Origin of the sequence: Polymorphospora sp. A560 (assembly GCF_045781765.1) — a bacterium.
Lineage (GTDB): Bacteria > Actinomycetota > Actinomycetes > Mycobacteriales > Micromonosporaceae > Polymorphospora > Polymorphospora lycopeni.
The window spans coordinates 1,600,172-2,061,544 of record NZ_CP122282.1; the positions used below are offsets into that span (position 1 = coordinate 1,600,172).

The 461,373-nt window shown below is 72.8% G+C and carries 395 protein-coding genes, 3 tRNA genes, 1 other RNA gene, 10 pseudogenes and 2 riboswitches (2 of these 411 only partly in view); of the genes and pseudogenes, 243 read left to right on the forward strand and 166 right to left on the reverse strand.

The window, feature by feature from the left end; genetic code table 11:
- Positions 1-261, forward strand: the 3' end of a protein-coding gene (hemW, locus tag QCD66_RS07365) for a radical SAM family heme chaperone HemW (RefSeq protein ID WP_375735616.1). Its footprint begins 963 nt before the window's first position; 261 of the gene's 1,224 nt are visible here — the last part of the coding sequence; the start codon falls outside the window, past its left edge; it ends in the stop codon at positions 259-261.
- A 131-nt stretch (positions 262-392) separates the two neighbouring features.
- Here hemW and QCD66_RS07370 read toward each other — a convergent pair whose 3' ends face one another.
- Complete coding sequence (locus QCD66_RS07370) at positions 393-1,172, reverse strand: DUF4870 domain-containing protein (protein ID WP_375735617.1); 780 nt, start codon at positions 1,170-1,172, stop codon at positions 393-395.
- 363 nt (positions 1,173-1,535) lie between these two features.
- Here QCD66_RS07370 and hrcA point away from each other — a divergent pair, with 363 nt between their 5' ends.
- The 3 genes from hrcA to QCD66_RS07385 all read left to right on the forward strand — a co-directional run bounded on the left by hrcA (position 1,536) and on the right by QCD66_RS07385 (position 4,558).
- A complete protein-coding gene (gene hrcA, locus QCD66_RS07375; RefSeq protein ID WP_357542680.1) occupies positions 1,536-2,558 on the forward strand; it encodes a heat-inducible transcriptional repressor HrcA in 1,023 nt (340 codons plus the stop codon).
- 94 nt (positions 2,559-2,652) lie between these two features.
- The gene (dnaJ, locus tag QCD66_RS07380) at positions 2,653-3,786 is read left to right on the forward strand and encodes a molecular chaperone DnaJ (RefSeq protein WP_364209886.1); all 1,134 of its coding nucleotides are present in this window, start codon (positions 2,653-2,655) and stop codon (positions 3,784-3,786) included.
- 37 nt (positions 3,787-3,823) lie between these two features.
- Complete coding sequence (locus QCD66_RS07385; RefSeq protein WP_375735618.1) at positions 3,824-4,558, forward strand: 16S rRNA (uracil(1498)-N(3))-methyltransferase; 735 nt, start codon at positions 3,824-3,826, stop codon at positions 4,556-4,558.
- Between the two features lie 91 nt (positions 4,559-4,649).
- Here the strand turns inward: QCD66_RS07385 and QCD66_RS07390 are convergent, their stop codons facing one another.
- On the reverse strand, positions 4,650-4,775 hold the full coding sequence (locus tag QCD66_RS07390) for a hypothetical protein (protein WP_375735619.1): 126 nt from the start codon (positions 4,773-4,775) through the stop codon (positions 4,650-4,652).
- Between the two features lie 136 nt (positions 4,776-4,911).
- On the opposite strand from QCD66_RS07390, the gene QCD66_RS07395 reads away from it, so the two are divergent.
- A complete protein-coding gene (locus tag QCD66_RS07395) occupies positions 4,912-6,612 on the forward strand; it encodes an IS1634 family transposase (RefSeq protein WP_407566753.1) in 1,701 nt (566 codons plus the stop codon).
- A 6-nt stretch (positions 6,613-6,618) separates the two neighbouring features.
- Here the strand turns inward: QCD66_RS07395 and ppk2 are convergent, their stop codons facing one another.
- The 4 genes from ppk2 to QCD66_RS07415 all read right to left on the reverse strand — a co-directional run bounded on the left by ppk2 (position 6,619) and on the right by QCD66_RS07415 (position 11,462).
- Positions 6,619-7,557 carry a polyphosphate kinase 2 gene (ppk2, locus tag QCD66_RS07400; RefSeq protein ID WP_407567052.1) on the reverse strand — a complete coding sequence of 313 codons (939 nt, stop codon included), beginning with the start codon at positions 7,555-7,557 and terminating at the stop codon, positions 6,619-6,621.
- A gap of 120 nt (positions 7,558-7,677) precedes the next feature.
- Positions 7,678-9,489 (reverse strand): substrate-binding domain-containing protein, encoded by a 1,812-nt coding sequence (locus tag QCD66_RS07405; RefSeq protein WP_375734333.1) that lies wholly within the window; start codon positions 9,487-9,489, stop codon positions 7,678-7,680.
- Between the two features lie 296 nt (positions 9,490-9,785).
- Positions 9,786-10,571, reverse strand: a complete 786-nt coding sequence (locus QCD66_RS07410) for a serine protease (protein ID WP_364208994.1) — start codon at positions 10,569-10,571, stop codon at positions 9,786-9,788.
- A gap of 141 nt (positions 10,572-10,712) precedes the next feature.
- The gene (locus QCD66_RS07415; protein WP_375734332.1) at positions 10,713-11,462 is read right to left on the reverse strand and encodes an SDR family NAD(P)-dependent oxidoreductase; all 750 of its coding nucleotides are present in this window, start codon (positions 11,460-11,462) and stop codon (positions 10,713-10,715) included.
- 67 nt (positions 11,463-11,529) lie between these two features.
- Here QCD66_RS07415 and QCD66_RS07420 point away from each other — a divergent pair, with 67 nt between their 5' ends.
- From QCD66_RS07420 to QCD66_RS07465, 10 genes and pseudogenes are all read left to right on the forward strand, one after another.
- Positions 11,530-11,880: a histidine triad nucleotide-binding protein gene (locus QCD66_RS07420; RefSeq protein WP_357542696.1), complete on the forward strand. Its 351-nt coding sequence runs from the start codon at positions 11,530-11,532 to the stop codon at positions 11,878-11,880.
- A gap of 7 nt (positions 11,881-11,887) precedes the next feature.
- Positions 11,888-13,282 carry a serine hydrolase domain-containing protein gene (locus QCD66_RS07425; protein WP_364209000.1) on the forward strand — a complete coding sequence of 465 codons (1,395 nt, stop codon included), beginning with the start codon at positions 11,888-11,890 and terminating at the stop codon, positions 13,280-13,282.
- Between the two features lie 249 nt (positions 13,283-13,531).
- Positions 13,532-14,584 (forward strand): PhoH family protein, encoded by a 1,053-nt coding sequence (locus QCD66_RS07430; RefSeq protein WP_364209003.1) that lies wholly within the window; start codon positions 13,532-13,534, stop codon positions 14,582-14,584.
- A 19-nt stretch (positions 14,585-14,603) separates the two neighbouring features.
- A complete protein-coding gene (gene ybeY, locus QCD66_RS07435; protein ID WP_357542702.1) occupies positions 14,604-15,071 on the forward strand; it encodes an rRNA maturation RNase YbeY in 468 nt (155 codons plus the stop codon).
- A complete protein-coding gene (locus QCD66_RS07440; protein WP_375734338.1) occupies positions 15,047-16,456 on the forward strand; it encodes a hemolysin family protein in 1,410 nt (469 codons plus the stop codon). The genes ybeY and QCD66_RS07440 overlap by 25 nt, the downstream gene beginning before the upstream one ends.
- Positions 16,449-16,835 carry a cytidine deaminase gene (locus tag QCD66_RS07445; RefSeq protein WP_364209006.1) on the forward strand — a complete coding sequence of 129 codons (387 nt, stop codon included), beginning with the start codon at positions 16,449-16,451 and terminating at the stop codon, positions 16,833-16,835. Before QCD66_RS07440 ends, QCD66_RS07445 begins: the two co-directional genes overlap by 8 nt.
- A 71-nt stretch (positions 16,836-16,906) precedes the next feature.
- Entirely contained in the window at positions 16,907-17,806 is a 900-nt protein-coding gene (gene era / locus QCD66_RS07450) for a GTPase Era (RefSeq protein WP_364209892.1), read from the forward strand.
- Between the two features lie 5 nt (positions 17,807-17,811).
- Positions 17,812-18,117 (forward strand): annotated as a pseudogene (locus QCD66_RS07455) (NAD-dependent epimerase/dehydratase family protein); the annotation flags it as partial.
- A 52-nt stretch (positions 18,118-18,169) separates the two neighbouring features.
- Positions 18,170-18,637 (forward strand): hypothetical protein, encoded by a 468-nt coding sequence (locus QCD66_RS07460; RefSeq protein WP_375734339.1) that lies wholly within the window; start codon positions 18,170-18,172, stop codon positions 18,635-18,637.
- A 108-nt stretch (positions 18,638-18,745) separates the two neighbouring features.
- Positions 18,746-19,861 (forward strand): acyltransferase, encoded by a 1,116-nt coding sequence (locus QCD66_RS07465; protein WP_375734330.1) that lies wholly within the window; start codon positions 18,746-18,748, stop codon positions 19,859-19,861.
- Between the two features lie 46 nt (positions 19,862-19,907).
- Here the strand turns inward: QCD66_RS07465 and QCD66_RS07470 are convergent, their stop codons facing one another.
- Positions 19,908-20,684 (reverse strand): DUF4097 family beta strand repeat-containing protein, encoded by a 777-nt coding sequence (locus QCD66_RS07470; RefSeq protein WP_357542710.1) that lies wholly within the window; start codon positions 20,682-20,684, stop codon positions 19,908-19,910.
- Positions 20,685-20,820: 136 nt separating this feature from the next.
- On the opposite strand from QCD66_RS07470, the gene recO reads away from it, so the two are divergent.
- Both recO and QCD66_RS07480 read left to right on the forward strand, forming a co-directional pair.
- The gene (gene recO, locus QCD66_RS07475) at positions 20,821-21,639 is read left to right on the forward strand and encodes a DNA repair protein RecO (protein WP_364209016.1); all 819 of its coding nucleotides are present in this window, start codon (positions 20,821-20,823) and stop codon (positions 21,637-21,639) included.
- Positions 21,632-22,447: an isoprenyl transferase gene (locus QCD66_RS07480; protein ID WP_375734329.1), complete on the forward strand. Its 816-nt coding sequence runs from the start codon at positions 21,632-21,634 to the stop codon at positions 22,445-22,447. The genes recO and QCD66_RS07480 overlap by 8 nt, the downstream gene beginning before the upstream one ends.
- 11 nt (positions 22,448-22,458) lie before the next feature.
- Here the strand turns inward: QCD66_RS07480 and QCD66_RS07485 are convergent, their stop codons facing one another.
- Positions 22,459-23,232 (reverse strand): HAD family hydrolase, encoded by a 774-nt coding sequence (locus tag QCD66_RS07485; RefSeq protein ID WP_375734328.1) that lies wholly within the window; start codon positions 23,230-23,232, stop codon positions 22,459-22,461.
- 290 nt (positions 23,233-23,522) lie between these two features.
- Here QCD66_RS07485 and QCD66_RS07490 point away from each other — a divergent pair, with 290 nt between their 5' ends.
- The 3 genes from QCD66_RS07490 (at position 23,523) to QCD66_RS07500 (ending at position 26,542) form a co-directional block, all read left to right on the forward strand.
- Positions 23,523-23,909 (forward strand): hypothetical protein, encoded by a 387-nt coding sequence (locus QCD66_RS07490; protein WP_375734327.1) that lies wholly within the window; start codon positions 23,523-23,525, stop codon positions 23,907-23,909.
- Positions 23,910-24,155: 246 nt separating this feature from the next.
- The gene (locus QCD66_RS07495; protein ID WP_375734326.1) at positions 24,156-25,508 is read left to right on the forward strand and encodes a hemolysin family protein; all 1,353 of its coding nucleotides are present in this window, start codon (positions 24,156-24,158) and stop codon (positions 25,506-25,508) included.
- Entirely contained in the window at positions 25,505-26,542 is a 1,038-nt protein-coding gene (locus QCD66_RS07500; protein ID WP_364209031.1) for a hemolysin family protein, read from the forward strand. The genes QCD66_RS07495 and QCD66_RS07500 overlap by 4 nt, the downstream gene beginning before the upstream one ends.
- A gap of 64 nt (positions 26,543-26,606) precedes the next feature.
- On the opposite strand, the gene QCD66_RS07505 is transcribed toward QCD66_RS07500, so the two are convergent.
- From QCD66_RS07505 to QCD66_RS07515, 3 genes are all read right to left on the reverse strand, one after another.
- Positions 26,607-27,404, reverse strand: coding sequence for an energy-coupling factor transporter transmembrane component T family protein (locus tag QCD66_RS07505; protein WP_375734337.1), 798 nt, complete (start codon positions 27,402-27,404; stop codon positions 26,607-26,609).
- 2 nt (positions 27,405-27,406) lie between these two features.
- Positions 27,407-28,831, reverse strand: a complete 1,425-nt coding sequence (locus QCD66_RS07510) for an ABC transporter ATP-binding protein (protein WP_375734325.1) — start codon at positions 28,829-28,831, stop codon at positions 27,407-27,409.
- Between the two features lie 115 nt (positions 28,832-28,946).
- Positions 28,947-29,537 carry an ECF transporter S component gene (locus tag QCD66_RS07515; RefSeq protein ID WP_364209037.1) on the reverse strand — a complete coding sequence of 197 codons (591 nt, stop codon included), beginning with the start codon at positions 29,535-29,537 and terminating at the stop codon, positions 28,947-28,949.
- A 69-nt stretch (positions 29,538-29,606) separates the two neighbouring features.
- Positions 29,607-29,712: riboswitch (TPP riboswitch) on the reverse strand.
- A 259-nt stretch (positions 29,713-29,971) separates the two neighbouring features.
- On the opposite strand from QCD66_RS07515, the gene QCD66_RS07520 reads away from it, so the two are divergent.
- The 7 genes from QCD66_RS07520 to QCD66_RS07550 all read left to right on the forward strand — a co-directional run bounded on the left by QCD66_RS07520 (position 29,972) and on the right by QCD66_RS07550 (position 36,934).
- A complete protein-coding gene (locus tag QCD66_RS07520; RefSeq protein WP_364209897.1) occupies positions 29,972-30,913 on the forward strand; it encodes a permease in 942 nt (313 codons plus the stop codon).
- A gap of 13 nt (positions 30,914-30,926) precedes the next feature.
- Complete coding sequence (locus QCD66_RS07525) at positions 30,927-31,676, forward strand: TIGR03943 family putative permease subunit (protein ID WP_357542728.1); 750 nt, start codon at positions 30,927-30,929, stop codon at positions 31,674-31,676.
- A gap of 19 nt (positions 31,677-31,695) precedes the next feature.
- Positions 31,696-32,487, forward strand: a complete 792-nt coding sequence (locus QCD66_RS07530) for an AAC(3) family N-acetyltransferase (protein ID WP_364209040.1) — start codon at positions 31,696-31,698, stop codon at positions 32,485-32,487.
- Positions 32,488-32,500: 13 nt separating this feature from the next.
- Positions 32,501-33,250, forward strand: coding sequence for a sugar isomerase domain-containing protein (locus QCD66_RS07535; protein WP_375734324.1), 750 nt, complete (start codon positions 32,501-32,503; stop codon positions 33,248-33,250).
- Between the two features lie 70 nt (positions 33,251-33,320).
- Complete coding sequence (locus QCD66_RS07540) at positions 33,321-33,824, forward strand: DUF6328 family protein (protein ID WP_357542734.1); 504 nt, start codon at positions 33,321-33,323, stop codon at positions 33,822-33,824.
- A gap of 211 nt (positions 33,825-34,035) precedes the next feature.
- Positions 34,036-36,012, forward strand: a complete 1,977-nt coding sequence (locus tag QCD66_RS07545; protein WP_407567053.1) for an acyl-CoA dehydrogenase family protein — start codon at positions 34,036-34,038, stop codon at positions 36,010-36,012.
- 64 nt (positions 36,013-36,076) lie between these two features.
- Positions 36,077-36,934, forward strand: a complete 858-nt coding sequence (locus QCD66_RS07550) for a hypothetical protein (protein WP_375734322.1) — start codon at positions 36,077-36,079, stop codon at positions 36,932-36,934.
- Positions 36,935-36,954: 20 nt separating this feature from the next.
- Here the strand turns inward: QCD66_RS07550 and QCD66_RS07555 are convergent, their stop codons facing one another.
- The 7 genes from QCD66_RS07555 to QCD66_RS07585 all read right to left on the reverse strand — a co-directional run bounded on the left by QCD66_RS07555 (position 36,955) and on the right by QCD66_RS07585 (position 41,729).
- Positions 36,955-37,563: a hypothetical protein gene (locus QCD66_RS07555; RefSeq protein ID WP_375734321.1), complete on the reverse strand. Its 609-nt coding sequence runs from the start codon at positions 37,561-37,563 to the stop codon at positions 36,955-36,957.
- Between the two features lie 167 nt (positions 37,564-37,730).
- A complete protein-coding gene (locus tag QCD66_RS07560; protein ID WP_357542740.1) occupies positions 37,731-38,129 on the reverse strand; it encodes a Fur family transcriptional regulator in 399 nt (132 codons plus the stop codon).
- A 76-nt stretch (positions 38,130-38,205) separates the two neighbouring features.
- The gene (locus QCD66_RS07565) at positions 38,206-38,505 is read right to left on the reverse strand and encodes a metalloregulator ArsR/SmtB family transcription factor (protein WP_357542742.1); all 300 of its coding nucleotides are present in this window, start codon (positions 38,503-38,505) and stop codon (positions 38,206-38,208) included.
- A 73-nt stretch (positions 38,506-38,578) separates the two neighbouring features.
- Positions 38,579-39,457: a metal ABC transporter permease gene (locus QCD66_RS07570; RefSeq protein WP_375734320.1), complete on the reverse strand. Its 879-nt coding sequence runs from the start codon at positions 39,455-39,457 to the stop codon at positions 38,579-38,581.
- The gene (locus QCD66_RS07575) at positions 39,454-40,221 is read right to left on the reverse strand and encodes a metal ABC transporter ATP-binding protein (protein WP_375734319.1); all 768 of its coding nucleotides are present in this window, start codon (positions 40,219-40,221) and stop codon (positions 39,454-39,456) included. The genes QCD66_RS07570 and QCD66_RS07575 overlap by 4 nt, the downstream gene beginning before the upstream one ends.
- 74 nt (positions 40,222-40,295) lie before the next feature.
- The gene (locus tag QCD66_RS07580; RefSeq protein WP_375734318.1) at positions 40,296-41,318 is read right to left on the reverse strand and encodes a metal ABC transporter substrate-binding protein; all 1,023 of its coding nucleotides are present in this window, start codon (positions 41,316-41,318) and stop codon (positions 40,296-40,298) included.
- A 153-nt stretch (positions 41,319-41,471) separates the two neighbouring features.
- A complete protein-coding gene (locus QCD66_RS07585) occupies positions 41,472-41,729 on the reverse strand; it encodes a DUF6703 family protein (protein WP_375734317.1) in 258 nt (85 codons plus the stop codon).
- A 29-nt stretch (positions 41,730-41,758) separates the two neighbouring features.
- Between QCD66_RS07585 and QCD66_RS07590 the strand changes: the two genes are divergently transcribed.
- The 4 genes from QCD66_RS07590 to dusB all read left to right on the forward strand — a co-directional run bounded on the left by QCD66_RS07590 (position 41,759) and on the right by dusB (position 45,723).
- The gene (locus tag QCD66_RS07590; protein ID WP_357542752.1) at positions 41,759-42,100 is read left to right on the forward strand and encodes an antibiotic biosynthesis monooxygenase; all 342 of its coding nucleotides are present in this window, start codon (positions 41,759-41,761) and stop codon (positions 42,098-42,100) included.
- Between the two features lie 62 nt (positions 42,101-42,162).
- Positions 42,163-42,720 (forward strand): hypothetical protein, encoded by a 558-nt coding sequence (locus tag QCD66_RS07595; protein WP_357542754.1) that lies wholly within the window; start codon positions 42,163-42,165, stop codon positions 42,718-42,720.
- A gap of 131 nt (positions 42,721-42,851) precedes the next feature.
- Entirely contained in the window at positions 42,852-44,231 is a 1,380-nt protein-coding gene (locus QCD66_RS07600) for a glycine--tRNA ligase (RefSeq protein WP_375734316.1), read from the forward strand.
- A gap of 295 nt (positions 44,232-44,526) precedes the next feature.
- On the forward strand, positions 44,527-45,723 hold the full coding sequence (dusB, locus tag QCD66_RS07605) for a tRNA dihydrouridine synthase DusB (protein ID WP_375734315.1): 1,197 nt from the start codon (positions 44,527-44,529) through the stop codon (positions 45,721-45,723).
- Between the two features lie 54 nt (positions 45,724-45,777).
- Here dusB and QCD66_RS07610 read toward each other — a convergent pair whose 3' ends face one another.
- On the reverse strand, positions 45,778-47,517 hold the full coding sequence (locus tag QCD66_RS07610) for a beta-N-acetylhexosaminidase (RefSeq protein ID WP_375734314.1): 1,740 nt from the start codon (positions 47,515-47,517) through the stop codon (positions 45,778-45,780).
- Positions 47,518-47,608: 91 nt separating this feature from the next.
- Between QCD66_RS07610 and ppdK the strand changes: the two genes are divergently transcribed.
- Together ppdK and QCD66_RS07620 are read left to right on the forward strand one after the other, a co-directional pair.
- On the forward strand, positions 47,609-50,335 hold the full coding sequence (gene ppdK / locus QCD66_RS07615) for a pyruvate, phosphate dikinase (protein WP_375734313.1): 2,727 nt from the start codon (positions 47,609-47,611) through the stop codon (positions 50,333-50,335).
- Positions 50,336-50,407: 72 nt separating this feature from the next.
- On the forward strand, positions 50,408-52,189 hold the full coding sequence (locus tag QCD66_RS07620; protein ID WP_375734312.1) for a lipase family protein: 1,782 nt from the start codon (positions 50,408-50,410) through the stop codon (positions 52,187-52,189).
- 64 nt (positions 52,190-52,253) lie between these two features.
- Here the strand turns inward: QCD66_RS07620 and QCD66_RS07625 are convergent, their stop codons facing one another.
- Positions 52,254-52,730 carry a roadblock/LC7 domain-containing protein gene (locus QCD66_RS07625; RefSeq protein WP_375734311.1) on the reverse strand — a complete coding sequence of 159 codons (477 nt, stop codon included), beginning with the start codon at positions 52,728-52,730 and terminating at the stop codon, positions 52,254-52,256.
- Positions 52,731-52,991: 261 nt separating this feature from the next.
- On the opposite strand from QCD66_RS07625, the gene QCD66_RS07630 reads away from it, so the two are divergent.
- The 3 genes from QCD66_RS07630 (at position 52,992) to QCD66_RS07640 (ending at position 56,690) form a co-directional block, all read left to right on the forward strand.
- Entirely contained in the window at positions 52,992-54,224 is a 1,233-nt protein-coding gene (locus QCD66_RS07630) for a deoxyguanosinetriphosphate triphosphohydrolase (RefSeq protein ID WP_375734310.1), read from the forward strand.
- 80 nt (positions 54,225-54,304) lie between these two features.
- Positions 54,305-56,158 carry a DNA primase gene (gene dnaG / locus QCD66_RS07635; protein WP_375734309.1) on the forward strand — a complete coding sequence of 618 codons (1,854 nt, stop codon included), beginning with the start codon at positions 54,305-54,307 and terminating at the stop codon, positions 56,156-56,158.
- 1 nt (position 56,159) lies between these two features.
- Positions 56,160-56,690 (forward strand): hypothetical protein, encoded by a 531-nt coding sequence (locus QCD66_RS07640; protein WP_364209082.1) that lies wholly within the window; start codon positions 56,160-56,162, stop codon positions 56,688-56,690.
- A gap of 78 nt (positions 56,691-56,768) precedes the next feature.
- Here the strand turns inward: QCD66_RS07640 and QCD66_RS07645 are convergent, their stop codons facing one another.
- A complete protein-coding gene (locus QCD66_RS07645; RefSeq protein WP_375734308.1) occupies positions 56,769-57,953 on the reverse strand; it encodes an endonuclease in 1,185 nt (394 codons plus the stop codon).
- 146 nt (positions 57,954-58,099) lie between these two features.
- Positions 58,100-59,305 (reverse strand): ROK family transcriptional regulator, encoded by a 1,206-nt coding sequence (locus QCD66_RS07650; protein ID WP_407567054.1) that lies wholly within the window; start codon positions 59,303-59,305, stop codon positions 58,100-58,102.
- A 275-nt stretch (positions 59,306-59,580) separates the two neighbouring features.
- On the opposite strand from QCD66_RS07650, the gene QCD66_RS07655 reads away from it, so the two are divergent.
- The 24 genes and pseudogenes from QCD66_RS07655 to QCD66_RS07770 all read left to right on the forward strand — a co-directional run bounded on the left by QCD66_RS07655 (position 59,581) and on the right by QCD66_RS07770 (position 90,031).
- Complete coding sequence (locus QCD66_RS07655; RefSeq protein WP_364209903.1) at positions 59,581-60,513, forward strand: ABC transporter ATP-binding protein; 933 nt, start codon at positions 59,581-59,583, stop codon at positions 60,511-60,513.
- Positions 60,514-60,632: 119 nt separating this feature from the next.
- Positions 60,633-61,046, forward strand: coding sequence for a carboxymuconolactone decarboxylase family protein (locus tag QCD66_RS07660; RefSeq protein ID WP_364209091.1), 414 nt, complete (start codon positions 60,633-60,635; stop codon positions 61,044-61,046).
- Between the two features lie 157 nt (positions 61,047-61,203).
- On the forward strand, positions 61,204-61,992 hold the full coding sequence (locus tag QCD66_RS07665; RefSeq protein WP_375734307.1) for an ABC transporter permease: 789 nt from the start codon (positions 61,204-61,206) through the stop codon (positions 61,990-61,992).
- Positions 61,993-62,004: 12 nt separating this feature from the next.
- A complete protein-coding gene (locus tag QCD66_RS07670; RefSeq protein WP_364209097.1) occupies positions 62,005-62,814 on the forward strand; it encodes an ABC transporter permease in 810 nt (269 codons plus the stop codon).
- Positions 62,815-63,084: 270 nt separating this feature from the next.
- A complete protein-coding gene (locus tag QCD66_RS07675) occupies positions 63,085-64,197 on the forward strand; it encodes a sugar phosphate isomerase/epimerase (protein ID WP_364209100.1) in 1,113 nt (370 codons plus the stop codon).
- Positions 64,198-64,497: 300 nt separating this feature from the next.
- Positions 64,498-65,676, forward strand: a complete 1,179-nt coding sequence (locus tag QCD66_RS07680; RefSeq protein WP_364209103.1) for an ROK family transcriptional regulator — start codon at positions 64,498-64,500, stop codon at positions 65,674-65,676.
- Positions 65,677-65,820: 144 nt separating this feature from the next.
- Positions 65,821-67,368, forward strand: coding sequence for a sugar ABC transporter ATP-binding protein (locus QCD66_RS07685; protein ID WP_375734306.1), 1,548 nt, complete (start codon positions 65,821-65,823; stop codon positions 67,366-67,368).
- 41 nt (positions 67,369-67,409) lie between these two features.
- Complete coding sequence (locus QCD66_RS07690; RefSeq protein WP_357542810.1) at positions 67,410-68,468, forward strand: ABC transporter permease; 1,059 nt, start codon at positions 67,410-67,412, stop codon at positions 68,466-68,468.
- A gap of 100 nt (positions 68,469-68,568) precedes the next feature.
- Positions 68,569-69,624 carry a substrate-binding domain-containing protein gene (locus QCD66_RS07695; protein ID WP_364209108.1) on the forward strand — a complete coding sequence of 352 codons (1,056 nt, stop codon included), beginning with the start codon at positions 68,569-68,571 and terminating at the stop codon, positions 69,622-69,624.
- Between the two features lie 61 nt (positions 69,625-69,685).
- Positions 69,686-70,870, forward strand: a complete 1,185-nt coding sequence (locus QCD66_RS07700; protein WP_375734335.1) for a Gfo/Idh/MocA family protein — start codon at positions 69,686-69,688, stop codon at positions 70,868-70,870.
- 266 nt (positions 70,871-71,136) lie between these two features.
- A complete protein-coding gene (locus tag QCD66_RS07705) occupies positions 71,137-74,394 on the forward strand; it encodes a ThuA domain-containing protein (protein ID WP_364209114.1) in 3,258 nt (1,085 codons plus the stop codon).
- Between the two features lie 415 nt (positions 74,395-74,809).
- Positions 74,810-75,955 (forward strand): inositol-3-phosphate synthase, encoded by a 1,146-nt coding sequence (locus QCD66_RS07710; protein ID WP_375734305.1) that lies wholly within the window; start codon positions 74,810-74,812, stop codon positions 75,953-75,955.
- Positions 75,955-76,823 (forward strand): annotated as a pseudogene (locus tag QCD66_RS07715) (SCO3242 family prenyltransferase). Before QCD66_RS07710 ends, QCD66_RS07715 begins: the two are co-directional and overlap by 1 nt.
- Positions 76,824-76,940: 117 nt before the next feature.
- Positions 76,941-77,900 (forward strand): sugar phosphate isomerase/epimerase family protein, encoded by a 960-nt coding sequence (locus tag QCD66_RS07720; protein ID WP_407567055.1) that lies wholly within the window; start codon positions 76,941-76,943, stop codon positions 77,898-77,900.
- On the forward strand, positions 77,900-78,535 hold the full coding sequence (locus QCD66_RS07725; protein WP_375736979.1) for an EboA domain-containing protein: 636 nt from the start codon (positions 77,900-77,902) through the stop codon (positions 78,533-78,535). The genes QCD66_RS07720 and QCD66_RS07725 overlap by 1 nt, the downstream gene beginning before the upstream one ends.
- Entirely contained in the window at positions 78,535-79,386 is an 852-nt protein-coding gene (locus tag QCD66_RS07730) for a TatD family hydrolase (protein WP_375736980.1), read from the forward strand. Before QCD66_RS07725 ends, QCD66_RS07730 begins: the two co-directional genes overlap by 1 nt.
- Positions 79,386-80,561: a metabolite traffic protein EboE gene (gene eboE / locus QCD66_RS07735; RefSeq protein ID WP_375736981.1), complete on the forward strand. Its 1,176-nt coding sequence runs from the start codon at positions 79,386-79,388 to the stop codon at positions 80,559-80,561. Before QCD66_RS07730 ends, eboE begins: the two co-directional genes overlap by 1 nt.
- Positions 80,558-81,961: an alkaline phosphatase family protein gene (locus tag QCD66_RS07740; protein ID WP_375736982.1), complete on the forward strand. Its 1,404-nt coding sequence runs from the start codon at positions 80,558-80,560 to the stop codon at positions 81,959-81,961. Before eboE ends, QCD66_RS07740 begins: the two co-directional genes overlap by 4 nt.
- Before the next feature lie 4 nt (positions 81,962-81,965).
- The gene (locus QCD66_RS07745; RefSeq protein WP_357539427.1) at positions 81,966-83,036 is read left to right on the forward strand and encodes a polyprenyl synthetase family protein; all 1,071 of its coding nucleotides are present in this window, start codon (positions 81,966-81,968) and stop codon (positions 83,034-83,036) included.
- Positions 83,037-83,463: 427 nt separating this feature from the next.
- Complete coding sequence (locus QCD66_RS07750; protein WP_364209140.1) at positions 83,464-84,672, forward strand: glycosyltransferase family 4 protein; 1,209 nt, start codon at positions 83,464-83,466, stop codon at positions 84,670-84,672.
- Positions 84,673-84,773: 101 nt separating this feature from the next.
- Positions 84,774-86,369, forward strand: coding sequence for an O-antigen ligase family protein (locus QCD66_RS07755; RefSeq protein WP_375736983.1), 1,596 nt, complete (start codon positions 84,774-84,776; stop codon positions 86,367-86,369).
- Positions 86,370-86,398: 29 nt separating this feature from the next.
- Positions 86,399-87,574 (forward strand): Wzz/FepE/Etk N-terminal domain-containing protein, encoded by a 1,176-nt coding sequence (locus QCD66_RS07760; protein WP_407567056.1) that lies wholly within the window; start codon positions 86,399-86,401, stop codon positions 87,572-87,574.
- The gene (locus QCD66_RS07765; RefSeq protein WP_375733604.1) at positions 87,571-89,112 is read left to right on the forward strand and encodes an oligosaccharide flippase family protein; all 1,542 of its coding nucleotides are present in this window, start codon (positions 87,571-87,573) and stop codon (positions 89,110-89,112) included. Before QCD66_RS07760 ends, QCD66_RS07765 begins: the two co-directional genes overlap by 4 nt.
- Positions 89,113-89,191: 79 nt before the next feature.
- Positions 89,192-90,031: a sulfotransferase gene (locus tag QCD66_RS07770; protein ID WP_375733605.1), complete on the forward strand. Its 840-nt coding sequence runs from the start codon at positions 89,192-89,194 to the stop codon at positions 90,029-90,031.
- 34 nt (positions 90,032-90,065) lie between these two features.
- On the opposite strand, the gene QCD66_RS07775 is transcribed toward QCD66_RS07770, so the two are convergent.
- On the reverse strand, positions 90,066-91,298 hold the full coding sequence (locus tag QCD66_RS07775; RefSeq protein WP_364209153.1) for a helix-turn-helix domain-containing protein: 1,233 nt from the start codon (positions 91,296-91,298) through the stop codon (positions 90,066-90,068).
- Between the two features lie 205 nt (positions 91,299-91,503).
- Here QCD66_RS07775 and QCD66_RS07780 point away from each other — a divergent pair, with 205 nt between their 5' ends.
- From QCD66_RS07780 to QCD66_RS07795, 4 genes are all read left to right on the forward strand, one after another.
- Positions 91,504-92,442, forward strand: a complete 939-nt coding sequence (locus QCD66_RS07780; RefSeq protein ID WP_375733606.1) for a dihydrodipicolinate synthase family protein — start codon at positions 91,504-91,506, stop codon at positions 92,440-92,442.
- 205 nt (positions 92,443-92,647) lie between these two features.
- Entirely contained in the window at positions 92,648-94,696 is a 2,049-nt protein-coding gene (locus QCD66_RS07785; RefSeq protein WP_407567057.1) for a M6 family metalloprotease domain-containing protein, read from the forward strand.
- A gap of 123 nt (positions 94,697-94,819) precedes the next feature.
- Positions 94,820-95,281: a hypothetical protein gene (locus QCD66_RS07790; RefSeq protein WP_357539409.1), complete on the forward strand. Its 462-nt coding sequence runs from the start codon at positions 94,820-94,822 to the stop codon at positions 95,279-95,281.
- Positions 95,278-95,850: a TlpA disulfide reductase family protein gene (locus tag QCD66_RS07795; protein ID WP_364209162.1), complete on the forward strand. Its 573-nt coding sequence runs from the start codon at positions 95,278-95,280 to the stop codon at positions 95,848-95,850. The genes QCD66_RS07790 and QCD66_RS07795 overlap by 4 nt, the downstream gene beginning before the upstream one ends.
- Before the next feature lie 62 nt (positions 95,851-95,912).
- On the opposite strand, the gene QCD66_RS07800 is transcribed toward QCD66_RS07795, so the two are convergent.
- The 5 genes from QCD66_RS07800 to QCD66_RS07820 all read right to left on the reverse strand — a co-directional run bounded on the left by QCD66_RS07800 (position 95,913) and on the right by QCD66_RS07820 (position 102,523).
- Positions 95,913-96,779 (reverse strand): helix-turn-helix transcriptional regulator, encoded by an 867-nt coding sequence (locus QCD66_RS07800; protein ID WP_364209165.1) that lies wholly within the window; start codon positions 96,777-96,779, stop codon positions 95,913-95,915.
- Between the two features lie 438 nt (positions 96,780-97,217).
- Positions 97,218-99,110 carry a CocE/NonD family hydrolase gene (locus QCD66_RS07805; protein WP_364209168.1) on the reverse strand — a complete coding sequence of 631 codons (1,893 nt, stop codon included), beginning with the start codon at positions 99,108-99,110 and terminating at the stop codon, positions 97,218-97,220.
- Positions 99,111-99,324: 214 nt separating this feature from the next.
- Positions 99,325-100,809: a hypothetical protein gene (locus QCD66_RS07810; protein ID WP_407567058.1), complete on the reverse strand. Its 1,485-nt coding sequence runs from the start codon at positions 100,807-100,809 to the stop codon at positions 99,325-99,327.
- Positions 100,809-101,588 carry a sulfotransferase gene (locus tag QCD66_RS07815; RefSeq protein ID WP_357539404.1) on the reverse strand — a complete coding sequence of 260 codons (780 nt, stop codon included), beginning with the start codon at positions 101,586-101,588 and terminating at the stop codon, positions 100,809-100,811. Before QCD66_RS07815 ends, QCD66_RS07810 begins: the two co-directional genes overlap by 1 nt.
- A complete protein-coding gene (locus tag QCD66_RS07820) occupies positions 101,585-102,523 on the reverse strand; it encodes a hypothetical protein (protein WP_364209174.1) in 939 nt (312 codons plus the stop codon). The genes QCD66_RS07815 and QCD66_RS07820 overlap by 4 nt, the downstream gene beginning before the upstream one ends.
- A gap of 315 nt (positions 102,524-102,838) precedes the next feature.
- On the opposite strand from QCD66_RS07820, the gene QCD66_RS07825 reads away from it, so the two are divergent.
- The 6 genes from QCD66_RS07825 to QCD66_RS07850 all read left to right on the forward strand — a co-directional run bounded on the left by QCD66_RS07825 (position 102,839) and on the right by QCD66_RS07850 (position 112,063).
- Complete coding sequence (locus tag QCD66_RS07825) at positions 102,839-104,119, forward strand: glycosyltransferase (RefSeq protein ID WP_375733609.1); 1,281 nt, start codon at positions 102,839-102,841, stop codon at positions 104,117-104,119.
- Positions 104,116-105,153, forward strand: a complete 1,038-nt coding sequence (locus tag QCD66_RS07830; protein ID WP_375733610.1) for a sulfotransferase — start codon at positions 104,116-104,118, stop codon at positions 105,151-105,153. The genes QCD66_RS07825 and QCD66_RS07830 overlap by 4 nt, the downstream gene beginning before the upstream one ends.
- Positions 105,154-105,156: 3 nt before the next feature.
- Positions 105,157-106,062, forward strand: a complete 906-nt coding sequence (locus tag QCD66_RS07835) for a sulfotransferase (protein ID WP_364209183.1) — start codon at positions 105,157-105,159, stop codon at positions 106,060-106,062.
- A 226-nt stretch (positions 106,063-106,288) separates the two neighbouring features.
- Positions 106,289-109,105 (forward strand): PQQ-dependent sugar dehydrogenase, encoded by a 2,817-nt coding sequence (locus tag QCD66_RS07840; RefSeq protein WP_375733611.1) that lies wholly within the window; start codon positions 106,289-106,291, stop codon positions 109,103-109,105.
- Positions 109,106-109,119: 14 nt separating this feature from the next.
- Positions 109,120-110,835 (forward strand): ThuA domain-containing protein, encoded by a 1,716-nt coding sequence (locus tag QCD66_RS07845; protein WP_375733612.1) that lies wholly within the window; start codon positions 109,120-109,122, stop codon positions 110,833-110,835.
- A gap of 220 nt (positions 110,836-111,055) precedes the next feature.
- Positions 111,056-112,063: a sugar phosphate isomerase/epimerase family protein gene (locus tag QCD66_RS07850; protein WP_364209192.1), complete on the forward strand. Its 1,008-nt coding sequence runs from the start codon at positions 111,056-111,058 to the stop codon at positions 112,061-112,063.
- A 137-nt stretch (positions 112,064-112,200) separates the two neighbouring features.
- On the opposite strand, the gene QCD66_RS07855 is transcribed toward QCD66_RS07850, so the two are convergent.
- Complete coding sequence (locus tag QCD66_RS07855) at positions 112,201-112,551, reverse strand: hypothetical protein (protein WP_364209195.1); 351 nt, start codon at positions 112,549-112,551, stop codon at positions 112,201-112,203.
- A 260-nt stretch (positions 112,552-112,811) separates the two neighbouring features.
- Between QCD66_RS07855 and QCD66_RS07860 the strand changes: the two genes are divergently transcribed.
- Positions 112,812-112,884, forward strand: a tRNA-Asn gene (locus QCD66_RS07860).
- 12 nt (positions 112,885-112,896) lie between these two features.
- Positions 112,897-113,940 carry an FAD-dependent oxidoreductase gene (locus tag QCD66_RS07865; protein WP_375733661.1) on the forward strand — a complete coding sequence of 348 codons (1,044 nt, stop codon included), beginning with the start codon at positions 112,897-112,899 and terminating at the stop codon, positions 113,938-113,940.
- Here the strand turns inward: QCD66_RS07865 and QCD66_RS07870 are convergent.
- Complete coding sequence (locus tag QCD66_RS07870) at positions 113,919-115,370, reverse strand: SDR family NAD(P)-dependent oxidoreductase (protein WP_375733613.1); 1,452 nt, start codon at positions 115,368-115,370, stop codon at positions 113,919-113,921. The genes QCD66_RS07865 and QCD66_RS07870 overlap by 22 nt on opposite strands.
- 285 nt (positions 115,371-115,655) lie before the next feature.
- On the opposite strand from QCD66_RS07870, the gene QCD66_RS07875 reads away from it, so the two are divergent.
- The 6 genes and pseudogenes from QCD66_RS07875 to QCD66_RS07900 form a co-directional block, all read left to right on the forward strand.
- Positions 115,656-116,600 carry a hypothetical protein gene (locus QCD66_RS07875; protein WP_375733614.1) on the forward strand — a complete coding sequence of 315 codons (945 nt, stop codon included), beginning with the start codon at positions 115,656-115,658 and terminating at the stop codon, positions 116,598-116,600.
- Complete coding sequence (locus QCD66_RS07880; RefSeq protein WP_375733615.1) at positions 116,597-118,306, forward strand: M16 family metallopeptidase; 1,710 nt, start codon at positions 116,597-116,599, stop codon at positions 118,304-118,306. The genes QCD66_RS07875 and QCD66_RS07880 overlap by 4 nt, the downstream gene beginning before the upstream one ends.
- Before the next feature lie 93 nt (positions 118,307-118,399).
- Positions 118,400-118,473, forward strand: a tRNA-Ile gene (locus QCD66_RS07885).
- An 88-nt stretch (positions 118,474-118,561) separates the two neighbouring features.
- Positions 118,562-118,879 (forward strand): hypothetical protein, encoded by a 318-nt coding sequence (locus QCD66_RS07890; protein WP_375733616.1) that lies wholly within the window; start codon positions 118,562-118,564, stop codon positions 118,877-118,879.
- Positions 118,876-120,015 (forward strand): hypothetical protein, encoded by a 1,140-nt coding sequence (locus QCD66_RS07895; protein ID WP_375733617.1) that lies wholly within the window; start codon positions 118,876-118,878, stop codon positions 120,013-120,015. Before QCD66_RS07890 ends, QCD66_RS07895 begins: the two co-directional genes overlap by 4 nt.
- A 248-nt stretch (positions 120,016-120,263) precedes the next feature.
- Positions 120,264-120,395, forward strand: a pseudogene (locus QCD66_RS07900) (helix-turn-helix domain-containing protein); the annotation flags it as partial.
- Positions 120,396-120,565: 170 nt separating this feature from the next.
- Here the strand turns inward: QCD66_RS07900 and QCD66_RS07905 are convergent.
- Together QCD66_RS07905 and QCD66_RS07910 are read right to left on the reverse strand one after the other, a co-directional pair.
- Positions 120,566-120,940, reverse strand: coding sequence for a type II toxin-antitoxin system VapC family toxin (locus tag QCD66_RS07905; protein WP_375733618.1), 375 nt, complete (start codon positions 120,938-120,940; stop codon positions 120,566-120,568).
- On the reverse strand, positions 120,937-121,191 hold the full coding sequence (locus tag QCD66_RS07910; protein ID WP_375733619.1) for a type II toxin-antitoxin system Phd/YefM family antitoxin: 255 nt from the start codon (positions 121,189-121,191) through the stop codon (positions 120,937-120,939). The genes QCD66_RS07905 and QCD66_RS07910 overlap by 4 nt, the downstream gene beginning before the upstream one ends.
- A 272-nt stretch (positions 121,192-121,463) precedes the next feature.
- Here QCD66_RS07910 and QCD66_RS07915 point away from each other — a divergent pair, with 272 nt between their 5' ends.
- From QCD66_RS07915 to QCD66_RS07935, 5 genes are all read left to right on the forward strand, one after another.
- A complete protein-coding gene (locus QCD66_RS07915) occupies positions 121,464-121,739 on the forward strand; it encodes a type II toxin-antitoxin system Phd/YefM family antitoxin (RefSeq protein WP_375733620.1) in 276 nt (91 codons plus the stop codon).
- Complete coding sequence (locus QCD66_RS07920; RefSeq protein WP_375733621.1) at positions 121,736-121,993, forward strand: Txe/YoeB family addiction module toxin; 258 nt, start codon at positions 121,736-121,738, stop codon at positions 121,991-121,993. Before QCD66_RS07915 ends, QCD66_RS07920 begins: the two co-directional genes overlap by 4 nt.
- 462 nt (positions 121,994-122,455) lie before the next feature.
- Entirely contained in the window at positions 122,456-122,983 is a 528-nt protein-coding gene (locus QCD66_RS07925) for a PadR family transcriptional regulator (RefSeq protein WP_357539386.1), read from the forward strand.
- Complete coding sequence (locus QCD66_RS07930; RefSeq protein ID WP_375733622.1) at positions 122,980-123,651, forward strand: ABC transporter ATP-binding protein; 672 nt, start codon at positions 122,980-122,982, stop codon at positions 123,649-123,651. The genes QCD66_RS07925 and QCD66_RS07930 overlap by 4 nt, the downstream gene beginning before the upstream one ends.
- The gene (locus QCD66_RS07935; protein ID WP_375733623.1) at positions 123,648-125,846 is read left to right on the forward strand and encodes an FtsX-like permease family protein; all 2,199 of its coding nucleotides are present in this window, start codon (positions 123,648-123,650) and stop codon (positions 125,844-125,846) included. The genes QCD66_RS07930 and QCD66_RS07935 overlap by 4 nt, the downstream gene beginning before the upstream one ends.
- Before the next feature lie 58 nt (positions 125,847-125,904).
- Here QCD66_RS07935 and QCD66_RS07940 read toward each other — a convergent pair whose 3' ends face one another.
- The 6 genes from QCD66_RS07940 to QCD66_RS07965 form a co-directional block, all read right to left on the reverse strand.
- Positions 125,905-127,020, reverse strand: a complete 1,116-nt coding sequence (locus tag QCD66_RS07940; protein ID WP_364209232.1) for a MerR family transcriptional regulator — start codon at positions 127,018-127,020, stop codon at positions 125,905-125,907.
- A gap of 57 nt (positions 127,021-127,077) precedes the next feature.
- Positions 127,078-128,283 carry an osmoprotectant NAGGN system M42 family peptidase gene (locus QCD66_RS07945; protein ID WP_375733624.1) on the reverse strand — a complete coding sequence of 402 codons (1,206 nt, stop codon included), beginning with the start codon at positions 128,281-128,283 and terminating at the stop codon, positions 127,078-127,080.
- Positions 128,280-130,112, reverse strand: coding sequence for an N-acetylglutaminylglutamine synthetase (ngg, locus tag QCD66_RS07950; protein ID WP_375733625.1), 1,833 nt, complete (start codon positions 130,110-130,112; stop codon positions 128,280-128,282). Before ngg ends, QCD66_RS07945 begins: the two co-directional genes overlap by 4 nt.
- Positions 130,113-130,123: 11 nt before the next feature.
- On the reverse strand, positions 130,124-131,908 hold the full coding sequence (locus QCD66_RS07955) for an N-acetylglutaminylglutamine amidotransferase (protein WP_375733626.1): 1,785 nt from the start codon (positions 131,906-131,908) through the stop codon (positions 130,124-130,126).
- Positions 131,909-132,221: 313 nt separating this feature from the next.
- Positions 132,222-132,974, reverse strand: coding sequence for a MerR family transcriptional regulator (locus QCD66_RS07960; RefSeq protein WP_364209244.1), 753 nt, complete (start codon positions 132,972-132,974; stop codon positions 132,222-132,224).
- Between the two features lie 188 nt (positions 132,975-133,162).
- Positions 133,163-134,512 (reverse strand): phytase, encoded by a 1,350-nt coding sequence (locus tag QCD66_RS07965; protein ID WP_375733627.1) that lies wholly within the window; start codon positions 134,510-134,512, stop codon positions 133,163-133,165.
- A gap of 158 nt (positions 134,513-134,670) precedes the next feature.
- Here QCD66_RS07965 and QCD66_RS07970 point away from each other — a divergent pair, with 158 nt between their 5' ends.
- Positions 134,671-135,600 carry a TIGR03621 family F420-dependent LLM class oxidoreductase gene (locus tag QCD66_RS07970; protein WP_375733628.1) on the forward strand — a complete coding sequence of 310 codons (930 nt, stop codon included), beginning with the start codon at positions 134,671-134,673 and terminating at the stop codon, positions 135,598-135,600.
- Positions 135,597-136,781 carry a damage-control phosphatase ARMT1 family protein gene (locus QCD66_RS07975; RefSeq protein ID WP_364209253.1) on the forward strand — a complete coding sequence of 395 codons (1,185 nt, stop codon included), beginning with the start codon at positions 135,597-135,599 and terminating at the stop codon, positions 136,779-136,781. Before QCD66_RS07970 ends, QCD66_RS07975 begins: the two co-directional genes overlap by 4 nt.
- A gap of 47 nt (positions 136,782-136,828) precedes the next feature.
- Here the strand turns inward: QCD66_RS07975 and QCD66_RS07980 are convergent, their stop codons facing one another.
- The 3 genes from QCD66_RS07980 to QCD66_RS07990 form a co-directional block, all read right to left on the reverse strand.
- On the reverse strand, positions 136,829-138,454 hold the full coding sequence (locus tag QCD66_RS07980) for an RICIN domain-containing protein (protein ID WP_375733629.1): 1,626 nt from the start codon (positions 138,452-138,454) through the stop codon (positions 136,829-136,831).
- A gap of 281 nt (positions 138,455-138,735) precedes the next feature.
- Positions 138,736-138,990 carry a hypothetical protein gene (locus tag QCD66_RS07985; RefSeq protein ID WP_375733630.1) on the reverse strand — a complete coding sequence of 85 codons (255 nt, stop codon included), beginning with the start codon at positions 138,988-138,990 and terminating at the stop codon, positions 138,736-138,738.
- 5 nt (positions 138,991-138,995) lie between these two features.
- Entirely contained in the window at positions 138,996-139,550 is a 555-nt protein-coding gene (locus QCD66_RS07990) for an NADAR family protein (protein WP_375733631.1), read from the reverse strand.
- A gap of 72 nt (positions 139,551-139,622) precedes the next feature.
- Here QCD66_RS07990 and QCD66_RS07995 point away from each other — a divergent pair, with 72 nt between their 5' ends.
- Entirely contained in the window at positions 139,623-140,147 is a 525-nt protein-coding gene (locus QCD66_RS07995; protein WP_375733632.1) for a macro domain-containing protein, read from the forward strand.
- Here QCD66_RS07995 and QCD66_RS08000 read toward each other — a convergent pair.
- From QCD66_RS08000 to QCD66_RS08040, 9 genes are all read right to left on the reverse strand, one after another.
- The gene (locus tag QCD66_RS08000) at positions 140,096-140,620 is read right to left on the reverse strand and encodes an RBBP9/YdeN family alpha/beta hydrolase (RefSeq protein ID WP_375733633.1); all 525 of its coding nucleotides are present in this window, start codon (positions 140,618-140,620) and stop codon (positions 140,096-140,098) included. The two genes, QCD66_RS07995 and QCD66_RS08000, sit on opposite strands and share 52 nt — an antisense overlap.
- 181 nt (positions 140,621-140,801) lie before the next feature.
- Positions 140,802-141,692 carry an NAD(P)-dependent oxidoreductase gene (locus QCD66_RS08005; RefSeq protein ID WP_375733634.1) on the reverse strand — a complete coding sequence of 297 codons (891 nt, stop codon included), beginning with the start codon at positions 141,690-141,692 and terminating at the stop codon, positions 140,802-140,804.
- Positions 141,693-141,790: 98 nt separating this feature from the next.
- Entirely contained in the window at positions 141,791-142,645 is an 855-nt protein-coding gene (locus QCD66_RS08010; protein ID WP_375733635.1) for a ketose-bisphosphate aldolase, read from the reverse strand.
- Between the two features lie 10 nt (positions 142,646-142,655).
- Complete coding sequence (locus QCD66_RS08015) at positions 142,656-144,155, reverse strand: FGGY-family carbohydrate kinase (RefSeq protein WP_375733636.1); 1,500 nt, start codon at positions 144,153-144,155, stop codon at positions 142,656-142,658.
- Between the two features lie 70 nt (positions 144,156-144,225).
- A complete protein-coding gene (locus tag QCD66_RS08020; protein ID WP_375733637.1) occupies positions 144,226-145,113 on the reverse strand; it encodes an SIS domain-containing protein in 888 nt (295 codons plus the stop codon).
- Positions 145,110-145,904, reverse strand: coding sequence for an MBL fold metallo-hydrolase (locus QCD66_RS08025; RefSeq protein ID WP_375733638.1), 795 nt, complete (start codon positions 145,902-145,904; stop codon positions 145,110-145,112). Before QCD66_RS08025 ends, QCD66_RS08020 begins: the two co-directional genes overlap by 4 nt.
- On the reverse strand, positions 145,901-146,854 hold the full coding sequence (locus QCD66_RS08030; RefSeq protein WP_375733639.1) for a shikimate dehydrogenase family protein: 954 nt from the start codon (positions 146,852-146,854) through the stop codon (positions 145,901-145,903). The genes QCD66_RS08025 and QCD66_RS08030 overlap by 4 nt, the downstream gene beginning before the upstream one ends.
- Positions 146,851-147,543, reverse strand: coding sequence for a deoxyribose-phosphate aldolase (deoC, locus tag QCD66_RS08035; RefSeq protein WP_375733640.1), 693 nt, complete (start codon positions 147,541-147,543; stop codon positions 146,851-146,853). The genes QCD66_RS08030 and deoC overlap by 4 nt, the downstream gene beginning before the upstream one ends.
- Positions 147,530-148,111: a glucose-6-phosphate isomerase family protein gene (locus QCD66_RS08040; protein WP_357539361.1), complete on the reverse strand. Its 582-nt coding sequence runs from the start codon at positions 148,109-148,111 to the stop codon at positions 147,530-147,532. The genes deoC and QCD66_RS08040 overlap by 14 nt, the downstream gene beginning before the upstream one ends.
- A gap of 294 nt (positions 148,112-148,405) precedes the next feature.
- Here QCD66_RS08040 and QCD66_RS08045 point away from each other — a divergent pair, with 294 nt between their 5' ends.
- From QCD66_RS08045 to QCD66_RS08075, 7 genes are all read left to right on the forward strand, one after another.
- Entirely contained in the window at positions 148,406-149,254 is an 849-nt protein-coding gene (locus tag QCD66_RS08045) for a DeoR/GlpR family DNA-binding transcription regulator (RefSeq protein ID WP_364209286.1), read from the forward strand.
- 58 nt (positions 149,255-149,312) lie between these two features.
- Positions 149,313-150,374, forward strand: coding sequence for a sugar ABC transporter substrate-binding protein (locus QCD66_RS08050; protein WP_407567059.1), 1,062 nt, complete (start codon positions 149,313-149,315; stop codon positions 150,372-150,374).
- A 41-nt stretch (positions 150,375-150,415) separates the two neighbouring features.
- Positions 150,416-151,960: a sugar ABC transporter ATP-binding protein gene (locus QCD66_RS08055; RefSeq protein ID WP_375733642.1), complete on the forward strand. Its 1,545-nt coding sequence runs from the start codon at positions 150,416-150,418 to the stop codon at positions 151,958-151,960.
- Positions 151,961-151,962: 2 nt separating this feature from the next.
- On the forward strand, positions 151,963-152,997 hold the full coding sequence (locus QCD66_RS08060; protein ID WP_375733643.1) for an ABC transporter permease: 1,035 nt from the start codon (positions 151,963-151,965) through the stop codon (positions 152,995-152,997).
- Positions 152,998-153,027: 30 nt separating this feature from the next.
- Positions 153,028-154,014, forward strand: a complete 987-nt coding sequence (locus QCD66_RS08065) for a sugar phosphate isomerase/epimerase family protein (RefSeq protein ID WP_375733644.1) — start codon at positions 153,028-153,030, stop codon at positions 154,012-154,014.
- Positions 154,015-154,018: 4 nt separating this feature from the next.
- A complete protein-coding gene (locus QCD66_RS08070) occupies positions 154,019-154,987 on the forward strand; it encodes a 1-phosphofructokinase family hexose kinase (RefSeq protein WP_375733645.1) in 969 nt (322 codons plus the stop codon).
- A gap of 70 nt (positions 154,988-155,057) precedes the next feature.
- Complete coding sequence (locus tag QCD66_RS08075; protein WP_364209304.1) at positions 155,058-156,368, forward strand: FGGY family carbohydrate kinase; 1,311 nt, start codon at positions 155,058-155,060, stop codon at positions 156,366-156,368.
- 116 nt (positions 156,369-156,484) lie between these two features.
- Here QCD66_RS08075 and QCD66_RS08080 read toward each other — a convergent pair whose 3' ends face one another.
- The 7 genes from QCD66_RS08080 to QCD66_RS08110 all read right to left on the reverse strand — a co-directional run bounded on the left by QCD66_RS08080 (position 156,485) and on the right by QCD66_RS08110 (position 164,189).
- Positions 156,485-157,285: a hypothetical protein gene (locus QCD66_RS08080; protein WP_375733646.1), complete on the reverse strand. Its 801-nt coding sequence runs from the start codon at positions 157,283-157,285 to the stop codon at positions 156,485-156,487.
- The gene (locus QCD66_RS08085; RefSeq protein WP_375733647.1) at positions 157,285-158,058 is read right to left on the reverse strand and encodes a hypothetical protein; all 774 of its coding nucleotides are present in this window, start codon (positions 158,056-158,058) and stop codon (positions 157,285-157,287) included. The genes QCD66_RS08080 and QCD66_RS08085 overlap by 1 nt, the downstream gene beginning before the upstream one ends.
- Positions 158,059-158,060: 2 nt before the next feature.
- Positions 158,061-158,789, reverse strand: a complete 729-nt coding sequence (locus QCD66_RS08090) for an ABC transporter ATP-binding protein (RefSeq protein WP_375733648.1) — start codon at positions 158,787-158,789, stop codon at positions 158,061-158,063.
- 76 nt (positions 158,790-158,865) lie between these two features.
- Positions 158,866-159,537, reverse strand: a complete 672-nt coding sequence (locus QCD66_RS08095; protein ID WP_364209316.1) for a response regulator transcription factor — start codon at positions 159,535-159,537, stop codon at positions 158,866-158,868.
- A complete protein-coding gene (locus tag QCD66_RS08100; protein WP_375733649.1) occupies positions 159,530-160,654 on the reverse strand; it encodes a sensor histidine kinase in 1,125 nt (374 codons plus the stop codon). Before QCD66_RS08100 ends, QCD66_RS08095 begins: the two co-directional genes overlap by 8 nt.
- Positions 160,651-162,489 (reverse strand): DNA helicase RecQ, encoded by a 1,839-nt coding sequence (gene recQ, locus QCD66_RS08105; RefSeq protein ID WP_375733650.1) that lies wholly within the window; start codon positions 162,487-162,489, stop codon positions 160,651-160,653. Before recQ ends, QCD66_RS08100 begins: the two co-directional genes overlap by 4 nt.
- A gap of 104 nt (positions 162,490-162,593) precedes the next feature.
- Positions 162,594-164,189: a hypothetical protein gene (locus QCD66_RS08110; RefSeq protein WP_407567060.1), complete on the reverse strand. Its 1,596-nt coding sequence runs from the start codon at positions 164,187-164,189 to the stop codon at positions 162,594-162,596.
- A gap of 295 nt (positions 164,190-164,484) precedes the next feature.
- Here QCD66_RS08110 and argS point away from each other — a divergent pair, with 295 nt between their 5' ends.
- Together argS and QCD66_RS08120 are read left to right on the forward strand one after the other, a co-directional pair.
- A complete protein-coding gene (gene argS / locus QCD66_RS08115; protein WP_375733652.1) occupies positions 164,485-166,227 on the forward strand; it encodes an arginine--tRNA ligase in 1,743 nt (580 codons plus the stop codon).
- Positions 166,228-166,352: 125 nt separating this feature from the next.
- Positions 166,353-167,339 (forward strand): LacI family DNA-binding transcriptional regulator, encoded by a 987-nt coding sequence (locus tag QCD66_RS08120; protein ID WP_375733653.1) that lies wholly within the window; start codon positions 166,353-166,355, stop codon positions 167,337-167,339.
- Positions 167,340-167,344: 5 nt separating this feature from the next.
- Here QCD66_RS08120 and QCD66_RS08125 read toward each other — a convergent pair whose 3' ends face one another.
- On the reverse strand, positions 167,345-167,977 hold the full coding sequence (locus QCD66_RS08125) for a hypothetical protein (RefSeq protein ID WP_375733654.1): 633 nt from the start codon (positions 167,975-167,977) through the stop codon (positions 167,345-167,347).
- 7 nt (positions 167,978-167,984) lie between these two features.
- On the reverse strand, positions 167,985-168,272 hold the full coding sequence (locus QCD66_RS08130; protein WP_375733655.1) for a hypothetical protein: 288 nt from the start codon (positions 168,270-168,272) through the stop codon (positions 167,985-167,987).
- Positions 168,273-168,497: 225 nt separating this feature from the next.
- Between QCD66_RS08130 and QCD66_RS08135 the strand changes: the two genes are divergently transcribed.
- The 3 genes from QCD66_RS08135 to QCD66_RS08145 all read left to right on the forward strand — a co-directional run bounded on the left by QCD66_RS08135 (position 168,498) and on the right by QCD66_RS08145 (position 173,008).
- Positions 168,498-168,704, forward strand: a complete 207-nt coding sequence (locus QCD66_RS08135; RefSeq protein ID WP_375733656.1) for a potassium transporter TrkA — start codon at positions 168,498-168,500, stop codon at positions 168,702-168,704.
- A gap of 17 nt (positions 168,705-168,721) precedes the next feature.
- On the forward strand, positions 168,722-170,206 hold the full coding sequence (locus QCD66_RS08140) for a cation:proton antiporter (RefSeq protein WP_375733657.1): 1,485 nt from the start codon (positions 168,722-168,724) through the stop codon (positions 170,204-170,206).
- 141 nt (positions 170,207-170,347) lie between these two features.
- The gene (locus QCD66_RS08145) at positions 170,348-173,008 is read left to right on the forward strand and encodes a LuxR C-terminal-related transcriptional regulator (RefSeq protein WP_375733658.1); all 2,661 of its coding nucleotides are present in this window, start codon (positions 170,348-170,350) and stop codon (positions 173,006-173,008) included.
- Between the two features lie 46 nt (positions 173,009-173,054).
- Here the strand turns inward: QCD66_RS08145 and QCD66_RS08150 are convergent, their stop codons facing one another.
- Together QCD66_RS08150 and QCD66_RS08155 are read right to left on the reverse strand one after the other, a co-directional pair.
- The gene (locus tag QCD66_RS08150; RefSeq protein ID WP_364209384.1) at positions 173,055-173,618 is read right to left on the reverse strand and encodes a thioredoxin domain-containing protein; all 564 of its coding nucleotides are present in this window, start codon (positions 173,616-173,618) and stop codon (positions 173,055-173,057) included.
- Positions 173,615-174,292 (reverse strand): BON domain-containing protein, encoded by a 678-nt coding sequence (locus QCD66_RS08155; RefSeq protein WP_364209387.1) that lies wholly within the window; start codon positions 174,290-174,292, stop codon positions 173,615-173,617. Before QCD66_RS08155 ends, QCD66_RS08150 begins: the two co-directional genes overlap by 4 nt.
- Positions 174,293-174,630: 338 nt before the next feature.
- Between QCD66_RS08155 and QCD66_RS08160 the strand changes: the two genes are divergently transcribed.
- The 5 genes from QCD66_RS08160 (at position 174,631) to QCD66_RS08180 (ending at position 182,337) form a co-directional block, all read left to right on the forward strand.
- Positions 174,631-175,758 carry a S1 family peptidase gene (locus QCD66_RS08160; protein ID WP_364209390.1) on the forward strand — a complete coding sequence of 376 codons (1,128 nt, stop codon included), beginning with the start codon at positions 174,631-174,633 and terminating at the stop codon, positions 175,756-175,758.
- A gap of 257 nt (positions 175,759-176,015) precedes the next feature.
- Positions 176,016-178,115, forward strand: a complete 2,100-nt coding sequence (locus QCD66_RS08165) for a hypothetical protein (RefSeq protein WP_407567061.1) — start codon at positions 176,016-176,018, stop codon at positions 178,113-178,115.
- Between the two features lie 91 nt (positions 178,116-178,206).
- The gene (locus QCD66_RS08170) at positions 178,207-178,617 is read left to right on the forward strand and encodes a hypothetical protein (protein WP_364209396.1); all 411 of its coding nucleotides are present in this window, start codon (positions 178,207-178,209) and stop codon (positions 178,615-178,617) included.
- Between the two features lie 268 nt (positions 178,618-178,885).
- The gene (locus QCD66_RS08175; RefSeq protein WP_375734777.1) at positions 178,886-181,621 is read left to right on the forward strand and encodes a cellulose binding domain-containing protein; all 2,736 of its coding nucleotides are present in this window, start codon (positions 178,886-178,888) and stop codon (positions 181,619-181,621) included.
- Positions 181,622-181,968: 347 nt separating this feature from the next.
- Positions 181,969-182,337: a hypothetical protein gene (locus QCD66_RS08180; RefSeq protein WP_375734776.1), complete on the forward strand. Its 369-nt coding sequence runs from the start codon at positions 181,969-181,971 to the stop codon at positions 182,335-182,337.
- Here the strand turns inward: QCD66_RS08180 and QCD66_RS08185 are convergent.
- Together QCD66_RS08185 and QCD66_RS08190 are read right to left on the reverse strand one after the other, a co-directional pair.
- Positions 182,319-183,287, reverse strand: coding sequence for an AraC family transcriptional regulator (locus QCD66_RS08185; protein ID WP_375734775.1), 969 nt, complete (start codon positions 183,285-183,287; stop codon positions 182,319-182,321). The two genes, QCD66_RS08180 and QCD66_RS08185, sit on opposite strands and share 19 nt — an antisense overlap.
- 106 nt (positions 183,288-183,393) lie before the next feature.
- Entirely contained in the window at positions 183,394-185,367 is a 1,974-nt protein-coding gene (locus tag QCD66_RS08190) for a histidine kinase (protein WP_375734774.1), read from the reverse strand.
- A 135-nt stretch (positions 185,368-185,502) separates the two neighbouring features.
- On the opposite strand from QCD66_RS08190, the gene QCD66_RS08195 reads away from it, so the two are divergent.
- On the forward strand, positions 185,503-186,969 hold the full coding sequence (locus QCD66_RS08195; RefSeq protein WP_375734779.1) for a lysostaphin resistance A-like protein: 1,467 nt from the start codon (positions 185,503-185,505) through the stop codon (positions 186,967-186,969).
- A gap of 78 nt (positions 186,970-187,047) precedes the next feature.
- Here QCD66_RS08195 and QCD66_RS08200 read toward each other — a convergent pair whose 3' ends face one another.
- The 3 genes from QCD66_RS08200 to QCD66_RS08210 all read right to left on the reverse strand — a co-directional run bounded on the left by QCD66_RS08200 (position 187,048) and on the right by QCD66_RS08210 (position 188,540).
- On the reverse strand, positions 187,048-187,446 hold the full coding sequence (locus QCD66_RS08200; RefSeq protein WP_364209410.1) for a hypothetical protein: 399 nt from the start codon (positions 187,444-187,446) through the stop codon (positions 187,048-187,050).
- Positions 187,447-187,621: 175 nt separating this feature from the next.
- Positions 187,622-187,768 (reverse strand): hypothetical protein, encoded by a 147-nt coding sequence (locus QCD66_RS08205; protein WP_357539330.1) that lies wholly within the window; start codon positions 187,766-187,768, stop codon positions 187,622-187,624.
- Positions 187,769-188,138: 370 nt separating this feature from the next.
- The gene (locus QCD66_RS08210; RefSeq protein WP_375734772.1) at positions 188,139-188,540 is read right to left on the reverse strand and encodes a VOC family protein; all 402 of its coding nucleotides are present in this window, start codon (positions 188,538-188,540) and stop codon (positions 188,139-188,141) included.
- Between the two features lie 336 nt (positions 188,541-188,876).
- On the opposite strand from QCD66_RS08210, the gene QCD66_RS08215 reads away from it, so the two are divergent.
- Both QCD66_RS08215 and QCD66_RS08220 read left to right on the forward strand, forming a co-directional pair.
- Positions 188,877-189,236 (forward strand): STAS domain-containing protein, encoded by a 360-nt coding sequence (locus tag QCD66_RS08215; protein WP_357539328.1) that lies wholly within the window; start codon positions 188,877-188,879, stop codon positions 189,234-189,236.
- Between the two features lie 193 nt (positions 189,237-189,429).
- Positions 189,430-190,269 (forward strand): serine/threonine-protein kinase, encoded by an 840-nt coding sequence (locus tag QCD66_RS08220; protein ID WP_375734771.1) that lies wholly within the window; start codon positions 189,430-189,432, stop codon positions 190,267-190,269.
- 137 nt (positions 190,270-190,406) lie between these two features.
- Here the strand turns inward: QCD66_RS08220 and QCD66_RS08225 are convergent, their stop codons facing one another.
- The 5 genes from QCD66_RS08225 to QCD66_RS08245 form a co-directional block, all read right to left on the reverse strand.
- Positions 190,407-191,348, reverse strand: a complete 942-nt coding sequence (locus tag QCD66_RS08225) for a DUF559 domain-containing protein (protein ID WP_375734770.1) — start codon at positions 191,346-191,348, stop codon at positions 190,407-190,409.
- 158 nt (positions 191,349-191,506) lie between these two features.
- On the reverse strand, positions 191,507-192,487 hold the full coding sequence (locus tag QCD66_RS08230; RefSeq protein ID WP_375734769.1) for a GlxA family transcriptional regulator: 981 nt from the start codon (positions 192,485-192,487) through the stop codon (positions 191,507-191,509).
- A gap of 7 nt (positions 192,488-192,494) precedes the next feature.
- Positions 192,495-193,091 (reverse strand): isochorismatase family protein, encoded by a 597-nt coding sequence (locus QCD66_RS08235; RefSeq protein WP_375734768.1) that lies wholly within the window; start codon positions 193,089-193,091, stop codon positions 192,495-192,497.
- Positions 193,092-193,222: 131 nt separating this feature from the next.
- Complete coding sequence (locus QCD66_RS08240; protein WP_375734767.1) at positions 193,223-196,225, reverse strand: glycosyl hydrolase; 3,003 nt, start codon at positions 196,223-196,225, stop codon at positions 193,223-193,225.
- 398 nt (positions 196,226-196,623) lie between these two features.
- The gene (locus QCD66_RS08245) at positions 196,624-197,724 is read right to left on the reverse strand and encodes an FAD-dependent monooxygenase (RefSeq protein WP_364209429.1); all 1,101 of its coding nucleotides are present in this window, start codon (positions 197,722-197,724) and stop codon (positions 196,624-196,626) included.
- Positions 197,725-197,785: 61 nt separating this feature from the next.
- On the opposite strand from QCD66_RS08245, the gene QCD66_RS08250 reads away from it, so the two are divergent.
- Positions 197,786-198,343, forward strand: a complete 558-nt coding sequence (locus tag QCD66_RS08250) for a TetR/AcrR family transcriptional regulator (RefSeq protein WP_375734766.1) — start codon at positions 197,786-197,788, stop codon at positions 198,341-198,343.
- Between the two features lie 81 nt (positions 198,344-198,424).
- On the opposite strand, the gene QCD66_RS08255 is transcribed toward QCD66_RS08250, so the two are convergent.
- Positions 198,425-199,477 carry a coiled-coil domain-containing protein gene (locus QCD66_RS08255; protein WP_375734765.1) on the reverse strand — a complete coding sequence of 351 codons (1,053 nt, stop codon included), beginning with the start codon at positions 199,475-199,477 and terminating at the stop codon, positions 198,425-198,427.
- A gap of 3 nt (positions 199,478-199,480) precedes the next feature.
- Positions 199,481-199,610: riboswitch (cyclic di-AMP (ydaO/yuaA leader) on the reverse strand.
- 157 nt (positions 199,611-199,767) lie between these two features.
- Positions 199,768-200,682: a cation diffusion facilitator family transporter gene (locus tag QCD66_RS08260; protein ID WP_375734764.1), complete on the reverse strand. Its 915-nt coding sequence runs from the start codon at positions 200,680-200,682 to the stop codon at positions 199,768-199,770.
- A 167-nt stretch (positions 200,683-200,849) separates the two neighbouring features.
- Here QCD66_RS08260 and QCD66_RS08265 point away from each other — a divergent pair, with 167 nt between their 5' ends.
- The gene (locus QCD66_RS08265) at positions 200,850-201,197 is read left to right on the forward strand and encodes a type II toxin-antitoxin system RelE/ParE family toxin (protein WP_375734778.1); all 348 of its coding nucleotides are present in this window, start codon (positions 200,850-200,852) and stop codon (positions 201,195-201,197) included.
- Positions 201,190-201,507, forward strand: coding sequence for a helix-turn-helix transcriptional regulator (locus tag QCD66_RS08270; protein ID WP_364209438.1), 318 nt, complete (start codon positions 201,190-201,192; stop codon positions 201,505-201,507). The genes QCD66_RS08265 and QCD66_RS08270 overlap by 8 nt, the downstream gene beginning before the upstream one ends.
- A gap of 21 nt (positions 201,508-201,528) precedes the next feature.
- Here QCD66_RS08270 and QCD66_RS08275 read toward each other — a convergent pair whose 3' ends face one another.
- From QCD66_RS08275 to QCD66_RS08285, 3 genes are all read right to left on the reverse strand, one after another.
- A complete protein-coding gene (locus QCD66_RS08275) occupies positions 201,529-204,066 on the reverse strand; it encodes an ABC transporter permease (RefSeq protein ID WP_375734763.1) in 2,538 nt (845 codons plus the stop codon).
- A 186-nt stretch (positions 204,067-204,252) separates the two neighbouring features.
- A complete protein-coding gene (locus QCD66_RS08280; protein WP_375734762.1) occupies positions 204,253-206,364 on the reverse strand; it encodes a HelD family protein in 2,112 nt (703 codons plus the stop codon).
- Between the two features lie 176 nt (positions 206,365-206,540).
- Positions 206,541-207,482 (reverse strand): alpha/beta fold hydrolase, encoded by a 942-nt coding sequence (locus QCD66_RS08285; RefSeq protein WP_375734761.1) that lies wholly within the window; start codon positions 207,480-207,482, stop codon positions 206,541-206,543.
- A 236-nt stretch (positions 207,483-207,718) separates the two neighbouring features.
- On the opposite strand from QCD66_RS08285, the gene QCD66_RS08290 reads away from it, so the two are divergent.
- Entirely contained in the window at positions 207,719-208,321 is a 603-nt protein-coding gene (locus tag QCD66_RS08290; protein WP_364209450.1) for a carbonic anhydrase, read from the forward strand.
- Positions 208,322-208,386: 65 nt separating this feature from the next.
- Here the strand turns inward: QCD66_RS08290 and QCD66_RS08295 are convergent, their stop codons facing one another.
- Positions 208,387-208,716, reverse strand: a complete 330-nt coding sequence (locus QCD66_RS08295) for a hypothetical protein (protein WP_357543820.1) — start codon at positions 208,714-208,716, stop codon at positions 208,387-208,389.
- 255 nt (positions 208,717-208,971) lie between these two features.
- Between QCD66_RS08295 and QCD66_RS08300 the strand changes: the two genes are divergently transcribed.
- Both QCD66_RS08300 and QCD66_RS08305 read left to right on the forward strand, forming a co-directional pair.
- Complete coding sequence (locus tag QCD66_RS08300; protein WP_364209454.1) at positions 208,972-209,463, forward strand: DUF3145 domain-containing protein; 492 nt, start codon at positions 208,972-208,974, stop codon at positions 209,461-209,463.
- Between the two features lie 131 nt (positions 209,464-209,594).
- Positions 209,595-211,340: a glycoside hydrolase family 3 protein gene (locus QCD66_RS08305; RefSeq protein WP_375734760.1), complete on the forward strand. Its 1,746-nt coding sequence runs from the start codon at positions 209,595-209,597 to the stop codon at positions 211,338-211,340.
- A gap of 135 nt (positions 211,341-211,475) precedes the next feature.
- Here QCD66_RS08305 and fabF read toward each other — a convergent pair whose 3' ends face one another.
- The 5 genes from fabF to QCD66_RS08330 all read right to left on the reverse strand — a co-directional run bounded on the left by fabF (position 211,476) and on the right by QCD66_RS08330 (position 216,640).
- Positions 211,476-212,702 carry a beta-ketoacyl-ACP synthase II gene (fabF, locus tag QCD66_RS08310; RefSeq protein ID WP_364209460.1) on the reverse strand — a complete coding sequence of 409 codons (1,227 nt, stop codon included), beginning with the start codon at positions 212,700-212,702 and terminating at the stop codon, positions 211,476-211,478.
- Between the two features lies 1 nt (position 212,703).
- Positions 212,704-212,946, reverse strand: coding sequence for an acyl carrier protein (locus QCD66_RS08315; RefSeq protein WP_357543824.1), 243 nt, complete (start codon positions 212,944-212,946; stop codon positions 212,704-212,706).
- A gap of 48 nt (positions 212,947-212,994) precedes the next feature.
- Complete coding sequence (locus QCD66_RS08320) at positions 212,995-213,936, reverse strand: beta-ketoacyl-ACP synthase III (RefSeq protein ID WP_357543825.1); 942 nt, start codon at positions 213,934-213,936, stop codon at positions 212,995-212,997.
- Positions 213,937-213,983: 47 nt separating this feature from the next.
- Positions 213,984-215,153 (reverse strand): acyltransferase domain-containing protein, encoded by a 1,170-nt coding sequence (locus QCD66_RS08325; RefSeq protein ID WP_375734759.1) that lies wholly within the window; start codon positions 215,151-215,153, stop codon positions 213,984-213,986.
- 158 nt (positions 215,154-215,311) lie between these two features.
- Complete coding sequence (locus tag QCD66_RS08330; protein WP_375734758.1) at positions 215,312-216,640, reverse strand: PucR family transcriptional regulator; 1,329 nt, start codon at positions 216,638-216,640, stop codon at positions 215,312-215,314.
- 62 nt (positions 216,641-216,702) lie between these two features.
- On the opposite strand from QCD66_RS08330, the gene QCD66_RS08335 reads away from it, so the two are divergent.
- Positions 216,703-217,368 (forward strand): phosphatase PAP2 family protein, encoded by a 666-nt coding sequence (locus QCD66_RS08335; RefSeq protein ID WP_375734757.1) that lies wholly within the window; start codon positions 216,703-216,705, stop codon positions 217,366-217,368.
- Here the strand turns inward: QCD66_RS08335 and QCD66_RS08340 are convergent.
- Positions 217,354-218,001 carry a response regulator transcription factor gene (locus QCD66_RS08340; RefSeq protein ID WP_364209471.1) on the reverse strand — a complete coding sequence of 216 codons (648 nt, stop codon included), beginning with the start codon at positions 217,999-218,001 and terminating at the stop codon, positions 217,354-217,356. The two genes, QCD66_RS08335 and QCD66_RS08340, sit on opposite strands and share 15 nt — an antisense overlap.
- Entirely contained in the window at positions 217,998-219,197 is a 1,200-nt protein-coding gene (locus tag QCD66_RS08345; protein WP_375734756.1) for a sensor histidine kinase, read from the reverse strand. Before QCD66_RS08345 ends, QCD66_RS08340 begins: the two co-directional genes overlap by 4 nt.
- A gap of 192 nt (positions 219,198-219,389) precedes the next feature.
- Here QCD66_RS08345 and QCD66_RS08350 point away from each other — a divergent pair, with 192 nt between their 5' ends.
- Both QCD66_RS08350 and QCD66_RS08355 read left to right on the forward strand, forming a co-directional pair.
- The gene (locus QCD66_RS08350) at positions 219,390-219,929 is read left to right on the forward strand and encodes a hypothetical protein (protein ID WP_364209477.1); all 540 of its coding nucleotides are present in this window, start codon (positions 219,390-219,392) and stop codon (positions 219,927-219,929) included.
- A 148-nt stretch (positions 219,930-220,077) separates the two neighbouring features.
- A complete protein-coding gene (locus tag QCD66_RS08355) occupies positions 220,078-220,428 on the forward strand; it encodes a hypothetical protein (protein ID WP_364209480.1) in 351 nt (116 codons plus the stop codon).
- A gap of 18 nt (positions 220,429-220,446) precedes the next feature.
- Here QCD66_RS08355 and QCD66_RS08360 read toward each other — a convergent pair whose 3' ends face one another.
- Positions 220,447-221,085, reverse strand: coding sequence for a hypothetical protein (locus QCD66_RS08360; RefSeq protein ID WP_375734755.1), 639 nt, complete (start codon positions 221,083-221,085; stop codon positions 220,447-220,449).
- A gap of 184 nt (positions 221,086-221,269) precedes the next feature.
- Here QCD66_RS08360 and QCD66_RS08365 point away from each other — a divergent pair, with 184 nt between their 5' ends.
- On the forward strand, positions 221,270-223,402 hold the full coding sequence (locus QCD66_RS08365; RefSeq protein ID WP_375734754.1) for a histidine kinase: 2,133 nt from the start codon (positions 221,270-221,272) through the stop codon (positions 223,400-223,402).
- 14 nt (positions 223,403-223,416) lie between these two features.
- Positions 223,417-224,067, forward strand: a complete 651-nt coding sequence (locus QCD66_RS08370) for a response regulator (protein WP_375734753.1) — start codon at positions 223,417-223,419, stop codon at positions 224,065-224,067.
- 60 nt (positions 224,068-224,127) lie between these two features.
- Here the strand turns inward: QCD66_RS08370 and QCD66_RS08375 are convergent, their stop codons facing one another.
- Entirely contained in the window at positions 224,128-224,784 is a 657-nt protein-coding gene (locus QCD66_RS08375) for a hypothetical protein (RefSeq protein WP_375734752.1), read from the reverse strand.
- 263 nt (positions 224,785-225,047) lie between these two features.
- On the opposite strand from QCD66_RS08375, the gene QCD66_RS08380 reads away from it, so the two are divergent.
- Complete coding sequence (locus tag QCD66_RS08380) at positions 225,048-225,608, forward strand: copper resistance protein CopC (RefSeq protein WP_375734751.1); 561 nt, start codon at positions 225,048-225,050, stop codon at positions 225,606-225,608.
- Between the two features lie 63 nt (positions 225,609-225,671).
- Here QCD66_RS08380 and gltX read toward each other — a convergent pair whose 3' ends face one another.
- On the reverse strand, positions 225,672-227,081 hold the full coding sequence (gene gltX, locus QCD66_RS08385) for a glutamate--tRNA ligase (protein ID WP_364209498.1): 1,410 nt from the start codon (positions 227,079-227,081) through the stop codon (positions 225,672-225,674).
- Between the two features lie 150 nt (positions 227,082-227,231).
- Between gltX and QCD66_RS08390 the strand changes: the two genes are divergently transcribed.
- The gene (locus QCD66_RS08390; protein ID WP_407567062.1) at positions 227,232-228,518 is read left to right on the forward strand and encodes an SLC13 family permease; all 1,287 of its coding nucleotides are present in this window, start codon (positions 227,232-227,234) and stop codon (positions 228,516-228,518) included.
- A 134-nt stretch (positions 228,519-228,652) separates the two neighbouring features.
- On the opposite strand, the gene QCD66_RS08395 is transcribed toward QCD66_RS08390, so the two are convergent.
- The 4 genes from QCD66_RS08395 to QCD66_RS08410 all read right to left on the reverse strand — a co-directional run bounded on the left by QCD66_RS08395 (position 228,653) and on the right by QCD66_RS08410 (position 235,110).
- Entirely contained in the window at positions 228,653-229,930 is a 1,278-nt protein-coding gene (locus tag QCD66_RS08395) for an MFS transporter (RefSeq protein ID WP_375734749.1), read from the reverse strand.
- Positions 229,927-231,264 (reverse strand): GH1 family beta-glucosidase, encoded by a 1,338-nt coding sequence (locus QCD66_RS08400; RefSeq protein WP_375734748.1) that lies wholly within the window; start codon positions 231,262-231,264, stop codon positions 229,927-229,929. Before QCD66_RS08400 ends, QCD66_RS08395 begins: the two co-directional genes overlap by 4 nt.
- A 258-nt stretch (positions 231,265-231,522) precedes the next feature.
- Positions 231,523-234,282, reverse strand: a complete 2,760-nt coding sequence (gene aceE, locus QCD66_RS08405) for a pyruvate dehydrogenase (acetyl-transferring), homodimeric type (RefSeq protein ID WP_364209510.1) — start codon at positions 234,280-234,282, stop codon at positions 231,523-231,525.
- 423 nt (positions 234,283-234,705) lie between these two features.
- On the reverse strand, positions 234,706-235,110 hold the full coding sequence (locus tag QCD66_RS08410) for a YjbQ family protein (RefSeq protein ID WP_212821356.1): 405 nt from the start codon (positions 235,108-235,110) through the stop codon (positions 234,706-234,708).
- Between the two features lie 269 nt (positions 235,111-235,379).
- Here QCD66_RS08410 and QCD66_RS08415 point away from each other — a divergent pair, with 269 nt between their 5' ends.
- The 8 genes from QCD66_RS08415 to mdlC all read left to right on the forward strand — a co-directional run bounded on the left by QCD66_RS08415 (position 235,380) and on the right by mdlC (position 244,850).
- Positions 235,380-237,011 (forward strand): mucoidy inhibitor MuiA family protein, encoded by a 1,632-nt coding sequence (locus tag QCD66_RS08415; protein ID WP_364209514.1) that lies wholly within the window; start codon positions 235,380-235,382, stop codon positions 237,009-237,011.
- Positions 237,012-237,050: 39 nt separating this feature from the next.
- The gene (locus QCD66_RS08420) at positions 237,051-239,453 is read left to right on the forward strand and encodes a transketolase C-terminal domain-containing protein (RefSeq protein ID WP_375736285.1); all 2,403 of its coding nucleotides are present in this window, start codon (positions 237,051-237,053) and stop codon (positions 239,451-239,453) included.
- A gap of 140 nt (positions 239,454-239,593) precedes the next feature.
- Positions 239,594-240,028 carry a DUF3052 domain-containing protein gene (locus tag QCD66_RS08425; protein WP_357543845.1) on the forward strand — a complete coding sequence of 145 codons (435 nt, stop codon included), beginning with the start codon at positions 239,594-239,596 and terminating at the stop codon, positions 240,026-240,028.
- 223 nt (positions 240,029-240,251) lie between these two features.
- Positions 240,252-240,716 carry a peroxiredoxin gene (locus tag QCD66_RS08430; protein ID WP_364209520.1) on the forward strand — a complete coding sequence of 155 codons (465 nt, stop codon included), beginning with the start codon at positions 240,252-240,254 and terminating at the stop codon, positions 240,714-240,716.
- A 75-nt stretch (positions 240,717-240,791) separates the two neighbouring features.
- Positions 240,792-240,863, forward strand: a tRNA-Val gene (locus QCD66_RS08435).
- 810 nt (positions 240,864-241,673) lie between these two features.
- Entirely contained in the window at positions 241,674-241,970 is a 297-nt protein-coding gene (locus tag QCD66_RS08440; RefSeq protein WP_364209523.1) for a hypothetical protein, read from the forward strand.
- Positions 241,971-242,765: 795 nt separating this feature from the next.
- Positions 242,766-243,191: a hypothetical protein gene (locus QCD66_RS08445; protein WP_375736284.1), complete on the forward strand. Its 426-nt coding sequence runs from the start codon at positions 242,766-242,768 to the stop codon at positions 243,189-243,191.
- 63 nt (positions 243,192-243,254) lie between these two features.
- Positions 243,255-244,850: a benzoylformate decarboxylase gene (gene mdlC / locus QCD66_RS08450; RefSeq protein WP_375736287.1), complete on the forward strand. Its 1,596-nt coding sequence runs from the start codon at positions 243,255-243,257 to the stop codon at positions 244,848-244,850.
- A 183-nt stretch (positions 244,851-245,033) separates the two neighbouring features.
- Here mdlC and QCD66_RS08455 read toward each other — a convergent pair whose 3' ends face one another.
- Both QCD66_RS08455 and QCD66_RS08460 read right to left on the reverse strand, forming a co-directional pair.
- On the reverse strand, positions 245,034-245,285 hold the full coding sequence (locus tag QCD66_RS08455; RefSeq protein WP_357537813.1) for a hypothetical protein: 252 nt from the start codon (positions 245,283-245,285) through the stop codon (positions 245,034-245,036).
- Between the two features lie 793 nt (positions 245,286-246,078).
- The gene (locus QCD66_RS08460) at positions 246,079-246,810 is read right to left on the reverse strand and encodes a hypothetical protein (protein ID WP_375736283.1); all 732 of its coding nucleotides are present in this window, start codon (positions 246,808-246,810) and stop codon (positions 246,079-246,081) included.
- 146 nt (positions 246,811-246,956) lie between these two features.
- Between QCD66_RS08460 and QCD66_RS08465 the strand changes: the two genes are divergently transcribed.
- The 3 genes from QCD66_RS08465 to QCD66_RS08475 all read left to right on the forward strand — a co-directional run bounded on the left by QCD66_RS08465 (position 246,957) and on the right by QCD66_RS08475 (position 251,837).
- Positions 246,957-250,049 carry an SNF2-related protein gene (locus tag QCD66_RS08465; RefSeq protein WP_375736282.1) on the forward strand — a complete coding sequence of 1,031 codons (3,093 nt, stop codon included), beginning with the start codon at positions 246,957-246,959 and terminating at the stop codon, positions 250,047-250,049.
- A complete protein-coding gene (locus QCD66_RS08470; RefSeq protein ID WP_375736281.1) occupies positions 250,046-251,014 on the forward strand; it encodes an SWIM zinc finger family protein in 969 nt (322 codons plus the stop codon). The genes QCD66_RS08465 and QCD66_RS08470 overlap by 4 nt, the downstream gene beginning before the upstream one ends.
- Before the next feature lie 130 nt (positions 251,015-251,144).
- Positions 251,145-251,837, forward strand: a complete 693-nt coding sequence (locus QCD66_RS08475; protein ID WP_375736280.1) for a septum formation family protein — start codon at positions 251,145-251,147, stop codon at positions 251,835-251,837.
- 59 nt (positions 251,838-251,896) lie between these two features.
- On the opposite strand, the gene QCD66_RS08480 is transcribed toward QCD66_RS08475, so the two are convergent.
- Positions 251,897-252,145, reverse strand: coding sequence for a DUF3040 domain-containing protein (locus tag QCD66_RS08480; RefSeq protein WP_357537800.1), 249 nt, complete (start codon positions 252,143-252,145; stop codon positions 251,897-251,899).
- Between the two features lie 433 nt (positions 252,146-252,578).
- On the opposite strand from QCD66_RS08480, the gene QCD66_RS08485 reads away from it, so the two are divergent.
- From QCD66_RS08485 to QCD66_RS08505, 5 genes and pseudogenes are all read left to right on the forward strand, one after another.
- Positions 252,579-254,675: a DUF1800 domain-containing protein gene (locus QCD66_RS08485; protein WP_375736279.1), complete on the forward strand. Its 2,097-nt coding sequence runs from the start codon at positions 252,579-252,581 to the stop codon at positions 254,673-254,675.
- Between the two features lie 20 nt (positions 254,676-254,695).
- The gene (locus QCD66_RS08490) at positions 254,696-256,066 is read left to right on the forward strand and encodes a DUF1501 domain-containing protein (protein ID WP_375736278.1); all 1,371 of its coding nucleotides are present in this window, start codon (positions 254,696-254,698) and stop codon (positions 256,064-256,066) included.
- The gene (locus QCD66_RS08495) at positions 256,063-257,487 is read left to right on the forward strand and encodes a ferric reductase-like transmembrane domain-containing protein (protein WP_375736277.1); all 1,425 of its coding nucleotides are present in this window, start codon (positions 256,063-256,065) and stop codon (positions 257,485-257,487) included. The genes QCD66_RS08490 and QCD66_RS08495 overlap by 4 nt, the downstream gene beginning before the upstream one ends.
- Positions 257,488-257,496: 9 nt before the next feature.
- Positions 257,497-258,102: an FMN-binding protein gene (locus QCD66_RS08500; RefSeq protein ID WP_407567063.1), complete on the forward strand. Its 606-nt coding sequence runs from the start codon at positions 257,497-257,499 to the stop codon at positions 258,100-258,102.
- A gap of 58 nt (positions 258,103-258,160) precedes the next feature.
- A pseudogene (locus QCD66_RS08505) lies at positions 258,161-258,877 on the forward strand (FAD:protein FMN transferase); the annotation flags it as partial.
- Between the two features lie 310 nt (positions 258,878-259,187).
- Here QCD66_RS08505 and QCD66_RS08510 read toward each other — a convergent pair.
- Entirely contained in the window at positions 259,188-259,853 is a 666-nt protein-coding gene (locus QCD66_RS08510) for a bifunctional DNA primase/polymerase (RefSeq protein ID WP_375737179.1), read from the reverse strand.
- 297 nt (positions 259,854-260,150) lie between these two features.
- Here QCD66_RS08510 and QCD66_RS08515 point away from each other — a divergent pair, with 297 nt between their 5' ends.
- The 7 genes and pseudogenes from QCD66_RS08515 to rnpB all read left to right on the forward strand — a co-directional run bounded on the left by QCD66_RS08515 (position 260,151) and on the right by rnpB (position 267,134).
- Positions 260,151-261,377, forward strand: coding sequence for a helix-turn-helix domain-containing protein (locus QCD66_RS08515; protein ID WP_375737180.1), 1,227 nt, complete (start codon positions 260,151-260,153; stop codon positions 261,375-261,377).
- Positions 261,364-261,955, forward strand: a pseudogene (locus tag QCD66_RS08520) (flavoprotein); the annotation flags it as partial. The gene QCD66_RS08515 and the pseudogene QCD66_RS08520, both read left to right, overlap by 14 nt.
- A 147-nt stretch (positions 261,956-262,102) precedes the next feature.
- Positions 262,103-262,963 (forward strand): Nif3-like dinuclear metal center hexameric protein, encoded by an 861-nt coding sequence (locus QCD66_RS08525; RefSeq protein WP_375737182.1) that lies wholly within the window; start codon positions 262,103-262,105, stop codon positions 262,961-262,963.
- Entirely contained in the window at positions 262,960-263,700 is a 741-nt protein-coding gene (locus QCD66_RS08530; RefSeq protein ID WP_357537786.1) for a C4-type zinc ribbon domain-containing protein, read from the forward strand. Before QCD66_RS08525 ends, QCD66_RS08530 begins: the two co-directional genes overlap by 4 nt.
- Positions 263,697-264,971, forward strand: a complete 1,275-nt coding sequence (locus QCD66_RS08535; protein ID WP_407567064.1) for a bifunctional RNase H/acid phosphatase — start codon at positions 263,697-263,699, stop codon at positions 264,969-264,971. Before QCD66_RS08530 ends, QCD66_RS08535 begins: the two co-directional genes overlap by 4 nt.
- Before the next feature lie 237 nt (positions 264,972-265,208).
- Positions 265,209-266,552: a glycoside hydrolase family 18 protein gene (locus QCD66_RS08540; protein WP_407567065.1), complete on the forward strand. Its 1,344-nt coding sequence runs from the start codon at positions 265,209-265,211 to the stop codon at positions 266,550-266,552.
- Between the two features lie 167 nt (positions 266,553-266,719).
- Positions 266,720-267,134: RNase P RNA component class A (rnpB, locus tag QCD66_RS08545), an RNA gene on the forward strand.
- 29 nt (positions 267,135-267,163) lie between these two features.
- Here the strand turns inward: rnpB and QCD66_RS08550 are convergent.
- Positions 267,164-267,625, reverse strand: coding sequence for a DUF1707 domain-containing protein (locus tag QCD66_RS08550; RefSeq protein WP_364209572.1), 462 nt, complete (start codon positions 267,623-267,625; stop codon positions 267,164-267,166).
- A 159-nt stretch (positions 267,626-267,784) separates the two neighbouring features.
- On the opposite strand from QCD66_RS08550, the gene QCD66_RS08555 reads away from it, so the two are divergent.
- The 5 genes from QCD66_RS08555 (at position 267,785) to QCD66_RS08575 (ending at position 271,807) form a co-directional block, all read left to right on the forward strand.
- On the forward strand, positions 267,785-268,207 hold the full coding sequence (locus tag QCD66_RS08555) for a hypothetical protein (RefSeq protein WP_364209575.1): 423 nt from the start codon (positions 267,785-267,787) through the stop codon (positions 268,205-268,207).
- A gap of 127 nt (positions 268,208-268,334) precedes the next feature.
- On the forward strand, positions 268,335-268,538 hold the full coding sequence (locus QCD66_RS08560) for a hypothetical protein (protein WP_357520771.1): 204 nt from the start codon (positions 268,335-268,337) through the stop codon (positions 268,536-268,538).
- 167 nt (positions 268,539-268,705) lie between these two features.
- Complete coding sequence (locus QCD66_RS08565) at positions 268,706-270,163, forward strand: RNB domain-containing ribonuclease (protein ID WP_375736577.1); 1,458 nt, start codon at positions 268,706-268,708, stop codon at positions 270,161-270,163.
- A 171-nt stretch (positions 270,164-270,334) separates the two neighbouring features.
- Positions 270,335-271,033 (forward strand): NADPH-dependent F420 reductase, encoded by a 699-nt coding sequence (gene npdG / locus QCD66_RS08570; RefSeq protein WP_364209584.1) that lies wholly within the window; start codon positions 270,335-270,337, stop codon positions 271,031-271,033.
- A gap of 21 nt (positions 271,034-271,054) precedes the next feature.
- On the forward strand, positions 271,055-271,807 hold the full coding sequence (locus QCD66_RS08575; RefSeq protein ID WP_364209587.1) for a helical backbone metal receptor: 753 nt from the start codon (positions 271,055-271,057) through the stop codon (positions 271,805-271,807).
- A gap of 173 nt (positions 271,808-271,980) precedes the next feature.
- Here the strand turns inward: QCD66_RS08575 and panB are convergent, their stop codons facing one another.
- The 3 genes from panB to QCD66_RS08590 form a co-directional block, all read right to left on the reverse strand.
- On the reverse strand, positions 271,981-272,868 hold the full coding sequence (gene panB, locus QCD66_RS08580; protein WP_375736578.1) for a 3-methyl-2-oxobutanoate hydroxymethyltransferase: 888 nt from the start codon (positions 272,866-272,868) through the stop codon (positions 271,981-271,983).
- Positions 272,869-272,995: 127 nt separating this feature from the next.
- On the reverse strand, positions 272,996-274,804 hold the full coding sequence (locus QCD66_RS08585; RefSeq protein ID WP_375736579.1) for an NAD+ synthase: 1,809 nt from the start codon (positions 274,802-274,804) through the stop codon (positions 272,996-272,998).
- Positions 274,786-275,715 carry a hypothetical protein gene (locus tag QCD66_RS08590; RefSeq protein ID WP_375736580.1) on the reverse strand — a complete coding sequence of 310 codons (930 nt, stop codon included), beginning with the start codon at positions 275,713-275,715 and terminating at the stop codon, positions 274,786-274,788. Before QCD66_RS08590 ends, QCD66_RS08585 begins: the two co-directional genes overlap by 19 nt.
- A gap of 182 nt (positions 275,716-275,897) precedes the next feature.
- Between QCD66_RS08590 and glnA (QCD66_RS08595) the strand changes: the two genes are divergently transcribed.
- The 4 genes from glnA (QCD66_RS08595) (at position 275,898) to QCD66_RS08610 (ending at position 279,426) form a co-directional block, all read left to right on the forward strand.
- A complete protein-coding gene (gene glnA / locus QCD66_RS08595; RefSeq protein ID WP_357521476.1) occupies positions 275,898-277,250 on the forward strand; it encodes a type I glutamate--ammonia ligase in 1,353 nt (450 codons plus the stop codon).
- A gap of 80 nt (positions 277,251-277,330) precedes the next feature.
- A complete protein-coding gene (locus QCD66_RS08600; RefSeq protein ID WP_375736581.1) occupies positions 277,331-277,615 on the forward strand; it encodes a hypothetical protein in 285 nt (94 codons plus the stop codon).
- Between the two features lie 3 nt (positions 277,616-277,618).
- The gene (locus QCD66_RS08605; protein WP_364209603.1) at positions 277,619-278,779 is read left to right on the forward strand and encodes a histidine kinase; all 1,161 of its coding nucleotides are present in this window, start codon (positions 277,619-277,621) and stop codon (positions 278,777-278,779) included.
- Positions 278,776-279,426, forward strand: coding sequence for a response regulator (locus QCD66_RS08610; protein ID WP_407567066.1), 651 nt, complete (start codon positions 278,776-278,778; stop codon positions 279,424-279,426). The genes QCD66_RS08605 and QCD66_RS08610 overlap by 4 nt, the downstream gene beginning before the upstream one ends.
- 24 nt (positions 279,427-279,450) lie before the next feature.
- Here the strand turns inward: QCD66_RS08610 and QCD66_RS08615 are convergent, their stop codons facing one another.
- On the reverse strand, positions 279,451-280,329 hold the full coding sequence (locus tag QCD66_RS08615) for an LD-carboxypeptidase (protein ID WP_375736584.1): 879 nt from the start codon (positions 280,327-280,329) through the stop codon (positions 279,451-279,453).
- A gap of 217 nt (positions 280,330-280,546) precedes the next feature.
- On the opposite strand from QCD66_RS08615, the gene QCD66_RS08620 reads away from it, so the two are divergent.
- Positions 280,547-280,972 (forward strand): DUF350 domain-containing protein, encoded by a 426-nt coding sequence (locus tag QCD66_RS08620; RefSeq protein ID WP_357537762.1) that lies wholly within the window; start codon positions 280,547-280,549, stop codon positions 280,970-280,972.
- A gap of 61 nt (positions 280,973-281,033) precedes the next feature.
- Here QCD66_RS08620 and QCD66_RS08625 read toward each other — a convergent pair whose 3' ends face one another.
- Positions 281,034-281,669, reverse strand: coding sequence for a TetR/AcrR family transcriptional regulator (locus tag QCD66_RS08625; RefSeq protein WP_375737209.1), 636 nt, complete (start codon positions 281,667-281,669; stop codon positions 281,034-281,036).
- A gap of 129 nt (positions 281,670-281,798) precedes the next feature.
- Between QCD66_RS08625 and QCD66_RS08630 the strand changes: the two genes are divergently transcribed.
- From QCD66_RS08630 to mptB, 5 genes are all read left to right on the forward strand, one after another.
- Positions 281,799-282,728, forward strand: a complete 930-nt coding sequence (locus QCD66_RS08630; protein WP_375737210.1) for an SDR family NAD(P)-dependent oxidoreductase — start codon at positions 281,799-281,801, stop codon at positions 282,726-282,728.
- A gap of 79 nt (positions 282,729-282,807) precedes the next feature.
- Positions 282,808-283,575: a type 1 glutamine amidotransferase gene (locus QCD66_RS08635; protein ID WP_364209618.1), complete on the forward strand. Its 768-nt coding sequence runs from the start codon at positions 282,808-282,810 to the stop codon at positions 283,573-283,575.
- 8 nt (positions 283,576-283,583) lie between these two features.
- Positions 283,584-286,628 carry a bifunctional [glutamine synthetase] adenylyltransferase/[glutamine synthetase]-adenylyl-L-tyrosine phosphorylase gene (locus QCD66_RS08640; protein ID WP_407567067.1) on the forward strand — a complete coding sequence of 1,015 codons (3,045 nt, stop codon included), beginning with the start codon at positions 283,584-283,586 and terminating at the stop codon, positions 286,626-286,628.
- Positions 286,621-288,282 (forward strand): hypothetical protein, encoded by a 1,662-nt coding sequence (locus QCD66_RS08645; RefSeq protein WP_407567068.1) that lies wholly within the window; start codon positions 286,621-286,623, stop codon positions 288,280-288,282. Before QCD66_RS08640 ends, QCD66_RS08645 begins: the two co-directional genes overlap by 8 nt.
- A 4-nt stretch (positions 288,283-288,286) precedes the next feature.
- Entirely contained in the window at positions 288,287-289,849 is a 1,563-nt protein-coding gene (mptB, locus tag QCD66_RS08650; protein WP_375735841.1) for a polyprenol phosphomannose-dependent alpha 1,6 mannosyltransferase MptB, read from the forward strand.
- On the opposite strand, the gene QCD66_RS08655 is transcribed toward mptB, so the two are convergent.
- From QCD66_RS08655 to glnA (QCD66_RS08665), 3 genes are all read right to left on the reverse strand, one after another.
- Entirely contained in the window at positions 289,846-290,817 is a 972-nt protein-coding gene (locus QCD66_RS08655; protein WP_375735842.1) for a hypothetical protein, read from the reverse strand. The two genes, mptB and QCD66_RS08655, sit on opposite strands and share 4 nt — an antisense overlap.
- Positions 290,814-291,200, reverse strand: a complete 387-nt coding sequence (locus tag QCD66_RS08660) for a helix-turn-helix transcriptional regulator (protein WP_364209633.1) — start codon at positions 291,198-291,200, stop codon at positions 290,814-290,816. The genes QCD66_RS08655 and QCD66_RS08660 overlap by 4 nt, the downstream gene beginning before the upstream one ends.
- Before the next feature lie 941 nt (positions 291,201-292,141).
- On the reverse strand, positions 292,142-293,566 hold the full coding sequence (glnA, locus tag QCD66_RS08665; RefSeq protein WP_364209636.1) for a type I glutamate--ammonia ligase: 1,425 nt from the start codon (positions 293,564-293,566) through the stop codon (positions 292,142-292,144).
- 299 nt (positions 293,567-293,865) lie between these two features.
- Here glnA (QCD66_RS08665) and QCD66_RS08670 point away from each other — a divergent pair, with 299 nt between their 5' ends.
- From QCD66_RS08670 to QCD66_RS08695, 6 genes are all read left to right on the forward strand, one after another.
- Entirely contained in the window at positions 293,866-294,237 is a 372-nt protein-coding gene (locus QCD66_RS08670) for an RDD family protein (RefSeq protein ID WP_375735854.1), read from the forward strand.
- Positions 294,238-294,486: 249 nt separating this feature from the next.
- Complete coding sequence (locus tag QCD66_RS08675) at positions 294,487-296,124, forward strand: ABC transporter substrate-binding protein (protein ID WP_375735843.1); 1,638 nt, start codon at positions 294,487-294,489, stop codon at positions 296,122-296,124.
- A complete protein-coding gene (locus tag QCD66_RS08680; RefSeq protein ID WP_375735844.1) occupies positions 296,121-297,098 on the forward strand; it encodes an ABC transporter permease in 978 nt (325 codons plus the stop codon). Before QCD66_RS08675 ends, QCD66_RS08680 begins: the two co-directional genes overlap by 4 nt.
- Positions 297,091-298,173, forward strand: a complete 1,083-nt coding sequence (locus QCD66_RS08685; protein WP_375735845.1) for an ABC transporter permease — start codon at positions 297,091-297,093, stop codon at positions 298,171-298,173. The genes QCD66_RS08680 and QCD66_RS08685 overlap by 8 nt, the downstream gene beginning before the upstream one ends.
- Complete coding sequence (locus QCD66_RS08690) at positions 298,170-299,225, forward strand: ABC transporter ATP-binding protein (RefSeq protein WP_375735846.1); 1,056 nt, start codon at positions 298,170-298,172, stop codon at positions 299,223-299,225. Before QCD66_RS08685 ends, QCD66_RS08690 begins: the two co-directional genes overlap by 4 nt.
- A complete protein-coding gene (locus QCD66_RS08695) occupies positions 299,219-299,878 on the forward strand; it encodes an ATP-binding cassette domain-containing protein (RefSeq protein WP_364209654.1) in 660 nt (219 codons plus the stop codon). The genes QCD66_RS08690 and QCD66_RS08695 overlap by 7 nt, the downstream gene beginning before the upstream one ends.
- Positions 299,879-300,069: 191 nt before the next feature.
- On the opposite strand, the gene QCD66_RS08700 is transcribed toward QCD66_RS08695, so the two are convergent.
- The 4 genes from QCD66_RS08700 to lipA all read right to left on the reverse strand — a co-directional run bounded on the left by QCD66_RS08700 (position 300,070) and on the right by lipA (position 304,868).
- On the reverse strand, positions 300,070-300,759 hold the full coding sequence (locus QCD66_RS08700) for a DUF4191 domain-containing protein (protein ID WP_357537733.1): 690 nt from the start codon (positions 300,757-300,759) through the stop codon (positions 300,070-300,072).
- Positions 300,760-300,769: 10 nt separating this feature from the next.
- Positions 300,770-302,302, reverse strand: a complete 1,533-nt coding sequence (locus QCD66_RS08705; RefSeq protein WP_375735847.1) for a hypothetical protein — start codon at positions 302,300-302,302, stop codon at positions 300,770-300,772.
- Positions 302,299-303,774, reverse strand: coding sequence for an NAD(P)/FAD-dependent oxidoreductase (locus QCD66_RS08710; protein ID WP_375735848.1), 1,476 nt, complete (start codon positions 303,772-303,774; stop codon positions 302,299-302,301). The genes QCD66_RS08705 and QCD66_RS08710 overlap by 4 nt, the downstream gene beginning before the upstream one ends.
- Positions 303,775-303,920: 146 nt before the next feature.
- Positions 303,921-304,868 carry a lipoyl synthase gene (gene lipA / locus QCD66_RS08715; RefSeq protein ID WP_375735849.1) on the reverse strand — a complete coding sequence of 316 codons (948 nt, stop codon included), beginning with the start codon at positions 304,866-304,868 and terminating at the stop codon, positions 303,921-303,923.
- Positions 304,869-305,330: 462 nt separating this feature from the next.
- Here lipA and aspS point away from each other — a divergent pair, with 462 nt between their 5' ends.
- Positions 305,331-306,617 carry an aspartate--tRNA(Asn) ligase gene (gene aspS / locus QCD66_RS08720; protein ID WP_375735850.1) on the forward strand — a complete coding sequence of 429 codons (1,287 nt, stop codon included), beginning with the start codon at positions 305,331-305,333 and terminating at the stop codon, positions 306,615-306,617.
- Positions 306,618-306,752: 135 nt separating this feature from the next.
- Here aspS and lipB read toward each other — a convergent pair whose 3' ends face one another.
- Positions 306,753-307,391, reverse strand: coding sequence for a lipoyl(octanoyl) transferase LipB (lipB, locus tag QCD66_RS08725; protein ID WP_357537727.1), 639 nt, complete (start codon positions 307,389-307,391; stop codon positions 306,753-306,755).
- A gap of 73 nt (positions 307,392-307,464) precedes the next feature.
- Here lipB and QCD66_RS08730 point away from each other — a divergent pair, with 73 nt between their 5' ends.
- Entirely contained in the window at positions 307,465-307,926 is a 462-nt protein-coding gene (locus QCD66_RS08730; RefSeq protein ID WP_375735851.1) for a hypothetical protein, read from the forward strand.
- 12 nt (positions 307,927-307,938) lie between these two features.
- Here QCD66_RS08730 and QCD66_RS08735 read toward each other — a convergent pair whose 3' ends face one another.
- Both QCD66_RS08735 and QCD66_RS08740 read right to left on the reverse strand, forming a co-directional pair.
- A complete protein-coding gene (locus QCD66_RS08735) occupies positions 307,939-308,334 on the reverse strand; it encodes an NUDIX domain-containing protein (protein ID WP_375735855.1) in 396 nt (131 codons plus the stop codon).
- A 7-nt stretch (positions 308,335-308,341) separates the two neighbouring features.
- Entirely contained in the window at positions 308,342-310,264 is a 1,923-nt protein-coding gene (locus tag QCD66_RS08740) for a DUF2079 domain-containing protein (protein WP_375735852.1), read from the reverse strand.
- Positions 310,265-310,384: 120 nt separating this feature from the next.
- On the opposite strand from QCD66_RS08740, the gene QCD66_RS08745 reads away from it, so the two are divergent.
- From QCD66_RS08745 to QCD66_RS08755, 3 genes are all read left to right on the forward strand, one after another.
- The gene (locus QCD66_RS08745; RefSeq protein WP_364209670.1) at positions 310,385-311,353 is read left to right on the forward strand and encodes an ATP-binding protein; all 969 of its coding nucleotides are present in this window, start codon (positions 310,385-310,387) and stop codon (positions 311,351-311,353) included.
- Between the two features lie 112 nt (positions 311,354-311,465).
- Entirely contained in the window at positions 311,466-311,858 is a 393-nt protein-coding gene (locus tag QCD66_RS08750; protein ID WP_364209672.1) for an SCO5389 family protein, read from the forward strand.
- Between the two features lie 201 nt (positions 311,859-312,059).
- On the forward strand, positions 312,060-313,505 hold the full coding sequence (locus QCD66_RS08755; protein ID WP_375735853.1) for a PHB depolymerase family esterase: 1,446 nt from the start codon (positions 312,060-312,062) through the stop codon (positions 313,503-313,505).
- Between the two features lie 79 nt (positions 313,506-313,584).
- Here QCD66_RS08755 and QCD66_RS08760 read toward each other — a convergent pair whose 3' ends face one another.
- The 3 genes from QCD66_RS08760 to lpdA all read right to left on the reverse strand — a co-directional run bounded on the left by QCD66_RS08760 (position 313,585) and on the right by lpdA (position 318,695).
- Positions 313,585-314,487, reverse strand: a complete 903-nt coding sequence (locus tag QCD66_RS08760; RefSeq protein WP_364209677.1) for a TIGR01777 family oxidoreductase — start codon at positions 314,485-314,487, stop codon at positions 313,585-313,587.
- A 927-nt stretch (positions 314,488-315,414) separates the two neighbouring features.
- Positions 315,415-317,232 (reverse strand): 2-oxoglutarate dehydrogenase, E2 component, dihydrolipoamide succinyltransferase, encoded by a 1,818-nt coding sequence (gene sucB, locus QCD66_RS08765; RefSeq protein WP_375737238.1) that lies wholly within the window; start codon positions 317,230-317,232, stop codon positions 315,415-315,417.
- Positions 317,233-317,303: 71 nt separating this feature from the next.
- The gene (gene lpdA / locus QCD66_RS08770) at positions 317,304-318,695 is read right to left on the reverse strand and encodes a dihydrolipoyl dehydrogenase (protein ID WP_364209683.1); all 1,392 of its coding nucleotides are present in this window, start codon (positions 318,693-318,695) and stop codon (positions 317,304-317,306) included.
- Positions 318,696-318,918: 223 nt separating this feature from the next.
- On the opposite strand from lpdA, the gene QCD66_RS08775 reads away from it, so the two are divergent.
- A complete protein-coding gene (locus QCD66_RS08775) occupies positions 318,919-319,242 on the forward strand; it encodes a hypothetical protein (RefSeq protein WP_364209686.1) in 324 nt (107 codons plus the stop codon).
- A gap of 56 nt (positions 319,243-319,298) precedes the next feature.
- On the opposite strand, the gene QCD66_RS08780 is transcribed toward QCD66_RS08775, so the two are convergent.
- Positions 319,299-320,873: a leucyl aminopeptidase gene (locus tag QCD66_RS08780; RefSeq protein ID WP_364209689.1), complete on the reverse strand. Its 1,575-nt coding sequence runs from the start codon at positions 320,871-320,873 to the stop codon at positions 319,299-319,301.
- Between the two features lie 202 nt (positions 320,874-321,075).
- Between QCD66_RS08780 and gcvT the strand changes: the two genes are divergently transcribed.
- The gene (gene gcvT / locus QCD66_RS08785; protein ID WP_375737339.1) at positions 321,076-322,212 is read left to right on the forward strand and encodes a glycine cleavage system aminomethyltransferase GcvT; all 1,137 of its coding nucleotides are present in this window, start codon (positions 321,076-321,078) and stop codon (positions 322,210-322,212) included.
- Positions 322,213-322,240: 28 nt separating this feature from the next.
- On the opposite strand, the gene cobS is transcribed toward gcvT, so the two are convergent.
- Positions 322,241-323,011 (reverse strand): adenosylcobinamide-GDP ribazoletransferase, encoded by a 771-nt coding sequence (cobS, locus tag QCD66_RS08790; RefSeq protein WP_407567069.1) that lies wholly within the window; start codon positions 323,009-323,011, stop codon positions 322,241-322,243.
- 136 nt (positions 323,012-323,147) lie between these two features.
- Positions 323,148-325,181: pseudogene (locus QCD66_RS08795) on the reverse strand (bifunctional adenosylcobinamide kinase/adenosylcobinamide-phosphate guanylyltransferase); the annotation flags it as partial.
- 168 nt (positions 325,182-325,349) lie between these two features.
- Here QCD66_RS08795 and QCD66_RS08800 point away from each other — a divergent pair.
- Together QCD66_RS08800 and QCD66_RS08805 are read left to right on the forward strand one after the other, a co-directional pair.
- A complete protein-coding gene (locus tag QCD66_RS08800; protein WP_364209698.1) occupies positions 325,350-325,550 on the forward strand; it encodes a hypothetical protein in 201 nt (66 codons plus the stop codon).
- 5 nt (positions 325,551-325,555) lie between these two features.
- On the forward strand, positions 325,556-326,350 hold the full coding sequence (locus QCD66_RS08805) for a site-2 protease family protein (protein WP_364209701.1): 795 nt from the start codon (positions 325,556-325,558) through the stop codon (positions 326,348-326,350).
- Positions 326,351-326,414: 64 nt separating this feature from the next.
- Here the strand turns inward: QCD66_RS08805 and QCD66_RS08810 are convergent, their stop codons facing one another.
- The 4 genes from QCD66_RS08810 to QCD66_RS08825 form a co-directional block, all read right to left on the reverse strand.
- Complete coding sequence (locus QCD66_RS08810) at positions 326,415-327,413, reverse strand: aldo/keto reductase family protein (protein WP_375737251.1); 999 nt, start codon at positions 327,411-327,413, stop codon at positions 326,415-326,417.
- Between the two features lie 30 nt (positions 327,414-327,443).
- Positions 327,444-330,224 (reverse strand): WG repeat-containing protein, encoded by a 2,781-nt coding sequence (locus QCD66_RS08815; RefSeq protein ID WP_407567070.1) that lies wholly within the window; start codon positions 330,222-330,224, stop codon positions 327,444-327,446.
- 158 nt (positions 330,225-330,382) lie between these two features.
- Positions 330,383-332,557, reverse strand: coding sequence for a hypothetical protein (locus QCD66_RS08820; protein WP_407567071.1), 2,175 nt, complete (start codon positions 332,555-332,557; stop codon positions 330,383-330,385).
- Positions 332,554-332,706, reverse strand: a complete 153-nt coding sequence (locus QCD66_RS08825; RefSeq protein ID WP_375737110.1) for a hypothetical protein — start codon at positions 332,704-332,706, stop codon at positions 332,554-332,556. The genes QCD66_RS08820 and QCD66_RS08825 overlap by 4 nt, the downstream gene beginning before the upstream one ends.
- A 274-nt stretch (positions 332,707-332,980) precedes the next feature.
- On the opposite strand from QCD66_RS08825, the gene QCD66_RS08830 reads away from it, so the two are divergent.
- Genes QCD66_RS08830 through QCD66_RS08840 form a run of 3 tightly spaced genes read left to right on the forward strand, consistent with a single transcriptional unit; the run spans position 332,981 to position 335,479 of the window.
- On the forward strand, positions 332,981-333,667 hold the full coding sequence (locus QCD66_RS08830) for an ABC transporter permease (RefSeq protein ID WP_375737109.1): 687 nt from the start codon (positions 332,981-332,983) through the stop codon (positions 333,665-333,667).
- 10 nt (positions 333,668-333,677) lie between these two features.
- A complete protein-coding gene (locus tag QCD66_RS08835) occupies positions 333,678-334,487 on the forward strand; it encodes an ABC transporter permease (protein WP_375737108.1) in 810 nt (269 codons plus the stop codon).
- Between the two features lie 11 nt (positions 334,488-334,498).
- Complete coding sequence (locus QCD66_RS08840; RefSeq protein WP_375737107.1) at positions 334,499-335,479, forward strand: ATP-binding cassette domain-containing protein; 981 nt, start codon at positions 334,499-334,501, stop codon at positions 335,477-335,479.
- Here QCD66_RS08840 and QCD66_RS08845 read toward each other — a convergent pair.
- Positions 335,463-336,020 carry an XRE family transcriptional regulator gene (locus QCD66_RS08845; protein ID WP_357537691.1) on the reverse strand — a complete coding sequence of 186 codons (558 nt, stop codon included), beginning with the start codon at positions 336,018-336,020 and terminating at the stop codon, positions 335,463-335,465. The two genes, QCD66_RS08840 and QCD66_RS08845, sit on opposite strands and share 17 nt — an antisense overlap.
- 73 nt (positions 336,021-336,093) lie before the next feature.
- Between QCD66_RS08845 and QCD66_RS08850 the strand changes: the two genes are divergently transcribed.
- On the forward strand, positions 336,094-336,984 hold the full coding sequence (locus QCD66_RS08850; RefSeq protein WP_407567072.1) for an AzlC family ABC transporter permease: 891 nt from the start codon (positions 336,094-336,096) through the stop codon (positions 336,982-336,984).
- On the forward strand, positions 336,978-337,286 hold the full coding sequence (locus tag QCD66_RS08855; protein ID WP_364209726.1) for an AzlD domain-containing protein: 309 nt from the start codon (positions 336,978-336,980) through the stop codon (positions 337,284-337,286). The genes QCD66_RS08850 and QCD66_RS08855 overlap by 7 nt, the downstream gene beginning before the upstream one ends.
- A gap of 125 nt (positions 337,287-337,411) precedes the next feature.
- On the opposite strand, the gene QCD66_RS08860 is transcribed toward QCD66_RS08855, so the two are convergent.
- From QCD66_RS08860 to nadA, 3 genes are all read right to left on the reverse strand, one after another.
- Entirely contained in the window at positions 337,412-338,014 is a 603-nt protein-coding gene (locus QCD66_RS08860) for a DUF3043 domain-containing protein (protein WP_364209729.1), read from the reverse strand.
- Positions 338,015-338,060: 46 nt separating this feature from the next.
- Complete coding sequence (gene murA / locus QCD66_RS08865; RefSeq protein ID WP_407567073.1) at positions 338,061-339,419, reverse strand: UDP-N-acetylglucosamine 1-carboxyvinyltransferase; 1,359 nt, start codon at positions 339,417-339,419, stop codon at positions 338,061-338,063.
- 257 nt (positions 339,420-339,676) lie between these two features.
- Positions 339,677-340,846: a quinolinate synthase NadA gene (gene nadA, locus QCD66_RS08870; protein WP_375736078.1), complete on the reverse strand. Its 1,170-nt coding sequence runs from the start codon at positions 340,844-340,846 to the stop codon at positions 339,677-339,679.
- A 69-nt stretch (positions 340,847-340,915) separates the two neighbouring features.
- Here nadA and QCD66_RS08875 point away from each other — a divergent pair, with 69 nt between their 5' ends.
- The 4 genes from QCD66_RS08875 (at position 340,916) to QCD66_RS08890 (ending at position 344,371) form a co-directional block, all read left to right on the forward strand.
- Positions 340,916-342,049, forward strand: a complete 1,134-nt coding sequence (locus QCD66_RS08875) for a glycerate kinase (protein ID WP_364209738.1) — start codon at positions 340,916-340,918, stop codon at positions 342,047-342,049.
- 177 nt (positions 342,050-342,226) lie between these two features.
- Entirely contained in the window at positions 342,227-342,595 is a 369-nt protein-coding gene (erpA, locus tag QCD66_RS08880; protein WP_212821156.1) for an iron-sulfur cluster insertion protein ErpA, read from the forward strand.
- Between the two features lie 230 nt (positions 342,596-342,825).
- Positions 342,826-343,803 carry a carbohydrate kinase family protein gene (locus tag QCD66_RS08885; protein ID WP_375736079.1) on the forward strand — a complete coding sequence of 326 codons (978 nt, stop codon included), beginning with the start codon at positions 342,826-342,828 and terminating at the stop codon, positions 343,801-343,803.
- A 37-nt stretch (positions 343,804-343,840) separates the two neighbouring features.
- Positions 343,841-344,371: an AAA family ATPase gene (locus tag QCD66_RS08890; RefSeq protein WP_375736080.1), complete on the forward strand. Its 531-nt coding sequence runs from the start codon at positions 343,841-343,843 to the stop codon at positions 344,369-344,371.
- A gap of 283 nt (positions 344,372-344,654) precedes the next feature.
- On the opposite strand, the gene QCD66_RS08895 is transcribed toward QCD66_RS08890, so the two are convergent.
- Positions 344,655-344,885, reverse strand: coding sequence for a sulfurtransferase TusA family protein (locus tag QCD66_RS08895; RefSeq protein WP_364209939.1), 231 nt, complete (start codon positions 344,883-344,885; stop codon positions 344,655-344,657).
- A 139-nt stretch (positions 344,886-345,024) separates the two neighbouring features.
- Complete coding sequence (locus QCD66_RS08900; protein ID WP_375736081.1) at positions 345,025-346,215, reverse strand: cysteine desulfurase family protein; 1,191 nt, start codon at positions 346,213-346,215, stop codon at positions 345,025-345,027.
- 122 nt (positions 346,216-346,337) lie between these two features.
- Here QCD66_RS08900 and coxB point away from each other — a divergent pair, with 122 nt between their 5' ends.
- The 9 genes from coxB (at position 346,338) to QCD66_RS08945 (ending at position 355,999) form a co-directional block, all read left to right on the forward strand.
- Positions 346,338-347,282: a cytochrome c oxidase subunit II gene (coxB, locus tag QCD66_RS08905; protein ID WP_357537671.1), complete on the forward strand. Its 945-nt coding sequence runs from the start codon at positions 346,338-346,340 to the stop codon at positions 347,280-347,282.
- A gap of 10 nt (positions 347,283-347,292) precedes the next feature.
- Positions 347,293-347,718, forward strand: a complete 426-nt coding sequence (locus QCD66_RS08910; RefSeq protein WP_375736082.1) for a cytochrome c oxidase subunit 4 — start codon at positions 347,293-347,295, stop codon at positions 347,716-347,718.
- A 174-nt stretch (positions 347,719-347,892) separates the two neighbouring features.
- A complete protein-coding gene (locus QCD66_RS08915; RefSeq protein ID WP_364209753.1) occupies positions 347,893-348,450 on the forward strand; it encodes an RNA polymerase sigma factor in 558 nt (185 codons plus the stop codon).
- 16 nt (positions 348,451-348,466) lie between these two features.
- Positions 348,467-349,306 carry a hypothetical protein gene (locus QCD66_RS08920; RefSeq protein ID WP_364209756.1) on the forward strand — a complete coding sequence of 280 codons (840 nt, stop codon included), beginning with the start codon at positions 348,467-348,469 and terminating at the stop codon, positions 349,304-349,306.
- Positions 349,303-350,181, forward strand: coding sequence for an ATP-binding cassette domain-containing protein (locus tag QCD66_RS08925; RefSeq protein WP_364209759.1), 879 nt, complete (start codon positions 349,303-349,305; stop codon positions 350,179-350,181). The genes QCD66_RS08920 and QCD66_RS08925 overlap by 4 nt, the downstream gene beginning before the upstream one ends.
- A complete protein-coding gene (locus QCD66_RS08930) occupies positions 350,178-351,764 on the forward strand; it encodes a hypothetical protein (protein ID WP_375736083.1) in 1,587 nt (528 codons plus the stop codon). Before QCD66_RS08925 ends, QCD66_RS08930 begins: the two co-directional genes overlap by 4 nt.
- A gap of 454 nt (positions 351,765-352,218) precedes the next feature.
- A complete protein-coding gene (locus QCD66_RS08935; RefSeq protein ID WP_364209765.1) occupies positions 352,219-352,524 on the forward strand; it encodes a hypothetical protein in 306 nt (101 codons plus the stop codon).
- Positions 352,525-352,655: 131 nt separating this feature from the next.
- The gene (locus tag QCD66_RS08940) at positions 352,656-353,357 is read left to right on the forward strand and encodes an ABC transporter ATP-binding protein (RefSeq protein WP_364209768.1); all 702 of its coding nucleotides are present in this window, start codon (positions 352,656-352,658) and stop codon (positions 353,355-353,357) included.
- Positions 353,354-355,999, forward strand: coding sequence for an ABC transporter permease (locus tag QCD66_RS08945; RefSeq protein WP_375736084.1), 2,646 nt, complete (start codon positions 353,354-353,356; stop codon positions 355,997-355,999). The genes QCD66_RS08940 and QCD66_RS08945 overlap by 4 nt, the downstream gene beginning before the upstream one ends.
- Before the next feature lie 123 nt (positions 356,000-356,122).
- Here QCD66_RS08945 and QCD66_RS08950 read toward each other — a convergent pair whose 3' ends face one another.
- Positions 356,123-356,539 (reverse strand): CBS domain-containing protein, encoded by a 417-nt coding sequence (locus QCD66_RS08950; protein ID WP_364209774.1) that lies wholly within the window; start codon positions 356,537-356,539, stop codon positions 356,123-356,125.
- A gap of 144 nt (positions 356,540-356,683) precedes the next feature.
- Between QCD66_RS08950 and QCD66_RS08955 the strand changes: the two genes are divergently transcribed.
- Positions 356,684-357,382 carry a DUF6882 domain-containing protein gene (locus tag QCD66_RS08955; protein ID WP_375736085.1) on the forward strand — a complete coding sequence of 233 codons (699 nt, stop codon included), beginning with the start codon at positions 356,684-356,686 and terminating at the stop codon, positions 357,380-357,382.
- A 110-nt stretch (positions 357,383-357,492) separates the two neighbouring features.
- On the opposite strand, the gene QCD66_RS08960 is transcribed toward QCD66_RS08955, so the two are convergent.
- From QCD66_RS08960 to QCD66_RS08975, 4 genes are all read right to left on the reverse strand, one after another.
- Positions 357,493-359,112: a cytochrome bc complex cytochrome b subunit gene (locus QCD66_RS08960; protein ID WP_375736086.1), complete on the reverse strand. Its 1,620-nt coding sequence runs from the start codon at positions 359,110-359,112 to the stop codon at positions 357,493-357,495.
- Positions 359,109-360,212 carry a ubiquinol-cytochrome c reductase iron-sulfur subunit gene (locus QCD66_RS08965; RefSeq protein WP_375736087.1) on the reverse strand — a complete coding sequence of 368 codons (1,104 nt, stop codon included), beginning with the start codon at positions 360,210-360,212 and terminating at the stop codon, positions 359,109-359,111. The genes QCD66_RS08960 and QCD66_RS08965 overlap by 4 nt, the downstream gene beginning before the upstream one ends.
- A complete protein-coding gene (locus QCD66_RS08970) occupies positions 360,209-361,066 on the reverse strand; it encodes a cytochrome c (RefSeq protein ID WP_364209785.1) in 858 nt (285 codons plus the stop codon). Before QCD66_RS08970 ends, QCD66_RS08965 begins: the two co-directional genes overlap by 4 nt.
- A gap of 81 nt (positions 361,067-361,147) precedes the next feature.
- Complete coding sequence (locus QCD66_RS08975) at positions 361,148-361,747, reverse strand: heme-copper oxidase subunit III (protein WP_212821133.1); 600 nt, start codon at positions 361,745-361,747, stop codon at positions 361,148-361,150.
- Between the two features lie 109 nt (positions 361,748-361,856).
- On the opposite strand from QCD66_RS08975, the pseudogene QCD66_RS08980 reads away from it, so the two are divergent.
- The 3 genes and pseudogenes from QCD66_RS08980 to trpD form a co-directional block, all read left to right on the forward strand.
- A pseudogene (locus tag QCD66_RS08980) lies at positions 361,857-362,807 on the forward strand (cytochrome c oxidase assembly protein); the annotation flags it as partial.
- A gap of 276 nt (positions 362,808-363,083) precedes the next feature.
- Entirely contained in the window at positions 363,084-363,497 is a 414-nt protein-coding gene (locus QCD66_RS08985; RefSeq protein WP_357537656.1) for a hypothetical protein, read from the forward strand.
- 59 nt (positions 363,498-363,556) lie between these two features.
- Positions 363,557-364,606, forward strand: a complete 1,050-nt coding sequence (trpD, locus tag QCD66_RS08990; RefSeq protein ID WP_375736173.1) for an anthranilate phosphoribosyltransferase — start codon at positions 363,557-363,559, stop codon at positions 364,604-364,606.
- 97 nt (positions 364,607-364,703) lie between these two features.
- Here trpD and QCD66_RS08995 read toward each other — a convergent pair whose 3' ends face one another.
- The 6 genes and pseudogenes from QCD66_RS08995 to QCD66_RS09020 all read right to left on the reverse strand — a co-directional run bounded on the left by QCD66_RS08995 (position 364,704) and on the right by QCD66_RS09020 (position 371,526).
- A complete protein-coding gene (locus QCD66_RS08995; protein ID WP_375736174.1) occupies positions 364,704-365,555 on the reverse strand; it encodes an alpha/beta fold hydrolase in 852 nt (283 codons plus the stop codon).
- A 73-nt stretch (positions 365,556-365,628) separates the two neighbouring features.
- A complete protein-coding gene (locus QCD66_RS09000) occupies positions 365,629-365,916 on the reverse strand; it encodes an Lrp/AsnC ligand binding domain-containing protein (RefSeq protein WP_357537650.1) in 288 nt (95 codons plus the stop codon).
- 146 nt (positions 365,917-366,062) lie between these two features.
- Positions 366,063-366,905 (reverse strand): NDP-sugar synthase, encoded by an 843-nt coding sequence (locus tag QCD66_RS09005; protein WP_375736175.1) that lies wholly within the window; start codon positions 366,903-366,905, stop codon positions 366,063-366,065.
- Positions 366,906-367,141: 236 nt separating this feature from the next.
- Positions 367,142-367,660 (reverse strand): annotated as a pseudogene (locus QCD66_RS09010) (NUDIX hydrolase); the annotation flags it as partial.
- Between the two features lie 182 nt (positions 367,661-367,842).
- Positions 367,843-369,633, reverse strand: a complete 1,791-nt coding sequence (locus QCD66_RS09015; protein ID WP_375736176.1) for a RelA/SpoT family protein — start codon at positions 369,631-369,633, stop codon at positions 367,843-367,845.
- Positions 369,634-369,786: 153 nt separating this feature from the next.
- Positions 369,787-371,526, reverse strand: coding sequence for a DEDD exonuclease domain-containing protein (locus tag QCD66_RS09020; protein WP_375736177.1), 1,740 nt, complete (start codon positions 371,524-371,526; stop codon positions 369,787-369,789).
- A gap of 127 nt (positions 371,527-371,653) precedes the next feature.
- Here QCD66_RS09020 and QCD66_RS09025 point away from each other — a divergent pair, with 127 nt between their 5' ends.
- The 4 genes from QCD66_RS09025 (at position 371,654) to QCD66_RS09040 (ending at position 376,095) form a co-directional block, all read left to right on the forward strand.
- Entirely contained in the window at positions 371,654-373,081 is a 1,428-nt protein-coding gene (locus QCD66_RS09025; RefSeq protein WP_375736178.1) for an NYN domain-containing protein, read from the forward strand.
- A 223-nt stretch (positions 373,082-373,304) separates the two neighbouring features.
- Positions 373,305-373,556, forward strand: coding sequence for a hypothetical protein (locus tag QCD66_RS09030; RefSeq protein ID WP_357537641.1), 252 nt, complete (start codon positions 373,305-373,307; stop codon positions 373,554-373,556).
- 137 nt (positions 373,557-373,693) lie between these two features.
- A complete protein-coding gene (locus QCD66_RS09035; RefSeq protein WP_375736179.1) occupies positions 373,694-374,953 on the forward strand; it encodes a M48 family metallopeptidase in 1,260 nt (419 codons plus the stop codon).
- Entirely contained in the window at positions 374,950-376,095 is a 1,146-nt protein-coding gene (locus QCD66_RS09040) for a glycosyltransferase family 4 protein (RefSeq protein WP_375736180.1), read from the forward strand. The genes QCD66_RS09035 and QCD66_RS09040 overlap by 4 nt, the downstream gene beginning before the upstream one ends.
- Before the next feature lie 43 nt (positions 376,096-376,138).
- On the opposite strand, the gene QCD66_RS09045 is transcribed toward QCD66_RS09040, so the two are convergent.
- Both QCD66_RS09045 and QCD66_RS09050 read right to left on the reverse strand, forming a co-directional pair.
- The gene (locus QCD66_RS09045) at positions 376,139-377,845 is read right to left on the reverse strand and encodes a putative bifunctional diguanylate cyclase/phosphodiesterase (RefSeq protein ID WP_375736183.1); all 1,707 of its coding nucleotides are present in this window, start codon (positions 377,843-377,845) and stop codon (positions 376,139-376,141) included.
- Between the two features lie 121 nt (positions 377,846-377,966).
- Positions 377,967-378,776, reverse strand: a complete 810-nt coding sequence (locus QCD66_RS09050; RefSeq protein ID WP_364209817.1) for an SAM-dependent methyltransferase — start codon at positions 378,774-378,776, stop codon at positions 377,967-377,969.
- Between the two features lie 221 nt (positions 378,777-378,997).
- Between QCD66_RS09050 and QCD66_RS09055 the strand changes: the two genes are divergently transcribed.
- Both QCD66_RS09055 and QCD66_RS09060 read left to right on the forward strand, forming a co-directional pair.
- Positions 378,998-379,723 carry a TlpA family protein disulfide reductase gene (locus tag QCD66_RS09055; protein ID WP_407567074.1) on the forward strand — a complete coding sequence of 242 codons (726 nt, stop codon included), beginning with the start codon at positions 378,998-379,000 and terminating at the stop codon, positions 379,721-379,723.
- Between the two features lie 96 nt (positions 379,724-379,819).
- Entirely contained in the window at positions 379,820-380,227 is a 408-nt protein-coding gene (locus QCD66_RS09060) for a DUF4395 domain-containing protein (protein ID WP_364209823.1), read from the forward strand.
- A gap of 72 nt (positions 380,228-380,299) precedes the next feature.
- On the opposite strand, the gene QCD66_RS09065 is transcribed toward QCD66_RS09060, so the two are convergent.
- The 3 genes from QCD66_RS09065 to QCD66_RS09075 form a co-directional block, all read right to left on the reverse strand.
- Positions 380,300-380,968 carry a response regulator transcription factor gene (locus tag QCD66_RS09065; protein WP_212821104.1) on the reverse strand — a complete coding sequence of 223 codons (669 nt, stop codon included), beginning with the start codon at positions 380,966-380,968 and terminating at the stop codon, positions 380,300-380,302.
- A gap of 7 nt (positions 380,969-380,975) precedes the next feature.
- Complete coding sequence (locus QCD66_RS09070) at positions 380,976-382,610, reverse strand: GAF domain-containing sensor histidine kinase (protein ID WP_375736184.1); 1,635 nt, start codon at positions 382,608-382,610, stop codon at positions 380,976-380,978.
- Positions 382,611-382,687: 77 nt separating this feature from the next.
- The gene (locus QCD66_RS09075) at positions 382,688-384,484 is read right to left on the reverse strand and encodes an AMP-dependent synthetase/ligase (protein ID WP_364209826.1); all 1,797 of its coding nucleotides are present in this window, start codon (positions 384,482-384,484) and stop codon (positions 382,688-382,690) included.
- A 187-nt stretch (positions 384,485-384,671) separates the two neighbouring features.
- Here QCD66_RS09075 and QCD66_RS09080 point away from each other — a divergent pair, with 187 nt between their 5' ends.
- The 7 genes and pseudogenes from QCD66_RS09080 (at position 384,672) to QCD66_RS09110 (ending at position 390,224) form a co-directional block, all read left to right on the forward strand.
- Entirely contained in the window at positions 384,672-385,127 is a 456-nt protein-coding gene (locus QCD66_RS09080; RefSeq protein ID WP_375736182.1) for an SRPBCC family protein, read from the forward strand.
- 37 nt (positions 385,128-385,164) lie between these two features.
- A pseudogene (locus QCD66_RS09085) lies at positions 385,165-385,346 on the forward strand (hypothetical protein); the annotation flags it as partial.
- 195 nt (positions 385,347-385,541) lie between these two features.
- Entirely contained in the window at positions 385,542-385,880 is a 339-nt protein-coding gene (locus QCD66_RS09090) for a hypothetical protein (protein ID WP_407567279.1), read from the forward strand.
- A gap of 84 nt (positions 385,881-385,964) precedes the next feature.
- Entirely contained in the window at positions 385,965-386,912 is a 948-nt protein-coding gene (locus tag QCD66_RS09095; RefSeq protein ID WP_364209835.1) for an ROK family glucokinase, read from the forward strand.
- A 64-nt stretch (positions 386,913-386,976) separates the two neighbouring features.
- Positions 386,977-387,702 carry an endonuclease/exonuclease/phosphatase family protein gene (locus QCD66_RS09100; RefSeq protein WP_364209838.1) on the forward strand — a complete coding sequence of 242 codons (726 nt, stop codon included), beginning with the start codon at positions 386,977-386,979 and terminating at the stop codon, positions 387,700-387,702.
- A gap of 167 nt (positions 387,703-387,869) precedes the next feature.
- The gene (locus QCD66_RS09105; protein ID WP_375737041.1) at positions 387,870-389,288 is read left to right on the forward strand and encodes a flavin-containing monooxygenase; all 1,419 of its coding nucleotides are present in this window, start codon (positions 387,870-387,872) and stop codon (positions 389,286-389,288) included.
- 144 nt (positions 389,289-389,432) lie between these two features.
- Entirely contained in the window at positions 389,433-390,224 is a 792-nt protein-coding gene (locus tag QCD66_RS09110) for an alpha/beta fold hydrolase (protein WP_364209948.1), read from the forward strand.
- A 17-nt stretch (positions 390,225-390,241) separates the two neighbouring features.
- On the opposite strand, the gene QCD66_RS09115 is transcribed toward QCD66_RS09110, so the two are convergent.
- The gene (locus tag QCD66_RS09115) at positions 390,242-391,642 is read right to left on the reverse strand and encodes a trehalose-6-phosphate synthase (protein WP_364209842.1); all 1,401 of its coding nucleotides are present in this window, start codon (positions 391,640-391,642) and stop codon (positions 390,242-390,244) included.
- Positions 391,643-392,343: 701 nt separating this feature from the next.
- Positions 392,344-392,823 (reverse strand): annotated as a pseudogene (locus QCD66_RS09120) (hypothetical protein); the annotation flags it as partial.
- A gap of 219 nt (positions 392,824-393,042) precedes the next feature.
- On the opposite strand from QCD66_RS09120, the gene QCD66_RS09125 reads away from it, so the two are divergent.
- Positions 393,043-393,729, forward strand: a complete 687-nt coding sequence (locus tag QCD66_RS09125; RefSeq protein WP_364209847.1) for a lysophospholipid acyltransferase family protein — start codon at positions 393,043-393,045, stop codon at positions 393,727-393,729.
- 194 nt (positions 393,730-393,923) lie between these two features.
- Here the strand turns inward: QCD66_RS09125 and QCD66_RS09130 are convergent, their stop codons facing one another.
- The gene (locus QCD66_RS09130) at positions 393,924-397,664 is read right to left on the reverse strand and encodes an adenylate/guanylate cyclase domain-containing protein (RefSeq protein ID WP_375735472.1); all 3,741 of its coding nucleotides are present in this window, start codon (positions 397,662-397,664) and stop codon (positions 393,924-393,926) included.
- A gap of 105 nt (positions 397,665-397,769) precedes the next feature.
- Here QCD66_RS09130 and QCD66_RS09135 point away from each other — a divergent pair, with 105 nt between their 5' ends.
- The gene (locus tag QCD66_RS09135; RefSeq protein ID WP_357537616.1) at positions 397,770-397,997 is read left to right on the forward strand and encodes a hypothetical protein; all 228 of its coding nucleotides are present in this window, start codon (positions 397,770-397,772) and stop codon (positions 397,995-397,997) included.
- Positions 397,998-398,044: 47 nt separating this feature from the next.
- On the opposite strand, the gene QCD66_RS09140 is transcribed toward QCD66_RS09135, so the two are convergent.
- A complete protein-coding gene (locus tag QCD66_RS09140; RefSeq protein ID WP_357537614.1) occupies positions 398,045-398,737 on the reverse strand; it encodes a Crp/Fnr family transcriptional regulator in 693 nt (230 codons plus the stop codon).
- Between the two features lie 503 nt (positions 398,738-399,240).
- Between QCD66_RS09140 and QCD66_RS09145 the strand changes: the two genes are divergently transcribed.
- The 5 genes from QCD66_RS09145 (at position 399,241) to QCD66_RS09165 (ending at position 403,364) form a co-directional block, all read left to right on the forward strand.
- The gene (locus QCD66_RS09145; protein ID WP_357537612.1) at positions 399,241-399,750 is read left to right on the forward strand and encodes a polyadenylate-specific 3'-exoribonuclease AS; all 510 of its coding nucleotides are present in this window, start codon (positions 399,241-399,243) and stop codon (positions 399,748-399,750) included.
- Between the two features lie 204 nt (positions 399,751-399,954).
- Positions 399,955-400,983 carry a 6-phosphofructokinase gene (locus QCD66_RS09150; protein ID WP_364209855.1) on the forward strand — a complete coding sequence of 343 codons (1,029 nt, stop codon included), beginning with the start codon at positions 399,955-399,957 and terminating at the stop codon, positions 400,981-400,983.
- A 214-nt stretch (positions 400,984-401,197) separates the two neighbouring features.
- Positions 401,198-402,019: a pyrroline-5-carboxylate reductase gene (gene proC / locus QCD66_RS09155; protein ID WP_407567075.1), complete on the forward strand. Its 822-nt coding sequence runs from the start codon at positions 401,198-401,200 to the stop codon at positions 402,017-402,019.
- A gap of 419 nt (positions 402,020-402,438) precedes the next feature.
- Positions 402,439-402,789, forward strand: coding sequence for a DUF2203 domain-containing protein (locus QCD66_RS09160; RefSeq protein ID WP_357537606.1), 351 nt, complete (start codon positions 402,439-402,441; stop codon positions 402,787-402,789).
- 107 nt (positions 402,790-402,896) lie between these two features.
- Positions 402,897-403,364 carry a DUF4259 domain-containing protein gene (locus QCD66_RS09165; protein ID WP_375735470.1) on the forward strand — a complete coding sequence of 156 codons (468 nt, stop codon included), beginning with the start codon at positions 402,897-402,899 and terminating at the stop codon, positions 403,362-403,364.
- Positions 403,365-403,455: 91 nt separating this feature from the next.
- Here QCD66_RS09165 and QCD66_RS09170 read toward each other — a convergent pair whose 3' ends face one another.
- Positions 403,456-403,944 carry a glutathione peroxidase gene (locus QCD66_RS09170; protein WP_375735469.1) on the reverse strand — a complete coding sequence of 163 codons (489 nt, stop codon included), beginning with the start codon at positions 403,942-403,944 and terminating at the stop codon, positions 403,456-403,458.
- A gap of 217 nt (positions 403,945-404,161) precedes the next feature.
- On the opposite strand from QCD66_RS09170, the gene QCD66_RS09175 reads away from it, so the two are divergent.
- The 5 genes from QCD66_RS09175 to QCD66_RS09195 all read left to right on the forward strand — a co-directional run bounded on the left by QCD66_RS09175 (position 404,162) and on the right by QCD66_RS09195 (position 410,780).
- Positions 404,162-405,781 (forward strand): glycosyl hydrolase family 18 protein, encoded by a 1,620-nt coding sequence (locus QCD66_RS09175; protein ID WP_357537601.1) that lies wholly within the window; start codon positions 404,162-404,164, stop codon positions 405,779-405,781.
- A 427-nt stretch (positions 405,782-406,208) separates the two neighbouring features.
- A complete protein-coding gene (gene tuf / locus QCD66_RS09180; protein ID WP_357537599.1) occupies positions 406,209-407,399 on the forward strand; it encodes an elongation factor Tu in 1,191 nt (396 codons plus the stop codon).
- 335 nt (positions 407,400-407,734) lie between these two features.
- Entirely contained in the window at positions 407,735-408,265 is a 531-nt protein-coding gene (locus tag QCD66_RS09185) for a hypothetical protein (protein WP_375735468.1), read from the forward strand.
- Positions 408,266-408,337: 72 nt separating this feature from the next.
- Complete coding sequence (locus QCD66_RS09190; protein WP_375735467.1) at positions 408,338-409,744, forward strand: class II 3-deoxy-7-phosphoheptulonate synthase; 1,407 nt, start codon at positions 408,338-408,340, stop codon at positions 409,742-409,744.
- Positions 409,737-410,780 carry a threonine aldolase family protein gene (locus QCD66_RS09195; RefSeq protein ID WP_375735466.1) on the forward strand — a complete coding sequence of 348 codons (1,044 nt, stop codon included), beginning with the start codon at positions 409,737-409,739 and terminating at the stop codon, positions 410,778-410,780. The genes QCD66_RS09190 and QCD66_RS09195 overlap by 8 nt, the downstream gene beginning before the upstream one ends.
- A 59-nt stretch (positions 410,781-410,839) precedes the next feature.
- On the opposite strand, the gene bfr is transcribed toward QCD66_RS09195, so the two are convergent.
- From bfr to QCD66_RS09220, 5 genes are all read right to left on the reverse strand, one after another.
- Positions 410,840-411,319 carry a bacterioferritin gene (gene bfr / locus QCD66_RS09200; RefSeq protein ID WP_357516065.1) on the reverse strand — a complete coding sequence of 160 codons (480 nt, stop codon included), beginning with the start codon at positions 411,317-411,319 and terminating at the stop codon, positions 410,840-410,842.
- Positions 411,320-411,372: 53 nt separating this feature from the next.
- Positions 411,373-411,564, reverse strand: coding sequence for a (2Fe-2S)-binding protein (locus tag QCD66_RS09205; RefSeq protein ID WP_364209880.1), 192 nt, complete (start codon positions 411,562-411,564; stop codon positions 411,373-411,375).
- A 790-nt stretch (positions 411,565-412,354) separates the two neighbouring features.
- Entirely contained in the window at positions 412,355-413,203 is an 849-nt protein-coding gene (locus QCD66_RS09210) for a deoxyribonuclease IV (RefSeq protein WP_375735465.1), read from the reverse strand.
- Position 413,204: 1 nt separating this feature from the next.
- Positions 413,205-415,196: a Stk1 family PASTA domain-containing Ser/Thr kinase gene (gene pknB, locus QCD66_RS09215; protein ID WP_375735464.1), complete on the reverse strand. Its 1,992-nt coding sequence runs from the start codon at positions 415,194-415,196 to the stop codon at positions 413,205-413,207.
- A gap of 115 nt (positions 415,197-415,311) precedes the next feature.
- Complete coding sequence (locus QCD66_RS09220; protein WP_375735463.1) at positions 415,312-415,965, reverse strand: hypothetical protein; 654 nt, start codon at positions 415,963-415,965, stop codon at positions 415,312-415,314.
- A gap of 167 nt (positions 415,966-416,132) precedes the next feature.
- Between QCD66_RS09220 and QCD66_RS09225 the strand changes: the two genes are divergently transcribed.
- From QCD66_RS09225 to QCD66_RS09235, 3 genes are read left to right on the forward strand one after another with little or no spacing between them, the layout of a single operon-like run.
- Complete coding sequence (locus tag QCD66_RS09225) at positions 416,133-416,495, forward strand: Rv2175c family DNA-binding protein (RefSeq protein ID WP_212821040.1); 363 nt, start codon at positions 416,133-416,135, stop codon at positions 416,493-416,495.
- 8 nt (positions 416,496-416,503) lie between these two features.
- Entirely contained in the window at positions 416,504-416,833 is a 330-nt protein-coding gene (locus tag QCD66_RS09230; RefSeq protein WP_364221390.1) for a lycopene cyclase domain-containing protein, read from the forward strand.
- The gene (locus QCD66_RS09235) at positions 416,830-417,198 is read left to right on the forward strand and encodes a lycopene cyclase domain-containing protein (protein WP_375735462.1); all 369 of its coding nucleotides are present in this window, start codon (positions 416,830-416,832) and stop codon (positions 417,196-417,198) included. Before QCD66_RS09230 ends, QCD66_RS09235 begins: the two co-directional genes overlap by 4 nt.
- A 121-nt stretch (positions 417,199-417,319) precedes the next feature.
- Here the strand turns inward: QCD66_RS09235 and QCD66_RS09240 are convergent, their stop codons facing one another.
- On the reverse strand, positions 417,320-418,300 hold the full coding sequence (locus tag QCD66_RS09240) for a polyprenyl synthetase family protein (RefSeq protein WP_375735474.1): 981 nt from the start codon (positions 418,298-418,300) through the stop codon (positions 417,320-417,322).
- Between the two features lie 328 nt (positions 418,301-418,628).
- Between QCD66_RS09240 and metF the strand changes: the two genes are divergently transcribed.
- Together metF and QCD66_RS09250 are read left to right on the forward strand one after the other, a co-directional pair.
- A complete protein-coding gene (gene metF, locus QCD66_RS09245; RefSeq protein WP_375735461.1) occupies positions 418,629-419,546 on the forward strand; it encodes a methylenetetrahydrofolate reductase [NAD(P)H] in 918 nt (305 codons plus the stop codon).
- A gap of 47 nt (positions 419,547-419,593) precedes the next feature.
- Positions 419,594-420,280, forward strand: a complete 687-nt coding sequence (locus QCD66_RS09250) for a CDP-alcohol phosphatidyltransferase family protein (protein ID WP_357537575.1) — start codon at positions 419,594-419,596, stop codon at positions 420,278-420,280.
- Between the two features lie 157 nt (positions 420,281-420,437).
- Here QCD66_RS09250 and QCD66_RS09255 read toward each other — a convergent pair whose 3' ends face one another.
- From QCD66_RS09255 to QCD66_RS09280, 6 genes are all read right to left on the reverse strand, one after another.
- Entirely contained in the window at positions 420,438-421,994 is a 1,557-nt protein-coding gene (locus QCD66_RS09255; protein WP_375735460.1) for a phytoene desaturase family protein, read from the reverse strand.
- Between the two features lie 252 nt (positions 421,995-422,246).
- Positions 422,247-423,377 carry a glycosyltransferase family 2 protein gene (locus tag QCD66_RS09260; protein WP_364221401.1) on the reverse strand — a complete coding sequence of 377 codons (1,131 nt, stop codon included), beginning with the start codon at positions 423,375-423,377 and terminating at the stop codon, positions 422,247-422,249.
- Positions 423,374-424,168: a carotenoid biosynthesis protein gene (locus QCD66_RS09265; protein ID WP_375735459.1), complete on the reverse strand. Its 795-nt coding sequence runs from the start codon at positions 424,166-424,168 to the stop codon at positions 423,374-423,376. The genes QCD66_RS09260 and QCD66_RS09265 overlap by 4 nt, the downstream gene beginning before the upstream one ends.
- The gene (locus QCD66_RS09270) at positions 424,165-424,719 is read right to left on the reverse strand and encodes a GNAT family N-acetyltransferase (RefSeq protein ID WP_364221407.1); all 555 of its coding nucleotides are present in this window, start codon (positions 424,717-424,719) and stop codon (positions 424,165-424,167) included. The genes QCD66_RS09265 and QCD66_RS09270 overlap by 4 nt, the downstream gene beginning before the upstream one ends.
- Positions 424,720-424,728: 9 nt before the next feature.
- Positions 424,729-425,487, reverse strand: coding sequence for a monooxygenase (locus QCD66_RS09275; protein WP_375735458.1), 759 nt, complete (start codon positions 425,485-425,487; stop codon positions 424,729-424,731).
- A 150-nt stretch (positions 425,488-425,637) separates the two neighbouring features.
- The gene (locus QCD66_RS09280; RefSeq protein ID WP_375735457.1) at positions 425,638-426,126 is read right to left on the reverse strand and encodes a YbaK/EbsC family protein; all 489 of its coding nucleotides are present in this window, start codon (positions 426,124-426,126) and stop codon (positions 425,638-425,640) included.
- A gap of 161 nt (positions 426,127-426,287) precedes the next feature.
- On the opposite strand from QCD66_RS09280, the gene QCD66_RS09285 reads away from it, so the two are divergent.
- From QCD66_RS09285 to QCD66_RS09330, 10 genes are all read left to right on the forward strand, one after another.
- Entirely contained in the window at positions 426,288-426,659 is a 372-nt protein-coding gene (locus QCD66_RS09285; protein WP_375735456.1) for a VOC family protein, read from the forward strand.
- A 71-nt stretch (positions 426,660-426,730) separates the two neighbouring features.
- Positions 426,731-427,714 (forward strand): asparaginase, encoded by a 984-nt coding sequence (locus QCD66_RS09290; protein WP_375735455.1) that lies wholly within the window; start codon positions 426,731-426,733, stop codon positions 427,712-427,714.
- A 584-nt stretch (positions 427,715-428,298) separates the two neighbouring features.
- Positions 428,299-428,754 (forward strand): SAV_6107 family HEPN domain-containing protein, encoded by a 456-nt coding sequence (locus QCD66_RS09295; RefSeq protein ID WP_375735454.1) that lies wholly within the window; start codon positions 428,299-428,301, stop codon positions 428,752-428,754.
- Between the two features lie 49 nt (positions 428,755-428,803).
- Positions 428,804-429,481 (forward strand): hypothetical protein, encoded by a 678-nt coding sequence (locus QCD66_RS09300; RefSeq protein ID WP_375735453.1) that lies wholly within the window; start codon positions 428,804-428,806, stop codon positions 429,479-429,481.
- A 161-nt stretch (positions 429,482-429,642) separates the two neighbouring features.
- On the forward strand, positions 429,643-431,400 hold the full coding sequence (locus QCD66_RS09305) for a DNA polymerase Y family protein (protein WP_407567239.1): 1,758 nt from the start codon (positions 429,643-429,645) through the stop codon (positions 431,398-431,400).
- A 9-nt stretch (positions 431,401-431,409) separates the two neighbouring features.
- Positions 431,410-434,751, forward strand: coding sequence for an error-prone DNA polymerase (locus QCD66_RS09310; protein WP_375736139.1), 3,342 nt, complete (start codon positions 431,410-431,412; stop codon positions 434,749-434,751).
- A 135-nt stretch (positions 434,752-434,886) separates the two neighbouring features.
- Positions 434,887-435,657: a methyltransferase domain-containing protein gene (locus QCD66_RS09315; RefSeq protein ID WP_375736138.1), complete on the forward strand. Its 771-nt coding sequence runs from the start codon at positions 434,887-434,889 to the stop codon at positions 435,655-435,657.
- Between the two features lie 14 nt (positions 435,658-435,671).
- Entirely contained in the window at positions 435,672-436,916 is a 1,245-nt protein-coding gene (locus tag QCD66_RS09320) for an alkaline phosphatase family protein (RefSeq protein WP_375736137.1), read from the forward strand.
- Positions 436,917-437,093: 177 nt separating this feature from the next.
- On the forward strand, positions 437,094-438,401 hold the full coding sequence (locus tag QCD66_RS09325) for a DNA polymerase IV (RefSeq protein ID WP_375736136.1): 1,308 nt from the start codon (positions 437,094-437,096) through the stop codon (positions 438,399-438,401).
- Between the two features lie 79 nt (positions 438,402-438,480).
- A complete protein-coding gene (locus QCD66_RS09330; protein ID WP_357537550.1) occupies positions 438,481-438,864 on the forward strand; it encodes a DUF3040 domain-containing protein in 384 nt (127 codons plus the stop codon).
- 272 nt (positions 438,865-439,136) lie between these two features.
- Here QCD66_RS09330 and QCD66_RS09335 read toward each other — a convergent pair whose 3' ends face one another.
- The 3 genes from QCD66_RS09335 to QCD66_RS09345 are packed head-to-tail and all read right to left on the reverse strand — an operon-like array spanning position 439,137 to position 444,014.
- On the reverse strand, positions 439,137-441,614 hold the full coding sequence (locus QCD66_RS09335) for a DUF3488 and DUF4129 domain-containing transglutaminase family protein (protein ID WP_375736135.1): 2,478 nt from the start codon (positions 441,612-441,614) through the stop codon (positions 439,137-439,139).
- A gap of 43 nt (positions 441,615-441,657) precedes the next feature.
- Positions 441,658-442,956 carry a DUF58 domain-containing protein gene (locus QCD66_RS09340; RefSeq protein ID WP_364221547.1) on the reverse strand — a complete coding sequence of 433 codons (1,299 nt, stop codon included), beginning with the start codon at positions 442,954-442,956 and terminating at the stop codon, positions 441,658-441,660.
- Positions 442,957-442,958: 2 nt separating this feature from the next.
- The gene (locus tag QCD66_RS09345; RefSeq protein WP_375736134.1) at positions 442,959-444,014 is read right to left on the reverse strand and encodes an AAA family ATPase; all 1,056 of its coding nucleotides are present in this window, start codon (positions 444,012-444,014) and stop codon (positions 442,959-442,961) included.
- Positions 444,015-444,418: 404 nt separating this feature from the next.
- On the opposite strand from QCD66_RS09345, the gene leuS reads away from it, so the two are divergent.
- Positions 444,419-447,265, forward strand: a complete 2,847-nt coding sequence (gene leuS / locus QCD66_RS09350; RefSeq protein WP_407567076.1) for a leucine--tRNA ligase — start codon at positions 444,419-444,421, stop codon at positions 447,263-447,265.
- 593 nt (positions 447,266-447,858) lie between these two features.
- On the opposite strand, the gene QCD66_RS09355 is transcribed toward leuS, so the two are convergent.
- From QCD66_RS09355 to QCD66_RS09365, 3 genes are read right to left on the reverse strand one after another with little or no spacing between them, the layout of a single operon-like run.
- Positions 447,859-448,632, reverse strand: coding sequence for a VTT domain-containing protein (locus QCD66_RS09355; RefSeq protein ID WP_364221446.1), 774 nt, complete (start codon positions 448,630-448,632; stop codon positions 447,859-447,861).
- Positions 448,629-449,378 carry a glutamine amidotransferase gene (locus QCD66_RS09360; protein ID WP_357537542.1) on the reverse strand — a complete coding sequence of 250 codons (750 nt, stop codon included), beginning with the start codon at positions 449,376-449,378 and terminating at the stop codon, positions 448,629-448,631. Before QCD66_RS09360 ends, QCD66_RS09355 begins: the two co-directional genes overlap by 4 nt.
- The gene (locus QCD66_RS09365) at positions 449,368-450,588 is read right to left on the reverse strand and encodes a MurT ligase domain-containing protein (protein ID WP_357537816.1); all 1,221 of its coding nucleotides are present in this window, start codon (positions 450,586-450,588) and stop codon (positions 449,368-449,370) included. The genes QCD66_RS09360 and QCD66_RS09365 overlap by 11 nt, the downstream gene beginning before the upstream one ends.
- 453 nt (positions 450,589-451,041) lie before the next feature.
- Here QCD66_RS09365 and mraZ point away from each other — a divergent pair, with 453 nt between their 5' ends.
- The 8 genes from mraZ to QCD66_RS09405 form a co-directional block, all read left to right on the forward strand.
- Positions 451,042-451,473 carry a division/cell wall cluster transcriptional repressor MraZ gene (mraZ, locus tag QCD66_RS09370; protein WP_364221452.1) on the forward strand — a complete coding sequence of 144 codons (432 nt, stop codon included), beginning with the start codon at positions 451,042-451,044 and terminating at the stop codon, positions 451,471-451,473.
- Between the two features lie 210 nt (positions 451,474-451,683).
- Positions 451,684-452,952, forward strand: a complete 1,269-nt coding sequence (rsmH, locus tag QCD66_RS09375; protein WP_375736133.1) for a 16S rRNA (cytosine(1402)-N(4))-methyltransferase RsmH — start codon at positions 451,684-451,686, stop codon at positions 452,950-452,952.
- Between the two features lie 41 nt (positions 452,953-452,993).
- Positions 452,994-453,629, forward strand: coding sequence for a hypothetical protein (locus tag QCD66_RS09380; RefSeq protein ID WP_375736140.1), 636 nt, complete (start codon positions 452,994-452,996; stop codon positions 453,627-453,629).
- Positions 453,630-453,632: 3 nt separating this feature from the next.
- The gene (locus QCD66_RS09385; RefSeq protein ID WP_407567077.1) at positions 453,633-455,924 is read left to right on the forward strand and encodes a penicillin-binding transpeptidase domain-containing protein; all 2,292 of its coding nucleotides are present in this window, start codon (positions 453,633-453,635) and stop codon (positions 455,922-455,924) included.
- A 262-nt stretch (positions 455,925-456,186) separates the two neighbouring features.
- Complete coding sequence (locus tag QCD66_RS09390) at positions 456,187-457,719, forward strand: UDP-N-acetylmuramoyl-L-alanyl-D-glutamate--2,6-diaminopimelate ligase (protein ID WP_364221461.1); 1,533 nt, start codon at positions 456,187-456,189, stop codon at positions 457,717-457,719.
- Positions 457,716-459,107 carry a UDP-N-acetylmuramoyl-tripeptide--D-alanyl-D-alanine ligase gene (gene murF, locus QCD66_RS09395; protein ID WP_375737283.1) on the forward strand — a complete coding sequence of 464 codons (1,392 nt, stop codon included), beginning with the start codon at positions 457,716-457,718 and terminating at the stop codon, positions 459,105-459,107. Before QCD66_RS09390 ends, murF begins: the two co-directional genes overlap by 4 nt.
- The gene (gene mraY, locus QCD66_RS09400) at positions 459,104-460,210 is read left to right on the forward strand and encodes a phospho-N-acetylmuramoyl-pentapeptide-transferase (RefSeq protein WP_212820989.1); all 1,107 of its coding nucleotides are present in this window, start codon (positions 459,104-459,106) and stop codon (positions 460,208-460,210) included. Before murF ends, mraY begins: the two co-directional genes overlap by 4 nt.
- A gap of 109 nt (positions 460,211-460,319) precedes the next feature.
- Positions 460,320-461,373: the 5' portion of an FtsW/RodA/SpoVE family cell cycle protein gene (locus tag QCD66_RS09405; protein WP_407567078.1), read on the forward strand. It continues 566 nt past the right edge of the window; only the first 1,054 of its 1,620 coding nucleotides appear in the window; it begins with the start codon at positions 460,320-460,322; its stop codon lies off the right edge, out of view.

Consider the following 461,373-nt stretch of genomic DNA (forward strand, 5'->3'; position numbering starts at 1 on the left):
CGGCTGGCCGGCGGTGCCTCGCCCGGTCAGGGACGCGAGGTGCTTTCCGGCACCGACCGGCACACCGAGGACGTGATGTTGCGGCTCCGGCTGGCGACCGGCCTGCCGCTGCCGGTGCTCGACGACGCCGGACGGGTCGCGGCGCGGCGGGCGCTCGCCGACGGGCTGCTGGACGGGGCCGCGTACGACGCCGGTCGGGCGGTGCTGACCCTGCGTGGCCGGCTGCTGGCCGACGCGGTCGTACGCGACCTCCTGCCCTGAGGACGGCCGGCCTCGTCCTGAGGGTAAGGCCGGCACCGAGCGGACGCGGAGGCCGACGGACCCGACTCGACGACGGGCTGGCACGACGACAGGCCCGGCACGCGTGCCGGGCCTGTCGTGGGAGTGCGGGGTTACTTGATCCAGTTCGGCGACATCGGGTACTTGTAGAGCTGCCCCTCGTTGGCCTTCATACCGCCCAGGATCCCGAAGATGATCTGGATCGCGAAGACGACCACGCTCGGGATGAAGAACAGGCACCAGCTCACGAAGAGCAGCAGGAAGGCGATCCCCGACCAGAGCACCTGGAAGTTGAGCGCGGCCAGCGCGTGCGCGCGCACCGCCGGCGACTGCTGGCCCTTGGCCAGGTATGAGATCAACGGGCCGACGAAGCCCAGCGGGCCGAAGCTGATCAGCGCGCCGACCGCGCCGCCGAAGTGGGCGATCAGCGCCCACGTCTTCTCGTCGCTGTTGGCGTAGCCGGCCGGGGCCGGGCCGCCGCCGTAGTAGCCACCACCCTGGGGCGGGTAGCCACCACCCTGCGGGGGGTAGCCGCCACCCTGGGGCGGGTATCCGCCACCGGGCGGCGGGTAGCCCTGGCCGGGTGGCGGGTAGCCGCCCGCGCCGGAACTGGGCGGCGGGTAGCCGCCCGCGCCGGACGAGGGCGGCGGGTAGCCGCCGGCTCCGGAACCCGGCGGCGGGTAGGCGCCGCCGCCGGAGGCGGGAGCGTCGTACTGCGGGTTGTTCTGCTTCGACAGGTCGGGCGCGCCGTGCTGCTGGCCGCCGGCCGGCGGGAAGCCGGGGGAGGGCGCCTCGCCCGGCACTGAGTAGGACCCGGGCGTCAGAGGAGCCGTGGGGTCCGGCGGAACCGAGCCGGGATTGCCGTCTCCCGGAGGGCGAGGTGGTTCAGTCATGAGGCCACGGTAGGGGGCGGCATCAACCAACGCCACACGACACCCTGGCCACTCCCGGCGGGCCGGGCGCCACTTCTGGACCGGCTCGCCGTTGAGCTGTTGTCACGGCGTGGTGACCCGGTGGCGGACAGGCTGGCCGGCGAACTGTGTTCCGGGGTGGAATTCCGGCCGACTGTCTGGAATACGGCTTTCGTACCTGATATCGATCATCGCCTGGCCAGGGTTGGCGTCGTAGACTGGCACTCATCCCGGTCGAGTGCCAGCATGTCGAGGGTCGGCATGGCGGATGTCATGCGTGCGGCACGGCCCGGCGGTCACCCGCCACGCACCGGGGCCGGCACGACCGGGGGCAGGGAGGTGGAGATGGGACTCGACGACCGCAAGCTCGACGTCCTGCGGGCGATTGTCGAGGACTACGTCGCCACGCAGGAGCCGGTCGGCAGCAAGGCGCTGGTCGAGCGGCACCAGCTCGGCGTCTCGCCGGCGACCGTACGCAACGACATGGCGGTGCTGGAGGAAGAGGGCTACATCCGCCAGCCGCACACCAGTGCCGGCCGGGTGCCGACCGACCGGGGCTACCGGCTCTTCGTCGACCGCCTCTCCCGTGTGAAGCCGCTGACCCCGGCCGAGCGGCGGGCCATCGAGCGGTTCCTGGTCGGCGCGGTCGACCTCGACGACGTCGTGCACCGGACCGTACGGCTGCTCGCCCAGCTCACCCGGCAGGTCGCCGTCGTGCAGTACCCGAGCCTGGCCCGTTCGTCGGTCCGCCACCTGGAGTTGGTGCCGATCTCGACCACCCGGCTGATGCTGGTCATGATCGCCGACACCGGCCGGGTCGAGCAGCGGCTGGTCGAGCTGCCCGGTCCGGTGGCCGCCGACGACGTCACCGACCTGCGCCGCCGGGTCAACGAGAAGCTCTGCGGTGAGAAACTCGCCGACACCCCGCCGCTGGTGCAGGCCCTGGTCGAAGAGGTGCCGCAGACCGTACGTCCGGCGATGACGACGCTGTCGACGGTGCTGCTGGAGACCCTCGTCGAGCGGCACGAGGAGCGCATCGCGCTCGCCGGCACCGCCAACCTGACGCGCGGCGGGCTGCTCGACTTCCAGGGGTCGCTGCGGCCGATCCTCGAGGCGCTTGAAGAGGAGGTCATCCTTCTCAAGCTCATCGGCGAGGTCGAGCCCAGCACCCTGCGGGTCCGGATCGGCGACGAGAACGAGATCGACAACCTGCGGGCCGCCTCCGTGGTCAGCACCGGCTACGGCCCGGGAGCCACCATCGTCGGTGGGCTGGGCGTGCTCGGGCCGACCCGGATGGACTACCCCGGCACCATCGCCACGGTGCGCGCCGTGGCACGCTACGTAGGCGACCTGTTGGCGCAGAACTGAGACCGACGCACGGCGGCGGCGCAGACTCGGGCGGCGCGGCAGCACCAGCGATCAGGCCGGCAAACGCGAGACCGATATGAGGACACCAGACGCAGTGGCCAAGGACTACTACGGGATTCTCGGCGTCAGCCGGGAAGCCTCTGACGACGAGATCAAGCGGGCCTACCGGAAACTGGCCCGCCAATACCATCCGGACGTCAACCCGGACCCCGAAGCGCACGAGAAGTTCAAGGACATCAACGCGGCGTACGAGGTCCTCTCCGACGACCGGAAGCGGCAGATCGTCGACCTCGGTGGCGACCCGCTCGCCCCGGGCGGAGGCGGGGCCGGCGGTGGCGCCGGGGCCGGCCCGTTCGTGGGCTTCCAGGACATCATGGACGCCTTCTTCGGCGCGGCCGGCGGCACCCGCGGCCCGCGGCCGCGCACCCGGCCGGGTGCCGACGCCATCCTGCGGCTCGAACTCGACCTGGTGGAGACCGCCTTCGGCGTCGAGGCGCCGATCACCGTCGACACCGCCGTGCTCTGCACCACGTGCAGCGGCGCCGGCACGGCCGCCGGCACCCACCTCGCCACCTGCGAGGCGTGCGGCGGCCGGGGCGAGGTGCAGTCGGTGCAGCGGACCTTCCTCGGCCAGGTCGTCTCGGCCCGGCCCTGCACGGCCTGCCAGGGCTACGGCACCGTCATCCCGCACCCGTGCGGCACGTGTGCCGGCGAGGGCCGGGTCCGCACCCGCCGGTCGCTCACCGTCAAGATCCCGGCGGGGGTCGAGGACGGCATGCGGATCCGGCTGGCCCAGCAGGGCGAGGTCGGCCCCGGTGGCGGCACGCCCGGCGACCTCTACGTCGAGATCCACGAGCGGGTCCACGACGTCTACTCCCGCAAGGGCGACGACCTGCACTGCCGGGTCACCGTCCCGATGACGGCGGCGGCGCTGGGCACCCGGCTGACCATCAAGACGCTGGACAGCGAGGAGCCGGTCGACGTCAAGGCCGGCACCCAGCCCGGTTCGACGATGCGGCTGCGGGCGCGGGGCGTACCGCACCTGCGGGGCACCGGCCGTGGCGATCTCTACGTGCATCTCGACGTACGGACCCCGACCAAGCTCGACGCCGAGCAGGAGCGGATGCTGCGCGACTTCGCCAAGACCCGGGGCGAGGAGGTGGCCGAACTCAGCAAGCAGGGCGGCTTCTTCTCCCGGATGCGCGACGCCTTCAACGGGCACGGCTGACGGTCGCCGGCCGGCCCGGTCCGGCTAGCCTGTCCCCGTGTCCGCGCCGCTGTTCCTCGTCGAGGCCCTGCCCACCACCGACCGGCACACCCTCGGCGGCCCCGAGGGGCATCACGCGGCGACCGTCCAGCGCCTGCGGGTCGGCGAGCCGCTGCTGCTCGCCGACGGCCGGGGCGGCACCGCGTCCGCCGAGGTCGTCGCCGTCGGCCGGGGCACCCTGGACGTGCGGGTCACCGACCGGCGCCACGTCGACCGTCCCGACCCCCGGCTCACCGTCGTGCAGGGCATCGCGAAGGGCGACCGGGGCGAACTCGCCGTACAGGCGATGACCGAGGTCGGCGTCGACACGATCGTGCCCTGGGCGGCGGCCCGCTCGGTGGTCCGGTGGCGCGACGGGCGTGGCGCCCGGGCCCGGGACCGCTGGGCCGTGACCGCCCGCGAGGCGGCCAAGCAGGCCCGCCGCCCGTGGTTGCCGGCGGTCGCCGGCGATCCCGACGAGTCCACCGCGGTGGTGGCCCGGCGGCTCGCGGCCGGCGCGGCGGCGTATGTGCTGCACGAGGAGGCCACCGAGCGCCTGTCGACCGTCGACCTGCCGGCGACGGGGGAGATCACGCTGGTGGTCGGCCCCGAAGGGGGTATCGACCGGGCCGAGGTCGACACGTTCACCGCCGCCGGGGCGGTGCCGGTACGCCTCGGCGAGGCGGTGCTGCGTACGTCGACGGCCGGTGTCGCCGCCCTCGCGGTCCTGGCCACCCGCCTCGGCCGCTGGTGACGCCGGCCTTTCGCGCGGTGGTGACGGCCGCGGCGCCCGGCGCTCCCGTGGCCGGCGGTGCCGGGATCAGAGCCGGGGAAAGATGCCGGGGTCAGAGCCGGGGAAACACGTGCACCGGCTGGTCGTCGGGGCGTAGGTCGAGCCCGGCCGGGCCGACGATCAGGGGGTCGGGGGTGCCGACCGCGTCGCCCGAGTTCCGCAGTTCGTAGGAACACAAGCATGATCGGGTCGGGGTCGATGCTGGTCACGGGCTCGCAGATGCCTCGGACTGGGCCGGCGGATCCGAAAGTGTAGTAACACGACCTGAGATTCACATCTTGTTCTGCCAGTGGTGATGTGGTTTCTTCGTAGTCATGTATCTGCGGTTCACCTCGCGGACCAACGCCGACGGCAGCGTGGTGCGCTACGTCGCGTTGGCACACAACCGGCGCGTGGACGGCAAGATCAAGCCTGATGTGCTTATGAATCTGGGCCGCGTCGACCGGGTCGACGTCGAAGGGCTGCGCCGGCTCGCCGCGTCGATCGACAAGCACTTCGGCGAAGACGGCGCGGGTGCGGAAGCGGGCCTGGCGGCCGGAGCGGGACCTCTCGACGTCGTCGACGCACGGTCGATCGGGTCGACATGGCTGCTCGACGGGTTGTGGCGGCGCCTCGACGTCGGCGCGGCGGTGCGGGCGGCTGCGGACGCGCGTAGGTTCACCACGAACATGGAACGGGTGCTGTTCGCGCTGGTCGCCAACCGAGCTGTGGCGCCGATGAGCAAGCTGTCGGCCGCCGAGTGGGCCGGGCAGGACACGGTCATCCCGGGCCTGACCGGTATGGACGACGACCACGCGTACCGGGCGATGGACCTGCTCATCGACGCCGATACCTGCGGCCGGGTGCAGGAGGCGGTGTTCTTCGCCGTGGCCAACCTGTTCAACCTTGAAGTCGACCTGTTGTTCTTCGACACCACCAGCACCTACTTCGAACGCGACACCGAAGACGACGGCGACGATGCGTTTCGCCGGTTCGGGCACTCCAAGGACCACCGCTCGGATCTGCCGCAGATCGTCATCGGCCTGGCCGTGACCAAGGAAGGCATCCCGGTGCGGTGCTGGTGCTGGCCCGGCAACAGCAATGACCAGGCCGTGCTGGCCGAGGTTCGCGACGACATGCGCGACTGGAAGCTCGGACGCGTGATCACCGTGGTCGACCGCGGGTTCTCCAGCGCGGACAACCTGGCCTACCTGCGCCGCGCCGGCGGGCACTACATCGCCGGGATGCGCATGCGTGACGGCAACCCCCTCGTCGAGCGGGTCCTGGCCCGCCAGGGCCGCTACCAGCAGGTCAAGGACAACCTGCGCGTCAAGGAAGTACGCATCGACGGATCCGACGTGCGGTTCGTCATCTGCCACAACCCCGACCAGGCGATGCGTGACAAGCAGCACCGCGACGACGCGATCGCCCGCGTCGAAGCCGAACTCGAACGCATCCGTGACCAGCGCGAACGCGACGCCAGACGACCCGTCGCAGACAAGGCCCGTAAGAAGAACGAGGCGGCGCACGCCCGCGCCGAGTGCGCCCTGCGCGACCACCCGACCCTGGGCCGGTGGCTCGTCCAGCAGCCCAACGGACGACTGAAGGTCAACAAGGCCAAGGTCAAGGCCGAGGAACGCCTCGATGGCAAGTACCTCATCGCCACCTCCGACCCGCACATCAGCGCCGAGGACGTCGCGCTGGGCTACAAGAACCTCCTCGAGGCCGAGCGCGGGTTCCGCGACCTGAAGTCGCAACTGCTGCTGCGGCCGGTGTTCCACCGCCTCGAGCACCGCATCCGCGCCCACGTCCTCATCTGCTGGCTGGCCCTGCTGCTGATCCGCGTCGCCGAACGCGCCACCGGCCAGACCTGGCGAAACATCAACCGGCAACTCGGACGAATCAGCCAGGTCACCCTCGCCGGGCCCGCCGGCACCGTCGTGCAGACCACCCCGCTGAGACCCGAACACAAGGCCATCTACCAGGCACTTTCCGTCCAGCCGCCGGCCCGGGTCACCGCCTTCGACCCCCAGTAGCCAAGATCAGATCCTGGCAAGAGGGCGTAGACACACGCCTCTTGTTCGACGCACGTCAATCTTCGCTGCTCCACATCCAGATTCCGATGATCGTTGAACTACAAACTGCGGAACCCGGGCGTCGGGGTCCTTGTCGGTGTAGTCGAACCGGGCCAGCACGTGCCGCATCGCCTCGAGCCGGGCGCGTTTCTTGTCGTTGCTCTTGACCACGGTCCACGGCGCGTCGGCGGTGTCGGTCCAGAAGAACATCGCCTCCTTCGCCTCGGTGTAGTCGTCCCACCTGTCCAGCGAGGCGAGGTCCATCGGCGACAGCTTCCACTGGCGGACCGGGTCGACCTGCCGGATCGCGAACCGGGTCCGCTGCTCGTTCTGCGACACCGAGAACCAGAACTTGACCAGCCGGAGGCCGGAGCGTACGAGCATCCGCTCGAACTCGGGCGCCTGCCGCAGGAACTCCAGGTATTCGCGGCGGGTGCAGAAGCCCATCACCCGCTCGACGCCGGCCCGGTTGTACCAGGAGCGGTCGAACAGCACGATCTCGCCGGCCGCCGGCAGGTGCCGGATCCAGCGTTGCAGGTACCACTGGCTGCTTTCCCGCTCGTTCGGCTTGTTGAGCGCGACGACCTGTGCCCCGCGGGGGTTGAGGTGTTCCATGAAGCGTTTGATCGTGCCGCCCTTGCCGGCCGCGTCCCGCCCCTCGAAGAGGATCACCAGTCGCTCGCCCGACTCCTTGATCCACTCCTGGAGTTTGAGCAGTTCGATCTGGAGCCGGCGTTTCGCCTGGTCGTACTCCTCCCGGCCGAGCCGGTGGTCGTACGGGTAGTCCTCGCGCCAGGTGTCGACCGGCCGCCCGTCGGCCCGGAGCAGGACCGGGTCGTCGTCGTGGTCCTCCTCGACCCGGTAGTCGGCCAGCACGTCGAGCAGTTCGCCCGTCTCGTCACCCATGGGCTACGGATACCCATTGGCGGGCCGCCCCATCCGTGCCACGGGGCGCCAGTCGGTGCCCGGCGGCCGGGCGGCCGCGACGGCACCGCCGCGGCCGCCGGACCCGACGGGGCCGGAGCATCAGAAGTTGCTCAGCACCGAGATGAACACCTTGTCGATGGTGTCCGGATCACGGGCGTCGTACGCGGCCGCGCGGGACGCCTTCGAGATCTTCTCCAGCACCCCGAGGTCGGACTTGTCGCCGAACGCGATCGAGAAGATCCGTACCGACTGTTCCCGGCCGGTCGCGTCGAGGTCGCGCAGCAACTGGTCGAGGTCGTTGTCGCGCGGGTATTCGTTGCGGCCGTCGGTGAGCACCACCACCGCGTTGATCCGGTCGGTGCTGAAGCGTTCCAGCATGTGGTCGTGCGCGTCCCGGATGGTGCTGTAGAGCCCGGTGCCGCCCTCCGGGCGCAGCGCGCCGATCGCGGAGGTCAGCTTCGCCTTGCTGTCGCCGATGCGGGACAACGGCACCCGTTCGGTGTAGGGCTTCGTCGCGCCGCGGGCCGGTGTCGAGAACGTCCAGAGGGCCACCTCGTCCTCCGGGTGCAGCAGGTCCAGCGCCTGGATCGCGGCCTGCTTGGCCGCCTCCATCTTGGTCTTGCCGGAACCGGTGTGCTCCTCCATCGAACCGGAGACGTCGAGGACCAGCATGACCTGGGCCTTCTTGCGCAGGGTGTCCCAGCCGTCGAGGATCTTCGCCAGGATCTCCGGCCCGGGGGAGCTGATCGTCGACGGGGCGGTGCCGGCGGGCGCGCCCACCGACCGGGCCCGGGCCTCGTCGAGGTGGCCGTCCTTGTCGCGGAAGCCCAGCTCGACGAAGCGGCGCTGCTGATTCTCGTGCTGCAGGTACGACAGGAAGTCGGCGGCCGCCGCCCGCTGGTCGTCGCTGGCCGACGGCAGCGTCACGTACGGGTGGTCGAGCATCAGCATGCCGTCGGCGGGGTGCACCGCGACCAGCGGCACCTGCGGCTTGCGCCCCTTGCCGAACAGTGCCCGGTCACCCAGCGGGTTGCCCTCGTTGTAGAGGTGGACCAGCTGCTCCTGGAGCACCACGGCGCTGACGTACGACATCGCCCGCCCCTGCGCGTCGACCTCGGCGAGGTTGGCGAGGAACTTCATCGACTCGTCGGCGTAGTGCAGCACGCCGCTCTCGACGCTGCGGACGAAGTCCATCACCTTCGGGTCGGTGATGTCGGCGGCGACCAGGTCGCTCGACCGCCCGGTGGCGGCGTAGTAGGTGGTGACGGTGGCGGCCAGGCCGGAGGTGGACAGGTGCGGGTTGTCCTTGCCGAAGGCGAACCGGCCCCACTCGGGGCGCCCCCGGGAACCCCATCCGTCGGGGTCGGAGGACAGGGCGAGCACGTCGGACCAGCCGATCTTCGCGTTGGGCCAGCCGAGCGCCTCGGCCATCGGCTTCGGCATCGCCAGCACCACCGGGCTCTGTGCCACCGGTGGCCGGTCGCCCTCGATGCGTACCGGGTTGTCGGTGGCCGCGCCACGCTGTTCGAGCAGGTCGAGCCAGAGCGACGAACTCGGGCTCCAGACCTGGGGGACCGGGGCGCCGTCGCGCTCCGGGACCCAGCCGCTCGCGATCGCGTCCATCGCCGCGCCCGACGTGGTCTTGTGGACGCTGACCACGGCGCACCGCCCGTCGAAGGTGCGGCCGGCCCGGTTGTAGCTGTCGGCCAGCTCGGCCATCAGGTCGCCCTTCTCCAGCGACGCGTTGACCTCGATCGGGACGCAGTCCCCGCGGGCCGCCCGGTCGCTGCCGGAGCCCTCCGTCCCGTCGGGGCGTAACACCAGGTAGGTGCCGACGACCGCGACCAGACCGACGACGACGGCGACGATCAGGGGAAGCCGGCGGTTGCCGCCGGCGGCGGGGTAGGTCATGGGGGGACCTCCAGATGGCGGGCGGCCGGTCCGGAGGTTCGTCGGGCACGGTGTCCGGGCGGCCGGTACGTGGTGCCGCCCGAGTTTATGCGGATCGTTCAAGGGGCCGGCGGTGCCGGGCATCGCCGGTCGACGATCCGTCGGGCCCGGAGGCCGGTGTGGACCGGGCGTGGCCGTCCCCGTCGGAGGGTCGGCGGTCCGGTGTCCACGCGCAGCGCCGCCCCGTCCGCGTTGGCGGGCGGGGCGGCGCCGGTGGGCGGCGACGCGGCCGGTCGTCGGCTGCGGGGGTCGACCGGCTATAGGCTGGCCGCCGCCGAGGCGATCTGCGCCGCGAAGGTGCTGACCTCGGTGTAGACGCCGGGGTAGTTCGGGCGGGCGCAGCCCCGGCCGTAGCTGACGATGCCGACCTGGATCCAGGCGCCGGCCGCGTCCGGGCGGAACATCGGGCCGCCGGAGTCGCCCTGGCAGGTGTCGATGCCGCCGCCGGTGTAGCCGGCGCAGATCTCCTCGGCCACGACCATGCTCGGGTACGACGTCCGGCAGGTGCTGTCCGGCACGAACGGCACCTGGGCCTTCAGCAGGTAGCGCTGCTGCGGGCCACCCTCGTAGGGCGCGCCCCAGCCGGCGACGGTGAAGGTGCCGTTGTTGTAGGCGGTGGTGGTCGCGATCGGCAGCGTCGCCAGGCCGGTGACCGGGCTCTGCAGCTTGATCAGCGCCCAGTCCTTGCCGACGCCGTTGTAGTTGGGGGCCCGGTAGACGTACGACGACCGCCGGGTGATCCGGCTGGTCGACTGGAGGTCGACGACGCCGAGGGTGGCGGTGATGCTGGTGTTGGCCCCGGTCCGTCCGACACAGTGGGCGGCGGTCAGGACGATCTGCGGGGTGTAGAGCGACCCGCCGCAGCCCATCGACAGCCGCACCATGAAGGGGAACTCGCCCTGGGCGGCGCGGGTGCCGCCGACGACGAGCGGGGTGACGTCACCGGCGGTGGCCGGTGCGGCGGAGGCGGGGACCGCGCCGGCGAAGGTGAACGCGGTCAGGGCGGCGGCGACGGCGCCGACGAGTCTGTGCCAACGAACCATGGAAGTCCTCCCGGCCATGGTGGCGGTGTGCCGGCGGCACCCCGCGGATCAGGTAACCGGGAGCCTACGAATACATATTGACGTTAAGCAATGTGTTGGTTCATCCCGGCTGACTCATAACGCCGGTGTGTCGTCACCGGCTCAGCTGCGTAGGTAGGACGCGCCGTTGAGGTCGACGATCGTGCCCGACGCCCACTCCGCGCCCGGGGAGGCCAGCCAGAACACCGCCTCGGCGATCTCCTCCGGCCGGGCCACCCGGCCGAACGGGCTCTGCGCGCGGATCTCGTCGCCGCGCGGCGGCTTCAGGTGCTCGTTGGTCATGTCGGTCGCCACGAACCCGGGCGCCACCGTGGCCACCGCGATGCCGTACGGGGCGAGGGCCACCGCGAGCGACTGGCCGAGCGCGTTCAGCCCCGCCTTGCTGGCGCCGTACGCCGGCTGCCCCGGCTCGCCGCGGAACGCCCCGCGCGAGGAGACGTTGACGATCCGCCCGCCGCGTTCGCGCATGTGCCGGGCCGCGCACCAGATCGCGTTGGCGGCGCCGACCAGGTTGGTGTCCAGGGTCCGCCGCCACTCGTGCTGCCACTGCTCGTAGCTGGTGTCGAAGATGCCGTGTGGGGTGTAGACACCGGCGTTGTTGACCAGCACGTCGAGCCCGCCGAGCTGTTCCGCCGCGCCGTCGACGGCGGCGCGCACCTGCTCGGGGTCGGCCAGGTCGGCGCGTACGACGATGTGGCCGGCGCCGGGCAGCGACGCGACCAGTTCCCCGGCGAGGTCCGCGGAATCGCGGTGGTGCACGGCGACCCGGTCGCCGTGCTGCGCGAACAGCGTCGCGACCGCCCGTCCGATGCCCCTGGAAGCCCCGGTGACCAGCACCGCCCGTCCCGTCATGCCGAGCATCATGCCGTACGCCGTGCCGCGGCGGCGGGGGCGGCCCGGCGCGCCTACCATGCGGAACGTGAACAACGACTGCCTCTTCTGCCGCATCGTCGCCGGCGACATCCCCGCCACCGTCGTCCGCGAGACCGAACACACCCTCGCCTTCCGCGACATCAACCCGCAGGCGCCGGTACACGTGCTGGTGATCCCCAAGGAGCACTACAGCGACGTGGTCGCCCTCGCCGAGGGCGACCCCACCCTCGCCGCCGAGGTGCTGGCCACGGCCGCCGTCGTGGCCGAGACCGAGGGCCTGCTCACCGGCGGGTTCCGCACCATCTTCAACACCGGCGGGTACGGCGGCCAGGAGGTCTTCCACGTTCACGCGCACCTGCTCGGCGGCACACCGCTGGGCCCGATGGTGGCCCGGTAGGCGCGCGGTGGCGGGCGTGAACCAGCGGCTGGAACGGCTGGTCCGGCGTACCCAGGCGCAGGCGCGGGTGCCGGCGCTCTCGGTGGCGCTGCACCGTGCCGACCGTCCGTTGTGGACCTGCACGGTCGGCGGCACGGGCAACGAGAACCCGCTCGGCCCGGACACCGTCTTCCGGATCGGCTCGGTCACCAAGACGCTGACGGCGGTCCTGGTCATGCAGTGCCGCGACGACGGGCTGCTCGACCTCGACGACCCGATCGGCCGGCACCTCGACGTGCCCGCGCACGGCACGGCGACCGTACGCCGGCTGCTTTCGCACACCGCCGGCCTGCAACGCGAGCCGTACGGCGACATCTGGGACACGCTGCGCTCGCCCGACGTACCCGAGCTGCTGGCCGACCTGGCGCGGATCGACCGGGCGCTGCCCCCGGCCCGCCGTTTCCACTACTCCAACCTCGGCCTGGCGCTGCTCGGGCACGCCGTCGCCCGGCTGCGTGGCGGCACCTGGGCCGAGGTGCTCGCCGACCGGGTGCTGCGGCCGCTGGAGCTGTCGTCGACCACGGTGTATCCCGGCCCGGGGGCGGCGACCGGGTTCCTGGTCGACGCCTATTCCGACCACGCCCGACCGGAACCGCGCCTCGACCTCGGCGCGCTCGGCCCGGCCGCGCAGTTGTGGAGCACCGCGACGGACATGGCCCGCTGGGCGGCGTTCCTCGCCGACCCGGCCGTGGTCGACCCGTCCGGTGCGGTGCTGGCCCCGGCCACCCTCGACGAGATGCGCTGGCCGCTGACCACCACCGACGAGGCGTCCTGGCAGGCCGGCTTCGGGCTCGGGCTGATCCTGCTTCCGCAGCGGCCGGCGGAGCCGGTGCCCGGCGAGCGGATCGTGCACGTCGGGCACGACGGGGCGATGCCCGGCTTCCTGTCGTCGGTCTACGGGCGGCGGGGCGGCGGCGCGACGCCGAAGGCGATGGGCTGCGCGGTGCTCGCTTCCTCGGGCACCGCCGACGAGATCAACGAACTGTCGCACCGGCTGCTGGCCGCGGCGGTCGAGGACGACCCCGCCGAGGTGACCGCCTGGGTGCCGGGGGAGGCGCCGCCACCGGCCTACCGGTCGGTGCTGGGGCCCTGGTGGGGCGAGGGGTTCCCGTTCGTGTTCTTCTGGCGCGACGGCGCGCTGCGGGCCCGGGCCGCCGACGCGCCGGCCGGTGCGCCGCCGGCGGTGTTCGCGCCGCTGCCGGACCGGCCGGACGTGCTGCGTACGGTGTCCGGGCGGGAGACCGGTGAGCTGTTGCGGCTGACCCGGGACGGGGCCGGGCGGGTGGTCCGGATGCACTGGGCGACCTACCGGTTCACCCGGACGCAGGAGACGTTCGACGGGGTCACGACGTACGAGCTCTGAGTGTTTCGTACTGTTTCGTCCGGTGCTGGTGGGTGACCGCCCACCACCACCGGCGGGTCGGCGGTACGGGCGAAAATGGCCCGGGTCATCCCGCCGCGGAACCGATACGATGGCAGGACGGTTCGTAAACACCGCAGGTGCGGTGCGGTAAGAACCAGTGCGCCGCCCATGCGGCGTGAGGAACGACAGTGCGCCGCCCGCGCGGCGCCGAGACCGAGAGCAGGTGGCGCAGGGCCCGCGGCCCGACCTATGTCCGGCACCCCATCTCCCGGGCCGGCCCGGGTGCAGACCAGGATCACGGTTCCTGACTCGCAGATTATGGTCAACCTGCTGGGTGCAGGTGACGAGATCCTGCGCCTCATCGAACGGTCCGTCGCGAGCGACGTCCACGTGCGCGGCAACGAGATCACCATCACCGGCGCCGTCGCGGACAACGCGGTCGCCGAGCGGCTCTTCGCCGAGCTGCTCGAGCTGATCCAGAAGGGCGAGACACTGACCACCGACGCCGTCCGCCGCACCGTGGGCATGCTCGAGCAGGGTGGTGAGGAGCGTCCCGCCGACGTCCTCACGCTCAACATCCTCTCCCGGCGCGGGCGCACCATCCGCCCCAAGACGCTCGGCCAGAAGCGCTACGTCGACTCGATCGACGGGCACACCATCGTCTTCGGCATCGGGCCCGCCGGCACCGGCAAGACCTACCTGGCGATGGCCAAGGCGGTCCAGGCGTTGCAGGCCAAGCAGGTCAACCGGATCATCCTGACCCGGCCGGCGGTCGAGGCCGGTGAGCGGCTGGGCTTCCTGCCCGGCACCCTCTTCGAGAAGATCGACCCCTACCTGCGTCCGCTCTACGACGCGCTGCACGACATGCTCGACCCCGACTCGATCCCGAAGCTGATGGCGGCGGGCACGATCGAGGTCGCCCCGCTGGCCTACATGCGCGGCCGCACCCTCAACGACGCGTTCATCATCCTCGACGAGGCGCAGAACACCACGCCCGAGCAGATGAAGATGTTCCTCACCCGGCTCGGGTTCGGCTCGAAGATCGTCGTCACCGGCGACATCACCCAGGTCGACCTGCCCGGCGGCACGACCAGCGGCCTGCGGGTCGTGCGGGACATCCTCCAGGGCGTCGATGACGTGCACTTCGCCCAGCTCAGCAGCGGCGACGTGGTGCGGCACCGGCTGGTCAGCGACATCGTCGACGCGTACGCCCGCTACGACGCCGACCGCGAGGCCCAGCAGCAGGGCCAGGGTGTCCACGCCGTACCCGGCCGCGCCGCGCGCGCCGGCCGGCGCCGCTAGCCGTCAACCAGGGGAAACAGTGTCCATCGAAATAGCCAACGAGTCCGGTGTCGGGGTCGACACCGACGCCGTGCTCGCCGTCGCCCGCCACGCCCTCGAGGAGATGGGGGTCAACCCGCTCGCCGAACTCTCGGTCCTGCTCGTCGACATCGACTACATGACCGAGCTCAACCACCGTTGGATGGACGGCGACGGACCCACCGACGTGCTCGCGTTCCCCATGGACGAGGGCAGCGTCGACCACGGCCCGGGCGAGGTCGCCGGCGGTGAGCCGGCGCTGCTCGGCGACATCGTGCTCTGCCCGGAGGTGGCGGCGAAGCAGGCCGTCACCGCCGGCCACTCCGCCGCCGACGAGCTGCACCTGCTCACCGTGCACGGCGTCCTGCACCTGCTCGGCTACGACCACGCCGAGCCGGAGGAGGAGCGGGAGATGTTCGAGTTGCAGGCCCGCCTCCTGTCGAGCTGGCGGGCGACCCGGGCCCAGTGATGCCGCCCCTCCTAGCCGCCACCGGCTCCGCGGCCAACCTCCCCGACCTGCAACTGCTGGTCTTCGCCGCGGGGCTGGTCGTCCTGGCCGGGCTGTTCGCGATGACCGAGGCCGCGCTGGCCGCGATCTCGCCGGCCCGGGCGGCCGAGCTGGCCCGGGAGGGGGTACGCGGCGCGCAGACGCTGCACGTCGTCGCCACCGGCGTCGTACGGCACCTCAACCTGTTGCTGCTGCTGCGGCTGCTGTGCGAGCTGACCGCGACCACCCTGGTCGCCCTGGTCGCCGTCGACACGTTCGGTGCAGGCTGGACCGCCGCGCTGGTCACCGCCGGCGCGATGACCGTGGTGAGCTTCGTCGTCGTCGGGGTCGGACCGCGCACCCTGGGCCGCCAGCACGCGTACGCCGTCGGTCGGGCCACCGCCCCGCTGGTGCGCTGGCTCGGCCGGGCACTCAACCCGCTCGCGTCGCTGCTGATCGTCATCGGCAACGCCGTCACCCCGGGCCGCGGCTTCCGTGACGGCCCGTTCGCCACCCAGGTCGAGCTGCGTGAACTGCTCGACCTGGCGGAGCAGCGCGGCGTCGTCGAGCACGGCGAACGGCAGATGATCCGGTCGGTGATCGCGCTCGGCGACACCATCGCCCGCGAGGTCATGGTGCCCCGCACCGAGATGGTCTGGATCGAGTCGACCAAGACCTCCCGCCAGGCGCTGATGCTGTTCCTGCGCTCCGGCTTCTCCCGGATCCCGGTGATCGGCGAGAGCGTCGACGACGTGCTCGGCCTGCTCTACCTCAAGGACGTGGTGCGGGCCCAGGGTGGCGGCGACCCGCGCAGCCAGCAGGTGCCGGTCGCCGAGCTGATGCGTCCGGCGACCTTCGTGCCCGAGTCGAAGCCGGTCGACGACCTGCTCTCGGAGATGCAGGCGGCCCGTAACCACCTGGTGATCGTCGTGGACGAGTACGGCGGCACCGGCGGCCTGGTCACCATCGAGGACATCCTCGAGGAGATCGTCGGCGAGATCACCGACGAGTACGACGTCGAACGCCCGCCGGTCGAGCGCCTGGACGGCGGCTCCGTACGGGTCACCGCCCGGCTGCCGGTCGAGGACCTCGGGGAGCTGTTCGGCGTCGACCTGCCCGCCGACGAGGTCGAGACGGTCGGTGGCCTGCTCGCCCAGGCGCTCGGCCGGGTGCCGATCCCCGGAGCGCGGGCGCGGATCGGCGGGCTGGTGCTGGTCGCCGAGGGCACCACCGGCCGCCGCAACCGCATCGAGACGCTGCTCGTCTCGCCCGACGAGGCCGAATCGCGACCCGCCGAGGGCGGCGCGACCCCGAAGTCGCGTGGATCCCACGACACACCCCAGGAGAGGCAACCCGCAGATGCCTGAGTCACCCACCGCCGCCGCCATTCCCGGCGGTCAGAGCGGCGCCGTCGAGCTGGGCGCCGAGGACGCCAAGCTGGTCACCCTCGCCCGTAGCGCGCGGGCCCGGACCGGCGGGCTCGAAGGCGCCGCGGTACGCGACCAGGACGGCCGGACGTACGCGGCCACCAACGTCTCGCTGCCCTCGCTGACGCTGACCGCTCTCCAACTGGCCGTCGCGTCCGCCGCCTCGGCCGGCGCCAGCCGGCTGGAGGCCGCCGCCGTGGTGACCGAGGCCTCCACCCTGGACGGTTCCGGGCACGCGGCAGTGCGTGACCTGGCCACCGACGCCCCGATCCACGTCGCCGCACCGGACGGCACACTGCTCGGCACGGTGGTCGAGTGAGCGGTCGTACCAGCGGTCCGGCCCGGCCCGCCGACCGGGGCGGCCAGGCCGGCCGGGGCCGGTCCGGCGAGATCCGGGGCCGGCGTCCCGAGGACACCTACCGGGCCGGGTTCGCCTGCTTCGTCGGGCGCCCCAACGCCGGCAAGTCCACCCTGACGAACGCGATCATCGGCCAGAAGATCGCCATCACCTCCAGCAAGCCGCAGACCACCCGGCACGTCATCCGGGGCGTGCTGCACCGGCCCGACGCGCAGCTCGTCCTCGTCGACACCCCCGGCCTGCACCGGCCGCGCACCCTGCTCGGCGAGCGGCTCAACGACCTGGTCCGGCAGACCTGGAGCGAGGTCGACGTGATCGGCCTCTGCGTGCCGGCCGACGAGCCGGTGGGCCGGGGCGACCGGTTCATCACCGGCGAGATCGCCGAGCTCAAGGCGACCGTGATCGCCGTGGTCACCAAGACCGACCTGGTCGACCGCAAGCGGCTCGCCGAGCAGCTGGTCGCGGTCAGCGAGATGGGCGACTTCGCCGAGGTGGTGCCGGTCAGCGCCGTCTCCGGCCACCAGGTCGACACGCTGGTCGACGTGATGACCAACTACCTGCCGCCGTCGCCGCAGCTCTATCCCGACGACATGCTCACCGACGAGCCGGAGCAGGTGCTGATCGCGGAGCTGGTCCGCGAGGCCGCGCTGGAGGGCGTACGCGACGAACTGCCGCACTCGATCGCCGTCGTCGTCGAGGAGATGATCGAAGAGGGCCCGGTCCTCAAGATCTACGCCGACGTCTACGTCGAGCGGCCCAGCCAGAAGGCGATCGTGATCGGGGCCCGGGCCAGCCGGCTCAAGGACGTCGGCACCCGGGCGCGGGCCGAGATCGAGGCGCTGCTCGACCGCCGGGTCTACCTCGACCTGCACGTCCGGGTCGCCAAGGACTGGCAGCGCGACCCGAAGCAGTTGCGCCGGCTGGGGTTCTGAGGCTGGTGCGGCGGATCCTCGTCACCGGCGCGGGCGGCCGGATCGGCAACTACCTGCGCGAGCGGCTGCCCCGCCCGGATCGGGCACTGCGCCTGCTCGACGTCGGTCCGCAGACCCCGCCGGCCCCCGGTGAGCCGGTCGAGGTGCTGCGCGCCGACCTGACCGACGCAGGCGCGGTCGCCGCCGCGTGCGCCGGGGTCGACGCGGTCGTACATCTCGCCGCGCTGCGCGGCGAGGACACCTGGGAGAACATCCTGCGGGTCAACGTCGACGGGACCCGTACCCTGCTGGAGGCCGCCCGGGTCGCCGGGGTGCCGCGGGTCGTGCTGGCCTCGTCGATCCACGCCGCGGGGTTCTACCGCCGTGCCCGAGCCGTCCGGGGTGCCGGCTCCGGCCGGGCCGGACGGCGTCCCGTCGGGGTCGGTGCCGCGCCCGGACAGCTACTACGGCTGGAGCAAGGCGGCCGCCGAGTCGCTGGGCAGCCTCTACGCCGACCGGTTCGGGATGACCGTATTCGCGCTGCGGATCGGCGCCTGCACCGCGACGCCGGCGGCCTGGAACCGCGACGCGTGGCTGTCGCCCGACGACTGCGCCCGGCTCGTCGACGCCTGCCTGACCACCGACGCCACCGGCTTCCGGGTGCTGTGGGGGGTCAGCCGCAACCGGGACCGCTGGTGGTCGCTCGCCGAGGGCGCCGAGATCGGATACGACCCGGTCGACGACGCGGAGGCGCACACCGCCGGTATGACGCCGATGGACGACGCGCACGCGCCGACCGTCGGCCTGCTCGGCGGCACCTTCTGCACGCTGCCGCTCGGCAAGCCACGCTGACCGGGCGGACCCGGTCAAACCGGGCTCAACGTGCATCGGTAGGGTTGGATGGGTTCCGGGGTGGGTAGGTAGCCCACCGCCCCGCCGCCCACGCCGAGATTCGAGCTGATGCGAAACCGGTACCTCGACTTCCTGCGTTTCCTGGCCATCGTCCGCGTCGTCGTCTACCACAGCACGGGGTGGGCGTTCCTCACCGTGGTCTTTCCCGCGATGTCGGTGATGTTCGCGCTCGCCGGCTCGCTGATGGCCGCCTCGCTCGACCGCTCGGGTACGGCCGCCGTCGGCCGCCGGCTGCGCCGGCTGCTGCCGTCCCTGTGGCTGCTCGCCGCCCTCTTCGTGCCGGCGATGCTGCTGACCGGGCTGGCGGTCGACTGGCGGCTGATCCTGTGGGCCGCGCCGCTGTCCGACCCGCCGAGCAACGGATGGGGAGCCCAGGCGCTCAGCGCCGTCTGGTACCTGCGCGACCTGCTCTGGTTCGTCATCGTCTCGCCGCTGGCGCTGCGGCTCTTCCGCCGCTTCCCGCTGCCCACCCTGCTCGCGCCGTACGTCCTGCTCGTCGTCGACACGTTCGGGCTGCTGCCGCCGGACAACCTGGTGCTGCGGGACTTCGGGCTCTACTTCGGGGCGTGGCTGCTCGGGTTCGCCCACCACGACGGCCTGCTGCGCCGACTGTCCCGCCGGCTGCTCGTCGGGCTGTCGACCGTACTCGTCTCGACCGGTCTGGTCTGGGCCCTGACGCACCCGGGGCCGCGCGGCATCGACCTCAACGACATCCGGCTCGCCAACGGGCTCGTCTCGGCCGGGGTCATCCTCGTGGTGCTCGGCCTGGCGCCCGCCGCGGCGGCCTGGGTCGACCGGTTCACGCCGGTGAGCCGGGCGGTGACCGTGCTCAACCGCCGGGCGCTGACCATCTACCTGTGGCACCTGCCGGTGATCATCGGCCTCAACGGGGTCGCCGCCGTCACCGGCTGGCAGATCCTGCGCTCCGGCGGCGGGGCCGGGGGAGTGGCGTTCCGCATCGCCCTGGTCGCCGCCCTGACGGCGGTCGCCGTGGCGCTCTTCGGCTGGGTGGAGGACATCGCCGCCCGGCGCCGGCCGGTGCTGCTGCCGGACGGGCGCCCACCCGCCGAGCCGCGACCGGCGGCGGACGTCGGCCCGGTCGCCGACGTCGTCGCGGGGGCCACCACGCGTGGCGTCACCGAATCCATCGCGACCCGCCGGTGAGAAGGGCGGGGGTGACCGTGCCCGGCACGGCCGCCCCCGCCGAGGGTCAGGCCGGCTTGACGGTGATGTCGCCGCTGCCGGTCTTCAGGTCGAAGTGGGTGGCGGCCTGCGGGTCGTTGACGACCTCGATGGTGGCCTTGCCCGAGCCGGTGTCGGTGGTCACCCGGTACGAGCCGGCCGGGGTGGTCACCGTCACGTTCGCGCTCTGGGCATGCGCGCGTACGCCGACCTGCTGGACCAGGGTCAGCGCGACGTCGCCGGAGTTGCCCTCGACCGACACCGGACCGGCGCCCAGCCCGGTGCCGGTGACCGAGCCGGAACCGGCCTTCGCGGTGAACGCCGCGCCGGGGTCGCTCACCTTGATGTCGCCGGAGCCGGTCTCGACCTTGACCGAACCGGTCGCCCCGGTGACGGTGATCGACCCCGACCCCACCTTGAGGTCGACCTCGGCCACCCCGGTCAGGTCGACGTTGCCCGAGCCGTTCTCGCCCCGCACGGACACCCCTTCCGGCGCGTCGATCTCGTACGAGGCGCTGCACCACTGCCCGCAGCCGGTCTCGATCCGCAGGGTGGTGCCCTCGATCCGGTAGGTCCGGTCGGGTTCGCTGCCCCGGTACTGCACCGTCCGGTCGATCTCCACGTCGGAGCGCGCGGAGGTGCGTACGGTCACGTTGCCGGAGCCGGACACCACGACGATCTCGGTGACCCGTACCTCCTCGGTGTTGGTGAAGTCGAGCCGGCGCTCCGACACGCTTCCACAGCCGGCGATGGCGAAGAGGGCCACCGCGCCGGCGACAGCCACTACGTTGCGGGAGAGACGCATGCCTGCACGGTAGGGGAAGAGATCCACCGGCGTCGTCCGGTCCCCCCTCCGCCGCGTCCGGGTGTCGCGAAGTCGCCACGGGCGACCCGGCACCCCGGCGGCGGCCGGCCCACCGGCCGGCGGCGACAATGGGCGGGTGGCCGGCTACCGCAGACAGCTCTACCGCGACGACGCGGTGGTGCTGCGCGTGCAGAAACTCGGCGAGTCCGACCGCATCATCACCCTGCTGACCCGCCGGCACGGCCGGCTGCGCGCGGTCGCCCGGGGCGTACGCCGCACCACGTCCCGCTTCGGCGCCCGGCTGGAGCCGTTCGGCCACGTCGACCTGCAACTCGCCGGCAACCCCGACGGCCAGGGCAGCGGGCTGCACACCATCAGCCAGGTCGAGGGGATCGACCTGTTCGGGAAGCGGTTCCTCGCCGACTACCCGCGCTACACCACGGCCAGCGCCATCGCCGAGACCGCCGAACGGCTCACCCCGGTCGAGCGCGAGCCCGCGCTGCGACTCTTCCTGCTCACCCTCGGGGCGGTACGGGCGCTCGCCGACGGTACGCACGACAGCACCCTCGTCCTCGACGCCTACCTGCTGCGCGGCATGGCACTCGCCGGCTGGGCGCCGGCCCTGCGCGCCTGCGCGGTCTGCGGCACCCCCGGGCAGCACCGGGCGTTCTCCGTACCGGCCGGGGGTGCGGTCTGCCCGGACTGCCGGCCGCCCGGCTCGGCGCATCCGGCGCCGGCCACCTTCGACCTGATGTCGGCCCTGGCCACCGGCGACTGGCGGGTCGCCGACGCCACCGAGACCGCCGTACGGCGGGAGTGCAGCGGCCTGGTCGCGGCGCACCTGCAGTGGCATCTGGAGCGCGGGTTACGCTCGCTGCCGCTGGTTGATCGGGACTCAGGGGTCGGGCGGGCGCGGCTCACGCGGCCACCGTCGGAAGCGGGGAGTGATGGTTAGGACGTCCAGTCGCCAGGGGCCGGCCAAGGCACCCACCCCGCACGTCTCCGGTGCCCGGCCGCCGGTGCTGCCGAAGGAGGCGCTGCCCCGGCACGTCGCGGTCGTCATGGACGGCAACGGCCGCTGGGCCAAGGAACGCGGCCTGCCCCGCACCAAGGGCCACGAGCAGGGCGAGTACTCGCTGTTCGACACCGTCGAGGGCGCCATCGAGTTGGGCATCCCCTACCTGTCGGCGTACGCGTTCTCGACCGAGAACTGGCGGCGCTCACCCGACGAGGTGCGCTTCCTGATGGGCTTCAACCGCGACGTGATCCGCCGCCGCCGCGACCAGCTCGTCGACCTCGGCGTCCGGGTGGTCTGGTCGGGGCGGGCCGGGCGGCTGTGGAAGAGCGTGATCTCCGAGCTGCGCACCGCCGAGGAGATGTCGCGGCACAACTCGACGCTGACGCTGCAGTTCTGCGTCAACTACGGCGGGCAGGCCGAGATCGCCGACGCGGCCGCCGCCATCGCCCGGGACGTGGCCGACGGCCGGCTCGACCCGGCGAAGGTCACCGAGAAGACGGTGGCCCGCTACCTCTACCACCCCGAGATTCCCGAGGTCGACCTCTTCCTGCGGCCGTCCGGCGAGCAGCGGACGTCGAACTTCATGCTCTGGCAGTCGGCGTACGCCGAACTGGTCTTCCTCGACACGCTCTGGCCCGATTTCGACCGGCGCCACTTCTGGTACGCCTGCGAGCTGTACGCCCGGCGGGACCGCCGGTTCGGCGGCGCGCTGCCCAACCCGGTCGCGCCGGGCAGCACCGCCTAGCCGGCAGCCGGCTAGGCGGTCCCGGCCGGTTCGGCGCTGCCGGATGGTGCGGGCCGACGGGGTGACGGCGGTGACGCGGGCGGGAGGTCGCCGGCCAGTCGGGCCACCACCGCGTCGACGTCGCCGAGATCGGCGAAGACCAGGTGCGCGCCGGCCGCCGCCAGCTCGTCGGTGCCGGTGTCGCCGGTCGCCACCCCGATCGCGGTCACCCCGACCGCCAGCGCCGCCTCGACGTCGTGCACCGTGTCACCGACGACGACGATGTCCGACGGCGCGAAGGGGCCGTACTTCGCCTCGGCCAGCCGGCGGCTGCGGGCGACCAGTTCGGCGCGTACCGGGTCGTCCATGCCGTAGCCGCCGACCGTCACGTCGAACGGGCCGTCCAGCCCGAACGCGGCGACCTTGGCCAGGGCCACCGCCGGGATGTTTCCGGTGACCAGCGTCTGCGTCACGTGCGGCCGGTCGGCGAGCGCGGCGAGCACCTCGGGTACCCCGGGCAGCACCCGCCCCGAGGCGGCGATCAGGTGCCGGCGGGCGGCGAACTCCTCGGCGTACCGGGCGAAGAACGTCGCCCGCAGTTCGGCGGTGTCGGCCACCCCGTACCCGGTGAGGATCTCGGCGGTCACCGCCCGGTCCGTACGGCCGGCGAAGACCGTCGCCTCCCGCCAGGCGAGGCCGGTGACGGCGGTGAACGCCGTGGCGTACGCCTGGACGGCGATCCGGCCCGCGTGGATCAGGGTGCGGTCGATGTCCCACATGATCAGCCGGGGTGGTCGCGGATGCATGTGGCCGATCGTGCCATCCGGGCCGGTCCGCCGGTACGCCCGTACGCCGTTCCCGGTCTTGTGAGAAGGCCGGCGGGAAAAGGCGGTGCGGCCCGGGCCGGGGGCGGGTATCGTCGCGCTCATGCGCATCTGACGCCCTCTTCGAGACCGCGCCGGCCGGCGGCCACCACCGCCACGGTCCGGCCGCTCGGGCGTCCATCTTCTCGCGCAGCCCTCCTGTCGCAGGATGTCCGGGCCTCCCTCTTCGCTCGCACCGCTGTCGCGGTGATCCCAGTCAAAGGAGGCACCGTATGGCTGCCAAGCGATCCACCAGGAAGTCCGGTTCCCACCGTCGTGCCCGGCCCGCGGGTGCGGCGGTCGTCGCGGCACCGCCCGACCTGCCGGCTCTCGACGCGCTGAACGCGGTGGACGGCCGGCTTCCCCTGCCGCCCGACGACCGGCCGGTGGCCGGTGAGGCGTTCGCCGTTCCCGTCGACCGGGACCGGATCGGGGCGGCGGAACTCGCCGCCACCGTCGAGGCCGCCGCCTCCGCCGCCGAACCGGTGGAGGCGGACCAGCCGGCCGCGCGGCCGGTCGGGCCGAGGTCCGGCCCGCCGCCGCGGAACGGGAACCCGTTCGCCGGGGGCCGTGGCCGGGGCGCGGTGTCGGCCCGCCGGTACGCCTTCCGCCGCAGTTAGAGGTTTCAGGATCCGGGTGATCGGGGACTAGCCCACGCGTGTCGGGGAACATGCTCGCCGATCGCCCGGATCGTCACCGTTTTCGCAGCTCAGACCGTACGGCGGGAGAGTCTGGGATTCCCAGCTCGGTCCCAGCCTCGCCTGCTAGCATCGGCAACCTTATGGATGATCTTCCTTATCACAGTCCGTGGCCCCTCGTCGTCCCGGTCGCCCACACGGCGGCCACCGAACGGGAGGGGCTGACCGATGAATGAGTGGGTCCTGCTGGGGATCGGGCTGATCCTCACCATCGGGACCGGTATGTTCGTGGCGTCCGAGTTCGCGCTGGTAAACCTCGACCGCGGGGAACTCGAAGCACGCCAGTCCCGGGGTGAGAAGCGGCTCGGTCCGACGATCGCCGCCCTGAAGATCACCTCGACGCACCTGTCGAGCGCGCAGCTCGGAATCTCGCTGACCACCCTGCTCACCGGTTACACCTTCGAGCCGGCGGTCAGCCGGCTGCTCGCCGGGCCGCTGACCGCGGCCGGCGTGCCGGAGGCGGTGGTCCCCGGCGTCGGCGCCGTCGCCGGAATCCTGCTGGCGACGCTCTTCTCGATGATCATCGGCGAGCTGATGCCGAAGAACTTCGCCCTCGCCGTACCGCTTGCCACCGCGAAGTTCGTGGTGCCCTTCCAGGCCCTGTTCACCACCGTCTTCAAGCCGCTGATCCTGCTGTTCAACAACACCGCCAACGCGGTGATCCGCGGCTTCGGCATCGAGCCGAAGGAAGAACTCTCCGGTGCCCGCAGCGCCGAGGAGCTGAGCGCGCTGCTGCGCCACTCGGCGCGGGCCGGCGTGCTCGACCCGGAACACGCGACGCTGCTGGACCGTACCCTGCGGTTCTCCGACCGCGACGCCTCCGACGTCATGACCCCCCGGGTACGCATGACGGCGGTCGACGCCACGGCTACCGCCACCGACATCATCGAGCAGGCCACCTCCACCGGCCTGTCCCGGTTCCCGGTCATCGGCCGGGACGTCGACGACATCATCGGCGTGCTGCACGTCAAGCACGCCTTCGCCATCCCGCTGGAGGAGCGTTCCAACGTGCGAGCGGCCGACATCATGGTCGAACCGCTCCAGGTTCCCGAGACGATGGGCCTCGACACGCTGCTGACCGCGCTGCGCGGTCAGGGGCTGCAGTTCGCGGTCGTCTACGACGAGCACGGCGGCACCGCCGGCATCGTCACCCTCGAAGACCTGGTCGAGGAGATCGTGGGCGACCTGGAGGACGAGCACGACCGGGCCCGCACCATGGTCGTACGCCGGGGGCGGACGATCCTGTTCGACGCCTCGCTGCGCCCCGACGAACTGCTCGAACGGGCCAAGATCGCCGTTCCCGAGGACGACGACTACGACACCGTCGCCGGGTTCGTCACCGCCCGCCTGGACCGGTTCCCCGAGATCGGCGACGAGGTCGCCATCGAGGGCGGCCTCCTGCGGGTCGAACACCTCAACGGCGTACAGGTCGACCGGCTGCGGTTCGTGCCCGCGGACGGCTCCAGCGCCTCCGGCCTCGACCGGACGGCCGGCGACCGCACGGAGGCGAAGGCCCGATGAGCGAATACCTGCCAGGCATCATCTGGCTCTTCGTCCTGCTGGTCGTCAACGCCTTCTTCGTCGGCGCCGAGTTCGCGGTCATCTCCGCGCGGCGCTCCCAGATCGAACCGAAGGTCGCCTCCGGCAGCCGGGCCGCCCAGACGACGCTCTGGGCGATGGAGCACGCCACGCTGATGCTGGCCACCAGCCAGCTCGGCATCACCGTCTGCTCCCTGCTCATCCTGAACGTCTCCGAACCGGCGATCCACCACCTGCTGGAGATCCCGCTCGCCAACACCCCGCTGTCGCCCAGCGCGGTGACCGTGCTCGCGTTCGTCGTCGCGCTGGTGCTCGTGACGTTCCTGCACGTGGTGTTCGGCGAGATGGTGCCGAAGAACATCTCGTTCTCCGTACCGACCCGGGCGGCGCTGATCCTGGCTCCGCCGCTGGTCTTCGTGGCCCGGGTGTTCAAGCCGATCATCTGGAGCCTGAACTGGGTCGCCAACGGCATCCTGCGGCTGTTCAAGGTGACCCCGAAGGACGAGGCGACCAGCACCTACACCCTCGACGAGGTGGCGACCATCGTGGCGCAGTCCACCCGCGAGGGGGTGCTCGTCGACGGCTCGGGAACGCTCACCGCGGCGTTCGAGTTCACCACGAAGACCGTCGGGGACGTCGAGGTGCCCCTCGGTGACCTGGTCATGCTCCCGGCGGCCGTGACCCCGGCCCAGCTCCAGCAGGCGGTGGCCGCGCGCGGCTACTCCCGCTACCTGCTCACCGACAACGGGCAGCCGAGCGGATACCTGCACCTGAAGGACGTCATGGACCTGACCGGGGACGCCTACACCGCCGCCGTCCCGGGCAAGCGGGTGCGCAAGCTCGCCGCCGTACGCCGGGACAGCGAACTCGAGGACGCCCTGGCCACGATGCGGCGGGGTGGGGCGCACATCGCCCGGGTCCTCGACGACGAGGGACGTACGACGGGTGTGCTCTTCCTGGAGGACATCATCGAGGTGCTGGTCGGCGAGGTCCAGGACGCCACCACCACCCGCTGACGCCCCGAGATCCCCGCGATCAGGGAGCCCGTACGCGCGGGACGCACTCCCTGATCACGGGGGATCAGGAGATCACGGGGCGGAACGTACCGAGCAGGAGGCTGGTCGCCAGCGCGGCGGCGGCCAGCGTCGCCGCGCCGGTCACGAGGGCGGCGTCGGCCGCCGTGAACCGCTGGCGGCGGGCGGTCGTACGCGGGGTCGTCGAGTCGAAGCCCCGGGCGTCCATCGCGGTCGCCAGCCGGGTGCCCCGCCGGATCGCGCCGACCAGCAGCGCGAACGCCGTCGACGCGAACAGCCGCAGCCGGGCCACCGGGTTGCGGCCGGCGTCGACGCCGCGCGCGCGACGGGCCATCGACAGCATCTGCCACTCCTGCGCCAGCAGCGGCATCAGCCGGAACGCGGCCAGCGCGCCGATCGCGAACCGGGCCGGCGCCTTCGCGTTCTGCACCAGGGCGTCGGCGAGGTCGGTCGGGTCGGTGGTGGCGAAGACGAACACGCCGGGCAGCGCGACGGCGACCATCCGCAGGGACAGGCCGAGCGCGGTGGCGAGGACACCGGTGGTGATCACCACCGGCCCGGCCGCGAAGAGCAGGGTGCCGGTGCGCTCGGCGGCGAAGACCGTCAGCGTCGCCGTGATGCCCAGCGCGCCGACCAGCAACGGCCAGGCCCGGCGCAGCAGCAGGCCGTAGCGGACGCCGAAGAGCGGCAGCACGGCCAGTTCGACGGCGATGGCGACGGCCGGGGCGACCGGGTCGAGGGTCGCGATCAGCGGCACCGAGAAGACCAGTGCGGCGGCGAGCTTGGCGACCGGGTTGCGCCGGGCCAGCGGCGCGTCCGACCGGGCGACCGGCCCGCCGGGCACCGTCACCGCCGCACCGCCGGGGCCACCTGGACGGTCCGGTCGGCGAGCGCGGCGACGAAGTCGGCGTCGTGGGTGACCGCGACGACGCCGTGCCCCGCGTCGCGCAGGCCGGCGAGCAGGTCGACCAGTTCGATCCAGGTACGCCGGTCCTGGCCGAACGTCGGCTCGTCGAGCACCAGCAGGCGCGGTGCGGTGGCCAGCGCGGTCGCCACGCTCAGCCGTCGTGCCTCGCCGCCGGAGAGCGTGTACGGGTTGGCGCCGGCGAGCCGGTCCAGCCGCAGCCGGGCCAGCAGAGTGTCCACGGTGGACTTGACGGCGGCGGGAGCGGCGCCGGTGCGGCGCGGCCCGAGCGCCAGCTCGTCGAAGACCGTGCCGGTGACGAACTGGTGCTCCGGGTCCTGGAAGACCGACCCGATCCGGCGGGTCAGCGCCGGTGCCCGCCAGCGGTGCGGCGGCCGGCGGTGGTCGGCACCGGCCAGGGCCGGCGTCGCCACCACCTGCCCGGTCCCCGGCCGGAGCAGCCCGCCGAGCAGCAGCGCCAGCGTCGACTTGCCGGCCCCGTTCGGCCCGAGTACGGCGACCGCCTCGCCGGCGCGTACGGCCAGGTCGGTCGGTGCCAGGCGGGGCGGCAGGCCGGCCGCCCCGGCGGTGAGCAGCACGTCGCCGGGTGCCGTCGTGGCCCGGCGGGCCGGGACCTGCCGGCCGGGCACCCACACCCCGCCGTCGGCCAGCGTGTCGCCGTGGCTGGCGAAGATCTGATCCGGTGCGCCGTCGGCGGTCACGCCGCCGGCCGGCGCCAGCACCACCACCCGGTCGACCAGCGGCAGCGCGTCGGCCACCCGGTGCTCGACCAGGATCATCGTGGTGTCCCGGCCGACCGCGCGATCGAGCGCGTCGCGTACCAGCGCCGCGCCGGCCGGGTCGAGGTTGGCCGTCGGTTCGTCGAGCAGCAGCAGGTCGGGGCGCAGGGCGAGGACGCCGGCCAGGGCGAGCCGCTGCTGCTCGCCGCCGGACAGCGCGGCGGTCGGCCGGTCCCGGTCGTAGGGGAAACCGACCCGGTGCAGCGCCTCGTCGACCCGGGGCCAGATCTCGCCGGCCGGCACCCCCCGGTTCTCCAGCCCGAACGCCACGTCGTCACCGGAGCGCGCCATCACGAGCTGGCTCTCCGGGTCCTGGAAGACGATGCCGACCCGCTCCCGCGACTTGCGCGGGTCGAGCCCGTCGATCTCGACGGTGCCCTCCTGCTCGCCGGAGTCCTCGGCGAGCAGCCCGGCGAGCGCGGCGAGCAGGGTGCTCTTGCCGGCCCCGGACGGGCCGAGCAGCAGCACCCGCTCGCCGTGCTCGACGCGCAGGTCGAGGCCGCGGACCGCCCACGCCTTACGGCCGGCGTGCCGCCACCCGAAGCCGCGCAGCTCGACGGTGCTCACCGGCGCCCCACCGGGCCGCCGGGTGCCGGGTCGCCGGGTGCCGGGTCGCCGGTCCAGGCCGAGTCCGGGTACGCGGGCGCCGCCGCGTACCCGGTCCTTGATCGGTGCATCCGGTTCAGACGGCGGTCCGCTCGCGGCCGGCCGGGAAGCGATCCAGGGCCCCGGTCCGGGCCAGCGCCCGGGTCAGCGCCCAGCCGCCGGCACCGGCGATCACGGCGGCGCTGATCACGGTGAAGACGAACATCGGGATCCGGAACGAGACGAGGTCGTAGCCGGCGTAGTAGCGGATCTGGTCGAAGACCGCGGCGGCCAGGCCGGCGAGCGCGCCGGAGACCACGGCCACCGGCAGCTTGAAGGAGCGGTAACGCAACGCGAGGAACGCGGCCTCCGCACCGAGGCCCTGGAAGGCGCCCTGCACGATGGCCAGGGCACCCCACTGGCTGCCGAGGATCACCGAGATGAACGCGGCGAGGAACTCGCAGTAGAACGCCGCCCCCGGCTTGCGGATCACCAGCCCGCCGATCACGCCGGGCAGCAGCCAGATGCCGTAGATGATGCCCTGGGCCCCCGGGAAGAAGGCGAAGGCGGGGTCGGTGGCGCTCCACACGAGGTTCCAGGCCCAGAAGATGACGCCGAACGCGACGGCGATCACCGACGCGACGACGATGTCGACCGTACGCCAGCGGCTGGCGGTGGGTTGTGTCATGGCTGTGCCTCCCAGTTCTTCGAGCGAACCAGGCAAGACGCACGCCACGACCGGACGGTCGTGGCGCGGCTGGAGAATCGACCGAACTCCCTGCGCTGGCATTACCCAGATCAGGTTCGAGGGTCTGCGGTGGTGTCCCGCACTCTCAGCGCTGTGCGCTCCCCTGTCGGATATGAAGTTGTGGCGCCGACGCTAGCACCGACGGTGATTTCGCGACAGCGCCGAGGTCGGATGTGGCCCCCGACACCTGGTCGCGCGGTAGGGTGGTCTGCCCCCACCGCGACCGTCCGTAGTGAAGGGACCAGCCTTCAGTGACCACGGCCAATGCCGCCCCCGACACCACGGGGGCCGGCCCCGCCAGCGGCACCGGACCGGCGGGCGGCGGCCCACCCGACCCCGGACCACCACCGCGCCGCCCGCTCCTCGGCGACCGGATCGGCTCGGTCGAGGTGCTCGCCGCGCTGCTGCTCCTGCTGGTGGTCTTCCGGGGGCCGCTCTCGACCGCGATCTCCAGCCCGCGCCTGCAGACCTGGACGACCGTGTTCGTCTCGGTCATGGTGCAGGCGGTGCCGTTCCTGGTCTTCGGCGTCGTGCTCTCGGCCGTGATCGCGGTCTTCGTGCCCCGCTCGTTCTGGGCCCGGGCGCTGCCGCGACACCCGGCCCTGGCCGTACCGGTGGCCAGCGCCGCCGGCGTGGTCCTGCCCGGCTGCGAGTGCGGGGCGGTGCCGATCGCCGGCTCGCTGATCCGGCGCGGGGTCACCCCCGCCGCCGCCCTGGCGTTCCTGCTCGCCGCGCCGGCGATCAACCCGATCGTGCTCGCCTCGACCGCCGTCGCCTTTCCCGGCAGCCCGGAGATGGTGGTCGCCCGCGGCCTGGCCAGCATCGTCGTCGCGATGATCATGGGTTGGTTGTGGCTGCGGCTGGGCCGCGCCGACTGGATCCGGCTGCCGCACCGACCCGAACTCGACGGCATGTCCAAGGGCCGGGCGTTCTGGGCGGCCGTACGCCACGACGTGGTGCACGCCGGCGGCTTCCTGGTGCTCGGCGCGATGGCGGCGGCCTGCATCAACGTGCTGGTGCCGGAGCGCTGGCTGCAACTGGTCGCCGACAACCCGGTGCTGTCGGTGCTGGTGCTGGCCGTGCTCGCCGTGCTGCTGTCGATCTGCTCGGAGGCCGACGCCTTCGTCGCCGCGTCGCTGTCGCAGTTCTCGCTGACCTCCCGGCTGGTATTCCTGGTCGTCGGCCCGATGGTCGACCTCAAGCTGGTGTCGATGCAGGCCGGCGTCTTCGGCCGGCGGTTCGCGTTCCGGTTCGCCCCGGCCACCTTCGTGGTGGCCGTACTGGTGGCCGTCGGGGTCGGTGTGGTGCTGCTGTGAGCGGAGGACGGCGATGAACCGGCGGGCCCAGGCCGTGGTGCTGCTGCTGCTCGGCGGCTCGGTACTCAAGGCCAGCTTCACCGACATGTACCTGCGCTACGTCAAGGAGGGGCTGCGGCCGTTCCTGATCGCCTCCGGTGTCCTGCTGGTCGCGGTCGCGGTGATGACGCTGCTGCACGACCTGCGCCCCCGGCCGGGCACCACCGGCGCCGGGCACGACCACGAGCACGACGACCACGGCCACGAGCACGGGGGCAAGGGGCACCACGAGCCGCGCGTCGGCTGGCTGCTGATCGCACCGGTGCTCGGCCTGCTGCTGGTCGCCCCGCCGGCGCTCGGCTCGTTCGCCGCCGGCCAGGCCGGCACCGCGCTATCCAGCCAGCGGGCCGACAGCTACCCGCCGCTGCCCGAGGGCGACCCGGCGAAGATCAGCGTGCTCGACTACGCGTCCCGGGCGATCTTCGACGGCGGCGCCTCGCTGACCGGCCGGACCGTGCAGCTCACCGGCTTCCTCGCCGAGGGGCCGGGCGGCGAACCGATCCTGGCCCGGATGATCCTGTCCTGCTGCGCCGCCGACGGGCGGCCGATCAAACTCGGGATGAGCGGCAACGTTCCGGTCGGGCTGCCCGCCGACAGTTGGGTCGAGGTGGTCGGCGGCTACACCGACCGCGTCATGACCGACCCGGTCAACGGCGAGGACATCCCCTACCTCCAGGTCGAGTCCTGGCGACAGGTGGACCCGCCGAAACAGCAGTACGGGTAGCCGACGTACCGTGGCGGGAGTGGAGATCACCCAGGCGGCCCCGCTCACCCGCGCCATGCTCGCCGCGGACCTCGTCCGGCTCGGCGTACGGCCCGGATCGGTGCTCGTCGTACACGCCTCGATGCGCCCGCTCGGCTGGGTGTGCGGCGGCCCGCAGACCGTCGTACTGGCCCTGCGGGACGTGCTCGGCCCGGACGGCACCCTGGTAGTGCCGACCCACACCCCGGACAACTCCGACCCGGCGAACTGGCGCAACCCGCCCGTACCGGAGCACTGGTGGGCGACCATCCGCGACGAGATGCCGGGCTTCGACCCGGCCGTGACGCCGAGCCGCTGGATGGGGGCGCTCGCCGAGCTGGTGCGTACGTCGCCGGGAGCCCGGCGCAGCGACCACCCGCAGGTGTCGTTCGCGGCCCTCGGCGCCCGGGCCGGCGACCTCGTCGCCGACCACCCGCGGGCCGGGATGCTCGGCGACGCCTCGCCGCTGGGCCGGCTCTACGACCTCGACGCCGACGTGCTGCTGCTCGGCGTCGGCCACGACTCCAACACCTCGCTGCACCTGGCCGAATACCGGCAGCCGGACCCGCCCCGGGAGCGCCTCGGCGCGGCCGTGCTGACCGGCGCCGGCGGCCGGGAATGGAGCTGGTGGGACGACGTCGACCTCGACGAGGGCGACTTCGAACTGCTCGGCGCCGACCTGGACGGGACCGGCGCGGTCCGGTTCGGCGAGGTCGGTGCCGCCCGGTGCCGGCTGATGCGCCAGCGGGCCGCCGTCGACTTCGCCGTGGACTGGATCGCCGCCAACCGATGAACCCGGAGGACCGATGACCCTCAGCGCCGATGCCTACCTGTCCGTCGTCCGGTCGACGATCGACCGGGTCTCCGCCGGCCAGCGCGAAGCCGTCGAAGGGGCCGCCGACCTGATCGCCGCGGCGCTGGCCGCCGACGGGGTGGTGCACGCCTTCGGCACCGGCCACTCCGAGGCGCTCGCCATGGAGATCGCCGGCCGGGCCGGGGGACTGGTGCCCACCAACCGGGTGGCGCTGCGCGACGTGGTGATCCACGGCGGTGAGTCGCCGAGCGTGCTCGGGCCGACCCTCGAACGCGACCCGGCCGTCGCCCACCGCCTGCTCGACCTGCTGCCGGTGAGCCCTGCCGACGTCTTCGTCGTCGCCTCCAACTCCGGGGTCAACGGGGCGATCGTGGAGTTCGCCCAGCTCGTCAAGGAGCGCGGCCACGGCCTGATCGCGATCACCTCGCGGGAGCACTCGGCCGGCGTCGAGTCGCGGCACCCGTCCGGGCGCAAGCTCGCCGACCTCGCCGACGTGGTCCTCGACAACGGTGCCCCGTACGGGGACGCGACCCTGGAACTGCCCGGCGGCGGCGCGGTCGGCGCGGTCTCGTCGATCACCGCCGCCCTGCTGGCGCAGCAGATCGTGGTGGAGGTGGTGCGCCGGCTGGTCGACGCCGGGCAGACCCCGCCGGTCTACCTGTCGGCGAACATCCCGGCCGGCGACGCGCACAACGAGGAGTTGGAGCGGCGGTACGCCGGCCGGATCAGGCGCGGTAGCTGAGGTTGTTTCGTCACCCCTCCGCCGGGGCATTCACGAGCGTTGTCATCGGCGGGGTAACGGGAGGCGTCAGGTGGCCAAGGAGACCGAGAAACAGCGTTGGCAACGCAACTTCGCCGACCTGCTCCAGGAATTGCGCGTCGCGCAGACCGGCGTACAGATTCTCTTCGCCTTCCTGCTGACGCTGCCGTTCAGCAGCGGCTTCCCGGACACCACAGCGTTCCAGCGGGACGTCTACGTGGTGGCGCTGTTGTCCGCGGCCGGCGCCACCGCGCTGATCATCTCGCCGGTCGCGTTCCACCGGGCCCTGTTCCGGCAGGGCCGCAAGCCGGAACTGGTCCGGTACGCCCACGCCGTCGCCAGCGGTGGGCTGGGATTCATGCTGATCGCGATGGTCAGTTCGGTACTGCTGATCACCGACTTCATCCTGCCCCGGCCGGTCGCCTTCATCCTCAGTGGCATCACCGCGATCTTCTTCCTCGTCTACTGGGCCGGCCTGCCGTTCCTGCGACGCAACTGGGGCGACGGGGACGAGGACGACCTCGACGACGAGGAGGCCCCCACCTCGACCCGGTGAATCGGCCACGCCAGGCTTTGCCGGCGTCGGATTGGTGATCGTCTGCTGTTGAGGCGGTCGACACACCGAGTCGGAACTGTCTGAACAGCAGACGACCACTGGATGGCTGTCTTGTTCAGATGCTGAATCAACAGACCCTTTCCTGGGTATTACCGGTCAGTAGCGTGATGGGAAGCAGCACGCTGAGCCGTACCCGGAGGAGGGGGTTGCCGTGACGACGACGCAGGACGAACGCCCGGCGGCGGGTGGGATCGACGGCGGTGCCGGGCCACTGCCGAAGGAGGCCGGCCAGGTCTCGGAGAAGGAGGCCCGGCAGGTCGCGGAGGCAGCCCGGGAAACCGAGTGGGGCAAGCCCAGCTTCGGCAAGGAACTCTTCCTCGGCCGGCTCCGGCTCGACCTGATCGACCCGTGGCCGCGACCGGACCCGGAGCAGGTGGCCAAGGCCGACGACTTCCTCGCCCGGCTCGGCGAGTACGTCCGTACCGAGGTCGACGGCGCACAGATCGAACGCGACGCCCGCATCCCCGACGAGGTCTTCCGCGGCCTCGGCCGGCTCGGCGCCTTCGGCATGAAGATCGACGAGGAGTACGGCGGCCTCGGCCTGTCCAACCTGCACTACTGCCGGGCGCTGATGCTGGCCGGCTCGGTCAGCCCGGCGATCGGCGCGCTGCTGTCGGCACACCAGTCGATCGGCGTACCGCAGCCGCTGAAGATGTTCGGTAGCGTTGAGCAGAAGAAGCGCTTCCTGCCGCGACTCGCCGCCGGTGAGGTGTCCGCGTTCCTGCTCACCGAGCCCGACGTCGGCTCCGACCCGGCCCGGCTCGGCGCGACCGCCGAACCCGTCGAGGGCGGCTTCAAGCTCAACGGCGTCAAGCTGTGGGCCACCAACGGCACCGTCGCCACCCTGCTGGTGGTGATGGCCCGGGTGCCGGCGACCGACGGGCAGCGGGGCGGCATCACCGCCTTCGTCGTCGAGGGCGACTCGCCGGGCATCACCGTCGAACGGCGCAACGAGTTCCTCGGCCTGCGCGGCCTGGAGAACAGCGTGACCCGTTTCCATGACGTGTTCGTACCGGCCGACCAGGTCATCGGCGGTGTCGGCAAGGGACTCAAGATCGCCCTGACCACGCTGAACACCGGCCGGCTGTCGCTGCCCGCGATGTGCGTCGGCGCCGGCAAGTGGTCGCTGAACGTGGCCCGCGAATGGGCCGCCGAACGGGTCCAGTGGGGCCGCCCGGTCGGCGAGCACGAGGCGGTCGCCAAGAAACTGTCCTTCATCGCCGCCAGCACGTACGGCATGGAGACGATGCTCGACCTGTGCTGCATGCTCGCCGACGACGACCGCAACGACATCCGGATCGAGGCGGCCCTGGTCAAGCTCTACGCCAGCGAACTCGCCTGGCAGGTCGCCGACGAACTCGTCCAGATCCGCGGCGGCCGCGGCTACGAGACCGCCGACTCGCTCGCGGCCCGCGGCGAGCGGCCGGCCGCCGTCGAGCAGATCCTGCGCGACCTGCGGATCAACCGGATCTTCGAGGGCTCCACCGAGATCATGCACCTGCTGATCGCCCGCGAGGCCGTCGACGCCCACCTGTCGGTCGCCGGCGACATCATCGACCCGGACGCCGACCTGACCCGCAAGGCCCGGGCCGGCGCCCGGGCCGGCGCCTTCTACGCCCGCTGGCTGCCGACCCTCGCGGTCGGCCGTGGCCAGACCCCGACCGGGTACGCCGAGTACGGCCCGCTCGCCGGCCACCTGCGATACGCCGAGCGGACGTCGCGCAAACTCGCCCGCTCCACGTTCTACGCGATGTCGCGCTGGCAGGGCCGGATGGAGCGTAAGCAGGCGTTCCTGGCCCGGATCGTCGACATCGGCGCGGAACTGTTCGCGATGGCGGCGACCTGTGTGCGGGCCAAGGCCGAGCGGGAGACCCGGCCGGAGGGAATGGAACTGGCCGACCTGTTCTGCCGGCAGGCCCGGCTGCGTGCCGAACGGCTCTTCGCCGAGTTGTGGGACAACACCGACTCGATCGACGTGAAGGCGGCGAAACGGATCCTCGGCGGCCGGTACGCGTTCCTGGAGGACGGGGTGGTGACCCCGGCCACCGACGTCGACCAGGTGGCCGCCTGGGAGCCGGGACCGGCCACGGTGCGTGACGTCCGCCGCCGCATCCCGCCGGCCGACTGACCGGTGGCGCCGCGCGTCCGGTGAAAGGCCGATGCCGGGCGTGCGGCGCCGATATCGTCACCGCATGGTGGGCGGCATCGGCGAAGGATCGACCTGGTGGGCACGGGCGTCGGGCTCGCGCTGGGGCGAGGCGTTCGCGGTTCTCGGCCTGACGGGGGCGGTGCTGCTCCTCGCCCGGCACCTGCGGCCACTGACCTGGGAGTTGGGCGGCTGGCTCAGGTTCGGCACCGACATGTCCGCCCCCGATCCGACCCCGGTGATCTGGCTGTGCCTGGTGGTGTGGGCCGCGGTCGTCGCGGCGATCCTTGCGAACCGGCCGCTGGTGGCAGCGGCGGCGGCGTGGTTCGGGGTGTCGGCCGACGCGCTGCGCCTGGTCCTGATGTCCCGCTGGGCGGGCGAGTTGGCCTGGTGGTCGATCCTTCTGGCGCTGCTGCTGGCCGGGGTGCTGAGCGTGGCCGCCCTGAGCCGTCGGACCGGCTCCGCACTGCTGGGCCACGGGCGTACGGCCCTGGTCGTCGGCGCCGGAGTGGTCGCCGCGTCCGCGCCGATGGCGGAATCGCTGCTCTGGGTACGGGACGGCGGTCTGCTCACCCTGGACCTACGCCGGAGTGCCATGTTGGCGGGGGCGACGTACCTGGTGGTCGCCGTACTGCTCCTGCCCGCCGTCGCCGGTGGCCGGCCACCCGTACGGCGACGGGTGTTCGCGCTCCTGCTGCCGATCGTCACCCTGCTCGTCGTCGCGCAACTCTCCTTCGATCAGGCGTTCTCCGGGCTGATCCCCGCGGCCGGACCGCTGCCGTCCGGTATCGCGGGACTGGTCACCGCGCCTGCGCTGGCCCTGCTCGTCCTGGCCAGCGGGGTGGCCGTGGTCCGGTTCGTCGAACGGACCCACCCGGCCGACGTCGCCGTACCACGGCCGTGAGGTCTACCACCGGCGGCCGGTCAGCGCTTGCCGGGGCGCAGGCCGAGGCCGCGTAGCTCCAGGGCGGCCAGCGCCTCCACTGTGGCGTCGTCGCCGCGCCGCCAGGCCTCGGCCACGTCCGGGTCGATCCGGGTGAGCCGGCCCAGCGGCTGGGAGACCAGCGCCCGCAGGGCGAGCAGGTCCCGGCCGGCCGGCGCCGTCCGCAGCGCCCGCGCGGCGGTCGCCCGCCGGATCCACCGCACCCGCAGCGGCAGCCAGCCGAAGAGCACCAGCCCCAGCGGGAAGATCAGCACCGCGACTGCGAGGGCGAGCGCCAGGTCGCCGACGAGGTCCTGCTGCTCGCGACCGGCGTCGGCCATCGAGCGGGCCGCCTCGGCCGCCCGCTCGAACGGCGCGGTCAGCTCGTCGCCGACGATCGGCACCCGGCCGACCTTGCCGCTGGCGTCGGCCAGGTTGTCGGCCAGGCCGCCGCCGGCCCCCGCCAGCTTCTGCCCGGGTACGGCGAGCTTCTGCACCAGGTCGTGCAGCCACATGGCGGCCCGGACGGCGGCGTAGACCCAGACGACGACGAGTACGTCGGTGACGAACTGCCGCAGGGCGGTCGGGAAGCGGTCAGCGTAGATCTTCACGCCGCACAGCGTGCCGCAACCGGTGCCGTTTCGCAGCACTGCCGCGTGGCGGTGTCGGGGCAGCCCTGATCGTTTGCGGTTAAGGCGTTGTCCGCCCGGCGTGTCGTCGGCCTGTGCGGCAGACGATCATCGCAGTGCCGGCCGGCGGCGCGGGTCAGCGGCGCGGGTCAGCGGCGGCACTCCGGGCAGGTACCGAAGATCTCCAGGGTGTGGCTCACGTCGGCGTATCCGTGCTGGGCGGCGACCCGCTCCGCCCACGTCTCGACGGCCGGCCCCTCGACCTCGACCGTACGGCCGCACGACCGGCAGACGAGGTGGTGGTGATGGCCCTCGCTGCACCGGCGGTAGAGGTGCTCGCCGCCCGGCGGACGCATCACGTCGACCTCGCCGGCGTCGGCAAGGCCCTGCAGGGTGCGGTAGACGGTGGTCAGGCCGACCCGCTCGCCCCGGTCGCGGAGCATGCCGTGCAGTTCCTGGGCGCTGTGGAAGCCCTCGACCTCGGCGAGCAGGGCGCTGACCGCGCTGCGCTGCCGGGTGTTGCGGGTCGCGGTGGCGTCACCGGTCATGTTGACATCTCCTCGCTCCGACCGGTCCCGTGGCGGCGGTGACGGGTGGGGGTGCCGACGCCCGACGGTAGCGCGTTCACCGCGCTTCCCGAGCATGGCTGACCGCGTCGGCGACGATGTGGGCGACATGTTCGTCGACGAGAGCGTAGGCGATTTCCCGGCCGCGCCGCGAGCCGCGTACGACACCGGCCCCGCGCAGCACCCGCAGGTGCTGGGAGACCAGGGGTTGCGGGGCGCCCAGCGTCTCGACGAGTTCGTGGACGCAGCGCTCGCCGCCGGCCAGTTCGGTCACGATGGCGACCCGGATCGGAGCGGACAGGGCGCGCAGGAGTTCGCCGGCGCCCTCGTACGCCTCGTAGCCGTTCCCGGTCGTCATGCCGTAACGGTAACCAATGTCGTCGGGCCGCGGCCCGGCACCGTCGGCGAGCCCGACCGGGATGGCCGCCGGGTCAGTGCTTCAGTACGACTTCCGGCGGCTCGACCTCGGCGACCGGCGCGGCGGCGGGGGCCGTACGGCGGCGCAGCGACCGCCACACCGCCGACCCGACGGCGATGCCGAGGAACGCGGCGATCGCCAGGACCACGATCGTCGCGCCGAGCGCGGTGTTGGCCTGCGCGGCCAGCCAGACGCCGGAGCCGGCGCTGAGCAGGCCGAGCGCCATCGCGAGGGCCATGGTGGCCTTGAAGCCCCGGGTGACCTGCTGCGCCGCCGCCACGGGTACGACCATCATGGCGCTGATCAGCAGCAGCCCGACGGTACGCATCGCGATCGTCACGGTCACCGCCGTGGTCACCGCGATCAGCAGGTTCAGTGCCCGGACCGGCAGCCCCGACACCCGGGCGTACTCCTCGTCGTGGCAGATGGCGAACAGCGCCGGACGCAGCAGCACCATCGCCACCAGGACCGCCGCCGCCAGCCCGACGATCACCCACAGGTCCTGGGCGCTGGTGGTGGTGAGCGAGCCGAACAGGTATGCCATCAGGTTGGCGTTGCTGCGGTCGGCGGACAGGCCGACGAGCATCACGCCGCCGGCGATGCCGCCGTAGAAGAGCAGGGCGAGGGCCATGTCGCCGGAGGTGCGGCCGCGCTCGCGGAGCAGTTCGATGGCGATCGCCCCGGCGGCCGCGACCAGCACCGCGGTGACCACGGGGGAGCGGTCGAGCAGCAGGCCGACGCCGACCCCGGTCAGCGCCACGTGGCCGACCCCGTCGCCGATCAGCGACATCCGGCGCTGTACGAGGTAGATGCCGAGGGCGGGGGCGGCCAGCCCGATGACGAGCGCCCCGACCAGGGCACGGATCATGAAGTCGTACTGGAAGAGGCTCATCGTCCCCACGTCCCGGCCGTCGGCGGCTCCTCGTCGGCGTGCGGATGCACGTGGTCGTGGCCGGGTACCGCGTGGTGTCCGGCCGGCGCCGGCACCGGCCCGTCGTGCGCGATCCCACCGTCGTGTACGACGACCGCCCGGCCGACCAGCGGGTGCAGCGGCCCCAGTTCGTGGGCGACCAGCAGCACGGTCCCGCCACCGGCGTTGAATCCGCGCAGTGCCTCGGCGAACGCCTCCTGGCTGGCCGCGTCGACCCCGGCGGTCGGCTCGTCGAGGACCAGTGCCTCGGGCTCGCCGGCCAGCGCGCGGGCGATCAGGGTGCGCTGTTGCTGCCCGCCGGAGAGGGTGGCGACCGGGTCACCGGCCCGCTCGGCGAGCCCGACCGCGGTCAGCGCCGCCGTCACCGCCCGGCGGTCGGCGGCCCCGGCCGGCCGCAGTACGCCCCGACGGGCCAGCCGGCCGGAGGCGACGACCTCGCCGACCGTGGCCGGTACGCCGCTGCCCGCCCCGATCCGCTGCGGCACGTAGCCGATCCGCCGCCACTGCCGGAACCGGCGCAGCGGCGTACCGAAGAGGTCGACCGTGCCGCCCGTCAGCGGCACCAGGCCGAGGATGGCGCGGACCAGGGTGGACTTGCCCGACCCGTTGGCGCCGAGGATGGCGACCACCTCGCCGGGGGCCACCGTCAGGGAGACGTCCCGCAGCACGGGGCGGCCGTCGTAGGCGACCACCCCGTGCCGGACGTCGACAACCGCCGTGCTCACCGCACCACCGTACGGTGCGTCCGGCCGTACCCGGTGGCGCGGGTCGAGGGTGGCCGGGCTGGTCGGTCCAGGTGTCACGAGCAGCCGAGGGCGGGCTTGAGGGTGGCCAGGTTGGTGCGCATCACCGACAGGTAGTCGCCGGTGCTGCCGGCCTGGAGGCCTTCGAGCGGGTCGAGGACCGCCGTCTGTGCCCCGACCTCGCGGGCGATCGTCTCGGCGACCTTGGGACTGACCAGCGTCTCGAAGAAGATCGTGGTGGCGCCGTGGAGCTTGGCCTCCTCGGTCACCTCGGCCAGCCGCTGCGGCGACGGCTCGTCCTCCGGGGTGAGACCGGTGATGCCGATCTGCTCCAGCTTGTAACGGTCGGCGAGGTAGCCGAACGCGCTGTGACTGGTCACCAGTTCCCGGCGCTGGCAGGTCGCCAGGCCCTGCTCGTACTCCTGGTCCAGGGCGGTCAACTCGGTGCGCAGCGCCTGGGCGCGGGCGGTGTAGTCGGCGGCCCGGTCGGCGTCGGCCGCGCCGAGCCGCTTGGCGAACTCGTCGGCGACGGTGGCCAGCCGGCTCGGGTCGAGCCAGAAGTGCAGGTCCTTGCCTCCGCTGTCGTGGTCGTGCCCGTCCTCCTCGGCGGCCGGCGGCTCGGGGCTCGCCTCGTCCCCGTGGCCGTGGTCGTGGTCGTCGTGCCCGTCCTCGCCCTCGTGGTCGTGGTCGTGGCCGCCGGCGGCGGCGTCGAGCAGCGGTACGGCGGTCGCGACGTCGAAGGCCCGGTCGCCCGCCTGCTGGGTCACCGCCTCGTCGACGGCGGGCTGGAAGCCCTTGAGATAGATCACCAGCTTGGCGTCGGTGAGCTGACCGACCTGCTGCGGGTTGAGTTCGAGGTCGTGCGACTCGGCGCCGGGCTTGACGAGGTTGGTGACGGCGACGGCGTCGCCGCCGACCCGCTCGGCGACGAACTGGAGCGGATAGAAGGCGGCGACGACGTCGATCCGGTTGCCGTCGGCACCGGCCGACGAGTCGTCGCCGCACGCGGCAGCCCCGCCCAGCACGAGCAGGGCGGCGGCGCAGGTGGCGGCGATACGGGGGGTGGAGCGTGCAAACATGCCCCAACTCTCACGACAATGAGAATGATTGTCAAAAACGCATGGGTGCATACGGCCGCCCGGCCCGCCCTTGATCGTCGTGATCAGGGAGCTAGACGGCCGGCGCGCCGGCGACACGCGCGACTCGGTCCCTGATCACGCGGATCACCGGGATTAGAGGATCTTCAGGAGGGCTGCCGCCAGGAGCAGGGCTATGGCGGCCAGACGGAGGACGCGGGTGCCCGGCGGCTGGATCGGCCAGGTCAGGACCAGCAGCGCCACCAGGGCGGCGGCCAGCACCAGCAGGATGCCGCCGCCGATGATGCCCGGCGCGAGAAGCCCGACCAGCATGAGCGCCAGCGCCGCCAGGAAGGCCGCCGTCGGATTGATCCGGGCGAGTCGGGCGGGCACGCCGCGGTGCGTAGGCTGCATCCGACACATGCTACGAGGAGGCTGACATCTTGCTGGTGCTGAACCGCTTCGTCGTCGACGAGGACGGCGCCGGGACGTTCGCCGACCGGGCCCACGCCGCCCTGGCCGCCCTCGCCCGCCGGCCCGGATACCGGCGCGGCGAACTCGTCCGCGCCCTCGACGACCCCACGTACTGGAGCCTGCTCACCGAATGGGAGTCGGTCGGGGCGTACCGTCGCGCCCTCGGCGACTTCGATGTCAAGATCACCGCGATTCCGCTGCTGGCCGAGTCGGTCGACGAGCCGTCGGCGTACGAGTCGCTGGCCACCGCCGCCCCGGGCGGCGAGGTCGTGGTCGGCACGAGCGACCGGGCCGCGAACCCCGGCCGCTGAAGCGGGTCGGCGGCACCGGCCGTGCCACACCGGGCGCGCGCACGGGCATTACCCTTGCTGTCATGACCACTCCCGGACCGGCGGGCCCGCCGCTGCCGTACGCCGTACCCGCTGGTCAGGGTGGATCGACCGTGCCTCCCGGCGGGGCGGCACCGGCGGGTCCCGGCGTCGCGCCGCCGTTCGCCGCGCCACCGACCGAGGGGCGGACCGCCCGGCTGTGGTGGGGTCTCGGTGCCGCCGCGCTCGCCGTGGCACTGTGCTGCGGCGGCGGCGCGGTGGCGTTCGTGGGACTGGCGGTCAGCGGCACGCAGGCGCTCAACGAGCAGGCCGGCGCCGTCGTCGGCGACTACTTCGACGCCGTCACCGACGGGGACTACGACCGGGCCTACTCGCTGCTGTGCCGGCGGGAGCAGCAGCGCGAGCCGATCCTGCGGTTCCGCACCCGGCTCGCCACCGAACCCAGGCTGACCAACTACCAGGTCGGCGACCTGGAGATCACCGACGAACTCGAGGTGCCGGTCGACGTCACCTATGCCGAGGGCGGCAGCGGCCGGGTGTGGGTGTCGCTGGCGCAGAACACCGGTACGGGCGAATTCGAGGTCTGCGGCATCGGCCAGTAATCTCGGTGGGCCGCGCCGATAACCGCGGCACCGGCAGATCCGTTGTCCAACGGAACCGTCGCCCGAACAGAACCGTCCCGCACCTAGTCGTGCCACGTCCCCGCCGGCCGCCAGCCGGCGTAGGAGGAACCATGCCAGCCGACCGTATCGACGCCATCGTCAGCCTCGCCAAGCGCCGGGGTTTCGTCTTTCCCTCCAGCGAGATCTACGGAGGCACCCGATCGGCGTGGGACTACGGCCCGCTCGGTGTCGAACTCAAGGAGAACGTCCGCCGGCAGTGGTGGAAGACGATGGTGCAGCAGCGTGACGACATCGTCGGGCTCGACTCCGCGGTGATCCTGTCCCGCGACGTGTGGGCCGCCTCCGGGCACCTCGACGCGTTCGTCGACCCGCTGACCGAGTGCCAGTCCTGCCACAAGCGGTTCCGCGCCGACCACCTCGAAGAGGCGTACGAGGCCAGGCAGGGCCGGCCGCCGGCCGGGCTCGCCGAACTGAACTGCCCGAACTGCGGCAACAAGGGCACCTTCACCGAGCCGCGGATGTTCAACGGGCTGATGAAGACCTACCTCGGTCCGGTGGAGAGCGAAGAGGGCCTGCACTACCTGCGGCCGGAGACGGCACAGGGCATCTTCGTCAACTACAACAACGTCGCCACCGCGGCCCGCAAGAAGCCGCCGTTCGGTATCGCCCAGGTCGGCAAGTCGTTCCGCAACGAGATCACGCCGGGCAACTTCATCTTCCGCACCCGCGAATTCGAGCAGATGGAGATGGAGTTCTTCGTCGAGCCCGGATCCGACGAGCAGTGGCACGAATACTGGCTCCAGGAACGTTGGAACTGGTATCTCGACCTCGGGTTGAGCGAGTCGAACCTGCGGTTCTACGAGCACCCGAAGGAGAAGCTGTCGCACTATTCGAAGCGGACCGTCGACATCGAATACCGCTTCCTCTTCGGCGGCACCGAGTTCTCCGAACTGGAGGGCATCGCCAACCGGACCGACTTCGACCTCACCACGCACAGCAAGCACTCCGGCGTCGACCTGTCGTACTTCGACCAGGAGAAGCAGGAGCGTTGGGTGCCGTACGTCATCGAGCCGGCCGCCGGCCTCACCCGGGCCGTGCTGGCGTTCCTGCTCGAGGCGTACGACGAGGACGAGGCGCCGAACACCAAGGGCGGCGTCGACAAGCGGACCGTGATGCGCTTCGACCCCCGGCTGGCGCCGGTCAAGGTCGCCGTACTGCCGCTGTCGCGTAACCCCGACCTGTCGCCGAAGGCCCGCGACCTGAGCACGACGCTGCGCAAGCGCTGGGTGGTGGAGTTCGACGACTCGCAGGCGATCGGCCGCCGCTACCGCCGGCAGGACGAGATCGGTACCCCGTTCTGCGTCACCGTCGACTTCGAGACCCTCGACGACAACGCCGTCACCGTCCGCGACCGCGACACGATGACCCAGGAGCGGGTGTCCCTGGACCAGGTCGAGCGCTACCTGCTCGACCGCCTTCCCGGCTGCTGACCCGCGCCGGCCGGGCTGAGGCCGGTCCGTGCCGCCGCCCGGCTCACGGCGCTTCGTGCCGCCGGCCGGCGGCGCTGCCGGCGACGGAGTGGTGGTCGTGCGGCCCACAGCGAATTCAGTGTGAGAACAGCGAATTCGCTGTGGGCCACGACAGTGACCCGGCCCCGGCCCCCAGGCGGGCGGTGGGACCACCCCCGCCGGGCGGCGGAGCACCCTGGCCGGCGGGCACCGGCGGACCAGTTCGGCCGGGGCGGCCCGGTTCGTCGTCGGGCGTGCGACGTGGAATCCTCGTACGGTGACCACGACCGCCCCCGCCGCCGTCCGCCCGCTGACCCTCGGGCCACACCAGGTGTGGCCGCCGGTCGTGCTGGCGCCGATGGCCGGCATCACCAACGTGGCGTTCCGTCGCCTCTGCCGTGAGCAGGGCGGCGGGATCTACGTCTGCGAGATGATCACCACCCGGGCGCTGGTCGAGAAGAACCCGAAGACGCTGAGGATGATCGCGTTCGGCTCCGACGAGCGCCCGCGCAGCCTCCAGCTCTACGGCACCGACCCGGAGATCACCGCGGCGGCCGTGCGGATGGTGGTCGAACGCGACCTCGCCGACCACGTCGACCTCAACTTCGGCTGCCCGGTACCCAAGGTCACCCGCCGGGGCGGCGGTGCGGCGCTGCCGTGGCGGCACCGGCTCTTCGCCCGGATCGTGCGCGGCGCGGTGGAGGCGGCGGCACCGGCCGGAATCCCGGTCACCGTCAAGATGCGCAAGGGCATCGACGACGACCACCTGACGTACGTCGAGGCCGGGCTCGCCGCCCAGGACGCCGGGGTGGCCGCGGTCGCCCTGCACGGCCGGACCGCCGCCCAGCGCTACTCGGGCACGGCCGACTGGGACGCGATCGGCACCCTCAAGCAGGCGCTGGACGTGCCGGTGCTCGGCAACGGCGACATCTGGGAGGCCGACGACGCGCTGCGGATGGTCGCGCACACCGGCGCCGACGGTGTGGTCGTCGGCCGGGGCTGCCTGGGCCGGCCGTGGCTCTTCGCCGACCTGGAGGCGGCGTTCGACGCCCGGCGCGCGGTCGGGGAGGTGCCCGGCGGCATCCCGGCGACGAAGCCCGTGCTGCCCGATCTCGGCCAGGTGGCGGCGATCATGCGCCGGCACGCCGAACTCCTGGTCGAGTGGTTCGGCGGCCGGTGGGAGCCGGAGCGCGACGGTTGCACCGACTTCCGCAAGCACGTGGCCTGGTATCTCAAGGGGTTCTCGGTCGGCTCGGAGCTGCGCCGGTCGCTGGCGATGATCTCCAGCCTGGCCGAACTCGACGACCTCCTCGCCCGGCTCGACCCGACCGAGCCGTTCCCGACCGCGGTCCTCGGCCAGCCGCGCGGGCGGACCAACTCGCCGGGCAAGGTGCACCTGCCGGACGGCTGGCTCGCCGACCGGGACAGCGCCGCCGTCCCGGCCGGCGCCGAACTCGACGACTCCGGCGGCTGAGCCTCAAAGGACGGCCGGCGGCTGAGCCTCTGGGTGGCCTGCGGGCTGAGCCCTCTAGGTCGCCTGCGGCTGAGCCGGTGCCTGGGCGGCCGAGGGAACGTCGCCGGCCGCCGGCCAGGGGATCTGCGGGGAGCGGTGGAAGGTGATACCGGCGGCGGTCCAGCGTGGTGCCTGTGCGGCCAGCCGGCGGGCGAACCCGGTCCAGTCCCGGCTGCCGGCCGGTGACCAGCCCAGCTCGGCGACCGCCGCCAGGCGGGGGAAGAGCATCAGCTCGACCTCGGCCATCGTGGTGACCGACTCGGTCCACAGCGGGGCCTCGACGCCGAGTACGGCCGACTCCGGCACCCCCGCGAGGAAGCTGCCCGGGTCCCAGTCGTACGCGTCGCGTACCTCCAGCAGCCCGGCCCAGTCGTGGCCGACCGGGGTGTCGGGGGCGTACTTCATGTCGAGGTAGACGCGGTTGGCGGGGGAGAGCACCACCCGGGCACCCCGCCGGACGGCGTCGGTGACGGTGTCGTCGCTGTCCGACGTACCCCAGAACTGGACGACCCGACCCGGGCTGTGCGTGGTGACGGCGAGCTGGTGCCAGCCCATCACGGTCTTGCCGGTCGCGACGACCAGCGGCTGGGTCTTGGCCATGAAGGTGGCGTAGTCGTCGGCCGGCACCTTGAACGCCTCGTCGCCGCCGATGTGCAGGTAGGGGCCGGGGGTGAGGGCGGCGATCTCGGTGAACACGTCGTGCAGGAAGTCGTAGGTGGTCTCGCTGTGCACGGCGAGCGCGCTGAAACCGACCTCGGTGCCGGTGTAGCGCGGCGGGGAGGTCCGGTCCGGGCTCAGCTCGGCGTACGCGGCCAGCGCGGCGTTCGTGTGCCCCGGTACGTCGATCTCGGGGACGACGGTGATGGCGCGGGTGGCGGCGTACTCGACGATCCGCCGGTAGTCGGCCTTGCTGTAGTGGCCGCCGGGCCCGTCGCCGACCTCGCCGGCGCCGCCGTACTCGCCGAGCAGGGGCCAGTTGTCGATCGCGATCCGCCAGCCCTGGTCGTCGGTGAGGTGCAGGTGCAGGTGGTTGATCTTGTAGAGGGCGATCAGGTCGATGAACCGGAGCACGTCGGCGACCGGCCGGAAGTGCCGGGCGACGTCGAGCATCGCCCCCCGGTAGGCGAACCGGGGGTGGTCGACGACCCGCCCGGCGGGCACGGTCCACGGGCCGGGGCCGGCGGCACCGCCCTCCACCTGCGCGGGCAGCAGTTGCCGCAGGGTCTGGGTGCCGTGGAACAGGCCGGCGGCCGTACGGGCGGCGACGGTGACGCCGTCGGCGGTCACGTCGAGGCGGTAGCCCTCGCCGTGCTCGGGTACCCCGTCACGGGCGAAGCGCAGCCGGATCTGGCCGGGGCCGTCGTCGGCCACGACCGGCACCGGGTGCCCGGTCGCCCGGCGCAGCACGGCGGCGAGGTGCTCCGCGACCGCGACGGCGACCGGGGCCGGGTGGGTGTGGACGGCCGTGTCGGCGGTCAGGGTCCAGTGCTCCCCGCCGACCGGCTCCACGCTGACCGGTGCGGGCACCAGATCGGCGTAGGTCGGTAGCTCATTCGAGGGAACGGGACGGGGACGGGGGGCAACGGGCGACACGGGTGTTCTCCCTGCGTATGTGGTCGTGCGTGCGTGGACGTGCGTGTGGGAACGCTTCCAGGAACCGCAGTAATCGCGGTTAGTGCCGACCAGTGTGCCAATTGTCACCGAATGCTGCCACGTCACCCCGGCGTCGCTTAGCCTTCGCCCACCAATGGCCATTGGTTCCCTGATACGAAACTCGACTTCCGGGGTAACGGAGAGCGGCTGAATCTTCGTTAAGTGTCGGTCCCGGCGCACGTGGGAGGCTCTGGTGGCAGCGGAAAAGGCGACGACCAAGCACAAATACGTCTACGGGTTCGCCGAGGGCAACAAGGATCTGAAAGATCTACTCGGCGGCAAGGGCGCCAACCTGGCGGAAATGACCAACCTCGGGCTTCCCGTGCCGCCCGGTTTCATCATCACCACCGAGGCGTGCAAGGCGTACCTGGCCACCGGCGCCGAGCCCGACGGGCTGGCCGAGCAGGTCGCCACGCACCTCGCGGCGCTGGAATCCGCGATGGGCAAGCGGCTCGGCGACCCCGCCGACCCGCTGCTGGTGTCCGTACGCTCCGGTGCCAAGTTCTCGATGCCCGGCATGATGGAGACCGTCCTCAACGTCGGGCTCAACGACGAGAGCGTGGCCGGGCTCGCCCGCCAGGCGTCGGACGGGGGTCCGGGCAGCGGCGACCGGTTCGCCTGGGACTCCTACCGTCGGCTGATCCAGATGTTCGGCAAGACCGTCTGCGACGTGCCCGGCGAGGAGTTCGAGCACGCCCTCGACGACGCCAAGCGGGCCAAGGGCACCACCAACGACCTCGACCTGGACGCCGACGACCTGCGGGCGCTGGTCGGGGCGTACAAGAAGATCTTCGCCAAGCACACCGGGCGGGAGTTCCCGCAGCCGCCCCGCGAGCAGCTCGACCTGGCCGTACGGGCCGTCTTCGAGTCGTGGAACGCCGAGCGGGCGGTGCTCTACCGCCGGCAGGAGCGCATCCCGGCCGACCTCGGCACCGCCGTCAACATCGTCGCGATGGTCTTCGGCAACCTCGGCCCCGACTCCGGCACCGGCGTCGCCTTCACCCGTGACCCGGCGACCGGCAACCAGGGCATCTACGGCGACTACCTGGCCAACGCGCAGGGCGAGGACGTGGTCGCCGGCATCCGCAACACCGTCCCGCTGCAGGAGCTGGAACGCATCGACAAGCGGTCGTACGACGAGCTGCTGCGGAACATGGCGACCCTGGAGGGTCACTACCGCGATCTGTGCGACATCGAGTTCACCATCGAGCGCGGCAAGCTGTGGATGTTGCAGACCCGGGTCGGCAAGCGTACGGCGGCCGCCGCGTTCAACATCGCCAACCACCTCGTCGACGAGGGGATGATCGACCTCGACGAGGCGCTGCACCGGGTCAACGGCGCCCAGCTCGCCCAACTGATGTTCCCCCGCTTCGACCTCTCCGGCTCGCCGGAGGTCGTCACCACCGGGGTCGGCGCGTCACCGGGCGCCGCCGTCGGCCGGGTCGTCTTCACCTCCGCCCGGGCCGTCGAGCTGGCCGGCCAGGGCGAGCGGGTCATCCTGGTCCGCCGGGAGACCAACCCCGACGACCTGCCGGGCATGATCGCCGCGCAGGGCATCCTCACCGCCCGGGGCGGCAAGACCAGCCACGCCGCCGTCGTCGCCCGGGGCATGGGCAAGACCTGCCTCTGCGGCGCCGACAACCTCGACGTGGACGTGAAGGCCGGCCGGTTCACCGTCGGCGGGCACGTCGTCAACGAGGGGGACATCGTCTCGATCGACGGCACCAGCGGCTGCCTCTACCTCGGCGAGGTGCCGGTCCGCCCGTCGGAGGTGGTCCAGTACTTCGAGGGCTCGGTCGACCCGGCGACGAGCACCGACCCGCTGGTGGTCGCCGTACACCGGATCATCGGCCACGCCGACGAGGTGCGGCGGCTGCGGGTGCGGACCAACGCCGACACCGGCGAGGACGCCGCGCGGGCCCGGCGCTTCGGGGCCGAGGGGATCGGGCTGTGCCGTACCGAGCACATGTTCCTCGGCGACCGCCGCGAGCTGGTCGAGCGGCTGATCCTGGCCCGCACCGAGAGCGAGCGCAACGAGGCGCTGGACGCGCTGCTGCCGTTGCAGCGGGCCGACTTCGTGGAGATCTTCCGCGAGATGGACGGGCTGCCGGTCACCGTCCGGCTGATCGATCCGCCGCTGCACGAGTTCCTGCCGTCGCTGGAGGAACTGGCCGTGCACGTCGCGGTCGCCCAGGAGCGCGGCGAGGACCCGGGCAAGGACCAGGCGCTGCTGGCCGCCGTACGCCGGATGCACGAACAGAACCCGATGCTGGGTCTGCGCGGGGTGCGGCTCGGCCTGGTCATCCCCGGCCTGTTCGCGATGCAGGTGCGGGCGATCACCGAGGCCGCCGCCCAGCTCGTCGCCGAAGGCCGCGATCCCCGGCCGGAGATCATGGTCCCGCTGGTCGGGGCGGTCCAGGAGCTGGAGACCGTACGCGTCGAGGCCGAGAAGATCATCTCGGAGGTGACCCGGGAGCACGCCGTCGAGGTGCTGATCGGCACCATGATCGAGGTGCCCCGGGCGGCGCTCACCGCCGGCCAGATCGCCGAGGCGGCCGAGTTCTTCTCCTTCGGCACCAACGACCTGACCCAGATGGCCTGGGGCTTCTCCCGCGACGACGTCGAGGGGGCGTTCTTCTGGCGCTACCTCGAACTGGGCATCTTCGGCATCTCGCCGTTCGAGTCGCTGGACCGCGACGGCGTGGGCCGGCTGGTCCGGATCGCCGTCGACGAGGGCCGGGCCGCCCGGCCCGGGCTCAAGATCGGAGTCTGCGGCGAGCACGGGGGTGACCCCGAGTCGGTGCACTTCTTCCACGAGGTCGGGCTGGACTACGTCTCCTGCTCGCCGTTCCGGGTCCCGGTGGCGCGGCTGGAGGCCGGCCGGGCGGTGATCGAGTCGTCCGGCTCCGACAGTCGCTGACCCGCGGGCCGCGTACGGGCACGACCGCGTGGCGTGACGTAGTCGTGCCCGTACGTACGGTAAATGTGGGTTGTGGGTGAATCGTCGCTTCGCCACCGCCTGGCGCGCCGGACCCGGTTCCTGCCGAGGATCGCCGCCCGGCTGCCCTGGTGGGTCTCCGCCCTGGTGGGACTGGGTGCCGCCGGGCTCGGCCTGCTGCTGATGACCCGGCCGCTCAGCGCGGTGGGCGTGCTGGCGGTCTACGTCGGCCTGAGCTGTCTCGCGTCCGGTGTCGCCGACCTCACCGCGCACCGGCGGGACGGTCCGGTCCCGGCACCGTCGGCGGCACTCGGCCTCGGCTGGATCGTCCTCGGCGTGGCCGTCCTCGTCTGGGTGGGCACCGCGGTCGAACTGCTGCCCAGGGTCGTCGCGGTCGCGCTTCTCGTGTCCGGCGCGGTGAAGTGCCTGCAGGCGTGGCGGGGCACACCCGACGAACGGTTGGCGGCGGTGCTGTTCGGGGCGGCCGACATCGGCTTCGGGGTGCTGGCACTGGCCTGGCCCGACGTCACCCTGCTCGTGGTGGCGGTGCTGTTCGGCGCCCGCACCGTCCTCTTCGGCCTGGCCCAGGTCTGGGCCGCCGTCGGGCGGAGGGTCGGCCGTGCCGGTCCGGCCCGGCCCGGTCGCGCCGCCACCGGCGTACGGCGCTGGTCGCGGTCGATCGGCGCCGGGCTGGCCGCGGCCGCCGCGCTGGCCGCCCTGGTGATCACCGGCCGGATCGACGCCGGCTCGCCGGTCGTCGACGGCTTCTACACCGCGCCGGACGACCGGCCGGACCGGCCCGGCGTGCTGTTGCGCCACGAACCGTTCGGCCGGGACGTCCCGGCCGACGCGAAGGCGTGGCGGATCCTCTACACCACCACCCGCGACGACGGGGTACCGGCGGTGGCCAGCGGCCTCGTCGTGGCGCCGGCGGCCCCGGCGACCACGCCGCGTCCGGTCATCGCCTGGGCCCACGGTACGACCGGCTACGCGGCCAACTGCGCGCCGAGCCTGCTCCCGTCCCCCTTCACGGCGGGCGCGTTGCCCGCCCTCGACCGGATTCTCGGGCCGGGCCGGGTGCTGGTGGCCACCGACTACACCGGGCTCGGCACCGCCGGGCCGCAGCCGTACCTGATCGGTCAGGGCGAGGCCCGCGCGGTCCTCGACGCGGTGCGGGCCGCCCGGCAACTGGACCAGTTGCGCCTGGCCGCCGAGACCGTCGTCTGGGGACACTCCCAGGGCGGGCACGCCGCCCTCTGGACGGCCCAGATCCAGCCGACGTACGCGCCCGACGTGCCGTTGTCGGGGGTGGCGGCGATGGCGCCGGCGGCCGACACGCTCGCGCTGACCCGGCATCTGCCGCAGGTACGCGGCGGGTCGGTGTTCGCGTCGTTCGTCATCGAGGCGTACGCGCGGACGTACCCGGACGTCGACCTCGACGACTACGTCATCCCGTCGGCGCGGATCCTGGTGCGGGAGATGGCGACCCGTTGCCTGGCCGAGCCCGGGTTGTTCGTATCCGTGCTCGATGCGTTGTCGATCGACCGGGACCGGCCGATCTATGCCCGCGACCCCACCGGCGGCAGCCTCGGGCGGCGGTTGGCGCAGAACACCCCGACCGGACCCTTCGAGATGCCGGTCCTGCTCGCGCAGGGGGCGAGCGATCCGCTGGTCACCCTCGCGATCCAGGACGGCTACGTCGCGGGGCTGGCGGCGGCCGGACAGCGCGTCGACTACCGCACCTACGCCGGCCGGGACCACATGGGCCTCGTCGCCGCCGACTCACCGCTGATCTCCGACCTCGTCACCTGGACCGGTCGGCTTCTGCACCCCTGACCGGTCCCCAGGTGCCGGCGGCCGGGCGTGGGTGCAGCGGCCGGGCGTGGGTGCAGCGGCCGGCTCAGCGACGGCCGGGCAGGGTCGCCATCGGGGTGCGTACGGCCAGCGGCGTCGAGCCGTTGCCGAGGCCGCCGCGGCGCGGCACCGGGGTCGCCGACGCCGCGGCGCTGGCCCGCTCGATCATCGTGCCCAGCCGGGCGGCGAGCTGGCGGGCGTCGAGGTGCAGCAGCGGCAGGTTGACGTCGGCGGTGGTCAGTACGGTCAGCAGCGCGCGGCTGCCGGCGGCGTAGACGATCACGTAACCGTCGGTGCCCTGCAGGACCGTCTCGTGCAGGGTGCCGAGCCCGGCGGTCAGCGCGAACCGCTGGCCGAGGCCGAGATGGGCGGCGGACAGGGCGGCCAGGCTCGACGGTTCGATGCCGGTCACGTCGCTGGCGATGAGCATGCCGTCGAGGCCGGCGAGCACGGTGCCGGACACGTCGGGCAGGCGCCGCCGCAGCGCGTTTATCTCGGCCTTGATCGCGACGTCAGCGTCCACGGATGTCCTTCTTTCCTACGGTTGCCTCGGGGCGGACGGGTACCGCTCGGTCGGGGCGGCGCGCGGATGTGGGGTCGCGTTGAGGTTCGCCAGCCGGTTACTTTGTGCTCCCGGCACGCTACCCCACGCTGTGATTCTTGGGGAGTGTGGTGACGGTCAGCTATTAGTCCGCAACTATCGGCTGTTCGGGTGTTGCGGAGGAAAGGTTGCGTACGACACCCCGTACGCCAGCCGGTCGACCGTGCGCGGCACGATGGTCCGGTGACGACGCCACCCGACGCCGAGCGCTGGGCACCCGAGTCCCCGAAGGACACCGGCCACGGCCGCAGCCCGTACGAGCGCGACCGGGCCCGGGTGCTGCACTCGGCCGCGTTCCGGCGGCTCGCCGCGAAGACCCAGGTGCACACCGCCGGCACCGACGACTTCCTGCGTACCCGGCTCACCCACTCGCTGGAGGTCGCGCAGATCGCCCGGGAGATGGGCGCCCGGCTCGGCTGCGACGCCGACGTCGTCGACGTGGCCGGCCTCGCCCACGACCTCGGCCACCCGCCGTTCGGGCACAACGGCGAGGCGGCGCTCGACGCGGTGGCCAGCGCCTGCGGAGGCTTCGAGGGCAACGCGCAGACGCTGCGCGTACTCACCAGGTTGGAGGCCAAGGCGCTGCGGCCCGGCGGCGGACCGGCCGGCCTCAACCTGACCCGGGCCTCGCTCGACGCGACCTGCAAGTACCCGTGGCCGCGCCGCGCCGGCCGGCGCAAGTTCGGGGCGTACGCCGACGACACCGAGGTCTTCGAGTGGGTACGCCGGGGCGCCCCGGACGGCACCCGGCGCTGCCTGGAGGCGCAGGTGATGGACTGGGCCGACGACGTCGCCTACTCGGTACACGACGTCGAGGACGGCATCCACGGCGGCTACCTGGCGGTCCGGCCGCTGCTCGACGACGCCGACGAACGCGCCGCGCTCTGCGCCGACGTGGCGGCGGTCTACTCCGACGAGTCCGCGGCCGACCTCGACCCCGTGCTGCTCGCCCTGCTCGCCGATCCGGTGCTGGCGCCGCTGGCCGGATACGACGGCAGCCACGGCGCACAGGCCGCGCTCAAGCGGATGACCAGCGCCCTGACCGGCCGGTTCGTGCACGCCGCGGTGACCGCCACCAAGGAGACCTTCGGCGACGGCCCGCTGCACCGGTACGCCGCCGACCTGGTCGTACCCCGGGAGATCCGGGCCCGCTGCGCGCTGCTCAAGGGCATGGCGCTGCGCTACGTGATGCGCCGGTCCGGGGCGGAGGAACGCTATGAACGGCAACGGATCGTCCTGGCCGAACTGGTCGCGGCACTCCTCGACCGGGCGCCCGGCGGGCTGGACCCGGTGTTCGCGGCGTCCTGGCGGGCGGCGGCCGACGACCCGGCCCGGCTCCGGGTGGTCGTCGACCAGGTGGCGTCGCTCACCGACCCGGCGGCGGTCGCCTGGCACGGCCGTCTCGTCGCCGGCTGACCCGACCCGCGACCGCGGGACCCCCGCCGGCCCGAATCGGAGCGGCAGGGCAGGATGTACCCGGAGGGGGTGGACACCGCATGGCTGGCCGGATCCGGGACGAGGACATCGCGCTGGTCCGCGAGCGCACCTCCATCGCCGAGGTGATCTCCGACCGGGTGACGCTGCGCTCGGCCGGCGGCGGCAACCTCAAGGGGTTGTGCCCGTTCCACGACGAGAAGACGCCGTCGTTCACCGTGGCCCCGGCCCGCAACGTCTACTTCTGTCACGGCTGCGGCGCCGGCGGCGACGCGATCAAGTTCCTGATGGACGCCGAGCACCTGACGTTCGTCGAGTCGGTCGAGCGGCTCGCCGATCGCGCCGGCATCCAGTTGCGGTACGACGAGACCGGCCCGTCGCCGACCCGCCAGCAGCCCGGCCAGCGGCAGCGGCTGGTGGCCGCGCACGCCGCCGCGGTCGAGTTCTACACCGGGCAGCTCGGCACCCCCGGCGCCCGGTTGGCGCGGGAGTTCCTGGCCGAGCGCGGCTTCGACCGGGCCGCCGCCGAGCGCTACGGGTGCGGCTTCGCCCCCGACGCGTGGGACCACCTGACCAAGCACCTGCGGCAGAAGGGCTTCACCGGTCCGGAACTGGTCACCGCCGGGCTGTCCCGCGAGTCACGGTCCGGCTCGCTGATCGACCGGTTCCGCCGCCGGCTGCTCTGGCCGATCCGGGAGCTGACCGGCGACGTGATCGGGTTCGGCGCCCGCAAGCTCTTCGACACCGACGACGGCCCGAAATACCTCAACACCCCCGAGACGCCGATCTACAAGAAGTCCCACGTCCTGTACGGCATCGACCAGGCCAAGCGGGAGATCGCCAAGCAGGGACGGGCGGTCATCGTCGAGGGCTACACCGACGTGATGGCCTGCCACCTGGCCGGCGTGACGACGGCCGTGGCGACCTGCGGCACGGCGTTCGGCGTCGACCACATCGGGGTCCTGCGCCGGCTGCTGATGGACAGCGACGAGGTCACCGGCGAGATCATCTTCACCTTCGACGGCGACGCGGCCGGGCAGAAGGCGGCGCTGCGCGCCTTCGAGGAGGACCAGCGCTTCGTCGGCCGTACGTTCATCGCGGTCTCGCCCGACAACATGGACCCGTGCGACCTGCGGCTGGCAAAGGGCGACCTCGCGGTCCGTGACCTGGTCGCGCGCCGTGAGCCGCTGGTCGACTTCGCGCTGCGCCAGGTCCTGGCCCGCTACGACCTGGACACCGTCGACGGCCGGGTCGAGGCGATGCGCCGCGCCGCGCCGCTGGTGGCCAAGCTCAAGGACCGCGACAAACGCCCCGAGTACGTCCGCAAGCTGGCCCTGGACCTCGGCATGGAGATCGAGCCGGTGCAGCGGGCGGTGCTGGCCGCCGGCTCGGATCCGGGGGCCGCGGCGCCGGTCCGGCCGAAGCGGACCGAGCCGGTGCTGGACAGCCCGCAGTCGCTGGTCGAACGCGAGGCGCTCAAGCTCGCACTCCAGGTGCCGGTGCTCGCCGGGCCGATGTTCGACGCGGTCGGCGAGGACGCCTACCGGCATCCGGTGCACGTGGCGGTCCGGGCGGCGGTGGCCGAGGCCGGCGGGGCCACCGCCGCGGTCAGCGGCGCGGTCTGGATCGAGCGGGTCCGCGACGCCTGCGCGGACCTGATGGGCCGCGCCCTGGTCGGGGAGTTGGCGGTCGAGCCGCTGCGGATCGACCGGGAGCCCGACCCGGGCTACGTGTCGGTGACCCTGGCCCAGATCCAGCTCGGTTCGGTCACCGCCCGGATCCGCGAGCTGAAGTCGAAGATCCAGCGGATCAATCCGGTCGCGCACAAGGACGAATACCTGGCGATGGTCGGCGCCCTGGTACCGCTGGAGCAGCACGCGCGGGCCCTGCGCGAGCAGGCCGTGGGAGGTTTGTGACATGCGTCTGTTCCGCCGCCGGCCGAAGCTGCCCGCCGACCGGCGCCCGGCCCTCGACCCCGAGGAGCGGGTCCTCGACTGGTCCCCGGCCGGCTCCGGTGACGACGTGGTCGTGTTGACCAACCGGGGGCTGTGGTTGCCGGGCCGGTCCGGCCGGCTGCCCTGGCACGAGATCCACAAGGCGGTCTGGTCGGGCCGGGAGCTGACCGTCACCCCGGCCGAGGTGCTGCGGGTGCACGACGAGTACGCCGTGGTCGCCGACCGGCCGGCCGAGTCCTATCTGCTGCTCGACCCGGGCGACGTGCCGCACCAGGTGCGTACCCGGGTCACCGGGTCGGTCGCGCACACCGTGCACCATCCGCTGCCCGGTGGGGGAGTGCGGATCGTCGCCCGCCGGGTCGGCGGGGTCGACGGGCTGAGCTGGGCGGTCCGCTACGACCCCGGGACCGCGTACGACGACGAGGAGATCCGCGCCGCGACGGTCGAACTCGTCGAGCGGTTCCAGCGGGAGAGCACGCCGTCCGACCTGTGACGCGGTGGGCCGCGTTCGCGCGACCCGGTGCGGGGCGGCGGGTGCCGCGACCGGCGGCCGCGACACCCGCCGGGTGGGTCAGCCCCAGATCGCCGAGACCCACTCCGGGTGGTCGACGAACGGATTGCGGTTGCCCTGCCAGTTGTCGAAGATGACCTGGTTGCGGCGACGCTCGAAGGCGTCCGGCGGGTCCTGCTGGTGCCACTGCTTCAGCACGGAGAGCTTGCCGTGGTAGGGCGAGCTGCCGTTGCTGGTGGACTCGTTGACCTCCAGGTTGGGCCAGCCGTCGTTGCCCTCGTAGCGGATCGCCATGTAGAAGAGCATCCGGGCGACGTCGCCCTTGTCCGCGTCGCGCGGCTCCCACGAGTCACTGTCGGTGTAGTTGCCCGGGGCGCTGCTGACCGGGTTGCCGCCGTTGTCGAAGTCCTTGTTGCCCCGGGTCGAGTTGACCGTGACGTCGGTCGCGCGCAGGTGGTGCACGTCGGTGCCCGGCCCGGCCGAGGTGCCGAAGTTGCCGTGCGACTGCGCCCAGACATGCTCGCGGTTCCAGTTGCCGGTGCTGCCGCCGTTGCTGTTCTTGCTCCGCGACGTGCCGGAGTAGAGCAGGAGCACGTTGTTGGCGTTGTTCGGATCCTGGTCGGTCTGCTTCAGCGCGTCCCACACCTGCGCGTACGACAGTCTGGTCTGCACCTTGATGATGCTGTGCAGCGAGCTGCGCAGGGCCGGCCCCGTCTTGCCGATGGCGCTGGCGTAGTACGTCGAGCCGGGGTTGCCGGTCGGGGTCGGTCCGGGGGTGGCGGTCGGGGAGGGCGTGGGGGTCGTGCCGCCGCGGGTGAACGCGGTCGGGTTCTTCAGGCCGGCGTGGCTGAAGTACGCGGTCAGCGTGCCGGTGACGGTGACCGTCGAGCCGAGCGTGCCCGGGTTGGTGCGCAGCCCGAAGGCGCCGCGGTAGGCCGCGGTGACCTGGACGTAGAGCATCCGGCCGGTGGCGGTCTCGGCGGCGGAGTCGGCGATGGCGATGGCGGTGTCGCCGGTGAACGCGGAGCGCCGGACCGTGTTGGTGGCCGTCGGCTCGCCGACGACGTAGCCGGTGACCGTCGCCGTCCGGCCGTCCTGGGCGGCGATGGCCGCCGCGACGGTGATGCCGGATGCCGCCGACGCCGCGGTCGACACCACCCCGACCGGTAGGCCGACCGCGAGGACGAGAGCCGCGGCCAGGATGAGCTGTCGCGGCCTCGACCGCGCGCTAGCTGTGGCATTCATGCCTGACGATCTTAATCGAGTTTCGATGAACATCGAAGAAGCTCGAAGTTACGAGTGCGCCAAGATCCCGGTGATCAGGGGCGGGGAAGCGCGACCCGCCGGCGACATGCGCGACCCGATCCCTGATCACGGGGATCTTGGGGTGGTCAGCCCGGCGCGTCGGCGGCGGTGAACACGTGGTCGCTGATCATCCGGGTGGCGCCGACCAGGCCGGCCTGGTCGCCCATCTCGGAGAGCACGATCGGCATGGCGCCGGTCGCCAGCGGCAGCGACGAGCGGTAGACCACGCCCCGGATCTCGGCGAGCAGCGCGTGCCCGATGCCGGCGAGCCCACCGCCGATGACGATCATGCCGGGGTTGAAGAAGCTGACCAGGCTGGCGAGCACCTTGCCGACCCGCCGGCCACCGTCGCGCACCATGCCGATCGCGACCGGGTCACCGGCCGCCGCCGCGTGCGCGACGTCGAGGGCGGTCAGCGTGCCGGCCTCGGCGAGCTGTTCGGCGAGCTGGTCGGAGCGCCCGGAACGGGCGGCGGCCAGCGCGTCGCGGGTCAGTGCCGCCCCGCCGAAGTAGGCCTCCAGGCAGCCGCTGTTGCCGCAGACGCACAGCGGGCCGTTGTCGTCGACCGCGGTGTGGCCGATGTCGCCGGCACAGCCGTTGGCGCCCCGGTAGACGGACCCGGCGACGACGATCCCGGCCCCGATGCCGGCGCCGATCTTGACGAAGAGGAAGTCGTCGAAGGACTTCGCGATCCCGGCGTGCTTTTCACCGAGTGCCATGATGTTCACGTCGTTGTCGACCAGGACCGGGCAGCCGAGTTCGGTGCTGAACATCTCGCGTACGGGGAAGCGGTGCCAACCGGGCATGAACGGCGGCGACACCGGAATCCCCTCGTGGAAGCTGACCGGGCCGGGGATGCCGATCCCGGCACCGGTGAAGCGGGTGGTGCCCGAGTCGGCGCGCAGCTTGCTGACGAGTTCGAGGGCCTGCCCGATGACGGCGGTCGGCCCGCGGCGCAGTTCGGTGTGCTCGGTGATCCGGGAGATGACCCGCAGCTCGCCGTCGGTGATCGCGACCTCGATGCTGGTCGCGCCGATGCTCACGCTGAGGAACCGGGTTCCCCCGGCGATCCGGACGATCGACGACCGCCGGCCGCCACGGGAGGCGGCCGGGCCGACCGTCTCGACCAGGCCCCGCTCGATGAGCCGGTCGATCTCGGTGGCCGCCTTGGAACGGGACAGCTCCACCGCCTCGCCCAGTTCGGCACGGGACGCCGGGCCGTCGTCACGCAACAGGCGAAGCACCCGGGCCTGGTGCGGGTTTTCCGGCCATACGCCCAACACGTCCGTCATCATCCTTATCCCGCCGCGGCGAGACCCGCGGCGGCGAGTCGACTTGGAGAGCCCCTAGAGGCTCGGTGTGAGAAAAGATACCGCACGGTCGCCACAAGTTGGCGCAGTACAGGGTCAACTTTGTTCGGAGTGATCGAAAAGTTCCTAGATGTGAAATGAGTGGGATGAATGTCGTACCGAGGGGATAGGTTCTGTCGGTGAACGAGACGCGGCAGCGACCACCGGGCCACGAACAGTCACCGGGCCAGGACCAGTCACCGGGCCACGAGCCGGCGGTGGCCGGAGGGAGCGCGCTGATCCACGCGCGGGGCCTGGTCAAGCGGTTCGGTGACTTCACGGCCGTCGACGGGATCGACGTCGACGTGCAGCCCGGCGAGGCGTTCGGATTCCTCGGTCCGAACGGTGCCGGCAAGAGTTCGACCATGCGGATGATCGGGTGCGTCTCCCCGCCGACCGACGGGGTCCTGCGCATCGTCGGGCTCGATCCGCGGCGGGACGGTCCGGCGATCCGGGCCCGCCTCGGGGTCTGCCCGCAGCAGGACAACCTCGACCCCGAGCTGACCGTGCGGGAAAACCTGACCACCTATGCCCGCTACTTCGGCATCCCGCGCCGGGTGGCCCGACAGCGGGCCACCGAGCTGCTCGACTTCGTGCAGCTCACCGAGCGCGCCAACAGCAAGGTCGAGCCGTTGTCAGGCGGCATGAAGCGCCGGCTCACCATCGCCCGCGCCCTGGTCAACGAACCCGACATCGTGTTGCTCGACGAGCCGACGACCGGGCTCGACCCGCAGGCCCGGCACCTGGTCTGGGAGCGGCTGTTCCGGCTCAAGCAACAGGGTGTGACGCTGGTGCTCACCACCCACTACATGGACGAGGCAGAGCAGTTGTGCGACCGGCTCGTCGTCATGGACGGCGGCCGGATCGTCGCCGAGGGCTCGCCGCGGGCGCTGATCGAGCGATACTCCACCCGCGAGGTCGTCGAGTTGCGATTCGCCGCCGCGTCGCAGGAGGACTTCGCCGGCAAGCTCGACGGGCTGGGCGAACGGATCGAGGTGCTGCCCGACCGCATCCTGCTCTACGTCGCGGACGGCGACGCGGCGGTGGCCGAGGTGCACGGACGGGCGCTGACCCCGGCCAGTGTGCTGGTCCGGCGCAGCTCGCTCGAGGACGTCTTCCTGCACCTGACCGGCCGGACCCTGGTGGACTAGGGTGCGGCCTGGAGCGTCCCGCGGAAGACGGGTCGTTTGCCCGGCGAAACCGTGGGTAGCCGGCGCCGGGGCCGTTGCCCCAGGGAGGCCGGACGACTGCGCAGAGGTGGGGCACGACCATGACCATGAACGCGGACGAACAGTACGAGCGCGGCCTGGTGGCGCTACGGGAGGCCGACGGGGGCGCCGGGCAGAAGCTTCTCGCGGCCCTGGCCGACGTCTCACCCGAGCTGAGTCACCGGTCCGTCGCCTGGTCCTACGGAGACCTCTACGTCCGGCCCGAACTGCAGCGCCGCGACCGGGAACTGCTGACGCTCGGCATACTCACCGGTCTCGGTGGCGCCGAGGCCCAGCTCGAGGTCCACGTCAACGGCGCGCTCAACGCCGGCCTGACGCCCTCCGAGATAGTCGAGGCGCTGCTGCAGTCGGTGGTCTACTGCGGTGTGCCGCGGGCGGTCAACGCCACCCTCGTCGCCAAGAAGGTCTTCGCCGAGCGCAACCTGCTTCCCGTCCGTCCCACACCGGCCGGCTGACCCGGCCGCGATTCCCGCTACCGGACACCTCGGGGCCTTCGATAACGTCGGTCTCCCGGTCGGGGTCGCCACCGCTGGCGGCCCGGGCCGTAGTCGACGACACCGAGCGGGAGGCAGCCATGTGGGCAAGCGCGGTCGGCCGGGCGCTGGTCGACCGATGAGCGTCGGCACGGCGGCGGCCCGACGCGGCGGCGGGCCGCTCTCCGTACTCGAATACAACATCGTCGGCTACCGGCGCACCTGGCGCTCGAGCGCGCTGTCGTCCTTCCTCCTGCCGCTGCTGACGGTGATCGGCTTCGGGGTGGGGGTCGGCTCCTACATCGACGGCGGCGTCGGCGGGGTGTCCTATCTCGACTTCATCCTGCCCGGCCTGCTCGCCTCGACCGCGTTGCAGGTGGCGATCGGGGAGTCGTCCTGGCAGGTGCTCGGCAACTTCGAGTGGGTCCGCACCTATTTCGCCCAGGCCAGCGCCCCGCTTCGGGTCGCCGACATCCTCGGTGGGCACCTGCTCTTCGTCCTGTTCCGGGTGCTGATCAGCACCATCGCGTTCCTGCTGGTGGCGGCGGCCTTCGGCACGCTGCACTCGCCGTGGGCGCTGGCGGCGCTGCCGCTGGCGCTGCTGATCGGGTTCGCCGTGGCGGCGCCGACGTTCGCCTTCAGCGCCTCGATCAGGTCCGACAGCTACCTGTCGTTGCTGTTCCGCTTCGCCGTGGTCCCGATGACCCTGTTCGCCGGGGTCTTCTTCCCGGTCGAGGAGCTGCCGGTGGTGCTGCGCTGGCTGGCCTACCTGTCCCCGCTGTGGCACGGCGTCGACCTGACCCGGGCGGCCACCCTGGGCATCGCTCCCCAGTGGTCGGTCGCCGGTCACCTGCTCTACCTGCTGGCCTGGGCGGTCGCCGGCTGGCTGCTGGCACACGCCCGGTTCAAGCGCCGACTGGTGTTCTGAGAGGAGGTCGGCGTGGTCAGCATCGTCCTGCCCAAGCTGGTCAGCTTCGAGGGTCCGGCCCGCCGGGCGTTCTCGGTGACCGAGCGCAACGCGGCGGCGCTCAAGTCGGCCTACTGGGTCGTGATGATCTCCGGCTTCTTCGAGCCGCTGCTCTACCTGCTGTCGATCGGCGTCGGGGTGGGGGCGCTGATCGGCGACCTGACGCTGCCCGGCGGTCAGGTCGTCGCGTACGCCGCGTTCGTCGCGCCGGCCATGCTGGCCGCGTCCGCGATGACCGGTGCGCTGTCGGAGACCACCTTCAACTTCTTCGGCAAGATGAAGTACATGAAGCTGTACGACGGGATCCTGGCGACCCCGGTGCAGCCCTTCGAGATCGCGCTGGGCGAGCTGGCCTGGGCGATGATCCGCGGCTCCAGCTACTCCGCCGCCTTCCTCGTGGTCATGGTCTGGATGGACCTCACGACGGTCGGCCGCGCGCTGGTCGCCTTTCCGGCCGCGGTGCTGGTCGGCTTCACCTTCGGCGCGCTCGGCATGGCGCTGTCGACGTTCATGCGCAGCTGGCAGGACTTCGACCTGATGGGGTCGGTGCAGTTCAGCCTCTTCCTCTTCTCCGGCACCTTCGTGCCGGCCGAGGTCTATCCGGCCGTCCTGCGCTGGGTGGTCGAGCTGACCCCGCTCTACCGGTCGGTGCACCTGATCCGTGACCTCAGCATCGGCTCGGCCGGCCCGGCGCAGCTTCTCGACGTCGCCTACCTGGTCGCCCTGACCGTGTTGGGGCTCGTGCTGGCCGGCCGCCGCATGGGCCGACTGCTGACCCGCTGACCTGCGCGTACGCCACCCGGTCGATCGCCGGGCCGACTACTTCTCGACGTCGCAGGACAAAGTTTGGCTCCTGCAAGTCTTTCTTTCCCTCGTCGCTAGCGATACCGTCTGCCCCAGACGTAACACGCGCGACATGGCGTCGCAAAAGTCGAGGTCAGAACCTTATCGAAGTCCGTCGAGCCCGGTTCGTGCCCCTGAGGGCGGGCAGACGCGAACGATCCTCCTACTCGTCATCGGCGGCCGTCGGCCGTCCCAGAAAGGTGGACAAGAATGGACGAGGCGCAGCGCCGCGAGGGCCAGCCCGGTCGGCCCAACCCCCAGCTCACCCGGCGTCGTATCCTCACCGCCTCCGCGGGTGCCGCGGCCGCCCTCGGTGCCGCCGGCCTGCCGATCCTGCAGACCGCGACCCCGGCGATCGGCAAGGGCACCTGGACCGTGGAGCCGCTCATCCCCGAGCAGAACCGCGGCATCATCCTCTACAGCGTGCGGGACCGGATCTCGGCGGCGCCCGACGACAGCGGTGTGCCGTACGGCTTCGAGCGGGTGCTCGCCCGGCTGGCCGAACTCGGCTACAAGGAGATCGAGTTCGCCGGCTACAACCAGCACAGCTCGATCCTGGGCCGGCAGATCACCCCGACCGAGATCCGCAAGATCCTGGACGACAACGGGCTGGTCGCCAACGGCACGCACACGTCCATCAACGCGGCCACCTTCCAGCAGCAGCTCGACATCGCCGAGGAACTCGGCATGAAGAACATCGGCACCGGCAGCGACCCGACCAACAGCAACTACCAGTCCGACTGGGACGCCGCCGCCGACGTCTGGAACGAGTTGGGCCGGCAGGCCCGGGACCGCAAGATGCGGCTCTACACGCACAACCACGACGCGGCCTACAACTTCCTGCTCGACGCCGGACCGCTGGACGGCAACGGCCGGCCCACCCGGTCCTCCGGCGTCCGCAAGCTCGAATACTTCATGGCGAAGACCGACGCCAAGTACGTCTTCTTCGAGATGGACATCTACTGGGGCTACGTGGCCCGCTTCAAGCACACCAAGTACGTCAACTCGGCGGGCCGGGAGCGGACCAGCATCTTCGACCCGATCCTGACCGTGGCCCGGCGGACCAAGCGCTTCCCGCTCTTCCACGCCAAGGACGGCAACAGGAACACCGCCCTGGCCAACGGCTACGAGATGACCCCGCTCGGCGAGGGCGACATCAACTTCCAGCAGTTCTTCCAGACCATCGGCGAGCCGGACTTCCACCACGCCAACTGGGAGCAGGACACCGCGCCGGGCGGCGCCGCCAACCCGGGGCAGTCGCTGGACTTCGCCGCGCTCAGCTACCAGAACATGGCCGATCTGACCATCTACCGTAACGAGTAGCCCCACGTCTGTCGATGTCCCGGCCGTGCCCCGCGCGGCCGGGACATCGGCATGCCCTCCGGTCGAGGGCGCCGGACGGTCTCTGGAAACCCCTGCTGACCAGGCATTTTGCCGCCTGGCGAGACAAGGTTGCGCAGGTCCGACGATTGCTTCCGGCAGGTTGATCGAAGACTTCTGTCCAACTTGATAAAAGTTCGGCTTCAAGCGACCAAAGGTCTTTACAGTCGGCCGAGACGGCTCCTACTGTGTCCAACACGACACGCCGATGTTGCGGCGGCGTAAACCACCGGAGGTGGACCAGTGCGCACCGCGGATGCGCTGCACCTGCGCCTGCTACGGCTTCTGAGAGACCATGGTGCGATCTCCCGCGCGGAGCTCGCCGATCAGTTGCAGATCCCCCGGCCGCGTCTGCTCGCCGAGCTCGACCGGCTGGTCAGCACCGGCTTCGTCACCGAGGCCGGGATGGCCGCCTCGCGCGGCGGCCGCCGTTCCACCCTCGTCGAACTCAACCCCGGCCTGCGCTTCGCGGCCGTCGACCTCGGCGCCAGCTCCATCGACGTCGAGGTGACCAACGGCCGGTTGGAACCGATCGCCAACTACACCGAGTCGGCCGACATCCGGTCCGGCCCGAAGGCCATCCTGCACCGGATCAACGAACTGCTGGCCAAGGCCCGGGTCGACGGGGTCTACGAGAAGCTCGACGCGGTCGGCGTCGGCGTACCCGGTCCGGTCAGCTACCGCGACGGGGTCCCGGTGTCGCCGCCGATCATGCCGGGTTGGGACCGTTTCCCGGTCCGCGAACTGCTCACCCGTGAGCACGGCTGCCCGGCCGCGGTGGACAACGACGTCAACATCATGGCGATCGGTGAGCGGCACGGCGGGGTCGCGCACACGGTCGACGACTTCCTCTTCGTCAAGATCGGCACCGGCATCGGTTGCGGCATCTACCTCAGCGGCGAGGTCTACCGCGGCATCGACGGCTGCGCCGGCGACATCGGACACATCCAGGTGGACAGCCACGGTCCGATGTGCACCTGCGGCAACGTCGGTTGTCTCGAGGCGCACTTCGGCGGCGCGGCGCTGGCCAAGGACGCCACCCTGGCGGCCCGCTCCGGCGCCTCCCCGGCCCTGGCCGAGCGGCTCGCCGCCGCCGGCGTACTGACCGCCCGTGACGTCGCCCAGGGCGCCACCGAGGGCGACGTCACCTGCGTGCGGCTCATCCGCGACGGGGGTCGCCGGGTCGGCAGCGTGCTCGCCGGGCTGGTCAGTTTCGCCAACCCGTCCATGATCGTCATTGGGGGAGGGCTCGCTCACTTGGGGCACATCCTGCTGGCGGAGATCCGCAGCGTGGTCTACCGCCGTTCACTTCCGCTGGCCACCGGTAACCTGCCGGTGGTGCTGTCCGAGCTGGGCTCGCGGGCCGGGGTCACCGGCGCGGCCGTACTCGCCAGCGACGTCGCCTTCGAGCAGGCGTCATGAGCGAGCGTAGCGAGCGAATCGGTTGGTTCAGTTTGCCTCATGTCGGTCGCGACCGAAGGGAGCGGACGTCATGAGCGAGCGTAGCGAGCGAATCGGTTGGCTCAGGTTGACGCATGGCGGCTGCGACCGAAGGGAGCGGACGTCATGAGCGTCGACACCGGCAAGGGCGCCGGGGCCGAGGTCGTCCTGCGGCTCACCGACGTGGTGAAGACCTTTCCCGGCGTACGGGCCCTGGACGGGGTGCAGTTGGAGGTCCGGGCCGGCGAGGTGCACTGCCTGCTCGGCCAGAACGGCGCCGGCAAGTCCACCCTGATCAAGGTGCTGTCCGGGGTGCACCGGCCGGACTCGGGCCAGGTCGAGTGGCTCGGCGAGCAGGTCAACTTCGGCAACCCGCAGGCGGCCATGAAGGCCGGCATCGCCACGATCTACCAGGAACTCGACCTGGTCGAGGACCTGTCGGTGGCGGAGAACGCCTTCCTCGGGCATGAGCCGCGCCAGCTCGGTTTCGTCCGCAGGGGACCGATGTCCCGGCAGACCCGGGAGATCCTGGGGCGGCTGGGGCATGCGGAGATCCCGCCCAACCGGCTGGTCCGGTCGCTGCCGGCGGCCGGCAAGCAGATCGTCAGCATGGCCCGGGCGCTGTCGCACGAGGCCCGGCTGATCATCATGGACGAGCCGAGCGCGGTGCTCGCGCACGACGAGGTCGGCAATCTCTTCCGGATCATCCGCGAGCTGACCGCCCAGGGGATCGCGGTCATCTACATCTCGCACCGGATGGAGGAGATCCGCGAGATCGGTGACCGGGTCACCGTGCTCAAGGACGGTCGCACCACCGCCGCCAACCTGCCCGCGCAGAGCACCCCGACGCGGGAACTGGTCAGCAAGATGACCGGCCGCACCATCGAGTACGTCTTCCCGGACCGGGCCCCGGTGGCCCGCCCCGACGAGGAGTTGCTGCGGGTCGACGGGCTCACCCGGCACGGCGAGTTCGCCGACGTGTCGCTCACCGTGCACCCGGGCGAGATCGTCGGGATCGCCGGTCTGGTCGGGTCGGGCCGTTCGGAGCTGCTGGAGACCATCTTCGGCGCCCGCCGGTCGGAGTCCGGCACGGTCCGGATGGGCGGCCGGACCCTGCGCCCGGGGAGTGTGGGCGCGGCGGTCCGGGCCGGGCTCGGCATGGCGCCCGAGGAGCGCAAGAGCCAGGCGCTGCTGCTCGGGGAACCGATCTACCGCAACGTCACGCTGGCCACCTTCGCCCGGATCGCCAAGGGCGGCTTCACCCGGTCCGGGCAGGAACTGGCCGAGGCGGAGAAGGTCGCCGACTCGCTGGAGCTGCGCCCCCGCGACGTACGGCGGCCGGTCCGCCAACTCTCCGGCGGCAACCAGCAGAAGGTGGTGGTCGGCCGCTGGTTGCTCGGGGACACCCGGCTGCTGCTGCTCGACGAGCCGACGCGGGGTGTCGACGTCGGCGCCCGGGCCGAGCTGTACCAGGTGATCCGCGACCTGGCGGCGAAGGGGGTCGGGGTGCTGCTGGTCTCCAGCGAGGTGCCGGAGGTGCTCGGTCTGTCCGACCGGGTGCTGGTGATGCGTGAGGGCCGGGTCATCCACGAGGCGCCGGGCGACGCGATCGACGAAGAGACTGTGCTCGACCTCGTCATGGCGGGGTCGCTTATGGAAGGCGAAGCCGCGTGACGACGAGCGAGAAAGAGACGGCCGCCGCCACACCGGGGCAGGTGGGCAAGGCGGCGCCGCCGGCCGGCCCGCAGCACGGCTCGGGTGGCCCGGCGAAGGAGAGCTGGTGGAAGTCGGACGCCACCGAGAACGCCCGTCGTAACCTCGGGCTGGTCGGCGTCCTGGTGGCGCTGGTGGTGATCGGTATCGCCACCCGGCCGGACCTCTATAGCGACCCGACCTGGGTGAAGAACAACATCTTCACCATCCTGCAGCAGGCGTCGGCGATCGGTGTGGTCACCGTCGGCATGACGTTCGTGATCATCGGGGGTGGCATCGACCTCTCGGTGGGCGCGATCATGGCGCTGGCCGGGGTGTGGGCCACCACGGTCGCCACCCAGAGTTTCGGCGCGGGCGGCATGATCTTCACCGCGCTGGCCGTCGGTCTCGGGGTCGGTCTGGTCAACGGGGTACTGATCTCCTACGGCAGGTTGGTGCCGTTCATCGCGACACTGGCGATGATGGTCGCGGCCCGGGGGCTGGCCGCCGAGATCTCCGACAAGCAGACCCAGGTTTCCACCTCCTCGGTGATCAACGGCATCGCCACCCAGCGGATCCTCGGCATCCCGCTGCTGGTGATCATCCTGGCGCTGGTGGTCGCGGCCGGTTGGGTGCTGCTCAACCGCACCACGTTCGGCCGGCGTACGGTCGCCGTCGGCGGCAACAGCGAGGCGGCCCGGCTCGCCGGCATCAACGTCAAGTGGCACACCCTGCTGCTCTACGGCCTCTCCGGGCTGTGCTGCGGGATCGCCGCGATCATGCTCATGGCGCAGGCCAACTCGGCCCAGGCCGCCATGGCCAACCTCTACGAACTCGACGCCATCGCGGCGGCGATCATCGGCGGCACGCTGCTCAGCGGTGGTCGCGGCACCATCATGGGCGCGCTGTTCGGCGTGCTGGTCTTCTCCACGATCACCAACCTGTTCGCGATCAACGGTCTGTCGACCGAGTCGCAGAACATGATCAAGGGCGCCATCATCGTGGCCGCCGTGCTCATCCAGGAGTTCCGCTTCAAGTCAGTGAGCCAGCTCTTCACCCGCAACAAGGGCGCCACCGCCTAGCACAGCCAGCGCACCACACCAGGTGAGCGTCCGGTCGGGACGCCCGCCGGGATCGTCACACCCTCAAACACCCACCACTGATGGAATCCAGGAGGTCGTCATGACCAAGGACGGACGCGATCTGTCCCGCCGCCGGCTGCTGCTGGGCGGAGCGGCGCTCGGCGCCGGCGCCCTGCTCACCGCCTGCACGAGCAACGAGGCCGCCCCGCAGACCGCCCAGACCATGGGCGCCAACGAGGGCAACCCGAACTCCTCGCCGGGCCAGCGGGTGGTGATCGGCTTCTCCGCGCCGGCCGCCGACCACGGCTGGATGGCCGCCATCATCAACAACGCGCGGGCCCAGGCCGCGGCGTACTCGGACGTGGAGCTCAAGGTCGTCGAGGCCGGCGCCGACGCGGCGGCGCAGCGGGCCGGCGTCGACACCCTGATCGCCGAGAAGCCGAACGTCCTGGTGATGCTGCCGCACGACGGCGCGGAGCTGACCGCCAGCGGCATCAAGGCGATGCAGGCCGGCATCCCGGTGATCAACCTGGACCGGGCCTTCAACCAGGCGCTCGCCTACCGCACCCTGATCAAGGGCGACAACTACGGCATGGGCGTCTCGGCCGGCAACTACGTCATCGCGCAGATGCGGGCCAAGGGCGTCACCAGCCCGGTCATCGCCGAGATCGCCGGCATCGACTCGCTGCCGCTGACCCAGGAGCGGTCGGCCGGGTTCCGCGACACGCTGACCGCCGCGGGCCTCCAGATCGCCAACCGGCGGGCGGCGGAGTTCACCGCCGACTCCGGCCAGCGTGAGGCGGCCAACCTGCTCCAGGCCCTGCCGAAGATCGACGCACTGTGGAACCACGACGACGACCAGGGCATCGGTGTGCTCGCCGCGATCAGCCAGGCGAACCGCAGCGAGCTCATCATGGTCGGTGGCGCCGGTTCGAAGGCCGCGATCGAGGCGATCCAGGCCGACAGCGGCGTGCTCAAGGCGACGGTCACCTACAGCCCGTCGATGGCCTCCTCGGCCATCTCGCTGGCCCGGCTGATCGGCCAGAACAAGGGAATGGGCGACCTGGTCGAGCTCCAGGTGCCGAAGGAGATCACGCTGGCCTCCGAGACCATCACCAAGGAGAACGCGAGCAACTACATCTCGCTCGGGTTCTGATCCACGGCAAGGCGGGGGGAGGCCCACGTTGTCCACTGTAGATAAAGAGTTGCGGATCGGGATGGTCGGCTACGCCTTCATGGGTGCGGCGCACTCACAGGCGTGGCGCACCGTCAACCGGGTCTACGACCTGCCGGCGTACGCCCGGATGACGGCGATCTGCGGCCGCGACGAGTCCAAGGTGGCCGAGGCCGCCGCGCGACTCGGATGGGACGGACACACCACCGACTGGCGTTCGCTGATCGACCGGGACGACATCGACGTGATCGACGTCTGCACCCCGGGTGACAGCCACGCCGAGATCGCGATCGCGGCGCTGGCGGCGGGCAAGCACGTGCTGTGCGAGAAGCCGCTGGCCAACACGGTCGACGAGGCCCGCGCCATGGCCGCCGCGGCGGCCGAGGCCCGGTCGGTCGGGGTACGGTCCATGTGCGGGTTCAACTACCGCCGGGTCCCCGCGATCGCCCTGATGCGTCAGCTTGTCGCCGACGGCCGGATCGGCGTGATCCGGCACGTCCGCGCGACGTACCTCCAGGACTGGCTCGTCGACCCGACGGTGCCGCTGGCTTGGCGGTTGCAGAAGGACAAGGCGGGCTCCGGCGCGCTCGGCGACATCGGTGCCCACATCATCGACGCCACCGAGTTCGTCACCGGCCAACGGATCGCGAGCGTGAGCGGCCTGGTCGAGACCTTCGTCAAGGAACGCCCGCTGCCCGGCGAGGCGAGCGGGCTGGCGGCGAAGTCGCTCGCGACCGCCGACGGGACCGGTCCGGCGACCGGCCCGGTCACGGTCGACGACGCCGCGCTGTTCACCGCCCGGCTCGACGGCGGCGCGGTCGGCAGCTACGAGGCGACCCGGTTCGCGACCGGCCGCAAGAACGGGCTGCGGATCGAGATCAACGGCTCGCTCGGTTCGGTCGCGTTCGACTTCGAGCGGATGAACGAGCTGGAGTTCTACGACGCCGACCGGCCGGTCAGCGAGCAGGGTTTCAGCCGGATCCTGGTGACCGAGCCGGACCACCCGTACATGTCGGCGTGGTGGCCGGCCGGCCACATCATCGGTTACGAACACTCGTTCACCCACCAGGCCCGCGACTTCCTCGAGGCGGTCGCGACCGGGGTGGACCCGACGCCGTCGTTCGACGACGCCCTCCACGTCCAGCTCGTGCTGGAGGCCGTGGAGCGGTCCGCCGCGACGGGAGCGTGGACCGCGGTGGATTCGGCCCTGACCGCGGTCGTCGCCTGACCGGAGTACGAGGCTCCTCGGGCCCGAGTGCGAGGAGCCGGACGTGGTGCGCCCCACGTCCGGTTGACGAGGGCCCGAGGGTAGGCCGTCCGGCGCGACCGGACCGGGATTCCCCGGTCGCGCCGGACGACCAGCAGGCGCAGCGCAGGACCTTGGCGGACGTGGCACCGCGCCAGGGGTGAGGCACCAACGCAGAACCGGTCCGGCATCCGGACCAGTGCCAACGGTGAGGCTCCACGAGCCTCCCCGACCCCCGGAGGTTTTCCATGGCAAGATCCGTTCGACGGTGGTTCGCCATCGTCGCGGGCGCCGCGCTGACGGTGCCCCTGGCGGCCGCCGCGCCGGCGTACGCCCACCCCGGCCACGAGCACGAAGACGGCTACCAGGTGCTCGTCTTCACCCGCGCGGCCGCGGGTGCCCACGACTCCACCGCCAAGGGCGTCAACGCGATCCGTACCCTCGGCAACAACAACGGCTTCACCATCGACGTGACGCAGAACGGCACCGCGTTCACCCCCGAGAACCTCGCGAACTACAAGGCCGTGGTGTTCCTCAACGCCACCGGGGACGTACTCGACGAGAACCAGCAGGTCGCCTTCGAGGACTACATCCAGGCCGGCAACGGCTACCTCGGCATCCACGCGGCCGTCGAGGCCGAGCCGGACTGGGCCTTCTACCGTGACCTGGTCGGCACCTCGGCCGCCGGCACGAGCGGCAGCGGCAACGCCCGCATCGACGTCGCCGACCGGGCCCACCCGGCGACGAAGACCGTGTCCCGGCAGATCACCCTCGACGACGAGATCTACAACTACACCAGCAACGTGCGCGGCACCGCCCACGTGCTGGCCACCGTCGACGAGAAGAGCTACACCGGCGGCACGATGGGCTACGACCACCCCATCTCGTGGTGCCGTGACTACCAGGGCGGCCGGTCCTTCTACACCGGGCTCGGGCACTCCGAGGCGACGTACGCCAACGGCGCCTTCCGCAAGCACCTGCTCGGCGGCATCCAGTGGGCCGCCGGCGTGGCCGAGGGCGACTGCGGCGCGACGGTGCTGGCCAACTACGAGCGGGTCGTGCTCAACGACCAGCCCGGCGAGCCGATGTCGCTGGCCGTCCTGCCCGACGGCCGGGTCCTGCACAACACCCGCAGCGGTGAGATCCGGCTCTACAACCCGGCCAACGGCGCCAGCCCGGTGATCGCCTCGATGTCGGTCTACCAGCACGACGAGGATGGCCTCCAGTCCGTCACGCTCGACCCCGACTTCGCCAACAACAAGTGGGTCTACCTCTACTACGCCCCGCCGCTGAACACCCCGGTCGACAACCCGGCCACCCCGGGCGTCAACGAGGGCGACGCCCCGGCGACCAGCAACGACCCGACCGTCTGGGACAAGTTCGTGGGCTACAACCAGCTCTCCCGGGTCAAGTTCGTCGACGGCGAGAACCCCACGCTGGACTTCTCGACCGAGCAGAAGATCCTCCAGGTCGAGGCCGACCGGGGCGCCTGCTGCCACGTCGGCGGTGAGGTCAAGTTCGACGGCAAGGGCCTGCTCTACCTGGTGACCGGTGACGACACCAACGCCAGCGGATCGGACGGCTACACCCCGATCAACGAGTCGCCGACCCAGGGCCCGGCGTACGACGCCCAGCGCTCCTCGGCCAACACCAACGACCTGCGGGGCAAGGTGCTGCGGATCAAGGTGAAGCCGGACGGCACGTACAGCATCCCGGCCGGCAACCTCTTCCCGCAGGCGCAGAACACCGACGGGAAGACCCGCCCCGAGATCTTCCTGATGGGTCTGCGTAACCCGTTCCGGTTCGACGTCGACGCCCGCGGCTGGGTGTACGTCGGCGACTACTCGCCGGACACCCGGGTGCCCAGCGCGACCCGTGGCCCGGAGGGCACCGGCCGCTGGCTGGCGACCAACAAGGCCGGCAACTACGGCTGGCCGTACTGCACCCAGCCGGACCAGCCCTACATCGACTACGACTTCGCGACCCGCACGTCGAAGGAGACGCCGTTCAACTGTGCGGCGCCGGTCAACGACTCGCCGCGCAACACCGGCCGGACGGTCCTGCCACCGGTGCAGCCGTCGCAGTTCCACTACACCTTCAACGCGGTCACCCCGTGCCGTGGGGCGTACCTCGCGCCGGCGCAGACCTGTGACTTCAAGTGGCCGGTGATCGGCACCGGCGGCGTCGGCCCGATGGGCGGCCCGATCTACAAGTACGACGCCGACCTGGACTCCGACGTCAAGCTGCCCGAGTACTACAACGACGCGGTCGTCTTCGGCGAGTTCAGCCGGGACAAGATCTTCATGATGCGGACCAACGGCAGCGGCCAGCTGCTCGGGGTCGAGCAGTTCCTGCCGGGCTTCACCTTCGACAACCCGATCGACATGGAGTTCGGGCCGGACGGCAGCCTCTACGTGCTGGAGTACGGCGACGGCTTCTTCCGGGCCAACCCGGACGCCGCGCTGTCGGTGATCCGCTACGTCAAGGGCACCCGGGGCCCGGTGGCCGAGATCGACGCCGCCCCGACCTCGGGCCAGGCGCCGCTGACCGTCCAGTTCTCCAGCGAGGGTTCGCACTCGCCGGAGCCGGGCGAGACCGTCTCGATCGCCTGGGACTTCGACGGTGACGGCACGACCGACTCGACCGAGGCGAACCCGTCCTTCACCTACACCACCAACGGGGTCTACTACGCCCAGTTGACGGTGACCGACAACAGCGGCAAGGCGGCGACCCTGAACCGCACGATCACGGTCGGCAACACCGCACCGACGATCACGCTGCACACGCCGGTCTCCGGCTCGTTCTTCGAGTGGGGCGACCAGATCCCGTACACGCTGACGGTCACCGACCCGGAGGACGGGACGATCGACTGCAGCCGGGTCGAGGTGACGTTCGTGCTCGGCCACGACGAGCACGGCCACCCGCAGGGTTCGACGACCGGTTGCTCCGGCGTGGTTCCGAGCCCGGCCGACGGCGCCGACCACGCCGGCAGCTACCTCTACGGCGGCATCAGCGCCAGCTACACCGACCTGGGGGCGAACGGTCAGCCGGCGCTGACCACGGTCGAGCAGTCGAGGGTCCAGCTGCGCCTCCAGCAGGCGGAGTACGCCCAGGTCAAGCAGGGTGTCACGGTCGCGAACACGAACGACGCCGGAGCCGGCCAGCACCTGACCGGAATCGACAACGGTGACCACATCGCGTTCGACCCGATCAACCTGGGCGACGCCGGCTCGGTCACCTTCCGCTACGCCGGTGGTTCGGCGGCGACCGCGGGCACCCCGCGGGCGGTCGTCGAGCTGCGGGTCGGCGCGCCGGACGGCACCCTCGCCGGCACCGCCACCCTGAACGCCACCTCGGGCACCAACGTCTGGGCCAGCCAGAGCATCCAGGTCGACCAGCCGGACACCTACGGGCAACCGCTCTACCTGGTGTTCAGGTCGGTCTCCGGGGGCCCGACGACCGCACTGTTCAACCTCAACTGGGTCGAGTTCGGCTCGACCCCCTGACCCGGCCCGTCACCACCTGAGTGACGGCCAAGGTCCCGCCGGCGGCCGGCGCCGCCGGCGGGACCGGACAGAACCACCGGCTGGGCGGACCCCGCACCAGGTCCGCCCGGCCGGGGGACGCACCGACCGCCGGCTGGGTGGACCTCCGGTCCGCGCAGCCGGCACAGGGAAGACGCACTGCGGGGGAGGCAGGGTCGCGACGCCGACCGACCCTGCCTGCTGATGCCCTGTCCGCCCGGCCGATCGAGCCCGGGGCAGCGTCGACGACGCCGACGTCGACGCGGTCACGGTGGTGCCACCTCGATCCGGTCGGGCGGACAGGGCCCAATTCTCCCGGCCGGGCCGGCCGGCCGGAATCACCCGGTCGGGCGGCACCGGACCGGTTTGCATATCGGCGAGGGCAAGGGAGAACCACATGCGTACGGGAGTCTGGCTGATCGGAGCACGCGGATCCGTCGCGGCGACCAGCATCGTCGGTTGGCTGGCGCTGCGCGCCGGCCTGGCCGAGCCCACCGGCTGCGTCACCGAGCTGCCCGGGCTGCGCAGCCCGGCGCTGCCGGCCCTGGGCGAACTCGTCCTCGGTGGACACGAGATCACCGAGACGCCCCTGCTGAAGAAGGCCGAGGCCCTTGCCGCCGCCGGTGTCGTGCCGGCCCGGCTCGTCGACGCACTGCACGACGAACTCGTCACCGTCGACGGCGACGTACGGCCGCTGCCCGCCGCCGACACCCAGGCCGGCACCGCCGCACTGATCGCCGCCGACCTGGCCGACTTCCGGTCCCGGCACGCGCTCGACGAGGTGGTGGTCGTCAACGTCTCCACCACCGAGCCGGCGCCCGCCCCGCTGCCGGCCCACGCCGACCTCGCGGCGCTGGAGGAGGCGCTCGCCGGTCCCGACCCGGTGCTGCCGCCCAGCTCGCTGGCCGCGTACGCCGCCTTCACCGTCGGCTGCTCCTATGTGGACTTCACGCCGTCGACCGGGGCCCGCCTGCCGGCACTGCACGAGCTGGCGGTCCGGCACGGCGTGCCGTACGCCGGGCACGACGGCAAGACCGGCGAGACGCTGGTCAAGTCGGTGCTCGCCCCGATGTTCGCGCTGCGCAACCTGCGGGTCCGTACCTGGTCCGGCATCAACCTGCTGGGTGGCGGCGACGGCGCCAACCTCGCCGAGCCGGCCGCCAACGCCGCCAAGACCGCGAGCAAGCAGCGGGTGCTCGGCGAGACCCTCGGCTACCAGCCGCAGGGCACCACCCGGATCGAGTACGTCGACGACATCGGCGACTTCAAGACCGCCTGGGACCTGATCACCTTCTCCGGATTCCTCGGCACCGCCATGCGGATGGAGTTCACCTGGCACGGCTGCGACTCGGCCCTGGCCGCCCCGCTGGTGCTCGACCTGGCCCGGCTGACCGCCGCCGCGCACGCCGCCGGCCGGCACGGGCCACTGCCCGAACTCGGGTTCTTCTTCAAGGACCCGATCGACGCCACCGCCCACTCGCTCGACGAGCAGTGGCGGATCCTCGCCGACTTCGTCGGCTCGCTGCCCGGAGGGGAGCACTGATGGGACTGCTACGCGATCTCGTCGACCTGGTACGCGCCCCGGCCGCGCTGTCCGTACCCGGTGACGTGGTGGCCGGGGCCGCCGCGGCCGGCACCCTCGGCGCGCGTACCCCGGCTCTGGCCGGCGCGTCGGTCTGCCTCTACTGGGCCGGCATGGCCGGCAACGACTGGGCCGACCGGGACCTCGACGCGATCGAGCGCCCCGAGCGGCCGATCCCGTCCGGCCGGGTCTCCGCGCCCGCGGCGCTGGGGATCGCCGCCGGGCTCACCGCCGCCGGCCTCGGGCTCGCCGCGCTCGGCGGCGGCCGGCGGGCGCTCGCCGTCGCCGGGCCGCTGGCCGCCGCCGTGTGGGCGTACGACCTGCGGGCCAAGAACACCGCGGCCGGGCCGGCGGTGATGGCCGCCTGCCGGGGGCTCGACGTGCTGCTCGGCGCGAGCACCGGCCGGCCGGCCCGGGCGCTGCCGGCGGCGCTCGCGGTGGCCGCGCACACCTACACGGTCACCGAACTGTCCCGGCGCGAGGTCGGTGGCGCCGACCCCGGCTGCCGAGGGTGACGCTCGCCGGCACCGCCGCCCTGGCGGCGGCGACCGCCGCGGCCGGCGCCCGGCCCGGCCGGCCGGCGTGGCGCCGCGCGGTGCCGGCCGCCCTGGCCGCCTGGTACGCCGCCCAGTACGGCGGCGCCCAGGCCCGCGCCGCCGCCGAGCCGTCGGCGACCCGCATCCGGGCCGCGGTCGGGGCCGGGATCACCGGCCTGCCGGCCCTGCAGGGGGCGCTCACCGCACACGCCGGTGCCGCCACGGCCGGGCTGGCCGTGGCCGCCGCCGCCCCGCTCGGCCGCCGCCTGGCCCGAATGGTGTCGCCGACATGACCGAGCGAAGCGGTGGCATGACCGGGCGGAGCGAGGGGGCGGCATGACCGAGTGGAGCGAGGGAGTCATCAGGCTCAGTCTTGGTCGTGCGGTCACCGAGCGGAGCGAGGGGGCGGCATGACCGGAAAGGAACTCGGGGCGGGCGGTCAGTTGCGGTTCGGGTACGGGACGAACGGGTTCGCCAACCACCGGCTGCCCGACGCCCTCGCCGTCATCGCCGACCTGGGCTACGCCGGGGTGGCGCTCACCCTCGACCACGACCATCTCGACCCGTTCGCGCCCGATCTCGCCCGGCAGGTCGCCGAGGTCGCCGACCGGCTACGCGACCTCGAACTCGCGGTGGTGATCGAGACCGGCGCCCGCTACCTGCTCGACCCGTGGCGCAAGCACGCGCCGACCCTGCTGCACGACGACCGGTACCTGCGGTTGCAGTTCCTGCGCCGGGCGGTGGCGATCGGCGCGGACCTCGGCGCCGAGGCGGTGTCGTTCTGGGCCGGCGTACGACCGTCCGAGGTGGACGAACGGCTGGCCTGGGAGCGGCTGGTCGACGGCTGCGGGCAGATGGTGGAGGTGGCGGCCGGGGCGGGCGTACCGCTGGGGTTCGAGCCGGAGCCCGGGATGCTGGTGGAGGACATCGCCGGCTGGCGGGCCCTGCGCGCCGCCCTCGGCGATCCGGCCGGCTTCGGCATCACCCTCGACATCGGACACTGCCGGTGCCTGGAGCCGGACCCGGTGCCGGACTGCGTCGCCGCCGTCGCCGACCACCTGGTGAACGTGCAGATCGACGACATGCGGCGGGGCGAGCACGAGCACCTGGAGTTCGGCACCGGCGAGATCGACTTCCCGCCGGTGCTCGGGGCGCTGGCCGACGCCGGCTACCACGGCCTGGTCGCCGTGGAACTGCCCCGGCACTCGCACGCGGCGCCGTCGGTCGCCACCCGGTCGATCGAGTTCCTGCGCCGGGCCGAACGTGCCGCCGGCATCCCGCGCCGGCCCGCCGAAACCGCCGGCGCCGCCCGGGGCCGGCCCGCGAGGGCGGTCCGGGCCGGCGCGGCGGCCCTGGAAGGAGAGCGGTGATGGATCTCGACGACCTGCGGTCCGCGCTCGCCGGTACGGCCGGCGGCGGCTGGCTGGCGGAGGCGCTGGACCGGATCGCCGGCGAGCCCGGCGCGGTGGGACGGCTGTTCGCCGCCGCCGGCCGCCGGGTCGGCCGGGCACCGCTGACCGCCGGCTGGAGTGCCGACGAGGCGGCCCGCGCGCTGCTGCTCGCCGCGCTCCCCGCCGACCTGGTCGCGGAGCGGGCCGAAACCCTCTACCGGTTCGGCGACGCCGCCGAGAAACGGGCGGTGCTGAAGGCGCTGCCGCTGCTGCCGGTCGGTGCCGCCGCCGTACCGCTGCTGCACGACGCGATCCGCACCAACGACGCCCGGCTGGTCGCCGCCGCCGTCGGCCCGTACGCCCGGCACCTGGACCGGGCGGCGTGGCGGCAGGCGGTGCTGAAGTGCGTGTTCATGGGGCTGCCGCTCGCGGTCGTGGACGACCTCGACGCCCGGGCCGACGCCGAGCTGGCCGTGATGCTCGGCGGTCTGGTCGAGGAGCGCCGGGCCGCCGGCCGTGAGGTCGCCGCCGACGCGGTCGACCTGCTGGCCCGGCTCACCGCCGGCGCACCCGCCGGTGGTCCGGCCGGCACCGACGCAAGGAATGAGGCGTGATGCGTATCTTCGACCCGCACATCCACATGACGTCGCGCACCACCGACGACTACCGGGCGATGGCCGCGGCCGGGGTCCGGGCGGTCGTCGAGCCGGCGTTCTGGCTCGGCCAGCCGCGTACGAACCCCGGCTCGTTCGCCGACTACTTCGACTCGCTGATCGGCTGGGAGCCGTACCGGGCCGGACAGTTCGGCATCCGGCACCACGCCACGATCGCGCTGAACCCCAAGGAGGCCAACGACCCCCGCTGCCGGCCGGTGCTCGACCTGCTGCCGCGCTACCTCGACAAGGACGGCGTGGTCGCGGTGGGGGAGATCGGCTACGACTCGATGACGCCGGAGGAGGACGAGGCGTTCGCCGCCCAGCTCGCCTTGGCCGTCGAGTACGAGCTGCCGGCGCTGGTGCACACCCCGCACCGGGACAAGGCGCGCGGCACCGAACGGACCCTCGCCGTCGTCGCCGAGTCCGGTATCGGGCCCGGGCGGGTGGTCGTCGACCACCTCAACGAGGTCACCGTCGCGGCCGTCCACGACGCCGGCTGCTGGATGGGCTTCTCGATCTATCCCGAGACCAAGATGTCGCCGCCCCGCATGGTCGAGATCCTCAAGGAACACGGGCTGGACCGGATGCTGGTCAACTCGGCCGCCGACTGGGGGCACTCCGACCCGCTGCTGACCCGGGCCACCGGCGAGGCGATGCTCGCCGCCGGGTTCTCCGACGACGACGTCGACAAGGTGCTGTGGCGCAACCCGGTCGAGTTCTACGGCCAGTCCGGGCGGCTCGACCTGTCCGACCTCGGTCCGGCCGCGGACACCTTCGAGGGCAGCTCCATCAAGCGCGGCGGAAGCTGATGAGGCTGCGGCACGGCGACGGCCAGACCGTCCATCTCGGATACTGCACGAACGTGCACCCGGCGCAGGACCTCGACGGGATCGTGGCCCAACTCGACACGTACGCGCTGCCGGTGCGCGAACGGCTCGGCACCGACCTGCTCGGGCTGGGCCTGTGGCTGGCCGCGCCGGTCGCCGCCGAACTGGCCGCCGAGCCCAGGCTGCGCCGCCGGTTGCGGCACGAACTCGACGTACGCGGGCTGGAGGTGGTGACGCTCAACGGCTTCCCGTACGCCTCGTTCCAGGACCCGGTGGTCAAGTACGCCGTCTACCACCCGGACTGGACCACCCCGGACCGGCTGGCGTACACCCTGGACCTGGCCCGGGTGCTGGCCGACCTGCTGCCCGACGACGCGGCCCGGGGCTCGATCTCGACCCTGCCGCTGGCGTGGCGCGAGCCGTGGGACGCCGGGCGGGCCGACGCCTGCGCGCGTAATCTCGACGCGCTCGCCGCCGGGCTGGCCGGGCTGGCCGCCGACACCGGACGCACCGTCCGGGTGGCGTTCGAGCCCGAACCGGGCTGCGTGGTGGAGACCACCGCCGACGCCGTACGGCAGTTGTCCGCGGTGGACGCCGAGTGGCTGGGGGTCTGCGTCGACCTGGCCCACCTCGCCTGCGCCTGGGAGGAGCCGGCCGCCGCGCTGGCCGCCCTGCGCGCCGCCGACCTGCCGGTGGTCAAGGTGCAGGTGTCGGCGGCGCTGGGTGCGGCGACGCCGGACCGGCACGCCGACGTGCTGCGCGACTACGTCGAGCCGCGCTTCCTGCACCAGACCCGTGGTGCCGGCGGCGGCGCCACCGACGACCTCGACGAGGCGCTGGACGCCGGCCTGCCCGGCCCCTGGCGGGTGCACTACCACGTGCCGCTGCACGCCGCCCCGGCGCCGCCGCTGACCGCCACCGTGCCGGTGCTGCGCGAGGCGTTGCGCGAGCTGGTCGGCGGGGCGGTCGCCGGCTGCGACCACCTCGACGTCGAGACGTACACCTGGGGGGTGCTGCCGGCGGCGCACCGTCCCGGGACCCCCGACCAGCTCGCCGCCGGTATCGCCGCGGAACTGGCCTTCGCCCGCGCCGAACTGCTCGCGCTGGGCCTTTCCACACCGTCCGACACCCCCAGATCCCAGGAGGTGACCGCGTGAAGCCACTGCTCGTCCTCGACGTGGTGGGCCTGACACCCCGGTTGCTCGACCACATGCCCCGGCTGTCGGCGGTCGCCGACGCGGGGTTCCGGGCCTCGCTCGGCACCGTGCTGCCGGCCGTCACCTGCTCGGTGCAGTCGACGTTCCTGACCGGCGAGCCGCCGTCCGGGCACGGGATCGTCGGCAACGGCTGGTATTTCCGCGACCTCGGTGAGGTCTTCCTGTGGCGGCAGCACAACGCGCTGGTCGGCGGCGACAAGTTGTGGCACGCCGCGCGCCGGGTCGAGCCGGGCTACACGGTCGCCAACGTCTGCTGGTGGTACGCGATGGGCGCCGACGTCAACTGGACCGTCACCCCGCGCCCGGTCTACCACGCCGACGGCCGCAAGGACCCGGACTGCTACACCGATCCGCCGGAACTGCACGACGCGCTGACCGGCCGGCTCGGCACGTTCCCGCTCTTCAGCTACTGGGGCGCGAACGCCGGCATCACCTCGACGGCCTGGATCACCAAGGCGACCATGCAGATCATGGCGGACCACTCGCCGGACCTGACCCTGGCCTACCTGCCGCACCTCGACTACGACCTGCAACGGTTCGGCCCGTCGGCGCCGCAGGCGGCGGCCGCCGCCGCCGAACTCGACGCCACCGTCGGCCCGCTGCTCGACGCCGCGACCGCCCGGGGCGCCACGGTCGTCGCGCTGTCCGAGTACGGCATCACCGACGCCTCGCGGCCGGTCGACGTCAACCGGCTGCTGCGCGCCGAGGGGCTGCTCCGGGTCTACACCCAGGCCGGGATGGAATACCTCGACCCGTGGACGTCGCGGGCGTTCGCCGTCGCCGACCACCAGGTGGCCCACGTCTACGTCCGCGACCCGGCCGACGTGCCGGTGGTGGCGAAGCTGCTCGGCGGGCTGGCCGGGGTCGCCGAGGTGCTCGACCGGGACGGCCAGAAGACGTACGGGCTGGACCACGAGCGTTCCGGCGAGCTGGTCCTGGTCGCCGAGCCGGACGCCTGGTTCACCTACTACTACTGGCTCGACGACGCCCGGGCCCCGGACTTCGCCCGGCTGGTGGAGATCCACCGCAAGCCCGGGTACGACCCGGCCGAGCTGTTCTTCGACCCGGCCAATCCGGGCGCGGCGAAGGGCCGGGCCGCGCTCGCCCTGTTGCGCAAGAAGACCGGCATGCGCTACCTGATGAACGTGGTCGGGCTGGACGCCGGTGCGCGGGCGGTCCGCGGCTCGCACGGGCGGCTGCCCGCCGACCCGCTCGACGGGCCGGTGCTGCTCTGCTCCGACCCGGCCGCCGCCCGGGACCACTTCGCCGCGACCGACGTCAAGGGGCTGCTGCTGCACCTGGCCGGGCTGGGGGACCCACCGGCGGTGGGGACGAGGTGACCCGATGACGATCGAACTGGTGCGCGACACCGACCTCGACGAGTTGCGGGCCCGCTGCGACCTCGCGCTCGCCGGCTATCTGGACCGGCAGGACGCGGACTGGCCGGACGGCGCACCCCGGGGGGTGTTCGACACCCTGCGCCGTTTCGTGCTGGCCGGTGGCAAGCGGCTGCGGCCGCTGTTCTGCTACTGGGGCTGGCGGGGGGCCGGCGAGCCCGACCGGCCCGAGATCGTGTCGGCGGCGGCCGCGCTGGAACTGTTCCACGCGTTCGCGCTGATCCACGACGACATCATGGACGGCAGCGACCAGCGGCGCGGCGAACCGTCGGTGCACCAGCTCTTCGCCGACCTGCACACCCGGCTGTCGTGGCGGGGCGACCCCGGCGCGTACGGCCGCAGCGCGGCGCTGCTCTGCGGCGACCTCTGCGCCGCGTGGGCGGACCAGATGTTCCACGAGTCGGGGCTGCCCGCCGAGCGGATCCACGACGGGTACGCCGTCTACTGCGCGATGCGGACCGAGGTGATCGCCGGCCAGTACCTGGACCTGGTGTCCGGGGTCGGGGACGGCTCGGTGGCCAGCGCGCTGACGGTGATCCGGATGAAGGCGGCCCGCTACACCGTGACCCGGCCGCTGCAGATCGGGGCGGGGCTGGCCGGCGCCGGCCCCGAACTGCTCGACGCGTACGCCGCGTTCGGCGATCCGCTCGGTGACGCCTTCCAGTTGCGCGACGACGTGCTCGGCGTCTTCGGCGACCCGGCGGTGACCGGAAAGTCCATACTGGATGATCTGCGGGAGGGCAAGCCGACGGTGATGATGGCACTGGCCCGCGACAGCGCCGACCGGGCCCAGGCGGCCCGGCTGCGGGTGCTGTTCGGCAACCCGCAACTGGACGCCGAGGGCGCGGCCGAATTGCGCACGATCATCGTCGAGACGGGCGCGCTGGACCGGATCGAGCAGATGATCAAGGTGTACGGCGACGCCGCGCTCGCGGCCCTCGCCGACGCCCCGGTGGCCGCCGAGGCGCGGGCCGCACTGGCCGCGTTGGCCCACTCCGTGGTCGACCGCCAGCGGTGACGCCGGTGGCCGGGACGGGCGCCCGGCGCGGCCGTGGCCAGGCCGTCGCCGCGGGCTGCTGCGACGGATGTCGGAGCAGGTCAGCGGCGGTTTCCGACACCTGCACAACCCTGATATCGAAGGCTCTGAGCCGCCGTTCGATCGATGTCTCCGGCACTTGGTCACAGGGTGGTGGACTTTCGTCCGGCACGTCTGGCGCAACAACTTGTTCATGACCTAGCGTCCCTGCGCAGGGGACGGTGATCTCGACCGTGGGGACTGCCGCGGTCCTGGCGAAACGCCCCGTTCAAAGGGAGGCACAGTGGTCATCCACGATCTGGGCGCGGCTAATCTCGATCAATACGATCGACATGGCCCCATTTCAAATCTGGATGGCAGGGAATCACCGCTGCGGCCCGTACCGCGCCAGCGGTCCGGTCGCGAGCCGGTGACCCGGCCCGAGCACGAGGCCGGCTGGCGCCCGCTGCGGATCGCGATGATCGGACAGAAGGGCATGCCGGCGACGTACGGCGGGATCGAACGCCACGTCGAGGAGTTGGCGAGCCGCCTGGTCGGCCTCGGCCACGAGGTGACCGTCTACTGCCGGCCGAGCTACGGCTCGGTGCCGATGGACGCCTACCGGGGCGTACGACTGCGCCAGGTCCGCACGATCGCCAGCAAGCACCTCGACGCGATCGTGCACTCGACCACCTCCACCCTCGCCGCCATCGGCGACCGGCCGGACATCGTGCACTACCACGGGCTCGGCCCCGGCCTGGTCGCCCCGCTGCCGCGCTACCTGTCCCGGGCCCGGGTGGTGCTCACCGTGCACGGCCTGGACAACCAGCGGGCGAAATGGGGCCGGCTGGCGCGTACGGTGCTGGACACGGCGCACTGGTTCAGCGGGCACGTACCCAACGAACGGGTCACCGTCTCGCGTGGCCTGGCCGCCCACTACGACACCCACTTCGGCGCCTCCGCCCGCTACATCGCCAACGGGGTGACCGCCGGCCGGCGGCTTCCCGCCCGCCAGATCACCGCCCGTTTCGGACTGACGCCGGACGGTTACCTGCTGCTGGTCGGCCGGCTGGTCCCGGAGAAGGCCGCCGATCTGCTCGTCCGGGCGTTCCGCCGGATCCAGACCGACCTCAAGCTGGCGATCGTCGGCGGCTCGTCGTTCTCCGACGACTTCGTCGCCCGGCTGCGCGCCGAGGCCGACGGCGACCCGCGCGTGGTGTTCACCGGGTTCGCGTACGGCGACCTGCTCGCCGAGCTGTACAGCAACGCCGCCGCCTTCGTGCAGCCGTCCCGGCTGGAAGGGCTGCCGCTGACCCTGCTGGAGGCCGCCTCGTACGACCTGCCGGTCGTCGCCAGCGACATCGCGCCGCACGTCGAGGTGCTCGAACACGACGGACCCGGCCGCCGGCTCTTCGCCGACGGCGACGAGGAGGGCCTGGTCGCCGCGCTGACCCGACTGGTGGCCGACCCGGCGGCCGAACGCGTCGGCGCCCGCGACCTGGGCGACCGGGTACGTGCCGAGTACACCTGGGACGGCGCCGCCCGCGAACTCGAACGGCTGTACCTCGACCTCGCCCGCCCGGTACGCCGCCGGGGCCGCGCGACCCGTTCGGCGGCCGGAGCCGGCACCGCCGGGTGACCCGTTCGAAGTGGGCAGGGTCGGCATATCGGCCCATTATCGGACGCAGCCCGGCCGGGATAGGTTGATTCGGCTTTGGTGGCACGACAGGTGTGGAGCCGATGAACGAGGGCGACCGGCAGGCCCTGCGGGGGGCGCCCGGCGGTGATCCGCCGTCCGGGGCCGCTCCGGCGCGCCCGGCCCTGTCCGGCACCGACCCCGGCCGCGCCGACCGGACGGGCCACCCCGCCCGCGCCGGCCGATCCGGCGACTCCGGTCGTCCCGGGCGGACCGGCACGGTGCTGACCGGGCTCGCCGCGCTGGCCGCCGCGGCGACCGCCGTGGTGGCCGGACTGTCCATGGCCGGCGGCGACCGGATGGGTGTGGTCCTGCCGCTGGCCGCGGTCACCGGGCTGCTGGTGGCGGCGCTCGCGGTCACCCGCTTCGCCGCGTACGTCCTGCTGATGCTCGCCGTCCGCTCCTGCGTCGACCTGTTCAAGCTCAGCGGCCCGACGGCCGGCCGGGCCGGCGGCGGCGAAGCGACCCGGGCGATGGACCCGTCCACCCTGCTCGCGGTCCTCTTCCTGCTCGCCGCCGGGCTCTGGCTCGCCGCCCAGCTTCGCCGTAACGGCCGGCTGCGCGGCTCCCCGCTCGGCCTGGCCATGCTGCTGGTCGGCGCGACCTGCCTCATCAGCGCCCTGGGCGCCGGCCAGCGGACGGCCAGCCTGCTGGAGGCGCTGCGGATCCTGACCGTGGTCGTCATGTTCGTGGTGCTCGAACAGCTCATCCCGGACACCCGGGCGGCCCGCCGGGTGCTGCTCGCCTGCTACGCCTCGCTGGTCCTGGCGCTGGGCTACACCGTGGTCATGTCGCTCGCCGGCCAGCCGCCGTCGGAGGTCAAGGGCAGCTTCACCCGGATCAGCGGGCCGTTCAGCCAGTCGACCACGTTCGGCCGCTACCTGATGTTCCTGGTCATCTTCGGCTTCGGCATCCACCGTTTCCTCGGCCGCCGGTCGCGGGTCGCGCTGACCGTGCTGCTCACCGCCTCGCTCGGCTTCCTGCTGCTGACCAACACCCGCAGCGCCATCCTCGGCGCCGCGATCGGGCTGGTCGTGGTCGCCGTACTGCACCGCAGCCGGAAGATGCTCGTCGGGCTGGTCGTGGTCGCCGTCGCCGGGGTGGCGCTGCTGCCGGCGGTCGGCGAACGGTTCGCCCAGATCACGCAGGCCCGGTCGGTCGGCGGCGGACCGACCGGCAACACGCTGGAATGGCGGGTCGCCTACTGGACCGACATCGTCACGCTGGCCAACCGCAACCCGGTCACCGGCATCGGCCCGAACATGACCCAGCGGGAGACCGCCGAGGCGAAGAAGCCGCACAACGACTTCCTGCGGGCGTACGTCGAGACCGGGGTGCTCGGCCTGCTCGCCTATCTCGCCATGATCGTGCTGATCCTGCACACCGCCCGGCAGGCGCTGCGGCGGGCGCCCCCGGGCAGCCTCGACCGGGGGATCGCGGTCGGCTTCGCCGGCTGCGCCGTGGCGTTCGTCGCGGTGAGCGCCGCGTCCAACGTCATCTCCAACGTGGTCACCCTGTGGTACCTGTTCGCCTTCGCCGCCGCGGCGAGCGCCGTCGCCCGTACCCCGGCGGGTGCCGCGCCGGCCACCGGTCCGGGCGTACCGGCGCTGGCCGGGCGCGGCGGCGCAACGTCAACCTGAGAACGCACATCCGAGTGGGGAGCGCAAGCGTGGAGATCGTCGACTACCTGCGGGTGGCCCGTCGGCGGCTGTGGATCCTGGTCGCCGTACCGGTGGTCGCGACCGGGGCGGCGGCGGCCATCGTGCTGCTCGCCCCGCAGCAGTACGTCGGCACCGCCTACGTCGCGGCGCCCGCGCTCATCGGCGGCAGCGCCGCCCAGCAGTACACCGGTACCCAGGCCGCCAACCAGTTCGTGGCCTCGTTCGCCGCGGCCGCCACCTCGCCCCGGGTCGTCGAGCAGGTCTCGGCCGACACCGGCGTACGGCCGGCGGCCCTGCGCGACGGCATCGCCGTCGACCAGGTCGGCGCGAGCAGCCAGCTCGAGCTGTCCTACACGGCGCCGAACCGGGCGACCGTCGTACCGGTGCTGGAGTCGACCACCCGGCGGGCCCTGACGTTCCTCTTCTCCTCCCAGGTCGCGATCGCCACCCAGCAGGTCGAGGCGGCCCGGGCCGACGTCGCCGCGGCGACGACCGCGATCACCGAGTGGGAGAAGGAGAACAAGGTCTCCCAGCCGGACAAGATCTACCAGTCCACCCTCAACGAGCTGGCCACCCTTCGGCAGCAGCAGCTCTCCATGCAGGCGGTCGGCAACGGCCGGGGGGCCAGCGCGGCCGCGTCGGCCATCGCCGCCGGGCAGAAGCGGCTCGACGAGATCGGCCCGAAGCTGCCGGACTACCAGGCACTGCTGGCCCAGCGGGACGCCGCGACCAGCGCCCTGGCCCGGGCCCGCGAGGCGCTGCAGGGCGCCAACGCCCAGCTCCAGGCCGCCGACCCGGCCCAGGCGACCAGCATCAGCGAGGCCGCCCCGGTGTCGCGGATGCGCGGCCTGGTCGGCACCGCCCTGCCGGTCGGCGCGGCCGGCCTGCTCGTCGCGGTCGTCCTGGTCGCCCTGCTGGAGCTGCTCTCCCGCCAGCGCACCACCCCGGCCCCCGCCGCGGCCACCCCGGCGACCGCTCCCGCCGGCGAACCGGAGGCCGGCGCGCCCCGGCCGGCCACCGGCCGCGTCGCTGGCGGCCCGCTGCGGTCGGTACCGCTCGGCAAGACGGAGGGACCCGCCGTACCCGGCGCCCGCCGGCCGGTCGCCGACGACGACACCGTCACCCTGCCCGCCATCGGCTCGGCCGGCACCACCCCACCGGGCCGGCGCGGACCGAACCGGTGACCGCCGCCCCGGCCGCCCCGGCCGGCACCCCGAACGACCCGGCCGACTCCGGCGACCGGCACATCCGCGGCATCGCCCGGGGCGGCAGCCTCAACCTGGTCGGCGCGCTCCTCAGCCAGGGCGCCGTCTTCCTGATCATGCTGCTGCTGGCCCGTAGTCTCGGCATGACCGAGGTCGGCCGCTACGCCCAGGGCTACGCCATGCTGTCCCTGCTCGGGCTGCTGTCGCTGTCCGGCTTCCGGGCCGGGCTGACCCGCTTCGTCGCCGTACACCTCGCCGACGACGACCCGGCCACCATCCGCGGCACGATCCGGCTCGGGCTGGGCATCTCGGCGGTGTCGTCGACGGTGATCGCCGTCGGGCTCGCCGCCACCGCGCCCTGGCTGGCCCGGATGCTCAACGACCCGGAACTCACCACCCCGCTGCGGCTGGTCGCGCTCACCCTGCCCGCGTTGACCATCTGCGAGGCGGCGCTCGCCGCCACCCGGGGCTGGCGTACGCAGCGGCCGTACACACTGATCGGTCAGATCTACGAGCCGGGCGCCCGGCTGGCGCTCACCGCCCTCGCCCTCGTCCTCGGCGGCGGGGTGATCGGCGCCTTCTGGGCGCTGGTCGGCGCCGCCTGGTCGGCCGCCGCGCTCGCGGTGCTGGCGCTGGCCAGGATGCTGCGCAAGGTGGCGCCCGCCGAACCGGCCTACCGGCCCCGGCAACTGTTCAGCTTCTCCACGGTGAGCTGGGTGTCGTCGCTGTCGTCGACCGGCCTGATCTGGGTCGACACGCTGCTGCTCGGCTTCTTCGGCAGCGACGAGATCGGCGTCTACAACGTCGCGACCCGGCTGGTCACCGTCGCCATCTTCGTGCTCGCGCCGATCAACGCGGCGTTCGGGCCGTACATCGCCTACCTCTACCACCAGGGCCGCCTCGACGACGTACGGCGCAGCTACGGCGCGGTCACCGGCTGGATCGTCCGGCTGTCGCTGCCGGCGTTCGTCGCGCTGCTGGTCTTCCCGACCGACCTGCTGCGCATCTTCGGCGGCGACTTCACCACCGGCGCCGCCGTCACCATGATCCTCGCCGCCGGGCAGCTGGTGAACGCCGCCACCGGCCCGTGCGGCACGCTGCTGAACATGTCGGGCCGGGTGGCCGTCAACATGTACGACAACCTCGCCGCCCTGGTCCTCAACATCGGACTCAACATCTGGCTCATCCCGGCGTACGGCATCGTCGGCGCGGCCGCCTCGTGGGCCGCCTCGCTGGCCGCCGTCAACATCGCCCGGGTGATCCAGGTACGCGGTCTGATCCAGGCCCTGCCGTTCACCACGGGCATGGCGAAGGGGCTGGCCGCCGGGGTGGCCGCCCTGCTGGCCGGGCTCGTCGTGCGGTGGCTGCTGCCCGGCGGCCCGGTCCAGCTCACCGTCGGGCTCGCCGCCGTCGTGGTGACCTACCTCGGGGCGGTTCTCGCCCTCGGGCTCAGCCGGGAGGACGTCATGGTGCTGCGTACCCTGATCCGCCGCCGCCGTAGGGAGGCCACCGCGTGAGTTCCTCGCGATCTTGCAGATATCTCCCCCTTATGTCCACTTTGTCGGGCGACAGGTGCAAGATCGCGGGAGGAGGGGCGTGACGGCGCGGCGCGGCGTCGTGGACCTGGCGCGGCGGGGGGTGCGGGGGGCGCGGGCGTACGCGCGGGCGGCGGTGCCCGGTGCGGTCGGCGCGCTGCCCGACTTCCTCGTCATCGGCGGCCAGCGCTGCGGCACCACCTCGCTCTACCACTACCTCGCCGCACACCCGCGAATCCGCACCGGCACCGGCAAGGAGCTGCAGTACTTCACCCTGCACCACCGGCGCGGCACCCGCTGGTACCGGGCCCACTTCCCGCGCACCGGCCCCGGCGAGCACACCTTCGAGGCCAGCCCCTACTACCTCTTCCACCCGGAGGTGCCGGCCCGGGTCGCCGCGGCCCTGCCCGAAGCCCGGTTCGTCGCCCTGCTGCGCGACCCGGTCGAGCGGGCCTACTCGCACTACCTGCACACCCGCTCGTACGGCGCCGAGCCGCTGGACTTCGCCGCCGCACTGGCCGCCGAGCCGGACCGGCTGGCGGCGGCGCTGCGCGCCGGCCCGGACAGCCGTACGGCGCACGCCGCGCTGCGCAACCACTCGTACGCCGCCCGGGGCCGCTACGCCGAACAGCTCGAACGGTGGTTCGCGGCGGTGCCCCGCGAACGGGTGCTGGTGCTGCGCAGCGAGGACCTCTACGCCGAGCCGGCCCGCGTCTACGCCGACGTGCTGCGGTTCCTCGACCTCGACCCGTACACGCCGGACGGGTTCGCCCGGCACACCCGCCGTGTCGACCGTGGCGAGTCCGGCCTCACCGACGCGGTCCGCGCCGAGCTGGCCGGGCACTTCGCGCCGCACAACGCCCGACTCGCCGACCTCCTCGGCTGGTCGTCGACCTGGTGACCGGCGGCCAGACCGGCGGCCACCAGGTGTGACGTCAGCGGGCCGGCTGGTAGTCGCCGGTCAGCCGGCCGAGCTTCAACGCCAGGTGCAGGCAGAGCCGCTCGTTGCCGTCCTTCAGGTCGGTCTCGGCGAGCTGCTCCACCCGCTGCAGCCGGTAGTAGAGCGTGGTGCGGTGCAGCCGGAGCCGCTCCGCCGTGGCGTGCGCGTTGCCGGCCAGGTCCAGATAGGCCTCCAGGGTCTCCAGCAGCACCTGGTTGGTCTCGTCGCGCAGCAGCCGCTCCAGGCCGGGATGCACCCCGCCGACGTCCAGGTGCTGGTCGCCGAGGCGGGTCAGCACCCGGTAGATCCCCAGGTTGGACCAGGCGACGACCCGGCCCAGCGCGGAGAGCTGCACACCGACGCGGGCCGACTGCAACGCCTCGTCGTACGAGCCGAGCCCTTCGGCCAGCTCGTCGTAGGTCTGTCCGATGCCGACGACCGTACGGGTGATCGAGGCCAGCCCCCGGGTGGTGTTCTGCAACGCCTCGTCGAGGTGGGTGGCGGCGGCCTCCGGCGCGGGGCGGCCGGCACCGTTCGCCCCGCACATCAGCAGCACGCCGTGGTCGTGCCGGATCAGGTGCAGGGCGGCCCGGGTGCCGATCCACCGGCGGGTGTGCACCAGCGCCTGTTCCAGGGCGATCCGGCCGACCTCGTCGGGCGGCTGCCCGCCCGGGGTGACCAGGTGGGCCACCAGGGCGGTGGTCGGCCCGTCGGCGGCGATCACGCCCTCCTCCAGCAGCGCCCGTACGGCGTGGGCGCGTGACGTGGGCGCGTCGACGAGCAGCGTCCGGGCCGCCTCGGTCTCCCGCTGCGAGGCGAGCTCGCCGAGCAGGTTCTCCCGGTAGAGCGCCAGCGACAGGTCGGCGGTCGCCTCGCTGGCCAGTTTGATGTCGTCGTCGGTCATCGTGCCCTCGGCGTCGATGAACCACACGAAGCCCAACAGCAGGTCGTCGTGGCAGATCGGCAGGCAGACCCGGGGGAGCAGGTCGAGTTCCGGGCAGGCCGGGGTACGGACCGGGGTCCGGGACTGGAGCACGCCGGCCTGCCGGAACCAGGCGATCACCTCCGGCGTCGTCTGCCGCCGCAGGATCGAGGCCCGGCGTACGGTGTCCATCGGCTCGGCGTGTTCGCTGTAGACCACCACCCGCTGGCGCCGGTCCTCGATCAGCGCCGGCCGGCCGACGCGCGCGGCGAGTCCGTCGACGATGGTTTGCAGCTCGGCCAGCATCCAGCTCCCCGCGTTCGTGCCAAGTTCAGACGTTTAACATTTCGCTGATCTTGTCCCGGCGCAAGTCCTCGACCCGACAGAAGTTCTGTCCGGCCCGCTGTGTCTCTCAGCATCTGTCCGATGACCGGTGTGACAGCAGTCTCTACCGTTCGGCGTACCTGACGGTGTCCGGCCGGCCAGGACTGGACCGCGCGGGAGGAATGGGATGACCGGTGCGACCGGGGTGGCCGACGTGGACGGCATCGACGGCGTGGACGGCGACCGGCCGTGGCGCGGTGTCGTGGCGGCCCTCGTTACGCCGTTCACCGCCGACCTGCGGGTCGACTTCGACCGGCTCCAGGAGCACGTGCGGTGGCTGGCCACCGAGGGCTGCGACGGGTTCGCCGTGGCCGGTCCGCCGGGGGAGTACCAGACCCTGACCGACGGGGAACGCGCCGACGTGCTGCGTGCCGTCGTGGCGGCGGCGCCGCCCGACCGGTCGGTGCTCGCCAACGTCAGCGGGTACGGCAGCCACCAGTCGGCGCACTGGGCGGAGCAGGCGGCCCGGGCCGGCGCGGACGCGGTGCTGGCACTGCCGCCGACCGGCTACCGGGCCCGCCCGGCGGAGGTCGTCGCCCACTACCGCGAGATCGCGGCCGCCGGGTTGCCGGTGGTGGCGTACAACGACCCCGGCGAGACCGCGGTCGACCTGACCCCGGAGCTGATGGCCACCGTCGCCGAGATCGACGGGCTGGCCGCGGTGCAGGAGGCGAGCGGGGACGTACGGCGGTTGCACCGCATCCGGGTGCTCTGCCCGCACGTCGACGTGCTGGCCGGCGTTGACGACCTGGTCCGCGAACTCGTGGTCTTCGGGGCCGCCGGCTGGATCGGCGGGCTGCCCAACGCCCTGCCCCGCCAGACGGTCTGCCTCTACCGCCGCTTCGCCGGTGGCGACCCGGCCGGCGCCGCGGCCCTCTACGCCACGCTGTATCCCCTGCTGAGCTGGAACTCGCGGCCGGAGTCGGTGCAGGCGCTGAAGTGCACGATGGAGATCGCCGGCCGGTACGGGGGACCGTGCCGTCCGCCGCGGGTGCCGTTGCCGGCAGTGGACGCGAACCGGCTGCGCCGGGACGTCGAGCGGGCCCTGGCCGCCGTCGCCGACTGATCCATGACCGCCGCTACGGAAGCCGGGAGGCTGGTCAGCGGGCTGTGAACAAGCTCCTTCAGGTGTCGGAAGTCCTCCGTTCACCTGCCGACATCTGCACGGTGACGGGCGTGTCGCCTGCCTCATAGATTCCCGGCACGGCGCGCGTTTCAGCTCTTGACCCCCAAGGTCGCGCGCCGTTCCACCCTCAACGAGAGGTGACTTGATGCACCTTGTCAACGCCAAGCGACCGCGCGTGCGACGGTCGGTGATGGTTGCCGCGGTGGCCACCGCGCTGGTCGCCTCCGTGGCGACCGCGCCGGCCGCCGCCGCGCCGGGGAACCCGGCCGGCAGCAACGCGCCGTTCGGGGTAATCGATCCGCAGAACTGGCAGAACCCAGATGCCATGACGTGGAACGACTACAGGGCGATCCCGAACACCAACTGGGCCGACCCGAACGTTCGGGGCTCGGTCCGTAACTTCAACATCGCGCTGGTGACACTGGACTACGTGGACCAGCCGTTCGTGATCACGCAGCGGGCCCGGTCGTCGATCTTCGGCAACCCGCAGTCGACCGCCGCCAACATCCCGCGCGACCAGGTGGCGACGTTCTACAAGGACTTCCTGAACACGCCGAACACCCTGAACAAGGGCCACACGCTGCACGAGTACTGGATGGAGGACTCGGGCGGCCGCTACGGCGTGGACCTGACCTCGTTCGGTCCGTACACGCTGCCGCACAAGTCGTACCACTACGGTATCGACAACAGCATGAACCCGGGCATGTGCCCGAGCGGGGAGACCTGCAGCCGGAACATCCGTACCGACGGCCTGGGCCTCTGGCGCGCGGCCATCGGTGAGGAGGCCGCCAGCCAGTTCGAGCTGATCTTCATCCTCGGCGCGGGCCAGGACGAGTCGGCGACCTGGCAGGAATTCGGCGAGATGATGTTCCAGACCAAGGAGGACGTGCCGGACGCGTGGGGCCCGCCGGACCCCAACATGCCGAACTACGCGCGTACCCGGTACGTCGAGTGGACCTCGTGGAAGGCGGCGGCCGGAATCTGGCCGAACGCCGGCGGCGGCTCCTCGACCCAGGCCGAGAGCTCCGGCATGGGTGTCTACGCCCACGAGCTGAGCCACCTGCTCACCATCGGTGACAACTACAACAACCCGTACGGCACGCCGCTGCGCCGGGCGTACACCGGCATCTGGAGCATGATGTCGCGCGGGTCGTTCAACGGTCCGGGCGGTCCGCACACCCGCTGGCAGATCCCGCCGGTCAACGGTGGCTCGATGGGCTCGCTGCACACGCTGCGCGACAAGATGAAGATCGGTCTGATCGGCGAGGAGAACGTGCTGCGGCTGTCCCGTGAGGCTCTGGCCTCTTCGGGCCTCGTGGTCGCCGAGATCACCGCGCGTGCCGTCCAGGCCGGCCCCAATGGCCTGACCGGTATCAACATCGCGATGAACAAGGACCTGTCGCCGGCCTGCACCGTCGCCACGAACCTGCACTGCGACGGCGGCAACTTCAACAACTACACCGTCGAGGTCGTCGACCGGATGGGTGCCGACTCGTTCACCCCGGACGCCGGTGTGCTGCTCAGCAAGACCAAGAACCAGGACAGCGCGCCGTTCCAGTGGGTCATCGACGCGAACCCGCAGGACATCGACATGATCGACTTCTACAAGCCGGACGGCACCCCGCAGAAGATCACCATGGGTGACTACCGGCAGCTGTCGGACGCGCTGTTCCACGCCGGCACCAACTCCGGCAGCGAGTTCGAGTACGTCGACGAGGCGAACCGGCTGCACTTCTTCGTCCTCGACCTCAAGCGCGACAAGGACGGCGTGCTGAAGTACACGGTCGCGGTGAAGTCGCTGGACGGCACCGGTGGTCCGAGCACCCACGGTGTCAACCTGTCCAAGGGCACCGTCACCACCCCGAACAGCAAGCCCACCAACCGCGGTGTGACCTGCTCGTTCGACCTGACCAACACCGGTAGCTGGTCGGCCGGTGGCCAGGCCCACCCGGAGAACGTCAACGCCTACACCAAGTCCGACGTCTACCGCCTGTCGGCGGAGGTCGCCGGTCGCGGCTGGCGCGTCTCCCTGCCGAACGAGCTGGCGACCGCCAAGTTCGGCCAGTCCACCACGGTGAACGTGTCGGTCGGTGCCGCTGCCAACGCGGCGGACACCGGGTTCGTGAAGCTCACCGCCACCTCGGTGAGCGACCCGACCAAGACCCTCACCAAGCAGTGCCGGGTCGAGAAGTGATCTGACCCAGCGCGGCAACTGGGGGTCTCCGGTGGCGCACCACCACCGGAGACCCCCTCCCATTCCGAGGGCAGACTGTTCAGGGCGATCGGGCCGTCCGATCCGTTCGATCCGGGAGGATCAATGACTCGACAGCACCGCGGCCGCCGGCTGGCGGCCACGCTGCTCCCGCTGCTGCTGGCCGGTGGCGTCACCGCCGGCTGCACCGGATCGGATCCGGCGGAGGACGGCGACCCGATGACCATCCGCCTGCTCGTCCGGGAGTTCAACCTGCGCGAGATCGGGGTGGACTGCGCCGGCAGCGGCGCCTACCTGTTCGTGCACCGCACCGCGCCGTACCGCCTCGTCGACGGCGACGGCGCGGAACTCGCCAGCGGGGAGCTGCCGACCGGCACCTCCATCGCGGCGTTCGAGGAAGACCTGGAGGTACCCCGGGTGCCCACGTTCTGCGAGTTCGCCGTACCGGTCACCGTGCCCAAGCGGGACGCGTACCAGCTCGTCATCGACGACCGGCCGCCGATCGCCCTGACGACCGACCGGGACAACCCCGAGGGCGGCCCGTCCCTGGTGGCGGTGATCCCGTGAGGAAGAGGCTGCTGCCCGCGATCCTGGTCGCCGCCGCCCTCGCCCTGGGCGCCTGCACCGGCGGCGACGACACCCCCGACAAGGTGGCCGGAGGAGCGCACACGCTGCCCGGCCCCGCCCCGGCCGGACTCGCCCTGAAGCCGCCGGCCACCGAGGCGCCCACCGCACCCCGCTTCTCGGCCACCCTCACCGACGGCACCGACATCGACGTGAGCACCCTGTGGGCCGACCGGCCCGTCGTGCTCACCTTCTTCAGCTCGTGGTGCACCATCTGCGCCGACCGGCAGGACGCGATGAGCGAACTGGCCCGCACCTACCAGGACCGGGTGGTGTTCCTCGGCGTGGCCGGCGAGGACGAGGCCGACCCGCTCGACGAATACCTGCGCACCCACAAGGTCGAATACCCGGTCGTGCTGGACGATTCGATGAACGTCTGGCGGGCGTACGCGGTGCGCGAACCTCCCGCCGTCATCATCCTCAGCAAGGACGGCCGGCTGCTGCGCGGATGGCCCGGCGGCATCGACGCCGCCGCCCTCGACACGCAGCTCAAGGAGCACGTCCTCGGCTGAACCCGCCGCCCGCCCGCGACCGGTCGTCCACGACGGACAGCCGGTCGCGGGCGGTCGCCGTCTCAGGACCGGTCACCGACCATCGCGGCGATCAGTTTCAGCGACTCGGCCGGGTCGAGCGCGGCCGCGCAGAGCTGGTCGTACGCGTGCGCGAACCGCTGGCTGCGCGGCGCCTCCAGGTAGAACCGGCCGGCGAGGTTCTCCAGGTAGGCCACCTCCGGGTAGGGGTCCGGCATCTCGAACAGGGTGAACGCGCCGAACGTCCGGGGGCGCAGGTTGGCGTCCGGCGGCAGCACCCGGATCTCGACGTCCCGCTCGCGGGCCAGCCGGCCCAGGTGGACGAGCTGCTCGCGCAGCAGGCCGGCGTCGCCGAACGACCGTCGCAGCACCGCGTCGTCGATCACGACCGACACCCGAACCCGGCCCTCCTGGACCACCCGTTGCCGCTCCATCCGCTTGTCGACGAAGCGGGCGACCCGCTCGGAAGGCACCCGCGGGCCTTCGACCAGGCGGACCGACGCCTCGGCGTACGCGCGGGTCTGCAGCAACACGTGCAGCATCGCGGCGTCGAAGAGGCGGATCTCGGTGGCGTTCTCCTCCAGCCACAGGTAGTCGACGAACGTGCTGTCGTAGACCGCGTCGGAGAAGTCGACGTCCCACTGGTCGCTGCGCCAGGTCTCGGTGCAGAGCTGCCGCAGCCGGGCCCGGTCCTGGGCGTCGAAGACGCCGTACAGGTCGAGCAGGGCGACCACGTCGTCGTGCTTGAAGGGCAGCTCGGCCCGTTCGAACCGGCCGAGCGAGCTGTAGTCGTACCGCAGGTAGCTCGCGGCCTCCTGCAGGGTCATTCCGCGCTCGACGCGCAGGTCCCGCAACTGGATGCCCAGCCACTGGGCACGCAGGGTCTTCTTCACGGGCTCTTTGAACGGCATGTCAACCTCTCCGCGCTACGAAACACAATCGGTGCCGTTGTTCCAAACGTTCATCGCCTGGAATCTGGCCATCGCGGTTTCGGTGCGTTCCGCCGTGACGGGCGGAGTGTGCGGAGAACGGGCCCGGGGGCGAACCGGGGAAAACGAATGGGCATGCATTGTTTAGCACGAGGGGTGAGCCGCTGGCGAGTTCGCGTACGGGTGAATCGGTGCCCCGACTCAAATCGTTGTTCGTCCGGCGGAGCCGCCGTTCGCATTTCGAGTAAGGGAGCCAAAATGCTCCCGGTGATCCGGCGGAATGCGGGGCGGAAAGGGACCGGCCCCCGGGAGGACGCGTCAGGTCGTCTCCCGGGGGCCGCGCCGCGGGCTGGCACTGGCCCGCGACGTGCTTTGCATGGGTCCGGGCGCCAGGGAGGTCTCCGGCGCCCGGACCCGGTATCAGAGCCCCGCGGCGTGGGCCGCGGCCGTACCGCCCACGATGGGCAGGACGATCCGGCTGGTCTTCAGCGCCAGGTCGATGTTCGCCCGGTTCTGGTCAGCCTGGCTGGAGTACTGCGGGTAGCTGCCGACCACGATCACGCCGATCCGGTGGCCCGGCTTGAAGACGTAGTCCTCCGGCAGCAGCGGGAAGTCGTAGTTGTACGCCTGTCCCGGCACCAGCGGCACCGCGTTGCGGATCGACTGGCGGTTCTTGGCGTCGTGGACGCCCTTGGTGACCAGCTCCTGGTCGGCGGTCCAGACCCGGGTCTGCGTGTGCTTGTAGCAGGCGTCGTCGACGGCGCTGCTCTCGCCCCAGCAGTCCTCGGTGGTCAGGGTGATGATGCCGTCGTTGCCACCACGGTGGTGGACCCGCTCGTCGGTGCCGTAGTCGACCAGGATCACGCCGAAGTGGGTGCTGGTCTTGTCGGCGGTGGCCCGGATCTTCAGCCGCGGCGTGCCGGAGATGTGCAGCGGCGCGGTCAGCGGCTCGGACAGGAACGCCAGCTTGTTCGGGCTGGGCACGTCCGGGGTGTTGATCATGGCGTTCTGGCTCTGCGTCGGGCTGTCCTGCCAGGACAGCGTCGTCGGCTTCGCCACCGGCACCAGGCCGAGGCCGCCGGCACCGCCGGTGCCCGGCTGGAAGAACACCTCGGTCTCGTTCATGCCCGGGACCGGCCAGTCGGCGTACGTCGCGAACACGTTGGCGGAGCGCTCCACGTCGGCCCGCGGCTCGTCCATGATGCCGTTCTGGATGTCGTAGAGCCAGAAGTCGAACCAGCGGTGCAGGGTCGACACCCACTCGGCCCGGCGGAAGTCGAACGGGTCGATGTGCCCGGTCTGGTTCAGCCACAGCTTGCGCGGGATGTCGTACTCGGTCAGCGCGTACCAGTACTTGCTGAAGTGGTCGGCGCGGACGTTGTCGTCGTTGGTGCCGTGGATGAGGAACACGCTGGCGGTCTGGTTCTTGACCTTCTTGACGTAGCTGCGCTCGTTCCAGAAGGCGGTGTAGTCGCCGTGCTCGTCGCCGTCCTCGATGGCCAGCCGGTCGCGGACCGGCTTGCAGTACTCCCGGCGCTCCGGGTTGGTGACCGTGTTCGCCAGCGACGACGGGTAGTTGTTGCCCCGAGTGATCACACCGTTGCTGCGGGTGTAGTCGTAGTACTCCGACGGGCCGCCGATCGGCACGATCGTGGTCAGGCCCTTGACGCCGGTGACGGCGGTGGCCATCGCCAGCGAGCCGTCGTACGACTTGCCGATCATGCCGGACTTGCCGTTGTGCCAGTCCGCCTTGACGACCTCACCGGCGGCGTTGCGGGCGGTGGCCCGGCCGTTGAGCCAGTTGATCGCCTGCTTCGCGCTGAGGTTGTCCTCGTTGGCGTTGGTCGTGGGGCAGCCGGTGGAGTTACCGGTGCCGACCATGTCGAGCAGGATCACCGCGTAGCCGCGCGGCACGAAGTAGTTGTCGTACCACAGCGGCCACTTGTCGAGCAGCCCGTCGCCGTCCAGGTCGACCTTGCGCTCGGACTCGTTGCCCCGGCCCAGGGTGGTGTAGTACGGGCTGGCGTCCATGATGACGGGCACCTTGAGCCCGTCCTCGGTCGCCTTCGGACGCATCACGTCGAACGCGATGATGTCCCGCAGCCCGTCGCCGTCGCTGTCGAAGGTGGAATCGATGAAGAGCCGTTCCCGGATCGCGTCGCCGTAGCCGAAGACGGGCTGGGTGACCCCGTCTGCGACGACGATCTCCGGCGTGTCCACGGCGAGCGCGTTCGGCGCCGCGCCGAGTACGGCGAGCGCGGTCGTGGCGACCGCCGCCACGCCCACCCGCCATGATCTATGTGTCCGACCCATGCGCACTCCTTGAGGTCCCGAGGTGCGTGCAGGTTATGGGCCGGTTCGCCGATCGAACCATATGCACTTGTCGGAACCTGCCCAGGCAGGTCTTCGACGTGGCGCGGAGGCGGTCGGGGGTCGTCGTGTGGGTAACGCGTGGGCAACTCGCCGGTAATGTGCGACGGCCGGCCCGCGGGTGCGGGCCGGCCGTCGTGGCGCGGGTCGTCGTGGATCAGCGCAGGGTGGCGAGGATCTGTTCGGCCGTCCGGTCACCCTGGACGATGATCGGATTGTCCGAGATGGAAGTATCGGTGGCATCTGTGGCGGTCGCGCCGGCCGGGCCGGCCCGCAGCCCCGGCGTCGCCGGCAGGCTGGCCGACGTTCCGGCCGGCGACCAGAGGACCAGCGTGGTCGCCCCGGCCCGCTCGAACGCCACCCCGGTCACCGCGTCCCGGCTCACGGCGGTGACGGTCGCGCCCCGCGAGGCGGCCACCAGGACCTCCATGATCCGGCCGGCCTCCCGCTCGGCGCCGTCCGGGTCGAGCAACCCGTACCGCACCTCGGAGCCGGCCCGGTTGTTCGGGTTGTAGGCCAGCGGCAGCCACATCACCTGCCGGATCCCGCCGGCCAGCAGCGCGGTCACCACCTTGGTCATCTCACCGGCCCGGCTGGCCGCGTCACCGTCGCCGTCGCGCCAGAACTGGCCGACCTCCCACGCCTCCATCGGCACCCCGGCCGGATTCTCGGCGCGCAGGTAGTCGAGCAGCGCCGGCACCCCGTCCGGATGCTCGTAGTAGTGCACCTGGCGGACCTGGACCACGCCCTCGTCGAGCAGCCGCTCGGTGGCGGCCAGGAACGCGACGTTGCGGGCGTTGGCCTCGTTGGCCAGCGCCCGGTCCAGGCTGGCCACATCGCGCACCTCGGGGATCTTCTGGCCCCGGGTGCCGATCCGGCGGGCGAAGTACGCCCCGTACGCGCGGATCGCCGCGTCGGTGTCACCGGCCTTGACCAGCCGGTCGACCACCCCGAACCCGTACGCGACACTGCTGATGCCCGAGTCGACCACCCTCGCCTGCGGGGCGGCCGCGTGGATCGCCTCGGCGGCGGCCCGCACCAGCGTGGCGTAGTCCTCCGGCGTGCCCGACCAGTACTGCGGCGCGTTGACCTCGTTCTCCACCGCGAACTGCGTCACCCCGTACGGCGTGTAGCGCTCCACGACCGAGCGGACGAAAGCCTGGTAGGTGGCCATGTCGAGCGGCATCGCCGACTCGGTCTTGTTGGCCTGGCCACGGGTGTGCTGGGCGGTGCCGCCGGTCGCCCAGCAGACCCCGGTGCGGATCTTCAGGTTGAGCGTGATGCCCAGGTCGCGGCTGCGCTGCGCCACCCGGTCGACCGCGGCCCAGTCCACCTGCCCCTTGGTCTTCTCCATCGCGCACCAGGTCAGCTCGTGATAGGTCGCCGAGCCGGAGATCTTGCGCAGGTAGGGCGTGAACTGGTCGTAGCGCGACCAGTCCCAGTGCGCCCCGAACGGGTTGGTGCCCTCCGGCACCACCAGCGGCGGCCCGCCGGACGGGGCCGGGGCGCTGCCGGTCGGCTCCGGGCCGGGCGGCGGCGCCGGATCCGGCTCGTCGGCCGTACACGCCACCGAGGCCGCCAGCACGACCGCGACCAGCCCGGCGACCAGGGCCGACCGCCGCCGGTTCGCCCGCGCCCGCATCACCGGTACCCCAGCTCACGCAGTGTGGACCGGGAGAAGACGAAGACCAGCAGCCGCAGCAGCGGGTCCAGTTCCCGGCGGTACGTGCCCACCCGCGAGCCGTAGATCGGCGCGTCGGTCTTCGCCGCCGCCCGCCGCCGGTCCGCCTCCACCGTGTACTTCGCGGCCACGTCGTGCTGCTTGTCGCCGTACTCCAGCACGTCGGGTTCCCACGGCTCGCCGAGGAACTCGAACAGCGCCCGCATCGTCTTCTCCGGCTCGTTGACCGCGTCCTCGTAGCGCAGTTCGTGGTAGCGGTCGGCCGGCAGTTCCCGGCCGGCGGCGCGGGCGGTGTGGATGTAACGCGGCCACTTCACGACGCACTTCACCGCCGACCAGTAGCCGAACCGCTTGCGGTGCGACACCACCACGTCGCGGCCGTCGCGGATCACGTGCACGATCTGCGCGTCCGGGAAGACCTTCGTGACGAACGGCAGCGACATCGCGTACAGCGGGGTCTTGTCCGCCCAGCGGGCCTTGCCCCGCCCGGCGGCGTAGTCGTGGTGGATGCCGCCGAAGAAGTCGGCGATCCGGCGCAGCCAGTCGTCCTGGGAGAAGCCGAAGCGGGCCAGCCGCTCCCAGTCCCGGCCGACGACGCGTTCGAGGTCGGTCAGGAACCGGGTCTCCGGGCCGCAACTGATACGCGAGTGCGAATCGAGCACCAGCCGCAGCATCGTGGTGCCCGACCGCTGGCAGCCGACCAGGAAGATCGGCGCGGTGGACGGGGTCGGCTCGGTCACGTAGCGCCTCCAGTTTTCGCCGCCACGGGGCCGCCCGCCGCGACCAGGCGTTCGGTCAGCCGGTCGCACAGGTCGCGCACCCGGGGGTCGATCGGTAGCCGGTCGCGACGCGGGGTCCGCCGCTCGACGTGGGCGGACAGCGCCGGCCGGTACGGGAAGTCGAGGAAGTCGCACAGCCGGCGGATCTGGCCGGCCGGATCGGTGACCAGCGCGTCGTAGCCGCACAGCAGCACGTCGGCGCGGGTGTGCAGGCCGAGCCGGAAGAACAGGTCGTTGCGGACGTACCAGAACAGGGCGGCGGCGGTGTGCGGGTCCATCCGCGCGTGGTCGAACCCGTGGATCAGCTCGTACGTCGTTGCGTCCAGCCGCTGCCCCTGCCAGCGCCCGCCGATGGTGCCGTCGGCGATGGCCCGCAGCGCCCGCAGGTTGGCGTCGCCGAACTTGGCGACCTCGGAACGGGCCCGGTCGTCGACGTCGCGCCACATCCACAGCGCCCGGCCCGGGGCGAGCCCGGGCAGGGCCAGCAACTCGTCCACCCGGTGCGTCTCGCACAGCGGCTTGACCAGCACGTACGCGTGCCGGCTGCGGCGGACCACGGCGGTCAGCACCTCGTCCGCGCGCAACTGGAAGCGGTGGAAGACCCGCCGGTCGTTCTCGTTGCGGACCTCGAACTCCGGCGCGTTGTCGAGGCCGCGGACCAGCATGTTCGTGCCGGAGCGTTGCAGTCCGACGAGGTAGACCGGCACCGCCGTGCCGGGCGCCACCCGGTGCCGCAGCCGCCAGCGGGCCTTGCCCAGGCCGGTGCGCAGCCGTTCGACCGGGTTGAGCCGGTCCTCCTCGACGAGCCGGCCGATGCCCTCGGTCCGCGCCCAGCGGACATGCCGGGCGATCCGCCGCGCCGTGTATGCCAGCGCCGAGGGTTCGTCGTCGGCCACCGCTCCTCCTCCGCCGTCGGATGCCGCCTCCGCCGGATGCCCTCTCCGCCGTCCGTCGGTCGCCTCCGCCGCCGGTGCCACCAGCCCCGACAGCCGGTCCGGGCGAGGTCGGGCCGTGCCAGGCTATACACACGATCCGGCCACAGGCCAGGCCACGGAACTAACGGGCATTCAGGGATCATCCGTTCAGTCAGTTGAAGATCATGAACTGGACTGGCCGGGCGGCCCTGTCTAGCGTGAGGCTCCACAGTCGGCGCCCGGACCGGCGCCCACGCGCCGGACGGCCCCCGTCCGCCGGTCGAGCTGAGCAGGTCAATGCGCGTCCTCCACGTCAACAAGTTCCTCTACCGCCGCGGCGGCGCCGAGGGCTACCTGCTCGACGTCGCCGACCTCCAGCGCGCGGCCGGCGACGAGGTCGCGTACTTCGGCATGCGGCACCCGGACAACGAGCCGGGACTGCCGTACGAGCGGCACTTCCCGCCGTACCTGGAACTGGACCCGGCACCGCGCGGGCTGCGCCCGCGGACCGCCGCCGCGGCCCGGATGGTCTGGTCGCCCGCCAGCCGGCGCGGGCTGGCCCGGGTCATCGACGACTTCCGGCCCGACGTCGTGCACCTGCACAACATCTACCACCAGCTCTCCCCGTCGGTCCTCGCCGCGGCCCGGTCGGCCGGCGTGCCGTGCGTGCTGACCATGCACGACTACAAGCTGGCCTGCCCCAGCTACCAGTTGCTCGACCGGGGCGGGATCTGCGACGCCTGCGTCACCGGCGGTCCGCTGACCGCCGCCCGCCGGCGCTGCAAGGACGGCTCGCTGGCGGCCAGCGGCCTGCTCGCCGTCGAGTCGTGGCTGCACCGTCGGCTCCGGGCCTACGACCCGGTGGCGGCCTTCGTCAGCCCGAGCCGGTTCCTCGCCGACGTGATGCGCCGGGCCGGGGTGTATCCCGACCGGCTGCGGGTGGTCAACCACTTCGTCGACCTGACCGGCCTGCCGGCCAAGTCGACCCCGGGCGGGGGAGTCGTCTACGCCGGCCGGCTCGCCGCCGAGAAGGGGGTCGACACCCTGGTCGAGGCGGCCGCCGCGCTGCCGCCGGGCGTCCCGGTCGACGTCGCCGGCGACGGGCCGGTCCGCCCGATGCTGGAGGAACTGGCCCGCCGGGTCGCCCCCGGCCGGGTCAGGTTCCACGGCCGGCTCGACAAGGCCCGGCTGCACGAGCTGGTCCGCGCCGCCGGGGTGGTCGCGGTCCCGTCGCGCTGGCACGAGAACCAGCCGCTGTCGGTGCTGGAGGCGTTCGCCTGCGGCGTACCGGTGGTCGGCACCGACCTCGGCGGCCTGCCCGAGCTGGTCGAACCGGGCGTCGACGGTGAGATCGTGCCGGCCGACGATCCCGCGGCCCTGGCCGCCGCCCTGACCTCGGTCCTCGCCGACCCCGACCGGGCGCTGGCGATGGGGCGGGCCGGCCGGCAGCGCATCGAACGTGACTTCCCGCCGGCGGCGCACCTGCGCCGGTTGCGTGAGATCTACGCCGGGGCGGCCGGGAGCCCGGCCGGCGCCGGCCGGGCGGCCACCGCGCCGGCCGGCGGAGGTGGCCGGTGAGCCCGGTCCGGGTGCTCTACCTCGCCGGCAGCGGGCGCAGCGGCAGCACCCTGGTCACCACCGTGCTCGGCCAGCTCGACGGCTGCTTCGCCGCCGGCGAGCTGCGCTACCTGTGGCAGCGCGGGATCCTCGACAACCGGCCGTGCGGTTGCGGGGCACCGTTCGCCGAGTGCCCGCTGTGGACGAGGGTGGTGGCCGCACTGCCGGCGGCCGACGCCGGCCGGATCGCCGCCGGGCTGCGTACCCGGCTGCGGATGCGCGGGCTGCCCGGCCTGCTGCGCCGGCACCGCGCGGGTCGTACCGCCGTACCGGCGCATCCCGACGACGTGGTGCTCGCCGCGCTCTACACCGCGCTCGCCGAGGCGGTCGGTCCCGCCGGGCCGGCCGGGCCGGTGATCGTCGACTCGTCGAAGCTGCCGCCGTACGGGGCACTGCTCGACGGCCTGCCCGGCATCGACCTGCGGGTCCTGCACGTCGTACGCGACCCGCGGGCGACCGCCTTCTCGTGGCGGCGGCGGCGGAGCCTGGACGGGGTGCCCGGGGACCGGCTGATGAGCCGCCCGCCGGTGTGGAAGGCGGCCCTGCTCTGGTCGGTGTGGAACGCGGCGACGCTGCGGCTGTGGGGGCGCCGGGCACCGGACCGCTACCTGCGGGTGCGCTACGAGGACTTCGTCGCCGACCCGGCCGGCACCACCGCCCGCATCGCCGGGTTCGCCGGGCTCGACGCCGGCGAGCTGCCGTTCACCGGCCCCGGCGAGGTACGCCTCGCCGCCACCCACTCGGTCGCCGGCAACCCGTCGCGGCACCGGACCGGGCCGGTGCCGATCACCGACGACACCGAATGGATCACCGGGCTGTCCCGGCCCGGCTACCTGGTGGCCAGCGCGGTGACCGCACCGCTGCTGCGCCGGTTCGGCTATCCGCTGCGCCGGCCCGACCGTCCGGCGGCCGGCGACCGGACGGCCCGGACGGCCGGCGACCGCCCGGCGGCCGACCTCGCCGGCGGGCGCCGGTCCGACGACGGGGAGGGCTGACACGTGCTGTCAGTGGTGGCCGGCACCGGCCGGTGCGGTTCGACGCTGGTGCAGGAACTGATCGCCCGGCACCCGGACGTCGGCTTCGTCTCCGGCCTGGACGACAAGCTGTCCCGGCTCAACCTGCGCGGGCGGTTCAACGGCCGGCTCTACCGTGGCTCGGTGCCACGGCCGGCCGGGATGACCTCGCTGCGGCACAGCCGGAAGCTGCTGGAGCGCGGCCGGCTGCGGGTCGCGCCGTCCGAGGCGTACCAGTTGCTCGACCGGCAGGTGATGGCCGGCTTCTCCCGGCCGTGCCGGGACCTGGTCGCCGCCGACCTGACCCCGTTCGTGGCCCGCCGGCTGCGGGCGTTCTTCGACTCCCGGATCGAGCGGCAGGGCTGCTCGGTGCTGCTCCAGCCGGTCACCGGCTGGCCGCGGACCGGGTTCCTGCACGCCGCGTACCCGGACCTGCGGGTGGTCAACGTGGTCCGCGACGGGCGGGCGGTGGCCAACTCGTGGTTGCAGATGGGCTGGTGGGACGGCTGGCGCGGGCCGGACAACTGGCTCTACGGCCCGCTCCCCGGCGACCTGCGCGAGGAGTGGGAGGAGTCCGGGCGGTCGTTCCCGGTGCTCGCCGCGCTGGGCTGGAAGATGCTCATGGCGTCGTTCGGCGAGGCGCGGGCGGCGCACCCGACCGGGCAGTGGCTCGACGTCCGCTACGAGGACCTGATCGCCGACCCGCGCGGGCAGGTCGCCCGGATGCTCGACTTCCTCGGGCTGGAGTGGTCGCCGGCGTTCGACCGGGGCTTCGGGCGCTACGAGTTCCACGTCGGCCGGGGGGCGGCGTACCGCGACGAGTTGACTCCGGAGCAGGTCGCGGCGGTCGAGCGGGTGCTGGAGAAGCCGCTCGCCGAGTGGGGCTACTGAGCCGGACCGGCGGCGGCCTGGCCGGGGACTTTCGCTGGAACGAGCGAAAGGCGTCGTCAAAACATCGAAAGATGTAGACGTATCCACGTCCGCTGATTAATCTGTTCGCAACATACGGCGTCGCGGTGGTCATGGCACACCCCCGGCGGCGCCCGATCGTCACGGTCCCGGCGCGGCGGCGCGCGCCCGGCCCGAGCCATCCCCAGTCAGGAAGGGATGCACCGCCATGTCCATTTACCGTGGACGGGCGACCGGCGCCGCACTCGTGCTCGCCGCCGCCACCGTCCTGGTGCAGGCGGCCGGCCCACCGGCCGCCGCCCACCCGATCAACGCCACCGACTTCCAGCAGGTCACCCTCGCCAAGGGGGTCGCCGAGGTCGGCGAGCCGATGTCGCTCGCGGTCCTGCCGGACCGGTCCGTCCTGCACACCGCCCGCAACGGCACGGTCCGCCGCACCGACGCGGCCGGCACCACCACCGTCATCGGCAAGATCCCGGTCTACACCCACGACGAGGAGGGCCTGCAGGGCATCGGCGTCGACCCGAACTTCGCCACGAACCGGCACGTCTTCCTCTACTACGCGCCCCCACTGTCCACCCCGGGCGGCGACGCCCCGATCACCGGCACCGACTTCTCCGCCTGGCAGGGCGTCAACCGGCTGGCCCGCTTCACCGTCAACGCCGACTTCACCCTGAACCTGGGCAGCGAGGTCACCGTCCTCGACGTGCCCGCCGACCGCGGGCTGTGCTGCCACGTCGGCGGCGACATCGACTTCGACGCCGCCGGCAACCTCTACCTGTCGACCGGGGACGACACCAACCCGTTCGACTCCGCCGGCTACGCCCCGATCGACGAGCGGACCAACCGCAACCCCGGGTACGACGCCCAGCGCACCTCGGCCAACACCAACGACCTGCGCGGCAAGATCCTGCGGATCAGGGTCAACGCGAACGGGACGTACTCGATCCCGGCCGGTAACCTCTTCGCGCCCGGCACCGCGCGGACCCGGCCGGAGATCTACGCGATGGGCTTCCGCAACCCGTTCCGGATGAGCGTCGACAAGGCCACCGGCCACGTCTACGTCGGCGACTACGGCCCGGACGCCGGCTCCACCAACCCCAACCGGGGACCGTCCGGCCAGGTGGAGTTCAACCGGATCACCTCCCCGGGCAACTACGGCTGGCCGTACTGCACCGGCACCAACACGACCACCGAGACCTACAACGAGTGGGACTTCGCCACCGGCGCCAGCGGGCCGAAGTACAACTGCGCCGGCGGGCCGACCAACAACTCGTTCCGCAACACCGGCCTGACCACCCTGCCGCCGGCCCGGGCGGCCTGGATCCGGTACGGCGGCGACGCCGGCACCCCGCCCGCGTTCGGCGGCGGATCGGAGTCGCCGATGGCCGGACCCGTCTACCGCCACGACCCCGCCAACCCCTCGGCCACCAAGTTCCCGCAGTCCTTCGACGGGCAGTTCTTCGCCACCGAACTCGGCCGCGGCTGGATCAAGCCGATCCACCTCAACGCCGACGGCAGCCCTGGCACCATCGACACGTTCCCGTGGGTCGGCAAGCAGGTGATGGACTCCGCGTTCGGCCCGGACGGCGCGCTGTACGTCCTCGACTACGGCACCGGCTACTTCAACGGCGACGAGAACTCGGCCCTGTACCGCTTCGACTACCTCGGCGGCGGCAACCGGGCCCCGACCGCGGTCGCCGGCGCCACCCCGCTGTCCGGCCCCGCGCCGCTCACCGTCAGGTTCTCGTCCGCCGGCTCCGCCGACCCGGAGGGCGGCGCGCTGACGTACGCCTGGAACTTCGGCGACGGCACCACGTCGACGGCGGCGAACCCGACGAAGACGTACGCCACGAACGGGACCTACACCGCGACGCTGACCGTACGCGACCCGCAGGGCGCCACCGGCACGGCGAGCGTGACGGTCACCGTCGGCAACACCGCACCCCGGGTGACGATCAACTCGCCGAGGAGCGGGCAACTCTTCTCGTTCGGCGACACCGTCCCGTTCTCGATCACCGTCACCGACCCGGAGGACGGCACGATCGACTGCGGCAAGGTGAAGATGACGTACGTGCTCGGCCACGACAGCCACGGCCACCAGATCACCTCGACGAACGGCTGCTCCGGCTCGCTGACCGTGCCCAACGACGGCGAGCACGACGACGCCGCGAACATCTTCGCCGTCTTCGACGCCGAATACACCGACGCCGGCGGGCTGACCACGCACACCCAGCACATCCTCCAGCCCCGGCACCGGCAGGCCGAGCACCTCAAGACCAGTTCCGGGGTGAACACCTTCGCCAAGGCGACCGCCGAGGGCGGCCGGACCGTCGGCGACATCCACAACGGCGACTGGATCGCCTTCGACCCGTACGACATCTCCAACGCCACCTCGTTCACCGCCCGGGTCTCGTCGGCCGGCGTCGGCGGCACGGTCCAGGTCCGGGCCGGCTCGGCGACCGGTGCCGTGCTCGGCTCGGCGACCGCCCCCGTCACCGGCTCCTGGGACACGTTCACCGAGGTCACCGGCACGATCGCCAACCCGCCGGCCGGCACCACCACGCTCTACCTGACGTTCGCCGGCGGCAGCGGCGCGCTGTTCGACATCGACGCCTTCACCCTCGCCACCGGTACCACCCCCGGCGGCACCGGTCCGGTCGTCGGGCTGGCCGGCAAGTGTCTCGACGTACGCAACGCGGCGAGCGCCGACGGCACCCAGGTGCAGCTCTACACCTGTAACGGCTCGGCGGCGCAGACCTGGACGCGTAACGGGCAGACGTTGCGGGCACTGGGCAAGTGCCTGGACGTGTCGGGCGCGGGTACGGCGAACGGGACGAAGATCCAGTTGTGGACCTGCAACGGGACCGGGGCGCAGAACTGGACGCCACGGGCCGACCGGACGCTGCTCAACCCGGCGTCGGGCCGGTGCCTGGACGTGTCCGGCAACAACTCCGCCGACAGCACGCCCGTGCACCTGTGGGACTGCGGCACCGGTGCCAACCAGAAGTGGACCCTTCCCTGAGAAAGGAGCAGACCGTGCGTAGATTCGTCAGATCCTCGATCGGCCTCGCCACCGCCTGCCTGGCTGCCCTGGCCTGCACCAGCGCCCCCGCCGGCCCGGCCAGCGCCAGCCCCACCGACGCCCCCTACGACGTCCTGGTCTTCTCCAAGACCGCCGGCTTCCGCCACGACTCGATCCCGGTCGGCATCCAGACCATCCGCGACCTCGGCGCGGCCAACAACTTCACCGTCACCACCACCGAGGACGCCGCGGCGTTCACCACCGCCAACCTCAACCAGTACGAGGTGGTCGTCTTCCTCAACACCACCGGCGACGTGCTCAACGACACCCAGCAGGCGGCGTTCGAGGCGTACCTCGCCGGTGGCCGGGGGTACGTCGGCGTGCACGCCGCCGCCGACACCGAGTACGGCTGGTCCTTCTACGGCAACCTGGTCGGCGGCTACTTCGCCTCGCACCCGGCCATCCAGCAGGCGAACGTCAAGGTGGAGGACCGGGCGCACGCCGCCACCGCCCACCTGCCACAGACCTGGACCCGCACCGACGAGTGGTACAACTACCAGACCAACCCCCGCTCCGGCGCGAAGGTGCTGGCCACCCTCGACGAGTCGTCGTACTCCGGCGGGTCGATGGGCGCCGACCACCCGATCGCCTGGTGCAAGTCGTACGGCGGCGGCCGCTCCTTCTACACCGGCGGCGGCCACACCCAGGCGTCGTACGCCGAACCCGCGTTCCGGACCCACCTGCTCGGCGGGATCCGGTACGCCGCCGGACGGGTGCGCGCCGACTGCCGCGCCGAGACCGGCTACACCCCCCTCTACAACGGCTCGACCACCGGCTGGTCGCAGGCCGGGCCGGGCAGCTTCACCAACTCCGACGCGACCCTCACCTCGGTCGGCGGGATGGGCCTGTACTGGTACAGCGCCCGGCAGTTCACGTCGTACTCGCTGAAGCTGGACTGGCGGATGGCCGGCGACGACAACTCGGGCGTCTTCATCGGCTTCCCGCCGTCGACCGACCCGTGGTCGGCGGTGAACAACGGCTACGAGATCCAGATCGACGCGACCGACGCCGCCGACCGCACCACCGGCGCGGTCTACACGTTCAAGTCCGCCGATCTCGCCGCCCGCGATGCCGCGCTCAACCCGCCCGGCCAGTGGAACACGTACGAGTTGCTGGTCGAGGGGGAGCGGCTGCAGATCTTCCTCAACGGTGTGAAGATCAACGATTTCACCAACACCGACCCGGTCCGCTCGCTGGCCGGCCACATCGGGCTGCAGAACCACGGTACGGGCGACGACGTCTCGTTCCGCAACGTCCGGATCCGGGAACTCGGCGGCCCGCCGCCGACCGGCGGCACCGGTCCGGTGGTCGGGCTGGCCGGCAAGTGTCTGGACGTGCGTAACGCGGCGAGCGCCGACGGCACCCAGGTGCAGCTCTACACCTGTAACGGCTCGGCGGCGCAGACCTGGACGCGTAACGGGCAGACGTTGCGGGCACTGGGCAAGTGCCTGGACGTGTCGGGTGCGGGTACGGCGAACGGGACGAAGATCCAGTTGTGGACCTGCAACGGGACCGGCGCGCAGAACTGGACGCCGCAGGCGAACCAGACGCTGGTGAACCCGGCGTCGGGCAAGTGCCTGGATGTCTCCGGCAACAACTCCGCCGACAGCACCCCGGTGCACCTGTGGGCCTGCGGCAGCGGAGCGAACCAGAAGTGGACACTTCCCTGAGTTAGAGTGTGGTCGGCGACCCTCGGCGGTGGCCGGTGACCTGGCGGGAGGCGCAACCCGCTGGGCCCAGGTGTGAAGGCACCTGTCGGACCGGGTGTGAAAGCACCCACCGGTGACCGCCGTGGCCGCCACGCACCATGGCCTCCTCGCGCCACCCCACCGGCGCCGCGTCAGCGTGCCGCCGCCCGCGAATCCCGCGTCACGACAGGGGAGTAGGACAATGGCGCGACCCATCACGCTTTTCACCGGCCAGTGGGCCGACCTCCCGTTCGAGGAGGTGTGCCGGCTGGCCTCCGAGTGGGGCTACGACGGCCTGGAGATCGCCTGCGGCGGTGACCACTTCGAGGTCGACAAGGCACTGTCGGACGACACGTACGTCGACCGCAAGCGCGAGACGCTGGCCAAGTACAACCTCCAGGTCTTCGCGATCTCGGCCCACCTGGTCGGTCAGGCCGTCTGCGACCACCCGATCGACGAGCGGCACAAGGGCATCCTGCCCGGCCGGATCTGGGGGGACGGCGAGCCCGAGGGGGTCCGGCAGCGGGCCGCCGAGGAACTCAAGAACACCGCCCGCGCCGCCGCGAAGTTCGGCGTCAGGACCGTCATCGGCTTCACCGGGTCGTCGATCTGGCACACGCTGGCCATGTTCCCGCCGGTGCCGCCGGAGATGATCGACCGTGGCTACCAGGACTTCGCCGACCGCTGGAACCCGATCCTCGACGTCTTCGACGAGGTCGGCGTCCGCTTCGCCCACGAGGTGCACCCCAGCGAGATCGCGTACGACTACTACACCACCAAGCGCACGCTGGAGGCGATCGGCCACCGGCCGGCGTTCGGCCTCAACTGGGACCCGTCGCACTTCGTGTGGCAGGAACTCGACCCGGTGAACTTCATCTTCGACTTCGCCGACCGGATCTACCACGTCGACTGCAAGGACGCGAAGGTCCGTACCGGGGACGGCCGGCGCGGCCGGCTCGCCTCCCACCTGCCGTGGGCGGATATGCGCCGGGGTTGGGACTTCGTCTCCACCGGTCACGGCGACGTGCCGTGGGAGGACTGCTTCCGGGCGCTGAACGCGATCGGCTACGACGGCCCGATCTCGATCGAGTGGGAGGACGCCGGCATGGACCGCCTGGTCGGTGCGCCCGACGCGCTGGCGTTCGTCCGTAGGCTGGCCTTCGACCCGCCGACCGCCGCGTTCGACGCGGCCTTCTCGACCAAGGACTGACCCGGCCTTTTCGACCAGGGACTGCACCCGGTCTTTTCGACCAGGGACTGACCCGGTCTTCTCGATCAAGGAATGACCTGGACGAAAAAAGGGGGGCCGGTCGCCTGGCGACCGGCCCCCCTTTTCGCTACCCGGGATTAGAGGGTGCTGCCGTTGGTGTTCGGGCTCGACGGCTTCGGCGTCGACGCCTTCGAGGTCGAAGCCGATCCGCTGCCCACGGACGAGCCGGCGAAGTCGTCGACCGGGCTCGCCGAACCGCCGCCGATGCTCAGCTTCTCGCCGAGTCGGGTGTGGCTCAGGCGGTCCCTGCCCTCGGTGTAGAGGCGGTTCGCCTGCGCCTGGGCGACGCCGGCGGCCTCCTGCACCGTCGGATGGTCGAGGACCTTGCGGCCCTTGACGACCAGCTCGTCGTACTTTTCGCGGCCCGCCCGGGCGCCGAGTACGAAGCCCGCCGCGACCCCGGCGATGAACCAAAGCTTTCCGCGCATTGCGGCTCCCTCCATGCCTGACGCGGTGTTGCTCCCCGGGACCTGCCCGGCGGTCAACGGTGTCGCGCCTGCGTCGTCTGTCCTGCGTTACCTACCCATCCTCCTCCGAGACCATGCACATCTGGGTGCGCCACGGCGATTTGCCCAGATTTGATGGGGTGGCGTGTCGCGAAGAACCCCCTGGACCGAAGGTGGGGGAGTTGCTGTAAAGTTGTGCCGGCACCAGGGGCCGGAGAGATCCGGAACCCGGCGCACAGCAGTCCCCCGTAGCTCAATTGGCAGAGCAGCCGGCTGTTAACCGGCAGGTTTTTGGTTCGAGTCCAAACGGGGGAGCTTTTTGTGGGCATACCCATTGTCGACACCGATGTTCTCGTCATCGGCGCCGGTCTGGCCGGCCTCGCCGCGGCCCGCCGACTGCACCGGCTCACCAACCCGCTGCGCGACCCCACTGGCGCACCCTCCGCCGCCCTGGCCGGCATCGGCCGGCTGTCCGACCGGCTCCGGTTCGCCGCGCTGGCCACCCGGCTCGCCACCATCGACCCGGACCGGCTGCTCGCCGCACCCGAGGTCAGCACCCAGACCGCGTTGCGCCGCGCCGGTCTGTCCCACCGGATCATCGAGGAACTTCTCCGGCCGTTCCTGTCCGGCGTCTTCGCCGACCGCGAGCTGACGACCTCCAGCCACGTGTTCGCGATGGTCGTCCGCTCGTTCGCCCGCGGCCGGATCGGCGTACCCGCCCGGGGGATGGCCGCCCTGCCCCGGGCGCTGGCCGCGCCACTGCCCGCCGACCGCATCCGGCTGGACACCCCGGTCGAGCGCGTCGCACCCGGCGCCGTCCACACCGCCGCCGCCCGGATCGGTTGCCGGGCGGTGCTGATCGCCACCGATCCGACCACCGCCGCCCGGCTGCTCCCCGATCTGCCGGCTCCCCGGATGCGGGCACTGACCACCTACTACCACGCCGCGCCCGAGGCACCGCTGCGCGAACCCGTCCTGCTGCTCGACGGCGACCGGCGCGAACTCGTCGCCAACACCGTCGTCGTCAGCAACGCCGCGCCGACGTACGCGCCACCCGGCCGGCACCTGATCGCGACCTCGGTCGCCGGTCCGGCGGTACCCGAGCCCGTCGTACGGGCCGAACTCGCCCGCCTCTACGGGCGCCCCACCGCCGACTGGACCCACCTGACCACGGTCGAGCTGCCGCAGGCCCTGCCGGCCGCCGACCCGCCCCAGGGGCACCTGCGCAAACCCGTCGCCCTCGGCGACCGGCGCTACGTCGCCGGCGACCACCGGGACAGCCCGTCGATCCAGGGCGCCCTGGCCAGCGGCTGGCGTGCCGCCGGCGCCGTCCTGCGCGACCTACGGGCTCACCACGCCGACGGGGAGTAGTCCTTCAGGAAGCAGCCGTACACGTCCTCGCCCTGCTCGCCGCGCACGATCGGGTCGTACACCCGGGCCGCCCCGTCGACTAGGTCCAGCGGCGCGTGGAACCCCGCCTCGGCCAGCCGCATCTTCGTCGGATGCGGCCGCTCGTCGGTGATCCAGCCGGTGTCCACACTCGTCATCAGGATGCCCTCGGCGAACATGTCGGCCGCGCTGGTGCGGGTCAGCATGTTCAGCGCCGCCTTGGCCATGTTGGTGTGCGGGTGGCCGGCGCCCTTGTAGCCCCGGCTGAACTGGCCCTCCATCGCCGAGACGTTCACCACGTACTTGCGCCGTGCCGGTGCCGCCGCCAGCACCGGCCGCAGCCGGCTGACCAGCACGAACGGGGCGGTCACGTTGCACAACTGCACCTCGAGCAGTTCCAGCGGGTCGACCTCGTGCACCCGCTGGCTCCAGCTGTTGACCGGGTCCAGGTCGGGCACCAGACCGCCGGCGTCGATCGCCGTCAGGGTCGCGATCCGGTCCGGGGTCGCCGACCGGCTGGTCAGCGCCAGCGCCGTCAGCGCCTGCGGGGTGAACATGCCGCCGCCGGCCTCACCGGCGGTCAGCTCGGACCGGCCGGCACCGCCGAAGATCACCAGCTCGGGCAGCGAGCCCTCCGGCAGCGGCGCCGATTCCGCCGCGACCAACTGCGCGTACGCCCCGGCGGAACGCCGTACGGTCTGCGCCGCGTTGTTGATCAGGATGTCCAGCGGGCCCTGCCCGGCGACCGAGTCGGCCAGGGCGACCACCTGCGCCGGGTCCCGCAGGTCGATGCCGACCACCTGCAACCGGTGCAGCCAGTCGGCGCTGTCCGGCATCGCCTTGAAACGGCGTACGGCGTCGTGCGGGAAGCGGGTCGTGATCGTGGTGTGCGCCCCGTCGCGCAGCAACCGCAGCGCGATGTACATGCCGATCTTCGCCCGGCCACCGGTCAGCAGCGCCCGTCGCCCGGTCAGGTCGGCCCGGGCGTCCCGCCGATCCCGGTTGATCTTCGCGCACGCCGGGCAGAGTTGGTGGTAGAAGGCGTCCACGTCGTGGTAGCGCTCCTTGCAGACGTAGCAGGCGCGCGGACGCAGCAGCCGGCCCGCGCTCGCCCCGCTCGTCGGCGACACCAGCGGGATGCCCTTGGTCTCGTCGTCGATCCGGCCCGGCGCCCCGGTCGCGGTCGCCGCCGTCACCGCCTCGTCCGCGGCGAGCACCGCCTCCCGCCGGTCCCGGCGCCGGTGCTTCTTCACCGTCTTGAACAACCGGGCCGTCGCCCGCCGCACCCGCACCGCGTCCGGATGCTCGATCGGCAGGTCGTCGACCGCGGCCAGCACCCGCAGGCACACCTCGAGATCCGCCGGGTCGATCCCCGCCGCGCCCGCCGCCTGGTCGTACCCGTTCGCCGTCATGTCCCGAGCCGCTTCCGTTCCGCTTCCACCGGGCCGCCGACCAGCCCGCCCTGCGGACTCTACGCAACCGCCCGCCGCCCGCGAAAACCCGCCAAGATCCGCGTGATCAGGGAGTTGGGCCGTCGCCACGCCGGCGACACTCCCGACCTGGTCCCTGATCACGCGGATCTTGCGAGTGGGTCCGGAAAGAGGGACGTGGAAAGGAGCCGTCCGGCGTCCCAACCTGACCGGACGTCGCCCGAAAGTGGATCTCGCCGGAGTCGACCCGCCTCTAGGATCGCCGCCATGCCCGCACCCCTGCTCGCCCCCGACTTCGACGCCGCGACGGCGTTTCCCGAGGTGGCCGCGCTACGCAGCGCACTGGCGGCGCACGACCTTCCCACCGTACGGGCCGTGTTCGACGCCGCGGACCCGGACACCCGCACCATGCTCGTCTGGGAGGCCGGCGAGCAGCGCGGGATCGAAGATCACCTGCTGCGGGCCGTCGACGCCGACCCGGCCGACACGCTCGCGGCCACCCTGCTGGCCGTCAACCACATCTCGATCGGCTGGGAGATCCGCACCGACGCCCGGGCACAGCACGTCAGCGCCGGGCAGTTCGCCGCACTGCACGATCACCTGCGCCGGGCCGAGCGACTGCTGATCGACGTCACCGCCCGGGAACCCGACAACGCCCCGGCCTGGAACCTGCGCATGACCACCGCCCGCGGACTCCAGTTCGGCCAGGCGGAAACCCGCCGACGCTACGACCGGCTGGCCCGGCACCACCCCCACGACCTGGCCGCCCAACGGAACCTGCTGCAACAGCTCTGCCCGAAGTGGAGCGGCAGCTGGCCGGCGGTGCACGCGTTCGCCAAGGAGTGCGCCGACGCGGCCCCACCCGGCGCCCCCAACGCCGTACTGGTCCTCGACGGCCACCTCGAACGTTGGCTGGACGCCGGCGACCAGGGACAGCGGTACCTGGCGGAGGCCACCGTCCGGCAGGAGATCCGGGAGGCCGCGCAACGTTCCGTGCTCCACCCCGACTTCCGGGAACGGGTCGGCTGGGTCGGGGTACGCAACACCTTCGCGATGATGTTCTGGCTCATCGACGACTACGCCGCCGCGGCCACCCAGTTCACGGCCCTCGGCAACCTCGCCACCGAAAGCCCGTGGCACTACCTCGGCGACGCCGCCACCCAGTTCCAACGATGCCGCGCAGAGGCGTTCGCGAAAGGCGGACAGCAGTGATCACGCAGACCGAGGTCGACGGCGTACCGACCCTGCTCGCCCCCAACCCCAACGGACCCCTGATCGCCGGGCTGACCTTCCGGGTCGGCCAGGCCGACGAGACCCTCGCCCGCGCGGGAATCACCCACCTGCTCGAACACCTCGCCCTGCACCAGTTCGGCCTCACCGACTACCACTACAACGGCAGCACCGGCGCGGTCGTCACCCATTTCCACACCCAGGGCAGCCCCGAGAAGGTCACCGCCTTCGTCAACGGTGTCTGCGCCGCGCTCGGCAACCTGCCGATGGACCGCCTCGACATGGAGAAGGGCATCCTGCGTACGGAGCGAGGCAGCCGCGTCCCCGGCTACGGTGAGCCGCTCGCGGTCTGGCGGCACGGCGCGATCGGCTACGGCCTGCCCGGCCATCCCGAGTTCGGGCTGCGCTCCGTCGGCCCCGACGACCTGCGCGCCTGGGCCGCCCGCTACTTCACCCGGGACAACGCCGTGCTCTGGATCGCCGGCGACGCCGTCCCGGCGGGCCTGCGCCTCGACCTGCCCGGTGGCACCCGGCAACCGGTTCCCCCGGCCTGGTCCGCGCTGCCGGAGACGCCCGCCTACTTCTGCGGCGGCGCCTCCCGGATCGTCGCCTTCGACGCCGTGGTCAGGCGCTCCGTCGCCGCCGGCATCTACACCGCCGTCCTCGAACGGGAACTCTTCCGCGCCCTGCGCCAGGAGGACGGACTGTCCTACATGGCCACCGCGACCTACAGCCCGCGCGGCGACGACCACGCCATGGTCACCGCCGCCGCCGACGCCCTGCCCGACAAGCACGGCGCGGTACTCGGCGGATTCGTCGACGTCCTCGCCAAACTCCGCGTCGGCCGAATCGAGCAGGCCGACCTCGACACCGTGTGCGCGGCGACGGAGGAGACCTACAGCCGGGCCGACTTCGACGCCGCCCGGCTGCCCGGCGCCGCCCTCAACCACCTGACCGGCCAGTCCAACCTCAGCACCGACGAGATGCGTGCCGAACTGAAGGCGGTCACCCTCGCCGACGTCCACGCGGTCGCCGTCGAGGCCGCCGGCACCGCCCTGCTGATGGTGCCCGGCAGTCGTGGTGCCGAGTGGGCGGGGTTCGCCGCCGCCCCCACCCACTCCACGTCCGCCGTCACCGGCCGGCGTGCCGCCTCCCGTACCGCGGGCGACGAGACCGGCCTCGTCATCGGCCCGTACGGCGTGACCCTCGACCAACCGGACGCCCCGGTCACCGTCGAGTACGCCAACTGTGCCGCCCTGCTCGTCTGGCCCGACGGCGGCCGCCAACTCATCGGCGCCGACGCCCTCTTCGTACCGGTCGAACCCACGATGTACGGCGTGACCGCCGCCGACGTCGCCGCCATCGACAACATCGTGCCCGCCGACCGGCACGTGCCGATGCCGGCCCGCGACCCGGAGAGCATTCCCGTGCCACCGGCCGAGCAGGCCGTCGTGCCGAAGGGGCTGCGGCTGCCCAGGTGGTACGAGGCACTGGGGCTGCTCTTCTTCGGCATCCTCGCGCTCCCGTTGCTTCTTCTCATCGTGGTGCAGGGCATCCTCATCGTCACCGGTGACGCCGACGATCCGGACAGTTGGCTCTTCATGGGCGTGTTGCTCGGCCTGACCGCCGGAGTCGCCTGGCCGATCGTCGCCCTGCTGCGCCGGCTCCGCCGGCCGTTGCGGAGGTAGCCGGCGGCCGGTGGGCCCGCCGGCGGCCGGTCGGGCCCACGTGAAGATGGTGGCAGGGCGGCTGGTCGCGGGTTAGGATCCCCGCGCCGGCACGGGGCGGTAGCTCAGCAGGTTAGAGCAGTCGACTCATAATCGATCGGTCACGGGTTCGAGTCCCGTCCGCCCCACTTTGATTTTGCATGCGAACCACGGCCCGGTGGTTCGCTGTCATCGGCTGCTGGTGAAGCGCTGGATGCAGTTCTCTATCCTGCGCGGGTGTCTTCTTCGCTCAGTGATGCCGAGCTCGACGCCTTGGTCGCCGAGGCGGTCGTGGACTGCTACGACGAGCATGAGCAGTTCAGTGGCCTCTTCATCATGATCCAGGACAATCTGGCGGCGCCTTTCGACACCGAGGTTCTCGGTGTGCCGGTGGTGGTCCGGAAGGTGGATCTGCGCTCGTCAGGGATCGTAGCGATCTGCCATCGTGGCCGGCTGCGGCAGGCGATCGGGATTCTGGATCTTCCGTTGCCGGATCCTGCGCCGGATGGCGCGCAGTGGATCGAGGCGTACCGGCGGTGGGCGGGGGCCCGGTGAGCGAATACCAGTACTACGAGTTTGTGGCGCTCGACCAGGCGTTGACGGCGAAGCAGCAGGGCGAGCTGCGGGCGGTGTCGTCTCGGGGTCGGATCACGTCGTCGAGTTTCGTCAACGACTACCAGTGGGGCGATCTCAAGGCCGATCCGGCCAAGTGGATGGAGCGATACTTCGACGCGCACCTCTATCTGGCGAACTGGGGCACGCGGCGGATCATGCTGCGGTTGCCCCGAGCGTCGCTGGACCCGGGGACAGCGGCGAAGTTCTGTGTCGGTGAGTCGGCCGGCTCCTGGGCGACCCGTACCCATGTGATCCTGGATCTTCGTACTGAGGACGAGGACGGCGACGAGGAGTGGTGGGACGAGGAGGGGCGGCTCGCGGCGATCGTTCCGGCCCGGGCGGAGCTGGCCGGCGGTGATCGGCGGCTGTTGTATCTGGCCTGGCTGCTGTGCGTACAGAACCGGGAGTTGGATGATGACGAGCCGGAGCCGCCGGTCCCGGCCGGACTGGTGAAGCTGAGCGGGCCGTTGCGGGCCTTGGCCGATTTCCTTCGCCTGGACGCCGATCTGCTGGACGTGGCGGCAGCGGCGAGTCGGCCGATGACCGAAGCGGCGCCTTCGGCCGCTGTTCTCCGCCGCTGGGTGAAGGGCCTGCCGGTGGCGGACAAGGACGAGTTGTTGCTGCGGGTGCTGCGTGGTGAAGTCGGGTTGCTGCGGTCGGAGTTGTTGCGGCGGTTTCACGGTGCGGCGGAGGAAAATCCAACCGGGAAGGGCCGGACCGCCGGGGAACTGCTCGCCGCCGCCGAGGATCGCTGGGCTGTGCGGCAGCAGCAAATGCGGGAGCGTGAGGCGGGCGAGCGTAAGCGTCGTGAGGAAGCGGCAGCCGCGGCCCGCGAGCAGCGTCTGGACAAGCTGGCACGGAACCCGGTGACCGCTTGGGACCAGGCGGACAAACTGATCGCGACGAAGCGTCCGAAGGACTACGACACGGCGGTCACTCTGCTTTTGGATCTTCAGGCGCTGGCGGTACGGGAGGGCGAGATCTTCGAATTCGCGGAGCAGATGACCCGGTTGCGGGAGCGTCATGCCCGGAAGCCGAGCCTGATCGACCGTTTCGACCGGGCCCGGCTGGACTGACTCACCTGTCGGGCTCGCGGCGGCCGGCGTGTGAAGATTGGCCGGTGGTGTCCGTTGACGCGGTGACTGACGACGAGGTAGCTCGACTGCGGCGTGAGTTGGAGCGGGGCTGCGGGCGGGGAACCATCGGCTGTCGTGTCTGCTGGATCTGCGAGGTCAGGACACCGCTCCGGCTCCGGAGCAACTCGCCGTGATCGCTACGCCGGGACGAGGCGCACCGTGTCGAAGAGGAGGAACGGGAGCTTCGTGAGCATCGGGGCTGGAGTCAGTCGCAGCTTGCCCAGGCGTCGGGAATGACCCAGTCGGCGGTTGCCCGGCTCGAGGCGGGTGGCAGGGGTGGTACCTCCGGTCAACTCAAACGGATACCCGAACAGCCGTAGGCCACGGCTGATCTTTCCGCCGCACTGCCATACCTGGGTCGGACACCGTACCTGGAGCAGTTCGGCGAGCGCGTTGTATGACTTGATCGCGCTGTTGAGCTGTGCCTCCGCGGTTCGTGTGACCGGAGGATGTGTCCGGCGGGTGCCGAACGCCGGACGTGCGGTGTTGGTCAGATCTTGAGGACGTCCACGTCGTACAGCGCTATTGACGTGTCGCGGGAGGCGAGAGTCAAGCCTTCGGTGATCGCTTGTGCCACCAGCATGCGGTCGAAGGGGTCGCGATGATGCGGTGGCAGGCGGCTGGCGACGATGGCGTGGGCGTGCGTCACAGGCAGCTCACGGAAGCCCATGTCCTTTACCCGCTCGGCGAGGTCGGGCGGTCCGGCGAGCTTCCCCGCGCTCTGTTTGATGGTGATCTCCCACAGGCTGACGGGGGAGAGGAAGATGTCCGGGTCGTGGCGTAGCCGGTCGAGGAACTCGGCGCCGAGCGTCGCGTCGCCGGTGATGGCCCACAGGGCGACGTGCGTGTCCAGTAGGAGGGTCATGCGCCGATGCCGAAGTCGGCGGCGATCTCGGCGTTGGTCTGAGGCGAGTCCCAGTCGCCTGACAGATCCAGTTGGCCGGCGAGGGAGCCGACTGCGGTGCGGTTGGCTCGCCGCACCAGCGGCACGACCTTCGCCACCGGGGTGCCCGCCCGGTCGATGATGATCTCTTCGCCGCGTTCCACCCGCTCGATGATGCGCGACAGATGGGTCTTGGCATCGTGCATGTTGTAGTGCACGGCCTCGGGCGACATGACGAAACCTCCTCGCTTAGCTAATAGCTTAGCCCGCTTGGATCCGATGTCGCCACGGGTTCGTCGATGCGCGTCGCGTGCTCGGTTTCCCGCCGTCAGGCCGAGGTCATCGAGTAGCCCAACGGCCCTGAGCGGGGCAGAGTCCGCGACGAGTTGCGCGACTCGCGGATCAGACGGCCGGCCTGGGGGCGTTCGGAGCGTGGCAGGCCTGCGGTACGCCCATCGAGGCACTGCTTAAGGTACAATTTCCTGTACTTGCCCTGGAGGTGATCATGCGGACCGTGAACTTCACCCAGCTTCGACAGAACCTGGCCGCCGAACTCGACAGCGTCATCAACGACGCGGAGGAAGTGGTGGTAACGCGTTCGGGCCACGAGCCGGTGGTCATCGTGCCGCTCGCGGAGTACGAGTCGATGAAGGAAACCGAGTACCTCCTTCGCAATCCGAGCAATGCCGCAGCCCTGCGCCGATCGATCGCGGAGCTTGAGGAGGGTGACGCGGCCGAGCGGGAACTGATCCACCCGGCCACGGTTCGGGACATCGCGTGAGGCTGGTCTTCACGGCCACTGCATGGAACCAGTACCTGAGCCATACGGACCGTAAGTTGGTCAAGCGCATCAACGATCTCATCGCGGATGTGATGCGCAACGGATACGAGGGCATCGGCAAGCCGGAACCCCTTCGAGGAGAGCTGTCCGGCTTCTGGTCCCGCCGTATCGACCGCGAACACCGGCTGGTCTACCGCATCATTAAGGACGACATCGAGATCATCGCCTGCAGGTACCACTACGGTGACAGGTAGCCGCTCAGAAGTCGGAGGCGTCGGCCGTCCTGGTCACCGGACCTCCAGCGGGCGCGACCTGAAGGCCTGTGGTGGTGCGGGTCGCCGGCGATCGTGGCGGTGTGGTTCGCATGGTGGTGCCTCCGGCCCACTCCATGTCTTGCCCTGCCTGCACTCAGTCGGGCGTCGGTACCGCTGAACCGGCCGTCGACCACCCGGTCGTGGGCAACGTCGATGTCCCAGGCCAGTACGCCCGCGGGCGGACCAGTTGGGTCGTGCCGCCGAGCCGCAGCGCGAGCAGATTAGCCGCAGAGACGTCGGACCCGGCCTGGCCGGTGGCGGCCATCCGGAGCGGAAGCAATCGAACTGATCGGGTCGAACACCGCCGCGCACGGCCGGGGTCCTGGACCTGCCCTGGCTTGCGATCATCGATATACGCTCGGTATATGTACGCGGGATATACGCTCAGTGTATGGTCTGCGCATGAGCGTTCCCATGACCCTCCTCGGCCTGCTCGAGCGTGAGCCCAGTCACGGCTACGACCTCAAGCGCGACTACGACTCCTTCTTCAGCCGGGGCAAGCCGCTGCCGTTCGGTCAGGTCTACGCGACCCTCGGCCGGCTCGCCCGCGACGGCAAGATCGTGATTGGTGAGGTCGAGCCGGGCGTAGGCCACGAGCGCAAGCGGTACGTCATCACCGAACTGGGCGCGACCGAGGTCGAATCGTGGCTGACCGAGCCCGTCGAGGCCGAGCCCAACCTGCAGACGGTGCTGTTCACCAAGGTCGTGCTGGCCCTGATGCTCGGCCGGCCCGCCGAGGAGTACCTCGACAGCCAGCGCGCCGCGCACCTGCGGCGGATGACGGAACTCACCGAGATCAGACGCGGCGGCGACCTGGTCGACACCCTGCTGGCCGACCACGGCCTGTTCCGTCTGGAAGCCGACCTGCGCTGGATCGACATCACCGTCGCCCGGTTGGACGCCCTCCGGGAGACGGTGTTGCGGGGATGAAGGCGATCGAGGCGCGAGACGTCGTTCTGTCCTTCGGTGAGACGCCGGCGCTGCGCGGCGCCAGCGTCTCGGTGGCCCCGGGCGAGATCGTCGCCATCATGGGCCCGAGCGGATCCGGGAAGTCCACTTTGCTGCACTGCCTGGCGGGGATCCTCGTACCCGGCGCGGGCGAGGTCTACTACGACGGCCGCCGGGTCGACACCCTGAACGAGAACGAGCGCAGCATCCTGCGCCGGGACCATTTCGGGTTCGTGTTCCAGTTCGGACAGCTCGTACCGGAGTTGACCGCCGAGGAGAACGTCGCACTGCCGCTGCTGCTCGGCGGCGCCCGGCGGGCCGCCGCGCTCGACGAGGCGCGGCCGTGGTTCGAGCGGCTCGGCCTGGCCGGGCTGGAGCGGCGCCGGTCCGGTGAGCTGTCCGGTGGGCAGGCGCAGCGGGTCGCGCTGGCCCGTGGTCTGGTCGCCCGGCCCGGGGTGTTGTTCGCCGACGAGCCGACCGGGGCGCTCGACTCGCTGACCGGCGAGCAGGTGATGGACCTCCTGGTCGCCTCGGCCCGTGAGCAGGAGATGACCGTCGTCCTCGTCACCCACGACGCCCGCGTGGCCGCGTGCGCCGACCGGCAGGTCATCGTGCGCGACGGCAAGGTGAACGCGCTGGTGTACTCATGATCCGGTTCGGTCTGCGACTGTCCCTGTCCGGTGGCCGGGAGGCCGCCACCCGGCTCGCCGTCATCGCCACCGCGGTGGCGCTCGGCGTCGGCATGCTCCTGACGACGCTCGCCGCGATGAACGCGGTCGGCGCGCAGAACCAGCGGTACGCCTGGCTCAACACCGCCGCCGCCCCGGCCGCCTCCGACGTGTCGGCCGATCCGATCTGGTGGCTGCTCCGGGAGGACTACCACCAGGGCCGGTCCATCGGCCGGGTCGAGGTCGCGGCGCCGGGTCCGGACGCACCCGTCCCGCCGGGCATCCCGCGCCTGCCGGGGCCGGGCGAGTTCTACGTCTCACCCGCCCTCGGCGAGCTGCTTCGGACCACCCCGGCCACGGAACTCGGTGACCGCTTCCCTGGACACGGGATCGGCACGATCGGGCCGGCGGCGTTGCCGTCCCCCGAATCGCTGCTGATCGTCATCGGCCGTACCCCGGCCGAGCTGGAGCGACTGGGGGCCCGCCAGGTCACCCAGATCATGACCCCCGCCCAGAACGACTGCCGCAACGGTTGCCCGGTCGGACTCAACTCCGACGCCATGTCACTCGTGCTCGCCGTCGTCGCGGCCGCCCTGCTCGTCCCGGTGCTCATCTTCATCGGCACCGCGACCCGGCTGGCGGCCACCCGCCGGGAGCGGCGCTTCGCCGCGATGCGGTTGATCGGCGCCACACCACGGCAGATCTCCCTCGTCTCGGCCGTGGAGTCGACGATCGCGACCGCGGCGGGCACCGTTGCCGGGTTCGGCCTGTTCTTCGCGATCCGGCCGGCAATCGCCACGATTCCGTTCACCGGCGAACCGTTCTTCACCGCCGACCTGTCGCTCGACCTCGTCGACGTCCTCGTGGTCGCGCTCGGTATCCCGGTCGGTTCCGTCGTGGCCTCCTGGCTGGCCCTGCGCCGGGTGCAGATCTCGCCGCTGGGCGTGAGTCGCCGGGTGACCCCGAAGCCCCCGCGCGCCTGGCGGCTGATCCCGCTGGTCGTCGGGCTCGCCGAGTTGACGTACTTCATCGGCCGGCGCCCCGACACGACCAACGGCCAGCTTGCCGCGTACCTGTCCGGGTTTCTGCTGGTCCTGACCGGGCTCGTGCTGTCGGGGCCGTGGTTGACCATGGTCGGCGCCCGGGTGCTGGCCGGGCGGGCGAGCCGGCCCGCCACGCTCATCGCCGGGCGACGTCTCGCGGACAACCCGCAGGCCGGCTTCCGATCCGTCAGCGGGCTGATCGTGGCGCTGTTCGTGACCAGCGTGGCGACCGGCACGATCACCACGTTCGTCGCCAACCGCGGCGAACCCCGGACCGACTCGGTGGCCGCCACGTCACTGGCGAAACAGTTCTGGCCGGAGGAGGGGCCCGCACCGACCGCCGACCAGATCCCGGCCGGCCTCGAGACGATCCCCGGCGTGCGCGGCGTGACCCTGGTGCACCTCAACCCCGACCGGGACGGCGGGCACGGCGTGATCACGTGCGCGGAACTGGACCGTCTGGCGGTGTTCGGCACCTGCCCCGCCGGGGCGCAGGTCGCGGCCGTCCACGGTGACCTCATCGGCATGCGCGCGTTCGACCTGACCAGTGACACGCACGTCTGGGACGCCGCCAGCATCGCCCCCACGGAGGTCGACCGGCAGCCGATCCTGTCGGTGGTCGTCGACACGACCAGCCGCACCGCGTTCGAGCAGGCCCGGACGATGCTGATCAACGCGTTTCCGCTGGGGCGCTTCCCGGCGAGCATCGGCGAGTGGGAGTCGAGCTCCGCACGGCAGATGATCCAGTTCCAGCGGCTGGCCGACGTGGTCATGCTGGCCAGCCTGCCGATCGCCGGTTGCAGCCTGGCGGTGAGCGTGGCCGGCGGGCTGAGCGACCGAAAGCGGCCGTTCAGCATGCTGCGGCTCACCGGGGTGCGGCTGTCCACCCTGCGCCGGGTGGTCGCGCTGGAAACCGTCGTGCCGCTGCTGCTCGTCGCCGGGGTGGCCATCGGTATGGGGTTCCTGGCCGCCCATCTCTTCCTGCGGGCGCAACTGGGCTACACACTGCTAGCACCGCACCTGTCGTTCTACCTGACCGTCGGTGGCGGGCTGGTGGTGTCCCTGGGAATCATCGCCTTGACGTTGCCGCTGCTGCGCCGGGTCACCGGCCCGGAGACGGCCCGGAACGGGTGAGCCACGCGCCGAGGACCAGCGTGCGTCGGCTCCTGGGGGTGCTCTCGGGCGCGGTGGTTCAGGCCACGAGCAGACGGAGGCCGAGTTCCGCCGCGTCGAGGGCGACGAGGTCGCGGTTGCGCTCCGCCCACCGGCCCGAGGAAAGGTCTGCGCGGAGCCCGGTCACCGCCCGCTGCTCGGCCTCGGGTCCGACCCTGGTCCATACCGACACCGCGCGGCGCACATGTTCGTCCAGGTACGCCTCGGGCCGGCGCCAGTGGGCCTCGAAGAAGCCGTCGACACAGTCCCACGGGATGAGCACCGGCTCCGCGCGTCCCCCGATCGCGCGGGTCAGGTCGGCCAGGGAGGGCCAGCCGACGAGAAGGTCGGCGAACTCGGGCAGGTAGTCGCGGGTGAGCCAGAACCGCCGGCGCCAGCCGGTGTCGTCGGCGTCGTACGTGAACACGACCACCCGCCGGGCCACCCGCCGCATCTCACGCAGCCCGGCGACCGGGTCCGGCCAGTGGTGGACGGTGCTGACCGCCATCGCGGCGTCGAAGGACTGGTCCTCGAACGGCAGGCTCTCCGCGGCGGCGGCCACGCACGGCGCCGTGCCGGCGGGACGCAGCGCCCGCATGACCGCCGACGGTTCCACCGCAGTGACGTCGCGGTCCGGGGGTTCGTAGGAGCCGGTGCCGGCCCCGACGTTCAGTACCGTCCGTGCGTCCCCCAGCGCGTCCCAGATGCGCGCGGCGATCCGTGGCTCGGTACGCCGTGTCGCCGGGTACGCGGATCCGATGGTGTCGTACAACCGTGTGCCGAACACTCTCAGCTGCTCCTCCGGTGTCGTCCTGATCCCCATTGCCCGCGCCTCCAGCTCCCGGTCGATGGCCGTCACCATGGCAGCGGCCCGGTCGCGCTGGTCGAGTAGCAGGCCGCGCAGCCGGCGCAGGTGCGCGGCCGCGTCGGTGGCCGGGTCGTCGACCAGATCCGCGATCTCGCGCAATCCGAAGCCCAGCCGCCGGTAGGCGAGCACCTCCCGCAGCCGTTCCACGTCACCCGCGGAGTAGGCCCGGTGCCCGGCCGCGGTTCGCGTGGACGGCCGCAGAAGGCCGATCTCGTCGTAGTGATGCAGCGTGCGGACGGTTATGTCGGCCAGTTCGGCCACCCGCCCCACGGTCAGGTGCTCCTCCACGCCACCGACTATGTGCCATGACGCCACGTGAGGAACAAGCCGAAGCAGCTGAACAGATCAACCCGTGGGCGTCGGGGTTTCGGCGATTCCGATCGGGCCCTCGCGCGGTCCCTCCGCCGAGGCCGGCTGCACCGCCAGCGACGGGAAGTCGGCCAGCTCGCCCTCCGGCTCGGCGTCCCACTCCGGGAAGACGAGATCGCTCTGGAGGTAGAGGCAGAGGAGTTGCGTGAGGTGGCGCAGCCCGTCCAGGTGGGTGCGTTCGTGGCCGTGGGTCGCGTCGACCCCGAAGCCGATCAGCGCCATCCGGGCGTGCGCGCCGGCCTCGACCGCCGCCGCGATGTCCGAGCGGTAGTAGTCGAAGACGTCGCGGACCAGGTCCACGTCGTGTTCGGCGGCGATCGCGGCCAGCTTGCGGGCCAGGTGGTAGTCGAAGGGGCCGACGCCGTCACCCATGGCCAGCGTGGCGGCGTTCTCCCGGGACTGCTGGCCCGGGGCGACCACCGCGGCGTCCACCGAGACGATCTCCGCGACGTCCGGGTCGAGGCCGTGGCTGGCCCCGTGCCCGATCTCCTCGGTGACGGTGACCAGTAGATGTGCGGTGACCTTGGGCTGGACGCCCGCGTCGATGATCGCCTTGAACGCGGTGAGGACGGCCGCCACGCCCGCCTTGTCGTCGAGGTGGCGGGACTTCACGTACCCGCTGGGGGTGATCGTCGGGTTGGGTAGAAAGGCTACGAAGTCGCCGGCGTCGATGCCGAGCGCGCGTAGCCCGGCGATGTCCTCGACCGGCTCGTCGACCCGTACCTCGACCCGGTCCCAGCCGACCCCCTGGAGATCCACGGCCTCGTTGTAGCGGTGCCCGCTGGCCTTCAGCGGCAGCACCTGGCCGGTGATCACCCGTTCCAGGTCGTCGGTGAAGATCCGCACATGGGCGCCCTCGGCGAACCGGGCGCTGTGCGTGCCGATCGACTTCAGCTCCAGCCGGCCGTTCTCCTTCAGCCGTTTCACCATCCCGCCGATGGTGTCGGTGTGCACCACGATCGCCCGGTCGGCGCCGGTGGCGCGGGGACCGGGCAGGCAGGCGCTCAACGCGCCGCGCCGGGTCAGGGTGGAGGAGACGCCGAGGGCGGAGAGGCGCTCGCCGACGTACTGCTGCACATGGTCGGTACGCCCCGACGGGCTGGGGATCTCCAGGAGTTCCAGCAGCACCTGCCGCAGGTAGTCCAGGTCGAGCGGGAGCGGTACGGGTCGGGCGTCGGTCATGACGTCGAGGATGCCGCACCGGCCGGGGACCAGAGCCGCTGCGGTGCCCGGGTGCCGGGGAAGAGCAGGTCGACGAAGCGTTCGGCGGTCGGCTGCGGTTCGTGGTTGGCCAGGCCCGGTCGTTCGTTCGCCTCGATGAAGACGTGTTCCGGCCGGTCGGGGGACTCGACCAGCAGGTCCAGTCCGGTGACCGGGACGTCCAGTGCCCGGCTCGCCGTGACGCACGCCTGCGCGATCTCGGGGTGCAGGTCGGCGGTCACGTCGTGGATCGTGCCGCCGGTGTGCAGGTTCGCGGTCCGCCGGACGGCGAGCACGGTCCCTTCCGGCAGTACGTCGTGCGGGCCGTACCCGGCTTCGGCGATCACCTCGCGGGTCATGTCGTCGACCGGGATGCGGGACTCGCCGCCGGTGGCCGCGGCGCGGCGCCGGCTCTGCCGCTCGATCAGCTCGGTGATGTCGTGCCGGCCGTCGCCGACGATCGAGGCGGGCCGGCGTACGGCCGCCGCGACCACCTCGTGGCCGATCACGACCACCCGCAGGTCCTCACCGGTGCACAGTTCCTCGATGAGCACGTCCGGGCAGTACCCTCGGGCCAACCCGACGGCGGCGTGCAGCGCCTCCGTCGTGCGTACGCCGACGGTTATCCCGTTGCCCTGCTCGCCCCGGACCGGCTTGACCACCACGGCGCCGGCCTCGGCCAGGAACGCGGTGTCGGTGTCGTCACCGGCGGCGGCCCGGCCGCGTGGCACGCGCAGTCCCGCCTCGGCGAGGATCCGCCGGGTGACCCGCTTGTCGTCGCAGCGGCTCATGGCCACCGCCGAGGTCAGCTCGGAGAGCGACTCGCGGGTCAGGACGGTCCGGCCGCCGCTGGTGAGCCGCAGCTCGCCCCATTCCGGGTCGGTCACCTCGACCCGGATGCCGCGCCGCATCGCCTCGTCGGCGACGATCCGCGCGTACGGGTTGAGCTGGTCGTAGCCGTCGGGCAGGGCGGGCAGGAACAGCCGTTCGTTGATCGGGTTCTTCCGCTTCACGCAGAGCGTGGCGGTGCGGTAGAAACCGAGCCGCTCGTAGAGCCGGATCGCACCGTCGTTCTCGGCCAGCACGGACAGGTCGACGAAGGACCGGCCGCGTTCGGTCAGCCGGGCCGCCAACTCGGACAGCAGCGCCTGGCCGGTGCCGGGTGGGGCGTGGTTGAAGTCGACGGTGAGGCACCACAGGCTGGCGCCGTTCTCCGGGTCGTCGAAGACCTCGACGTGGTCCACGCCGGTGATGGTCCCGACGACCTCCCCGGTGCTCGACTCGGCGACCAGGTGGAGGAACCGTGGGGTGGCGGAGTTGGCGACCAGCACGTCCACCGGGCTGGTCACCATGCCGTTGCTGGCGTAGATCCGGTTCACCGCTTCGGCGTCCGCGACGCTGGCCAACGGGCGGATTCGCAGTCCGGGCAGCGGGCCGTCGCCCGGTTCGACCCGCCGGCCGCGCAGCGGCAGCCGGTACGTCAGCGACGGGTCGATGAACAGTTCGTCGTGCAGCCGGGACACCAGCACGTGCGGGTCACGCAGGTAGATGCAGATGTCCCGGGAGCCGGCGGTCTCGGAGCGCAGCACGTCGGCGACGGCCGCCGGATCGTGGAACGTCTGGCCGAAGACCAGCCGTCCCCAGCCGCAGTCGAGCACCACGTCGCCACCGCTGGCCCGGGGGACCCCGGATCCGGGGTGGGGTGGCGTACCGGTGGGATCGCCCGGGGCGACCGGGTCGCCGCCCGGCCCGACCCGTTCCCGCCGCCGGGCCGGCTTCCCGTCGGCCCGCGCTGTCTCCGTCGTCGACATGTCGGCCACGGTCAGGCGATCGCGTGGCTCTGGAGCCACATTTCCAGGAGTCCGATCTGCCACAGCTTGTTTCCGTTCAGCGGGGTGAGTTCGGCGTTCGGGTCGGCGAGCAGGGCGTCGACGTACTCGGGGCGGAACAGGTGGCGGCGGCGGGCCTCCGGGGCGTGCAGCGCGTCGCGTACCCGGTCGAGCACCTTGCCCTCGAGATGGGTGAGGCCCGGCACCGGGAAGTAGCCCTTCGGCCGGTCGATGACCTCGCCGGGGAGAACCCGGCGGCCGATCTCCTTGAGCACGCCCTTGCCGCCCTGGGCGAGTTTCAGCTCCGGCGGGCAGGTGGCGGCGAGTTCCACGAACTCGTGATCGAGGAACGGAACCCGGGCCTCCAGCCCGTGTGCCATGGTCATGTTGTCGACCCGTTTGACCGGGTCGTCGACGAGCATCACGGAGGTGTCGAGGCGCAGCGCGGCGTCGACCGCGGTCTGCGCGCCGGGCCGGGCGAAGTGGGCGGCGACGAACTCCCGCGCCGGGTCGCCGTCGGCCAGCCGGCCCGGGTCGAGGATGCGGGCCAGGCCGGCCGCGTCCCGGTCGAAGAACGCCGTCGCGTACGTGTCGAGGGCGTGCTCCCGGTCCACCCCGGCCAGCGGCGGATACCAGTGGTATCCGCCGAGGATCTCGTCGGCGCCCTGCCCGGACTGGACGACCTTCAGCTTCTCCGACACCGTCTCGCTGAGCAGGTAGAACGCCACGCAGTCGTGGCTGACCATCGGCTCGCTCATCGCGGCGACGGCGGCCTCCAGCGGCGGGACGAGGTCGGTCGTGGCGATCCGGATCTGGTGGTGGTCGGTGTCGAAGGCCGCCGCGACCAGGTCGGAGTAGCGGAACTCGTCGCCCTCCCGGTTACCGACCGCCTCGAAACCGATGGAGAAGGTGGCGAGCCCGCGCTGTCCCTGTTCGGCGAGGAGCGCGACGACAAGGCTGGAGTCGAGGCCGCCGGAGAGCAGGACACCCACCGGCACGTCGGCGACCATCCGGCGGCGTACCGCCGTGGTCAGCGACTCGTGCAGGGCGTCCTGCCAGTCCCGGTCCGACCAGTCGGCGCGGTCCGGGTGGCGGGTGAACGACGGGTTCCAGTAGACCCGCTCGGTGACCCGGCCGTCGGGTTCGTACGTCCGGACGGTGGCGGGCGGCAGCTTGCCGACGCCGCGCAGGATGGTGCGGGGTGCCGGTACGACACTGTGGAAGCTCAGGTAGTGGGCGAGTGCCACCGGGTCGATGGCGGTGTCCACCCCGCCGCCGGCGAGCAGTGCCGGCAGTGTGCTGGCGAAGCGCACCCGGTCCGGGGTCTCGGCCAGGTAGAGCGGCTTGATGCCGAGCCGGTCCCGGGCCAGCACCAGGCGGCCGGTGTCCCGCTCGACGATCGCCACGGCGAACATGCCGATCAGGTGGTCCACGAAGTCGTCGCCCCACTGCGCGTACGCCTTGAGCACGACCTCGGTGTCTCCCGAGGAGAAGAAGCGGTGCCCGCGGGCCTGCAACTCCTCGCGCAGTTCCCGGTAGTTGTAGATGCAGCCGTTGAAGACGCCGGTCAGTCCCGACTGCGGGTCGACCAGGGGCTGCCCACTGGCCGCCGAGAGGTCGATGATCTTCAGTCGTTGGTGGCCGAGGGCGACCGGCCCCCGGGACCAGACCCCGCTGTCGTCGGGGCCCCGGTCGCGCATCGTCGCCGCCATCCGTTCCACCGCCGACACGTCGGCGCGTACGCCGTCGCGGCGCAGTTCCCCAGCCAGCCCGCACATGCGCAGCCATGTTGCCAGAGGATGGCCGGTCCTGCCTGTTGAGCGGATGGTCGCTGAGGTGGGCGTTCGATACAATGCGCGCGATCTTGTCCGGGGCTGCCGATCGTGGGGAAGTGACGTCCCTCCTGGTCATGGATGACCCTTTTGTTCGGCAGTCGCGCTGTGACAAGGGCCGCAGCTTTTCTCCGGCGGTGCCGGTGCATTCCGGCGTCCGGGCCGGCCGGCGGCGGCCGGCCCGGACGTTCGACGGCCCCGGACGACGTTACGACCGGGCGGTCCGCCTACCCGCCTACCCGCCTACCCGCCTACCCGCCTACCCGCCGAGCCGGCGGTCGGCGTAGACGAACATCGCGTCGCGGAGGTATTCCACCAGCGCGTCGTCACCGCCGCCGATGTTGCGGCGGAAGCGCTCGTCGTCGACGTACATCTGGCCCAGGCCCCGGTAGGCATCCCGGTTCGGGGTCCAGAACAGGCACGTCACCTCGTGGTGGAACCGCACCAGTTCCTGCACCCGGTCGTCGGTGACCGGCACCCCGGCCGCCTTCAGCGGGGCCAGGCCCTCGTGGACCCGGACGTAGCCGGTGCGGGCCTTCTCCGCGTCGGCGGCCGACCAGCCCTGCATCCGCTCGTCGGCGGCGTCGACCGCGGCGTCACCCCACCGCTCGCGGGCCTCCGCCTCGTAGGGGTTCGACTCGAACCCCTCGAAGACCTTTCTCGGGGTCATCTCCCTTCCTTCCTGAACGTTCCCGATCGTGGAGTCGACGGTGCGGATCAGCCGGTCCAGCCGGCCCCGTTCCCGGACCAGCCAGTCCCGGTGCCGTACGAGCACCTCGACGGTGCTGTCCCGGCTCTGCCGGTCGAGCACCTCGGCGACGGCGTCGAGCCCCAGCCCGAGGTCCCGCAACAGGAGAATCCGCTGCAGCCGCAGCAGCTCCTCCTGGCCGTAGAAGCGCCGGCCGTTGTCGGCCGTGAAGGCCGGCGTCAGCAGTCCGATCGCGTCGTAGTGCCGCAGCGTGCGCGACGTGACGCCGGCCTCCTTCGCCACCTCGGCGATCGACCAGGCCATGCCCGTCCCTCCGATGATCGCGGCCGGTGTTTCCGGCCGTGACCACCACGGTATGGGTTGCCGTAGCGTCAACTTCAACCCTGATTCGCACCGGCCCCGAGGCGCCCCACGCCGTCGGGTTCGACGGGCCGCCACCCCGACCGGGTGCGGCCCGGAACCGGGTGCGGCACGGTCGGGGTGGCGCCGGTTCAGTGGAAGCGGGGATCGTTGCCGGCCCGGGTGTCCACCTTCAGCGACAACGCGCCGGCGATGTCGGCCCACGAGACGTACGAGAAGTTCGTGGCGTCACGGTCGGCGTCGACGTCCGGCCCCGTCTCCGGCTCGTCGTGGGTGACGAGCAGACCGTGCCGGTAGCCGCCGACGGGACGGTTCGTGACGGCCAGACCGTCGGACCCGTTGACGTCGTCGGCGCCGCGTACGCCCCGGACCCGGAAGCTGCCCACCGGGCGGTTCCGGCCCTGCCGGTCGTACACGGCGAACGTGTCGTCACCCTGGCTCGACACGATCACGTAGCCGGTGCCGCCCGGACCGTAGTAGATGTCGACGCCCTCGACGTCGGCGGTCAGCCGGGGGCCGCCGAAGCCCTCGGCGTCCGGATCGACCGGTACGCACTCCTCGGACGCCTCGTCGTAGACGTCGTGGATGCCGAAGTCGGTGACCCGGTCGACGAGTTCCGGCCGGCCGCCCGAGCCGAGGGGAAGCGGCAGCCGCCACAGGCCGACGTCCTCCTGCGCGGCGTAGAGGACACCCGACCGCTGGTCGACCGCGACGCCCTCGAACTGGGGAAGCACGCCCGGCTCCTCGCACGGGACCCAGGTCGAACCGTCCGGCAGCGCGAACGTGCCCGGCATGACGACCTTCCGGATGTCGGTGTAGCCGAGCTTCCCGGCGATCTCGACGATGCGAACGGTCGCGATCGTCGTCCGGCCCTCCTGGGTGACGACGGCGTACGTCTCGCCGCGCCGGGGCTGCCAGACGGCCAGGCCGTACGCCGTGTGCTCCTCGTCCACGGCCGCCCGGTCGGGGTTGAACAGGAACCGCTGGTCGGCGGCGGTCACCTCGACCAGCGGGGTACGCGCGGCCGACCCGCCCGGGTCGATGGCGAAGAACCGGAGCTGGTCGTTGTAGCGGTCCGAGACGACCGCGACGTCGACCGTACGGCCGGCGAGCCGGATGTCGTAGGCGATGTCGACGTTGTTGTAGCGGCCCGGCGCCGGGTCGGTGCGCGGCGCCTCCGTCGCGGGAAGCGACTGGAGTTCGCGCGACCGCAGGTCGTACACGCGCAGGCCGCCCTCCTTGGCGGTCACGACGACGATCGAGCGGTGCGAGTCCTTCGGGTGCACCCAGATGGCCGGGTCGTCGCCGGAGGCGTTGCCGCCCGCCTCGTCGTCGTAGAGGACCGGGGTCTCGTTGTCGGTCGTCACGGTCGCGGTCCGGTCGCGGTGCGTGGCGGTCGGCTGGGCGGCGGCGGGGGCCGCTGCCAGCAGGGTCGCGACGACCGTGCCCAGCGTCAGGATGGTTCTCCGGGGATGAGTCACGCGGTGCAGCCTCGCCGACGTACCTTGCGCCGGATCGGGCGCGACATTGACGACAGTTGAAATCGGGGACGCGCGGCGCAATGTCCGCGCGGAGTGCCCGCACTCAGCCGACAGCGAACCGGGTGGACACGCTGCCGGTGATCCCGCAGCGTGTGGGGATGCGCCCCCTACGCTTCGGTCTTGTCTGGGACGGCACCGGATCGCCGGTCGACGTCGCCCGCCGCGCCGAGCAGGCCGGCTACGCCAGCCTGCTGTTCCCGGACCACACCGGCATGGTCGCCCCGATCCCGGCGATGGCCGCCGCGGCGGCCGTCACCCGCCGGATCCGGCTGGGGACCCAGGTCGTCAACGTCGCCTTCCGCCCGCTCGGCGCGCTCGCCCAGGAGTTGGCCGCCGTCGACATCGTCAGTGGCGGGCGCCTCGACGTCGGCCTCGGCGCGGGATACGCGGAATCCGAGGTACGCAGCCTCGGCCTGCCGTTCCCGTCCGCCGGTGAACGGATCCGGGAGGTGGCCCGGGCGCTCGACCTGCTGCCCAGGTTGTTCGCCGGCGAGACGGTGGACGAGGAGGGGGTCACGCCCGGCCGGCTGGCCAGCTTCCGGCTCGAACCGGTGCCGCCACAGGGGGCGGCCGTACCGCTGATGGTCGGCGGCAACGGCGACCGGCTCCTCGCGGTCGGCGCCGCACGGGCCGGCATCGTCCAGTTCAGCGGCTTCAGCCCGACGCCCGACGGCCCCGACTTCGGCAACTTCTCCGACAGCGGGCTGGCCGAACGGATCGGGCACGTGCGGCGAGCCGCCGGCGACCGGTTCGACGACATCGAGCTGAGCGTGCTGGTCCAGTGGGCCGGCGTCGTACCCGACCCCCGGGCCCGGATCGCGGCGATGGAACTGCCCGGCACCGGCGTCGACCAGGTGCTCACGAGCCCGTTCGCGCTGCTGGGCACCTCGGTCGACGAGGTCTGCGCCCGCCTGGTCGACCTGCGGGACCGGCACGGCGTGTCGTACGTGACCGTCTTCGACCGCCAGTCGTACGGCTTCGACGAGGTCGTCACGAGGCTGGCCGGTGGCGCGGGGGAGCAGCGGTGAGTGCCGCCGTACCGGCCGGTGTCGCGCCGATCCTCAGCAACTCGCCCGGCTCGCTGGCCTGGCACGTGTGGCACGAGCGGCACCCGGCGCTGATCGACCAGCTCGCGGCCGCGCACCCGTACCCGCCGGGACATCTGACCGCGCTGCGGACCCTGCTGGCCGAGACGCTCACCGGCCCGGTCCGGCCCCTGCCGCCGGCCGCGTCGGACCGGGCCACCTGGGACGGATGGGGCGCCGACCACTTCGGACGGTCGTGGCTCGACGTGCCGTTCCTGTGGGCCGAAAGCTACTTCTACCGCCGACTGCTGGAGGCGGTCGGATTCTTCACCCCCGGCCCGTGGCTCGGGCTCGACCCGTTCGCGTTCCTGAAGGCGGCCGAACTCGACGCCCCCGACCTCGCCGACGACCTTGGCACGCTGGAGGACACGGCCGGGCTCACCGCCGCCGAGAAGACCCGGGTCCTGCTGCACGGCGCACTGTGGGGCAACCAGGCCGACCTCGGCTTCCGGATCGGGGTCGCGGCCACCTCCGGCACCGTCGGGCCGTCGGCCCACCTGGTCGCCGACGACACCACCGCCGCGGTGTCCGCGCTGACCACGGGTAGGGGCACGGTCTGCCTGGTCGCCGACAACGCCGGCCGGGAACTGCTCTCCGACCTGGTCCTGGTCGACCACCTGCTGCACGCCGGGCCGGCGGAGCGGGTGACGCTGCACCTCAAGCCATACCCGTACTACGTCTCCGACGCGACCACCGCCGACCTCGTCGGCTGCCTGCGCCGGCTGGCCGCCGGACCACCCGCCGCGGCCGGGATCGCCGACCGGCTGCGCACCGCCGCCGCCGACGGCCGGCTCGACGTCGCCACCCACTGGTTCTACTGCGCACCGCACCCGTACCACCGGATGCCGGACGACCTCGCCGACACGTACGCCGAAGCGTCCGTGGTCGTCCTCAAGGGCGACCTGAACTACCGGCGGCTGGTCGGCGACTGCCGCTGGCCGGAGACGACGCCGTTCGCCGACACCGTCGACTACTTCCCGGCCCCGCTGGTGGCCCTGCGTACGTTGAAGTCCGACGTCGTCGTCGGCCTCGACGCGGCGGACGTGGCCGCCCTCGACGGCGACCCGGCGGCCGGGCGGTGGCGGGTCGACGGCCGGTACGCCTTGGTGCAGGTCCGGGCCTAGGTCGAGCACGGGGCCGGCCGGCGCGACCGCGCCGGCCGGCCCGGGTGTCAGCACCAGTTCAGGGACGAGTTGACCCGGGTGACGTTGCGGACGACGTTGTTGCTGCCGTTGCAGGGATTCTGGGTGATGTTGGTGTTGGTGACGGTCAGGTTCTGGATGGTGATGTTCGACGACGGCGGGAACTCCGACCGGGCGGCGATCCGGATCTCACCACCGCCGGTGACGGTGCCGGACTGCGCGGCGATGTTCACGTTGTAGCAGTTCTCCAGCAGGATCGAGTTGTTGCCGGTGTTCGAGATGGTGACCCGGTCGATCACCGCGCCGCCGCTCTCCGAGACGCAGAAGATGCCGCGCCCGCCACCGCGGGCGATGACGTTGCCGACCCGGATGTTGGTCGGGTAGCTGCTGCCGATCCGGCCGTTGCGGTTGGCCATCCGGAACGCCGCGTAGCCGGTGCCGGCGCCGGCACCGTCGGCGTCGACCGTGCCGATGGTCGCGTTGACGGTGTCGTTGAGGAGCAGGCCCGACTCACCCGTGTTGCGGGCGGTCACCGTGCCGACGGTCAGGCCGTCGACGCCGTACGTCTCCACCGCGTGCGAGCCGGTGCCCTGCGCGTAGACGTTGTCGATACGGATGTTGCGGACCTTGATCGCCCGGTCGCCGCCGTGGTTGTCGATGCGTACGCCGAGCCCGCTGGAGACCCGCATGTCGATCTGGCCCAGCGTCAGGTTGTTGACGTTGCGGGCGAAGATGCCGTACCGGGGGACACCGGTCACGGTCAGGTTCTGCACCTCGACGTCGGTGGTGCCGCGGGAGTAGACGGGTGCCTGGTCACCGGTGCCGGATCCGGTCACGTTGACGGTGCCGCAGACGGCCAGCACCGTGTAGCTCGGCAGGGACAGCCGGGAGTTGGCGCTGATCGAGCCGGAGCCGCGCACCACGACCCGCTGCTTGCTCGTACGCCCCGGGGTCAGGCTGTTCACCGCCGCCTGCATCGCGGCGAGCATGTCGGAGCCGGTGTAGACGGTCGAGCCGCCGTTACGGGCGGTCCACGTGTTGCCGTTCAGGGTCGCCTCGGCGTTGAACGACCCGTCGCCGCAGCCGCCGCCGCTGCCGGAACCGACCCGGACCAGTTGCCACTGCTGGTTCCAGCCGCCGAGGTCCTGGTACTGCGAGATGATGCCGCCGTCGGCCGTGGACCATTCCCACACGTCCAGCGCCTTGCTGGTGTGCCGGTTGACGAAGCGGACGTGTCCGCCGTCGGAGTCGGCCAGCCGGAAGTGCTGCCGGGTGGTGCCGTTGTCGGCGTTCTGGATCAGTTGGGTGCCGTCGGTGGCGTTCGGCAGTTCGAGGAACTTTCCGCTGTGCCGCGACCGGATCTTGTAGTAGCCGTTGCCGGCGTCGACGAACTGCCACTGCTGCTGGTTGCCGTCGTTGCGGCTCCACTGCACGATCGGCGCGCCGTCGTTGGTGGCGAAGTTGTAGACGTCGATCGCCTTGCCGCTGTGCCGGGACGTGATGACGTACCAGGCGCCGGTGTCGACGGTGGCGGCCGAGGCCGGGGGTGCCTCGGCGACCTGCCCGGCGACCAAGGCACCGGTCGCCACCATGACGGTGGCCAGCCCGATGGCGAGGCCGCGGCGGGGTCTGCCGTGGGTGTGGATTGCTGGCATGGGACCTCCCTGGGGGTGGGTGGGGAAAAGCCCGGCGTGCGGGACGGCACGTCTGTCGGAAAGGGCTTTCCGCGCCCCGCAAGGTATCGAACTACGTAGATCAGATCAAACGGTTGCCTACGTGCCGGGACGCGTGGCCATCGGTCGTACGGACGGTTACGCGGTATCGCGGCCGGCGGAACCGGTGTCCAGGGTGGTCGGGTGCCGACCCTCGGCGTCGACCTCGCGGCGGCCGACGTCCGGACCGCGACGGCGGGGGCCCTGACCGAGTTGGCCGCCGGCTAGCCGGCCGCCTCGATCGCGACACTGATCGCGGCCTGCCGGAGTTCGTCCGAACCGCGCCAGCCGTGCCCGGCCCGGCACATCCAGTGTGGATTGTCCTCCCCCTCGACGCAGCCGCCGAGCACCAACAAACCACGCTCGGCCGCTTCGAAGGCCTCCAGGCTCGGCATGCCGATGAGGACCGGTCGGCCGGTCTGGCCGCAGCGCGGACACGCGGGTTGTTCGATCGACTGGGCCGGCCGTGTCGTGTCCACCGCTCTCACCCGTGCCGTAGCCGGTCGCGGGCGTCCATGAGGGCGAAGCCGAGCAGGTTCGGCCCCCGCCATCTCGCCGGGTCGGCGGCGCGGGGGTCGTCGGCGGCCAGGCCGATGCCCCACACCCGGTCCAGCGGGCTGGCCTCCACCAGCACCCGTTCACCGGTGCCGAGCAGGTAGCCCCGCAGATCGGGGTGCTGGCCGAACTTCGCGACGCTGCCGGCCACCACGATCTGGTAGCGGTGCTCCACCCAGACGGCCTCGTCGAAGCCGCGGACCTGCCGGCCCAGCGCCTTCGCCCGCTGCGGATGCCCCGCCGCGAGGATCCGTCCGGCGGCGTCCGCGTCGCCGAACAGCGTCGCCTTCGACCACATCATGTAGTGCTCGGCGGTCGCGTAGCGGGTGCCGTCGACGGTGAACGCCGCCGGCCACCACTGGCTCAGGCAGCCGACGCCGATGCTGCCGTCGCGCTGCGGCTGGTGCCCCCAGAAGAACAGGTACTTGACCTTCGTCCCGGAGGCTCGGGCGGCGACGAGGGCGTCCACGGTACGGGCCGGCATGGCGGCCAGTCTGCCGTACGGGTCCGACGGTCCGCCGCCGAAATTCCGGCCGGGATGTCGTACCCGGCCGGCATGCTGGACGCCATGATCCCGTTGAGGTTCCTCAAAGGGGACGCGACCAGCCCACAGGCCAAGGGGCCGAAGGTGATCGCCCACGTCTGCAACGACCTCGGCGGCTGGGGCAGGGGCTTCGTGCTGGCGGTTTCCCGCCGCTGGCCCGAGCCCGAGCGCGACTTCCGTGACTGGCACCGGCACCGGGCCCGCAACGACTTCGGGCTCGGCGCGACCAGGCTGGTGCGGGTCACACCGGACACCTGGGTCGCCAACATGGTCGGCCAGCGTGGCATCCGGACCGGCAGCAAGGGGCCGCCGATCCGCTACGAGGCGGTCGAACGCTGCCTGACCGCGCTCGCCGACCAGGCGCTCGCGTTGACCGCGTCGGTGCACATGCCCCGCATCGGCTGCGGCCTGTCCGGCGGCACCTGGTCGCGGATCGAGCCGATCGTCACCCGTACGCTCTGCGAACGCGACGTGCCGGTGACCGTCTACGACGTGAGTGTCTCGACCAGCCGCTCGCCGTCCGGCCACGGGCCGTAGCCGCTCGACGTGTCGAGGTGGCCCACGTCACCGGCGTCGAAGAGTTCCGCGCCCCAGTCCTCGGCATACTGCTCGAACTGCGGGTACGTGGTGTAAGGATCGGTCCGGCTGGCGACGACGATCGTGCGGAACGGCAACCGGTCGCGGGGCATGTCGTAGGCGAACTCGTCCGACCGCGGAGTCTCCGGACCGAGGTACGGCGGCGTCACCATCAGCGCGGCCCGCACCGGACCGGTGTGGCGGGCCGCCCACACCGCCACGCTGATGCAGCCGGCACTGTGTGCGATCAGCACCGCCGGCTCGTCGTCGGCGGAGATGGCCGCGTGCAGCGCCGCCATCCGCTCGTCGACGACGTACGGCGGTCCGGGCGGGCGCGGCGCCCAGCGGGCTTCCGGGTGTGTGTCGGCCCAGCGCCGCAACCAGTGTTCGGGCCGGGGGCGCCCCCGCCCGGGCACGAGAAGGTGACGGGTCATCCCGCCGATACTAGGGTCGGCCACCGTGTCTCGCGGCCCGGCGAGGGTGATCGTCTGCGGTTCAGGCTGTGCCGGCACGGCGTGTCGACAGCCTGAACCGCAGGCGATCATGGCGAGCCCGCGGCCTGGGGCCCGGCCCCGCGTGAACCGGCACCGGCCCGGTGCCTGGGCCGGTGCCGGATCAGGCGGCGGCCGGACCCAGCGCCGCGAGCAGGTTGTCGACGGCGGCGTCGGACGCCCGCCGTACGCTCTCGGCCGTCGCCGCCCCCAGGTGCGGTGTCGGCACCACCCGGGGATGGGCGAGCAGCGCCGACGGCTCCGGCGGCTCGCGGTCGAACGCGTCGACGGAGTAGAGCGCGATCCGGCCCGACCCGAGTTCGACCAGCAGCGCCGTCTCGTCGACGAGCGTCGAGCGCGCGGTGTTCAGCAGTACGACGTCGTCGCGCAGCAGCGCCAGCTCGGCGGCCCCGAGCAGTGGACCGTCCGGTGACGGCGGCACGTGCAACGACACCACCTCACTCGTACGCAGCAACTCGGGCAGCGGCAGCAGCGGCACGTCGCCGGCGTCGGTGACGTACGGGTCGTGTGCCACCACCCGCATCCCGAGCCCACGGCCGAGGTCGGCGAGGCGGCGGCCGATGGCACCGAACCCGACGATGCCGAGGGTGCGTCCGGCGGCCTCCCGGCCGGGGCTGCGCCGCCAGGCGCCGGCCTTCAGCGCGGCGGCCGCCTCGGGCAGCCCGCGCAGGCCCATGAGCGCCAGGGCGACGGCGAGTTCGGCGACGCCCTGCGCGTTCGCGCCCCGGGCGGTCAGCACCTGGACGCCGGCCGCGGCCGCGGCCGCCCCGTCGATGGCGTCGCTGCCGGCACCGTTGCGGCTGATGACCCGCAGCGCGTCGGCGTGCGCCAGCACCCGCGCGGGGACGGGCTCGACCCCGGCGATCCAGCCGACGACCCCCGGTACGGCGGCGACGAGTTCGTCGGTGGTCGGCTGCCGCCCCGGCGTCGGGGTGACGACCTCGTAGCCGGCGGCCCGGAGCCGGTCGACCGCCGGCGATCCCGCGACCGACATCGACCGGGGCGTCACCAGGATCCGCGCCCCGCTTACGCGTCCACCTCGCTCCGCTCGGCGGTCGCGTGAGTTCGACTGAGCCTGCTGGTTCGCTTCGCTCACTGGCGCGCCGCCGTTCCCCGGGCGCCGAGTACGCCGAGCAGCCGCTCGACCTCCGCCGCCATCGCGTCGCGGGCCGGGGCGACGTACTTGCGGGCGTCCATCACCTTCGGGTCCGCGTCCAGCCTCTCCCGTACGGCGCGGGTGAAGACCTTGTTCAGGTGGGTGGCGATGTTGACCTTCGTCATGCCGCGGGTCACCACGGTCGACAGCGTCGCGTCGTCGACGCCGGAGGAGCCGTGCAGCACCAGCGGCACCGGCACCGCCTCGGCGATCGCGGCGACCAGGTCCAGGTCGACGACCGCGTCCCGGGACGCCATCGCGTGCGAGGTGCCGACCGCGACGGCGAGCGAGTCGACGCCGGTGTCGGCGCAGAACCGGCGGGCGTCCTGCGGATCGGTGCGTACGCCGGGGGCGTGCACCCCGTCCTTGCCACCGACCTCGCCGAGTTCCGCCTCGACGGCGACCCCGTTGGCGTGGCAGTGCTCGACGACCCGGCGGGTGGTGGCCCGGTTCTCTTCGTCGGGGAGCTTGGAACCGTCGTACATCACCGAGGTGAAGCCGAGGTCGACAGCCTGGTGCACGAGGTCGACGTCCTCGGCGTGGTCGAGGTGCACGACGACCGGAACGGTCGCCGCCTCGGCGAGGGCGAGCGTGGCGAGCGCGATCGGGCGCAGCCCGCCGTGGTAGCGGACCGCGTTCTCGCTGACCTGCATGATCAGCGGCGCGCCGGCGGCTTCGGCACCGGCGACCAGCGCCTCGCCGTGTTCGAGCAGGGTGGTGTTGAACGCCCCGACGCCGTACCGCCCGCTGCGGGCGGCGGCGAGGATCGGTCGTGGATCGGCGAGGGGCATGGTTTCTCTCCTATTTGCTGGCGGTTGCGGTCGCGTGGGTCCGGGTCGCGGACCGGGCGGCGTCGAAGCGGGCGCGCGGCAGCGCGTACGCGTCGGCGAGTTCCGGGCGCGGGTCGACGCGCAGCGCGGCGTGCCGCGCGGCCCGCAGCGGCCCGGTGCCGGTCCAGGCTCCGGTGCCGAGCAGGGCCAGGGTGGCGGCGCCGAGGGCGGCGCCGTGCTGGGCGGCGGCCGGCCGGCTGACCGGGCGGCCGATGAGGTCGGCGAGGACCTGGAGCATCAGCCGGCCGCGGGCACCGCCGCCGGTCGCGGTGATCTCCGCCGGTACGTCGACGAGCATCGCCCGCGCGGCGTCGGCGAGGCTGAAGCCGATCCCCTCGACCAGGGCGCGGGCCAGGTGGCCGTGGGTGTGCCCGAGGTCGAGGCCGAGGAAGGCGCCGCGTACGGCCGGGCCGCCCTCGGCGACGGTGCCGCCGGCGAGTGTCGGTACGCAGGTCAGGCCGTCGGCGCCGACCGGTGCGGCGGCCGCCTCGTCGAGCAGGGCGTCGAGGTCGCCGTCGCGGCCGAGTACCCCGGCCAGCCAGTTCAGGCTGCTGCCGCCGCCGAACGTCGACAGGGCCGAGATGTACAGGCCGGGCAGCACGTGGTCGAAGACGAACGGCCGGCCGACCGGGTCGAGTACGGGTTCGGCGGCGGCGACCGTCACCCAGTTCGACGAGCCGAGGGAGACGTACGCCTCGCCGGCCCGGTCGAGCCCGGCGCCGAGCGCCATGCACGAGTTGTCGACGCCACCGGCGACGACCGGTGTCCCGACCGGCAGTCCGGTCGCGGCCGCGGCGTCGGCGGTGACGCGGCCGACGACAGCGGTCGACGGCACGATCTCCGGCCACCAGCCGTCGGGCAGGTCGAGGGCGGCCAGCACGTCCGGCAGCATCCGGCGGGTGGCGAGATCGTAGGCGCCGCTGCCGGAGGCGTAGCTCTGGTCGGTGCGCTGGACGCCGGTCAGCCGCGCGTTGACCCAGTCCTTGCTGCCGAGGATCCGGACCGTGCGGGCGGCGACGTCCGGGTGCTCGGCGCGCAGCCAGGCCGCCTTGAACACGGTGTACATGCCGCGCGGGAACCCGTTGCCGGTCCGGTCGTACCAGGTGTCCTCGGACGGGCCGCCGGGACCGAAGTACGCGGCGGCGGCGTCCTCACCCCGGATGTCGGACCAGATCGGTACGGCGGGCAGCAGCGGGTTCGCGTCCGCGTCGACCGGCACCATCGCCAGGCTGTGCCCGGACAGCCCGACCGCGACGACCTCGTGCCGTCCGGCGTCGGCGGCGAGCAGTTCGCGCGCCGACCGGACGACCGCGTCCCACCAGTCCGCCGGCCGCTGCTCGTGCCGACCCGGCGCCGGATAGTCGGTGTCGTACGCGACGAAGGCGGTGCCGACCACCCGGGCGGCCCGGTCGACCAGCGCCGCCTTGCACCCGCCGGTCCCCAGGTCGAAGGAAAGAACAGCCTCGGTCATGTCGCCCACTCGCTTCGCTCGCGGTCGTCATGACTGGACCTGAGCCTGATGATTCGCTCGCTACGCTCGCTCATGTCCGCCGGTCCGTGTCGAGTACGGCCTCGTGTTGCAGGCCGGAGCGCATGTGCGACAGCCGGGACTTCATCGTGCGGATGTCCTCCAGCGCCGTGCCGTCGCGGCGCAGCAGGACCATCGTGGCGAGGATGTCGACGACGACGAGTTGGGCGAGCCGCGAGATGGTCGGCGTGTAGATGTCGGTGTTGTCCAGCGACTCGACGACGAGTGGGATGTTGCTCAGTTCGGCCAGCGGGGTCTTCCCGCCGGTGATCCCGATGACGGTCGCGCCGCGCTCCCGGGCCACCCGGACGGTGTCCAGGATGGACACTGTCCGGCCGGTGTTCGAGATGGCGACGAACGCGGTCGTCGGCGTACTCGTCGACGCGGCCAGGAACTGCTGGTGGGTGTCGACCGGCGCCGAGCACGGCACGCCGAAGAGCGGGAACTTCTGCTCGGCGTCCATCGCCACGATGCCGGAGGCGCCCAGCCCGATGAAGACGATGTGGGTCGACGCGGCCAGCGCCCCGACCGCGCTGTCGAGGGCGGCCAGGTCGAGGTGGCGCCGTACGTGGTCCAGCGACGTGATCGAGAAGTCGAAGATCTTGCTGACCGTGGTGGCGGTGCCGTCCTGCGCCTCGATCACCGACTGGGTGGCCGGGATGCCGAGCGCGACGCTCTGCGCGAGCTGTATCCGGAAGTCGTGGAAGCCGTCACAGCCGATCGCGTTCGCGAACCGGACGATGGTCGGCTGGCTGACCCCGGCGGCCTCGGCGAGTTCGGCGAGCGTCATCGGGACGACCGCGTGCGGGTCGGCGAGCACCACGTCGGCGACCTTGCGCTCGGAGCGGCGCAGCGACTGGAGGTTGTTGTTGAGACGTTCCAGCACCGGCGGGTTGCTCATCGGTCCACCGCCAGGTCGAGGGTGCCACCGTGCTCGGGCACGCGTACGGCGACGCCGCCGCGGGCGGCCAGGTCGAGGTCGAAGCCGTCCGGGTCAACGGTGTTGAAGGCAAACATGCCCCAATGATGTGGCACCAGGATTCCGATGCCGGCCCGGGCGCACAGGTCGACCGCCTCGGCGAAGTCGAAGTTGCCGGGGACGCCGTTGGCGAGCCGGTGCGGGTCGCGGCCGTTGACCGGCAGCAGCGCCACGTCGACGCCGAGTTCGCGCAGCCGTTCGGCCTGCCCGTCCCACGGCACGCAGTCGCCGGAGTGGTAGACGCGCAGGCCGCCGGCCTCGACGACGTACCCGAGGAAGCGGTCGTCGCCGTTGTCGTCGCATACCCGGGTCTCGTGCGCCGACGGCACCGCCGTGACGGTGAACGGCCCGTAGGTGACCCGCTCGCCGTCGGCGAGCGGGTCGATCCGGTCGGCCGGTGCGGCCGAGCGGCGCAGCGCCTCGTCGCGCACCGGGCGGGGGCAGGCGAGCCGGGTCGCGGGCTGGGCGGCCAGCAGCGGGGCGAGGGTGTCGGGGTCCATGTGGTCGGTGTGCGCGTGCGAGCAGAGCACGGCACGCACCGGCGGCAGGCCGGCGACGGTGACCGGGGCGGGGCGCAGCCGGACGTGCGGGAAGAGCGTGCCGGCGTACTTGCGGGCCAGCGAGTCCGACAGGTACGGGTCGACGAGCAGGTGCGCGTCGCCGTACGTGAGTTGGAATCCGGCCTGCCCCAGCCACCTGGCGCGCACCGTCACCGCACCTCCTGCGCGGCGTCGTACAGCCGCTCGAAGTCCGGCCCGGCGGTCGGGATGCCCAGGTCGAAGACGGCGTCGACGGCCCGGGTCCAGCCGTGCACGAAGTAACGCCAGCCGTCCTCGACGGTCAGCCCGTCGGCCTCGGCGCGGGCCCGCGCCTGCCGCAGGAAGCCGAGTTCGCCACGGTAGTTGAACTCCCAGGCGTACCCGCCGGACGGGAAGACGGCGGCGTCGGTCAGCGGCGAGCCGGGCCGGTCCTTGCCCATGCCGGTGGCGTTGACGACCACGGCGCCGGGGGTGAGGCCGGCGAGCAGTTCGTCGTGCGTCTCGCCGGGGGAGAGGCGGTGCGTCACCCACTCGATCGCGGGGTTGCCGCCGCCGATGTCGGTCCGGATCGAGGCGAGCCGGTCGTCGGCGATGTCGGTGACGACGACCCGGCCGGGCGCGTCGGCACCGGCCCGGTGGGCGAAGTAGTCGCAGAGCGCGAGGGCGGCGCCGCCGGCCCCCATCACCAGGACGTCGCGGCCGGCGAGCCGCGGCACGATGGCCTGCAAGGACAGTTGGCTGGTGATGGTGTCCAGCGCGTGGCCGTCGATCCAGCCGTCGCGGGCCACCAGGGCGCTGACCTCGCGCAGCCGGGCGGCGTCGTCGTTGACCCGGCGCAGCAGGTCGGTGCTGGCCGCGTACAGGTCGAGCTTGTGGGTGGTGACCAGGGCGCCGCGGGAGAGTTCGTCGTCGCGCAGGTGCGCGACCACCCGCCGGTAGACGGCCGCGTCGGCGCCGACCGGCACGTCGATGCCGACGAGTTCGACGTCGTCGAGGCCGAGCAGCGGCCGCCAGGCGGCGAAGACCCGGTGGATCGCGGACGAGCCGGTGGTGACGCCGACGAAGTACATCGTCGGGCTCGTGGCCGGGCGCAGCGTGTCGGGGGTCAGGGTCTCGGCGGTCACGGCGCGGTCCCTCCGGCCTCGGCTACCAGCCGTACGGCGTACGCGGTGTTGATGCCGAACCGGGTCGCGCCGGCGTCGAGCAGGGCGCGCACCTGCTCCAGGGAGCGGATGCCGCCGGACGCCTTGATCTCCCGGTCGGGCCCGGCGATCTCCCGCATGACGCGGACGTGTTCGGGGGTGGTCGCGATGCCCTGCCAGCCGGTTCCGGTCTTCAGCGACTCGGCGCCGGCGTCGACGGCGGCCCGGGCGGCGTCGCGCAGTCGACCCGCGTCGAGCAGCCCGACCTCGAGGATGACCTTGACCGGTACGCGTCCGTCGACGGCTTCGAGTACGGCGGCGACGTCGCGGGTGGCGGCGGCCAGCTCACCGGAGCGGACCAGGCCGACGTTCATGACGACGTCCATCTCCTGCACCCCGGCGTCGAGCAGCCAGCGGGCCTCGGTGACCTTGACCGGGGTGGCCGAGCCGCCGGACGGGAAGCCGACCGGGGAGCCGGCGTTGGTGGTCGACCCGGCCAGCAGCGGCCGCAGCACGGGCAGCCAGGACGGCAGTACGTGGGCGGCGACGAAGTCGCCGGACAGTGCGTGCCGGGCCAGTTCCTCGACGTTGGTCCGGCCGTGCTGGGCCTGTACGGCGCTGATGTCGACCATGCGGGCCAGGGCCGGCCCGGTCAGCTCACCGGGGGACATAGCTGGTGTTCTCCTCCAGTCGCCACCCCGTGCCGTCGGCGACGGCCCGGTGCCGCATACCACCGGAGCGGGCGATGATGCCGTAGTCCTGTCCGGCGTCGGCCGGGTAGCAGAAGAGCGTGACGAGGTCCTCGTCGCCCAGGTTGACGCTGCGGTGGATGTGCACCGGCGGGACGTACGCGACGACGCCGGGCCGCAGCTCGGTCACGACGGTCTGTCCGTCGAGGGTCTCCATGAGCATCAGCCCGTGGCCGGACAGGCAGTGGTAGATCTCGGTCCGGTCGTGCTGGGCGTGGATGTGGCCGCGGGTCATGTGGAACTCGGTGCCGACCCGGCCGGCGGACAGGGTCGAGATCCCGGTGATCAGGTCACCGGCCGCGCCCGAGGGCCGGAACTCGTCGACGTGGTAGATCACCCGGTCGGCCTCGGTCGCCAGCCGGGCGGCGAACGCCTCGGCGTCGGCGAACAGTCCGTCGAGATCGGACAGCTTCTTCTCGTAGCGGCCGGTGCGACCCGTCATCCCCTCGGGCTTGATGACGAGTGCCGGTCCAGGCAGCGGTTCGGACACGGTGCTCCTTCTGTTCGTGCCGACGGCGGGGTCCAGCGCTCGGGTGGTGCGAACCCCGTCCGGCCGCGCTCTTCCTGATCACTTTGTAGCAAACTTACAAGCCGCTGTCATTCGCTGGCAATGTTGGCGAGCTGTGGGTGTAGCGTTCTTTCACCACCGCAGTGGCGATCTTGGGAAACCAAAACCTCATACCAGCGCTAAAAGCGGACAAATCCTCTCGCGCTGAATGTGGGTTCGAGTCATCTCGGTGTAACGTTTGAAAATCTCCCGTTGACATACCGGTAGCCAAATGTAGTGTTGCTCCTCGAAATCTGTGGCTTCACCCACACGACACAGGTGGGAAACCACAGCGACCCGCTGGAGGGAGGCGTCGCGATGAACGTGTCCGCCCGCCGTCGTGAGATCGTCGACCTCGTACGCGCCGCCGGCCGGGTCGAGGCCGCCGAGCTGTCCAGCCGCTTCGCGGTCAACGCCGAGACCATCCGCCGCGACCTCTCCGCGCTGGAAGCCGCCGGTGATCTCCAGCGGATCCACGGCGGCGCCGTCGCCCGCGTCACCCTCGCCGTCGAGGGCCGGGTCTCCGGACGCATCGCCGAACGGCGCGACGAGAAGCTCGCCATCGCCCGGGCCGCCGCCCGCGAGATCCCGCCGTTCGGCGCCATCTTCATCGAGGCCGGATCGACCACCGGCCACCTCGCCAGGCTGCTGCCCGACCGGGGCGACCTGCTCATCGTCACGAACGCCCTGCAGATCGCCCTCGAACTGACCGACCTGGGCCGCTCGACGGTCATGACCATCGGGGGCCGGGTACGCCCGGCCAGCTACGCCGAGGTCGACGCCTGGGCCCTCGAACGCCTCGCCCAACTGCGTTTCGACGTCGCCTTCGTCGGCGCCAACGCCGTCGACCCGACCTGGGGGCTCTCCACCCCGGACCCCGGCGAAGCCGCGGTCAAGTCGGCCATCCTCGCCTCGGCCCAGAAGGCCGTGCTGATGACCGACCACACGAAGTTCGGCCTTCGGGCCGCCTGCCGGTACGGCGCGATCGGGGACGTCGACCTGATCGTGACCGACCGGGGGATCGGGAGCGCGACCGTGGACGACCTGCGGGCGCTCGGCACGGAGGTGCGCCTCGCTGATGGCTGACCCCGCACGGCGACCGATCGGTGATCACCACGCACACCCCACCACCCTGGAGGAAAGAATGTCTTCCCGAACACGAGTAAAGGCGGTCACCCGCGGCGCCGCCGCACTGCTGGCCGTGACCCTCTTCGCGACCGCGTGCGGTGGCGGCGGCGGATCCGACGACGGGCCGAGCGACCCGATCGCCGGCCGGCCCACCCCGACCGACCAGGCCGCCGACGGCGAGGTCCGGATCGCGATGATCGGCTTCGCGAACAACCCGTACTGGGTGAACGTGAAGGCCGGCGCCGACTACGCCAACCGGGTACTGTCCGACAAGGACGGCAGCGTCACCTGGATCGTCGCGGGCGAGAACATCGACGTCCAGACCGTCTCCAGCGCCATCCGCGCCGCCGACGCCCAGGGCTACGACGGCGTCGGGTTCTTCATCGCCGGCGAGGGCAACTGCGCCGACATCCAGACGCTGTCCGGCAAGGGCAAGAAGGTCGGTGCCTACAACACCCTCTTCGACTGCGTCGAAAGCTCCGGCGGCACCGTCAACTACGCCCAGGAGCAGTACAAGGCCGGCCAGCTCGCGGCCCAGGAAATGATCAAGGCGTCCAACGGCCAGACCGGCAAGGTCGGCATCATCGTCAGCCAGTTCACCGCCCCCGGCTCCGAGCAGCGCCGCCAGGGCTTCGTCGACGGCCTGGCGGGTTCCAACCTGACCCCGGTCAGCCAGGGCGTCGAGGCCCGGGACTCGGCCTCCAACACCTACACCGCGGCGCAGAACTACCTGCAGTCCAACGCCGACCTGCTCGGCATCTACGCCACCGCGGGCGGCCCGTTCGGCGCGGCCCAGGCCGTCGCCGCCGCCGGCAAGCAGGACACCGTCAAGGTCATCGGCTACGACATCAGCACCGAGAACATCGCGGCCATCAAGGACGGCTCGATGTACGGCGTCATCGGCCAGGACGCCTTCGGTCAGGGCTACAACGTCGCGATCGAACTGTTCAACGCCGCCGTCACCGGCCAGAACCCCAGCCCGGTGGCGCAGGAGGCCAACGCACCCTTCGTCACGGCGGAGAACCTGGCCGAGCACGACCCGTCGGTGCTGCCGCTCGGTGCCGTGGGCGCCTCCTGAGCCGCCCAGAGCCTGAACCGCCTAGAGAAGGCCCGTACCTCATGAAGCCCACCCAGGTGGACGACGTCAAGCCGGCGGCCCTCGCGGCCGCCGGCCTGGCGAAGTCGTTCGGCGCGGTCAAGGCACTGCGCGACGTGTCGCTCGAGTTTCCGGCCGGCCAGGTCACCGGACTCCTCGGTGAGAACGGCGCCGGCAAGTCCACGCTCATCCGGCTGTGCTCCGGCCAGATGCAGCCGGACCGCGGGCACCTGACGCTCAACGGCGAGCAGGTCTCCTTCGGCACCCCGCTGGAGGCGATCGCCGCCGGCGTCGTCGTGGTCAACCAGGAACCGCTGCTCATCGGCGAGCTGACCATCGCCGACAACCTGTTCCTGTACGACCTCGGCGAGCGCCCGGCGTACGGGCTGGCCCGGCGCGGCGAGAACGTCCACAAGGCCCGGGAACTGCTCGACCGGCTCGAGATGGCCGACTACCTGCCCGACCCGGCGACGCTGTGCCGGGACCTGTCGGCGGCGTCGCGCCAGATGGTCGACATCGTCCGGGCCCTGTCCCGCCAGCCGAAGGTCCTCTTCCTCGACGAGCCCAACTCCAGCCTCACCCACGAGGAGTCCGAGCGGCTCTTCGCCGTGATGCGCAAGCTGCGCGACGAGGGAGTGGCGGTGGTGCTGGTCAGTCACCGTCTGGCCGAGGTCTATTCGATCGTCGACAACGTGATCGTGCTGCGCGACGGCACCTTCGTCGCCGCCGGCCCGCCCGACGAGATCGACCAGAAGCGGGCCGTCGCGCTGATGGCCGGCGAGAAGAAGCGGGCGGTCGTCGCCGAGGTGGTCGCCGAACGGGCCGAGGGCATCGAGACCGCCGAGGTCGCCCTCCAGGTGACCGGACTGACCGGTGAGGGCTTCACCGACATCGACTTCAACGTCCGCCGCGGCGAGATCATCGGCATGGCCGGTCTGGTCGGCGCCGGCCGTACCGAGATCGCCGAGGCCGTCATCGGGCTCCGCCCGGTCGACCGCGGCCAGATCACCGTCGGCGGGCGGACGGTACGCATCTCCTCTCCCGGCCGGGCCCAGCGGCTCGGTATCGCGTACGTCGCGGAGGAACGCCGTACCGAGGTGTTCCACGCGCAGAGCGTCGGCTACAACATCACCGCCCGGATCCTGTCGACGTTGGGCCACCTGGGTTGGGTGTCGGGGCGCCGGGCCACCGCGACCGCCCGCGACCTCGCCCGGCGCTTCGGCGTCAAGGCCGCCTCCACCGAGGCGCCGATCACCTCGCTGTCCGGCGGCAACCAGCAGAAGGTGCTGCTCGCCCGCGCGCTGGCCGCCAAGCCGAAGGTGCTGATCCTGGACGAGCCGACCCGCGGCGTCGACGTCGGCACCAAGGCCGAGATCTACGCGACGCTGCGCGAACTCGCCCACGGGGAAGGACTCGCGGTCTGGTTCATCTCCTCCGAGCTGGAGGAGGTCGTCGAACTCGCCGACCGCGTCGTCGTCATCCGGCAGGGCCGGGTGACCCGTGACGCCCCGAACAACGCCGGACCCAACCCCATCGTCGCCGCGGCGATGGGTGCTACCGAAGGATGAACATGTCAGCCACCACCGTTGCGAAGCAGCCGGGGCGGTCCTGGAAGGACAGCGCGCTGTCGCTCGTGAAGCGCCAGGAGACCGGCCTGCTCGGCGTCATCATCGTGCTCGGCCTGCTGGTGAGCCTGGCCAACGACAACTTCCTGACCCGGGACAACCTCTACAACGTCCTGCAGACGGTCGTGGTGATCGGCATCATCGCCATCGGCCAGACCTTCATCCTCATCGGCAAGGAGATCGACCTCTCCGTCGGCTCCGTACTCGCCCTCTCGGCGGTCTCCGCCGGAGCGGCGTACGGCAGCGGGGTGAACCCGTGGCTGGCGATGCTCATCGGCATCGGCGTCGGTGCCCTGTCCGGTCTCGCCGTCGGCACCGTCGTCGTCCTCGGCCGGGTCAGCTCGTTCATCGTGACCCTCGGCATGCTCTCCATCGCCCGTGGCCTCACCCAACTCCTCACCGGCGGCCTGCCGCAGGCGATGCCGCGCGAGCTGTCCTTCATCGGCCAGGGCCGGGTGTTCGGCGGCATCCCGGTCAGCGTGGTCATCTTCCTGGTCCTGGTGATCCTCGGCCAGCTCCTGCTCACCCGTACCGTCTTCGGCCTGCGGGTCACCGCGGTCGGTGACAACGACACCGCCGCCCGCACCGGCGGCATCCCGGTCGGCCGGACCCGCATCCTCACCTTCATGCTGATCGGCACCCTCGCCGGTGTCGCCGGCATCGTCTTCGCCACCCAGGTCGGCGTCGCCGAGGCCCAGGCCGGCATGGGGTACGAGCTGGACGTCATCGCCGCCGCCGTCATCGGTGGCGCCAGCCTCTCCGGCGGCCGCGGCTCGATCATCGGCGCCTTCCTCGGCGCCTGCCTGCTCGGCGTGCTGCGCAACGCGTTCATCCTGCTCGCCCTGTCGCCGTTCCTGCAGCAGCTGTCGATCGGTCTGGTCATCGTCCTCGCCGCCCTGTTCGACCAGTGGCGCCAGGGCAACCTGCGGCACCTGCACCCCAAGGCGCTGACCCGCCGCTTCGCCGGCCGCAAGGCCTGATCCCCGCCTCCGGAAAGGACCACGAGCACCATGAAGCCGCAACCATTCCGCGTCCACGACCAGCGGGTCGTCCGGGCCTTCGTCGAGGCCCGGCGCGGCCACACCGCCGACGAGCCACGCCTGAAGTTCGGCTGGAGCAACTGGGGCTTCGGCGCCGAAGACCTCGCAGTCTCGGCGGACCGCCTGGCGAAGAACGGCGTGCGGTACATCGAACTGCACGGCAACCTCTACTCCGAGGACCTCGGCTACAAGCCCGACGAGACCCTGCGAATCCTCGGCGACCACGGCATCACCGTCTCCGGCATCTGCGGCATGGTGACCCCGAACCAGGAGTTCGCCCACAACCTGCCGCACGTGCGGGCCCGGGCCATCGAGTACTTCCGTCGCCAGGCCAGGTTCGCCCAGGCGGTCGGCGGCTCGTACCTGCTCTTCGGCGCCGCCTCGGTCGGCCGGCCCACCGCCTTCGACTCGTACGAGGTGGAGCGGTCGGCGCAGACGATGAAGCTGGTCGCCGACGACTTCGCCGCCGCCGGCATCCGCGGTGCCGTCGAGCCGATCCGGCCCGAGGAGACCAGCATCGTGCACACCTTCGAGCAGGCGCTGCGGCTGCTCGACCTCGTCGACCACCCGGCGATCTCGCACCTCAACGGCGACCTCTACCACATGCTCAGCGGCGAACTGCACATCGGCGCCACGATCCTCGACCACGGCCACCGCATGCTCAACCTGCACATGGCGGACTCCAACCGCCGTGCGCTCGGCCACGGCCTGCTCGACCTCGACGTGATCATCATGGCCCTGTACGCCATCGGCTACCAGCGCGGCGACAACTACTGCTCCGCCGAGCCGCTGGGCGCCGGCGGCAACCCGTACGCTGCGATGAACCTGCCGCCGCAGACCGAGAAGCTCGACGAACTCGTCCGCGTCTCGGCGGAGACGTTCCGGCAGCGCGAGGAAGAGGTGCTCGGTGCCAGCGACGAGGAACTCTTCGCCCTCTACCAGATCGACTCCGAGTAGCGCGGTGTCCGGCTTCACGCTGCACGTCGTCTGCCCCAACCCGGCACTCGACCGGCTCCAGGTGGTCGACCGGTTCCACCCGTTCGAGGTCAACCGGGTCACGACCGTACGCAGCCTCCCCGGCGGCAAGGGCATGATCGTCTGCCGGGGGGCGCGGCGGCTCGACGCCACGGTGGCCGCGTACGGCTTCGTCGGCGGCTTCACCGGCCAGGTGATCCGCCGCGGCTGCGCCGACCTCGACATACTCGACCGGCACATCGAGGTCGAGGGGGAGACCCGGGTGACCCCGGTCGTCATCGAGGAGAGCACCGGGCGCTCGACGGTGCTCAACGAACGCGGCCCCGACATCGCGCCCGGCGAGCCGGAGAAGCTGCTCGCCGGCCTGGCCGCCGACGTCGTACCCGGCGACGTGGTCGTGTCGACGGGCAGCCTGCCGCCGGGCTGCCCGCCGGACCTGCACGCCCGGATCGCCCGGCTCGCGCTGGCCGCCGGCGCGACCGCGATCGTCGACGCGCACGGCGAACCGCTCGCCCGGGTCATCGACGACGTCCGGTCGGCGCCGCCGGCCGGCCGGCTCGTCGTCAAGCCCAACGTGCACGAGTTGGCCGGTGTCCTCGGCCGGGACCTGCCCGACCTCGCCGCCGCCACCGCCGCGATGCGCGACCTGTACGTCGAGACCGGGGCGACGTTCGTCGTCACCCTCGGCACCGACGGCGCACTGTGGATCGACGGGGCCGAGCGGCTGGCGGTCGACACGCCGAAGGTCGAGACCCGCAACGCCACCGGCTCCGGCGACTCGTTCCTCGCCGGTCTCGCGGTCGCGCTCGGGCGCGGTGCGAGCCCGGCCGACGCGCTCGTCCTCGCGTCGGCGATGGGCGCGGCGAACGCCGCCTCGCTCACCCCCGACGTCGACCTGGACCTCGTCGCGAAGCTCCGCGACCAGGTGACCGTCACCACCCAGGTGACACCGTGAGTGAGCGGAGCGAGCGAGCCATTGGGCTCAGTGGTGCACACGGTGGTGCCGAGCGAAGCGAGGCGACACCGTGACCCAGTTCCTCGGGGTCGACATCGGCACCACCCGGACGAAGGTCGGCTGCTACGACACGGCCGCCGGCCGCCTCGTCGCGCTGCGGCACGCCCCGACCGTCGTCGAGGACGACGCGTGGGGTGGCCGGCGCGACGCCGGCCGGCTCGCCGCCTCGGTCGAGGACCTGCTGGCGGGGTTGCTCGCCGACCCGGCCGTACGCGTCGGCGAACTCGCCGGCGTCGGTGTCGGCTCGGTCGGCGAGGAGGTCGTCCTGCTGGCCGCCGACGGCACCGTCACCGCCCCGGTCCTGGCCTGGTACGCCACCCACGGCCGGGAGGCGAAGGCGGAACTGGCCGGCACCGGCTGGTCTGATGTGGACGAGACGTTCTCCGTCTTCAAGCTCCGCTGGCTGGCCCGGCACCTGCCGGACGCGTTCGCCGCCGCCCGCGGCTTCACCTGCCTCGCCGACTTCGTCGCCCGCGATCTGCTCGCCGACCGGGCCGCCCCGGTCTTCCTCAACGTCTCGCACGCTTCGCGGACCGGGCTGCTCGACGTACGCCGGGGGGTGCTGCGCGACGACGCGCTGCCCGATCTCGGCCTGACCACCCTCGCCCTGCCGGAACTGGTCGGCAGCGCCACCGTCGTCGGCCGGACGACCGGCGCGGGCGTGCTGCCGGCCGGCGTACCCGTCGTCACCGGCGGCCACGACCACATGTGCGGCGCGTTCGGTGCCGGCGTACGCAACCCTGGCGACGTCTACGTCTCCGCCGGCACCTCCGAGGCGCAATTGCTGCTGCTGGACGAACTGCCGGACACCCTCGAACCCGGTATCGACGAGGGCGTCTTCGTCGCCGGCGGGCTGCGGTTCGTGCACCGGGCCACCCCGTCCGGCCGCTACTACCAGGCGTGGCACAACATGCTCTACGCCGGCGTGGACGACGCGGTGATGTGGGACGAGATCGGTGCGGTGGTCGACAGCGTCGGCCCGGCGGTGATCGACGCCGACCACCGGCGGGTCCGGCTCGCCGACCTGCCGATGGACGCCACCCGCGCCCACGCGATGGCCAGCCTGCTCAAGGGGCTGGCCGTCGAGGCCGAGGCGACGACCGTACGGCTGGGGCATCTCGGCCGGACCGAGATCGCCGACGTCACCATCGCCGGGGTGGCCGCCGGGTCGCCGGTGTGGCGCCGGATGCGCCAGGACGCCACGGATCGCCGGCTGCGGTTCGTCGTCGAACCCGAGGCGACGGTGCTCGGGGTCGCCGTCCTCGCCCAGCTCGGTGTGACCGGCACGGCGGACGTACCCGCGCACCTCAGCCAGGATTGATCGTCTGCTGCTCAGACATTCGACACGCCGTGCCGTGACTGTCTGAGCAGCAGACGATCATCGGGAGCCGCGTCGAGCGCTCGGCCGCGTCGAGTGCCCGGCCGCGTGGGGAGTGGTCAGCCGGCGTCCCGGCGCCGGAACGTGACGCCCGCGAGCAGCAGGAGTGCCACGCACCAGCCGAGCAGCACGAGGATCCCCGTACCGGGTGACAACGCCCCGGGCGGGAGCGACCCGAGGTGGAACGCCTGCTTCCCGGCGATGTCGGGCAGGAACCTGGCGGCCCCGCCGAAGCGGGCCAGGTACGGCGACACGAGCAGGACGAGGGTGAGCGTCGTCGCCACCGTCGCGACCGCGTTTCGCAGCAGAAACGCGGTCGCGTAGGCGAGCAGGCCGATCAGCACGAGGTAGCCGACGGCCCCCGCGTGCGCCCGGACGACCTCGCCGCCGTCCCGGGCCGGTGCCCCGTCGAGGCGCACCACGAGGTACGCGGCTCCGTACGACGTCGCGACGCCGAGCAGTGCGGTGCCGAGTGCCGCACCGAGCCAGGCGACCGTCTTCCCGATCAGGAACAGCGTCCGGTCCGGGACGCTGGCGAGGCTGGCGGCGATCTGCCCGTCGGCGTACTCGCTGCTGACGGCGAGGACGCCGAGCAGGACCAGCCCGATCTGGACCAGTCCGACGGATTGCAGCGCGGCGGCGGCGACATCCACCGCGCCCGCCGCACCCGTTTCCGCCGCGCCGGCCTCGGCCGCACCCGTTTCCGTCGTGCCGGACCGGCCGAGGGCCGCGTTCGTCACCGCCGCCGACAGCAGGGCCGAGGCGCCGACGGTGCCCGCCACCGTCCACCGGACGGCCGGGAGGGTGCCGAGTTTGCCGAGTTCCGCGCCCGCGACACGACCGAGCGCCCGCAACCCCATCAGGCGTCCCGGCGGACGAAGACGGTGCCGGCGGCGGCGAGCAGCGCGACGGCCCACGCCGCCATGACGAGGCCGCCGGTGACCGGGTCGAGCATGTCCGGCGCGTGGTATTCGCGGGCGAACATCTGGGCACCGGCCACGTCCGGCAGGAACCGCGCGGCGGGAACCGACCGGGCGAGCAGGTAGGTGACCGACACGAGGGAGGCGTTGGCGACGATCACGACCAGGGGAACGATCCCGCTCCTGGTGAGCAGCGTGATCCCGAACGCGAGCCAGGCGGTGAGGAGCCAGTACAGGCCGGCGCCGACGACCCGGGCCGGGTGGTCGCCGTACGACTGGGCGTGGTCGCCGAGCAGGAACCCGCTGACCGCCAGGGTGAGCGGGACGGCGACGGCCGCCAGCACGACGACGAGAGCGGTGAGAACGGCGAACTTGGCGGCCAGCACCCGCAGCCGGTGCGGCGTCGCGGTGAGGGTGGTGGTGACCTGACGGCCGCCGCCGGCCTTGACCCGGTTGGCGGTGTATTCGCTGCTGACGATCACGACGCCGACGATCGCCGCCCCGACGACCCCGATGCCCAGCTCACCGAACCCGCTGTCGACAGTCGACGGATCGGCGAGGGTGGCGGCCCGGCCGCTGTCGAGCGCGCTACGCAACGAGAACGCCGAGAGCGCGGCGATACCGGCCGGTACCACGACGGCCAGGGCCGCGCCGACGACGACGCCGGGCAGGCCGAGCGCCTTCCTGAGTTCCGCGCCGAGAGTGTCGAGCACCGTCAGCCTCCCTGGCCGGACCGGTGCGCCGCACCGGCGTCGGTGAGCGCGAAGAAGGCGTCCTCCAGGCTGGCGTGCCCGGCGGTCACCGTCTCCAGTGGACCCCGCGTCACGATCCGCCCGGCGCTGATGACGACGAGGTCGTCGGCGGTGTCGGCCATCTCGCCCATGAGGTGACTGGAGAGCAGCACGGTGCGGCCACCGGCCGCGTACCGCCGCAGGAACGTCCGGACCCACCGGATGCCGTCGGGATCGAGCCCGTTCACCGGCTCGTCGAGCACCAGCACCTCCGGCTCGCCGAGCAGGGCGGTGGCCAGGCCGAGCCGCTGCCCCATGCCGAGGGAGAAGAGCCCCACCGGCCGGCGGGCCGCCTCCGCCAGGCCGGCCGTCTCGAGCACCTCGTCGACCCGGCGTTTCGGGATGCCGTTGCTGCGGGCGACCCACGACAGGTGCGCCCGGGCCGTACGGGACCGGTGCGCCCCGCTGCCGTCCAGCATCGACCCGACCGCACGCAGCGGGTTCCTGAGCCGGCGGTATTCGACGCCGTCGAACAGGGCCCGGCCGGCGTCGGCGCGGTCGAGGCCGAGCAGGATGCGTAGCGTCGACGACTTGCCGGCCCCGTTCGGGCCGAGGAACCCGGTGACCCTTCCGGGCTCGGCGGTGAAACTCACGTCGCGGATCGCATACTTCCCGCGGTGTCTCTTGGTCAGGTTGTCGACCTGGATTCTCATCGAACGGCTCCCGGAACGCTGTGGACCGCCAGCGTCACAGGAGCGGCCGCGCCCGGTGTCCCCCGAAAGTTGACACCTACGGACGGAGCAGGCCCGCCTCCACCGCCAGCACGGCGAGCTGGGTGCGGTCCCGCACACCGAGCTTCGCCAGCATCCGGCTGACGTACGTCTTCACCGTCTCCGGGCTCAGGAACAACTCGCGGGCGATCTCGGCGTTCGAGAGCCCGCCCGCCACCAGGCCGGCGACCTCGATCTCCCGCTCGGAGAGCACGACGCCGGGCGGCATCAGCCGGCGCTGCGTGGCCGGGGCCGGGCGGGTGGCGAACACCCGGATCAGCCGGCTGGTCACCTCCGGCGCCAGCATGGAGTGGCCGGCGTGCACGACCCGGACGCCGCGCAGGATCTCCTCCGGCGGAGCGTTCTTCAGCAGGAACCCGGACACCCCGATCCGCAGCGCCTCGTACACGTACTCGTCGGTGTCGAACGTCGTCAGCACCAGCACCCGGGTGGCGGCGGTCCCGTCGAGGATGGCGCGGGCCGCCGCCAGCCCGTCGGTGCCGGGCATCTGGATGTCCATCAGGACCACGTCGGGACGCAGGTCCCGGGCCAGCCGTACGGCGTCGGCACCGGTCGCCGCGTCGGCGACCAGCCGCAGGCCGGGGTCGCTGCGCACCAGCGTGCACAGCGCGGCCCGGATCCGCGGTACGTCCTCGGCGACGAGGACCCGTACCGGTTCGTCGTCAGCCATCCGGCTCCTTCCTCGGCAGGCTGACCCGCACCTGGAAACCACCGTCGGGGTGATTGCCGAGGGTGACGGTGCCACCGGCCAGGGCCGCGCGTTCCCGGAGGCCGGCGAGACCGTTGCCGTCGGTGCTGCCGGCCGGTCGGCCCGGCCCGGTGTCGCGGACCGTGACGACCGTGCCGCCGGCATCGGCGCGTATCTCGACCCGGCAGGCCGCGCCGGGGGCGTGCCGGACGCTGTTGGTGACCGCCTCCTGCACGATCCGGTACACGGCCAGCTCCGTGCCCGCGTCCAGGCCGGGCGTTCCGGCGACCGTGACGGTGGTCGGTGACCCGGCCCGCGTCGCCCGCTCGGCGAGGCCGGGCAGGTCGGTCAGGCCCGGGGCCGGTGTCCGGTCGATCTCCTCGTCGTCGCGCAGCGTGCGCAGCAGGCTTTGGATCTGCCCCAGCGCCTGCCGGGCCGACGACTCGATGGACGCCAGCGTGCGACGCATCTCCTCCGGGGGCGTCGAGGCGACGTGCCGGGCCACCCCCGCCTCGATGCCGATCGTGCCCAGCGTGTGCGCGACGACGTCGTGCACCTCGCGGGCGACCCGCAACCGGTGTTCCGCCGCCCGCCGGTCCGCCTGTGCCCGGGCCGCCTCCGCCGCCGCCCGCGCCTGGCGGCCGACCAGGCTGCCCACGATCCACGACCCGGCCAGCAGGGCGACAGCCGCCGTCACGTGACGCACCGTCTCGAGGGCGGCGGTGGTGGCGGGTGCGCCCACCATCGTCGCGCCGGCCACGACCGCGACGAACAGTGCCGCCGGAAACCACGGCGAGCGCGAACCCCACCGCACGGCGGCCGGATACAGCGCCCACGCGGCGGCCACGAACGGATCGCCCGTCACACCGAGCACGGCGGCGAGCCCGGTCGCGGCGAAGACCGCGACGGGGCTGGCGAGCGGCAGCCGCCACCGGGCCGCCGTACCGGCGACGACCACGGCCGCCAGCGCGACCCCGGCCCACCGTGCCGCCGCCCCGGCCGCACCCAGCGCCGGCAGCCACAGCACGACGACGACCGCCAGCGCGAGCCCGATGTCACCGAACGGGCGCAGCACCCGCCCGCGCCGGCCGCCGTTCACCCCGCGAGCAGTTCCAGGATCGACCCGCCGTACTTGGCCAGCTTGTTCTCGCCGACCCCGCTGACCCGGCCGAGTTCGGCCAGCGACGTCGGCGCGTCGGCCGCGATCTGGCGCAACGTCGCGTCGTGGAAGACGACGTACGCCGGCACCCCCTGCTCCTTCGCGGTCGCGGCCCGCCAGGCCCGCAACCGTTCGAACAGCTTCGTCGCCTCGGGGTCCAGGTCCTGCGCCGGGCTCCGGTCGGCCTTCTGCTTCGGCGTACGGCTCGCCGCCGGCCGCTCCGGCTCGCGGCGCATCATCACCGTCCGCCGCCTGCCGAGTACCTCGGCGCTGGCGTCGGTCAGCACCAGCGTCCCGTAGTCGCCCTCGACGGCGAGCAGCCCCTGCGCCAGCAGTTGCCGGACCACGCCCCGCCACTGCGGCTCGCTCAGCTCGGTGCCGATGCCGAAGACCGTCAGCGAGTCGTGGCCGTGCTGGACGACCTTCTCGGTCTGCCGGCCGAGCAGAATGTCGATCGACTGGCCGGCGCCGAACTTCTGGTTCCGTTCCCGCTTCAGCCGCAGCACCGTCGACAGCAGCTTCTGCGCCGCGATCGTGCCGTCCCACGACTCCGGCGGCTCCAGGCAGGTGTCGCAGTTGCCGCACTTCTCCGCCTGGGCCTGGCCGAAGTAGGCGAGCAGTTGCCCGCGCCGGCACTCGACCGTCTCGCACAGCGCCAGCATCGCGTCGAGATGCGCGGCCAGGTTGCGGCGGTGCGCCTGATCGCCCTCCGACCCGTCGATCATCTTCCGCTGCTGCACCACGTCCTGGAGCCCGTACGCCAGCCACGCCGTGGACGGCAGCCCGTCCCGGCCGGCCCGCCCCGTCTCCTGGTAGTAGCCCTCGACCGACTTCGGCAGGTCCAGGTGGGCGACGAACCGTACGTCGGGCTTGTCGATGCCCATCCCGAACGCGATCGTCGCCACCATGATCAGACCGTCCTCGCGCAGGAACCGCTTCTGGTTCTCGGCGCGGGTCGCCGCCTCCAACCCCGCGTGGTACGGCAACGCGGCGATCCCGTTCTGCACCAGGAACTCGGCCGTCTTCTCCACCGACGCCCGCGACAGGCAGTAGACGATCCCGGCATCCCCGGCGTGCTCGTTGCGCAGCAGGTCGAGCAACTGCCGGCGCGGCTCCCGCTTCGGCACGATCCGGTACTGGATGTTCGGCCGGTCGAAGCTGGCGACGAAGTGCCGGGCGTCCTTCAGGTCGAGCCGGGTCGCGATCTCGTCGTGCGTCGCCGTCGTCGCGGTCGCGGTCAGCGCGATCCGGGGTACGTCCGGCCAGCGCTCGTGCAGCATCGACAGTGCCAGATAGTCGGGGCGGAAGTCGTGCCCCCACTGCGCCACACAGTGCGCCTCGTCGATCGCGAACAGCGCGATCTTCCCGCTCTCGAGCAGCCGGACCGTGCCGGGGGAGCCGAGCGCCTCCGGCGCCAGGTACAGCAGGTCGATCTCGCCGGCCCGGAACTCCGCCTCCACCATCCGCCGGGTGTCGAGGTCCAGCGTCGAGTTGAGGAAGCCGGCGCGTACGCCGACCGCGTGCAACGCGTCGACCTGGTCCTGCATCAGCGCGATCAGCGGCGAGACGACGACCGCGACACCGTCACGGATCAGCGCCGGGATCTGGTAGCAGAGTGACTTGCCGCCACCGGTCGGCATCAGCACCAGCGCGTCACCGCCACCGACCACCTGGTCGATGATCTCCCGCTGGTTGCCCCGGAACTCGTCGTAGCCGAACACCCTGCGGAGGATCTCCAACGGGTTCTTGCCGTGCGTTTCGACGGGGGAAGCCATCCGCGCAGTCTACGAGTCACCGCTTTCCGCCGGGTGCGGCGTCGTACCCGACGGGCCGACGAGGCGGGAGGGCACCGCCGTCGGCGCTGCCCTCCCTTGCCGGTTCAGTCGTCGGTGACCGTTATCTCCAGTGGCCCGCCCGCAAGCGGCTGGCCGTTCACCCCGTACGACGACCGCAGTCCGCTCGCGTCGTAGAGGGTGAAGCCGTACGAGTAGGTGCCGGCGGCGATGTCGTAGGGCAGGTAGCCGTACAGCCGCAGCGTCCCGTCCGGTCCCGCACCGCTGGTGCCTCCCGACTGCTGGGCGACGATGTTCCCCGCGGCGTCGTAGAGGTAGAGGGCGTACTGGTTGACCGGGGCGATCGGCGCCGTCACCTGCATCGTGAGGGTCGGCCACACGTTCGGGGCCTCGCTACGGGTGACGGTCGTCGGGGTCAGGGTCGCCGCGCTCACGGCCGGTGGCGTGGTGTTCGGCAGGCGGTTGATGGTCAGCCCCGGGTCGGGGGCTCCGAACAGGTCGCCGTAGACGGCGGCGTTGCCGGCGCCGTCCACCATTATCAGACGGGTCACCACGCACTCCGCCGTGTTACGGGAGACGAGGACGCCGACCGAGATGCCGCCGTCCGGATCGACGACCGGTCCGGCGTTGTCCTGCCGGCACCCGGGCGTGTCGAAGTCGAGCTGCACGGTGCCGACACCGTTCTGGGCCCCGGTCACGTCCATGCGAAGCCGGGTGGTCGCGTTCTGGGTCCAGTTGTTGACCGGATTGGGAGTGGCCGTGAAGTTGGCGGCGCTGACCACCTCGTTGGAGGTGAGTGTGATCGGTGCCGTGTCCGGCGGGACGACGGTCGTCTGGTTGTCGACATTGTCGACCAGCGTCACCTCGACCACCTGCCAGGCACCGGAAGTCGTGCCCGCCGGCACGTCGAGGAGGAACTGGCAGGACATCTCGCTGAACCCTGAAGGCCGGCAACTCGTGTCGAACACGGAAAGGTTCGCTTCGAAGGGGGCTGTGAGGACCTGCCCGTTCGGGCCAGCCAACCGGAGGGTGCCTTTCCAGAATCCTGCCTGTGAGTCCCTCAGTCCGGCACGGTATCCGAGTGAAATGGACCGGTCTCCGACGTACGCGTATGGAAAGCTCCCGGTGATCTCGATCGAATCGATGACCGGAGGGGTCGAGTCCACAGCGGTCTGGGCTTTCAGCCACGGCCGGTGCCGAGCGAGCTGTGCACCCTCCAGGCTCAGTGTCGCGCCCTTGTCGTCCGAGGCGTTGAAGCCGGCGACCACCCACAGCGCCGACGTGGTCTTGCCGTAGCGCGGGACCGCGAAGTCGTATTCGTACGTCGATTCCTGGGCGTTACCCGATACGTGGCGGACGCCTTCCCAACTGGTGTAGAGCCAGAAGTTGATGTCCCGCGTCGTCCCGACGTACGTGCCGGGCGTGCTGCCCGCCATCCGCAACCGGACCGAGCCCGACAGGTATTCGGCTTCGGGATTCGTGTTGCGGACCGTCCAGGTGAGGGTGACGGCGACACTCTGCTCGCGGACGTCGACCCGCTTCGACGCGAAGCTGAGGGACTTGAGGCTCAGTCCGGATGGCTGGGCGGTGGCCGGTGGTGCGGCCAGGGTGGAGGCGGCGACGCACGTGGCCATGATCAGAGCCACGCGCGCCAGCCACCGCAAGAGGGGGGTTGGTCGCATGCGAGGTGTATAGCACCCACTACCGACAGTCCTCGAAGCGTTTATCGATGCCCCGGATATCCGGTCCCGGCCGGCACCGTCGCCGGGTAGTCTGCGGTCCATGTCCAGCACCGGTCTGTGCGTCCCGTCGGCTCGCCGCGAGCGACGGGCGGCTCGCCTGCGAGCCCTGCCAGACCGCCTGCACTGACCTTTTCCGTGTCCGGCGGATCGATCCGCCGGATGCCATCTCACCGTCGACCGGTCCGCCCCGTCGGGCCCGTGGCCGCACCGTGGCCGGGCCGAGATTGGCGTACCGATGAACCTCGAAAAGCTGCTCGCCGACCGGCTGGCACCGGCGTTCGCGGCGGTGACCGCCGCCGGCGGCGAGGCCGGCCCCGGCGAGCCGGTCGACCCGGCCGTACGGCGGTCGCAGCACGCGGACTTCCAGTCCGACGCCGCCCTGTCGCTGGCCCGCCGGCTGCGCCGGGCACCACGGGACGTGGCCGTCGAGGTGGTGCGCCGGGCCGACCTTTCCGACCTGTGCGCGTCCGTCGAGGTGTCCGGGCCCGGTTTCGTCAACCTGACCGTCGCCGACGGGGCGCTCGGTTCGCTGCTGTCCGGGATGGCCGCCGACGACCGGCTGGGCGTCCCGGCCAGCACCACGCCGCAGACCGTGGTCGTCGACTATTCGGGACCGAACGTCGCCAAGGAGATGCACGTCGGCCACCTGCGGTCGACGGTCATCGGTGACGCCGCCGTACGGCTCTCGCAGTGGCTCGGGCACACCGTGCTCCGGGCGAACCACCTGGGTGACTGGGGCACGCCGTTCGGGATGCTGATCGAGCACCTGCTCGACCTGGGGGAGTCGACGGCGGCGCACGAACTGTCGGTCGGTGACCTCGACTCGTTCTACCGGGCGGCGCGGGTGAAGTTCGACGCCGACGACGCGTTCCGGGAACGGGCCCGGCGCCGGGTGGTGGCGTTGCAGGGCGGCGACGAGCTGACGTCGCGGTTGTGGCGGCTGCTGGTCGCCGAGTCGGAGCGGTACTTCCTGTCCGTCTACGGCCGGCTCGACGTCACCCTGACCGCCGCCGACTTCCAGGGGGAGAGCCGCTACAACGACCGGCTCGCCCCGGTGGTCGCCGAGCTGGACCGGGCCGGGCTGCTGCGCGACAGCGGTGACGCCGCCTGCGTCTTCCCGGCCGGCTTCACCGGCCGGGACGGCGAGCCGTTGCCGGTCATCGTCCGCAAGCGGGACGGCGGGTACGGGTACGGCACCACCGATCTCGCGGCGATCCGGCACCGGATCGTGGACCTGGGCGCGACCCGGCTGCTCTACGTCGTCGGGACACCGCAGCGGCAGCACTTCGAGATGGTGTTCGCGGTAGCCCGGGAGGCGGGCTGGCTGCGGCCGCCGGTCACCGCCGAACACGTCGGCTTCGGTTCGGTTCTCGGGCCGGACGGCCGGATGCTGCGCAGCCGGGCCGGCGGCACGGTGAAGCTCGTCGACCTGCTCGACGAGGCCGTCCAGCGGGCCGCCGAACTGGCCCGGCGGAAGAACCCCGACCTGGACGAGGCGGCCGTCGCCGAGGTGGCACGGGCGGTCGGGATCGGGGCGGTGAAGTACGCCGACCTGTCCACCGACCGGATCAAGGACTACGTCTTCGACTGGCAGCGGATGCTGTCGCTGGACGGCAACACCGCCCCCTATCTCCAGTACGCCCACGCCCGGATCCGGTCCATCTTCCGGCGGGCCGGGACCGGCGTACCGGCCGGCGTCCCCGTTGTCGTCGGTGAACCGGCCGAGCGGGCCCTGGCGCTGGAACTGCTCGGCTTCGAGCCGGTCGTCACCGAGGTCGGGCAGAGCCTGGAGTTCCACCGGCTCGCCGGCTACCTGCACACGGTGGCGGCGACGTTCAGCGGCTTCTACGAGCGGTGCCCGGTCCTGCGCGCCGACGGCCCGGTACGCGACAGTCGGCTCGTGCTGTGCGACCTCACCGCCCGGGTGCTGCGTCAGGGGCTGTACCTGCTCGGTATCGGCACGCCGGACCGGATGTGAGGCCGGGCGGGCCCGGACCGAAGCGGAGACGCCCGCCCCCGGCCGGCCTGTCTCCGGATCGTCGCGCAGTGTTACCCCGTGCGATAATCGACCGCCATGCGAGGTCTACCCGAGCGGGCGATGCAATGACCGCTGTCGATGGCGACCGTCCGGCCGGCCGGCGGCGCCGGGTCACCAGCGCCGACGTCGCCCGCGCCGCCGGGGTGTCCAGGGCGACGGTCAGCTACGTGCTCAACGACGTACCGAACCGCAACATCTCCCAGGCGACCAGAGAACTGGTCCGGTCGACGGCGAAACGGCTCGGGCACATGCCGTACGCGCCGGCGCGGGCCCTGCGGTCGGGGCGCACCAACCTCGTCCTCGCCCTGGTGCCCGGCTTCGGGATCGGCTTCCTGTTCGACAAGGCACTCGACGCGCTGAACACCGCCCTGGCCGCCCGCGGATACGCCCTGCTGGTGCACCACCACGCCGAGGCGCTGCGGTCGATCACCGACCTGTGGGGGCTGGTGTCGCCGGCCCTGGTCGTCACGACCGGCGGCCTCAGCGCCGACGAGCGGGCCGCCGTCGAATACTCCGAGGCCCGGCTCGTCGACGTCGACGGCATCGTCTCCTTCCCACGGATCGGCCGGATGCAGGCCGAATACCTGCTGTCGAAGGGCCACCGCCGGCTCGGGTTCGCCATGCCCGGCGACCCGCACCTCCAGGTCTTCGCCGACAGCCGGCTCAGCGGCGTACGCCAGGTGTGTGCCGAGGCGGGGCTGCCCGAACCGGTCGTCGAGGTGGTCGACTTCGAGCGGGCCGACGTACGGCCCGCCGTCGCGTCGTGGCGGGACCGGCCCGAGCCGGTCACCGCCGTCTGTGCCCACAACGACGACGTCGCGCTGGTGCTGATGGCCGGGCTGGAGACGATGGGGTTGCGGGCCGGCGTCGACCTGGACGTGATCGGGGTGGACAACGTGCCGATCGCCGCGATCGGGGTGACCACCGTCGCCATCGACATCGACGCGCTGGCCGGGGTGGTGGTCGACTCGGTGCTGGCCGAGCTGGACGACCGGCCGGCACCGGACCGCGACGGCGAGTTCCTGCACCTGGTCGTACGCCGTTCGGCCTAGTTGGTTCAGAGCGATCTTGAAGGTCTGCCGGGGCTGTTCGACGCCTCCATGGCCTCCTCGCCCGCGATGGCCGGTCCTTCGCGGTCGATCCAGGTCTGCCGGCTCTCGCCGCTGATCAGCGAGACGAAGGCGCGGGCGGCGCGGTCGGCGACGTCGCGGCCGACGGACTGCTCGTCCCAGCGCGACCGGACGAAGTCGGCGTGGCAGTGCCATTCGTGGCTGCGGTCGGTCTTGGTGCGCTCGCCGGTCTGGAAGTTGAACCGGTCGGGCAGGTTGCCGGGTACGCCGTCCCACACGTTGATCGCGTTGACGTAGCGGCGGCGCGGGTCGGTCGGGTCGAGCCAGACCCGGTAGACCCGGCCGTGCGACTTGACCATGTCGGCCCGGCTGACCGACATGTCGATCGCGGCGGCGGCCTTCAGGTTCACCACCGCCGGCGGCCGGCCGAGCGGGTCCGGGGTGCTGTAGTCCGGATAGTTGCCGTGCAGCCGCAGGTCCTCGATCGACACGTGCGGGCCGCCGCGGGCAAGATGCGCGGCGTCGGGAACGATTCCGGACAGCACCGCCGAGGGGTAGCCGGCCTCGTCCTCCCATTTCTGGGCGGCGTACCGCAGTTGCCGGGTGGTCTCGGTGGTCATCGTCCGGTCACCCGCCCGGCTGCCGGGCGCCGCCGTCGAACGGCGCGACCGTTTCGACCCACGGTGCGGCGAGTACGTCGTACCGGCCCTCCTCGGCCGCCCGGTGCCGGCCGCGCGGCCCGGTGGTCAGCACCGGCATCCCGTCCGGGGTCCGGACCTCGAAGCCGGCGTCCGCCCGGTAGTCGTAGATCCAGCACTGCCCGGCCGGCCGGTCGACGAGGAGGAACCCCGCCGGGCGCCGGCTGATGGCGTGCTGGCCGTCGAGCGGTCCGCCGTGGCAGATGGCTTCGTACACCGACCGAGTATCCGCCCGGACGCGTGATCAATGTCGGGCATGTAAAAGATCGATCCCGGGGGATCGGTGGCTCCGGTACGGGCCCGGGGGCGCGTACGCTTTGCGGGCGACGAGCGACCGTCCGGTCGTCGGGGAGAGCGGTCATGAGCGGGCGGGCCGGTGGCCCGGGCCGGCGCATGGCGACTGCGAGCGAAGCGAGTGGGTGTCATGGGCAAGGGTGTACGGGTGCAGGAGCTGCCGGGCATCGGCAAGCGTTACGACTTCGACCTGGGTGGCAGCACCGACCGGGTCTCGGTGGTGACCCGCCGGGACGGGGTGCGTGACCTCTACGTCTTCACCGCCAAGTCGGACGAGCCGGTCGCGGTGATCGAGCTGACCGAGGAACAGGCCCGCAAGGTCGGGGCCGTGCTCGCCGGCACATTCTTCGACTGAGGCTGTGGGACCCACACGTGCACGCTGACCTGATCGGCTTCGGCGCCCTGGTTCTGATCGCGGGCCTGCTGGCGCGCGCCGGCCGGCGGTTCGGGCTGCCGACCGTACCGTTCTTCATGCTGGCCGGGATGCTGCTCGGCCCCGGCACGCCCGGCCCGGTGCTGATTCCGCACCCGGAGGACCTGTCGCTGCTGGCGTCGCTGGGCCTGGTGCTGCTGCTGTTCCATCTCGGCGTCGAGTTCCCGGTCGAGCAGGTGCTCGGCAGCGGGAAGCGGCTGTTCATCGCGGCCGGCTGCTACATCGGCCTGAACGTCGGCGCCGGCCTGGTCCTGGGGTTCGGGCTGGGCTGGGGCACCTCGGAGGCGTTCGTGATCGCCGGGGCGCTCGGCATCTCGTCGTCGGCGATCGCCACCAAGCTGCTCATCGAGCTGCGCCGGCTGACCAACGCCGAGACGCCGGTGATCCTGGGCATCATCGTGATCGAGGACCTGTTCCTCGCCTTCTACCTGACCCTGCTGTCGCCGATCCTCTCCGGCGCCAGTTCACCGGGGCAGTTGGCGCTGCGGATCGGCATCAGCTTCGGCTACCTGGTGCTGCTGTTCGCCCTGGCCCGGTTCGGGGCCCGCGTGATCGGCAAGATCATCGACAGTCACGAGGACGAGCTGCTGGCGATCCTGATGGTCGGCCTGGTGGTCCTCGTCGCCGGGCTGTCGGCCGAGGTCGGCGTCTCCGACGCGATCGGCGCGCTGATGATCGGCCTGGTGGTGGCCCGTACGTCGGTCCGGGAGCGGGTCGAGCGGCTGGTCCTGCCGCTGCGCGACGTCTTCGCCGCGGTGTTCTTCGTGGCGTTCGGCCTGAGCATCGACATCGGCGCGATCGGCACGGTCGCGGTGCCGGTGCTGATCGCGGTGCTGGTGACGATCGTGGTCAACGTGATCGCCGGCATGATCGCCGGGAGCCTCTTCGGCTTCAACCAGCGCGGGGCCGCCAATGTCGGCCTGACCGTCCTGGGCCGTGGCGAGTTCTCGCTGATCCTGGCCACGCTGGCGCTCGCCGCCGGCCTCGACCCGCGGATCGGCCCGTTCGTCGCCCTCTACGTACTCGTGCTCGCCGTCCTCAGCCCGCTGCTCGCGTCGCAGTCGCGCTACCTGGCCCGGGTGATGCCGGACCGGCTGATCAAGTCCAACTGGCGCTACGTCCGCGAGGAGACGACGAGCACCGCCTGCACCCACCTCGACCGGATCCAGATCACCGAGAGCGACGCCGACGAGTGCCCGCAGTGCGCCGAGACCGGCGACGACTGGGTGCAGTTGCGGATGTGCCTGACCTGCGGCGCGGTCGGCTGTTGCAGCGACTCGGTCAACAACCACGCCGAGGCGCACTTCCGGGAGACCGGGCACCCGCTGATGCGGTCGCTGGAGCCGGGCGAGAACTGGCAGTACTGCTTCATCGACCAGTCCCTGGTCCGCGAACCGATGGGGGCCGCCCGGTCCACCGGGTGAACCGCCCGCCACCGGCCGGGTGAAGATGTCTCGTCCGCAAGGGGTGAACCGCGCCGAGGTGGGTAACCGCCGACCGCACGGGAGGCCGCCACGGCTCCCGCAGTTGGCAGCCATCGATTCGTCTCCGCGGGGGTGGGACGGATGCGCGAGGACCGCGAAGTCACCGGGGATCTTCCCCTGCTGGCGTCGAAGCTGGCCGTGCCGCCGGCACCGGCGGTGTCGGTACGGCGTACGCGGCTCCTCGGGCTGCTCGACTCCGGTGCCGCCGGCCCGGTCACGATCGTGACCGGACCGGCGGGCTGGGGCAAGACGACCCTGCTCGCCGCCTGGGCGCGCGAGCGGCCCGACGGCCCGCCGGGCTGGCTGTCCGTCGACGCCGGCGACGGCGCCGACCGCTTCTGGGCGTACGTCCGCGCCGCACTCGACACCACCGTCGGCCCCGACGGCCCCGCCGGCTCCGACGGGCCGCTACGGCTGGCCGACGCGCTCGCCCGGCGGCCGGAGCCCGTCACCCTGGTCGTCGACGACTTCCACCTGCTCGACGACGCCGACGTGCTGGCCGGCGTCGACCTGCTGCTGCGGCACGCGGGGCTGCGGCTGGTCGTCGGCACCCGGCGGGAGCCGGCCCTGCCGCTGCACCGGTTCCGGCTCGCCGACGAGCTGACCGAGATCCGGGCCGCCGACCTGACCTTCGGCCCGGACGAGGCCGCCGAGCTGCTCGCCGGGCACGGGGTCGCGCTGCCGGCCGGACTCGTCGACGACCTGCACGACCGCACCGAGGGCTGGCCGGCCGGGTTGCGGTTGGCGGCGGACGCCCTGAAGGGCCACCCCGAGCCGGCGGGCCTGGTCGACGGGTTCACCGGCGACCACCCGGTCATCGCCGGCTACCTGGCCGAGGAGGTTCTCGCCGGGCTGCCCGCCGACCTGCGCGACGTGCTGCGGCGGGGCTGCGTCGCCGACCGGCTCACCGGCGAACTGGTCGAGACGCTGACCGGCCGCCCGGACGGCGAACGGCTGCTCGGCGAACTGGAACGGCACACCGGGCTGGTCCGCGCGGCCGGCGGCCGGCCGCCGGCCTGGCGGTGCCACCGGATGCTCGGCGAACTGCTGCGTGCCGAGCTGCACCGGCACGATCCGGGTGCGGCCGCCGACCTGCACCGCCGCGCCGCGGCGTGGCATGCCGGGCAGGCCCGGCCCGCCGAGGCGCTGCGGCACGCGCTCGCCGCCCGCGACTGGGCCGGTGCCACCGGCGTCCTGGCCGGGCACTGGCCGGAGCTGCTTCCGTACGTCCCGGCCGGGCCGGCCACCGACCCGGCTCCGCCGCCGCCGGACGACGCGGTCCGGTCCGGGCCGGAGCTGGCGCTCGCCTACGCGCTGGACCGGCTCGGCGACGACCCGGCGACAGCCGGGAGCTGGTTGCGGCTCGGCGACGAACTCGCGCGGCGGCTGACCGGCGGGCGGCGGGACCGGTTCGTGGTGCTGGCCGCCGCCGTCCACCTGGTGTTCGCGCAGCTCGGCGGTGACGACGGCGCGGTGCGGTCGGCCGCCAGCCGGCTGCTCGCCCTGGTCGAACCGAACGGCGACGGGCGGGAGCGGGCGGCGGCGCAGGCGGCGCTCGGGGCCGCCCGGCTGACCGCCGGTGACCTCGACGGCGCGCAGGCCGTGCTGGTCGACGGGCTCGCCGACGCGGAGGCGGCCGGGCCGGACCGCGCCGTGCTGTCCTGCGGCAGCCGGCTGGCGCTGATCCGCGCGCTCCGCGGCGAACTGGACGCCGCGCAACGGATCGCCCGGCAGGTGCTCGCCCTGCCCCGGTGCCAGGACCCGGTCCGCCCGCCCGACTGCGCGTACGCCCACCTGGCCCTGGCCGTCGTCGCGGCGGAGCGGGGCCGGCCCGACGAGGCCGAGGCGGAGATCACCGCCGCCGGGCGGGCCGAGGAGCCCCAGCTCGCCGCGCTGGTCGACGTCGTCACCGCCGAGCTGCGCCACGACCGGGGCGACCTGACCGGTGGCTACCAGGCGTTGCGTGCCGGCCGGGCGGTGCTGTCCGGCCGGCCGACCGCCCGGTTCGTCGCGCTCTGGTTCGCCGTCGCGGAGGCGGAGCTGCGTACCGCGCACGGCGACGTGGACACCGCCCGGACGGTGCTGCGACCGCTGGTCGACCGATTCCGGCCCGGTCGGGGACCGAACGGCTCCGCCCCGGCGGACGGGGCGACGGCGCTGCCGGCACCGGTCGCGGTGGCGCTGTCCCGTACCCACCTGCGCGGCGGCGACCCGCGGACCGCCGCGCGGCTGCTGCCCAGCTGGGAGGACGGCCGGCCCGGCGACCGGCTCGCGGTACGGCTCGACGCCGGCCTGCTGGACGCGCTGACCGCCAGCCGGCTCGGCGACCGGCGGCGGGCGACCCGGGCGCTGGAGCGGGTGCTCGCGCTCGCCGAGCCGGAAGGGTTCCGGCGGGTGTTCGTCCGGTACGGCCCGCCACTGCGCGACCTGCTGGCCGCGCACCTCGACTCGGGAACCGCGTACTGGCCGCTGGTCAACGAGCTGATCGACGCGACCGGCACGGCGGCCGGGCCGGTGCCGGGCGCGCCGCCACCGGCGCCGCCGTCGGGGGAGGAGCTGACCGAGCGGGAACTGACCGTGCTGCGCTACCTCCAGAGCATCCTGTCCAATGTGGAGATAGCTGCCGAGATGTCGCTTTCGGTCAACACGGTGAAGACGCACGTGCGCAACATCTACCGGAAGCTGGACGCCACGAGGCGTCGCGAGGCGGTCCGCCGGGCCCGCGAACTGCGCCTGCTCTGACCGTCGTATCCACTGTGGACCAAAGCCGGCGGCCGGCGCCCCCCGCTCAGTGGCGGGCGGCGCCGTCGACCGCGGTCAGCAGGTCCGACAGCGCGTACGTCCCCTCGTGCCGCGTCCCGTTGACGAAGATGCTCGGCGTGCCGTCCACCCCGCTGCGTACCCCGCTGACGAAGTCGCGCCGGATCCGGTCGAGGTGCACGTGGTCGTTGACCTCGGCGGCGACCTCCTCGACCGGGAGGCCGACGTGCTGCGTACCCAGCGCCAGGTGCACCGGGTCGAGCTGGTCCTGGTGGGCGAAGAGCCAGTCGTGCATGGCCCAGAACTGTCCCCGTACGCCGGCCGCCTCGGCGGTCTCCGCGGCGATCTCGGCGTACGGGTGCACGTTGGCGAGCGGGAAGTGCCGGAACACCAGCCGTACGGTGCCCGGCCGTTGCCGCCGCAGCTCCCGCAGGTTCGGGTACGCCGCCGCGCAGTGCGGGCACTGGAAGTCGCCGTACACGACCACGGTGGCCGGCGCGTCCAGCGGCCCCTGGGTGTGATCCTCGTCGGTCACCGCGGCCCGCAGCCGGCTGACGGTCACCTGCAGCGGTGTGATCCCGGCCGCGGTCACAGGCTGACCTTGATCCGGTTGTCGACCGACGAGACACCCGGCGCCGACCAGGCGACCCGCTCGGCCTCCTCGCGTTCGAGCCAGGAGCGCACACTCCCGTTGAGCACCACCCGGTCGCCCTGTACGGCGATGGTCAGCCGGTCGACGTCGGTCTCGACGCTGCGGACCAGGGCCTCGCCGATCAGTTGCCGCAGGTCGTCGGGGGAGATCCCGGCCCGGGGCCGTACGGTCATGCCGTTGGTGACGCCGCGTACGCCGGCGAGGCGGCGTACCGTCCGTTCGGCGGCCCGGCGCTGGTACTCCCACTCGACCTCGCCCCGCACCATCACCCAACCCGCGGAGACGGTCACGTCGACGTTGTCGACCGGCACGAACGCGTCCCATTCAAGGGCCCGGGTCGCGGCGTCGGCGATGTCCGAGTCGGTGCGTTCGGCCGCGGGGGACAACTGCACCTCGATGTCGTTGGCGACCGCCCGGACCCCGCGGACGCGGTGGGCGGTGCGTTCCGCCGACCACTTCCGCGCGTAGTTGTCGACCTTTCCGGTCAGGGTCACGACCCCGTTGCGGGCGATGACCCCGATCTCGTTGGGCTGCACCCGGGCGTCCCATTTCAGCTCGTCCAGAACGTCGCGCTGGAGTTCCTCGTCGGTGCGCGTCATCCCTGCCGTCGCCATGGTCACCTTCCCTCCGGTCAGCCTGCCCTACCAGGGTCGATGTTGCGCCGTGGGCGGGTGAGGCGGCGTCGTCCGGGGCGGGTGATACCGGTTCCATAACGTCGGCGGTATGACCCCAACGTTATGTAGCCACAGATCTCGATCAATGGTTAATCTGCGTTCAGTCCTTTCGGGTGATGAGGCAATCATCCGTCCGGACGTTGACCGCTACCTATTGGCTGCTCCAGTTCAGCCACGTCGGTATGGCAGTTGATTCGTGCCCGGGGCCTTCCCGCCGATTTCCCCCATTAACCGCTGGTAGCGGGGCGTCCGGGATCCCCCACACGAAGGAGACGAGAATGCGCCGTACCCTCGCCACCGCCGTCGCGCTCACCGTCGCGACGGGGGGCCTGACCACCGTGCTCGCCATCGGCGGGCCGGCCTCGGCGGCCCCGACCCCCGCGGCCGACGTACCGGCCGGAATGCTCGCCGCGATGGAACGCGACCTCGGGCTCACCGAGTCGCAGGCCCGCCAGCGCATCGCCGACGAGGCGGTCGCCGCGAAGACCGAGCAGCAACTGCGCAAGCAGCTCGGTGCCGGCTTCGCCGGTGCCTGGGTGGACAACTCCGCCCTGGTCGTCGCCGTCACCAGCGAGCACGACGCGGCGGCCGTACGCGCCGCCGGCGCCACCGCGAAGGTCGTCGACCGCAGCGCCGCCGACCTCGACTCGACCAAGTCCAAGTTGGACGCCAAGTCGGGTGCCGCCGGTGCCGCCATCAGCGGCTGGCATGTCGACGCGAAGTCCAACCGGGTCGTCCTGCTCGCCGACCCGGGCGCGGCGACCGCCGCCGCCGAGTTCATCAAGGCCGCCGGGGTCGACGCCGCGACCGTCGACGTCGTCACGGTGGACGAGTCCCCGCGTCCGCTGTACGACGTGGTCGGTGGCGACGCCTACTACATGGGCGGCCGCTGCTCCGTCGGGTTCTCGGTCGTCGGCGGCTTCGTGACCGCCGGCCACTGCGGCACGGTGGGCACCCCGACCCAGGGCTACAACAACGTCGCCCAGGGCACCTTCCAGGGCTCGTCGTTCCCCGGCGAGGACATGGGCTGGGTGGCCACCAACTCGAGCTGGAGCACGCCTCCGCTGGTCAACAACTACGCCGGCGGCACGGTCACGGTGACCGGCTCCGCCGAGGCGTCCGAGGGCTCCGCGATCTGCCGCTCCGGCTCCACCACCGGATGGCACTGCGGCACGCTCCAGGTCAAGAACTCCACCGTCAACTACCCGCAGGGCACCGTCTACGGCCTGACCCGTACCAACGTCTGCGCCGAGCCCGGCGACTCCGGCGGCTCCTGGCTGACCGGCACCGAGGCCCAGGGCGTCACCTCCGGTGGCTCCGGTAACTGCAGCTTCGGCGGCACCACCTACTACCAGCCGGTGAACCCGATCCTCAGCACCTACGGCCTGACCCTGGTCACCGGGTAACCCCCTGTCCCGTTTCCCAGCCTGCCGGTGCCGGCGCCCCTCCTCCCCGGGGCGCCGGCGCCGGCACGTCCGGCTTCGATCGGCGTCGATCGCGGGACGGGGTCGACAGCGGCCGGCGCCATAGTGGAGGATCTGTCACCACCCGGACGCCTCCCGCGCCCCGCCCCCGGCAAGGACGTCGCTATGACCGAGCGTAGTGAGGGAATCGGCCTGCTCAGGGCCCAGTCATGCGATCGCCGAGCGGAGCGAGGTGGCGCATGACCGTAGAAGGTAATTCGGTCCTGCCCCGCCTCGCCGCAGCGCTGCGGAGGGCGGCCGGCCACGAATGGACCATCGCCGCCGCCGGCAGCCTGCTGCTCGCCGCGCTGTTCACGTGGCCGACGCTGCGGGACATCACCGGCACCATCCCGCAGGACACCGGCGACCCCACCCTGCAAGCCTGGCAGATCGCCTGGGGCGGGCACGCGCTGAAGACCGACCCGACCAGCCTGTGGCACTCCAACACCTTCTATCCCGAGCTGTTCACCTACGCCTACTCCGACACCCTGCTCGGATACGCGCCGCTCGGCATGATCGGTGAGGGGCCGGTGGCCGCCGTCGCCCGCTACAACATCCTGTACGTCCTGGTGCACGCGCTCGCGTTCTTCGGGACGTACGCGCTGGGCCGCCAGCTCGGCGCGACCCGGATCGGCGCCGCGGTGGCCGGCGTCGCCTTCGCGTACGCGCCGTGGAAGCTCGCCCAGGCCGGGCACCTGCACGTGCTGTCCACCGGCGGGATCACCCTCGCCCTGGCGATGCTGGCCCGCGGCCACGGCTGGTCGCTGCGGCACGGCTACCGGCCCGAGTCGCGCCGCCCCGGCTGGGTGGTCGCCGGCTGGCTGGTGGCGGCCTGGCAGATGTCCCTCGGTTTCGGCGTCGGCCTGCCGTTCGGCTACCTCCTGGCCGCCGCCGTGCTGGTGGCCGCGGCCGGCTACGGCTGGGCCTGGTGGCGCCGTGGGCGGCCGGTCTTCGGCCGCCGGCTGCTGATCGCCGACCTGGCCGGCGGCACGGTCTTCGCCGCCGTCACCGTGTTCATGGCACTGCCTTACCTCAAGGTGGTCGAGCTGCACCCGGACAGCCGGCGGACGGTCGCGCACATCGACCAGTTCTCGCCGCCGCTGCGCGGCTTCTTCACCGCGCCGGGGGAGTCATGGCTCTGGGGCGAGCGGCACGCGGCCGCCCGGGAGACGCTGTCGTTCGCCGGGGAGATGACGCTGCTGCCCGGGGTCACCCTGATCGGCCTCGCCGTCACCGGCCTGTTCTTCTCCGTGTGGCGGCTGCGGCACCGGATCGCGCTCGGGGTCGGGGTGCTGGTCAGCGCGATCCTGGCCACCGGAAGCTCGTTCCTCGGCGACGGCGATCCCGGCTACGTCACGTTGATGAACCTGCTGCCGGGCTGGGACGCGATGCGTACGCCCGGCCGGCTGGTGCTGTGGACCACCCTGCTGCTCGGCCTCCTCGCGGCCGGCGCGGTGAGCATGGCCGGCACCGCGTCGTCCGATGTGGAGGACGACGCTGGCGGCAGGGACCGGCCGACCGGCGGGGAAGCGCCGCTGCCCGCCGTGACCGCCGCTCCGGCCGGCGGCAAGGACGCGGACGCGGCGATCGCCGCCGGAGACGGGCCGGCCGTGGCGGTCGCCGCCGGGGACGGGCCGGCCACGACGGTGCCGGCCGCCCGGGCCGGCCACGACACGGTGGTCGCCGGCGTGCCCCGGCTGCGACCGGCGGCACCGCCGGCCGCCGACGTGCCGGTGATCGAGGCCGGGCCGGGCCGGGGGATACCCGCGCCACGCCGGGCGGGCACCCTCGCCCCGGCGGTTTCCGGCGGGCCGGCGGACCACCCGGTCGTCCCGACGCCGGCCGCACGTCGGCGGCGCGACCGGATGGCTCTCGCCCTCGCCCTGGTCCCGCTCGCCCTCGTGCTGCTGGAAGGGGTCAACCGCACCCCGCATCCGCCGGCCCCGCCCGCCCCGCTCGCCCTGCGCGATGTCGCCGAACCGCTGCTGATCCTGCCGCCCGAGGGCATCGCCGAACTGCACTACATGCTCTGGTCGACCGACGGCTTCCCGCGCATCGCCAACGGCCTCGCCGCCCACGTGCCGCAGACCCAGGCGCAGACCCGGACGATGACCGTCTCCTTCCCCGACGCCGCCAGCATCGACTACCTGCGGGGACTCGGTGTGCGTACGGTCGTCGTGCTGCCCGGCTACCTGCCCGGCACCGGCTGGCAGGACATGCTGGACCGCCCGATCGACGGCCTTCCGGTCACCCGCGAGGAGGTCGACGGCGCGGTGCTCTTCCGGCTCGGGGACAGGTGACGCACCGGTCACCAAAACGTCATCCGACCGTTGCCGTCCAGTGCCGGCGCGCGGCCTCGCCGCCGGGTGCCGGCGTGATGGTATTGGCGCCGTGAGTGCCCGGGTGGACAGGCATGTGGCGATGTTCTTCGCCGGGATCGTGGCGGTGGGGATCGGTCCCGCGGTGTGGCTGGGCGGCACCCTGCTGCGCGGCAGCCCCGCGCCCCAGCCGCCGCCGGCCGTCGCCCCGTCGGCGACCGCCGGGCCGAGCCCGCAGGTGATCCCCTCGCCCACGCCGGCCGAGCTGCCCGGCCGGCCGGTCGACCCCGGTCCCGGCACCGGCTATGGCACGCCGGCGCCGACCGGCAGCCTGGTGACCATCCCGGCGGCGACCGTGCCACCACGGCCGCCGACCACCGGACCGCCGTCACCGTCGCCGTCGACCCCGCCGCCGACCACCCCACCGGCCACCACCGCACCGGCCACGCCGACCACCGAACCGGCCACGGAGACCGGCGCCTGAGCGGCCGCCCACGGCAGGCGCAGATGTTTGACAGCGTCGATATCTGTGTGTGAATGTTTGGGCGAGGCCGGTGCGGGAGCCACCAACCGGTGCGGGAGCCCAGGGCAGCTCCGCCACCTCCGCGTCCCTGCCTGCCGCAGGGCGCGCGTTCCCGTCTCCGGCACGCCGCAGGGCGCGTTCACACCCTCCGTACCCCCGCGCCCACACACCTCTCGACGTGCCGGTGGGAGAACCGTCTGCTCAGCGCACCCATGAGAGGTAGCCCTACATGCGCAGAAGTCTTGCCGGTGTGCTCGCGGCCGTGCTGGCCGCCGGCACGGTGGCGGTGGCGGCGCACGTCGTCGTCAGCACCGCGTCACCCGCACTGGCCGCCGCCTCGGAGCCGTACTCCTGGAAGAACGTCCGGATCGACGGCGGCGGCTACGTACCCGGGATCGTGTTCAATCCGACCGAGAAGAACCTGATCTACGCCCGCACCGACATCGGCGGCGCCTACCGTTGGGACCAGGCCGGCCAGTCCTGGACTCCGCTGCTCGACCACATCGGCTGGGACCGGTGGGGCTGGAACGGTGTCGTCAGCCTCGCCACCGACCCGGTGCAGACCAACCGGGTGTACGTCGCCGCCGGCATGTACACCAACAGTTGGGACCCGAACAACGGGGCGATCCTGCGGTCGACCGACAAGGGCGCGACCTGGCAGGCGACCGAACTGCCGTTCAAGCTCGGCGGCAACATGCCCGGCCGGGGCATGGGCGAGCGGCTCGCCATCGACCCCAACCGCAACAGCGTCCTCTACCTGGGCGCGCCGAACGGCAACGGCCTGTGGCGCAGCACCGACCACGGCGCCACCTGGGCCAAGGTCGCGAGCTTCCCCAACCCGGGCAACTACGCCCAGGACCCGAACGACCCGAACGGCTACCTGAACCACCGGCCGGGCGTGGTGTGGGTGACCTTCGACAAGCGCACCGGTACGGCCGGCAACACCACCCAGACCATCTACGTCGGCGTGGCCGACAAGGAGAACACCGTCTACCGCAGCACCGACGGCGGCACCACCTGGTCGCGGCTGGCCGGGCAGCCGACCGGCTTCCTGGCCCACAAGGGCGTGCTGGACACCGTCGGTGGCTACCTCTACATCGCCACCAGCGACAACGGCGGCCCGTACGAGGGTGGCAAGGGCGACGTGTGGAAGTACGCCACCGCGACCGGCACCTGGACGCAGATCAGCCCGGTGCCGTCGAGCAGCACCGACCTCTACTACGGCTACAGCGGCCTGACCATCGACCGGCAGAACCCGAACACGCTGATGGTCGCCACCCAGATCTCCTGGTGGCCGGACGCGATCATCTTCCGCAGCACCGACGGCGGCGCGACCTGGACCCGCGCCTGGGACTTCACCAGCTATCCCAACCGGAGCAAGCGATACACCATGGACATCTCCTCGGTGCCGTGGCTGAGCTGGGGCGCCAACCCGTCACCCCCGGAGGAGACGCCGAAACTCGGCTGGATGAACGACTCGGTCGAGATCGACCCGCACGACTCCAACCGCTTCATGTACGGCACCGGCGCCACCATCTACGGCTCCACCGACCTGAAGAAGTGGGACACCGGCGGCCAGATCACCATCCGGCCGATGGTCAAGGGCCTGGAGGAGACGAACGTACTCGACCTGATCAGCCCGCCGACCGGCTCGGCACCACTGATCAGCGCGCTGGGCGACCTCGGCGGCTTCCGGCACACCAACCTCGACGCGGTGCCGCCGATGCTGTTCACCCAGCCCGGTTTCACCAGCGGCACCAGCCTCGACTACGCCGAGACCAACCCGAGCGTGATGGTGCGGGCCGGCAACTTCAACGACGCCGACCGACCCAATGACAGCCACGTGGCGTTCTCCACCGACGGCGGGGCCAACTGGTTCCAGGGCAGCGAGCCGGGCGGGATCAACGAGGGCGGTACGGTCGCCGCGGCGGCCGACGGCAGCCGGTTCGTCTGGGCGCCCCAGGGCGTCGGGGTGCACTACTCGGTCGGCTTCGGCAACTCCTGGACCCAGTCGACCGGCCTGCCCACCGGATCTACTGTGGAGTCCGACCGGGTCAACCCGAACAAGTTCTACGGCTTCAGCGCCGGCAGGTTCTACGTCAGCACCAACGGCGGGGCGAGCTTCACCGCGACCGCCGCCACCGGACTGCCGGGCACCGGCAACGTGAAGTTCAAGGCGGTCGCCGGCCGCGAGGGCGACATCTGGCTCGCCGGTGAGACCGGCCTGTTCCGGTCGACGAACTCGGGCACGTCGTTCACCCGTCTGTCCAACGTGGAGGACGCGGTGAACATCGGGTTCGGCCGGGCCGCGCCCGGGCAGACGTACCCGGCGCTGTTCACCGTCGGCACCATCGACGGCGTGACCGGCGTCTACCGCTCCGACAACACCGGTGCCGCCTGGGTGCGGATCAACGACGACAAGCACCAGTACGGCAACGCGGGCGAGGCGCTGACCGGTGACCCGAGGGTCTACGGCCGGGTCTACCTGGGCACCAACGGCCGGGGCATCCTGGTCGCCGACCGGCTCGGCGGGCCCACGTCGCCGCCGCCGACCACGCCTCCGCCGACGACGCCGCCGCCCACCACGCCGCCGCCCACGACGCCCCCGCCGACCACGCCCCCGCCCACGACTCCGCCGCCGACCACGCCGCCGCCGGGCGGTGCCTGCACGGCGACGTACCAGGTGACGAACTCATGGCCGGGCGGGTTCCAGGGCGAGGTGACCGTACGCAACACCGGCACGTCGCCGCTGAGCGGATGGGTGGTCGGCTGGACGTTCCCGAACGGGCAGACCATCTCCCAGCTCTGGAGTGCCAGCCACACCCAGACCGGTTCCGCTGTCACGGTCTCCAACGCCGCCTGGAACGGCAACCTCGCGGCCGGGGCGTCGACGACGTTCGGCTTCACCGCCAGCTGGACCGGCACCAACGGGGTGCCGGCGCCGATCACCTGCGCCCGGGGCTGACCGGCTGAGCAGCGTACGCGGGGTCGGCCCGCGTACGCTGCTCCACCCGCCACGGCGGCCCGTCGCGGCCGGCGCCGGGGTGACCGTCCGGGCGGCGGTGTGGGGTTCAGGCGACCCCGCGTGATCCGGATCGTCTCCGCGCTCTTCGGATCGACTCTCCGCGATGGTCGACCTACATTCCGTTGCAGTGTGGTTGCCGACGGTTCCGTGCGGGCCGTCCGCCAATCACACCGGGCAGTGGAATGAACGCGCCGGCCCGTTCGAGCGGGACGGCTTGCCCACGCCACGGCCCTGCCCGCCCCGCCCGACGCTGGGTGGTGCCGGTGCCGCAGAAAGGCGGGGGTGGCATGGAGGGCCAGGCGGAGCTGGAACGTGATCTGACGCGGGCGGCCGACGCGTTGCGGGACGCACTCACCTTCCTGGTCCGATACGACCAGCTCGTGGCGCTGTCGCGCGGCGAGCCGGACGGGACCGGCGGGTCGGTGCTCGCCGACCGGGTCCACGAGGGACTGGCGGCGGCCAACCGGGCGCTGGCCGGGCTGCGCGCCGGACGGTGGCCGACCGCGTGCCGCCCGGACGCCGCGTACCCGGACCGGCTCGACGCGCGGGCCCCGGGGGCAGCCGCGCAACCCGGTGACCCGGGGGTGGGCACGCCGTCCGGCGAGGCCGGACCCGGGTCGCCGCCGCCTCGGATCGGTCACGAACCGGGGGAGTGACCGCTGCCCATTCGCAGCGTCGTCGACGGGGGTACGTCGTACTTCGCCCGGTAGGCCGCCGCGAACCGGCCCAGGTGCCCCCAGCCCCAGCGGTGTGCCACGTCCGCCACCGTGGTCTCGCCGGGCCCGGCGCGCCGCAGGTCCTCGTGGGCCTGGGCCAGCCGGACGCTCTGGAGGTAGGCCATCGGCGACTGGCCGAGGTGCCTGCGGAACCCCTCCTGGAGGCTGCGGACGCTCGCCCCGGCGATCTCCGCGAGTTCGCCGCAGGTGAACCCGTGGGCGGGGTTGGCGTCGATCGCCTCCATCGCCCGCTTGACCGTACGGGGCCGGCTGGGCGGCGCCGGCTGGTCCAGTTCGTCGCGGTACCGGTGTTCGGTGGCGAGCAACAACCCCCTGATCAGGCTCTGTGTGAACTGTCCGGCGATCAGCGGATGACCGACCACGCTGCCGCCGTTGTGGAACTCGTCGCGGACCAGGATCGCCAGCCGGGCCCAGCTCTGCCCGGCTCCGGTGGCCAGGTCGATGTGGTTGCCCATGTTCAGCGACCCGCGGAGCGGGCGGTCGAGCAGCGCGGCCAGTTGCGCCTCCACGGCCGACCGGTCGATCTTCACCGCGAGCAGCCGGCCGTTGTTGTCCCACGAATGGATGCGGGTGGACCCTTCCGGCCGGTAGACGCAGGCCCGCCGGGGATGGGCGATGAAGCGCTTGCCGCGGTGCTCGTTGTCGAACCGCCCGGACAGCGGCATGTTGACGTGGTACGCGTGCAGGTCGCCGGCCACGATCGTGGTTTCGGCGCTGTACCGCAGCTCGCCCACGGTGATCGGACCGAGTCGCATGACGTCGACCGAGGCCGCGAACTCCGCGCCCCGGGGAGCGGTGACCCGGACCGGGTAGTAGAACTCGTCGCAGAGCTCGCGGAACCGGTCCAGTCTGGTTGTGGCGAAAGACAACCGGTCACCCCAACCGGTCGCATTCATATCTGTTGCTATTTGCATACTCTGAGTATTGCCTAGGGGGCGGTGCGGCCGATCGGGCCAGCTTCGGAGAGTCGACGGCCTACGAATCGGCGGGCTGATGCCCGGGTTGCGGCGGGGCGGTCCGCAGGCTGCGGAGCAGTTCGCGCATCGCGGCGAGCGACGCGCGGGCCTCGGCCGCCACCTCGTCGAGCCGGTTGGCCTCGGCGGCGGCCAGGACCCCCTGCGCGTGTTCGAGCACAGCCGCCCGCAGGCCGGCGGAGATCCGTGCCCGCTCGGCCCGCGACGCCGCCACCGCCCGCGCGGTCACCTCGGCGACCGCGTCCCGCTCCTGGGCCACGGTGCGGTCCCGCCGGACCCGTACCGTGAAACCCGCCGCCCACGCCGCACCCAGCACCGGAAGCAGCAGCATCGCGAGCGTGGCCGCCATGGTCGCCCCCGTCGCCAGCGTCGCCGGAGCACCCCCCAGCCGCCCGTCGGCGGCGGCGGTCGCCACCAGCGCGGTGCCGAAGCCCACCGCGGCCGCCGGCACCGCCAGGCAGGTCGCCCACCTCGGCCACCCGTACGCCGCCACCGAGTAGACCGCCGCCAGCTCCGCACCCACGGTCGCCACCAGCAGCCACACCGCGTCACCCGGCAGCCGGGCGTAGAGCGCCGCCGCCGGCCACAACACCGCCGAACCGACGACCGCCAGCAGGACCAGCCAGGGCCGGTCCCGGCGCCAGAGCAGCGGTACGGCATGCAGGACCATCAACAGCGCCAGCAGCACCGTCGTCGCCGGCGCCAGCACCGGCGGCCCCTCCCAACCCGCCAGCAGCCCACCGGCCAGCGGCACGACGGTGGCCAGCGCGACCACGCCGTCCATCGCGCGGGGCCCCCGCCACCAGCCGGCCGGCGTCGACCCGGCCCCGGGTGGCGGCGTGCCGGCGGCGGCGCCGTCGAACGGCAGCACCGCCCGGACCCGCCAGCCGTCACCCCGGGCACCCGCCTCGCAGGTACCGCCGAGCGCGGCGGCCCGCTCCCGCATCCCGACGATCCCGCGCCCCGAACCCAACCCACCCGCGCTCGGCCGCATCGTGCCGCCCTCGTCATCGACGACCAGCACGAGCGCGTCGTCGGCCAGCGTCAGGCAGACCCGTACGGCGCCGCCCGGGGCATGCCGCAGCGTGTTCGTCAACGCCTCCCGGGCGATCCCGTACGCCGCCTCGCCCACCGCCGGCCCGACGTCGACCGGATCGGCCTCCAGGGTCACCGGCTGGCCCAGCCGCCGGAAGCCGTCGGCCAGCTCACCGAGCCGCTCGTCCAACCCGCCCGGCCCCGCCTCGTCGGTCGTACGCATGACCGCCACCAGCCGGTGCAGCGCCGCCAACGTCTCCCGGGCCGTACGCGCCGAGAACTCCAGCGCCTCGGCCGCCAGCTCCGGCCGGCGGTCGGCCAGCCGCTCGGCGGCGGTCACCGTCACCACGATCGACGTCAGATGGTGCGCGCTCACGTCGTGGAGTTCGCGGGCCAGCCGCTCCCGCTCCAGGCCGGCCGCCCGCCGCTGCTCGGCCTCGGCCCAGGCCAGCAGCTCGGCCGCGTCCGCCCGGGCCGCGTACCACCGCCGGCGGCCCCGCCCGAGACCGACGGCGAGCAGATAGAGGGTGAGACTGAAGAGCAGGCCGCCGACGTACCCGCGGCCGGTGTCGTACAGCCCGGCGGTGAGCGCCGCCTCCATGACGACGACGGCGGCGGTCGCGACGAGCGCCACCCGGGCCGACCGCCGGGCGGCGACCGTGTAGAGCGCGACCATCTCGGCGATGGCCAGGCCGACCAGCGCCTCGGGCGAGGTGGCGAGGTAGCCGAGCTTCGCCACCATCGACACGATGGCCAGCACCGTGACCGGCGCCCGGTGCCGCCAGCCGAGCGCGACGGCGACGAACGCGGTCGCGACCAGGCCGGCCGCGACCGACACCCGGTCCGGCCGGTGGCCGGCGAGCAGGGCCGCACCGGGCCAGACCACCAACTGCGCCGCCACCAGCAGCAGGGGGGTGAGCCAGCTCCGCGAGACCCTCATGACGGGTACGACGATAGAAAAGGCGCGCGACCCGGGGTGGCCGAGTGCGGCTGGTCGTGTCCTCGGTCGCAGTACGCGCCGGTCGGTTCCGGGCTGTCGGGCGGTGCCCGTACCGGGGATGCTTGCGGGGTGACCATGCCCCCGCCTGGAATCGCCTACCACCGGCTGGCCCGCACCGCCCGGCACCGCTGGTGGCGTCCCGTACTCGGCACGCTGCTCGTGCTCGGCGGCCTGCTGGCGCTCAACTGCCTGCTGTTCGCCGTCGCCGAGGCGGTCAGCCTGCTCACCGACGCGCCCCGCGACGCCGACGGCTGGTACGACTTCGGCCCGATCCCCGACACCGCGCTGCTGGTGCTCAGCATCGCCGTCGCACTGCCGGTGGTGTACTTCGCCGCGTGGGCGGTGCAGCGCCGCCGCCCGGGAACGGTGTCGTCGGTCACCGGACGGCTGCGCTGGCGCTGGCTCGGCGTGTGCGTGCTGGTCGCCGTACCGGCGGTCGGTGCCCTGCTGCTCGGCGCCTCGGCCCTGGCCGCGGCGACCGGCGCCGGCGACGACTTCGAGCTGACCCTCGGCGGCTGGGTGGGGTGGCCGGTCTTCCTGGCCGGAATGGCGATGGTGCTGCTCCTGGTGCCGTTCCAGGCGGCGGCCGAGGAGTACGTCTTCCGCGGCTGGCTGATCCAGGCGATCGGCGCGTTCCTGCGCAACCCGTGGCCGGCGATCGGGGTGCAGGCGGTGCTCTTCGCCGCCGCCCACGGCTGGGGCACCACGTGGGGGTTCGCGAGCCTGACGGTCATGGGAGTGGTGACCGGCTGGCTGACCGTACGCACCGGCGGCCTGGAGGCCGCGGTCGCTCTGCACGTGGTCAACAACGTGGTCGCGTTCGGGTTCTCGGCCGCGACCGGAACCCTGGAGGCCGACGAGACGCTGGCCGACGCGCCGTGGCAGCTCGCCGTCGTCGACTCGGTGGTCAGTGTCGGGTTCGCGCTGGTGGTGCTGTGGCTCGCCGGCCGGCGAGGGCTCGTGACGCTGGCCTCGCCGGCCCTGCTGGCCGTCCCCGTGCCCGCCGGCGCACCGCCCGTTCCGGCCTTCGGGCCCGGGTATCCACCGGCGTCCGGGCCGGGGTACCCGCCGGCGGGCGGTGGGTATCCGCCGGCGTTCGGGCCGGGCTATCCGCCGGCGGGCGGAGGGTATCCGCCGGCCTCCGGAGCCGGGTATCCGCCGGCTGCCGGGGGTGGGTATCCGCCGGTGCCGGGGCAGCCGTACCCCTGGCCGGCCGGGCAGCAGGGTGCCCCGGTGGGGCCGCCGCCACTGCCCGGTCAGCACTATCCGTGGCCGGTGCAGGGGTCGGGCTGGCCGCCGGGGCCGGGCTGGCCACCACCCGGATCGGTTCCGTCCGGACCGATGCCGCGCGGCTCCGTGCTGTCCGGTCCCGTGCTGTCCGGTCCGGTGTCACCGGATCCGATGCCACCCGGTCCGGTGTCACCGGCGCCAATGCCACCCGGTCCGGTGCCGCCGGTCGACGGGCCGGCGCCGGGCGCGCCGCGCCGGCCGGCGGAGGCCGGGAACGCCGACGCCGGACCCGATCTGCCGGTCGGTCACTGAGCGGACAGGATCGTGGCCGGGCTCGGCCGCCGAGCGGGGCCGCCTACCTGGTGGGTACGCCGCCGGCCGGTCGGCGTCTTACTTGGCGGGTACGCCGCCCGGCCGGTCGGCGTCGACGAACTCGATCCGCTCGTCGTGGTCGTCGCGGGAACGGGCGACGGCCGCCCGGGCGGCGGTGCCGACGGCCCAGCCGAGCGCGGCACCGACCACACCAGCGCCGATGATCCAGGCCCACGGCAGCGACGAGGTCGTACGCCGGCCGGCGAGGGCGTCGAACGCCGCACCGGCCCGGTGCCACGCCTCGTCGGCCATGGTGGCGACCCGGTCGCCGGCCTCGTCGGCGAAGTGGGCAGTGCCGCGGCCGGCCGAGCGCGCCGTGTCGCCGGCGCTGTCGAGGACCGAGCTGAGGTGCTGCCACGCCTGGTCGGCGATCCGTTCGGGCTTGCTGCGGCGATCCAGAAGGTTGGTTCCGAACATCGTGCTACCTCCTCGGGTGCCGAACGAAGTAGCCACTTCGGACAGAGGCGTCAGTTCGGCGCGGTTTCGTGACTCGGAGGTGCCCGCCCGCGTACGGCGGCAAACCCGCGCCGGGCGGGTCGTCTGGTGGGTGTTTCAGCCGGTACGGGCGGGATGCCCGGAGCGGGAGGTCGGGTCAGCGGATCGAGACGACCGCCGGGCGGGCGGCGAAGTCATCGTCGTCGTCGTCATCGTCGTCGTCCCCGGCGGGACCGAAACCACAGGCCAGTACCAGGGCCAGCAGCGCACCCACACCGGCGAGACCGAGCAGCTTCTTCAACATCGTGTCCTCCATCGTCGGTGGACCGTCGGGGCCGATGCTAGTGCGGGCGGGCAACCGACCCACCCGGTCCGACCCGGTACGGACGCCGCCATTCCTTACCCCGTCAACCGGACGTCGTACCCAGGGCAGGTCAGGGCGCGCGATCGGGTGGTCGGGGGACGGGCGACCGGCCGGCGGACACCGGGGGAGCGGGGTGTGCCTGGTGGGACAGGTCACCCCGGGCGACACCGCCGGGGTGGTGCCGTGGCCGGCACCTCTAAGGTTCCAAAGTCCGTGGACGGGCACCCGCACGACGGGGCCGGCGGGCTTTCGGCGCGGTGTCCGTGCGGGTCTGACCGGCCCCGCGGACGCCGTTCGCCCCGTCAGTCGGTCAGTGCCGGGTGGCCGGGCCGGTGTAGGAGCAGATCTCGATCAGGTTGCCGTCGGGATCGCGCAGGTAGACCGAGACCATCGGGCCGACGGCGCCGGTGCGCTCGACCGGGCCCTCCTCGACCGGTACCCGACAGGCGGCGAGGTGGGCCAGGACGTCGGCGAGCGGTCCGCGACTGACCAGGCACAGGTCCGCGGAGCCCGGAGTCGGGCGGTGGGCGGCCGGTGTCGCCTCCCGGCCGGCCTGATGCAGGTTGATCTTCTGGTTGCCGAACTCGAGTGCCCGCCGGCCGGAACCGGAGGTGACCGGGCGCAGGCCGAGGACCCGGCGGTAGAAGCCGACCGTACGGTCGATGTCCGCGACGGTCAGGACGAGGTGGTCGACCCGCTCGATCTCGATCACCGGCTGCTCCTCCCCTCTTGCGCATCCTCGCCGCCCGGCGTGCCGGCCGCTGGCGGATTGCCCGACCGGGGGTTGGGCGGCGGGACCGACCTGGCCGCCGCCCGGGCGGGTCGATCGGCCGACCGGTTAGTGTGGGGTGCGCAAGGGCCGGTTTGAGAGAACCAATCACGGGGAAATATGTCGCCGCCTGTCCTGGTATGGGCAGATTCTGCGCCGGGGTAGTTCCGGGGAAACCCAGGGACCCCGGGGGTAGCGGCTGCAACGGGGGAGGAATACTCTCGGTCGCGGCCTGCGTACTGACGAGGCACCCGGTTGCGGGTGAGTGGAGGTGATCGCGTGAGCCTGTCGATCGTCACGTCGACGCTGCCCGGTGGAGTGGTGGAGATCGCTCCAAACGGGGAGATCGATGTCGACTCGGCGTACGAGGTCCGGGAAGCCGTCGCCTCGGTGCTCGCCAAGAGCCGACCGACCCGGATCCAGCTCAACATGCGCGAGGTCAAGTTCATCGACTCGGTCGGCATCAGCGCCATGGTGGCCGGCTTCCAGACCGCCGAGGTCAGCGGCGTCAAACTCGTGGTGACCGAGCCCAGCCGCTTCGTGCACCGGCAGCTCTGGGTCACCGGCCTTCTCGGGCTCTTCGGCGCCCCCGAGCCCTACTTCGCCGGCGCGGCCCAGACCCAGCTACCGACCGGCTGACCCGCCCGCGATCAGCATCTGATCCGCCGGGCGGTTCCTACCTGATCCGCCGGGCGGTTCCTGCCCGGTTCGCCGGGCGGTTCCCTACCCGATCCGCCGGGATGATCCTCACCCGATCCGCCCCGGCGGATCGGTGCGCCCGGCGCGGCCCGGCGCCCTTGTCCCGCCCGGCGCGGTGCGAAATAGTCCCTCCGTGACATGGCTACGGATGGGCACCGCTCTCGTCCGACGCTATGTCCTGCTCGGCCCGATCGGCCGCGGTGGTGTGTCAATGGTCTACCAGGCCGTCGACGCGCACTCGGCGGAGAACAGGGCGGTCAAGGTGCTCGCCCCCGCGATGGCCGACAGTCCGCGCGCCCGTGGCAACGTACGGCGGGAGGCGATGATCACCGATCGGCTGCGCCACCCCAGCGTCCCCCGCGTCTACGACTACGGCGACGCACCGCTGCCCGACGGCACCCTCCTGCCCTACGTGGTGCTGGAACTCCTCAACGGCATCCCGCTCGCCGTCCGGCTGGCCGGCGGACCGCTGCCCTGGCGGGAAGCGGTACGGATCGCGGCGACCGTGGCCGACGTGCTCGCCGTCGCGCACCGCCGCGGCGTCGTCCACGGCGACGTACGGCCGGACAACGTCATGGTGACCCGGGCCGGGATAAAGATCATCGACTTCGGGCTGGCCACCTCGCTCGACACCCCGGTGCCTTCCGGGCCCGGCGTCGCCCGGCCGGCCGACGACGTCTACGCCCTTGGCGTGCTGCTCTACGAGATGGTGACCGGCCGTTCGCCGTACCCGGGGGTGCGCCCCGGCGGGATGCCGGCCGCCGTACGGCTGCCGGCGCTCGCCCCCGCGCCGGTACTCGCCGTACCCGGGCTGCCGTCCGCGATCGCGGACCTGTGCCGCGCGTGCATGGCGAAGCGGGCCACCGATCGCCCGGACAGCGCCGCCGTCGCCCTGGCCCTGTGCTCCATACCGGACGGTGGCCGGGCGCCCGCCCCGGCCGGCCGTTGGCACGTGCCACTGGCCGGTGTCTGACCGCCACCGGTTCCGCCGCCCCGGCGCCGGTTCTGCCGTGCCGCCACCGGTTCTGCCGTCCCGGCGCCGGTTCTGCCGCCCCGGCGTCATCCGCTGTCCCGGCGTCATCCGTTGGCCCGCGACAGCCGTTGGCCGCGTCAGCCGTTGGCTGCCCGCCGGCTGGCCAGGATCGCGAGGACCTCCCGGCGTACGGCGTCGGCCTCCTGCCGCAGCCGCCGGTGGGAGAACCGCACCACGAGGATGCCCACGGTGGCGAGCAGCGCGTCGCGGCGCAGGTCGATCTCACGCTGCCGGGGATCGCCGTGGCTCGCGGCCCCGTCGAGTTCGATGTCGAGCAGTTCCCGTTCGGCGTACACGTCGAGATAGACGGTGCGTCCACCGAGCCGGATCGGCGCCTGCCGCCGGAACCGTGGCATTCCCGGCCCCGTGAAGACATGGTCGTGCCCCCAGATCTCCAGCGCGCTGCGGCAGCCGGCGGCCAGCCGGTCGAGCAGCGTACGAAGCTCGGCGCGGCCGGCGAGCCTCGGCGCTGCGGCCAGCACGTCGGCGATCCGGCCCGGGGTCGTGCGCCGGTCGTTGACCGCGCGGATCACCGGTGCCGCCCGATCGACCGCCGGCAGCAGCGGCCAGGCGTCGACCAGCGTCTGCTCGAGCCGGGTGACCGGCACGCCCCGCCGGTTCAGCACCACCAGGTTCTGGCGTTGGTGGACCACCACATGGGGGCGGCTGCGGATGCCGGCTCCCGCCGGAACACTGAGATGCATCGCCTCGCCGGTCGCCTGTTGCCGGAGCCCCCACACGTCGAGTGCGGTCGTGTGACTGAGCGCTCCTCGGCCGGCAAGGTAGGCGGCCGCCACGCGGCGGGCCAGATCACGGTCGAGGTGTGCCAGCAGACCCTTTCTGTTCCCGACCGGACCGGGCAGGAGCGCCGCGTCCAGGTAGACGCCCGGGAGTACCCGGCGCAGGTGACCGGCCCGGCAGGCGCCGTCCAGGCTCCAGACCGGAACGACCTGGCTGGCTTGGGCGCGGCTGACCAGGCCACCACACCGGTCCACGAAGAGCCGGAGTTCAGGATGCACTCGATCGACGGTGCCACGATCGAGGGAGCCGGAGACAGCGGAATCATGCGCCTGTGGACAGGGGCTGGCCTGCCTGTGGACGACGGCGCCGAATGCACTCGATCATCAGTCGTCGACCTGTGCGACACGCCGCCGGGCTGCCGGGAAACGACTGATGATCACGGCGCGTGGAGCGGCGCGTGGAGCGGCGCGCCGGGCGGCGTGCTGGGCGGGGGTGTGGAGTGGACTGGCGCTGGGCGGGTGGCCCGGAGGCGGCGGAGCATCCGGGCGTCCTCGAAGCCGACCGCGCGGGCCGCCGCCTCGGCCGTCGCGCCGTGCCCGATCAGGTGCTCGGCCCGTTCCAGCCGGAGCAGGTGCTGGTAGCGCAGCGGGGTCAACCCGGTCGCGGCCGTGAACCGCCTGGTCAGGGTGCGTTCGCTGACCTTGCAACTCGCGGCCAGGGCGGCCAGCGGCAGCCGTTGCGTGAACCGCGCGTCGATCAGGTCCTGCGCCCGGTGCACCACGTCGCTGAGATGCCCGCGGTGCCGCAGCATCGTGCTGGCCTGCTGCTCGTCGCCGTTGCGGCGGGCGTAGACCACCATCGACCGGGCGACCCGGGCGGCGGCCGCGGGGCCGTGCCGGGCGGCGACGAGGTGGAGTGCCAGGTCGATTCCGCTGGCGATGCCGGCCGAGGTCACCACCCGGTCGTCGACGACGTACAGCACGTCGCGGACGACCCTGGCCCGGGGATGGCACCGGGCCAGCTCGTCCTGGAGGTCGTGGTGGGTGGTGCAGCGTCGCCCGTCGAGCAGACCGGCCCGGCCGAGCAGGGCGGCGCCGGCACAGACACTCGCCACGGTGCCGCCGGCCGCGTGGTGATCGGTCAGTCGCCGGATCGTCGTCGGGCCGACGTGTCCGTGGCGGTGCAGGGTGGGCGCCCGCCAGCCGGGTACGACGACGAGGTCCGTCGGGTCCAGGTCGGGCCAGACCGTGCCGGCCCGCACCGGCAACCCCTGTGCGGTGGGTACGTCCTCCTGCTCCGCGACGTAGCTCAGCCGGTAGTCGTAGCCGAGCTGGGCGGCGGTGGAGAAGACCTGGGCCGGACCGGCGAGGTCGAGCAGGTGCAGCCGGGGCAGCAGCAGGAAGACGACCCGGGACACGATCCGGTCAGCCGCCCGTCGGTGCGCCGGTCAGTTCGGCGACGGTGCGGATGGTGGCGAACCGGCCGGCGAGCGCGTACTCCGTACGGGCGACGATGTCCCGCGGGTGCAGGGTGCGCGGGTCGGCGAGCAGTTCGGTGACCGACAGGTCGGCCGGCGCGTCCCGGTGCGGGATCGGGTTGGTCGCGGTCGCGTCGGTGACGAAGGTGACGTCGAAGCCGAGGTCGGAGCCGACCCGCGCGGTCGTCTCGCAGCACTGCTCGGTACGGATGCCGGCGATCGTCAGGGCGCGGACGCCCCGGGTGGTGAGCAGTCGCTGGAGCCCGGTGGTGGTGAACGCGTTGTGCGAGGTCTTGGTGATCAGTGGTTCGCCGTCGCGGGGGACCAGGCCGTCCATCAGCCGGACGTGGCCGCTGGCCGGATCGAAGACCGTGCCGCTGCCCGGCTCGCTGTGCAGGACCCAGACGACCAGGTCACCGGCGGCGCGGGTGGCGGCCACCAGGCGGTCGACCTGCTCGACGATCGCCGGGTTCGAGATCGTCGACCACAGCGGCCGCCGGCGGAAGGACTCCTGTACGTCGATCACGACGAGTGCGTTTCCCATGCGGTGAGCCTCGCCCCCGATCGACCTGCCCGGAAGACACCATCATGCCGCGCACCGGACGGATCCGGTCAGCCGGCACGACGACGGCGGGAGGCCCTGGCCAGGGCCTCCCGCCGTACTTCAGGTGCGGGTCAGGACAGCGCGAACGGCACGGTCACCGTGGACTGCCCGCCCTGGGCGGCCGTCGCGTCGACGCGCACGGTGGTCGGCGCACTGCCGATCGCGTTCCACAACTCCAGCCGTACGCAGCCGTTGTTCATCGCGGCGAACGATCCCGACGACGAGCGCAGCCCGGCCGCCTGGGTGTACGTCTCGGTGCCGGCGATCGGGTCGGTGGCGAAGTAGTGGTAGGTCTCCACGCGGCTGTAGTTGCCGGTGCCGGTGAAGTCGTACGACACCCGGGCCTGGACCCCGGCGCCGACCGCGGTCCCCGCGTCGACGTGCAGCGCGAACTGCGTCGACCCGCTGTGCGAGCCACGAAGCCCGCAGATGCGGTGGGTGACCTGGTTGTTCGGGGTGCCGTCCCAGTTGCCGTTGGCGGCCGGCAGCGTGACCGTGGTGGCCCCGCCGCCCGCGCTGGTCGACAGCGCTCCGGCGGAGCGTACGAACAGCTTGTTGGAGCCGACCGGTGGCGGCGTGGTCGGTGGCGGCGTGGTCGGTGGCGGCGTCGTCGGCGGGGGAGTGGTCGGCGGGTTGGTCGGGTTGACGCCGCCGCCCGCGTTACCGCCGCTCCAGGTGAACGCCCCGGTGGTCGCGGTCTTGCCGGCGGCGACGGTCAGGGTGCGGCCGTCGGAGAAGGTGACCGTGATCGGGTTGCGGGTGATGTTCGACGCCACGTAGGTGCGGGCACCGTTCTTGTTGAACACCGCGTAGAGCGGGTGGTTGGCGGTGACCGTGGTGTCGACGTTGCCGAGCGCGGCGAGGTTGCGGATCCAGTGGAACGTGTGGGCCCGGCTCTCGCCCTCCTCGACCGGATAGTTCGGGTTTGCCCGGAAGCTGGACAGGGCGGCGTCGCCGTTGCCGAGGGCGCGGAACGACCACAGGATGTCCTGCCAGACGGTCGGCTGGCCGCCGTTGTTGCGTACCAGCTCGTCCCAGTTGGTGCCGATGTAGGCCGGGCGGTAGCCCATGTAGAGCGAGCCGCCGGTGATCGGCAGCATGTTGATGCCCTGGATCATCTCCGGCTCGGCGCTGAACCAGGTGGCGTACGCGCCGCCGTCGCCCCACACCATGCCGACCGTGGAGTGACCGAACGCGGCCGGGAAGTTCTGGTTGGCCGAGTCGAACCAGTACTCCTGGATCGCCTGCGCCTGCGTCGTGTAGATGTGCAGGCCGGCGTCGCGGATGGTGTTGTTGCCGGTGGCGATACCCCACTGGATGAGGGCGTTGGCGAAGTTCATGCCCTCCGACGACGACTCCTGGTTGTTGCCGGCGAAGAACGCCCCGTGGCCGGAGGCCCAGTCGTGGCCGGCGTAGATGTCGAAGTCGCGCAGGAACGGGAACATCGAATCGTTGCGGTCGGGGTTGTTGGCGTCGCGGATCAGCAGGTTGACCATGCCGCCGTACTGGCTCTGGCTGGCCCAGTTCGGGTCGAACTTGGCCAGGGTCGCCGCGGCGGCGATGTAGTAGCCGTAGTGGAAGTGGTGGTCGTTGAGTTCGGTGTCCGAGCCGTACGAGCCGGGGAAGCCGACCAGCGTGCCCCACGCCTGGTTGTAGGCGAAGAGCCGCTGCGTCTTGCCGGTGGAGGCGGTGAACCAGTCGTTGAGCCGGGTCCGGATCGCCGACAGCAGGTGGTCGCGCTGGGCGGTCCGGCCGAGCTGGTCGGCGATCTCGACGCCGCGGGCGGCGCGGCCGAGGGCCTTGCCGGTCCAGTAGGTGTCGTTGCCGAAGCCGGCGAACGGGTCGCCGGACGCGAGCTGGTCGAGATAGCCGCCGAGGGTGGCCAGGTCGGCGCCGCTGCTGGTGGCGACGGCGGGCAGCTCCGGCAGCACGCCGTGGTACTTGATCGCGGTGGTGAACGACGACGCGCCGACCATGTTGCGCATCGGGCCGCGCGGCGAGACGTACGTCTGGGCGATCGTCGAGCCACCCGACAGGTTCTTCCACTGGTGCGGGTACAGCGAGATCACCGTGCCGCCGCCGGAGCCCTCCCGGGCGGTGGTGGTGAACGTGTACGTCGCGTTCACGGTGCTGGTCGCCTGGTTGAAGTTCCACGCGACGCGGGTGCCGGTGACGTGCCGGTGCGCGTACGTCGCGTACGTGTTGGCGAGGTTCGTGCGGTCGGTCGCCGACGTCGACGGGGTGGTCGGCAGCAGCGCGACCGAGAAGTAGCCGCGACCGGCGAGGTTGGACCGGATCGTGGTGCCACTGACCGTCCAGGTCGAACCGGTCGGGCCGTACGCGACGTAGTCGTGGCCGCGCATCGAGAAGCCGACCCGGTTGCCGCTGTTGGACCAGACGGTGGGGGTGCCGGGGAAGCTGAGCTGGGCGTCGCCGCCGGTGACCTGGGCGTAGACGAACGGCAGGCCGTGACCGATGGTCGCCTTGAGCGTGCGGGCACCGTCCGACCAGTACGGCGTGACGGTCCAGTCGGTCCAGCCGTCGACCTTGGTGTCGGGGGAGTTCAGGCCGGCGACGCCGAGGGTGAACTCGCGGGTGTACGGGTAGTGGTACTCGCCGACGCCGGTCGCGCTGCCGGAGATCGCCGCCTCGGTGGTGTAGGAGACGCCGAGCCCGCCGGATTCCGGCTGGAACGACATCGGGTGGGCGTGCAGCGGCCCGGAGTGCTGACAGCTACCGATCTGCTGCTTGAACAGCAGCGACGACCACCAGTCGTTGGTCGGTACGGCACCGGCGGGAGCGTTGGCGGTGACGTACTGCCGCGGGTTGTTGGAGATGTTGCCGCAGGCGACCGGGGCGGGAGCACCGGCCGGGCGGCTGGTGGCGTAGCTGCCGGCGCCGATCGTGGCGGCGTCGGCGCTGCGCAGCATGGTGAACGACAGGCCGGTGGCGGCCAGCGTGACGGTGAGGGCGGCGGCGATGCCGCGCCATCGGGCGGCGGGACGGCCGGCCCGGGCACGCACGCCGCGGCGGTGGCCGCCGCCGGGCGTGTCGTGACGGACGGTCGGGCTCATGGTGCCTCCGGAGGTGGGACGCAACGGGGATCGAATTTCGAACGCATTAACTGACCGTTGCATGGAGGTGACCAGAGGGCAGGGTCGTCTGTCAATGTCCAGGGGTCATGTTTAACGGATTTCTAAGCCGGACTTGGGGCTCGGTTGACAGCATCGGCCGGAGCGGATATAACTCTGCTCAGAGAGCGCTCTCACAAACCCTCCGAGCGCTGCTGACCAGAGGACTCCGGGTGGTCGACGGGGTTCATGAAGGTTTGTGTAAGAGCGCTCTCTGCAACGGTGGTCGTACGTCGCGTCACGCCCTGGAAAGGAAAGCCGGCGGCCCGGGTCGAGCTTTGTCCGGGGGGATCGTTAATTGTTAACGCATCGCCATTGCCCGCGAACTGAAAAGCCGCCGGTCAGGCCGGCGGGCCGAACGCCGTCGCGACGCGTACGGCGACGTCGCGGACCCCGGTGAACCGTCGGGCCTGCGCCATCCGGCCCATCAGCCGGGCGGTCCGGGCCAGCCGCTGCGTCGGCCGGCGCCGCTCCCGGTCGTACGCCGCCAGGGCGGCCCGCACGTCGTCGGTCCCGGCCAGCCGGTCGGCGATCGTCACCCCGTCGATGAGCGCCTCGCAGGCCCCGCGCCCGAGGTCCGGGGTCATCGCATGGGCCGCGTCACCGATCAGCGCCACCGTGCCGTCGACGTACGTCCGCAGTGGACGGTCGAGGTCGTAGAGGTCGTGGCGGAGCATCTCGTCCGGCGAGACGGTGTCGAGGACCCGCCGTACCCCCTCGTGCCACCCGGCGAACGTGGTCCGCAGCGCCGCCAGATCCCCCTCCGGAAAGCGGGTGCCCTCCGGGGTGAGCAGCGTCGCATACCAGTTGGTCCGGCCGTCCTCGCGCGGCGTGGTGCCGAACCGCCGGCCCGGCCCCCACGTCTCGGTCAGCGCCTCGACCGTCCCGTCGACCGTGCCGCGCCAGGCGGTCGCGCCCACGTAGCGCGGGCGGCTCGCCGGCCCGAACAGCGTGGTACGCGTCTGGCTGAAGATGCCGTCGGCGACCACGACCACGTCGTGGGTGGCGCGCAGCGTCGCCAGGTCCCGTCGCCCGTTCCCGTTCGTCACCGCGGTGCCCAGCTCGACGATTCCGGCCGGCAGCGCGTCGGTGAGCAGGCCGACCAGGGCCGGGCGGGAGATCAGGTGGACGGTGTCGCCACTGCGCCGGACCATGGCGGCCGTGTCGATGTGGCCGATCGTGCTGCCGTCCGGCCGCCGCAGCGACCCGCCGCGCTGTGGGGCGCCGATCTCGCGTACCCGGGACCCGAGCCCCAGGGCGTCCAGCGCACGCAGGGCCTGCGGCCACATGCCGAGCGCGGTGCCGGCCGGGTCCCGGTGCGGCGAGCGCTCGAAGACCCGTACGGCCCACCCGGCGCGGTGCAGCCGGATCGCCGTGGCGAGGCCGCCGATGCCGCCGCCGATGATCGCTGCCGACCGTGTCGTGCCATCCCGCTCGCTCATGTCGCCACCGTACTACGGATGTAGTTGCTGGTACTACGGGTGTAGTTGTTAGGGTGAGCACATGCCGAGCAGGCAGGACCAACTACTGGATGCCGCGATCGAGGTGCTGGGCACCGGCGGCCCACGCAACCTCACCCACCGGGCCGTCGATTCCCGGGCCGGACTCCCCGCCGGCTCCGCCTCCAACCACTTCCGCACCCGCGAGGCGCTGCTCTCCGGCATCGTCACCCGGCTGGTCGAACTCGACCGCGTCGACTGGCAGGGGCTCGCCGCCACGGTCCGCCCACGCGACGCCGACGAGTTGGCCGGCGCCCTGGCCGACTTCGTCCGGTACGCCACCGGGCCCGGCCGGCACCGCACCCTCGCCCGCTACGCGCTCGGCCTCGAGGCCGCCGTACGCCCGGCGCTCCAGGCCGAACTGCGGCGCGGCCAGGAGGTGATCGTCGGATGGGGCGTGGTGTGGCTGCGCGACCTCGGCTCGACCGACCCGGCGCGGGACACCCGACTGGTCATGGACCACCTGGACGGCACCATGCTGCACCAACTGTCGATGCCGGTCGCCGACTTCGACCCCCGCCCCGGCATCCGGGCCGTGCTCGCCGGCGTACTCGGTCGTTGACGACGATGGCCGGGCGCCGGGTCCGGCGCTGACGACGATGGCCGGGCGCCCCTCGGGCGGCCCGGCCATCGGTCGCTTCGGCTAGTACACCGACAGGTGTACGTGGTTGGTGTGGTCGCTGGACGGGTCGCCGCCGCCCCGGTACGCCTTCCAGCCGCTGCCGGGCAGCCAGATCTGCTTGAACCAGATCACGTAGAGCACGCCGAGCCGGCTGGCGTTGTTGACGTAGTACGCGGCCAGGTTGTTGCCGTATGTGCGGTCGCCGCCGGTCGCCACGCCCCCGAACCCGCCCTTCTGGGCGGCGAAGTCGCAGGCCCGGCCCTTCGGGTGTTCACCGGAGCCACCGCTGCGGTAGCAGGAGACGTACCGGGTGAAGCCGGCCGCCTTGGCCTGGTTGAGCGCGTGCAGCGTGCGCGGGGTGATGCAGCCCGAGGTGGTCGGGTCGTTGATCGTGCACCCCTCGCTGGGCCACGAGCCGTTGGCGTTGCGCGGTGCCGGCTTCGCCGACGCAGACCCGGAACCCGACCCGGAGCCCGAGCCCTGCACCCCGGAGCTGGACTGGCCGCTGCCGGCCTCGGCCAGCGCCCGTTCGGCCTGCTTCTTGCGCTGCTCCATGGTGGCGAGCTGCTTCTTCTGCTCGCGGATCTCGTTGTCGATCGCCGCGCGGGCGCGGGTCTGGAGCTCCTGCGTCTCCTGGAGCAGCCGCAGCTGCCGGTCCTCGCTGGTGGCGAGGTTGCCCAGCGCCGTGGTCCGGTCGAGGAAGCCCTCCGGTGAGCTGGTGTTCAGCAGGGCGGCGATCGGGCCGATGCGACCGGTGCGGTAGGCCCGCGAGGCCAGCTCGCCGACCGCCTGGCTGCGTACGGTCAGCTCCTCGCCGATGGTCTTCAGCCGGGCGTCGAGTTCCTTCTGGCGCGTGGTGGAGTTGTCGAGCGCCGCCTTGGCGTCGACGTATCCCTTGGTGGCGGCGTCGAGCTGGTCGCGCAGCTTCTTGGTGCCGCCCTCGTCGATGTCGCCCGGCGCGAGTGCCTGCCGGGCCGGGACGCTGCCGACCGGCGCGGCGGTCGCCGGTGCCGCGCCGAACGCGACGGCGACGGCCAGCAGCGCGGCCAGGAGTCCTTTTTCTCTCAACCTCACGAACAGTCCTTCCGTCAGCCGCCGACCGGGTTAGCTGACGGGTTCGGGACGGAAGATCCCTACCGCTGTCGCGGATGCACCCCGAGTAACGATGGTTCCCCGGCTCGCCAAGGCGATTAGGCGACGGCCGCCGCAGGCACCGAGGGGCGCCGCCCGGCGGAGGCCGCGGCCGAGCCTACCGGTAGCCGTCCGGCGGGCGGGGGACAGCAAGTGCGGTGATCCACTGATATTTCAGGACAAAGCTGGCCGACAGTATCAGGCAGGTCACGAAACTTAAGTCGCAGCTAAGGTCACCAGTGCGCCGGGCCGCAATCGCCCTTCGACGCAGCGGGTTCGACCTGCAACGTGGCGTGTTCGATGTGGAAGTCGTCGTGCAACGCCTCCCGCGCGGCGGCCAGCACCGCGCCGACCTCGGCGGCCGGGTCGACCGTCAGGTGCGCCGAGGCGACATCCATGCCCGAGGTCAGTGTCCACACGTGCAGGTCGTGCACGTCCGACACCCCCGGTACGGCCGCCAGCCGGGCCTGCACCGCCGGCACGTCGAGGTGCTCCGGGGCGGCCTGGACCAGGATCCGTACCGCCGCCCGGGCCAGCTTCCAGGTGCGCGGCAGGATGAACAGGCCCACCGCGACCGCCACCACCGGGTCGACCCAGTACCAGTCGGTCAGCGTGATCAGCCCGGCGGCCACGATGACCCCGACCGAGCCGAACAGGTCGCCGAGCACCTCCAGGTAGGCCCCGCGCACGTTGATGCTCTCCTGCGCGCCCGCGCGCAGCAGCATGAACGCGACGATGTTGGCGATCAGGCCGAGTACGGCGACCAGCATCATCGGCCCGGCCAGCACGTGCGGCGGATCGTCGAACCGGCGTACCGCCTCGATCAGCACGTAGATCGCGACCCCGAAGAGCAGCACGGCGTTGGCCAGCGCGGCGAGCACCTCGAGCCGGTAGAGGCCGAAGGTCCGCTGCGGGTCGCCGGCCGCCCGGCGGGCCGCCGTGATCGCGGCGAGGGCCATCCCGATCCCGAGTACGTCGGTGAACATGTGCCCGGCGTCGGAGAGCAGCGCCAGCGAGCCCGTGATCAGGGCGGCGACCGCCTCGACCACCATGAAGACGGCGATCAGGAAGAAGGCGGCCCACAGCCGTCCCCGGTGCTTCTCGCCGGCCCGCTTCGCCTGCGCGCCGTGGTCGTGCCCGTGTCCCACGCGCTCCGCCCTCCGTCCGGTGGCCACCCCGGCGGCGGCCCGATCCAATGTATGTTCACATCGCTATGTATGCAAACATTGCACTGGTAACCACTTCCGGTAACCGTCACGGTCGGCGAAGGGTTTACTGTTCGCTATACTCCGTTCGTGGGGAAGCCGAGTGGGAGATATACGTCGTCGACGAGGTGCGGGATTGGATCGATGGTCTGGACCAGGCGACATACAACCGGGTTGTGCAGGCGCTCGACCTGCTCGCGGAGGTCGGTCCTGGCCTTGGGCGGCCGCTGGTTGACACCATTCGCGGATCGCGGCTTGCCCGATTGAAGGAGTTGCGGCCGGGGACCGTGCGTATTCTGTTCGCTTTCGACCCCTGGCGCACAAGTATTCTCCTGGTCGCCGGTGACAAGGCGGGGCAGTGGAACGCCTGGTACCGCGAAGCCATCCCGTTGGCTGAACACCGGTACGAGATCTATCTCAAGGAACGAGCCGGCACGGATGGAGAACGCCATGACTGACTACACCCGGTGGAAGGACGTCCGCGCTGAGTATGTCGCCCGTGCCGGGGGCGAGGAAGCCGTGGCGGCTGGCAAGAAGGAGTTGCTCAACGAGGTGCTGGGCTACCGTCTTGCCGAGATCCGCCGGGCCCGGGGGCTGACCCAGCAGGAGGTCGCCGACCGGATGGGGGTCACCAAGGGTCGCGTCTCCCAGATCGAGCAGGGAAAGATCTCTGGCCAGGACGTACTCGTCCGGTTTGCCGCCGCGCTCGGCGGGCGTCTGCATCAGGCGATCTACTTCGAGGACGGGGACATCTCCGCCATCGCCTGAACCCTGGCCCGTTGCACCCCTTCAGCCGTGGTCGGCCATCGCGGTGACGATCGGGGCGCGGGCCGCCCGCCGGGCCGGGAGCAGCGCCGCCAGCACCCCCGCACCGGCCGCCAACGCCACGAACAGCCCGAGCTGACCCACCGGCACGACCGGCAGGCCGTGGCCGTACGCGCTGATCAGTCCGGTCGCCGCCGCCCAGCCGACGGTCACCCCGAGCAGCACCCCGGCCAGCGCCCCGACCGCGGCGACCAGTGCCGCCTCGGTCAGCAGGACCGCCCGTAGCTGCCGGCGGGACATGCCCAGCGCCCGCATCGTCGCCGACTCGCGGGCCCGTTCGAACACCGACAGCGACAGCGTGTTGCCGATGCCGAACAGGGCGATCAGCACCGACATGCCGAGCAGGGCGGCGAAGATTCCCAGCAGTTCGTCGAGGGACGCGGTCAGCCGGTCGGTCTGGTCGGCCTGGCTGCTCACCTGCACCACCGGGTGGTCGCGCAGCACCGCGTCGATCGCCTGCCGCCCGACCGCCGTCGTGACCCCGGGAGCCAGGTCGACCAGCAGTTCGTCGGGCTGACTGGGGCCGTACACGGAATCGAACTGCTCGGCCGCGACGAGCGCGGCGCCCTCGGTCGGCGCGTCGTCGTAGACCGCGACCACGGTGAGCGTGCCGAGGGTGCCGAGCGGCACCGGGTCGCCGACGGCGAGTGCCCGCGCGTCGGCGAGCCGGCGGCTGACCGCGACGGTGCCCGGCCGCAGGCCGGCGATGTCGCCGTCGACGACCTCCGGCACGATCGGGCCGCGGAGCTGCTCCGTCGGTACGCTCCACACCCGCAGCCGGTCGTCGAGAAGCTCGTGCCGCAGGCGTACCTCGGCGACGGTCGCGAACTCGGGCCGGGCGGCGAGGACACCGGCGAGTTCCGGCGGCAGCGGGCCGCGCCGGGCGTCGGGTGCCCCGTCGACCCGGGCGTTGCGGAGCACGAACTCGACCGGGAAGTTCTCCTCCAGTTCCCGGCCGGTCTGCTCGCGGGCGGTGGCGAGCAACACGCTGAACATCGACATCAGCGCGACGCCGATCATCAGCGCCATCGTGGTCGCCGCGGCCCGGCGCGGGTTGCGCCGGGCGCCCGCCACGGCCAGCCCCGGTACCGAACCGAAGATCCGGGCCGGTAGCCAGCCGACCGCCCGGACCGCGGCCGGCACCAGCAGGGGGGCGGCGACCACGGTGCCGAGGAAGACCAGCATCCCGCCGCCGAGCACCAGCGGCAGGCCGGCGAACGCCATCGTCAGGCCGGCCGCCCCGGCCAGCAGACCGGTGCCGGCCAGCGCCGCCGCCACCACGACCCGCACCGTACGGCCCCGGCCGGCCGGCTTCTCGGCGAGCGTGCTGTCGCGCAGCGCCGTCAGCGGGCTGACCCGGCCGGCGCCGAGGGCGGGTACGAGCGCGGACGCCACCGCCACGAACGTGCCGAAGCCCAGTGCCACCGCGACCGTCGGCCAGCGCACCACCGGGGCGTGCAGCGGGATGTCGGTGGCGACGAGTTCCCGGCCCCAGATCAGGCCGTACCCGACGAGCAGGCTCGCGACCAGCCCGCCGACCGACGCCACCACCCCGAGCAGCAGCGCCTCCAGCAGCACCGAGCCGGCCACCTGCCGGCGGGTCGCGCCGACGCAGCGCAGCAGGGCGAGTTCGCGGGTGCGCTGGGCGGCCAGGATCGCGAACGTGTTGTAGATGACGAAACCGGACACGGTCAGCGACACCAGGCCGAAGCCGATCAGCACCGCGAGGAAGCCGTCGACGTACTTGGCGGCGTCGCGGGCCAGCCGGTCCCGCAACCGGTCGCCGGTGATCACGTCGTAGTTGGGGTCGACGGCGGCGGCGATCCGGTCGCGCAGCACCGCCGGGTCGGTGCCGGGCCGCGCGGTCACCACCACCTGCGAATACCGCTGCGTCGTGGTGAGCCCGGTCAGGTCGGCGGTGGTCAGGGCCAGCACCGACGAGCCGCCGTAGAGCCGGTTCACGCCGAGGTCGAGGGCGCCGACCACGGTCAGCGGGTGCGGTTCCCCGGCCCGGTCGACGACAGTGATCACGTCGCCGACGGCGTACCGGGCCCGGTCGAGGGTGCCCTGCTCGACCGCGACCTCGCCGGCCGCCGCCGGCAGCCGGCCGGCGGTCACGTCGTACGGGGCGAGCGCGTCGACGGTCGGCAGCGACAGGGCGTAGCCGATGTGCGAGCTGTTCATCAGCAGCCGGCCGTCCCGGTCGAGCATGCCGAGCCAGGCGGTGGTGCGGCCGTCGACGGCGGCGACCCCCTCGACCGCCCGGACCCGATCCACCGTGCCGGTCTCGATCATCTCGGTGGGGCGCGGCTCGACGACGACGTCGACGTTGCGGGCCGACCGGGCCAGGTCGTCGTAGAAGGCGGCGCGGGCCGTGTCGCCGTAGACGAGGGTGCCGGCGAGGAAGCTGACCCCGACGACCACGGCAGCGGCGGTCAGGAGCAGCCGTACGGCATGCGCCCGCAGGCCGGCCAGCGCCAGCCGCAGCAGCGGCCGGTTCAACGGGAGGTGGCGGGTGGGAGGGCGCTCTGCACGCGGTCAGTCTCCCGCCGGCGCCGGGCGCGCGACCATCCACCCTCCTGTCAAGATCCGGACAGCCGGCCGGCGGGCCGGCGCGCCGCTCGGCCGCGCCGCAAGATCCGCGTGATCAGGGGCCGTGGCAGGCGGCGCGCCGACGACACGCGCGACTTACTCCCTGATCACGCGGATCTTGGTTAGGCGTTGGGTGGCTCGGGACAGAGCTACGTAGAGGGTTCGCGCGCCGGCTTCGGCTGTGATCTCGTCGGGGGCCAGCAGGAGTACGCCGTCGTACTCCATGCCCTTGGACTGGAGGCTGGTCACGACCTGGAGGCGGGGGGTGGTGGTCAGCAGCTCCGCCAGCCAGGTCGCCACCTGGGGGTGGCGGGCGGCCGGGGTGATCACGCCCACGGTGCCCTCGACCTCGGCCAGCAGCCGGGGCGTGGCGTCGTGGACGGCCGTCCGCAGTTCGGCGTCCGGCACGGTCAGGGTGACCGGGGGTACGCCGGTCGAGCGGACCGCCTTCGGCAGCGGCAGGTCCGGCAGCACCGCGCGGATCACGGCGGCGGCCTCGGCGAAGATCTCCGCCGGGTTGCGGTAGTTCGTGGACAGCGTGAACTCGTGCCGCCGACGGCTGCCGAGCGCCCGGTCGCGGGCCCGGGCCAGTTCGGCCGGGTCGCCGGTCCACGCGGTCTGCGCCGGGTCGCCGACGACCGTCCACGACGCCAGCCGGCCGCGCCGGCCGAGCATCCGCCACTGCATCGGCGACACGTCCTGTGCCTCGTCGACGACCAGGTGGGCGTAGTCGCGGTAGTCGTCGGGGCGTTCGACCGCCGCCGCGCGGGCGGCCCGCTGCCGGTCGGCGTACGTCGTCACCTCGCGCACGCCGTCGCGCACGTGGTACGGGTCCTGCCCGCGGCGCTTCGGCTTCGGCGGCCGGCCCATCAACTCGTCCAGTTCGTCGAGCAGCGCCACGTCGGCGATGGTCGGCCCGTCGGTGGCGAGCGTCCGGTAGGAGTCGGCGAGCAGCCGGATCTCGGCGTTGGACAGGATGCCGGTCGCGTACCTGCGCAGCCGGGCCGGGTCGGCGAACCAGGCCAGCACGTGCCGGGGCAGCAGCCGGGGCCACCAGGCGCGCAGGAACGAGCGGAACTCCTCCCGTTCGGCGAGGTCGTCCTCGAACTCGATCCGGGTGATCAGCTTTCCGGCGCGGGCCTGCGGCCACAGCGCGTCGAAGAGGCCGTCGATGCCGGCCCGGCGCACCTCGTTGCGGCGGGCGCCACGGGGCAGGGCCCGGTCCCAGATCCGGTCGAGCCGGGCGGCGTCGAGGTGCAGCAGTTCGCCCCGGTAGAGCAGCCGCAGTTCGGTCGGGCGGTCGGGTACGCCGTCGCGGACCGCGCGTTCGAGCACCCGCCGCATCCGCAGCGAGCCCTTGACGGCGGCGACCGGCGTCGGGTCGGCCCGGGTGGCCGTCACGCCGACCACCAGCGAGCCGAGGGAGCGCAGCGTGGCCGCGTCCTCGCCGAGCGACGGCAGCACCGAGCCGATGTAGTCGACGAAGACCGCCGACGGGCCGACGACCAGGATGCCGCCGCCGGCGTACCGGCCGCGGTCGGAGTAGAGCAGGTAGGCGGCCCGGTGCAGGGCGACCGCGGTCTTGCCGGTGCCCGGCCCGCCGGAGACGACGGTGACCCCGGAGCCGGGGGAACGGATCGCCTCGTCCTGCTCGCGCTGGATGGTGGCGACGATGTCGCGCATGCCGGTGCCCTTGGCCCGGGCCAGCGTCGCCAGCAGCGCCCCGTCGCCGACGACCCGCATGTCCGGCGGGGCGGCCTGCGGGTCGAGCAGGTCGTCCTCGACCCCGGTGACCCGCTCGCCGCTGGACTGGATCATGCGCCGCCGCACCACGCCGCGGGGGTCGGCGGCGGTCGCCTGGTAGAACGCCGCCGCCGCCGGCGCCCGCCAGTCGATCAGCAGCGGCTCGCCGTTCTCGCCCCGGATGCCGAGCCGGCCGACGTGCAGCACGGTGCCGGCCCGCAGGTCGAGCCGGCCGAAGACCAGGCCCTCGTGTTCGGCGTCGAGCACGTGCCGGCGCCGGGCGGCGTGGAAGACCATCGCGTCGCGCTCGACGAGGGCGCCGAAGTTGCCCACCCCGGCCAGCCGGTAGCCCTCCTTCTCGGCCCGGGCGGCCGAGGCCCGCAACTGGGTCAGCCGCGCGTAGACGCGGTCGACGTGCCGCTGCTCGGTGGCGATCTCCTGCTGGACGGTGCTGACGTCGGTCAACGTGTGGGCTCCCGGGCGACGGTCGGTGGCGGCCCGACCAGGGTACGGGGCAGCGACCCGGCTTGCGGCATCCCCGTACCCCACCACCCAATTCCGCCGATCTTGCACTTATCGCCCGACAAAACCGCGCAAAAAGGGGGAGACAAGCGCAAGATCGCGGAGAGTGTCGCGGCGGATCAGCCGGTGAGGGCGAGGTGGGGCTCCAGGGCGCGGGCGGTCACCGCGCGCAGGGCGGTGTTGACCTCGTCGGGACGCTCCAGCATCAGCATGTGGCCGGCGCCGGGGCAGACCGTCAGTTCGGTGGTCGGCAGCGCGTCGGCGATCGACTCGGCACACGCCGGCGGGGTGAGCCGGTCGCGGTCCCCGACCAGGGCCGCCGCCGGCACGTCGCCGAGCGCGGCGAGGGTGTCCAGCCGGTGCTGGGCGCCGATCGAGGGGCGCAGCCCGCCGATGGCGCACATCCGGGCCCGGGACACCGCGGAACCCGCGAGCCGTACGTCGTCGGAGGCGCACTCGGTGCCGAATAGCAGCCAGCGCAGCGACGGGCGCAGAACCCGCATCAGCAGCGACGGCGGCCGGCACGAGCCGCACCGGGCGAGCACCCCGGCGCCGGCCGTCTCGGCGATCCGGACCAGGCGGGCGAGTGGCGCCGGTAGCCCGTACTCGGTGTGGGTGTGTCCCTCGGCGGTGGTGGAGACGAAGAGCAGCCCGGCGACCCGGTCGGCGAACGCCCCGGGGTGCCGGTGGGCGTACTCCATGATCGTCATTCCGCCCATCGAGTGGCCGGCGAGCACCACCGGTCCGCTCGGCACGGCCTGTTCCAGCACCCGCGCCAGGTCGTCGCCGAGTTGCGCCAGGGTGGCCGACGGCAGGGGAGCCGAGCCGGAGCGTCCGTGCCCGCGCGCGTCGTACGTCACCACCCGGATCCGGTCCCCGTACGCCTCGTGCAGCGCGACCCGCTGCCGGCGCCAGATGCGTCCGTCGAGGGTCCAGCCGTGCAGCAGTACGACCGTCAGCGGGGCGTCCGGCGGCCCGGTCGACTCGACGTGGGCGGGTACGCCGGCGGAGAACTCGGCCGGAACGACGGTGACCACCGGTTCGGCGACCGGACTGGGCATGGGCGGACACCTCCCCGTTCGATCGACGGCCACCCCCTTACCAGTGGGTAACCATGGTGCCCGGGACGGGGTTGACTTGTCGTTGTTTCGGGATCTTCGTCACTTTCGCTGGGCTCCCCGCCGGGGTCCCTGATGCTTACCCGGCATCCCAATTGGTGAACCGTTCCGGTGACAATGGTCGCAATCCGGTTCCCGACCGGCCGGTAGCGAATCAAGCTGACTGGGTGTCGTCGCCCATGAGCACCGAGAACGCTCCCGCCCCACGCCGCACCGCCGGGCCGATGGAGGCGCTGAGCGACCTGCTGGCCGGAAACCGGCGCTTCGTCGGTGGCCGGCCCCGCCACGGCCACCATGTGTCGGCCGCCGCCGCGGCCGCGTCCGGTGAGCAACAGCCGTCCGCCGTCGTCATCGGCTGCATCGACTCGCGGGTGCCGTTGGAGGCGATCTTCGACCAGACCTTCGGCTCGATCTGCGTGGTGCGGTCCGGGGCGCACGTGCTCGACCTCGCCGTACGCGGCTCGGTCGAGTTCGCGCTCGGCCAGCTCCGGGTGCCGCTGGTCGTCGTACTCGGGCACCAGCGCTGCGGCGCCGTCGGGCTGACCATCGAGGCGTTGCGGGCCGGGCAGCGGCCGGACGGCGCGCTGGCCTACCTGTTCGACGAGATCGCCCCGGCCGTCCTCGAGGTCGGGCTGGACGCCGAGGACCTGCAGACCAAGGCCGTACGCCGGCACGTCGAGCGCACCGTCGAGCGGCTGGGCACGTTCGCCGTGCCGGGGCAGGTCGACGTCGTCGGCGCCGTCTACGACCTGAACAGCGGCAAGGTCGCGCTGCTCGACTGACCGTCGGTGGAAACGGAAGCGCCCCGCCGTCGGCGGGGCGCTTCGGTGTCTTTCGAGCGGAGGACTCAGCCCTCGAAGACGCCGGCGTCGACCAGGCGCTTCTCGGTGGCGTCCCAGCCGTCGCCCGGGTGCGACGCGGCGAGGGAGTTGATCTCGGCCCGGATCTTGGCGGCGTGGCCCGCGCCGGCGAGCACCCGGATCTCCTCGACGAACGCCTCGGAGTCGGTGCGCAGGTGGGCGGTCTTGCCGTTGGTCAGGTTACGCACGTAGGCGAACTTGCCGCCGTTGAGCGGGATCAGGTACTTGAACTCGCCCAGCACGCTCAGGGCGCCACCCTGGCCGGCCTGGCCGGCGCGGACGGATGCGCGGGCGGTCTTCGAGGTGTTGCTCGCCACGGAGGTACTCCTTGCACGACATGCACGACATGGGAAAGGCACACCACTCTACCGCATCCGCCAACCGTCCCTCAGGCGCCGATCGGGACCGGCCGACCTGCCGTCCGGCCCGTCCCCGGCGTCCGGTTAGCTATTTGGAGGGCCAGTTCGCCGATTCCCTGGCGCACCATCCGTCACACCAGTCATCATGTGTGCAGCACCGACTGGTGATCGAGGTCGTAGGGGAAGACGCACCTCGCTCTCCGGGAGGTCACCGTGCCAACGCGTGGCGTCGTATACGTCCACTCGACCCCCCTCGCCGTGTGCCCACACGTCGAGTGGGCGATCGCGCGCGTCCTCACCGCGCCGGTCAACCTGCACTGGACGACCCAACCGGTCGATCCCTCCGCCAGACGGGCGGAGTGCAGTTGGACCGGACGGCCGGGGACGGGCGCAGAGTTGGCTGCTGCCCTCCGGCAGTGGCCGATGATCCGCTTCGAGATCACCGAGGAACCGAGCGCCGGGGTCGACGGCGAACGGTTCATGTACGTACCGGGCCGGGGACTCTTCCGCGCCGCCATGGGCGCCGCGGGAGACACCCAGCTCGGCGAAGACCGGCTCCGGGCGATCATGGCGGCCGCCCGGGCGCCGGAAGCACTGGCGCACGCCCTGGAGAAGGCGCTCGGCACACACTGGGACGCCGAACTGGAGCCCTACCGCTACGCGGGGGACGGGGCTCCGGTGACGCTGCTCACCCGGGTCGGCTGACCGCTTCCTCCCTGTCATGACCGCGCCGGCCGGTTCGGCCGCCCGGGACGTCCCGTCCCGGCGGTCGGCCGGCCGGTCCTGCGACATGCGCCGATTTGCCGGGCCGGGGCGGCGGCTGGTGGGATGGCGGCGTGTCGAATCCCCGGTGGCGGACCGCCGTCGCGCTCACCGTCCTGACCGCGCTGACCCTCGCCGGCTGTGGCGCCGACCCCGGCCCGCCCGCCGAACCGGAGCGGTCACCCAGCAGCACCCCCGCCCCGGCGGCGACCCCGTCACCGGACGACCCCGCCGCGCTGGCGGCCGCCGCCGTGGTCGCCACCCTGGGTGACGAGGACCTCGCCGGCCAGGTCCTGATGCCCTACGCGTACGGCAACTCGGCGACGAAGGTGACGGCCGGCTCGGCCGCCGGCAACCAGAAGCTGGCCGGCGTCGACACCCCGGCGCAGATGGTCGAGAAATACCGTCTCGGCGGGCTGATCCTGGTCGGCTTCTCCGCCGACGACCCCACCGGCGGCAACCAGCCCACCACCAACGTCGAGAACCCGAAGCAGGTCCACGACCTGACCGCCGGGCTGCAGAAGGCGGCGGCCGGGCTGCCCGCCGGCAAGGCACCGGCCGGCGGACCCGCCGCACCGCTGCTGATCGGCACCGACCAGGAGTACGGCGCCGTCACCCGGATCCGGACCGGGGTCACCCAACTGCCGACCGCGATGGCGTTCGGCGCGGCCGGCGACGCGGGCCTGACCGAGTCCGCCTGGCACGTCGCCGGCGCCGAACTGGCCGCCCTCGGCGTCAACGTCGACTTCGCGCCGGTCGCCGACGTACTCGGCGCCTCGGACAGCGTGGTCATCGGCTCGCGGTCGTACGGCTCCGACCCGAAGGCCGCGGCGGTCCAGGTCGGCGGCGCGGTCCGCGGGCTGCAGCGCGCGGGCGTCGCGGCGACCCTCAAGCACTTTCCCGGGCACGGCCACACCGCCGCCGACTCGCACACCGACCTGCCGGCGCTGAACCAGGACCGGGCCGCGCTCGACGCCGACGACCTGCCGCCGTTCAGGGCCGGGATCGACGCCGGCGCCTGGCTGGTGATGTCCGGCCACCTCGACGTGCGGTCGATCGACCCCGGCACCGCGGCCACCTTCTCCCGCAAGGTGCTGACCGACCTGCTCCGCGGCGAACTCGGGTTCACCGGAGTGGTCGTCACCGACGGCATGAACATGGCGCCGGCCCAGAAGTGGCCGGCCGGCGAGGCCGCCGTCCGGGCGATCAACGCCGGCAACGACCTGCTGCTGATGCCGCCGGACGTGACGGCCGCCCACGCCGGGCTGCTCGCCGCCCTGCGTGACGGCTCGCTGCCCCGGGAGCGGCTGGTCGAGGCGGCCACCCGGGTGCTCACCCTGAAGTTCCGCCTCGCCGGGCAGGCCCGGCCCGAGATGTCGACCGTCGGCAGCACCGCGCACGCCGAGGCGGTCGGCAAGCTCAGCGCCGCGGCGATCACCCAACTGCGCGGCGCCTGCGCGACCCCGCCCGTACGCGGGCCGATCACCGTGTCGTCGTCGGGCGGCCGGGACGGCACCCGCGCCGCGCTCACCGAGGCGCTGCGGGCCAACGGCGTCAAGGTCGTCGACAGCGGAGGCACCGTCGTGCACCTCGTCGGGTACGGCGACGGGGCCGGCGACCTGCGGGCCGACGCCGACGTCACGGTCGGCATGGACACGCCGTACCTGCTCGGCAAGGCGAAGTCCGGGGTGCTGATCGCGACGTACTCGTCGAGCCGGCTGTCGATGACCGCGCTGGCGCGGGTGCTGGCCGGCAAGGCGGGCAGCCCGGGCCGCTCGCCGGTCGAGGTCGCCGGGCTACCCCGGACGTCCTGCCGGTAGCCGGACCCGCCTACCGGCGGGGCGCCGGGGAAACGCCAAGATCCGCGTGATCAGGGGCTGGTCACCGCGGCGCGCCGGCGACACGCGGGACGTACTCCCTGATCACGCGGATCTTGGGGTGGGGCTGGGTGGGTCTCAGACCCGGGTGAAGACCAGGGCCACGTTGTGGCCGCCGAAGCCGAACGAGTTGTTCAGGGCGGCCGGGATGTCCAGGTGGCGGGCCTTGTTCGCGGCCACGTCGAGGCTGAGGTCGTCGTCCGGGTCGTCGAGGTTGATCGTCGGCGGGACGATGCTGTCGCGGATGGCCAGGATGGTGGCGATCGACTCCAGCGCGCCGGCGGCACCGAGAAGGTGGCCGGACATCGACTTGGTGGCGGTCAGCACCGGGTGGTCGCCCAGCGCGAGCCGCAGCGCGGCGATCTCGGCCATGTCCCCGACCGGCGTCGAGGTGGCGTGGGCGTTGACGTGCACGATGTCGCTCTTCGCGACACCGGAGTCGGCCAGCGCCTTCGTGATCGCCCGTACCGCGCCCGAACCCGCCGGGTCCGGCTGCACGATGTCGTAGCCGTCCGACGTGATGCCGGAGCCGGCCAGCCGGGCGTAGACGCGGGCGCCGCGGGCGGCGGCGTGGTCGGCCCGTTCGAGTACGAGCGCACCGGCGCCCTCACCGAGGACGAAGCCGTCCCGGGCCTTGTCCCACGGCCGGGAGGCGCGTTCCGGGTCGTCGTTGCGGGTCGACATGGCCCGCATCGAGGCGAACCCGGCGATCGGCATCGGGTGGATGACGGCCTCGGTGCCACCGGCCAGCACCACGTCGGCCCGGCCGGCCCGGATCAGGTCCAGGCCGAGCGCGACCGCCTCCGCGCCGGTCGCGCAGGCGCTGGCGACCGAGTGCACCCCGGCCTTGGCACCCAGTTCGAGACCGACCCAGGCGGCCGGTCCGTTGGGCATCAGCATCGGAATGGTGTGCGGGGACACCCGCCGCGGACCGGAGGCCTCCAGGATGTCGTCCTGGGCGAGCAGGGTCTGCGCCCCGCCGATCCCGGAGCCGACACTCACGGCCAGCCGCTCGGGGTCGAGACCCGAGTCGACCAGTCCGGCGTCGGCCCACGCCTGGTGCGCGGCGATCAACGCGATCGCCTCGGACCGGTCGAGCCGGCGGAGCCGGACCCGGTCGAGGACCTCGGCCGGGTCGACGGCGAGTTCGGCCGCGATGCGGACCGGAAGCTGGGCGGCCCACTCCTGGGTGAGCGCGCCCACCCCGGAGCGGCCGGCGAGCATGGCCTCCCAGGTCGACGCGACGTCCCCGCCCAGCGGGGTCGTCGCGCCCAGCCCGGTGACGACGACGTCGGTACGACTCATGTCAGGACTGCGCCTCGATGTACGCGACCGCGTCACCCACGGTCTTGAGGTTCTGCACCTCGTTGTCGGGGATCTTGACGCCGAACTTCTCCTCGGCGGCGACGACGACCTCGACCATGGACAGCGAGTCGACGTCCAGGTCGTCGGTGAACGACTTTTCCGCGGTCACGTCGTCCGGGTTCACGCCGGCGACCTCTTCGAGGATCTCGGCGAGACCGGCGGTGATTTCGTCACGGGTGGGCATCTTCGGTGTCTTCCTCTCGATGGGTGGGTCGTTTCCGGTCAGGCGCCGCTACGGACAGCGGACGACCTGCCCGGCGTAGGTGAGGCCGCCGCCGAACCCGAAGAGCAGGACCGGGGCGCCCGAGGGCACCTCCCGGCGCTCGACCAGCTTCGACAGGGCCAGCGGCACGCTGGCCGCGGAGGTGTTGCCGGACTCCACGATGTCCTTGGCGATCAGGGCCTGGGGCATCCCGAGCCGCTTGGCGATGCCCTCGATGATCCGGGCGTTGGCCTGGTGCGGCACGAACGCGGCGATCTCCTCGGGGGCCACCCCGGCCCGCTCGCACGCCTTGAGGGCCATCGGGGCCAGCGCCGTGGTCGCCCAGCGGAAGACGGCCTGGCCCTCCTGCTGGATGTACGGCCGCCAGCCCTCGATGCGTACGGCGTCGCTCTTCTCCGGCACCGAGCCCCACACGACCGGGCCGATCCTCGACGGCTCGTCCGGGCCGGTGGCGCTGACCACGGCCGCGCCCGCCGCGTCGCCGAAGATGATGCAGGTCGAGCGGTCGGTCCAGTCGACCATGTCGGACAGCTTCTCGGCCCCGATCACGATCGCGTTGCGGGCCGCCCCGGCGCTCAGCGCGTGGTCGACGGTGGCCAGCGCGTAGGAGAAGCCGGAGCAGGCGGTGTTGATGTCGTACGCGCCCGGGGCGCTGATGCCGAGCCGGGCGGCGACCCGGCAGGCGACGTTGGGGCTGCGGTCGATCGCGGTGCAGGTGGCGACCACGACGAGGTCGATGTCGGCGGCGCTGAGGCCCGAGTTGGCCAGCGCCTTGCCGGCGGCGGCGGTCGCCATGTCGGCGACCGACTCACCGTCGGCGATGCGCCGGGTGACGATGCCGACCCGGTCGCGGATCCACTCGTCGTTGGTGTCGACCATCCGGGCCAGGTCGTCGTTTGTCAGTACCCGGGACGGCTGGTAGTGCCCGAGGGAGACGATGCGTGATCCCATGCTTGGCTACCTCTCCTTCGCGCCGGAGATCCGGGCGTACGGGGCGCTCACAGGTGCCCGCCGAGGCGGGCGAGGGGCTGGCCGGGCGCGACCGGGTCGTTGTGGGCGGCCAGCCATTCGGTGAGTACGCCGGAGCCGTGCGCCGCCACGTCGACCGGACCCTGCCGGGTCGCGATGTGGCCGATGAGTTCGCCAGCGCCGATGCTGTCGCCCTCGGTGAGTCGGGGGGCCGGCTCGAACGTTCCGGCGCCGGGGGAGACCACGACCCGGAACCGGGAGGCCGGTTCGTGGCTCGGGGCCGTGCCGTGCCGGGCGATCAGGTCCCGGGCCGCCGGCAGGTCGTCGGGTGTCCGGAGGGTGACGAACTCGGGCAGGCCCGAGTCCTTCAGCTCCCGCTTGATCAGGTTGGTCAGCGCGCCGGCCGGGGGCAGCTCGATCACCGCGGTCACGCCGAGGTCGACCAGCGTACGCATGCACAGGTCCCAGCGCACCGGCGCGGTGACCTGGCGGACCAGGCGCTGCAGCATCTCCCGGCCGTGGGGCACGGGGGCGCCGTCGACGTTGGAGAGCAGGATCCGGGCCGGGTCGGCCGGCGTGATGCCGGCGGCGACCACGCCGAGCGCCCGTTCGGCGGTCGCCATGTAGGGGGTGTGGAACGCGCCGGCCACCTGCAGCGGCATCACCCGGGCCCCGGCCGGCTTCTCGGCGGTGAACTTCGCCAGCTTCTCGGCCGCCCCGGCGGCGACGATCTGACCGGCGCCGTTGTGGTTGGCGGCGTGCAGGCCGTACGACTCGATCGCGGCGAGCACCTCGGCCGGCTCGCCGCCGAGCACGGCGGCCATCCCGGTCGGTTCGAGACCGCAGGCGGCGGCCATCTCGCGGCCGCGTACGGCGGCCAGGGTGATCGCGGCCTCGGCGGGCAGCACCCCGGCGAGCGCGGCGGCGCCCAGTTCGCCGACGCTGTGGCCCGCGGTGAGCGCGACGTCGTGCATCGGCAGGTGCTCGCCGGCGAGCAGGGCGGCGGCGACCAGCAGCGGCTGGGTGCGGGCGGTGTCCTTGATCTCGTCGGCGTCCGCCTCGGTGCCGAGGTGTACGAGGTCGACGCCGGCCAGGGCGGACCACCACCGCAGCCGTGACTCGGCGCCGGGCAGCTCGAGCCACGGGGTGAGGAAGCCGGGCTTCTGGGAGCCTTGGCCGGGAGCGATTACGGCGAGCACGTCTAAGACTCTCCTGGATACCAGCGGGTCACGTGGTTGCCGCGACCGACCAATCCGCACTACGACCTTTGTGGGATGTCTACAACAATCGACGGGGCGGCGATGCTTTATGGGCGGATTGCCGTAAATGTGGGTACCGGCCGCCCCGGGTGGCGTCGTCAGCCGGCGGGAGACACGACCGGCGGTGCCGGGTCCAGCCGGCCGATCGTGAGGGCCACCCGCAGGGTGAACGTGTCCCGGGCCGACAGCGGTGAGAACCCGGTCACGTCACCCACCCGCCGCAGCCGGTAGCGGACCGTGTTCGGGTGCACGAACAGCGCGCGGGCGGCGCTCTCCAGCACCCCACCGGCGGCGAAGAACGCGTCCAGCGTCTCCATCAGCTCGCCACCGGCGCGGACCAGTGGCGCGTACACGTCCTGGCGCAGGGTTCGCCGGGCCTCGCCGTCGCCGGCCAGCGCGCGTTCGGGCAGCAGTTCCACGGCGGCCACCGGGCGCGGTGCCGCCGGCCACGCCGGCGCCGCCCGGAACCCGGCGAGCGCCGCCCGCGCCGAGTCGGTCGCCTCCTCCAGGCGCGGCACCGCCGGTCCCACCACCACCGGCCCGCCGCCGAACCCGGCCAGCATCTTCGTCGCGGCCGCCATCGGGTCCGCCGCCCCGCCGAGCACGACCACCAGCCGGTCACCGTGCACCCCGCCGATGATCTCCACGCCGATCCGGCGGGCCGCCCGGTAGATGGTGTGCAGCACGGCCGCCACCTCGCCGCCCGGCGACCGGCCCACCGCCACCGCGACCGGCTGCGCGTCCCCCCATCCCAGGGCAGCCGCCCGGCTGGCCAGCACGTCCGCGGAGTCGCCCCGCAGCAGCGCGTCGACCAGCAGCGCCTGCAACCGGGCATCCCAGGCGGTCCGTGACTCGGCGGCCCGCGCGTAGACCCGGGCGGCGGCGAACGCGATCTCGCGGGAGAACTTCAGCACCGCCTCCCGCAGCAACCGCTCCTCGCCGCTGGCGGCCAGGTGCGGCACCTGCTCCTCCACCACGTCGATCATCACCTTGATCAGCGCGACGGTCTGTTGCAGGCTGATCGACCGGGCCAGGGCCAGTGGCGCCGCCGCGAACACCTCGTCGGACACCTCGGTCGGGCTGCCCAGCGCCGCGCCACCCTGGCGCAGCCACTCCACGAGCGACCGCACCCCGGTCTGCGCGACCAGCATCACCCAGGCCCGCTGGTCGGCCGGCAGCTCCCGGAACCAGGGCAGGGTCTCGTCCATCCGGGACACGCTCGCCGTCGCCAGCGCGCCCGCCGACCGCTCGATCCGGCGCAGGGTGTCGGCCAGCTCACCGCCGGCCAGCTCGACCGGCACCTGGTCCGTGCCGGTGGCCGGTCCGGGCTCCGCGCCCGGCACCTTCGCCCGGGCGGCCTCCCCGCCCGGCGCCCGGCCGGACGCACGACGCTTCGCCCGCGCCGGCCCGGCACCCTCGGTCACCACCGCCCCAGCCTGCCATGCGGCGCCGCGCCGCCGGAAACGCGGGCGCGTGTCACGATGCTGGGATGATCGCCCGCCCGCACCCTGCCGTGCCGCTGCTCGCGCTGGCCGCGTTCACCGTCCTGCTGGCGCTGGTGACCGGCGGGTGGGCGCCGCTCGACCACCTCGACACCGCGGTCGCCGACGCGCTGCGCCGCCACGGGGCCGGCAACCCCGACCTGGTCGCGGTGGTGCGGGTGGCGACCGACGTCGCCGCCACGTTGCCGTACCTGGCCGCCGGCGTCGTGGTCACCGTCGTCCTCGCGGTACGCCGGGACCGGGTACGCGCCGTCTTCTGCGCCGCCGTCACCGTCGTCGTGCCGGTGCTGTGGGCCCTGATGCACTGGCTGCTGCACCACCCGCGCCCGCCGGACGCCTTCGTGGAGATCGACAGCAACGGCTTCCCGAGCGGGCACACCAGCAACGCGGCGGCGGCCGCGCTCGCCGCCGTACTGCTGCTCTGGCCCCGGCAGGGGCGGACCGCGCGGACCGTGACGGTGCTGCTGGCGGTGACGTTCGCCCTGTACGTCGGCATCACCCGGCTCGTCCTGCTCGCCCACTGGCCGGCCGACGTGCTCGGCGGCTGGCTGCTCGCCCTCGGCGTGGTGCCGCTGCTCGCGCGGGCGGCCGTCGCCGGCCGTCCGGCGGCCGCCCGCGGCACCGGCCGGGAGGTCCGCTCAGGGAGCCGGTAGGCGCAGCTCCTGGGCGAGGATCGCGGCCTGCACCCGGCTGCGCAGGCCGAGCTTGGTCAGGATCCGGCTGACGTGGGTCTTCGTGGTGCTCTCCGCCATCGCCAGCCGATCGGCGACCTGCTGGTTCGACAGGCCCAGGCCGAGGCAGGCCAGCACGTCGACCTCCCGCGCGGTCAGCCCGGCCAGCACCCGCCGGTCCGGCGGCGCGCCCCCGGTCGCGGCGAAGGCGGTGATCAGCCGCCGGGTCACCGCCGGGGCGAGGACGCCCTCGCCCCGGGCCACCGTACGCACCGACTCGACCAGCCCGGCGGCGTCGGTGTTCTTCAGCAGGAAGCCGCTGGCACCGGCCCGCAGCGCGCCGTAGACGTACTCGTCGAGGTCGAACGTGGTGAGCACCAGCACGTCGGCCAGCCCGGCCCCGACGATCTCGGCCGTCGCCCAGAGCCCGTCCCGGCCGGGCATCCGCAGGTCGAGCAGGGCCACGTCGGGGCGTACGGCCCGGCACAACTCGACCGCCTCCGCGCCGTCGGCGGCCTCGCCGACCACCGTGATGTCGGGTGCCGCGTCGAGGATCAGGACCAGGCCGGCGCGCACGGCGGGCTGGTCGTCGGCGACCACCAGGCGGATCGTCACGCCGTCTCCCCACCGGTCGGCAGCTCGGCGCGGACCAGCCAGGTCGGGCCGTGCCGGCCGGCGTCGAAGCGCCCGCGCAGCAGTTCGGCGCGTTCGCGCATGCCCACCAGCCCGGCCCCGGCGCCCAGCGCCGCACCCCGGCCGGCCACCTCGGGCAGCGGATTGCTGACCACCAGCCGGACCAGGCCGGGGTCGTAGCCGACCGTCACCGCCGCCCGGCCGGCGCCGTGCTTCAGCGCGTTGGTCAGCGACTCCTGCACGATCCGGTACGCGGCCAGGTCGACGTTGGCGGGCAGTGGCCGGACCGTCCCGGTGGTCTCCAGGCGCACGTCCAGCCCGGCGCCGCGCGCCTGGGCGATGAGCCGGTCCACCCCGGCCAGCCCCGGCTCGACGGTCCGGGACAGCGCCGGCGTCTCCGGCCCGGCGGCGGCCGGTTCCCGCAGCAGGTCGATCATCCGTCGCATCTCGGCCAGCCCCTGCACACTGTTCTCCCTGATCACCTGTAGGGCCTGCTCGACCCTGGGCCGTTCCAGCCCGGGTACGGACAGCACGGCCGTGGAGTGGATCGCGACCGCGCTGAGGTGGTTGGCGACCACGTCGTGCAGTTCCCTGGCCATCCGGGTGCGTTCGGCGGTGATCGCCTGGCGGCGGTCGAGTTCGGCGAGCCGGGCGGCCTTCTCGGCCCGGTCACGTTCGGCGGTGGCCTGGTCGCGGTACTGCCGTACGGTCAGCCCGGTCAGCACCGGCAGGGTGCCGGCCAGCACGGCCGGGATGCCGGCGGCGACCCCGGTCCAGGAACCGACCACGACCAGACCGGCGACCGCGAGCCCCACCGCCAGCGCGCTGGTGATCCACAGCAGCCAGCGCCACAGTCGCGGCGGCCCGTAGACGACGGCGTCGTAGAGCACCTGGGTGTAGACCAGGATGGTGGCCAGCGACACGCCGAGGAGCACGTCGGCGACCGTGCCGGCGGTGCCCACCGCCAGGCCGGCCCGCGGCGCCACCCGACGTAACGCGACCCCGGCGCAGGTCACCGCCAGCGTCACCGAGAACAGGAACCGGATCTCGGCGGGCGCCGGTGAGATCTCCCGGTAGGCGCCGGTGGCCACGATCAGCAGGCCGCCGACCAGGTACAGGCCGGCCAGCGCGAGGTCCCGCCCCAGCGTCCCGCGTCCCGCGCCGAGCAGTCCGGTCACCGTCCGATCACATCACAGCCGGTGCCCCGCCGGCTCCACCCGGCCGACGACGCGGGTGGCGGCGGCGTCCGTCGAAGGATGTACGCCTCCCCCCTTCGATGTATCCGCATCTCGCCGCCAGTGCTGACGTCCACCGCCCGGCCGTCCACGACGCTGGAAGTCGGCCGGACTGTTCGGGGAGGGGTGGCGGCTGTGGTGCTCGCGGTGATCGTGGCGTGTGAGATCGGCTTCTGGGTGGTGCTGGGCGCCGGGCTGGTGGCCCGCTACCTGTTGCGGATGCGCCGGCTCGGGGCGGCGCTGCTGGTCTGCGTACCGCTGGTCGACGTGGTGCTGCTGGTGGCGACCGTGATCGACCTGCGGGGTGGGGCCACGGCGACCTTCGTCCACGGGCTGGCCGCGGCGTACCTCGGGTTCTCGGTCGCTTTCGGGCACTCGATGGTGCGCTGGGCCGACCAGCGGTTCGCGCACCGGTTCGCCGGTGGCCCGCCGCCGTGGAAGCCGCCGAAGGGCGGGCCGGCGCGGGTCAGGTACGAATGGCGTGAATGGGGCAAGGCTGTCTTGGCCTGGGCGATCGCCTGCGCACTGCTCGGCGGCGGCATCCTGCTCGTCGGCGACTTCGCCCGGACCGGGGAACTGGCTGCCTGGGTGGCCCGCCTCACCGCCGTAATCGTGATCTGGCTGCTCGCCTACCCGGTCTGGACAACGATTTCCCATCGATCAGCCGCCGAGTGAGTTTCGCCTCAGTCTCGATGTCACCGACTTCTAGTAGCGTCCAGGGACCGGCCGATGCCGGTCGGGCCCGCGCCACAACCGGCAGCGTAGGCCCGGTATGGACGGCCGCGTCCCACGAGGACGCGCGGGGTTTGGTGAGGAGATCGAGATGGCGCAAGGGGAGGCCGGAAACGGTTGCGCCGACGAAGAGGTCTCCCGGCTGGTCGACCCCCCGGAGGCGGACGCCGCGCCCGGCGGGGCCGGGGCGGGCCGCTGGGTGTGCGGGGTCGGCCCCCACCAACTCGGCCCGCCGGTCCTCGACGACGACGTCGAAGCCGACGAAGACACCGACCCCGTCCCCGACCGGCAGCTCGACGGCTCCACCGTCCTGCCCCGCGGCACCCTGCCCAGCACCTGCCGGACCGACCTGCACGGCTGGGCCGGCGCCCACCGGCACGGCGCCGTCCGCCCGACCCGGCGCAAGAACCGCCGGCAGCGGCCCCCGCGCCGGTGGTGCTGACCGGCGCCCGCCGCCCCGTCAGTCCCGTACCCCGAGGGTGTCGGCCGGTCGCAGCGCCAGCCGCAGCCCGAGCGTCCCGTACGTCGCCACCAGCCAGATCGCGCTCGCGAAGGTGAACGCCACCGTCCCGGCGAGGTTCTTGAACGGGATCATGACCGGCAGCCACAGCGCGGCCAGCAGCAGGTGCCAGCGCAGGAAGCCGGTCCAGCGGCCCACCCGGGCGACGGCGGCGCCCATCACGATCGTCGACAACTGCGACAGCGGCCAGCACATGTCCAGCACCAGCATCCAACCCGGCTCGACCCCCTGCTCCGGATAGACGAACGCGAAGACCGACCAGAGCATCGCCGGCGCCAGCAGGGCCAGCACGACGATCGGGAACGCCCGGCCCTTGCGCGGACCGGTCGCCCGGGTCGCCAGCACGACCAGGGTCAGGGCCGCCACCCCGCACAGGAAGACCATGCTGGTGGCGTTCTCCAGCGGCTGGACGTCCTGGTCCATCTGGTCGCCGGCGACCAGCGTGCCGACCGCCCAGGCGACCGCGCCGGCGGTGAGGGCGATCCCGGCCGCCCGGATCCGGGGGACCAGCCGGTGCCGGTCGGCGGCCGGCCGGGGGGCGCCGGGTTCGACCCGGGCCCGTTCGATGTGCACACTCATCGTGACTCCTTCGGTTCGATTCGACTGCCGACGCTGACGATCCGCGTCGACCGTCCCGGGCAGCCAGGTAGTGCCGGCCCGATCCGGTCCCGTGATCACGGCCGTTCGCGCGTACGGGTGTCCCGGGGGTGACGGGACACCGGCCCCCGAGACAGCGGGACACCCCACCGGGCAACCTGTACCGGTGGGAGCTGACCTACGGACGAAGGCACCGGCGGCACCGGAGCGTCCGGCGGGGGAGACGGGCGCCGCCGGAGCCGCCACCGACCGGTGGCTGGCGTACGTCGTGTTCGGGCTCGCCGCCCTGTGCGGCGTACTGACCGTGGCCAGCTTCTGGTGCGACCTGGTCGAACCCGACCTGCCCCGGCCCGGCCCGCTGGACTTCACCGCCTGGTCGTCCACCCTGCCCGGTTTGGCGTTCGCGCTGTCCGGTGCGCTGATCGCGGCCCGGGTGCCCCGGCACCGGATGACCTGGATCCTCACCGGCGGCGGGCTGATCGCCTGCCTGGACGGCTTCGCCGCGACGTACGCGGCCCTGTCCGTCCTCGCCCACGACGGCGGGCTGCCGCTGACCGGCCCGGCGGTGTACGTCGGCGCCCGCTTCGGGCCGATGATCAATCTGGTCGTACCGCTGGTCCTGCTGTTCTTTCCGGACGGTCGGCTGCCGTCGCCCCGCTGGCGGCTGCCGGCGGCGCTGTCGCTGGCCGGCACCGGCACGGCCGTGCTGCTGATGCTCACCGTGCCGTGGGACCTCGTCTCCGGCGGCGAACCAGTCCCGCCCGGCCTGGCCGGGGTGTCCCTCGACCCCGTCACGCCGCCGCTGCCGGCCGGGTTCTGGGCGTCCGCCCAGTACCTCATCCCGGCCTCGCTCCTGGTCAGCCTGGTCGTACCGGTCGCCGCCTTCGCCCGGCGGTTCGGCCAATCGGACCCCGAGCGGCGGGCCCAGTTGCGGTGGATGCTGCTCGCCGGCAGCCTGAGCCTGCCGCTGCTGCCGGTCGCGTTCGTCCTCGGCGGCCAGTTCATCGGCAGCGCGATGTTCGCGCTCTCCATGGTCGCCGTCAGCGCCGCGGTCGCCGTCGCGGTGACCCGCTACCGGCTCTACGACGTCGACGCACTGCTCGGCTGGACCCTGCTCTACGGCCCGCTCGCCGCCGTCATCGTCGCCGTCGACATCGCCGTCTTCGTCGGCGTCGGCACGCTCGTCGACGACCCGGTCGCCGCCGTCGTCGCCGCCGGCTTCGTCGCGGTCCTCTACGGGCCGCTGCGCGCCAGGATGCAGCGCCTGGTCACCCGGCTGCTGCGGGGCCGCGGCGAGCCGTACGACGTCGTCTCCGTCCTGGCCCGGCGGCTGGAGGAGTCCAGCGGGCCGGACGAGCAACTGCTCGCCGTCGCGCGTACGGTCTCCACCGCCTTCCGGTCCCCGTACGTCCGGGTCGAACTGGACCGGGCCGACGGGCGGACGGTCGTCGCCGGGTACGGCACGCCCCGCGACGACGTGGTGGTGCTGCCGTTCGCCTACCGGGGGGTGCCGATCGGGCGGCTCACCCTGCTGGCCCGGCCCGGCAACCGGCTCTCCGACGCCGACCAGCGGCTGCTCGCCGACGTCGTACGGCAGGCCGGCGCGGCGGCCCGGGCGACCGCGCTCACCGAGGAACTGCAGCGCAGCCGGGAGGCGCTGGTGACCGGGGTCGCCGAGGAACGCCGCCGGCTGCGCCGGGACCTGCACGACGGGCTCGGCCCGGCGCTCGCCGCGGCCGCCCTGAAGATCGAGGCGGCCCGCAACGTGGCCCGGCGGGACGCCGCCGGGGCCGACGGCATCCTGACCCAGGTCGCCGGCGACCTGACCGCGGTGCTCGGTGACGTCCGCCGGCTCGTGCACGACCTGCGGCCACCCGCCCTGGACCAGTTCGGACTCGTCGGCGCGGTCGAGCAGGTGGCCGCCCGGTTCCGTGGCGGACCGCTGGACGTCACCGTCACCACCTCGGGCGATCTGTCGGCGCTGCCGGCGGCGGTCGAGGTCGCCGCGTACCGGATCGTCGGCGAGGCGCTGGCGAACGTGTCCCGGCACGCGGCCGCCACCCACTGCACGGTCGAGCTGGCGGCCGGTGACCGTACGCTGCGCGTCGAGATCGCCGACGACGGCCGCGGCGCCGCCCCCGACGCGCTGGTCGGGGTGGGGCTGCTCGGGATGCGGGAGCGCGCCGAGGAACTCGGCGGCGCGTGTACGGTGACGCGTCGTCCTTCCGGAGGAACACTGGTCAGTGCCATGATCCCTTACGGCCGGTCCGCGACCGACGGGGCCGCCGCTGAGGCTTGAGGGAGTTAGCCGGGATGACGCTCCGGGTGCTGGTGGCCGACGACCACCCCGTCTACCGTGACGGGCTACGGATGATGCTGACCTCCACCGGCACCGTCGACGTCGTCGGCGCCGCCGCCGACGGGATCGAGGCGGTCGAGCTGGCCGCCGAGCTGCGTCCCGACGTCGTGGTGATGGATCTCCAGATGCCCCGGCTCGACGGGATCGAGGCGACCCGCCGGGTGCTCGCCGACGCGCCGGCGACCGGCGTGCTCGTGCTGACCATGCACGACGGTGACGAGAGCGTCTTCGCCGCCATGCTCGCCGGCGCCCGCGGCTATCTGCTCAAGGGGGCCAACCAGGACGAGATCCTGCGGGCGATCACCGCGGTCGCCGGCGGGGAGGTCATCTTCGGCCCGGCCCTGGCCGCCCGGGTGACCAGCTACTTTGCCACCCTGGCCACCGTCAGCCGGGCCGACGCCGACCCGTTTCCGCAGCTCACCGCGAGGGAACGGGAGGTGCTGGGGCTGATCGCCGGCGGCCTGTCGAACCGGCAGATCGCCGACCGGCTCTTCCTGTCACCCAAGACGGTCCGCAACAACGTCTCGAACGTCTTCACCAAGCTCCAGGTGGCGGACCGGGCGCAGGCGATCGTCCGGGCCCGGGAGGCCGGGCTGGGCCGGTGACCGACCGGGCCCGCTACCGGGCCGACGCACCGGGGCGGGGCGTCACCTGGTGCGGCCCCGTTACCTGGTGCGGCGGCGGACCAGCAGGGCGATGCCGGCCAGGCCCAGGGTGATCACCACCACCACGGCGGCGTTCATCAGCAGCACCTCCCGCAGGTCGGCGAACATCTCGTCGAGATCGTCGCCGGGACGCAGCGCGTCCTCCGGGATCGCCCGCTCGCCACCGCCGATCCCGGCACTGACCGCGTCGTGCTGCTCCGGCAGCGGGGCGCCGGCCACCCGCAGCGCCTCCGGCATGCTGAGCCGGCCGAAGAACCACGCCTCGGCGGTCTTGCGCTTGTCGGGCTGCTTGGCCGGACGGAAGGCCCGCGGGCCGCCGCCGGCCAGCGGGTAGAGGTCGTACGTCTCCGTCGCCCGGTCCTCGATGGACACGACCAGGACGTATTTCGGGCCGAGCGTCTCGGGCTTCGGGGCGGCGGCGTGCCAGGCCCGGTCGAGCCAGTTGACCTGGTCCATGACCGCGGTGAAGATCTCCGGCTGCTGCTCGGCGACCACCACGAGCGGTTCGGCGAGATCGTCGCCGCTGATCGTCACCGACGTCGGTGCCGGCGGCACCTCGGGGGCGGCGTGCGCCGCCGGGGCGCCGGGCAGCGCGAGCAGGCCCACGGCGACCAGCGCGACCCCGACAATGATTCGACGGCCCACCCCACGGATCACGACCGACCTCCTCGCCCCGTATCGATGGATGGTCTTGCTGGGTCTGGTGCGCGTGTTGTCTGCTGTGGCTGGTGAGCGGGTGCCGCGAGGTGCCGGAAAATCCGTCCTCAAAGGCAAAGACGCCACCCGACGTCCCTCGGTTGCACCGGTTGGCGCACTATTTGGAACTATCTGCCATGGCCGACCGACCAACAACTTGAGTCGATCGTTAGCGGCCGAATCGTAACTGCGCGGAGGATGGCATGGGCGGCAGGGTCCACAGGTTGACGGCATTGACGCTCGGCGTCGTCGTGGGTGCGCTGAGCGTGTTGTTACTCGCCGGTCCGGCCGCCGCGCACAACTCCTTCACCGGCAGCGACCCGGAGAACGGCGCCACCCTCGACAAGGCGCCGGAGACGGTGCAGCTGCGCTTCCTGTCCCGGCTCGACCCGGCCACCACCAAGGTGACCGTGACCGGACCCGACGGCGCGGCCACCTACGGCGGCGAGCCGACCTTCGACGGCAACCGGGTCACCGTGCCCTTCACCCTCGGGCCGGCCGGGCTCTACACCGTCGCGTACGAGGTGATCTCCGGCGACACCCACCCGATCAAGGGGTCGGTCAAGTTCACGCTCTCTGTCGGCGCGACGCCCAGCGTGTCGCCGACCCCGACCGCCGAGCCGACCTCGGCACCCCCGTCGCCGTCGGCCACCCCGTCGCTCGCCCCGGCGGCGGCCGAGAACGAGGACGGCCCGGTGTGGCCCTGGCTGATCGGCGGCCTGGTGGTGCTGGCCGCCGTCGTCGCACTGCTCGCCGTCGGGTTCGCCCGGCGCCGCCGCACCTGAGGCCCGGAACGCGGCGGCGGCGGCCGCCAGTGGCGGCCGCCGCCGTGTCCTACGTGGAGCGGATCAGCCCAGCCGGGCGATCGCGTCGCGCAGCCGGGCCGCGGTCCGCTCCCGGCCCAGCACCTCGACCGACTCGAAGAGCGGCAGGCCGACCGTACGGCCGGTGACCGCGACGCGTACCGGGGCCTGGGCCTTGCCGAGCTTCAGCCCGCGCTGCGCGCCGACCTCCTCCAGCGCCGCCTTCAGCGCGTCGGCCGTCCAGTCCGGCAGCGCCTCGAAGGCGGCCAGCGCGGCGGTGAGCAGGTCGGCGGCGCCCTCCTTCATCGCCTTGGCCCACGCCGCCTCGTCGGCCGGGGGCGTCGACAGGAACAGGAAGTCGACGTTCGGCACGATCTCGCTCAGCACCGCGATCCGGGTCTGGGCCAGCGGCGCGACGGCGGCGAACGCCACCGGGTCGAAGTCCTCCGGCCGCCACGGCGGCGCGGCGATCGACTCCGTACCGGTCAGCCACGGGTCGCAGGCGGCGACGAACTCCTCGACCGGCAGTGCGCGGATGTAGTCGCCGTTGAAGGCCCGCAGCTTCTTCTCGTCGAAGAAGGCCGGGGACGGGTTCACCTCCTCCAGCCGGAACTCGTCCTCGATCACCGACCACGGCACGATCTCCCGGTCGCCGGACGGCGCCCAGCCGAGCAGCATCAGGTAGTTGCGCATCGCGTCGGCGAGATAGCCCTCGTCGCGGTAGGCCTCCAGGGCCACCTTGTCGCGGCGCTTCGACAGCTTCTGCCGCTTCTCGTTGACCACCACCGGCACATGCGCCCAGACCGGCGGGCGGGCCCCCAGCGCCTCCCACAGCAGCTGCTGCTTCGGCGTGTTGGGCAGGTGCTCCTCGGCCCGGATCACGTGGGTGATGCCCATGGTCATGTCGTCGACGACGTTGGCGAGCAGGAAGACCGCCGACCCGTCGCCACGGGCGATCACGAAGTCCTCGATCAGCTTGTTCTCGAACGTCGGCTCGCCCCGGATCAGGTCGACGACCTGGGTCGCCCCGTCGTCCGGCGTACGGAACCGCAGTGCCCGGCCCTCGCCGGGACCGAGGCCCCGGTCGCGGCAGAAGCCGTCGTAGCCCTGGTACTGCGAACCGGTGCGGGCCTGGACCGCCTCCCGGGTGCAGTCGCAGTAGTAGGCGAGGCCGCCGGAGTGCAGCTTTTCGGCGGCGGCGCGGTGCTCGCCCGCGTTCGCCGACTGGAAGTACGGACCCTCGTAGCCGCCCCGTTCGATGCCGATCCAGTCGAGGGCGTCGAGGATGCCCTCGGTCCACTCGGGCCGGTTGCGGGCGGCGTCGGTGTCCTCGATCCGCAGGACGAAGACCCCGCCCTGCTGCTTGGCGTAGATCCAGTTCTGGAGGGCCGACCGGGCACCGCCGACGTGGAACATTCCAGTCGGAGAAGGGGCGAAGCGTACGCGTACCGTCACACCCCCAGCCTACGGGCGGCACCGGGGCCGGCCGCCACCAGGTTTCCCCCGTCACGTTCCGGCCGCGCCCCGCCGCGTGGGCGGTACCGTCTTCGCCGGACCACGGCCGGGCACGCGCCGGGGGTGGGTACGGCGCGGGAGGGACCGCCGGTGGAGGAAGTCTCGACGGTGGTACGGGCCGGCCCGGCGCCGGGCCGGCCCGTACCACCACCCGTCGGCCGGCCGGGTTGGCGCCGGCCGCTACGCCGGATGCCGGCCGCGCTGCGCCGCGCCGGCACCCTCGACGGGCTGGCCGTCGCCGCCCTGGCCGCCGGGGCGCTGTTCGTCGCGACCGGCCTGCTGCCCACGGCCGACGCGCTGGCCACCGTCGGCCGGACCGGCCCGCTGCTGGTCTTCCTGGTGGCGGTGGTCGTACTCGCCGAACTCACCGCCCGGGCACAGGTCTTCGACGCCGTCGCGGTCCGGATCGCGATCCTCGGCCGGGGCCGGCGGTGGGCGCTGTTCGCGCTGCTCGTCACGTTCGCGACGCTGACCACGATCTTCCTCAACCTGGACACGACGGCGGTCCTGCTGACGCCGGTCATGCTGGCCGTGGCCGCCCGGCTCGGGATCGTCGCCCTGCCGCTGGCGATGACCACGGTGTGGCTGGCCAACACGGCGAGCCTGCTGCTGCCCGTGTCGAACCTGACGAACCTGCTCGCCGCCGACCGGCTCGGGCTGCCGGTGGCCGCGTTCGCCGGGCGGATGGCCGCTCCGCAACTCGTCGCCGTGCTGGCGACCGCCGCCTGCCTCTGGCTGCTGCACTGGCGGCGGGACGCCGCCGCCCGCTACCCGGTGCCGGTGCCGCACCGGCCGGCGGACCCGGTGCTGTTCCGGGTCGCCGCGGCGGCGTGCGTCCTGTTCGTGGCCGGGATCGTCGCCGGGGTCACGCTGGCCGCCGTCTCGGTCGCCTGCGCCGTCGTGGTGCTGGTCGCCTTCGCGGTACGCGACCGGCCCGCCATCGGCTGGAGCCTGCTCCCGTGGCGGCTGCCGGTGCTGGTCACCGGCCTCTTCCTGATCGTGGAGACGGTCGGCCGGCACGGCCTGTCCAGCCTGCTGGCGGCGCTCGTCGGCACCGATCCCGGCCCGGCCGGGATCGGGCTGGCCGCCGCCGTCGGCGCCGTCCTGGCCAACCTGCTGAACAACCTGCCGGCGTACGTCGCCGGTGAGGCGGTGGTGCCGGCCGGGCACACCGACCAGTTGCTCGGGCTGCTGCTCGGGGTGAACGTGGGACCGCTGGTGCTGCCGTGGGCGTCCCTGGCGACCCTGCTGTGGCTGGAGCGCTGCCGGGCGGCCGGGCTGGCGGTGCCCTGGCTGCGGTTCCTGCTCACCGGCCTGGTCACCGCCGTCGTCGTGTTGGCCACCGCCGTCCCCGCCCTGCTCCTGACCGCCGGCTAGCCGCCGGCGCCTCCCGCCGCTCGCCCGCGTCGCTCGCCCTCTGGGCGCCTCCTTGATCGCGGTGATCAGGGAGTTTGCGCCCCGACGCGCCGACGACACGCGCGTCCTGGTCCCTGATCACGGGGATCCTGGGGTCAGGGGACGGAGCGGATCTTCAGGACCAGGGCGCTGCCCAGCAGGGTCACCGCGGCGGTCACCGCGTAGAGGGTGGGGTAGCCACCGAGGTAGACGACCATCGGGGCGGACACGGCGGGGCCGAGGACCTGGGGGGCGGAGTTGGCGATGTTGATGACCCCCAGGTCGCGGGCCCGGTCGGTCGCCTTCGGCAGCACCTGGGTGATCAGCGCGGCGTCGATCGCGAGGTAGACGCCGTACCCGGCGCCGAGCAGCACGGCGGCGACCATCGCCGCCGGCCAGACCGGCCACACGGCGAGCAGCAGCGCCGCCACCGCCATGGTCACCCCGGACCAGACGACGAACACCTTGCGCCGGCCGGACCGGTCGGACAGCCGCCCGCCGGCCACGGCCGTGGCCATCAGCCCGGCCGTGTAGAGCAGGATCAGCACCAGCAGGCCGAACTCCGGGTCGGCGTAGCGGACCCGGTCGGTGAGGAAGTAGAGCAGGTAGAGGGTGCCGAGCGCGTTGCCGAGCTGCACCAGGAAGCGGGTGCCGAAGGCCCAGGCGAAGTCCGGGTGATGGCGCGGGCTGACCCACATCCCGGCGACCAGCCGGCGCCAGCGCAGCACCGCCCGGTGCGTACGCGGCAGGACGTCGTCGGCGGTGAACAGGGTGAACGGCAGCGCCAGCACGACCACGGCGACGGCGATCGCGACGTAGCCGGCGGCGTTGCCGGTGAACACGGTCGTCACCAGCACCACGCCGACGACCAGGCCGAGCGCCTGCGGAATGCCGACCCACCCGGAGACACCGCCGCGTTGGGCGACCGGCACCCGGTCCGGTACGGCCGCGGTGAGCGTGGCCAGCATCGCGTTGAGACAGACCTGCGCGGCGACCCAGGCCACCGTCACGCCGAGGATGGTGTGCTGCCCGGCCAACAGCACCAGCGACGCCGCGCCGAGCAGCGCGCCGACCGCGGTCCAGACGTGCCGCCGGCCGAACTCGCGGCCGCCGACCCGCGGGCAGGTGCGGTCGGACAGGGCGCCGGCGAGCGGGTTCGCGACGATCGCGGCGAGCGCGCCGATCCCGGTCACCCAGGCCAGCATGGTCTCCTTGCGGGCCGGGTCGATCGCCTCGACCTGTTGCGGCAGCAGCACCTGGATCGGGGTGAAGAAGGCCATCCACAGGCCCAGGTTGGCGCTGAAGAGCAGGGCCACCCAGCTTCGGCGTACGGGGGTCGTGGGGTCGGCGAGAGCGGCGGGCAGCGCCGCGGGCGTGGGTTCGAGCGTCGTCACCGGCGGGCCTGGCGGATCGCGTCGCGATACCAGGCGTACGAGGTCTTCGGGGTGCGGACCTGGGTGTCGAAGTCGACGTGGACCAGGCCGAAGCGCTGGCTGAAGCCCTCGGCCCACTCGAAGTTGTCGAGCAGCGACCAGACGAAGTAGCCGCGCACGTCGGCGCCCTCGTCGATCGCGGCCCGTACCGCGCGCAGGTGGCCGTCGAGGTAGGCGATCCGGTCCGGGTCGGCGCAGTCGCCGTCCGGTCCGACCATGTCCGGGTAGGAGCAGCCGCTCTCGGTGACGTACAGCGGCGGCAGCGCGTCGCCGTACCGCCGGGTCAGCGTGACCAGGATGTCGCGCAGGCCCTCGGGGACGACCGGCCAGCCGAACCCGGTGGTCGGGTAGCCGTCGAGCTGGACCATCTCGAACGGCAGCGGGTGGCCCTCGTCGGGAGCCCGGATGCCGGTCGGGTTGTAGTAGTTGACGCCGATCCCGTCGATCGGCGTGGCGATCACGTCGAGGTCGCCGTCGTGGACGACGGACAGGTCGAAGTCGATCTCGGTCGGATAGCCGAGCCCGAGGACCGGGTCGGTGAACAGCCGGTTGTGCAGCGCGTCGTACGCGGCGACGGCAGCCCGGTCGGCGGCGGTGTCGCCGCAGGCGTGCACGGGGGAGTAGTTGTTGGTGAGCGCCACCGGGCTGCCGGAGTGGGCGCGGACCGCGGCGACCGCCAGGCCGTGCCCGAGCAACTGGTGGTGGGTGGTCGGGAAGGCGTCGAAGAGCATCATCCGGCCGGGGGCGTGGACCCCCATGGCGTAGCCGTAGGTCATGTGCACGACCGGCTCGTTCAGCGTGACCCACAACTTGATCCGGTCGCCGAGCGCGGCGGCGACCAGGGCGCTGTAGTCGGCGAACCGGTAGGCGGTGTCGCGGTCCATCCAGCCGCCGCGGTCTTCCAGCGCCTGCGGCAGGTCCCAGTGGAAGAGGGTGGCGACCGGGTCGATGCCGGCGGCCAGCACGGTGTCGACGAGCCGGTCGTAGAACGCCAGCCCGGTCGGGTTGGCCGGGCCGGTGCCGTCCGGCTGGACGCGCGGCCAGGCGACCGAGAACCGGTACGCGTCGGTGCCGAGGCCGGCCATCAGGGCGACGTCCTCGGGATAGCGGTGGTAGTGGTCGCAGGCCACGTCACCGGTGCTGCCGTCGGCGATCTGGCCGGGTTCGTGGGTGAAGGTGTCCCAGATGGACGGTCCGCGCCCGCCGGTGTCGGCCGCACCCTCGACCTGGTAGGCCGAGGTCGCCACCCCGAAGGTGAAGCCGGTCGGAAAGGCCGGTAGCGGTGGCAGGGCCATTTCGGACTCCTCAAACGCGAAAGATGCTCGGACTCTATGCCTCGCCCCGTCCGGTCGGAAGCCCTGGTTTTGTCGACAACACGTCTTCGATCCGGCGTGTCGGGCCGCCGCGCCGATGCCGTCGGTCGCGCCGGCGCCGTCCGCCCGGATCGCCGGGGGCGGCCGCGCGGCGCTGCGGAAATGGCCGAGGGCCCGCCGGCCGGTCCCCGGTGGAGCGGGACCGCGGCCGACAGGCCCTCGATCGGTGTGCCGAAATCCCTACGAGTCGCCGCCGGTCTCGCCGACCGGGGCGGCGTTGACGTCGTCGATCGCGTACTTCTTGGCCGCCTCGGCCGGAACCGACACCGGCACCTCACCGCGCCGGGCGAGCTGGGCCAGCGTCGCCACGGCCACCGACTCGGCGTCGACGTGGAAGTGCCGGCGCAGCGCGTGCCGGGTGTCGGAGAGCCCGAACCCGTCGGTGCCCAGCGACGTGTAGTCGCCCGGTACCCAGCGCGCGATCAGGTCGGGCACCGCCCGCATCCAGTCGCTGACCGCCACGACCGGGCCGGCCGCGTCGGCGAGCTTGCTGGCGATGTACGGCACCTTCGGCTCGGCGCCGAGGTTGAGCAGGTTGTGCTCCTCGCACTCGACCGCGTCACGGCGCAGCTCGGTCCACGAGGTGACCGACCAGACGTCGGCGGCCACCCCCCAGTCCTGGGCCAGCAACTGCTGCGCCTTGAGCGCCCACTGCATGCCCGTACCGGAGGCGAGGATGTTGGCCCGCGGCGCGGAGCCGTCGCCGCCCGACACCGACGGTGCCGCGGCGTAGCGGTAGATGCCCCGCAGCAGCCCCTCGACGTCGACGTTCTCCGGCTCCGCCGGCTGCACGATCGGCTCGTTGTAGACGGTGAGGTAGTAGAAGATGTTCTCCTGCTCCTCTCCGTACATCCGGTGCAGGCCGTTCTCCACGATGTGCGCGATCTCGAACGCGAACGCCGGGTCGTACGCCACCACGGCCGGGTTGGTCGCGGCGAGCAGGTGCGAGTGGCCGTCCTCGTGCTGCAGGCCCTCACCGTTGAGCGTGGTGCGCCCGGCGGTCGCGCCGAGCACGAAGCCGCGCGCCATCTGGTCGGCCGCCGCCCAGAACGCGTCGCCGGTGCGCTGGAACCCGAACATCGAATAGAAGATGTAGAGCGGGATCATCGGCTCGCCGTGCGTGGCGTACGAGGTGCCGGCGGCGGTGAACGAGGCGACCGAGCCGGCCTCGTTGATCCCCTCGTGCAGGATCTGGCCGGCGGTGGACTCCTTGTACGACAGGAACAGCTCGCGGTCGACCGACGTGTACTTCTGCCCGTGCGGCGAGTAGATCTTGCGGGTCGGGAAGAGCGAGTCCATGCCGAACGTGCGGGCCTCGTCCGGGATGATCGGCACCCAGCGGGCCCCGAACTCCTTGTCCTTCATCACGTCCTTGAGCAGGCGGACGAAGGCCATCGTGGTGGCGATCTTCTGCTTGCCCGAGCCGCGCTTGACGTCGCCGAACTGCTTCGACTCCGGGATGGCCAGCGGGACCGTCTTGGTCCGCCGGCTCGGCACGAACCCGCCGAGCTGGTTGCGCCGCTCCTGCAGGTACTGCATCTCGTCGGACTTCTCACCGGGGTGGAAGTACGGCGGCAGGTAGGGGTTCTCCTCCAACTGCTTGTCGGAGATGTCGAGGAAGAGCCGGTCGCGGAACGTCTTCAGGTCGTCCAGCGTCAGCTTCTTCATCTGGTGCGTGGCGTTGCGGCCCTCGAAGTGCTGGCCGAGCGTCCAGCCCTTGATCGTCTTGGCCAGGATGACCGTCGGCTGCCCGGTGTGCTCGCTGGCCGCCTTGTACGCCGCGTAGAGCTTGCGGTAGTCGTGCCCGCCCCGCTTGAGGTTCCAGATCTCGTCGTCGGACAGGTGCTCGACCATCTTGCGGGTGCGCGGGTCGCGGCCGAAGAAGTGCTCCCGTACGTACGCCCCGGACTCCGCCTTGTAGGTCTGGTAGTCACCGTCCGGGGTGGTGTTCATCAGGTTGACCAGCGCGCCGTCGGTGTCGGCGGCGAGCAGCGGGTCCCACTCACGGCCCCAGACGACCTTGATCACGTTCCAGCCGGCGCCCCGGAAGAACGCCTCCAGCTCCTGCATGACCTTGCCGTTGCCGCGTACCGGCCCGTCGAGCCGCTGCAGGTTGCAGTTGATCACGAAGGTGAGGTTGTCCAGCTCCTCGCGGGCGGCCAGACCGATCGCGCCCAGCGACTCCGGCTCGTCCATCTCACCGTCGCCGAGGAACGCCCATACGTTCTGGTCGGACGTGTCCTTGATGCCACGGTTGTGCAGGTAGCGGTTGAACCGGGCCTGGTAGACGGCGTTGATGCCGCCCAGCCCCATCGACACCGTCGGGAACTCCCAGAAGTCCGGCATCAGCCGCGGGTGCGGGTACGACGGCAGCCCGCCACCCAGACCGGCGTGCGACAGTTCCTGCCGGAACCCGTCGAGCCGGTCCTGCGACAGCCGGCCCTCGAGGAAGGCGCGGGCGTACATGCCGGGGGAGGCGTGGCCCTGGAAGAAGATGTGGTCGCCGCCGCCGGGGTGGTTCTTGCCGCGGAAGAAGTGGTTCATGCCCACCTCGTAGAGCGACGCGGCGCTGGCGTAGGTGGAGATGTGTCCACCGACCCCGATCTCGGGCCGCTGCGCGCGGTGCACCACCATCGCGGCGTTCCACCGGATGTAGGCCCGGATCCGCCGCTCGACCGCCTCGTCACCGGGGAACCACGGTTCCCGCTCGGGGGTGATCGTGTTGATGTAGTCGGTGGTGGTCAGCGGCGGTACGCCGACCTGACGCTCGCGCGCCCGCTCCAGCAGGCGCAGCATGACGTAGCGGGCGCGCTTGGCGCCGCGATCGTCGATCACCCCGTCGAGTGACTCGACCCATTCGCTGGTCTCTTCAGGGTCGATGTCCGGAAGCTGGCTCGGTAGGCCGTCGCTGATCACCGGGCGCTTGCGTTCCGTGGCCACAGGCGTTCCCTCGGTTGTGTGTGTGGGATAGGTCTCTAGCGCCATCCTGCCTTCTCATGCCCGGTCCCGTCACGTCTAGGAGCGTCAGACGCGACGCTCGACACAGGTACCGGCCGGTAACTTCCTGGCAACAGCTTTGTCAGCTATCGGACGCGTTGGATGTCGAGGAATGGGCTTACCCGGCGGATCGGGGGTCTACAGGCCCGATCGTGCCGGTGCGGGAGTGCGCGTGTGGGGTGTGCTCGTGCGGGTCGTGTCCGTGTGGGCGTGCCCGTGCCGGTCGCGGCCGGCGCGCGGCTCAGCCGGCCAGGCGCGCGGCTCAGCCGGCCAGGCGCGCGGCTCAGCCGGCCAGGCGCGCGGCTCAGCCGGCCAGGCGCGCGGCTCAGCCGGCCAGGCGTGCGGGTCAGCCGGCCAGGCGTGGGGTCAGCCGGCCAGGAAGGAGAAGCGCACCTCGCGCGAGGGGTTGTCGCCGTTGGGATCGACCAGGCAGATCGACTGCCAGGTGCCGAGCATCAGCCGGCCGCCGAGCACCGGCACCGTCGCGTACGGCGCCACGAACGCCGGCATCACGTGGTCGCGACCGTGCCCGGGCGACCCGTGCCGGTGCCGCCAGCGGTTGTCGGCCGGCAGCACCGCGTCCAGCGCCGTGATCAGGTCGTCGTCGGACCCCGACCCAGTCTCGATGATCGCCACTCCGGCCGTCGCGTGCGGGACGAACACGTGCAGCAGCCCGTCACCGGCGCCGTCGACGAACCGCTCGGCCTGGGCGGTGATGTCCGAGACGGTGGGCCGGGTGCCGGTCCGGACCGTGATGACCTCGCTTCGCATACCGGCCAGTCTGCACCCGAACCCGGACCGCCGCGCAGCGGCCTGTGATGATCGTCTGCTGCTGGGACAGCCGACACGCCGCCCGACGAACGCCTGAACCGCAGACGATCATCGACCCACCCGCCCGCCCGCGCCCCACACCCACACCCGCGCCCGGCGCCCGCGCCCCGCCGACGGCCGGCGCGAAGCGCAGCCACGCCCACGCGCCACACCCCAAGATCGCGCGCTCGCGGGCGGCCGGTGTCGCAACTGTTGGTTAGCCTCGCCCCGTGACCACTCCTGCGCCAGCCCCCGAGCTCGACGCGCCGATCGTGGCCGTCACCGTCTATCCCGACCGGGCCCGCGTGACCCGTCGCGGCACCGTCACCCTGCCCGCCGGCGAGCACCGGGTCCGGGTCGGCCCGCTGCCGGTCGGCCTGCACCGCGACTCGGTACGGGTCGGCGGGCACGGCCCGGCCACGGTGCTCGGCGTCGACGTCGTCAAGCACCACCAGGCGCGGACCGCCGACCCGCTCGCCGCGCAGCTGGAGGAGCGCCGCCGGGTCCTCTCCGGCGAGCTGGCCGAGCTGGCCGACGCCGACGCGGTGGAGAACCACCGCTCCGAGTTCTTCACCCTGCTCGCCCAGCGGGCCGGCGGCACCTACGCCCGCGCGCTCGCCAGCGGCGACGCCGCCCCCGTCGACGTCGCCGCCTTCGCCGACACGTTCGCCGAGCTGCTCGGCGCCAGCAAGTCCCGCCAGCGCGGCACCACCCGCCGTCGGGACGAGGCCCGCGACGAGGTCGCCGCCATCGACCGCCAGCTCAAGGCGCTCGCCGAGCGGCGCCACCCCGACCAGCTCTTCGCCGCGGTCACCGTCGAGGTCGGCGCCGCCGACGCCGAGGTCCAGCTCGAACTGACGTACGTGGTCGGCAACGCAGGCTGGAAGTCGTCGTACGACGTACGGCTCGACGACGGCCCGGCCCGGCCGGGTGAGGCGCCGGCCGAACGGCTCACGCTGACCTGGTTCGGCCTGGTCACCCAGCGCACCGGCGAGGACTGGCCGGAGTGCGACCTGACCCTGTCCACCGCCCGCCCCGCCGACACCGCCACCGTGCCCGAGCTGCGGCCGTGGCTGCTCGACCGGGTCCGGCCGATGGCGGTGGGCGCCGAGCCGATGTTCGGCGCCGCGGTGGCGGGCATGCCGGCACCGGCCGCGCCCTCCGGGCCACCGCCGGGGGCGAGGCCGCGCACCGGCGGCGCCCCGCCGCCACCGGTCCTGGAGCGGGCCGCGGCCGTCGAGCAGGGTCCGTCGGCGGCCACCTACCGGCCGACCCGTCCGGTGGCCGTACCGGCCGACGGCAGCGCCCACCGGGCGACCGTGGCCGTGCTCGACCTGGCGACGGCGCTCGACTACGTCACCGCGCCCGTGCAGTCGACCGACGCGCACCTGCGGGCCACCGCGGTCAACTCCTCGGTGCACACCCTGCTGCCCGGGCCCGCCTCGGTCTTCCACGGCGGCGACTTCGTCGGCAGCACTCTGCTCGAGACGTGGGCGCCGGGCGAGGAGGTCGAGCTGGCACTCGGCCGTGACGACCGGGTACGCGTCGAGCGGGAGCGGATCCGGCGCAGCGCGAGCAAGGCGACGCTCGGCTCGACCCGGCGGCGCGAGGTCGAATACCGCATCTCGGTCGCCAACCACACCCCGCGCCCGGCCCGGGTGACCGTCCTCGACCAGTTGCCGGTGTCACTCGACGAGGCGATCGTCGTGCGTGACATCCGTCTCGAACCGCCGCCGGCCGAACGTACCGACATGGGTGAACTGACCTGGCGGCTGGGGATCCCACCGGGCGAATCCCGCGAGGTCTTCCTGGGTATCCGGGTCGAGACGAAGTCGGTGGAGCTGTCCGGCTGGCGTGAATAGCGACATTCGCCGAGTGGCCGGCCGGCCACCGCTTCGGTAATGCTGTCCGACGTGACCACCCCGCAAGATCTCGATGAGCGGTTCCGGGAAGCGGTCGCCGGCCTGCCCGGCACCGCGGCCCGGCGCCCGTCCGGCGGGCCGGTCCGCGACGGCAGCACCCTCACCGGCGACCAGGCCCTGGAACTCTTCGACGCCCAGCTCACCAGCCGCCACCTCGACCTCGCGGCCCGCTGGCTGCGCAGCTTCGGCGAGGGCTACTACACGGTCGGCTCGTCCGGGCACGAGGGCAACGCCGCCGTCGCCGCCGCGCTGCGCCCCACCGACCCGGCCCTGCTGCACTACCGGTCGGGCGGCTTCTACTGCGCCCGCGCCGCCCAGGCCGGCGCGGCGGCGACCGGCGCCCCGGACCGACCCGGCGGCGTGGCGGGCGACGACGATCCCGACGACGGCACCGACGAACCGCTCGCCGCGGCCGCCCGCGACGTGCTGCGCGGTGTCGTCGCCTCCGCCGACGAGCCGATCGCCGGTGGCCGGCACAAGGTCTTCGGCAACGCCGACCTGCACGTCATCCCGACCACCTCGACGATCGGCTCGCACCTGCCCCGCGCGGTCGGCATCGGCTTCGCCATCGAGCGGCTGCGCAAGCTGCACACCGGGACGGGCCCGTTCGCGCGTCCCGGTCCCGGGCCCCGCCCGGCCGGCGCCGACCGGACCACCGGGTCGGACTGGCCCGCCGACGCGGTCGTCGTCTGTTCCTTCGGCGACGCGTCGGTCAACCACGCCAGCGCCACCGCCGCCTTCAACACCGCCGGCTGGTGCGACCACGGCGGCCTGCGGATCCCGGTGCTGTTCGTGTGCGAGGACAACGGCCTCGGCATCAGCGTCCGTTCGCCGCACGGCTGGGTCGCCGCCGCCCTGGGCAGCCGGCCCGGAATCCGCTACTTCGCCGCCGACGGCTGCGACCTCGCGCAGACGTACGACGTGGCCCGGGAGGCCACCGACTGGGTACGCCGGCACCGCCGGCCGGCCGTACTGCACCTGTCGACGGTGCGGCTGATGGGCCACGCCGGCGCCGACGCCGAGGCCGCCTACCGGCAGCCCGCCGAGATCGACCGCGAGGTCGCCCGGGACCCGCTGGTCGGCACCGCCCGGCTGCTCGCCGAGGCCGGCCTGCTCACCCCCGACGAACTGGTCGCCCGCTACGACGAGGTCGGCTGGCAGGTCCGCCGGATCGCCGAGGAGGTGCTCACCGAACCGAAGCTCGACAGCGCCGCCGACGTCGTCGCGCCGCTCGCGCCCCGGCGCCCCGTACGGGTCTCCCGGGCCGTCGCCGACGCCGCCGTACGGGCCGCCGGACCCGGCGCCGCCGCCCGCGCCACCGCGTTCGGCGACCGCCTGCCGGAGGAGGGCGGCCCGCTCACCCTGGCCCAGACCGTCAACGCCACCCTCGCCGACGCCCTGCTCGACCACCCCCGCACCGTCGTGTTCGGCCAGGACGTCGCGGCCAAGGGCGGCGTGCACGGCGTCACCAAGGGACTGCGCGACCGGTTCGGCCCCACCCGGGTCTTCGACACCCTGCTCGACGAGACGTCGCTGCTCGGCCTCGGGCTGGGGGCCGGGCTGGCCGGGATCCTGCCGGTCCCCGAGATCCAGTACCTCGCCTACCTGCACAACGCCGAGGACCAGTTGCGCGGCGAGGCGGCCACGATGCGGTTCTTCTCCCGGGGCGCCTACCGCAACCCGATGGTGCTGCGGGTCGCCGGACTCGCCTACCAGGAGGGCTTCGGCGGCCACTTCCACAACGACAACTCGGTCGCCGTGCTGCGCGACGTACCCGGGATCGTGCTCGCGGTGCCGGCGCGGGCCGACGACGCCGCGCCGATGCTGCGGTCCTGCCTGGCCAGCGCGGCCGTCGACGGCAGCGTCTGCGTCTTCCTGGAGCCGGTCGGGCTCTACCACACCCGCGACCTCTACACCGAGGGCGACGGCGAGTGGCTGGCCCACTACGTCGGACCGGACGGGTGGGCGGCCGGGCACGTGCCGATCGGTCGGGCCCGGGTCTACGGCGTCGGCTCGGCCGAGGACATCACGATCATCACCTTCGGTAACGGCGTACGGATGTCGCTGCGCGCCGCCGCCCGGCTCGCCGGCGAGGGGATCGGCAGCCGGGTGGTCGACCTGCGCTGGCTGGCGCCGCTGCCGACCGCCGACATCATCCGGGAGGCGTCGGCCACCGGACGGGTCCTGATCGTCGACGAGACCCGCCGTTCCGGCGGCGTCGGCGAGGGCATCATCGCCGCTCTCGTCGACGCCGGATATGTCGGCTCCGCCCGTCGGATCGCCTCGGTCGACACGTTCATCCCATTGGGACCGGCCGCTCGTCACGTTCTGTTGACCGAAGATGCCATCACCCAGGGTGCCCACACGCTGCTGGCACGGTAAATTCCGTTGCACTCGGTGCGCCACTTGCATGTGGCGGCCCGACTGTGTGGACTTTGGCCAGCCGGCGTCGGACGATGCCGGGAAAGCTTGCCGGTGTCGTCCGACACCGGCAGGACGCTAGGAGAGGGAGGCACGCGACAGTGAGCGCGACCGCTGGTCAGGCCGCCGACGGCGTACGGAGCGTGGCGGACCGGTTCGGACTCGAACCGGGAAACGTCGTCATGGAGATGGGGTACGACGATGACGTCGACCACGATCTCCGCGACGCCCTGACCGACCGCTGCGGGGAACTTGTCGACGAGGACACCGACGAGGTCGTCGACGCGGTACTGCTCTGGTACCGCGACGGGGACGGTGACCTGTTCGAGATCCTGACCGACGCACTCGGCCCGCTGGCCGACGCCGGCGTGGTGTGGCTGCTGACGCCCAAGGCCGGGCGCGGAGGGCACGTCGAGCCGAGCGACATCAGTGAGTCGGCGTCGACCGCCGGACTCCAGCAGACGTCGACGATCAACGCCGGCAAGGACTGGAGCGGGGCGCGCCTGGTCGCACCCCGCGCTGCCCGCCGCAAGTAACACCCGGTGGGCGGGCCGCGCGGGGCGGCCCGCCGTACCTGGAACAGCCGTGACCGTCCCGTCACGGCTCGTTTTCGTGCTCGGCTACCGACGCCGCATCGGTGTGCCCGGTCCATGTCGGCGGCGGTGCGGGGGCTGCCGCCGACGACGCCGGTGTGTCGGCCGTCACCCCGGCCGGGCATGACACGCTGAAGGCCGTCGCGACGATCCCCAAGGAGCTTGAATGCCGATCGAGGTTGGCGCCGAGGCGCCCGACTTTGTGCTCAAGGACCAGAACAACCAGGAAGTACGGCTCTCCGACTTCCGTGGCAACAAGAACGTCCTGCTGGTCTTCTACCCGCTCGCCTTCACCGGCGTCTGCCAGGGCGAGCTGTGCGAGGTACGCGACAACCTCAACGCGTACGTCAACGACGACGTCCAGGTGCTGACCGTCAGCGTCGACTCCGCCTACACCCACAAGGTGTGGGCCGACCGGGAGGGCTTCAACTTCCCGCTGCTGGCGGACTTCTGGCCGCACGGGGCGGTCGCCCAGGCGTACGGCGTCTTCAACGAGGTCGCCGGCATCGCCAACCGGGGCACCTTCGTCATCGACAAGGCCGGCGTCGTGCGGTACTCGGAGATGAACATGCCCGGCGAGGCGCGCGACCAGGAAGGCTGGCGCAAGGCGCTGGCGACGGTTTCCGCCTGACCGGCCGGTATCCGCAGTGCGGTCGGCGGCGGCAGCAGGGTAAGCTGACCGCCGCCGACACGCTGCGAAGCGTCCGGGCGCGTAGCTCAGTGGGAGAGCACTCGCCTTACAAGCGAGGGGTCGCAGGTTCGAAACCTGCCGCGCCCACCCTTTGGCCAGCACAAGGACGGGCCGCCGGATGACCGGCGGCCCGCTTCGTCTCATTCGTCGTCCCGGTTCGTCTTCCGGAGCGGCCCGGCCACCTGGTCGGCGATCCCGAAGATCAGATTCGGTGCGAGGTTTTGGTCGCAGGTTCACCGGTACACGTTTGAACAGGTCACCGCACCTCGCAAATTGAGGCCGGGTGTCTCTTCGAGAGTGCCCCGATTTCGGCACGCGTCCGCCACTCGGTATTTACTCACCCGCCGCCGCTGGTCTTCCAAGCGATTCGCCAGGATATTCGTAGCTGACGCGGACAGATGATGAGGTATCAGACGGCGCATTCGGGTGGCGGTGCCCGACCAGTTGCGCAGCGCCGTGAACCGTTGAGTCCGTGCGCGATCCGTGTGGCCACGACACGAGGCGCTACGGGCCGACCGAGGACCGCCGGAGGCCCCGCGGGGCGGACCCGCAAACGCCGTAGCGTACGGCCACGTCCGTTGGCCGGCCGGGCCATACAGATCCCGGTCGATCTTCGTGATCTTTCCTGATCGCCGCGATTCAATCGCTTCCGTCATTTGCGGGAGCAGGCCGGCCGGACACCTCGAAAAGTCGCGTAACAAAGGGCGGCACTTTACTTCTGCACCAGTTCACGATGTGCCTCAGGCGCTCTCCATCGGCACCACCTCCGGTGGCCAAAGAGTCTTCCACAACACGTGATGTGCGCCCAAATCTGCTGCTCGGGCGGCCCGACTTGCCATGTCGGTGACGTTGGGCATAATCGATCCGCCCGCAAGGCATTCGACCGAGAGGAAGCGCATGAAGCGCAATGTTGTACGTGTGCTGGCGGTTATGGTCGTCCTCGCCGCCGGATCGGTGGTGGCGTCCGCGCCGGCCGCCGCCAGCGACGGCCCTGGTGACATCTGCGTGACCAACCAGGCCACCTGGCTGCGCGACCAGCCCTGGGGCGGCGTCCTGCGCACCCTGAGCCCCGGACGAGGCTTCCGCGTTCACTCGATCTACGGCGGCAGCCACATTCAGACCTGGTACTACGGGCACGGGGCCGAGGCGCCGGCGCAGGACGGCTGGATCCCGGCCGCCAACTGCAACTGGTAACAGGAACCTCCAACCTCCGCACCGTTGTTCAGTTGCTCCACCAAGAGGCACCCTCTCGCGAGGGTGCCTCTTCGGCGCTGGTGGATACGTGGTGGGCGCGGCAGGTTTCGAACCTGCGACCCCTCGCTTGCAAGGCGAGAACTCGCCGTTCGTTCCGGGTTGCCATGATCGTCTGCTGTTCAGGCGTTGGTGGTACGGCGTGTCGGCTGTCTGAAAAGCAGACGATCAAGATGGTCAGGTGCCCGGCTCGGCGTCGAGGTGGAGGGCGCGTCGCTCCTCGCGTTCGGGCTTCGCGGTGGGCTGAGCGCATGTTCGCTGCTTCCGAGTATCGGATGATCGGGCAATATTCTTGCCGGTCAATCTCTTGGTGTTGCGGTAATCGTCTCGGCATCGTGGGTTATGGCAAAATGCGGGGCTCGGACTCAGGATGGGACGAAGTGTCAGGTTCGGGTGGCGTCCGCGGGGGCCAGGTGTCGGCACCACCGCTTGGCCGAGGCGCCACCGCGACGTACCGGCAGGGTCGAATGCGGGGCGCCCACGCGGGACGGCACGAAATGCAAGCGCCTGGTATCCAGTCCGGGCGAACGCTGTCGGACCCACCAGGGATTCGGCACGCCATCGCTGGCAGTGCCTCGCATACCCAGGCAGCGGACGGTGTCGTCGCCGGCAGCACCGCGCGGGCCCCGGGAAGCCGTGGCGGCCAGGGACCGGCTCGTCCGGGAGGCTGCGGCGCAGGCAGGTCCCGCCCTCGCATCGGATCGAGTCCGGACCATCCAGGTCAGAGCAACCCGGTATGTGTCGCCGACGACCTGGAACTCGACCCGGAAGGCGGTGGGGGCGGGCAAGTGCCGGGCGCTGGCCAGGCTCGCCCGGGGAATCCTGACGGGACAGCAGCGACTGCATCTGACCATTGGCGACTTCGCCGGATGGGTGGTTGGTCGACTTGGCTCGCCACCATTCGCCCGGCGACTGGCTGAGGAGATCGCCTCCCGGGTGCCGCTGCCGTTCATCGATGACAACGCTGTCATCGCGGCGCGCGGCGTCCAGATCATCGGTATCACCATGTGTGCGCTCGACGGCCGGAACCTGATCGACTGTGCCTGCTTCCAGGACGTGGTCATCGAGGAGGGCAAAGCTCGCGTCCAGGAGCTGCTGGGCGCGGCAGCGCAGGACTGGGTGGAATTGCGGCTGCTGGCGTACCAGGAACGTAGTCTCCCTTGACCAGCCTGGCCGTTGGGCGGCACCGGGCCGGATAGCGGGCGGTGACGTGGGTACGTGCAGCGCATGGCAACGGTGCGCGAGGTGACGTACGACCTGCTCCGACAGCTGGAGATGACCACGGTCTTCGGCAACCCCGGCTCGACCGAGGAGCCGTTCCTCCAGCAGTTCCCGCCCGACTTCTGCTACGTCCTGGCGCTGCAGGAGGCGTCGGCGGTGGCGATGGCCGACGGGTACGCGCAGGTCACCCGCAGGCCCGCGCACGTCAACCTGCACACCGCGCCCGGCACCGGCAACGGCATGGGCAACCTCGCCACCGCCTGGCACAACAAGACGCCGCTGATCGTGACCGCCGGCCAGCAGACCCGCGAGATGTTGCTCATCGAGCCGCGGCTGACCGCCCTGCGCGCCCCGGAACTCGCCCAGCCGTACGTCAAGTGGAGCTACGAACCGGCCCGCGCCCAGGACATCCCGGGCGCGTTGATGCGGGCGTACGCGGCCGCCGTGCAGCCGCCGGCGGGGCCGGTGTTCCTGTCGCTGCCGTACGACGACTGGCAGCAGGAGGCGGCCGGCGGGCCCGTCGTACGGCAGGTCAGCACCCGGATCGGCGCGGACCCGCGGCGGCTCGCGGACTTCGCCGACGCGCTAACCGCGAGCCGCGACCCGGTGCTGGTCGTCGGGGCGGCGGTCGACCGGGCCGACGGCTGGCCGGCCGCGGTCGCGCTCGCCGAACGTCTCCGGGCACCCGTGTGGTCGGCGCCGGCACCCGAGCGGGCCGGCTTTCCCGAGGACCATCCGCAGTACCAGGGGGTGCTGCCGTACGCGATCGGGCCGCTGACCGACAAGCTGAAGGGGCACGACACGATTCTTGTGATCGGCGCCCCGGTCTTCCGTTACTACCCGTACGTCCCCGGCGACTACCTGCCGTCCGGCGCCCGGCTGCTGCACGTCACCGACGACCCGGCCGAGGCCGCCCGTGCCCCGGTCGGCGACAGTCTGCTCGGCGACGCCGGCCTCGTCTGCGCCGCCCTCGCCGACCTGCTGCCGCCGCCCGACCGGCCGATGCCGCCGGCCCGGCCGCCCGCCGACCCGCCGGAGCCGGGTACGCCGATGTCGCCCGACTGCCTCTTCGCCACGCTGGGCAGGCACTGGCCGGACGACGGGGTGCTCGTGCAGGAGACGCCGTCGAACCTGGCCGCCCTGCGCCGGCGGCTGCCGGTGACCCGGCCGATGTCGTACTTCACGATGGCCAGCGGCGGCCTCGGCTTCGGCCTGCCGGCGGCGGTCGGCATCGCGCTCGGCGAACGGCACACCGGCCGGCAGCGTCCGGTGGTCGCGGTCATCGGCGACGGCTCGTTCCAGTATTCGGTGCAGGCGCTGTGGACGGCGGCGCAGCAGCGGCTGCCGGTCGTGTTCGTGGTGCCGGTCAACCGCCAGTACGCGATCCTGAAGTCGTTCGCCGAGCACAAGCACGCGCCCGGGGTGCCGGGGCTGGACCTGCCGGGGCTGGACATCCCGACGATCGCGCGCGGGTTCGGGTGCGAGGCGGCGGTCGTCGAGTCGCCCGACGCGCTCGCGGTGTCGCTGGCGGCCGCCGTACGCGCCGACGGGCCCACGGTCCTGGCGGTCCCGATCACCTCCGACGTACCCCCGATCCTGTAGCCCGCGCCCACCCGCCGGGCGCTGATCAAGGAGAAGTCGTGGGAAAGCTGCCCGGTTGGCCGTATACATCCCCTTGATCGACGCAAGCCGCGCGGTGTGGGCGTGCGGCGGGTGCGGTCGGGCGGGGCGGGTGCGGTGGGGCGGGTGCGGGTGGGGGTGGGGTGGGTGCGGGTGGGGTGGAGGTTAGGCGGGGGGTGCTGTGGGGTTGGGCGGGGTGGGCAGGGTCGGCAGCGCGCCGGCCGGGCCACGCCAGCGGTAGATCCAGCCGCCGACGCCGTCGGCCGCCTGGAGTTCGTAGACCTCGGCGTCGTGGAGTTCTCCGCTGACCTGGTGATGGTGGGTCAGCGCCGGCCGGCCGTTGCGGTCCAGTTCGGCGGTGACCGTCGTACCCGCCGCCGGGCCGTCGACCAAGGGGATCTGCGTGGTGGATGCCATGCCCCCATCCTGTGCGGATCTCGCGCCTGCCGCAGCGGATCGGGATCCGCGCGGTCAGCAACGCGTACGACCACCGCCGGCCCGGGCCGTCCGGCGCGACGGGCCGAGGCTTCCCGCGTGCGGCGTACCACCGACGGACGTCACGCCGTGGGCGCTGGCTCCGCCGTCCGTGCCGGCACCGCCACCCGGGCCCGCCGGGTGGGAGGGTTGCTGGTGCTGTCCACAGCGAATTCGGCGTATCCACAGCGAAATCGCTGTGGGCCACGACAGCGGTACGCCCGCCCGGCCGGCCCCGTGCGAGCCCGCCCGGCGGGATCCGCGGCGACACCGCGGCGACACCGCGGCCGGGCCCGCCCTCCGGCCCCGCTCGTGCGGCTGCCACCGCCGTAGCGGGGTGGGGAAATGGTGAGGCCCGGGGATGTGTCCAATCCCCGGGCCCTCGGTTTGCCGCCCAATTGCTCACGTCAACACGTTTAAGGGTGCGGATCATTCATGAGAACGCGGGTTTTACCATTAAACTACCGCCGCATGTTCAGAGCAGCGGGCGGGAGTTGAACCCGCATCCAGCGTCATCGTCCGTACCCGATCGACCTGACGTTCGGCGACGAATGCTGATCCTGGAGCGATAGTCTGAGTTTCAAGAGGGGCTGCCTCTGCCAGTTGGGCTACCCCGGCCCGATGTGCCGGAGGGGGGACTCGAACCCCCACTGTCACCACCTCGATCAGCTTCAACTTCAGTTTCAGCCTCTGCGCTCGCGCGCATCCCCGCGCTCCCACGGGGAGTCCATGGAGGCTACCCGAACAGGTAGCCGAACACCGCCTCGCCGACCCGCCGGTCGGCCACCTCCGTGCCGTTGGCCTCCTCGCGGGCGAACTTGACCGCGTTCTGGAGTTTGGTCACCCGGTCGAGGAGTTCGTTGACCCGCCGGGCCGGCAGCGCGCCGGAGAACTTGACCGTCGTCCAGTAGCCGACCGCCACGTCCTCGTAGTAGACCTCGACCTGCGCCGGGTGCTTCTCCGTCGCCTCGGCCTTCACGTGGTTGCGGGGGACCTTCTTGGTCCGGATGGTCCGCACCGGCTCGGTGCGCCACGAGTCGGTCGACTGGTCCTGCGTCCACGACTCGGCCGCGTCGAGGACCGGCAGCTTCTTGATGAAGGTGTGCAGGTCGGTGAGCTGCTTTTCCAGGAAGAGCAGGTAGGTGACGGGCGCGTCCTCGACGATCGTCCGCCCGTCGACGACCACGCTCGCCTTGGCGGCGCAGTTGGCCCAGTCCTTCGTGGCGGTGACGTCGAAGAGCCGGGTCAGGGTCGTCCCGATCCGCCGCAGCACCTCTTCGGCCTGCACCTGCACCCGGGTCGATTCCGGCGGCAGCTGCTCGCCCTCCTCGTCCTTCGGCTGGTAGGTGCGGGAAAGGCCGGACAGCAGCGCCGGCTTCTGGACCGTCTGGTGCGCCTCGGTCAGCTCGGCGAACGACTTGCTCTTGACGCCCTTTTCGACGGCGATGATCTGGTTGAGCTTTGCCACGTCTTCTCCCATCTGGCACCGGGGACGGTAGCAACCGCCGGCACGTCCGGCGAGTCCGTTTCGGTGGCGGCGGTTCCGCCGAGCCGCCCGGATCCGGGCCCGGGCGCGGCCTATCCTGGGGCGGTCGTCGTGGAGGGGGAACGCGGGTGCTGGTCGTCCACGGGCTGTGGCTGGACGGCGGCCGGCTCGCCCTCTGGGGTGAGGACTCGACGCTGCCGGACCGGCCGCCCCGGCGCGCTGGGCGCGCACCCCGGGAGCGCCCGCATCCGTTCGCGGCCCCCCATCCGGCTCTGGTGGAGGCGCTCGACGCCGGCAAGGCGGCCACGGACACCGCGCTGCTGATGCTCCCGACCCGCGGCGGCGGCCCGCTCGACTCACCGGAACTGGTCCGGGTCGACGCCGGCCGGCCGGCCCGTGGGCAGGTCACCCTCGCCGGCTGGCGGGTACCGGTCCTGGTCTTCGACGCCGACCACGCGCTGGAACTGTTGCGCGGGCCGGACCGCACCGGCCAGGTCGTCGGGGCCGGGCTGCGACACCTGGCCACGCTCGCCGAACTCGCCGTCGACCTGGTCGCCCGGGGCCGGGTCCTGCCCGGCGTCGACGGCGACCGGGCGGTGTGGCGTCCCCTGCTGACCGGCGCCGACGCCGGGTGGGCGCGGGCCCTGGCGATGGCGCTGCCACCCGCCGTCCGTGCCGCCGTCGCCGATCCGCCCGTGCCGGGTCCGACCGCCGCCGGCCCGGCCCCGGGTACGGCCGGACTCGTCGCCGACGCGCTCGACGCGCTCACCGACGCCGCGGCCCGTACGGCGCTCGACGGGGTGTCGCTGGCGACCGGCGTACGGCGGGCGACCGGGGTGGCCGGCGCGACCCGGGCCTGGCTCGGTGCCCTGACCGGGCGGCAGCGGACCTTCCGGGCGGGGGCGGCGGCCCGCGAGCAGCTGGCCGCCGAGCTGGCGGGCTGGCAGCGCGATGCCGGCGGCAGCCCGGTCCGGGCCTGCTTCCGGCTGGTCGAGCCACCGGTCGAGGACGACGTGCCGTGGCCCGCCGGAGCATCCGATCAGGCGCCGACCGGCGGGCCGGCCACCGGGTGGCGGGTCGAGTTCGCGTTGCAGGCCGCCGACGAACCCAGCCTCGTGGTCGACGCCGGCCAGGTGTGGGCGTCCCCGGACCGGCTGCCGGCGCTGGCCGGCGACCTGGACTCGCCGCAGGAGACCCTGCTCGCCGAGCTGGGCCGGGCCAGCCGGCTGTGGCCGCGACTCGACGACGCGCTGCGTACGGCCCGCCCGGACGCCCTGCCGCTGGACGTGGCGGGGGCGCACCGGTTCCTGCGCGACGGTGCCCCGGTGCTGCACGCGGCCGGGTTCGGTGTGCTGCTGCCGTCGTGGTGGCGCCGGCCCAGCGCCCGGCTCGGCGCCCGGTTGCAGGCGCGGAGCCGTACCGCGCCGGGCACGGTGGCCACCGCGAGCGCGGTCGGCCTGGAGTCCATCGTGGACTACCAGTGGGAGCTGTCGCTCGGCGACGAGCCCCTGACCGCCGACGAGCTGGGCGAGCTGGCCCGGCTGAAGACCCCCCTGGTACGGCTGCGCGGCCAGTGGGTCGAGCTGGACGCCAAGCGGCTGGCCGCCGGCCTGAGGCTGCTCCGGGCCGGCGGCGAGATGACCGTCGCCGACCTGCTCCGGCTCGGACTGTCCACACCGGATGACCCGGAGTCGTTGCCGGTGCTGGGGGTGAGCGCCGACGGGCCGCTCGGCGACCTGCTCGCCGGGCAGGCCGAACGGCACCTGACCCCGGTCGACGAGCCGCCGGCCTTCCGGGGGACGCTGCGGCCGTACCAGAAGCGGGGGCTGGCCTGGCTCGCGTTCCTGCAGTCGCTCGGGCTCGGCGGCGTCCTCGCCGACGACATGGGGCTGGGCAAGACCGTGCAGTTGCTCGCGTTGCTGGCCGGCGACGGCCCGGACGCCGGGCCGACGCTGCTGGTGTGCCCGATGTCGCTGGTCGGCAACTGGGAGCGGGAGGCCGCGAAGTTCGCCCCGGACCTGCGGGTGCACGTGCACCACGGTGCCGACCGGGCGCGCGGGCCGCGGTTCGCTGACGCGGTGGCCGGCGCCGACCTGGTCGTCACCACCTACTCGGTCGCCGCCCGGGACGCGGTCGCGCTGGCCGAGACCGGCTGGCACCGGGTCGTCGTCGACGAGGCGCAGGCGATCAAGAACGCGGCGACCCGGCAGGCCGCCGCGGTCCGCGCGCTGCCGGCCCGGCACCGGATCGCGATCACGGGTACGCCGGTGGAGAACCGCCTCGCCGACCTCTGGTCGATCATGGAGTTCGCGAATCCGGGGCTGCTCGGGCCGGCCGCGACCTTCCGGCGGCGCTACGCGTTGCCGATCGAGCGGCACGGCGACGAGCCGGCCGCGCAGCGGCTGCGCCGGATCACCGGCCCGTTCGTGCTGCGCCGGCTCAAGACCGACCGGTCGATCATCACCGACCTGCCGGAAAAGCTGGAGATGGACGTGCTGTGCAACCTGACCGGGGAGCAGGCGTCGCTCTACCGGGCGATCGTCGACGACATGCTGGCCCGGATCGAGAACAGCGAGGGCATCGAGCGGCGCGGCCTGGTGCTGGCCACCATGACCCGGCTGAAGCAGGTCTGCGACCATCCGGCGCTGCTGTTGCGCGACGGCTCGGCGCTGCCCGGACGCTCCGGCAAGCTGGCCCGGCTGGAGGAGATCCTGGACGAGGTGGCGGCGGCGGGGGAGAAGGCGCTGCTGTTCACCCAGTACGCCGAGTTCGGCGGGATGCTGCGGGCGCACCTGTCGGCGCGTACCGGGCGGGAGGTGCTCTTCCTGCACGGTGGGGTGGCCAAGGCCGACCGGGACGCGATGGTGACCCGCTTCCAGCGGCCCGGCGGGCCGGCGCTGTTCGTACTGTCGCTCAAGGCCGGCGGCACCGGGCTGACGCTGACCGCCGCCAACCACGTCGTACACGTCGACCGTTGGTGGAACCCGGCCGTGGAGGACCAGGCGACCGACCGGGCGTTCCGGATCGGGCAGCGCCGGTCGGTCCAGGTACGCAAGTTCGTCTGCGCCGGCACGGTGGAGGAGAAGATCGCGGCGATGATCGGCGACAAGCGCGGGCTGGCCGCGAAGATCGTCGGCACCGGCGAGCAGTGGGTCACCGAGCTGTCCACTGCGGACCTCCGGGCGCTCTTCGCCCTCGACGCCGGGGCGGTGGTCGAGTGAGCGCCGACTTCGCCGACTACCGCCCGCCGCGCCCGGTCGAGGGCGGGCTGCGGGCACGCAGCACCCGGGGCGCGATCGGCGAGTCCTGGTGGGCGCGGCGGTTCCTCGCCGTGCTGGAGTCGTTCGCGCTCGGCACCCGGCTCACCCGGGGCCGGTCGTACGCCCGCAAGGGCCAGGTGGTCAGCCTCGACGTCGCCCCCGGCGCGGTCGACGCCACCGTCCAGGGATCCCGGCCGGCGCCGTACCGGGTGTCGATCGGGCTGCGGCCGTTTCCCGACGAGGTCTGGGACCGGCTGGCGGCGACCCTGGCCGGGCAGGCGTTCTTCAGCGCCCGGCTGCTCGCCGGCGACCTGCCCCCGGAACTGGAGGACGTCTTCGCCGCGGCCGGCGCACCGCTCTTTCCGGCCTCGATCGGCGAACTCGACCTGCGCTGCAACTGCCCCGACTTCGCGGTCCCGTGCAAGCACCTCGCCGCCACGTTCTACCTGCTCGCCGAGGCGTTCGACGCCGACCCGTTCCAGATCCTGCACTGGCGCGGCCGGGGCCGCGCCGAACTGCTGGCCCACCTGCGGACCCGGCGCGGCGACCCGGCCGGCCCCGGCGCGGAGGCTGCCGGGCAGCAGGCCCTCCTGCCCGCCGGGACGCCCGGTGGGACATCCGGTGGGACGTCGGCCGGAGCACGTGCCGGTGGCGGCGGCGGTCCGGTCGTCGGCGCGGCGGCGGCGCTGGCCGGCATCCCCGATCCGCCGGTCGACGAGGTGCTGGACGGCTTCTGGCGGGCGCCGGTGCCGTTGCCCGTCCGGCCGGCGACACTGCCGGCCGTACCGGATCTGTTGCTGCGCCAACTGGGGCCGCCCGGCGCCGCGATCGGCGGTCCGGGCCTCGCCGAACGCCTGCGGCCGGCCTACGAGCGGTTCGGTTCCGCCGAGCCGTCGGCCGATGAACCCACCGCGCCGGCTCGGTAGGCGGTCCCGCCCGGCGACAGTCGGTCCATCATGGACCCGTCCAGATGATCATGCTCCGCCGGATCGGCGGTGCGGGGCACGGCCGTAAAGGTGAGGCCGGGGGTCGGTGATCACTGCTAGGTTCCCGGGCGTGACACAGCCCCCACCCCCACCTTCAGCCCCACCGGCCTACCCCGTCCACCCGGGGGCGCACCATCCGGCACCCGGCGGCTACGGCCCGGCCGGTATGCCGCAGCCGCCGCGACCGGTCAACGGGTTCGCCATCGCGTCACTGGTGCTGGCCCTGCTGACCCTCATCCCGCTCAGCGTGATCACCGGCATCGTCGCGCTGGTGCAGATCCCCCGCCGTGGACAGCGCGGCAAGGGGCTGGCCATCGCCGGCATCGCGATCAGCGGAGCCATTCTGCTGTCGGCCATCATCCTCGGGGTGGCCGCCGAGTTCGCCGGAGCGGGGGACCAGGACGCGCCGGAGCGGGCGCCGCAGTCGCGCTACACGATGCAGTATGTGCCCGGCGACTGCATCGAACAGGTCGACGAGAACAGGACGGTCGACCCGCCGCCGGTCAAGTGCGGCGAACCGCACCAGGGCGAGGTCTTCGCGGTGTTCGACATGTCCGGATCAGCCTATCCAGGCGACGAGGCGGTCTGGGAGTACGCCACCAAGGGGTGCGACGAGCGGCTGCCCGGCTATGCCCCGTCCGCCGATCCGGACGCCGAGTACATGATCTACTTCCCGACCGCCGAGTCCTGGGCCGACGGTGACCGCTGGGTTGTCTGCGTCGCGTTCGACGAGACCCCGCGTACCGGGTCCATCCGGGACTGAACCGATCGTCGGGCCGGTGCCATCCGCACCGGTCCGCCGTCGGGCCGCCGCGCGACAACTCAGCGGCGCAGCCAGAACGTCAGCGCGCCGGCCACGCCGAGCAGCACGGCACAGATCGTGGCGGCCAGCCAGCCACCGACGACGACGAGTGGCGGTACGGCGGCCCACAGGGCCACCACGACCGCGGCGACCAGTCGGCGGCGCCGGGTCGACGCCCGGTCGCCGACTCGGGCCACGAACTCCGGGTCGGTGCTGCGCAGCCGGCGGGTGATCTGTTCGAACCGGCGCTGGTCCTCTCTGCTGAGCATGGGTACTGGCCTTTCCCTCACGTCAACGGGCCGCTGCCGGGATACCCGTTCGGCGGGCCCCTAACTGCTTCTCCTGTTCCTTCTTCGGGTCCCGCTTAGTGCTTCCTTAAGTTTGGCTGTGCCGTCCGGACCGCCCACCGATCCGGCGATCCGCCCCAGGCGGCGCGCTTGCGGACATCGGCGCTGCTCACGGTCATCCGGTCGCAGACCCGCCGATCCGGCGCGTCCGTACCCGTCTGAACGCTGTCTTAAGTGCCCGGTCAGGGCCGGTCCGGGTGACCTTGATGCGGTCCGGGTGGCTGGCTACCGTCCGTGCAACCGGGCGCAGGGCGACACCCCCTGGGCACCGGAAACCCCCGAAGCGGACGCCGATCGCACCCGCCCGTCGTCGAGGCGGTCGTGCCGGTGCCAGCCAGAGAAGACGGAACGGTACATGCCTGACCAGAATGTGCCATCACACCGGTCGCGTGACGACGGTCGACGGGTCGGCCGCCCGCGATCCGCCGCCGACCCCCACGACCGTCCCGACGACGGGTACGGCCCGTACCCCCGCGACGGCCACGCCACGCGCGGGTACGGCGAACGTGCCCACGCCGGACCCGGCCGTACCGGCGACGGTTACGCCGGCGACGGTTACGCCGACCCCCGCCCGGGTCCGCGCTGGGTCGGTCCACAGGGTGACGGCGTCATCCAACCCGGACGGTCCACCACCGACGTACTGCCCGATCTCGACGACGACGAGGACGACGACCGGCGGCGGCGCGGCCGGCGCCGGGCGCTGGTCGCGCTGACCGGAACGGCCGCCGTCGTCGCCGGCGGTGCCGCCCTGGCCATGTCGCCGCAGGGGGCCGGGCTGATCGACTCGCTGCTCGGCCGCGGTGGCCCGGACGCCACCGCCCCGGCGGTCACCGACGGCAGCGCCGCCCGGCCCAGCGGCCAGCAGCCGAGCACGGTGCGTACCTACACCGAGCAGAACGAGAGCTACATGGGCTCGCGGGCCGGTGAGGTGCTGAAGAAGAACTCGCCGGTCACCGGCAAGAGCCACCCCGGGCCCGCCTCGGCCGCCGCGGAAACCAAGGTGACCGTCAAGACGGTCCTGGCCAAGGACCCGATCCGGCACCTCGCGCAGCGGGCCACGTTCGGCGCGACGCCGAAGGTGCTGGCCGACATCAAGCGGATGGGTATCGACGCCTGGCTGCGCGAGCAGCTCGACCCGGACAAGATCGCGCCGACGCCGGCCGAGCTGAGGCTCGCCGACCTGAAGACCCTGCGCATGTCGATCCCGCAGTTGCGCGAGCGGCGCGAAGCCCTCGACGCCGACGGTGTGCACGCCGACGACGAGACGGTGTGGGCGACCATCGCCCGGCAGATCTGGTCCGACCGCCAGCTCTTCGAGGTGATGGTCGACTTCTGGACCGATTTCCTGCACGTGGCGGCGTACTTCGAGGGTTCGCGGACGCAGCGGGCCTCGTTCGAGACCGAGGTGATCCGCAAGCACGCGCTCGGCAACTACGCCGACATGCTGGTCGCCGCCAACCGGCACCCGGCCCTGCTGACCTACCTCAACCAGAGCCAGTCGAGCAAGGACAAGGTCAACGAGAACCTGGCCCGGGAGAACCTCGAGCTCTACTCGGTCGGGGTCGACGGCGGCTACACCGAGGCCGACGTACGGCAGGCCGCACTGCTGCAGACCGGCCGGGGGGTCCGCGAGGACCAGTACGTCTACCGGCCCGAGCGGCACTACGTCGGCGAAGTACGGATCATGGGCTTCCAGCACGCCAACAACAGCGCCGAGGGCGGCGAGGCGGCCGCCGACGCCTACTTCCGCTACCTGGCCCTGCACGACTCGACGGCCCGCTACATCGCGACGAACCTGGCCACCCGCTTCGTCTCCGACACCCCGCCCAGGTCGCTGGTCGACCGGCTGGCCAAGGCGTACACGGCCGGCAAGGGTGCGATCAAGCCGGTCCTGATGAGCCTCTTCAGCGCCTCGGAATTCTGGGCGTCCGTCGGCCAGAAGGTGCGCCGGCCGATGGAGTACCTGGTGGCGACGTACCGGGTGCTCGGGGTGTCGGCCGAGACCCCGGCCGGTTACCAGCACTCCAACCCCAACCGGACGGCGTTCGCCGAGGGCCTGCGGCAGATCAAGGGAAAGCTGGAGGAACTGGGCCAGTTCCCGGCCGGCCAGCCCACCCCGAACGGCTACCCGGACGTCTACGTCGCGTGGACCTCGGCCGGCACGATGGTCAACGGCTGGAACGAGGCCGGCAACATCCTCACCGGCAACCGCAAGATGTTCACCTACCGCAAGCCGCAGGAACTGGTCCCGGCGCCGCCGGCCACCGCCGGCGCCTACCTCGACGCCCTGGCGCAGCGGCTGGTGTTCCAGAAGCTGACCGACGGACAGCGGAAGCTCATCCTCGGCATCGCCGGGGTCCAGGCCGACACGAAGGTCGACGCGACGTTCAACGGCGCCATCGTCGCCGTCGCGCGGGCGATCCTCGCTTCCCCCATGCACCACCTCCGGTGAGGCACCCGATGGAGACCAACGTGCGATACCCGCTGCATCCGACCTGTCCCGACCTGCGCCGGCTCGGACCCACCCGGGCCGACGCGCTCCTGCGGGCCGAGGCCGCCGCCGTCGCGGCCGAGGATGCCGCCGAGCGCGACCGCTTCCGGACGCTGAACGACGAGGAGGAGGCCCAGCAGGACGGGCGCGGGGTGACCCGGCGTACGTTCGTCGCCGGCGCCGCCGCCACCGTGACGGCCCTGGCCACCACCCAGTTCGTGTCGGCGCGGGCGTCGTTCGCGGCGACGCCGGGCGGCACGCTGGTGCACGTCTTCCTCTACGGCGGGCTCGACGGGCTCAGCCTCATCGCCCCGGCGGACGAGGACGACCTGCTCGCCAAGGTACGCCCCGACCTGGTCCTGCCCGACAACGACTCGATCGCGCTGGACCGCAACTTCAAGCTGACCGGCGCCTTCCGGCCGCTGGAGAAACACCTGAAGGCCGGGCAGCTCGGCTTCGTACCGGCGGTGTCCGACCCCCGGCTGTCCCGCAGCCACTTCCAGGCCGCCGACGCCTGCAACCTCGGCGGGCTGCCCAACGAGACCGGCGGCCGCGGCTTCCTCGACAGCCTGGTCGACGTACTCGGTCCCGGCACCGCCTTCCGCAGCGTCGGCATCGGCAGCACGCTGCCCCGGTCACTGGTCGGCACCAACGGCGCGATCTCGCTGAACAGCGTCGGGTCGCTGAACCTCAACGGCGACGGCCGGTTCCGCGACGCCACCGCCGAGGCGATCAAGGGCCTCTTCACCGGAATCAACCACCCGGTGGAGGAGTCGGTGCATGCCGGCCTCGCGGCGCTCGCCACCGCGCGGAAGCTCGCCGCGCAGGGCTACGAACCGGCCGAGGGCGTGACGTACGAGGGCGTCGGCAACGCCTTCCGCCAGCTCGCCCACCTGATCAAGGGTGGCGCCAACGTCCGGGTCGCCACGATCGGCATGGGCGGCTACGACACGCACGAGAACCAGGGCACCCGTGACGGCGGCTACCTGTACCGCCGGCTCGGCGAGCTGGCGTCGGCGCTGGCCGCGTTCTTCGACGACCTCGGTGACAAGGCCGCCGACGTCACCGTCATGGTCTCCAGCGAGTTCGGCCGCCGGGTCGCCCAGAACGGCAGCGGCACCGACCACGGCCACGGCGGCGTGGTCACCGTGCTGTCCGGCCGGAAGCTGGCCGGCTCGCTGCTCGGCGACTGGCAGGGGCTGGACAAGCTCGACAGCGGCGACGTGCCCGAGTTCAACAACATGTTCCACGTCTACGGATCGGTGGCGCAGGGCCGCTTCGGCCTCACCGACGCCGAGGTGGAGAAGATCTTCCCGCGGCAGAGGTACACACCGGTGAAGCTGTTCGCGTGACCAGCCACCACACCCGGTCCGCCGCGCGTCGGCGGGAGACCCCGGCCCGGACCGGCACCGGGCCGTCCGCGCCGCCGGCCGTACCGGTCGCGGTTCCGCCGCGGCGCGGGGCGGCCGGCCGGCGCGGCGTCGCGGTGCTGCTCTGGACCGGCCTGGTGGCCAGCGTCGTGCCGTGGTGGCTGGACACCCCGGCCGGGTCGCTCGACAGCACCGGTGAACTGCTGACCGCCGCCGGCCGGATCACCGGGCTCTTCGCCGGCTACGTGCTGCTGGTCCAGGTCCTGCTGATGAGCCGGCTGCGGCCGCTCGAACGGTGGATCGGCGCCGAGCACCTGACCCGCTGGCACCGCGACATCGGCGCCACCCTGGTCGTCGCCGTGCTCGCCCACATGGCCCTGATCGTCCTCGGCTACGCCAGCCTGGACCGCATCTCGGTGCCCGGCGAGGTGCGGCTGCTGCTCACCGAATACCAGCACATGGTCGCCGCCTTCGCCGCCGCCGGCGTCATGGTCCTGCTCGGCCTCACCGGCATCCGGGCGGTCCGCCGGGTCCTGCCGTACGAGCTGTGGCACGTCCTGCACCTGTCCGGCTACGCCGTACTCCTGCTCGGGTTCGGGCACCAGTTCGCGCACGGCCAGCAACTCTTCCGGCCCGGCCCGGTCCGCACCCTGTGGATCGCGATGTACGCGGGGGTGCTCGTCGCCCTGCTGTGGGGCCGGATCGTCGAGCCCCTGGTGTTCAACTTCCGGCACCGGCTGCGGGTCGCCGACGTGGTCGCCGAGAGCCCGGACACCGTCTCGGTCTACCTGACCGGCCACCGGCTCGACCAGCTCGAGACGCTCGGCGGCCAGTTCTTCCGCTGGCGGTTCCTCGCCCGCGGCTGCTGGTGGCAGGCCCACCCGTTCTCGGTCTCGGCCGCCCGCAACGGCCGCTGGCTGCGGATCACCGTCAAGGTCGTCGGCCGGCACACCGCCGACCTGCGCGACCTCGACCCGGGTACGCGGGTCTGGGCCGACGGTCCGGCGGGCACCTTCACCGCCGCCCACCGCACCCGCGACAACGCCCTGCTCATCGCCGGCGGCAGCGGGATCGCCCCGGTCCGGGCCCTGCTGGAGGAGGTGCCGCCGGGCGCGGCGCTGATCTACCGGGCCCGTACCACCGCCGACGTGCTGCTGCGGCGCGAACTGGACTGGCTGGCCCGGGCCCGGCACGCCGACGTCTGGTACGTCATCGGCTCCCGCGACGACCCCGGCCCCCGGCAGGTGCTCAGTGCCGCCGGGCTGCGTCACCTCGTACCCGACGTGGCCCGCCGCGACGTCTACCTCTGCGGCCCGCCCGGCCTGGTCGAGGCGTCGGTACGGGCGCTGCGCCGGGCCGGTGTGCCGCGCCGGCAGATCCACGTCGCCACGTTCGAGCTGTAGGGAGATCCGATGCGTCGCGCCGTCCTCGGCCTCGCCGGCCTGGCCGCCGGCACCACCCTGCTCGTGGTGGTCAAGGGCGCCGCCGCCTCCGGTCCGGCCGCCCCGCCTCCGGTCCTGGCCGGGCCGACCGGCGCGGTGCCGTCCGGTCCGGTCCCGCCGTCCGCCGACCCGGCCACCCCGTCGCCGGCGCCGTCGGCGACCCCGGCGGACGAACCCGCCCCGTCGGCCCGACCGTCCCGGTCCGCGCCGGCCGGGCAGCCGACCCGGACCGGCGCGGCGCCCGGCCCGGCCCGCACCACGCCGGCCGCACCGCCGCCGGCGGCCGGTCCGCACAAGGTGACCGGGCCGATCGCGGCCAACGACTACGGCGCCGTCCAGGTGCAGATCACCGTGACCGGCGACCGGATCACCGAGATCCGCACGCTGGAGATGCCGGAGAGCTCGTCGCGCTCCAGCCAGCTCAGCGCCCGCGCCGAACCGCTGCTGCGGGCCGAGGCCCTGCGTGAGCAGGGAGCCGACCTCGACACCGTCTCCGGCGCCACCTACACCAGCCAGAGCTACCGGGAGTCGTTGCAGGGCGCGATCGACGCCGCCGCCCGGGGAGAGCGGGGCTGACATGGGGGTCCGGCCCGGCCGGCGGCTGCGGCCCGGCCTGCGCCGGGTCGAGCACGTCATGGGTACGGCGGTCAGCCTCGACGTCGCCGACCCGCTACGGCCGTCCACACTGGACGAGCTGGCCGACGGGGTGTTCGCCTGGCTGCGCCTGGTCGACGCGCGGTTCAGCACCTACCGCGACGACAGCGAGGTCAGCCGCCTCGACCGGGGGACGCTGTCGCTGCCGGACGCCTCGGCCGACCTGCGGGCCGTACTGGAGCGCTGCGCCGAGTTGTGGGGCGAGACCGACGGCTACTTCGACGCGTACGCTACCGGCCGCCTCGACCCGTCCGGCTACGTCAAGGGCTGGGCGGTGCAGGTCGCCTCGGACCGGCTGCTCGCCGCCGGCGCGGCCAACCACTGTCTCAACGCCGGTGGCGACGTACGGGTGCGCGGCCACGCCTCGTCGGGACGGCCGTGGCGGATCGGCGTACGGCATCCGTGGAACGCCACGAAGGTCGCCTGGGTGCTGGCCGGCACCGATCTCGCGGTGGCCACGTCCGGGGTCTACGAGCGCGGCCACCACGTCGTCGACCCGCGCACCGGTCGACCGGCCCGCGGCCTGCGCTCGGTCACCGTCGTCGGCGCCGACCTCGGGGTCGCCGACGCCTACGCGACGGCGGCGGTGGCGATGGGCCGCTCCGGCGCGGACTGGCTGGCCGGGCGGGCCGGCCACGAGTGCGCGGTGGTCGCCGACGACGCGACGTGCCTGCGTTCCGCCGGGCTGCCGGTCGTCGGCGGCGGCGGACCGATCGGCGGCGGACCGATCGGCGGCGAATCGGCCAGCGGAGAATCGGCCAGCGGAGAATCGATCGGCGGCGGGTCGAAGGGCGGCGCGGCGGACGGCGGCGGGTCGGCCGGCGGTGCGGCGGACGGGGCCGGGTCCGGCGGGACCCGCGCAGGTCGAGGGGCGGATACGCCGTTCAGGGGATCGACCCATGATCGTTATCGCACTACGTTGTGACCTGACATGGCTGACCCCGCCCGCGCCGAGCCCGCGACCCCGGTCCCCGACCGGGCACCGCGGCGCGGGCCGGCGCCGGGGCTCAGGCGGCGTTGTGCAGTGTGGATGGTTGCCGGGCCAGCGCCCGGAGCGCCGGCCGTGGCGCGCCGAGCGCGTCGACCAGCATCGCCTGTACGGCGTACGAGTCGGGCAGCCGCCACCGGCACTCGTGCGGCGCCACCATCCAGCGCACCGGCCCCTCGGGCAGCCGGGTCGGTGGCGCGGGCACCCACGAGCCCGGCCCGTGCCGGACCACGTCGAGGCTTTCCTCGAGTTCGGGACGCAGCGGGTCGCCGGGGCGTACCAGGAACATCCAGCGGGCCGTCGGCGTCACCGCGACCGGGCCGCGGACCCGGAGCTGGCTCGAGCCGAGCCCGGCGTGCAGGCGGGTCGCCCCGAGCACCCGCAGGCCGAGAGATGCGGGCACCTCCAGTGCGTCGAAGGTGTGCCCGGTCGCCAGCAGCACGGCGTGCGGGCGGCGGCGCCACCACCGGCTGATCCGGCCCCGGTCGGCGCTGGCGGTGCGCTCCCAGTGCTCGTCGGCCGGGTGGCAGCCGGTCGTCGGGCAGCCGGCCCGGTCGCAGGTGAACCGGCGGCCGGCGAGATAGGCGCCCGGGGTCACCGGCCAGCCGTGCTCGGCGAACCGGTCCGCGGCTCGCCGCAGGCGCAGCCGGTCGAGGGTCGGGAATGGTCGCAGTGTCCACCGCATGGTCAGGGAACTCCCCACGTGGGCGGCCGGGCGTCATATCAGGCGCCCGGCATCGTCACTAAACACGACACGCCGTCGTTGCGTACTCCAAGAGCCGTTTGCAACTTGCATCGAAAACTACGAGCATCAGTCAGCCACGTGACGTACCCGCTGTGCGACCAGCACCAACGGGTGGCACCGGCGCCGCCGCGCCCTGACTGGGGGAACAAGGCACGACCGCGCCGGGCGTAGTCCCGTCGGGGGGACTCTGGAGCTCGCGGCCCGGAAGCGCCGCGCAAGCGAGGGGGAGGAACGGACGTGGACGAACTGCCCATCGGGCGCCGCGTCGCATACTGGCGGTCCCGCCGGAAGATGTCGCAACAGGTGTTCGCCGACCGGCTCGACAAGTCGAAGAGCTGGGTGGACAAGGTCGAGCGGGGGGTCCGCCGGCTCGACAAGTTCTCGGTGGTCTACGAGATCGCCGACGTCCTCCAGGTCGACGTCCAGTTGCTGGTCGGCAAGGAGCCGGAACGCCGGCCCGACAGCGTCAACTGCATCGACCAGATCGAGGTCGACCAGATCCGGGCCGCCCTGGAGCGGTACGACTCCATCAGCGCCTTCTTCGACGCCCCGCCGCAGCCGCAGCCGCTGGGGGAGTTGCGCAAGGCGGTCAGCCACGCCTGGCTGACCTACCAGCACGCCAAGTACGGCGTACTGGCCCGGGCGTTACCGAAACTGGTCCGCGACGCGCAGTGCGCCGACAGCGCGTACGCCGGCAGCGCCGAGGGGCGCGACGCCGCCCACCTGCTCGGCCAGGTCTACCAGATCGCGTCGTCGGCCCTGCGCAAGGTCGGCGAGCACGAACTGTCCTGGCTCGCCGGCGACCGGGCCATCGCGGTGGCGCAACGGGCCGGTGACCCGCTGCTGGCCGGCGTCGCCACCTACCGGGTCGGCAACGCCCTGCTCGCCCTCGGCCGGGCCCGCCCGGCCCTGGAGGTCAACGTCAACGTCGCCAACCGCCTCGCCCCCGGCGGCGCGAAGGAGACCACCCCCGAACGCCTCTCGGTGTACGGGATGCTGCTGCTCCAGGGGGCGATGGCCGCCGCCCGGATCGGCGACAGCGCGACGGTACGCGACCTGTTGCACAGCGCGGGCGAGGCCGCCGAGGCCGTCGGCGAGGACCAGAACCACTACTGGACCAGTTTCGGGCCGACCAACGTCCGGCTGCACCGGGCGGCCGCCGCCGTCGAGTTGGGCGAGGGGCGCCACGCGGTCGAGACACATGAGACCATCGGCGATGGCTTCAACGCGCTGCTGCCCGAGCGCCGGGCCCACCACTACATAGACATCGCTCGCGGCTACACCCAGATCGGCGACGTGGAGAAGGCCAGCGAAATGCTCCTCGAGGGCGACCGGCTGGCCCCCTCCGAGATCCGGTGCCGGCCGGTCGCGCACGAGGTCATGGCCGACGTACTGCGCCGAACCCGTGGTGTGCCCTCCGCCCCGGTGGCAGAGTTGGCGGAGCACATGGGTGTCGGCGTATGACGCGGGGACCGACCGCGTGAGGGGGTACTCGACGCGGGTGCTGTACATCATCGCCTGTGGCTCACCGCTCGCCCGCAAGGTGGGCCGCCTGGTGGCGCTGGCCCAGGACCAGGGCTGGGACGTCTGCGTCGTCACCACACCCGACGGCCGCAAGTTCGTCGACGTGCCGGCCCTGGCCGCCCAGACCACCCATCCGGTACGCAGCAACTACAAGAACCCCGGCGACCCCGACGTGTTACCGCCGCCCGACGCCATCATCGTGGCGCCGGCGACGGTGAACACGGTCAACAAGTGGGCCGCCGGGATCGCCGACACCCTCGCCCTCGGCCTGCTGGTCGAGGGGCAGGGCCGGGGGTTGCCGATCGTCGTGATGCCGTACACCAACTCGGCGATGGCGGCCCATCCGGTGTTCCGCGACAACCTGACCCGGCTGCGGGGCTGGGGGGTGACCGTCCTCTTCGGCGACGACGTGATGCCCCTGCACGCCCCGGGCACCGGAGAGAAGAGCCTCGACAGCTTCCCGTGGCAGCTCGCCATCGGCGCGCTGCACGCCGCCGTCGGCGTCGACGGCCGCCGCCCCTGAGGACCCACCCGCCCGCCGGCCCCGGCGACGTGGCCGGCGGGCGGCGGCCGCCCACCGCCGAGGAGGGCTCCGGGCCGGGCGGTAGCCGGTAAGCTGGGCCGCCGTGAGCACAACTGGATCGCGACCGGGGCCCGCCGACGGGGTGGCGGGCGACGGCGGCCACACGGTCGGTGACGTCGTCGCGGCGCTCGAACGCCGCTACCCGCCGGCCTGGGCCGAGCAGTGGGACCGGGTCGGGCTGGTCGTCGGCGACCCCCGGGCCGCCGTACGGCGGGTGCTGTGCGTCGTCGACTGCGTGCCGGAGACGGTCGCCGAGGCGGTCGAGGCCGGCGCCGACCTGATCGTGGCCCACCATCCGCTCCTGCTGCGCGGGGTGTCCTCGGTCGCCGTGACGACCTACAAGGGCCGCGCCGTCCACCGGCTCATCAAGCACGACATCGCCCTCTACGTGGCGCACACCAACGCCGACGTCGCCAGTCCCGGCGTCTCCGACGCGCTGGCCGCCCGGCTGGGCCTGACCGACCTGCGTCCGCTGCGCCCGGCGGTCCCGGACGGCCCGGCCGCCGGCGGCGGGCGCGGGATCGGGCGGATCGGCCGGCTGTCCCGCCCGATGACCCTCGCCGAGCTGACCGCGTTGGCCGCCGTCGCCCTGCCGAGGACCACCTGGGGCGTACGCGCCGGCGGCGCCGCCGACCGCCGGATCGAGACGGTGGCGGTCTGCGGCGGGGCCGGCGACTCCTACCTCGGTGCCGCCGTCGCGGCCGGCGTCGACGCCTACCTGACCGCCGACCTGCGCCACCACCCGGCCAGCGAGCACCTGGCCGAGGGCGGCCCGGCACTGCTCGACGCCGCGCACTGGGCGACCGAGCGGCCCTGGCTCGACGACGTCGCCGACCACCTGCGCGCCGATCCCGGCCTGCCCGTCAGCGTGTCCGATGTGGACACCGATCCGTGGACGTTGCACGCCAACTCCGTACCCACCCCAAAGGAGCCCACTCCGTGAAGGCCGACCCGCAAGACCAGCGTCGCCTGCTCGACCTTCAGGCGATCGACACCGCGCTCGCCCAGCTCGCCCACAAGCGGCGTACCCTGCCCGAGCACGCCGGGCTGGACGAGCTGGCCCGGGAGCTGTCGGCGCTGGAGGACGAGCGGGTCCGCGCCCAGGTCACCGTCGACGACCTCGACCGGGACATCGCCCGGCTGGAGCGCGACATCGAACAGGTCCGGGTCCGCAAGGACAAGGACCAGGACCGGCTGACGGCCGGGCGCGGCCCGGCCCGCGAACTCGAGGCCCTCCAGCACGAGCTGAACTCGCTCAACCGCCGGCAGACCGAACTCGAGGACGCCGAACTGGAACTGATGGAGCAGCGGGAGACCGCCCAGGCCGCCGTCGACGACGTCGAGAGCCGGCTCGCGCAGACCCGGGACAAGCGCGCGGCGACCGAGGTGCGACGCGACCAGGCGCTGGCCGACATCACCAAGGAGGAGGAGTTCAAGACCACCGCCCGCCAGCCGCTCGCCGCGGACCTGCCCGCCGATCTGGTCACCCTCTACGACAAGATCCGCGAGTCGTCGGGCGGCCTCGGCGCCGCGCTGGTGACCCACGGCCGGTGCGGTGGCTGCCGGCTGGAGCTGTACGGCGCGGACCGGGCCCGGATCAAGGCGGCCCCCGCCGACGAGGTGGTGCGCTGCGAGGAGTGCCGGCGCATCATGGTCCGTACCGCGGAATCCGGTCTGTGACCGGCGGCCCGAAGGTCGTCGTCGAGGCCGACGGCGGAGCCCGCGGCAATCCCGGACCGGCCGGCTTCGGCGCCGTCGTCCGTGACGCCGGCACCGGCGAGGTGCTCGCCGAGCGGGCCGAGGCGATCGGCGTCGCCACCAACAACGTCGCGGAATACCGCGGGCTGCTCGCCGGCCTGGAGGCCGCCGCCGAACTCGGCGCCAGCGAGGTCGACGTCCGGATGGACTCCAAGCTGGTCGTCGAGCAGATGTCCGGCCGCTGGCAGATCAAGAACGCCGGCCTGCGGCCGCTCGCCGCCCAGGCCGCCACCCTCGTACGCCGCTTCGACGCGGTCACCTTCGGCTGGATCCCGCGCGAGCGCAACAAGCACGCCGACGGGCTGGCCAACGCCGCGATGGACCGCGCCGCCGGCAAGCCGGCCCGGGGGCCGGCCGGTGCCGTCGTCACCGCCGCCGAGCCGGGCGCGGTCGGGCCGGCGCGGGCCGCCGCGCCGGTCCCCAGGCCGGCGGCCGGCGGGGTGGACGAGGAGGCCCGCCAGGTCGCCGGCCCCGACTCGGCGGCCCGGGCCCAGGCCCGGGAGGTCGCCGCGCGGGCGGCGGCGAAGGGCGGCGCGGCCCGGCCGACGTGGGAACCCCGGCCGGTGTCGGCGGCGACCCGGCTGGTGCTGCTCCGGCACGGCGAGACCGACTACACCGCCCAGCGCCGCTACTCCGGGCGCGGCGACATTCCGCTGTCCGAACGGGGCCGGGACCAGGTCGCCGCCGCCGCCGACCGGATCGCCCGGCTCGTCGGCGACACGCCGGTCGCGGCCGTGGTCACCTCACCGCTGTCGCGCTGTACGGCCACCGCCGAGGCGGTCGCCGCGACGCTCGGCGGACCGCCGGTGGTGGTCGAGCCGGACCTGATCGAGGTCGACTTCGGCGTCTGGGAGGGACACACCTTCGCCGAGGTACGCGACCGCTGGCCGGCCGAACTCGACCGGTGGCTGAAGTCGGTGGCGGTGGCGCCGCCCGGTGGCGAGTCGTTCGCGGCGGTCACCAAACGGGTCCGCCGGGTCGCGGCGGGGCTGCTGACGACGTACCCGGGTGGGACCGTGGTGGTGGTCTCGCACGTCTCGCCGGTGAAGATCCTGCTGCGCGACGCGCTCGCGGCGGGCGACGCGTTCCTGCACCGCCTCTACCTCGACCCGGCTGGACTGTCCGTAGTGGACACCTGGCCGGACGGCAACGTCGCCGTACGCACGGTCAACGACACGTCCCACCTGCGCTGAAAGCCGAAAGCCGCCCCCGACGCCTGGCGCCGGGGGCGGCTTCTGCGTTGATCAAGGGGATGTTGTGGGCGAATCAGGCGGGGATCGCCATGATTTCTCCTCGATCGGCGGGCTTTGGCCCGCCGACGTGGGAGCCCTGGGGCGGGTGGGGATTGACCCGGGTCGCGGTTCGGCATACCTTCGTCAATCAGCAAAGTTTCCTAACTGATTTCGGCTCCAACCCGCCAGGGAGTACGAATGCGCAGACATCTCGGCCGCCGCGTCGCGGCCGTCGTCGCCACCGTCGCCGTGCTGGTCACCGTGGCCCCCGCCAGCGCCGCCAACGCCTTCGGGGGCAACCGGCACCGCGACGGCTTCCACAAGGTCGGCTACTTCACCCAGTGGGGCATCTACGGCCGGGCCTTCACCGTCAAGAAACTCCACGACTCCGGTGCCGCCGCCCGCCTCACCCACGTCAACTACGCCTTCGGCAACGTCTCCGAGGACGGCCGCTGCTACATCGACGGCGGCCCCGGCGAAGGCGACCCGTGGGCCGACTACCAGCGGCCGGTGCCCGCGGAGGAGAGCGTCGACGGCGTCGCCGACACCTGGGGCGAACCCCTCAACGGCAACTTCGGCCAACTCCAGAAGCTCAAGGCCCTGCACCCCGACCTCAAGGTGATGATCTCGCTCGGTGGCTGGAGCTGGTCGACGTACTTCTCCAACGCGGCCGTCACCAAGGAGGCCCGGGAACGGTTCGTCGCCTCCTGCATCGACCTCTACATCAAGGGCAACCTGCCCAACCCGGACGGCAGCGCGGGCGGCCCCGGCGCCGCGGCCGGCCTCTTCGACGGTATCGACCTCGACTGGGAATGGCCCGGCTCGGCCGGTGAACCCGGCAACGTCATCCGCCCCGAGGACAAGCAGAACTTCACCGCCCTGGCCGCCGAGTTCCGCCGCCAGCTCGACGCCGTCGGCCGCACCGACCGCAAGCACTACGAGCTGACCGCGTTCGTGCCGGCCAACCCGACCGCGATCGACGCCGGCTTCGAGGTCCGCAAGGTGCTGAAGAGCTTCGACTTCGTCACCGTGCAGGGCTACGACTTCCACGGCAGCTGGGAATCGGTCGCCAACCACCAGTCGGCGCTGCGGGTGCCGGCCGGCGCCACCGAACCGGCGTACTCCGTCGACCGCACCATCGACGCCTGGACCTCCCGGGGCGCGCCGCGCGACAAGCTCGTGCTCGGCATCCCCTACTACGGGCGCGGCTGGACCGGGATCACCGGCAGCCGGACCGGCCTGTTCGGCAACTCGACCGGGCCGGCGCCGGCGACGTGGGACGCCGGCTACGAGGACTACAAGCTGCTGAAGAACCTGGTCGGCAAGAACGGCTACCGGGTGCACCGCGACCTGCGCGCCGGCCACGCCTGGCTCTTCGACGGCACCACCTTCTGGACGTACGACGACCCGGCCGTCGTGCTGCAGAAGGCCCTGTACATCCGGACCAAGGGCCTCGGCGGCGCGATGATGTGGTCGCTGGACGGCGACGACGAGAACGCCACCCTCACCCGCACCATCCACCTGGGCCTCTGGACCCCGTAACGCGCTGTGGCCCGGCGCCCTTCCGGCGCCGGGCCCTTGATCCCCGTGATCAGGGACTTTGTCGCGCGTGTCGTCGGTGTGCCGGGGTGCACGGCCCCTGATCACGGGGATCAAGGGCGGGGTGGGCTGCTCCGACGACCAGAACGTAGGATTGTCGGCGCGACGGACGAGTCGATCGGGCGGTCGCGTCGGTGGGTGCGAACCCGCCGCCGAGGAACGTCCGGACTCCACAGGGCAGGGTGGTTGCTAACGGCAACCCGGGGCGACCCGCGGGAAAGTGCCACAGAAAACAAACCGCCGGACCGGACAACCGGGCCGGTAAGGGTGAAACGGTGGGGTAAGAGCCCACCAGCATCCCGGGTGACCGGGATGGCTCGGTAAACCCCACCCGGAGCAAGGCCAAGAAGGGCCCTCGCCGCAAGGCGATGGTCTGCGCAGGCGTTCGAGGGCGGCCCGCCCGAGCCTGCGGGTAGGCCGCTCGAGCCTGCCGGCAACGGCAGGCCTAGATGGATGGCCGCCGCCGACGTCACCGGTCTCCGGTGGCGCCGGTCACAGAATCCGGCGTACAGGTCGACTCGTCCGTCGCTCCCAGTTCGTTGGTCTGTTACGCACTAGAAGATCGAGTCGTGCACGTGACTCAGTACGTGCAGAGCGACCCAGGCGGCTTGCAGTACGACGCCGACCGAGCCCCCGACAAGCCCCAGGACCGCCACCGCACGGCAGAGAGCGTGGGCGCTTGCCCGGATCCCGAAAACGCCGAACACGACGCCGGCGACTCCCGAGAGGGCGCTGAATTCGAGGTGCGGGAACAGCGGCATCCAGACCACGCCTCCGGCCAGCGCCAAGAGCGACAGGGCCGGGCCCGTGTAGTCGACGACCGGGCTCCGGTGCTCGCGCTCCGCCAGCGGCAGGTCGGCGACCAGGGCCTCCAGTTCGCTGTAGGTCTTCGCGGCATACGCCTGCCCTGACCGATCGCCAAGCTCGGCGAGGGACAGTCGCCCCTCGCCGGCAGCGGTACCGAGCCGGGTCACGACAGCTTCCCGGTCACGATCGGACACCCGCAGGTCGTTCACAAGCGGAGCCTACTGACGACCCGGTCATGCTGATGGGCTCTCGCCGATTCTCGCTGTGCCAGGTGTGCCGTGACGAGTCGGGCGGCCGCGTCCAGGCCCGCTCTGCCCAGACTGACGTCGAGCGGTCTGCCCCATCGGCCGGTCAGACATCATGGGGCCGTGCACGCGGTGCGGATGCCCTGCTGGGTGGACGGAACCCTGATCGGCCTCGGCGAGGTCATGCGGTGCCTCGGTGATCGCGGGTCGCTGCACTGGCGGCTGTTCTGGGCGGAGTTCAACGGTGACGTCCGCGCCGTGTGGCCGCAGGGCACCCTTGCCGTCGAGGATCAGTCACGGGAGCCGGCGGGTGTGCGGCTCTCCTGGGCGGAGATGGTGGCGCTGGCCGACACGGACGTTCAGGTCATCGACGGTGACTTCGTCGGGTTCGACGACGCCGGCCTGCCACGGTCGCGGATCCTCATGGTCGACAGCGGTCACTGGTGGGTCTGGTCCGTCGAGCCCGCCGACTATGCGCGCGTCCGGGAGACCTTCGTCCGCGTGGCGACGGAGTCCCACGTACCGCCGGAGCCCGCCGTCGGATGACCGGTGCCGCGTCCACAGTGTTCGGAGTCGCGTCACGTGTGCCTCGCCGACGCCCGGCCGGCGGCCGGAACGCACCGGGTACGGCGCAGCGGTGGCGGGGCGGCCGTGCGCGGTGCAGAGTTGTGCCATGAGTGGCATCGGAAGTGATGTGCAGTACTACTGGTGCACGCGTCACCACCGGGTCGAGACCCCGAGCGACAAGTGCGCCGACCGGTACGTGCTCGGGCCGTATCCGACCCGGGCCGCCGCCGAGCAGGCGATGCAGCGGGTCGACGAGCGCAACGCCGCCTGGAAGGCGGAGGACGAACGCTGGGCCGGCGACGAGCGGTAGCGCCGTTCACGATCGTCAGGTGCACAGCGGCGGCAGGTACGGCGTGTCGTACCGCTGGGCACCTGACGATCAAGGGAGAGGGAGCGGGAGCGGGAACACGATCGACGGAACCGGATCGAGCCGTCGCGGTGATCGCGTCGGGCCACCGGCACTGGTAGGAATGACCGGTGGTGATCCGTCGCATACTCGCGCCCCGCATCGACTTCGGCGGCCTGCGCCGCGAACTGGACCTGCCGACGGAGTTCCCACCCGCGGCGCTGGTCGAGGCCGAGGAGGCGGCCGGGGTGGCGCCGCCCGAACTCGACCGCACCGACCTGCCGCTGGTGACGATCGACCCGCCGACGTCGCGTGACCTGGACCAGGCGGTGTGCCTGGCCCGCCGGGCGGGCGGCGGCTACCGGGTGCACTACGCGATCGCCGACGTGGTGCCGTTCGTCCGGCCCGGTGGCGCGCTGGAGGCGGAGACGTGGCGGCGCGGCCAGACCATCTACCTGCCGGACGGCAAGGTGCCGCTGCACCCGACCGTGCTGAGCGAGGGCGCGGCGAGCCTGCTGCCGGACGTCGTACGACCCGCCGTGCTGTGGACGATCGACCTGGACGCCGACGGGGCGATCACCGAGGTCGACGTACGGCGGGCCCGGGTACGCAGTCGCGCCAAGCTCGACTACGCCGGTGTGCAGGCCGACGTCGACGCGGGTACGGTGCCGGAGCCGGTCGCCCTGCTGCCGGAGATCGGGGCGCTGCTGGTCGAGCGGGGCCTGGACCGGGGTGCGGTCAACCTGCCGCTGCCGGAGCAGGAGATCGAGCCGCACGGCGACGGTTGGCGGCTGGTGCTGCGCCCGCCCCGGCTGATCGAGGACTACAACGCGCAGATCTCGCTGCTGACCGGGATGGCCGCCGCCGGTATCATGCTCGCCGGCCGGATCGGGCTGCTGCGTACGATGCCGGCGCCGCGACCGGACGCGGTCGAGCGCCTTCGGGTCGCCGCGGCCGGACTCGGCGTCGACTGGCCGGCGGATCTCGCGGTCGGGCGGATGCTGGCGGCGGTCGACCCGGCCGACCCGCGTGGTGCCGCGTTTCTCGACCAGGCGGCCGAGTTGATGCGGGGCGCCGGCTACACCGCCTTCGACGGTGACGTCCCGGACGATCCCGGGCACGGGGGAGTGGCGGCGCCGTACGCGCACGTCACCGCGCCGCTGCGCCGGCTCGCCGACCGGTACGCGACCGAGGTGTGCCTGGCCCTGCACGCCGGGGAACCGGTGCCGGACTGGCTGCGGGCGGCGCTGCCGAAGATGCCGGAGCTGATGACGTCGACCGACCGGGTCGCGTCGGCCGCCGACCGGGGCGCGATCGACCTGGTGGAGGCGGTCCTTCTGCGGGACCGGGTCGGTGAGGAGTTCGACGCGGCGGTGGTCGACGTGGACGCCCCGCCGAAGCCGCCGGCCAGCACCGGGGACGGCGGCAACGCGGGGCGCAAGGTCCGCCGGCCGGCCGGGCGGATCGCGATCGACGAGCCGCCGGTACGCGCCCGCTGCGAGGGTGAGCTGCCGTTGGGTGAGCGGATCCGGGTACGCCTGGTCGCGGCCGACCCGGCCACCCGCAAGGTCCTCTTCGAACGCGCCTGACGGCGGGCGCCGTCGCGCCTGGCGGCGGGACGGCCGTGATCGTCTGCTGTTCAGGCGTTCGTCGTGCGGCGTGTCGACCGTCTGGGCAGCAGACGATCATGAGGCGGTTCACGTCACAAACACCGGCGCACCGCTGCCGGAAGGTGACCGTCATTTGCGAGGATGATCCGCATGGGATATGACGCGAGCACGCTGCCCGACGTGTCCGGGCTCACCGTAGGCATCATCGGCGGCACCGGCGACCAGGGGCGCGGCCTCGCCTACCGGTTCGCGCGGGCCGGCCTGTCCGTGCTCGTCGGCTCCCGTTCCGCCGAGCGCGCCGTCCAGTCGGCGCGCGAGATCGCCGCGCTGCCCGGCGTACCGGCCGGCACCGGCGTCGACGGCGGTGACAACGTCGACGTCTCCACCCGCTCCGACATCGTGATCATCGCGGTGCCGTGGGACGGGCACGCCGCGACCGTCGCCGCGCTCCGCGAACCGCTCGCCGGCAAGATCGTCATCGACTGCGTGAACCCGCTCGGCTTCGACAAGCAGGGGCCGTACGCGCTCAAGGTCGAGGAGGGCAGCGCCGTCCAGCAGGCCGCCGCCCTGCTGCCCGAGTCCCGGGTGGCGGCGGCGTTCAACCATGTCAGCGCCCCGCTGCTCGCCGACCCGGAGATCGACCGGATCGAGTTGGACGTACTCATCGCCACCGAGGACCGCGAGGTGGCGGGGGTGGTGGCCGCGCTGACCGCCACCATCCCCGGGATGCGGGGCGTCTACGCCGGGCGGCTGCGCAACGCCCACCAGATCGAGGCGTTCACCGCCAACCTGATCGCCATCAACAAGCGCTACAAGGCGCACGCCGGCGTCCGCGTCACCGACGTCTGATCCCGGCCGTCCGGCGCCGTCGTGCGTGACGACCTGGGTACGGAGGTACGGCTGCCGGCGCCACCGCGCCGGGTGGTGTCGCTGGTGCCGTCGCTGACCGAGGCGGTGGCGGTGAGCGCGCCGGGACTGCTCGTGGCGGCCACCGACTACTGCACCCATCCCGGCGACCTCGACGTGCCCCGGGTCGGCGGCACGAAGTTTCCGGCGCTCGACGGCGTGCTGTCCGCCGTACCCGATCTGGTGCTGGCGAACGCGGAGGAGAACCGGCGCGCGGACGTCGAGGCGCTGCGGGCCGCCGGGGTGCCGGTGTGGGTGACGTATCCGCGGACGCTGCCCGAGGCGCTGCGGTCGCTTGCGCGGATGCTGGCCCGGCTCGACGTGCCGGCGCCGCCGTGGCTGGCGGCGGCCGCCGACGCGTGGGCGCGGCCGTGGGACGGGCCGGTACGCCGGGCGGTGGTGCCGGTGTGGCGGCGGCCGTGGGTCGTCCTCGGGGGCGGCACGTTCGCCGGTGACCTGCTGCGCCGGCTCGGCGTGCACAACGTCTACGACGACGCGGCCGACCGCTATCCGCGCCCGCCACTGCCGGAGTTGCTCGGCCGGCGGCCGGAACTGGTGGTGCTGCCCGACGAGCCGTACGCGTTCACCGCGACGGACGGGCCGGAGGCGTTTCCCGGGGTGCCGTACGCGCTGGTCTCCGGCCGCCACCTGACCTGGTACGGCCCGTCCCTGGCCGAGGCCAGAACCCTGCTGGCCACCCAGCTGGCAACAACCTGACGCCCGGCCGCCGCCCCGCCCGTCCGGGCGGCGGGCGCCGCCGCAAGATCCGCGTGATCAGGGATTACGTCGCCGACGCGCCGACGACACGCCAGACTTAATCCCTGATCACGCGGATCAAGGGGATCACGCGGATCATGGCGGAGCATGCGGATCCGGGCGGGGTGCGGCGGTTAGAAGGTGTGTTCGGCTGCGGGGAAGGTGGCCTCGCGGACCTCTTCGGCGAAGTTGCGGGTGGCTTCGGTCAGGACCGTCGCCAGGTCGGCGTAGCGCTTGACGAAGCGGGGGGCCTTGCCGGTGCGCAGGCCGGCCATGTCCTGCCAGACCAGCACCTGGGCGTCGGTGTGCGGGCCGGCGCCGATGCCCACCGTCGGGATGGCCAGGTCGTGGCTGATCCGCTTGGCCACGTCGCCGGGCACCATCTCCAGCACCACCGCGAACGCGCCCGCCTCGGCCACCGCGTGCGCGTCGGCGACGACGTCCTCGGCCGCGCCGCCGCGTCCCTGCACCCGGTAGCCGCCGATCGCGTGCTCGCTCTGCGGGGTGAACCCGATGTGCGCCATCACCGGGATGCCGGCGCCGGTGATCGCGGCGATCTGCGGCGCGGTCCGCCGGCCACCCTCCAGCTTGACGGCGTGGCAGCCGCCCTCCTTCATGAACCGTACGGCGGTGCGCAGCGCCTGGGTCGGCCCCTCCTCGTACGACCCGAACGGCAGGTCGCCGACGACCAGCGACCGCTTCGTGGCCCGTACGACGGCCTTGACCAGCGGGAGCAGTTCGTCGACGGTGACCGGGACGGTGGTCTCGTAGCCGAACACGTTGTTGGCCGCCGAGTCGCCGACCAGCAGCACCGGCACCCCGGCCTGGTCGAAGATCGCCGCGGTGTACTGGTCGTACGACGTCAGCATCGGCCAGCGCTCGCCGCGCTCCTTGGCGGCGAGCAGGTCGCGGGTGCGGACCCGCCGGGTGGCCGGCCCGCCGTAGAGGGTGGGCACCTCGTCGGACCGGGCCGGGCCGGCCCCGGCTGTGGCGGGGCGGTCCGGCGCGTTCTTCTCGGTCATGCTGCTCTCCTCTCCTCGAGGCCGCGTTCGCGGTCCCCGGGTCTGCGGCGATCGTCGCACCGTCGCCGGGCCGCAGGTGAGGGCGCAGTGCAGCTTTTCACACTTCTGATGCCCGCTTTCGCCGTCGTTACTCGGACTGTTCCCGCCACCGGTTGGTGATCGGCAGCCGCCGATCCCGGCCGAATGCCTTGATCGATATCTTGCTGCCGGGTGCGGACTGCCGGCGCTTGTACTCGGCGATGTCGACCATCCGTAGCACCCTGTCGACGACGGCCGGGTCGTGGCCGGCCGCCACCAGGTCGTCGCGGCCGAGGTCGCCGTCGACGTAGCCGGTGAGGATGGCGTCGAGCACCGCGTAGTCCGGCAGCGAGTCGGTGTCGAGCTGCCCGGGCCGCAGTTCGGCGCTGGGCGGCTTGCTGATCGAGCTTTCCGGGATCGGCGGCTGCGCGCCGCGCCGGGCGGCGTCGGCGTTGCGCCACTCCGCCAGCTTCCAGACCAGCGACTTCCACACGTCCTTGAGCGGGTTGAAGCCGCCGACCGAGTCGCCGTACAGGGTGGAGTAGCCGACCGCCAGCTCGCTCTTGTTGCCGGTGGTCAGCACCAGGTGGCCCTCCTGGTTGGAGACCGCCATAAGCAGCACGCCACGGACCCGGGCCTGCAGGTTCTCCACGCTCATCCCGGAGAGCGACAGGTTGGCCAGGAACGCGTCGACCATCGGCTGGATCGGCTCGGTGCGGTAGTCGAGGCCGGTGCGCTTGGCCAGGTCGGCGGCGTCGTCGCGGGAGTGCTCCGACGAGTGCTGGCTCGGCATCGAGACGCCGACGACCCGGTCCGGGCCGAGCGCGTCGACCGCGATCGCGGCCACCACCGAGGAATCGATCCCGCCGGAGAGCCCGAGCACCACCGACCGGAAGCCGTTCTTGTTCACGTAGTCACGCAGGCCGAGCACCAGCGCCTGCCAGATCTCCGCCTCGTCGGTCACCCGCTCGGCGATCCCGCCGTCGACCCGGTCACCGGCCGGGCCGGCCGCCGGGGCGGTGTCGCTCAGGTGGACCCGGACCACGGTCAGGCCGTCGGCGGCGGCCTCCGGCGACCCGTCGGCCGCCGACGCGGTGCCGGTCGTTGCCGTGCCGGGCGCCGGGTCGGTGGCCGCCGGCAGCTCCACGTCGTGCAGCAGCAGGTGCCCGTCGAACTGCGGGGCCCGGGTGAGCAGCGTCCCGTCGGCGGTCACGATCATCGAGTCGCCGTCGAAGACCAGTTCGTCCTGGCCGCCGACCATGTTGACGTACGCGATCGTGGCGCCGGCCTCGGCGGCCCGCCGCTGGACCAGCGGCAGCCGTACGTCGTCCTTGTTGACCTCGTACGGCGAGCCGTTGATGTTGACGACCAGCCCGACCCCGGCGCGGCGGGCGGCGGCGAACGGGCCGCCGGCCTGCCACAGGTCCTCGCAGATGGTCAGGGCCACGTCGACGCCGGCGATGCGGACCACGGTCAGCGTGTCGCCGGGTACGAAGTAGCGGTCCTCGTCGAAGACGCCGTAGTTGGGCAGGTGGTGCTTGAAGTAGCTGGCCACGATCCGCCCGCCGTGCAGGACCGCCGCCGCGTTGCGCGGCCCCCGGCCGGGCGTCGCCGCCGCGCTGATCGTCGCCGGCCCGTCGGCGTCGAGGTAGCCGACGACCACCGGCACCGACCCGAGGCCGGCCGCGTCGAGGTCGGCGGCGAGGCCGCGCAGGGCGGCCCGGGACGCGGTCACGAACGACTCCCGGAACACCAGATCCTCGACCGGATAGCCGGTCAGCATCATCTCCGGAAAGGCGATCAGGTGGGCCCCGGCGGCGACGGCGGCGCGGGTGCGATCGACGACGATCGCCGCGTTGCCGGCGAGATCACCGACGGTCGGGTTGACCTGGGCGAGGGCTAGACGCAGGGTCGGCATGTGCCCATCTTGCCCCGCCGGTGCCGGGCCGACCGTCGTGACGCGGTCCGTGGGCCGGTGGGCTCGGTCACCGCCTCGGTCACCGGCGGCCGGCCGAGGCGGCGCAGCAACCCGAGAAGCTTGTCGACGGCCCGGCCCAGCGTCGGCGACGCCCGCGCCGGGTCGACGGTGCCCGCCGGCCCGAGGTGGCGCAGCACCGACAGCACCGGCCCGACCCGGCCCACCGCGAGATAGCCACCGACCTCGCCGTGCGCGCCGCGGGCGGTCAGGACCAGGCCGTACGTCTCGTCGGCGACCCGCCCCAGCGTCAGCGGTCCGACCCGTACGGTGACCGCCGTGCCGTCGTCGAGCCGGGCGTCGAACTCCCGGCACCCGCCGGACGCGGTGCGCAGGTGCCCGACGGCGCGTTCCGCCCCGTCACCGGCGAACCTGACCGACGCCTGCCGCAGCAGCGCGCCGGTCGGGTGCGCGTGGTCGGCCGTCACCGACTCGGTGGCGTCCTCCGGTTCGGTGGCGAGGTCCCAGGGGCGTTCGAAGAGCGTCCGGCACCGCTCGGTGCGGTCCGGGCCGGACGTGGCCGGGCCGGCGCGACCCGGGCCGGCTGGCGCCGGGCCGGCGCGACCCGGGGCGGTCGACGCGGGGCGGGGACGCGGGCTGAACCCGGCCGGCAGGTCGGTCCGGTCGAGCAGCGTGGTGCCCAGTTCCGGCTGGCGGGCGATGGCCGGCCCGTCCGGGGTGGACGGGGCGGCGCCGGGTGCGGCGGCCGGCGGCCCGCTCCGGGGTACGCCGACCACGCCGGTCAGCACCAGGACGGCGGCCAGGACCGGGCCGAGGGCCACCCCGGCCAGGACCGTCGTACGCCGGACGCGGCCCGGAATCCGGCGGCCGGCTCCACGTGTTCGGTGTCCCATGAGCCTCCTCTGCCGTACGTTTGGGATCAACGTCGAGGAACCGGACAGGTTGTGTGCGACCCGCCATCCGGGTGGCCGGCCGCCCGGCGTAACGTCGGCGTAACGAGCGAGTTGGAGACTGACCGGCCAGGCGTCCAGCCAGTGGGGCCGGTCTGCGCGGCGAAGCGTCACGAGGGGTTGAAGTGGACCGTCAACAGGAGTTCGTGCTCCGTACCCTGGAAGAGCGCGACATCCGTTTCGTCCGGTTGTGGTTCACCGACGTGCTGGGCACGCTCAAGAGCGTCTCCGTCGCACCCGCCGAACTGGAGTCCGCCTTCGAGGAGGGCATCGGCTTCGACGGTTCGGCGATCGAGGGGTTCGCCCGGGTCGTCGAGTCCGACATGGTCGCCATGCCCGACCCGACGACCTTCCAGGTCTTCCCCTTCGAGGGCGGCGCCAGCGGCGAGAGCGCCCGGATGTTCTGCGACATCCTCCTGCCCGACGGCAGCCCGTCCTGGGCCGACCCGCGCCACGTGCTGCGCCGGGCGCTGTCCCGGGCCGCCGAGAAGGGCTTCACCTTCTACACCCACCCCGAGATCGAGTTCTTCCTGCTGGAGGACGGCCCCAACGACGGCTCGGTGCCGACGCCGGTCGACTCGGGCGGCTACTTCGAACACACCACGCACGCCGTCGCCCGCGACTTCCGCCGGCAGGCGGTGCTGTCGCTGGAGCGGATCGGCATCTCGGTCGAGTTCAGCCACCACGAGGTCGCCCCCGGCCAGCAGGAGATCGACCTGCGCTACGCCGACGCGCTCACCACCGCCGACAACATCATGACGTTCCGGCACGTCATCAAGGAGGTCGCGCTGTCGGCCGGGGTACGGGCCACCTTCATGCCCAAGCCCTTCACCGACCAGCCCGGCAGCGGCATGCACACCCACCTGTCGCTCTTCGAGGGCGAGCGCAACGCGTTCCACGACGCCGGCGACCCGATGAAGCTCTCCAAGGTCGCCAAGGCGTTCATCGCCGGGCTGCTCGTGCACGCCCGCGAATACACCGCGGTCACCAACCAGTGGGTCAACTCCTACAAGCGGCTGTTCCCGCAGGCCCTGCCCGACCGGATCACCGAGTCCCCGGCGTACGTCTGCTGGGGACACCTCAACCGCTCGGCGCTGGTGCGGGTGCCGGCGTACGGCAAGCCGAACTCGGCCCGGGTCGAGATCCGCTCGCTGGACTCGGCGACCAACCCCTACCTGGCGTTCGCGGTCCTGCTCAGCGCCGGCCTCAAGGGCATCGAGGAGGGCTACGAGCTGCCGCCGGGCGCCGAGGACGACGTGTGGTCGCTGTCCAACGCCGAACGCAAGGCGATGGGCTACAAGGCGCTGCCGGAGAACCTCGCCGAGGCGATCGACGTGATGGCCGGCTCCGAGCTGATCGCCGAGGTGCTCGGCGAGCACGTCTTCGACTACTTCCTGCGCAACAAGCGCGCCGAGTGGGAGGAGTACCGGCGCGAGGTCACCCCGTACGAGCGCCGCCGCTACCTCGGCACACTCTGACCTGCACCGCCCGTCTCCACCCCGATCTCCACCCTCCGATGGTCCCGGCCCACCCGGTCCCGCTCGTAACGTTCCGGGTCATGAACGAGCGGAACCGTATTACGAAGCCCGAGGCGCCGGCCGGCCGTCGCGTCGACGTCATGCGTGCCGCGAACTATCTGCTGACCGGCAAGCGCGACGGCAGCCGGGGCACCCGGCTGGCCGGGGCCGTCATCGACCGGGTGCTCGAACGGGAGGGTGGGAAGATGACCGGCCGCGTCGTCGTCGCGATCCTGGTGGTGCTCGGCGTGGTGGGGCTGGCGTTCGTCGCCTACCGCCTGCTGGTGCTCGACCTCATCCTGACCGTGGTACGGGAACGCGGCTGACCGGTGGGGCTGCGTCGGCTGACCAGTCGGGGCGTACGGCTGATCAGGGCCGACGACCCGGAGACGGGCTGGCTGGTCCGGATCGTGGTCAGCGCGCTGCTGATCTGGTCACTGGTCTTCCTGACCCCGCCGAGTCCCGCCGTACGGCTGGTCCTCGTCGCCGCCCTCGCCTGCTGGGGCGTCTTCCTGGTCGCCGACACCCGGTGGCCGCGGGTCGCCCGCGGCGGCCTGGCCCTCGCGACGCTGCTGCCGGCCACCGTCGCGGGGGTGCCCGAGAGCGCGTCGGCACCGCTGTTCCTCTACTCCATGCTGTTCACCTTCGTGCTGCTGCCCCGGACCCCGATGTGGTCGATCCTGGCGCTGACCGGGGCGGTCATCGTGGTTCTCCTGACCGGCATGTGGCTCGCCGGCCGGGGGCCGACCGCGATGCTGACCCAGCCCGCGCTGATCGCGGTCCTGGTGCTGTTCAGCCTGCACCGGAGGGAATACCGGCTGCGGGCCGAGCAGACCGCGCTGCTGTTGGAGCAGACCGGGCGTACGCAGGAGGCGCAGGCCCGGGCGGCGGCCCTCTCCGAGCGGACCCGGATCGCCCGCGAACTGCACGACGTGCTCGCCCACTCGCTCGGTGCGCTCGGGGTGCAGTTGGAGGTCGCCGAGGCCGAACTGACCGAGAAGGGTGACGTGGCGGCCGCGGCGGCCCGGATCCGGCGGGCCCGGCGGCTCGCCGTCGACGGCCTGGCCGAGGCCCGCTCGGCGGTCGCGGCCCTGCGCACCGACGTGCCGCCGCTGGCCCGGGCCCTCGGCGACCTCGTCGCCGACCACCGGGCGGACCACGCGGCCACGATCACCCTGCGCACCGGGGGCAGCCCGCACGACCTGCCGCCCGGCGCCGAGGTGGCGCTGCTGCGCACCGCCCGCGAGGCGCTGACGAACGCGGCCAAGCACGCCCCGGGGGCGCCGGTCGCGGTCACCCTCGACTACTCCGATTCGGCTGTCCGGCTCACGGTACGCAACCCGGCCCCGGACCGCCCCGGCCCGGCCGACGACGGCGTCGGCGGGTACGGGCTGACCGGGGCGCGGGAGCGGGTGGCGCTGGTCGGTGGCACCCTGGAGGCGGGCGTCGTGGACGGGGCGTGGCGGGTCGGCGTGGAGGTGCCGGGATGAGCGGCGAGCCGCTGCGGGTGCTGGTCGTCGACGACCAGCAACTCGTCCGGGAGGGGCTGACCGCCCTGCTCGAACTCACCGACGGGGTCACCGTCGTCGGCGCCGCCGGTGACGGCGCCCGGGCCCTCGACCTGATCGCCGAGCGGCGGCCGGACGTGGTCCTGATGGACCTGCGGATGCCCGTACTCGACGGGATCGCCGCCACCGGCCAGGTCCGGGACCGGTTCCCGGACGTCGCGGTCGTGGTGCTGACCACGTACGCCGACGAGGAGTCGATCGCCGGCGCGCTCGCCGCCGGGGCCCGGGGCTATCTGACCAAGGACGCCGGGCGGGCCGAGATCGGCATGGCGCTGCGGGCGGCGGTCGCCGGCCACTCCATGTTCGACCCGGTGGTCTCCGCCCGGCTCGCCGACGCGATGAACCGGCCGGCGCCGCAGCCGCGCGACCGGTTGCCGGACGGCCTGACCCAGCGCGAGGCCGAGGTGCTCGGCCAGCTCGCCCTGGGGCGGACCAACGCCGAGATCGCGGCGGCCCTGTTCGTCGCCGAGACGACGGTGAAGACCCACATCAACAACGCGTTCGCGAAGATCGGCGCCCGGAACCGGACCGAGGCGGCCGGCTACGCGACCCGGCACGGTCTCGGCTGACCGGGGCCCGTCCCGTGGCCGTGGTCAGCGGACGGCCGGGCCCACGGTCAGCGTGCCGGCGGTCGGGTCCAGGGTCGCCGGCACGCCGACCGGCACGGTGACCTGGCCGACGCCGTGCCCGACCGGCAGGCCGCCGAGCACCGGCACGCCGAGGTCGCCGAGCCGCTCGGCCAGCACGTCGGCCACGTCGACCCGCCAGCCGTCGCGGCAGTTGGTGAACTGCCCGACCGCCACCCCGGCGACCCGGTCCAGGACCCCGGCGCGGCGCAGGTGGGTCAGCATCCGGTCCACCTTGTACGGCGGCTCCTCCACGTCCTCGATCAGCAGGATCGCGCCGGTCAGGTCGGGCATGTCCGGGGTGCCGACCGAGGAGACGACCAGGCACAGGTTGCCGCCGATCAGCGGCCCGGTCGCGGGTGCGGCACCGGCCCGTACGGCCGCGGTCTCCTCGGTGTCGATCCGGGCGACCACGATCTCGTCCGTGGTCATCAGGGCCCGGCGCAGGGATTCCGCCGACGCCGCCGGGGTGCGCTCGTCGAGCCAGGCCGCGCCCGGGCCGTGCACGGTGGCCAGCCGGGCGCCGCGCCAGAGCGCGAACTGCAGGGCGGTGATGTCGGAGAAGCCGGCGACCACCTTCGGGTCGGCCCGTACGGCGGCCATGTCGACCAGGTCGACGACGCGCTGCGCGCCGTACCCGCCCCGGGTGCAGAGCACACCGCGGACCAGCGGGTCGGCGAACGCGGCGTTGAGGTCGGCGGCGCGCAGTTCGTCGCCGCCGGCCAGGTAGCCCTGTCGGGCGTACGCGTTGGGCGCCAGCACGGGGCGCAGGCCCCAGCCGGTCAGCAGTTCGATGCCGCGGGCGACCCGTTCGGGGCGGGTCGGCCCGGACGGCGACACCAGCATGACGGTGTCACCGGGGCGCAGGGCGGCCGGGCGTACGGCTTGGTCTCGACTCACGGCAGCGCAGCCTAGCGACCCACCCCGCGATCTTGCACTCGTCGCCTCCCATAGCGGACGAAAGGGGGAGAGAACCGCAAGATCGCGAGAATGTCGTCGGTCGGCTATCGTGCGGATCACGCCGCGTCGGTATCGAGCGTGACGCGGGGCGGGAGGTGGATCGGTGTACGCGGACCTGCTCACCGGAGCGTGGCAGAGCCTGGTCTACGGCGCGGTCGGAATCGGCCTGATGGCGGTCGGGTTCCTGCTGGTCGACCTGCTCACCCCCGGCCGGCTGCGCGACCTCATCTGGGTACGGCGCAGCGGCAACGCCGCGCTGCTGCTGGCCGCCAACCAGCTCGGCATCGCCGGCATCGTCTTCACCGCGATCCTGACCAGCTACGACTCGTTCACCAAGGGCCTGGTCTCGACGCTGATCTTCGGTGCCGTCGGCATCGTGATCATGGCGTTGGGCTTCTTCGTGCTCGACTGGCTCACCCCCGGCAAGCTGGGGGAGATCATCGCCGCCACCGAGCCGCACCCGGCGGCCCGGGTCAGCGCCGCCTCGCACTTCGGCGCCGCGCTCATCGTCTGCGCCTGCATCGCCTGAGCGCGCCCGCGTCGCCGCGCGTCGCCCGGCCGGCGGTGGCGCCGCCCGGTGGGCCCGCCGGCTACGGCGCGCGGAGGCCGTCGAGCAGCCAGCCCGCGTAGCGGCCGGCCAACTCGCCGACCGCGGTCGGGTCGGCGGCCGTCGGCCCGACCGGTTCCGCGGGCCCGAGCAGCCCCGCCGGACCGCCGGTGTCGCCGGCCAGGCGGGCCGCGTAGGAGACGCCGCACATCAGCCGCAGGATGTCGTCGCCGTCCACCCCGGGCCGCAGGGCGCCGGCGTCGCGGACCCGCCGGAGAAGCTGGTCGACGGTGCCGTACAGCTCGTGTTTGAGCTGGCCGGTGCGCGGGAGCGTGTCGGTGCCGGTGGCCAGCACGTCGGCGAACCCGGGGTCGGTGACCATCAGGGCGATCCCGGTGGTGAGCAGCCGGGTCAGACCGCTCCACGGGTCGGCGGCGGCCAGTTCCCGCCGGGCCTGGTCGAGCACGTCGTCCAGTTGGGCCTGCACGAGCGTCTCCAGCAGTGCCCGCGGCGTGGGGAAGTGGCGGTAGGCGGTCCCGACGCCGACGCCCGCCCGCCGGGCGATGTCGTTGAGTTGCAGCGACCGGTCGCCTTCGGCCAGCGCCTGCCCGGCGGCGTGCAGCAGCCGCTCGCGGTTGCGGGCCGCGTCGGCGCGCGGCGGGGAGTCTGACCCGGGCACGGAGTCAGGCTACCGGAACCGGCCGACATTAGCGGATTGGCTATCCGTTTATGCTACGGTGAAGCGGATAGCTAATCCGCTTCGTTCGACGGCCGGCCCCACCCGGGGCCAGAACGGGAGCCTTCCGACATGCCCGAGTCACCACCCCGCCGGCGCTGGACCGCCGCCGACATCCCCGACCAGTCCGGACGTACCGTCCTGATCACCGGCGCGAGCAGCGGCCTCGGCCTGCACATGACCGGTGAGCTGGCCCGGCGCGGCGCCCGCGTCGTCATGGCCGTGCGCGACGTCGCCAAGGGGGAGCGGGCCCGGGCCGCGCTGCCGGCCGCCGACCGGATCGAGGTACGCCACCTCGACCTGGTCGACCTCGACTCCGTACGCGACTTCGCGGCCCGGATCGTCGCCGACGGCGGCGGGCACGTGCTGGTCAACAACGCCGGGATCGGCAACCTGCCCCGGCGGTTGAGCCCGCAGGGGCACGAGCGCCAGTTCGCCACCAACCACCTCGGTCACTTCGCGCTTACCGGGCTGCTGCTCGACGCGCTGACCGGACCCGACCCGCGGGTGGTCACCGTCACCTCGGGCCTCTACCCGCTCGGCACGATCCCGTTCGACGACCTGACCGGCGAGCGGCGGTTCTCCCCGGGCCGCGCCTACATCAACACCAAGCTGGCCAACGTCCTGTTCGGCCTCGAACTCGACCGCCGGCTGCGCGCCGCCGGGTCACCGGTCCGCAGCCTGCTCGCCCACCCCGGGATGGCCCGTACGGCGTTCATCGACCAGGGGCCGCCCGCCCTCGTCGGCCTGGCCAGGTCCGTCGCCCGGGTGATCGGCCGGCCCGTCGCGGACGGCGCGGTGCCGATCCTGTACGCCGCCACCGCACCGGACGCCCCGACCGGAGCGGTCATCGGCACCGGCCCGACCTTGCGCAAGGTCGCCCCCACCGTGGAGGCGGTCCGCCGCCCCGGCACCGACGCCGGGCTGGCCACCCGCCTGTGGCAGGTCTCCGAGGAGCTGACCGGCGTCACCCCGCTGCTGCCGGTCCGGCCGTCCCGCTGAGCGGGCAGGCCCACCCGTCGGCCCGCGCACCGCGAGGCGGGGCGGTGGCCCCCGCCGGCCACCCGATAGCCTCGGGTGCGTGGCAACCGCGCTCGTAATCGAGAACGATCCGACCGACGACCTCCGCCGACTCGGCGAGTGGCTCACCGAAGCCGGGCTGGACCTGCGGGTCGTACGCGCGCACGCCGGTGAGGAGCTGCCGGCCGACCTCGACGGATACGACGCGTTCGTGGTCCTCGGCGGCGCGCAGGCGCCCTACCCCGCGCCCGACGGCACACCCGGCGCCCCCTGGTTCCCGGCCCTGGAGGGGCTGCTGCGCAAGGCGGTCCGCAACTCGGTGCCGACCCTCGGCATCTGCCTGGGCGCCCAACTGCTCGCCACCGCCCACGCCGGCACCGCCGAGCGCAGCGCCGCCGGGCCCGAGGTCGGTCCGGCGGTCGTCGGCAAGCGCGACGCCGCCGAGACCGACCCGCTCTTCCGCTACGTGCCGCTGATCCCCGACGTGTTCCAGTGGCACCGCGACGAGGTCACCGAGCTGCCCCGTAACGCGGTGCTGCTCGCCGCGTCGACCCGCTATCCGCACCAGGCGTTCCGGATGGGCGACCGGGCCTGGGGCATCCAGTTCCACATCGAGTGCGACACCGCCATGATCGCGCAGTGGGCCACCGACTCGGAGACCCTTGCCGAACTCGGGTACGACCCGGAGGTCGTCGTCGCCGCCTGCGACGCGATCATGGTCGACGTCGAGGAGGTGTGGCAGCCGTTCGCCGCCCGGTTCGCCGCCCTGGCCCGCGGCGAACTCGACGTACCGCGCCCCGGCCGCAACCTGCCGCTGCTGGGGCACTAGCGCCGCCGATGACCAGACCCACCAGCGCACAGGCCCGGCTCGCCCGCTACGGCTTCGGCGGCGCCGGGGGACCCGCCACCCGCCCCGGTACGGCCGCCGCCGACCTGCTCGGCCCGGACGGGCTCGGCCTGTGGAACCCGGCCACCCACGAGCCCACCGACGGGGCGGCCGCCGAACTGCTCGCCGCGCTGTCCCGGGCCGCCGATCCCGACCTGGCCCTGCGCCAGCTGCACCGGCTCGTCGAGTCCGAGCGCCGCACCGCTCCCGACGGGCCGGGGGTCGTCGACGCGCTGCACGCCGACCAGGGGCTGCGCCGCCGGCTGATCGCCGTACTCGGTGCCTCGTCGGCGCTCGGCGACCACCTGGTGGCCAACCCCGACCAGTGGCGCGTCCTGGTCACCGGGGCCGACGGCGCGGCCCCGCCCGCCGACGGCCGGCTCGAACCCGAGCCACCTCCGGCCGGCGACGCCCCGGCGACCGGACCCGCCGTCGGCAAGGCGGCCGTGCCGGGGCTGCGGCGGGCCTACCGGCGGGCCCTGCTGCGGATCGCGGCGGCCGACCTGACCGGCGGGCGCGGCCTGGAGCAGACCATGGCCGCGCTGTCCGAGCTGGCCGACGCGACCCTGGCGGCGGCCTACCGGATCGCGGTCGCCGAACTGCCGGCCGGCACCCCGCAGCCCCGGCTCGCCGTGGTGTCGATGGGCAAGTCCGGTGGCTGCGAACTCAACTACGTCTCCGACGTCGACGTGATCTTCGTGGCGGCCGAGGACGACGACCTGCCCGCCGCCACCGCCGTCGCCACCCGGCTGATCCACATCTGCGGGCTGGTCGCCTGGCCGGTCGACGCCGCCCTGCGGCCCGAGGGCAGCCGCGGGCCGCTGGTCCGCACCCTGGCCAGCCATCTGGCCTACTACCACCGCTGGGCCCGCACCTGGGAGTTCCAGGCCCTGCTCAAGGCCCGGCCGGCGACCGGCGACACCGAGCTCGCCAAGGCGTGGATCGACCAGCTCGCCCCGCTCGTCTGGCACGCCGCCGAACGCCCCGAGGCGGTCACCGACGTACGCGCCATGCGCCGGAAGATCATCGACAACATCCCGCCCCGCGAGCTGGAACGCGAGATCAAACGCGGGCCCGGCGGATTGCGCGACATCGAGTTCGCCGTTCAGCTCCTGCAGCTCGTGCACGGCCGGGTCGACGAGACGCTGCGGGTCACCGGCACGCTGCCGGCCCTGCGCGCCCTGGTCGCCGGTGGCTACGTCGGCCGCGCCGACGGCGAGGCGCTGCTGCGCGGCTACCGGTTCCTGCGCTCCGTCGAGCACCGGCTGCAACTCCAGGGACTGCGCCGCACCCACACCGTGCCCGACGACCCGGCCGCGCTGCGCTGGCTCGCCCACGCCCTCGGCTACGTCGCCAACCCGGGCACCAGCGCCGTCGAGGCGTTCCGCGCCGACTGGATCAGCCACGCCACCGAGGTCCGCCGGCTGCACGCCAAGCTGCTCTACCGTCCGCTGCTGGAGGCCGTCGCCCGGGTGCCGGCCGACGAACTGCGGATGACGCCCGAGTCCGCCCGCCAGCGGCTGGAGGTGCTCGGCTTCGGCGACCCGGCCCGCGCACTGAAGCACATCGAGGCGCTGACCGGCGGGGTGACCCGGACGGCCGCCATCCAGCGCACCCTGCTGCCGGTGCTGCTGCCGGAGTTCGCCGACGCCCCCGAACCCGACCGCGGCCTGCTCAGCTACCGGCAGGTCTCCGACAAGCTCGGCGGCACCCCCTGGTACCTGCGCCTGCTGCGCGACGGCGGTCCCGTCGCCGGCCGGCTGGCCCGGGTGCTCGGCCTGTCCCGCTACGCCGCCGACCTGCTCGCCCGCGACCCGGAGGCGCTGCGGCTGCTCGCCGACGACGCCGAACTCACCCCCCGATCCGCCGACACCCTGCGCGAGGGCTTCACCGCCGCCGCGTCCCGGCACGTCACCGGCACCGAGAAACCCGATCCGGTCCAGGCCATCACCGCCGTACGGGCCCTGCGCCGGCGGGAACTCGTCCGGCTCGCCTGTGCCGACGTACTCAGCCGGACCGGCGCGCTCGCCCCCGAGCGGCCGGTCGACGTCACCGGCATCGGCGTCGCGCTCACCGACGTCGCCGAGGCCACCCTCGCCGCCGCCCTGCGGGCCGCGCTCGCCGCCCAGCCGCCGATGCCCGGCCTGCGGTTCGCCGTGATCGGCATGGGCCGGCTCGGCGGCTACGAGATGAGCTACCCGTCCGACGCCGACGTGCTGTTCGTCTACGAACCGCCGCCCGGCGTGCCCGACGACGCCGCCAGCGCCGCCGCCCGCGCCGTCGCCGAGGAGCTGCGCCGGCTGCTGGCCATGCCCGCCCCCGACCCGCCGCTCGGCGTCGACGCCGACCTGCGCCCCGAGGGCCGGCAGGGGCCGCTGGTGCGCAGCCTGGCCGCGTACGCCCAGTACTACGCCCGCTGGTCGAAGGTGTGGGAGGCGCAGGCGCTGCTACGGTCCCGGTTCGTCGCCGGCGACGCCGACCTCGGTACCCGCTTCGCCGAACTGGTCGACCCGATCCGCTACCCGGCCGCCGGGCTGACCCGCGAACAGGTCACCGAGATCCGCCGGATCAAGGCCCGGGTGGAGAGCGAACGGCTGCCCCGCGGCGCCGACCCGGCCACCCACACCAAGCTCGGCCGCGGCGGGCTCGCCGACGTCGAGTGGGCGGTACAGCTCCTCCAGTTGCGCCACGGCGGCCGGATCGAGCGGCTGCGCGGCACCCGTACCCTCGACGCGCTGGCCGCCGCCCGCGACGCCGAACTGCTCGACCCGGCCGACGCGGTGGCGATGGCCGCCGGCTGGACCGCCGCCGCCCGGGTCCGCAACGCGCTGACCCTGGTCCGCGGCCGGCCCGGCGACCAGCTGCCCCGGCACGGCACCGAGCTGGCCGGCGTGGTGCAGCTGCTCGGCGGCGACGACCCCGGCGAGTTCCTCGACGACTACCTGCGCGCCGCCCGCCGGTCGCGGGCGGCCGTCCAGCGCGTACTCGATGCCTGACCGGCACCCGCCGCGTACCGCCGGCCGCCCGGCCGGCCTGCCGCGCGCCGGCCGCCGCCCCTCCGGGCCGGCACCCGGTGCCCGTCGCGCGGTCGGCGCGACGCTGGTCACCGCCGCCGTCCTGACGGCGGCGTTCCTGGCCGCGCCGCCGCTCGGCAGCGACCTGTCCGCCCAGGTCGCCCGCGCCGGCTTCTTCGAGCGGCACGGCTTCGCGCCCCTCGACCTCGGCTGGTACGGCGGCGTGGCCCCGCCCGGCTACAGCCTGGTCAGCCCGCCGCTGATGGCCTGGCTGGGCGGCGGCACGCTCGGCCCCCGGCTGGTCGGGGCGCTGGCCGCCGCCGGCTCCGCGCTCGTCCTGGCCCTGATCCTGGTCCGCACCGCCGCCCGCCGGCCACTGCTGGGCGGGGTGCTGGGGGCGGTGTGCCTGTTCGGCAACCTGGTCTCCGGCCGGGTGACGTACGCCGTCGGCATCGCGTTCGGCCTGCTCGCGATCCTCGCGCTCACGTCACGGCGGCGCCGGGCCGGACCCGTGGCGGCGGTGCTCGCCGCGCTGCTGGCCGGGGCGGCGAGCCCGGTCGCCGGCCTGTTCGTCGGGCTGGCCGGGGTCGCGCTCGCCCTGACCGACCCGCGGCGCCGGCTCGCCGGGGCGGCGGTGGCGGCCGGGGCGGCCGTACCGGTGCTCGGGCTGGCGGCCCTCTTCGGCTCCGGCGGCTGGATGAACATCAGCTTCCTCGACACCGCCCGGGCCGCCGTGGCGAGCCTGGCCGTGGCGCTGCTCGTGCCACACCGTGCCGTGCGGGCCGGCGCCCTGCTGTCGGCCGGCGGGGTCGTCACCGCCTACCTGGTGCACACCCCGGTCGGGCTGAACGCCACCCGGCTCGCCGTGATGTTCACCCTCCCGCTGCTGGCCGGGTACGCCGTCGTGCCGGGGGCCGCCCGGCTGCGCCGGCCGCTGGCCGCCGGGGCGCTGGGCCCGCTGCTGGTCGCGGTGGCCCTCGTGCAGCCGCCGGTGTCGACCGCCGACCTGCGCGCCGCCGGGGACCCGACCGCGTCGCCGGCCTACTTCCGGCCACTGCTCGACGAACTCGACCGCCGGCCGCCCGGCCGGGTCGAGGTGGTGCCGACCGGCAACTACTGGGAGGCGGCGTACGTGCCCCCGCACGCGCCGCTGGCCAGGGGCTGGCTGCGCCAGGCCGACATCGCGCACCACCCGCTGTTCTTCGACGGCTCGGTCGACACCGACTCCTACGGGCGCTGGCTGCGCGACAACGGCGTCGCGTACGTGGCGCTGGCCGGCGCCCCCACCTCGTGGGTCGGCCGGCGCGAGGCCGAGGTCGTCCGCGCCGGACCGCCGTACCTGACGCCGGTGTGGCGGGGCGGCGACTGGACCCTGTACGCCGTCGCCGCCACCCCGTCCATCGTGGACGGTGCCGTGCTGGTGGACACCGACGACCGCGCCGTCGAGATCGACGTGCCGGCCGCCGGGGACGCGCTCGTCCGGGTCCGCTGGTCGCGCTGGCTCACCGTCGACGGCCCGGCCGGCTGCCTCACCCCGTCCGGCGACGGCTGGACCCTCCTGCGGGCCGCCGAACCCGGCCGCTACCGGATCACCGGAGCCTGGCGGACAGGCCCGACCTGCCCGCCGCCGCCGTGACACGATGAGCGGCGTGCAACGGCTGACAATCGTCCGGTACGCCGGCTTCGCCGGGGCGGTGCTGCTGGCCGTCGCCGCCTACCTCGGCGGCGCGCTCGTCGAACTCGAGATCGGCGTCACCCCGCTGAAGATCCTGCGCGGGGAGAACGGCCCGCTGATCATCGCCTGCTGGCTGGTCGGCACCGCGCTGATGACCGGCGCCTGGTGGGCCGCCCGCGACGCGGTGCAGTCGACCCGCTGGGCGCTGGTCACCACCGGACTGTGGCTGCTGCCGCTGCTGTTCGCGCCGCCGTTGGCCAGCCGCGACGTCTACGCGTACGCCTGCCAGGGCGCCACGTACGCGGCCGGGTTCAACCCGTACGAGCAGGGGGTCTCCGCCCTGCCCTGCCCCTGGCTCGACTCGATCTCCCGGATCTGGCGGGACACCCCCGCCCCGTACGGGCCGCTTTTCGTCCTGATCGCCGGCGGGGTCGTCGCCGCCACCGACAACCTCACCACGATCATCGCCACGTTCCGGGTGATCGCCGTACTCGGGGTGGGGCTCACCGCGGCCACCCTGCCGGTCCTGGCCCGGCGCTGCGGCGTACCCGCCGGTCGGGCCCTGTGGATCGGGCTGGCCTGCCCGCTCGTCGCGATCCACCTGGTCTCCGGGGCACACAACGACGCACTGATGATCGGACTGGTCCTCGCCGGCCTCGCCCTGCTCGTCACCCGCCCCGGGCGGGCCTGGGCGATGGTGGGCGCGGGTGCGCTGCTCGGCCTCGCCGTCGCGGTCAAGGCCACCGCCGGCGTCGTCGTGCCGTTCGCCGCCCTCCTCGCCCTGCCGGCCGCCTTCCGGTGGCGGGACCTGGTCCGGTACGGCGGCGTCGTGGTCGCCGGCGCGCTCGGCGCGATGGTCGCCGTCACCCTCGTGGCCGGCCGCGGGTTCGGCTGGATCGCCGGGCTGTCCAGCAGCGGCGACACGATCCAGTGGAGTTCCCCGCCGACGGCCGTCGGGCAGACCATCAGCTACGTGCCCCGCCTCTTCGGCGTGCACTTCGACGCGATACCGGCCGCCCGGCTGGTCGGCATGCTGGTGCTGCTGGTGTTCCTGGTCGCCCTGTGGTGGCGGTCGCGCCCGGCGGTCGCGCCCGGCGGGCCGTCCCGGGACGAGGCGGGTACGTCCGGCGCGGGTGGCACCGGGGCGGCGGAGGCCGCCGGGACGGCGGTGCCGGCGGCCAGCGGCGACCTCGGGCGGGATCCGCTGACCGCGGCGGCGATCGCGCTGGTCGCCACGGTGGCACTGTCGCCGGTCTTCCACCCGTGGTATCTCACCTGGCCGCTGGCCCTGGTCGCGGCGACCACGACCCGGCTGCGCCGGTTCGTCGGCGTGTGCGCGGTCGCCTGCTTCCTGGTCCTGCCCGACGGGACCGGCCTGCCCCGCTACACCAAGTTCCCCGGTGCCCCGCTCATGGCGATCCTGGTGGTGCTGGTCGGGATCCGGGTCTGGCGCTGGTGGCGGACCGCCCCCCGGTCCACCGGCCCGGCACCCGTACCCGCGCACGGCCGCGAAGCGGGCGATCGCTAGAGCCGGTGGCCGTGGCGGCGGGTGCGGAGCGCGAGGGCGAGCCCGAGCACGCCGGTGGTCAGGACCGTGGCCGCGACCGAGACGGCGAGCAGCGCCTCCCACGACGCGTTGAACTGGCCGGACGGGGTCAGGTATGTGGTCGCCAGCGACTGGGTGGCGAGCAGCCCGACCGGCGGAGCCAGCATCAGCATCGTCCAGACCCCACCGCCGCGCGCCGCGCCGCCACCCAGCACGCCACCGGTGACCGCGGCCAGCACCGCCACCACGCTGAGCAGGAGTGCGGCACCCGCCGGAACGTCATAGTGGTTCCAGTAGCCGAGCGGGCGGAACGAACGGTAGACCCCGAGGACCGCGGGCAGCGCGCCGAACAGGACCGCACCCGCGAACGGGACCACCCGCGCGACGGCGGTCGGACGTGCCGGCAGGGCGAGCGCGACCAGCCCGAGCGCGATCTGCGGCAGCAGCACGAACAGCGGCGGCCGGATCGTCCCGGTGAGCACGCTCGCCGGAACGACCGCGCCGGTGAGCACGATCGCGGCACCGATCCCGATCCGGACCCGGCGCCGGGGTGCCACCACGGCGACCAGGCCGACGGCGAGCCAGGCGATCCACGGCACCGCGCCGAGGCTCCAGAACGGGCCGAACTGCAACGGGATAGACAGCGGTTCGCGTGGCCCGAGCTCGAAGTACACGAGCCAGATGGCGGCCATCGCCACCGCGGTGGCCAGCGCGAGGACGGCGGCGAGGTGGGCGCCGGCGACGACGTCCGGGCCGGCCATCCGCAGGTGCTGGCGCAGCCCGCCGCGCAGCAGGTCCACGGCGTCCGCGGGCGACGGCCGCCGCCGGTCGGTCCCGGCCAGTTCCAGGTACGTCCCGACGATCTCGTCACCGCGCCGCGCCCGGTAGTCCTTCGGGTACGCCCACAGCAGCCGGCGGTAGCGGCGTTCCAGTCGCGTCCGGTCGCTCACGCCAGACCTCCGGTGGCGAGCGGGTTGGCGGCCGCGGCCGGCCCCGGCGCGGACCGGCGCCCGGCGGCCCGGTCGCGCAGCCGGGCGGTGGCGGCCTCGACGTTGCGGCGCAGGCGCTCGGTCTCGGCGGCCAGGGTCTCGCCACCGGCGTCGGTGAGCCGGTAGTAGCGGCGCAGCCGCCCGTCGACCACCTCCTCGCGGTCGGCCGCGACGAGGCCCTCGTCGGTGAGGCGGTCGAGCGCGCCGTACAGCGTGCCTGGGCGCATCGCCAACCGGCCGCCGGACAGTTCGGCGACCTCACCGATGATCCCGTAACCGTGCATGGGGCCGCCCGCGAGCGCCGTGAGGATCAGGAACGTGGGTTCCCGCAACGGTGACGACATGGCACACAATATAACGGTGGCAAAGATATACCGCCACCAAACTCATACCCAGCCCTCGCCCCGCCGTGCGCCTCCGCCCCGCCTCCGCCCCGCCTCCGCCCCGCCCGTCGCGCCTCCGTCCCGCCCTTGCCCTGCCCCGCCTTGGCCGCGTTGATCAAGGAGAAGGTGTGCCCGTTCTGTAGCGCTATGTCGCGGGACTTCTCCTTGATCAACGGGACGGTTCGGGGTGGGGGAGGGGACGCGGGGAGATGTCCGGCCCTCTCGGTGGCCGGGACGGTTGCTGTTGGGGCTCACAGCGAATTCGCTGTGGTTACGCCGAATTCGCTGTGGGGCGTGACAGTAGTAGCTCCGCCTTCTGAAGGCTGGCTTCTGAAGGCTGGAATTCGCTTGTCTTGATCGTCTGCGGCTCAGGCGTTCGACACGCCGGGATCGGTGTGTCTGAACAGCAGACGATCAACCGGCGGCGAGCGCCCCCGACAGGGGAGATGGCCAGGCCGCCCTTGCGGAGAGGGCGGGCCGGCCCGCGTGCCCGGAGACGGCGGGCCGGGCCGCCCATGCGCGTAAAACGGCGGGCTGGCCCCACGCGCGGAAGTAGCGGCCTGCGTGCGCGGAAGCGGCGGCCCCGGGTGCGCGGAAGCGGCGGCCTGCGTACGTGGAAGCGGCGGCCCCGGGTAAACGGAAGCGGCGGCCTGCGTGTGCGGGAACGGCGGGCCGCGTAAACGGGAGCGGCGGCCCGGGTAAACGGAAGCGGCGGCCTGCGTGCGCGGGAGCGGCGGGCCGGGTAAACGGGAGCGGCGGCCTGCGTGCGCGGGAGCGGCGGGCCGGGTAGACGGGAGCGGTGGCCCGGCCGGGGCGAGTGCCGCTCGGCCGGCGAGTCGTGTGGAAACGGCTGGGCCGGTCCCGCGTACGCGAGACCGGCCCAGCCGGACAGATGGTGCGGGTCAGACGTTGTAGTACATCTCAAACTCGTGCGGGGTCGGGCGCAGGCGGATCGGGTCGACCTCGTTGGTGCGCTTCCACTCGACCCAGGTGGAGATCAGGTCGGGGGTGAAGACGCCGCCCTCGAGCAGGAAGTCGTGGTCGGCCTCCAGCGAGTCGAGCACCTCCGGCAGCGAGCCCGGAACCTGCTTGACGCTGCCCCACTCCTCCGGCGGGAGGTCGTAGAGGTCCTTGTCGATCGGCTCCGGCGGCTCGATCTTGCTCTTGATGCCGTCGAGGCCGGCCATCATCATCGCCGCGAAGGCGAGGTAGACGTTGGCCGACGGGTCCGGCACGCGGAACTCGACCCGCTTGGCCTTGGCGTTGCTGCCGGTGACCGGGATGCGGGTGCAGGCGGAGCGGTTGCGCTGCGAGTAGACCAGGTTGACCGGGGCCTCGTAGCCGGGCACCAGGCGCCGGTAGGAGTTGACGGTCGGGTTGGTGAAGGCGAGCAGCGACGGGGCGTGGTGCAGCAGGCCGCCGATGTACCAGCGGGCCATGTCGGACAGGCCGGCGTAGCCGGTCTCGTCGTAGAACAGCGGCTCACCGTTGAGCCAGAGGCTCTGGTGGGTGTGCATGCCGGAGCCGTTGTCGCCGAAGAGCGGCTTGGGCATGAAGGTCGCGGTCTTGCCGGCGGCCCACGCCTCGTTCTTCACGATGTACTTGAAGAGCTGGAGCTGGTCGGCGGCGTGCAGCAGGGTCGAGAACTTGTAGTTGATCTCGGCCTGGCCGGCGGTGCCGACCTCGTGGTGCGAGCGCTCGACGGTGAAGCCGGCGCCGATCAGCCGCTGCACGATGCTGTCGCGCAGGTCGGCGTAGTGGTCGACCGGCGGGACCGGGAAGTAGCCACCCTTGTAGGCGGTCTTGTAGCCGCGGTTGCCGCCCTCTTCCTCGCGGCCGGTGTTCCAGGCGCCCTCGATCGAGTCGATGTAGTAGAACGCCTGGTGGGCCGAGGTCTCGTGGCGGATCGAGTCGAAGATGTAGAACTCCGCCTCGGGGCCGAAGTAGGCGGTGTCGGCGATGCCGCTGGCCGCCAGGTAGGCCTCCGCCTTCTTGGCCACGTTGCGCGGGTCGCGCGAGTACGGCTCCCGGGTGAACGGGTCGTGGATGAAGAAGTTGATGGCGAGCGTCTTCTGCACCCGGAACGGGTCGATGAAGGCGGTGGCGACGTCCGGCAGGAGCAGCATGTCCGACTCGTGGATCGCCTGGAATCCGCGGATCGACGATCCGTCGAAGGCGAGGCCGTCGGTGAATACGCTCTCGTCGAACGACTCCGCCGGCAGGTTGAAGTGCTGCATCACCCCGGGCAGGTCACAGAAACGTACGTCGACGAACCTGACGCCCTCTTCTTTGAGGTATCGCAGCAGTTCCTCTGGGTTGGCGAACACACGTCCTCCTGGCGTCCACGGTGTGGCTAGGCTGGTCGCGACGCTATGGCGGTGCGGTTGCCCGACCATGTCCCTCTTGTTTCTGCCGTGTTACGTCACTCGCGGAGCGTGATCTCCGCCGGTCGGACGCCATGTGGCCGCCAAACGGACGATACCGCAGTGGGGCGCTTCGGGCCGCTCGACGACCAGGAAGGCTGCCGATGTGCGCCGGCCGCCGACGGGTCGCCGGATCGACGCCGTTACCCTGACTCTCCGTGGCCAGACTTGACGCCCCCCGCACCGGATTCGAGCCGCCGAGCCTGGCCCGCCGCTTCGCCGCCCTGATGGTCGACTGGGCCGCCTGCGTCGCGGTGTCGAGCCTGTTCGCCGACCCGGTCCGTGACGGCTGGCCGCCGGTCGTCGTCCTGGTCGGTGTGTACGCCTTCTTCGTCGGCCTCTTCGCGCAGACCCCGGGCATGTGGGTGGCGAAGATCCGGTGCGTCTCGTACGCCGACAGCGGCCGGATCGGCGTCTTCCGGGCTCTTTTGCGCGGTCTGCTGCTGGTCCTGGTCGTGCCGGCGCTCATCATGGACGGCCAGCGGCGCGGTCTGCACGACCGGCTCGCCGGCTCGGTGATCGTGCCCCTCGACGGTCGATCGCCGGCCGACACGACCGATCGATCACGGTCCTGACCAGCGACTACGCTGAGTTGATCTTCCGCTGACCGGCGGCCGGGCGGTTGCCTGCCGGCCACCGAGTCTTCATCGCCCCGACCGTCCCGGATGTGGTGTCCGCCACGGCGTTCCGCCGTACTGTTGCCTAAAGTTTGCAACAACCATTGATCACCATCTGGCGTGTTCGCGCCTGGAGGACACTGTGAGCGAGCGAGCAGTCGGGCCCCGGTCCGCAGACGACGGCACCGTCCGGATCGAGGTGGCGGCATGAGTTCCCCGCTGAGCCGACCGCTGCGTGCCGCGCTGGGCGGCCTGACCGCCCTCGGCCTGCTGGCCGCCGCCGGCTGCGGCAACCCCGACGCCCCGGACGGCGCCGGCGCCGCGACCGGCATCGTGCTCGCCGACGCCTACGAGGACAGCACCCTCAACCCGATCGCCGGCTACTCCGAGACCGGATACAGCAAGATCTACGACGGCCTGGTCCGGCCGGCGCCGTACCAGCCCGGGGTGCTGCCCGCGATCGAGCCGGCACTCGCCGCGCAGCTTCCGGAACCCAGCGCCGACGCCCGCGAGTGGACCGTCAACCTGCGCACCGGCGTCACCTTCCACGACGGCTCCACCTTCGACGCCGACGACGTGGTGGCCACCTACCGGGCGGTGCTCGACCCCGTCTCCGGATCCCCGCTGGCCGGCTCCTTCGAGATGCTCCAGGCGGTCGACAAGGTCGACGCCACCACGGTCAGGTTCACCCTGAAATACCCGTACGCGCCGTTCGACCGCCGGCTGATGCTCGGCATCGTGCCGGCCGAGTCGGTCGCCACCCCGGGCCCCGCCGACGCGTCGCCGCTGGGCGAGAAGCCGATCGGCACCGGCGCGTACAAGCTGGAGTCGTGGCGCAAGGGCAGCGAGATGGTGCTCACCGCCAACCCCGACCACTGGGGTGGCGAGCCGGCGGTGAAGAAGCTGACCGTCGTGATCGCCGCCGACGACAACACCCGCACCCAGCGCACCGGCGCCGGCGAGTTCGACGGGGCGTGGCTGCCACCCAAGCTGGCCGCCACCTTCGCCGACCGTGGCGGCTTCTCGGTCGTCGCGCACCCGAGCGCCGACTTCCGGGCGGTCAGCCTGCCCACCGCCCACCCGGTGACCGGCGACCCGGCGATCCGGCTCGCCCTCAACCACGCCGTCGACCGCCAGGCCATGGTCGACAACATCCTGGCCGGGTACGGCAAGCCGGCGTACACCCCGATCCCGGATTCGCTCGGGACCTTCCACAACCCGCAGGCCACCTTCGCCTTCGACCAGGCCAGGGCCGGCCAGATCCTCGACGCGGCCGGCTGGGTGCCCGGCCCCGACGGGATCCGGGTCAAGGACGGCCAGCGGGCCGCGTTCACCCTGATGTACTTCCCGAGCGAGACCCTGCGCCGCGACCTCAGCCTGGCGTTCACCTCCGACGCGAAGAAGATCGGCATCGAGGTCAACCTCGAGGGCGTCGACCGGCCGCAGTTCCGGCCCCGCATCCCGCAGGACGCCGGCCTGCTCGGCGGCGGGGACAACCCATACGACCCGGACACCCAGGTCTACGCGACGCTGCACTCCAGCTACGCGCAGTACGACGCGAACAACCCGTTCCGCAACCCGGGCGCCTACCGTAACGAGGCCGTGGACGCGGCGCTGGACGCCGGCCGCCGGTCCGTCGACCCGGCCGAGCGGACCCGGGCCTACCAGGACATGCAGGCCGAACTGATCAAGGCACCGTCGAACGTCATGCTCGCCTACCTGGACCACACGTACGTCATGAAGGACGGCGACTGGACCGGCACCCGCCCGGTGCTGGAGCCGCACTCGCACGGCGTCTCCTGGGGGCCGTGGTGGAACCTGCGGGACTGGAAGCCCGGTCGGTGACCGTGACCCCCATCGCGCGGCTGGTGCTGCGGCGGGCGCTGCTGGCCGTACCGGTGCTGGTGCTCGTCTCGGTGGCGATCTTCGCGCTGGCGGCGGCGTCGCCGTTCGACCCGCTGTCGGCCTACCTCGGCGACCGCTACCTGACCATGGACCCGGACGACCAGGCCCGGCTCGCCGCCCAACTCGGCTTCGACGACCCGTGGCCGCAGCGCTACCTGCACTGGGCCGGTGACCTGCTGACCGGCGACCTCGGCACCTCGGTCGCGCTGCGCCAGCCGGTCGTCGACGTCATCGTCGAGCGGCTGCCGTGGACGATTCTGCTGGTCGCCGTCGCCCTCCTGATGGCCATGTCGACCGCCCTCGTCCTCGGGGTGTGGTCGGCGTGGCGGCAGGGCGGCTGGGTCGACCGGGCGGTGACCGCGTTCAGCCACGCCATCGAGGGCATCCCGCCGTTCGTCGTGGCGCTCGGTGCGATCGCCGTCTTCGGCGTCGCGCTGTCGTGGCTGCCGGTCGCCGGACTCACCGACGCCGGTGCACCGGTGACCTTCGCCCAGGTGGCCCGCCACCTGGTGCTGCCGGCGCTGGTGCTCGGCCTGTCGCAGACCCCGGTGCTGCTGTTGCACGTACGGCAGTCGCTGCTGACCGCGCTCGCCGACGACCACGTGGCCGGGGCCCGGGCCCGCGGCCTGCCCGAGGCCCGGGTGGTGCTGCGGCACGCGCTGCCGGCGGCGCTGCTGCCGTTCACGACGCTGCTCGGCGCCCGGGTCGCCGAGATCGTCACCGGTGCGGTGCTGGTCGAGGAGGTCTTCTCCTGGCCCGGTGCCGCCCAGGCGGTGGTCCGCGCCGCGGTCGCCGTCGACTTCCCGCTGCTGGCCGCCCTGACCCTGCTGTCCACGATCGCGGTGCTGGTCGGCTCGTTGCTCGCCGACGTGGCGTACGCGCTACTCGACCCGAGGGTGGCCGCCGATGGCTGACCTGACCGACACCGCCCGCCCCACCGAAGAAGGCGAGCGCACCGACACCGCCCGTGCCACCCGCGAGGGCCGGGTTGCCGAGCCGGGCCGGCCCGCTGGCGGAGGCCGGCTCCCAACCGGTTCCACATCGACGGTCGACGCACCCCGCACGACCGACCCGGCCCCCGGCGAGGAACCGGCCGGCGGCGGGTGGATCGACGCGGCCCGGCCCCGGGCCGGGATGCCCCGGCGCCGCGGACCGGGCCGGGCCGGGTGGGCGCGGCTGCGGCCCGCCGTCGGCCTGGGCCTGCTGGCGCTCCTGGTCGGGTACGCCGTACTCGTGCCCTGGCTGGCCGACTTCGACCCGCGGATCACCGACTACTCCGCCGGGCTGTCCGCCCCGTCGGCCGAGCACCCCTTCGGCACCGATCCGGCCGGCCGCGACCTGCTGGTCCGGTCCGCCGCCGGGCTGCGCGTATCGTTGCTGATCGCCGCCGTCTGCGCGGTCGTCTCGACGCTGATCGGGACGCTCGTCGGCGCCCTGTCCGGGGTCGCCGGCGGGGTCGTCGACCAGATCGTGATGCGCCTGGTCGACACCGTCAACGCCGTACCGCACCTGCTGCTCGGCATCGTCATCGTCGCCCTCTACGGCGGCGGGCTGCCCGCCGTCATCATCTCGATCACGCTCACCCACTGGACGTCGGTCGCCCGGATCGTCCGTGCCGAGGTGCTGTCGCTGCGCGACCGCGAGTTCGTCGACGCCGCCATCAGCGGGGGAGCGTCGCGGTGGCGGGTCACCCGCCGGCACCTGCTGCCCGCCGTCGTACCGCAGGCCGCCCTCGCGGCGGTGCTGATGCTGCCGCACGCGGTCTGGCACGAGACCGCGCTGAGCTTCCTCGGGCTCGGCCTGGCCCCGCACGAGGCAAGCATCGGCATCCTGCTCGACGAGGCCCGCGAGGCGACGATGCTCGGCGGCTGGTGGGCGCTGGTCTTCCCGTCGGCGCTGCTCGTGGTGGCAACGCTGGGCGTCGCGGCGTGCGGTGCCGCGTGGCGCGACCGGCTCACCCCGCGCCGCAGGACGGAGCTGGCGCTGTGACGACGAAGGGACGGGGCACGACCGCCGGGCTGGCGCTACGCGACCTGTCGGTGCGGTTCCTGGTCGGCCACGGTCGCCGCCGGGGCGCCGCGCCGACCGTGGTACAGGCGGTCAACGGGGTCACCCTCGACCTCGTACCCGGTCGGGTCCTGGCCCTGGTCGGGGAGAGCGGGTGCGGCAAGTCGGTGCTGGCCGCCGCGATCCTCGGCCTGCTGCCGGCCAACGCCCAGGTACGCGGCACGGTGGAGCTGGCCGACCCGGCCGGCGGACCGCCGCTGGACCTGCTGCGCTGCCCCGAACGGGTGCTGGCCGGATCGGTCCGGGGCCGCCGGGTCGCGCTGGTGCCGCAGTCCGCGGCGACCCACCTGACGCCGGTCCGCCGGGTCCGCGGACAGCTCGCCGAGACGGTCCGGACCCTGACCGGGGTACGCGACAAGGCGGCCCTGCGGGCACACTGCGACGAACTGGCCGTCCGGGTCGGGCTGGCCCCGGCCGACCTGGACCGCTTCCCGCACGAGCTGTCCGGTGGGATGGCGCAGCGGGCGGCACTGGCGTTCGCGCTGGTCGGCGAACCGGAGGTGGTGCTCGCCGACGAGCCGACCGCGGGCCTGGACCGGCCGCTGGTCCGCAACACCACCGCCGCGCTTCGCGACCTGGCCGGCCAGGGCAGGGCGGTCCTGCTGATCACCCACGACCTGGCCGCGGCCGAGGACGTCGCCGACGACCTGGCCGTCATGTACGCGTCCCGGCTGGTCGAGAGCGGTCCGGCGGCGGCGGTGCTGGCCGACCCCTGGCACGACTACACCCGTGGGCTGCTGGCGGCGCTGCCCCGCAACGGCCTGACCCCGATCCCGGGGCAGCCGCCGGAGCTGTCCCGGCTGCCGGCCGGGTGCGCGTTCCACGCCCGGGTGCCCGGCGACTGCTCCGGCGACCCGACCGCCCGCCCGGTCGGCGACCGCCGGATCGCCTGCCGCCCCGGCGGCGACGCGGCGGTACCCGCGCTGTCCGGCGCACCGGCGGCCACCAACGGCGGAGGAGACGGGACATGCTGACCGCGAAGGGGATCACCGCCGGCTACCGGCGGGGCCGGCCCGTCCTGTCCGGAATGGACATCGAGGTGGCGCCGGGGGAGATCGTCGGGCTGGCCGGGCCGAGCGGCTGCGGCAAGTCGACCCTGGTCCGGGTGCTCGCCCTGCTCCAGCGCCCCTGGGCCGGCACGGTCACCGTCGACGGCACCGAAGTACGCCGGTTCCGGTACGCCGCGCCGCGCGCCGCCCGGACCGCGATCGGGGTCGTCTTCCAGTCACCGCGGCGGTCCGTCGACCCCCGGCTGTGCCTGCGCGACGTCGTCGCCGAACCGCTGCGTGCGACGGGGCGTGGCGACGCCGCCCGGGTGACCGAGGTGGCGGAACTCGTCGGCCTCACCGCCGACCTGCTCGGGCGGCTGCCGCACGAGGTCAGCGACGGCCAGTTGCAGCGGGCCTGCCTGGCCCGGGCCCTGGTGCTACGACCCCGCTACCTGATCTGCGACGAGATGACCGCGATGCTCGACGCGTCGAGCACGGCCGGGCTGGTGCAGGCGGTCCGGGCGGTCACCGCCGACGAGGGGCTGGGGGTGCTCGCCGTCAGCCACGACGAGGACCTGCTGGCGGTCTGGGCCGGCCGGGTGGTCCGGCTGGCCGCGCCGGTTCCGGTGGCCGGCTGAGCCTCCGGCGTCGCGGCCGGGACGCCGATGCCCCGGCCGGGGCGCCGGCACCCGGAAAGGAGCGGTACCCGGAAAGGGCGCGGTACCCGGAAAAGCAATGATCGTCTGCTGTTCCGGCACCGACAGCACGGCGTGTCGGGTGCCGGAACAGCAGACGATCAACGTCGCCGCCCTCTGCGCGGGGCGTGGCGTCAGCGGCCGCGGCTCTGGCGGAAGGCGCCCTTCGGCGGCCGCATGTTCTTCGGGATCGCGCCCTTGGGCATCTGCGGCCGGGCGGACAGCGCCTTGAGCCGCTTGTCGAGGGCGTTGACGTCCTTGCCGCTGAGGTTGCGGGGCAGCCGCATCAGCGTCATCCGCAGCTTGCGGATCGGCAGCTCGTTCTCACCCTGACCGATGACGTAGTCGTAGAGCGGGGCGGTGCCGATGACCTTGGCCAGCCGGCGCTTCTCCTGCCCGAGCAGGCCACGGATGCGCTGCGCGTTGCCCTCGGCGAGCAGGATGACGCCCGGCCGGCCGATGACGAGGTGCACCATGTCCATCTGCGTGGTCGAGCTGACCGCCGGCGTCACCCGCCAGTCACCCCGCATGTTGTCCAGGATCGTCGCCGCCGCGCCCGGCTGCCCTTCGGCGGCGTTCATCATCGCCTTGTTGGACCGCAGGTTGAGCACGATCAGCAGGCCGAGCAGGGCGAGCATGATACCGATCGGCAGCCACAGCCAGCCCCAGAAGACGACCGCGACCACGGTGAGCGAGAGCGGCAAGAGCACCGCCGCGGCGGCCAGCGGGACGAACCACCGGTCCCGCTTTGCGGTGAACGAGAACACCATCCCGATCTGCTTGAGCCGCGTGCGGAACGAGACCTTCTCCTGGGGCTTTGCCATGCGACGGAGTCTAGTGGTCGGCCCCGGTGGCCACGATCCGCGGCTCCGGGCTCGGCGCCGGTGCCGGCGGCGCGGACGGGGGCGGAGCCGTCCGGGTGGACCGGAACCGCTGCCAGGCCAGCGCCGCGCCGATCATGGCCAGGGGCAGCGACGGGATCGAGTAGCGCGGGTCGAGCGTGGAGGTGCTGACCGAAACGACGATCATTCCGAGGCCGAGGCCGGCGAACGTCAGCGGGTCCAGGTGTTCGCGCCAGGTGGAGGCCCGGGGGCGGACCAGGGCCAACGCCACCACCAGCAGGAAGGCGAGACCGACGACGGTCGCCGGCACCGACGCCACCCTGGAGTAGGTGTGCAGTGGTGCCATCAGCGGATGCTCGTGGTCGGTGGCGTTGCCGGCGAACCGCTGCCGCCGCGGGTCGAACGGGGCGATGTGTGCCCGGCAGGTGGTCTGCTCCTCGGTGACCGGGAACTCCCAGACCTCGCCGACACAGGCGACCCGCTCGGTCGCCGGCGGCCCGGGGCGCAACGTACGCCAGGTCTCGGTGCCGACCATGGCCAGGAAGTCCAGTGGCTGGCCCAGGATCGCCTTGCGGGCGAACGAGCTGAAGACCGGGTCGTACGACCGGTCGGGGAAGTCGCTGTTCGGGCCGCCCCCGTTCCACAGGTAGAGGTCCGACGGCAGCCGCTCGCCGAGCGGCTGGCTGGGGCACAACTGCCGTTCGCGGTCGGTGAGGGTGAGCCGGTCGCACTCCACGAACGTGGCCGTACGCGACCACAGGAACCGCCCACCGTACGTGCCGAACGAGTACACGCCGTGGAAGCTGTGGTACCAGACCAGGTAGCCGCCGAGGACCACGCCGACCACCGAGGCGAACGCGGCCACCCGTAGCCACGGCACCCGCCGCAGGATCAGGTAGAGCAGGGGTACGGCCAGGGCCACCAACCCGACCGACCGGGTCACCGCGGCCCAGCCGAAGAGACCGCCGGCGACGACGCAGGCGAGCCAGCCCGGGGTGTCTCGCCAGCACAACAGCACCAGGCCGGCGGTGACCAGCACGGTGAAGAGCGTCTCGGCGAGCAGGAAGTGCTCCAGGGCGACGGTGCGGGCGTCGAGCACCAGCGGCACGGTGGCCAGCAGCGCCACCCACCGCGCCACGCCCCGGCGCTGGAGCAGCGCGTAGGCGGCGGCGGCCAGCCCGAGTCCGGCCGCGTGCTGCACGAGCACCATCAGCCGCACCGACTCGAACGGCAACAGCAGGTTCAGCAGGAAGCTGTAGCCGTACGGGCGGATGACCCCGGGCTCCTCCCGGTAGGCGAGACCGAGGTAGCCCTGGCTGTCGCCCTGGTACCACAGGGCCGGGGCGTAGCCGACCATCACCAGCAGCCGGAGGACCCCACCGATCGCGAGCAGCGCGAGGAGAGCCCAGTGGTCGCGGGCCAGCCGAAGCGTCGTGGCGGGCAGGCCGGACAGCAGGTCAAGCAGGTCGGTGACGCGCGCGCGGAGCCGGGCGGGACGCGTCGGCTCCGCGGCGACCTCGGTCACGCCGATGCGGGCTTGGGAAGAACCGGGGCGGCGCGGCCGGTGCCGTGGTCACCGGGCCGCTTCTCCTCGTGGTACTCCTCCTCCACGTTGACCTCCCACACGTCGTGGTCGGTGCCGTCGAGGATGTTCTCCACGGTGAGCATCGCCGTCATCATCGAATGGTCGGCGTTGTTGTAGCGGTGCATGCCGTTGCGGCCGACCGGGTGCACGTTGGGCACGTCCCGCTCCAGCCACCTGCGGATCTTCTCGACGTTGTCGCTGTACGAGAAGTCGTAGAACGGGTAGGCCTTCGGCATCCGTACGACGTAGCCGGTCTTGACCAGGCCTGGCCGGACCAGCCCGAGCTGCTCCAACTCGGCCGTGCCGAGCTTGATCAGGTCCTCGTCGCTGCTGTTCCACAGGTCGTCGCCGAGCGTCAGGAAGTATTCCAGCCCCAGACAGGTGCGTCCGTCCTTGACCAGGTAGGGCGACCAGGAGCCGAAGTTCTGGATCCGGCCGACCTTGACCTCCGGCTCGTGGATGTAGATCCAGTTGTCCGGGAAGCTGAACTCCTCGGGAACCACCAGGGCGATGGTGAGGAAGTCCCGGTAGCGCAGGTCGTTCGCGGCGGCCAGCACCTCCGGCGGGGCCGGCGGGTCCATCACCTTGACCAGTTCGGAGATCGGCATCGACGACACGACGTGGTCGGCCGGCACGCGCCGGTCACCGTCGGGGCCGCTGACGGTGACCGCCACCGCCCGCCCGTCCTCCCGGTGGATGGTTCGTACGCGGGTGTTGAGCGTGACTGTTCCGCCCCGCTTTTCGATGTGTTCGGTGCACCGTTCCCACATCATTCCGGGGCCGTACTTCGGGTACTGGAACTCCTCGATCAGGCTCGTGATGTCTTTCTGGTTGCGCTTGGGCATCAGCGCGTTGATCACGGCGTTGAGCAGGGAAAGATTCTTGATCCTTTGGGCGGCCCAGTCCGACGACAGTTCGGTTGCCGGCACCCCCCAGAGCTTTTCGTTATAGGTCTTGAAGAAGTGCGAATAGAGCCGCTTCCCGAAGCGGGCCGTCACCCAGCCGGCGAGGTGCGACTGGTCCTTGGGCGGCGAGATCCGGGCGGACAGGTAGGAGCCCACGCAGCGGATCGCCTCGAACACACCCAGGTTCTTCAGCGCGTTGCCGGCCTTCAGCGGATAGTCGAAGAGCCGGCCGCGGTAGTGGATGCGGCTCATCCGGGGCCGGAGCAGGAACTCGTCGTCCGGCAGGATCTCGTGCCAGAGCGTCTCGACCTGGGGCACCTTGGTGAAGAAGCGGTGGCCACCGATGTCGAAGCGCCAGCCGTCGCGTTCGACGGTGCGGCTGATGCCGCCCACCACTTCGTCGGCCTCGAAGACCTGGACGGGGGCCTGGCGCTTGGTCAACTCGTAGGCCGCGGTGAGACCGGCCGGGCCGGCACCGATCACGACTGTCTGGGGTGGTGTCGTCATGCTCATTTCCGTCACGCTTTACCGCCATGCGGGGCCGGCACCCGCGTGGAGGGCGGTGTGGAGCGCACAGGCGCACGCCGGCCGCTGGGGGACCGCCGGAATGTAGCACGAAAATTGGTTGTGAACTGTTACCTACCGATGCCCTTTCAGGGGGCGGGGGTGGTGGTGCCGAGTTTGCGGGCGTCAATGGCCTGCTGGTAGAGCCGGCCGGCCCGGTAGGACGAACGGACCAGCGGGCCGCTCATCACGCCGGCGAATCCGATCGCCTCGGCCTCGGCGCTCAGTTCGACGAACTCCTCCGGCTTGACCCACCGCTCGACCGGGTGGTGCCGGGGGGTCGGCCGCAGGTATTGCGTGATGGTGATCAGCTCGCAGCCCGCGGCGTGCAGGTCACGCAGCCCCTGGACCACCTCTTCACGTTCCTCGCCCATGCCGAGGATCAGGTTGGACTTGGTGACCAGGCCGGCTTCCCGGGCCTTGGTGATGACGTCGAGCGAGCGCTCGTAGCGGAACGCCGGCCGGATCCGCTTGAAGATGCGTGGCACCGTCTCGACGTTGTGGGCCAGCACCTCGGGCCGGGCGGCGAACACCTCGGCGAGCTGGTCGGGGTCACCGTTGAAGTCCGGGATGAGCAGCTCGACGCCACAGCCCTCCTGGAGGGAGTGGATCTGCCGGACCGTCTCGGCGTAGAGCCAGGCACCGCCGTCGGGCAGGTCGTCGCGGGCGACGCCGGTGACGGTCGCGTAGCGCAGCCCCATCGTGGCCACCGACTCGGCGACCCGGCGCGGCTCGTCGGCGTCGAACTCGGCCGGCTTGCCGGTGTCGATCTGGCAGAAGTCGCACCGGCGGGTGCACTGGTCGCCGCCGATGAGGAAGGTCGCCTCGCGGTCTTCCCAGCATTCGTAGATGTTGGGACAGCCGGCCTCCTGGCAGACCGTGTGCAGCCCTTCCTTGGCGACCAGACCGCGCAACTCGGTGTATTCGGGGCCCATCTTCGCCTTGACCTTGATCCATGGCGGCTTGCGCTCGATCGGGGTCTCGGCGTTACGGGCCTCGATGCGCAACATGCGCCGGCCCTCGGGTGCGATGGTCACCTCACGAGCCTACGCCGCAGGCCGGACGGGATGGAGGGTGGGCGATGAGGGTCACGTCGTGATGTGACGGCGCTCACCCCGCGCCGTCGGAGACCCGCGTCGCCGGAGACCGCGTCGCCGAGGACCCGCGCCGTCGAAAGCCCGTGCCGTCGAAAACCGGTGGCGGTCGCTGTTAACGTCATGGGCAACAGCGACGACGGAGCCGAGTAGCACCTCGCCCCCGGAGTCCAGAGAGCCGCCGGCAGCTGCGAAGGCGACCTCCGGACGGGGTGTGAAGACCCTCCCGAGCTGCGGGAAGAACGGCGCCCCGGCGCCCAGTAGAGCCCGCCGGACTGGCCCACGTCACCGGGCGACGAACGAGGCCCCCGCCCGGCGGGGGCGAAGGTGTGGTGGCACCGCGAGGTTCCCGCTCGCCCACACCTCCCTGGGGATCGCGTTGCGATTACGCAAGGAGGTGCCGAAATGCAACGCATCCTTTCCACCCGACTGTCCGCCCACATCGGCGAACAGGTCGTCGTCGCCGGCTGGATCCACCGCCGGCGGCTGCTCAAGTCGGTCGCGTTCCTGATCCTGCGTGACGCCGCCGGGCTCGCCCAGGTCGTGGTCACCGCCCCGGACACCCGTACCCGGCTCGAGGAACTGCCCGAGGAGACGGCCGTCGAGATCACCGGCCGGGTGGTCGCCAACCCGTCGGCGCCCGCCGGGGTCGAGGTCGTGGACCCGGTCGTACGCCCGCTCGGCGCGCCCGCCGTACCGCCGCCGTTCGACCTGTACCGGCCGGCGCTGGCGGCGACCCTGCCGACCCAGCTCGACCACGCCCCGGTGGCCCTGCGCCACCCGACCCGGGCCGCGGCGCTGCGGATCTCGGCCGCCGCGACGGCCGGCTTCCGGTCCACACTCGACGGCCGGGGGTTCGTCGAGGTGCACACCCCGAAGATCGTCGGCTCGGCGACCGAGAGCGGCGCCAACGTCTTCGCCCTCGACTACTTCGGCCGGCCGGCCTACCTGGCCCAGTCGCCGCAGTTCTACAAGCAACTGATGGTCGGCGTCTTCGAACGGGTCTACGAGGTCGGGCCGGTCTTCCGGGCCGAGCCGCACGACACCGTCCGGCACCTGGCCCAGTACACCTCGCTCGACGTCGAGTTCGGCTTCGTCACCGACCACCGCGACGTGATGGCGATGCTGCGCGACGTACTGGCCGGGATGCTGGCGACGGTGGGCGAGCGGTGCGGACCCGCCCTCGCCACGCTCGACGTCACGGTGCCGGAGGTACCCGCCGAGATCCCGGCGGTGCACTTCACCGAGGCGCTGCGGATCGCCGGGGCGCCGGCCGACGAACCCGACCTCGCGCCGGCCCACGAACGGGCGCTGGGGGAGTGGGCCCGCGCCGAGCACGGGTCGGAGTTTCTTTTCGTCACCGGTTATCCGATGGCGAAGCGGCCGTTCTACACCCACCCGGACCCGGCGCGACCGGCGTACTCGAACGGGTTCGACCTGCTCTTCCGCGGCCTCGAACTGGTCACCGGCGGGCAGCGGCTGCACCGGCACGCCGACTACGTCGCGGCGCTGGCCGCCCGGGGCGAGTCGGTCGGCCCGTACGCGTCGTACGTCGACGCGTTCCGGCACGGGATCCCGCCGCACGGCGGCTTCGCCATCGGCCTGGAACGCTTCGTGGCAAGGCTGACCGGCGCGGCGAACGTACGCGAGGTGGTGGCCTTCCCCCGCGACCTCCACCGCCTGACCCCGTAACCACCCTCATGATCCGCGTGATCAGGGACCTTTTTCGGCGCGTCGTCGGCGCGTCGGGGCTGGAACTCCCTGATCACGCGGATCTTGGCGTGGGGCGAGGCCCGGGGCCGGGCGAAGCGGGGGGCGGGGGGCCGGTCAGGGCAGGAGGGTGGGGAGGTGGCGGTGCACCACCGGGAGTACGTCGGCGACCGTCACCGGCCGGCCCAGTTCGGCGGTCAGCGAGGTGACGCCCGCGTCGCGGATGCCGCACGGCACGATCCGGTCGAAGGCGGTCAGGTCGCAGTCGCAGTTGATGGAGAACCCGTGCTGGGTCACGCCCCGCGACACCCGGATGCCGATCGCGGCGACCTTGCGGGCCGGACCCCGGTCGTCCTGCGGCACCCATACCCCGCTGCGACCCTCGATCCGGTCGGTGGCCAGCCCGAACTCGGCGCACACGTCGATCAGCAACTGCTCGGTACGACGTACGTAGGCGACCACGTCGACCGGGTCGGGCAGGCGGAGGATCGGGTAGCCGACGAGCTGCCCCGGACCGTGCCAGGTGATCTTGCCACCCCGGTCGACGTCGACGACCGGCGTGCCGTCCACCGGCCGGTCCCACGGCTCGGTCCGCTTGCCGGCCGTGTAGACGCTCGGGTGCTCCAGCAGCAGCACGGTGTCCGGCTCCTCGCCGGCCACCACGGCCTCGTGGCGGCGGCGCTGCTCGTCCCAGGCGGCCAGGTAGTCGACGACGCCGGCGTCGACGACCGTCAGGCCGGAGATTGTGGTGGTCACCAGGCCAGCGTAGTCCCGCCGCCGGTCGTGCGGGCCGGTGAGACCGGTCACCGGGGCGGCTAGCCTGGCGGTCGTGCTGACGATCATGCTCCTGCTGGTCCACGCCGGGGTCGCCGCGCTCTGGCTGGGCGCCATGAGCTACAGCCTGTTCGTGCTCCAGCCGAAGATCGGCCGGATGTTCGACGGCGACCCGGTGCGGATCGAGGAGGCCGAACGGGTCCTCGCCCACGGCAACCGGCGGCCGGTGCTCGCGTTGATCACCGTGTTGTGGCTGTCCGGGATCGCGCTCACCGGCCTGGCCGCCGCCGACGGGATCAGCACCGCCGGCTGGCTGCTGGTCGCGGTCAAGGCGGTCCTGCTCGCCGGGGCCAGCGGTCTCTTCTGGTGGGTGTCCTGGCGGGGCTGGCCGCGCCGGGTCTTCGCCCTGCCGGCCGAATTGCCCGACCTGCGGCGCCGCTTCCGGCGGGTCGCCCTCACGATGCTGGTCCTGGTCGGCACCGCCGCGGTGCTCGGCTTCGTCGGCGGCCACGCCTGACCGCCCGGCCGGCTACAACTCGCCCCGGCCGCGCAGCCAGTCGAAGATCAGTTTGTCCACCATGGACGACCGCTCCCGGTCGGCGTACGTCAGCCAGCGGATCTCCTCGATCTCCGCCCCGGGCGCCAGGGTGCCCCGGTAGTCGGCCCGGTAGCACGTCATCCGCACCGTCACACCGTCCGGATGGCCATGGGCCTGCGCCTCGAACACCCCGGCCGGTTCGATCGTGTCGTCGACCAGCTCCACCCGCAGTTCCTCGACGACCTCGCGTTTCAGGGCCTCGTGGTCGGACTCGCCGGCCTCCCGCTTGCCACCGGGCAGGTAGTAGGTGTTCCTGCCGTACGAGCGGGCGCTCAGGATCCGGCCGTCCGTGACCCGGATCCAGGCGAGCTTGTCGATGACGCCCACGGGTGCCTCAGCCATCGGTCGGCTGCCAGAGCCAGACGTCCTCGACGCGTTCCGGCGGGCCGAGCAGTTCGGTCATCAGCTCCAGCAGCGCGTCCTGCCGTACCGGCCACGCGGTGCCGAACACGTGGTCGGCCAGGACCACCGCCTCGGCGTCCCAGTAGTCGAGGTCGGCGCGTACGCCGGCCCGCTCGGCCGCGCCGATCGGCGGTACCTTCCCGGTCCGGGCCACCTCCAGCAGCAGCCCGTCGGTGAAGCGGGGCAGCGGTCCGATCCGGCCCCGGCCGGCCGGGCCGCCCGGGCCGAGGAAGTAGCCGCTCGGCAGCCTGAACTCGCCCTGCCGGTGCGCCAGCGCGTACGCCTGCCAGCGCTGCGCGTCCGGGGTGATGTCGAGGGTCAGCGGGACGGGCACGAGCACCCCGCCGGGGGAGACGTGGTCGCGCCACGCGCCGGAGGTGATGAACGCGGGTACCGGTTGCCGGTCGACGGTCAGCAGCGGCATCGGCGTCAGCGGGAGCAGCGCGGCGGCGAAGCCGGCGATCCACGCCGTGGTGACCGCCCGGGACCGCCCGCCACCCGCCGTAGCGGGGGCGTCCGTGGCGGGGGCGTCCGCGCCGGTGTCGACGGCCGGCTGGCGCCCGGTGAGCCGGTCGACGGTGAGGGCGAGCAGTACGGCGAAGATCGGCGCGACCGCCAGCGCCAGCCGGCTGGGCAGCGCGGCGTCGAACAGCGGTACGTCGTCCAGCAGCGCGTACGGCAGCGGGATCCCGGTGACCGTACCCATGATCTTGAGCTTGGGGCCGAGCGACAGCACGGCGAACACCCCGCCGGTGACCGCGAGGGCCCGCAGGGTGGCCCGCCGTCCGGGATCGGCCCGCCGCCACAGCGTGACGAGGCAGACGACGGCCAGGACCAGCAGGCCGGCGCCGAGGAACGAGTTCTCCTCGGTCGGGTTGGCGGCCAGTTCGGTGTCGAGGCCGAGCACGCCGGCCAGCGACCGGATCGGGTACGCCGCGTACCCGGCGAGGTCCTCGGCGTGGATGACCGCGTCGTACCCGGTGCCGTGGAAGCGCTGCGGCCCCGCGAAGTGCAGCCACAGCGGATAGGCGAGCAGGGCCGCGGACGTCACGGCGGTGACGGCGAGCCCGCGCAGCAGGGGCGGCAGCGCGGCGCGGGCCTCGGCGCGTACGGCCCGCGACAGTGCCCAGGTGCCGAGGAAGATCCCGCAGGCGATGGCGGTGAAGAAGAGGGCCTCGGCGGCGATGGAGAAGCCGGCGGCGACCAGCAGGCCGAGGACGACACCGTTGCGCAGCCAGCGGCCGGGCTGGCGCAGCCGCAGCACCTGCCACACGATGAGCGGCACCAGCCAGCCGGCGGTCCAGTTGAGGTGCCCGTTGGCGTGTGACACCAGGCCGGGGGCGAAGCCGGCGAGCAGGCCGCCGACGGCCGCCGCGAGCCGGGACCGGACCAGGTGCCGGGAGAGCACCCAGTACCAGGCGAAGGCGCTGGCGGCCAGGTTGCCGGTGAGCACCGTGACGTAGGCGGCCGTCGCGCCGAACAACCACGTCACCGGGGCGAAAAGGATCGCGATCACGGTGATCGAGGTGTTCATCCCGAGGTTGACGCCGTACGGGACGTTGAGCAGGTCGGCGAAGAGCGGGTCCTGGCCGTGGGTGAGGGCGTACGGGCCGTAGGCGAGCAGCCATTCGAAGAACGTCTGGTCGCTGGTGCTCGCGGCGAGTGACCGCCGGCCGAGGTCGGTCCACAGGCCGCTGGTCACGAACGCGGCCAGGCCGATCGCGACGGCGGCGAAGAGCAGGTCGGCCCGCAGCCCGGCACGGCGGCCGGCGGCGGCCGGGGCGGTCTGGTCGGGGGCCGGGCGGGCGGTGTCGTCCGGCTGGGGCGCGGTGACCGGGGTGGGAGCGATCGGCACGGGCCGCAGGTTACCAAGAAGCGCCCGACACGCCCGGTTCGTGGGTAACCTTGACCGCGTTATTGGAAATGACTATCAATTCAATTGACCGTGCATCAACGTTCCGGGAGACCCGTACCTGTGAAGATCTCGTTCGTCGGCAAGGGCGGCAGCGGCAAGACCACGCTCGCCGGCCTCTTCGCCCGCCACCTCGCCGCCCTGCCGGCCCCGCTGCTCGCCATCGACGCCGACATCAACCAGCACCTCGCCGTGGCGCTGGGCGCCAGCGACGAGGAGGCCGTCATGCTGCCCGCGCTCGGCGACCACCTCGCCGACATCAAGGAGCACCTGCGCGGCGACAACCCCCGGATCAGTTCCGCCGCCACCATGGTCAAGACCACCCCGCCCGGCGGCGGCTCCCGGCTGCTGACCGTCGCCGGCCCCAACCCCGTCTACGACGCCCTGGTGCGCGAGGTCGGCGGCGTACGCCTCGCGGTCACCGGACCGTTCGCCACCGCCGACCTCGGCGTCGCCTGCTACCACTCCAAGGTCGGCGCGGTCGAGCTGATGCTCAACCACCTCGTCGACGGCCCCGGCGAGTACGTCGTGGTCGACATGACCGCCGGCGCCGACTCGTTCGCCTCCGGCCTGTTCACCCGCTTCGACGCCACGTTCCTGGTCTGCGAGCCCACCGTGCGCAGCGTCGGCGTCTACCGGCAGTACGTCGGCCACGCCCGCGACTTCGGCGTACGCGTGCACGTGGTCGGCAACAAGGTCGACGACGAGTCCGACGTGGCGTTCCTGCGCGAACACGTCGGCGACGACCTGCTCACCTGGATCGGCCGCTCCGCCTACGTCAAGGCGGCCGAGCGCGGCGAGGTACGCCCCGTCGACGCGCTCGAACCGGCGAACCGGCGGGCCCTGGAGGTGCTGCGGGAGACCGCCGACGCGGCCCCCAAGGACTGGGCCACCTACACCCGGCAGGCGGTGGAGTTCCACCTGCGCAACGCCAACGCCTGGGCCAACGACAAGGTCGGCGAGGACCTCGCCCGGCAGGTCGACCCGGCCTTCGTGCTCGGACCCGACCCGCTGGTCCGGGCCGCCCGCTGAACTGTCCCCGTCCGCTGGGTCTTTCCTGCCCGCTGGCCGTCCCCGGCCGCTGAACCGTCGCCGGCCGCCGGACCCGGCGCCGGCCCGTTTTCCGTCAGAAGAAGGAGTTCCCATGTCCCTCGACGTACCCGCCGCCCTGCTCTCGCGGGCCGCCACCGGTGAGGTCGACGACGCCGAGTTCGTCGACTGCGTACGCCACTCGCTGCCGTACGCGTGGACGGTGGTGTCCGACGTGGCCGCCCGCGCGACGGCCGGCACCGCCGACTTCGCCGACCACGCGGTGCCGCCGCCCGGCGAGGCCGAGCGCGGCCAGTTGCTGCGGGCGCTGGCCAGCGACGCGATCCGCGGTGGGCTGGAGCGCCACTTCGGGGTCCGGCTCGCGTTCCAGAACTGCCACCGGGTCGCCGCGTTCCGGCCGGCGGCGGTCGGCGGTGAGGTGTACCGGCGGTTCGTCTCGCCGGTCGGCCAGATCCGCAACCAGTCGCCGGAACTGCGCGACTGCTGACCGTTGCCACCGCCCGCGGGCCCCGGTGCCCGCGGGCGGTCGGCCGGCGGCCCGGGGTCGCGTCCAGGCCGCCGGGCCGGCGCCCACACAGTGGTGCCGGTAAATGTGTGATCGTCGGCTATGTCATTTTTCTGACATCGACCCGTAACTTCCTGGCAATCGGGAGTGACTCAGCCCACAGTCGATCGTCAGGAGGCCGTCGTGCGCCGTCCCGCCACCGCGCCACCCCACCGGCTCGCCCGCGCCCTCACCGTCGCGCTGGTCGCCGCCGCGACCGTGCTCGCCGTCGCGACGCCGGCCCGGGCCGCCACCCTCACCCAGATCACCGGGTTCGGCTCCAACCCGGGCAACCTGTCCATGTACGCCTACCGGCCCGACGGCCTGCCCACCGGCGCGCCGCTCGTCGTCGCCCTGCACGGCTGCACCCAGAACGCCGCCGCCTACCACGCCAACTCCGGCTGGCAGAAGTACGCCGACCAGTGGGGCTTCGCCGTCGTCTACCCGCAGACCACCTCGGCCAACGCCGCCAACGCCTGCTTCAACTGGTTCCTGACCGGCGACACCGCGCGTGGCCAGGGCGAACCGCTGTCCATCAAGCAGATGGTCGACCACGCGGTCGCCAACTTCGGCAGCGACCGGGCCCGCGTCCACGTCACCGGGCTGTCCGCCGGCGGCGCGATGGCCGCCACGATGCTCGCCACCTACCCCGACGTGTTCGCGGCCGGCTCCGTCGTCGCCGGCATCCCGTACCGCTGCGCGACCTCCCAGGTCAACGCGTACACCTGCATGTACACCGCGGTCGCCAAGACCCCGCGCCAGTGGGGCGACCTGGTCCGCGCCGCCCATCCCGGCCACACCGGCGCCCGGCCGAAGGTCGCGATCTGGCACGGCCAGTCCGACGCCGTCGTCGTACCGGCCAACGGCACCGCGCTGCGCGACCAGTTCACCGACGTGCTCGGCGTACCGCAGACCCCGACCAGCACGGCCACGCTGCCCGCCGGCACCACCCTGGAAACGTACGGCGCCGACCAGGTGCGCCTCTACAAGGTCGCGGGGATGGGGCACGGCACCCCGGTCGACCCGGGCAGCGGCGCCGACCAGTGCGGCACCGCCGGGGCGTACTTCCTCGACACGATCTGCTCCGCGTACCGGGACGCGCTCTTCTTCGGCCTCGACGGCGGCGGGGGACCCGGCGGGCCCGGCAACCCCGGCGCCCCGGCCGCGCCTACCGGGCTCAGGGTCACCGGCACCACCGCCGCCTCGGTGTCCCTGGGCTGGACCGCGGTGGCCGGCGCCACCGGCTACCACGTCTACCGGGGCGGCACCCGGGTGACGGCGAGCCCCATCTCGGCTTCCACCTACGTCGACTCCGGCCTGGCGGCGGCCACCACCTACACGTACGCGGTCAGCGCGCTCAACGCCGGCGGCGAGGGCGCCCGCTCCGCGCCGGTGTCGGCCACCACCGGCGGTACGGCCCCGGTCTGCGTCACCGCCAGCAACTACGCGCACGTCCAGGCCGGCCGTGCCTACCACTCCGGCGGGTACGCGTACGCCCTCGGCTCCGCCCAGCGGATGGGCCTCTACAACACCTTCCACACCACCGCCCTGAAGCAGACCGCCCCCCAGACCTGGGTAATCGGCTGCTGACCCCCATGATCCGCGTGATCAGGGACCAAGTCGCGTGTGTCGTCGGCGCGGCGCGGTCAATATCCCCTGATCACGCGGATCATGGCTCGGGGAACGCGGCCCGCATCGCCTCCGGCAGCGTCCGGTGGCGGAACTCGAAGCCGGCGCCGGACAGCACCCCCGGCAACACCCGGGCACTGCTCAGCGCCTCGGTCGCGAACTCGCCCAGCACGATCCGCAGCCCGAACGCGGGAATCGGCAGGATCGCCGGCCGGTGCAGCTGGGCGGCGAAGACGTCGGTGAATTCCGCGTTGGTCACCGGTGCCGGGCCGACCAGGTTGACCGGGCCGGCGAGATCGTCACGGTCGAGCAGGAACGAGACCGCCCACAGCCAGTCGTGGAGCGAGATCCACGGCACCCACTGCCGGCCGCTGCCGAACCGGCCCCCGATACCCGCCTTGAACGGCAGCAACTGCGGCTTGATGAAACCGCCGTCGCGGTGCAGCGGATAGCCGGTACGCAGCCGGACCACCCGTACCCCGGCATTCTCCGCCGGGCCGGTGGCCGCCTCCCAGACCCGGCACACGTCGGCCAGGTAGCCCTCACCGGCCGGCGCGTCCTCCTCGACCCGCTCGTCGCCGGTGTCGCCGTACCAGCCGACGGCCGAGGCGTTGAGCAGCACCCTCGGGCGGTCTGTGGCCGGCAGGGCGGCGACCGCCCGGCTCAGCGTCGAGGTGGTGTCGACCCGGCTGGACCGGATCAGAGACTTGTACGCGTCGGTCCAGCGCCGGTCACCGACGCCGGCGCCGGCCAGGTTGACCACCGCGTCGACACCGGCGAGTACGGCCCGGTCGAGTTCCCCGGCCGACGGGTTCCAGCGGACCTCGCCCGGTCCGCGCGGCTCCCGGCGGACGAGCCGGAGCATCTCGTGCCCCTCGTCGGTGAGGTGCGCGACCAGCCGGCTGCCCAGGAAGCCGGACGAGCCGGCGATCAGAATCCGCATGCGTCCATCTTCGCGGAAACCCTAGATCCGCGTGATCAGGGAGTACGTCGAGCGTGTCATCGGCGCGTCGTGCCCGTATCTCCCTGATCACCGGGATCTTGGGAGCGTGTCGTGCGCCGACGGTGGTGAGGCGCCGGGGCGATGCGGGACCGGGGCGGGCGGGGGTGGTGCGCCGGGGGTGGCGTGGGTTACGGGGGCGGGTGCACCAGGGGTGGTGTGGAGCAGGGTGCTGTGGACCAGGCACGTGGGGCGCGCCGGGGGCGGTGCGGGGCCAAGGCGAAGCGCGGGCGGTACGGGAGCCGGGGCCAATCGCGGGCGGTGCACTGGTCGAGCGGCCGTCGAAGACTCGCCGCTGGGGCTGGATCCGCTGGGGCTGGCCAGGGCTGGCGGACGGCTGGCCTGTGTGCCGACCGATCACCGGCGTTCCCGTGGACTTCGTTGGGCGGCGACTCGGGAGGAGGGATGACCGGTGAACCCCACAGCGAATTCGATGTGGATACGCCGAATTCGCTGTGGACCGCGACAGCGGCATCCCGTCGACCATGGCGGAGCGGGCCGTTGGCCTTCCGCTGGGCGCCGAGCCGCCGTTGAGTTTCCGCCCGGAGCCGAGCCGGCCACCGGCGTTGATCGTCTGCTGTTCAGGCACTCGACACGCCGTACCAGGAGCGCCTGAACAGCAGACGATCACGGCGCCGTCCCGCCGCACGGCGCCGTCCCGCCGCACGGCGCCGTCCCGCCGCACGGCGCCGTCCCGCCGCACGGCGCCGCCATCCCAGTGGCTTCCACACAAGATCCGCGTGATCAGGGAGTTTGCACTCCGGCACGCCGACGACACGCTCGACGTACTCCCTGATCACGCGGATCTTGGTGGGGAAAAGGGTGGGGCGGGCCAGCATCGCTGGCCCGCCCCACCCTTGGACAAGACGCTTAGGCCAGGCCCAGTTCGGACTCGAAGTTGCCGGCCTCCAGCCGCTCCTTGATCGCGCTGAGGAAGCGGGCGGCGTCGGCGCCGTCGACCAGTCGGTGGTCGTACGACAGTGCCAGGTAGATCATCGAGCGCGGCACGATCAGCTCGCCCAGGTCGGGGTCGTCGACCACGACCGCCCGCTTCACGACCGCACCGGTGCCGAGGATGGCGGCCTGCGGCGACGGCACGATCGGGGTGTCGAACAGGGCGCCCCGGCTGCCGGTGTTGGTCAGCGTGAAGGTGGCGCCGGAGAGCTCGTCCGGGCCGATCTTGTTGCTGCGGGTGCGCTCGGCGACATCGGCGACCCGACGCGCCAGGCCGGCCAGGTTGAGGTCACCGGCGTCGCGGATCACCGGGACCAGCAGGCCCTTCTCGGTGTCGACCGCGATGCCCAGGTGCTCGCCGTCCGGGTAGGTGATCGTCCCGGCGTCGAGGTCGAGCCGCGCGTTGACCACCGGGTACGTCCGCAGCGCCTCGATCGCGGCGAGGGCGAAGAACGGCAGGAAGGACAGCTTGACGCCGTTCTTCTGCTGGAAGTCGTTCTTGGCCTGCTGGCGCAGCTTGGCGATCTTGGTCACGTCGACCTCGACCACCGTGGTGAGCTGTGCCGACGTCTGGAGCGACTCGAACATCCGCTTGGCGATCACCGCGCGGGTCCGGCTGATCTTCTCCGTACGGCCGCGCAGCGGGCTCGGCTCGGCCTTCGGCGCCGGCTTCGCGGCGGCGGCCGGCTTGGCCTCGGCCGGGGCGGGAGCCGGCTGGGCGGCGGCCGCCTTGGCCTTCTCGGCCGCGTCGAGCACGTCCTGCTTACGGATCCGGCCACCGACCCCGGTGCCGGACAGCGACGCCAGGTCGACGCCGTGCTCGGCGGCGAGCTTGCGGACCAGCGGGGTCACGTAGCCACCCTCGGCGGCACCGTTCGCCTGAGCCGGGGCAGCCTGTGCCGGGGCAGCCTGTGCCGGCGCCGGAGCGGCCGGCTTCGGCGGCGCGGGCTGGGCGGCCTGCTCGGCCTTTGCCGGCTCCGCCGCCTTCTCCGCCTCCGGGGCGGGCGAGGCGTACGACGCACCCGCGGTCGGCTCCTCCGGCTGCGCGGCCGGCGCGCCGCCGGACGGTTCGCCGCCGGACGGGGCGGCACCGGCCGCACCGATCACGGCCAGCTCCGCGCCGACGTTGGCCGTCTCGTCCTGCGGAACCTTGATCTCCAGCAGCGTGCCCGCCGCCGGCGACGGGATCTCGGTGTCGACCTTGTCGGTCGAGACCTCGAGCAGCGGCTCGTCGGCCTCGATCTGCTCGCCGACCTCCTTCAGCCAGCGGGTCACGGTGCCCTCGGTGACGCTCTCACCGAGCGCCGGCATCCGGACGACCGTGGTCTCCCCGCCGGCCTGCGCGGCCGGCTTCTCCTCGGCGGCCGGCGCCGGCTTCTCCGCCTCGGTCGACGGCTGCTCGGCGGCCGGCTCTTCGGCGGCCGGCTCCTCGGCCTTCGGCTCCTCGGCCTTCGGCTCCTGCGCGGCCGGCTGCTCCCCGGCACCGCCGGCCTCGTCCTCGCCGGCGATCACCGCGAGTTCGCTGCCGACCTCGGCGGTCTCGTCCTCGCTCACCACGATCCGGCTGAGCACGCCCGCCGCGGGGGACGGGATCTCGGTGTCGACCTTGTCGGTCGAGACCTCAAGCAGCGGCTCGTCGACCTCGACCCGGTCGCCCTCCTGCTTGAGCCAGCGGGTGACGGTGCCTTCGGTGACGCTCTCTCCCAGCCGGGGCATGGTGACCGATACCGGCATCTCTCAAGACTCCTTTGTGGCCTGGTGCGAAGGTCGCCCGGCCTGGCTGGCCGGGCGCGGGATGACGATGGTCAGGCGTGCGCGTGCAGGGGCTTGCCGGCCAGGGCGAGATGTGCCTCGCCGAGCGCCTCGCCCTGCGTGGGATGGGCGTGCACGAGCTGTGCCACCTCGGCCGGGTAGGCCTCCCAGTTGAAGATGAGCTGGGCCTCGCCGATCAGTTCGCCGACCCGCGCGCCCACCATGTGTACGCCGACGACCGGGCCGTCCTCGACCCGTACGAGCTTGACGAAGCCCGCGGTCTTGAGGATCTGGCTCTTGCCGTTGCCGCCGAGGTTGTAGTTGTAGGTCTTGACCTTGTCGGCCCCGTACTTCTCCTTGGCCTTGGCCTCGGTGAGGCCGACCGACGCCAGCTCCGGGTCGGAGTAGGTGACCCGCGGGATGCCGTCCTCGTCGATGACCGCCGGGTTCAGGCCGGCGATCTCCTCGGCGACGAAGATGCCCTGCTGGAAGCCGCGGTGGGCGAGCTGGAGACCGGGCACGATGTCGCCGACGGCGAAGATGTTGCCGACCCCGGTGCGCAGCCGCTCGTCGGTCAGCACGAACCCGCGGTCGAGGCGGACGCCCTGCTCCTCGTAGCCGAGGTTGGCGGTCGTCGGGCCGCGGCCGACCGCGACCAGCAGCAGTTCGGCCTCCAGGACCTCGCCGCCGGCGATGGTGACCTTGACACCGCTGTCGGTGTGCTCGACCTTCTCGAACGGCTTGCCGACCTTGAAGCCGATGCCGCGCTTGCGGAAGGCCCGCTCCAGCGCCTTCGACGACTCCTCGTCCTCGGCGGCCACCAGGCGGGGCAGCGCCTCGACGACGGTCACGTCGACGCCGAACGACTTCCAGGCGCTGGCGAACTCGACGCCGATGACGCCGCCGCCCAGCACGATCGCCGACGCCGGAACCCGGTCGAGTTCGAGGGCGTGCTCGCTGGTGATGACCCGCTGGCCGTCGATCTCCAGGCCGGGGATCGTGCGGGAGTAGGAGCCGGTGGCCAGGATGATGTTGCGGCCGGTGTAGCGGGCGCCGTCGACCTCGATGGTGTCCGGCCCGACCAGCTTGCCGGCACCGGAGACCAGGGTGATCTTCTTGGAGCCGTTCACCAGGCCCTGCAGGCCCTTGAAGAGCCGGGAGACGACGCCGTTCTTGTAGGCGTTGACGCCGGCCATGTCGACACCGATCAGCTCCGCCTTGACGCCGAACTGCTCGGACTCGCGGGTCTGGTCGGCGACCTCACCGGCGTGCAGGAGGGCCTTGGTCGGGATGCAGCCACGGTGCAGGCAGGTGCCGCCGAGCTTGTCCTTCTCGATCAGCGCGACCGTCAGGTCAAGCTGCGCGGCCCGCAGTGCGGCCGCGTAACCGCCGCTGCCGCCGCCGAGAATGACGACGTCGAAGGTTCCGCCGTTCGGCTCACTCACAATTTACTCCCAGGTCGCGTCGCTGCTACGAGGGTCATCCGTGTAAACGGGCAGACTCGCCTCGGTCATCTTGTCACCTGCGCTGGCAGGTCGGGTAACGAGGTGCCCAAGGACACGTCGCGGGGACGTACGCTTGCCCGTGTCGTCACGCACGGCCGAAGTGAACCACACGGCGGGCGTTCGACGGGTGACGTACGCGACAGCCCTGGGGAGGAGATGTCGGGTGGCCTGGTTTCGGCGCAAGCGGGCGAGCGGTGGCGCGGGCGATCGGCCGACGACACGCGAGGACGTCTCCCACCTGGAGGAGTTCGTCCGGTCGAGGCGCGGGGTCGAGGCGTTCATCGAACCCCGTACGGTGATGACCGAGACCACCGTGATGTTGATCGCCTACGACGGCGAGTGGACCCGGCGCCGGATCGAGAGCCCCGAGGCGGCCCGCCGGCTCGCCCACAAGCTGGCGATCCCGATCTACGACGTCCGCCTGGTCGGCTATCCACAGCGGATGCGTGACTTCAACGAGCGCCGCAAGCGGCGCCCCGACGGCTGACCCGCGCACGGTACGGCCCCGCCGTCGGTGGCGACGACGGGGCCGGGTGATCCGCGTCAGCCGTTGGCGGCGATGTCGTCGATCAGTTCGAGCAGGGTACGCACCGGCACTCCGGTCCCGCCCTTGGTCCAGTAGCCGGTCGGCTCGCCCGCGTGGTAGGACGGCCCCGCGATGTCGATGTGCGCCCACGACACGTCGTCGGTCACGAACTCGCGCAGGAACACGCCGCCCTGAAGCATGTGGCCGGCCCGGTCCATCCCCGCGTTGACCTGCGAGATGTCCGCGACGTCGGAGTCCATGCCCTTGCGTACGTCGTCCGGCAGCGGCATCGGCCAGGCCGGCTCGCCGACCGCGTCACCGGCGGTGCGGACCCGCTCGCACAGCTCCGGAGTGCCCATGACCCCGGCCACCCGCTTGCCCAGCGCCACCACCTGGCCGCCGGTCAGCGTCGACGCCTCCAGCAGGTAGTCGGCGCCGTCCTCGCACGCCCGGGCCATCGCGTCGCCGAGGACCATCCGCCCCTCGGCGTCGGTGTTGAGCACCTCGACCCGCTTGCCGTTGTACATCGTCACCACGTCGCCGGGCCGGTAGGCGGTGCCGGACGGCATGTTCTCCGCCATCGGCAGGTAGGCGGTCACCGCCACCGCCGGGCGCAGCGCCGCCACGGCCAGCATCGTCGCGGCCACCGCCGCCGCACCGGCCATGTCGGACTTCATCTCCCACATGCCCTGGGCCGGCTTGATCGACACACCGCCGGTGTCGAAGGTGATGCCCTTGCCGACCAGCGCCACCCGCCGGGTCGCCCCGGCCTCCGGCGCCACGTCCGGGTCGTACGACAGCTTCACCAGTCGCGGCGGCGCCTCCGAGCCCTGGCCGACCGCGACGATGCCGCCGTAGCCGCCCTGCGCCAGCGCCTGCTCGTCGAGCACCTCGACGGTCAGCCCGGCCGCACCGGCGGCGGCCGCGACCTCGTCGGCGAACGTCGGCGGCCGCAGCTCGTTGGGGGCGGTGTTGACCCAGTCGCGGCTGCGCGCCACCGCGGCGGTGACCGCGAGCGCCCGCTCCACCTCGCCGAGCGCCACCCCGTCGGCGGCGTCGGGCACGTGCACGAGCACCGACCCGACCGGGTCCCGCCGGCCCGGCTGCGGCTTGGTCTTGTAGCCGGCGAACCGGTAGCCGCCGAGCAGCGCACCCTCGGTCACCGCGCGCAGCGCGGGCGGGGCGTCCTCGTCGTCGGGCAGCGGCAGCGCCAGCGCCACCGTGCCCGCGCCGGCCAGGGCCCGTACGGCCGCGCCGGCGGCCCGCCGCAGCGTCTCCGGTGCCGGCGCCGCGCCGCTCGGCTCGGCGCCGAGGCCGACGGCCGCGACCAGCGGAGCCGTCACCGTACCCAGGGTCGCCAGCTTGGTCACCTCACCCGGGGCACCGGTCGCCCCCAGCAGCGCGAGGGTCTCGGTGAGCCGGCCGTCGAACGCCACGGCGATGCTCTCGGCACCGGTGGCGAGCAGCAGCGCGCCGGCCGGCCCGTCCTCCGGCTCGGTCCGGCTGTGCAGGCCGATGACGATCGCGTCGACGGCGAGCTCGGCGGGATCCGTGTCGACCAGGCTGAGGGTGGTGCTGTTGGGCGATGTCACTCGGCGTCTCCGGCGGCCTGGCCGCCCGCATCGTGTGCGGCGCGGCGATGAACGTCTCCGGCGCAACCTACCCGTCTCCCGCCGGTCATGTCCCGGTACCCGTACGTCCGAACGCCGACGCACCGCCGCCACCCAGGTCAGCGGTGCGCCGCCGCCGGGACGGGCACCGCACCCCAGACGGGCGCCGGGTAGGTTGCCCACCATGACCGACGACTCGACCGGCGCCACCACCCCCGGCGCCCCGCCGCGCCGCTCACCCCTGCACGACCGGCACACCGCGCTCGGCGCCAAGTTCGCCGCCTTCGGCGGCTGGGAGATGCCCCTGGAGTACGCCGGCGGCGGCGTGCTGAAGGAGCACGCGGCCGTACGGGAGGCGGTCGGGGTCTTCGACGTGTCGCACCTGGGCAAGGTACGGATCACCGGGCCGGGGGCGGCCGACTTCGTCAACGCCGGCCTGACCAACGACCTGCGCCGGATCGGGCCCGGCCGGGCGCAGTACACGCTGTGCTGCGACGCGGCGACCGGTGGCGTGGTCGACGACATCATCGCCTACCTGCACGCCGACGACCACGTCTTCCTCGTCCCCAACGCGGCCAACACCGCCGAGGTCGTCCGCCGGCTGGTGGCCGCCGCCCCGCCCACGCTGACCGTCACCGACGAGCACCTCGACCACGCCGTCCTCGCCGTGCAGGGGCCGCGGTCGGCCGACCTGCTGGCCGCCCTCGACCTGCCGACCGGGCACGACTACATGAGCTTCGCGGCGGCGACGCTGGCCGGGGCGGACCTCACCGTGTGCCGCACCGGCTACACCGGCGAGCACGGCTACGAACTGGTGGTGCCGGTCGGTGCCGCGGTCGCGGTGTGGGACGCGCTGTTCGCCGCCGGTGCGTCGTACGACGTCCGGGCCTGCGGTCTCGGCGCCCGCGACACGCTGCGGACCGAGATGGGGTACCCGCTGCACGGCCAGGACCTCTCGTTGTCGATCACGCCGGTGCAGGCCCGGTCGGGCTGGGCGGTCGGCTGGGACAAGCCGGCGTTCTGGGGCCGGGACGCGCTGGTCGCCGAGAAGGCGGCGGGGCCGCGCCGGACCCTGTGGGGCCTGCTCGCGCTCGACCGGGGCATCCCGCGCCCGCACATGGCGGTGCACGCCGGTGACACGGTCGTCGGTGAGGTGACCAGCGGTACGTTCTCGCCGACCCGCCGGGTCGGGATCGGGCTCGCGCTGCTCGACACCGCCGCCGGGCTGGCCGAGGGCGACACGGTAGAGGTCGACGTACGCGGCCGGCGGTCGACGATGCGGGTGGTGCGTCCGCCGTTCGTCGAGCCGTCGGTGCGCTAGCCGGCCCGTCCCCGCGGCGCGGGGGACCTCAGCCGAGCACCAGGCCGGCGTACGCCACCGTGGTGCCGGCCTCCACCGCCGCGCCGAGCACGTCACCGGTCACCCCGCCGAGCCGGCGTACGGAGTGGGCGACCAGCAGCACCGCGACGGCCAGGGCGGCCAGCACGGCGGCCGGCCCCTGCCACGGGCGGGCGGGCACCGCGGCGACGGCGGCGAGCACGACGGCCGCCGTCGCGACGGCCAGCGCCGGCCGGCCGACGGTGCCGGCGACCAGCGCGCCCATCCCGTCCGGGCGGGCCGCCGGCACGCCCCGCCGGCAGGCCCAGGTCACCGCCAGCCGGCCGGTCGCGGTCGCCACGACCACGGCGGCCAGGGCCGCGCCCGGCGACCGCCGGGCCAGCTCCGCCAGCGCGGCGGCCTGCACCAGGAGTACGAGCACCAGCGCGGCGACGCCGAACGGGCCGACGTCCGGCTTCTTCATGATCTCCAGGGCGCCGGCCCGGTCCCGGTACGACCCCAGCCCGTCGACGGTGTCGGCCAGCCCGTCGAGGTGCAGGCCCCGGGTGAGCAGGGCGCCCAGCGCGACCACGACCGCGCCGGCGAGCAGGGCCGGGGCGGCGGCCGCCGACAGGCCGACCAGGGCCCCGCCGAGTACGACGCCGAGCAGGGCGCCGACGGCGGGTGCCACGGCCATCGCGACGCCGGCCGTGGCCCGGTCGATCCGGCCGGCCGGCACCGGCAGCACCGTGAACGTGGTGACGGCGAGCCGGATTCCGGCCCCGAGCCGCCCGTCAGCCACCGTGCGCGGGCTCCCCGGCGGTCCCGGCCCCCGACGGGGCGGCGTCGTGCCGGCCGTCGGCCTGGCCCACCGGCCGGGTGGCCTGGTCGTCCGACCGCCGCGGGGAGTCGGCGGGCGCCGCCGGGCCGTTGGCGGGCGCCGCCGGGCCGGGGCCGGCCGGCTCCGGCTCGACGAACTCCCGCTCGTCGTCGTCCTGGCGCGGTTCCGGGCCGGGGGCGGTGGACCCGCCGTCGTCGTCGCCGGTGACCGGCCCGGCCGGCCGGTCCTGCGCGGGCGGGGCGGAATCGGTGTCCTCGACCGGCGGCGGCGCGGCGACGTCCTCGACCGGCGGGCTGTCGGCCGCGTCCGCCGGTCCGGCGGCCCCGGGGCGGGGCGGCAGCGTGCCGGCGAGGGTGAGCGCGGAGCGCAGCAGCGGGAGCGCGGTCAGCGCGTTCGCGCCCTCGCCGAGATCGAGCCGCAGGTCGAGCAGCGGGGTGAGGCCGAGTACGTCGGCGGCGAGCCGCACCGCCGGGTGCCGGCCGTGGTCGGCCAGCAGGCACCAGTGCCGGGCCTGGCCGGCGAGATCCCGGCTGACCAGCGCCGCCGCCACCCCGATCGGACCGTCGAGGACCACCGGCGTACGCCGCGCGGTGGCGCCGAGCAGCACGCCGGTGGCGATCGCGACGTCGCCGCCGCCGACGTCGGCGAGCATGTCCTTGGCACCCCGGGCGCCGCCGCGGACGCGGCGCAGCGCGTCGCGGACGGCCGCGCACCGCGCCATCCAGGCGTCGTCGTCGACCTGCCCGCCGGCGGTGATCACGCGGGGAAGCACGGCCGCCGGTTCGGCACCCGTGGTGACCGCCAGCACCGCCGCCGCGGCGGCGTCCGTGCCGGTGCCGCAGGAGCCGAGTACGAGCACGTCGACCCCGGCGTCGGCGGCCTCCTCGGCGAGCCGCCAGCCGTACCGCAGGGCGGTCTCGACCGCGTCGGCCGGCAGGGCCGGCCCGTCCTCGATCGGCGCGGCGGCGGGCGCCTCGACGACCTGCAGGCCGGCACCGAGTTCGGCGGCCAGCCCGGCGAGCGGGCCGAGGCCGGCCCGGGCCTGGTCGGCGCGGCGCCGCGACTCGTCCGGCCGTACGCCGGCGGCGCTGCCCCCGGCGTGGTCGCCGTGCAGCAGCAGCACGCGCACCGAGCGCCAGGGCCGGGGTACGGCGACGCCCTGGGTGGCCGCCGCGAACTTCACGACGTGTTCGAGGTTGCCGAGGCCGGTGCCGGGCAGGTCGAGTTCGGCGAGCCGGTCGAGTGCCTGCGGGCCGGCGTACTCGTCGGGCATCGGCAGTTCCATGCCGGGCTGGATGACCAGCCCGGTCGAGGCCACCGGCAGCGTCATCGTCGGCGCGGTCCAGGCGTCGGCGGGCAGCGGGGGAGCACTGTCGTCCGGCGGGGGCGGCGGCGTCAGCACCTCGGGGGAGACCGCCGCCGGCCGCGCGGCACCGCCGGCCGGCACCTTGTCGAGGGCGAGGCCGTTCGCGGCGCCGGTCCCGGCCGGAGTGGTCGGCGTCGTGGCCGTCGTCGCCGGAGCCGTGGGCGTCGCGGCCGGGGCGGCTGGCGTGGTGGCGGCCGAGGCGGTGGCGGGCGTTGCGGTGGCGGGCGTCTTCAGCCAGGTCGGCTGGCCGGCGACGACCAGCGCGACCGCGTCGCTGACCGCCGCGACGGCCTGGTTGGTCGACCCGAGCGCGTCGGCGAACGCCCGCCCGATCGGGTTCGCCGGCACCAGCGACAGCCCCACCTCCGGGCTCACCAACACCAACCGGGCCGCGCAGTCGCGTACCGCGACCGCCAGTTCGTCGATGGTGGCCCGGTCGTCGGCCGGCTGGTGGACCGGGTCCAGCAGCACCGTCACCCAGCCGCCCAGGTCGTCGACGAGCAGCGTCTCGCCGGCCGGCGCGCTGCCCAGCACCCGGGCCAGCTCGGACGGGTTGCCGGCGACCTCCTCGGTCGTCCACGACCGGGGCCGCCGCTCGTGGTGCGCCCGGATCCGGGCCGTCCACTCCGGGTCGTCGCGCAGCTCGGGCGCCGTGGCCACATAGCGGACCACCGGCGCGTCGGCGACCAGGGACTCGGCGAACTCGGACTTGCCGGACCGGATCCCGCCGAGCACGAGAACCGTGTGCAACCCGTCAACGGACATGCCCCGTACCTTAAGGCCGGAACCTGGGCCGGTGATCCCCGGACCGGCCGACGGACGTGACCGGTGCCACCGGGGCGGCGACGCCGCCCCGGGCTGACCGACGTACCCGCCGACTAGGCTGGCTGGGGCCGTCCTGGACGGACGTGAATCGGCGAGGGGAGACACGAGATGCCGTGGAGCTGGCGGTACGAGGGTACGGACGGCCAGTCGGCGGACGGGCCGGCCGAGACGTTCGGCAGCCAGGCCGACGCCGAGTCGTGGATCGGCCAGACCTGGTCCGACCTCGCCGCGGGCGGCGTCACCTCGGTCACGCTCGTCGAGGACGACCGGGTCGAATACCGGATGAGCCTGCAGCCGGCCGCCGAGTAGCCGCGGTGAGCCACGACCAGCCGGGTCGCGCGGGCTTCGTGCTCGGCGTGCCACGAGAGGCGTTCCGGCCCAGCCCGATCTTCCTGGCGCTGGTGGCGCTCTTCGTCACCAGCGGGGTGCTGGCCTGGAACGGGTTCGGCAACGTACGGCTCGACGTCTTCCTCTTCGTCGTGTCCGGCTGGCTCGTCTCGCTCTGCCTGCACGAATACGCGCACGCGATCGTCGCGTTCCGGGCCGGCGACACCGGCGTCGCGCACCGCGGCTACCTGACCCTGAACCCGCTGAAGTACAGCCATCCGGTGCTGTCCATCGTGCTGCCGGTCGTCGTCGTGCTGCTCGGCGGCATCGGTCTGCCCGGCGGCGCCGTCTGGGTCGACCGGCACCACATCCCGGGCCGGCTGAAGCACAGTCTGGTCAGCCTCGCCGGCCCGGCGACCAACGTCGTCTTCGCACTGGCGCTGGTCGTGCCGTTCGCCGTCGGCGTCGACGTCGGCGCCCGGCTGGAGTTCTGGGCCGGGGTGGCGCTGCTGGCGTTCCTCCAGCTCACCGCGAGCGTGCTCAACCTGATGCCGGTGCCGGGCCTCGACGGCGGCAACATCCTGCAGCCGTGGCTGTCGCCGAAGTGGCGGCGCGGCTACGACATCATGGCGCCGTTCGGGTTCCTGCTGCTGTTCGGTCTGCTGTGGAACCCGACGGTCAACGCCTGGTTCTTCGGCGGCGTCTTCGCCGTCGGCGACCTCATCGGCCTGCCCCAGGCGCTCTACGCCGAGGGTCTGCGCCTGATCCGTTTCTGGTCCTGACCAGGGCCGGACGGCCCGGGGCCGGTGCGGGCATCCCGCGTGGGATGCCCGCACCCGACCGTCGTCAGGGCCGCTGCGCCGGGCTGGTGGTCAGCTTCGGGTTGCGCTCGACGATCGGGTCGATGACGTCGTCGATCGCCTTGAGCAGGTCGGCGTCGAGCTTGACCCCGGCCGCCTTGACGTTGTCCACCACCTGCTCGGGCCGCGAAGCCCCGATGATGGCCGACGACACGTTCGGGTTCTGCAACACCCAGGCGACGGCGAGCTGGGCCATGCTCAGCCCGGCCTGATCGGCCAGCGGCCGCAGCCGCTGCACCGTCGAGAGCACCTCGTCGGTCATGAACCGGGCGATGAACCCGGACCCGGACTTCTCGTCGGTGGCCCGCGAACCCGCCGGCGGCGGCTGGCCCGGCTGGTACTTGCCGGTCAGCACGCCCTGCGCGATCGGCGACCAGACGATCTGGCCGATACCCAGCTCCTCGCTGGTCGGGACGACCTCGGCCTCGATGACCCGCCACAGCATCGAGTACTGCGGCTGGCTGGAGACCAGGTGGATCTTCAGCTCGCGGGCCAGCGCGTGCGCCCGCCGGATCTCGTCGGCGGTCCACTCCGAGACGCCGATGTAGTGCGCCTTGCCGGAGTGCACGATGTCGGCGAACGCCTCCATCGTCTCTTCCAGCGGGGTCGAGTGGTCGAAGCGGTGCGCCTGGTAGAGGTCGACGTAGTCGGTCTCCAGCCGGCGCAGCGAGCCGTTGATCGATTCCATGATGTGCTTGCGGGACAGGCCACGGTCGTTGCGGCCCGGACCGGTCGGCCAGTAGACCTTCGTGAAGATCTCCAGACCCTCCCGGCGCTCACCGCGCAGCGCCCGGCCCAGCACCGCCTCGGCGCGGGTGCCGGCGTAGACGTCGGCGGTGTCGAAGGTCGTGATGCCGGCGTCGAGGGCGGCCCGTACGCAGGCCAGGGCGGCTTCCTCCTCGACCTGCGAACCGTGGGTGATCCAGTTACCGTACGAGATCTCGCTGACCAGCATGCCGGAGCGACCAAGGTGTCGGAATTCCATGCCCCGACCCTAGCCCCTGGTCAACCGGGGTCAGAGCACCGGCTTGGTGTCCGCCAGCAGGCGGTCGATCTCGTCCATCACGTCGCCACGGCTGGCGTGCACCGGGTCGATCAGCGGATCGCCGCGCCGGTCCAGGGCACCCCACCGGCCGTTGCCGCCGGCGACCAGGAACGCGACCGGGTGGATGACCAGCGCCGGATGCGCCGGCGGGACGATCGTCCGCCCGGTCCGGTCGACCACACCCTTGCGCCCGTCCGCCTCGACGATCGCCAGCCCCTCGTCGGTGAACCCGTCGACGTAGCGGCCGTCGGTCAGCGCGGTGACGAACGCCGCGTAGCGGGTCGGCACCACCACCCGCCCGGTCCGGTCGACGGCACCCCACCCGCCCCGGCGTACGGCGGCGACACCCCGCCGGAACGGCCGTACGTCGTCGAACCCGGCGGCGATCACCACCTCGTTCGCCTTGTCGATCGCGATCCAGCCACCGGTGCCGTCCCGTGACACCCAGGCCAGCCCGTCGGCGAACGAACCGACGCCCAGATAACCGGCGGACGCGTCGACCAGCAGCTCACCCGACTCGTCGATCAGCTCCCAGGTGTCCGCCTCCGGCCGGCGTACCCAGGCCACCCCGTCCCGGAACGGCTGCGCGTCGGCGTAGCTCGGCGCCACCGTCAGCGTGCCGTCCGGATCGGCGTACCCCCACCGCTGGACCTCGTCGCTGAACGTCGGCACCGGCGGCCGGTGCACCTGGAGGATCTCGTCCCGGCCGCGCGGGTACGGCCCCCAGCCCTTCTCGGCCACCCGGGCGAAGACCGCGTCCAGCGCCAGCTCGGTACGCGCCATCAGATCCGGATCCTTGACCTTGCGCAGGTCGAGCGCGCGCTCGAAGTGGTTGCACGCCTCGATGTAGCGGCCCTGGTCGTAGCAGGACCGGCCGGCGTGCTCGTGCATGGTCGCCCGCAGCCGGTCGGGCAGCTCCGACGAGTTGGCCTCCTCGAAGAGCCGGTCGGCCTCGGCGAAGTCACCACGCCACTGGTGCACGTGGGCCAGCCGGGCCTGCGCGATCGCGATCCGGCGCAACTGCCCGGTCGCCTCGGCGTGGCCGAGAGCGAGCCTGCCGTCGGCGAGTGCCTTGCCGAGGTCGCCGAGGATCCGCGAGACGACGGCGCGCAGGCTCAGCAGCCGGGCCCGGGAGGCGTTGTCGGTCGCCGCCTCGACCTTCTCGGTGAGCCGGTCCCGGATGGCCCGCAACTCGTCCGGATCCTCGACCAGTTCCCGCAACGTCTCGTGGTGGAACCGCCACCGGTACGTCGCCAGCACCTGCTCCGGGTCGGCGCCCCGCGACTCGCGGGCCCGGTCCCGTGCGGCCGGCGCGGGCCCGGCCGGTTCCGGAGAGTCGGGTGTGACGACCGGCGCCAGCATCGTCGGCGCGCGCAGCGCGGTCGCCGCCCCGGCGGCCGCCGCCGGGGCGGGCAGCACGGTGTCCGGGCTGGCCTCGACGGTGCCCCGGTCCGGCGGGTCGGACACCGGCCGGTCGGCTGGTGGTTCGGGGCGGCCCTGACCGGCCGGCGGTGCGGAGACCGGTGCCGGACCGGTGCCGTCCGGCTCCGGTCGCGGGTCGGCGCCGTTCAGCGCCGGTACGGACCGCGTCGCCGACGGGTCCGGAGTGTCTTGTGTGGACGGTGTGTCCACCGGTGGGACGGGCCGCGGTGCGGTCTCCGGCGCCGGGGCGGGCGGCGTGTGGTCGGGCCCGACCACGGCGGTGTCGGACCGGGCCGGTTCGCTGTCGTCCGGCGGGGCTGGTTCGGTGCCGTCGGGCCGGGCCGGTTCGGGTCTGCGGCTCGCCGGGGCGGTGTCGTCGGTCGACCCCGCCACGTCTTCCGCCCCGTGGCCGTCCGCCGCCCCGTCGCCGTCCGTCGGCCCGTCGCCGTCCGTCGGCCGGGTGCCGACCATCGGTACGTCGCCGTCAGCCGCCGCGTAATGGTCCGCCGCCACGTCGTCGTCCGCCGGGTCGGTGTCGTCCGTCGGCCGTGTCGTGCCGGCCCCGGTGGGGAACGGGGCGGCCGGTGACGCCGCCGGCCCGTCCTCGGGTGGCGGACCCGCCGGTGTCGGGCCACCGATCAGCTCGGTGGCGTCGTCCGCCGGCCCGGTGTGGATCGGTTTGGTGGCGTCGTTTGGTGGGGTGTGGAGCAGTTCGGTGGCGTCCTCCGGCGGCCCGGCGTGGAGCAGTGCGGTGACATCTTCTGGCGGCGCGGCTTCGTCCGGTGGGGTGGCGCGGTCCGATTGTCGGGGCTGGTCGGGCTGGGCCGTGGCCGGGATGTCGGCGTTTCGACCGCTTGTCGGCCGGGTGCCGCCCAGATCGTCGTTGTCTGCCGGGTCGGCGCTGTCCTCGGCGGCACCGACCGTGCCGTCCGCCGGTGGCCGGGACGGCCCGGTCGACGGCTCGGGACCGGTGGGTGCCGAGGCCGGGCGGGGAGCAGCCGGGGTCGACTTGTCCGGTCCGCCCTCCGGCAGCCGAAGGTCGTCGTCCGAAGTAGACGAATCCGGCGGCGGCGCCAGGTGGTCGACATTGGACGGTGGCACTTCGGTGGAGGTGGTGTCGGGCTGCGCGAGCGCGGCCCGGGCGGTGGACGCCATCTCCCCGGCCGGGCCGGCGGAAGCCGCGCCGGCCGGACCGCCCGACGTGGCGGGGGCCTTGCCGGCCGGACTTCCCGGGCTGGCGGGAGCGTTGTCGGCCTGGCCGAACCACGGATTGGCCTCCGCCTCAACCGCCCGCGCCTCGGCGCCGGCCGGCTTGGTACCAGCCGGCATGGCGCCAGCCGGTGTGGTACCGGCCGACATGGCGTCAGCCGGCGGCGCGCCGCTGGTCGGGGCGTCCTTGGTGGGCGTGGGCGGCTGTTCGGCCGGGTCGCGGCCAGACCCGGTGGTCGTGGCCGGGGCGGGAGGCGCCACGGGCACGAACTCGATCCTCAGGCGGGGAACCGGAGGGCCGGACACCGGACGTGTCGGCCGTTCGTCCGTTCCGTCCCGGTGGATGGGGCGGGTCGGCGGCTCCTGGCCCGCGCCGGTCGGCCAGGACCGGTCGCCGGCCAGGCCGGTGGCCCGGTCCGCCGCGGTGGGGCCCGACTCCCGCCCCGCAGGGAGCCGCTGTTCGTCCGGACCGGGAGCGGGGGACCGCTGTTCGTCCCGGGCCGGCGGCGGGGTGCGGTGGTCGTCATGGCGGGCCGGCGCCGGGCGTTGTTCATCGCGCGCCGGTGCCGGGGTGTGGTCGTCGTCGACCGGTGGCGGGGCAGTGGGCCGGGGCGCCGACGGCGCCGGGGCGCCGCGATCCGGCTGGAAACCGTCACGGGGGATCGGCCGCCGGATGCGCCGCGGCAGCTCGTCCGCCGGCCCGGCGGGCGACGTGGGCCGGCCGGCGAGGGCGGCGTCGGTCGGGGGTACGCGGCGGGCGGCGTCGGTCGGGGGCACGTCGCGGGCGGCGTCGGGTTGCTCCGGCAGCGGGGCCGGACCCGGCCGTACGGCTCGTCGAGGGGACCGGCACCGCCGCTGACGGGTGCGGGGCGGCCGGGGCCGCGCCGCGGGTCGTGGTCCCGCTCCGGCTCGTCGGCCTCCCGGCCGAAGGGGTACGGCAGGTCGCGGTCGGGCTGGCGGACCGGCCGGCCGGGCTGACGGTGCCGGTCGGAGTCCCAGCCGTCGGGGCCGGTGTGTGGCGGGCCGCTTGCGGTCGGGCGACGGTGGTCCGGCTCGACCTGGCGGTGGTCCGGCTCGGCCGGACGGCGGTCGTCGGGCCGGGACGGGATGTCGGCGGGCGGTGGTCCGTCCCGGTGCGGCCGCGGCTCCCCGTAGAGGCGGGGGCCGCCGGCCGGGGGACTGACCGGCCCGGTGGCGTAGGGATCCCGGTCGCGCGGGTGGCGTGGTTCGGGTTCGGGTGGGCGGGGGGTGGCGCCGCGACCGTCCCAGGAGTCGCGCCCGCGGCGGTCGCCGTGGAGGCCGTCCCATCCGTCCCGGCGGTTGTCGGGGTGCCGTGGTCCCTGCCATCCGTCCCGGCCGTCGGCGTGCGGTGCCCGCCGGCCGTCCGGCTCGCGCCGGTCGGAGCCGTGCCGGTCGAGGTCACGCCGGTCGGGGCCGTGCCGTTCCGGCTCGCGCCGGTCCAGGTCGCGTCGGTCGACGCCGCGGTGGTCGAAGTCCCGTCGGTCGAACTCGCGCCGGTCGGGGTCGCGCCGGTCGAACTCGCGGTGGTCGACGTCGCGCCGGTCCGGATGGCGGGGTTCGGGGCCGTAGCCGCCGTATATCCGGCCGTCGGCCGGGTAGGCGCCGGGGCCGCGCCCGCCCGGATCACGGCGGTCGTGGTGCGGACCCCATCCGTCGACCGGCGCCCGTCCGCGCCCGTCGGTCAGCGGACCGCCGCGTCCGTCGAGCGGAACCCGTCCGCGCCCGTCGGTGTGGGAGCCGTCGCGTCCGTCGTATCCACGGTCGGAGCCCCGGCCGGCGGAATGCGATCCCGGGCGGCGGCCGTCGCCCGGTCCGCGCCACGCGTCGTCGGGCACCCGCCGGTCGTGCTCCTCCGGACGCTGCCCACCCCGACCGTCGGCGAACCGCCGGTCGGGAAAGCCGTCCCGCCGTCCCGGACCGTCCGGCGGTCCGTCGTACCGGCGGTCCCGGGGACCGGGGCCTCCGTCGTGGCGCGGGTCGTGGTCGTGGCGCCGGTCGGGGTCGTGGCGGCGGCCGCGGGGATCGGGCTCGTGGCGCGGCGCGCGCGGGCCGGCGAAGCCGTCGTCGTACCGGGGGCCGGGTTCGTCGGTCCACCGCCCCCGGCCGTCGGTGAACGGCCCGTCCGGGTACGGCGGGCGGCGCTCGTCGGCCGCCGGCCGCCCGGATCGTGGCGGGGGTGCGCCATGGCCGTCGACGCCGGTCAGCCGGGGCGGGAACGGCCCGGGCGGGGGTGCCGGCCGCTGGCCGGACTGGTAGACCCCGGCGCGGCCGGAGGCGGTTGGGCGGCGGATCGCCCCGGCGCCGTTGCGCAGCGGTCCGGTGTCTCCCGGGTAGCGCTGGCCGGGAACCTGGGGCACCCACTCCGCGGTGATCTCGACCATCCAGTCGGGATCGTTACGGGACCGGTGGAAGTCGAAGCGGTTGTCGGTCACCGGTCGGTCCTGCCGGTCGCCGGCCGTACGTCGTGGCAGCGGGTCACCGCGTCGTTCCGCTGCGCGGGCCGGGTGGGACTCCGCCGTGGGTGGGTGACCTCGTCGGCGCGTGCGGCGACCGGGGAAAAGGGATCCCGTCGCTCGCTCACGGCGATGTCACCTCGTCGCGGAAAATGTGTCGCTGGGCAGCCGCGGGCACCGGATAGAGTCACCCGGCTCGGTGCAGCGTGGTTGCGGAAGGAGGGTAGCGGCGTGGGCTCGGTGACCGCCACTACAGTAGCGGCGCGCCACTCAAACGTTGTCCTAAAGTTACGGACATTTGCCGCCATAACTGGCGCCGGATTCCGGCGATACTCTACGTACCGGCAGGCTACCGTCGCCGGGCTGTTCACCAACACCGTCTTCGGATTCCTGCGCTGCTATGTGTTGTTGGCCGTCGCCACCGGCACCGGGACGGGACTGGCCGCCGGCTACAGCCGCGAGCAGTTGGCGACCTTCGTCTGGGCCGGGCAGGGCCTGCTCGCGGTGATCGGCATCTGGGGCTGGACCGAACTCGCCGACCGGATCCGCACCGGCGACGTGGCCAGCGACCTGTTGCGCCCGGTCGACCCGGTCACCAGCTATCTCGCCGGCGATCTCGGCCGCGCCGGGTACGCCGTACTGACCCGCTTCGTCCCGCCGGTGCTGACCGGGCCGCTCTTCTTCGACGTACACGTGCCGGCCCGGTGGCAGACGGTGCCGCTGTTCGCCGTGTCGATGCTGCTCGCGGTCGTCGTCTGCTTCGGCTGCCGCTACCTGGTCAACGCCACCGCCTACTGGCTGCACGACGCGCGCGGGGTGACGACCCTGTGGACGCTCGGTTCCGGGGTGCTCGCCGGCCTCTACTTTCCACTGCGGTTCCTGCCCGACTGGCTCTGGGGCACGATCTGGCTCGCGACCCCGCTGCCGAGCGTCATGCAGGCGCCGCTGGACGTGCTCGTCGAACGCGATCCGGCACCGGTCCAGCTCGGCATCGTGGTCGTGCAACTCGGCTGGGCGGTCGCGGTGCTGGCCGGTTGCCGGCTGGTGCAGCACCGCGCCGAACGGCGCCTGGTGGTCCAGGGTGGCTGACGCCGGCAGGGTGGTTGAGGGGGGTGCCGGCCGCGCCTATCTGGCGCTGCTGCGGGGACAGGTCCGCGCCCAGGCGTCGTACCGGGTCTCCTTCGTCGTCGACCTGCTCAGCAACGTCGGGGCGACGGTGTTCGACGTACTCTCCGTGCTCGTCCTCTTCCGGGTGACCCGCGACCTGGCCGGCTTCGGGCTGGCCGAGGCGATGGTCATGGTCGGCCTGTCGGCCGCCGCGTTCGCCACCGCCGACCTCGCGGTCGGCAACATCGAGCGGGTCAAGCACTACGTCCGGACCGGCCTGTTCGACGCCGTACTGGTCCGGCCGCTGGGATCGCTGCCGCAACTGCTGCTGATGGACCTGCCGCTGCGCAAGGTGTCGCGGGTGCTCTTCGGCGTCGTCGTGCTGGTGGTCGCGCTGGTCGCCGCCGACGTCGACTGGACGCCCGGACGCGTCGCGCTGGCCGTGGTGGCGCCGCTGGCCGGGGCGGTGTTCTTCGGCTCGATCTTCGTGATCGGCGCCAGCGTGGCGTTCTGGTGGATCGAGTCCGGCGAGATCGCCAACGCCTTCACGTACGGCGGGCGGGACTTCACGTCGTACCCGGTGACCGTCTACAGCGGATGGTTCCGGCGGCTGTTCGCGTACGGCCTGGGTTTCGCGTTCGTCGCCTACTACCCGGCGCTGGCGCTGCTCGGCCGGACCGACCCGCTGGGCCTGCCGGTCTGGGTCGGCTGGGCCGCGCCGGGCGTGGCGGTGGTCGCGGCGACGGTCGCCGCCGTGGTGTGGCGGGTCGGCGTCCGGCACTACCGGAGTACGGGCTCGTGAGTGGAGATGTCGTGATCGAGGTGTCCGGGCTGCGTAAGGACTTCACGGTACGGGTCCGCAAGGGGCGGCTGCGCCGCGAGCGGCGTACGGTGACCGCCGTCGACGGCGTCGACCTGACGGTGGCTCCCGGCGAGATGCTCGGCTACATCGGACCGAACGGGGCCGGCAAGTCGACGACGTTGAAGATGCTGACCGGGGTGCTGAGCCCGTCGGGCGGCCGGGTCCGGGTCTGCGGGTTCGAGCCGGTGCCGCAGCGGACCAGGCTGGCGCTGCGGATCGGGGTCGTCTTCGGCCAGCGGTCGCAGCTGTGGTGGGACCTGCCGCTGCGGGACTCGTTCGACCTGCTGCGGCACATCTACCGGGTGCCCCCGGCCGACCATGCGGCCCGGCTGCGCCGCTGCCGTGCCCTGCTCGACCTCGACGCCTTCCTGGACACCCCGGTCCGGCAGCTGTCGCTGGGGCAGCGGATGCGCGGGGAGCTGACCGCGGCGCTGCTGCACGGGCCGTCGGTGCTCTTCCTCGACGAGCCGACGATCGGGCTGGACGTGCTGAGCCGGCAGGCGGTCCGCGGGTTCCTCGCCGAGCTGGGGGCGGCCGGTGACACGACGCTGGTGCTGACGACCCACGACCTCGCCGACATCGAGCGGCTGTGCCGGCGGCTGGTCGTGATCGACCACGGCCGGGTGGTGCACGACGGAACGATCGAGGCGTTACACGCCCGCTACCGGTCCCGCCGGCTGGTGGTGATCGACCTGGACGCCCCGCTGGCCGACCCGCCGCCGGTGCCCGGTGCGGTCCTGGAACGGGTCGAGGCCGACGGCCGGCGGCTGACGTACGGGCTCGACACGGCGACCGTCGGCGGCTTGATCGGCCGGCTGTCCGGGGTCGCCGAGTTGCGCGACATCTCGATCGTGGAGCCGGACATCGAGGACGTGGTGGCGAGGTTGTACTCGGCTCCGGGCCGGGAACGGCACCCTACGGGTGCTCCATGACGAGGATGCCGAACGTGCCCGGTTCCAGCGCCTCGTAGTGGTGGGGGACGTCCCCGGCGAACGTCGCGTAGTCGCCCGGTCCGAGTTCGACCGGGTCGGAGACCGGTCCGGTACGCAGCCGGCCGGCCGCGAGCAGGATGTGCTCGACACTGCCGGGGATGTGTGGTTCGGCGTGCCGCCCGCTGCCCGGTTCGACCGCCAGCCGGTAGATGTCCCGCCGGGCGTGTGGGGAGCCGGCGGCGAGCAGGGTCGCGGTCAGGTCGGCGTGTTCGGAGCGTACGGCCGGGCCTTCGCCGGCCCGCACCACCCGTACGGCCGGGCCGGGCGGCTCGACCAGGCGGCTGAACGGGATGCCGAGCGCCACCCCGAGCGACCAGAGTGTCTCCACGCTCGGGTTGCCGTTGCCGGCCTCCAGTTGGGAGAGCGTCGACTTGGCGATCCCGGCGCGGCGGGCCAGCTCGGTCAGGGAGAGGCCGGCGCGGTCCCGTTCGCGGCGCAGGGCGACCGCGATCGTGGCCAGCGGGGAGGCGTGCGAGGTCATGTTCGCTCCATCGGTCACTTCGTTCGGTTTGACGAACAGCAGGTGCCGGGTCCATTATCCGATAGTGCGTACGGTGAAGCGAACAGCCGGTCCGGCCGGCCGAACACCCGGCTCCGCTGTGCGGTCGGGGACCGGCGGGTCGGCGATGCGCCGCGACGTCGCCGCGATCGCCGCCGCCATGCTCGCCGTCGGCGCCTCGTTCGGCGCGATCGCCGTCGGCGCCGGCATCCCGGTCTGGGCCGTCGTCGCCCTGTCGTCGATCGTCTACGCCGGTGGCGCCCAGTTCATGGCCGTCGGGCTGATCGCCGCCGGCAGCCCGTTCGCCGCCGTCTTCGCCGGCCTGCTGCTCAACGCCCGGCACCTGCCGTTCGGGCTGGCGATCGGCGACGTGTTCGGCGGGCGGTGGAGCCGCCGCGTGCTCGGCAGCCACCTGATGACCGACGAGGCGACCGCGTTCAGCCTCGCCCAGCCCGAGGGGGAGGCCCGCCGCCGGGCGTTCTGGTTCGCCGGCATCGTGCTCTACCTCGCCTGGAACGTCGGCACGATCGTCGGCGTACTGCTCGGTGGCGCCGCCGGTGACCCGGCGGCCCTGGGCCTCGACGCCGCGTTCCCGGCCGGCCTGATCGCCCTGATCCTGCCCGCGCTGCGGGACCGGGACACCCGCCGGGTGGCCCTGCTCGGCGCGCTGGTGGCCGTGGTCACCACCCCGCTGCTGCCCGCCGGGCTGCCGGTCCTGCTCGCCCTCACCGGCCTGACCGTGCTGTTCCTGCCCCGCCGCCGCGGGCATCCGCCGGTGCCGGCGGCCGATTCCGCTTTGGAGCCGGCGGCTAACCCCGCTCCCGAGCCGGCGGCTGGTCCCGCTCCCGAGCCGGCGGCTGGTCCCGTGCCCGGGGCCGTGCCGAGGACGGGGGGCAGGGTGGCCACCGACGGGCCCGTACCGGGTCGGGAGGAGTCGACGTGCTGATCGCGGTGATCGCGGCGCTGGCCGTGGGTACGTTCACGTTCCGCTTCGCCGGAGTGGCACTGCGCGACCGGCTCGACCTGCCCGACCGGGTACGTCAACTGCTGCCGATGGCCGCGGCGGCGCTGCTCGCCGCGCTGGCCGCCACCGCGGCGCTGACCGAGGCCGGTGCCGCCGCGGGTGTCGCCCGTCCGGCCGGGGTGCTGGTCGGGGCGGTGCTGGCGTGGCGCCGGGCGCCGTTCGTCGTGGTGGTCGTCGCCGCGGCCGCGACGGCGGCGGTCCTGCGCCTGTTCGGCGTGCCCTGACGAAATCGATCTGAGCGCGAGGAACCTTATCCGACGTGGATAAGGTTCCTCGCGCTCAGATCACGAACGTCGGTCGCCTCGTCGCGACGGCCCACCGGTGCCGGTGAGCACCCGGCGGACCGGACCTAGATCTTGGCGCCGAGTTGCACCTGCGGCACCGGCGTACGCATCCGGCGGAACGTGATCGCCCGCATGATGGCGTAGAGGTAGACCCCGCCCAATCGCTGCGTCGAGTCGGGGAACCGCTGCTGGACCAACTTCTTGATCTTTCGGCTGATCAGCACCGAGTCGATGACGACGCCGATCGCGAGCGTGGCCCAGAGCAGGTTGGAGACCAGCCGCACGATCGGCGGCATGGCGGCCGACGAGCCGATCAGCACGATCAGCGCGCCACCGAAGAACCAGGTGCCGACCGTACGCCGGGAGTCGACCACGTCGCGGGCCAGCCGCCGCTCGGGGCCGCGGTCGCGGGGCCCGCCCTCGCGGCGGAACTCCTCGGCGGCCTCGGCGCGAAGCTGGCGGCGCTTCGCGCGGGCCTCTTCCTTGGTCAGCGGCTTGGTGTCACCGGCGCCCCGGCGGCCCACGCTCGGCCGCTTCGGGGTTTCCTTGCCGAGTTCCTTCTTGCTGGGCGTGTAGCCCTTTGGACGTGCGGGAGCCGGCTCGGGCGTCTCCTCGACGACCGGCTCCTCGACGACGGCGGTTGACTTACGACGAAACAACGACGGCACCCCTAGAGGGTAACGAAGCCCCGACGGGCCGCCCACCGAGGCGGGGTCAGGGCCGTTCCACGTGGGCGCCGAGGGCGGCGAGCTTGGCCTCGAAGTCCTCGTAGCCACGGTTGATCAGGTCCACGCCGTACACCCGGGACGTGCCCTCGGCGGCCAGGGCCGCGATCAGGTGGCTGAACCCGGCGCGCAGGTCGGGGATGACCAGGTCGGCGGCGTGCAGCTTGCTCGGGCCGGCGATGACCGCGGAGTGGTTGAAGTTGCGCCGGCCGAAGCGGCACGGGGTGCCGCCGAGGCAGTCCCGGTAGACCTGGATCGTCGCGCCCATCTTGTTGAGCGCCTCGGTGTAGCCGAGCCGCTGCTCGTAGACGGTCTCGTGCACGATCGACAGGCCGCGGGCCTGGGTCAGCGCGACCACCAGCGGCTGCTGCCAGTCGGTCATGAAACCCGGGTGTACGTCGGTCTCCAGCGCGGTCGCCTTCAACTCGCCGCCCGGGTGCCAGAAGCGGATGCCGCCCTCCTGGCCGGGGTGCCCGGTCCGCGGCGCCCGCGGGTCGGTGATCTCGTACGCGCCGCCGACCGAGCGGAAGACGTTGAGGAACGTCATCATGTCGCCCTGCTCGGCGCCGAGGACCTCGACGTCGCCGCGGGTGGCCAGGGCCGCCGCCGCCCAGCTCGCCGCCTCGATCCGGTCCGGGATCGGCCGGTGCGTGTAGCCGCTGAGCCGGGGCACGCCCTGGATCTCGATCACCCGGTCGGTGTGCACCGTGATGATCGCGCCCATCTTCTGCAGGATGCAGATCAGGTCGACGATCTCCGGCTCGACGGCCGCGTTGCGCAGCTCGGTGACGCCCTCGGCCATCACCGCGGTCAGCAGCACCTGCTCGGTGGCGCCGACACTCGGGTACGGCAGCTCGAACTTGGTGCCGCGCAGGCCGTTCGGGGCGGTCAGGTGCAGCCCCTCCGGGGTCTTCTCGACGACCGCGCCGAACTCCCGCAGCGCCTGAAGGTGGAAGTCGATCGGCCGGGGACCGATGTGGCAGCCGCCCAGGTCGGGGATGAAGGCGTGGCCGAGCCGGTGCAGCAGCGGCCCGCAGAACAGGATCGGGATGCGGCTCGACCCGGCATGCACGTTGATCTCGTCGGTCGACGCCCGCTCGACGTTGGCCGGGTCGAAGACCAGTTCGCCGTCCTCGGCGCCGTCGGAGACCCGTACGCCGTGCAGTTCGAGCAGGCCCCGTACGACCTCGACGTCGCGGATGCGCGGTACGTCGAACAGGCGGCTGGGGGCGTCGCCGAGCAGTGCCGCGACCATCGCCTTGGAGACGAGGTTCTTGGCGCCACGGACCCGGATCTGACCCTGCAGGGGAGTGCCGCCGTGCACAGCCAGGACATCATTGGTCGCCAACGCAAAACCTCCAGCGCGTCGATGAAGCTATCGGGGTGGCCGGCCGGGGCGGGCCGGGCGGCGCATCGCGTCGTCGCCCAGGCGGGTCGTGAGCCGAACCTTCAGTGGAACCGGGCCGCGGACCGGACCGGTGTCGCTCCGGCAGCATAGCCCTCGGTGATGGGGGATAAGTTACCCATCTGGCTTCAGGTGGCACAAAAAGGGGACGCTTCTACCCAACTGTAAATTCTTGGTCACTTACCGTGATGCCCGGACGGTTACGGAAGCGCGAGCATCTGGTCGAGCGCGACCCGGGCGTGATGCGCGGTGTCGGCATCGACCGTGATCTGGTTGGGCACCCGCCCGGCGACCAGTTCCTCCAGCGCCCAGACCAGGTGCGGCAGGTCGATGCGGTTCATGGTCGAGCAGTAGCAGACCGCCTTGTCGAGGAACATGATCTGCTTGTCCGGGTTGGCGAGCGCGAGCCGGCGTACGAGGTTGAGTTCGGTGCCCACCGCCCACGCCGAACCGGCCGGCGCGGCCTCGATCGTCCTGATGATGTATTCGGTCGAGCCGACCTGGTCGGCGGCGTTGACCACCTCGTGCCGGCACTCCGGGTGCACCAGCACGTTGACCCCGGGCACCCGCTCGCGCACCTCGTTGACGCTGTCGAGGGTGAACCGCCCGTGCACCGAGCAGTGCCCGCGCCACAGGATCATCCGGGCGTCGCGGAGCTGCTGGGCGGTCAGGCCGCCGTTGGGCTTGTGCGGGTCGTAGAGCACGCAGTCGTCGAGGGAGAAACCCATCTCCAGCACGGCCGTGTTGCGGCCCAGGTGCTGGTCGGGCAGGAAGAGAACCTTCTCACCCTGCTCGTACGCCCAGGTCAGCGCCCGCTTGGCGTTGGAGGAGGTGCAGACCACACCGCCGTTGCGGCCGACGAAGCCCTTGATGTCCGCCGACGAGTTCATGTAGGTCACCGGCACCGTCGACGCCGCCACACCCGCGTCGGCCAGCACCTCCCAGGCCGCCTCGACCTGGCCGAGCACGGCCATGTCGGCCATCGAACAGCCGGCCGCCAGATCCGGCAGCACCACCTTCTGCGCGGCGGCGGTCAGGATGTCGGCGCTCTCGGCCATGAAGTGCACACCGCAGAACACGATGAATTCGGCGTCGGGGCGGGCCGCCGCCTCCCGGGCCAGCTTGAACGAGTCGCCCGTCACGTCGGCGAACTGGATCACCTCGTCGCGCTGGTAGTGGTGCCCCAGCACGAAGACCCTGCTGCCCAGCGCCGCCTTCGCCGCGGTCGCCCGGGCCACCAGGTCGGGGTCGCTCGGTGCGGGCAGGTCGCCCGGACACTCCACGCCGCGCTCGGTGGACGGGTCGGATCCCCGCCCCAGCAGCAGCAGTGCGGTGGCGGTGTTGGACGGCTCTACCCAGGTCGCAGTCACGCGTCCAATGCTCCCACAATGGCGCCCACTGTCACCTCGAGCCGGTGTGGCCTGCCACACTGCCGAACTATGCGGATCCTCATCTGTCCGGACAAGTTCGCCGGCACGCTGTCGGCCCCCGAGGTGGCCGCCGCAGTGGAGCGGGGCTGGCATTCCGTCGTACCGGCCGACGAGACCGTCGCCCGGCCGCTCGCCGACGGCGGACCCGGCTTCGTCGAGGTGCTGGCCGGCGCGACCGGCGGCCGGCGGATCCCGGTACGCACCGTCGACCCCCTCGGCCGGCCGGCCGAGGGCGAGGTCCTGGTCGTCGGCGACACCGCCTACGTCGAGAGCGCCCAGGCGTGCGGCCTGCACCTGCTGTCGACCGCCGAGCGGGACCCGAAGACCACCACCTCGTACGGCCTCGGCCTGCTCGTCGCCGCCGCGGTCGAGACCGGCGTCCGGCGGATCGTCCTCGGGCTGGGCGGCTCGGCGACCAACGACTGCGGCGGCGGCATGCTCGCCGCGCTGGGCGCCGCCCCGGTCGACGCCGCCGGCCTCGCCCTGCCGTACGGCGGTGCCGCCCTCGCCGCCGCCGAGGGGCTCGGCGGTACCCCCCGGCTGCGCGGCGTCGAACTGGTCGCCGCCACCGACGTGGACAGCCCGCTGACCGGCCTGCACGGCGCGTCGAACGTCTTCGGACCGCAGAAGGGCGCCACCCGCGAGGACGTACTGCTCCTCGACGCCGCGCTGGAGCGGTTCGCCGACGTGCTCGCCCACGCCCTGCCCGACTGCCCGCCGGGCCTGACCGCACTGCCCGGCGCGGGGGCCGCCGGCGGGCTGGGCGCGGCCGTGCTCGCCCTCGGCGGCCGCTGCGAATCCGGCATCGCGCTGGTCACCCGCGTGATCGGGCTGGACGAGGCGCTCGACGCGGCCGACCTGGTGATCACCGGGGAGGGCTCGTTCGACCACCAGTCGCTGCGCGGCAAGGTGGTGGCCGGGGTGGCCGGCAGCGCCCGCGACCGGGGCATCCCGTGCGTGGTGGTGGCCGGCCGGGTCAGCACCGGGCGGCGGGAGGCGGCGGTGGCCGGGATCACCGAGACGTACAGCCTGGTCGACCACTTCGGGGGCGAGGAACGCGGCGGCGTCGAGGCGGCGATGACCCGCCCGGCGGACGGGCTGCGGGAGATCGCCGCCGACCTGGCCCGCCAGTGGAGCCGGTGACGCGACTCTCAGCGACGTAACATGGGTAGGTAGTCCCGACTGGGAATCCTCGCGATTGGGAATTCTCGCGATTGGGAATCATCGGCCGGCCGGTTAGCGTTGGCCAGGTCAGTACGAACATCCAGCACGGAACATCCGCGGAACGATCACCGCCATCGGCGCAGGGAGACCTTCATCGTGACCACTTCAGCGAACACCGAGTCGACCGAGGCCACGGCCCCGACCACGATTCTGCTCACCGACGTCGCGGCGCAGAAGGTCAAGGCCCTGATCGAGCAGGAAGGCCGGGACGACCTGCGGCTGCGGGTGGCGGTGCAGCCCGGCGGCTGCTCCGGCCTGCGCTACCAGCTCTTCTTCGACGAGCGGTCGCTCGACGGCGACATCGTCACCGAGTTCGACGGCGTCGAGGTCGTCGTCGACCGGATGAGCGCCCCCTACCTGGCCGGCGCCAGCATCGACTTCGCCGACCGGATCGACGCGCAGGGCTTCACCATCGACAACCCCAACGCGCAGAACTCCTGCGCCTGCGGCGACTCGTTCCACTGAGCCGTACGACGCCGACGGGGGCCACGGATCCGTGGCCCCCGTCGGCGTTTCCGGACCCGTTTTCCGGCTGACGGGTGGGGGCACCGGGTGGCGTCCGGCGGGTCGCGGGATGGCGCCGGGTGCGGGCCGCCCGGCGGGTGAACGACGGGTGGCGGGCGATCGACCGACCGGCGGACGGCCGGTAGGCTGATCGGGCGCACCGCCCCCCGTAGCCGACCCAGAGGGCCGCCATGAAGATCGCCGTTTCCGGCTCGATCGCCACCGACCACCTGATGCATTTCCCCGGCAGATTCGCCGACCAGCTCATCGCCGACCAGTTGCACAAGGTGTCGCTGTCGTTCCTCGTCGACGAGCTGGTCGTCCGCCGGGGCGGCGTCGCGGCCAACATCGCGTTCGGGATGGCCCAGCTCGGCCTGCGCCCGGTGCTGCTCGGCGCGGTCGGCGCCGACTTCGCCGACTACCGGTCCTGGCTCGAGCGGCACGGCGTCGACTGCGAGGCGGTGCACGTCAGCGAGGTGGCCCACACCGCGCGTTTCGTCTGCACCACCGACCTCGACATGTGCCAGATCGCGTCGTTCTACGCCGGCGCGATGAGCGAGGCCCGCAACGTCGAGATCGCCCCGGTCGCCGCCCGGGTCGACGGTCTCGACCTGGTCCTGGTCAGCGCCAACGACCCGGCCGCGATGCTCCGGCACTCCGAGGAGTGCCGCGACCGTGGCTACGCCTTCGCGGCCGACCCGTCGCAGCAGCTCGCCCGCATGGACGGCGCCGACGTGATCAAGCTCATCGAGGGCGCCGACTTCCTGCTCACCAACGACTACGAGAAGTCGCTGCTGGAATCCAAGACCGGCCTGACCGCCGACCAGGTCCTCGACCGCGTCAAGATCCGCGTCACCACCCTCGGCAAGGACGGGGCGGAGATCACCGGTCGCGACATCGAGCGCATCCACGTACCGATCGCCCGCGACGTCCAGGCCCAGGACCCGACCGGTGTCGGCGACGGCTTCCGGGCCGGTTTCTTCGCCGGCCTGTCCTGGGGCCTCAGCCTCGAACGGTCCGCCCAGGTCGGGTCGCTGCTGGCCGCCCTGGTGCTGGAGACCGTCGGCACCCAGGAATACGAGGTACGCCCCGACGTCTTCGTCAAGCGCCTCGGCGAGTCGTACGGCGACCACGTCGCCGAGGACGTACGCCCGCACCTGGGCGCGTGACCGGGGCGCCCGCTGCCCGGGGCGTGGCGGTGACGGCGTGACCACCCGATCCGGTGCGCCGCCCCGCCCGCTGCTCGTGGTCTTCGCCGGGCTGCCCGGCGTCGGCAAGAGCACCCTGGCGAGACAGGTCGGGTCGGCGCTGCGGGTGCCCGTGCTCGCCGTCGACCCGGTCGACCGTGAGCTGGGCCGGCACGAGGTGACCGAACCCCGCCCCGGCCACGCCGCGTACGGCATCGTCGCCGCCCAGGCCGAGACACAGCTCGGCATGGGTGTGCCGGTGGTCGTCGACGCGGTCAACCCGGTCGCCGCGACCCGCCGGCTGTGGCAGGAGATCGCCGATCGCACCGGCGTGCCGCTGCGGGTGGTCGAGGTGTGGTGCGGCGACGAGACGGAGCACCGGCGCCGGGTCGAGAGTCGGCTGGCCGAGGAGGGCGGTGCCGGGACGCCGGACTGGGCGCAGGTGGTCGGCCGGCGGGCCGAATACGAGCCGTACGTCGGCCCGCGCCTGATCGTCGACACCGCCGTCCCCGGCGACCCGCTGCCCGGCCTGCTGGCATACCTGCGCTGAGTCCCCGCCCCCGCCCCCGCCCCCGCCCCGCACCGCACCGCCCGCCCGATCGTCATGATCGTCTGCGGTTCAGGCGTTCAACACGCCGTGCACGGAGTGCCGGAACAGCAGACGATCGAGGCCGGCGCGGGGCGGTGCGTTGATCAAGGACTTGTTGCGCGACAAGTTGGACAAAACGGCCACGACTAGTCCTTGATCAGCCCTCGGGGGCGCCGGGGCGCGCCGGCCCTCGGGGCGCGTCGGCCCTCGGGTGCGCCGAGCCCGGGCCCTGGCGCCCGGTCGGTCAGGTCGTGCGGCGGACGTCGTACGCCGGGGTGTCCCCGACGGTGGTCGGGCCGACGAACTCCTGGCTCCGCATCCGGCACCAGGCCGGGATGTCGTTGCCGGCCGCCGGGTCGTCGGCCAGCACCCGCAGCACCGTGCCCACCGGCACCTCCGGCAGCCGCCGGGCCAGCCTGATCACCGGCAGCGGGCACCGCTGCCCCCGGCAGTCGAGCACCTCCACCGCCTCCACCCCCACCTCCCCGTCCGACACCGTCTCTCCAAGATCCCCGCGATCAGGGCCGAATCCCAAGATCCCCGTGATCAGGGGCCAGGGAGCCCGACTCACCGACGACACGCTCGACGTACTCCCTGATCACGCGGATCATGGGTCAGAGGTCGGTTACGCCGGCCTCGGCGCGCAGGGCGGCCACCACCTCGGGGAGTTCGGCGAGGAAGCGGGTCACCTCGGCCTCCGTCGTGCCGCGGTGCAGCGAGACGCGTACGTTGCCATGCGACAGCACCCCCATCGCCTCCAGCACGTGCGACGGGCGCAGCGTCGACGACGTACAGGACGAGCCCGACGAGACGGCGAAACCGCGCCGGTCCAGGGCGTGCAGCAGCGCCTCGCCGTCGACGTACAGGCACGAGAACGTCACCAGGTGCGGCAGCCGGTCCACCGGGTCGCCGACCACCTCGACGTCCGGCACCGTCGCCGCCACCGTCGACCGGATCCGGTCGACCAGCGCCGCCAGCCGCGCCGCCTCCGCCGTCGCCTCGGCCGCCACCGCCCGCAGCGCCGCCGCCGCGGCGACCACCGCCGGCAGGTTCACCACCCCGGGCGTACGCCCCGACTCCCGCTCGTCCTCCGGATAGGGCGACTCCCACCGGGTGCCCTTGCGTACCACCAGCACGCCGACACCGGGCGGCCCACCCCACTTGTGGGCGCTGGCCGTCAGCACCGACCAGCCGTCCGGCAGTGGCACCCGGCCGACCGACTGGGCCGCGTCGACGTACAGCGGCACCCCGGCGTCGGCGCAGGCCCGCGCGGCCGCCGCCACCGGCTGGACGGTGCCGACCTCGTGGCTGGCGCTGATCAACGCGGCCAGTGCCACCCCGGGCCCGGCCACCGCCGCCGACCAGGCGTCGAGATCGAGCCGGCCGAGCCGGTCCACCGGCACCGGGACGGCCGAACCGCCGGCCGCGACGTGCCGCCCCGCGGCGTGCAGCACCGCCGAGTGCTCGACCGCCGAGTGCACCAGCACCGTCCCGCTCCGGCGGCGCCCGGCCAGCCCGCCCAGCACCGCGGCATGCGCCGCGGTCGTACCGCTGGCGGTGAACGACAGTTCGTCAGGGCGTACCCCGAGGGTTTCGGCGGTCGCGGCCCGGGCCGCGTCGAGCAACTGGCGGGCCCGGCGGGCCTGCGTGTAGAGCCGGGCCGGATCGGCCCAGCCGTCCGCCAGGGCTGCCAGCAACGCCTCGCGGGCCACCGGGTGCGGCGGTGCCGCCGTCGCCGCGTCGAGGTAAACGCCTGTCACGCCCACCCGTAGGACGGTAGTCCCCCTCGTGGTCAGGTCCGCCATTCGCCCACCCCAAGGCCGTCCGGCCGGGCATGGTCGAGTAATCTGCGACCGTCGGTGACGCCCTTGCCGTCGGTGCTGACGAACCAACACCCACCGCGGCGCTCCCAGGGAGGCAGGACAAGGTGCTCGCAAGGCGCTCGGAATCAGGACCCACGGCCGCCAGGCGCAGTTCGCGCAGCCGCGTTGGACGGCTGGCCGGGCTCGGTGCCGGTGGTGCGGTGTCGCTGATCACGCTCACCGGCTGTGACGTCGGTGCCGCGTTCGGCGGGTTCGGGTGGCCGCAGGGCGGCATCACCCCCGAGGCCAACCGGATGTACGACCTGTGGATCGGCTCCACCATCGCGGCCCTGGCCGTCGGCTTCTTCACCTGGGGCCTGATCTTCTGGTGCATCATCCGCTACCGCAAGCGTGGCGACGAGTTGCCCGTCCAGACCCGGTTCAACATGCCGATGGAGTTCCTCTACACCATCGCGCCGATCCTGATCGTCGCCGTGCTCTTCTACTACACGGCGATCGTGCAGACCGACGTCGACAAGACCTCCCGCAACCCCGACATCACCGTCGAGGTCGTGGCGTTCAAGTGGAACTGGCAGTTCAACTACCGGGACGGCGTCGGCCCCGACGCCAACACGACCGCGTCGGTGCTCGGGTCGGACGACATCATCCCGGTCCTGGTCCTGCCCACCGGGCGGTCCGTCCGCTTCGAGGAGACCAGCAAGGACGTCATCCACTCCTTCTGGGTGCCGGAGATGCTCTTCAAGCGCGACGTCTTCCCGGGCAACGTCCGCAACGCCTTCCAGGTCACCAGCATCGACTCCGAGGGAGCCTTCGTCGGCCGCTGCGCCGAGCTGTGCGGCACCTACCACTCGATGATGAACTTCGAGCTGCGGGTCGTCTCGCCGGAGCGGTACGACCAGTACCTCGCCGCGCTGCAGGGCGGCAGCACGCCGCAGCAGGCGCTCACCGCGATCGGTGAGGAGCCGTTCGCGGTCACGACGGTGCCGTTCGACACCAAGCGCACCGCGCAGAATTTCGGCAACGACGGCGCCAGCGGCGCGGGAAGCTGAGGACCGGGGCATGAAGACCGAGTGGCGCCTATTCCTCATCATCGCCGGGTTCCTTCTCTTCGCGACCTTCGTCTACGGCTTCTGGACCGAGGGGCAGCTCGGCCACGTCGAGTGGATCGGTACGGTGGCCCTGGGCCTGTCGTTCCTGCTCTGCACGATGTGCGGCGGCTTCTTCTGGTTCGTGTCGCGGCGCATCGACCTGCGGCCGGAGGACCGGCCGGACGCCGAGATCAGCGACGGTGCCGGTGAGATCGGCTTCTTCAGCCCCGGCAGCTACTGGCCCTTCGGCATCGCCCTGGCGGCCACTGTCGCCGGTCTCGGCCTGGTGTTCTGGCAGCTCTGGCTGGTGGCCGTCGGCATGGTCGCGGTCATCCTGACCGCGTGCGGCCTGCTGTTCGAGTACTACACCGGCACCCGGCGCACCGCCGAGCACTGAGTAGCGGAATCTGTTCGTGACCCACGGGTCGGTGCGGCTCCCTCGTCGGGAGCCGTGCCGGCCCGTTGTCGTTCGAGCGCCCCGTACCGGCGGTTGGAAACGCGCCCGCACCGGCTGTTGGAGAATTGTCCCCGCCGGGTGAACCGAACGTCGCGGTCGATGCGATGAAGGGGTGTGGAACCACTGTCGGGTGCAGCACCAAGCGACGCGCAACTGCTGAGCTTGATCGCCGCCAACGACCGGGCGGCGTTCGAGCTGTTCTACCAGCGTTACGCCGCCTGGTTGGCGCTGCGGCTGCGCTACCGGTGTTCGGACCCGTCGCTCGTCGATGACGTGGTGCAGGAGACGTTCCTTGCCGTCTGGCGTGGCAAGGCGCGATACGGCGAGCAGCCGGGCGGCGACGTCGCCGGCTGGTTGTGGCGGATCGGGTCCCGCCGACTGATCGACTCGTTGCGTGGGGACAGCCGCCGGGAACGGCTGGGCCGGCTGCTGGCCCGCTATCGGATGCGCGAGGCGCCCTCCGCGGAGGAACAGGTGTTGCTCGGCATCGAGCACGGTGACGTCGCCGGAGCGCTCGACCGGCTTTCGCCCGAACTGCGGGCCGTCCTGCAGGCCACCGTCCTCGACGGCCTGACGACCGCGGAGGCGGCGGTACTGCTCGGGATCCCGTCGGGGACCGTGAAGACGAGGGCCTTGCGAGCCCGCCGGCAACTGCGCCAGGAGCTGGCGTGAACCGCTGGAGGAAGCCATGAGTGCCGAATGGCACGTGCCGGACGGGGACCTGCGGCGGTACGCCGGCGGGGAGTCGACGCCGCCGATGCTCTGGTCGACCGAGGCGCACCTCGCGGCATGTGCCGACTGTCGCGCCAGGCTGACGGCGGTGACGGACCCGGAGATTCTGGAACTCGGCTGGGCCCGGCTGGACGCCGAACTCGACGCACCGGTTCCCGGGCCGATCGAACGGCTTCTCCTCCGTTGCGGGGTGGCCGATCACACGGCCCGGCTGTTGGTCGCGACCCCGGTGCTGCGGATCTCCTGGCTGATCGCGGTCGCCTCGACCCTGGCGCTCACCATCGCCCTGGCCAACCTGGTGCAGCCCGTGGTCTTCCTGGCCGTCGCCCCGCTGTTGCCGCTGGCCGGCGTGGCCGCGTCGTACGGGCGGGGCGTCGATCCGACGTACGAGGTCGCCATCGTCGCGCCGCTGCACACCTTCCGGCTGCTGCTGCTGCGTACCGCCGCGGTGTTGACCACCACGACGGTGCTGAGCGTGATCGCCAGTATCGGGCTTCCGGAAGAGGGCCTTCGGGCGTTGGGCTGGTTTCTGCCTGCGTTGGCGCTGACCCTGCTCAGCCTCGCACTGACTCCCGCGTTCGGACCCGTCGGCGCGGCGGTGGTCGTCGGCCTGGCCTGGGCGATGCTGGTGATCGGCCTGGGAGCCGGGAGCTTCCTCCTCGGCCCAGGCGGCCAGTCGATGGTCGCCGTCGCCGCGCTGCTGGCGGCAACCATGCTCGTACGGCTCAGGCCGGCGTTCGACCTGCCGCGCGACGGTGGGCGCTCGTCGCGCCTGGTCCTGTGGAGGAGACGGTGAGCACCTCGGTCGGCGGTTACTCGGTCAGCGCCTCCGGGCTGACCCTGCGGTATGGTCCTGTCACCGCGTTGGCGGGGGTGTCGCTCGGCCTGCGTCGCGGGGTCACCGGGTTGCTTGGACCCAATGGCGCGGGCAAGACCACGCTGCTACGGACGCTGGCCACCGGGCTCGTACCGGACTCCGGTGACCTGACCGTGCTGGGCCACGATCCACGGACCGCCTCCGGTCGGCTCGCCATCCGGCGCCGGGTCGGCTACCTTCCGCAGAACTCCGGACTCCACCCGAACTTCACGGTGTTCGAGTTCGTCGACTACGTGGCGATCCTCAAGGAGTTCGACGATCGCCGGCGGCGGCACGCGGAGGTGCGCAGGGTCCTGGCCACCGTGGGGCTCGACGACCAGCGCGGAAAGAAGATCAAATCGCTGTCCGGGGGGACCCGCCAGCGGGTGGCGGTGGCGATGGCCTTGGTCGGGGATCCGGATCTGCTGATTCTGGACGAACCGACCGTGGGTCTCGACCCGGAGCAGCGGCTGCGGTTCCGTGAGCTGATCGCCGAACTGGGTGAGGGCAGGGCCGTCCTGGTCTCGACCCACCAGATCGAGGACGTACTGATGCTCTGCCAGCACGTCCTCGTGCTCGAGCGTGGTCAGGTCAGGTTCGAGGGACGACCGGCGGAGTTGGCGGCGGTTGCCGCCGGCCGAGTCTGGACGAGCACCAGCCGGACCGCTGGCGCGTTGGCGTCGTGGCGTACCGCGACTGGTCGCTACCGGCACATCGGTGATCCGCCGGCCGACGCGGAACTTGCCGAGCCGAGCGTCGAAGACGGCTACCTTCTGCTCGTCGAGCAGATGTCGAATGGTCGGGCGGAACGATGACGGGCAACTCGGTGCCGTCTCGGGACCGGGTGGCCGAGAAACTGGTCGCGCGACGCGGGCGCAGCATGCTGGCGCTAGGCCGGCTGGAGGCACGGTTGGCCGTACGTCATCCGGTCACGATCGTCGCGGTCCTGTCGTTCGTCGGCCTCTGCGTGTATGCGCTGCTGATCGGGGGCGCGAACAGCTATCCGGTGCTTCAGGACGAGGACAGATGGATCCAGTACCCCGTCATGGTCCTGCTGGGTGGCGCTGCCCTGGTCGTCGGCAACCTGGCCGTGCTGCGTGGGCACCGGCACGGGACGACCGCCGCGCAGGGCGTGCTGGTCCTGCCGGTGCCCTGGCGCGTCGGTGCCCACCTGCTGGCCGTGCTGCTGTTCGGCGGCCTCGCCACCGTGCTGGTGCTGATCTGGGCGGTCGTGATGTCCGCGGCTCCGGGTGCGGCCGGTCGGATGAACCCCTACGAGTTGATGTCCGGGCCGATGGTGGTCGTCCTTCTCGGTGCACTCGGCGTTCTCCTCGGTCAACTGTTCCGGTCGCTGTTCGTGGCTCCGCTCACGCTGCTCGGTCTCGCCGTCGCCACGGGCGCGTACAGTTCTCCCGATGCCCCGGGCAACCCCTGGCTGGGCTGGTTTCTGCCCGTTGCCGCGCAGCGGGACCCGATGCCGCTGCCGACCCATCTGCTCGCCCGTCCGGCCGCCTGGCATCTGGGTTATCTGGCCGGTGTGCTGGTGCTGGTGATCGTCGCGGCCCTGTTCCGGGCGGGGGGCCGAAGGGTCGGCGCGGCGGCCGTCGTGGGTCTGCTGCTGGCGGTGGGCGGGGGAGTAGGGCAGGTCACCGCCCCGGGGGACGAGGTTGTGGCCGATCGGATCCTGGCGAGTCGGGACCCGGCCCGCCAGCAGACCTGTGTCGCCGTCGACCAGGTCAGGTACTGCGTGTTCCCCGACTTCGTCGCCTGGGTCGATGGATGGGACGCGGTGCTCCGGGCGGTATTGCTCCGGGTGCCGCCGGCCGAGGCGCGCCGGCCGATGGCCGTTCGGCAACGGGTCTGGGCGCACGGCTATCTGCACGGCGGCAGCGTCGTCACGCCGCGGCAACAGCAGCTCCGGGCCGCCACCTGGCGGGCCGGTGACCTCGCGGCGGGAACTCCGAACACGGTCACCGTCGGGACCCGGTGGGGGGAGGGGGAGTACGAGCTCGGCCTCGCCGCGCTTGTCGCGTACGAGGTTCTCGCCCGTGAGGGGGCAGGGGTGTTCGGCACGCTCTGTGGTGCCCGGGCGGTCCTGGTCGGTTGGCTGGCCGGCCAGGCGTCTCCGGGGGCGGCGACCGCCCTACGCGAGATGCAGGCCCGCAACGTCGAAGGCGCCCATCTCGGCGAACCCAGCTTCGGGTCCGGCGTCACCCTGCCGGCCCAGGAACTCGCGCTCGTGGTCTCCCTTCTGGACCGGCCGGTCGAGGTCGTCGCGGCGGCGGTCCTGCGATCCTGGGCCGAGTTGAGCAGGATCGACACCGTGACCGGGCGGGCCGGCGAGATCCTGGGAGTTCCGGTGCCGTCGGCGCCAGCGGATGCCGGGTGCCTCGCATGACAGTCGGCGAGCCGGTCGTGGTCGCAGCGGGAGGACCCTCGGTGCCGGCACCGGGTTGATATCGGGCCTACCGATTTGGTTGGTTGTCGGAGAGGAGTGCGGCAGCGGGATGTAATTGATCTACGACGATTTCGTCCGTTCATTTCACGGTTGTAATCGGATGTTTCCTCCGTTAGTCTGGACCAGTTCGTGGCCCAGTTGCACGGGGGTGACAGTGGCTGCTCCGAGGAACGCGCGTGCTCCGCCGTCCCGATCGGGAAGAATTATCGAGGTCCTCATCTGCGGGTCCGTGCGTCGTTGCCGGATCGCCTGTTAGTCGACCGGATGAGATCCGCTTTCGCGATCGGTCGTATCGGGTGGAGCGGCGAATCGTGGTGTGTTCGCCTCGGTTCTGGCGTGACGGAAAGATTGTGGCACGCCCCGGCTGATTCAACTTTGATGAATGGAGTATTTCGTGAAACGTATTCTGGTCACCGCGGCGTTGGGGCTCCTCGCCGCTGGCGGATTCACGCTCGCCGCACTGCCGGCGCAGGCCGGCAGTGTCTCCTGCGACAGCAGCGGCTTCAGCGGCTCCAACGGCGGTCGGGCCTGGGCCAACGGCTGTGACCACAGTGGCGACCACGGGGTCAGGCTGTGGGGCGACTGCGAGTTGTCGCCTTCCACTGTCTACTCGCCGTGGCAGTACGGAAGCTTCACGAACTACAACTTCCAGACGTCGACCTGCACGTTCGGCGTGAACGCCTCCGGGTTCCAGCACTAGTCGTCAGCCGATGTAGGAGCTGATCGACCGAGAGAGATCGGGATGGGTTGCCGGGCTGAGAGAAGCAGCCCGGCAACCACTCGGACGATTATCCTCTCGCTGGGCCTGGATTGCCAGGAGAGGACAAGAGAATGCTCGTGTTGGAAAACGTGACGAGGCAGTACCGGGCCGGAGAGGTGCGGGTCGCGGCGGTCCGTGGGGTCAGCCTCGCGACGACGCCGGGAACGATGACCGCGGTGATGGGGCCGAGCGGGTGCGGCAAATCGACCCTGCTGACCATTGCCGGTGGTCTCCAGCCGGCGGATTCCGGTACGGTCACCGTGGCCGGCGTCCGAATCGACCAACTCTCCGAGAATGATCTTTACCGACACCGTCGGCGGCATATCGGGTACGTCTTCCAGGACTACAATCTCGTACAGATCCTGACCGTTCTGGAAAATGTCATGCTGCCCGCCGAGTTGGATGGCTTACCGCGTCGAAAGATGCGCGACCGGGCGCTTGGCGCTCTGGCGATGGTAGGGATGGCCGACTACTCGGACAGATACCCCGACACTCTTTCCGGCGGCCAGCAGCAGCGGGTTGCACTGGCCCGCGCCATCTGTGGCGACCGGCGGCTCATCCTGGCCGACGAGCCCACCGGAGCGCTGGATTCCGATAACGCGGCACAGGTGCTCGATGCGCTGCGGACGCTGGTCCGCGCCGGCGCCACCTGCGTCGTGGTGACGCACGACGGCTCGGTCGCGGCCCAGGCCGACCGGGTCCTGCACATGCGGGACGGGTTGCTCGACGGCGACCTCGTCGAGCCCTCCGGCGCGCGCCGGGCCGACGCGTGAGCGCCCGGCGGGTCGCGCTGCGGCTGGCGGTACGTGGGATGCGGCGCGACCGCCGCCGCACGTTCATCCTGTTGGCCGCCCTGGTGGTTCCGCTGGCGGTGGCCGCGGCCCTCTCCACGGTCCGGGCCACCAGCATCCTCTCGCCGGAAACCCGTGTGGAAGCCCTGATCGGGCAGTCGCAGAGCGTGGTCAACAACGGAGCGTTCGTTCGTGAACAGGGCGTCGAGCGTGCCCTGGCCACGGGGTCGGCGGAGCTGTCGAGGGCGGCGGGGCACTCGGTCGAGTCGTACGTCGAGGTCAACGGCTACCTTCCGGCGGCCGCGAACGGAAGGCAGGTGGACTCTTTCGGGTACGGGGTGGACCTCGACGCGGCGATCCACCGGGGGCGCTTCCATCTGCTGGACGGGCGAACGCCGCGCGGCGACCGGGAGGTCGCCCTGTCGCAGAGCGTGGCCGAACGGCTCGGGGTCGGCATCGGCGACGAGGTCGGCCTGGGCCCGGACGCCGCGCCGGCGACGGTGACCGGAGTCGTCGCGATCGTCACCGACACGCTGCGCAAGTTCGTCGTCACCACTCCGCTGGCCGCCGTCCGGAACACCCCCGGAGCCGCCAGCGCCGGCGGGCAGCAGGAACTGCTGCCAGGCCGGAACAGCACGGTACTGACGTGGCACGTGCCGGTACGGCTCGATTCCGAGGCACTGCGCGCGCGGGGGTGGAGCGTCAGCGACCGTCAGCGGGCGTTCCTGCTTTCCGACAACGAGTCGATGGTTCCCGGCGACCAGGTCAACGCATGGATCCTGGGGATCACCGTCCTGGTCGTCGCCGAGATCGGTCTCGTGCTCGGCGCGGTCTACGCCATCGTGGTGCGCGGTAACCGCCGGGAACTCGGCCTGTTGGCGTCGGCCGGAGCCGGGCCCGGGGTGCGCCGCGCGGTCATCTCCTACCAGGGGCTGCTGGCCGGGGTGGCCGGCGTCGTCATCGCGATCATCCTCGGGATCGCGGCCGCGTTCCCGATCGCGCCCGTGGCCGCTGCCCGCAGCTTCGAGATCTGGGGACCGGTCCGCCCTGATCTGGGCGCGCTGGCCGTCCTCGCCGTACTCGGGATCGCCACTCCGGCCGTATCGGCGCTGGTGGCGGCCCGGGGGGTCGCACTGGACGTGGTGGCGGCCCTGCGCGATCAGCCGGAGCCGGTCCGGCGCAGCCGCCGGCGTGGCCTCCTGGTGATCGCCGGGGTGGCGCCGATGGGAATCTTCCTGCTCGCCAGCGGCGCGATCCTCAACACGCCGATGCTGGTCCTGGTTGGTGCCCTCAGCCTGGTCTGTGGCGTGGGCTACCTCCTGCGTGGGCTGCTGCCCGCGTTGGGGGAGCGGGCCGGAGGGCTGCCGCTGCTGCACCGGATCGGCCTGCGTGCCGCCGCCCGATCCGCACCCCGGGCCGCCGCCCTGGGTACGGTGATCGCCAGCTTGACGCTGCTGGCCGGACTGGTGCTCGGGGCGATGGGCGGGCTGACCGCCGAGGTGAACCGCACGTACATCGCCAACAGCCCGGATGGGACGGCCTTCATCTACACCACGAGGATGCCGTCGCCCGCGGCCGTGAACGCGATGACCGACGCCTTCGAGGTCGACCGGGTTGTCGGACTCGGCCTGGCCAGCCCGCCACCACCCAAGGACCTGGCCGACGACGGCAGCAACTTCACCTTCTGGGGAGACTTCCAGGCCCGGAACCCGGTCAGCGAGTGCATGTCGGCCGGCGGTTCGCTGTCGGACGGATCACCGCGGACACCGGAGCAGTGCGTCGCCGAAACCGGCTTTCCCACCCAGAGCACCCCGTTGATGGTGATCGCGCCCGACGACCTGTCCGTCCTGCTCGGTAGGGCCGCGACGCAGGCGGAGTTGGCCGCGCTGGCGCAGCACAAGGTCCTCGTCCTCGACCGGCGGTTGGCTCCGGACGGGACCGTCACCGTGGACGCGCCGAAGCCGGACGCGGCCCAGGGGCAGGGCGGCACCATCTCGGTCCGGCTGCCCGCGCTGGTGGTCCAGGAACGGACGACGTACCGCAATCTTCCGGCGGTCCTCGTGACGGAGGACGCACTCGACGGTATCGGCGCCGTCGTGCAGCCGAACTCGGCGTACTTCTACGTGCCGGCCTCGGCCGGCGCGATCAGCCCGGAGCAGGAGGACCGGGCGCGGGGTTCGCTGTCGTCGGACATCGGTACCGGATTCTTCAGCCTCGAGGTCGAGCGCGGACCGACCGCGGGCAAGGTCCTGCGCAGCACCACGGTGGCGAGCATCGCGCTGTTGGTCCTGGCCGCAGCGACCCTTGCGTTCGTGACCGTGTCGCTGGCGACGCAGGACATGCGGCCCGACCTGTCGGCGCTGGCCGCGGCCGGTGCCAACCGCCGCTTCCGGTCGCTGCTCAGCGCTTCACACGCCGGGCAGGTCACATTACTGGGAGTGTTCGTCGGAAGCCTCGGCGCCGTGGTCGCCATGCCGGCACTGCTCGCCGCGATGGACGTCGGATGGTCGTTCTGGCCCTGGCTCGGACTCTTCGCCTGCGGGCTCGGCGCCGTCGCTGCCGCCGGTCTGGCCGGCTGGTTCAGCGGTGCCGGCGTGAAGACGTTGCTCAGACGCGCGTACTGAACCCGTCGGTGTCGCGGGTCGGCCGGACCATACGCCCGGCCGACCCGCTGTCGCTTCGCGACCCGGCCGCCGGTGCGGTTCGCGTACCGAGGTACGGCATCCGGCGGCGGACCGGTGGGTCGGTCAATGCTGCGAGATGGACTCGACCAGGTCACCGACCGGCCGGTCGGGCAGCGCCCGGGCGACGTCCGCCACGGCGACGATGCCGATCAGCTCGTGCCCGTCGATGACCGGCAGCCGGCGTACCTGGTATTCGCTCATGGTCTCCAGGATCTCCTCGGCGTCGTCGTCCGCACCGATGGTCACCGGCTTGCCCTCGGCCAGTTCGCCAGCGGTGACGCCGCGCGGGTCGCGGCCGGCCGCAATGACCTTCACCACGATGTCGCGGTCGGTCAGCATCCCCTTGAGCTGGTTGTCCTCGCCGCAGATGGGCAGCGAGCCGACGTCCAGTTCCATCATCTGGCGGGCGGCGGTCTGCAGATCGTCCTTCGCCCCGATGCAGGTGACGCCCGGCGTCATGATGTCTCGTGCGCTTCGCATGGTCCGTACCTCCGTCGTTCCCGGTCCGCGTCGAGTACCCACCCCGGTGGGGCCGATTCCTCCGTCACGGCCGGCAGCCGGGCACCGTCTGTATCGGGATGAACCGTCGCAGTCAGGTCGACAACGGGCGGTACATTCCGCCGCATGATGAAACCCCTCACCCTCGACGACCTGGTCAACGATGCCGCCTTCTACTCCTGGGAACACCAGGAGCACCTGATCGACCTGACCGAACAACTCGGCGAGCACCGCTTCCAGGTCGATCTCAACGCCCGGCGGCTGGACCTCCTCGGCGCGGGTACGTTGAGCACCACGCTCGGCATGCTCGGGTCGACCTCCGAGCGGCTGGGCACCTGGCTGTGGGGGTGGGCCAACCCGTCCGGCTTCGCACCCGAGGTCACCGCCATGTCGCTGCGGGTGGCCGAGTTCGGCCGGCAGCACGGCATCCGGGAACTGACCGACGCCGAGATCCCGCTCACCCCGGACCTCGCCCCCCGGCTCACCGAGGCGGCGAAGGTGGTCACCCGGTGCTGGACCGGCTACTCGTTCGCGGCCGGGCCGGGCACCCGCGTGCACCTGCTGATCGACGGGCCGGAGTTGGCCCTTCCCGCGCCGAACCTGCCCCGGACGGTCCGGGTCATCGGCGAGGCGCTCACCAACGGCCTCGTACGCGACCACCGCCGGGCACTGCTGTCGTACGCGCACCTGCGCCGGCTGCGGACGAAGGCCGACGGCTCGACGGTACGGCTGCGGCTGCCCGAGGGCGTGCTGACGGTGACGTTCGACAGTCTCGGCCGGATCGGTGGGATGTCCGGCGAGATGGTGGGGCGCGGCACCGCCTGACGAGGCGGCCCCACCGGCCCGGAAACCGCCCCAGGGCCGCCGTGGCGGCCCGGAAACGAACGTGGCGCCCACCTCCAGGGTGGGCGCCACGTTTCGTCAGGTGACGGTGGTCAGCGCTTGCCGCTGATCTCCTTCTCCTCGGTGCGGGCCGAGACCGGAGGGTGCCCCGGCGAGACCGGCGCCTCGACCGGCTTCTCGATCGGCACGAAGAAGCCCTTGATGGCCGGGCCCAGCGCCCCGAGCCGGTTCATCTTCTTCGGTACGACCCAACCCGCGTACTCCAGTTCGCCGTGGCCGTGCTCGTCCGTCCCGCCGAGCGGCTGGTGCACCTCGACGAAGCGGCCGTCCGGCAGCCGGCGGATGATGCCGGTCTCCACGCCGTGTGCCAGCACCTCCCGGTCGTGCTGCTGGAGACCCAGGCAGATCCGGTACGTGATGTAGTAGGCGATCGGCGGCAGCAGGATCAGACCGATCCGGCCGGCCCAGGTCATCGCGTTGAGGCTGATGTGGAACTTGTCGGCGATGACGTCGTTGCCGCCGGACAGGGTCAGCACCAGGTAGAACGCGATGGCCATGGCGCCCAGGCCGGTCCGGTTCGGGACGTCCCGGGGCCGCTGGAGCAGGTTGTGGTGCCGGTTGTCCTTGTTGCGCCGCGCCTCGATGAACGGATAGAAGATCGGCAGCATGGTCAGGACCCCGGGCAGGGCCACCGTCGGCCAGAACAGCGGTGGGATGACGTACCCGTTGCCGATGGGGATGTGGATCTCCCAGCCCGGCATGAGTCGGGTCGAGCCGTCGAGGAACATGACGTACCAGTCGGGCTGGCTCGCCGCCGACACCACCGCGGCCTCGTACGGGCCGAAGAGCCAGACCGGGTTGATCTGGAACAGACCGCCCAACAGCGCGATCACGCCGAAGACGATCATGAAGAAGCCGCCCTGCTTGATCGCGTAGCGGGGGAACATCCGCTCGCCGACCACGTTGTCGTTCGTCCGGCCCGGCCCCGGCCACTGGGTGTGCTTCTGCTTGAAGACCAGGCCCAGGTGGGCGCTGATCAGCGCGAGCAGGAGACCAGGGATGAGCAGCACGTGGGCGATGAAGAAGCGGCCCATGATGACCTCGCCCGGGAACTCCCCGCCGAAGATCGACGAGGTGAGCCAGGAACCGACCACCGGGATCGACAGCATGATGCCGGAGGCGATCCGCAGACCGGTGCCGGACAGGCCGTCGTCGGGCAGCGAGTAGCCGGTGAAGCCGGCCAGGAAGCCGACCCAGAAGAGCAGGCTACCGATGATCCAGTTGAGCTCACGCGGCTTGCGGAACGCGCCGGTGAAGAACACCCGCAGCATATGCACCACGATCGACGCCATGAACAGCAGCGCCCCCCAGTGGTGCATCTGCCGCATGATCAGGCCACCACGCACGTCGAACGAGATGTCCAGCGTGGTCGCGTAGGCCGCGGTCATCGACTGGCCGCGCAGCGGGGCGAAACTGCCGTCGTAGACCACGTGCGACAGCGACGGGTCGTAGAAGAACGTCAGGAACACGCCGGTGAGCAGCACGACCACGAACGAGAAGAGCGCGATCTCACCGAGCAGGAACGACCAGTGGTCGGGGAAGACCTTGTTGAGCAGAGCCCGCAGTGGGGTCGCCACCTGGAGCCGGTCGTCGACCTCGCCTCCGGCCTTGCCGGGCAGCGCGGCTACGTCAATCTTCTTCCGGCGCTTCACGGCCGCTCCCAGAAGTCTGGCCCGACGGTCTCCTTGAAGTCGGACGTCGCCACGAAGAAGCCCTCCTCGTCGACCGAGATCGGCAGCTGGGGCAGTCTGCGGCTGGCGGGCCCGAAGATCGGCTGGGCGTTGTCGGTGATCAGGAACTGTGACTGGTGGCACGGGCACAGCAGGCGGTTGGTCTGCTGCTCGTACAGGCTGGCCGGGCAACCGGCGTGGGTGCAGATCTTCGAGTACGCGATGTAGTTGCCCCACATGTAGTCCGCCTTGTCCTCGCGCGCGTTGTTCTCCGCGGCGAGCTGGGCGTCGTCGGCCCGCAGGTGGATCAGCAGGGTGGGGGAGTCGGCGTGCTTGTTGGTCGCGCCACCGGGAATGCCGGGGAACACCGTGATCTGACCGCCGACGCTGACGTCCTCGGGCCGGATCGGGGTGCCGTCGGAGTGGGTGAGCCGGATCAGGTGGGTCGTGCCACCCTCCTCGACCGGCGCCCAACCCGTGGTGAACATCTGGTTGTTCGTGTGCGGGTTCTTGATCAGACCGCCGACCAACGGCGCCGCGGCGACGGCGGCGACCGGCGCCAGCCCGGCGAGCAGCGAGATGCCGAGCAGCGGCCGACGCTTCACACCCAGCTCGTCGACCATGTACGTCAACGTGCTACCGGTGATCTTGCGGTCGTCCGCCGGCGAGCCGCCGTCGTGCCGGCCCTGGATCGCGACCTCGTGCGGGATCAGCTTCTTGCCCCAGGTCAGGATGCCGAACCCGATGCCGAGCAGGGCGATGCCCAGGGTCAGCCCGAGCAGCGGCGTGTAGAACTTGTCGGCGCCGTTGCCGGCCTCGTGCTCCCACGGCCACCAGATGTAGACCGCCAGGAACGCGGTCGCGGCCAGGCCGGTGATCAGGAAGAACCCGGCGACGACCCGGACAAGGCGCCGCTCCGCCTTGGTGCCGGGCACCGGGAACGGCGGCTCGTAGTGCACGATCTCGATGTCGTCCCGCCGGGCACCCTCGCGCAGGACGTCCCAGTCGGTCAGGCGCGGATCGTGTACGTCGATCGGCTCCTGTTCGGCGCTGTGCGCCTTGGTCTCGGTGTGCGTGCTCACGACTTCCCCGCAATCCACAGACTGGCGAAGATCAGGGCGACCATGCCGACAAGGAAGACCGCCACGCCCTCGGTGACCGGGCCGTAGCGTCCGAGGTTGAAGAACCCGCCCGGGTCGCCGTCGGTCTTCAGCGACTCCTGGACGTACGCGATGATGTCGGCCTTCTGCTCCGGCGTGAGCTGGTTGTCGCCGAACACCGGCATGTTCTGCGGGCCGGTGAGCATCGCGGCGTAGATCTGCCGGTCGGTCGAATCGTTCAGCGACGGGGCGTACTTGCCGGACGAGAGGGCGCCGCCGCCGCCGCTGAAGGCGTGGCAGGACGAGCAGTTGACCCGGAAGAGGTGGCCGCCGTTGGCGACGTCACCGCCGGCCTTCAGGTCGCCGTCCGGGATCTGCGGCCCGCCGCCGAGTTCCTGGATGTACTGGCCGAGCTGGCGGATCTCCTCGTCGGTGAAGACCGGGGGCTTGCGCGGCGCCTGGGCCTCCTGCCGGGCCATCGGCATCCGGCCGGTGCCGACCTGGAACTCCACCGATGCCGCGCCGACGCCGATGAGGCTCGGGCCACGCCCGTCGACACCCTGCGCGTTGCGACCGTGGCAGGTCACGCAGCTCACGTCGAACAGCGCCCGGCCGTCCTCGGCGGCGCTGGTGAGCTGGGGGGTGTCCTCGGCGTTCAGGCCGGGCGCGAAGACGGTGTACGCGCCACCGGCCAGCAACAGCGCGGCGAGCAGGCGGAACGCGGCGCCCACACGCCGGCGGCCCCGGCTGCGGGGTGTCGACCGCCCGCGGCGGAGCCGCGCGAGCAGGCCGCGCTCGCGGTCGCCGCGCCGGTCGGCGGGGGTGTCAGAAGTCATGGCCTGTGTCCTTAACGGTTTCTCGACCTTGTCCTAGGGACGGGGCGGCAGCGCGGAATGTGACAGCGCGGTTCGCCAAGATCACTGAAGCCAGTAGATCATGGCGAAGAGGGCGATCCACACGACATCGACGAAGTGCCAGTAGTAGGACACCACGATCGCCGAGGTCGCCTGCGCCGGTGTGAACCGGCCCATGGTGGTGCGGATCATGAAGATGATGAAGGCCACCAGGCCGCCGGCCACGTGGAGACCGTGGAAGCCGGTGGTCAGGTAGAACATCGAGCCGTACCCGTCGGTGTTGATCTTGATGCCGTGGTGCACCAGCTCGCGGTACTCGTTGAGCTGTCCGAGAATGAAGATCAACCCCATGATGAAGGTGATCGTGAACCAGCGTCGCAACGCGTGCACGTCACCCCGCTCCGCCGCGAACACGCCGATCTGGCAGGTGATCGAGGACAGCACCAGGATCACCGTGAAGGTCGTCGCGTACGGGATGTTGAGCACCGGCGTGTGCTTCTCCCACATGCTGTAGTCCGCAGCGCGGATGGAGAAGTACATCGCGAACAGCGCCGCGAAGAACATGAGCTCGCTCGAGAGCCACACGATCGTCCCGACGCTGACCATGTTCGGGCGCGTCAGAGAGTGGATCCGGCTCTTGTCAATGGCTGGGGCCGCAGTCACGCGGTCATTATTGCCCCCGACCAGGTTCGCCGATCGCCGGGGTCACCAAACTGGGGTGAATCACGGGTCGGCTGACCTCGCCCGCTGCGGCTGGCCTAGCCTCGGCACCGTGCTCCAGGTCGATCCGATCACCACCGTAACCCCGGCCCAGCTCCTGGCGGTCGCGGCGCAGGGCGAGGCCCTGCCGCCGCCGTTCACCGTCGCCGCCCTCTTCACCCAGGCCCGGCTCGACAACTGGCTCGCCCTCGGCCTGGTCCTGGCCGCCGGGCTCTACCTCTACGGCGTGCACCGGCTGAAGCTGCGCGGCGACCGCTGGCCGGTCGCCCGTACCCTGCTGTTCCTCGGACCCGGCCTCGGCGGCATCGCCGCCGTGACGCTCAGCGGCCTGCACGCGTACGACACCACGCTGCTCTCGGTGCACATGGTGCAGCACATGGTGCTTTCCATGATCGCGCCGATCTTCCTCGCCCTCGGTGCCCCGGTGACGCTGGCGCTGCGCACCCTGGGGGCCGCCCCGCGCCGCCGGCTGCTCGCCGTCGTGCACAGCCGGTTCGCCCGGGTCGTGGCGCACCCGCTCTTCGCGTTCGGGCTCTTCGTCGTCAACCCGTTCGTGCTCTACTTCACCGGCCTCTACCGGCTCACCCTGGAGAACGCGTTCGCCCACGAGGTGGTCCACGTCCACTTCATCCTCACCGGCTGCCTGTTCTTCTGGCCGCTGATCGGGCTCGACCCGCTGCCCGGCCGCTGGCCCTACCCGGGGCGGGCCCTGCTCATGGTGCTGTCGGTGCCGTTCCACACCGTGCTCGGGCTCACGATCATGCAGAGCAGCACGCTGTTCGGCGGCGACTGGTACCCGTCGCTCCAGCTCGCCTGGGCCGACCCGTGGACCGACCAGAAGATCGCCGGCGGCATCCTGTGGGCCGGTGGCGAGTTCGTCAGCGTCACCATGCTCGCCGTACTCGTCGTGCAGTGGATGCGGCAGTCCGAGCGGGAGGCCCGCCGGATGGACCGCGAACTCGACCGGCAGGAGGCCCGCGAGCTGGCCCGGCAGGCGTCCGGCCCGGCCGGCCCGGTCGGCGACGCCCGCCCGGCCGGCGGGGCGGCGGACCCGGACGGCGACGCCCGCCCGGCGGGTGGGGCGGCGGACCCGGACGGTGGGGCGGTCGTGCCGCGGCCGGCGTCGGGGACGGCGGACGGTGACCCGGCCGACGGGCTCGCGGGGCGCGAGCCGGTCGCCGGGACGCCCGGCTGACCTCGACCCGGGCGGCGGGTCCGGCCCGGCCGGACCCGACCGGTAGGATCGGCGGGCAGCTACGACGTGGGAGCCTTGCCAGCGATGAGCGATCGTCTTTACACCGTCCTGCTCTACAGCGACGACCCGCAGGTCCGTGACCGGATGCGGCTCGCCGTCGGCCCCCGGCCGGCGAGCGACCTCCGGGTGGAGTTCCTCGACGCGTCGAGCTACGCGGAATGCCTCCGGCACGTCGACGACTACGAGATCGACCTGCTGCTCCTCGACGGCGAGGCGACCCCCGCCGGCGGCATCGGCATCGCCCGCCAGATCCGCGACGAGCGGTCCGACACCCCACCCGTCTGCGTGGTGATCGCCCGGGCCGCCGACAAGTGGCTCGCCGCGTTCGCCGAGGTCGACGCCACCCTCGTGCACCCCCTCGACCCGGTGACGACCGGGCAGACCGTCGCCCGCCTGCTGCGTTCCGGCGCAAAGGGCGGCACGGTGGCGACGGCCTAGTCAGCGCCGCCCGGGTCGCCGCCGCACTCCGACCCCCACCCCCGCTCGGGAGGCCCATCATGGGCGAACGGACCTGGCCCAGCCTGCTGTCCACGCTGCTGCGCGACGAAGAACTCTCCACCGCCGACACCGCCTGGGCCATGGGCGAGATCATGTCGGGTACGGCGACACCGGCGCAGATCGCCGGCTTCGCGATGGCCCTGCGCGCCAAGGGGGAGACCTCGGCCGAACTGGCCGGGCTCGTCGAGGCGATGCTCGCCCAGGCCGTGCCTGTCGAGCTTCCCGACGACCTGCGGTCGCGTGCCGTCGACATCGTCGGCACCGGTGGCGACCGGGCGCACACCGTCAACATCTCGACCATGGCCGCGATCGTGGTCGCCGCCGCCGGCGTACCCGTGGTCAAGCACGGCAACCGGGCCGCGTCGTCGTCGTGCGGCGCGGCCGACCTGCTGGAGTTCTTCGGCGTCCCGCTCGACCTGAGCCCCGAGGGCGTGGCGCGCTGCGTCACCGAGGCCGGCATCGGATTCTGCTTCGCCGGCCGGTTCCACCCCGGCTTCCGGCACGCGTCCGTCCCGCGGCGCGAGATCGGCGTGCCGACCGCGTTCAACTTCCTCGGCCCGCTGACCAACCCGGCCCGGCCGCGGGGCGCGGCCGTCGGCTGCTTCGACGCCCGGATGGCCCCGGTCATGGCCGGCGTCTTCGCCGCCCGCGGCGACTCGGTGCTGGTGATGCGCGGCGAGGACGGGCTCGACGAGTTCAGCACCGCGGCGCCGACCCGGGTGTGGGTGGCGCACGGCGGCGCCGTCACCGCCACCGTGGCCGACGCCGCAGACCTCGGCGTCGCCCGGTCGCAGCCGGGCGACCTGCGTGGCGGCGACGCGGCCTTCAACGCCGACGCGGCGCGCCGGATGTTCGCCGGCGAGCCCGGCCCGGTGCGTGACGCGGTGCTGGTCAACGCGGCGGCGGCGCTCGCCGCCCAGGCCGGGCTCGGCGACGACCTGCTGACCGGGATGCGTGCCGGCCTCGACCGGGCCGCCGCGGCCGTCGACTCCGGCGCCGCCACGCGCCTTCTCGACCACTGGGTCGAGGTGGCCCGCACCGCCGCCTAGCCCCCTGTTCCCCGCGATCTTGCGGTTGTCTCCTCCATTCGCCCGTTCTGTCCGGCGACAAATGCAAGATCGCGGGGAAGTTTGGCGGGGGGAGGGGTCAGGGGAGGGTTTTGGCGAAGGTCGCTATGCGGGCCGCCAGTGGGGCGCTGGCGCGTACCCAGACGAAGTGGTCCAGCCGGCCGCCGGCCCGCGCCACGGTGTAACGCTCGCGCTCCACGGGCGCCGAGTCGAACTTGGCGCACAGGTGGTCGAGCGTCCCGTGCGGGGTGAACTGGTCGTCGTCCATGCTGACCGCGAGCACCGGGGTGGTGATCCCGCGGACGGCGGCCTCCGCGTCGACGCCGCGGATCGCCGGGAACCGTCCGGTCCGTGCGGTGTGCCCCCAGTCCCGGATCACCCCGCGCGCCTGCCGGCCGCCGAACCCCCACCCCGGCCACACCCGCAGCAGGGCGGACGTGGCGACGATGCCCTGCGTGTACGGCAGCACGCCGTAGCGCCGGCCGCCCTGGTACAGCCGCCAGTACGGCATCCCGACCGCGACCAGCACCAGCCCGTCGACGGTCGCGTCCAGGGTGAGCGCCAGGTGCAGCACGGCCGCCTGGCCACCGAGCGAGTGGCCGAGCAGCAGCCGGCGCCGCCCGGCGAACCGCGGCTTGAGGGTGTCGAGCACCACCCCGATGTCGTCGACGAGTTCGGCGTAGCCGTACGTCGAGGCGCGGCTCGGCGGGGGAGTGCTCGTACCGGTGCCGCGCAGGTCGGCGACGACGACGGCGAGGCCGGCGGCGCGCAGTTCGGCCGCGAAGGGGCGGTAGTAGTGCGCCCGTACGCCCATCGCCGGGAAGATCACCACGACGGGTGCGTCGACGACGCCCTCGGGCTCCGGATAGGTCTGGAGCCCGATCCGGTCGGTGCCGCGGTCGAGATGCTCCTGCGTGTATTCGAGCGTCACCGGGTCAGCCTACGAGCGCGATGTTACCGATGGGTAGCGTGTTCCGGATCACGGGCCCGAGCGACGTGCCCGCTCAGTCGGCGTCGGCGAGCCCGATCGCGAACGCCTCCTCCAGGTCGTGCCGCGAGTAGGCACGGAAGGCGATGTGCGTCTGCGTGTCGAGCACGCCCGCGACCTTGGAGATCCCGCCGGCGATGACCTCGGCGATCTGGTCGAACTCGCGTACCCGGACCATCGCGACCAGGTCGACACCACCGGCGACCGAGTAGACCTCGCTGACCCCCGGCAGGTCGGCCAGCCTTGCGGCCACCTCCGGGATCGAGTCGGTCTCGCAGTCAACCAGGACTATCGCCGTGATCACCGGGTCCACCTCTCCACGCCAGTTACCTCGCCGTACATCCTAGATCCGTGACCCGGCCCGCGCCGCGCGCTCCCTGATCACGGTGATCAGGGACGGTGCGCCCGACACGCCGACGACGCGCCCGACCCGGTCCCTGATCACGCGGATCAGGAGACGGTGAGGTCGCGGCCGACCCGGATCGCGTCGCTCAGCGTCTCGCCGGCCGCCACCACCGCGCCGGGCCAGACGACCGCCCGCCGGACCGTCCCCGCCACGTCGGCGTCCGCGCCGACCACCGCCTGCCGCACCGTTCCGCTGACCCGGGCCCGCGGGTGCACCAGCTCGCCGCCACCGGCCGCGTGCAGGTTCGCGGCCAGGTAGTCGCGCGGTGTGCCGGTGTCCAGATAGGTGCCGGTGAACGGAACCACCTCGAGCGCGCCGGCCGCCTCGGCGGGCCGCCAGACGGTACGCACCAGTTCCGCCGGATCCGGCGGCAGGTCGCGGACGTACCGCCAGGGCAACAGTGAGAATCCGGCGAAGCGGTGGCCGCTGAACCCGCCCCGTTCGGCCGGGTCGTCGAGCGGCTGCCCGAGCAGGCGTACGGTCTCCCCGTCCCAGCCGGCGAGCAGCGCGGCGATGTCGGCACCCGGTGGGACGTCCGCGGCGAGGTACGCGTCGGCGTTGCCGACCAGCACCCCCCGCCCGCCGATCCAGTCCCGCAGGTTGCCGATGCCGCCGGACGTGCCCAGCGGATCGCCGGGCTCGACCGACAGGTGTGTCCGGTCGCCGACGTGGTCGACCACCCGGTCGCCGAGGTAGCAGGCGTTGACGGCCACCCGGTCGGTCCCGGTGAAGCCGAGTGCGGCGACCCGGTCCAGGGCCCGGTCGAGCAGCGCCACGTTTCCGACCGGACACAGCGCCTTGGGCAGGTGTTCGGTCAGCGGCCGCAACCGCCGACCCTCGCCGGCGGCCAGCACGACGGCACAGATCCCGTCGGCGGGCCCGGTCACCGGCCGTCCTGCGGATCGGAGCGCGGGTCCCCGGACCCGGCGGCCGGCACGGGTTCCACCGTCTCCGGGCCGGCGGCCCGGTCGCCGGCCGGTCCGGTGCCGGCTGGTTGCGCGTCGGCCGGTTGGGTCCCGGCCGGTGGCGCGCCCGCTTGTCGCGCGGCGTCTTGTCGCGCGGCGTCTTGTCGCGTGGCCTCTTGTCGCGTGGAGCCTTGCCCCGTGGCGTCTGGTGGCGTGCCGGCCGGGCCGGCGTCGGTGGCGAGCGGGCCGATGCCGTAGTGGGCGAGGAGCCGGGCAGTCGCCTGCGTCAGCCGGGGCAGCGCGTCGAGTGAGTGCCACCGCGCCTCGAACACCTCGGCGCCGTCGACCGACAGGGTCGTGCCGGACGCCGGTACGGATGCCTCGAACACGACGTCGACCCAGCCCTTGGCGTGCACGATCGCGTTCGGGACGGCCGGCCGCAGGGCGCTGGGCGGCAGCCGTACGCCGCTCTCCTCGTGCAGTTCGCGGGCCGCGCCGACGACGGGTGCCTCACCTCGTTGCAGCAGCCCGGCCGGCAGGCTCCAGCCGCGCCCGGGTGGCTGCCGCAGCAGCAGGATCCGGCCCGGTGCCTCGGCTTCGCTGTCACGCAGCAGGGTCACCGCCCCGACGATGTACTTCGGTACGGCGAGCCGGACGAGCCGCCGCCGCAGCGGGTGCGGCAGCCGGTAGAACGTCCGGTAGAACAGAGCACGACTGGGCGACCGCCGGGAGTTCACCCCCCAAGGCTAGAGCCTCACCCGAGACCCGGCTCACACCCCCACGCCCCGCCCCGCGTGAGCCACCCGTGTCCAGACCGCGCTGATTGCCGCGTTGATCAAGGACAAACCGTGCCCACTGAGCCACGATATTTGTCGCACAACAACCCCTTGATCAACGCGTAACCCAGCCCGAAGGGCTTCTAGTTGCGCTTGTCCACCAGGTCGATCAGCTGCTCGACCACCTGGTCCGGCTCGATGGCGCGGTCGAACACCGCGACGAGCATGGTCTCCAGGTCGGGGTAGCCCATCTCGCCGGCGAGCCGCCGCAGTGGCGCGTCGTTGGCCAGGCCACGGTCGTGTTTGCGCAGTGCGAGCCCGATGGTGGCGCGGCCGAGGCGTACCTTGTCGGCGATGCTGATCCCGGGTTCCTCGTGTTCGGCGAACCAGCGGTTGATCTGCATCTGGGCGTGCGGCGACTTGACGAAGCCGAGCCATTCCCGGCGCGGCCCGGCCGCCCCGCTCCGCGCGTCGATGTGGGCGTGCCCGTCGCTCTCGGTGAAGATCTCCACGACGTCGCCGTCGTCGAGTGGGGACGAGAGCGGGGCGAGCCGGCCGTTGATCTTCGCGGCGAGGCAGTGGTCGCCCTTGTCGGTGCCGAGTTCGTACGCCAGGTCGACCGGTGTGGAGCCGGCCGGCAGGACGAGCTGGCGGCCGTCGGAGAAGACCTGGATCTGGCTTTCGGAGAGGTCGCAGCGCAGCGATTCGAGGAACTGGGCCGAGTCGGCGGTCTCCTGCTGCCAGTCGAGCACCCGCCGCAGCCAGCCGAGCTGGTCGGCGCCGCTTTCCCGTTCGCCGTCGGGCCTGGGGAAGCGGAACTGCTCGGCGACGCCGTATTCGGCGGACCGGTGCATGCTCTCGGTGCGGATCAGCACCTCGACGGGGCGTTCGTCGGGGCCGACGACGGTGGTGTGCAGCGACCGGTAGAGGTTGTTCTTCGGGGAGGCGATGAAGTCCTTGAACCGGCCGGCGACGGGGCGCCAGCGACCGTGGATCGCGCCGAGCGCGGCGTAACAGTCGGTGTCGGGGCCGTCGACGACCACGGCGATGCGGGGCAGGTCGTGGGGGACCGGCGACCGCTGCGCGACGGTGTCCTTCCAGATCGAGTAGAGGTGCCGGTCACGGACGGCCACCGAGGCGGTCACCTTCTCGTGACGCAGCGCTCCCTTCGCCTGCGCCACGACGTGCGCCAGGTATTCGGTCCACCCGGGACGGTGCTCGACGTGCTGCTTTATCTGGGCGTGCGCCTCGGGCTCGAGGTGCAGCAGCACGGTGTCGTCGAGGTCACGCTTGAGCGCCTGGATGCCGAGCCGGTCGCAGAGCGGCACCAGCACGTCCTGGGTGGCCCGGGCGATCCGGGCCCGCGAGGCGGGGGAGCGGGCGTCGAGCGTACGCATGTTGTGCAGCCGGTCGGCGAGCTTGATGATCAGGACCCGGACGTCCTTGCCGGCGGCGACGATCATCTTGCGGATCGTCTCGGCCTCGGCGGCCTTGCCGTAGAACGCCTTGTCGAACTTGGTGACCCCGTCGACCAGGTGGGCGACCTCGGGTCCGAAGTCGTCGTCGAGCGCCTGGAGCGTGTACTGGGTGTCCTCGACCGTGTCGTGCAGCAGCGCGGCGACCAGGGTGGTGGTGTCCATGCCGAGTTCGGCGCAGATCTGCGCGACGGCCAGCGGGTGGGTGATGTAGGGCTCACCGCTCTTGCGGAACTGCCCGCGGTGCATGTTGTCGGCGATGGCGTAGCTGCGCCGCAGGACGGCCGCGTCGGCGGAGGGGTGGACGCTGCGGTGGGCCCGGGTCAGTTTGGCGACCGGGTCGTCGTCGGACGACGGCCAGGACAGCAGCGACCGTAGACGTCTGGTCAGCGGGATCTCGCTCTGCTTTGTCGACAGGGCGCGTCCGAGAACGGCGCCGTGGCCGGCGTCGAGGTCCACGCGGTGACACCTCCTCACCCCGCCCCCGGGTCGCCCCGACCCGCGTCCGGACATGTTGGACGGGCCGGCAGACGTCCGAACCGGGCATTGGCTGCCAGTAATCTACTTGGCTAACAGCCTATGCGAGGGAAGGTAGTCCGATCGGGTAGTTGCTTATAGGCTTTTGGTCGAGTCTTTTGTCGACGGTGCCCCTTCGGCCCTCCTGAGCAGCTCACGGTAACGAGCCGCACCACGAACAGGTGACACCCATCCGGTGGAGGTCTCCACCAGTCGGGTCTCCGGCCGCTCCAGCCAGTTGAGGATCCGCTCGGTCTCCTCCGCCGTGGCGTTCGGGATCGGACCCGTCCCCGGCAGCACCGTCTCCGCGGTCGCCCGGAGCAGGTCCAGCGTCGGTCGGGGGTGGACACCCGGCGGCGACGTGCCGGCCGCCGCGAGCCGGCCGTGGCGTACGACGGCGATCTCCCAGCCGCCCGCCGGTGCCCGCCGGGCGGCGACGAGCTGCGCGATCGTGGTCAGTCCGGTGAGCCGCTGCATCCGGATGGCGGCCCGCAGCACGGCGGCGAGCCGGCCGCGCACGACCGCCGCCTCCTCGTAGCGCTGGGCTTCCGCGAGTGTGTCGATGCGGGCCAGCAGCGCGTCGACCACCACCCGCGGATCGGTGGCGGCGGTCCGGAAGGGGTCGACGGCGGTCCGCTCGTAGTCGGGCACCGAGATCCGGTGCTCGCACGGCGCCGCGCACCGGCCCAGCTCGGCCAGGACGCAGGCCGCGATCGTGGTGCGGATGGACAGCTTGTGGGTGCACTGCCGCAGCGGCACCGCGTCGTGCAGGCCGGCCGCGGCCAACTCGGCCGCCTGGCGCGAGGCGAACGGCCCCAGGTAGGCGTCGTCGTCCTCGGCCAGCGCCCGGACGACGGACAGCCGCGGGTAGGGCTCCCGGGTGAGCTTGAGCCAGACGACCCGCTCGGGGAACTTCGACCGCCGGTTGTACGGCGGCGCGTGCGCGGCGATCAGCCGCAGCTCGCGTACCTCGGCCTCCAGCGCGTGGGCGCACTCGACCGCCTCCACCCGCTGCGCCGCCCCGATCATCTCCGACATCCGGGCCCGCTTCTCGGCGGCGGTGAAGTAGCTGCGGACCCGGGTCGCGATGTCGACCGAGGTGCCCACGTAGAGCGGGCGGTCGTCGGCGGCACGGAAGATGTAGACGCCGGGCACGTGCGGCAGCCCGTCGGCGAGGTGCCGCTTGCGCCGCTGGGTCGGGGTGACCGCCTTGGCGAACTCGATCGCGTCGCCGATGGTGTGCACGCGGTGCCCGCCGAGCCGGGCGATCAGGCCGTGCAGCACGTCGACGGTGGCCTTCGCGTCGTCGAGGGCCCGGTGGGTCGGCTGCTGCCGGGTACGGAAGAAGGCGGCGAGCGTGCCGAGCTTGCGGTTGGGCACCTCGTCACGGGTCAGCACCCGGCGGGCCAGCGCGGCGGTGTCGAGCACCCGGGGGTTGGGCCAGGTGTAGCCGTGCCGGGCGCAGGCCGCCTTGAGAAACCCGACGTCGTACGGCGCGTTGTGCGCCACCAGCACGGCGCCGCGCAGGAACTCCAGGAGGCTGGGCAGCACCACCTCGACCGGCGGGGCCGGGGCGACCATCGCCTGGGTGATGCCGGTCAGCACGGTGATGAACGGCGGCACCGGCACCCCCGGGTTGACCAGCGTCGCCAGCACCCCCAGCTCCTCGCCGCCGCGGACCTTGACGGCACCGATCTCGGTGATGCCGCCGCCGTCGGGGGCGCCGCCGGTCGTCTCCAGGTCGACCACGACGAAGGTGGTCTCCCGTAGCGACACCGCGCCCGGGTCGGCGAGTTGGGCGTCGAGGGTGCCCTGGACGTAATCGGGTCGGACCACGGGCGGCAGGGTACGGTGCCGGTACGACACTCCCGCCCCACGGGTACCAGCGGTAACGATCTGGTCTCCGCGGTCAGTTCGCTGAGCCATCGAGCGGGAGACGCCGGGACGGTGGGAGACTTGTCTGATGTCCCTGCCGGAACCGTCCGACGACCGCCCGCCCGTGGCGGCGGTCGACGCTGCGCGCACCGCCGAGGCGGACGCGCCGCCGGACGACGCCCTGGCGGGGACCGACGCCGAACTGGACCTCGAGCCCGAACCGGTCCTGCCCGAACAGGTCCGGCAGCGCGTGGTGGCGCTCGCCGCGACCGCGTTGCCCGGCCTGCCCGGCGACGAGCTGCCGGTCGCGCTGCGCAAGGTCGCCAAGTTCGCGCCCAACCGCCGGGCCCGGCTCGGCGGTGCCGCCATCGCCACCCAGCTCGCCGGTGACCCGCTCTTCCGGCAGCGGATCACCAACCGGGTGCTCGCCGAGGCCGGTGAGCTGGGCGCGGCGGTCATCGAGGGCGCCTGCCCGGCCGCCGCCGACCCGGTCGAGGTGGCCGCCCTGGCCTACCTGGCCCGCCCGGCGGGCTGGCGCGACCTGGTCGAGGCCGCCGGTGCGGCCGTACGGGCCGAGGCCGACAGCGCGGTCGTCGCCGAACTGGTACGGGAGGCCGAGCAACGGGCCACCCGGGCCGAGCACGACCGGGCGGTCGCCAAGGTCGAGGCCGACAAGCTGCGCGACGAGCTGGCCCGGGTCCGCGAGGAGCTGGGGCAGCTGCGCGAGGAGTCCCGGGTGCTGGCCCGCACGCTGCGCGAGACCCAGGCCCGGGAGCGGCGGGCCGCCGAGCTGCTGGCCACCGAGAAGGGCCGGGCCAACCGGGCCGCCGCCGACCACGACGCCGAGCTGCGCCGCGTCCGGGCCCGCCTGGCCGAGGCCGAGTCGCTGGCCGGCGCCGCCCGGCACAGCGCCAAGGAGGCCCGGTCGGTCGACGACGCGCGGCTCTGGCTGCTCCTGGAGACCATCGGCCAGGCCGCCGTGGGACTGCGCCGGGAACTGGCGCTCGACCCGGCCGACCGGCTGCCGGCCGACTTCGTCGCCGACGAGTTCGCCGAGGTGCCCGGCGCCCCCGACAAGGCCCGGGCCCGGGCCCAGGACACCGACGACCCGGGCCGGCTCGACCAGTTGCTGGCGCTGCCCCGGGCGCATCTGGTCGTCGACGGTTACAACGTCACCAAGCGCGGCTTCGCCGAGATGTCGCTGGAGCAGCAGCGCAAACGGTTGATCACCGGCCTGGGCGGGATCGCGGCGCAGACCGGTGACGAGGTGACGGTGGTCTTCGACGGGGCCGAGCGGGTGCACGGGCTGCCGCCCGCCCCGCGCGGCGTACGGGTGCTCTTCTCCCGCAAGGGGGAGACCGCCGACGAGCTGATCCGCCGCCTGGTCCGGGCCGAGCCCGCGGGCCGCGCGGTGGTCGTCATCTCGTCGGACCGCGAGGTCGCCGACGGCGTACGCCGCCACGGCGCCTACCCGCTCGGCGCCGATTCGCTGCTGCGTCGCCTCGCCCGCTCCTGACCTGCGGTTTTTACTGCATTCGCGCCTCGGGTGGCGGCGTTTGGGACGCCGCGAGAGGTTCCGGCGGGGATGACCGGATCTTGACGGCTCATCCGGCGTGCCGGATTTTGTCGTACCCCGGCCATATCGTCGCGTCACCGACGGTGGTCGGTCCGCGACGGGCCACCGATGGACGACGAGCCGGGGGCCGGCGTGCGGACCCCGCAACGCTGAAGGAGTGGCGATGCTCATCGATTGCCAGAGCTGCACCGTCCGTGGTGCGGCCTGTCGGGAGTGCGTGGTCACCGCGCTTCTCGACACCCCCCGCGAGATATCCGAGCTGACCGCCGACGACCGCCAGGCGCTGGAGATCCTGGCCCGGGCCGGGCTCGACCCACAGGTGATCACCGATCGGCCGGCGACCCCCGCCCCCGCCGGCCCGGTGCGCCTCGCCCCGCCCACCCGCCGACGCACCCGTCCCCGCCGGGTCGCCTGAGCCGCGCCGGGCCGGCCCGTCCCCACCGGTGCGCCCGTCCCCACCGGGTCGCCTGAGCGCCGCCCGCCTTGCCGGGGCGGGCGCGGTCGCGGGCCATAGGATTGGCTCGCACACCGCGTGGCAGAGGGGACGGTCGGATGACCACTCGGACGTGGGCGGCCGTCACGCTCGCCGCGCTCGTCGTGGCCCTGGTCGTCGCGGTGGTCCAGTTGGTGCCGTGGAACCAGCCGGCGGCGCCCCGTGCCGACCAACTCGCCGCACTGCGTGACCTGCCGGCCGACGACGTCGAGCGGGGCCGCGCGTTCCACGCCGCGCTGCGGCCGGGCAGCTACGGAGCGCTGGCGGTCGGCCTGATCGTGGCGCTGCTGCTCGGCCTGACACCGCTGGGCGCCAAGCTCGTCGCCCTGGGCGGCCGGCCGTTCGGCGACAACTGGATCGCCCAGGCACTGGTCGGCGGGCTCGCCGTGGTGCTCGTCGCCGAACTCGTCACGCTGCCGTTCGCCGCCTGGCGGCACGCCGTCGTCAGCCGGCACGGACTCGCCACCCAGGGCTGGGGCGGCTGGACCGCCGACCTGCTCAAGTCGTACGTGGTCAGCGCCGTGATCGGCGGGGTGGCGCTGCTGGTGTTCTACACCGTGACCCGGCTGGCGCCACGCTGGTGGTGGGCGCTCGGCGCGGCCGGTGCGGCGACGCTGGTCGTACTGCTGTCCCTGATCCTGCCGGTCGTGGTCGAGCCGGTCTTCAACCGGTTCACCCCGATGCCGCAGGGGCCGCTGCGCACCGAACTGATGGCACTCGCCGAGCGCGACGGCGCGCCGGTACGCGACGTACTGGTCGCCGACGCCTCCCGGCGCACCCGGGCCGTCAACGCGTACGTCTCCGGCATCGGCCCGACCCGGCGCATCGTCGTCTACGACACGCTGCTGCGCGAGGCGACCCCCGGCGAGGTGAAGACCGTCGTCGCCCACGAACTGGGGCACACCAGCAACGACGACGTCCTCACCGCGACGCTGATCGGTGCCCTCGGCGCGGCGGCGGCCGTCGTCACCGTCTTCCTGCTCGGCTCGTGGGGCGGGCTGCTGCGCGCCGCCGGCGTCGACTCGATCGCCGAACCGCGGGCGTTCCCGCTGCTGCTGGCCGTGGTCGCGGTCGGCGCGCTGGCGGCCACCCCGGTCCAGGCGCTGGTGTCGCGGCAGGTCGAGCGGCGGGCCGACGTCCACGCGCTGGCGCTGACCGGTGACCCGGCGACGTTCGAGGCGATGCAGCGGCGGCTCTTCGCGGTCAACCTCGGGGACCCCGACCCGCCCCTGTGGCACCAGTTCTGGTCGGCGTCGCACCCGTCCACCGTGCAACGCATCGCCGCCGCCCGGACCTGGGCCGAAGGAGACCGTCCGTGAGCGGACCAGACGTCAGCCGCACCCTGCTGGTCACCAACGACTTTCCGCCCCGCCCCGGCGGCATCCAGCAGTTCGTGCACAACCTGGCGCTGCGGCAGCCGGCCGGCTCCGTCGTCGTCTACGCCTCGACCTGGGACGGCGCCGGCAAGTTCGACGCCGAGCAGCCGTTCGAGGTGGTGCGCGAGGACACCGGGATGCTGCTGCCGACGCCGGCGGTGGCCCGCCGCGCGGCCGGGCTGGCGCGGGCGTACGACTGCGACACGGTCTGGTTCGGCGCCGCGGCGCCGCTCGGGCTGCTCGCCGCCGGGCTGCGCAGGCGGGCCGGGGTGCGCCGGGCGGTCGCGCTGACCCACGGGCACGAGGTCGGCTGGGCGGCGCTGCCGGGTGCCCGGGCCACCCTGCGGCGGATCGCCCGGGGCAACGACGTGGTCACCTACCTGGGCGAATACACCCGGGTACGGCTCGACCGGGCACTGCGCGGGCTGACCCGGCTCGAACGGCTCGCGCCCGGCGTCGACGTCGAGGCGTACCACCCGGGGGTGGACGGTGCGGAGGTCCGGGCCCGGCACGGGCTCGCCGACCGGCCGGTGGTGGTCTGCGTCTCCCGGCTGGTGCCGCGCAAGGGGCAGGACGTGCTGATCCGGGCCCTGCCGGCGATCCGGCGCCGGGTGCCGGACGCGGCGCTGCTGGTGGTCGGCGGCGGACCCTACCGGGGCGCCCTCGAACGGCTGGCCCGGGAGACCGGGGTCGGTTCGGAGGTGTTCTTCACCGGGTCGGTGCCCTGGGCGGAGCTGCCGGCGCACTACGCGGCCGGCGACGTCTACGCGATGCCGTGCCGCACCCGTAACCGGGGCCTCGACGTCGAAGGGCTCGGCATCGTCTACCTGGAGGCGTCGGCGACGGGGTTGCCGGTGGTCGCCGGGGATTCCGGCGGGGCGCCGGACGCGGTGGTCGAGGGCGAGACCGGATACGTCGTCGGCGGCCGGGACGTCGCCGCGGTCGCCGACCGGGTCGCCGGGCTGCTCGCCGACCGTGACCTGGCCCGGCGGATGGGTGCGGCCGGCCGGGCCTGGGTGGAGCGGGAGTGGCGTTGGGAGACGCAGGCGGCCCGGCTGGCGGCGCTGCTGCGTCCACCGGGCTGACCCCGGCCGCCGGTCGGGTCGCGACCGGCGGTGGCCGGGCCGGTCAGGGGGTCGGCTGGCGGCCGGCGACGGTGGTGCCGACCGGCCGGCCGAGCCGGGCCGTGATCTTCTCCGGGGGACCGGGCCGGCCGAAGAGGTAGCCCTGTGCGGTGTCGCAACCGATCGCCCGCAGCCTTTCGGCCTGCCAGGCCGTCTCGACGCCTTCGGCGGTGACGGTCAGGCCGAGGGTGTGCGCGAGCGAGACCAGGGTGGTCAGGATCCGCTCGTCGGTCGCGGTGGCCAGGTCCGGGTACGGCCGGCGGAGCCCCTCCACGAACGAGCCGGCGATCTTCAGCTCGTGGACCGGCAGGGTCCGCAGGTAGGCCAGGTTGGAGTAGCCGGTGCCGAAGTCGTCGATCGCGATCCGGATGCCGCGGTCGTAGAGGGTGCGCAGGGCGCGTACGGGGTCCGCCGAGTTGCCCATCAGGGCGCTTTCGGTGATCTCCAGCTGGAGCCGTTCGGGCGGCAGTCCGGTGTGGTCGAGCAGGGCGAGGACCTCGTCGACCAGGCCGGGATCGTGCACCTGCCGGACCGCGAGGTTGACGCTGACGAACGGGGCGCCGGGGTCGAGGTCGAGCCAGCGCCGTGCCTCGTGGCACGCCTCGGCCAGTGCCCAGCCGCCGAGCCGTACGATCAGGCCGGTCTCCTCGGCCAGTTCGATGAAGCTGTCCGGCCGGAGTGTTCCGGACTCCGGGTGCCGCCAGCGGACCAGCGCCTCGACACCGAGGATGCGTTCGTCGGCGAGCGACACCAGCGGCTGGTAGTCGAGATAGAACTGGCCGTGGTCGATCGCGGCCGGCATCGCCGCCGACAGCGCGTAGCGGGTCATTTCGAGTTCGTTGCGTACCGGGTCGAACAGCGACCACCGGCCCTTGCCGGCGGCCTTGGCCCAGTGCAGGGTGACGTCGGCGGCCCGCATCACGTCGCCGGCCGTGGTGCCGCCGACCGGGCGTTCGACGATGCCGGCGCTGGCCGAGACGGTCAGCTCGTGACCGTCCACGATGGCCGGGCCGGCGATGGCGGCCAGGGCGGCGTCGGCGACGCGTACGACGTCTTCGACGCAGGTGCTGTCCTCGACCAGGATCACGAACTCGTCGCCGCCGAGCCGGGCAACCAGGTGCCGGCCGACACTGCGACTCAGCCGGTCGGCGACCGACACCAGCAGCCGGTCGCCGATCTGGTGCCCGAGCGCGTCGTTGACCACCTTGAAGCCGTCGAGGTCGAGGAAGCAGACGCCGAGCCGGCGGTCGAGGTGCGGCCCGGCGAAGACGGCGTCGAGGCACTGGGTGAACAGGGTGCGGTTGGGCAGCCCGGTCAGCGGGTCGTGGGTGGCCTGGTGCCGGAAGCGGGCCTCGCTCTCCCGCAGCGCCGTCTCGGCCTGCTGGCGGGCCACCATCGCGGCCCGCCGGATCGACTCCTGCTCGTCGAGGGTCCGGTCGCGCAGCGCCCGGGTGTAGCCGGTGACCACCGTGCCGAGCAGCCGGGACAGCCGGTCGCGGGCGTCCTCGCCGGACATCCCGAGGTCGCGCAGCAGGCGCAGGTCGATCACCTCGACCGTGCGGCCGATCCCCTCGGGTGCGGCGATGTGGGCGGCCACCAGGTCGCTCCCGATCTGGTAGCCGGCCCGGGGGTGGAACGGCTCGGCGCGCAGCGTCTCGGCGAGCCGGTCGGTCAACCCGCCGAGGTACGCCTCGAGTTCGGTCTGCGTCATCGGCAGGTAGCAGGTGCCGGTGACCGCCCGGGCCCAGGCGACGGCGAAGGCGTCCCGGCCCGGATGCGGACCCGGCCCGTCGGCCGGCTCCGGTCGCGGTTCCGGCGGCCCGGACTGCCTGTCACCCACCGAACCGTCCCACTCCGCCCATGAAGACCGCGCGTTCGGCGTCGACCGCGTCCTCGGGCGAGTCGGGACGCCACTGCGGAACCCAGACCACGCCCGGGTCGACGAGGTCGAACCCGTCGAACAGCGCGGTCAGCTCGGCGCGGTTCCGGATGATCAACTGGTTGTCGGTCGACTGGTAGACGCGTTCGGCGTCCGAGCGTTCCTCGGCGGTCCGCCCGTCGTCGCTGGCCTGGGAGAGCACCAGGTGGCTGCCGGGCGCGAGCCGGTCGCGGATCCGGCGCAGGAGGCCGGCCGGGTCGTCGGAGTTCGGCACGAAGTGCAGTACGGCCACGAGCATGACCGCGACCGGCTGGTCGAAGTCGAGCAGCCGGCGTACCTCGGGGTGTTCGAGGATCTTCTCCGGGTTGCGGAAGTCCTCCTGGAAGACCGTGGTGCCGTCGTTGCCGGCGAGGATCTCCCGGCTGTGCGCGACCGCGATCGGGTCGACGTCGACGTAGACCACCCGGGAGTCGGGGGCGAGCTGCTGGGCGATCTCGTGGACGTTGCCGACGGTCGGGATGCCGGAGCCGATGTCGAGGAACTGCCGGACCCCGGACCGGACCAGGTGGTGCACCACGCGGCGCAGGAAGGCGCGGTTGGCGTGTGCCATCAGCGGTGCCTCCGGCACGGCGGCGATCATCGCCTGCGCGGCTGCCCGGTCCACCGCGAAGTTGTGCGAGCCGCCCAGGTAGTAGTCGTACATCCGGGCGACGCTAGGCCGCTCGATGTCGATACCCTCCGGTGCCCAGTCCGGCCGCTCCATGCTTGCCCCTTTTGCCAAGATAACAGTGATTTGACACTGAACTGATGGTGGTCGCCATTCTGCCCGGCCCATGCCCGGGTATCCATAGTGTCCTCGAGACCGGTCGCGGCGGCGTCCGGCGGGGTGGGTTTCCGGCAGGGTACGCCGAAACGCCACGTGACGGTTGCCCCGGTCGTGATCCGGCGGTGGCCAGCCGGGGCCGGACATGGCACGGTGGTGCCGTGGATCCACGTACCCAGACCGGTCTCCTGGTGGTCGTGGTGGTGCTCGCCGTGTCGACGGCGTACGGGCTGTGGCACCGCCACCGGGCCGGCCGGCTACGCCCGGTGCGGTCCGCGCCGGCAGCGGCCGGAAGTGCCGCGCCGGCACCGGCCGGAGCGGTCCCGTCAGTGGCCGGAACCGTTCCGACCGGGGCGACCGTGCCGGCACCGCCGACCGTGCCGGCACCGCCGACCGTGCCGGCACCGCCGACCGTGCCGGCACCGCCGACCGTGCCGGCACCGCCGACCGGGCCGGCCGTGCCGGTGGTGGACAGCGGCCAGGACGGGCCCGGCGAGTCTCCGGTGGCCGAAGACGGCTCCACCACCGACGGTGCGGCCCCCGCCGGTCCGCCGGTCCGGCTCGATCCGGCGCTGCTCGACGCGCTCGGCGTCGCCGCCGGCACCCCGGCCACCCTGCTGCAGTTCTCGTCGGCGTTCTGCGCCCCCTGCCGCACCACCCGCCGGGTCCTGGGCGAGGTCGCCGGGATGCTCGACGGCGTACGCCACGTCGAGGTCGACGCGGAGAGCCACCTCGACGCCGTACGCGCCCTCGGTATCTGGCGTACGCCGACGGTCCTCGTCGTCGACGCGCGTGGGGAGATCGTCCAGCGGGCCGCCGGCGTACCGGCCAAGGCCCAGGTGATCGCCGCGCTCGCCCCGCTGCTGCCCGGCGGGCCGGACGGGTGACCGGCCGGCGAGCGGGTCGGCCGACGCCGGTGCACCGCCCGCCGAGCCACCGATTCCGCCCAGGTCGTCACTCGCCCCCCAGGACAGAGGTCTCCCGTGCTCGATCCCCGTGGGCCGCGCTTCGCCGCCGCCGTCACCAGCGCCGTCCTGGTCGCCGTGCTCCTCACCGGATCCGGTTGGCTCGCCCTCGGCCAGGCCGCGGTGTTCGCACTGACCGCGGCCGACCCCCGCCGGGGCCCGTACGGCCTGCTCTTCCGGGCCTTCGTGGCACCCCGGCTGGGGCCGCCGGCCGAGTTGGAGCCGGCCGCGCCGGTGCGCTTCGCCCAGCTCGTCGGCCTGGTGTTCAGCCTGGTCGCGGCGGTTGGCTACCTGTTCGGGCTGACCGCGGTCGGCCCGGTCGCCGCCGGGACCGCGTTGGCCGCGGCGTTCCTCAACGCGGCCTTCGGCCTGTGCCTCGGCTGCGAGGCGTACCTGACGGTCCGCCGCCTCACCACGCCGCGCTGACCGGACCCGGTCCAGCGCACGAAGGAGGGCGGCCCCACCATCGGTGGGGCCGCGGCCGGTGGTGCCGAGGTGTCAGAACTTCGGGGCGTCGGGCGCTTCGAGCAGACCGAGCCGCAGCGCGGTCATCAGCGCCTGGGCCCGGTTGGCCGCACCGAGCTTCTCGTAGAGCTTCGAGATGTGGGTCTTCGCCGTCGACTCGCTGACGAAGAGCTGCTTGGCGATGCCGGCCACGCTCATCCCGTCGGCCAGCAGGCGCAGCACCTGGCCCTCGCGCGGCGAGAGTTGCGGGCCGGACGGGGCCAGCCGGCGCTTCATCGCCTCGGCCAGGTCGGCGGCGGTGAACGCGCTCGGCGACGACGCGGCGTGCCGGGCCGCCGCGACGACCTCGTCGGCCGGGGCGGTCTTGGGCACGAACGCGCTGGCACCGGCCTCGAGGGCGCCGAAGAGCTGGTCGTCGCCGGCGTACATGGTCAGCACGACGATGCCCATCGTGGAGCTGGACTTGCGCAGCGCGCGGGTGGCCTCCAGGCCACTGCCGTCGGGCAGCCGCAGGTCCATGATCACGACATCGGGCTGGAGGGCACCGGCCTGGCGTACGCCCTCGGCGGCGGTGGCCGCCTCGCCGACGACTTCGAACTGCCGGTCCCGCTCGAACGCGTGCCGCAGGCCCTTACGGATCAGATCGTGATCGTCGACAAGTAGAACCTTGGTACGCGACGTCGGCGTGGGGCTCGTGGTCATGCTCGGGTTACTCCCCTTCTGGTGCTGTCACGCTATCGCGCACGCTATCGCGCCGGGTGGATGTTCCAAGCACTACCGCCACGGTTGTCCCGCTTGGGTGTCTTGGGCGGATCTCCAGTCGGCCTCGGATACGTTCCGCTCTCTCTGCCATGATCGCAAGACCGTACCTTCCGTCCGGACGCTGGTCCGCGATGCCTTGACCATCATCCGACACTTCAATCTGTGCATATGGCGGATCGACCTCACAAGTCACCCAGAGATTAGTCGCGCCGGCGTGCTTGCGGGCGTTGGTGATGGCTTCCTGGGCGATGCGCAGCAGTTCGGCCTCGGTGGCCGCGGGCAGCCGGGCGGTCGATTCGTCGAGTGTGTAGTGCACCCGCAGCCCCGCGGACGCGCCGACGGTACGGGCGTACTCGGCGATCGCGGCGGCGAGCCCGCCGTGCCGGTCGACCTCGCTGCGCAGCTCGAAGAGGCTCAGCCGCAGCTCGGTGATCACCCGGGTGACCTCGCCGCGCAGCGTGCGCAGCTCCTCGCCGGTCTCCTTCGCCTCCTCCGGCAGGGTGGCCAGCGCGTTGTCGATGCCGTAGCCGACCATCACCAGTTCCTGCGCCACCCCGTCGTGGATCTCGCGGGCCAGCCGCTGCCGCTCCTCGTTGGTGGCCAGCGACCGCACCTCGTCGAAGAGCAGCGCGGCCTCCAGCCGCAGCGCGGCCGGGCCGGTCAGCTCGTCGACCTCGGCCATCACCGACTGCGGGTAGGCGTTGGCGACGTCGGCCTCCAGGATCACCAGCCCGACCGTCCGTACGCCGGCGACCAGTGGCACGACCAGGGCCGACACCTCGCCGCCGCGGTGCGAGCGGGCCTGCGAGCGAGCCGCGGTCTGCGGCTGCTGGCTGGCCCAGGCGTCGGCGATGGCCGAGTCGGAGTCAAGTGTGGTCTCCCAGTCGACCCGGTCCACACCGGCCTGGGCGAGGACCACCAGCCGCCCGCCGCCGCTGGCCGACAGCACCGCCGCCCGGTCGGCCCGGACCACCGTACGCAGCTCCTCCACCAGGTGCTCGGAGATCCCGCCCGGGTCCAGCGTGGCGCCCGGTAGCTGGCGGGCGACGCTGCGCAACTGGGTCAGCAGGCGGGTCGCCTCCGCGTACGGCTGTGGCTTGTCGTCGCCGCGGGACTGCATGGCCCGGCGCAGGGTGCCGGCGGCCAGGGTGCCGAGCGCGGCCAGGATCAGCCACTGCGCGCAGACCACCAGGTAGCCGAACTGGGTGATCTGCCGGCCGTCGGCGGTCTGCGTGATCAGGCCGGCCAGCAGCAGCGTGATCGCCGCCACGGTGAGCAGTGCGACGCCCTCGCGGGACCGGCGCTGCAACGCGCTCACGGTCAGCGGCACCGACAGGTAGGGCAGGACCGCCGACGCGCCCAGGCCGCCGCCGACCGTACCGTCGATCAGCGCCATCGACGCGACCTCGCTGGCCGCCAGGCAGACGATGACCACCTCGGCGAAGCGGCCGAGCGGCCCGAACACCGGGTGCCGGGCGACCAGGACCGCCGGAATCCCGGCGACCGCGAGCAGCGCGATCCAGCGCAGCTGGCTGACGTCCTTGGTGGTGATCAGCGTCAGGACCGCAACGAGGGACAGCATGACCACGCGCGCCGCCGTCGCGAGCGGATGGGGGCGCAGCGGTGCGGGGCTGGGTGCGGGCACCTGACGGATCGTAGTCAGCTTCCGTAGATATCGGCGATCTCAGCGGCGTACGTCTTTTGTACGACGTTCCTCTTGACCTTCAGTGACGGGGTCATCTCACCGGTCGCCTCGGTGAAGTCCCTCGGCAGGATCTTGAACACCTTGATCGCCTCGGCCCGGGACACCGCCCGGTTGGCGTCGTCGACCGCCGCCTGGACGTCCGCCCGCAGCTTCTCGTCGTCGCGCAGGTCGGCGACCGTCGCGGTGTCGGGGTGCCCGTTGTCGCCCCGCCACGTCGGCCAGGCGTCCTCGTCGATGGTGATCAGGGCGGCGATGAACGGCTTGCCGTCGCCGACCACCACCGCCTGGCTGATCAGCGGGTGCGCCCGGAGCCGGTCCTCCAGCACCGCCGGGGCGACGTTCTTGCCGGCCGCGGTGACGATCAGCTCCTTCTTCCGGCCGGTGATCTTCAGGTATCCGTCGCCGTCGAGTTCGCCGAGGTCGCCGCTGTGGAACCAGCCGTCGTCGTCGAGCACCTCGGCGGTCGCCTCCTGGTTGTTCCAGTAGCCGCGGAACACCAGGTCGCCCTTGATCAGGACCTCGCCGTCGTCGGCGACCCGGATCGTCACGCCGGGCAGCGGCCGGCCGACGGTGCCGATCCGGATCGCGTGCTGCAGGTTGACGGCGGCGGCCGGCGAGGTCTCGGTCAGCCCGTAGCCCTCGTAGATCGTCACCCCGATGCCGCGGAAGAAGTGCGCCAGGCGGGCGCCCAGCGGCGCGCCCCCGGAGATCGCCGCCTCGCAGCGGCCGCCGAGGGCGGCCCGCAGCTTGCCGTAGACGAGCCGGTCGAACAGCCGGTGCTGGACCCGCAGGCCGAGACCCGGCCCGGACGGGCTGTCCAGCGCCGTGCTGTAGTCGATGGCGACCTGCTCGGCCTTGTCGAAGATCTTGCCCTTGCCGTCGGCGTGCGCCCGCTGCTTCGCGGTGTTGTAGACCTTCTCGAAGACCCGGGGCACCGACAGCACGAACGTCGGGCGCAGCGACTGCAGCTCCGGGACCAGATTCTTCACGTCGGCGGCGTGCCCCATCGTGGCCCGCGCCTGCACCACGCCGATCTGGATCAGCCGGGCGAACGAGTGGGCCAGCGGCAGGAACAGCAGGGTGCTGGCGTTCTCGTGGAACAGCGAGCGCAGGCCGGGGATCGCGTTGGCGATGTCGCTGTACATGCTGCGGTGGGTCAGCACGCAGCCCTTGGGGCGGCCGGTGGTGCCGCTGGTGTAGATGATCGTCGCGACGTCGTCGGCCTTCAGGTCCCGGCGGCGCTGGTCGATCAGCGCCGGGTCGACCTGCTCGCCCCGGGTCGTCAGCGCGCCGAGGTCGCCGACCTCGATCTGCCACACCTCGCGCAGCGCGGGCGCCTGATCGCGTACGCCCTCCAGCAGCATCGCGTGCGCGTTGGTCTCGACGAAAAGGGCCACGGCGCCGGAGTCGGACAGGATCCAGGCGAGCTGGTCGGCGCTGGAGGTCTCGTAGACCGGCACCGTTACCGCGCCGGCGGCCCAGATGGCGTAGTCGATCAGCGTCCACTCGTAGCGGGTCCGGCTCATCAGGCCGACCCGCATCCCCGGCTCGATCCCGGCCGCGACCAGCCCCCGGGCCAGCGCGACGACCTCGTCGCGGAACTGGGCGCACGTCACGTCGCTCCAGCCGTCGCCGGTGGGCCGGGCGAACTGGACCGCGTGCGGGGCGAGGTCGGCGTTGTCCCAGACCGGGTCGGTCAGGTTGGCCGTGTCGCCGACGGTCGCGACCGGCGGGACCGAGAACTCGCGCACCTGCACTCCATTCCTGCCGCTGTGGGGGACGGTAACGGGCTCCCCGAAACCTACCCGGCGGGCGCCGTACCCGCTCGTCCGCCCACCGAACCGCCGTCTGCCGATCCGGTCGCCAACCTGGTGGTTCGCCGGCCACACCAGGATGGCGATCCGGGGCCGGGGCCCGAGGTCGGGTAGCCTGCCAGCCATGGCGGACTCCTCCACCCAGTCGATCGTCATCGGCGCGTCCCCGGCGCAGGTGGCGGCGGTGATCTGCGACTTCGCGCGCTACCCCGAGTGGAGCGAGGCGATGAAGGAGGTCGAGGTCGTCGAGGAGTACGAGGACGGCTACGCCAGCCGGGTCCGCTTCGTGATCGACGCGGGCGTGCTCGCCGACGAGTACACCCTCGCCTACGAGTACGCCGAGGACATCTCGCGCATCGAGTGGCAGCTCGTCGCGCCGTCGAAGATGCAGAAGAGCCAGACCGGTTCGTACGACATCGACGACAACGGCGACGGCACGGCGACCGTGACCTACACCCTCGAGGTCGAGCTGTCGGTCGGCATGCTCGGGATGTTCCGGCGCAAGGCCGAGAAAGCAATCATGGACACCGCGTTGAAGCAGCTCAAGCGGCGGGTCGAGGCCACCGCCGCGGCCGGCTGACGTGGTGTGCGCCAAGTGACGCCGTAAGGAGCCGACGATGCGGGGGACCGAGCCGGGATCGGCGCGGGAAGAGGCCGAGCGCCTGGTCGCGACGGCGCTCGCCGCGGCACGCCTCGCGGCCACCGGCCGCACCGTCGGCGACGCGCTGAAACCACTGGGCGACGCCCTCGCCGGCATCCTGGAACATCCGCCGCCGCCCACCCGGCCCGCCGGGCCGGCGCCCGAACCGCCCGAACCGCACGGACCGGCCGGACCGGCCGGCGCCGCCGACCGGGGGACGGCGCCGCCGGTGAGCCCCGCGCCGCCGGCACGGCCGGGGCACCGGACGGCGCCACCGCCCCCGGTCCGACCGGCGGATTCGCCACCGGCGGTGCCGACTGCTGCGTGTGCCCGGTCTGCCGGGGCATCGCCGCGTTGCGTGACCCGAGCCCGGAGTTCGCCGAGCGGCTCGCCACCGGCGCGGGCGACCTCGCCGCCGGGGTGGCCAGCCTGCTGCGGGCCTTCGCCACGGCCCGCCCCGGGTCGCCGGCCGGCGCCGATGATGATCGACCGTCCGGCCGACCTGCCCCGGACGACGAGGTCTGGCGCGCCGCCGCCCGGGACGGGGATGATTCACCGGCGGCGGACCGGGGAACGACCGCGCGGGACACCCCCGCGCCCGGCCCGCGGAAGCCGGCCGCCGGGCGGAACGACCCCGCGGCCGGGCGGGACGACCCCGCCCAGCGCGGTGCGGGGCCGGGCGACGAGGCCTGATCCGCACCGATCCACGAGCACCATCCCGGTGCCGCGCCGTGCCCGGATGGCGGCCGCCGGGCAGAACAGAGGGGAGCCGCAGCGGTGACGCTGACCATCGGAGTCGACATCGGTGGCACCAAGGTCGCCGGGGGCGTCGTCGACGAGGCCGGTGTGGTGCTGGCGCAGGTACGCCGGGACACGCCCGCCGACGACGTCGCCAAGACCCGGGACGTGATCGTCGAGGTGGTCGCCGAGTTGACGGCGGCGTACCAGGTCAAGGCCGTCGGGATCGGCGCCGCCGGCTGGATCGACGCGACCGGTTCGACGGTGCTCTTCGCCCCCAACATCGCCTGGCGGGACGAGCCGCTGCGCGACTACGTCAGCGCCGCGGTCGGACTGCCGGTCACGGTGGAGAACGACGCCAACGTGGCGGCGTGGGCGGAGTTCCGTTTCGGTGCCGCCCGCGACGCCGACGACTCGATGGTCATGCTCACGATCGGCACCGGGGTCGGCGGCGGCATCGTGATCGGTGGCGGGCTGCTGCGCGGCGCGCACGGCATCGCCGGCGAACTCGGGCACATGCTCGCCGTGCCGGGCGGCCACCCGTGCGGCTGCGGCCGGCTCGGCTGCATCGAGCAGTACGGCAGCGGCAACGCACTGGTCCGCTTCGCCCGCGCCGGGGCGCACCAGGAGCCGGACCAGGCGGCCGGGCTGCTGGAACTGGCCGGCGGCGACGTCCGGTCGATCACCGGTCCGATGGTGACCGCCGCGGCCCGGGCCGGCGACCCGGTCTCCCGCGCCGCCTTCGCCCAGATCGGCCACTGGCTGGGCATCAGCCTCGCCGACCTGGTGCAGATCCTCGACCCGCAGGTGCTGGTCGTCGGCGGCGGAGTCATCGAGGCCGGTGAGCTGCTGCTCGGCCCGCTCAACCAATCCTATGTGGACGCATTGGCGCAGCGTGGCAGACTTCCCGTGGCGCCGGTGCGGCCGGCGGAGACGGGTAACGGCGCGGGCGTGGTCGGGGCCGCCGACCTGGCCCGCCGGATCTGAGGACGAACCGCGGCCGGGCCGTGCGACACACGGGCCGGCCACGGGACTAGCGAGGGGTACGGGTGTGACGCAGCCAGCATCGACAGACCAGACCGGCGGCACGCGGCTGCGCGTGCTGTCGTACAACATCCACAGCCAGAAGGACGACCGGACCGCGCTGGCGGCGGTGGTACGCGGGCTCGCCCCCGACGTGGTCATCGTGCAGGAGGCGCCGCGCCGGTTCCGGTGGCGGCAGAAGTGCGCCGCGCTCGCCGAGTCGTTCGGGATGGTGGTCGCCGAGGGCGGCCTCCCGTCGCTGGGCAACCTGGTGCTGACCAGCCTGCGGGTCCGGGTCGGGGAAACCTGGTGCCTGCAGTACCCGCTCACCCCCGGCCGGCACATGCGCGGCGCGGTGTTCGCCGAGTGTTCGATCGGACCGGCCCGGTTCGTGGTCGCCGGCTCGCACCTGTCGACCGACCCGACCGAGCGGCCCGGGCAGGCGACGCTGCTCAAGAAGGCACTGGCCGAGGTCAGCCTGCCGCTGATCGTCGGTGCCGACCTCAACGAGAACTCCGGCGGCGCCGCCTGGCGCACCATCGCCGACGGCTGCACCGACGCGGCGGTCGCCGCCGACCTCGGCGACCGTTACACGTACTCGTGCGCCAACCCGCGCGACCGCATCGACGCGCTCTTCGTCGACCCCCGGATCGAGGTGGCGAAGTACGACGTCGTCGACACGCCGGAGGCCCGCCGCGCCAGCGACCACTTCCCGGTGCTCGTCGACCTCGTCCTGCCCACCCCGGCGGGTTGACCTGGGGCGCGCCGGCCGGCCGATCGGGGACCGGTCGGCGCCGCCGCGAGCGGGGTGCCCGGCGGGCTGGACAACGGGCACGCGGAGCCGGAATCATCTGCGGTCATGCCGGCGCCCACGCCCCCATCCATCGACCATGACACCCACCCGCTCCACCCGCGGTCGTCATGAGCCAGCCTGAGCCCGCCGAGCCGCCCGTCGATGACGCATCGGCGCCGGCCGCGGAACCCGGCGCCGCGAACCGCCCGGTCTACGACCGCGGCGACACCGTCTGCGTTGTCGGCGCCGGGGCCAGCGGCCTCGCGGCCGTCAAGAACCTCCGCGAACACGGCTTCGACGTCGACTGCTACGAACGCGAGACCGGGATCGGCGGCGCGTGGAACTGGCGGCACGACCGCAGCCCGGTCTACGCCAGCACCCACCTGATCTCGTCGCGGCCGCTGACCCAGTACCCGGACTTCCCGATGCCGGACTCGTGGCCGGACTACCCGCACCACAGCCAGCTGTTGTCCTATCTGGAGCGCTACGCCGACCACTTCGGGCTGCGCCAGCACATCTGGTTCGGCACCGAGGTGGTGCGGGCGGTGCCGGTCGACGGCGGGCGGTGGGAGGTCACGACCCGCAGCACCGGCGGCTACGGTCCGGAACGCACCCAGCGGTACGCGGCCGTCGTGGTCGCCAACGGCCACAACTGGGCGCCGAAGCAGCCGACGTACGAGGGACTGGAAGACTTCCGCGGCACGGTCATCCACGCGTCGGCGTACAAGGACCCGGCGCAGTTGCGCGGCAAGCGGGTGCTGGTCGTCGGGGCCGGTAACACCGGCTGCGACCTCGCCGTCGAGGCCGCCCAGAGCGCCACCGCCTGCTGGCACTCGACCCGCCGCGGCTACTGGTACGCCCCGAAGTACGTCTTCGGCCGCCCCGCCGACCAGGTCAACGACGCGGTGCTGGCGCTGCGCCTGCCGCTGCGGGCCCGGCAGTGGCTCTTCCACCGCACGCTGCGGCTGACCGTCGGCGACCTCACCCGGTTCGGGCTGCCGGCCCCCGACCACCGGGTCTACGAGACCCATCCGATCGCCAACAGCCAACTCGTCTACCACGTCGGGCACGGCCGGATCACGCCGGTCGGCGACGTGGTGCGCTTCCACCGCGACGGCGTGGAACTGTCGGGCGGGGTGGAGATCGAGCCGGACCTGGTGATCTTCGCGACCGGCTACCTGCCGAGGTTCGAGTTCCTGGCGCCCGACGTGCTCGAACTCGACGCGGCCGGCCGCCCGTCGCTCTACCTGAACGCGTTCCCGCGCCACCACCCGACGCTCGCCGTCGCCGGCCTGCTCCAGCCGGACTCCGGCCTGTTCACGCTGGTGCACTGGCAGACGGTGGCGATCGCCCGGGTGCTGCGGCTGCGGGAGACCGCGCCGCAGCGGGCGGCGGCGTTCCGGACCCGGGTCGTGGCCGGCGCCGACCAGCGCTGGAACCGGGCGAAGCTCAAGGAGTCGACCCGGCACTGGTTCGAGGTCAGCCACACCGACTACCTGCGCGCCGTGCAGCGCACACTGGACGAACTGGAGCTTGCTCCCCGATGAGCGCGAGGAGTGAGGGAGCGCAGCGAGTGAGCCCCGCGGTCGCGAATGAAAGGCAAGCTTGATGAGCGCGAGGAGTGAGGGAGCGCAGCGAGTGAGCCCCGCAGTCGCGAATGAAAGGCAAGCTCAGTGACCAGTCTCCGGATCATGCGGGCCGCGGAGTGGGCGCGGCCGGTCCCACCCGTACGCCGGGAGGTGCTCGCCGCCCTTCCCGAGGTCGACGAGGGCCGGCCGCCGGTGCTGTTCGTACCCGGTTTCGGGCACGGCGCCTGGGCGTTCGCCGAGCACTGGCTCGACCACACCGCGGCGCGCGGGTTCCCGGCGCACGCGCTGAGCCTGCGCGGGCACGGCGGCAGCGGCGCGGCGCCGAAGGCGTCGCTGCGGGCGTACGCGCACGACGTGGTCCAGGTGGCGGCGGGCCTACCGCGACGCGCGGTGCTGGTCGGGCACGGTGCCGGTGCCCTGGTGGTGACCCACGCGCTGGCCCGCTACCCGGCCCGGGCGGGTGTGCTCGTCGCCCCGGTGCTGGGTGGCTGGGGCAGCGCCGGCACGGCGTTGCGCCGCAATCCGGTCGGTACGCTGCCGGCGGCGTTCGGGGGCCGGCTGCGGTTGAGCCGGCGCCAGCTTTTCAGCCGGAGCCTGCCGGATCCGGCGGCCCGCGCGTACGCCGGCCGGCTGGGCCGGGCGGCCGCCCGCGCCCAGTGGCAGGTGCTGCTGGGCCGGCCGGCGGAGCCGGCGGTCGGTGATCCGCCGGTGCTGGTGCTGGGCAGCCCCGACGACCGGGTGGTGCCGTTGCCGGCGCTCAACCGGGCGGCCGCCGGCTACAACGCGGCCCCGCTGCTGTTTCCGGGGATGGGCCACGACCTGATGCTCGACGTCGGGTGGCAGGAGCCGATCGACGCGATCCTCGACTGGCTGGAGAAGGACACCCGGCCCTGAGGCGGGCCGGCGGCGGGTCAGGCTGCCGGGGACGGGCCCGGGACGAGGGCGTTGAGGTACGAGGTCGCCCACGCCTGGATGTCGTGGGTGCGCAGGTGTCCGCGCATCGCCCGCATCCGGCTCGACACGTCCTCCGGGCTGGCCTCCAGCGCGTGCATCAGGGTGAGCTTGAGCCCGTCGAGGTCGTGCGGGTTGACCAGGTAGGCCTGCTGGAACTCGGCGGCGGCGCCGGCGAACTCGCTGAGCACCAGGGCACCGGCGTCGTCGACGCGGGCGGCGACGTATTCCTTGGCCACCAGGTTCATGCCGTCGCGCAGCGGGGTGACGGCCATGATGTCGGCGGCCCGGTAGAGCGCGGCCAGCTCGACCCGGTCGAACGGCTGGTTGAGGTAGTGCACGGCCGGCTCGCCGACCCGGCCGAACTCGCCGTTGATCCGGCCGACCTCGCGTTCGACCCGGTCGCGCAGGATCTGGTACTGCTCGACGCGTTCCCGGCTCGGTACGGCGACCTGGACCATGACCGTGTCGCGGACCTTGACGTGGCCGTCGGCGATCAGTTCGCTGTACGCCTTGAGGCGCTGCTCGATGCCCTTGGTGTAGTCCATCCGGTCGACGCTGAGGATGACCTTCTGCGGGTCGCCGAGGTCGCGGCGCAGCCGCTGGGCCCGCTGGACGACCTCGGGCCGGCGGGCGAGGGCCTCCATCTCGGCGGTGTCGATGGACACCGGGAAGGCGCCGATGCGTACGACCCGGTCGTCGACGGCGATCCGCCGGTCGGTGGCCGGCAGCTTGAGGACCCGGTTGGCGAGCTGGGCGAAGTTGTGGGCGGCCTGCGACCGCTGGAAGCCGACCAGGTCGGCGCCGAGGATGCCGAGGAGCAGTTCGGCGCGGCGGGGGAGCTGCATGAACAGTTCCGGTGGCGGGAACGGCACGTGCAGGAAGAAGCCGATCCGCAGGTCGGGGCGCAGGGCGCGGAGCATGCCGGGCACCAGTTGCAGGTGGTAGTCCTGCACCCAGACGACGGCGTCGGGCTCGGCGGCCCGCGCGGCCGCTTCGGCGAACCGCCGGTTGACCCGCTGGTATGCCTCCCACCAGCGGCGGTGGTAGACGGGCTGCTCGACGGCGTCGTGGTAGAGCGGCCACAGGGTGGCGTTGGCGAAGCCCTCGTAGTGCTCGCGTACGTCGTCGGCGGACAGCGGCACGGTGTGCAGGTGTATGCCGTCGACGTCGGGCAGGGTGGGCGCGTCGCCGGTGCCGCCGGCCCAGCCGACCCAGGTGGCCGGCTTGTCGTGCAGGATCGGGTGGAGGGCGCTGACCAGACCGCCGGGACTGCGGCGCCACTCGAAGGCGCCGTCGGGCGCCACGGTGTCGTCGACCGGCAGCCGGTTGGCCACCACCACGAGGGAACTCTGTCGCATCCCGGCACCTCGTTTCGCGAGGCCCCCACCGTCAGGACCGGACCAGGCGCGCGGCGGATCGTGCGCGGGACCGGATCGAGCGCAAGCCCTCGGTAGTGGAGTGGCAGATTGACGTATCAGAGTATTACTACTGACGAGAAGTTACGCGAGGGTTACGTACCGGCCTTAAAGGTCGATGTATTTCACTATCTGGGCGGATCCGGTCAGACGATCGCCCCGTCGTCGCGATCTTCCTCGTCGTCGCCGGACCGCAACCGGGCGATCAGGGTGACGAAACCGCCGAGGATGCCGAGGAAGCCGATCATCGTGACGACGGAGCGGTCGATCGGCAGCAGGTCGGGGAAGAGGAAGAGCGCGAACCCGCCGATCATGGCCAGCACCGCCACGACGGCGTACTTCGAGACCCGTGGCAGCGGCGGTGGCGGCGGCGGCTCGTAGCCCTCGTCGTCGTCGGGCAGGTCGGCGCCGAAGGTGTCCAGCCCGTCGAGCAGCGACGGGTCGCTGTCGCGCCCACCGACCGAGATGCCGGAGAAGTCGGCGGCCGACGGCAGCCGCCGTACCTCGCGCCCGGGTCGCTTCCCGGTCTCCGGGTCCTCGTCGGTGTCGACCGGCCCCTTGACCAGCCGGGGCCGTCCGGTCGGCGGCCGCTCCGGGCCGACGTCCTCGGCGGCCGGCCACGAGCGGGCGGCGTCGTCGATCTCGGTGTGGTAGCCGGCCACGATCCGGGCCCACTCGGCGTCGACGTCGGGGTCGGAACGCCCGGACCCCGACCGGGCCGCTGGCTCGTCGGTGCCGCCGCCGGGACCGGCGGCGGCCGGCGCGGCGGGGACGGTGCCGGCCGGGGCGGCGACGGCGGGGGAGGTGCCGGCGGCCGGACTCCCGTCCGGCGGGCCGCTGTCGGCCGGACGCTCCTCCTCGGCGAGGTCGGCGAGATAGCCGCGGGCCGTCTCCAGGTGGGTCCGGTCGACGTAGAGGCGGTCGACCGGGCGGGCCGGCACGGTGGTCGTGCGCGTCACGGGATTCAGGTCGGCCGACGGTTGCAGGTAGGCGGCGATGCCACCGGCGGCCAGGACGTCGAGCAGGTGTTCACCCACGCGGGGATCCACGTCGCCGGCGACGGCGTACTCCGCCGCGTCGAACCCGTTGTCCCGCCGTCCCCGGCGCGCCCCACCCGCTGACACCGAACACTCTCCTCACCGGCGCGACCCGCGCCAGGCCCGATGCGGCAGACCCCCCTCGTGAGGGCGCGTGCCGTGCATTGAATCGTGACACGGCGGCCGCCGGTTGCGGGAGTGCGTTGTGGCGCGCCGCCCAGGGTTCGTAGGCTCATGCCAGAGTTCCGTGCGCGGGACCTGTGGCGCCCGACTCAGGGTCGGGCGACTCTTGGCGGAAGGACACCGGTGCTGTACTGGCTGCTTAAGTACGTCATCCTCGGGCCGTGGCTGCGGTTGATCTTCCGGCCCGTGGTCGAGGGCCGGGAGCACGTACCCGAGCACGGTGCGGCCATCATCGCCAGCAACCATCTCTCGTTCTCCGACTCGATCTTCATGCCGCTCATGGTGTCCCGGAAGGTGACCTTCGTCGCCAAGGCCGAGTACTTCACCGGCAAGGGCCTCAAGGGCTGGCTGATCAAGATGTTCTTCGTCGGCACCGGCACCATCCCCGTCGACCGCTCCGGCGGCCGGGCCGCCCAGGCCGCCCTGGACACCCAGCTGCGTGTCCTGCGGGCCGGCAACCTGGCCGGCATCTACCCGGAGGGCACCCGGTCGCCGGACGGCCGCCTCTACCGGGGCAAGACCGGGGTGGCCCGGCTGGCCCTGGAAAGCGGCGCCCCGGTCATCCCGGTGGTGATGCTCAACGCCGACGAGATCCAGCCGCCGGGCAAGCTGATCCCGAAGATCGAGCGGGTCCGGATCCGGTTCGGCGCCCCACTGGACTTCACCCGCTACCGCGACCTGGCCGGTGACCGGTTCGTCGAGCGGGCCATCACCGACGAGATCATGTACGAGCTGATGGAGTTGTCCGGCCGCGAGTACGTCGACGTCTACGCCCAGAAGATGAAGACGCCCCCACCACTGGCGGCCTGACCCCGTCCCGCCCGGCCCGTGCGCCCCGCCCCGTCGATCATGGGGATGTTTCGGGCAAACTGGGTGCAGATCTTGGCAACAAGTCCTTGATCAACGCGGTGGGGGCACGCGGCGGGCGCGCGGCGGGGGCGCGCGGCGGCGCGGCACGGCGGTCGAGCGCCGCGCGGCGTCCGCCCCGCGCGGGGCCGGGTGGGTCAGGAGGCCAGGGTGGGGGTCCAGTCGGCGTCGCCGGCCGGTTCGGTGAGCCGGAGCAGGCCCGGCGCCTGGTTGCGCAGGGCGAAGGTACGCACCTCGGCCAGCACCGTGTCGGCGGTGCTCCGCTCGCCGGCCCGCTGCAACGCGCCGGCGGCCAGCGCCAGCGCCAGCATCCGGTCGGTGGTGTCCGGGATCTCCGCGTAGATCTGCGCCGCCGCCAGGTAGAGCTGTCCGGCCCGGGCGTGGTCACCGTCGGCGGCGACCACGGCCGCGGTCACCGTACGCAGCGCCGCCTCGGCCCACGGGGTACGGTGCCCGACCCGGTCGAGCATCCCGCGTACCTGCAGGGCCGCGTCCCGGCCGGCGAGCGCCCCGGCGTACGCGGCCGCGGTGATCCACTCGCCGCTGGCCAGCGCCGGTACCGCCGACCACGAGGCGGCCAGTTCGTCGAGAAGCCGGGCGGCCTCCCGGTGCCGGCCCTGCAACGCCCGGCACAGCGCGCCCAGCCCGAGCGTGGTCCAGTGCGGGCGGTGGAATCCGCTGCTGCGGGCGCTGTCGAGGGCGTCGGTGACGTCGTCGGCCGGCGTACCGGTGGGGTCGCCGACCGCGACCGGCCCGCGGGCCGGGGCGGTGTCGATGGCCGTCCGGGCCCGGGCCGGCCGGCTGTCGCCGCCCGGCACCGGCTCGCCGCGCAGCACCCGCAGGCAGGACCGCATCCCGCGGACCTGCATGTCCCACCGGCCGCTCGGGGTGTCGACGAAGGCGTCGGCGGCGGCGAGGAGCCGGCCGAAGTCGCCGTCGAAGTAGGCCCGCATCGCCTCGCCGGAGTAGCCGGTGGTCAGCGTCGCGCCGCCGCCCTGCCCGAGCAGCCGGTCGGAGCGGATCCAGTCGCCCTCCTCGCGGATCGCGTACGCCAGGTTCTGGGTGGCCCGGGGCAGCGCCAGCAGTTGGTTGGCCCGGCAGACCTCGGTGGCGGCGTGCAGTTCGTCGAGGCCGGTGCGGTCGCCGGCCTGGTAGCGGGCCATCGCCTCGGTGATCCGGGCGTTGGTCCGGGTCTCCAGCAGCCCCAGCCGGTCGGCGATGGCGGCGGCGGTGCGGGCGGCGGCGATGGCCGGTTCGCGTTCGTAGTTGAGCATGTGCAGCCGGCCGAGTTCGGCGTACGCGTCGGCCTTCCCGGCGGTGTCGCCGAGCGGCTCGAACAGTTCGACGGCCCGGTCCAGGCAGGACAGCGCGGCACCGCGGTCGGCGCGCAGCCAGGCGGCCTGGCCGAGCAGGGTCCAGGCGCGGGCCGCCGACGGGCGCTCGCCCAGGGTGAAGAGCCGGTCGGCCAGCATCGTCAGCTGTTCGACGCCGCCGCTCTCCAGGAACGCGGCACCGTCGCGCAGGAACGAGATCTCGGTGCTCAGCAGCTCCAGCCGGAGCTGCCCGGGCGGGTCGGTGTCGTCGACCAGGGTCAGTGCCCGGCCGACGTGGCTGGCCGCGGCGTCGAGCACGTGCAGGGCGTACGCCCTGCGGGCCGCCCGGTGCAGCGCCTCACGGGCCGGCGGGGCGTAGCGGGAGGTGTCGACGCCGAGGGTACGGGCGATCTCGTGGGCCGCCCAGCGGTGGTGGGCCAGCACCTCGGCGAGGTCGGTGTCCCGCCCGCCGGACAGCGTGTCGAGCCAGTCGGCCGTCCGCTCGTGCCGGGCGACCCGGTCGGTGCGCGGCAGCCGCTGGTAGCAGACGTCGCGGACCAGCACGTGCCGGAACCGGAACTCCGACTGGCCGGCCATCGTCGACGTCGCCTGCTCGTGGACCATGTCGCGCTGCTCGAGCCGGCGCAGCGACCGTTCGACCGACTCGACCGGCCGGCCCAGCGCGGCGGCGACCGCGCCCGGCCAGAACTGCATCCCGACCACCGAGGCGGCCAGCAGTACGGTCCGGTCCTTGGCGTCGAGCAGGTCGACCCGGTTGGCGATGACGCCGTGCACGCTCTCCGGCATCGGCAGGTCGTGCTGGCGGTCCAGCGACCAGCCGCGACCGGTCTGGCGCAGCGCGCCCTGCTCGATGAGCATCCGGACGTATTCGTGGGCGTAGAGCGGGTTGCCGTCGGCGACCTCGACCAGCGGGGTCAGCATGTCGGCGGAGAACGCCGCCTGCCCGAACAGGTGCGAGTAGAGCGCGGCGATACCGGTGGCGCGCAGCGGCGACAGGGTGATGGTCAGCCCGCCGGTGGTGGCCCCGGCCCAGGTCGGGTCGCGGTCGACCAGTTCGGGCCGGGTGGTGCACAGCAGCATCAGCGGCACCTCGCGCGCCGACGAGCCGAGCAGTTCGATGAAGCGCAGCATCGCCTCGTCGGCCCAGTGCAGGTCCTCGAAGACCAGCACGGTCGGCCGCCGGGACGCCAGCGCGACCAGGAACCGGCGCCACGCCGACTCGGTCTCCTCGGCCGGCAGTTTCGCGGCGGCCAGCCCGACCAGCGGCCGCAGCGCGTCGGCCAGCCGCTCGGCCTCGGCCGGCCCGACGAGCTCGGCCAGCGCGGCGTCGAGCCGGCGGGCGGCGGCCTCGGCCGGGTCGGTGTCGAGGATGCCGGCCTCGGCCTTGACGATGTCGGCCAGCGCGGCGAACGTGACGTTCTCGCCGAACGGCGGGCACCGGCCGGTGTGCCAGGTCAGCGGCTGGTCGATCAGCCGGTCGGCGTTGCGGAAGAGTTCGCGGACCAGGCGGCTCTTGCCGATCCCGGCCCGCCCGAAGAGCGTCACCAGTTGCGGCATCCGCTCCCGGATCGACCGGTGCAGGGCGTTGACGAGCAGGCTCAGCTCGTGTTCGCGGTCGAAGAGCGGGGTGGTGTCGGGCTCGCGGTCCGGCTGCTGCCGCTGCATCGGCGCGACCGCCAGCCACACCTCGGTCGGTGACGACCGGCCACGCAGCGTCACCGGCGGCTGCTCGGCGTAGTTGATGGCGGTGCGGGTCAGCGCGTACGTGTTGCCGCAGACCAGTACCCCGCCGGGCGGGGCCACCGACTGCATCCGCGACGCGGTGTTGACCACGTCGCCGGCGACGATCGCCTGGCCGCCGTCGCGGGCCGCCGCCACGTCGACCAGCGCCTCGCCGGTCGCCACCCCGACCCGGAAGCGCAGCTGGCCGGCGTCGGTGGGCGCGAACCGGGCCAGCACCCGCTGCAGCTCCAGCCCGGCGCGGACGCACCGCTGGGCGTCGGTCTCGGTCGCCACCGGCGCCCCGAACAGCGCCATCACCGCGTCGCCGATGTACTTCTCCACCACCCCGCCGTACTGGCCGACGACCCGGCGGGCGGCGGAGAAGAAGCCGGTCTGCATGGCCCGGACCAGTTCCGGGTCGGCGCGTTCGACGTACGGGGTGAAGTCGATCAGGTCGACGAACAGCACGCTGATCCGCCGGCGGTCCTCCTGGACGGCGGGCGGTGCCGGCGTGCCGGTGCCGCCCACCTTGGACCCGCACCCGGTGCAGAACGCGGCGTCGGCCGGCAGCAGCCGGCCGCACTGCGAGCACGCGGGCGTCAGCTCGGTTCCGCAGCCGGCACAGAACCTGTCGTCGTCGGCTGCGGTCCGGTTGCACCGGGCACATGGGGCGGGGATGCCGTCCTCCTGCATGCGACACGTCGAGCGGTCGGTGGCGCCGGCGGCCGCGGCTGCGGTCTGCCGGCACTGCGGGGACACCCGGTGCCGGCCGGCGGTGGCGACCCGGCTGGCCGCCCACGCCGAGTATCCATGGGCCGGCAAGCTGTCGGGAACTGGGCTCTTAGCCCATTCGCACTCCCCAACCGGGGTGCCCCGAGGCTACAGTCGGGCAGCTTGTGACTGGCCCGACAGAGGGGGAGTACGTAGATGGTGTATGTCCGGCTTGAGCAGGATTGGACCGACGGGCAGGGCACGACCCACCACGCCGGGTCCAGCGTCGACGTAGACGCGGCCACGCTCGCGGACCTGGAGGCGCGCGGCATCGTGGCCGCCGGTGGCGGCGGCTGGGACGGTCCGGGTGGCGGCGGGGGCGGCGACGACAAGGACTGGGCCGGGCCGACCGGCTGGGCCGGGCCGACCAGCACCCAGCCCTGACACACCGCGATCGCGTCGGGCCGGGCACATGCCCGGCCCGACGCGTTTCAGCGGTCGGGCATGCCGGCGCGGCGGCGCAGGGCGGCGACGTCGGTGACGACGATCCGGCGCCCTTCGGTACGCAGCCAGCCGCGGTTGGCGAACGACCCGATGGCCTGGTTGACGCTCTGCCGTGAGCCGCCGGCCATCTCGGCGAGCTGGCTCTGGTTGAGCTCGATGGTGATCATCGGGGCCTGGCTCTCGCCGGCCAGCCGGACCAGCGTCTTGGCCACCCGGCCGGGCAGGTCGAGGAAGACGTGGTCGGCGTTCTGCTCGGTGAGCCGCCGGATGAGCGCGCCGAGCGAGCGCATGACGGCGTCGAGGATGCGCGGGTTGGCGTGCACCAGCTCCATGAACGCGCCCCGGGACAGGGCCAGCGCGGTGCAGTCCTCGATCGCCTCGGCCGAGGCCGACCGGGTCGAGGCGTCCAGGAGGGACACCTCACCCAGTACGTCGGGCGGGCGCGCCACCGTCATCACGGCCCGTTCGCCGGTCGGCGCCGTACGGAACACCGCGACCGCGCCGCGTCGCAGCACGATGAGCGACTCGCCGGGGTCGTTCTCGACGAACAGCAACTGGCCCTTGCGGTAGGTGCGGGGCACCGCCGCGGCGATCACCCGTTGACGCACCTCCGGTTCGAGACCGGCGAACAGTTCGACGCCCGAGAGCGCGTCACCCGGATCCGGCAGGCGAACCTCCACGGTCCAACCCCTCCCCGGTAAGCAACATGGTCATGTGCCGGCTCACCCGGCCGCCGGGTCCACTTCGGTCGGCGGCGGGCGGATGAACGGACCATCACACAATAGGCGGTGCGAGTGTCAACATCAGATCATGACGCTCCTGTCGGGTGGTGTACACCCCTGGGATCGATTACGTGACAGTCCTGTGCCCTTGTCCCGGGACATGCTGTGCGCGGATCCGCCGACGGGTGGGGGCCGCACGGGGGCGCGGCGGATTCGGCGCCGAGGGGAACCGCGGCCGGCCGGAAGGTGGCGCACCAGCGCGCCACCTTCCGCCGGACGTGTCGTGACCGTTGAAGATCGGCTGGCGGCCCGGGCGGGTGCCGGGCCGACCGGACCCCGTCACCCCGACCCCCGTACGCCGGTTCGCCGCGGCCGGCGGGACACGGCCGGCGCGGGCCCGCGGTTGGCCGGCGGGTGCCCCGGGAGGCCGCCGTCCGGGCCGGTCGGCGAGGATGGCGGCGATGACTTACCGCTATTTCTACGACTGCGAGTTCATCGAGGACGGGCGCACGATCGACCTGGTGTCGATCGGCGTCGTGGATGAGTTCGGTCGCGAGTTCTACGCCGTGTCCACCGAGTTCGACAGCTCCCGGGCCATCCCGTGGGTACGCCGCAACGTGCTCGACCGGCTGCCGTCGCCGGCCGACCGGGCCTGGCGGTCCCGCGACCGCATCCGCGACGACCTGCTCGAGTTCCTGGTCGAGCCGGTCCGGGGCCGGGCGGGGGAGGAGGTCGAACTGTGGGCCTGGTACGCGGCGTACGACCACGTCGCGCTCGCCCAGCTCTGGGGGCCGATGACCGCCCTGCCCCGGCAGATCCCGCGGTTCACCAAGGATCTCCGTCAGCGGTGGGACGACCTGGGCCGCCCGGCGCTGCCGAAGGCCCCGGCCGACCAGCACGACGCCCTGGTGGACGCCCGGCACAACCTGGCCCGCTGGCAGACCCTCTCCCGCCTGCCGAGATCCGCGTGATCAGGGGCCAAGTCGCGCGTGTCGTCGGCGCGTCGTGGTCACAGCTTCCTGATCACGGCGATCATGGCGGGACACGCTGGATTCACCCATAGCGGGGCGACTACAGTGCGCAATGACGGCCCGCCCCGGGCCGGCAACGATGCCGAGACTTCGCTCCTGGGGCTTGGATGGGCTTACCTTTAGCTCTTGGAGGATCAGCAGATCATGCGTATCGGCGTGCTCACCGGTGGTGGTGACTGCCCAGGTCTGAACGCGGTGATCCGGGCTGTGGTGCGCAAGGGCGTCGCCACCTACGGTCACGAGTTCGTTGGCTTCCGTGACGGCTGGCGTGGCCCGCTCGAAGGGCTGACCCGGCCCCTCGGCATTCCGGAGGTCCGGGGCATCCTGCCGCGCGGCGGCACCATCCTCGGCTCCTCCCGGACCAACCCGTTCAAGATCGAAAACGGGGTCGAGCGGATCAAGAACAACCTCGCCGAGCAGGGCGTCGACGCGCTCATCGCGATCGGCGGCGAGGACACCCTCGGTGTCGCCACCAAGCTCCACGAGCTGGGCGTGCAGGTCGTCGGCGTGCCGAAGACGATCGACAACGACCTCGGCGCCACCGACTACACCTTCGGCTTCGACACCGCGGTCAACATCGCGATGGAGGCCATCGACCGGCTGCACACCACGGCCGAGAGCCACCACCGCACCCTCGTCGTCGAGGTGATGGGCCGGCACGCCGGCTGGATCGCGCTGCACGCCGGCCTGGCCGGCGGCGCCAACGTCATCCTGCTGCCAGAGCGGCAGTTCGACGTCGACCAGGTCGCCAACTACGTCGAGAAGCGCTTCGAGAAGCAGTACGCGCCGATCGTCGTCGTCGCCGAGGGCGCCCAGCCGCTCGACGGCCAGATGGTCCTGCACAACCAGGAGCTCGACGCCTTCGGCCACGTCCGCCTCGGCGGCATCGGCCAGTGGCTCGCCGAGCAGATCGAGGCCAAGACCGGCAAGGAGGCCCGCACCGTCGTGCTCGGGCACATCCAGCGCGGTGGCACGCCGAGCGCCTTCGACCGGGTGCTCGCCACCCGGCTCGGCCTCCAGGCGATCGACGCGGCCAACGAGGGCGACTGGGGCAAGATGGTCGCCCTCCAGGGCACCGACATCGCGCGGGTGCCGCTGGCCGAGGCGACCCGGGAGCTCAAGACCGTCCCGCTGGAGCGCTACACCGAGGCCGAGGTCTTCTTCGGTAGCTGATCCGTGCGGTCCACCGCGACCCGCCCGGCCCGCCGTACCCGGCGTGGCCGGGCAGGTCGTGGCGGTACCGAATCGCGCCCGACGGCGCGGGCTCGCCGCGCGAGGTCCGGCCGGGTCGTGCGGGTTGACAGGCTGATACGTGCGGCACCGGGCGGTGCGGTGGAACTACGTGCGGCACCGGGCGGTGCCGGTGGAACGGAACGAGGTGGCAGGCGTGGCGGTTGGCGTCCACACGGTGGCGGTGATCGGCACCGGCAAGATCGGTGAGTTGATGCTCTCCGGGCTGCTGCGCGCCGGCTGGCCGGCCGGCAAGCTCCTGGCCACCACCCGCCGGCCCGAGCGCGCCGACGAGCTGGCCGTCCGCTACGGCGTACGGGTCGTCGACAACCTCACCGCGATCGTCGAGGCCGACGTGCTCGCGGTGGCGGTCAAGCCGCAGGACGCCGCCAGCCTGCTCGACGACATCGGCCCCAAGGTGCCCGCCGACAAGCTGGTGATCTCGCTGTGTGCCGGCCTGCCCACCGCGTTCTTCGGCCGCCGGCTGCCGGAGAACACCCCGGTCGTCCGGGTCATGACCAACACCCCGGCGCTGGTCGACCAGGCCATGACGGCGATCTCGGCCGGCCCGCACGCGACCGCCGAGCACCTGGCCCTGGCCGAGGAGATGTTCACGCCGCTGGGCGCGACCATCCGGGTGCCCGAGTCGCAGCAGGATGCCGTCACCGCGCTGTCCGGCTCCGGGCCGGCGTACTTCTACCTGCTGGTCGAGGCGATGGTCGACGCCGGCATCCTGCTCGGGCTGCCCCGCCAGGTCGCCCACGAGCTGATCGTGCAGACCGCCATCGGCTCGGCGGTCATGCTCCGTGACTCCGGCGAGCACCCGGTGAAGCTGCGCGAGGCCGTCACCTCGCCGGCCGGCACCACGATCTCGGCGATCCGCGAGCTGGAGAACCACGGCGTACGCGCCGCGATGCTCGCCGCCCTCGAAGCCGCCCGCGACCGGGCCCGCGAGTTGGCCGCGCAGACCGAGAACTGATTCATTCACGCGCCCCGGACCGCGCCCGTCCGGCCCGCGTCCGATTCACTCACGCCACGGCTATTCCCCCGGCGGCCGTGGGGCACTAAATTCATCACTAGCGGTAGCGACATCGATACTCTTCGGAGGTCTGATCTCCCCGTGCCGGGCCGCGACTTCCCCCGCGCCGGCACCGGAGCCGCCCAGGACCGATCCGGCCCCCCATCGGATCGGCGCTCGGCGGCTTCCCCGGAGGCGGCCGACGTCGTGGGTTCGCGCGAGCGTCCAGCGGCGTTCCGGCTCCGGATGGCGGTGGACGGGTCGCCGCTGTGGTGGACGGCAGCCGGCCGTCCGGCGCGGGCCCGGTGACCCTCCACCGTCGTGGAGCCAGCGAACGGCCAGTAACCTGCCCGACCGACGGATGGCGCATACTGTCCGTCGTGTTCACCATCGCCCAGGCGCGCCATCTGATCGCCACGCTGCGCCCACGGATCGACGAACTCATCACGCTCCGCGCCGACCTCGCCGAACTGCGCGCCGACCTCGCCGACGGCGCCGGCAGCCCGCGCGGCGGACTGCCGGAGATCAAGGGGCTCGAGGCACGCATCCACGGCATCGTCGAGGAGTTCAACGAGCACGACATCCAGGTCAAGGGCCTGGCCCCGGTGCTGCTCGACTTCGCCGGTGAACGCGACGGGCGCCCGGTGCTGTGGTGCTGGTTGGAAGGGGACACCGACATCCGGTGGTACCACCGCCTCGAGTGCGGCTTCCCCGGCCGCCGCCGCATCTGATCCATCCCGCCGGCACCGGCGCCCACCCACCGAATCCCCACCGGCCGGCGACGGTCACCGGTGTCGTACCGCTGCTCTAACCTCGGCCCGGTCCACGCGGCCGGCGCGTGGCGGGAGCAGACGGGGAGAAGGCATTGGGCACCTGGGACATCGGACCGTTCGACAACGACAGCGCCGCCGACTGGAGCGGGCGGCTCCACGACGCCGCCCCGGCCGAACGGGCCGGGATCGTCGAGCGGGCGCTGCGCGACGTCGAGACGGAAAGCGGGTATCTCGACTGTGACGTCGCCGCCGACGCGGTCGCCGCGGCCGCCGTGGTCGCGTCGCAGCTGCCCGGCGGGCCGAAGATCGAGTCGGCGTACGCGCCGGACTTCCTGACCGGTGGCGAGTCCCTGCCCCTGCCCGAACACCTGCCGGCGCTGGCGGTGCGGGCCCTGGACCGGATCGTCGCCGACGAGTCGGAGTGGCGGGATCTCTGGGCCGACTCCGGCGCGCTCGACAAGGCGGTGGCCGAACTCGGGCCGATCCGGGTCGCCCTCGACCGGCGCGGCCCGCTGGCCGGCGCCGCCGGCTGACCGGGGCACCACCGCTGGCGGGCGTCGCGGGCTGCACGGCGCCACCGGCCGATCCGCCCGCCCGGCGGCGGCCGGGCGGGCGTCGGTCCCGCTAGCGGGGCAGCACCTTCTCGATCGCGGCGGCCAACTCCGCCGAGTCCGGCTCCACCCGTGGGCTGAACCGGCCCGCGACGGTACCGTCCGGGGCGATCAGGAACTTCTCGAAGTTCCACCGCACGTCGCCGGTGTGCCCCTCGGCGTCGGCCGTGTCCACCAACTCGACGTAGAGCGGATGCCGGTCCGGCCCGTTGACGTCGACCTTCTCCGTCAACGGAAACGTCACGCCGTAGTTGACCTCGCAGAACTCGGCGATGTCCGCCGCGCTGCCCGGCTCCTGGCCGGCGAACTGGTTGCAGGGCACGCCGAGCACCACCAGCCCGCGTGGTCCGTACGTCTCGTGCAGCTTCCGCAGGCCGGCGTACTGCGGGGTCAGGCCGCACCGCGAGGCCACGTTGACCACCAGCAGCGCGTTGCCGCGGTACTGGGCGAGGTTCGCGGGGCCGCCGGCGAGGGCGTCGATCCCGGTGTCGAAAACGGTCATGACGGTGACGTTACCGGCCGGTCGGGCCGATCGGGTGGGTGGTGGTCGCAGGGATGGTGGCCAGCGCCGGCCGACCGGCGTCGACCCCAGGAGAACCGGTAGCGGACCTCAAGACATCCAGAAATCTAAAAATGGACATCTTGACGAAGTGTTAAATCCGTGAGTAGCGTCTCACTAGCTTTTTGGAAAGTTTCCTAACTGTTTGGGGAGACGCCACATGAAGAGATCCCTGCGCCGCGCGATGTGGGCCGGCGCCGTGGCGGCGCTGGTCGTCGCCGCGGTCCCGGTCACGTCGGCCTTCGGTGCCGGCAGCCTCACCACCACGTTCGCCGCCTCCTCGGACTGGGGCTCCGGTCACGAGGTCAGGGTCACCGTCACCAACGGCACCAGCAGCCCGGTCAACACCTGGCGGATCGAGTTCGACCTGCCGGCCGGTACCACGATCAGCAGCTTCTGGGACGCCGACGTGACCCGCACCGGCAACCGCGTCGTGGCCGTCAAGAAGAGCTGGGCCGGCGCGCTCGCCGCGGGTGCCTCGACCAGTTGGGGCTACATCGGGACCGGCGCCTACCGGGCCCCGACCAACTGCACCATCAACGGCGCGGCCTGCGGCGGCGGCACCCCGCCGACCACCCCGCCCCCGACCACCGCGCCGCCCACGACCGCACCCCCGACCACTCCGCCGCCCACCACTCCGCCGCCGACCACCCCGCCGCCGCCCGGCGCCAAGAAGGTCGTCGGATACTTCGTGCAGTGGGGCACCTACCAGCGCAACTACCAGGTGAAGAACATCCACACCAGTGGTTCCGCCGCGAAGATGACGCACATCCTGTACGCCTTCGCCAACACCACCGGCGGTCGCTGCACCATCGGTGACAGCTACGCCGACTACGAGAAGGCGTTCACGGCGGCGGACAGCGTCGACGGTGTCGCCGACACCTGGGACCAGCCGCTGCGCGGCAACTTCAACCAACTCAAGAAGCTCAAGCAGATGTACCCGCACCTCAAGGTCATCTTCTCGGTCGGCGGCTGGACCTGGTCCGGCGGCTTCACCCAGGCCGCGCAGAACCCGCAGGCGTTCGCCGACTCCTGCTACAACATGGTCAACGACTCCCGCTGGGCCGGCGTGTTCGACGGCATCGACATCGACTGGGAGTACCCGAACGCGTGTGGCCTGACCTGTGACAACAGCGGCCCGAACGCCTTCAAGAACGTGATCTCGGCGCTGCGGACCAAGTTCGGCCCGAACCGGCTGGTCACCGCGGCGATCACCGCCGACGGCAGCAACGGTGGCAAGATCGACGCGGCCGACTACGCCGGTGCGGTCAACAACCTCGACTGGATCATGCCGATGACGTACGACTACTTCGGCGCCTTCAACGCCCAGGGTCCGACGGCCCCGCACTCGCCGCTGACCTCGTACACCGGCATCCCGCAGGCCGGCTTCAACTCCGACGCGGCGATCCAGAAGCTGAAGAGCAAGGGCGTCCCGGCCAGCAAGATGCTGCTCGGCGTCGGCTTCTACGGCCGCGGCTGGACCGGCGTCACCCAGACCGCGCCCGGCGGCACGGCGACCGGGCCGGCGCCGGGCACCTACGAGCAGGGCATCGAGGACTACAAGGTCCTCAAGAACACCTGCCCGGCGACGGCGACCATCGCCGGCACCGCGTACGCCAAGTGCGGCAGCAACTGGTGGAGCTACGACACCCCGAGCACCATCACCGGCAAGATGACGTACAGCAAGAACCAGGGGCTCGGCGGGGCGTTCTTCTGGGAACTCTCCGGTGACACCAGCAACGGCGAGCTGATCACCGCGATCCGTAACGGCCTCAACTAGGACGGCCCCGCCCGAGGGCGGGGTCGACAACCAGACGGTCCCGCCCGGGGGCGGGCCGACGCAGGAATCCCCACAGGGGCGGGGAACCGGGTTTCCGGTTCCCCGCCCCGCGTCGTCGTACCGGAATATCGGTCGCGGGCCGCGACGTTGTCGCCTACCGTGACCACCATGTTCGGCACCGTCGGCTTCGGACGGCCCGCAGGTCCACACCTGCCGGCCGTCGTCGACGTGTGCGCGTGGTTCGCGGATACCCGAGGCTGACCCTCCTCCATCCCGAGCAGAACCACGGAGGAGGGTGGCCCGTCAGTACGGCGCCGCCCCTTTTCTTCTGGCGGCCCCGTCCCGCGCGGTTCTGACGCGTGCCGGTCCCGGCAACCGCCCGCGTACGTCGCCCGCCGACCCCGAACCTCCACAGTGGAGCTTCAGCATGGCCAAGAGCCAGTTCTCGCGTACGAAACCGCACCTCAACATCGGCACGATGGGGCACGTCGACCACGGCAAGACGACCCTGACCGCCGCCATCACCAGGGTCCTCGCCGACCGCGACCCGGCCGCCAACCGGTACGTCTCCTTCGACGGCATCGACCGGGCGCCGGAGGAGGTCGCGCGGGGCATCACCATCAACATCGCGCACGTCGAGTACGAGACCGCGACCCGGCACTACGCCCACGTCGACATGCCGGGCCACGCCGACTACGTGAAGAACATGATCACGGGGGCGGCGCAGGTCGACGGGGCCATCCTCGTCGTCTCCGCGCTCGACGGCGCGATGCCGCAGACCCGCGAGCACGTCCTGCTCGCCCGGCGGGTCGGTGTGCCGTACCTGGTGGTGGCGATGAACAAGGCCGACGCCGTCGACGACCCGGACCTGCTCGACCTGGTCGAACTCGAGGTCCGCGAACTGCTCGGCGAATACGGCTTCCCTGGCGACGAGGTCCCGGTCGTACGCGTCTCGGCGCTGCGCGCCCTCGAGGGCGACCCGCGGTGGACCGCGTCCGTCGTGGAACTGCTCGACGCCGTCGACCGGTACGTCCCGGTGCCACCCCGCGAGCTTGGCGAACCGTTCCTGATGCCGATCGAGAACGTGCTCACCATCTCCGGGCGGGGCACCGTGGTCACCGGCGCGATCGAGCGCGGCACGCTGCGGGTCGGCGACGCCGTCGAGGTGGTCGGGCTCGGCCCGACGCTGTCCACCGTCGCCACCGGGCTGGAGACGTTCGGCCGCTCGTTGCCGGTCGCCGAGGCCGGCGACAACGCCGCCGTCCTGCTGCGCGGGGTCAAGCGCGACCAGGTGCAGCGGGGCCAGGTGGTGGCGCTGCCCGGCAGCGTCACGCCGCACCTCCGGTTCGGTGCGCGGCTGTACGCCCTGACCACCGCCGAAGGGGGGCGGCACACGCCGTTCCTGGCCAACTACCGGCCGCAGTTCTATTTTCGGACGACCGACGTGGTTGGGGCGATGCGGCTCGGCGACGACACGCAGATGGTCATGCCGGGCGACACCGTCGACCTGACGGTGGAACTGGGCCGTCCGGTCGCGATGCACGTGGGCCTCGGGTTCGCGGTCCGCGAGGGCGGCCGCACCGTGGCCGCCGGCACGGTGACCGCCCTGCTCGACTGACTCCGGCCTGTCGCGCGGCGGCCTAGTCCGTCGCGCGGCGCGGTCTGTCGCGCGGCCCGACCTGTGGCGCGGCCCGACCTGTCGCGCGGCGGCGGCCCGGGCCGCCGCGTGGCGGACCGGGCCGTGGCGTGGATCAAGGGCTTGTCGGGGCAGAACGTGCCTGTTCTGCCCCGAACATCCCCTTGATCGGCGGGCCGGGGCGGGCGGACGGGAGGCCGGGGCGGGCGGACAGGGGGCGGGTTGGCCGGGCAGGGGGCGGTGGGGCGGTCGGGGGTCGATGGGGGGTGGGCGGGGGTGTGGGAGACTCGGGCGGAATGCGGTCGTGGGGAGGGCGTGTGCGTCGGGGCGGGGGCGGGGTGCTGTTCGGGGCCGTGCTCGCGGCGGCGCTCGCCGGCTGCGGCTCGCAGGAGCCGTCGGGGCCCGACCCCGGGCAGTTGGCCCGCGAGCGGGTGCAGACCTACCTCGACGCGATGAAGGCCAAGGACGTCGCCGCCGGCCGGGCCCAGCTCTGCGCCGGTATGCACGCCACCTTCGACCGGATCGCCACCGGTCCCAACGGTGACTTCGCCGCACACTTCGTGGTCACCGACGCCACCGTCACCGGCGGTCAGGCCGTCGGCGCCGACCAGCGGGTCGACGCCGCCGTCATGGTCACCGCCGCCGGTGATCCCCGGCTGGTCGGCCTGGTCTTCACCCTCAGCCACGTCGACGGGCACTGGTGCATCGCGGACGAGGAGACCGGCCCGCCGCCGACCGCGTACCCCTCGCCGTCACCGGACGGCACGGCCAGCCCGTCGCCGTCACCGGACGGCCCGAGCCCGTCGGCGGCACCGGCCGGTCCGGGCGCGGTCCCCAGCCCCCGGTAGGGCCCATCTCACGCTGCGAAACGCGCACCCTCGGCAACCGTCCGGACGGGTGTCCGCCGTACGCTTGCTCGCATGCGCCAAGAGTGGCACCAGTTGAGCCATCCCGGGGTCGGTAACCCCGGCTTGCAGACCACCCGCCCCTCGACCGATTCCGCCGAGGACGCCGCCCTCGGGCTCGACCGGTGGCGCGACCTGCCCCGGGCGCAGACCCCGCCGTGGCCCGACCCGGCCGCCGTCGTCGACGTCTGCCGGGTGCTCGACAACGTGCCGTCGATCGTCGCGCCGTACGAGGTCGACCTGCTGCGCGAGCGGCTGGCCCTGGTCTGCGACGGCAAGGCGTTCCTGCTCCAGGGCGGCGACTGCGCGGAGACGTTCGTCGACAACACCGAGAGCCACCTGCTCGCCAACGCCCGCACGCTGCTGCAGATGGCGGTGGTGCTGACGTACGGGGCGTCGCTGCCGGTGGTGAAGGTGGCCCGGGTCGCCGGGCAGTACACCAAGCCGCGGTCGTCGCCGACCGACGCGCTCGGCCTGCCGGCCTACCGCGGCGACATGATCAACTCGCTGGAGGCGACGGCGGAGGCCCGGGTCGCCGACCCGCAGCGCATGATCCGGGCGTACGCCAACTCGGCGGCGGCGATGAACATGCTCCGGGCCTACCTCAGCGGTGGCCTCGCCGACCTGCACGGCCTGCACGACTGGAACAAGGACTTCGTCCGCAGCTCGGCCGCGGGCGAGCGCTACGAGGCGATCGCCCGCGAGATCGACCGGGCGCTCGCGTTCATCCAGGCGTGCGGGATGACCGACGACGAGGCACTGCGCAAGGTCACCCTCTTCTGCTCCCACGAGGCGCTCGCGCTGGAATACGACCGGGCGCTGACCCGGGTCTCCGACAACCGGGCGTACGGCCTGTCCGGGCACTTCCTCTGGGTCGGCGAACGCACCCGCCAACTCGACGGCGCGCACATCGACTACATCTCCCGGATCGCCAACCCGGTCGGGGTCAAGCTCGGCCCCGGCACCAGCCCCGAGCAGGCGATCGAGCTGTGCGAGAAGCTCAACCCGGACAACGTCCCGGGCAAGCTCACCCTGATCAGCCGGATGGGCAACCACAAGGTACGCGACGCGCTGCCGCCGATCGTCGAGAAGGTGACCGCCGCCGGCGCCCGCGTGGTGTGGCAGTGCGACCCGATGCACGGCAACACCCACGAGTCGTCCAACGGCTACAAGACCCGGCACTTCGACCGGATCGTCGACGAGGTGCTCGGCTACTTCGAGGTCCACCGGAACCTGGAGACCCACCCCGGCGGTCTGCACGTCGAACTCACCGGCGAAGACGTCACCGAGTGCCTCGGCGGCGCCCAGGCGATCCAGGACATCGACCTGCCGGGCCGCTACGAGACCGCCTGCGACCCCCGGCTCAACACCCAGCAGTCGCTCGAACTGGCGTTCCTGGTCGCGGAGATGCTCCGTGGCTGAATCGACCGGGCGCCCCGTCGTCGACCTGCGCTCCGACACCGTCACCAAGCCCACCCCACCGATGCGCGCGGCGATGGCCGCCGCCGACGTCGGCGACGACGTCTACGCCGAGGACCCGACCGTCAACGCGCTCGAAGCCCACGTGGCGGAACTCTTCGGGCACGAGGCGGCGCTGTGGGCCCCGACCGGCTCCATGGCCAACCAGATCGCGCTGCAACTGCTCGTACCGCCGGCACACGAACTGCTCTGCGACGCCGACGCGCACGTGGTGACGTACGAGATGGCGGCCGCGGCCGCGTACGGCGGGATATCGACCCGGACCTGGCCGGCCGTCGGCGCCGACGTCGACCCCGAGACGGTCGCGGCGATGATCCGTCCCGACGGCTACCACGCGGTGCCGACCCGGGCCATCGCCGTCGAGCAGACCCACAACCGGGGCGGCGGCGGGGTGGTCCCGCTGGCCACCCTGCGTGCCCTGCGCGGCATCGCCGACCGGGCCGGCGTCGCGCTGCACTGCGACGGCGCCCGGATCTGGCACGCGCACGTCGCCGACGGCGTGCCGCTGAAGACGTACGGCGAACTGTTCGACACCCTGTCGGTCTGCCTGTCCAAGGGCCTCGGCGCGCCGGCCGGCTCGGTGATCGTCGGCAGCGCCGAACGGATGGCCCGCGCCCGGGTGATCCGCAAGCGGATGGGCGGCGGACTGCGCCAGGTCGGCGTGCTCGCCGCCGCCGGCCGGTACGCGCTCGACCACCACGTCGAGCGGCTCGCCGACGACCACGCCCGCGCCGCCCGGCTCGCCGAGGCGATCGCGCCGTTCGGTGTGCTGGCCGGCCCGGTACGCACCAACCTCGTGCCGCTGGACCTGTCGAAGTCGCCGCTCGACGCCGCCGGCGTGGCGGCCGCCGCCCGTGCCGAAGGCGTTCTCGTGTCGGTCCTCGGCCCGTACGTCGGCCGCCTGGTCACCCACTACGAGGTCGACGACGCCGGCATCGACCATGCCATCGAGGTGCTGACCCGCGTCCTGCGCGGCTGACCACACACGAAAAGCCGGGCCCGCGTCACGCGGGCCCGGCTTTTTCGCGTACGGGTATGTCAGACCTCGGGGTGCTCGGTCACGTTCTGGAGGTAGATCGCCTCGCCGAGCTTCTCGATCAGCCCGAGCTGGGTCTCCAGGTAGTCGACGTGGTGCTCCTCGTCAGCCAGGATGTCCTCGAAGATCCTCGCCGAGGTGGTGTCACCGATCGAGCGCATGTATTCGATGCCGCGGCGCAGCCGGTCGACCGCCTCGACCTCGATCTTCATGTCGCACTCGAACTGCTCCTTGACCGTCTCGCCGATCCGCAGCGCAAAGAGCTTCTGGTAGTTGGGCAGGCCCTCGAGGAACAGGATCCGGTCGGTCAGCACCTCGGCGTGCTTCATCTCGTCGATGGACTCGTGCCGGGTGTGTTTCGCCAGCTTGGTGTAGCCCCAGTTCTCCTGCATCTTGGCGTGCAGGAAGTATTGGTTGATCGCGGTGAGTTCCGCGGTGAGCTGCTCGTTCAGAAACTCGATTACCCGGCTGTCGCCTTGCATGACAAAACCCCCACAAGAGTTACCTGTGGGGTAAGCCTACTCGGCCGTAGGGATCAGGCCGCGATCGTGACGAGCGTGTCGGTGCCGGTCTCCTCCTCGATCAGGTCACAGATGCGGTCCAGGCAGGTGCCGCAGCCGGTGCCGGCGCCACAGGAATCCCCGACAGACTCCTCGCAGTGCGCGCCGAGGCGGATCGCGGTACGGACCTCGCCTTCGCGGACGCGCGCGCAGATGCAGACGTACATGAGGGGTGCCCTCCTGCGGTTAGGCTGACCTCAGTAAGGCTGCCCTAAAGGGGGCCGTTCACGCAAGGAGTCCGTGAGATATCACCCTGATCGGAGGAGTTGGGCTGTGCTGGCTGGTCCTCGCTCCGCTCGGACGGCTCGCTCCGCTTCGCGCCGCCTGAATGCACCGTCTTCGCCCTGCGGGCCGCGACCGCTTCGCGGCGCGGTCCTCGGGCTCCAGACGGTGCGGCGGCGCTCGGTCGACTCGCGACTTGGGTCGCGGTCTAGGGCTGTCCGCCGATTGCTTCGTTGAAATGTCCCGCTCTTCGGTGGTGACCGCCGTCGCGACGCCCGCCACCACTGTCCGCTTTGTCGGAACCGCGTGTGGTGGCCATTGTTGATCTGGGCGGGAGAGACCTTATCCGGCGCGGGTAAGGTTCCTCCCGCTCAGATCAACGTCACGCCCTGCAGCACCCGTGTGAGGTTGCCGTAGCGGTTGTCCCTTTTGTTTCGGTCAGGGCTGCGGGCGGGCGCTGCGGTCGTCGGGGTGAGCGCCCGCGGGTCCTCCCGGGCGACCTGTCGTGGACCCGGGACGTTCGGCGAAGCAATCGGCGGACAGGGCTGACCGGAACCAGAGTCGCGAGTCGACCGAGCGCCGCCGCACCGTCTGGAGCCCGAGGACATGCGGCGAAGCCGTCATGCCCGCAGGGCGAAGACGGTGCAATTAGGCGGCGCGAAGCGGAGCGAGCCAGCCGAGCCGAAGGCGAGGCCGGAAAACACAGCCGAGGCCGGAAAACACAGCCGAGGCCAGCTAGCTCAGCTTCTGGAGGGTGGCGATGTCGGTGGCGTGATGTTCGCTGGGGGTCTCGACGATCACGGCGACTCCGGCGGTCGCCGGGTGTCGCATCAATTCCGCGAAGGCGGGCTCGCCGATCGTGCCCTTGCCGATCGTCTCGTGCCGGTCGCGGGTGGACCCGCAGGTGTCGCGGGAGTCGTTGGCGTGTACGAGCCACAGCCGGTCGTCGCCCACGGTCGCCACCAGCGAGTCGAGGGTCGCGGTCATGCCGCCGGGGCGGGCGAGGTCGTGTCCGGCGGCCCAGGCGTGGCAGGTGTCGAAGCAGACGCCGAGCCACGGGTGCCGGTCGACGGCGTCGAGGTAGGGGCCGAGGTGTTCGACCTTCGACGCCAGCGAGCGGCCGCCGCCGGCGCTCGGCTCGACGAGCAGTTTGGGGCCGCCGTCCGTGGCGGCCCGGTCGAGGAGGGGCAGCAGCGCCTCGCGTACCTGGCGCATCGCGGCGTCGGTGTGGGTGGCGTCGACGGCGCTGCCGGCGTGGAACACGACTCCGGTGGCGCCGATCGCGGCGCCCCGCTGGAGCGCGTGCGCCAGCGTCGCCACCGATCGTTCGACCGTGGCAGGGGTCGGTGACCCGATGTTGACCAGCAGCGAGGCGTGGATGTATGCCGGGATGCCGCGTTCGGCGCACCCGGCCCGGAACAGTTCGTCCTGGGCCGGGTCGCCGGGCGGCAGCGCCCAGCCGCGCGAGTTGCCGACGTAGACCTGTACGGCTTCGGCGCCGGCGGCGTCGACGTACGGCAGGGCCGCTTTGGCGAGGCCGCCGGCGGTGGGCGTGTGGGAGCCGACGGGCCTGGTCACCGCCATGTCAGAAGCATCCGATGGCGATCTCGGTGGCCGGCGGCACCTCGGAGTTCTCGCCCGGCTGCTGGTAGGCGACGGTGCCGTTGGGGTTGAAGTCGACGCGTACGGTCAGGCCCTGTGCCTCCAGGGCGGCCTTGGCCTGCGGGCACGGCATGCCGATGACCCGCTGGACGATGACGGCCGGTGGCCCCTTGCTGACGTCGATCTTGACTTCGGCGCCGCGTTCCACGCCGGCCCCGTCGGCCGGTTCCTGCCGCAGGACCTGGTCCTTCGGCTGGTCGGAGTCGACGTACGACTCGCGGGCGACCAGGTTGAGCCCGGCCAGGATGTTGCGGGCCTCGGCGACGCTCTTGCCGATCAGGTTGGGGACGGTGATCGGCGCGCGTCCCTTGCTGACGAAGACGGTGATCTCGTCGCCGGGCTTGACCTCGGTGCCGACCGCCGGGTCGACGGCGATGACGGTGCCCGCCGGCAGGTTGTTGTCGTACCGGTCGGCGCCCTTGGTCACCTTCAGCTGGGCGTTCTCCAGGTCGAGTTGGGCCAGGTCGAACGTCTTGCCGACCACGTCGGGCACCTGGTAGCGCTCCGGGCCGAGGGAGAGTACGAGCGTGATGGTGCCGCCCTTGAGGATCCGTTCGCTCGTCGGCGGGTCCTGGCTGAGCACCACGTCGCGTTCGATGTTCTCGTCGTGTCGCGGATCGCCCCAGGTGATGGTGAAGCCGCCCCGGGCGGCCTGTTCCTCGGCGGCGGCCTTGGACATGTTGACCAGTTCCGGTGCCACGGTGTAGCGGCCGACGCCGAACCACCAGCCGCCGAGCGCCGCCACCAGCCCCAGCACCACGATCGCGGCGGCCACGGCCGTGCGGCCCCGGCGGTCGCTCATCACGACCTGCCACATCGCCTTCAGGCGTTCGGGCAGCGGCGGGGTGTCGGCGGGCTCGGCGGCCCGCCGGCGGCGCGGCTGTTGCGGGGCGGCGGCCGGTGCCGCCGCCTTCTGGTCGGGGAGCCGGGCCCACGACGGCCGGTCGGTCGTCTGGACCGACGACACGACCATGGTGGGCTGGGCGACCTGGCGCAGTACGGCGGTGTTGACGCTGGCGTTGCCGAGGTCGTCGCGGGCGCCCTGCACCTCGGTCAGCAGCGCGCCGGCGTCGGTCGGGCGTTCGCCGGGGTCGCGGCGGGTGGAGCGGGTGACCAGGTCGTCGAGGACCGACGGCAGGCCGGGCACGAACTTCGACGGCGGCGGTACGTCCCGGTCGACGTGCTGCCAGGCGACGTCGACCGGCCGGTCTCCGTCGTACGGCACCCGGCCGGTCAGCATCTCGAAGAGCACGATGCCGGCGGAGTAGACGTCGCTGCGCGGGTCGGCCCGGCCCTCGGTGACCAGTTCGGGCGCCACGTACGCGACGGTCGCCATCAGTTGGCCGCCGTTCTCCTCGTCGGCGCTCGCCTCGACGGCGCGGGCCAACCCGAAGTCGGCGACCTTGACGACGCTGTCGATCAGGTTGCCGGCGCCGCCGCTGGGCGCCTCGGCGACCAGCACGTTCTCCGGCTTCACGTCGCGGTGCACCAGGCCGGCGCGGTGCGCGGCGGCGATGGCGGCCAGCATCTGGTCGAGGATCGCCAGCGCCTCGCCGGGGTTGAGCCGGCGGCGCTCGATGAGGATCTCCCGCAGGGTGCGGCCGCGCACGTATTCCATCACCAGGTAGGGCAGGCCGTTGTGCACGCCCTGGTCGTAGACGGCCACCACGTTGGGGTGGGTGAGCCGGGCGATGGTCTTGGCCTCGTCGGTGAACCGCTCGACGAATCCGGCGAGCCGGGCCCGGGCGTCCGGCGCCTGGGTCGGATGAATGATCTTGAGAGCGACCGTGCGTTCGAGGCGCTCGTCCGTCGCGGTGTACACGGTCGCCATCCCACCGCGGGCCACGCGCCCGCGGATGCGGTAGCGCCCGTCGATCAACGAGCCAAGCAGAGTGTCGGCGACCTGAATGTCCATCGGCAGGCAGTCTATGTGTCGGGTGGGTGACGGCAGAACAGGATGCCACAGCCGGTACCGAAGCGGTATGGGGCGCGCCGCGCCGTGACCGCGGACCGACCGGCCGTGACGGCCGTCATCCCTGGTCGGGCATTGGTTGCGGGCTGGTCTCGCCGCTCGGCGTCGGCGTCGGCGGGACGGTCGGCGACGCCGTCGGGGAGGTGCTCGGCGACGTGGACGGCGTGGGGGTCGGTGTCGGCGAGGCGGTCGGCGACGGCGGCGGCCAGGTCGGTGGGTGCGGGCTGGACGTCGTCGGCCTCGGGTCGGGGCACTCGCAACTCGGGGTCGGGCGCGGGCTGGACTCCGGCGACTCCCGCGTCGGCGACGGCTGCGCCGGGTCCGGCGTGGCGGACGGGCTGGCATCCGGCCCGGCCGGACCGGTCGGTCCGGCGCCCGGCACGACCGGGGGCGCCCCGGAGTCGTCCCGCGACGCCTGGCCGCCCTGTTCCGCCACCGCCGGCGCCGGGCTGGGCGCCCCGGCCGGCCGCTCGTCGTGCACCGTGTCCAGGCCGCCGACCATCAGATACGTGCCGGCCGTACCGGCGACCGCCAGCGCCCAGATCGACGAGGCGACCAGCGCCCGGCGTGGTGCCGCCGGATGCGCCGGACCGGGCGCCGGCCGGACCGGCCCGGCCGGCGGGCCCACCGCGGGCTCGCGCCGGCCCAGGTCGTAGCGCAGCGATCGCCACGCGCCGGCAAGTTCATGGCGTACGCCCCGCCAGGTGCTCACGTCGAGGATCCTTCCGGCGGCCGGCCCGAGGGGTACGGGGCCACCGCGCGACCGGGCGCGGCCGGGTCCGGACGGGACACCGGGCCGCGCGGGACATGGGGGAGGGCGAGGGGTGCCGGCCACGGGGCCGGTGGTGGGGGCCGGCGACGGCGTGACAGGGTGACCGGGTGACCGATTCCGTACCCACCGCCTCCGACGTCCCGGCGCGGGAGTGGCTGACGCTGCCCGCCGTCGCCGAACTGCTGGACATCACGATCAGCAAGGTGCACCAGATGATCCGCGAAGGCGCGCTGATCGCGGTGCGGCGCGACGGCATCCGGATGGTGCCGGCGGAGCTGGTGGCGAACCGCACCGTGCTCAAGCACCTCCCCGGCATCGTGACCGTGCTCCGTGACTCCGGGTACAACGACGAAGAGGCCCTGCGGTGGCTGTTCACGCCGGACGACACCCTTCCGGGTACTCCGGCGGTCGCGCTCGGCGGTGACCTGGCGACCGAGGTCAAGCGGCGCGCGCAGGCACTCGGGTTCTGAGCCGGCGGATGGGACGTCTCGCCTATCTGGCGGTACTCGCGGGGTGCCTGCTCGCCGCCATCTGGCTCGAGCCGGTGTTCCGGGTCAACGTGCTGCGCCGGTGGCGCCGGCTGCTGCTCACCCTGCTGCCGGTCGTGGTCGTCTTCGTCGCCTGGGACCTCGCGGCCATCGCCGCCGGCCACTGGAGCTTCGACCCCGACCAGATCACCGGGATCATGCTGCCCGGCCGGCTGCCCGTCGACGAGCTGCTGTTCTTCGTCGTCGTACCGGTCTGCGCGGTGCTCGGTTTCGAGGCGGTCCGGGCGGTGCTGCGGTGGCGGGCGGGGGACGAGACGTGACCTACACCGCCGCGGCGCTGCTCGGCGTGGTCGGCGCGCTGGCCGTGGACCTGTTCGTGCTGCGTACCCGGCTGGTGCTGCGCGGCGTCTTCTGGGCGACGTACCCGATCATCGTGTTCTTCCAGTTGCTGTCCAACGGCGTGCTCACCGGGCGGAACATCGTCCGGTACGACCCGGACGCGATCGTCGGGCTGCGGATCGTGTACGCCCCGGCGGAGGATCTCCTCTTCGGATTCGCGCTGATCCTGCTGACCCTGTCGACCTGGGTGTGGCTCGGCCGGCGTGGGGTGCAGCGCACCCCGGCGGCCGGCGAGGGCAGCCGCGTCCTGAAGCGGCTCCGCGCCCGCCCCCGCCGCGACAGCTGACCCGCTCCACCCGCCCGCCGCCCCGTCCCGCCACCCCCGTCCCGCGATCTTGCGGTTGTCTCCTCCGTTTGCCGGATTTGCCGGGCGACAAGTGCAAGATCGCGGGGGAGGGGGCTGAGTGTCAGCCGGTGCGGCGGGTGGCGGCGACCGCCAGGTCGACCAGGGTCCGGGCGGCCGTCGGCTCGATGTCGCCGCCGGCCAGGGCGGCGAGCGCGGTGTCGGTCAGTTCGGCGATCCGCCGCTCGGTGCGGTCCAGCGCGCCGCTGTCGACGATGACCGCGCGCAGCCGTTCGATCCCGTCGGCGTCGAGGTCCGGGTCGCCGAGCCGCCCGGCCAGCTCGGCCCGCCCGGCGTCGCCGGTCGCCTCGTAGGCGGCCGCCACCAGGTAGGTGCGCTTGCCCTCTCGCAGGTCGTCACCGGCCGGCTTGCCGGTCACCGACGGGTCGCCGAAGACCCCGAGTACGTCGTCACGCAGCTGGAACGCCTCGCCCAGCGGCAGCCCGTACGCCGAGTACGTCGCCCGTAGCGCCGCCGGTGCCCCGGCCAGCGCCGCCCCGATCAGCAGCGGCCGCTCGACGGTGTACTTCGCCGACTTGTAGCGGGCGACCTTGCCGGCCCGCTCGACCGACGTGTCCCCGGTGACCTGGGTGAGTACGTCGAGGTACTGCCCGACGGTGACCTCGGTGCGCATCTCGTCGAAGTCCGGCCGGGCCCGCGCCACCACCTCGGGGGCCAGCCCGCTGCGGTGCATCAGCTCGTCGGACCAGACCAGGCACAGGTCGCCGAGCAGGATGGCGGCGGAGTCGCCGTACCCGTCGGGGTTGCCCTGCCAGCCGGCGGCCCGGTGCAGGCCGGCGAACCGGCGGTGCACGGCCGGCTCGCCGCGCCGGGTGTCGGAGCGGTCCATCAGGTCGTCGTGGATCAGCGCGCTGGCCTGCACCAGCTCGAGCGCCGCGAGCGCGGCGACGATCTCGTCGGAGTCCGGGGCACCGGCGCCACGGTAGCCCCAGTAGCCGAACGCGGGCCGCAGCCGCTTGCCCCGGAGCAGGAAGGCGTCGAGCGCGTCGGCGACCGGGTGCAGCGCCGGGTCGACGTCGTTCATCCAGGCCCGCCGGGCGGCCAGGAAGCCGGCGAGCGCCCGGTCGATCCGGCGGCGCAGGTCGGCCCGGTCGACCGGCGGCGCGCCGGCGGCCCCGACCGCGGGCGGGACGGCCTCGACCGGCGGTGGGCCGGTGCGGTCGGCCGGGGATACGGAGTCGACGTCGGTCACGCCATGACGCTAGCCGCCGCCGTCGGTCGCGCTGCCGCCACCCACACCCTCTCCGCGATCTTGCGCTTGTCTCCCCCTCTTTGTCGGCTTTGTCGGGTGATAATTGCAAGATCGCGGAAACGGGGCGGGAGGGGCGAGGGGGAGCCGGTACGATCGCGGAGTGTCGCTCGGCCTTCCCTCTGTGCTTCCCGCCTCGCAGCCGTCGATCGGGGACCTGATCCGCGCGCCCGGGCCGACCTACTCGTTCGAGTTCTTCCCGCCTAAGGACGCCGAGGGCGAGCAGTTGCTGTGGCGGTCGATCCGCGAGCTGGAGCCGCTGCTGCCGTCGTTCGTCTCGATCACCTACGGGGCCGGCGGCTCGACCCGCGACACCACCATCGCGGTGACCGAGCGGATCGCCACCGACACCACCCTGCTGCCGATGGCCCACCTGACCGCGGTCAACCACTCGGTCGCCGAGCTGCGCAACATCGTCGGCCGGCTCGCCGCCGCCGGCATCCGCAACATGCTGCTCGTGCGCGGCGACCCGCCCGGCGACCCGACCGGCGAGTGGGTCCAGCATCCGGAGGGGGTCCTCTACGCCGAGGAGCTGGTCCGGCTGGTCCGCGAATCCGGCGACTTCAGCGTCGGCGTCGCCGCCTTCCCGTACAAGCACCCCCGGTCGCCGGACATCGAGAGCGACACCGCGCAGTTCGTCCGCAAATGCCGGGCCGGCGCCGACTTCGCCATCACCCAGATGTTCTTCGACGCCGACGACTACCTGCGGCTGCGCGACCGGGTCGCCGCCACCGGCTGCGACACCCCGATCGTCGCCGGGGTGATGCCGGTGACCCGGATGGGCACCATCGAACGCTCCGAGAAACTCTCCGGCGCCCCGTTCCCCAGGGCGCTCGCGGCCCGCTTCGAACGCATCGCCGACGACCCGGTCGCCGTCCGCAAACTCGGCATCGAACTCGCCGGCGAGATGTGCCAACGACTCGTCGACGAGGGCGTGCCCGGCATCCACTTCATCACCCTCAACCGCTCGACCGCCACCCGCGACCTGTGGCAGCACCTGCGGGCCGGCGTACGGGTGTGACACGCCCGGCAGCGCCACCTGACCCGCCGTACGACGGTTGAGTTGAGGTGGGCATCGCGCTGCTGAACTGGGACGACTACGCCCGCACCTGGGCCAGGCTGCACGGCGGGTTCGACCCCCGTGACGCCTCCACCGTGGTGCGCGGCTGGCTGCGCCTCGCCTACCGGCTGGGCCGGATCCTCGGCCGGATCCGGATCCGGCCCACCGCCGTCACCTTCGTCGGTGTGCTGCTGTCCGTCGGCGTACCCGTCTTCGCCCCACGCGGCGTCGAAGGGCCACTGATCGCCGCCGGCTTCGTGCTGCTCGGCGCCATCGCCGACAGCGCCGACGGCGCCGTCGCGGTCGTCACCGGCCGGGTCACCCGGATGGGATACGTCTACGACTCGTTCGCCGACCGGCTCGGCGAAGCCGCCTGGCTGGTCGCGTTCTGGCTGGTCGGCGCACCCGGGCCGGTGGTCGCCGCCGCCGGCGGGCTGTCCTGGCTGCACGAGTACGTCCGGGCGCGGGCGGTCGGCGTCGGCATGAAGGAGATCGGCGTGGTGACCATCGGCGAGCGGCCGAGCCGGGTCTCGGTCGCGATCGTCGGCCTGCTGGTGGCCGGTGGCATCGGGTACGTCGACCCGGACCTCGCCGCCGGCACGATGACCCTGGCCACGGTCGTGTGGGGCGTGATCGCCCTCGGCGGCCTGCTCCAGTTGCTGGGCGCCGTCCGCCGCGCCCTGGGCAACGCGTAGCCCCCGTCCCGCCCCGCGTCCGCGCCCGCCGCGCCCGCTGCGTTCGTTGATCAAGGAGTTGTCGTGGGCGACACGCCGCGACACACCCCACGACTTGTCCTTGATCAACGAGGCGGGACCGGGCACGGACGGGACACGGACCGGGCCGGCGAGTTCCTCACGCGGGGCCGATTTCTCCGGCGACGATCTGGGCCGACAGCGTGACCATTGGCAGGCCGCCGCCCGGATGCGCCGACCCGCCGACCAGGAACAGGCCGTCCACCGGGCCACGGTTCGCCGGCCGGAGCAGGCCGCCGGCCGTACCGTAGATCGCCCCGCCCGGGGCGGCGGTGGCGCCGGCCAGGTCGGCCGGGGTGCGTACCTCCCGGAACAGCAACCGGTCGCGGACGTCGACGCCGCGCGCGGCCAGGACGTCGAGGACCCGGTCGGCGTACGCCTCCGCCAGCCCCGGCCGGCGCCAGTCCACTCCGGACAGTGTGCGGGCCTGTCGGGGCGCGTTGACCAGCACGAACCACGCCTCGTGGCCGTCCGGACGGACCGCCGGGTCGGCGGCGACGGTGACGAAGACGGTCGGGTCGGCGGCCGGCCGGGCCGGCACACCCCGCCCCGGATCGCCGAAGACCGCGTCGAACTCGGCGTCGTAGTCGGCGGGGAAGAACACGTTGTGGTGGGCCAGCCCGGAGTCGCCGCGTACGCCGAGCAGCAGCACGAAGCCGGCCAGGCTGCGGTCGGCGAGCCCGGCCAGCCGGCGCGGGTTCGGCAGCAGGTCGCGGTAGACGGTCTGCGCGTCGACGTTGGCGACCACCACGTCGGCCGGCAGCGGGGCGGCGCCGGCCAGCCGTACCCGGTGCACCCGGCCGCCGGCGGCGTCGATCCCGGTCACGGTCTGTCCGGTGTGGATTTCCACACCGAGGTCGAGGCAGCGGGACAGCAGCGCGTCGGCGAGCGTGCCGAGGCCGCCGCGCAGGTACCAGCCGCCGAAGGCGAGTTCGGCGTACGGCACCGCGACCAGCGCCGCCGGCGCCCGGCGCGGGTCGGCGCCGGTGTAGGTGGCGTAGCGGTCGAGCAGCATCCGCAGCCGGGGGTCGCGCAGGTGCCGGCGGCCGAGCCCGCGCAGCGTGGTGCCGGGGGCGATGGCGGCGAGGTCGCGCAGCCGCCAGGCCAGCGGTGCCAGGGCGAGCGGCGAGTCGACGCGGCGGCGCAGGATGTCCCGCCACGACGCGTCCCAGACCCGGCCGGCGCGCCGCCACAACCGCCGCCAGTCGTCGGCGGCGGCCGGGCCGAGGGCCGCCCCGATCCGGCCGGCGAAGGCGTCCGGATCGGCGCACGAGTCGAGTACGGTGCCGTCGGCGAACCGGTGCCGGACGATCGGGTCCAGCGGCACCGGATCGAGCAGCCCGCCGAAGTCGAGCCCGGCCCCGACCGACGCCGCCCCGCCGGTGGCGTCGGCCGTCCGGGTGGTGCCGGCGGTCGTCGCGGCGGCCGGACCGCCCGTGGCGGCGGACAGGTCGGCGAAGACCTGCGGCAGCGTCAGCAGGCTCGGGCCGGTATCGAAGTGGAACGTGCCTTCCGGCGTCATCCGGGTGTAGCGGCCGAGCTTGCCGCCGACCGCCCCGGACCGCTCGACGACGGTCACCCGGTGCCCGGTAGCCGCCAGCCGGGCCGCCGCCGCCAGCCCACCGACCCCGGCACCCACCACCACGACCCGTGCCACGCCGTCCGTCCTCCCATCCGACGAGGCTGGCCCGACCCGGTTCGGGCCGCCGGTACGGGAGCCGGGCCGGCCGCGTCACCCCTGCGCATCGTACGACCGGGCGGTCGGCCACCCCGGGCACCGGACGACCGGCAGCACCACCGTGCCGCTGCCACCTTCGCGATCTGGAACGTTTGTCGTCGCCCCGACCGCGATAAATGTTCTAGATCGCCGGCCGCCCGCGCGGGAGAGGGGACGACGGCCGGACCGGCCTCAGCTCACCGGCCGGCCGCGCCACGACAGCTGCCGCCGCCTGCGCAGATCGTACGACCGCAGGATCAGCCACCCGAACAGCACGACCGACACCGGGTGCGCCAACGCGTCCGGGAACGCCCGCCCGCCCGTCGCCCGGGCCGTCACCACCCGGCCGGCGACCCCGGCCAGCCAGGCCGCCGCGCAGGCCAGGGCCACGCCGTACCGGCCGCTGGCAGCGGCCGCCAGGCCGAGGACCGGCGGTACGGCGTACAGGGCGAGGAGCGTGACCACGACGGCGGCGGCGCCGGCCGGCGAACCGAACGACGCCCACATGCTCTTGGTGTAGCCGGCGGCCAGTTCGCGCCACGAGGTGTACATCCGGCAGGTGGCCAGCGCCGACCCGTCGGCGAGCGCGATCCGACCGCCCGAGCGTTTCACCGCCCGGCCCAGTTCGATGTCCTCCAGCACCCGGTCGCGGACCGCCGCGTGGCCGCCGGCCCGGTCGTAGCCGGCCCGGTCGACGACCAGCAGCTGCCCGCCGGCGGCGGCCAGCGACGGGCGCGGCGAGCGTTCCATCGCCCGCAGCGGCAGGAACGTCAGCCACGACCACTGCAGCAGCGGCTGCACGAGCCGCTCGCCGGCCGAGCCGGCCAGGATCCTCGGGTACGGCGTCAGCAGGTCCGCCGACGCGTCCCGCAGTGCGGCGACGGACGCGGCGACGGCGTGCGGGGCGAGCACCACGTCGGCGTCAACGAAGACCAGCACGTTTGCCTCGGGCGAGACGTGCCCGGCGAGCTGGTGGCAGGCGTACGGCTTGCCGAGCCAGCCGTCCGGCAGCGGTGCCCCGGTCAGCAGCCGGACCCGGGGGTCGGTGCCGGCGACGGCGCGTACCGCGTCGGCGGTGCCGTCGGTGGAGTTGTCGTCGAGGACGACGATCTCGAGCCGGGCCACGCCCCGCTGGGCGAGCAGGGACGTGAGGCAGGGCGCCAGCCGCGCCGCCTCGTCACGCAGCGGCAGCAGCACGGCCACCGTCTCGTCGACGGGGGCCGGGGCGGCCGGCGGGCGGCGCAGCCACCGGGTGGCGTTGACCAGCGTGTGCAGGGTCAGCCCGGTGACCGCCACGGCCAGCACGACCGCCAGTGCCGTCACGCGCCGACCCGGCCGGTGCGCCGGTCACGGGCGGCCCTGCGGGCCAGGACCACCGCCAGCGGTACGGCCACCACCGCCATCGTCGCCGCCCCCCACACCGCCGAGGCGGGCAGGTCGAGGAAGACCGCGTGGGCGAGCACGCTGGAGCCGTACGTCCACAGGTAGAGCGCGTACATCGGCCCGTCGCCGGGCCGTGTCTCGCGGGCGGCCGGCACGGTGACCGTCGCCAGTGCCGTCATCATCGCCAGCCCGACGAGCAGCCAGCCGACGTAGTTGCCGACCGGGATGCCGGGCAGCCCCGGCAGCGCCGGCGTCGGGTCCTGCCACGTCCAGTAGCCCTCGGCGACCATCTGCGGGTCGAGGAACAGGTCCCAGGTGGCCAGGCCGAGCGCGGCCAGCACCACCCGGCCGGGGCCGGGCCCGACCAGCCGGACCGCCGCCAGCCACGCCGGCCACGCCATCCAGGTCCAGGCCAGCGGGATGATCACCGGTACGCCGAGCAGCTTCGGCCCCAGTTCGCCGGAGTAGTCGTAGAAGCCGAACGGCACCCCGGTGGCGACCCCGACCGCCTCGACCGCCAGCCCGCCACCGGTCGCCACCAGCACCAGCGCCGCCGCCGTACGCGGCCCCCGGGTCAGCAGCGCGTGCCCGACCGACAGCAGGTAGCCGAGCACGACGGTGGCCACCGTCAGCCGGGCCCGGGCGGTGCCGTCGGTCAGCGGGTAGCCGATCTGCGCCAGCACCAGCACACCGAGCAGCAGCCAGGGCAGCCCGGCCCGGAGCCTGGTCACCGGGGTGGCGGCGACGGCAGCGGCAGATCCCGACCGAGTACGGCGAACGCCCGCTCGTCACCGGGGAAGCGGAAGTCTCGCAGGATGTCGACGAACCCGAACCGCCGGTAGAGCCGCCATGCCCGGGACCGCTGCTCGTCGGCCTCCGGTGTGGACAGCAGGGTGGTCGCCCCGGCCGCCATCGTCAGCAGCGCCCGCAGTTGCCGGGCACCCAGGCCGTGGCCCTGCGCCTCCGGCCGTACGTGCAGTTCGACGACCTCGAAGCAGTCGACCAGCCACCGGCGCCGCTCGGGTTCGGCCAGTGCCCGGCGCACCTGGTCGTGCCACCACTGGCCGCTGCCGGACGTGTAGCCGTAGCCGAAGCCGGCCAGCTGCCCGTCGGTGGTCAGGGTGGCGACCGCCCGGAACCCGGGCCGGCGTACGTGGGTGGCGATGTAGCCGCGCCGGGCCTCCAGCAGTTCGGCCCGGTAGCCCATCGCCTCGCCGTAGACGGCCACGACATCGTCCAGCCGCCGTACGAGATCGTCCGGCTGCCACGACACCAACCTCACGCCCGCTCCTCACTGCCGTCCACGGTCATCCTCCGCCGGTCCCGCCCCGCCCGCATCCGGCCCGGTCCAGCCGAGCACCGACCGGTCGCCGACGACGTCGCGCACCTCGAAGCGGGCGAACAGTTCCTCGGCGTACCACCGCTCGACCGGGGTGCGGGTGATCGCCGCCCGGTGCTCCGGGTGACGGTACGCGAACTCGACGAGATCCGTTGCGCTGCGCCACACGCTGACCGTGCCCTGCCAGCCGACCGGCGCCTCGCCGATGCCGAAGCGGGCGACCAGCCCCGGCGCCGCGTGCAGCGCCCGCGCCACCGGCGGCACCGCCCGCCAGAACGTCAGTGCCCGGGACGGCCGCAGCCGGGCCCGGGTCAGGGCGAGCACCGGCCCGCTGGTCGCCCCGCCGGGCGGGTCGCCGAACGGCCGTACGCCGGACCACTCGCCCCGGCTGGTGACCGGCCGCAGGTCGACGCGTACGCCGGCGGCGGCGATCCGCCGCCAGGACCGGGCGACCGGGCTCTCGTCGAAGCCGTCCGCCGCCGCCGGGTCGTCCCACACGGTGACGGCGGCCCAGCGGGTCGGGTCGGCGTCGGTCGGCCCGAACCCGGTTCCGGTGCCCGTGCCGAGCAGCTTGCCGAACCGTACTCCGGGCAGCGCCCGCAGCCGGCGCGGATCGACCGCCATCCGGACCAGCGCGCGCGGCACCGCCCGCCGGGGAATCCGCCACACGTGCAGCGTGACCAGCCCGGGTAAGTCCCCGCGCCCGGTCACGTGCCCACCTCGCTGCGCTCGGCAGTCCCGTGACCTGCGGGGCTGAGCCGGCCGGTTCCCTCGCTGCGCTCGGTCACGTGGCCACCTCGCTGCGCTCGGCAGCCCCGTGACCTGTGGGGCTGAGCCTGCCGGTTTCCTCGCTGCGCTCGGTCACGCCACCTCGGCGGGTGTGCCGGCGGTGATCCGGACCAGTTCGTCGTACGTCGTCGGGAAGACCGCCCGGGGTACGCCGCCGGCCGCCCACACCTCGCCGTACCCGGCCAGCGCCTTGTCGACGAGGGTGCGTACCGGCTTGGGGTGGCCGAGCGGGGCGACGCCGCCGATCGGCTGGCCGGTGTGGGCGCGTACGAACTCCGGGGTGGCCCGCCGCAGCGCGGTCACCCCGAGGTCGGCGGCGACCCGGGCGGTGTCGACCCGGTGCGCGCCGGAGGTCAGCACCAGCAGCGGTTCGCCGTCGGCGTCGAAGATCAGCGAGTTGGCGATCTGGCCGACCTCGACGCCGAGCGCGTCGGCCGCCGCGGCCGCGGTGTGGACCGCGTCCGGCAGCATCCGGACCTCGCATCGGTTGCCGGAGCCGTCCCGGGCGTCGGCGTCGTCCAGCGCGTCCTGCACCGCCTGGACGTTCGGGTGTGCCTGCATGTCCCTATCTTGCTCGGTCGCCCGCCGGCGCCGGGTGCGGGGCGGTCGTCGGATCGCCGGGCCGCCCCCGGCGGGGCACCGCCCCGTCCCGTCGCCTGGTCGCGATGTCACACCTGCCAGGTAGATCTGACGGCTGACGACGATCGGCAGGAGGTGCGGACATGGCGCGACTGACGCTCACCGGGGTCAACATCGGCGCCCCGGACCCGTACGCGCTCGCGGAGTTCTACGGCCAACTGCTCGGCTGGGGGATCGGGCGTGTGGAGGAGGACGACGTCTGGCTGCGGGCCCCGGACGGCGGTCGGACCCTGTCGTTCCAGCGGGAGACGGGGCACGTACCGCCGAAGTGGCCGGCCGGCCCGGGCGACCAACGGATGACGATGCACCTGGAGATCATGGTGGACGACCTTGAGGCCGCCGTGGCGCACGCGGTTTCGCTCGGCGCGACCGTCGCCGGGTTCCAGCCCCAGGACGACGTCCGGGTCTGCCTCGACCCGGCCGGGCACCCGTTCTGCCTCTGGCTGAAGGAGTGAACCGATCCTGTAACCCTAGTAGGGGCATGTTGGGGTTAGGATCCTGGCGTCGGATCGGCGAGGGGGCGTACGTGGGCGGACGGGTGCTGCTGCTGGCCACGAAGGACACCATGGCCTACTCGCGCCGGCCGGGCCACGAGGCCGTCGCCGACGGCGCCGGCCTGCTCCGGACCGTTCCCGACCGACTGCTCACCGCCGAGGTGACCGTCGAGGACGTGCTGTCCGAGCCGAGCTGGGACATGACCCCGGCGACGATGCTGGCGCTGGCCCGCCGGGCCCGCGCCGCCATCCTCGACGACGGGTACGCCGGCGTCGTGATCACCCACGGCACCGACACCCTGGAGGACACCGCCTTCCTCACCGACCTGCTCGCCGGGGAGGCGGCGCTGCGCGGCGGGATCGTCCTGACCGGTGCGATGCGGCACTTCGACGACCTGTCCGCCGACGGCCCGCGCAACCTGGCCTCGGCGATCACCGCCGCCGCCGACCCGGCCCTGCCCGGCGTCGGCGTCGTCGCCTGCCTCGACGACGAGCTGCACGCCGCCCGCTGGGTCACCAAGGTGGACGCCACCGGCGTGGCGGCGTTCAGTTCCGCGCCGTTCCCGGCGCTGGGCCGGGTCGTCGACGGCCGGGTCGAGATGCTGGCCGCCCGGCCGCCGCGGCCACCCGCGCCCGCCGGCGAGCCGGAGTCCGACGTCGCCCTGATCAAGACGTACCCCGGCATGGACCCGGTGCTGCTCGCCGCGGTGGTGGACGCCGGCGCCCGTGGCGTCGTACTGGAGGGCACCGGCCTGTCCAATATCCCGGCCGGCCTGCTCGGCACCGTCGCCGACCTGGTCGAGTGGGACATCCCGGTGGTCGTCGCGTCCCGGTGCCGTACCCGGGGTGTCGACCTCGACGAGCTGTCCCTCGGCGCGCAACTCGCCGGCCGGGTGGGCGCGATCGGCGCGCGTGGGCTGGCCCCCGGCAAGGCGCGCAGCGCCCTGATGGTCGCCCTCGGCCCGACCGGCGGGGTGCGGGCCGCCCGCGACTGGTTCGCCCGCCTCGAACCGTAGCCGTCAGCGGTTCCCGCGCGTCACGTAGCGGGGCCGGTGCCCGCTCCGCCCGTCCCGGCCGCCCCGCACCGTCGCGGCCCGGCCGTCTTGCCGCGGCCCGGCCGGCCGCGGCTCCGGCCGCCTCCGGGCGGCCCCGCCGTTTCCCCGGACCGGGGAGGTTGTCGCGGTTGGCCTTGCGTTTTTGTCGCAGGGGAGGTGTACAGTCTTCAGTAGTTAGAACGCGTGTTCGATTCGACCCTCTTGATTGGGTCGGCCCGGCCGAGCCTCCGGGTCGAGCCCGACGGGGGACGCTTCGGGGACGGTTCTGACTGCCCGGGAGGAGCGATTCGCGGCGCGACTTCCGGATGTGCGGTGACGCGCGACCGCACAGAGGACCAGGGTCTTCGCGAGACCTGGCCCGCCAAAGGCAGGACCGTTGTCCGCCGCCCCCGACCCCCGGGCGGCGGACAACGGGCCCGCCGGCACGACCGGCCGGGTGTGGTGTGGGGAAGCTTCGCGCCCGGCCGGTCGATGCACCGCCGCGGACCGGCCGACCGGCGTCGGCGGCCGGCGGCGTACGGAATCGCGACGCGGAGGAGAGAGCCATGGCGACCAACTCGGCACCTCTGGTGCCGGCCCACGTGCTGCCGCACCGCACCCCGACCCAGCTGCTCACGATCGCCCGCCAGGGGCTGGCCGAGGCGGCCCGCACCCGCCCCGACGGCCTGCGCTACGCCGCCGCCCACCTGGCCGCCCTGCGCGCCGCCGCGGCGATGCTCGCCGCCCGGGCCCGCCCGGCACCCACCCGCCGCAACCGGATCACCAGCGTCTGGGCCCTGCTCGTGCTGGTCGCCCCCGAGATGGGGGAATGGGCCACCTTCTTCGCCACCGGCGCCACCAAGCGCGCCGCCGCCGAGGCCGGCATCCCCCGGGTGGTGACCGCCCGTGAGGCCGACGACCTGCTGCGGGCCGCCGAGCAGTTCGTCGGCATCGTCGAGGCGACGCTCGGCGTGGCCCACCAGCCGGCCATCGACGGCCTGCCCGGCGACCTGGCGGCCTGAGCGCCCGCACCGACAAGCCGAACCCGCACGACCTCACCAGAGAGCACAGATGGCTGACCTCGCGCGCCTACGGGCGCTGGTCGGACAGACCGATCCGGGGCTGGCGGTCGACGACCGCCTGCCGTTGCCGGCGCCGATGCAGCCACTGCTCGGCGGGCGGCTGAGGCGTGGCGCGGTGGTCGCCATCGACGGTGGGGACGGCCGGACGTCGCTGGCGATGATGATGCTGGCCGGAGTGTCGGCGGCGGGCGGCTGGTGCGGTGTGATCGGCCTTCCGTCGTTCGGTCACCTGGCCGCCCAGGAGTTGGGCATCCGGCTGGAGACCCTGGCACTGGTTCCCCACCCCGGTGCGGCCTGGGCCGAGGCGGTCGGGGCCCTGGTGACGGGCGCGGACGCGGTGCTGGTCGACCCGGCGGTGCAGGTGCCCGGCGCGCTGGCGCGGCGGCTGGCGGCGAAGGCGCGCCAACACCGCTGCACGCTGTTCACGCTGGGGTCGGCCTGGGAGGGCAGCGATCTGCGGGTGTCGGTACGCCGCCAGGAGTGGTTCGGCCTGGGGCAGGGGCGGGGCCGGCTGCGTAGCCGTCGACTGGCCATGGCCGCGTCCCACCGCCCGCATGCCGAACTGGTCCTGTGGCTTCCGGACGAGGTCGGGCGGGTCCGGGTCGTCCAGGAGGTGGCGGAGCCGGTCCGGCTGCCCGTGGGCGGGCGGCACGCGCAGGCGGGCTGACGAGCCCGCAGACGATCGGGGCCGATGGGCGTCGAGAAGGCCGTCTTCTCCCAGGTCATCCCGCAGTTCTAGAACGTGTGTTCTAATCTGTGGGTTGCTGGTCGAGACGACCGGCACGGCGTCGCGGGGGTGGGAGAGCGGTGGGCGTACCGGTGCGGACCATGTTCGTCTGGTGCCCTGACTGGCCGGTCATCGCCGCCGAGATCGTCGACGGCACCCCGGCGTCGACCCCGGTCGCGGTCCTGCACGCCGGCCGGGTCGTCGCCTGCTCCGAGGCGGCCCGCGCCGACGGGATCCGGCGCGGGCTGCGCCGGCGCGAGGCCCAGAGCCGCTGCCCCGGACTGACCGTCGTCGACCACGATCCGGGCCGCGACGCCCGCGCCTTCGAGCCGGTCCTCGCCGCCGTCGAAGAGGTCGCCGTCGGGGTCGAGGTGATCCGGCCGGGCGCGTGCGCCCTCGCCGCCCGCGGCCCGGCCCGCTACTTCGGCGGCGAGGAGCCGGCCGCCGAACGCATCGTCGAACACGTCGCGCAGGCGTGCGCCGTGGAGAGCCAGGTCGGGATCGCCGACGGGGTGTTCGGTGCCGGCCTCGCCGCCCGGACCGGGCAGGTCGTTCCGCCCGGCGACACCCCGCGCTTCCTCGCCGGCCTGCCCGTCGAGGCCCTCGGCCGGCCACCCCTGGCCGACCTGCTGCGCCGGCTCGGGGTGCGTACCCTCGGTGACTTCGCGGCCCTGCCCGCCGCGGACGTCCTGGCCCGGTTCGGGTTCGACGGGATCCTCGCCCACCGGCTCGCCGCCGGCCGCGACCACCGCCCGCTCGCCGCCCGCCGGCCGCCGCCCGACCTGGCGGTGACCGAGACGTACGACGAACCGCTGGAACGGGTCGACGTGGCCGCGTTCGCCGCCCGGTCGCTCGCCGAACGGTTGCACGACACCCTCGCCGGGCACGGTCTGGCCTGCACCCGGCTGGTCGTCGAGGCGGTCACCGCGCACGGCCAGGAACTGCACCGGGTCTGGCGGCACGACGGGCTGCTGACCGCGGCGGCGATCAGCGACCGGGTCCGCTGGCAGCTCGAGGGCTGGCTGACCGCCGCCGGCCGGCGGCCCGGCGCGGCCGGTGCCACCGCGTCCCGGCCGACCGCGGGGATCCTCCGGCTGCGGCTGGTTCCCGACGGCGTGCTCGCCCACGTCGGCCTGCAACCCGGCCTGTGGGGGGAGACCGGCGCCGGACGCGACCGGGCACACCGGGCGCTGAGCCGGGTGCAGGGCATTCTCGGCCCGGAGTCGGTGGTCACCCCGGTGCCCGGCGGTGGCCGGTCACCCCATGACCAGGTACGGCTGGTGCCGTGGGGCGACGAGCGGGTGCCGGCCCGCCCCGGCAACCCGGCGGCGGCGCCGGGCCTGCCGGCGCTGCCCGCCGCCACGCCGGCCGAGGACGGGCCGGCCGGGAGTGTGTCAGCCGCCCCGGCGGCCGGGGGCGTATCGGCCGGGAGCGCGCCGGCCTTTCCGGCGGCCCAGCCCGATCCGGTGGGCGGGCGATCGGGCGGCGGCCGACGGGCCGCCGGCCGGTCCCGGGCGGCGGCCGGGCCGGTGCCGCCGTGGCCGGGCAGCCTGCCGGCCCCGCATCCGGCGGTCGTGCTGCCCGAGCCGCTGCCCGCCACCGTCCACGACGCGGCCGGCGAACCGGTCACCGTCAGCGCCCGGCTGGCGGTCAGCGCCCCGCCGGCCCGGGTCACCGTCGGCAACGGAACACCGGTCGGGATCGTCGGATGGGCCGGGCCGTGGCCGGTCGACGAACGCTGGTGGGCACCGGCCGAGGCCCGCCGCCGGGCCCGCTTCCAGGTGCTCCTCGCCGACGGCGGCGGGCTGCTGCTCGCGCTCTCCGGCGGCCGGTGGTCGGTGGAGGCGGTCTATGACTGAGCGGCGGCCATGAGCTTCCACAACCCGGCGATGCCGTGGTCCGAACTGGAACGGGCGCTGTCCGGCCGGCCGCGGCCGTACGTGGTCGACCCGCTCGCCGTCGACGGCGACGGCGGCGACTCCCCGGCCTGGACCCGCAGCCGGCAGCCGTACGCGGCGCCGCCGGCGCTGGACCCGCCGGCGGCCACGGTGCCGTACGCCGAACTGCACTGCCACACCAACTTCAGCTTCCTCGACGGCGCCAGCCATCCCGAGGAACTGGCCGAGGAGGCGGCCCGGCTCGGGCTGACCGCGCTCGCCGTCACCGACCACGACGGGTTCTACGGCGTGGTCCGGTTCGCCGAGGCGGCCCGCGAGCTGCGGCTGCCGACCATCTTCGGCGCCGAACTGTCGCTCGGGCTGCCGGGGCCGCAGAACGGCGAACCCGACCCGCTCGGCCGGCACCTGCTCGCCCTCGCCCACGGGCCGGAGGGCTACGCCCGGCTGGCCCGGACCATCTCCCGCGCCCACCTGCGCGGCGGCGAGAAGGGCAAACCCGACTACGGCGAGCTGGAGGAGATCGCCGCCGAGCTGCGCGACCACGTACTCGTGCTCACCGGCTGCCGCAAGGGTCCGGTGCCGGCGGCGCTGCTCACCGCCGGGGTCGGGGCCGCCGCCCGCGAACTCGACCGGCTGACCGCGCTGTTCGGCGCCGACAACGTCGCCGTGGAGCTGACCGACCACGGCGACCCGACCGACGGCGACCGCAACGACGCGCTCGCCGGGCTCGCCGCCCGCGCCGGGCTGCCGACCGTCGCCACCAACAACGTGCACTACGCGACCCCGGCCCGGCGCCGGCTGGCGACCACGCTCGCCGCCGTACGGGCCCGGCGCAGCCTGGACGAGATCGACGGCTGGCTGCCCGCCGCCGCCACCGCCCACCTGCGCGGCGGCGCCGAGATGGCGGCCCGGTTCGCGGCGTACCCCGGTGCGGTCGCCCGGGCCGCCGAGTTCGGTGCCGACCTCGCATTCGACCTGCACCTGGTCGCGCCCCGGCTGCCCGACCACCCGGTGCCGGCCGGGCACACCGAGATGAGCTGGCTGCGTCACCTGACCATGGCGGGCGCGCTCGACCGGTACGGCCCGCCGGAGTCGAACCGGCGGGCGTACGACCAGATCGACCACGAGCTGCGGATCATCGAGGAGTTGGACTTCCCCGGCTACTTCCTGGTGGTGCACGACATCGTCACGTTCTGCCGGGAGAACGACATCTACTGCCAGGGGCGCGGTTCGGCGGCGAACTCGGCGGTCTGCTACGCGCTGCGGGTCACCAACGTCGACGCGGTCCGCTGGGGGCTGCTCTTCGAACGGTTCCTCGCCCCGGAACGCGACGGCCCGCCCGACATCGACGTCGACATCGAGTCCGACCGCCGGGAGGAGGTGATCCAGCACGTCTACGAGCGGTACGGCCGGGAGCACGCCGCCCAGGTCGCCAACGTGATCTCGTACCGGCCACGGTCGGCGGTGCGCGACGTCGCCAGGGCGTTCGGCTTCCCGCCCGGCCAGCAGGACGCCTGGAGCAAGCAGATCGACCGGTGGGGGTCGGTCGCCGCCGTCGACGTCGACGGCATCCCCGAGCAGGTCATCGAGTACGCCAACGAGTTGCAGACCTTCCCCCGGCACCTCGGCATCCACTCCGGCGGCATGGTGATCTGCGACCGGCCGATCATCGAGGTCTGCCCGGTCGAGTGGGGGCGGATGCCCGGCCGCAGCGTCCTGCAGTGGGACAAGGACGACTGCGCCACCGTCGACCTGGTCAAGTTCGACCTGCTCGGGCTCGGCATGCTCTCCGCCCTGCACTACGCCCACGACATGATCGAGTCCAAACTGGACCTGAGCGACATGCCGCTGGACGACCCCGAGGTCTACGACATGCTGTGCCGGGCCGACTCGGTCGGGGTGTTCCAGGTGGAGAGCCGCGCCCAGATGGCCACCCTGCCCCGGCTCAAGCCCCGCCGGTTCTACGACCTGGTCGTCGAGGTGGCGCTGATCCGGCCCGGCCCGATCCAGGGCGGCTCGGTGCACCCGTACATCCGGCGCAAGAACGGGCTGGAGCCGCCGACCGTGCCGCACCCGCTGATGAACAACGCGCTGGAGAAGACACTCGGCGTACCCCTGTTCCAGGAGCAGTTGATGCAGCTCGCGATCGACGTCGCCGGCTTCGACGCCGCCGGCGCCGACCAGCTGCGCCGGGCGATGGGCTCGAAACGCTCCGAGGAGCGGATGGCCCGGATCAAGGACCGGTTGTACGCCGGGATGGCCGAGCGCGGCATCACCGGCGACGTCGCCGACGACATCTTCCTCAAGCTGTCGTCGTTCGCCAGCTTCGGCTTTCCGGAGAGCCACGCGATGAGCTTCGCCTACCTGGTCTACGCCAGCGCCTGGCTCAAGCGCTACCACCCGGCACCGTTCCTCGCCGCACTGCTCAACGCCCAGCCGATGGGCTTCTACTCGCCGCAGACCCTGGTCGACGACGCCCGCCGGCACGGTGTCGAGGTACGCCGGCCGGACATCAACGCCAGCGCCGCCAAGGCCCGGCTGGAGTCCACACCGGACACCCGGTGGGGCAGTGCGCCGGGGGAGCCGCCGCACCGGTGGGGGCTGGGCGGCCCGGCGGTCCGACTCGGGCTGTCCGGCGTACGCACCATCGGCGCCGACCTCGCCGAGAAGATCGAGCTGGCCCGGGCCGCCGACGGGCCGTACCAGGACATGTCCGACCTGGCCCGGCGGGTCGGCCTGACGGCCGCGCAGCTGGAGGCCCTGGCGACCGCCGACGCCTTCGCCTGCTTCGGCCTGGACCGGCGGGCGGCGCTGTGGGCGGCCGGCGCCGCCGCCCAGGACCGGCCGGACCGGCTGCCCGGCACCGTCTCCGGCGCGACCGCGCCCACCCTGCCCGGCATGGAGGACGTCGACCGGCTGGTCGCCGACGTCTGGGCGACCGGGCTGTCCCCGGAAACCCACCCGGCCCGGTTCATCCGCCCCCGGCTGGACGAACTGGACGCGGTGCCGATCGCCGCCCTGGCGTCGGTCGAGGCCGGCCGCCGGGTCCGGGTCGGCGGCATCGTCACCCACCGGCAGCGGCCGGCGACCGCCGGCGGGGTCACGTTCGTCAACCTCGAAGACGAGACCGGCATGCTCAACGTCACCTGCTCGCCCGGGCTGTGGCAGCGCTACCGCCGGGTGGCCCGCACCAGCACGGCGCTGGTCGTGCGGGGCCGGCTGGAGAAGACCGAGGGCGTGACCAACCTCGTCGCCGACCGGCTCGACCCGATCACCACCCCGGTCACCCCGGCGTCCCGGGATTTCCGCTGACTCCCCGGCGCCCGGGTGGTTCGCGCCGGGCTTGTCCGTGGGGCGCCTGCCGGCGCTCGCGCCGGGCCTGCACGTGGGGCGCCTGCCGGCGCTCGCGCCGGGCTTGCACGTGGGGCATGGCCTAGGCTCGTCCGGGTGGAGCGCACACATAACCGGCCGGGATCCCCGGTGCCGTCGGCCGGCCCCCTCGTCACCCCCCGCACCGCCGTGGTCTGGGCCGTCCTGCGCCGCGAACTCGACCGCCGGGGCGACCGCCAGCTCACCGTCGTCGACGTCGGCGGCGGCACCGGCGGCTTCGCCGTACCGCTCGCCGAGGCCGGCCACCGGGTCACCGTCGTCGACGCCAGCCCCGACGCGCTCGCCGCGCTGACCCGCCGGGCCGCCGAGGCCGGCGTCGCCGACCGGGTACGCGCCGTGCAGGGCGACGGCGACGCGCTCGTCGGGCTCATCGAGCCGGCCAGCGCCGACCTGGTGCTCTGCCACTCCGTACTCGAGGTCGTCGACGACCCGGCGTCCGTCGTGGCCGCCGTCGCGTCGGCGCTCCGTCCGGGCGGGGCCGCGAGCGTGCTGGTCGCCGGGCGGGCCGCCGCCGTGCTCAGCCGGGCCACGAACGGGCACCTCGACGTCGCCGCCGCGCTGCTCGCCGACGAGCACGGCACCGCCGGGCCGCGGGACACGCTGCGCCGCCGCTACGACGCGGCGGGCGCCACCGCGCTGCTGGCGGCCGCCGGGCTGACGGTCGAGGAGACCCACGGCGTACGGGTCCTCGCCGACCTGATCCCGGCCGCGGTCGCCGACGGCGCCCCGCAGGCGCTGATCGACCTGGAGTTGGCGGCCGCGGCGCTGCCGCCGTATCGGGACGTCGCCGCCCAACTGCACCTCTTCGCCCGCCGCCCGGTCCCGTGAGCGACCGTAGCGAGGTGGCCGCCGTTCCGGTCGTGCCGGAGCAGGGTACGGCCGAGGTCGCCGTGCCGGTCGTACCGGCTCAGGGCGTACCGAAACCAGCCGCGCCGGGACAGGACGTCTTCGACCGGGTGATGCCCCGCTACGGCGGCGGGAGCCTCGCCGACGTGCTGCCGAGCAGCCTCGCGGTGCTCGGGGTGCCCGGCGCCGCCGACCCGCTCGGCCTGGTCGGCCGGCTCGACGGCGTACGCCGGATCGCCGTCCTGCTCGTCGACGGGCTCGGCTGGCACCTGCTTCCGGTCGCGGCGCCGCACGCGCCGGCGCTGGCCGACCTCACCGGGCGGTACGGGCGCCCGCTGACCAGCGGATTCCCGTCGACCACCCCGACGAGTCTGGTTTCGTTGGGCACCGGCACGGCCCCCGGCCGGCACGGCGTGCTCGGCTTCCGGGTCAACGTGCCCGGCACCGACCGGGTGCTGACCCACATCGACTGGCGCGAGGAGCCGTCGCCGCTGCACTGGCAGCCGGTCTCCACCCAGCTTGAACGGGCCGAGGCCGACGGGGTCGCGGTGACCGTGATCAGCCGCCCCGAGTACGCCGGTAGCGGGCTGACCCTGGCCGCCAACCGGGGCGGTCGCCATGTCGGCGCCGCCGACCCGGACGCGCTCGCCGCCGAGATGCTGGCCGCGCTGCGGGCCGCCGACGGCCGTGGCCTGGTCTACGGCTACCACCCCGATCTCGACAAGGTGGGGCACCTCACCGGCGTCGACTCGCCCGCCTGGCGGCTGGCGGCGGCCGACGTCGACCGTCTGGTCGCCCACCTGGCCGACGGGCTGCCGTCCGATGCCGCGCTGCTGGTGACCGCCGACCACGGCCAGCTCAACGTGCCGGTCGACCGGCGCTTCGACCTCGACACCGACCCGCGCCTGCGGGCCGGGCTGCGGCTGGTCGCCGGCGAGCCGCGGGTGCGCTACCTGCATGTCGAGCCGGGTGCGACCGACGACGTGGTGGCCGCCTGGCGGGGCGTGCTGGGCCGGGCGGCGTGGGTCGCCACCCGCGACGAGGCGGTGGCGGCGGGCTGGTTCGGCCCGGTGCCGGAGCGGCATCTGGCGCGGGTCGGTGACGTGGTGGTGGCCTGCCACGAGAACTACGCGGTGGTCGCCACCCGCACCGACCATCCGATCGAGGCGCGGCTGGTCGGCTACCACGGCTCCTACACCGCCGCCGAGATGCTCATCCCACTCCTGACCATCCGCCCCTGAGGTTCCCGCGCCCGGCTTTTGCGCGTCGGGCTTTTGCGTGATCAAGGGGATGTGTACGGCAATTCGGGCGGGAAAGGGGACGACTTCTCCTTGATCGGCGCCCCTCCGGCCGGCTCGATCGCGCCCCGTAGGGCGTGGGGGCGGTGTGGTGTCGTACCCGGTGGTTAGCCTGCTGGGGTGGGGCGTAGCCAGGCAATTCCACGGGCCGGGGGGCCGGGAGGCGATCCGCGCTTCGGGCCGGAAGCCGACGACAGCGGATGCCCGATCCTGCACGTCGACATGGACGCCTTCTTCGCCGCCGTCGAGATCCGCCGGCGGCCCGAGCTGCGCGGCCGGCCGGTCGTCGTCGGTGGCACCGGCAACCGTGGCGTGGTCAGTTCGGCCAGCTACGAAGCGCGCGCCTACGGTGTGCGCAGCGCGATGCCCACCGCCCGGGCCCGGGCACTGTGCCCCGGCGCGGTGTTCCTGCCGCCCGACTTCACGCAGTACACGGCCGCCTCCCGGGCGGTGATGGAGATCTTCCGTGGGGTCACCCCGCTGGTCGAGCCGCTGTCGATGGACGAGGCGTTCCTCGACGTGGCGGGCGCCCGGCGACTGCTCGGCCGGCCGGCGGAGATCGCCCGGCTGATCCGCGAACGGGTCCACGAGCAGGAAGGGCTGACCTGCTCGGTCGGGGTCGCGCCGACCAAGTTCGTCGCCAAACTGGGCTCCACCCAGGCCAAGCCCGACGGGCTGATCGTGGTGCCCGAAGCCCTGGTGCTCGACTTCCTGCACCCGTTGCCGGTCGCCGCGCTGTGGGGGGTGGGGGAGCGGTCGGCGCAGACGCTGCACCGGCTGGGGCTGACCACCGTGCGCGACATCGCCAACGTCCCGCTCGCGACACTGCGCGGCGCGCTGGGTGAGGCCGCAGCCGCCCACCTGCACGAACTGTCGTGGGGCCGGGATCCGCGGCGGGTCACCCCGGAGCACGTCGACAAGTCCATCGGCGCCGAGGTCACCTTCGACACCGACGTCGACGACCCACAGGTGATCCGGCGGGCGATGCTCGCGCTCTCCGAGAAGGTCGGCGTACGGCTGCGACGGTCCGGACAGGTCGGGCGCACCGTGACAATCAAGGTCCGGCTCGCCGACTTCCGGACCGTGAACCGGTCACGCACGTTGCCCGGGGCGACGGATGTGGCACGTGACGTCTTCGACACCGCGTGGGCACTCTACGAGTCGCTGGCCCCGGGGAGTTCGATCCGTCTCGTCGGCGTACGGGTCGAGGGGCTCGCTGCCGCCGGGTCGACTCCGCAGCAGCTCACACTGGGTGCGCCGGAGCGTGGCTGGCGTGAGGCGGAGGCCGCGGCGGACGCGGCGGCAGCACGTTTCGGCCGGTCGGTGGTGCGTCCGGCGAGCCTTCTCGGTGATAATGATCTGCGACGGACGGAAAATCCGGGCCGGCGGAAGGTCGTCCCGCTTTCCGAGCGTCGAACGCCCTCGTAGACTTGCAGGAAAGCAGCCGGCTTGGCTGCCACGGTCTGTCGGTTCGACCGGACCGACCAACGCGACCGGGAGGAGTGCCGTGCCGCTCTCGGAGCACGAGCAGCGGCTGTTCGAGCAGATCGAGCGGTCGCTTGCCGAGGACCCCAAATTCGCCTCGGCTGTGCGCGCCAGCGACCCGCGTTTGCACTCGCGGCGTCGGCTGCTCGTCGCGGCCGTCGTGGTCATCGCCGGCCTAGCACTGGTTGTCTACGGCACGGTGAGCAAGGTTCCACTGCTCGGCGTGGCGGGATTCGTCGTCATGCTCGGTGGGGCCGCCTACGCGATCCATTCGCGTCGGCGGGCGCAGTCGCCGGACCTGCATGTCGTCGGAGGCACCACGAGCCGGCGCACCCGTGCCAGGCGGTCGTCGTTCATCGACCGCCTGGAGGATCGGTGGCGTCAGCGGCCGGAAGGCAACCGCTGACTCCAAGATCCGCGTGATCAGGGACTAGTTCGGGCGTGTCTTCGGCGCGTCCGGGTACCAACTCCCTGATCAGGCCGATCTTGATGGCCGGTGGCCGCTGCGTGCCACCCGGCGCGGGAGCGCTCGTACCCTCAGCCTGATCCGGACACCCCGTCCTGCCCGGCCGGCTTCGCCGCGCCCGCCGCCCGGCAAGATCCGCGTGATCAGGGAGTTGGTATCCCGGCGCGCCGACGACACGCCCGATTCAATCCCTGATCACGCGGATCTTGGTGTTAGCGGGAGGTGCGGGCGGCCAGGAGGCGACGGGGGCTCCAGCGGGTCACGGCGTCCCGCCAGCGTCCGGTCGTCGCCACGAGCCGGCCCGAAGCATCCATGATCGCGCCGCGCCAGCGCAGCAGCACCGAGGGCGGCAGCGTCGCGGCGAGCAGCCGGGTACGCCGGTCGGCGCCCTCCGCCAGCGCCCGCCGTACCGAGCGCAGCGCCTCGGTCAGCGGTACGCCCGGCAGTGGCTCGCGGGCGTACCGCGCCCGCTCCTCGGCCCGCCCGAGCAGGCGTACGCCGTCCGCCGCCGCCGGCTTCGACAGGTCGGCCTTCACCAGCCGGTCGGCGGTGGCCCGGGGCGTCTCGGTCGGGTCGACCGGCACCCGGTAGTCGACCAGCGTGTCGATCAGCTCGTCCCAGGCGGCGTGCGCGTCTGCCCTGGCTCGCTGCGCCTCGGCGCCGGTGACCACCACCCGGGCCACCCCCGGTGCGGCCGTGTCGTCCGGGGTGGCCGCCCGGGCGGCCGCCACCGTCGCCGCGTGGCGGCGCCGGCGTACCTGACCACGGCGCCAGCCGGGCAGCGCGAGCAACACGATCACCAGCGCCACGCCCGCGGCGGTCCACCACGGCCACGTCGGCGCGGTCTCCGGCGTGGCACCGGTCGGATCGTCGGTGTAGTTGTCGCCGAGACCGCCGCCGGACAGGTTCTCGTCGCCCGGGTCGAGCGGGGTGTTCGGGCCGGCGGAACCGGTGGGGGCGGCCGACGGGGTCACCGGGTCGGGGGCGTCGGTGTCGGGCGCCCAGGCCGACCGGGCCGACCCGGCGACGCTGGACGCCGGGGTGGGGTCGAACGGCACCCAGCCGATGCCACCGAAGTAGACCTCGGTCCAGGCGTGCAGGTTGAGGTTGGTCAGCGTGTACGTGCCGCCGGTGCGGTTGCTGCCGTTGGTGAACCCGAACGCGACCCGCGCCGGGATGCCGGCGGCCCGGACCATCCAGGCCATCGCCGCCGAGTACTGCTGGCAGTAGCCGACCTTGTTGTCCAGGAAGTTGACGATGTCCTCGCCGCTGGTGTCGCCCTCGGTGCGCAGGTTGTAGCTGAACCCGTTGTCGCGGGAGAAGTAGTCGTAGATCGCCCGGACCCGGTCGTAGTCGTTCGACCGGTCGGCGATCAGCCCGTCGACGAGGGTCTGCACCTCGGGTACGGCCGGCACCTGGGTCAGCCGCTGCCGGGTCTCGTCCTCCGCCGGGAGCGGGGTGGCCGCCCGCAGCGCGATCGGGCTGAAACGGCTACGGACGTACTCGAAGGAGTACTTCTTGCCCCTGGACTGCTGGCGGTTGGAGTAGACGACCTGGAGATCGGGGTCGTAGAGCCAGTTGGCGTCGAGTTCGCGGGTGCCGACCGGCTCGCCGTAGACCGGCAGGAACGGCATCACGAAGTCGTCGGTGATCTCGACCTCGGCCCGGTGGGTCTCCCGGCTGACGCCGGGCCGGGCCGCCTCGCGCGGGTCGGGCAGCGACCGGGTGACCGGGGTGCCGCGCGGCGTCCGTACGCCGAAACCGTCCCGGCGGATCTCGTCGGCCGCCCCGAAGCGCAGGTAGAACGGGTCGTCCTCGGTCGTGGTGACCTTGACCATGTCGTAGACCCGGGACTGGTTGAGCTGGCCGGACAGCGCGGCGAACAGGTTGACCCGCCCCGGTCCGGTGCCCTGGCCGGGCCGCCCGTTGCCGCCGGGGCCGCTGCCGCCGTCGGTGGTGAAGTTGGTCAGCAGCCCGGAGCTCATGCCGGGTACGGCCACCGGCAGCAGGACCGCCAGGGCGACACCGACGACGGCGAGCCGGCGGCCGGCGGCGGCCAGTGGCGACGGTTCCCACACGTCGACGTCGCGGCCGTCGCCGGTGAAGCGCCGGCCGAAGCGGCGTACCCGGTCGACGTTGTCGGCGACCAGCAGCCACAGGAAGCCGACCGCGCCGATGGCGAACGGCAGCGCGGGCACGCTGTCGGAGTAGACCGCGACCGGCACCGAGTAGATCGCCAGCATCGGCAGACCGGCCAGCGCCGGCCGGCGCAGCCCGACGGTCAGCAGGTCGACGACGACGGCGACGCCGCCGATCCCGAGCACGCTGATGAACAGCAGCGGGTCGCCGTCGGGTACGGGTACGCCGTACGACCGCACGTCGTCGGCCGACTGCGACATCAGCTCCCCGAAGTGGCCGAAGGTGGCCGGGCCGGGCAGGATGCCGAGCACCTCGTCGCCGCTGGGGAAGATCCAGGTCAGCGCGAACAGCAGGGCGAGCATCATGGCGGGGACCTGCGCCCACACCGGTGCCCGCAGCGACCGGGCCAGCGTGGCGGCACCGGTGACCAGGGCGACCGCGACGACGGACTGGAGCAGCCAGGTCATCGTGTCGAAGATCGCCGACAGCGGGGCGGCGGCGAGCAGGGTGGCCGCCGCGGCGACGAACCCGAGGTAGCGGCCGCGGGTCATGCCGGCCCCCCGCCGGTCCCGGAGCGGTGTACGTCGTGCCTGCTCATCGCATACCTCCGGCGACCGTCTCGGCCATCGTCGCCCGCCAGGCGAAGCCCTGCGAGCCGCGTCCCACCTGTGGCCACAGCGCGGGGAGCTGGTCCTCGCGGGTCGCGCCGATGACCCGCCAGCCGCTGCGCAGCAGGGCGAGCGCGGCCTGCCCGTGCGCCTGGTCGGCGTCGGCGCGGATCTCCGGCGGCAGGTCGAGCCAGGTGGACGTGTCGATCAGGAATCCGACGCAGGTGGCGCCGTTGGTGCGCAGGCCGGCGAGAAGTTCGGCCTCGGGTACGGTCAGCGCGCCCAGCACGGCGATGATCAGGCCGCCGTCGGAGCGCTGCCGGACCCGCTCGACCAGCGTCGACACGTCGCCGCGCTGGGCCGGCTGCACGTCGGCCAGGTGGTCGAGCAGGATGCCCTCACCACCGGCCTGGTCGGCGTCGGTGTCGATGCCGGAGTCGCTGACCAGGCGCAGTTTGTAGCCGGCCTGGCGCAGGTGCACGGCGACGCTCGCGGTGGCCGACACCGCCCACTCGAAACTCGACGTCGGCCCCTCGCCCCGGTGGGCGAACGCCCGGGTGTCGAGCACCACCGTCGCCCGGCTGTCCCAGGGCTGCTCCTCGCGGCGGACCATCAGCTCGCCGGTCCGCGCGGTCGACTTCCAGTGCACCCGGCGCAGGTCGTCGCCGCGCCGGTACTCCCGGGTCGCGGTGTCGTCCTCGCCGTGCACGGCGACGGACCGGGCGCGGCTCTCCCCGGCGCCGGCGTACTCCCCGGCGACCCGGACCGACGGCAGGGGGACGACCTGCGGGATGACGGTGAGCCGGTCGACGCTGGGGAAGGCGCGGACCAGTTCGCACAGGCCGAACGGGTCGGTCAGCCGGATCACCAGCGGGCCGATCTCGTAGCGGCCACGTACGTCGGTACGCACCGTGTAGGCCACCGAACTCGCCTGGTTGGCGCCGAGCCGTTCGATCACCACCCGGGGGCGGCTGCCCAGGGCGTACGGGAGGCGGTCCTCGAGCAGCAGTGTCCCGGTGGGCAGCCGGGACATGTTCTGCAACCGCAGCACCACCCGCGCCGTCGAGCCGACGGTGGCCCGCTGCGGGTCCAGCGACCGGGTGCAGGCCAGCTTGTAGCGGCTGCGGCCGACGTACGCGGCGGCCAGCAGCGGCAGTATGGCGAGCAGCACCGCGACCCGCAGCAGGTCCTTCTCACCGAGGATCAGCGCGGACAGCGCGGCGGCCGCCGCGGCGGCCAGGAACGAGCGGCCGCGGGTGGTCATGCCACGCAGCGCCTCCCGCACGGTCACCGCCCCCGGGGCTCGTAGTGGGAGCGGCCGTTGTCGTCGTTGCCGGTCGAGCGGGTGTCGTACGGGGACCGCCGGTCGTGTGGCAGCGGGAGGCGGTGCACCAGGTCGGCGACGATCGCGTCGGTGGTACGCCGGGCGAGCTGCGCGTCGGCGGTCGGCATGATGCGGTGCGCGAGCACCGGTACGGCCAGCGTCTGGAGGTCGTCGGGGAGCACGTAGTCGCGACCGTCCAGCGCGGCCACGGCCCGGGCGGTGCGCAAGAGCTGGAGGGTGGCCCGGGGGGACGCGCCGAGCCGCAGGTCGGGGGCTTCACGGGTGGCGGTGACCAGGTCGACCGCGTACTGCTTGACCGCGTCGGCGACGTGTACGTCGCGGACGGTGGCGATCAGGCGGCGTACGGTGGCCGCGTCGGCGGCCGGGCGCAGCGCGTGCAGGGGGTCGGCCCCGCCGTGCACGTCGAGCATGGCGAGTTCGGCGCCGGCGTCGGGATAGCCCATCGCGATCCGGGCGGTGAACCGGTCGCGCTGCGCCTCCGGCAGCGGGTAGGTGCCCTCCATCTCGATCGGGTTCTGGGTGGCGATCACCATGAACGGGCTCTGCAGCTCGTACGTCGTGCCGTCGACGGTGACCTGCCGTTCCTCCATGCACTCCAGCAGCGCCGACTGCGTCTTGGGGGAGGCCCGGTTGATCTCGTCGCCGACGACCAGGTTGGCGAAGACGGCGCCCGGCTTGAACTCGAAGTCGTGGGTCTCCTGGTTGTAGACGCTCACCCCGGTGACGTCACTGGGCAGCAGGTCGGGGGTGAACTGGATCCGCCGTACGGAACAGTCGATCGTCCGGGCGAGAGCCTTGGCCAGTTTGGTCTTTCCGACTCCGGGTACGTCCTCGATGAGCAGGTGCCCCTCGGCGAGCAGGACAGCCAGCGCCAGGCGTACGGTGGCGGTCTTGCCCTCGATGACCTGCTCGATGTTGGCGACGATGGCTTCACTTGCGGTGCGGAACTCGTCGGCGGGCAGGATGTCGCCCAGCTCGTCCCGGGTTTGCTGTGTCACGGGCCTCCTCCTCGTCGCGCTGCTGCCTGGCTGATGACTGGAGTTTCCAGACCCGGCCGAAAGTCTGCGGAAATAGACCGGTCGCGTCGACCGGTCTCCCGTAGCTTTCATCAGGCTAACCGGATTCGGCCACCGCGCCGACCGGGGTGCTTGTCGAGGGTCGGCGAATTCGGGCGGCCGCGGTGCGACATCGTCGGGCGAAAGGGTTAGACTGCCGTCATGGCCAGGGCTTTTCTGCTCCTTACCTAGCCGTGCTGACAGACCCACGCGAGGCGCCGCCGCCGAGCACGGGATCAGCGGCACGGCTTCCCCTCCTGCGCGAGGGGCTTTTTTATGCCCCTGTAGACCGCGTTGGTTCGCGCGCCGACGATTCCCGAGCCCTGGACTAGACCGAGGTGGCAACCATGAGTGACGTAGTCGAGACGGCTGGCGACATCCCGTCCTTCCGATACACGGCCGCGCTGGCCAACGAGATCGAGGCGCGCTGGCAGGACCGCTGGGAGGAGCGCGGGACGTTCCACGCTCCGAACCCGGTGGGGCCGCTGGCCGACCCGGACCACCCCCGGGCCGGAGCCGACAAGATGTACATCCTGGACATGTTCCCGTACCCGTCGGGTGCCGGGCTGCACGTCGGGCACCCGCTGGGCTTCATCGGCACCGACTGCTACGGCCGCTTCCAGCGGATGGCCGGCCGCAACGTGCTGCACGCCATGGGCTTCGACTCCTTCGGGCTGCCGGCCGAGCAGTACGCGGTGCAGACCGGGCAGCACCCGCGCAAGACCACCGACGAGAACATCACCCGCTACCGGGCGCAACTGCGGATGCTGGGCCTGGCCCACGACGGGCGGCGCTCGGTGGCGACGACCGACGTCGACTTCTACCGCTGGACCCAGTGGATCTTCCTGCAGGTCTTCAACTCCTGGTACGACACCGACCGGCGAAGCGCCCGCCCGATCGACGAACTGGTCGCCGAGTTCGAGGCCGGCACCCGGCCCACTCCGGACGGTCGCCCCTGGGCCGACCTGGACCCGGTCGAGCGCCGCCTGATCGTCGACGACCACCGGCTGGCGTACGTCTCGCAGTCGCCGGTGAACTGGTGCCCGGGCCTGGGCACCGTGCTGGCCAACGAGGAGGTCACCGCCGACGGACGCTCCGAACGCGGCAACTTCCCCGTCTTCAAGCGCAACCTGAAGCAGTGGATGATGCGGATCACCGCGTACGGCGACCGGCTGCTGGCGGATCTGGACACTCTGGACTGGCCCGAGCCGATCAAGCTGATGCAGCGCAACTGGATCGGCCGCTCGACCGGCGCCCACATCGACTTCCCGGTCCCCGGCTCGGCCGACCCGATCCGGATCTTCACCACCCGCCCGGACACCGTCTTCGGTGCCACCTACATGGTGCTGGCCCCCGAACACGAACTGGTCGACCGGATCGTGCCCGGCACCTGGCCGGCCGGCACCCGCGACGCCTGGACCGGAGGCCACGCCGACCCGCGCGCCGCCGTCGCCGCCTACCGCGAGTTCGCCGCCGGCCGCAGCGACGTCGAACGGCAGGCCGACGCCAAGGAGAAGACCGGCGTCTTCACCGGCGCCTACGCCACCAACCCGGTCAACGGCGCACCGGTGCCGGTCTTCATCGCCGACTACGTGCTGGCCGGCTACGGCACCGGCGCCATCATGGCGGTGCCCGGGCAGGACGAGCGGGACTGGGCCTTCGCCGAGGTCTTCGACCTGCCGATCATCCGTACCGTGCGGCCGTCGGACGGCTTCGACGGCAAGGCGTACACCGGGGACGGTCCGGCGATCAACAGCGCCGCGCCCGACCGCGGCCTGGACCTGGACGGCCTGGGCGTCGCCGACGCCAAGGCCCGCATCATCGAGTGGCTGGAGGCGAACGGCCACGGCCAGGGCGCCACCACCTACCGGCTGCGCGACTGGCTGTTCAGCCGGCAGCGCTACTGGGGCGAGCCGTTCCCGATCGTCTACGACGAGACCGGCCTGCCGGTCGCGCTGCCGGAGAGCATGCTGCCGCTGGAACTGCCCGAGATCGACGACTTCTCGCCGAAGACGTTCGACCCCGAGGCCGCCGACACCTCCCCGGAGACCCCGCTGTCGCGGGCCCGGGACTGGGTCGAGGTCGAACTGGACCTGGGCGACGGCCCGAAGCGCTACACGCGCGAGACCAACACCATGCCGCAGTGGGCCGGATCCTGCTGGTACGAGATGCGCTACCTGGACCCGACCAACGCCGGACGATTCGTCGACCCGGACAACGAGACCTACTGGATGGGGCCACGCGGGGCCGGCGACTGCGGCGGCGTCGACCTGTACGTCGGCGGTGTCGAGCACGCCGTACTGCACCTGCTGTACGCCCGCTTCTGGCACAAGGTGCTGTTCGACCTGGGCCACGTCACCTCGTTCGAGCCGTTCCGCAAGCTGTTCAACCAGGGCTACATCCAGGCGTACGCGTACACCGACGCCCGCGGCGCGTACGTCAACGCGGCCGAGGTCGAGGAGCGTGACGGCCGCTGGTTCCACGGCGAGGTCGAGGTCAACCGCGAGTACGGCAAGATGGGCAAGTCCCTGCGCAACGTGGTGACCCCGGACGAGATGGTCGAGGCGTACGGCGCCGACACGTTCCGGGTCTACGAGATGTCGATGGGGCCGCTGGAGGTTTCCCGGCCGTGGGAGACCCGGGCGGTCGTCGGCGCGTACCGGTTCCTGCAACGGGTCTGGCGCACCGTCGTCGACGAGGAGACCGGGGCGCTGCGGGTCGTCGACGAACCCGCCGACGACGCCACCCGGCGGCTGCTGCACCGGATCGTCGACGGCGTCCGCGCCGACCTGACCGGCATCCGGCTGAACACCGCGATCGCCAAGCTGATCGAGCTGACCAACGCGGTGACCCGGCTGCCCGCCACCCCGCGCGAGGTGGCCGAACCGCTGGTGCTGATGCTGGCCCCGTTCGCCCCGCACATCGCCGAGGAACTGTGGGAGCGGATGGGTCACCCCGGCTCGCTGGCGTACGCCGACTTCCCGACGGCCGACCCGGCGCTGCTGGTCGCCGAGTCGGTGACCTACCCGGTGCAGGTGGGCGGCAAGGTCCGCGGCCGGATCGAGGTCCCGGCCGACGCCGACGAGCCGACCGTACGCGCGGCGGCGCTGGCCGTGGTCGCCGAGCAACTGGGCGGTAAGGAGCCCCGCAAGGTCATCGTGGTCAAGGGCCGGATGGTCAGCATCGTTCCCTGACCGCCGCAGGTGCCCCGGCCGGCGCCCTGCCGGCCGGGGCGGCGGTCCGGTGCGGTCCGGTTCGGTTCGGTCCGGTTCGGTTCGGTTCGGTCGGTCCGGTCCGGTTCGGTCCGCACTGCCGCCGCTGCGCCGGGGTCGGGCCGGGGCCGAGCCGGGCCGGCGCGGCCGCGCCGGTTCGCCCCCCGAACATTCCCGGGCCGGGGTATCTGTTTCGAGCCACAGCGAATTCAGTGTGGATACAGCGAATTCGCTGTGACCCCGAACAGCGACACATGCCCGGCCGGCGGCAGGCCGGTCAGCGACTCCTTGATCGGCGCCCCGGTCCCGGCCGTGGGTCCCGGCCGTGGGTCCCGGCCCTGGAGCCGGCCCTGGGCGCCGGCGGCAGGTCCCGATCCCCGGTCCGGCCACCGGCCGCCCGTCGCCACGACAACCGGCGGGTTGACCGGACGGCGGGTCGACCGGACCGTGGGTTACCCGGACCGTGGGTTACCCGGACCGCGGGTCGACCGGACCGCGGGTCGACCGGACCGCGGGTCGACCGGACCGCGGGTCGACCGGACCGTGGGTTGACCGGGCGGCGCCGGTGGGCGGGGTCAGTTCGGCGCGGTGCCGGCGGCCGGGGTGCGGTCGCGGAGGGCGGAGCGGCGCCAGCGCCACACGATGACGGCGGTGGCGATCAGGCCCAGGCCGGCCGGGGCGACCGACAGCGGGTTGAAGGTGTCCGGCTCGGCCACCGCGGCGCCGACCGCCGCGTAGCCGAACGCCGACGGTACGGAGGCCAGCAGGCTGCCGACCAGGAACGGCAGCAGCCGCGCGCCGGTGGTGCCGTAGCCGTAGCTGACCAGGCCGAAGCCGCCGATCGGCAGCAGCCGTACGGTGATCACACCGAAGACGCTCTGCCGGGCGAACCAGCCGTCGAGTCTGGCCAGCCGGCCCCGGATCCGCTCGGCGACGAATTCGCGGCCGAGCAGCCGGCCGACGGCGAACCCGAGCGCGGCGGCGAGCAGCGCCGCGCCCAGGGTGTAGCCGGCGCCGCCGAGCGGGCCGAACAGGGCTCCCCAGGCGACGGTGAGAAAGGTGCGCGGTACGAGCGCCACGAGCAGCAGCGCACCGACCACGACCGCGGCGACCGGCGCGAACGGGCCCAGGTCGTCGACCATCTCCGGGGCGGCGGCCAGGTCGGGCTGCGGCACCAGGAGCATGACGATCCCGAGGACCCCGAGCATGCCGAGGAGGAGGACGAACCGCCGGAACGGCCGCTCGCGCAGCCGTTCCCGCAGCGGCCGGCCGTGGCCGTGCGGCGGGAGCCGTACGGCCCGGACCAGTTCGTCGGCCCGGGTCCGCAGCCAGCGGCCGGGGCCGCTCATACCCGTACGGCGGCCGCGCGCTCGGCCCGCAGCCGGTCCGACCAGGTGTCGTCGAGCGGGGCGAGGTTGTTGGTGCCGGTGGCCCAGCGCAGCAGCAGGTCGGCCAGGGCCGGGTTGCGCGACAGGGCCGGGCCGTGCGAGTACGTCCCGAGCACGTGGCCGCGCCAGGCACCCTCGGTGCTGCCGTCGTTGCCGATCCCGGTGGTGACCCGGGCCAGCGGTGACACGCCGGGGCCGAGGTGGGTGCGGCCGCCGTGGTTCTCGAAGCCGGACAGCGGCGGCAGCCCGAGCCGCGGGTCGATGTCGCCGGCCAGCTCGCCGACCGCCCGGGTCGGCCCCCGGTCGGAGTAGAGGTCGAGCAGGTTGAGGCCCGCGCACTTGGCGCCCTTGGCGAAGAAGGAGCCGCCGAGGAGCTGGTAGCCGGCACACACGGCGAACACGACCGCGCCCTGGTTGACGGCGCGGTGCAGGTTGCCGTCGGAGATCAGCCGCTGGGCGGCCAGCGCCTGCGGGCCGTCCTCGCCACCGCCGAGGAGGTAGATGTCGGCGGCGGTCGGCAGCGTCTGGTCGGACCGTACCTCGATGGTCTGGACCGGGATGCCGCGGCGCTGCGCCCGGCGGGCGAGGATCAGCAGGTTGCCGCGGTCGCCGTAGGTCGACAGCAGGTCGGGGTAGACCCAGACCAGGCGAAGGTAGCTGTCCGCGCCCGGCGGCGGGGGGGCCGGGTAGCCGGCATCAGTTGACACGGTCCAACTCCGCTCGGATGTCCTGGAACGCCGTGTAGTTGGCGATCACCTCCAGCCGGCCGGGCGGTACCGCCGCGATCGCCTGGGAGAAGGTGCGTACGTGCTGGAAGGGCACGTCGTTGATGTCGAGCCGGACGGCCAGGTCGTAGGCCCGGTCGCCGGTGATGAGGACCTGCCGGCCGCGCAGCGGCGCGAAGTCGACGTCGAAGAGCCAGGAGGTGTCCAGGCCGTCGGGGTCGCGCGCGTTGATGGAGAGCAGTGTCGGCGCGTGGTCGGCCATGTCGAACGCCTCCAGCCAACTCGCCGGGTTCTTGGCGAGCAGCAGCCGGATGCCGCGGCCGTCGCGGACGACCTGGGCGTAGCGGCCGGCGATCGAGGCGACCCCGCCCAGGCGCGACACCGCGTCGGTGGGGCGTACGCCGAACTGCGCCGCGACGGCGAGCGCGGTGGCCGCGTTGCCGATGTTGACCCGGCCGGGAAGCTGAAGGACGATCTTGTGCCAGGCGCCGGTGGGGTCGACGACGCCGTCGTCCTCGACCACCCAGTGGGGTTGCGGGCGGCGCAGCGTGCAGCCGGTGCACCACCACTGGTCCTCGGCGCGCTCGATCGGGGAACCACATTCGGGGCATACCCACGAATCGTCGTGCCACCGCTGGCCGGCGCTGAACCACGTGGTGTGCGCCGAACCGATCGCGGCCCAGACCACCATCGGGTCGTCGGCGTTGGCGACGACGTGCACGTCGGGGTGCTTGGCCAGGGTGGTCTGCCAGCCCTGGGCCATCATCGCCACCTCCTTCGCCCGGTCGAGCTGGTCGCGGGAGAGGTTGAGCAGGGCGACGACCCGGGGTTCGGTCGCGTCGAGGACCTGGGCGAGGTAGTGCTCGTCGACCTCCAGCACCGCGTACGGGGTGTGGCCGGCCTTGGCCAGCGCGGAGGTGTGCCCGGTGGGCATGTTGGCGCCGAAGGAGTTGGTCGCCACCGGTCCGAGGACGCCGACGGCGGCGGCGGCCAGCCGGGTCGTGGTGGTCTTGCCGTTGGTGCCGGACACCAGGGCGATCGTCCGGCCGGCGGCGAGGTGGGCGAGCAACTCCGGGTCGATCTTCAGCCCGAGCCAGCCACCGATCACCGAGCCGTCACCGCGGCCGGCGGCCCGCGACAGCGCCGCGGCGGTCCGCGACACTGAGCTGGCCACCTTTGCGCGCAGGGGCATTTTCGCGTCCGTCACGCGAGCGAGGTTACCGGAACTGGCGCGGGCTCCCGATCGCCGTGGAGGACAGCGGGCCTTCCGGCGGGGGCGACCGGTCCGTTCGCCCTGGACAACGCCCGACCGGTGACCCTCCACTTTCCTCCCCGGGCTTGACAGAACGGGGCTGCGCGGCAGGCCAACGGCTCGATACCGGTCGAAACCGTGGTGATCGCCACAGAGTTGATCAATGTCGGGTAGGTGACCGGACGCCCCGCCGCTCGCCGCCCTCCACTCCGCTCCACCCGCTCTGACGTGCGGTTTTGCAAATGAGACAGGGCTTGCCAAACCCGCGATTCTGGTTGCAGGTGGAGGGAAGTGGAGTAGAGTGGGGCCCGATGGCGGGTCCGGAAGGGTCCGCCGGCCCAGGGGGATCTGCGGTGCCGCGAACACCGCCGATGGGCGAGGGGGTTTGGGTCGGTGTTTCTCGGCACCCATACACCGCGCCTGGACGAAAAGGGCCGGCTGATCCTCCCGGCGAAGTTCCGGGACGAGCTGGCGGGAGGTGTCGTGATCACCAAAGGGCAGGAGCGCTGTCTCTACGTATTCCCGACGCCCGAGTTCCAGCGGATCGCCGACCAGTTGCGCCAGCAACCGATGACGCACAAGGCCGCGCGGGCCTACAGCCGGGTCTTCTTCGCCAGCGCGCACGACGAGGTCCCGGATCGGCAGGGGCGCGTGACCATACCCGGTCACCTGCGCGACTACGCCGGTCTGGGCCGCGACCTCGTGGTGATCGGGGCGAGCAGCCGGGTGGAGATCTGGGACCGACAGGCCTGGGACACCTACCTCGCCGAGAGCGAAGACGAATTCGCCGACATCGAGGAGGGGGTGCTGCCCGGCGGACTGTAGGAGGGCGCACGACGGCAACCGGTCCCCGCGAAGGACCGGTCCGGCGCCGGTCGCCCGACGTACTGCGAGATCTCCAGCCGCTCCTATGCCCCTGGCGCCTCTTCCCCGGCGCCAGGCGTAACGAGCGGATGGGGATCTGGCGGTACGGCGAGCGGCACAGCTTTCCACCGGGCACATTCACACCAGACGGCGGTCCACCGGGGGGTCGACATGGGGGAGCTTCGCGGCACACACGTGCCGGTGCTGCTCGAGCGGTGTCTCGAGCTGCTGGCCCCCGCGCTGGACCGGGGCGACCGGCAGACGGTGCACGTCGACGCCACGCTCGGCCTCGCCGGGCACGCCGAGGCGGTGCTCGCGGCGTTTCCCCGGACGGTCCTCGTCGGGCTCGACCGCGACACCGAGGCGCTGGCGCACGCCCGTGACCGGCTGCGGCCGTACGCCGACCGGATCCACCTGGTGCACGCGGTCTACGACGAACTGCCCGGCGTCCTCGACGAACTCGGCCTGCCACTGGTCGACGGGGTGCTCTTCGACCTCGGTGTGTCGTCGTTGCAACTCGACGCACCCGACCGCGGGTTCGCCTACGCGCAGGACGCCCCGCTGGACATGCGGATGGACCAGACCCGGGGAACGACGGCCGAAGAGGTGGTCAACACCTATCCGGTCGACGAACTGGCCCGGGTGCTGCGGGTGTACGGCGAGGAGAAGTTCGCCCGGCGGATCGCGGGGGCGATCGTACGGGAGCGGGGCCGGGCCCGGATCACCTCGTCGGCCCGGCTCGCCGAACTGGTCAGGGAGTCCATTCCGGCACCAGCGCGACGAACGGGTGGACACCCGGCAAAAAGAACGTTTCAGGCGTTGCGTATCGAGGTAAACCAGGAGCTGGCGGTGCTGGAGACGGCACTGCCAGCCGCGCTGGACGCGCTCGCGCCCGGCGGCCGGATGGTGGTGCTGTCCTACCACTCGCTGGAGGACCGCCTCACCAAACAGGCCATCGGCGCGCGGGCCCGCAGTACCGGGCCGGTCGACCTGCCGGTCGAACTGCCCGGTACCGGTCCGACGCTGCGGTTGCTCAGCCGCGGCGCCGAACTGCCGGGCGAGGCGGAGGTCGCGGCGAACCCGCGCGCCGCCTCGGTACGGCTGCGGGCGGCGGAACGGATCGACCCGGACGCACGACCGGCAGGGGAAGCCGGTGCCCGGGCGGGCCGCACCGCCGGCACGGCAAGAGGTCGCGACACCGGCACCGGCGGGGAAGGCCGGAGCGGTGGCGGCCCGGCGGGTACGGGACGGGGCAGGGGCGCCGACCCGCGACCGGCCGGGAACGGCAAGACGGCACGGGCCGCCCGCGAACGGCCCCGCCGTCAGGTGAAGGCGTTGCACCAGCCGAGCGCCCGGCGGCGCTCCGCGACGTCCGCACCGCAGGGGCAGGACGGGCGGCGACGTCCGGGGGAGACGGACGAAAAGGGGGAGGGATCATGAGCGAGCGAATCAGCGGCGGGAACGGTGTCGAGCGCGACACCATGCGGCGCGCACCGCGGTCGGGGGGCCGGACCACGGATGCGACCACGAGCCGGAACACGACGCGGGCGCGCGGTGGCCGGGGGGCGGCCACGGGTGCCCGGGACATCGCCTCGGCGCGCGGCACGTCCGTCGCCGGTCGGGAGAACCGCGACGGCGCGGTCCGCGAGTTCCCGACCCAGGGCAGCGCGGCGCTGGCGCCCCGCGAGCAGGAATGGCGCGCCACGGCCGAGCCGGCCGGCGCCGAGGTCGACGCGCAGCCGGCGCCCCGGCTCCGGGTCGCCCCACCGCGCCCGGTCGCGGTGCCGCGGGCGCCGTTCGTGGCCGCGGTCCTGGTGCTCGTGGTCGGCGGGGTGCTCGGCATCCTCGTGATCAACACGAAGATCAACGAGAACGCGTTCCGGCTCGACAGCCTGCAGACCGAGCAGGCCGCGCTCGACGTGCGGGAGCAGAAGCTCAAGCGCGAGATCGCGCAGCACGAGGCGCCGGGCAACCTCACCGCCCGGGCCCGTCAGCTCGGACTCGTGGAGTCCAAGCAGCCGGCGTTCATCCGGCTGCCGGACGGCCAGGTCATCGGCATCCCACAGCCGGCCGGCGGGCAGCCGGCGATCAGCAGCCAGCAGGGAGCGGGTCAATAGCCCATGGCACCAAGGTCGAACGAGCCGCGCCGGGACACGGAAGTGCCCCGGCGCGGCTCGTCCCGGTCGGCGGCCGGCCGGGACAGCCAGGGCCGGGGCGGCGCCGCTGACGGAGACACCCCCGAGCGGCGGCTCGGCGGCATCTCGGACGCGCGGTCGTACACCCCCCGGGGCCGTACCGTGCGCGACGCCGGCCGCCCCGACCGCAGCGGGGACCCGTTCCGGCCGGCGTTGCAGGTGCTCGACGGCGGACGCAAGGGACCGGTTCGGCGTACCCCGGCCCAGCCGGCACGGGGTTCGGACCGTGCCGGCGGCCGCGGTGAGCCGGACCGCGCCGACCGGGGTGCCCGGGACCGGGGCACCGGCCGCGCCGGGCGCGACGGCACCGGCCGCGCCGGAACGGACCGTACGGGCACCGGCCGGGCCGCCACCGAACGTGGTCGGGGCACCGGGAGCCGGGCCGTCCGTGGCCCCGGCGCCGCACCGGCACCGCGCCGCGGGTCCGGCACCGCCGGCCGGGGACAGCCGGTACGGCCGTACCGCAAGCCACGGCCACCGCAACTGGCCAACCCGAACCGGCGGCTGCGGCTGGGCAGCTTCCTCGCCCTGACGCTCTTCGCCGTCATCGGCATCCGGCTGGTCGTCATCCAGGTGGTCGACACCCCGGCGTACGCCGACGGCGGCCTCGCCGGCCGGCTCAGCAACCCGGTCGTCATCCCGGCGCCCCGGGGCACCATCTACGACCGGGACGGCGCGGTCCTCGCGCACAGCGTAGAGGCCCGGTACGTCTACGCCGACCCGACCAAGGTCACCGACCCGGCCGCGGCCGCCACCGCGCTGTCGCCGCTGCTCGGCATCCCGAAGTCGCAACTGCTGCCGCGCCTGCTGCCGCAGAAGCGCCCGGACGGGAACGAGTCGCAGTTCGAATACCTGGCCCGGGGCGTCGACATCGAGACGGCTGCGCAGATCACCAAGCTGGAGATCGCCGGTATCGGGGCGCACCGCGACGAGCGGCGCGAGGTGCCCGGCGGCGACCTCGGCGCCAACCTGATCGGGTTCACCGGCGACGACATGTCCGGCCTGGAGGGCATCGAGGCCCGGTACGACGACGTACTGCGTGGCGTCAACGGCGAGCGGATCTTCGAGGTCGGCCGGGGCGACCTCGACAAGGCGATCCCGGACGGCTACCTCAAGGAGCGGGTGGCGCAGCCGGGCAGTTCCCTGGTCCTCACCATCGACCGCGACCTGCAGTTCGAGGTCCAGCGCATCCTGAGCGAGGCCATGGCCCGGGTCAGGGCGACCACCGGCACCGTCGTGGTGATGGACATCCGGACCGGCGAGGTGCTCGCCCAGGCCAGCCATCCGACGTACGACGCGGCGAACTGGAAGGGCAGCAAGCCGACCGACCGGGAGGACGCCGCGACGAGCTTCGTCGTCGACCCGGGCTCGGTGCACAAGCCGATCGTGTTCGGCGCCGCGCTGGAGGAGGGCGTGATCGCGGCGGACGGCACGCTGCCGGTGCCGGCGACCATCAACAAGGGCGGCACCACCTACCGCGACAGCCGCAACGCGCAGGGCGCCCAGATGAGCCTGCCCGGCATGATGGCGTTCTCGTCCAACGTCGGCACGATCATGCTCGCCGACCAGCTCGGGGCGCAGCGGCTCTACGACTACCAGCTGAAGTTCGGGCTCGGTAAGGCGACCGGCGAGGGCATGCCGGGAGAGGCGGCCGGCCGGGTGCTCGAACCGAAGGACTGGAACGGCTCGTCGCCGGGCTCGATCCCGATCGGGCACAGCGTCGACGTCACCCCGCTGCAGATGACCGCCGTCTACGCGGCGATCGCCAACGGCGGCACCTGGGTGCAGCCCCGGCTGATCCGCGAGACGGTCAACCCGGACGGCACGCGTACGGCGGCTCCGGCGCCGGAGACCCGCCGGGTGATCAGCCCGGAGAACGCGGCCGCGCTGCGTACGGTCATGGAGGCGGTGACCACCGTGCCGGGGGCGACCGGTCTGAAGGCGGCCATCCCGGGCTACCGGGTGGCCGGCAAGACCGGCACCGGTTCGCGGGTGGTCGACGGTCGCTACGCCCCGGGCGAGGTCGCGTCGTTCATCGGAATGGCGCCGGCCGACAACCCCAGGTACGTGGTGTCGGTGTTCGCCCACACCCCCGGCGGCGGGGGCGGCGACATCGCGGCACCGACGTTCAAGGACATCATGGCGTTCACCCTCCTGCACTACCGGGTGCCGCCGACCGGCACCGAGCCGCCGAAGTTCGTCGTCTTCCCGGGGTAGCCGGCGCGGTGCACCGGCTCCACCGGGCCGGCGGACCACGCCGGGATCAGTGGCCGGTGCCCGTGCCGACTTGCGTCTGATCGGTGTTTTGCCGGGCGTGTGGTGGTGATACTGCCTCGTCCGATACGCGTACCGGGACGTCGGCCCGCCGGAGGCGGCGCTCCCACGCGCCCCGCAGCGCCGAAGGAGGGCCCGGGTGACTCCACGAACCACCGGGCCGGCTGTGCCGCCCCGTCAACCGGACGGGGTAGGGTCTACCGCCGTGCCCGGCAATCCGCGTCCTCACACCGTCGCTCCCCACCGGCTGGCCGGCCTCGCCGCGCTGCTCGGCGTCACACCCCCGGACGGCGCCGTGGCGCTGACCGTCACCGGGGTGACGCACGCCAGCGGCGACGTGCTGCCCGGCGACCTCTACGCCGCACTGCCGGGCGCCCGCCGGCACGGCGCCGAGTTCGTGCCCGCCGCGGCGGCGGCCGGCGCGGTCGCCGTACTCACCGATCCGGCCGGCGCCCCGGCCGCCGCGGCCGCCGGCCTGCCGGCGCTGGTCGTCGACGACCCGCGGGCGGTGCTCGGCACGGTCGCCTCGGCCGTGTACGGCGATCCCACCGGCGACCTGCTCGTCATCGGCGTCACCGGCACCGCCGGCAAGACCTCGACCGCCTACCTGGTCGAGTCGGGGCTGCGGGCCGCCGGGCACGTCACCGGCCTGATCGGCACCGTCGAGACCCGGCTCGGCGAGCTGACCGTGGACAGCGTCCGCACCACGCCGGAGGCCACCGACCTGCACGCGATGCTCGCCGCCGCCCGCGAGCGCGGCGTGACCGCCCTGGTCATGGAGGTGTCCAGCCACGCGCTGGCGATGGGCCGGGTCGGCGGGGTCCGGTTCGACGTCGGCGGCTACACCAACTTCGGGCAGGACCACCTGGACTTCCACGCCGACTCCGCCGACTACTTCGCGGCCAAGGCGCAGCTCTTCGACGGCCGGTGCGGGGTCGAGGTGCTCAACCTCGACGACCCGGCACTGCTGCCGTTGCACAAGCCGGACACGGTGACGTACTCCGCCGCCGGTGACCCGGCCGCGACCTGGCGGGCGACCGACATCGGGGGCAGCGGCTACGAGCAGCGGTTCGTCGCCCACGGCCCCGGCGGGGTCGCCGTCGAGGCCGGCGTGGCGCTGCCCGGCCGGCACAACGTCGCCAACGCGCTGCTCGCCATCGCGGCCCTGGTCGCCGTCGGCGTCGACCCGGTGACGGCCGCCGCCGGGGTGGCCGCCTGCCGTGGGGTGCCGGGCCGGCTGGAACTGGTCGACGCGCCGGGTCCGGTGCGTGGCGTGGTCGACTACGCACACAAGCCGGACGCGATCGTGGCCGTCCTGGCCGCGCTGCGCGACCTGGTCGGCGCCGGACAGGGCCGGCTGATCTGCCTGATCGGTGCCGGCGGCGACCGGGACCGGGCCAAACGCCCGGTGATGGGGGCGGCCGCCGCGCGCGGCGCCGACCTGGTCCTGGTCACCGACGACAACCCGCGGTCGGAGGACCCGGCCGCGATCCGCGCCGAGGTGCTGCGCGGCGCCGCCGATGCCGGCTCCACCGCCCGGATCGTGGAGGTGGCCGGCCGCCGGGCCGCGATCGACGAGGCCGTCCGGCTGGCCGGGCCGGGCGACGTGGTCGCGCTGCTCGGCAAGGGCCACGAGCGCGGCCAGGAAATCGCCGGGGTCACCCACCCCTTCGACGACCGGGTCGAGCTGGGCGCCGCGCTCGCCGCGCGGTTCGGGCACCTGGTGGGGCAGCGATGATCCCGCTGACGCTCGCCGAGGTGGCCGGGGCCGTCGACGGCCGGCTGGCCGGCACCGACGGAACCGCGACGGTCACCGGCACCGTCGAATACGACTCCCGCAAGATCGGGCCGGGCGGCCTGTTCGTCGCGTTCGTCGGGGAGAAGGTCGACGGCCACGACTACGCGGCGCGGGCGGTCGAGGCCGGCGCGGCCGGCGTGCTCGGCAGCCGCGAGGTGCCGGGCGTACCGATGGTCGTGGTGGCCGATCCGCTGGCGGCGATCGCCGCGCTGGCCCGGGTCTCGGTACGCCGGCTGCCGGACCTGACCGTGGTCGGGGTGACCGGTTCCTCCGGCAAGACCTCGACCAAGGACCTGATCGGCCAGCTGCTGGCCCGGGTCGGTCCCACCGTCGCGCCGCCCGGTTCCCTCAACAACGAGCTGGGGCACCCGCACACCGTGCTGCGCGCCGGGCCGCAGACCCGGTTCCTGGTGCTGGAGAAGGGCGCCCGCGGCCCCGGACACATCAGCTACCTGTGCCGGATCGCCCCGCCGACGATCGGCGTCGTGGTCAACGTCGGGGTGGCGCACATCGGCGAGTTCGGTTCGGTCGAGGGGATCGCGACCGCGAAGGGCGAACTCGTCGAGGCGCTGCCCGCCGACGGGGTGGCCGTGCTCAACGCCGACGACCCGCTGGTCAGCGCCATGGCCACCCGTACGGCGGCCCGGGTGGTGCTCGTCGGCGAAGCGGCCGACGCCGACGTGCGCGCCGAGAACGTGCAGCTGGACGAGCGGGGCCGGGCGTCGTACACGCTGGTGACCCCGGACGGACGGCACCCGGTCCGGCTCGGGCTCAGCGGCCGGCACCAGGTCGGCAACTCCCTGGCCGCCGCGGCGGTCGCCCGCGAGGCCGGGCTGCCCGACGCCGAACTCGCGGCGGCACTGGGCGAGCTGCGGCTGGTCTCCACCCGCCGGATGGACGTGTTCGACCGGCCCGACGGCGTCACCGTCGTCGACGACTCGTACAACGCCAACCCGGCTTCGACGGCGGCCGCGCTGCGCGCGCTGGCCGCGATGGGCAAGGACCGGCGCACCGTCGCCGTGCTCGGCTACATGGCCGAGCTGGGCGAACAGGAGCGTTCCGGGCACGAACAGGTCGGCCGGCTGGTGGCCGAGCTGGAGGTGGACCGCCTCTACGTGGTCGGCGCGGCTGCCGCCCCGATCCACGAGGCGGCAACGGCTGATCCGAGATGGGGAGGAGAGTCGGTGCTGGTGGCCGATCAGGAAACGGCGGTCGGGCGGTTGCGTGACGAGTTGCGCGCCGGTGACGTCGTCCTGGTGAAGGGTTCGCGTTACCAGACCTGGGACGTGGTCGACGCGCTGCGTGCGAACGGGGGAGCCGCGGCGTGAGGGCGGTCATCGTCGCGATCGGCGTGGCGTTCCTGGTCTCGCTGTTCATCACCCCCGTCGCGATCAAGGTGTTCACCCGGTTGAAGGCCGGGCAGCCGATCCGCTCCGACGGCCCGCAGATGCACCTGGGCAAGAAGGGCACGCCGACGATGGGCGGCGTGGCCTTCATCGTGGCCACCGTCATCGCGTACGTGGCCGGGCACCTCGCCCTGACCACCCTGCCGGACCAGCAGATCTTCCAGGTCGGCCCGACCATCACCGCGCTGGTGCTGCTCGGCCTGTTGGTCTTCTCCGGCGCGGTCGGGTTCCTCGACGACTTCCTCAAGGTCCGCAAGCGCAACAGTCTGGGCCTCAACAAGCGCGGCAAGCTGATCGGGCAGATGCTGGTCGGCGCCGTCTTCGGCGTCATCGCCCTCTACTTCCCCAGCACGAACGGGGAGACCGTCGGCAGCACGACGCTGTCGTTCGTCCGCGACATCGACTTCCTCGACGTCGGCAAGGTCGCCTCGGTCATCATCTTCATCTTCGTGGTGATGGCGGCGACCAACGGCGTGAACCTGACCGACGGCCTCGACGGTCTGGCCACCGGCGCGTCGGTGATGGTGCTCGGGGCGTACGCGTTCATCGCGTTCTGGCAGTACCGGCACTGGTGCGCCGACCCCAACTACGTGACCCGCGAGGACATCTACTGCTACGCCGTACGCGACCCGCTGGAGATCGCGCTGATCGCCGGCGCGGCCGCCGGGGCGTGTGTGGGCTTCCTGTGGTGGAACACGTCGCCGGCCCGGATCTTCATGGGCGACACCGGCGCGCTCGGCCTCGGCGGGCTCATCGCCGGGATGGCGATGTCCACCCGTACCGTGCTGCTGCTGCCGATCATCGGCGGGCTCTTCGTGATCATCACGATGTCGGTCGTCATCCAGATCATCTCGTTCCGCACCACCGGCAAGCGGGTCTTCCGGATGTCGCCGTTGCAGCACCACTTCGAGTTGGCCGGCTGGAGCGAGGTCAACATCGTGGTCCGGTTCTGGATCATCGCCGGGATCGGGGTCGCGATCGCGCTCGGCCTGTTCTACAGCGATTTCCTGACCGCCATGGGCTGACCGGTCACGATGGGCGATTCGCCCCGACACGCCCGGCCGGCGGCAACGCCGCCGGGCGTCGGACGAACGCCCATGATGAGGCGATGTGGCAGGACGGGAGGGCCGGGCGATGACGGGAGAGCAGCCGCCGGACGACGAGGGGGCGGTACCGGCCACCGACCGGCCCGGGCCGCCACGGGCCGAGGCGGCCGCCGGGTCGCCACGGGCCAAACAGCCGGCCGGGCCGGAGCGCACCGGCCAGCAGGTCGGTGGGCCGCGACGGGCCGGAGCGCCCGCCGGGGCACCGGGGCGCGGCGTCGACCTGTCCGGCGGGCTCGCCGCCCTGCGCGGCCTGCTCGCCCGGCCGCTCGCCTCCTACTACCTGCTGCTGTCCAGCGCCGGCCTGCTGCTGGTCATCGGCCTGACCATGGTCTACTCGGTGACCAGCGTCAGGTCGTTCGCCGACGTGGGCAGCGCCACCGCCACGTTCGCCAACCAGGCAGCCTTCGCGCTGATCGGCCTGGTCGCCTTCTGGGTGTGCCAGCGGCTGCCGGCGCGTACGTTCCAGGCCCTGGCGATCCCGGTGCTCGGTGTGGCGCTGACCCTGCTGGTCATCCTCGACGCGCTGCTGGCCCTCGCCGCGCTGGGGCTGCTCAAAGAGTCCGTCCTGGGACCGCTGGAGGCCGACCGGCTCTGGCTCTTCATCGGGCCGGTCGGGCTGCAGCCCTCCGAGGTGGCGAAGTTCGGCATGGTGCTGTGGGGCTCCGACGTGATCGCCCGCAAGGGGGCGGCCCTGGGCTGGTGGCGGGAACTGGCCATGCCGCTCTTCCCGGTGGTCGGCCTGCTGTTCGTGCTGGTCGGCTACAACGACCTCGGCACCATGCTGTGCCTGCTCGCCGTGGTCGTCGGCCTGCTGTGGGCGGCCGGCGTACGGCTGCGGATCTTCGCCACGCTGTCGGTGCTCGGCCTGGCCGGCGTGGGCCTGCTGATCGCGGCGGCGTCGCAGGGCGGCGAAGGCGGCAACTACCGGCTCGACCGGCTCACGCTGTTCTTCAACCCGCCAGACGACTGCAAGCTCGACCTGTGCTACCAGATGATCCAGTCCCGCAACGCGCTGGACACCGGCGGCTGGTTCGGGGTCGGCCTGGGCAAGGGCAGCCTGAAGTGGGACTGGTTGCCGGCCG

What these genes read in the sequence shown, in the direction of transcription:
- QCD66_RS07805 (WP_364209168.1), bottom strand. Translation starts at nt 99,110, where the DNA reads ATGGGTCGGACACATAGATCATGGCGGGTGGGCGTGGCGGCGGTCGCC.
- QCD66_RS08205 (WP_357539330.1), bottom strand. Translation starts at nt 187,768, where the DNA reads ATGTTGAAGAAGCTGCTCGGTCTCGCCGGTGTGGGTGCGCTGCTGGCC.
- QCD66_RS09230 (WP_364221390.1), top strand. Translation starts at nt 416,504, where the DNA reads ATGGGACGTCTCGCCTATCTGGCGGTACTCGCGGGGTGCCTGCTCGCC.
- QCD66_RS07755 (WP_375736983.1), top strand. Translation starts at nt 84,774, where the DNA reads ATGAACGAGGGCGACCGGCAGGCCCTGCGGGGGGCGCCCGGCGGTGAT.
- QCD66_RS07925 (WP_357539386.1), top strand. Translation starts at nt 122,456, where the DNA reads ATGAGCGTTCCCATGACCCTCCTCGGCCTGCTCGAGCGTGAGCCCAGT.
- recQ (WP_375733650.1), bottom strand. Translation starts at nt 162,489, where the DNA reads ATGGCTTCCCCCGTCGAAACGCACGGCAAGAACCCGTTGGAGATCCTC.
- QCD66_RS08750 (WP_364209672.1), top strand. Translation starts at nt 311,466, where the DNA reads ATGTCCCTCGACGTACCCGCCGCCCTGCTCTCGCGGGCCGCCACCGGT.
- QCD66_RS08020 (WP_375733637.1), bottom strand. Translation starts at nt 145,113, where the DNA reads ATGAGCAACCCGCCGGTGCTGGAACGTCTCAACAACAACCTCCAGTCG.
- QCD66_RS09030 (WP_357537641.1), top strand. Translation starts at nt 373,305, where the DNA reads ATGCTCATCGATTGCCAGAGCTGCACCGTCCGTGGTGCGGCCTGTCGG.
- QCD66_RS09210 (WP_375735465.1), bottom strand. Translation starts at nt 413,203, where the DNA reads ATGGCGGTGACCAGGCCCGTCGGCTCCCACACGCCCACCGCCGGCGGC.
- QCD66_RS07775 (WP_364209153.1), bottom strand. Translation starts at nt 91,298, where the DNA reads ATGCTGGCCGAGCTGCAAACCATCGTCGACGGACTCGCCGCGCGCGTC.
- QCD66_RS09380 (WP_375736140.1), top strand. Translation starts at nt 452,994, where the DNA reads ATGCGGCGCGCACCGCGGTCGGGGGGCCGGACCACGGATGCGACCACG.
- gcvT (WP_375737339.1), top strand. Translation starts at nt 321,076, where the DNA reads ATGACCGACGACTCGACCGGCGCCACCACCCCCGGCGCCCCGCCGCGC.
- QCD66_RS07650 (WP_407567054.1), bottom strand. Translation starts at nt 59,305, where the DNA reads ATGACGGACGTGTTGGGCGTATGGCCGGAAAACCCGCACCAGGCCCGG.
- QCD66_RS09300 (WP_375735453.1), top strand. Translation starts at nt 428,804, where the DNA reads ATGGCTGACCTCGCGCGCCTACGGGCGCTGGTCGGACAGACCGATCCG.
- deoC (WP_375733640.1), bottom strand. Translation starts at nt 147,543, where the DNA reads ATGTCCCCCGGTGAGCTGACCGGGCCGGCCCTGGCCCGCATGGTCGAC.
- QCD66_RS07990 (WP_375733631.1), bottom strand. Translation starts at nt 139,550, where the DNA reads ATGCCGGCCCGTACCGTGGACGCCCTCGTCGCCGCCCGAGCCTCCGGG.
- QCD66_RS08810 (WP_375737251.1), bottom strand. Translation starts at nt 327,413, where the DNA reads ATGGAATTCCGACACCTTGGTCGCTCCGGCATGCTGGTCAGCGAGATC.
- tuf (WP_357537599.1), top strand. Translation starts at nt 406,209, where the DNA reads ATGGCCAAGAGCCAGTTCTCGCGTACGAAACCGCACCTCAACATCGGC.
- QCD66_RS08645 (WP_407567068.1), top strand. Translation starts at nt 286,621, where the DNA reads ATGCCTGACCGGCACCCGCCGCGTACCGCCGGCCGCCCGGCCGGCCTG.
- QCD66_RS08335 (WP_375734757.1), top strand. Translation starts at nt 216,703, where the DNA reads ATGATCGCCCGCCCGCACCCTGCCGTGCCGCTGCTCGCGCTGGCCGCG.
- QCD66_RS07525 (WP_357542728.1), top strand. Translation starts at nt 30,927, where the DNA reads ATGAACCGGCGGGCCCAGGCCGTGGTGCTGCTGCTGCTCGGCGGCTCG.
- QCD66_RS09115 (WP_364209842.1), bottom strand. Translation starts at nt 391,642, where the DNA reads ATGCGACAGAGTTCCCTCGTGGTGGTGGCCAACCGGCTGCCGGTCGAC.
- QCD66_RS07725 (WP_375736979.1), top strand. Translation starts at nt 77,900, where the DNA reads ATGGATCTCGACGACCTGCGGTCCGCGCTCGCCGGTACGGCCGGCGGC.
- QCD66_RS08615 (WP_375736584.1), bottom strand. Translation starts at nt 280,329, where the DNA reads ATGCTGGTGTCGCCGTCCGGGCCGACCCGCCCCGAACGGGTCGCCCGC.
- QCD66_RS07745 (WP_357539427.1), top strand. Translation starts at nt 81,966, where the DNA reads ATGACGATCGAACTGGTGCGCGACACCGACCTCGACGAGTTGCGGGCC.
- QCD66_RS09070 (WP_375736184.1), bottom strand. Translation starts at nt 382,610, where the DNA reads ATGCTGTCCCTCGTTGCGGTCCTGACGCTGATCACCACCAAGGACGTC.
- trpD (WP_375736173.1), top strand. Translation starts at nt 363,557, where the DNA reads ATGGGCGAACGGACCTGGCCCAGCCTGCTGTCCACGCTGCTGCGCGAC.
- aspS (WP_375735850.1), top strand. Translation starts at nt 305,331, where the DNA reads ATGCAACGCATCCTTTCCACCCGACTGTCCGCCCACATCGGCGAACAG.
- QCD66_RS08685 (WP_375735845.1), top strand. Translation starts at nt 297,091, where the DNA reads ATGGCTGACCTGACCGACACCGCCCGCCCCACCGAAGAAGGCGAGCGC.
- QCD66_RS08955 (WP_375736085.1), top strand. Translation starts at nt 356,684, where the DNA reads ATGATGAAACCCCTCACCCTCGACGACCTGGTCAACGATGCCGCCTTC.
- QCD66_RS07825 (WP_375733609.1), top strand. Translation starts at nt 102,839, where the DNA reads ATGCGCGTCCTCCACGTCAACAAGTTCCTCTACCGCCGCGGCGGCGCC.
- QCD66_RS08145 (WP_375733658.1), top strand. Translation starts at nt 170,348, where the DNA reads ATGCGCGAGGACCGCGAAGTCACCGGGGATCTTCCCCTGCTGGCGTCG.
- QCD66_RS08675 (WP_375735843.1), top strand. Translation starts at nt 294,487, where the DNA reads ATGAGTTCCCCGCTGAGCCGACCGCTGCGTGCCGCGCTGGGCGGCCTG.
- QCD66_RS08245 (WP_364209429.1), bottom strand. Translation starts at nt 197,724, where the DNA reads ATGAGCGAGCGGGATGGCACGACACGGTCGGCAGCGATCATCGGCGGC.
- QCD66_RS07610 (WP_375734314.1), bottom strand. Translation starts at nt 47,517, where the DNA reads ATGGCCATTGGTGGGCGAAGGCTAAGCGACGCCGGGGTGACGTGGCAG.
- ppk2 (WP_407567052.1), bottom strand. Translation starts at nt 7,557, where the DNA reads ATGGGTGACGAGACGGGCGAACTGCTCGACGTGCTGGCCGACTACCGG.
- QCD66_RS08900 (WP_375736081.1), bottom strand. Translation starts at nt 346,215, where the DNA reads ATGGCGGACCTGACCACGAGGGGGACTACCGTCCTACGGGTGGGCGTG.
- QCD66_RS08590 (WP_375736580.1), bottom strand. Translation starts at nt 275,715, where the DNA reads ATGGGACACCGAACACGTGGAGCCGGCCGCCGGATTCCGGGCCGCGTC.
- QCD66_RS07800 (WP_364209165.1), bottom strand. Translation starts at nt 96,779, where the DNA reads ATGCCGTTCAAAGAGCCCGTGAAGAAGACCCTGCGTGCCCAGTGGCTG.
- QCD66_RS08540 (WP_407567065.1), top strand. Translation starts at nt 265,209, where the DNA reads ATGCGCAGACATCTCGGCCGCCGCGTCGCGGCCGTCGTCGCCACCGTC.
- QCD66_RS09365 (WP_357537816.1), bottom strand. Translation starts at nt 450,588, where the DNA reads ATGCCCCTGCGCGCAAAGGTGGCCAGCTCAGTGTCGCGGACCGCCGCG.
- QCD66_RS08320 (WP_357543825.1), bottom strand. Translation starts at nt 213,936, where the DNA reads ATGGGATCACGCATCGTCTCCCTCGGGCACTACCAGCCGTCCCGGGTA.
- QCD66_RS07810 (WP_407567058.1), bottom strand. Translation starts at nt 100,809, where the DNA reads ATGCGGGCGCGGGCGAACCGGCGGCGGTCGGCCCTGGTCGCCGGGCTG.
- QCD66_RS08600 (WP_375736581.1), top strand. Translation starts at nt 277,331, where the DNA reads ATGAACGAGCGGAACCGTATTACGAAGCCCGAGGCGCCGGCCGGCCGT.
- QCD66_RS08250 (WP_375734766.1), top strand. Translation starts at nt 197,786, where the DNA reads ATGCCGAGCAGGCAGGACCAACTACTGGATGCCGCGATCGAGGTGCTG.
- QCD66_RS09310 (WP_375736139.1), top strand. Translation starts at nt 431,410, where the DNA reads ATGAGCTTCCACAACCCGGCGATGCCGTGGTCCGAACTGGAACGGGCG.
- QCD66_RS08885 (WP_375736079.1), top strand. Translation starts at nt 342,826, where the DNA reads ATGAAGATCGCCGTTTCCGGCTCGATCGCCACCGACCACCTGATGCAT.
- QCD66_RS07980 (WP_375733629.1), bottom strand. Translation starts at nt 138,454, where the DNA reads ATGCCAGCAATCCACACCCACGGCAGACCCCGCCGCGGCCTCGCCATC.
- argS (WP_375733652.1), top strand. Translation starts at nt 164,485, where the DNA reads ATGAACCTCGAAAAGCTGCTCGCCGACCGGCTGGCACCGGCGTTCGCG.
- QCD66_RS07535 (WP_375734324.1), top strand. Translation starts at nt 32,501, where the DNA reads ATGACCCTCAGCGCCGATGCCTACCTGTCCGTCGTCCGGTCGACGATC.
- rsmH (WP_375736133.1), top strand. Translation starts at nt 451,684, where the DNA reads ATGGGGGAGCTTCGCGGCACACACGTGCCGGTGCTGCTCGAGCGGTGT.
- pknB (WP_375735464.1), bottom strand. Translation starts at nt 415,196, where the DNA reads ATGGACATTCAGGTCGCCGACACTCTGCTTGGCTCGTTGATCGACGGG.
- QCD66_RS07430 (WP_364209003.1), top strand. Translation starts at nt 13,532, where the DNA reads ATGTCCGGCACCCCATCTCCCGGGCCGGCCCGGGTGCAGACCAGGATC.
- murF (WP_375737283.1), top strand. Translation starts at nt 457,716, where the DNA reads ATGATCCCGCTGACGCTCGCCGAGGTGGCCGGGGCCGTCGACGGCCGG.
- panB (WP_375736578.1), bottom strand. Translation starts at nt 272,868, where the DNA reads ATGACCGAGAAGAACGCGCCGGACCGCCCCGCCACAGCCGGGGCCGGC.
- QCD66_RS07960 (WP_364209244.1), bottom strand. Translation starts at nt 132,974, where the DNA reads ATGGCCTGGTCGATCGCCGAGGTGGCGAAGGAGGCCGGCGTCACGTCG.
- QCD66_RS08660 (WP_364209633.1), bottom strand. Translation starts at nt 291,200, where the DNA reads ATGTCGTCACCGTTGCGGGAACCCACGTTCCTGATCCTCACGGCGCTC.
- QCD66_RS07695 (WP_364209108.1), top strand. Translation starts at nt 68,569, where the DNA reads ATGACCAAGGACGGACGCGATCTGTCCCGCCGCCGGCTGCTGCTGGGC.
- QCD66_RS07905 (WP_375733618.1), bottom strand. Translation starts at nt 120,940, where the DNA reads ATGACCCTCCTACTGGACACGCACGTCGCCCTGTGGGCCATCACCGGC.
- QCD66_RS08700 (WP_357537733.1), bottom strand. Translation starts at nt 300,759, where the DNA reads ATGGCAAAGCCCCAGGAGAAGGTCTCGTTCCGCACGCGGCTCAAGCAG.
- QCD66_RS09035 (WP_375736179.1), top strand. Translation starts at nt 373,694, where the DNA reads ATGACCACTCGGACGTGGGCGGCCGTCACGCTCGCCGCGCTCGTCGTG.
- QCD66_RS07600 (WP_375734316.1), top strand. Translation starts at nt 42,852, where the DNA reads ATGCCAGCCGACCGTATCGACGCCATCGTCAGCCTCGCCAAGCGCCGG.
- QCD66_RS08050 (WP_407567059.1), top strand. Translation starts at nt 149,313, where the DNA reads ATGTCTTCCCGAACACGAGTAAAGGCGGTCACCCGCGGCGCCGCCGCA.
- QCD66_RS08985 (WP_357537656.1), top strand. Translation starts at nt 363,084, where the DNA reads ATGAGCGATCGTCTTTACACCGTCCTGCTCTACAGCGACGACCCGCAG.
- QCD66_RS08500 (WP_407567063.1), top strand. Translation starts at nt 257,497, where the DNA reads ATGCGTCGCGCCGTCCTCGGCCTCGCCGGCCTGGCCGCCGGCACCACC.
- QCD66_RS08095 (WP_364209316.1), bottom strand. Translation starts at nt 159,537, where the DNA reads ATGGCTGACGACGAACCGGTACGGGTCCTCGTCGCCGAGGACGTACCG.
- QCD66_RS07665 (WP_375734307.1), top strand. Translation starts at nt 61,204, where the DNA reads ATGAGCGTCGGCACGGCGGCGGCCCGACGCGGCGGCGGGCCGCTCTCC.
- QCD66_RS08610 (WP_407567066.1), top strand. Translation starts at nt 278,776, where the DNA reads ATGAGCGGCGAGCCGCTGCGGGTGCTGGTCGTCGACGACCAGCAACTC.
- QCD66_RS08370 (WP_375734753.1), top strand. Translation starts at nt 223,417, where the DNA reads ATGACGCTCCGGGTGCTGGTGGCCGACGACCACCCCGTCTACCGTGAC.
- QCD66_RS07945 (WP_375733624.1), bottom strand. Translation starts at nt 128,283, where the DNA reads ATGACCGACGCCCGACCCGTACCGCTCCCGCTCGACCTGGACTACCTG.
- QCD66_RS08285 (WP_375734761.1), bottom strand. Translation starts at nt 207,482, where the DNA reads ATGCCCAGTCCGGTCGCCGAACCGGTGGTCACCGTCGTTCCGGCCGAG.
- QCD66_RS08065 (WP_375733644.1), top strand. Translation starts at nt 153,028, where the DNA reads ATGAAGCCGCAACCATTCCGCGTCCACGACCAGCGGGTCGTCCGGGCC.
- QCD66_RS07870 (WP_375733613.1), bottom strand. Translation starts at nt 115,370, where the DNA reads ATGACGGCGAACGGGTACGACCAGGCGGCGGGCGCGGCGGGGATCGAC.
- QCD66_RS07785 (WP_407567057.1), top strand. Translation starts at nt 92,648, where the DNA reads ATGCACCTTGTCAACGCCAAGCGACCGCGCGTGCGACGGTCGGTGATG.
- QCD66_RS07565 (WP_357542742.1), bottom strand. Translation starts at nt 38,505, where the DNA reads ATGACGACCGGGAACGGCTACGAGGCGTACGAGGGCGCCGGCGAACTC.
- QCD66_RS08270 (WP_364209438.1), top strand. Translation starts at nt 201,190, where the DNA reads ATGACTGACTACACCCGGTGGAAGGACGTCCGCGCTGAGTATGTCGCC.
- QCD66_RS08155 (WP_364209387.1), bottom strand. Translation starts at nt 174,292, where the DNA reads ATGGCGACGGCAGGGATGACGCGCACCGACGAGGAACTCCAGCGCGAC.
- QCD66_RS09135 (WP_357537616.1), top strand. Translation starts at nt 397,770, where the DNA reads ATGGTGTATGTCCGGCTTGAGCAGGATTGGACCGACGGGCAGGGCACG.
- QCD66_RS08695 (WP_364209654.1), top strand. Translation starts at nt 299,219, where the DNA reads ATGCTGACCGCGAAGGGGATCACCGCCGGCTACCGGCGGGGCCGGCCC.
- QCD66_RS08585 (WP_375736579.1), bottom strand. Translation starts at nt 274,804, where the DNA reads ATGCCGACCCTGCGTCTAGCCCTCGCCCAGGTCAACCCGACCGTCGGT.
- QCD66_RS09045 (WP_375736183.1), bottom strand. Translation starts at nt 377,845, where the DNA reads ATGACGCAGACCGAACTCGAGGCGTACCTCGGCGGGTTGACCGACCGG.
- sucB (WP_375737238.1), bottom strand. Translation starts at nt 317,232, where the DNA reads ATGCCGGTATCGGTCACCATGCCCCGGCTGGGAGAGAGCGTCACCGAA.
- QCD66_RS07485 (WP_375734328.1), bottom strand. Translation starts at nt 23,232, where the DNA reads ATGCATCCGCGACCACCCCGGCTGATCATGTGGGACATCGACCGCACC.
- QCD66_RS09305 (WP_407567239.1), top strand. Translation starts at nt 429,643, where the DNA reads ATGTTCGTCTGGTGCCCTGACTGGCCGGTCATCGCCGCCGAGATCGTC.
- leuS (WP_407567076.1), top strand. Translation starts at nt 444,419, where the DNA reads ATGAGTGACGTAGTCGAGACGGCTGGCGACATCCCGTCCTTCCGATAC.
- QCD66_RS09145 (WP_357537612.1), top strand. Translation starts at nt 399,241, where the DNA reads ATGACTTACCGCTATTTCTACGACTGCGAGTTCATCGAGGACGGGCGC.
- QCD66_RS08480 (WP_357537800.1), bottom strand. Translation starts at nt 252,145, where the DNA reads ATGCTCAGCAGAGAGGACCAGCGCCGGTTCGAACAGATCACCCGCCGG.
- QCD66_RS07840 (WP_375733611.1), top strand. Translation starts at nt 106,289, where the DNA reads ATGTCCATTTACCGTGGACGGGCGACCGGCGCCGCACTCGTGCTCGCC.
- QCD66_RS09050 (WP_364209817.1), bottom strand. Translation starts at nt 378,776, where the DNA reads ATGGAGCGGCCGGACTGGGCACCGGAGGGTATCGACATCGAGCGGCCT.
- QCD66_RS07645 (WP_375734308.1), bottom strand. Translation starts at nt 57,953, where the DNA reads ATGAATGCCACAGCTAGCGCGCGGTCGAGGCCGCGACAGCTCATCCTG.
- QCD66_RS09110 (WP_364209948.1), top strand. Translation starts at nt 389,433, where the DNA reads ATGCGGGCCGCGGAGTGGGCGCGGCCGGTCCCACCCGTACGCCGGGAG.
- QCD66_RS09190 (WP_375735467.1), top strand. Translation starts at nt 408,338, where the DNA reads ATGCGCCAAGAGTGGCACCAGTTGAGCCATCCCGGGGTCGGTAACCCC.
- bfr (WP_357516065.1), bottom strand. Translation starts at nt 411,319, where the DNA reads ATGCAAGGCGACAGCCGGGTAATCGAGTTTCTGAACGAGCAGCTCACC.
- QCD66_RS07490 (WP_375734327.1), top strand. Translation starts at nt 23,523, where the DNA reads ATGGCTGCCAAGCGATCCACCAGGAAGTCCGGTTCCCACCGTCGTGCC.
- QCD66_RS08195 (WP_375734779.1), top strand. Translation starts at nt 185,503, where the DNA reads ATGCCCCCGCCTGGAATCGCCTACCACCGGCTGGCCCGCACCGCCCGG.
- QCD66_RS07790 (WP_357539409.1), top strand. Translation starts at nt 94,820, where the DNA reads ATGACTCGACAGCACCGCGGCCGCCGGCTGGCGGCCACGCTGCTCCCG.
- QCD66_RS07410 (WP_364208994.1), bottom strand. Translation starts at nt 10,571, where the DNA reads ATGGTTCGTTGGCACAGACTCGTCGGCGCCGTCGCCGCCGCCCTGACC.
- QCD66_RS09355 (WP_364221446.1), bottom strand. Translation starts at nt 448,632, where the DNA reads ATGAGCGGCCCCGGCCGCTGGCTGCGGACCCGGGCCGACGAACTGGTC.
- QCD66_RS08630 (WP_375737210.1), top strand. Translation starts at nt 281,799, where the DNA reads ATGCCCGAGTCACCACCCCGCCGGCGCTGGACCGCCGCCGACATCCCC.
- QCD66_RS07640 (WP_364209082.1), top strand. Translation starts at nt 56,160, where the DNA reads ATGCGTCTGTTCCGCCGCCGGCCGAAGCTGCCCGCCGACCGGCGCCCG.
- QCD66_RS08360 (WP_375734755.1), bottom strand. Translation starts at nt 221,085, where the DNA reads ATGAGTGTGCACATCGAACGGGCCCGGGTCGAACCCGGCGCCCCCCGG.
- QCD66_RS07480 (WP_375734329.1), top strand. Translation starts at nt 21,632, where the DNA reads ATGGTTAGGACGTCCAGTCGCCAGGGGCCGGCCAAGGCACCCACCCCG.
- QCD66_RS07465 (WP_375734330.1), top strand. Translation starts at nt 18,746, where the DNA reads ATGCGAAACCGGTACCTCGACTTCCTGCGTTTCCTGGCCATCGTCCGC.
- QCD66_RS08000 (WP_375733633.1), bottom strand. Translation starts at nt 140,620, where the DNA reads ATGACCCGTCACCTTCTCGTGCCCGGGCGGGGGCGCCCCCGGCCCGAA.
- QCD66_RS08410 (WP_212821356.1), bottom strand. Translation starts at nt 235,110, where the DNA reads ATGCGAAGCGAGGTCATCACGGTCCGGACCGGCACCCGGCCCACCGTC.
- QCD66_RS08165 (WP_407567061.1), top strand. Translation starts at nt 176,016, where the DNA reads ATGACCGTAGAAGGTAATTCGGTCCTGCCCCGCCTCGCCGCAGCGCTG.
- QCD66_RS08640 (WP_407567067.1), top strand. Translation starts at nt 283,584, where the DNA reads ATGACCAGACCCACCAGCGCACAGGCCCGGCTCGCCCGCTACGGCTTC.
- QCD66_RS07395 (WP_407566753.1), top strand. Translation starts at nt 4,912, where the DNA reads ATGTATCTGCGGTTCACCTCGCGGACCAACGCCGACGGCAGCGTGGTG.
- fabF (WP_364209460.1), bottom strand. Translation starts at nt 212,702, where the DNA reads ATGAGTCGTACCGACGTCGTCGTCACCGGGCTGGGCGCGACGACCCCG.
- dnaG (WP_375734309.1), top strand. Translation starts at nt 54,305, where the DNA reads ATGGCTGGCCGGATCCGGGACGAGGACATCGCGCTGGTCCGCGAGCGC.
- QCD66_RS08920 (WP_364209756.1), top strand. Translation starts at nt 348,467, where the DNA reads ATGAGTGCCGAATGGCACGTGCCGGACGGGGACCTGCGGCGGTACGCC.
- QCD66_RS07970 (WP_375733628.1), top strand. Translation starts at nt 134,671, where the DNA reads ATGCGCCCCCTACGCTTCGGTCTTGTCTGGGACGGCACCGGATCGCCG.
- mptB (WP_375735841.1), top strand. Translation starts at nt 288,287, where the DNA reads ATGAGCGGCGTGCAACGGCTGACAATCGTCCGGTACGCCGGCTTCGCC.
- QCD66_RS08180 (WP_375734776.1), top strand. Translation starts at nt 181,969, where the DNA reads ATGGAGGGCCAGGCGGAGCTGGAACGTGATCTGACGCGGGCGGCCGAC.
- QCD66_RS07595 (WP_357542754.1), top strand. Translation starts at nt 42,163, where the DNA reads ATGACCACTCCCGGACCGGCGGGCCCGCCGCTGCCGTACGCCGTACCC.
- QCD66_RS08005 (WP_375733634.1), bottom strand. Translation starts at nt 141,692, where the DNA reads ATGTCGGTCGCGGGATCGCCGGCGGTCGACCGGCTCCGGGCCGCCGGC.
- QCD66_RS08110 (WP_407567060.1), bottom strand. Translation starts at nt 164,189, where the DNA reads ATGCGACCAACCCCCCTCTTGCGGTGGCTGGCGCGCGTGGCTCTGATC.
- QCD66_RS07930 (WP_375733622.1), top strand. Translation starts at nt 122,980, where the DNA reads ATGAAGGCGATCGAGGCGCGAGACGTCGTTCTGTCCTTCGGTGAGACG.
- QCD66_RS08080 (WP_375733646.1), bottom strand. Translation starts at nt 157,285, where the DNA reads ATGGGGTTGCGGGCGCTCGGTCGTGTCGCGGGCGCGGAACTCGGCAAA.
- QCD66_RS07875 (WP_375733614.1), top strand. Translation starts at nt 115,656, where the DNA reads ATGCCCGCACCCCTGCTCGCCCCCGACTTCGACGCCGCGACGGCGTTT.
- QCD66_RS08845 (WP_357537691.1), bottom strand. Translation starts at nt 336,020, where the DNA reads ATGACCTCGCACGCCTCCCCGCTGGCCACGATCGCGGTCGCCCTGCGC.
- QCD66_RS07850 (WP_364209192.1), top strand. Translation starts at nt 111,056, where the DNA reads ATGGCGCGACCCATCACGCTTTTCACCGGCCAGTGGGCCGACCTCCCG.
- QCD66_RS08430 (WP_364209520.1), top strand. Translation starts at nt 240,252, where the DNA reads ATGCCGATCGAGGTTGGCGCCGAGGCGCCCGACTTTGTGCTCAAGGAC.
- QCD66_RS07955 (WP_375733626.1), bottom strand. Translation starts at nt 131,908, where the DNA reads ATGTGCGGGCTGGCTGGGGAACTGCGCCGCGACGGCGTACGCGCCGAC.
- QCD66_RS08235 (WP_375734768.1), bottom strand. Translation starts at nt 193,091, where the DNA reads ATGGGAAACGCACTCGTCGTGATCGACGTACAGGAGTCCTTCCGCCGG.
- QCD66_RS07855 (WP_364209195.1), bottom strand. Translation starts at nt 112,551, where the DNA reads ATGCGCGGAAAGCTTTGGTTCATCGCCGGGGTCGCGGCGGGCTTCGTA.
- eboE (WP_375736981.1), top strand. Translation starts at nt 79,386, where the DNA reads ATGAGGCTGCGGCACGGCGACGGCCAGACCGTCCATCTCGGATACTGC.
- QCD66_RS07370 (WP_375735617.1), bottom strand. Translation starts at nt 1,172, where the DNA reads ATGACTGAACCACCTCGCCCTCCGGGAGACGGCAATCCCGGCTCGGTT.
- QCD66_RS08015 (WP_375733636.1), bottom strand. Translation starts at nt 144,155, where the DNA reads ATGACCGAGGCTGTTCTTTCCTTCGACCTGGGGACCGGCGGGTGCAAG.
- QCD66_RS08420 (WP_375736285.1), top strand. Translation starts at nt 237,051, where the DNA reads ATGCTGTCCGACGTGACCACCCCGCAAGATCTCGATGAGCGGTTCCGG.
- QCD66_RS08200 (WP_364209410.1), bottom strand. Translation starts at nt 187,446, where the DNA reads ATGTTCGGAACCAACCTTCTGGATCGCCGCAGCAAGCCCGAACGGATC.
- QCD66_RS07685 (WP_375734306.1), top strand. Translation starts at nt 65,821, where the DNA reads ATGAGCGTCGACACCGGCAAGGGCGCCGGGGCCGAGGTCGTCCTGCGG.
- QCD66_RS07580 (WP_375734318.1), bottom strand. Translation starts at nt 41,318, where the DNA reads ATGTTTGCACGCTCCACCCCCCGTATCGCCGCCACCTGCGCCGCCGCC.
- QCD66_RS08710 (WP_375735848.1), bottom strand. Translation starts at nt 303,774, where the DNA reads ATGACGACACCACCCCAGACAGTCGTGATCGGTGCCGGCCCGGCCGGT.
- QCD66_RS07445 (WP_364209006.1), top strand. Translation starts at nt 16,449, where the DNA reads ATGCCTGAGTCACCCACCGCCGCCGCCATTCCCGGCGGTCAGAGCGGC.
- QCD66_RS08010 (WP_375733635.1), bottom strand. Translation starts at nt 142,645, where the DNA reads ATGCCCCTCGCCGATCCACGACCGATCCTCGCCGCCGCCCGCAGCGGG.
- QCD66_RS07705 (WP_364209114.1), top strand. Translation starts at nt 71,137, where the DNA reads ATGGCAAGATCCGTTCGACGGTGGTTCGCCATCGTCGCGGGCGCCGCG.
- QCD66_RS07700 (WP_375734335.1), top strand. Translation starts at nt 69,686, where the DNA reads ATGGTCGGCTACGCCTTCATGGGTGCGGCGCACTCACAGGCGTGGCGC.
- QCD66_RS07495 (WP_375734326.1), top strand. Translation starts at nt 24,156, where the DNA reads ATGAATGAGTGGGTCCTGCTGGGGATCGGGCTGATCCTCACCATCGGG.
- QCD66_RS08125 (WP_375733654.1), bottom strand. Translation starts at nt 167,977, where the DNA reads ATGACCACCGAGACCACCCGGCAACTGCGGTACGCCGCCCAGAAATGG.
- QCD66_RS08290 (WP_364209450.1), top strand. Translation starts at nt 207,719, where the DNA reads ATGAGCACCGAGAACGCTCCCGCCCCACGCCGCACCGCCGGGCCGATG.
- QCD66_RS09105 (WP_375737041.1), top strand. Translation starts at nt 387,870, where the DNA reads ATGAGCCAGCCTGAGCCCGCCGAGCCGCCCGTCGATGACGCATCGGCG.
- QCD66_RS09170 (WP_375735469.1), bottom strand. Translation starts at nt 403,944, where the DNA reads ATGACCGTTTTCGACACCGGGATCGACGCCCTCGCCGGCGGCCCCGCG.
- QCD66_RS08560 (WP_357520771.1), top strand. Translation starts at nt 268,335, where the DNA reads ATGAGTGGCATCGGAAGTGATGTGCAGTACTACTGGTGCACGCGTCAC.
- QCD66_RS09280 (WP_375735457.1), bottom strand. Translation starts at nt 426,126, where the DNA reads ATGCAGGCACACCCGAACGTCCAGGCGGTGCAGGACGCGCTGGACGAC.
- QCD66_RS08400 (WP_375734748.1), bottom strand. Translation starts at nt 231,264, where the DNA reads ATGGCCCTGCCACCGCTACCGGCCTTTCCGACCGGCTTCACCTTCGGG.
- QCD66_RS07710 (WP_375734305.1), top strand. Translation starts at nt 74,810, where the DNA reads ATGCGTACGGGAGTCTGGCTGATCGGAGCACGCGGATCCGTCGCGGCG.
- QCD66_RS09295 (WP_375735454.1), top strand. Translation starts at nt 428,299, where the DNA reads ATGGCGACCAACTCGGCACCTCTGGTGCCGGCCCACGTGCTGCCGCAC.
- QCD66_RS08240 (WP_375734767.1), bottom strand. Translation starts at nt 196,225, where the DNA reads ATGAGCCCGACCGTCCGTCACGACACGCCCGGCGGCGGCCACCGCCGC.
- QCD66_RS07560 (WP_357542740.1), bottom strand. Translation starts at nt 38,129, where the DNA reads ATGACCGGTGACGCCACCGCGACCCGCAACACCCGGCAGCGCAGCGCG.
- QCD66_RS07515 (WP_364209037.1), bottom strand. Translation starts at nt 29,537, where the DNA reads ATGACACAACCCACCGCCAGCCGCTGGCGTACGGTCGACATCGTCGTC.
- QCD66_RS08940 (WP_364209768.1), top strand. Translation starts at nt 352,656, where the DNA reads ATGCTCGTGTTGGAAAACGTGACGAGGCAGTACCGGGCCGGAGAGGTG.
- QCD66_RS08060 (WP_375733643.1), top strand. Translation starts at nt 151,963, where the DNA reads ATGTCAGCCACCACCGTTGCGAAGCAGCCGGGGCGGTCCTGGAAGGAC.
- QCD66_RS07660 (WP_364209091.1), top strand. Translation starts at nt 60,633, where the DNA reads ATGACCATGAACGCGGACGAACAGTACGAGCGCGGCCTGGTGGCGCTA.
- QCD66_RS08510 (WP_375737179.1), bottom strand. Translation starts at nt 259,853, where the DNA reads ATGCGGTGGACACTGCGACCATTCCCGACCCTCGACCGGCTGCGCCTG.
- QCD66_RS07415 (WP_375734332.1), bottom strand. Translation starts at nt 11,462, where the DNA reads ATGACGGGACGGGCGGTGCTGGTCACCGGGGCTTCCAGGGGCATCGGA.
- QCD66_RS09025 (WP_375736178.1), top strand. Translation starts at nt 371,654, where the DNA reads ATGTCCCTGCCGGAACCGTCCGACGACCGCCCGCCCGTGGCGGCGGTC.
- QCD66_RS09175 (WP_357537601.1), top strand. Translation starts at nt 404,162, where the DNA reads ATGAAGAGATCCCTGCGCCGCGCGATGTGGGCCGGCGCCGTGGCGGCG.
- QCD66_RS07570 (WP_375734320.1), bottom strand. Translation starts at nt 39,457, where the DNA reads ATGAGCCTCTTCCAGTACGACTTCATGATCCGTGCCCTGGTCGGGGCG.
- QCD66_RS08355 (WP_364209480.1), top strand. Translation starts at nt 220,078, where the DNA reads ATGGCGCAAGGGGAGGCCGGAAACGGTTGCGCCGACGAAGAGGTCTCC.
- QCD66_RS09285 (WP_375735456.1), top strand. Translation starts at nt 426,288, where the DNA reads ATGGCGCGACTGACGCTCACCGGGGTCAACATCGGCGCCCCGGACCCG.
- QCD66_RS07470 (WP_357542710.1), bottom strand. Translation starts at nt 20,684, where the DNA reads ATGCGTCTCTCCCGCAACGTAGTGGCTGTCGCCGGCGCGGTGGCCCTC.
- QCD66_RS08315 (WP_357543824.1), bottom strand. Translation starts at nt 212,946, where the DNA reads ATGCCCACCCGTGACGAAATCACCGCCGGTCTCGCCGAGATCCTCGAA.
- QCD66_RS07995 (WP_375733632.1), top strand. Translation starts at nt 139,623, where the DNA reads ATGCTGGACGCCATGATCCCGTTGAGGTTCCTCAAAGGGGACGCGACC.
- QCD66_RS08930 (WP_375736083.1), top strand. Translation starts at nt 350,178, where the DNA reads ATGACGGGCAACTCGGTGCCGTCTCGGGACCGGGTGGCCGAGAAACTG.
- QCD66_RS08190 (WP_375734774.1), bottom strand. Translation starts at nt 185,367, where the DNA reads ATGAGGGTCTCGCGGAGCTGGCTCACCCCCCTGCTGCTGGTGGCGGCG.
- QCD66_RS07500 (WP_364209031.1), top strand. Translation starts at nt 25,505, where the DNA reads ATGAGCGAATACCTGCCAGGCATCATCTGGCTCTTCGTCCTGCTGGTC.
- hrcA (WP_357542680.1), top strand. Translation starts at nt 1,536, where the DNA reads ATGGGACTCGACGACCGCAAGCTCGACGTCCTGCGGGCGATTGTCGAG.
- QCD66_RS07675 (WP_364209100.1), top strand. Translation starts at nt 63,085, where the DNA reads ATGGACGAGGCGCAGCGCCGCGAGGGCCAGCCCGGTCGGCCCAACCCC.
- QCD66_RS08760 (WP_364209677.1), bottom strand. Translation starts at nt 314,487, where the DNA reads ATGCGGATTCTGATCGCCGGCTCGTCCGGCTTCCTGGGCAGCCGGCTG.
- QCD66_RS07550 (WP_375734322.1), top strand. Translation starts at nt 36,077, where the DNA reads ATGGTGGGCGGCATCGGCGAAGGATCGACCTGGTGGGCACGGGCGTCG.
- QCD66_RS08440 (WP_364209523.1), top strand. Translation starts at nt 241,674, where the DNA reads ATGAAGCGCAATGTTGTACGTGTGCTGGCGGTTATGGTCGTCCTCGCC.
- QCD66_RS09065 (WP_212821104.1), bottom strand. Translation starts at nt 380,968, where the DNA reads ATGACCACGAGCCCCACGCCGACGTCGCGTACCAAGGTTCTACTTGTC.
- mdlC (WP_375736287.1), top strand. Translation starts at nt 243,255, where the DNA reads ATGGCAACGGTGCGCGAGGTGACGTACGACCTGCTCCGACAGCTGGAG.
- ngg (WP_375733625.1), bottom strand. Translation starts at nt 130,112, where the DNA reads ATGTCGACGACGGAGACAGCGCGGGCCGACGGGAAGCCGGCCCGGCGG.
- QCD66_RS07405 (WP_375734333.1), bottom strand. Translation starts at nt 9,489, where the DNA reads ATGACCTACCCCGCCGCCGGCGGCAACCGCCGGCTTCCCCTGATCGTC.
- QCD66_RS07935 (WP_375733623.1), top strand. Translation starts at nt 123,648, where the DNA reads ATGATCCGGTTCGGTCTGCGACTGTCCCTGTCCGGTGGCCGGGAGGCC.
- QCD66_RS07720 (WP_407567055.1), top strand. Translation starts at nt 76,941, where the DNA reads ATGACCGGAAAGGAACTCGGGGCGGGCGGTCAGTTGCGGTTCGGGTAC.
- QCD66_RS07780 (WP_375733606.1), top strand. Translation starts at nt 91,504, where the DNA reads ATGACCGGTGCGACCGGGGTGGCCGACGTGGACGGCATCGACGGCGTG.
- QCD66_RS08910 (WP_375736082.1), top strand. Translation starts at nt 347,293, where the DNA reads ATGAAGACCGAGTGGCGCCTATTCCTCATCATCGCCGGGTTCCTTCTC.
- QCD66_RS08160 (WP_364209390.1), top strand. Translation starts at nt 174,631, where the DNA reads ATGCGCCGTACCCTCGCCACCGCCGTCGCGCTCACCGTCGCGACGGGG.
- QCD66_RS09150 (WP_364209855.1), top strand. Translation starts at nt 399,955, where the DNA reads ATGCGTATCGGCGTGCTCACCGGTGGTGGTGACTGCCCAGGTCTGAAC.
- QCD66_RS07585 (WP_375734317.1), bottom strand. Translation starts at nt 41,729, where the DNA reads ATGCAGCCTACGCACCGCGGCGTGCCCGCCCGACTCGCCCGGATCAAT.
- QCD66_RS08800 (WP_364209698.1), top strand. Translation starts at nt 325,350, where the DNA reads ATGCCGTGGAGCTGGCGGTACGAGGGTACGGACGGCCAGTCGGCGGAC.
- QCD66_RS07915 (WP_375733620.1), top strand. Translation starts at nt 121,464, where the DNA reads ATGCGGACCGTGAACTTCACCCAGCTTCGACAGAACCTGGCCGCCGAA.
- QCD66_RS09080 (WP_375736182.1), top strand. Translation starts at nt 384,672, where the DNA reads ATGGCGGACTCCTCCACCCAGTCGATCGTCATCGGCGCGTCCCCGGCG.
- QCD66_RS09205 (WP_364209880.1), bottom strand. Translation starts at nt 411,564, where the DNA reads ATGTACGTCTGCATCTGCGCGCGCGTCCGCGAAGGCGAGGTCCGTACC.
- QCD66_RS08090 (WP_375733648.1), bottom strand. Translation starts at nt 158,789, where the DNA reads ATGAGAATCCAGGTCGACAACCTGACCAAGAGACACCGCGGGAAGTAT.
- QCD66_RS07730 (WP_375736980.1), top strand. Translation starts at nt 78,535, where the DNA reads ATGCGTATCTTCGACCCGCACATCCACATGACGTCGCGCACCACCGAC.
- QCD66_RS08950 (WP_364209774.1), bottom strand. Translation starts at nt 356,539, where the DNA reads ATGCGAAGCGCACGAGACATCATGACGCCGGGCGTCACCTGCATCGGG.
- QCD66_RS08120 (WP_375733653.1), top strand. Translation starts at nt 166,353, where the DNA reads ATGACCGCTGTCGATGGCGACCGTCCGGCCGGCCGGCGGCGCCGGGTC.
- QCD66_RS08875 (WP_364209738.1), top strand. Translation starts at nt 340,916, where the DNA reads ATGCGGATCCTCATCTGTCCGGACAAGTTCGCCGGCACGCTGTCGGCC.
- npdG (WP_364209584.1), top strand. Translation starts at nt 270,335, where the DNA reads ATGGGATATGACGCGAGCACGCTGCCCGACGTGTCCGGGCTCACCGTA.
- QCD66_RS08485 (WP_375736279.1), top strand. Translation starts at nt 252,579, where the DNA reads ATGCCTGACCAGAATGTGCCATCACACCGGTCGCGTGACGACGGTCGA.
- QCD66_RS07910 (WP_375733619.1), bottom strand. Translation starts at nt 121,191, where the DNA reads ATGTCGCCCGAGGCCGTGCACTACAACATGCACGATGCCAAGACCCAT.
- QCD66_RS08815 (WP_407567070.1), bottom strand. Translation starts at nt 330,224, where the DNA reads ATGCCGGCTGGTACCAAGCCGGCCGGCGCCGAGGCGCGGGCGGTTGAG.
- QCD66_RS08175 (WP_375734777.1), top strand. Translation starts at nt 178,886, where the DNA reads ATGCGCAGAAGTCTTGCCGGTGTGCTCGCGGCCGTGCTGGCCGCCGGC.
- QCD66_RS08055 (WP_375733642.1), top strand. Translation starts at nt 150,416, where the DNA reads ATGAAGCCCACCCAGGTGGACGACGTCAAGCCGGCGGCCCTCGCGGCC.
- QCD66_RS09385 (WP_407567077.1), top strand. Translation starts at nt 453,633, where the DNA reads ATGGCACCAAGGTCGAACGAGCCGCGCCGGGACACGGAAGTGCCCCGG.
- QCD66_RS09240 (WP_375735474.1), bottom strand. Translation starts at nt 418,300, where the DNA reads ATGAACGACGTCGACCCGGCGCTGCACCCGGTCGCCGACGCGCTCGAC.
- QCD66_RS08970 (WP_364209785.1), bottom strand. Translation starts at nt 361,066, where the DNA reads ATGACTTCTGACACCCCCGCCGACCGGCGCGGCGACCGCGAGCGCGGC.
- QCD66_RS08455 (WP_357537813.1), bottom strand. Translation starts at nt 245,285, where the DNA reads ATGGCATCCACCACGCAGATCCCCTTGGTCGACGGCCCGGCGGCGGGT.
- QCD66_RS09335 (WP_375736135.1), bottom strand. Translation starts at nt 441,614, where the DNA reads ATGACCCGCGGCCGCTACCTCGGGTTCGTCGCCGCGGCGGCCACCCTG.